Origin of the sequence: Micromonospora sp. CA-269861 (assembly GCF_050948505.1) — a bacterium.
In the GTDB taxonomy this organism is placed as follows: Bacteria; Actinomycetota; Actinomycetes; order Mycobacteriales; family Micromonosporaceae; genus Micromonospora.
Genome location: NZ_CP192014.1, coordinates 967,499 through 1,426,734, shown reverse-complemented (window position 1 = coordinate 1,426,734; position 459,236 = coordinate 967,499). Strand labels below are relative to the sequence as shown.

The window sequence follows — 459,236 nt, the reverse complement described above, 5'->3', positions numbered from 1 at the left end:
CGGCCCGGCCCCCGTCTGGGCGAGCTGGCCAACGCCGCGCCTGACGTTCTGCTGACCGCCGCCGAGCCGCTGCTGGCCGCGCTGCGCGACGCCACAGGTGAGAGCGCGCAGCTCTACCTGCGCCGCGCCGACGAGCGGATCTGCGTGGCGGCGGCGGAGCGCGCCAGCGGTCTACGGGACACCGTTCCGGTCGGCTCGGTGCTGCCGATGACGGCCGGCTCCGCGGCCCAGATCCTGCTCGCCTGGGAGCCGCCGGAGGCGGTGATGCCACTGCTGCCCCGCAGCAAGTTCACCGGCCGCACCCTCGCCGAGGTACGCCGTCGCGGCTGGGCGCAGAGCGTCGCCGAACGGGAGGCGGGTGTGGCGAGCGTCTCCGCCCCGATCCGCGATCGCACCGGCCGGGTCATCGCCTCGGTCAGCATCTCCGGCCCGATCGAGCGCCTGGGCCGCCGCCCCGGCGAACGCCACGCCATGGCAGTGGTAAGAGCCGGCCAACGCCTGTCCGGCCTCTAACCCCTCCCCCCCACCGCTCCCGCCCCCACCGCCGCTCCCTCGCGTTGATCATGAAGTTATTGCCATCCACCTCGGCGTGTCGTGACAATAACTTCATGATCAACCGGGGATGGCGGGGGCGCCGGAGGGGGCGGGCGGGTGAGGGGCTGGGGGACTTACGAGGAAGGCTCATCTCGCTTCGCGAGATGAGCCTTTGGTTGTAGCCCCGACCGGATTCGAACCGGCGCTACCGCCTTGAGAGGGCGGCGTCCTGGGCCGCTAGACGACGGGGCCAGAACTTTTCCGTTCACCGCCCTCGCGGGCGGTGCGACTGTAGTCTAGCGGCACCGCACCCGGGCACGAGCGCGGGGTGCGGGGTCGCCAGCGGGCCCGGCAGCGGACCGGAATGCGCCGTGGCAGCGGACCCAGGACAGCGCGTTGGACCCGGGACAGCGGCGGACCACACAACGGCGCGGACACGAAACAGCCCGCCTCACCAGGTGAGACGGGCTGTGCACGATGTAGCCCCGACCGGATTCGAACCGGCGCTACCGCCTTGAGAGGGCGGCGTCCTGGGCCGCTAGACGACGGGGCCAGAACAACTTTCGCTCCCCCACCTCAGCGGTGGAGGAGCTGCACTCTACCGAAGACCACCCTCCGCCCCCGGAGGGGCGGAGTCGAACTCCGTCAGAATCCAGCGTCTGGAAATTCTCGCGAATTCCAGCAGCGCTGGGGTACCAGGACTCGAACCTAGACTAACTGAACCAGAATCAGTCGGGCTGCCAATTACCCCATACCCCATTGGCCCCTTGCGGCGCCGGGAGTGAACTTTACCCTCCCGGTGCCGGCAGGCCAAATCCGATCCCCCCGAACCACCCTTGAGCTGCGGAAACAGGGGCATCAGACGGATCAGGCGACGGGAACCACCGGGTTGGTGAGCTCGCCGATGCCGTCGATCCGCACGGTGACGGTATCCCCCTCGACAAGCGGGCTAACCCCGGCCGGAGTGCCGGTGAGAACGACGTCGCCGGGCAGCAGAGTCATCACGTGCGAGATGTACGACACCAGGCCCGGCACGTCGAAGACCATGTCCTTCGTCCGGCCGAGTTGGCGCACCTCCATCTCCTCCGGATTGCGACCCACCTCACACCGGATCTCCAGGTCGGAGACGTCCAGACCGGTGGTGATCCACGGGCCGATCGGGCAGAACGAGTCGAAGCCCTTGGCCCGGGTCCACTGCCCGTCCGAACGCTGGAGGTCCCGGGCGGTGACGTCGTTGGCGCAGGTGTAGCCGAAGATGGCGCGTTCGGCGGCGGCGCGGTCGGCGCGGCGCGCACCCGGCGCGCCGATCACGACCGCCAGCTCCGCCTCGTGCTCGACCTGCTTGGAGAAGATCGGCAGTCGGATGGCGTCGCGGGGGCCGATCACCGAGGTGGACGGCTTGAGGAAGAGCAGCGGCTCCTTGGGCACGTCGTTGCCGAGCTCGGCGGCGTGGTCGGCGTAGTTGCGGCCGACACAGACCACCTTGCTGGGCAGGATCGGCGAGAGCAGCCGGACGTCGGAGAGGGCCCAGCGGGCCCCACTGAAGGAGAGTTTGCCGAACGGGTGGCCCTCGATCTCGGCGATGGTCAGGCCCTGCGGCCCGGCCTCCGGTTCGCCTTCGACGGCACCGAACGACATTCCCTTGGCATGGGCGAAACGAGCGATACGCACCCGGCCAATCTAGCCCCGTCGGCACCCCGACCGGCCAGGACCGGCGGTCGGGTGTGCTCAACCCGTCAGCGCGCGGCACCCTACCGGAGCTGGAGGTGACCGGGGCGGGCTTCCCGACTTCGTACCCGCACGGAGGCGGCTCGCCCCTAGCGTCGGCTCCGGAGGTTCGTTCGTATGCCTGCATCGACACGACACCACAGAGCCCTCGCAGTGTTCGTGCACTGCCTCGGCATCCTCGCCGCCGTGCCGGCCCTGCCGACGGCGGCTCCGGAGGCGGCGGCCGCGCCACGACCACCGGCCGTCACGCCACAACCAGTGGCCGCCACACCACAAACAATGGCTGCCACACCACGACCAACGGGCGCCACACCAGAACCAGCGGCCACCCGGCCACCGGTGGCGATGGTCGCGCGGCTGACCGAGCCCACCCCGCCGTCGGCGCCGCCGGCGATGGCACCGCCGTCCCGGGCACCGGCGTCGGCGCCGCCGCAACAGGTCACCGTGGCCGTCGCGACGGAGAGCAGCCCGGCACCGAGGTACCGGATCCAGGTGCGCAACGTGAGCAGCTCGCCGCTCGACACCACTGTGCGCCAGGAACTGCCACCCGGCTCGTCGACGACCGCGATCAGCGGTGGTGGCCGGTCCACCCCGGCCGGCGGATCGGCCACCGAGGTGACCTGGCGGCTGCGGCTGCCCGCGCACAGCACCACCACGCTGGGCACCGCCCTCGCCGCGACCGCGCCGGGCCGGCCGCTGACCGCGCCTACCTGCGCGTTCACCAGTGACGGCAGCCGGCCGTACGACTGCGCCACGGCCACCTGGCAGGCGGCAGCGGCACCGGCGGCCGAGGTGACCGAGGCGCCGGTCTGGCGCCGCTACCCGGTGCTGCTCGCCGGGCTGGCGGTCCTGCTGCTGATCAGCGCCGCAGTGGTGTGGGTGTGGCGACGTCGGCGCGGACGTCGGGTGACGGCTGCCGCGCTCTCCAGCGGCGGCGGGCCCGAGGGAGGTCGCGGGACGATCTATCCGCGGCCGGCAGCCCCGAGCCCTCTGCGACGTCGGCGTACCCCGCCGGTCTGGATGTTGGTGGGCGCCGCCGTCGTGGTGTTGGCCGGCGTCGTCGGGACCGCGGGGTGGACGGCGACCCGGCAGGTCGCGTCGATCGACACGCAGAAGCAGCCCACCAGCGGCGCGTGGATGGGCACCGGTGTCACCGGGTCGCTGGGCGTGCCGCTGCGCGAGTCGGCGTTCGAGTTCACCGTGTACCGGATGACCTGTGGCGCGCCCGGCACCGCCGGAAAGGCCGACGGCGGCGGTGCCGCACCGGCCAACGGCCGACGGTGCGAGGCGACAGTGGGTGTGCACAACGTCACAGGCGACCACCAACCCTGGCACAGCGAGCTGCAACGGGCGTACCTGCCCGGCGGGCGCTGGGTGAGCACCGACGAGTCGGCCACGCGGATGGCGAACCTGGGTCGGGACGTCTTCGCCGACCCGATGGCGGCGGGCACCCGGATGGTGCTCCCGCTGGTCTTCACCGTCGACGGGCGGGACCCGCCCCAGCAGCTGGAGCTGCGCAGCGGGGTGTTCTCCGCAGGCGTCCGGGTGCAGATGCCCTGACCGGTGTGCGGGCGGCGGTCGTACCCTGGGTGCGTGACCGCCGCCCTCGCCCCCGCCGTGCTCGACGTGGCGCGGTGGCAGGCCCGCCGGCGGGCCCACGAGGAGCGGGTGGACGTCTGGCTGACGCCGCACCTGGCCCGGCGGCGACGCGGTGAGCGGCATCCGGTGGCCGACTTCCTGTTCACCTACTACTCGCACCGCCCGGCCCAGCTGCGTCGCTGGCATCCGGGCCCCGGGGTCGAGCTGCGCGACGCGGATCCGGCCGAGTTCGGCCGCGACTACCGCGCCACCGCCGCCGGGGTCACCCTCGACACCGATGCGGTACGCGGTCGGCGCGGCGAGTCGATCGCCTGGATCCGCTCCCTGCTGGCGGCGACGCGTGGACGGGCGCCGCACTTCGGCTGCTTCGGGATGCACGAGTGGGCGATGGTTTACCGGCAGACCCGGGAGGAGCTGCGGCACAACGCCTGGCCGCTGCGGCTGAGCGCGGAGCGCACCGCCGCGGTCGTCGAGGAGCGGGGCGTGCGGTGCAGCCACTTCGACGCGTTCCGGTTCTTCACACCGCCGGCCCGCCCGTTGAACCTGCTCACCCCGACCCGCGAGACGCAGCACGCGCACGAGCAGCCGGGCTGCCTGCACGCCAACATGGATCTGTACAAGTGGGCGTACAAGTTGTCGCCGTTGGTCCCCTCGGAGCTGGTGGCCGACGCGTTCGACCTGGCCCGGGACATCCGCACGCTGGACATGCGGGCCAGCCCGTACGACCTGGCGGCACTCGGCTACCCGCCGGTGCGTGTGGAGACTCCGGACGGCCGAGCCGAGTACGCGGCGGCGCAGCGCGCGTTCGCCGAGCGGGCCGCGGTGCTGCGCGACCGGCTGCTCGCCGCCGTCCCGGCCTGAGTCGGGCTAGTCGTCGTCGGTGCGGCGGTCCCGCTTGCGCTGGGACTGGCGCTTCTTCTCGGCCAGCCGGCGTTCCTTGGCCCCACGGGACGGGCGGGTCGCCCGGCGGGCCGGGGGTGGGGGCGCGGCGGCCTCCCGCAGCAGGGCGGTCATCCGTGCGCGGGCCGCCTCCCGGTTGGCCAACTGGGCCCGGTGCTCGCTCGCGGCGATGGTCAGCACCCCGTCGACGAGGCGATTGGCCAGCCGGTCCAGCGCCCGCGACCGCAGCCACTCGGGCACTGCCGGCGAGTTGGCCAGGTCGTAGCTCAACTCGACGCGGGAGTCCGCGGTGTTCACACCCTGCCCGCCCGGCCCCGACGAGCGGGAGAAGCGTTCCCGTAGCTCTCCGGCGGGGACGACCCACCGGTCGGTCACCCGCAGTCCGTCGTCCACGCCCCGAGGCTAACCCGCGACGACCCGCCGGAGGTCATCGGTGCGGAGGCTCACTCTGCGTCGGGGTCTGGCTGGGCGCCGGCCCGGCGGTCTCCTCGTCCGAGCCGACCGCCGCGTACGCCACCGCGCCGAAGAGCAGCAGCCCGATCACCGCCGCCTTCACGGTGACGCCGCGGATCAGCGACCAGGCGCCCCGGCGGGCGCCCGGCACCGATTTCTTGACGGTCTGGTAATCGTTCCACCCGCGTCGTGCTCGGGCGTACGCCGACCCCACTGCACATCCGATGACCAGGCCCACCAGCAGGAGGACCGTGAGAAGAGGACGCTCCACCTCCGCCAGTATTCACACCGAGCGTAATATTTCCATGATCCGATGCCGTCCGGCCGGATATCTGACAGTGGCAGCCCGACGCAGGGGCGTTCGGGCAGCTCAGCCGCCCTTGCCGATGATTGTGTCGGCGGTCTGCTGCACCTGGTCGATCGGGATGGCGAACCCGATGCCTATCGACCCATTTCCATCGATGGTGGCGATGGCGGTGTTCACCCCGACCACCTCCCCGCGCGCGTTGACGAGCGGCCCGCCGGAGTTGCCGGGGTTGATGGACGCGTCGGTCTGCACCGCCGTGTGCCGGTTGTTGCCGAGCCGCACCTGGCGGTCCAGGGCGCTGACGATGCCGGCGGTGACCGTGCCGGCCAGACCGAGTGGCGAACCCACCGCGAGCACCGGCTCACCGACCCGGGTCGCGCCCGGCTTGGCCAGGGGCAGCGGGGTGAGACCGGCAGATGCCGGCACCTTCAGCACCGCCAGGTCACTGCGCGGCTCCCGTCCGACCACCTCGGCGGCGAACCGGCGGCCGTCGGGCAGCTCCACTGTCACCGGCCCGCCACCCCCCTTGGCCAGGATGTGGTCGTTGGTGATCAGGTGCTGTTGGTCGTCCACGGCGAAGCCGGAGCCGGTCGCGGACGTGCCGGTGGCGGACCCGCCGGTAGCGGACCCACTGGTCGCGCCGCCGGTCAGCACCGACACCACCCCGGGTACGGTCCGCTCGGCCGCGGTGACCAGCTCGGCCGGCACCGGGGCGGCGGACGCCGCGGCCGGGCCACCGGCCCCGTCCCGGCTCGCCACCACGCCACCGGCGAGAGCACCGGAGACGGCCGAGACCGCCACCACGCCCAGCACGGCGAGCAGCCGCCCGGGCCGTCGCCCGCCCGGGTCGCGCTCGGGCGCGTCCCACCACCCGCGCCCGTCCGGGTCGAGTTCCGGCGAGATGAACCAGGGACCGCGCGGTTCGCCCAGTCCGGTCTGCACTGCCATGCGTACTCCTCACTGTCGACGTCGGTTGTGCGCGGCGGTCAGGGCAGCCGGGAGAACCAGCGCATCGAGCCGGCGGCGGCACCCATCGCGAACACCAGTCCGAGGCCGATGAACCGGGCCGAGACGTCCTGCCGCTCGGTGCGGTAGCCGACCGAGCTGCCGATGTCGTCGTAGACGGCACGCAGCTCGTCGGTGGTGCTGGCCTCGTGGAACATTCCGCCGGTCTCCTCGGCGACCGCTTTGAGGGTCTGCCCGTCCACCGGCACCTGGATGGGCCGTCCACCCCGGTCGACGAACCCGGACGGCGTGCCGAACGAGATCGAGTGCACCGGCACCTCCGCCGTCACCGCCTCCGCGGCCGCCTCCATCGGGTCCATCCCGGAGGTGTTGGCGCCGTCGGAGAGCAGGATGATCCGGGCGGGTGGCGTCTCCTTCGCGGCTTCGCTGTCCAGACTCTTGACCGCGCCGAGCGAGGTGTTGATGGCCTCGCCGATCGCGGTGCCCTGCACGCCGGTGATCCCCTCGGCGAGCCGATTGATCCCCTCGTCGAGGGCCTCCCGGTCGGTGCCCGGGGGGACCAGCACGGCGGCGCTGCCGGCGAACGCGACGAGACCCACGTTGAACTCGTCGGGCAGGCCCTCGACGAAGCGGCGGGCAGCCTCCTTCGCCGCGGCCAACCGGTCCGGTTCGACGTCGGTGGCGAGCATCGACGTGGAGACGTCCACCGCCACCATCACGGTGGCCCGTTCCCGGGGCACCCGGACCTCGGCGCTCGGGCGGGCGAAGCCGACCACGAGCAGCGCGAGCATGGCCAGGAAGAGCCCGGCCGGTACGTGCCGACGCCAGGCGGGCCGCTGCGGCGCCACCCGGTCCAGCAGCCGCAGGTTGGTGAAGCGGACCGCGTACCGGCTGCGTCGCCGCTGCATCACCAGGTACGCGACGACCAGCGCGAGCACGCCGAGCAGCAGCCAGAGACGCAGCGGTGACTGCCAGATCACGCGGCACCTCCCCGGGGTTGGCCGACCGGCGCGGCGGCCAGCCGACGCTGGGCGTGCACGTGCCGGACGATGTCCGCGCTCCAGTCCCCGTCGGTGCGCAGCGGCAGGTGGGTGGCCCCACTGCGACGCAGCGCCTGGTGGACCTGTTCGCGCTGGGCGGTCGCGGCCTCGGCGTACCGCTCGCGCAGCCCACGGTCCGATGTGCACACCTCGCGGTGCCGGCCGGTCTCCGGGTCGACGAGCGTGATCAGGCCGACGTCCGGTAGTTCCAGCTCACGCGGGTCGGTCACCTCGATCGCCAGCACCTGGTGCCGGACGGCCAGCCGGCGCATGGTCCGCTCCCAGGGCGCTGCCTGGTCGGGTTCGTCGGGCAGGCCGTCGAGGAAGTCGGAGACCACCACGACCAGCCCACGCCTGTTGGCGATCCGGTGCAGCGCGTCGAGCCCGTCCGCCAGGTCGGGCGGTCGGACCGTCGGCCCGCGCCCCGGGCGGTCGGTGGGCGCGGTGGCACGCGGGGCGGCGAGCAGCGCGCGGAGCAGAGCAAGCAGATGGGTACGCCCGCTGCGGGCCGGGAAGCGGCGTACCCCGTCGGCGCGCAGCACCTGGGCGCCGAGGCGGTTGCCGACGCCCGCGGTCAGGAAGCCGACCGCCGCGACGGCGGCCACCGCCAGTTCCCGTTTGTCCAGCTCGGCGGTGCCGAACTCCATGCTGGCGCTGCCGTCGACGAGCAGCCAGGTGGTCAGTTCCCGGTCGGCGTCGACCTGCCGGACGTGCGGCACGGCGGTCCGGGCCGTCACGGCCCAGTCCATTCGACGGACCTCGTCCTCGCCCGGCCGGTACTCGCGACTGCCGGACGGTTCACTGCCCGGACCGGGCAGCAGTCCGCGGTACTGGCCGTGCAGCAGGCCGTTCAGTCGGCGTGTGACGGTCAGCTCCAGGCGGCGCAGCCGTTGGTCCGGGGCCAGCTCGGCCAGGCCGGGGTCGGCTGGTGTGCGGGCCGGCGCGACGGTCGCGCGTCTCATGCCGCCGCCAGATCCGGTGCCTGCTGCGGGTGTCCGGTGGCCAGTCGGGGCGGCGGCACGGCCTCGATGAGCCGGCGCACCACGCTCTCGGCCGACACCCCGTCGGCCACCGCGTCGAAGGAGAGCACCAGCCGGTGGGCGAGGACGTCGACGGCCAGCTCCCGGATGTCCTCGGGCAGCACGTACTCCCGCCCCCGCAGCAGGGCCTGTGCCCGGGCGGCCGCGACCAGGCCCAGGGTGGCCCGCGGGCTGGCCCCGTACGCCAACAGCGGGGCGATCTCCGGCAGCCCGAACCGGCCCGGGTCGCGGGTGGCGAGGATCAGCCGCACCACGTACTCGGCCAACGCGTGGTGGACGAAGACCCGCTCGGCGTGGATCTGGAGGTCCCGCAGCCGTTGCGCGTCGAGCACCCGGCGCGGGGTCGGCCGGTCGGTGCTCATCCGGTAGAGGATGGCCAACTCGTCGGCGTCGCTGGGGTAGTCGACCACGACCTTCATCAGGAACCTGTCGCGCTGCGCCTCCGGGAGCTGGTAGACCCCCTCCGACTCGATCGGGTTCTGGGTGGCCAGCACCAGGAACGGCTCCGGGACCGGCCAGCTCCGCCCGCCGATCGAGACCTGCCGTTCGGCCATCGCCTCCAGCAGCGCCGACTGGACCTTGGCCGGGGCCCGGTTGATCTCGTCGGCCAGCACCAGGTTGGCCATGATCGGGCCCAGCTCGATGTCGAAGGTTTCCTTGGACGCCCGGTAGATCCGGGTGCCGACGATGTCGGAGGGCACCAGGTCCGGGGTGAACTGGATCCGGGAGAAGGTGCCGCCGACCACCGTCGCGAGGGTCTGCGCGGCAAGTGTCTTGGCCACGCCGGGTACCCCCTCCAGGAGGCAGTGCCCGTTGGCGACCAGGGCGGTGAGCAGGCGTTCGACGAGGCGATCCTGCCCGACGATCACGCGTTTGACCTCGAAGAGGGTCTGTTCCAGCTCGATGCCTGTCGGCTCCGGATCGACCGGGCTGGGCATGCTGGCCAGGGTGTCCGAGATGTCCGTCACGGTGCTTGCTTCCCGGGCACACGCCCGGCAAACGTCGGATTGTGCGGCCCGGACCGGCCCGGAGTGGACGGAACGGGGATGAGCCGCGCGGAAGGGTGACGAGCATCGCGAGCCCGCCGAGGAGTACCCAACCGGCAGGTGACCTGCCACCGAGCGCTGGACCGGCACAAACCGGTCGAGGAGGGCGCGTACGCCGAGCGGACGGGGTCCGGCCCCCGTCGCGGTGGGCGACGGGGGCCGGGTGCCGGTTGGATCAGGGTGTGTGGGTGAGCAGGGTGAAGCCCAGGTTGGCCGGCGTCCCGGCCGAGTTGCGGGTCTGCACGAAGACCGCGTTGGGTGTCAGCAGCCGCGGAGCGACCGAGACCTCGCCACCCGGCGGAATGCAGCAGGAGCCGGACAGGGAGAGGGTCGCCAGGAAGGCGCCGGCCGAGACGGTGTGACCGAAGATCACCTCGTACTCCCCGACGCCGTACTTGACCACGGTGCCGCCGCCGCGCGCCTTGGTGCCGTTGGAGTTGACGACCGTGTAGACGTTGGTGGCCACCAGTGGGGTGGCCGCATTCGCCTTCAACGCGGCTTTCGCGATGCGTGCCGACTCGGCGCTGACCGGCGGCTGGGAGTTCGTGCCGCGTGCCGGCTGGACCGCTTCCTGCGGCGCCTTCGCCGACGGCTGGGCGATAGCGATGCCCCCACCGGCGAGACTGAGCCCCAGGACAGCGAACGTGACCGCCGCCACCTTACGTCGGAAGGATGTGCTCATGACAGGTCCCCCTTGTGTGACCGTGCGAATTCGGCCGACCCGCGGGGCGGGACGGATGACTGCCCATAAATAGGCGTACGACGACAACTGGGCGGGGAAAGCTGACTCACTTACACCCGATGAGATTGGTTTTCCAACAATCCGCATCCCCTCTGAGCTGGGGTTACTACTCAGAGTTGCGTCGTTTAAGCCAGATGGAACGTAGCACCGGAAAAAGCTGTCAGTCAATAGTTGATCTCGCTTTTCCGGGGTGTCAACCAACCGTCAGATAATTGTGAAATGTGAGCGCGTCGCCATTCATGAAATGGCTTCGGGGGGCCCGACTAGGATGCTCTTCGTGATCGCCGACGCTCCGCCCGCGCATCAGAACGCTCCGCCCGCGCACCGGAAGGCTCGGCTGGGCACGGTGCTCTGCTGGCTTGCCGTCGTACCCACAGCCCTCTGGGCGGCCGCCCGGCTGCTCGGCCTGGACCGGGGGCCGTTGGTGCAGGCGCTCGCCTTCACGCCGTACGTCGCGGGCGTCAGCGTGCTGGTCCTGACCCTTGCGCTCGCCCTGCGGCGCTGGTGGCCGGCGGCGCTCGCGGCCCTGGCGGCGGTGGGGCTGCTCGGCACCGTCGCACCTCGGGCGCTGGCCAGCCCGCAGCCGGCGGCGGCCGGGCCGACCGTGCGGCTGCTCACCGCCAATCTGCTCGCCGGCGCCGGCGACGCTCGGACGCTTGTGGACCTGGTCCGGCGACACCGGGTGGACGTGCTCACCGTGCAGGAGTTCACGCCGGACGCGCAGGCCGCCCTGGACCAGCTCGGCCTCGACACGCTGCTGCCGCACCGGCAGCTCAACCCGGAGATCGGCACCGCCGGCTCCGGGCTCTACTCGCGGTGGCCGATCACCGACGTCGGCGTCCGGCGCAACCTCGACGGCTGGGGCTTCACCCAGGCGTACGCGACGGTGTCCGTCCCCGGCGGGCCCCCGGTCCGCGTCGAGTCGGCCCACCCGTCGGCGCCGTACGCGCTGGACCAGGTGGGTGCCTGGCGTGCCGACCTGACCGCCCAACCACCCGCCACCCCCGACGGTGGCCTACGGATCCTCGCCGGGGACTTCAACGCGACACTCGACCACAGTCCACTGCGGGCACTGCTGCGCACCGGTTACGTCGACGCCGCCGACGCCACCGGGCAGGGCCTGACCGGCACCTGGGGTCCGTACGACGGCGACCTCATCCCACCCGTCACCATCGACCACGTACTCGTCGACCACCGGATAGCGGTCCGCTCGGTAGAGGTGCTCGCCCTACCCAACAGCGACCACCGCCCCGTCCAAGCCACCCTCACCCTCCCCGCTCCCTAACCCACCCCACCCCACCCCGTCGATCTTGCACTTACTGTCCCGGCATCAGCGACAACTGCCGCATACCGTCGACACAAAGTGCAAGATCGCGGGGGTGGGGGTGGGGGTCGGGCAGAGGGGTTAGACGGGGGTGGGGGCCAGGCCGTAGGTGAGGGCGTCTACCAGGGCGTGCCAGCTGGCCTCCACCACGTTCGGGTGGACGCCTACCGTGGTCCAGTCCCGGCCGCTGCCGTCGGAGGTTTCCAGCAGGACCCGGGTGACCGCGCCGGTGCCGTGGCTGCCCTCCAGGATGCGCACCTTGTAGTCGGCCAGCTCGAAGTCGCGCAGCTGCGGGTAGTGCCGCGTCAGACCCACCCGCAGCGCCTCGTCGAGCGCGTTGACCGGGCCGTTGCCCTCGGCGGTGGCGATCACCCGCTCACCGCGAACCCGGATCTTGACGGTGGCCTCGGAGACCACCGCGCCGTCCTCGCGGTGCTCGACCAGCACACGGTACGACTCCAGGGTGAACGGTCGCGCCGGGCTGCCCTCCGGCAGCTCGGAGCGGACCAGCAACTCGAAGGAGGCATCGGCCGCCTCGAAGGACCAGCCGCCCGCCTCCAACTCCTTGACCCGCTTGGTGACCCGGGTCAGGGCGTCCGGGCTGCCGGCCAGGTCCAGGCCGAGCTCGCGACTCTTGAGCTCGACGCTGGCCCGACCGGCCATCTCGGTGACCAGGATCCGCATGTCGTTGCCCACCACCGACGGGTCCACGTGGTTGTAGAGCAACGGGTCGACCTTGATCGCGCTCGCGTGCAGCCCCGCCTTGTGGGCGAAGGCGGCGGCCCCGGCGTACGCCTGGTGGGTGTCGGGGGCGATGTTGGCGATCTCGGCGATGGCGTGCGAGACCCGCACCATCTGCGCCAGGCAGCCCTCCGGTAGGACGGGCATGCCCAGCTTGAGTTGGAGGTTGGCGACGACCGCGAAGATGTCGGCGTTGCCTGGACGTTCGCCGTACCCGTTGGCGGTGCCCTGCACGTGGCGGACGCCCGCCTCGACCGCGGCGATGGTGTTGGCCACCGCGCAGGAGGTGTCGTTCTGGGCGTGCATGCCGAGCAGCCCGGCGTCGATTCCCAGCCTGTCGGTCAGGTCGAGGATCACGGCGGTCACCTGGGACGGCAGCATGCCGCCGTTGGTGTCGCAGAGCACCATCCGCTCGGCGCCGGCGGCGAGCGCGGTCTGCACCACCGCCGCGCCGTACGCGGGGTCGTGCCGGTAGCCGTCGAAGAAGTGTTCGCCGTCGACGAAGACCCGTCGGCCCTCGCGGACGAGGTGGTCGACGGTGTCGTGGATCATCGCCAGGTTCTCCGCGCCGGTGGTGCGCAGCGCGCGCTCGACGTGCCGGGTGTCGGCCTTGGCGACCAGGGCCACGGCCGGGGTCTGCGCGTCCAGCAGGGCGCGGACCTGGGGGTCGTCCGCGACCGCAACCCCGGCCTTGCGGGTGGCGCCGAACGCGACGAGTACGGCGTGCCGAAGGTCCAGCTCGGTGCGGGCTCGGCGGAAGAACTCGGTGTCCTTGGGGACGGCGCCCGGCCAGCCGCCCTCGATGAAGCCGACACCGAACTCGTCGAGCAGCCGGGCCACGGCCAGCTTGTCGACCACCGAGTAGGTGAGCCCCTCGCGCTGGGCGCCGTCGCGCAACGTGGTGTCGAAGACCTGGAACGTCATCAGGATCCTTTCTCGGAGCAACAAAAAGACCTCCCGCGGATGCGGGAGGTCTGCGCGCTCGGCAGAGGGGAGAGCCGGCGCGCTAGGTCGCAATAATCAGGACGGTGCTGGTCACGCTCGTCACTCTGCCACCCCTCCCCTGCTTTTGGGAGGAGCAATCCACATAGCGGGATGGTTACTGAGGGTTCGTTCAATCCGAACCGCCGCTCGTGATCGGCTTCACAAGCCACCAGGCCGCCCATCGGCAGGAACAGCCGTGCGGAAACATCTGGAACCGATCCAACGATGGCCACCGTGCCATCGGCAAGGAGGACCCGTGCTCACCGTCAGTGACCGCTTACCTGAGCACGGACTCACCGCCTGCGTATCGCTGGGCGCCAACAACGCGTCCAAGACGATCAACCACACGTCCCACGAGGGCACGTGGCGTCTGGTCTTCGTCGGGCCGATGGGCTTCACCTCCATCAGCCCGACGGAGATCTCCGGCGAGATCCTCACCGCCGCGGGGGTCTGACAATGGGCCTGGACGCGATAAAGGCGGCCCTGCCGGAGTACGCCAAGGACATCAGGCTCAACCTGGGCTCGACCATCGGCGCCTCGACGTTGACCCCGACGCAGACCTGGGGCACCGCGCTGGCCTGTGCGGTGACCGCCCGCAACCCGGTGGTGCTGCGGGAGATCGCGGACGAGGCGCTCGGGCACCTCGGGCCGGAGGGCGTCGAGGCGGCCAAGGGCGCCGCGGCGATCATGGCGATGAACAACATCTACTACCGGGCCAAGCACCTCATCGGCGACGAGCTGTACGCCTCGATGCCGGCCCGACTCCGGATGCAGATCATCGCGAGGCCGGGGGTCGACAAGGGCGACTTCGAGCTCTGGTGCCTCGCCGTGTCGGCCATCACCGGCTGCGGTGTGTGCCTGGATCTGCACGAGAAGAAGCTGCGCGGCATCGGCTTCACCCCTGAGCAGCTGCACGAGGCCCTGCGGATCTCCGCCGTGGTGCACGCCGCGGCGGTCACCCTGGACGCCGAGGCCGCACTGGCCTGAGCGCGTACGCGCCGACCAGCCGATGCCGCACCTCGCGACGTCGGCCTCGCACCGTTTCCGGCCCCCGGCGGCCGGGTAGCTCCTGCGGAGACATGAGGTGATCGGTGACAGTCAGGAGTGAACGGCATGGACAGGATCGATCCGCACGCCACCCACGCCGGGCCGGACCCGCTGCGCGGCGGCGACCAGGGCGCGGTGCCCGGCGGCGCGCCGGCCGGCACGTTCGACCCCTGGCGCTACCGCGACCAGGCCGGCGTGGCCGACGCTGACCTGGTCGGCTACAAGGTCGAAGCCACCGACGGTGGCATCGGCAGAATCGACGACGCCAGCCACGAGGTGGGCGGCAGCTACCTGGTCGTGGACACCGGGCCCTGGATCTTCGGCAAGAAGGTGATGCTGCCGGCCGGAACCGTCAACCAGGTCGACCACGACCAGCGCACCGTCTCCGTCGACCGGACCCGGGACCAGATCAAGGCCGCCCCGGAGTACGACGAGACCAGCCACAGCGACCCGAGCTACCGGGATCAGCTGGGTGGCTACTACGACGAGACGTACGGCGCGCTCCCGCCCGGCACGGCACGCTGACTGTTCGACCCGACGGCCGGTGGGGCGCTGCCCCACCGGCCGTTACCGTGTGAACGTGGACGCCACCGAGGACAACCGCCAGCTCTCGCTCCCCGCCACCTTCAACTTCCGCGACGTCGGTGGCTACGTCGGCCACGACGACCGGTCCGTACGCCGAGGCCGGCTCTACCGCTCCGACTCGCTGCACCGCCTCACCGAGCAGGACCGGGACGCGTTCGCCGCGATCGGGATCCGCACCGTCATCGACCTACGGCGCCCCACCGAGGTGGAGCGGGACGGCCGGGTGCCGGCGTACCAGGGGCTGACCTACCGGCACATCCACCCGGAGCACGACGACTGGGCGGGTACGCCGCACGAGGAGGGCGCGAGCCTGGCCCGATACCTCGCCGACCGGTACGCCGACCTGGCCCAGACCGGCACCGCCGGCCTGGCCGAGGCGGTCGGGCTGATCGCCGACTCGGCCAACGCCCCGGTGGTGGTGCACTGCGTCGCCGGCAAGGACCGCACCGGCATCGTCTGCGCGCTGACCCTCGCCGTGCTCGGGGTCGACGACGCGAACATCACCGCTGACTACGCGCTGAGCAGTGTGGCGTCGGCCCGGTACAGCGCCTGGCTGGCCTCCGTCATGCCGGGCGGTGTGGACGTGCCGGCGCCGTTCCTGGCCTCACCGGCCGAGGCGATGCAGATCTTCCTGGACGAGCTGCGCGAGGGCCACGGTTCGGTCGAGGCGTACCTGCGCCACGCCGGAGTGACCGACGAGCAGCTCGCCGCGCTCCGCGACCACCTGCTCGACGAGGCCTGAACCCGGCGGGGTTGGCCCGTCCGTTCGGACGGGCCAACCTCGCGACGGAGGTCAGAAGACGCGCTGCACCCAGCCGTGCGGGTCGGCCGCCTTGCCACGCTGGATGTCGACCAGTTGCTGACGCAGGGCCATGGTGACCCGGCCGGGCTCGCCACCACCGATCAGGAACTCGCCGTCCGGGAAGCGGACCCCACCGATCGGGGTGACCACCGCGGCGGTGCCGCAGGCGAACACCTCGCGGAGGCGACCGCTGGCGGCGTCGGCCTGCCAGTCGGCGAAGCTGACCGGGCGCTCCTCGACCTGGTGCCCGGCCGCGCCGGCCAGCGCGAGGATGGCGTCGCGCGTGATGCCCGGCAGGATCGTGCCGGTCAACGGTGGGGTGACCACCGTGCCGTCGTCGTAGACGAAGAAGACGTTCATGCCGCCCAGCTCGTCGACGAACCGGCGCTCCACCGCGTCCAGGAACACGACCTGGTCACAGCCGGCCTCGATGGCCTCCGCCTGGGCCGCCAACGAGGCGGCGTAGTTGCCGCCGCACTTGGCGGCGCCGGTGCCACCGGGCGCGGCCCGGGTGTAGTCCGGAGAGACCCAGACGGTGACCGGCTTGACGCCACCTGTGAAGTACGCCCCGACCGGTGAGGCGATCACCATGTAGAGGTATTCGTTGGCCGGGCGGACGCCGAGAAAGACCTCGCTGGCGAACATGAACGGCCGCAGGTAGAGGCTGCCGTCCTCGCCGGTGGGGATCCACTCGCGGTCGATCTCGATGAGCTTGTGCAGCGAGTCGACGAACACCTCCGGCGGCAGCACCGGCATCGCCATCCGCTGCGCGGAGGTGGCGAAGCGTGCCGCGTTGGCGTCCGGCCGGAACATCGTCACGCCACCGTCGGCCGTGCGGTACGCCTTGAGCCCCTCGAAGATCTCCTGCGCGTAGTGCAGCACCGCGCTGGCCGGGTCCATCGGGATCGGACCACGGGCCTCCACCCGGGCGTCGTACCAGCCCTTGCCGTCGGCGTAGCGGACGGTGACCATGTGGTCGGTGAAGACGCGGCCGAACCCGGGGTTGGCCAGCAGGGCGGCCCGGTCGGCGGCGGATACCGGCGCGGCATTCGGACGGATCTCGAAGTCGAGCTTGTCACCACCGCTCATCGCGCTGACCTCCCTGCGGAACAACGGCATGCGGGACCGCACACCAACATGGCTGTGCCAGAAACTTACCCCGAACGGTCGTTCAGCGGGTAGCGCCGGTCGGGCGGGACGGACTGCCCGGGCAGACCGACGCCGGGCCGGTCGCCACTCGGGCTGAGACGATCAGGCTACGGCGTGGGCGGCGAGGCGGTCGCCGACCTCTTCGGTACGCAGCGTTACGCCCGGAACCCGGGTCGCCAGCTCGGCCGCGACCGCCGCGTTGACCCGGGCGGCGGACTCGCCGTGCCCGAGCTGCTCCAGCAGCAGCGCCGCGGAGAGCACCGCGGCGACCGGGTCGGCGATGCCCTGACCGGCGATGTCCGGCGCCGAGCCGTGCACCGGCTCGAACATCGAGGGGTGCGCCCCCTCGGGGTTGATGCAGCCGCTGGCTGCCAGCCCGATGCCTCCGGTGACGGCGGCGGCGATGTCGGTGAGGATGTCACCGAAGAGGTTGTCGGTGACCACCACGTCGTAGCGCTGCGGCTGGGTGACCAGGAACATGGCCGCCGCGTCGACGTGCTGGTACTCGGTGGCGACGTCCGGGTGCTCGGCGGCGACCGCGTCGAACGTGCGCGCCCACAGCGACCCGGCGTGGGTGAGCACGTTGGTCTTGTGCACGAGGGTGACCTTGCGCCGCTCCCGGCGGCCGGCGCGGGCGAACGCGTCGCGGATCACGCGTTCCACGCCGTGCCGGGTGTTCAGGCTCTCCTCGGTGGCGACCTCGGCCGGGGTGTCCCGGTGCAGGGAACCGCCGGCACCGGCGTAGAGCCCCTCGGTGCCCTCGCGCACCACCACGAGGTCGACCTCGCCCGGCTTCACGTTGCCGAGCGGGCCGGCGACCCCGGGCCAGAGCCGGGACGGGCGCAGGTTGACGTACTGGTCGAAGGCGAAGCGGAGCTTGAGCAGCAGCCCCCGCTCCAGCACACCCGGCGGAACCGTCGGGTCACCGACCGCGCCGAGCAGGATCGCGTCGTGCCCTGCCAGCTCGGCCAGCACCGAGTCGGGCAGCACCTCTCCGGTACGGTGCCAGCGGGCGGCACCGAGGTCGTACTCGGTGGCCTGCACGCCGGGCAGCACCGCGTCGAGGACCTTGCGGGCCTGCGCGACCACCTCGGGCCCGATGCCGTCTCCGGCCACCACCGCGATCCGCGCCACGACCGCACTCCTCTGCTCAACGGTTCCGTTCGGGCAACGGTACGTCGCTGTCCCGCCTCCCGGTACGCTGCGTCCACGATCTGGGATGCGGGAATGCACAGCACCCTCTCAGCTGGGACTCATGGGGCGGTCATCTCCGCTGCATACCGTAGTGCTCAGTGGGTCGCGGGGGCCCGCTGACCAATGGGGTCGCGCTGACGCGGCGCCACGTGCGAGGGGGCAGATGCGATGCGCATCGACGAGCAGCCACGGACCCGCTGGCCGGACCCGTCCGCGTTCCGCAACCGCCGGCCGGACCTTCGACTCGGCAGCCGCCGGAACCGGATCGACCCGGCCGCCGCCACCGAGGGCCGGATCGCTGTGCAGCACACCGTACGCACCGCGACCGCCGAGTACACCCTGCTGCTCAACGCCCCCGAGTGGCTCGGCCGCCGGGGCGTGGGCGAGGCGCTGCGGGACAGCGTCGCCGAGCTACGCGCCATCGACCTCACCTACGGCCCCAACCGACCGGAGAGCCTGGTCTCCCGGCTCCGTCGGGGCGAGATCAGCCCGGACTCGTACCCGCCGCTCGCCGATCTGGTGGACCGCTGCGCGGCGATGCGCGCCGCCACCGACGGGTGGTTCGACGCCTGGGCGGTGCCCGGCGGCTTCGACCCGGGCGGGCTGCTCGGCGGATGGGCTGTGGAACGCGCCGCCGAGCGGCTGCGTGCCGCCGGCATCCACGACTACGCCGTACTCGCCGGCGCCGACCTCGTCGTCCGCGGCCGTGCGCCGCACGGCGGCCCCTGGCGGGTCGCTGTGCACCACCCGACCGCGCCCGAGCGCGCGCCGCTGGTGCTGGAGATGACCGCCGGCGCGGTCGGCACCTCCGGCGTGACCGGACGGCAGGGGCACGTGGTGGACCCGCACACCGGCGAGCCGGCCGATCACCTCGTCGCCGCCACCGTCGTGGGCCCCGACCTGGCGATCGCCGACGCCTACGCCACCGCGCTCTACGCCGCCGGGCCTACCGGCCTGGCGTGGTTCCGTGGCAACTCCGACTATCGCGCGCTCTTCGCACACCGTCGCTGAGCCGAACGTCGCTGCACCGAGCGCCGTCTCCCCGCGGTGCTCCGGCCCGATTCGCACCTCGGCCGCCTTCTGCCGGCGAACCCGTGAGTGGTTCCCGGTGATTGTCGGCCGGTCGGGCCCGCGATCGGCCCCCACAGTCTCGGCAACGACCGTGGGGGCCGGTCAGCGACGAGTGCGCGTGGCTCGCACAATCGAGGGGTGCGGACCGGTCGGGCCGGACGTCGACCGCGCCACCCGAAGACGGGCCGGCGCCTCGAACTCGGCCAGTGACCGCAGTGCGTACGCTAGCGAATCGACGCAACTCGACGCAAGAGTCTCCACACCGGACCGTCGCGACCGAAGACTGCGGCAATCGGTGGTTGACCGGCGGCGAGGCAGTTTCGACATGGTGAACGGCGGATGGCACGCTATCCGCCGTGAGTTTCGATCTGAGCGTGTGGGCCCTGGAGGACGGGGCGACGCCCGAGGACGTGCGGACAGCGGTCGACGGTTGCCGGGAGGGCCGGCACGTGGACCGCTACCCCGACCCGCGGGTGGTCAGCTTCTACCGGGCGATCACCGCCTCCTATCCGGACCGTCACCCCGGCCCGAACAGCCCGTGGGCGGTGGCGCCGCTGCACGCGGCCCACGACCACGTCGAGCTGAACCTGCACCCGACCTGTGCGGACCAGGTACTCCTCGACATCGAGCGGCTGGCCGGCGAGCACGGGCTCATGCTGTTCGACCCGCAGGACGGCTCGGTCTACCCGCCGCCGGCGCGACTGCCCGGCTGACCTGAGCGTCGGCACGGCCGGAAATGACGAGGGGCCCGGCGAATCGCCAGGCCCCCCGCGGTGCTTGCCGTCTACTACTCGTCGCGCAGGTCAGCGGCGCTGGCCGCCGTGGCGCCGATCGACTCGGCGGCCGACGTGAGCAGGTCGGCGCCGAGCGCCTGGTCGACGGTGAGCGTCATCAGCGTCTCGCCGCCGGCCTCCCGACGGGCCACCTGCATGGCGGCGATGTTGATGCCCGACTCGCCGAGCAGGGTACCGACCGTGCCGACCACGCCGGGCCGGTCGGCGTAGCGCAGGAAGAGCAGGATGCCCTCCGCGCCGATCTCCACGTCGAAGCCGTCCACTTCGGTCAGCTTCAGCACGTCCCGGGCGCCGGAGTGGGTGACCGTGCCGGAGACACTGACCGTCCGACCGTCCGGCAGCGCGCCGCGCACGGTGACCAGGGTCGGCTGCTCGGCCGTCTCGGCCAGGGTGGCCAGGGTGACCTCGACGCCACGCTCGGCGGCCAGGTGCGGAGCGTTGACGTAGGTGACCTGCTCCTCGACCACGGAGCTGAACAGGCCCTTGGTGGCGGCGAGCTTGAGCACCGACACGTCGTGGCTGACGATCTCACCGCGAACCTCGACCGTGACGCTGGCGGCGACCCCGCCGGCGACCGCGGTGAACGCACGACCGAGCTTCTCCGCCAGCGGCAGCAGCGGCCGAACGTCCTCGGCGACCACACCGCCGGCCTGCACGTTCACCGCGTCCGGGACGAACTCGCCCTGCAACGCCAGCTTGACGCTCTTGGCCACGGCCAGGCCGGCCTTGTCCTGCGCCTCGTGGGTGGAGGCGCCCAGGTGCGGGGTGGCGACCACGTTGTCGAAGGCGAACAGCGGCGACGAGGTGCACGGCTCCTTGCTGTACACGTCGACACCGGCGCCGGCGACCCGGCCCTCGGCGATCGCGTCGGCGAGCGCCTGCTCGTCGACCAGCCCACCACGGGCGGCGTTGACGATGCGAACGCCGGGCTTGACGATAGCCAGCTCCTTCTCACCGATCAGGCCCACCGTCTCCGGCGTCTTCGGCAGGTGGATGGAGATGAAGTCGCTCTCCCGCAGCAGCTCCTCCAGCCCGACCAGGCGGACGCCGAGCTGCGCCGCACGGGCCGGCTGGATGTACGGGTCGTACGCGATCAGCCGGGTGCCGAACGCGGCGATGCGCTGCGCGAACAGCACGCCGATACGACCGAGCCCGACCACGCCGACGGTCTTGCCCTGCACCTCGACGCCCGTGTACTTCGACCGCTTCCACTCCCCCGCCTTCAGCGCGGAACTGGCGCTCGCGGTGTTCCGGGCAACGGCGAGCAGCAGCGCGACGGCCTGCTCGGCGGCGGAGACGATGTTGGAGGTGGGCGCGTTGACGACCATGACGCCCCGCGCGGTGGCGGCCGGCACCTCGACGTTGTCCAGCCCGACGCCCGCCCGGGCGACCACCTTGAGTCGCGGCGCGGCGGCGACCGCCTCGGCGTCGATCTGGGTCGCGCTGCGCACGATGACGGCGTCGGCCTCGGAGAGCGCCGAGAGCAGGGCCGGACGGTCGGTGCCGTCGACGTGACGGACGTCGAAGTCGTGGGCGAGCACCTCGATGGCGGCGGGGGCGAGTTCTTCGGCGATCAGTACGACAGGATTCATCGGTCCTCGTAGAGGTCGTGTTTGCGATCGGCCCGGGCGGCGGGGCGCCGCACTGCGCCCCGCGCTGATCCGTGCCGTGGCCGTCAGGTGCCGGCTGCTGCACCTACAGGCGATCGTAGGGGCCCCGCTGGTCGGCGTGTTCCGGTCTCCGGGGTGAGTGCCCTCACACGCCCGGTCGGGCGCCGGACATCGGCCGTTCACCGCACCGACATGGTTTCTCGGGCCGTGCCGAACACCGGTGGCGTCGGTCACCCGGTCACCGCAGGAGAGTCGTGGCGCACGAGCACTGCCGCCCGACGCATCGACGGGCGGCAGCATGCCGGGCAGCCCCGGGGCGGCGCTGGGGAGAGCGCCAGCCCAGGGGCTGTCGGTGAATCATCGCCCGGACGAGCCGGACGAGCCGGACGGTCAGGCGGTCTCGGTGATCGGGCGGTCGACCCAGCTCATCATGCCGCGCAGCTTCCTGCCGGTCTCCTCGATCGGGTGCGCCGCACCCTCGGCCTGCCACTTGGTGAAGTTGGGCCGGCCGGCCTCGTCCTCGGCGACCCACTCGCGGGCGAACTCGCCGGACTGGATCTCACCCAGGATCTTGCGCATCTCGTCCTTGACCCGGGAGTCGATGATGCGCGAGCCGCGGGAGAGGTCGCCGTACTCGGCGGTGTCGGAGATGCTGTAGCGCATCTTCGCGATGCCGCCCTCGTACATGAGGTCGACGATCAGCTTCAGCTCGTGCAGGCACTCGAAGTAGGCGACCTCCGGGGCGTAGCCCGCCTCGGTGAGCACCTCGAAGCCGGTCTGCACCAGCGCCGAGGCACCGCCGCAGAGCACCGCCTGCTCGCCGAAGAGATCGGTCTCGGTCTCCTCGGTGAAGGTGGTCTTGATCGCGCCGGCCCGGGTGCCGCCGATCCCCTTGGCGTACGCGAGGGCGAGCGCAAGCGCGTTGCCGCTGGCGTCCTGCTCGACGGCGACGAGACAGGGCACGCCCTTGCCGTCGCTGTACTGGCGGCGGACCAGGTGGCCGGGGCCCTTGGGCGCGACCATCGCCACGTCCACCTCGGCCGGCGGCTTGATCAGGCCGTACCGGATGTTGAAGCCGTGGCCGAAGAAGATCGCCTTGCCCGGGGCGAGGTTCGGGGCGATCGACTCCGCGTAGATCCCGCGCTGGGCGGTGTCCGGTGCGAGCACCATGATCACGTCGGCCTCGGCGGCGGCCTGCGCCGGCGTGACCACCCGCAGGCCCTGCTCCTCAGCCTTGGGACGGCTCTTCGAGCCCTCCGGCAGACCGATCACCACGTCGACGCCGGAGTCACGCAGCGACAGCGCGTGGGCGTGGCCCTGGCTGCCGTAACCGATCACCGCGACCTTCTTGGCCTGGATCAGGCCGAGGTCGGCATCGTCGTCGTAGTACACCTCAACGCTCATGAGAACTTCCCTTTCGTACGACGGCCGGGGCGGCCCGTCGTGGTCTGTGCGGATGGATTCGCCGGACGGCCCGCCGGGGCCGACCGGCGGCGGGTCAGGCGGCCCGCAGTGCGGGACCGGCGGTGATCGAACGCGAGCCGCGCCCGATGGCCACCAGCCCGGACTGGACCATTTCCTTGATGCCGAAGGACTCGAGGTCGCGCAGGAGCGCGTCGAGCTTGTCCGGGGTGCCGGTGGCCTCGATGGTCAGCGTGTCCGGTGCGACGTCGACCACCCGGGCGCGAAACAGGTTGACGGTCTCCAGCACCTGCGACCGCGCGGACCGGTCGGCGCGGACCTTCACCAGCAGCAGCTCCCGGGCAACCGAGACCTGCGGATCCAGCTCAACGATCTTGAGCACGTTGACGAGCTTGTTCAGCTGCTTGGTGACCTGCTCCAGCGGGGACGACTCCGCGTTGACCACGATGGTGATCCGGGAGACGTCAGGGTTCTCGGTCTCGCCGACGGCGAGGCTGTCGATGTTGAACCCGCGCCGGGAGAACAGGCCGGAGACCCGGGCGAGCACGCCCGGCTTGTTCTCCACCAGCACGGACAAAGTGTGCATGGTCATGCCACGGCCTCGCTTCGCTCGGTCGTGTCACGACCATTGGTAAGACTGAGCTTGCTGATTCGTTCGCTGTGCTCACTCATGTCAGATGTCATCCTCGTCGAAGGCCGGGCGGACGCCACGGGCGAACATGATCTCGTCGTTGCTGGTGCCGGCGGCGACCATCGGCCACACCATCGCGTCCTTGCCGACCACGAAGTCGATCACCACGGGCGCGTCGTTGATCTCCATGGCGGCGGCGATGGTCTTGTCGACGTCAGCCGCGTTCTCGCACCGCAGCCCGACGCAGCCCAGGGCCTCGGCGAGCTTCACGAAGTCGGGGATCCGGTGCTTGTGGGTGCCGAGCTCGGTGTTGGAGTAGCGCTCGTTGTAGAAGAGCGTCTGCCACTGTCGGACCATGCCGAGATTGCCGTTGTTGATGACGGCGATCTTGACCGGGATGCCCTCCAGCGCGCAGGTGGCCAACTCCTGGTTGGTCATCTGGAAACAGCCGTCCCCGTCCACCGCCCAGACCACCGTGTCCGGCTTGCCGACCTTGGCGCCCATCGCCGCCGGCACCGCGTAGCCCATCGTGCCGAGGCCGCCGGAATTCAACCAGGTGTTCGGCTTCTCGTAGGAGATGAACTGCGACGCCCACATCTGGTGCTGGCCCACCCCGGCCACGAAGATCGCGTCCGAGCCGACGATCTCGCCCAGCCGCTTGATCACGTACTGCGGGGACAGGGTTCCGTCGGCCGGCTCGTCGTAGCCCAGCGGGTAGCGGTTGCGCAGGTCGTCGAGCTGCGTCCACCAGTCGCCGAGATCGGCGGTGCGCCCCGCCGACCGCTCGACGGTGACCGCGGCGATCAGCTCGTCGATGACGTGCTTGGCGTCGCCGACGATCGGCACGTCCACGTGCCGGTTCTTGCCGATCTCGGCGGGGTCGATGTCCGCGTGGACCACTGCCGCGTCCGGGGCGAACGAGTCCAGTTTGCCGGTGACGCGGTCGTCGAAGCGTGCGCCCAGCGCGACGATCAGATCGGCCTTCTGCAGGCCGTAGACGGCGGCGACAGTGCCGTGCATGCCGGGCATCCCCAGATGCTGCTGGTGCGAGTCGGGGAACGCCCCGAGCGCCATCAGCGTGGTGACGACCGGGATGCCGGTCAGCTCGGCAAGCCGGCGCAGCCCGTCGGTGGCGCCGGCCTTGAGGACCCCGCCGCCGACGTAGAGCACCGGCCGCCGGGCGCCGGCCATCAGCCGCGCCGCCTCCCGGATCTGCTTGCCGTGCGGGTGCAGGGTGGGCCGGTAGCCGGGCAGGTCCAGCGTGGGCGGCCAGGTGAAGGTGGTCGGCGCCTGGAGCACGTCCTTGGGGATGTCGACGAGCACCGGGCCGGGCCGCCCGCTGCTGGCCAGGTGGAACGCCTCGGCGAGCACGCGGGGAATCTCCTCGGCGTTCTGGACGAGGAAGTTGTGCTTGGTGATCGGCAGGGTGATGCCCTGGATGTCCGCCTCCTGGAAGGCGTCGGTGCCGATCGACGGGCGGGCCACCTGACCGGTGATCGCCACCATCGCCACCGAGTCCATGTACGCGTCGGCGATCGGGGTGACCAGGTTCGTGGCGCCCGGGCCGGACGTGGCGATGCAGACGCCGACCTTGCCGGTGGCCTGCGCGTAGCCGGTCGCCGCGTGCCCCGCGCCCTGCTCGTGCCGCACCAGGATGTGCCGGACGGTCGAGTCGTAGAGCGGGTCGTACGCCGGCAGGATCGCGCCGCCCGGAATGCCGAAGACGACCTCGACCTCGAGCGCCTCGAGGGACCGCACGAGCGAGCCGGCCCCGGAGACCTGGGTCGCGGCGGCGGGCCGTACCACCGGGGCGGCCGGGGCGGCCGTGCGTGTCGCGGCCTGGTCGACGTCGAGGGTCGGGTCGGCGGCCGCGCGGGCCCGGCGGGCGGTGTGGGCGAGGGTCTCGGGCGTGGGTCTCGTCATGGCGGTTCTGGCCTTCGGCTGGAGTGGCTGGTGGCTAGTCAAGCGATGCGACGCGGGCGGGGAGCCCGCTTCGCCAGGTTCCGATGGCAATAAAAACGGCCCTCGTGCAGATGCACGGGGCCAGCGCACTCTCGGTGAGGGAGAGTGCGCTCAGGTAAGTACTCGCAGCGACCGGTACGACGACATGCGGCTAAGCCTGACGCATCTCACGCGATGAGTCAACTGATCCCACATGTTGGTTAACGGAGGCCGGCGCGTCGGCCTGCGACGCGCCATCAACGGACGGGGTGAGCTGCCCGGACGCGGCCGGAGCGCGACGTGGCGCGGGCACCGGAGCGGGACGTGCACCCGGGGACGTGGCCGCCTCCAGCATCGCCTCCAGGTGCTCGGCCGGCACCCCCCAGCCGAAGAGCGCGCCCTGGCCGAACCGGCAACCGGCGGCCACCACCGCGGCCAACTCGGTCGGGGTGGTCACCCCCTCGGCGATCACCTCCAGCCCCAGCTGGTGGCCCAGTCGCATGACGATGTCGACCATCGGGGCGAACGCCGGGCCGTCCTGGCCGACCGGGCGGACCGGCTCGTGCTCGGCGACCAGACTGTGGTCGATCTTGAGGATGTCGATCGGCAATCGGCGCAGCTGCCCCAGCGACGAGTAGCCGGCCCCGAAGTCGTCGAGCGCGATCCGGACACCCGTCAACCGCAGCGCGGTGAGCCGCCGGATCAGCTCGTCCAGGTCGGTGGCGACCGCGTGCTCGGTGACCTCCAGGACCAGCCGCTGCGGCGGCACGTGGTGGGCGCGCAGCGCCTCGGCGACCTGGACCACGTACGCCGGGGCGTGCAGCTCGCGCGGGGAGACGTTCACCGACACCCAGACGTCGTGCCCGTCCGCCAGCCACCGGGATAGCTGGTAGCAGGCCTGGTGCAGCACCCAGGCGCCGAGCGGGGCGATCATGCCGCACTCCTCGGCGAGCGGGATGAACTCGTCCGGACGGACGTTGCCCAGCTCCGGATGGTGCCAACGGAGCAGCGCCTCGGCACCGACCGGCCGCACCGACGGCAGCGACGCCACCGGTTGGAACGCCAACCGCAGCTCGTCGCGCTCGATGGCCCCGCGCAGCTCGTGCTCCACGGTCGTACGGCGGCGCAGCAGCTTGTCGTACGCGGCGTCGTACCGCTCGATCCGGTTCTTGCCCCGCTGCTTGGCGTAGCGCAGCGCCAGGTCGGCGTGGCGCAGCAGCAGCTCCACGTCCGGCTCGTCGGCCCAGTCGGCCACCCCGATGCTCACCGACAGGAAGACCGGCCCCTCCGGCTGGTCGTACGGCCGGTTGAGCACCCCCAGCAGCCGTTCGGCGACCCGGTCCGCCTCGACCGACCGGCCCTGCATGAGGACGGCGAACTCGTCGCCACCCAGCCGGGCGGCCACGTCGCCGGGGCGCAGGTTGCCGCGCAGCCGCCGGCCCACCTCGGCCAGCACGGCGTCGCCCACGTCGTGCCCCCGCATGTCGTTGACGTTCTTGAAGCCGTCCAGGTCGAGGCCGAGGAGCACACACGGGTTGCGGTCCGCGGCGTTGCGGTGCAGCGCTCGGAGCAGCCCGCGACGGTTGGCCAACGACGTCAGCGGATCGGTGTGCGCCAGCTCACGGAAGTGCGCCTCCCGCTCGGCCAGGCGGCTCGCGTACCCCCGGACGTCGCGGAGGGTGAGGTACTGCCGTGCCACCAGGGCGAAACCCTCCACGCTGCCGGCCACGATGCCCGCAGCGGTGAACCGACCGTCCTGGGCGAGGTGGTACATCGCCGAGGCGGCCATCGCGAGCATCGGGGCGATCGCGTACTCGCCGTCGCTACCGACCAGGTCCAGGTCGACCTGCCCCGGCCGGTCGGCCCGGTACACGGCGAGCGCGACGGTCAGCAGGCCGGCGGCGAGCACCGCCGCACCGGTCAGCGCCATGGTCGGCCCGGCCTGGCAGAGCCCGGCGCTGAGCCCCAGACCGCCGCAGGTCACCGCGCTGATGCCGGCGCCCAGCGCGGCGAGCCGTCGACGTGGCGTGGCGGCCCGGAAGACGACGATCACGACGAGCCCGGTGCCGAGCGCGGCGCTCACCGTGGCCACCAGAATCGCCGGGCAGGCCATCGGGGTGGCGGCACCGAGCAACCGGGTGGGCTCGGAGAAGAGCACCCAACCGACGAACCACAGCGCCGCCCCCATGACCAACCCGTCCAGGGCGAGCCGGGCCGTTCCCGCCGCGGTGGCGGCCACCCCGGGCAGCCGGAGCAGACCAGCGGCGAAGGCCAGCCCGCTCACCGCCGTGCCGATCGCCACCGCTGTCGCCCAACCGGTGCGCTGCCCCTGCTCGTGGGCCCAGTGGTCGTTCGCGCTGAGCGCGGCGACCACCCCGGTCAGGAGGCTGAGCAGCGCGCCGCCGGCGGCCGCCGCGAGCAGCACGTGTGCCGGTCGACGCGGACCCGTCCGCCGCCGGGCGACGACGGTCAGCAGCGCGGCGGCCACCGCGGCAACGAGCCCGCTGAGCGCCGCGACAGCGACCATGCCCGGTGGAAAATGCACGCCTCCAAGAGTGCCGGATGGGCGCACGTCATGGGGGGCTGGGTGTGCATCTGTTGGGACACGGCAGATACCCGGGTGGGCCCGCGCGGCAACGGTGTCATGCTGGTATGCATGCCTGAGCTGCGGTCGAGGACTTCCACACACGGTCGGACGATGGCCGGCGCCCGGGCCCTCTGGCGGGCCACCGGGATGACCGACGACGATTTCGGCAAGCCGATCGTCGCCATCGCCAACAGTTTCACCCAGTTCGTGCCTGGTCACGTACACCTCAAGGACATGGGTGGCCTGGTCGCTGACGCGGTCGCCGAGGCCGGTGGGGTGGGCCGGGAGTTCAACACCATCGCGGTCGACGACGGCATCGCGATGGGCCACGGCGGCATGCTCTACTCGCTGCCCAGCCGTGAGCTGATCGCCGACGCGGTCGAGTACATGGTCAACGCGCACTGCGCGGACGCCCTGGTCTGCATCTCCAACTGCGACAAGATCACGCCGGGGATGCTGCTTGCCGCGTTGCGGCTCAACATCCCGACCGTCTTCGTCTCCGGCGGCCCGATGGAGGCCGGCAAGACGATGGCGATCGAGGGCGTCGTGCACAGCAAGATCGACCTGATCGACGCGATGATCGCCTCCTCGAACGAGGCGGTCACCGACGAGCAGCTCGGTGAGATCGAGCGCTCCGCCTGCCCGACCTGCGGCTCCTGCTCCGGCATGTTCACCGCCAACTCGATGAACTGCCTCACCGAGGCGATCGGGCTCGCGCTGCCCGGCAACGGTTCGACGCTTGCCACCCACGCCGCGCGCCGGTCGCTGTTCGTGGAGGCCGGCCGCACCATCGTGGAGATCTCCAAGCGGTGGTACGACGGCGACGACGACTCGGTCCTGCCGCGCATCGTCGCCTCGAAGGCCGCCTTCGAGAACGCGGTCGCCCTGGACGTGGCGATGGGCGGCTCCACCAACACGGTGCTGCACCTGCTCGCCGCCGCCCGCGAAGCGGAGATGGACTTTGGTGTCGCCGACATCGACGCGATCTCCCGGCGGGTGCCGTGCCTGGCCAAGGTCGCGCCGAACTCTCCGAATTACCACATGGAGGACGTGCACCGGGCCGGTGGCATCCCGGCGATCCTCGGCGAACTGGACCGGGCCGGGCAGCTCAACCGGGACGTGCACGCCGTGCACTCCCCCTCGCTGGCGCAGTGGCTGACCGACTGGGACGTGCGCGGCGGCTCCCCCACCCCGACGGCGGTCGAGCTGTTCCACGCCGCGCCGGGCGGAGTGCGTACCGTCGAACCGTTCTCCACCACCAACAGGTGGTCGTCGCTGGACACCGACGCGGCCGGCGGCTGCATCCGGGACCGCGAGCACGCCTACTCCGCCGACGGCGGGCTGGCCATCCTGCACGGCAACCTGGCGCCCGAGGGCAGTGTGGTGAAGACCGCTGGCGTGCCGGACGACTGCCTGACCTTCCGTGGCCCGGCAAAGGTCTACGAATCGCAGGACGACGCGGTGACCGCGATCCTCGCCAAGCAGGTGGTCGCCGGGGACGTCGTGGTGATCCGGTACGAGGGACCCAAGGGCGGTCCCGGCATGCAGGAGATGCTCTACCCCACTTCGTTCCTCAAGGGCCGAGGGCTGGGCCGCTCCTGTGCGCTGCTCACCGACGGCCGTTTCTCCGGTGGCACCTCCGGGCTCTCCATCGGGCACGTCTCCCCCGAGGCGGCCTCCGGCGGGCTGATCGCCCTGGTCCGCGACGGCGACGAGGTCGTCATCGACATCCCGAGCCGGTCGATCGAGCTGAACGTGCCCGCCGAGGAGCTGGAGGCCCGACGGGTGGCCGAGGAGAAGCGCGACAAGCCGTACACCCCGACCGACCGGCAGCGCCCGGTGTCGGCGGCGCTGCGCGCGTACGCCTCGATGGCCACCTCGGCCAGCGACGGCGCCTACCGCCGCGTCCCGGAGTAACCACCCGGCCCCGCCCGCACCGCCGACCTCGCGATGTCGGGGTATCCCGTCGACCCGGATACCCCGACATCAACGATCGCGCGTCGATCAGGGGTGGACAGGCGAAAACGCGGTGCCCCCGAATCGACCACGTGGGCTAGCGTGTCGTCGGTCTACTGGGGATCGTCCCAGATTCCTACGGGGGAAGGCGTGTACGTGTCTCTTTGGAAGAAGCCCGCTCTGGTGGCGGTCTCGGCGCTCACCGCGTTCGCTGTCTCCGCCTGCGGCGTGCCGTCCGGCGCGTCCGAAGCGTCGAAGCAGCCGAGCGTCCTGGAGCTGCTGGCCAGTGATCTCAAGGGTTCGCTGCTGAAGACGGCCGAGGCCACCGACAAGACCGACTCAGTGACCGTGACGATGACGGGCACGATCGGCGGCCAGAAGATCTCGATGCAGGGTGTCCTGGACCTGGGCGACCCGCTCAAGGCCGAGATGAAGATGACCAACGCGATGGGCGCCGCGACCAGCGTCCGGATGATCGGCGCCGTGATCTACGCCGAGATTCCAGCGGAGGGCCGCAAGGGTACGGGCGGAAAGCGCTGGATGAAGATGGACATGACCGGCCTGAGCGAGATGGCGGGCACGGACTTCAGCAAGCAGTTCGATGACATGGACCCGATCAAGCAGGTCAAGACGCTGCTCGCCATTGAGGGCACGACGGTGGTGGGGCAGGAGACGGTGAACGGGGTGCCAACCGTCCACTACACGGTCACCACCCCGGTGGCGACCTACCTCGCGCAGATCGACGCCATGCACCGTGACGCCACCGAGCAGACGCTGGCCACCCAGGGCGTCAAGGAGCTGAAGATCGACCTGTGGGTCGACGAGCAGTACCGGCCGCGTCGGGCGGGCATGGTGATGGGCAAGATGGGCGACATGGTGATTGACTACACCGACTACGGCAAGGCGGTGACCATCGAGACGCCGCCGCCGGCGGAGACCACCGACCTCGCCGAGATGCTCAAGGGCCTGACCGCCGACAGCTGATCAGTTGCGGAGTGCTGCCCGGCCGGCGAGGAGACTCCCCTGGTCGGGCAGCGCCGTCTCAGGACCCGGGCGGCCCTCACACCGGAGCGGCCCCGGTGCCCATTCAAGGTCAGGGCGCAAGAACGACGAACCGGATGGGTTCGTCCAGTACGGCTGCCGCTCCGGGGAGGTCCGCGAGACGTGCGGCGAGAGTGGCCCGCGCCAACCGCTCCGGCAGGGCGGTGCTGAACTTCAACCCGGCGACGGCCCGCGCGTTCACCTCCGGCAGGCAGATCCGGTGGCCGGCGTCGGCGACCAGGGACCGCCAATCCTGTGGTGTCAGGTTTTCGCGGAGCCGGATGGCGTAGTCATCGAACCGCTGCGCCGGGTCGACGACCTCGCTGAGCGTTGCCGTCAACGTCGCATTCGCCCGTAGCCCGGCCCAGGTCCACCAGAGCAGGTCCCCCTTGCTGGCACGAACGGCCATACTGCCGCCCGGATGTACCAGCGCCGAGCGCTCGTCGCGCTCAACTGACAGCCGAGTCTTCGCCCGTGCGGTCAGTTGAACCGGCGGATCCGCGCCGAGGAGGACGTCTCGCATCGCGCGAGTCAGTGCGTATCCCGACCCCACCCAGCCCGACGCGGTCCAGCGGGCCCGCCCGCCCCCCTTCGGTCCAGACGACCCATTGACGGTCACACCCGCCGTAGACCTGCACGTCCTTGGCCGATGGTGGGGCGGCGCAATCGTTCGGCAGAGTCTGGAGTTCGAAGTCAAGCCTCAGCGCCCGTCGGAGTCACCGCCGGCAGCGCCCGTCGTGGTGTGCGTCGGGTGATCACGTTGAACGGGAGGCTGCGAGCTGTTCTGAGCGACTCGTACCACCCCGGGCGCAGTCTGCACACGAGTGGTACGCGGGGGAGGAATCATGCCGGCAAGGAACTCCTGCGTCTCAGGGTCCACTGAAAGGATCAGCGTCCCGCGCATGCCTCGCGTCAACAAGACCTTGTAGGCGTTACGGATAAGCCGATCCGCCCCCTCTGACACTCGCCCCTTCCTGATGATGGCGCCGTCATGGGACTTCGTCGGCTCGCTGCGGAACTGTCCGTCACGGATCACCAGGTCCGGGCCCAGGATCACACCGGACCAGTCGTACTCGAAACCCTGCGCTGTGTAAATGCAGCCGATCTGGTCGAAGCCCCGTGGATCGGTAGCCCAGTAGGAGCCAGAGGGAATACCTCGCGGTGGACGCGCGGCGGCAGCGTTCCACGGCCTCTGCCAGCCGTCGATGGACACATCCGGGGCAAGGCGGCCACGGCGGGACTCCTGGGTCCACGGCCAACAGAACCCAGCCGAGATTCGAGCCGGCTGACCAGCTTCGTTGCGTGGCCGCAGCAGAGCCTCCATCTCCTGTGGTGAGGAGGCAAGTGCCACGCGGTAGTCGTCGTCGGCCGGCCATCGGTAAGGGGAACCCTCGGCCAGCCCCAACAGGTGCATCACCCAACGCTCGTACCGCGGGCTGCCGCCGCAGCGAAACTGGGCGCCGAGATGGATGTAGTCAACCTCGAAGCCCAAGCCCTCTGCCGCGGCGCGGATCATCGGTGCGCTGCCCACCTCGTTCGGACGCACCACCTGGTCGTCGTCGAGAAGAAACACCGGGACCTTGGCGACCCCGATCAGCTCGTGAACCTGTGGAACCTTCCCGACGATCCCGCCGCGGCGCGACCTGTCACGGATGCGGTGAGCCTCATCGCAGACCAACACATCAATGCTGTTCGGCGGAGAACTCATAAAGTCCAAGAAGTAGTTGAACACCGGCGCGGTCCGCTGCTCCGGATCCCGGGGCTGGTTCCTGGCAAATTCCTGCAGGGTCTTCGTGAATGCCTTGGATCCCGTGGCGTGAGCGATCGTGCGCTCCTCCCGAGCGAGGTCTGCCAGCAACGAGAGCGCAATGGCACTCTTGCCGCTGCCCGGCCCACCCGACACCACCACGACCCGCTTGCGTCGCCCCTGGTCCGCCCAGCGGACCCCGCGCATGACCAGCTCGTACGCCGTGCGCTGCTCGTCCAACAGCACGAGATGGCGGCGACTCGCCACCTCATGCGCCACCACGGCCAGGAGCTGCTTGCTGGGCCGGACGGCAGCGTTCAGCAGCCGCTCCGCCGCAGCCCTGTCCCGCCACGGAGCAAAACGCTCCCGCAGGTAGGTGCGTAAATGATCAAGCCGGTCCTTGGTGAAGACAAGGCTTCGTCCGGCCTGCGCGGAAAGACTCTCGGTGGGCAGACCCGGGATCCGGTGACCGTCCGCGTTGTGCAGGAACACTAGCCCGTGCACCGAATCCGGCCAATCCCACAACACGGGCAGAAAGTCAGCAAGATAGGAGCAATATGTCTGCACCTGCAACGCGGGATGTGGCTGCGGCTCCCGCATCCCTGGTACCCGTACCAGATTTTCCGCCTCGTCGTAAACGGTCGCCCAACTCCACTGCTTGAGCTCCACTACGGCATAGACCGGCCGGTTCGACGATCGCTCAGCGCCGGCGAGGATCACATCGATCCGCCGGCTACTGCGAGGGAGTTGGCACTCCACGAGCGCGTCGAGATCGCCGAGCCCCCCTGCGCTTAGTTCAGCAGCCAACGCAGGGAGACTCTCCTTCCAGGAGGTCCGCTCACTAGCGTTCACCTGAAAGCCCGCGGCCGACAGATGGGCGGCTACCCGACCTGCCAACTTGCCCGCCTCAGCGAGCTCGAGAATCTGATTGGGTGTGGTTTGGAACGCCAGCACTGACAGGCCCCCGAGGCACGAAGATCTCGTGCGGTGGGGGCGTGTCCTTCGCCGGAAGCCCGTCGGTCCGCTGAACTGACGGTCACAGTATCGACACTGTGTGCCTGCCGCTACCCGGCTTCGACCTCGAACCTGATCTCCGGTGCCCGCCGGACCCGCACCAGATCGCGCAGGTACTCCCGCGTCTCCGGGTCGGTCGCGTACAGCACCGTGCCGCGCATGCCCCGCGTCAGCAACACCTTGTAGGTGTTGCGGATCAAGCGGTCCACTTCCGCGTCGCCGACGGACTTGCGGCTGCGGATCGACGAGTCTTTCGACTCCTCGCGGCGGGTCACCAGCCGGCCGTCCCTCGCCACCAGGTCGGGGCCGATGATGACCCCCGACCAGTCGTACTCGAAGCCCTGGGCGGTGTATACGCAACCAACCTGACCGAAGCCGTTCGGGTCGGTGGCCCAGAACGCACTCCCCGGCGCCTCGCCGACACTGCGTTCGCTCCGGACGTTCCACGGTCGCGCCCAGTCACCGATTGTCACGTCCGGCACCAACGTGCCGTCGGGTCTCGGATCGCTCCAAGGCCAGCAGTAGCCGGCCGACATCCTGGCCGTGCCGCTGAGCCCCTGCCGCTCGGCTAGGTACGCCTCCATCTCCTCCGGAGACTCGGCGACCTGCACGTCGAACCGGCCGTCACCGGTCCAAACGGACGGCTCACCTCCGTCGAGACCGAGCAGGTCAAGAACCCATTCCTCGTACGCCTCGCTGCCGCCGCAGCGGAACTGGTCGTGCAGAGAGACCACCTCGACCTCCACGCCGAGCTTCTCCGCGAAGGCGGAGATGACCTCGACGCTGCCCAGTTCGCCCGGCTTCACCACCTGATGCTCGTCGAGCAGGAAGACCGGCACCCGGGCGAGCGAGATGAGTTCGTCCAACTGCGGGCGGGCCACCTCCCGGCGCGCCTTGGGTGTATAGCGGTTGACCGACGTCTCCCGTACCCGGTGCGCCTCGTCGCAGATCAGCACCTCGATGTCGTTCGGCTCGGCGTCCATGAAGCTGTTGAAGTACTTGAAGAGGCTCTGCAGCCGGGTCGATCCCCGGCCGGCATAGCGACGCAGTGTCTGGGTGAAGGAGCGCGAGCCGGTGGCGTGCAGCACCGACCGGTTCCGCCGGGCCAACTCCCCGAGGACCGCGAGGGCGATGACGCTCTTACCGCTGCCCGGTCCACCCGCCACCACCAACGCGCGTTTGTGGTTCGCCGTCCGAGCCCGCTCGACCGCGTGCACGACCAACTCGTACGCCACATGTTGCTCGTCAAGCAGGGTGAAGTGCGAGCGCTCTTTCAGCTCGGCGGCGGCGTACGCCATCAGATGCCGGCTGGGGCGCACGGTGCTGGTCAGGAACCGGTCCGCCGGGCCTGCTCCCGAAGCGGGTGCGAATCGGCCGCGCAGGTGAGCTAGCCACTGCCCCCGACGCTGCCCGGTGAAGATCCGGCTCTGCTCGGTGGTCGGCCGGTCGAGCAGGTCGGTAACGTCACGGTCCACCGCGTTGTGCAGGTAAGCGGCACCCTGCAACAGCTTCTGGTCGCGGCCGAACACGCCCAGAAAGTCGCTGAGATAGCGGCAGTAGTCCTGCACCTGCACACCGGGATGCAGGCGCGGCCCACGGACCTGCTCGACGGCGACAAGGGTGTCGGATTCCTCGAAGGCCGTGGCGTAGGTCCACTGCTTGAGTTCAACGACTAGGTAGGAGTCATCCCCGGTACGTGGATCAACACCGGCCAGTACCGCATCGACGCGTCGACTGGTCAACGGAAGCTGGTACTCGACCAACACCTCGACCTCGGTCAGGCCCGCGTCGGCGAGATCCTGCGCGAGCACCGGCAGGCTACGCGCCCAGGACCGCTTCTCAGCGGGGCTCACCCCATGACCGCTGTGGCGAGCCCTTTCGGTCAGCACCTCCACCAGGGTGCCATCGGTAGCGAGACGCAACAGACCAGCAGCGGACGTACGGTACGCCGACATCGACAGGTGCCCCCGGGCAGCACGAAGAGATCGTGCGGATGGGGGGCATATCCGTGCACCGGAAGCCCGTCGGACCGCCTTACTGCCACGACTGTAACCAGAAGATCAACCAACGGCTACGACCGTGGCGCCTTCGCTGCGGAGCCCTTGGCGCTTTCCACCGGGTAGCGCCGGGCTGAGTCCGCCAGTTTGTCGACCGCCGCTTCCACCAGGTCGATATCGAGGATGTCGGCGAGCCGGACCAGATAGATCATGACGTCGCCGATCTCGGCGCGCACCCGTGCACCCGCCTGCGGGTCCGCCATCACCTGGGCAGCCTGCTCCGGCGTAAGCCACTGAAGCTCTGCCAGCAGTTCGCCGACCTCGCCGGACAGCGCCATTGCCAGATTCTTCGGCGTGTGGAACTGCTGCCACTCGCGCTCCTCGGCGAAACGCCGAAGTTGCTCGGTGAGCCGGGCGACACTTGCCGCGGATCCCGCCTCTGAACGGCTGCCCATACCTCAGATCCTCACGTGGCCCGGTTCGACCTTCTCATCATTACCGCCTGGATCGAGTGAGGCCAACTGACCGAGTAGGGCACCGGCACGCCTGCGCCCGCCCCCGTGGTCGCATGATCGACATGGGATCAGTGATATCGGGAATCAAGTCGACCCGGATACCTTGCGGTCAAGGATCCCGTGGGGATCAACACTGCGGTCAGGGCGGGGATCACCGGTCAGGACGGCGCCCACGGTCCGCTGACGAACTGGCCGTTCGGGGCGAACGGGCTGACATTGGGCACGCACCCGCCCAGGCCCATCGTCTGGGTCATCATGACCGGGGCCGGCTTGCCGCGACCGCCACACTTCATGTGGTTGAAGCCGAGGAAGTGGCCGAACTCGTGATTGATCACGCCGGCGTGGTACTCGTCGATGCTGACCGGGTATCCCGGTGAGCCCTGGAGCCAGCGCCGCAGGTTGATCATGATGGTTTTGCCGTACTTGCAGGAGTAGACCCCCTCGGTGTCGACGCCGCTCGCACCGCAGAGTCGGTCGACTGTCTTCGGTGTCGCAAGCCGCACGTCGACGTCGACAGTCGAGGTACTGACCCGCTGGAAGGACCACGACGCCCGGGTCAGGTTCACCGCCGCGTTGGTGACCGGGTGCTGTGCCGAGGTGGCCCACCCGTTCGGCGCCGCCAACACCTGCTCGATGCTCGCGGCGAAGCGGTCCGGCTTCCAGGCGGGGATGTCACCCCACTTGATGCCCTTCTCCACCGAGACGCTGTAGCGCACCCGCTTCTTGCCCTTGCCGATCACGCGACCGGTGCCGCTGGCGGTGGCGAAGGTGCCGGCGGCCCTGGTGGGGATCTGCTTGTCGGTCGGGATCTCCGGAGTGGGGCTGGAGGTCGGCGTATCGACGGGGCTCGGGGCTGAGCTCTGCGTACTCGGGCTGGAGCGGGGGCCGTCGGCCTGCCCGGAAGCCGGAGCGGACGCGCCACACCCGGCGGTCGCCAACACCACTGCCAACGAGATCGGCACGAGCAGCCGTCCGTTGATCCGCACGTCACAACCTCCAGCAGCGATCACGGGTCAGCGAGGAACCCCGGAAGGCTACGTGACTGTGGGTAAGGAAATTGTGAAGATGGCCTGCGGTGATCTGAGCGAGGTCAGGCTGCCGCCACGACGTGGTCGATCACCAGGTGGGCGGCACCCGTGATGCCGACGTCCTGGCCGGCGGCGACCCGTTCGATGAGCAGGGTCTGGGTGGCCAGCGGGAGACACCGCTCGTAGAGGGTGGCCCGCATGCTGGCCAGCAGCGGCTCACAGTCGGCGAGCCGACCGCCGATGGCCACCACCTGCGGGTTGAAGAAGTTGACCACCACGGCCAGGATCTCGCCGACGGCGCGGCCGGCCTGGCGCGCGAGGGCGGTGGCCTGCCGGTCGCCGTCGTCGATCAGGCGGATCACACCGGTCAGGTCGGAGACCGCTACGCCCTGACCCCGCAGCGCGGTGACCAGTGCGGCGCCGCTGGCCACCGCCTCCAGGCAACCGGCGTTTCCACAGGTGCACGGCGGGGCGGGATCTGCCACCACCCGGCAGTGGCTGATGTCCCCCGCCGAGCCCTGCGCGCCCCTGTGCAACCGTCCACTGGAGATCACACCGGAGCCGATCCCGGTGCCCGCCTTGATGTAGACGGCGTGGTCCAACTCGGGGTGCGCGGTGCGGTGCGCGCCGAGCGCCATCAGGTTGGCGTCGTTGTCCACGATGACCGGCACGTCGACCCGGCCGGCGCAGAACGCGGCGACGTCGAAGCCGTTCCAGCCGGGCATCCGCGACGGACTGACGATCCGCCCGGTGGCGTGCTGCACCGGACCGGGGATCCCGATGCCGATGCCGCGGAGCGCACCTGCCGCCGAGCCGTCGGCCGGGGCCACCGGGTCGTCGCCCACCAGTGTGGCGACCTCGGCCAGCAGCGTGCCGAGCACGGCCTCCGGGCCGTCCTCGATGCGGACCGGCAGGGTACGGGCCTGGACCACCCGCCCGGAGAGATCCAGTGCGCCGACGCGGGCGTGATGCGCGCCGAGGTCAATGGCGCCGACCACCGCGCCGCCGGTCGGCACGGCGAGTTGGCGGGGCCGTCGCCCACCCCGGGATCGTCCGGCGCCGGTCTCCTCCAGCAGGCCCTGGCTGATCAACGCCTCGACCCGCTGGGACACCGTCGAGGGGGACAGCCCGGAGAGGCGGGACAGGTCGGCCCGACTGACGGCCGCACCGGTGGCCACCCAGCGCAGCAGCTCGCGGGGGCCGCCGCGGAGGGCATCGCGTGGCGCGTCGTCAATCGTCACGTCAGCTTCTTAGCACCCGCAGTTTGTTCAAGCAACCGGTTGACTTAGTTTGCTGGCTACCTTTAGATGGCGCTGTTGGTTCGATATGAAGCTGACTTAGTTTTGTAGTCGAAGGAAGTGAGGCCGCCAGGTGGCACCGGAGACGACGGGTGCGGACCGACCGATGGTGTCGGTACGCGGCCTGCACAAGTGGTTCGGTCCGCTGCACGTGCTCAAGGACATCGACCTCACGGTGGCCGCCGGCGAGGTGGTCGTCGTGGTCGGGCCGTCGGGCTCCGGCAAGTCGACCCTGTGCCGCTGCCTCAACCGGTTGGAGACGGCCGGGCAGGGCAGCATCGAGATCGACGGTGAGCCGCTGCCCGCCGAGGGCCGCGCGCTGGCCCGGCTACGCGCCGATGTCGGCATGGTCTTCCAGTCCTTCAACCTCTTCGGCCACAAGACGGTGCTGGACAACATCACCCTCGGCCCCACCCGGGTCCGCCGGATCCCCCGACCCGAGGCGCGGCAGCAGGCGATGGCCCTGCTGGAGCGCGTCGGTATCGCCGACAAGGCAGACCACCACCCGGCCCAGCTCTCCGGCGGGCAGCAGCAACGGGCCGCGATCGCCCGAGCCCTGGCGATGCAACCGAAGGTGCTGCTCTTCGACGAGCCGACCTCGGCCCTCGACCCGGAAATGGTCAACGAGGTGCTCGACGTGATGGTCTCCCTGGCCGCCGAGGGGATGACCATGATCGTGGTGACCCACGAGATGGGTTTCGCCCGTCGCGCCGCCGACCGGGTGGTCTTCATGGACGACGGCCGGATCGTCGAATCCGGCGCTCCCGACGACTTCTTCGCAGCTCCGCGCACCGAGCGGGCCCGCGACTTCCTATCCAAGATCCTCCAGCACTAGCCCCCAACGGGAGGGTGTCATGTCAATCCTCAAGATGAGCTTCACCGGGCGGCGGTCGCTCGCCCTCACCGCCACCGCGGTGGCGGTGGCCCTCGCCGCAACCGGCTGCGGCGGCGACAGCGGCGGCAGCGCTCCGACGCTGCCCGGCAACCCCGGCCTTGGCGGCGACGGCGTGGTCGCCCAGTCGGTGTACGACGCCGCCCCGGTCGCCACCGACGCGGACATCCCGGCTGGTTCCACAATGGACGCGATCCGCAAGCGCGGCTACCTGAACATCGGCGGATCCCTGGACGCGCCGCTGCTCGCCCAGCAGAACCCGGTCAGCGGCACCATCGAGGGCTTCGACGCCGACATGGCGAAGTTGCTGGCGAAGTACATCATCGGCAAGCCCGAGGTGAAGACGACGACAATCGGCACCCAGACCCGGGAGGCCATGCTCCAGGCCAAGTCGGTGGACGCGGTCTTCCAGACGTACACGATCACCCCGCAGCGGGCCACCCAGGTCGCCTTCGCCGGCCCGTACCTCACCTCCGGCCTCGCCGTCGGGGTCCGCAAGGACGAGACCTCCATCAAGAGCGTCAAGGACCTCGCCGGCAAGACCGTGATCGTCGGGGCGAACACCCCTGCCGTCACCGCACTGCCCTCCGCCGCGCCCGGCTCGAAGCAGATCGCCTTCGGCACCGACCCGCAGGCGTTGCAGGCGCTGCTGCAGAAGCGCGGCGACGCGTACGTGCAGGACTTCACGCTGCTCGCCTCGGGCGCCAAGGCCAACCCGGGGATGAAGGTGGTGGGCGAGCCGTTCACCACCGAGGCGTACGGCATCGGCCTCAACCGGGAGGACGCGCAGTTCAAGGAGTTCGTCAACAACTGGCTGAAGAAGATCCAGGCTGACGGCACCTGGGCGAAGGTCTGGGAGGGCACCCTCGGCTCGGTGGTGGAGGGTGGGGCGCCCACCCCGCCCGCCCTCGGTTCCGCCGACGGCTCCTGAGCAGCCTCTCGTACCGATGGAAGCCCTCACCGCCCACCTGAGCGAGCTTGGCCACGGCCTGGTCACGACTGTCGAACTGACAGTCGTGACCACCGTCGGCGCGATGCTGCTGGGCATCATCGTGGCCACCCTGCGGATCGCCCCCGTCCCGCTGCTGCGCGCCATCGGCACCGGGTACGTGGAGGTGTTCCAGAACCTGCCGCTGCTGGCCCTCCTGGTGCTCTTCGTGTTCGCGCTGCCGACCATCGGCATCACGTTTCCGCTGTTCACCTCGGCCGCGATCGTCATCGCGGTGTACGAGGGGGCGTACCTGGCCGAGGCGATTCGCGCCGGGATCAACACGGTCGGTGTGGGCCAGGCCGAGGCAGCCCGTGCCATCGGGCTCACCTTCGGCCAGTCCCTGCGGCACGTGATCCTGCCGCAGGGACTGCGGGCGGTGATCCAGCCGATCGGCAACATCTGCATCGCGCTGCTGATGAACACCTCGCTGGCCGCCGCCGTCGGCGTGGTCGAGCTGACCCAGGTGGCGAACAACGTGAACCTGGTCGAGGCTCAACCGATCGCTGTCTTCACCGGCGCGGGCCTCGCCTACATGCTGCTTGCGCTGATCATCGGTCAGGTCACCGGCCTGCTCGAACGAAGGCTGGCGATCGTCCGATGAACAAGACGCAACAGATCCTCTTCGACGAACCCGGCCCCCGCGCCCAACGACGGATCCGGATCGCCACAGTGCTGGGCGCGGTTCTCCTGGCCGGTGCCCTGGTCGCGGCCGTCTACCAGTTCCACAGCCACGGCGAGCTGGCCGCCGCCAGGTGGGAGCCGTTCACCACCTGGCCCATCTGGCGGTACCTGCTCAACGGCCTGTGGGCCACGCTGCGCGCCGCCGCCGCGACCGCCGTGCTCAGCGCCGCGCTCGGGCTGCTGCTGGCGCTCGGCCGGCTGTCGACGCACCGACCGCTGCGATGGCTGGCCGGCGCGTACGTGGAGATCTTCCGGACCGTCCCCACCCTGCTGCTGATCTACGTGACGCTGTTCGCCCTGCCGCAGTACGGGCTGAACTTCCCGCTGTTCTGGAAGCTCGTGGTGCCGCTGGTGGTCTCCAACTCGGCGGCGTTCGCGGAGATCTTCCGGTCCGGCATCCTGGCGCTGGACCGTGGGCAGACCGAGGCCGGCCTCGCGGTCGGGCTGCGCCGCGGACAGGTGATGGCGCTCGTGGTCCTGCCGCAGGCACTGCTCCAACTCGCCCCGTCCCTGGTCAGCCAACTGGTTGGGCTGCTCAAGGACACCTCGCTCGGCTTCGTGGTCAGCTACACCGAGCTGCTCTACAGCGGGCAGGTGCTCTCCTCGTACACCCACCTGCTGATCCAGACGTTCCTCGTGGTGGCCCTGATCTACCTGGCGGTCAACGCCTCGCTGTCGAAGTTCGCCCGCGTACTCCAGGCCCGCAACGGCCGCTTCGGCGGCCGACGCGGACGGCGGACCGCTGAGCTGCCCCCGCCGCTTCTCGAAGGGAACACGCCCCGGTGACCATCTTCCGCTACGCCGAACTGGCCCAGGTCGTGCGCAACGGCTTCGTCGAGAGCAGGCACTACGGCAGCGTCGTGGTGCTCGCCCCGGACGGGACTGTCGCCCTCTCCGCCGGCGTACCCGACGAGCCGGTGCTCCCCCGCTCCACCCTCAAGCCGGTGCAGGCACTGGCCTGCCGCATCGCGGCGGGCGACGAGCTGACCGGCCCGGCGCTGGCCCTCGCCGCCGGCAGCCACACCGGCGACGACAGGCACGTCGAGGTGGTTCGGGCGATGCTGGCCGGGGCCGGCCTGGGCGACGACGCCCTCGGCTGTCCGGTGGACTGGCCGGAGGACGAACCGACCCGGGACCGGCTGATCCGGGCCGGCGGACAGCGCGACCGGATCCGGATGAACTGCTCCGGCAAGCACGCCGCGATGCTTGTCGCCTGCGTCGCCAGGTCCTGGAGCACCCACGACTACCTCGACCCGGACCACCCGCTCCAGCGGGAGACCGCCGCCGCCGTCGCCCGGCTGGCCGGTACGCCGGTCGCGCACCACGCGGTCGACGGCTGCGGCGCACCGCTGTTCGGCCTGCCACTGACCGGCCTGGCCCGTACGTTCCAGGCGTTGGTCACCGCGCCCGCCGGGAGCGACGAGGCGCTCGTCGCGCAGGCCATGCGCCAACACCCGGAGTACGTCGGCGGCTGGCACGGGCACCCGAACACCGACCTGATGCGGGCACTGCCCGGCGTCCTCGCCAAGGGCGGTGCCGAGGGCGTGCTCGCCGTGGCCGCACCGGACGGTCACGCGGTGGCGGTGAAGGCGATCGACGGTTCGCCGCGAGCCACCACCGCCATCGCCCTCGCCGCCCTCGACGCCGTGGGCGTGCCGGTGGGTGGGGCCGAAGCGCTGCGCCAGGTGCCGGTGCTCGGCGGCGGCGTCCCTGTCGGCGCCGTCACGGCCGTCATCGACTGGACCACAGCATCGTCTCGGACCGAAGCGGCATCGCCTCGCACGGAAAAGGAAGAATCATGAACACATTCGAGATCTGCATCGACAGCGTCGAGGGGGCCGTCGCCGCCGAGGAGGCCGGCGCCGACCGGGTGGAGCTGTGCTCCGCGCTCTTCGACGGTGGGCTGACCCCCAGCCTGGGCACCATCGAGACGACTCTGCGCGCCGTCAGCCGGATCCGGGTACACGTGATCGTCCGTCCCCGGGCCGGCGACTTCATCTACTCGCCGTTCGAGATCGAGGCCATGGAGCGGGACGTCCGGGCCGCGGTGGCGGCCGGGGCGCACGGCATCGTGATCGGCGCGCTGACCGCCGACGGTGACGTCGACGTGCCGACCACCCGCCGGCTGATCGCCGCTGCCGGCGACGCCAGCATCACCTTCCACCGGGCGTTCGACATGACCCGGGACCCGCACGCGGCGCTGGAGCAGCTGATCGAGCTGGGCGTACAGCGGGTGCTCACCTCGGGTCAGGAGGTCAGCGTGCTGGAGGGTGCCCCGCTCATCGCCGACCTGGTGCGCCGCGCCGCCGGCCGGATCGTCGTCATGCCGGGCGGTGGCATCACCCCGCGCAACATCGCCCGGATCGTCGAGGCGACCGGCGCCGACGAGTACCACTTCGCGGCCCTGGTCAGCTCGGACAGCCCAGCCGTGCACCGCAACCCGGCGCCGCTGATGGGTGGCAGCCTGAACCGGCCCGAGTACGAGCGCTCCGGCACCTCCGGTGCCCTGGTCGGCCAGGTGCTCGCCGCCGCCCGCGCCTGACCCCGTGGTCAGCCTCGCCGAGCGGTGGGTCTGGAGAAAGACCTCCTCAGACCCGCCGCTCGGCGGTCCGTCTCAGTACGCGACCAGGGCGATGATCAGCGAGGACACCGCGCCGAGCAGCAGCGTGACACCTGTGCTGAGCCCGACCACCGCACTCACCGTCAACGCGCGGGCCCGGGCCACCGGGACCGCCACGAGCGCCGCCACGGTGACCAGCGCGGCGACCAGGTGGATCAGCGGGTAGCCGAGCAGCTCCGCCACCGGGAAGAGGTGGACGCCCACGACCAGGGCGACCCACGGGGCGATCAGCTCGCGACGCCGCAGCAGGGCGAGCAACCCGGCGCCGATGGCGGCGACACCGAACTCGATGCCGACGACGATGCCGAAGGTTCGGCTGGTGTCGGCGTCGAACGCGGTCCCGTCCGACCAGTGGCTCCAGGCGAGGAGACCTCCGGCGGTAGCGGTGAGCAGGGCGAGGACCGAACCCGCGATGAGCACCGGCCGCCACGGCTTCGGGGGCGCCTCCTGAGCCCAGCCGAACCAGCTGGAGGCGAAGAACCCGAAGACGAACGCTGTCGCCGCCGCGTCCCGGACGTGTTCGGTGATCACTGTGCTCCTCAGGGTGCCGTCCGCCCTGCGATGTCGTTCACGCAGCGCAGCACGGGTCGACTGGTCAGAGCCGCCCCGTCCAGCGACCCCTCGGCCCGCACGTCGAAGGTCGCCGACTCACCGGGCAGCAGGGTGACGAGGGCCGTGTCCACAGTGGCAGAGGCGTCCAACCGGTCCGGGAAGAGGGTCAGGTCGCGCAGCACCGTGCGGGCCGTGACCCGGACCCGCTGCCCGCCGTCGACCGGCTCGACGGTGGCGTCCCAGGCCGCCACCGGCCAGTCCACGTCCCGGTCCTCGGCGAAGAACCACAGGGCGCGGGCCGCTGTGCCACCGGCCTCCGCGACAAGCAACTCGCGACGGCCCTCGTCCGGCCGCGCCAGGTCCGCCGGCAGCGCCAGCACCACCGAGGAGTACGCCGGGACGTCGAGGTCGACCGAGGTCTTCGCCCTCGGCTCCCCGGTGAGCGTGAACCGGGTGACCGCCGCTGGTGCGGTCCAGGCCTCGGCGGTCTCGTTGACAGCGACCAGGGCCAGGCCGCCGTCGCGGGGTTGCACGGTGAGGAGCCGGTCGGCGTACGCGTGGCGCAGCGCGTACCACAGGGGTTTGCGGCGACCGTCGCCGTCGACCGCCGACCAGGAGGTCACCGGCCAGCAGTCGTTGAGCTGCCAGACGATGGTGCCGGCGCAGACGCCCCGGTGGGAGCGGAAGTGCTCCACCCCGAGCTGGATCGCCCGGGCCTGGTTGAGTTGCGTGAGGTAGTGCCAGTCGTCGAAGTCAGCCGGGGCGGGCAGGTGCGCGTCGAGGCCCCGCTGGAGCTTGGCGTCACCGCCGGCCGCCTTCTGGTGGTGCGCCATGCCCGGTGAGTCGTGCGCCAGGGGTTCGTCGCTCAACGCCCGCCGCAGTGTGGCGTACGCCGGTGGGGCTTGGTACCCGAACTCGGCGACGAAGCGCGGGACGTACTCCCGGTATTTGGTGTAGTCGTCGGTGTTCCACACGTCCCAGATGTGGGTGGTGCCGTGCGCCGGGTCGTTGGGGTGGATGGCCTCGGTGCCCGACCAGGGGCTGCCCGGCCAGTACGGGCGGGTCGGGTCCAGCTCGCCGACGATCCGGGGCAGCACGTCGAGGTAGTAGCCGCGCCCCCAGGTGCGCCCGGCGAGGGCCTGCTGCCAGTCCCAGTCGTGCCAGCCCCAGATGTTCTCGTTGTTGCCGGTCCAGAGCACCAGCGACGGGTACGGCGCGAGCCGGGTCACCTGCTCGGCGGCCTCGGCGGCCACCTCGGAGCCGAACGGCTCCTCCTCCGGGTACGCCGCGCAGGCGAAGAGGAAGTCCTGTTGGACGAGGAGCCCGCGCTCGTCGGCGAGGTCGTAGAAGTCCGCCGACTCGTACCGGCCGCCGCCCCACACCCGCAGCAGGTTGACGTTGGCACCCACCGCCTGGTCGAACCGCTCGGCCAGCCGGTCGCGCGTGATCCGGGTGGGGAACGCGTCGTCCGGGATCCAGTTGACCCCGCGGACGAAGACCGGGACGTCGTTGACCGACAACGAGAACTGGGTGCCGTGCTCGTCGGGCGCGGTGTCCAGCCGTACCGAGCGGAAGCCGATCCGGTGCGACCAGTTGTCCACTGTGTCGCCGTCCGGTGCGTGCAGCGTCACCTCGATCGGGTGACGGGCCTGGTCGCCGTACCCCCGGGGCCACCACAGCGCGGGCTCGCGGACGGTGAGGGTCAGCACGGCCGTGCGCTGCCCGGCCGGGACGACCACCTCGGCGCGGACGCCGGCCACGGCGGCACGGACGGTCAGCGGGACGTCCGTGGCGCGCTCGACCTCGACGTGCACCTCGACCCGGCCGTCACGACCATCCATTGTGACAAGTGGACGGACGGTGGCCAGCCGGGCGGTCGACCACGCGTGCAGGCTGATCTCCTGCCAGATGCCGGCGGTGACCAGTGTCGGCCCCCAGTCCCAGCCGAAGTTGCAGGCCATCTTGCGGATGAAGTGGAACGGCTCCGGGTAGGCGTTCGGCCGGTCACCGAGCCGCTCCTGCTGCGCCTCGGCGTAGCGGTACGCGGAGTCGAAGGTGACGACCAGGTCGTTGTCCCCGTCGCGCAGCAGCGGTCGGACGTCGAACCGGTAGCCGCGGTGCATGTTCGCGGTCCTGCCGACCTCGACACCGTTGAGGGTGAGCGTGGCGACAGTGTCCAGGCCGGCGCAGACCAGGTCGACGCGGTCGTCGTCGCCCGCCCGGTGCACGACCGTGGTCTGGTAGACCCAGTCGGTGCGCCCGATCCAGGCCAGTGCCAGCTCGTTGTCGTCGAGGTAGGGGTCGGGGATCAGCCCGGCGTCGAGCAGATCGGTGTGCACGCAGCCGGGCACTGTCGCCGGCACGGACCGGCCGGCGATCTCCCCGGGCACCTGCGCTCCGGGGGCCGCCCGCAGGGTCCAACCGTCGTAGAGTGCCTGTCGGCTCACGATGTCACCGCACCTTCTGCATCGAAAGATGCTTACTGAACCGGATAAGCTGAGCCACCGTACGGTTCGGAAATCCGGGCTGTCAACGGCCACAGAGCGAAGGAGCACGCCGGTGAAGCGGCCGACCATCGCCGACGTCGCCCGACGCGCCGGGGTGTCCAAGGGCGCCGTGTCGTACGCGCTGAACGGGCAGCCCGGCGTCTCCGAGGCCACCCGGCAGCGCATCCTCGCCATCGCCACGGAGATCGGGTTCAGCCGGAGCAGCGCCGCCCGCGCCCTGTCCGCCGCGACCGCCGGTGCGATCGGCCTGGCCCTGTGCCGACCGGCCCGGACACTCGGCGTCGAGCCGTTCTTCATGGCGCTGATCAGCGGTGTCGAGGCCGAACTCTCCGCCCGCTCGTACGCGCTGACCCTGCAGGTGGTGACCGACCACGATGCCGAGATCGCGGTCTACCGGCGCTGGTGGGGCGAACGTCGGGTGGACGGGGTGCTCGTCTGCGACCTGCGCACCGACGACCGGCGCATCCTCGCACTCGAACAGCTGCAACTGCCGGCGGTGGTGATCGGCGGCCCGGGTGGCACCGGTGACCTCGCGAGCCTCTGGTCCGACGACGCCGCGGCGCTGACCGAGGCGGTGGAATACCTGGTCGCGCTCGGGCACCGGCGGATCGCCCGGGTCGCCGGATTGCCCGACCTGCGGCACACCGAGATCCGCACCGACGCCTTCGCGGCGGTCTGCGAGCGGCTCGGCCTGGTCGACGCGGTCACCGTCTGGTCCGACTACACGGGCGAGGAGGGCGGCCGGGCCACCCGCCGGTTGCTCAGCTCGGCCGACCGGCCCACCGCTGTCATCTACGACAACGACGTGATGGCCATCGCCGGGCTCTCCGTCGCCCAGGAGATGGGCCTGACCGTGCCCGGTGATCTGTCCATCGTGGCCTGGGACGACTCGCCGCTGTGCCGCCTCGTGCACCCGCCGCTGACCGCGCTGGGCCGGGACATCCCGGCGTACGGCGCGCATGCCGCCCGGCACCTGCTCGCCGTTGTCGCGGGCCAGCCGGCCGGCCGGGTGCAGGACGAGACGCCCCACCTCACACCGCGCGGGAGCACCGCACCACCCCGGGACAAGTGAACCGGTTCAGCGGGACGCTGAGGGAAACTCCTCGAAGTACGCCTCGACCCGCTCGGCCGTCGCCGGACGGGCCAGCGCGAACCCCTGCCCGTACCGGCAACCGCCCCGGCGCGCCCCCTCGACCTGGGCCGACAACTCCAACTCCTCGGCGACGATCTCGACGCCCAGCCGCTCGCCCACGTTGACCACCACGTCGATGAGCGGTGGCTGCCCGTCCGGCCGCGCGCCCACCAACTCCGGGCCCACCTTGAGCAGGTCGATCGGCAGTCGGCGAAGCTGCGCCAGCGAGGCGTGTTCGGCCCGGAAGTCGTCCAACGCGGTGCGTACGCCAAGCGACCGGAGCCCCGCCATCCGGGCCACCACCGTCGGCAGGTCACCGGCGACCCTCGGCTCGCTCACCTCCACCACCAGCCGCTCCGGCGGCACCCCGTAGGCGGCCAGCACTGCCGCGAGCCGCTGGACGAAGTCGGGAGTGGTCAGCTCCCGGGTCGTGACGTTGACAGCCATCCACAGCTCCCGGACACCCACCGACCAGTCGGACAACTGCCGGCAGGCCCGGTCCAGCACCCACCACTCCAACTCGCCGACCAGGTCCAGATCCTCGGCGACAGGCAGCAACTCGGCCGGGAGCACCGTGCCGAGCACCGGGCTGCGCCACCGCAGCAGCGCCTCAGCGCCCACCGGCTGCCCGTCGGCCAGGTCGACCACCGGCTGGTAGACGAGATCCAGCTCACCGCGCGCCACCGCACCGGGCAGCTCGCGCTCCAGGTCGAGCCGGCGGACCAGCTGTTCCTCCAGGAACGCGTCGTACCACTCCACCCGATCCCGGCCCAACTGCACGGCCCGTCGTCGGGCCAGCTCGGCCTGCCGGAGCACGTCCGCCGGCCCGGCGCCGCTCACCTCGGCCAACCCGATGCTCGTCTGCACGCGCAGCATCGCGCCGGCCAGCCGGTAGGGCGGGCCGAGCGCGCTCAACAGCCGGGTGCCCAGCGCGTACGCCAGCACCGGGCCGGCTGCGGTGACCACAGCGAAGCCGGTACCCGTGCACCCGGTGACCAGGTCGTCGGAAGCGATGACCGCGCGGGCCCGGTGCACCGCCTCGGCCAGCACGTCCTCCCGGGCCCTCGGGCCGATCCCGTCGGTGCCGTGCAGGTCCACCAGCAGCAGCGCGCCGGCCGGCGCCGGGACGTCGCCGATCGCGGCCAGGGCGTCCAGCAGTGCAGCCCGGTCGCCGGGGTGCCGCCCGCCGGCGCGGTGGGTCGCCGGTTCAGCCCCGACCACGCGGGGTGGTGATCGGGCGACCAGGTCGAGCCGGCCACGGTCGCGGTGACCGCGCCCTCCGGGGCGCCGGGGCCCCGCTCGGGCGGCGGCTCCGACGTGCCCGGCCAGCGCGCCGGGGCCGAGCGGCGGTGCCGCAGTGACCGGCCACCCGGTCGGCGGTGAGCGGCCCGCCGAACGGACGTGGGCGCGTCGCCCGAGCCCAGCAGCTCGCGGAGCACCAGGGGCGGCACCGCCGCCAGGGCCAACAACACGCTCGTCCGGTCCGGTGCGCGGCCGGCGCCCAGGTGCAGCCCCGACGCCAGCAGCAGCACCGCTGCGGGGAGCACCGACCGGGGCCAGGCCGCGGCGACCGGCTCGGCCGGCCCCTGGTCGTCCGCCGCATCCGCCGCGCCGACCGCGACGAGCAACATCCCGAACACCAACGGGGGTACGGCCAGCAGGGCCACCCGCCCGGCCGGTGCGGACGGCAACGTGGCCAGCAGCACCAGCCCGCCCACTGTGAGCAGGACACCGCCCCGGCAGACGGCCGCGGCCGAGCGCCGCCGCGGCCCGGCGAACGCGTTCAGCGCGGCCATGCCCAGCCCGCCGAGCGTCAACGCGCAGACCAGTCGAACCGGGACCGGCAGGCCGTCGCGGGGCAGCAGCAGCCAGCCGGCGAGGGCCAGACCGACGGCCGGGCCGGTCGCCTCGACCAGCCAGCGCAGCAGCACCGGGGCCGCCGGCCGCGAGCGGCCGGGGAGTTGACGCAGACCGGCCGTCGCGAGGGCCGCCACGACAAGCGACCCGATCAGCACGGGGAGGGTGTGCCCGATGTCGGTCAGGGGCAGCACGACGGCGGTGAGACCGGCCGCCACCACCGCCGCGTCGAGCAGCACGCCCGCCGCACGCGGTGTCGGATCGGTGCCGCGCCGGGTGGCCAGCCGGGAGAGGCGCAGCCCGGCGAGCGTGGCGCCGGCACCGGCGGCCAGCGCGATCACCACCGAGGTCGGGACCAGATCGGCGGCACCGGCGAGGAGGAGCAGCGCCACCGCCACGGACGTGGCGGCCTCCGGTGCCGCACGGCGGGGGACGAGGACGCGGAACGGGTACGCGAGGAGCACGGCGGTCGCCTTCGTGAGGGGGCACGGGGGCGGTGCGGCGGTGCGGGACATCGGACGTTGCGAGTCCGCTACCCACGATTGGCAACGATGGACGGCCGGATCGGTTACTTGCCGGTCACTCAGGGGAGACAACGACCCGTGTCACTGTACGGCGTACCGCACGCTGCTGGCACCGCCCGCCGCGAGCCGAGCCGGTCCGGAGTGGGATCATCGGAGGGTGAGTAAGCCCGACACGGTCCGCTTCCGGTACAACCAAGCCATCCTGGTGGCCGCGATCATCGCCTTCATCGGCGCCCTGCCGCTGGCCAACGCCCGGACCTACCTGCTGCCGGTGCTGCTCGTCCCGCTCGCCGTCGCGGTGTGGGCCTGGCGGGCCGGCACCGACGCCGACGCGCGGGAGCTGCGCATCCGGGCGTTGGTCGGGCAGCGTCGGATCGGTTGGGACCAGGTCCTTGAGCTGACCACCGACCAGCGCGGACGCGCAGTCGCCCGGCTTTACGACGGCCACCAGGTCACCCTGCCCGCCGTCCGTGGGGCGGATCTGCCCCGGCTGGTCGCGGCAGCCGGCCAGCCGCTGCCCGACGCTCCGGCGGACGCACCCGGTCAGTAGCCGTCGACCACCGTGTTGATCAGCGGTTGCCCGGCGGCGAAGCGGCGTACCTGATCGCCCACCAGTCGGTAGGCCCGTGGCAACAACCCACGCACCGACCCGCCGACGTGCGGGGTGAGCAGCACGTTCGGCATGGCCCAGAGCGGGGAGTCGGCGGGCAGCGGCTCCGGGTCGGTGACGTCCAACGCCGCCATGATCCGGCCGGTCTCCAGCTCGGCGACGAGCGCCTCGGTGTGCGCCACCGGACCCCGTGCGCCGTTGACCAGCAGCGCCCCGTCCGGCATCGCGGCCAGGAACGCCTTGTCGATCAGGCCACGGGTCTGGTCGGTGAGCGGCACCAGCACCACCACCACGTCCGCGTCGGGCAGCAGCCGGGGCAGTTCCTCGACGGCGTGCACCCCCTGCTCCGGGCGGGCCGTCCTGGCGACCAGGGTGAAGGTCACGTCGAAGGGGGCGAGCCGGTCGCGCACCGCGGCACCGATCGAGCCGGCGCCGATGATGAGCACCCGCTTGCCGGTCAGCTCGTCGGTCGGGGTGTTCTCCGCGTACGTCCAGCGCCGCTCGGCCTGGGCGCGGACGAACGCCGGGAACGCCCGTAGCTGGGCGAGGATCGCGGTGACGACCCATTCGGCGGTGGAGGGGTCGTGCACGCCCCGGGCATCGCAGAGCGTGACAGCGGGCGGTGTCCGGCCGGCCCAGGCGTCCGCCCCGGCGGAGAGCAACTGCACCACCGCCAGGTCGGGCAGCTCACCCAGCACCGCCGTCGCGTCCGAGCCACCCAGGAACGGCGGCACCCAGAAGCGGACGTCGGCCGCCTCGGACGGCATCCGGTCGGTGTGCTCGAAGACCTCCACTGTCACGTCCGGGGGCAGCTCACCCAGGAGGTTCAGGCCGGCCTGGTGCGGGATCCATACCTTCACGTCCGCCGACGATAGTCCCCGACGCCGCGGCCGCTGCGGGCACGGCGGCGAACCGGCGTCCCGGGGGATGGCGCGTGGGTCCGGGGCGGGCGAGACTCAGCACACCGATGTTCGACTCCGACCTGAACGAGGTATAACGAAGGGTCGGAGGGCCGGTCGGCCTCCGCCCCGGCAGACAGGTGCTCGATGACCGACGGCTCCCCCGCCACCGCCCGGCGTTCGATCGCGCCACCTCCGGTGCTCGGCGACCCGGCGCGATTGCGCGCGCTCGCCGACACCGGGCTGGACGCCGCTCCGGACGAGGCGTTCGACCGCTTCGCCCGGCTGGTCAGCGACCTGTTGGACGTGCCTGTCGCGCTGGTCTCCCTGGTCTCCGCCGACCGACAGTTCTTCCCCGGCGCGGTCGGCCTGCCCGAGCCCTGGTCGGAGCGCCGGCAGACCCCGCTGAGCCACTCGTTCTGTCAGCACGTGGTGGACATCGAGGTGCCGATGGTGCTGCCGGACGCCCGGCTCTACCCCCGCGTCCGGGAGAACCTGGCCATCGACGACCTCGGTGTGGTCGCGTACGCCGGGATGCCGTTGACCGACCTCTCCGGTCGGGTGCTCGGTTCGCTCTGCGCCATCGACAGCAAGCCCCGAGCCTGGACGGCCGCGCAGCTGCGGACCCTGGCCGATCTGGCCGCCGCCTGCTCGTCGGAGCTGCGACTGCGGATCGCGCTCGACGGGGCGCAGGAGGCCCGGCGGCGGGTCGTCCAGGCGCACGAACGGCTGGAGCTGCTGGCCGGGGTGAGCGAGACGCTGGCCGGCACCCTGGACGTGGGCACCGCGCTGCGCCGGCTCGCCGCCACCATGGTGCCGCTGCTCGCCGACTGGTGCCTGCTCACCCTGATCGGGCCGACCGGCCTGCCCCGCGAGGTCGTCTCGGTGCACCGGGACCCGGCCCGCGCGGCGGACGTCGACCGGTTCGGCGAGTTGCTGCGCACCGGGCTGAGCCCCGATTCGAGCATCCGGGCGGTGCTCCGGACCGGCCAGCCCCGGCTCGGCAGCGTGGCGTCCCTGGCCGACGTGACGAGGGGCACCACCAAGCCGGAGATGGCCTCCATCGCCAGCCGGCTGGGCATCGCCTCCTACCTGAGCGTGCCGGTGCGGGGCGTCGGCGGCACGGTGCTGGGGGCGATCACCCTCGTCAACGGCGGCCAACGTCAGCAGTTCGACGACCGGGACCTGCTCACCGCCGTCGACATCGGCCGCCGGGCCGGCCAGGCCGTCGGCAACAGCTCGATGTACGGCGAGCAGCGGCACGTCGCCGAGGTGCTGCAACACAGCATGCTGCCCCGGCTTCCGGAGGTGGCGGAGCTGGAGCTGGCGGCCCGCTACCAGCCGGCGGCCGACCGGGTGGAGGTGGGCGGCGACTGGTACGACGCCTTCGTGCAGCCCGACGGCGACGTGATCGTGGCGATCGGGGACGTGGCCGGGCACGACATCGAGGCGGCGGCGACCATGGGCCAGCTGCGCAACCTGGTGCGGGGCAACGCCTTCGGCCGGCCGGACGCGGTCGGGGCGTTGCTGAGCGACCTCGATGGCGCCATCCGCGGTTTGCGGCTGCCGATCGCCGCCACCGCGACGCTGGTCCGGATCTGTCCGCAGCGCGCCGGTGCGCACGAGGTGACCTGGTCCAACGCCGGGCACCCGCCGGCCCTGGTGGTCCGCGTCGGCGGGACGGTCGAGGTCCTGCAGGCGATACCGGAACCGCTGCTGGGCCTGGCCCGTCCGTCGCCGCGGAGCAGCCACTCGACAAGCCTGGCCACCGGCGACACCCTGCTGCTCTACACCGACGGGCTGATCGAACGGCGGGACCGATCCATCGACGAGGGGTTGGCCGAGTTGGCGGGCCGGCTGTCCGGCACCGACACACTGCCCCTCGACGACCTGTGCGACCTGCTGCTCGCATCGATCCGGCACCGTGAGGACGACACCGCGCTGCTGGCCGTACGGGCACGGTGACCGGTCCACCGGGGACCACCGAGCGGGATATCGGCACCCGTTGGATCTCGACGGACCCGGCCGGGCCGCGCGGCGGGCTACCCTGGGCCGGGTGAGCGCCCGTCCCCCGTACCCTCGCATCCGCCGCCTCCGGGTGGCCCTCGCGGCGTCCTGCGCGGCGCTGCTGTTCACCGCCGGTTGCAGCTTCGGCGAGCCGGACCCCGACCCGGCCGGCGAGCCGCCCAACCTGCCGACCCCGTCCGCGTCGGCGAGCCCCGGCGGCGCCGGCCAGCAGGCGGTGGCGACAGTGCTCGCCAAGGGTCTGCGGGTGCCCTGGGCCATCGCCTTCCTGCCGGACGGCGGCGCGCTGGTCACCGAACGGGACAACGGCCGGATTCTCCAGGTCGGGCCCGAGTCCGGGCCGGACGGGCTGCGGGTCCGCCCGGTGCAGACGATCCCCGACGTGGCGGCGGCGGGTGAGGGTGGCCTGCTCGGCATCGCCGTCTCCCCCGACTACGCCCGGGACCGGACGGTGTTCGTCTACTACACCGCCGAGCGCGACAACCGGGTCGCCCGGCTGCAACTCGGCGGGCAGCCCACCCCGATCCTCACCGGCATCCCCAAGGCCAACGTGCACAACGGCGGTGGGCTGGGCTTCGGCCCGGACAAGCAGCTCTACGTCAGCACCGGTGACGCCGGTCAGCGCCCCCTCTCCCAGGACGTGAAGAGCCTCGGCGGCAAGATCCTCCGGATCACACCGGACGGCAAGCCCGCCGCCGGCAATCCGTACCCCAACTCCCCGGTCTGGTCGATGGGGCACCGCAACGTCCAGGGTTTCGCCTGGGACGCCGCCAAGCGGATGTACGCCGTCGAGTTCGGCCAGAACACCTGGGACGAGATCAACCGGATCACCAAGGCCGGCAACTACGGCTGGCCGGAGGTCGAGGGTCAGGCCGGCGACACGCGGTTCACCGACCCGATCGCGCAGTGGGCGACGTCGGACGCGTCCTGCTCCGGTCTGGCCGCCACGGACCGGCTGCTGGTCACCGGCTGCCTGCGGGGCAAGCGCCTCTGGGTGATGGAGCTGACCGACACCGGCACGCTGCTCGGTCAGCCCAGTGAGCTGCTCACCAACCGCTACGGCCGGCTGCGCGCGGTGGCCGCGGCACCGGACGGGTCACTCTGGGTGAGCACCTCCAACCACGACGGGCGGGGCGACCCGGCCGGCGACGACGACCGGCTCCTGCGGTTGGTCTTCGCGGGCGGCGACGGCGGGCGCAGCTGATTTCGTCACCATCCGTTCAGGTTTACCAAGATCTTTAGACGGGCAGGTCAGACTTTCAGCATGGACGGGCAACGCGACGAGCGGCACGACGACGCCGATGACCGGGACGACCCGGTGACCGGCGACGATCGGCCGCGCGCGACGGGTTGGCGGGTCGGTGCCGCCGGCCCGTTGCGCCGCCTGGGGCTGATCGTCGCCGTCCTCGCCGTGGCACTGGCCGGGGCGGTGCTCGGGGTGCTGGCCGGTGGCCAGGTGAGCACCGACATCGGCCCGTTCCGGGCCAACCTCAGCATCTCCCCCGCTCGGGACGGCGGCACCACCGTCGACATCCCGCCGCTCGGCGCGCTGCTGCTCGACAGCCACGACGGGCCGACCCACCTCACCGTCCGGCTGGGTGCCCTCGACCAGGGGCGCACCGAGGCGCTGATCGACGATCCGGCCAGCATCAGCCGGGCCAGCCAGAGCGCCGTGGAGGACGTCCGCTCCGGGGTGATGCGCCTCGGTCTGCGTACCCTCGGCGCGTCGGTGCTCGTCACGTTGATCCTGGCCGGGCTGATCTTCCGCAACGTCCGGCGCACCGCCTGGGCGGGTGGGCTGGCGCTGCTGGTCACCGCCGGCAGCCTCGGCACCGCGGCTGCCACCCTTCGTCCACAGGCCATCGAGGAACCCCGCTACGAGGGGCTGCTCGTCAACGCGCCGGCCATCGTCGGTGACGCCCGCCGGATCGCCAACGACTACACCAAGTACGCGGAGCAGTTGCAGCGCCTGGTGGGCAACGTCAGCCAGCTCTACACCACCGTCTCGGCGCTTCCGCTGTTGGAACCGACCCCGGGCACCACGCGGGTGCTGCACGTCTCCGACATGCACCTCAACCCGACCGGCTGGCAACTGATCCGGACGGTCGTGGAGCAGTTCGGCATCGATGTGGTGATCGACACCGGGGACATCACCGACTGGGGCAGCGAGCCGGAGGCCTCCTTCGTCGCCTCGATCGGCCTGCTGAAGAAGCCGTACGTCTTCATCCGGGGCAACCACGACTCCGGCAAGACCGCCGCCGCGGTGGCCCGCCAGCCGAACGCGATCGTGCTGAACAACACGACCACGACCGTCGCCGGGCTGACCATCGCCGGCATCGGCGACCCGCGCTTCACCCCGGACAAGAACACCTCCCCCGCCGGCAGTGGGCTGACCCAGCAGGTGGCCGACCAGGTGATCGGGGCCGGCAACCAGCTCGCCGCGACGGTCCGCAGCTCACCGCGACCGGTGAACATCGCTCTCGTGCACGACCCGGCGTCGGCCGGGCCGCTCTCCGGCACCTGCCCGCTGGTGCTGGCCGGGCACACCCACGCCCGGCAGGTCTCCAAGCTGCCGCAGGTGCCCGGGCAGCAGCCCACCACGCTGATGGTGGAGGGCTCCACCGGCGGTGCCGGGCTGCGCGGTCTGGAGGGCGAGAAGCCCACCCCCCTGTCGATGAGCGTGCTCTACTTCGACGAGCAGAAGATGCTCCAGGCGTACGACACGATCACCGTCGGCGGCACCGGGCAGGCCCAGGTCAACCTGGAACGACGCCTGGTGGAGAACCCGACCGCCGGTGTCCCCGCCACACCCACGCCCACGCCGAGCGGCGGAGACCCCGCCACACCGACACCCACGCCGACCGGCTGAGCCGACGCCGACGCCCGCCGCTGACCGGGCGGGCGCGGGACGGGTCAGCGGAGGGCGATGGCGGCCAGGGCGGCGTTGACGATGCTGCCGGGCAGCAGGTCGTGCAGCTCGTACAGCTCGGAGACGCTGCCGGACTGACCGAACTCGTCCACGCCGAGCGGCACCGCCGGCGCGCCGACCGCCGAGCCGAGCCAGGCCATCGCGTGCGAGGCGGCGTCGTGCACCGTCACCACCGGCACCCGATCGGCGAACGCGGACCGCAGCGCGCCCGGCACACTGGGCACCGTGGCGGTCCGTACGCCCTGGCGCAGGGTGCGCTGCCAGGCCCGGTAGAGCCGGTCCAGCGAGGTCACGTCCACCACGTGCGCGGCGATGCCTTCGTCGGCCAGCTCCGCCGCGGCGGCCAGCACCTCGGGCAGCACCGCGCCCGAGGCGGCGAGCTGCACCACCGGGGCGTCGGCCAGATGCGGGTACGCCTGGTGCGCGTCGACAAGCCGGTACGCCCCGGCGACGCGGTGCAGCACCGCGTCGCCGAGCCGCGCCCGGGCCGCCTCGAACGGCGCCTGGTCCAGCGGTCGGGTGCTCAACCGGAAGTAGTACGCGCCGTCCTCGGCGGGTGCGGCGGTCGCGGCCGGGGCCGACCCGCCGGCGATCTGCCCGAGCGCGTCGCAGAGCAGCCAGTCGAGGGTGGCCGCGTACGCCGGCTCGACGAAGGTCACCCCGGGCAGCTCCAGGCCGACCGACGCGGTGATCGTGGACTGGTGGGCGCCGCCCTCCGGGGCGAGGGTGATGCCGGACGGTGTGCCGGCCACCACGAACCGGGAGCCGGAGTAGGTGCCGTACAGGAACGCGTCGAGGCCCCGCAGCACGAACGGGTCGTAGACAGTGCCCACCGGCAGCAGCGGCTGCCCGGACAGGTCCCAGGAGAGCCCGAGCTGGCCGAGCAGCAGGAACAGGTTCATCTCCGAGATGCCCAGCTCGATGTGCTGCCCAGCGGGGCTCTGGATCCAGCGCAGCATCCGGTCCTCGGTCCAGGAACGCTGCTCGGTGGGGGCGAACACCCCGGTCTTGTTGATGAACCCGGCGAGGTTGGTGGAGGTGGCCACGTCCGGGGCGGTGGTGACCAGGTAACGGCCCACCTCCCGGTCCCGCGCCAGGTCCACGAGCACCCGCCCGAAGACCTCCTGCGTGGAGATCGGCTTCGTTGCGCGTACTCCCGTGCTCTCCGGAACGGTGACCCCCAGCGCGCGCTCACGCGGCGCGCGGGACAGCGCCTCCCGGCGGGCGCCGGCCTGGATCCCGGCGGGTGACGCCGGGTCGAGGCGGTCCCACTCGGTCTCGGCGGTCAACCCCTGCGCGGCGCGCAGCGTGTCGACCTGCTCCGAGCTGAGCAGCGCGGAATGGTTGCGCGGATTGCCGGCGATGGGCAACCCCCAACCCTTCACGGTGTACGCGAAGACGACGCTGGGCCGGTCGGTGACCGCGTCGCACTGGACGTACGCGTCGAGCATCGCCTGAAGGTCGTGCCCGCCCAGGTCGGTGACGAGCGGGCCGAGGTCCTCGTCGTCGATGCCTTCCACGAAGGCACCCACCTCGGCCGGCGCGCCGTCCAGGAACTGCTTGCGCAGCACCGGCCCGGCCAACCCGAACAGCGACTGGTACTGCTCGTTGGGCATCGCGTCGATCCAGTCGCGCAACGCCGCGCCGCCCGGCCGGGCGTACGCCTCGGCGAGCCGGCGACCGTACTTGACCTCCACGACGTGCCAGCCGGCCGCCTCGAACTGACCCCGCCACTGGTTGATCCGGATGCCGGGGACCACCCGGTCCAGCGACTGGCGGTTGAAGTCGACGAGCCACATGACGTTGCCCAGCCCGGTGGTCGCCGGGTCGGCCACCGCCTCCCAGATGTTGCCCTCGTCCAGCTCGGCGTCACCGATCAGCGCCACGAACCGGGAGTGTGGTCGGGCCCCGAAGTGCGCGTCGACGTACCGCCGGGTGGCGGCGGCGAAGAGCGGCGCCGCCGCGCCCAGGCCCACCGAACCGGTGGAGAAGTCCACCTCGTCCGGGTCCTTGGTGCGCGACGGGTACGACTGGAGGCCGCCACGGGCCCGGAGCCGGGGCAGGTAGGAGCGGTCCAGGTTGCCGAGCAGGTACTGGACGGCGTGGAAGACCGGGGACGCGTGCGGCTTGACGGCGACCCGGTCCTCGGCGTCCAGGTGCGCGAACCAGAGCGCGGTCATCGCCGTGACCAGGGACGCGCTGGACGCCTGGTGACCGCCGACCTTCACACCGTCGCCGGTGGCCCGGTCGTGGTTGGCGGCGTCCACGATCCGGGTGGCGAGCCAGAGCACCCGCCGCTGGATCTCGTCGAGGACATCGAGGTCGTGCTGGGTCACTGTGACTCCATCCAGGCGTCGCCGTTGACGCCCACGCGAGGGGTGCGGGGTGGCCGCATGGTCGACAGGGGGTGGCGGAAGGCCGCCGCCGGGTCGCGGCGGCGGCCTTCTCTCCGGGTGGGTGTCAGCCCTGGACGCCGAGGCGCTCCAGGATCAGCTCACGCAGGGTCTTCGCGTCGGCCTGGCCCCGGGTGGTCTTCATGACCGCGCCGACCAGAGCGCCGACAGCCGCGACCTTGCCACTGCGGATCTTGTCGGCGATGCCGGGGTTCGCGGCGATCGCCTCGTCGACGGCGGCGGTGAGCGCGCCGGTGTCCGACACGACCTCCAGGCCCCGGTTGGTCATGATCTCGGTGGGCGAGCCCTCACCGTCGACCACGCCCTCCAACACCGTGCGGGCCATCTTGTCGTTGAGCTTGCCGGCGTCGACGAGCCCCTGCAACTCGGCGACCTGGGCGGGGGTGGCACCGATCTCGGCCAGCTCCACGCCGCTCTCGTTGGCCCGGCGGGACAGCTCACCCAGCCACCACTTGCGGGCCGCGGCCGGGGTGGTGCCGGCGGCCACGGTGGCCTCGATCAGCTCGACCGCGCCGGCGTTCAGCACCGACTGCATGTCCAGGTCGGAGAGGCCCCACTGCTCCTGGAGCCGACGCCGGTGCACCCGGGGCAGCTCCGGCAGGGCGGCCTTCAGCTCGGCGACCCAGGCCGGGTCCGGGGCGATCGGCACCAGATCCGGCTCGGGGAAGTACCGGTAGTCGGTGGCCGTCTCCTTCGAGCGGCCCGGGGTGGTGTCGCCGGTGTCCTCGTGGAAGTGGCGCGTCTCCTGGGTGATCCGGCCGCCCGCGTCGAGTACCGACGCCTGCCGCAGCATCTCCGAGCGGACCGCCCGCTCCACCGACCGCAGCGAGTTGACGTTCTTGGTCTCGGTACGGGTGCCCCACTCCGCCCCCGGCAGGTTGAGCGAGGTGTTCACGTCACAACGCAGCGAACCCTCCTCCATCCGCACGTCGGAGACGCCGAGAGTGCGGATCACGTCGCGCAGCTCGTTGACGTACGCCTTCGCCACGTCGGGGGCCAGCGCGCCGGTGCCCGTGATCGGCTTGGTGACGATCTCGACAAGCGGGATGCCGGCACGGTTGTAGTCGACGAGCGACTCCGTCGCGCCGTGGATGCGGCCGGTGGCACCGCCGACGTGCAGCGTCTTGCCGGTGTCCTCCTCGAGGTGCACCCGCTCGATCTCGATCCGCACCGTCTCGCCGTTGACCTCGACGTCCAGGTAGCCGTCGACGCAGATCGGCTCGTCGTACTGGCTGATCTGGAAGTTCTTCGGCATGTCCGGGTAGAAGTAGTTCTTCCGGGCGAACCGGCACCACTCAGCGATCGAGCAGTTCAACGCCAGGCCGATCCGGATGATCGCCTCGATGGCCGCCTTGTTGGCCACCGGCAGCGAGCCGGGCAGGCCCAGGCACACCGGGCAGACCCGGGTGTTCGGCTCGCCACCGAAGTCGGTCGGGCAACCGCAGAACATCTTGGTGTTCGTGCCCAGCTCGACGTGGGTCTCCAGGCCGATCACCGGTTCGAAGCGCGCAACGACCTCGTCGTACGCGGGCAGTGTCGTCGTCATCGGGGCTCCTGCCTCACAGCGTCGGTGGGGTGAACGTGCCCACGGCGGACTCCAACGCGGCGGCGACCCGGTACATCCGGTCGTCGGCCATCGTCGGAGCCATCACCTGCAGACCGACCGGCAGTCCCTCGGAGAGCCCGCAGGGCACCGAGATGCCCGGCCCGCCGTACAGGTTCGTCGGAATCGTGTACAGGTCGGCCAGGTACATCTGGTACGGGTCGGCGGTCCGCGCGCCCATCGGGAACGCCACCGACGGGGTCGTCGGCGAGATCAGCGCGTCAACCCGCTCGAACGCCGCGGTGAAGTCCCGGGTGATGAGCGTCCGGACCTTCTGCGCCTGCCCGTAGTACGCGTCGTAGTAACCCGACGACAGCGCGTACGTGCCGATCATGATGCGGCGCTTGACCTCCGGACCGAAGCCGGCCTCACGGGTCAGCGACATGACCTCCTCCAGCGACCGGTTGCCGTCGTCGCCGACCCGCAGGCCGAACCGGACACCGTCGAACCGGGCCAGGTTGGAGGAGCACTCGCTCGGGGCGATCAGGTAGTACGCCGGCAGCGCGTACGCGAACGTCGGGCAGGACACCTCGACGACCTCGGCGCCCATCTTGGTCAGCGCGTCCACCGACTCGCGGAACGCGGCCATCACACCCGGCTCGGCGCCCTCGCCGACGAACTCGCTCACGATGCCCAGCCGCACACCGGTCAGGTCGCCGGTCGCGCCGAGCTTCGCCGCCGCCACCACATCCGGCACCGGCTGCGGGATCGAGGTGGAGTCACGCGGGTCGTGCCCGCCGATCACCTGGTGCAGCAGGGCCGCGTCGAGCACCGTACGGGCACACGGGCCCGGGGTGTCGAGCGACGAGGAGAAGGCCACCAGACCGTAGCGGGAGGTGCCGCCGTAGGTGGGCTTCGCACCCACCGTGCCGGTGACCGCGCCGGGCTGGCGGATCGAGCCGCCGGTGTCCGAGCCGATCGCCAGCGGCGCCTCGTACGCGGCCAGCGCGGCGGCGCTGCCACCACCCGAGCCACCCGGGATCCGGCTCAGGTCCCACGGGTTGTGCGTCGCGCCGTACGCCGAGTACTCGGTGGAGGAGCCCATCGCGAACTCGTCCATGTTGGTCTTGCCGAGCATCACCGTGCCGGCCTCCCGCAGCCGCTGCACGATCGTCGCGTCGTACGGCGGGCGCCAGCCTTCCAGGATCTTCGACCCCACGGTGGTCGGCACCCCACGGGTGGCGAGCACGTCCTTGACCGCGACCGGCACACCCGCGAGCGGGCCCAACACCTCGCCGGCGGCCCGGCGCTCGTCCACCGCACGGGCCGCGGCGAGCGCACCGTCGGTGTCGACGTGCAGGAAGGCGTGCACCCGGTCGTCGACAGCGGCGATCCGGTCCAGGTGCGCCTGGGTCACCTCGACGGCGGAGGTCTCGCCCCCCGCGACCAGGGCCGCGATCTCCGTCGCAGTCATTCTGGTCAAATCGCTCATGCCGTCACTCCGCTTCGCTCCGCGACGCCATGAGGCACCACGGCGCTGCACTGCTGATTCGCTCGCTGCCGCTCGCTCATGAGGCCACATCCTCGGTCAGGATCCGCGGTACGCGGAACCGCTGCTCCTCGGCGTCGGGCGCGCCGGACAGCGCTTCCTCCGGCGTCAGGCACGGCGTGACGACGTCCTCGCGGAAGATGTTGGTCAGCGGCACCGAGTGCGAGGTCGGCGGGATGTCCGCGGCAGCGACCTCGCCGACCTGGGCGACCGCCTGGAGGATCACGTCGAGCTGGCCGGCGAACGTGTCCAGCTCCTCCTCGGTGACGGCGAGCCGCGACAGGCGCGCCAGGTGCGCGACCTCCTCGCGGGAGATGGCGGCCATCCGTGCCCCCTTCTGAATTCCTGCTGGTCGGGCGGTGTGCCGGCCGCGCGACGGGTAGAGCGTGACACGCGGTGACCGGAGCGAGTCTATTGTTCCGCTCCGGTGCCGCGTCCTCGACTCCCCCTCCGCCGGCCCTCGTGCCGGGGTCAGCGGGTGGGGCGGCGAGCGACATCCGGCTGCGGGTGCCCGCCGGTCGGGCGGACCGGCCGGTACCGGGCCAGCCAGGTGACCAACTCCTCGGCCGGCATCGGCCGGGCGTAGAACCACCCCTGAGCGGCGTCGCAGCCGGCGGCGTGCAGCATCCGCCAGGTCCGCTCGTCCTCGACACCCTCGGCGACCACCCGCAGCCCCAGAGCGCCGGCCAGCTCGATCATCGACCGGACGATCGCCGCGTCGTCGGCGTCGTCGGCCATGCCGAGGACGAACGACCGGTCCACCTTCACCTCGGACAGCGGCAGGCGGCGCAGGTGCTGGAGGGAGGAGTAGCCGGTGCCGAAGTCGTCGAGCGCGATGGCCACCCCGATCCGGTGCAGCCGGGAGATGGTGGCCAGCACCCGACGCGGGTCGGCCATCAACGCGCCCTCGGTGATCTCGACCTGCAGCCGCTCGGCCGGCACCCCGTAGCGGGCCAACCGGTCGGCGATCTGGTCGGCGATCTCACCTGTGTGCAGGTCGCGCACGCTCACGTTCAGCGCCGCGCGCAGGCCGATGCCGGCCGCCGACCACTTGGCGAGCTGCTCCACCACGTCGTCGACGACACGACGGGTGAGCAGTCGCATCACCGCGCTCTGCTCGGCGACCCGGATGAGTTCCTCCGGGTCGACCATGCCCCGACGGGGGTGCCGCCACCGCAGCAGGGCCTCGACGCCGACCACCTCACCTGTCGCGATGGCGATCTGCGGCTGGTAGTACATGGTGATTTCCCCGGCGTCGTCGGCCGGCTCATCGTCCGCGTGCGCCCACCCGGTCGGTTCGAGTGGCTGCCCGGGTGCACCCGGCCCGACGTCCCGCCGCGCCCCGGTGCGCCCCTTGCCCACAGTGCTCCCGTTCGGGGACCGCCGGCCGATCCCGCCGCCGGCGCGTCGCTCCCGGGTCGGGCCGGGACGGGTGCCGGCGACCGTGGCACGGGCGTTGCGGCCCCGGATCGGGTCGGCTCCGGTGGCGATCCGGTTGATCAGCTCATCGGAGTGCACCAGCTCGGCATCGGTACGTCGACGGCGCGCCCACCACCGGCCAGCTCCCGGCGATGCCGTGCCGACCGCCGGCGCCGGGTCCGCCGCTGGCGCGGGCCGCCCCGGCGCCACGGTGGGCAGCGCTCCTCGGCCGGGGCCCCGGTGGGCAGCGCCGCCCCGTCACCGCCGCGCACCTCCGCCGACGCGCCAAGGGGTACGTCAGCCGTCCGCTCGGTGTCGCTCGGCACGCCGTCCCCGTCCGGTTGCGCAGCCGCACCCTCCCCCTGACCTGCCGGCTCGGCATCCAACGGCAGCTCGGCCGATGGGCCGGCCTCCAGTACGCGGCGCAGGTCGGCGAGGAGGCCGAGTCGCTCGGCCGAGTTGTGGTCGGACTCCGGGGCGTACACGGCCACCGTGTCGTTGCGGTGCTTGGCGTCGTACATCGCCACGTCGGCGTGGCGCATCAGGGTGGCGAAGTCCTCGCCGTGCTCCGGGAAGACGGCGATCCCGATCGACCCGCCCACGTCCAACGGCAGCCCGTCGAGCGGCACCGGCTCGGCCAGCGCCTGGACCACCCGGTCGGCCAACTCCCGCGCCTGACCGACATCGGTCAGACCGGTCATCACGATGGCGAACTCGTCACCGCCGAGCCGGGCGATCATCTGTGGTCGGGGCTGCACGTCGGTCAGCCGAGCGCTGACCTCGACCAGCAGACGGTCGCCCACGGCGTGCCCGAGGGCGTCGTTGACGTTCTTGAAGCGGTCCAGGTCGATCAGCAGCAGCGCGAGCTGCCCGTCGGGTTCGCCACGGGCGGTCCGCTCGGCATGCAGGTGCACCTGCTCCGCCACCTCGGTCAGCAGGGCCTTGCGGTTGGGCAGCCCGGTCAGCGGGTCGGCGGCGGCGAGGTGCTGCTGTTCGTTCGTCAACCGGGCCATCCGGTAGACGGCGAAGAGCGGCACCAGCACCAGCGGGATCAACGCGGCGCTGACCCGCGCCGCGGCGACAAGCACCGGGGCGAGCAGCAGCAGTGAGCCGGTGGAGAGCAACTCGAAGCCGAGGCCCTGGCGGACGGTGGGCCACCACCGATCCCCGAAACGCAGCCGCACCGCCCAGCTGACCAACCCGTAGTTGACGACGAACCAGGCCAGCGCGGCACCGCCGACGGCGGCCACGTCGGTCCAGTGCAACCGCCCGCCGGAGAAGATCGTGCCCGAGCCGAGCTGGATAGCCCCGTACGCGGCGGCGAGGGCACACGCGTACTGGCCGACGTTGAACGCCGTGCGCCACGCGGCGTGCCGCATCCGCCAGCCCGAGACGACCACCCCCACCGCCTGCACCACCACCGCCGGGCCGAGGCCCCAGCCGAGCAGGATCGCGAAGGTGAAGCAGGTGGACGGGAACACCGCCGACGTCTGCCGACGACCCGGTGGGACGAACGGGCGCGCGTCGCAGATCACGGCGAGCGCAGCCATCGTCCAGAACGCCACAGGCAGCCGGGACAGGTCGCCGGGGAGCGTCGCGAGTGGAACGGCAGCGGTCAGCGCGGCGACCGCCAGGATGCCGGCGACGAAGGCGGCGAACGGTGCGACCCGTCCCGCAGGAAGCGAGTTGCGTGGGTCGGCGACCTCCACCACACCTCCCGACCGACCATCGGCGTGCCGGTGCGCACGCCGTGACCCAATGAAACGCCCTCGGCCCCCAGTTTCCCGGTATGACAGTCACGAATCGGTCGTAGTCGTAATTAAGTTGGTATACGCGGCCAGTCGCCGTGTCCGGCCGCCGGCGGAGTCAGCCGCCCAGCTGAGCGACGTCCCGTGCGGCGTCCGGGCCCGCGTCCAGCAGGAGCCGGAACCCGTCCTCGTCGAGCACCGGCACCTTGAGACTGGCGGCCTTGTCGGCCTTCGACCCGGGGTTGTCCCCCACCACCACGAAGCTCGTCTTCTTGGAGACCGACCCGCTGACCTTGCCGCCCCGGCTCTGCACGGCCTCGGCGGCCTGGTCGCGCGAGAAACCGGCGAGCGTGCCGGTCACCACCACCGTCAGCCCCTCCAACGGGCGCGGCCCCTCGTCGACAGCCTCCTCGGCCATCCGTACGCCGGCCTCGGCCCACTTGCGGACCACCTCGCGGTGCCAGTCCACCGCGAACCACTCACGGATGCTTGCCGCGATGGTCGGCCCGACCCCGTCGACGGAGGACAGCTCCTCCTCGGTGGCCGCGTCGATGGCATCCATCGAGCGGAAGTGCCGGGCGAGCGCCTGGGCCGCGGTCGGGCCGACGTGCCGGATGGAGAGCGCCACCAGCACCCGCCACAGGTCCCGTTCCCGGGCGACCGCGAGATTGTCCAGCAACTTGGTGGCGTTGCTGCCCAGGCTGCCGTCCTTGTTGACGAAGAACGGCGACCGGGACAACTGCTCGGCGTCGAGCTGGAACAGGTCACCCTCGTCGCTGATGATCTCCGCGTCGAGCAGCGCTGCCGCGCCCTTGTAGCCGAGCACCTCGATGTCGAACCCGCCCCGGCCGGCGAGGTGGAACACCCGCTCCCGCAACTGGGCCGGGCAACTGCGGGTGTTGGGGCAACGGATGTCCACGTCGCCCTCCTTCGACGGCGCGAGCGGGGTGCCGCAGGCCGGGCAACTGGTCGGCATGACGAACGGCCGGGCATCGACGGGCCGCAGGTCGACCACCGGGCCGAGCACCTCGGGAATCACGTCGCCGGCCTTGCGCAGCACCACCGTGTCGCCGATCAGCACGCCCTTGCGCTCCACCTCGCGGGCGTTGTGCAGGGTGGCGAGCGCGACAGTGGAGCCGGCCACGCGCACCGGCTCGAGCACGGCGAACGGGGTGACCCGGCCGGTGCGCCCCACGTTGACGTCGATGTCGAGGAGCTTGGTGGTGACCTCCTCCGGCGGGTACTTGAAGGCGATCGCCCAGCGCGGGGCGCGACTTGTCGACCCGAGCCGACCCTGGATGGAGACCGGGTCGACCTTGACCACCACGCCGTCGATCTCGTGCTCGACGTCGTGCCGGTGCTCGGCGTAGTAGGCGATGAACTCCGCCACGCCGGCCAGGTCCGGAACGACCCGCCACCTGTCGCTGGTCGGCAACCCCCACGACTTGAGTGCCGCGTACGACTCGGACTGCGCAGTGGGCTGGAACCCACGGCGGGCGCCGATGCCGTGCACCACCAGGCGCAGCGGCCGGGTGGCGGTGACCCGTGGATCCTTCTGGCGCAGGCTGCCGGCGGCGGCGTTGCGGGGGTTGGCGAAGGGCGCCTTGCCCTGCTCCACCAGACCCGCGTTGAGATCGGCGAACGCGGCGATCGGGAAGTAGATCTCGCCCCGGACCTCCACCAGCTCGGGAACGTCCGGGAACTCGGCGGACGGGGCGAGCTGGCTGGGCACGTCCCTGATGCTGCGCACGTTGGCGGTGACGTCCTCACCGGTGCGCCCGTCGCCCCGGGTGGCGGCCCGGACCAGCCGGCCGTTCTCGTAGGTCAGGTTGATCGCCAACCCGTCGACCTTCAGCTCGCACAGGTAGGGCACCGGGCCGCCCGCGTCCCGTTCGACCCGCTCGGCCCAGGCCGCCAACTCCTCGTCGGCGAAGGCGTTGTCGAGCGAGAGCATCCGTTCGGCGTGGGTGACCGGGGTGAAGTCGGTGGAGAACGTGCCGCCCACCCGTTGGGTCGGCGAATCGGGCGTCCGCAGCGCCGGAAACTGCGCCTCCAACGCCTCCAACTCGCGCAACTGCCTGTCGAAGTCGGCGTCGGGGATGGTCGGCGCGTCCAGGACGTAGTAGCGGTACTGGTGCTCGGTCAGCTCCTGGCTGAGCGCGGCATGCCGCTCCCGGGCCTGCGGCGTCGGCTCGGCCCCGGCCGCCGCCTCCTGCGCCGGGCTGACCTGCTGACCGATCTGCTCCTCGGACACACCGCCACCTTCGGACACGCCTGCGACCTCCCTGATCACGCTACTCCGGCACCGTATCGGGCCGGTGGGACAATAGGGCGGCTCGGGGCGGCTCGGCAGCCGCGGTGTGGTTGGCCGGCGGCCCGGACCGTGGCGTGCGAGGATCGCCGGACGAGGGCGGTCCGTGGGACGCCGGGAGGCGGAGGTACGGATGCGCGAGGCACTGCTGTGGGCTGTGGCGATCCTGCTGGCGGTGACCGCCGGCTGGGTGTGGAACAGCTGGCGGCACCGGCTGTCCGACCGGCGTCCGGGCACCCGGCCGGGCCGGGGCGGCACGGGTGGCCGTCGTCCCACCCCGCCGCGGCCCCGGGGCGCCGAGCGGCCGTCCACCAAACCCCGCTCGCGCGACACGGACCGGCACGACGACACACCGGCGCCCGGTGAGATCTGGTGGGCCGACGTGCCGTACGCCGACGGCAGCGGGTCGAAGGTGCGCCCGTGCCTGGTGCTGCGCGCCGACTCCCGGGGCGCCGACGTCCTGAAGATCACCAGCCAGGACAAGAGCGACCGGGACGACCACGTCCGGATTCCCACCCGGGACTGGGACCCAGGCGCGGAGCACGACAGCTACCTGAGCCTCACCGAACCGATCCGACTCACCTCGGCCGCCTTCGCCGACCACGCCGGCCACTGCGACGCCGACCTGTGGCGAAAGGTCCGCAGCCTGCGCCACCTACCGACCGCCTGACCACCCCGCGGCCGCCCGTCGCCCACCGCCCGTCGCCCACCGCCCGGCGGGCCGGGTCAGTCGGGCCAGGCCGGACCGAGCGGGGTCAGTCCCAGGTCGCGCCGAGCGTGGCGAGCTGGTCGGCGTACTCGATGCGGTTGACCCACTCGCGCGGCCAGGCGGTCATGCCGACTGCCGCGCCCACGAAGGCGCCGGCCAGGGCGGCGATGGAGTCGGAGTCGCCGGCGGTGGTCGCGCCCCGGGCCAGTGCCGAGACCGGGTCGTCGACGTGCCGTACGGCGCAGAGCAGCGCGGTGGCCAGCGCCTCCTCGGCCACCCAGCCCTCCCCGGTGGCCAGGCACGGGTCGCTGCCGTCGTCCGGCTGCGCCAGGGTGGTGGTCAGTCGGCCCAGCACTGCCAGGCACTCGTCCCAGCCCCGGGCGATGAACTCCTCCGGCGTGTCGACCCCCGGGCGCTGCCAAAGATCTCCCAGCCACCGCTCCCGGTAGACCAGGCGTTGGGACAGTGCCCGCTCGGTGAGCACCGCGGGGAGCTCTGGTAGCGGGATGCCGGCGCGCAGCGCGAAGACCGCGTACGCGGTGAGTTCGCTGGCGGCCAGCCCGGTCGGGTGGCCGTGGGTCAGCCCGGCCTGCAACTGGGCCAACCCGGCGAGCGTGTCGAGGTCCGTGTCGAGCAACCCGACTGGGGTGACCCGCATGTTGGCCCCGCAGCCCTTCGACCCGGCCACTGTCGCTTCCTGCCAGCGCACCCCACGGCTCAGCTCGGCGCAGGCGCGCAGGCAGGTCATCCCCGGGGCACGGTTGTTGTCCGGGCTGACCGCCCAGGTCAGGAAGCGCTGCCGCAGCAGTGGCTCCACGACCTCCGGCGTGAGCGACGGTGCCTCGCGCAGCGCCCAACCGACGGCCAGCGCCATCTGGGTGTCGTCGGTGACCAGCGCCGGCTCGCCGGACAGCTCACGCGGACCGGTCGGGCCGTACCGGCGCTCGATCTCGGCGACGGTCAGGAACTCGGTCGGCTTACCCAACGCGTCGCCGTAGGCGAGGCCGAAGAGCGAACCGGAGGCGCGCAGCGCAGAGGTGGGGATCACGGCGGCCATGATGCCCGGCCGCCGCAACCCGTGGCGGGGTCAGTCCCAGCAGAGGCAGAACGGGTGGCCGGCCGGGTCGGCGTAGACCCGGAAGCCCTCGCCCTCACCCGGCAGTCGCCGAGCCCCGAGCGCGAGCGCCGCCTTCTCGGCCGCCTCGATGTCGTCCACCGTCACGTCGAGGTGGAACTGCTGCGGGCGCTCAGGATCCGGCCAGGCCGGCGGCCGCAGGTTGAGCGCCTGCTGGAAGGCGAGGCGCGGTTGGTGACCGAGCGGGCCGCCCAGCACCACCCAGTCGCCCTCCGATTCGTCCTCGGCGAGGGGCACGCCGAGCAGCTCGGCGTAGAACGCCGCCAACGCCCGCGGGTCCGGGCAGTCGATCACCACTGAACGCAGCTGTCCAATCATGACCGTCATCCTGCCCACCAGGTACGACAGGAAACCTCAGTCCTCGGCGAAGCGCCGACCGGCGTCCCGGCACGCGGCGAGCACCGCTCGGGCGTACTGCGGGGTCGCGCCGGCGAGGCCACAGGCCGGGGTGACCACCACCTGCTCGGCGAGTTGCCGACGGGGAAAGCCGAGGCGGTCCCAGAGCTGGCGTACCCGATCGGCGATCTGTGCGGAGGTCGGCGCGCCACCGGCCGACGGCGGCCGGGTCGGCGCGGCCCCGGCCAGCAACCCGAGGCCGGCGTCGAGCGCCTCACCCAGCGGGTCGAGCTTGGTGACGAGGTCCAGGTCGAGGGCGACCGCGACGGCGCCGGTGGAGCGGATCAGCTCCAGCGGCACGTCCGGGGCGCAGCAGTGTACGAGCGTCGGCACGCCGACCGTCTCGACGATCGTGCGCAGCAGGGCGGCGGCGTCCACCGAGTCGACCGCCCGGTACGCGCCCAGCCCGCTCTCGGTCGGCACCCGCCCGGCCAGCACTGTCGGCAGTGACGGTTCGTCCAGTTGCAGCAGCACCGACGCCTGGGGCAACCGCCGGGCGACCGCCGCGACGTGCCCGCGCAACCCCTCGGCGAGGGAGCCGTTCAGGTCACGGACCGCACCGGGATCGCGCAGCAGTCGGCCACCGATCGGCAACTCCAGGGAGGCGGCCAGCGTGAGCGGGCCGGCGGCCTGCACCTTGATCGGTCCGGCGTACCCCTCGGCCTGCTCGGCGAGCTGGTCCAGGTCGCGTTCCATCAGGTCGCGGGCCCGGCGCAGGTCGCGGCCCGGACGTGGGGCGACCCGCCACCGCCCCGCGTACACCTCGACGGGCAGTTCGACGAGCAGCCCGGCAGACCGGCCGATTATGTCGGCGCCGGGGCCACGGGCTGGCAGCTCGGGCAGGTGGGGCAGCTCGGGAAGCTCACCGAGGACCACCCGCTGAGCCTCGCCGATGTCGGTGCCGGGCAGCGAACCAATTCCGGTTGCCGCGCCGGCCGGCCAGGGCCACGCCTGATCTGTCACGGGCGAAGGCTATCCCGCGAACACCCGGGCCGTGCGGTCAGCCGGTGATGGTCGCGGAGCCGAGGACCACGTCGCCGGCCGGGTCCGGGCGGTACGCCACCACGGCCTGACCGGCGGCGACGCCGCGTACCGGTCGGCGCAGCTCGGCGTGCAGCCGGTCACCGTCGAGGGCGACGGTCGCCGGCACCACGTCGCCGTGCGCGCGCAACTGCACCTCGCACTCGACCGGCGCGTCCGGACGTGCGCCGCCGGTCCAGACCGGGCGTACGGCGTGCACGTCGGACACCTCCAGGGCCTCGGCCGGGCCGACAGTCACCGTGTTGGTCTTCGGGGTGATGGAGAGCACGTAGCGGGGTCGGCCGTCCGGGGCGGGCCGGTCCAGGTGCAGGCCGCGACGCTGCCCCACCGTGTACGCGTACGCGCCGCTGTGACTGCCGACGACCGCGCCGGTGGACGCGTCCACCACGTCGCCGGGCGCCTCGCCGAGCCGGCCGGCCAGGAAGCCGCGGGTGTCCCCGTCGGCGATGAAGCAGATGTCGTGCGAGTCGGGCTTGTCGGCCACCGCCAGGCCACGGTCGGCGGCCTCCGCCCGGACCTGCGCCTTGGTCGAGTCACCGAGCGGGAAGATCGACCGGTCGAGCTGCTCGCGGGTGAGCACGGCGAGCACGTAGGACTGGTCCTTGGCCAGGTCGACGCTGCGTCGCAGCAGCCCGTCCGCGCCGAGGCGGGCGTGGTGCCCGGTCACCACCGCGTCGAAGCCCAGGGCAACCGCCCGGTCCAGCACCGCCGCGAACTTGATCTTCTCGTTGCAGCGCAGGCAGGGGTTCGGTGTACGGCCGGCGGCGTACTCGGCGACGAAGTCGTCGACCACGTCCTCGTGGAAGCGGTCGGCCATGTCCCACACGTAGAACGGGATGCCGATCACGTCGGCCGCCCGCCGGGCGTCCCGGGAATCCTCAAGGGTGCAGCAGCCGCGCGCCCCGGTCCGATAGGTCTGTGGGTTGCGGGCCAGCGCCAGGTGCACGCCTGTCACGTCATGCCCGGCCGCCACCGCCCGCGCCGCCGCCACGGCCGAGTCAACCCCGCCCGACATCGCCGCCAGAACCCTCACCGACGCACTCCCTTCCCGGTCCCCACGACAACCCTATCCACCAGCCCGGAAAACCCCCCGAACCCGTGCCCCGCACCACCCGCCCCACCCACGCGATCTTGCACTTTCCGCGGCGACATATGCCGCGTAAGACGCGAACGGGCAACCTAAGCCGCAAGATCGCGGGGATGGGTCCGGGTCAGCGGGGGTTGCGGAGGGCTGCGGCTCGGCGGGCTCGGTCCACCGCTGCCGGGAGGGCCGCGATCAGGGCGTCGATGTCGGCCTGGGTGCTGGTGTGGCCCAGGGTGAAGCGCAGGGAGGACCGGGCGCGGTCGTCGTCGGCGCCCATCGCGAGCAGCACATGTGAGGGCTGGGCCACGCCGGCCGAGCAGGCGGAACCTGTCGAGCAGGCGATCCCCTGCGCGTCGAGCAGGAGCAGCAGAGCGTCGCCCTCGCAGCCGGGGAAGGAGAAGTGCGCGTTGCCGGGCAGCCGGTCGGTCGGGTCGCCGTTGTAGATCACCTCGGGCACCGCCTGACGAACCCGCTCGATCAGGTCGTCGCGCAGCGCGGCCACCCGGGCCGCGTACTCCTGCTGGCCCTTCACTGCCGTCTCCACGGCGACCGCGAAGGCGACGATGCCGGCGGTGTCCAGGGTGCCGGATCGGATGTCGCGTTCCTGGCCGCCGCCGTGCAGCAGCGGCGTGGCCGGCACGTCCCGGGCGAGCAGCAGCGCGCCCACCCCGGTCGGGCCGCCCAACTTGTGCCCGGTGACGGTCAGCGCGGCGACGCCGCTGGCGCCGAAGTCGACGGGCACCTGACCGACCGCCTGGATGGCGTCGGTGTGGAAGGGCACACCGTGTTCGGCGGCGACGGCGGCCAGCTCGGCCACCGGCTGGACGGTGCCCACCTCGTTGTTCGCCCACATCGCGGTGACCACTGCCACCTGGTCGGCGTGCGCGGCCAACTCGGCGCGCAGAGCCTGCGGGTCGAGTCGGCCGACGGCGTCCACCGGCAGCCAGCCGACCTCGGCGCCCTCGTGTTGGGCCAGCCAGTCGACCGCGTCCAGCACGGCGTGGTGCTCGACGGCGCTGGAGACCACCCGACGCCGGTCCGGGGCGGCGCCCCGGCGGGCCCAGAAGATGCCCTTGACCGCGAGGTTGTCGCTCTCTGTGCCACCACCGGTGAAGATCACCTCAGAGGGCCGGGCGCCCAGCACCGCGGCCACCCGCTCACGGGACTCTTCGACCCGGCGGCGGGCACGGCGGCCCGCCGCGTGCAGGGAGGACGCGTTGCCGACCTCGCGGGCGGTAGCGACGTACGCCTCCAGTGCCTCGTCGAGCATCGGAGTCGTCGCCGCGTGATCCAGGTAAGCCATCGCCGTTCAGCGTACGGCTGACACCTTGGGGACCGGATGCCGGAGGGGACCGCGCGCACTGGGCCGGGGGTGGAGTCCCCACCCCCGGCCCGGTCAGGCGGGTACCGCGGTGACGACGATGTTGTCGCGGTACTTGCGCGCCTTGGCGTCGAACGGCCCACCACAGGTGATCAGGGTCAGCCGCGGCCTGCCGTCGCGGGCGAAGTACCGGTCCAGCGGGATCCTCGTCTTGGCGTACTCCTCGCGGGCGACGACCCGGTAGCGCCGAGCCTCGCCGTCGCTGCCGGTAGCGGTCAGCGTGTCGCCCTGGTCCAGTTCCCGCAGTCGGAAGAACGCGCCCTTGCCCTGCTTGGCGCTGTCCACGTGACCGGCGATGACCACCGAGCCGGCGTCCGCCTCCAGGCCGGGGCCGTAGCGGTACCAGCCGATCTGGTCGACGCTCGGCGGCACCTCGAACTCGTTGGTCCGCTCGTTGATGCCTACCGCGTTGACGGTGGCGGTGACGTTGATCTCCGGGATCAGCAGCCGTACCGGCGGGATGGCCTTCGGGGCGGCGGGCAGCTCACCGGCGGTCACCGGCACGGACGGGCCGTTGCTGGCGGTCGGTGGGGCGCTGGCCAGCGTGCTGGCCTCCTCGGCGCCCACGGTCCCGGCCGGCTGGGCGGCGCACGCCACCAGGGCGGCGACGGTGAGCGCGGCAACGCCGGCGGCCAGGGCCGCCAGCGCGCCGCGGTTGCGCACCGTCACTTGCGGCCGGTCCGTGCGGTCGCCATCCGCACCCCACCGCCAAGCAGCAGGAGCACGCCGGCACCGGTGAGCACGTACCACCAGGTGTCCACGCCCGTGCCGGCCTGGCCGCCGTCACCGCTGGGCACGCCGCCCGGGGCAGAGTGCAGGCCGGTGATGGTCTGGGCCACCACGTCGAGGGTCTTGCCCTCGGCGGAGCCGATCGCGTAGACGATCGTGGCGGTGCCCTCCTTGAGGTTGAGGTCCGCCGGGCCGATGGCCACGGTGTCGGTGCCGGCCAGCACCACGTCCGCCTTCACGTTGCCCGCGGCGACGTCGCCCTTGGCCTCGTTCGGGTTGGTGAGGTCCTCGAAGACCGGGGTGCCACCGGCGCGGACGTCGACCGCCGGGGCGGCGGCGGTGTGCCGGACGATCAGCCGGGCCTTGCCGGCGTCGACGTTTGAGACGTCGTTCACGAACGGGGTGATCTTCGGCTGGCCGGCGGCGTCGAGGTGAGCGGCGATGCTGATGTTCGCACCGCCCGGCACCGCGGCGTTGTCGACAGTGAGGATCGCGCTGCCGATCGGCTCACCCGGCTTGGTGAGCGCGATGTCGTAGTCGCCCTCCTCCAGGTTCAGCGGGCCGGCGACGTCGCCGGGCTTGAAGTTGTCGAGCGTCTTCTTCCCGTTGACGTAGACGTCGACAGGGGTGTCCGGGATGCCGTGCACGACGGAGACCTTCGACGTGGCGGCGTACGCGGGGCTGGCCGTGAACGCGCCGACGCCGGTGAAGGCCAGCGCGGCGACCGCGCCGCCCGCGGCGACCCGACGGAAGTACGAGAGCTGCATGTCTGCCTCCTGGTAGTTGGTGCTGATTCGTCAGGCCTGGCTTGCAGAACGGGTTACGCCAGCTCCCGGACGGGTGGATGCGCCCCGGAGGCACTTTTCTTTTCCGGCCCCACCTGCATCCGCAACGGGCTCGTGGAACGAAGAGCTGGTGAGATGACATCGATCGGGGAAGTGGGGCGGAGACTGTGGCAGCTACAGTCGGGCATGCCCCATCGAAGGCGAGCCGCCCGATGACGGCGCTACGACAGGAACCGGACCCTCCGGTGGACGACCTCGACCGCAGGTTCCTCGCCGGCGACGACGTGGCGCTGCGCGAGGCGTACGACCGCTACGGTCGTGCGGTGCTCCACCTGGCCACGTCCATGCTGGCGAACCGCAGCGACGCCGAGGACGTCACCCAGGCGACGTTCGTCGCCGCCTGGCTGGGTCGCGACACGTTCGACCCGGCCAAGGGGTCGTTGATCGGGTGGTTGCTCGGCATCGGCCGGCGGAAGGTGATCGACCGGATGCGCGCCTCGGCCCGGGAGACCCGGGTGGTGGAGACGGTCCGGCAGTTGCCCGAAGCGGCGCCTACCGACCCGGACCCGGACCGCGTGGTGGACCGGTTGGTGATCGCCGACGAGCTGGCTCGACTCCCGGACGACCAGCGACGGATGCTGGAGTTGGCCTTCTACGACGACCTGACGCACCAGCAGATAGCCACTGTGACAGGCGTGCCGTTGGGCACTGTGAAAAGTCACATCCGACGCGGCATGGCGAGCTTGAAACGCAGATGGGAGGTGGACGGTGCAGCACCTGGACCACGACCGGCTGGTATTTCTGGCGCTCGGTGAGAGCGAGGCGGACAACGGGGAGAGCACCCACCTCGGCACCTGCGCGCACTGCCGTACGGAGTTGGTGACCCTTGAGCGGGTGGCAGGGCTCGGCACCGAGACGCAGGGTCTGGCTGACCTGCCCGACCCGCCGGAGCACCTCTGGCAAGGCATCGAAGCCCAGGTCAGAGCTGCGGAGGCCGAGTCGACGGTGACCCGACTGGACCCGGCGCGACGATCCCGCCGGGGTCGGGGCTGGTCCCGTTGGGCGGCCACCGCGGTGACCGCGGCCGCCGCCGCGGCGGTCGGCGTGGTGGGCACCGTCTCCGTGCTCCGCCCTGACGATCCGACGCCCACCCCGACGCCGGTGGTGGTGGCGAGCGCGCCGTTGGCGGCGTACGGGGCGACGCCGCCGACGGCCAAGGGTGACGCCCGGGTTCTCCAGGACGGCCAACTACATCTGCATGTGGCGAATCTCCCGAGCGTCCCGGGGTACTACGAGGTCTGGCTCATCAATCCGACGACGATGGAGATGTTCTCGATCGGCACCCTGGGGGGCGACCCGGACGCCCTGCTGCCCCTGCCCCCGAATGTCGATCTCAAGAGCTACTCGGTGGTCGACGTCTCCGCCGAGCAGTACGACAACAACACCCGCCACTCCGGCGACAGCCTGCTGAGGGGCACCCTGACGGGCTGATCGGCGGGCCGGTTCAGCTCCCCGGCTCGCCGATCAGCTCCCAACACGGCAGTGGCCGCCCGTTGAACGGGCGGCCACTGTCCTGTCGCAGTGTCACTTGCGCTTGCGGATCTCCTCGGCGGCCTGCGGGACGATCTTGAACAGGTCGCCGACCACACCGAAGTCGGCCAGCTCGAAGATCGGCGCCTCGCCGTCCTTGTTGACCGCGACGATGGTCTTCGAGGTCTGCATGCCGGCCCGGTGCTGGATGGCACCGGAGATGCCGAGCGCGACGTAGAGCTGCGGGGAAACCGTCTTGCCGGTCTGGCCCACCTGGAACTGGTGCGGGTAGAAGCCGGAGTCGACGGCCGCGCGGGACGCGCCGACGGCACCGCCGAGCAGGTCGGCCAGCTCCTCGACCAGCTTGAAGTTGTCGGCGTTGCCGACGCCCCGGCCGCCGGAGACGACCACGCCGGCCTCGGTCAGCTCAGGGCGGGAGCCCTTCTGCTCGGCGACCCGCTCGACGACCTTGGCCAGCTTGTCGGTGTCGGTGACCGACACGCTGAGCTGCTCGATCGCCGGGGTGGCCGCCGCCGGGGCGGGGGTGACCGAGTTGGGCCGGACGGTGACCAGCGGCAGGCCCTTGGTGACCTTGGACTTGACGATCGTGGAGCCGGCGAAGGCGACCTGGGTCGCGGTGCCGTCGGCGTCCAGGCCGACCACGTCGGTCAGGATGCCGTTGTCGAGCTTGACGGCGAGCCGGGCGGCGATCTCCTTGCCCTCCTGCGCCGACGCCAGCAGCACGGCGGCCGGCTGCACCCGCTTGACCAACTCGGCCAGCACTGTCGCCTTGGGTGCCACCAGGTAACCGTCGATCTCGTCACCCTCGGCGGCGTAGATCTTCTCTGCGCCGTACTCGCCCAGCTTGCCGCTCAGCGCCTCGGCGGCGCCGGCGCCGCCGAGCACCACCGCGCTCGGGGTGCCCAGCTCACGCGCGAGGGTGAGCATTTCCAGGGTGACCTTCTTGACGCCGAATTCCTTGGTGGCTTCGACGACGACGAGAACCTCAGACATGTCAGAACCCCCCTCTCACACGAACTTCTCGGTGGCGAGGAACTCGACGAGCTTGACGCCGCCCTCGCCCTCATCAGTGATCTTGGCGCCGCCGGAGCGCGGGGGGCGCTTGGTGTGCTCGACGACGGCGCTGGTCGCGCCGTCGAAGCCCACCTCGTCGGCCGCGACCCCGAGGTCGGCCAGCGAGAACGTCTGCACCGGCTTCTTCTTGGCGGCCATGATGCCCTTGAAGGAGGGGTAGCGCGGCTCGTTGATCGTGTCCCAGACGGAGACCACTGCCGGGGTGGAGGCGGTGACTACCTCGTAGCCCTCCTCGGTCTGCCGCTCGACGGTCAGCGTCGCGCCGTCGACGGTGAGCTTGCGGGCGCCGGTGAGCGCCGCGACGCCCAGCCGCTCGGCGATCATGTGCGGCATGACCTGGACCCGGCCGTCGGTGGACTCGGCACCGCAGATGACCAGGTCGGCATTGAGCTGACCGAGCGCGGCGGCGAGCACCTTCGAGGTGGCGACGGCGCACGAGCCGTGCAGGGCGTCGTCCAGCACGTGCACGGCCTTGTCCGGGCCCATGGAGAGCGCCTTGCGGATCGACTCGGTCGCCCGGTCCGGACCCATGGTCAGGATGGTGACCTCGCCGCCGTGCGCCTCCTTGATCTTCAGCGCCTCCTCGATGGCGTACTCGTCCATCTCGTTGATCACGTTGTTCGCCGAACCGCGGTCGACGGTGTTGTCGTCATTGCGCAGGTTGCGGTCCGCGCCCGAATCAGGCACCTGCTTGACGAGTACGACGATATTCATCGCGCTTCGACGACCCTCCTGTGTGGTGATGCGATTCGCTCGCCCGGTCTGGGGCGCAGCGTCGCGCGTCGGTCGACGCCAGGTCAACCGAGGGCGGTTGTGCAGTTGCCCACGGCGCAATGTTACCTGCCAGTAGGTTGCGCTCCCGCAGCACTCAGAGTGACACAGCTCACCGACGTGCGGCCGGTCAGGCCGGCTCGGCCAACGCGACCCGGATCTGGTCGATGGCTGCCGCCTCGGCGGGCGCCACCCCGTCGTGCGCCCGGGCCACCCGATCCGCCGCCGCCAACACCAGCTCGCGGTACGCGGCCACGTCCCGTGGGGACTTCTCGCGCAGGATCCGCACCGCCCGCCCCAGCGCCGGCAGCACCACCGACTCGATCTCCAGCTGCGAGTCCCGGGGAAGTCGCGGCAGCGGGCCGGTGGTCAGCGCCTCCTTGACCGTGCCACTGGCGTCGGCCAGCGCACCGGACGCGGCGATGCTCTCCCGGATCACCCCGAGGACGCCCGGATCGGCGTTGGAGACCAGGAAGACTGCGCCGAAGGCGCCGGTCTTGAGGGTCAGCCGCTCCTCGTCCGTCAACCGCTGCTCCATGATCACGGAGTGTAGACGTACGGGGTGGTCGTGGTGATCGGGACGAGGCCGAGTCGCTCCAGGATCGGCCGGCTGTCCTCGGACGCGTCGACCTGCAACAGCGTCCGGCCCCGGGTGTCGGCCAGCCGGGCCCGGTAGGTGACGAGCGCCCGGTAGATGCCCTTGCGACGCCACTGCGGCAGGGTGGACCCACCCCAGAGGGTGGCGAAGCCGGTGTTCGCCGGGAAGCGCACCCAGCCGGCGCTCACCACGGTCCCGTCCGCCTCGGCCACCACCACGGTGATCGAGTGCGGGTCGGCGTCGATCTCCTTGGCCAGGCCCCACACCAGGTGCGAGCGGTCCTCCTGCCAGACCTCCTCCTCCATGGCGGCGATCCGCTCCAGATCCTCCCGGGCGGTCACCTCACGCAGGCGTACCCCCTCGGGGGCGACCGGCAGCGCGGCGGCCAGCGGCGCGACCGGGCCGACCACGACGGTCTCCCGGTCCTCCGGCACGAAGCCGGCGGCGCGCAGGCGGTCCGCCAGGTCCGCCGGTTCGTCGTGCTCGTTGAGCTTCCACTCGACCGACTGGCCGCGCTCGCGGAACAGCTGCACCTGCCGGGCGATCAGCTCGTCCAGCGCGTCACCTGTCAACCCGCCCAGGTCGCGGTAGGTGAGGAACCCTCCCGCGTCGAGCCCGAGGATCCGGACCAACGGGCCGTCCCGCTCCACCGTGACCCCGGCCGGGACCGGGTCGGGGATCTCCGGGCGGAGTTGGTTGTCGTAGGCGGTCCGCAGCGTCTGTACGTCGAGATCAGTCACCGGCCCAGGCTAAGCGGGATGGGAAGCGGATAATCTCCCACTGTGTGGGAGGCGATCAGGCGGTGGTTCGACCCGGCCGAGCTGGGCTCGGTCGGTGAGACGCCGGACTACCGGTTCTCCCTGGCCAACGAACGGACCTTCCTCGCCTGGCTGCGCACTGGGTTGGCGCTTGTCGGTGGCGGGTTGGCCGCCGCCCAGTTCCTGCCACCCCTGCCGATGAGCCACCTGCGCGAGGTGATCGCGGTGGCGTTGCTGCTGCTCGGCGCGGCTGTCGCGATCCGCGCGGTGGACCACTGGGCGCGCACCGAACGGGCCATCCGGCTCGGTCGGGAACTGCCCGCGTCCCGGTTCCCCGCCATCCTGGCCCTCGCCGTCGGCGTCGGCGCGTTGCTGCTGGTGGTCGCCGTCCTGATGCGGGCGGTCGGCGGGCGGTGAGCACCGGACGCGATCCGGGGCTGCAACCGGAGCGGACCCGGCTGGCCTGGCGGCGCACCCTGCTCACGGTGACACTGGTGACCGCGCTCGCCGTCCGGTTGGCGTCGACGGGCGACCCGACCGGCGCGTTGATCGCCGGTGGGGCCGTGCTGGTGTGGGGCGCCCTGCTGGTGCTCTGCTGGCCCCGTGGCACCGGCACCGGCCCGGCCCGCACCGGCGGCCGGACGCTGCCCCTGGTCATGGTGGGTACTGTGGTGCTGGCGTTACTGGGAGTGCTGCTGGTGCTCCGCGGACTGTGGTGACGGGATTCGGTGAGCCATGATGGGTGCATGGCCCGGCTTGGCGTACTCCTCTTCCTGGTGCAGATCGTCCTCGCGGTCTGCGCACTGATCAGCTGTCTCTCCGCCGAGGAGGGCCAGATCCGCTCCCTACCCCGGATCGCCTGGGTGCTGATCATCCTGTTCTTCCCGCTGGTCGGCTCGATCGCCTGGTTCGTCGCCGGCCGGCAGCCCAACCCTGGCGCCCGCAAGGGCTGGCCGGGCGGCCCCGGCGGCGTCGAGCGGCAGCGCCCCCGGCCGGTGGCCCCCGACGACGATCCGGAGTTCCTGCGCTCCGTTCAGGAACGCGCCCAGCAGCAGGACCAGGAGCTGTTCAGCCGCTGGGAGGAAGACCTGCGTCGGCGCGAGGACGACCTGCGCCGCCGCGACGGTGAGCCGCCGCGTGAGGGTGACCGACCCGAGGTCTGAACGCGCCACCGCCGCCGGCGCGGGTGCGACGGCGGCGGTGGGTGCGACTCAGGCCAGGTTCGACGACCGGGGGTACGCGTCGGTCGGGTCGGTGAGCACGTTCACCAGGTACGGCACTCCGGAGTCGAACGCCCGCTGGAGCGCGGGGCCCAGGTCGGCCGCCTTGGCGACCGTCTCCCCCGCTCCGCCGAGCGCGCTGACCACCGTGTCGTACCGCAGCTCCGGCTGGAGGTCGGCGGCCACGTCGTAGCCGTACATGGCCCGCATCGGGTGCTTCTCCAGCCCCCAGATGCCGTTGTTGCCGACGACGATCACCACCGGCAGCTTCTGGCGGACCAGCGACTCGACGTCCATCAGCGAGAAGCCGGCCGCGCCGTCGCCCATCAGCACACAGATCTGCCGGTCCGGGTGACTGACCCGGGCGCCCATCGCGTAACCCATGCCGGTGCCCAGGCAGCCGTACGGGCCCGGGTCCAGCCAGGTGCCGGGCTGGGCCGGCTCCAGGTACCGCCCGGCGTACGACACGAAGTCGCCGCCGTCGCCGATCGTGATCGCGTCCGGGGCGAGCACCCGACGCAGCTCACCGTAGATCCGGGCCGGGCGGATCGGGTCGGTCTCGGCGGCCATCTCCGCGGCGTCCCGAGCCTTCGCGGCGTCCTCGGCAACGCGCAGGTCGGCGATCCAGTCGGCGTGGTCGGCCCGGTCACCGGAGTGGTCGGCCAGCGCGGAGAGGATCAGACGCAGGTCGCCGGCGGGGGCGGCGGCCGGCTGCACGTGCGTCGCCCGCTGGCTCGGCGCGTCGACGATGTGCACCACCTTGGCGTCACCGAAGTCACCGAAGCTGAGCCGGAAGTCCAGCGGGGTGCCCACCACCACGACCACGTCGGCGCCGGAGAGCGCGGCCCGACGGGCCTTGGCGAACGCGAGCGGGTGCTCCGGCGGGAGCGAGCCGCGACCCATGCCGTTGGTGAAGACCGGCACCTGCAACGCCTCGGCCGCCTCGCGCAGGGCGGCGACCGCGTCGCCCGCGTACACGTCGGAGCCGGCGATGATGACCGGCCGCTGCGCCCCGGCGATGAGCAGCGCGGCGCGGCCGACCTCCTCCGGGTCCGGCGCGATCGGGTCGACACCCGTCACCGTGGGCACCTCGGCCTCGGCGACCGAGAAGACCGTCTCCAGTGGAAAGTCGAGGAAGGCCGGGCCGCGGTGCGGGGTCAGCGCGGCGTTCAGCGCGGCACCCACCGCACGCGGGATGTCGTCGGTGCTGAACACCGTCTCGGCGTGCTTGGTGACCGGGGCGACAAGCGGCAGGTGGTCCATCTCCTGGAGGCTGCCGGAGCCCCAGCGAAACGCGGGCGCACGGCCACCGAGCACCAGCACCGGCGAGGCGTTGAAGAACGCGCTGGTCATGCCGGAGATGCCGTTGGTGACACCGGGCCCGGCGGTGAGCACGGCGAGGCCAGGACGGCGCTGGAGCTTGGCCACCGCCTCGGCGGCGAAGACCGCGGACTGCTCGTGCCGGACGTCGTAGATCGGGAAGTCGGTCTTGTACGCGGCGTCGTAGAGCGGGAAGACGTGCCCGCCGGACAGCGTGAACATCTCCCGTACACCGTGCGCGCGTAGTGCCGCGAGCGCCAACTCGCCGCCGTGACCCTCGATCCGCTCCGTCATGTCGCTCCCATCGTCCGTGGCCGGGATCACAGGTTACCGGCCGGTCACTTGACCGTCCGATGGTGGTCCCGGCCAGCGGACGCCACCGGTCAGCGGCCGGTGAACCCCGGCTTGCGCTTCTCGACGAAGGCCGCCATGCCCTCGCGCCGGTCGTCGGTGGCGAACAGCGCCGCGAAGAGCTGACTCTCCCAGGCCAGGCCCGAGTTCAGGTCCATGTCCAGGCCGCCGTCGACCGCCAGCTTCGCCGCGCGCAGCGCCTGCACCGGCCCGGTGAGGTACGGAGTGATCAGCGCGACGGCCGTGTCGTACACCTCGGCGGCCGGGGCGATCCGGTCGGCCAGGCCGATCCGCAGCGCCTCCTGCGCGTCCACCATCCGACCCGACATGATCAGGTCCTTGGCGCGGGCCGGGCCGACCAGGCGGGCCAGCCGCTGGGTGCCGCCCGCACCCGGAATGATGCCCAGCTTGATCTCCGGCTGGCCGAGCTTGGCGTCCTCGGCGACCACCCGCCAGTCACAGGCCAACGCCAGCTCACAACCGCCACCGAGGGCGTACCCGGTGATCGCGGCGACCACCGGCTTGGGGATCCGGGCAATCGCGCCGAGCGCGCTGGACAGGTTCGCGGCCCGGTCGGCCATGTCCACGTAGGACATCTCGGCCATCTGCTTGATGTCCGCGCCGGCGGCGAAGACCTTCTCCCCGCCGTACACGATGACGGCGCGGACCTCGGGATCGGCGGTGGCCGCCGTGGCGGCGGCGCGCAACTCCTCCTGCACCTGGGTGTTGAGCGCGTTCATCGGCGGCCGCTCCAGCCGGATCGTGCCGATGCCGTCAGTGGTCTCCAGCCGAACGAACTCGCCCACGCTGCCCTCACTTCCTCGTCGAAGTCGCGTGCCAACCTTACGACCCGGCTCGTTTGGGTAAGTAGTGTGGTGTCAGCCCCGTGGGCGGGAGTCCAGCCATGATCACGTATTACGACGACAGGTTCGTGCAGGTCACCTCCAGCACCGTCCGCGTCGACGGTCGCAGCTATGCGCTGGCCGACATCACCATGATCTGGCACCGCCGTGGCACCCGTTCCTGGCGCGTGCTGGTGGGGCGGGGCGCGATCGGCGCGGCACTCGCCGGCCCCCTGGTCGCGGCGGTGCTCGGCATCGGCCTGGCCGTCTGGCTGCACCGCTCACCCACCGTGACGATCGCGATCGTCGGCGCGTCGGTGCTGGTCGGGCTGGCCGTCGGGCCGGTCGCCGACTTCCTCTTCGAACACCTGGACCGCTCGTACGCCCGGGGCAGCCGCCAACTGGAGATCTGGGCCCGTTGGCGGGGTCAGCCGGTGCGGCTGCTGCGCACCGGTGACGCGCTGCGCTTCGGGCAGATCTACCGGGCGGTGCAGCGCGCGGTCGAGCACAGCCAGCCGTCCCGCCCCGGCATCCGCCGCTAGCCGTTCACAGATCTTGGACAGTTTCCGTCAGCGCCTGACGGAAACCGTCCAAGATCGCCGAGGCCAGGGTTGCCTGCCGGTGGTTAGGCTTAGTGATGACCCTCTATTACCGGGACGACGCGGTGCAGGTGACCTCCGAGTCGATCCGGGCGGGCGGTCACGTGATCGCCCTGCCCGACGTGACGTTCGTCTGGCATGCACGGGGGCAGAAGACCCTTGCCGTACGCGGCCGCGTGCTGGGACGCGGTGTCCTGGTCCTCCTGCTCTCGCTGCCGCCGCTGGTCGCCGTGGTCTGCGTGCTGTCACTGGCCTGGTCGGCACAGGACCGGGGCAACTGGCAGCTGGCGCTGATCATTCTCGCCGCCTGCGCGGTGGGGGCGCTCGCGTTGGCGCCGTTTCTGGAGATCCCGCTCGGCTGGTTGGACCGCTCCTACGAGCGTGGCAGCCACGTGCACGAGCTGTGGGTACAGCACCACGGCCGGGAGGATCTGCTGGTGCGTACGCCGGACGCGCTACGGTTCGGGCAGATCTACCGGGCCGTGCAGCGTGCCGTCGAACAGCAGGGGGACCACCGATGACCACTCGCCGCCGCGAGGCCGTCGCCCTGGCCGGCCTGCTCGCCGCGGCCGGCGTCACCCACCTGGTACGCCCCGGTGTCTACGACCCGATCGTGCCGCGGGCGTTGCCCGGCCCGCCCCGATTCTGGACGTACGCCAGCGGGGTCGCCGAGCTGGCCGTGGCGGCGGCGGTGGCGCATCCGTCCACCCGGGGCGCCGGTGGTCGGGCGGCCGCCGCACTCTTCGTCGCCGTACTGCCGGCCAACGTGAAGATGGCGGTGGACTGGCGACACCGACGCCCGACGAAGCGGGCCATCGCGTACGGCCGGGTGCCGTTGCAGGTGCCGCTGATCTGGTGGGCGCTGCGGGTCGCCCGCGCCGGTCGACAGTCAGGCTGACCGGCTCCGTCGGGCGGTTGTGGCCCGGCCGACGCACACTTGATCCCATGGCGATTCCTCTCCCCACCCCGGCGGCCGTGGTCGGCCTGACCCGCTCGGCTCTCGACCAGGCGCTCGGCTCGGCCGTCTCGATGGCAGCCGTGCCCGCTCGCGCGTTCGCGGTGCTGGACGGGGTGGAGGCGCTGCTGGCCCGGATCAACGGCGTGGTCGACCGCATCGAGACGACCCTGGAGCGGACCGACCAGGTGCTCACCGACGCCGAGACGGCGGTCCGCGAGGTGGCCGTGATCAGCGCCGCCGCGACCACCGCCATCGACACGGCCACCGAGGTGGCGACCGCCGCCGCCGTGGTGGTCGCCGAGGCCGACCGGGTCTCCCGGGCGGCGGGCACGGTGGTCGCCGAGGCCGACCGGGTCGCGAGCCGCGCCGCCGTCACCGTGGGCACCGCGGCGGAGGCCGCCGCCGCGGCGGGCGAACTGCTGGCGGCGTACGAGCCGGCGCTGCGCCGGGCCGCGCCGATGGCCGGGCGGTTCGTCGAGGAGCTGAGCCACGAGGAGATCAGCGCGGCGATCCACCTGATCGACGAGTTGCCCAAGCTCAAGGAACACCTGACGGCCGACATCCTGCCGATCCTGGCCACGCTGGACCGGGTCGGGCCCGACCTGCACGACCTGCTCGACGTGACCCGCGACCTCAAGCTCGCCGTGGCCGGCATCCCGGGGCTGGGCATGCTGCGCCGACGCGGCGAGAAGCTCGCCGACGAGCCCGTCGGCTGAGCCCTCGCCCGCCTCCGCCGTGGATCAGCAGTCGCAGGTGATCGTCGTGGTGGGCGCGGTGAGGTCGTCGACCGGTCGCCGGGTCAGCCCGGCCTCCGTCACCACCGGCAGCCCCTCCCGCGCCCAGTACTCGAACCCGCCGAGCATCTCCTTCACCGGGTGACCGAGCCGGGCGAACTCCAGCGCCGCCCGGGTCGCGCCGTTGCAGCCCGGACCCCAGCAGTAGGTCACCACCGCCGAGCCCGGCGGGATCAGGTCCGCCGCCCGGGTCGCGATCTCGTCGGTGGGCAGGTGCACCGCGCCGGGGAGGTGCCCCTGCGCCCAGGCGGCCGCGCCCCGGGAGTCGACGACCACCAGACCCGGGGTACGGGCCGACAGGTCGGCGTGTACGTCACTGACGTCGGTCTCGACGCTGAGCCGATTGCGGAAGTAGGCGGCGGCGGTGGCCGGGTCGGCCGACGGTACGGCGAAGGTGAAGGTCATGCACCGATCCTCACCAGATCGTCGCCTCGGGACGAGCGGCGGGAACGCCGTCCTGCGCTAACATCCCGCCATGCCGATCCTGGCCACGACAACCGGCCCGCGCCCGCTGCCAGCGCCCCGACGACCGGCGGCCGCGCACCGGGTTGCCGTGCTCGCGTACCCGGGGATGTCGGTGTTCGAGACCGGCATCGTCACCGAGGTGTTCGGGCTGGCCCGGCCCGAGTTCGACGTCGACTGGTACGACCTGGTGATCTGCGCCGAGCAGCCGGGGCCGGTGCCGGTGGTCGGCGGAGCCAGCCTGCACACCCCGTACGGTCTGGCCGAGCTGGCGGCGGCGCGGACGGTGATCGTTCCCGGCGTGCCGGACGTGACCGCGGACCCGTCACCCGAACTGACAACCGCGCTGCGTCAGGCGCACCGGCGCGGTGCCCGCATAATGTCGATCTGCTCGGGCGCGTTCGCGCTGGCGGGCGCGGGGCTGCTGGACGGCCGACGGGCCACGACCCACTGGCGGTACGCGGAGCTGCTGGCGCGGCGCTACCCGCGGGTCGAGGTGGATGCGGACGTGCTCTACCTCGATGACGGTGATCTGCTCACCAGTGCCGGCAGCGCGGCCGGACTGGACCTCTGCGTGCACGTGATCCGGCGCGACCACGGTGCGGCGATCGCCAACGCGGTTGCCCGCCGGCTGGTGATCCCGCCGCACCGCGACGGCGGGCAGGCCCAGTTCGTCGAGGCGCCGGTGCCCGCCGACCCGGACGACGACCGGATCGCGAGCAGCATCGACTGGGCCCTCGCCCATCTCGCCGAGCCGTTGAGCGTGGCCCAGCTCGCCGGGCGGGCGCACATGTCGTCCCGCACCTACCTGCGACACTTCGCCCGAGCGACCGGGACCAGCCCGATCCGATGGCTGATCGACAAGCGGGTCCGCGCCAGCCTGGCCCTGCTGGAGGAGACGGACACCGCTGTCGAGCAGGTCGCCCGGGCGGTGGGCTTCGACACGCCGGTCACCTACCGCCACCACTTCGGCCGGGTCATGCTGACCTCACCGTCGGCGTACCGCCGGGCCTTCCGCACCGGCGCGGGCCAGCGGGCGTAACACGCCGACACGGTCAGGCCGGCGCGTACAGCTCGTCGATCTCGGCGCGTCGCGGTAGCGCCACCGACGCGCCGAGCTTGCGGACGCAGGCGGCGCCGGCCGCCGACGCCCAGCGCACCGCGTCGACCAGGTCGCGCCCCTCGCCCCAGCCGACGGCCAGCGCGGCGGTGAACGCGTCACCGGCGGCGGTGGAGTCGACCACGTCGACGCGTACCGCCGGCACGTGCACCTCGGCCCCGTCCCGGTCGACGTACCAGGCGCCCTCGCCACCGAGGGTGAGCACGGCCCGGGGGGTCAGGTCGAGCAGCGCACGGGGCTCCTCCCGACCTCGACCGGCGAGCGCCTGCGCCTCGCCCTCGTTGACGACCAGCAGGTCCACGGCGGCGAGCAGTTCGGGCGGGAGGTCCCGGGCCGGGGCGGCGTTCAGGATGACCCTGGTGCCGGCGTCGCGGGCGGCCACCGCGGCGGCGGTCACGGTCTGCACCGGGATCTCCAGTTGGGCGACGAGGACGTCCGCAGCGCGCACCGTGGCCAGCTCCTCCTCGGTGAGGCCGACCAGTGCGTCGTTCGCGCCGGGGGTGACCACTATGGCGTTCTCCCCCTGGGCGTTGACCATCACCAGTGCCACCCCGGAGGCGCCGTAGACCACGCGCAGCTGACTGGTGTCCACGCCGGCCGCGGTGATGCGGGCCTTGAGGGTGACGCCGAAGGCGTCCGAGCCGATCGCGCCGAGGAAGGCACAGGTGGCGCCGGCCCGGGCGGCGGCCACGGCCTGGTTGGCACCCTTGCCGCCGGGCACCATCACGAAGTCGGTGCCGAGCATCGTCTCGCCCAGTCGCGGCAGCGCGGGTGCCATCGCGACCAGGTCCATGTTGGCGCTGCCCACCACGGCAACCCGGGTCTGCGGCACTGTCGTCTCCGCCCGTCCGACGCTCAGGCGGCGCGAGCTGTGAAGCGGTCGCCCGACCGCTCGACCACGAGTGGCAGCCCGAAGGTCTTGGAGAGGTTGTCACCGGTGAGCGTCTCGGCGAGCAGGCCCTGGGCGACCACCCCACCCTCGCGCAGCAGCAGCGCGTGGGTGAACCCGGGCGGGATCTCCTCGACGTGGTGGGTGACGAGCACCATCGCCGGGGCGTCCGGGTCGTACGCCAGCTCGGCCAGTCGGGCGACGAGGTCTTCCCGACCACCCAGGTCGAGCCCGGCGGCGGGCTCGTCGAGCAGCAGCAGCTCCGGGTCGGTCATCAGGGCACGGGCGATATGCACCCGCTTGCGCTCACCCTCGGAGAGGGTGCCGTAGCGGCGCTCGGCGAGGCCACCGACGCCGAGTTGACTCAGCAGGGCCCGCGCCCGCGACTCGTCGCCACGGTCGTAGTTCTCCCGCCAGCGGCCGACCACCGACCAGGCAGCGGTCACCACCACATCGCTGACCCGTTCGTCGGCGGGCAGGCGCTCGGCGATCGCCGCGGTGGTGAGCCCGATGCGGGTACGCAGCTCGTTGACGTCGGTGCGGCCGATCCGCTCGCCGAGCACGTGCGCGACACCCGTGGTGGGGTGCAGCCGGCCGGCGGCGAGGTTGAGCAGTGTGGTCTTGCCGGCGCCGTTGGAGCCGAGCACGACCCACCGCTCGTCCAGTTCGACGCGCCAGGTCAGGTCCTGGAGAAGGGCGGTGCCAGAGCGGCGTACACCGACGCCGTCGAGGCTGACCACCAGATCCGGGTCCACGAGAGCGGCGGCAGGCGCGGCGCCGGCAGCGCCGGGGATCAGGTCACCAGTCACCGCACCATCCAACCACGCAGCGCCGGGGTGCCCCCCATGGGCGGCACCTCAGCCATAGGGTGAAGCGCCGTGTCGTTGATCACCCAGCCCGGAGGACGGACCATGCCCCGTCGACGTACGGAGCCGCGCGGATGAGCGCGGTCATCGAGATCGAGGGTCTGCGCAAGACCTTCCACAGCATGCGCAACGGCCGACGGGTGGCGGTGGACGGGTTCGACCTGCTGGTCGAGGCGGGCCAGGTCCACGGTTTCCTGGGCCCCAACGGCTCCGGCAAGACCACCACCCTGCGGGCCCTGCTCGGGCTGGTACGCGCCGACAGCGGCCGGATGACGGTGCTCGGCGAACCGTCGCCGGAGTTGCTGCCCCGGGTGGCGGGCCAGGTCGGCGCCATCGTGGAGAGCCCGCAGTTCTTCGGCAACTTCACCGGCTACCGCACGCTGCGGCTGTTGGCCCGGGCCGGTGGGGTGCCGGTCTCGCGGGTGGACGAGGTGCTGGATCTGGTGGGCCTGCACGACCGCGGCGATGAGCGGGTGAAGGGCTACTCGCTGGGCATGAAGCAGCGCCTCGCGGTGGCGTCCGCGCTGCTGAAGGACCCGCGGCTGCTCATCCTGGACGAGCCCGCGAACGGGCTGGACCCGGCGGGCATCCGGGAGATGCGGGACCTGATGCGGTCGTTGGCGGCCAGCGGGGTGACAGTGCTGGTGTCCAGTCACATCCTGGGCGAGATCCAGCTGATCTGCGACCACGTGACGATCATTTCCCGGGGGCGGCGGGTCGCGACCGGCCGGGTGGACGAGGTGCTGGCGGGCCACGACCGGCACGAGTTCCTGGTCCGGGTGGCCGAGCCGGAGCGGGCCGTCGAGCTGCTGCACGCGGCCGAGCTGACGGCGGTCGTGAACGGCGGGGCGTTGGTGGTGGGCGGCGTGAGCGACCCGACGGTGGTCAGCCGGGTCCTCGGTGAGCAGGGTCTGTGGGTGGGCGAGTTGACGCCGCTCCGGCCGGATCTGGAGAGCGTCTTCCTGGAGTTGACCGGCGCGAACGAGCATCCGACGGTGCCCCGGCAGGTCGACGACTCGTCGCTGCCGCAGGGCGAAGCTGTGATCGAGATCGATCGGGGAGTGGACGCGTGAACCTGGTGCGTGCCGAGTTGGAGCGACTGACCGCGCGTCGCTTCGTGCAGCTCATGGTCGTCCTGTTGGTGTTCGCGTTCGCCGTCACGGCGGCGACCACCCTTGCCGGCTCCCACAAGCCGAGCGTCAGTGAGCTGAACTCGGCGCGGGAGCAGGCCGCCGAGGCGCGACGCGACCTGGAGGCGACCCACCAGGAGTGCCTGGCCCGCCAGAACAGCACCCTCCCGGCCAACGACACGGGGAAGTACTTCCCCAGCGACTGCTCGGAGATCGACCCGATCCGGCAGGACCGGCTGCCGATCGCCGCCGACTTCCTGCCGGGTGTGTTCAGTTTCGCCGAGCAGGCACAGCCACTGCTGTACTTCCTCATCGCGTTCCTGGTGCTCTTCGGGTTCCTGGTCGGCGCCTCCTACATCGGCGCGGACCTGACCTCGGGCGGCGTGGTGAACCTGCTGCTCTGGCGACCGCGCCGGTTGACGGTGCTCGCGACCAAGCTGGGCACCCTGCTCGGCACGGTGCTGGTGCTGGCCCTGCTGGCGTCGGTGGCCTACCTCGGCACGTTCTGGGTGATCGGGCAGACCGCCGGGTTGCCGGGCCGGCTGGACGGCGATTTCTGGAGTTCACTCGGCGCGGTGCACGGCCGTGGCCTGGTGCTGGTGCTGTTGGCCTCCGCGCTGGGCTTCGCGATCGCCACGCTGGGCCGGCACACCTCGGCGGCGCTCGGCGCGTTCGCCGCGTACGTGGTGGTCTGGGAGTTGGGCGCCCGGCTGGTCCTGGAGATCATCGACGCACCGAACTCGGACCTGTTCATGCTCTCCAGTCACATCGGGGCGTGGCTCAACGGCGGGGCGCGGTTCTACGAGGAACAGCTCTGCGTGGGCAGCTCCGGCCCCTACTGCGACGGGTTCTACACGATCAGCTGGGGGACGTCGCTGCTGGTGCTGCTCGTGCTCACCGGCGGGCTGACCGCTGCGGCGTTCGCCGTGTTCCGTCGCCGCGACCTGATCTGAGGTCTCACCGGGCCGCCCGTCCTGGGATGGGCGGCCCGACGGACCGGGTCAGGCCGGTACGCGGCAAGAGCTTGCACCGCCCGGACGTGCGGTGAAATATTCCTTCACATGACCGCCGCAGCGGGCTCAGCCGACGGTGGAGCCGAACACCTCGTCGCGCACCGCGTCCAGGGCGGTGCGCAGCGCGCCGTGCAGGATCGGCTCCTCGGTCAGCCCGGTCGGCACCACGCGCGGCTGCACCAGGGTGATCGCCGCGACCTCCTGCTGCACGCGGTCGGCGAGCGCCGCGCCACCGGCCTGACCCACCTCGCCGGCGAGCACGACGAGCGGTGGGTCCAGCACCACGCAGGTGCTGGCCACGCCGAGCGCGAGCCGACGGGCCAGTTCGTCGAGCATCGGGCCGCCGTCGGCACCGGCGGCGACGGCCGTGCGCACCGCCTCGGCGGCGTCGGCGTCCGGGTAGCCGTGCTCAGCGGCCACCGCACGCACCGAGTCCGCGCCGATCAACTGCTGGAAGGCCGGCTTGGCGCGGCGCGAGACGTCGCGCGGGATAGGCGCGCCCGGCACCGGCAGATAGCCAATCTCCCCGGCCGCACCACTGCTGCCGTGGTGCAACCGCCCGCCCAGCATGATCGCCAGGCCGACACCGGCACCCACCCAGACCAGCACGAAGTCCGACAGCCCCTGCGCGGCACCGGATTGCGCCTCGGCCACCGCGGCCAGGTTGACGTCGTTCTCGAAGACCACAGGCGTGTGCAGGTCGTCGCGCAACGCGGCGAGCAGACCGCTGTGCCAGCGGGGCAGGTTGAAGGCGAAGGTGATGTCGCCGGTGCCGGGGTCGACCAGGCCCGGCGTGCCGAGCACGATCCGTCGTACGCTGCTCAGCTGCGCCTGGGCGCTGCTCGCCGCCTGCACGACGGCGTTGTGCACCACGCCCACCGGGTCGTCGGTGTCCCGGGTCGACTGCTCCACCCGACCGATGACCGCACCGGTGATGTCGGCGCACGCGGCCACCACCCGGTCCGGCCCGACGTCCACGCCGACCACGTGCGCGCTGCCCGGGCGGACCGCGTAGAGCTGAGCGTTCGGCCCTCGCCCGCCGGCCTGCTCGCCGACCCGCGCGACGAGGCCACGCTCCTCCAACCGCTCGACCAGTTGCGAGGCGGTGACCTTCGACAGGCCGGTCAGCTCGCCGAGTCGAGCCCGGGTCAGCGGGCCGCGTTCGAGGAGCAGTTCCAGCGCGGCACGGTCGTTGAGCGCCCGCAACAGGCGGGGGGTGCCGGGCAGCCGGGTCGCACTCATGACACGTCCTCTAGTTTTAGTAAACTTTGCTAACTGTAAACCAACCTGCGAACGGGTAGCCGTAGCGTAACGGTCACTCGGCGGTGGGACGCTCGGCCGAGTCGGCAGGGCCAAGACCACCACCGGTACGACGTTTCGTACCCGCGGGGGCACCGAAGGGGGAAGATCACGTGGGGTTGGATCCAGGACTGCGCCGACTGGCGCTGGGCACGCTCCTCGCCGCGTACCCGGGACCCGTCCCGCCGGACTGGGCGGTCGACCTGCTGGGCGACGGGCTGGCCGGGCACACCCTGTTCGGCACCAACGTGCACGACCCCGCGCAGGTGGCGGCGAGCACCGCCGCGCTACGCGCCGGCCGGCCGGACGCGCTGATCGCCATCGACGAGGAGGGTGGCGACGTGACCCGGCTGGCGCACGCCACCGGCAGCCCGTACCCCGGAAACGCCGCCCTCGGGGCAATCGGCGACGTGGCACTCACCCGACGGGTCTACCAGTCGATCGGCGCCGAGCTGGCCGCGCTCGGCATCACCGTCAACCTCGCCCCCACCGTCGACGTCAACACCGCCGACGACAACCCGGTGATCGGCACCCGGTCCTTCGGCGCGGATCCGGTGCGGGTGGCCGCCCACTCGGCCGCCGCCGTGGCCGGGTTGCAGGCCGCCGGCGTGGCCGCCTGCGCCAAGCACTTCCCCGGGCACGGCGCCACCGTCACCGACTCCCACCACGAGCTGCCCACCGTGGACGCTCCGCTGAGCCTGCTCCGCCAGCGGGACCTACCGCCGTTCGCGGCAGTGGTCGCCGCCGGGGCGCGCGCTGTGATGACCGCGCACATCCGGGTGCCGGCGCTCACCGGCGCCGATCCGGCCACCTTCAGCCGAGCCGTCCTGGTCGACCTGCTGCGCACCGAGTACGGCTTCACCGGCACCGTCATCACCGACGCGCTGGAGATGAAGGGTGCCGCCGTGGCCGCCGGCGGTGTCGGACCGGCCGCGGTCCGCGCGCTGAGCGCAGGCGCCGACCTGCTCTGCATCGGCGCGAAGGTTGATGCCGAACTGGTCGAGCGGGTGGCCGCCGAGATCGTCGACGCCCTCGCCGACGGCCGGCTCGCCAGGGCGCGGGTCGAGGAGGCGGCCGGCCGCGCCGCCGACCTCGCCGCCTGGACCCGGGCCGCCGGCGGGTCGCCGGCCACCGGAGACACCGAGCTGGGGTACGCGGCCGCGCGCCGCGCGGTCCGGGTGGACGGCCTGCTCACCGGCCTGGACCAGCCACTCGTGGTGCAACTGCACACCGAGTCGACGATCGCCGAGGGCCGGGTGCCCTGGGGTCTCGGCCCCCACCTGAACGGTGTGCCGGAGATCCGGGTGATCGCCACCGAGACCGACCCGGCCACGCTGCGCGGGCTGGCCGGCGACCGTCCCATCGTGCTGGTCGGGCGACACCTGCACCGGCTGCCCGGCGGCCCGGAGCTGATCGCCGCCCTGGCGGCCCAGCATTCGGTGACCGTGGTGGAGATGGGCTGGCCGGCGCAGTGGCGGCCAGTGGGCGTCCGTGCCTTCGTCACCACGTACGGCGCGAGCCACGCCAACGGTCGCGCGGCGGCCGAGGCGCTCGGCCTGGCCCGCTGACCGCACGCTACGTCACCGACCCGACCGACGGTCTCGGCCAGCGAAGCCGCAGGTCAAGTCTGGTTTTCGACACTCCGAACCGACAGCTCCCACCTTGCCTCGAGCCAGTTCGATACGTAGCGTGATCGACACGTAGCGGCTCGCCCACGGCGAGGCCGCTACACCCGGTACCGGGGCCTGGGGGGAGGTTGCGGACCGTGGATCCGGCCCGGGATCCACGGTCCGCGCTCAGCGCGGATAGACCCCGTACGCGCGCCAGCCCCGGTCCGGGAAACCAGCCGCTTCGGCGACCCGGGCCGAGGCGTGATTGTCCCGCTCGTGCAGGTAGGTGGGCACCGCTCCCTCGTCGAGCACCCGCCGCGCCGCCTGGGCCACCAGTCGACGGGCGAGGCCGCGCCCCTGGGCTGCCGGCACGGTGCCGATGGCCAACTCGTGCCCGTACGCGTCGTGCCGCTTGATCCCGGCACCGGCCAGGTAGGACCCGTCCGGGCCCCTGACCACCAGCACCGGCCGATCGAAGAGTCGCAGCCAGGGCGGCAGCCCGGGAGCGGTCGGGTCGGTCCACTCCCCCACATCCGGCAGCGGCGCGGGTGCCACACTCCACCGGAAGGGGCCGTCGTGCACACAGAATTCGGGCCGGCCGACGGCCTCCGGCAGCGCGGCGAGCAGTCGAGCCGGCGTACGGCGAAGCAACGCGCGGATCGCCTCCGCGCGGTCCGGTGCCACGGAGAGCACGGCGCTCTGCCCGGTGTCCACGGCCAACGCGGGGCGCAGCCGACCGTCCCAGGCCGGTTCGGCCCGCCGCTGCGAGGCGACCACGTGCAACCCCGGCCCGGCCGGCCACTGGCCGAGCCAGGTCGCCAGGTGCAGGTGAAGTCGCCGGTCGAGCATGCGCACCTCCCCGTCACCCGACCCGTCGTCGATCACCGTACGCCGGACGGCAGGGCCGGGCGCAGGATACGTCAGGGCCGGGTGGGCCAGCGGTGCGGGAACCAGGCACATGAATCGACCGTCATATGTATTTCCATACCTGGACACCTTTCTTTGGGACGGTGAACGCATGCCGATTCAGCCGAGCGACCACTACCAGCAGGACCCCGAGCGACTCTGGCGGGCGGCCGAGGCCGTCGGAGGCAATCCGCCCCAGCCGCGCTACCGGAACCCACGGACGAGCGGCAGCGGAGACCTGTCGTGGGCCGGGCTGAACAAGCTGCCCATCGGCAGCTCCAGTCGGCACCGCCTGAACACCCACTGACGCACCACGGATCCCTCTAATCTGGTGCCTTCCCAACACGCATTCTGGTGTATCGTCACGCCATGACTCGTATCACCGTAGACGTGAACGATGAGTGGCTGGACGCCGCGAAGGATGTGCTTGGGACCGACACCAAGGTCGCCACCATCAATGCGGCCCTGCACGCGTTCGCCATACGCCGGCAGGCTCGCGAGATTGTTGCTGCGTTCGATCAGGTAGAGATGGACTTCTCCGGGTCCGTCGACGCCTGGCGCTACGGTGGCGGCCGCGACCTGGACTCGCTTACCGAGCAGGCGCGCGACGCCGAGGCAGCCTGATGGGTGGTCAGATCTATCTTGCGGACACCTCGGTCTATGTTCTACAGGGTCGCCACGCGTCGGTCCGGCGACGCTTCGAGACACTTCTGGCCGAGGGGCGGCTCGCCGCCTGCCACATGACCAGCCTGGAATACCTCAACAACGCACCCCACCCGAAGGGGTACGAGATCCTCTGGCAGGCACTGCGCGGCGGTCGCTGGATTGATGTGTCGACAGCGGCGATGGACCGTGCCATGGCGGTTCATCGCCTACTCGCGGCCGAGAGCCAGCACCGCAACTTCCGGCTGCCCGATCTGATCATCGCGGCGACCGCAGAAGAGCACGGCGCGACCGTCCTGCACTACGACGCCGACTACGACCGCATCACCGCTGTCACCGGGCAGCCCACCGAGTGGGTGGCACCAAAGGGCAGCCTCTGACGTTCGCCCGGGGGGCGACACACCGGAGGAGGTCCAGCGGCGGCTTTCGCACACCTGTCGGGTAATTTCTTGTGGTCCGCCATCCCGGCCTACGACAGGAGAAGCTCCGCGCATGGGCAAGAAGACGATCCACGTCTCCGACTTCACCGGCACGGTTCTGCAGCAGGACGACGAGGTGGTCCGCGTCGTCGTGCTGGAGCACCCGGACCTGGTCGCCGGGCCTGTGCAGTTGGACGCCACCCCGGGCGAGGTGGAGAACATCGACGACGCCGCGCTGGACGTGGCGGTGGTGGAGATCCACGACCGGCACGGTGGCGGAGAGCCCCGCCGGGTGGTGTTGACCGCCAGCGAGTTCGACGCGATGGCCACCGACGTGCCGATGGCGCAGCTGTTGAAGACGGCCGAGCGGGTCCGCCCGCCCAAGGCCCGCAAGAGCGTCGAGAAGATCGACTACGGCACGCTTGAGCACGCCGGCAGGCCACACCGGGGCCGGGTCACCGAGGAGGAGGCCCGCCTGGTGCGCGAGCAGCTCGACGAGGTCAACAAGCGCCTCGCCGACGCGGGCGTACGCCAGATCGACAGGGCCGATCCGGAGCACGCCCTGCGTTACGGCTTCCCTGAGGCGGTCTGACCCGGGGTTCTCACTTCTCCCCGACGGCGGCGGCGAGGGCGGCGGCCAGGTCTGCCTCGACCGCCGCCTTGTCCAGGCCGAGGTTGGTGAGCACGCCGGCGCCGTCCTCCTGCTCCAGCAGGGCGAGCAGGATGTGCTCGGTGCCGATGTAGTTGTGCCCGAGGCGCAGCGCCTCCCGGAAGGTCAGCTCCAACGCCTTCTTACCCCGCGCGTCGTAGGGGATGAGGTCCGGAACCTGCTCGGCCCGCGGCGGGAGGACGGCACCGACCGCCTCCCGTACCGCCTCGGGGGTGGCCCCGCGACCAGCCATCACCCTGGCGGCCAGCCCCTCCGGCTCGGCCAGCAGGCCCAGCACCAGGTGCGCGGGGCCGATCTCGGCGTTGCCGCTGGCCCGAGCCTCCTCCTGCGAGGCCACCACCACGTTGCGGGCGCGAGGGGTGAAGCGGCCGAAGCCGGCGTTGGGGTCGAGCGCGGCCGCGTCTGTCGCCTTCGGCACGAAGCGCTTCTGCGCGGCCTGCTTGGTGACGCCCATGCTGCGGCCGATGTCGGTCCAGGAGGCGCCCGAGCGCCGGGCCTGGTCGACGAAGTGCCCGATCAGGTGGTCAGCCACCTCGCCGAGGTGGTCGGCGGCGATGACCGCGTCGGTGAGCTGGTCGAGCGCGTCGGTGTGCGCCGTCTTGATCGCCTGGATCAGGTCGTCGAGCTTGACGGTGTTACCGATCTGGAGAGGATCTGTCATGCGTCAACCATAGGTTGACGCAGGTATCGCGTCAACCCTGAGTTGACGACTTCGACGTTCGGTCAGGCCATGTAATCCGGCAGGAGCTGGGCGACGTCCGCTGGCGAGGGCATGGCGGCGATCTCCTCGGCGATCAGACGGGCCGCCTCGCGCTGCTCGATCTGGCCGCGCTGCGGGAGCAGGAGGCGCGCCTGCTCGGCGATGGCGCTCTTGTCCACCTGGCCGGGAAGGAGCCGCAGAGCGACGCCGGCGGCGGCGAGCGTGTCGGCGTTGGCGAACTGGTCCGCGCCCTGCGGCATCAACAACTGGGGTACGCCCGCCGCGAGCGCGCCGAGGGTGGTGCCGCTGCCTCCGTGGTGCACCACCACGTCGACGAGCGGCAGCAGCTCCGCCTGCGACACCCACGGGTGCACGCTGACGTCGTCGGGGATCTCGCCCAACTGCTCCAGGGGCACCCGGCCCGCCGCGACCACCACCTGCGCGTTCAGCGTCGCCAGACCGGCGATGGCGGTGCGGAGCAGCTCCGGCGTTCCGAACGCGGTGCCGAGGGTCAGGTAGATCAATGGTCGGGACGTCCGACGGCTCACCCGCTCGGGCAGCGGCGCCGGAGTCGAGAAGGCGACCGGTCGCAGCTCGATTCGACGTTCGGTGGCGAGGAAGTCCTTGTCCTGCAACGACGGCGGCCAGATGTCCAGGTGCGGCCGGCCGACGACCTCGGCGTTCCTGGTGGGGAGTTCCAGACCGATGCCCTCGGGGAACATCCGGCCGAACCCGTGCCACAGGCCCGGAATCCCGGCCCGATGAGCGGCCACGGCCGCCCCCGGCAGCCCCCACTCGTGCACCACCAGGTCGGGTCGCAGTCGCGCCAACTCCGGTGCGAGATCCTCGGCGTACACCTCGTAGAAGGCGTCGCCGGGGCGGAACGGCCGCAGGCCGTGCGCGGCGAGTGGCGCGTGCACCTCCGCGCCGGCGGCGAAGTGCACCTCGTGCCCGGCGTCCCGGGCGGCGATCGCCAACGGGATCAGTGGATAGGTGTGACCGACGGACGCAAGACTGGCGAACAGCACGCGCATGGCGTCGGACCCTACCTGCCGCACCGTCGGCCCGGCCGGGCCCGCAAGGCCCGTATACGGTGGGCTCCGGTCTAACGGGTTCACCGGCGGGAAGGGCGGTCATGCGTCTGCACGTGGGGTGCGCGATGTGGAGCCACCGGTCGTGGCCGGGCCACCGGTTGCCGCCCGCCGAGCGCCTGCGGCACTACGCCAGCTGGTGTGACGCCGTGGAGGGCAACACGACGTTCTACGCGACCCCGGCGCGCGACACCGTGGCCTCGTGGGCCGCGCAGACGGATCCCGACTTCCGCTTCGTCCTCAAGCTGCCCAAGGTCATCACGCACGAACGCCGGCTCACCGACGTCGGCGATCCGCTGCGCGCCTTCCTGGACGCCATCGAGCCGCTCGGCCCGCGCGCCCACGCCCTCTGGATCCAGCTACCCGGCTCGTTCGCGCCCGTCGACGTCCCGGCACTGGGCCGATTCCTGGAGCAGCTTCCACAGTCCCACCGGTACGCGGTGGAGGTCCGCCATCCCGCGTTCTTCACCGACGACCGCGCGGCCCGGCTGCTCGCGGCGACCCTCGCCGCCGCCTCCGCCGAGTGGATCCCCTTCGACACGACCGCCTTCTTCGACACTCCGCCGACAAGCGACGCCGAGCGGGACGCCTGGACCAAGAAGCCCCGCGTGCCGCTCCGGTCCCTCGCGCTGACCGACCAGCCGATCGTCCGCTACCTCGGCCGCGACGACTCGACGCGCACCGTCGAGGGGTGGCAACGCTGGGTCGACGTGACAGTCACCTGGCTGCGCGAGGGGCGTTCGCCGACGATGTTCATCCACACCCCGGACAACGCCGACGCGCCGACGCTCGCCCGCCGGTTCCATGACGAGGTACGGGCCCGCGTACCCGGGCTCGACGCGTTGCCCGAGCCGATCCCGGTCGAGCCGCTCACGCTGTTCTGACGGGGCCGGTCAGCCCTGCTGGTCGAGCAGGTCGTCCAGGTGGGTCGCCGTGCTGATCAGCGAGAGGTGGCTGAACGCCTGCGGAAAGTTGCCGATCTGCGCACCGGTCGGCGCGATCTCCTCGGAGTAGAGGCCGAGCGGGTTGCTGTAGGTGAGCATCTTCTCGAAGGTCAACCGGGCGTCGTCGATCCGGCCGGCCTGGGCGAGCGCCTGCACGTACCAGAAGGTGCACATGCTGAAGGTGCCCTCGGTGCCGGCCAGGCCGTCCGGCGAGGCGTTCGGGTCGTAGCGGTAGACGAGGCTGTCGGAGACCAGTTCGGCGTCTATCGCCCGCAGCGTCGACTCCCACATCGGATCCATCGGCGAGATGAAGCCGAGCCCGGGCATGGCAAGCAGCGAGGCGTCCAGGATGTCGGTGCGGTAGTGCTGCACGAAGGCTTGACGACCCGGGTGGAAGCCACGCGTCATGACCTGCTCGTAGATGGTGTTGCGTTCGGTCGTCCAACGGGTGGTGTCACCGGGGCGCCCACGGCGCTGCGCGAGGCGGATGGCGCGGTCCAGCGCCACCCAGGACATCATCCGCCCGTACGTGAAGTCCTGCCGCCCGGACCGGGTCTCCCAGATGCCGTCCTCGGGCCGGTCCCAGTGCTCGCAGAGCCAGTCCATCAACTCTGCCGTCTTACGCCACCCTTCGTACGGAGCGATCAGGCCGTTCCGGTCGGCGAGTTCCAGGGAATTGAGCGCCTCGCCGTGGATGTCGAGTTGCAGCTGGCCCGACGCGCCGTTTCCGATCCGCACCGGTGCGGAGCCGCGGTATCCCTCCAGATGGCCGAGCACTTCCTCGGGCAGGTCCGGTGAGCCGTCGATCCGGTACATGACCTGCAGGGGCAGATCGGGGTCGCGGGCGTCCCGGATGCGCGCGTCGAGCCAGAGCAGATACTTCTCGGCCTCGTCGGTGAAGCCGAGCTTCAGCAGCGCGTGCACCGAGAAGGACGCATCCCGGATCCAGGTGTAGCGGTAGTCCCAGTTCCGCTGCCCGCCGATCTGCTCGGGTAGTCCCGCGGTGGGCGCGGCGACCAACGCACCGGTTGGCGCGTACGTCATCAGCTTGAGGGTCATCGCCGACCGCTCGACCGCCTCCCTCCAACGGCCCCGATATCGGGAACGACCCACCCACCGCCGCCAGAAATCGCGGGTCTCGGCGAGCAGTTCGCACGCTTCCTCGGTGCTGAATGCTCGGGGCGCGTGCGGGCAGGCCGTCTCCAGGACCACTCCGCCGATGTCACCCGCGTGCAGCGTGATCCGAGCCGATACACCCTGCGCGTCGCGGCGGATCGCCCCCTCGTCGATCAGCCCTTTCGCATCCTTGAAGGGGGCTAGGGTGAAGGTCAGTGTCTGGCTCCGGAAGACGTCGCCCTCGGGGTGCACCTCAAGCTCGAACGGGTCGCGTCCGTAGTTGAACCGGGGCTGACAGTCAAAGCGGAACGGCATGCTTCCCCGGATCATGCGGACCAGCCTGATCAACCGGTGTCGATCGGTGGCCTGCGCGCCGGTGACGGGCATGAAGTCCAACAGCTCACCGACACCGTCGGCGCTGTGGAAGCGGGTGATCAGGATTGGCGTACCGGGCAGGTAGAGCTGCTTGCTCGTGTAGTCGATACCGTCGGGTGAGAGCTGGAAGTGTCCGCCCTTGCGGTGGTCCAGCAGCGCGCCGAAGACGCTCGGCGAGTCGAAGCGGGGCGCGCAGAACCAGTCGACAGTGCCGTCCGTGCTGATCAGCGCAGCGGTCTGCAGATCACCGATCAGACCGTGGTTCTCGACTGCCGGGTAGCTCTCCACGCTGTCCCCCGCCATCCGTGCTGGCAATGGCGGCGACTACCCGGCAGCCGACGAAAGATGCGGCCCGCCGGGCGTCAGCTCCCGGCCCGGGACGGGGCGTACCGTCAACGGCGGCCCCGTCCCGGGTGCGCGGTGGTCTCAGATCGCGCGGAAGCTGGTGTACTGCCCAGCGGGGTAGGTCCGCAGCGTGCCCACACCCGTCGCCTGCCCGGAGCAGTCCGCGGTCCGGTAGAAGGTGACGTCCTGGAAGCCGCTCCAACCGACATGACTGTCGGCGGTCGAGGGCAGTGGCGCGCAGGCGCCGGTCGGTGCCGGGACGTTCAGGACAGCAGTGGTGAAGGTCCCGCTGTAGAAGGTCAGGCCGGCTTCCTGAGCCGAGGCGGGCGAGGCCAGGAGGCCGAGCCCGGCGGTCATGATCGCCGACATGGTCAACACTGCGCCGGTCCGGGCTGCTCGTGCTCGCATGGGCACACTCCAATGCATCGATGGACTCCCCGACCATCCTCGCCACATGTTGTTGACAGCGCAACAATTTAGTTGAACTGTTCAGCAATTTCACAGCCGGAGCCCGGCATCGTCGAACCCGCCGGCGATTGCGGAAGCGCTCCTTCCGCAATCGCCGATAGCGTCAGCACCGACGACATCGACGAGAGGACACCTGATGAGTTTGCGGGGATTTGCCACACTCAACATCTGGGCGGACGACGTGGAGGCCGCCACCGCGTGGTACGCCGACCTTCTCGGCATCGAGGCGTACTTCACGCGCCCCGGGCCCGACGGACGCCCGGCCTACACCGAGTTCCGCATCGGGGACTACCAGGCCGAGCTGGGCATCATCGACCGCAGGTACGCACCCGCAGGCACCGCGACAGGGCCTGGCGGCGTGGTCATGCACTGGTGCGTCGACGACCTCGACAAGACAGTCGAGCGACTGTTGGCGATGGGCGCCACGGAGTACCAGCCGATCACCCCGCACGGGGACGGAGGGTTCGTCACCGCGTCGGTTGTCGACCCGTTCGGCAACGTGCTGGGCGTCATGAAGAACCCGCACTACCTCGACGTCCTCGCATCGCTGAAGGCCACCTGACGCTCAGCAGTGGCGGCGGAGGCGCCGGGCCGGGCTCAGTCCCGCTCGTCCCGGTCCGCCGTCCGCCGCACCAACACCGCCGCCTCGCCGGCATCCAGCCCACTGGCCATCAGCAGGTCGTGTGCCGAGGTACGGAACTCACCCACGGCGATCATGCCCGAGTAGCCCAACCGGTGTGTGTGCGGGCGGGTGGGATCCGGTGCAGCGTCTCCCTGCGCCTTCCCGACCAACTCCACTGCGGTCAGGACCTGCTGGCGTGCCTCCCGCGGCTCGGCACGCGCGCGGATCGAGCATCTCAGGGTCTGCACGCTGGCTGCCAGCAGGTCGATGGCCGCGGGGAACTCCTCAGGCATCGGTTCGCCGTCCCGAAGGGCCTTCGTGAGCCGTCTCGCGATCGCGCGACAGCCGTAGAGGCTGCGCTCCAGATGGCGGACAGCGTCGGTGTAGAAGGCCAGGGACGTGCGTTCGCGCCAGCGCAGTGGCGCCAGTCGCACGACCTCCTGAGCGGCGCCGAGCCCCTCATCCAGCGCGTTGAGCCGGGAGCCGAGGCCGCGCAACGCGCCAAGGCTCCGCTGGGCACCATCAAGATCACGAACGCGCAGCGCCGTGGCCAGGTCGTGCAGGGCGGCGATGGCCGGGTCGAGGACAGGTTCGGCCAGCCGCCGCACGGTCCGCTGCGGATGGATGGGCACCACCAGCAGACCGACCGCCAACCCGATCAACCCGCCGACTGCGGCGTCGACGAAACGGGGCACGGACAGGTCCCGCACGGGTGGTTCCAGGGTGGCGATGAGCACCGCGGTGCCGCCGGCCTGGGTGAGCAGTGAACCGCCGCCCTTGAACAGCACGGCGACGATGATCGCCAGCACGACGACCACACCGGTCTGCCAGGCCCCGATGCCGAACAGCGGCATGAGCGTGTCACCCACGGCGAGCCCGAGGACGACCCCGACCAGCAGCTCGACGGTGCGCCGCAGGCGCGAGCCCATCGAGGCGGCCACGATGCCGACCGCGATGGTGGGCGCCAACACCGGGGTGGGATTGTCCAGGAACTGGTACCCCACGAACCAGGCGAGCGACGCCGCGATGCCGGCCTGCACGGCGAGCAGCCCGAAGAGGCGGAGTCGCCAGACGCGGGAGCGCACCGCGTACCGCATTCGCTCGCGTAGGCCGGCCCAGGTTCGGCCGACCCGGGACTCCCCGTGCGGGTCCGGGTCGGAGGCGGTTGCCGGCTCCTGCGTGGCGGGCATCCGCGCCGCTTACCCAGCGGAGACGGACCTATCCGGCGAGTGGGGCCGAATCATGTGCGCGTCAGGTCAGTGGGCGGGATTCGGGGTGTGTGGGAGTTTGCCGAGTTGACGCCAGTTCGTCTCCGCGACGTCGACACCGTAGTGCGCGGCGGCGGCGAGGATGTTCTGAAACGCCAGGTCCCGCTCCTTGTCGGTGACGCCCTGCACCTGGTCGAACCGGGCGATGGCGTTGCGGACGTGGCCCGCGTCGGTCATCGGCTCCTTGCGTTTGTCGGGGAACGCGAAGACGCTCTCCGGCAGCTCGCGCTTGTCCTTGTCCGACAGGCCGCCGTGCTTTTCGTGGGGTTTCCAGGTCGATGTCATCTCCCACCAGTACCCACCAGGAGTCCGGCAGCACCTGCCTCGCCGACATTTCTCCTGCTGGCGACCCCTCACCACAAGATCCATACCACGCCGCCAACGCACGCGCAGCCGAAGCCCCTTCCGCAGTGAGTCCCTTGTGGAGTGCGAGCATGGCCGGCATGGATATCTACGAGGACGCCCGTACGGTGTCACGCTCGGACCTGGCCGCCTGGTTGCGTCAGCTTGCGCACCAGTTGGAGTCCGATGGGCGGCTCTTCTACGGCGCGGCGGGTGCCGTGTCTGTGGCGGACACCGTGCGGTGCGAGTTGGAGATCGAACAGGAGAGCGAGACGGAGGTGTCCGTCGAGATCGAGTTCTCCTGGACCGTGCCGACGTCCGTGCCGGCGGTGGACGAGGTGGAGAAGTCTCCGAGCGGAGACCAGCAGGCCGAGGTCACGCCGGAGGCGTGACCTCGAGCCGACAACGTGTCGCACGGCGGCCATCGATGCCGGTGGCCGCCACCGTCGTCACCCCTGTCGAACAACAGGTGCGAAGCGACCCCGACGGCGCGGTGATCCGGTCCGCACCATGATCCCGAACGGGCCCGAGAGGAACGATGACGAGCGCAGTACCCGGCCGGATGCACCGGCTGGCCGATGCGTGCCAGGAGTTGACAGCCGCCCCCTGGTTCAGTCTGGCCAGCTTCCTCGTGATCACCGTCAACGCGTTGGCGCTGGGCCTGGAGACGTACGGTCGAACGATCGCGGTGGCCGGGACCCCACTCCAGACAATCGAGTACGGGTGTCTCGCGTACTTCGTGGTCGAGCTCCTGGCACGGTTCGGGGCGCACCTGCGCCGGCCCGGCGACTTCTTCCGAGATCCGTGGAACGTCTTCGACCTGCTCATCGTCGCGGCGCCACTGATGCCCGGCGTACGCGAGAACGTCACGATGCTGAGGCTGTTGCGTCTCGCCCGCATCGTCCGCGCGTTCCGCCTCTTCCCCAGCCTGCGCGTGATCCTCGTCGGGATCCGGCGCAGCCTTCCCGGGCTCGGCAGCTTCCTTCTGGTCACGGTCCTCGTGCTGTACGGGTACGCGATGCTCGGCTGGATGTTGTTCGGTGTGGCGATTCCCGAGCGGTACGGCACGGTGGGTCAGGCGATGCTCACGCTGTTCCTGCTGTTGTCGCTGGACGGCATCACCGACACCCTCCAGGCTGGCCGGGAGGTCACCGAGTGGGCGGTGTTGTACTACGTCTCGTACATGGTCGCCGCCTGCTATCTGCTGACGAACCTCCTGGTGGGGGTGGTCCTGAACGCCCTGGACGAGGCCCATCAGGAGGAGCGCGCAGCGGCGGTGCGTGCGGCCCGGCCGGAGGTCAGCGACGACTCCAGTGCGCCGTCCGTGCACGAGCAGTTGGCGCAGTTGCGCACGATCATCGCCGACCTGGAGCATCGACTGCCGAAGGCCACGGACGCCGCACGCGAGGCGTGACAGTCCTCTGTGGATTGTCCTTCCGCGTGATGATCTAATTCACCCGCTAGTTCCACTTCCGGGTGGGATGTCCCACCTGCTGCTCCGAGGAGATCGCATGAGCGTCACCGCCGATTTCAGCAAGCTGGTCGTCAAGGCCTACCAGGACAAGACCCTCGCCGAGCTGGTCGACTCCCCGGTGAGCGCACTCACCGGCGTCAGCGCTGGCGACGCCAAGCTGCTCAAGGAGGCGTTCAACATCACCACCGTGGGCGACCTCGGTCGTAGCCCGTACTTCCGCACCGCCCAGGCCCTGGTCGCCCTGAGCGCCGCCAAGTAACGACGCCTGCCGAACCGACACGGCACCACGTGTGGGCATCGACCGTCGGGGCCGACGGTCGATGCCCACACCCGCCGGGCGGCCCGCGTACTTTTAAGGAAGGTTTAAAGACCTTCCGAGTACGGACGGGAAGCGCCTACCATTCGGCCGCCGTGGCCGTTCGGGTCATCCTGGCGTCTACCCGTTGGGAGCGACACGTGTCGTACGAAAGCCCGCCGCCGCCACGTCATCGCGTTTCCGGGTGGCTCGCCCGCAACAGGCTGGGCGTGGCCGTCGGCGCGGCTGCCGTACTCGTCATCGCGGCGGGGGGCGTGTACCTGGGCAACGGTGCCGCGCAGCCCGAACCGTCGAACGCTGCCAATGCCCTCGAATACCCGTCCTCACCGGCCGGGCAGTCGGCGTCACCAGGAGTGGCGGTGTCGGCCCCCGCGACGCCGTCAGCCTCCGCGACCCCGTCGACAGGCGCGAAGCCCTCGACCGCCGCCGCGCCGAAGATTCCCGCAACCGGCTGGGTTCCGGTCGATCGTGCGGCCTGGAAGGCGCAGTCCGACGCGTACCGGGCGTTGAAGATCGACCCCGTCCCGTCCGGTGTGGGCAACCTCCCGGAGTTCCGGGCGGACTGCCAGTACAGCCACCGGCTACCGGACGACCCGATCGTCGCCCCCGGCCTACCGGGCGCGTCACACATGCACTCGTTCGTCGGCAACAAGGCCGTCGACGCGAACACCGTCGCCGGGGACCTGACGAAGTTCACGGCCACCTCCTGCAAGCCGGTCCAGGACCACTCTGCCTACTGGGTGCCGACGCTCTACGACAACGCGACCGGAAAGCCTGTCGAGACCACCGGGTTCCGGGTCTACTACCGCTCGCTCGCGAAGAACTCGACAGGTCAGATGCCGATGCCCAACGGCCTGCGCATGATCTCCGGCGACGCCAAGAAGAAGAAGCCGACACCGCGCGGCGCGACCGGCCAGTTCTACTGCGCCTTCTACGGCCCCGGTGACCTCGACGGCATCGCCCGCAGCACCAACGGCAACTGGCCCATCTGCGGGGGCGACGCGACGCTGCACTTCATGATGCAGTTCCCCGACTGCTGGGACGGCAAGCACCTGGACAGCCCCAACCACAAGGACCATGTGGCGTACGGCAGCGGCAACTCCTGCCCGAGCAGCCACCCGGTCCGGATCCCGGCGATCACCTTCGACATCCAGTACCCGGCGAAGGGCACCCCGGCGGGCTACTACCTCTCCTCCGACAAGGAGGGCAAGAGCGCCTCGTCGATGCACGGCGACGCCTTCGTGATGTGGGACGTCACCACCATGAACAAGCGCACCAAAAACTGCGTCCAGGGACGCCGGACCTGCGACAACTACGGCTACCAGAAGTAACCGGGGCCAGGCCCGTGTCGGCCTGGCCCCGGGGACTGGTCGGTCAGCTACGCAGCGCCCATTGCTGGTTCGTGCCGCCGTTGCAGGACCAGAGGATCACCCTGGTGCCGTTGGCGGTGGCGGCGCCATTGGCGTCGAGGCAGAGCCCGGACTGGGCGTTGGTGATGGTGCCGTTGCTGTTGACGTTCCACTGCTGGTTGAGCCCACCGTGGCAGTCCCAGATGATGACCTGGGTGCCGTTGGCCGTGCCAGCCCCGGACGCGTCCAGGCACTTGTTGCCGTAGACCGTCAACTGCTTGCCGCTCGTGTGGGTCCACCGCTGGTTGGTTCCGCTCGAACAGTCCCAGAGTTGCGTCTGAGTTCCGTTGGTGGTGGAAGAGTTGGGCACCTCGACACAGCGGCCGGACTGGCCGCCCACGAGCTGTCCGCTCCCCGTACCGCTGCCGCCGCCCTGCTGCTGTCGGACGATCGAGGTCGACTCGGCCGACCGGTTGCCCTGTGCGTCGACGACGTAGAGCCGGTACTCGCCCTGGGTGGTGGGCACGGCGATGGACGTGGCGGTGCCGGCCGCTCTGGTCATCGTCGCCCCGGCGATGAAGGTGGTCGTGCCGTACGGGGCCAGCCAGACCGACTTGGTGGCATCGCCGAGGCTCCGGATCGGGATCGACGCCGTGGCACTGGTGACGAATGTGCTGGCCGGCAGCACGTAGTTCGGCGCGGAGAAATTGCTCGCCGGGATGATGTCGCGGTACGCGTCCTCAAGGCCGGAGTTCGCGGCGATGCCGTAGGCCGTCGCGGGCCATACATAGTCGGAGGAGACGATGATGTCGGCGACCGTGCTGTTCGGCAGATTCTTGTTCGACACCTTGTTGATCGGGCCGTAGATCTGCGTGATGCTCAGATCGTGTTTCCGCCCGAAGTCGTCCGAGTTGATCATCCAGGTGACGTTCTTGTCGATACTCAGGACGTTGTCGCGGAACGTGATGAACGCCGACCCCTCGTCCGGGTGCAGTCCGTACTTGTGGCCCGACGGAACACCCTGGAGGTAGTTGTTGGTGATCGTGGTGCCGGGCTGACTCCCGAGCGTGTAAATGGGCGCCGTGTCGCTGAGACGCTGCACGGTGTCGATGATGTGGTTGTAGCTGATGGTGTTGTTTCGCGCCGTCGTGGTCGGTCGGTTGGGCACGATCGAGCCCGACGATCCGTCGAAGTTCCACCAGCCCCAGCCGAGGGTGATGCCGGACCACGGGGTCTTCTCGATCCGGTTGCGCTGGATGGTGAGGGTGTCGGCGAAGTACGCCGAGATCGGGCTGTGCCCGTTGAACAGGACCGCGCTGTCGTAGATGAAGTTGTTCTTGATGTCGATGTTCTTCGGTAGTCCCTCGACCGACGCGGAGTACTTCTCTCGGTTGGTCGACGTGCCGTCTCCGATGTAGACGTGCTGGGGATGACCGACGGTGATGGCGGACCCGGCGATGTCGTTGGTGTGGTTCCCGATCAACTGCGTGCTCTGCACGTCATTGATCATGTTGATTCCGCCGGCACCTGTGTGCTGGATCCGGTTGCGTTCCAGGAGGATCCCGTCGGCGTTCTGCAGGTGGATGATGCCGGGAGTCACGTCGACGTTGCGGTAGTAGTAGACGTGGAAGTTCCCCTTGGCGTACACGTTTGCGCTCAGGTTGCCCTGCTGTGCCTGCTTGAATGACGATCCGGCGACGTTGACCAGGTTCCAGTCGGAGTGCTGCACCGTCAGGCCGGAGAAGGTGATGTTGCGCGCGTGGCTGGTCGTCGAGGTGCCGGCCACCCGCAGCACGGTGGTGACGTTGTTCGGCGCGTAGACCGTCGCGGTCGACATGTTCTCGGCACTGGCCTTGTAGTAGTAGACCGTCCTGGTGCCCTTGTCGAAGTAGAACTCCCCGGGGGCGTCCAGGAACTCGTACGCGTTCATGAGCTTGTGGGTCCCACCGACCTGGGCGTTGCCGTTGAACGCGCCCTGCGCGATGGCCGCACCCGGCTGCTGGAAGAGGGCGACCCGGTTCGCGCCGTCGGAACTCGTGGTCACCTGGCGAACTCCCACGATGGCCGTGGTCCAGGTCGTTCCGGTCTCGATCTCGATATCGTCCTGATTACTGCCGACAGCCGGGAAATCGTTCAGGCTGTACTTGGCGCCGTCACACTGTGAGCCCGACTCCCAGGCCCACGAGGCCTGGTTGGCGGTGATGTTGTAGGTCCCGTAACAGCCCGCCGAGCTGATCGTCTTCGACGCCATGTACGCGCGCTTGTCATTGACGTAGAGCGCCCGCAGCTTGTTGGCCCGGTTCAGCGGCGCCTTCCAGATGTTGCCGCTGTGCTGGGTCCAGCCGGTCACCTGGACAGCACCGTCAAGGACCGGCTTCTCATTGGGGTAGGCACCGTAGATGACCCGGTATCCGTTGGTGCCGGAGTCGCTCGGCCCGAATTCGATGGTGCTGCTCACCGGATAGGTTCCACCACGGAGGTAGACGTTGACATCGCCGGTCATGCTCGCGTTTATCGTACGAACGACGTCCCGCGCACGTTGCAGGGTCCGGAACGGCGATTGCAGGGTTCCCGGGTTGGCGTCGTCACCGCCCGGGGCGACATAGTAGGTCGCCTGGACTGCGGCCGAGGCCGGCAGCTGGTTTGTCAGCACGGCCGGCAGTGTGGCGGCGATGAGCGCCGCCACCGCCAACAATGACATTCGAGCGGTGGATATGGCTGACTTCACGACTGTTCCTCTCACTGGTCGTCGATGTGGTGCCCAAAGTGCGTATCGAGCGACGAGTACGGAACAGCGACGCCACTAAGGGCCGGCGGGGACTTTCCGTCGCCCCGACCGCACTCTTTGTTAATCGCCCCGAAATTCTTACTGGGAGCGTAGGTCACACGTCTGACCAATGCAACAGGCAATTGGAGCGCGTCTATGCCGAAATGCCTACGGATCGGGCACATCAGCCACGCTGGCCCCACACCCCCGCCTGCGTCGTCCGACGAATCCGGAATGACGGGGTGACCACACCGACACGCGCTGTCGCCCAACACCATCCGCGGGTGCGCGCTGCCGCGTTTCAGCCAGGGGGCGCAGGCGGTGCAGCGCCCCTTGGAGCTGAATCGTTTACGACATCACCGGGCAGGCACGGCCTCTCCTCGCGCGGCCTTTCGCGGCACCGTCACCAGGCGGCCCTTTCGCCCGACCTTCGCAACACCACCACCAGGCGGCCCCCTCGCCCGACCTTCGCAACACCACCACCAGGCGGCCCCCTCGCCCGACCTTCGCAACACCACCACCAGGCGGCCCCCTCGCCCGACCCTCGCGACACCAGCACCACGCGGCCCCCTCGCCCGACCCTCGCGACACCAGCACCACGCGGCCCCCTCGCCCGACCCTCGCGACACCAGCACCACGCGGCCCCCTCGCCCGACCCTCGCAACACCAGCACCACGCGGCCCCCTCGCCCGACCCTCGCGACACCAGCACCACGCGGCCCCCTCGCCCAACCCTCGCGACACCAGCACCACGCGGCCCTCGCCCAACCCTCGCGACACCACCACCAGGCCCACCCTCCCGCCTGATTCGTTTGCGGCATCAACTCCATAGGACCGCAGTTACTGACTCCCGCCCACGCTGGCGGCGCCGAGAGAGTCGGGCCGGGCCGACGATCAACCCGCCACCAGGAACCGATGGCACGCAGCGAGCCTCGAGCACTGACCGCACGTCCAACCGGGACATCCGAAAGACTCCGAAAGTTTCGGCGACGTCAGGCCCTAATGCGGCGCCCCGAGCATGCCCACGTCAACCGCACCGGACCACCACCGAGCGGCCAGGGGACCCGAACGCACGCACCGATCACGCATTGACTTACATTGATGTTCTGCTTACAGTCACCAGCGAAATACCGAAAGTTTACCGAAAAAGTAGTCCGGAGGTCCGGCCACCTTCCGCAGGTCGCCACGCAGCGACGGCGGCTCGGCGTCGGTGCGTTCCGGCGGTGACCGGGAGGAACCCCAGCGATGTCGCAGCTCGTCCTGTTCGCGATCGACATCTGCGCGGTGGCGCTGCTCGTCTTCGGCCTCTACTTCCCACGACACCGCCGGCGCGACCTGGTCGTCGCCTACCTCGGGGTCAACGTCGGCGTTCTCGCGGTGGCGAGCGCGCTGAGCGCCAGCGACGTCGGCGCCGGGCTCGGGCTGGGGCTGGCGCTGTTCGGGGTGCTCTCCATCATCCGACTCCGGTCGACGGAGCTCGACCAGCACGAGGTCGCGTACTACTTCTCCGCTCTCGCACTGGGCATTCTCGGGGCACTCAGCACCACCTCGGTCTGGCTCAGCGGTGGCCTGATGGCACTCATCGTCGCGGTGATGTTCGTGGGCGACCACCGGCGACTGCTGCGGCACTACCGGCACCAGATCATGGTGCTCGACTCCGCCGTCACCGATCACGTCGCTCTCGTCGCCCAGCTGGAGCAACTGCTCAATGCCCGGGTGCACAACGCGATCGTCCAGCGGCTCGACATGGTCAACGAGACCACCGTGGTCGATGTCCGTTACTCGGTGGCCCGGCGCAGCGCGGCGGCCGGCACCAGCAAATCGGTACGGGCCGGAGCGCTTCGATGACCGCGCCACTGCTGGCGAGGCTGGCGCCGATCACACTCGCCGAGGTGATCGACCGAGCGGCGCTGCAGAGCAGAGTGGACCGCAAGTACGTGATCGCGGTGGACGAGCTGCCGCACCTGCTGGACCAGCTCACCCCGTACGCCCGGGTGCTGGAGATCGATGGCGAGCGCACCTTCCGGTACGAGTCGGTGTACTTCGACACGCCCTGCCTGGCCAGTTACCACTGCGCGGCGTACCGGCGACGCAGGCGCTTCAAGGTACGGACCCGGACCTACCTCGACTCGGCTCAGTGCTGGCTGGAGGTGAAGATCAGCGGGGCGCGCGGGCGGGTCACCAAGCACCGACTGCCGTATCTCGCCGAGGACCGGCGGACCGTCCGGTCCGGGCGCGGGTTCGTGGACGAGGTGCTCGCCCGGGAGTCGATCCTGTCCGACCTCGCGGCCAGGCCACTCGAGCCGGTGCTGGTCACCAGCTACCGTCGCTCCACTCTGCTGCTGCCGGCGACCGCGAGCCGGGTCACCATCGACACCGGGCTCACCTGGCAGGACGGTGACCGGACCCTGCGACTGCCAGGCATCGCCGTGGTCGAGACCAAGACCAGTTCGGCCCCGTCGCTTGTCGACCGCACGCTGTGGCAGCAGGGCATCCGGCCCGTGCGCATCTCGAAGTACGCGACCGGTCTCGCGGCTCTCCGCCTGGACCTTCCAGACGTGCCGTGGCGACGGACGCTTCGCCGCCACTTCCGCGCCAGCCCGTCCGCGGCGCTCCAGGAGTTGACAGTTCCCATCCGATCAGAACAGGAGGCATCGTGCGCATGACCATCCGCACCACAGGTGTTCCGGCGGCGGCCGTTCGTGCCGCCGGGATCGCCGCCGCCACCGTGTTCGTCGCGGGCCTCCTCGTGGTGTCCCCACCACAGGCCGGCGCCGGACCCGTCGCCGCCCACCAGGCCGCCCGACCCGTCACCGAACTCCTCGCCGGCACCCAGGCCGCCGATGCGGCCGCCGCACCGGCCGCGGCAGACGAACTGGTCGGCGACATCACCTTCTCCGTGCCCAGCGGCACCTTCCAGGGGGAGGTGGCGGTGACGCTGGGCAGCACGGTCAGCGGCGCCCAGATCCGCTACACCACCAACGGGCAACCGCCCACCGCCCAGTCGTCGCTCTATTCGGGCTCGGCACTGCGCTTCACCCGCACCACCCAGCTACGGGCGCAGGCGTTCGTCGGCCAGACACCAACTGGCGCGCCCGGCACCGCCATGTACGCCGCGCAGAACGTCACCACCGCCCATGACCTGCCGGTGGTGCTGATCGACTCGTACGGTGCGGGCCGGCCAGACCGTGAGTACTTCGACGCCACCACCATGATCTTCGAACCGGCGGGTGGCGGCACCACGTCGCTGTCGGCCGCTCCGACGCTCAGCACCCGAGCGGGATTCCGGCTGCGCGGCAACTCGTCGGCGACGTTCGAGAAGACGCCGTTCCGGGTCGAGTTCTGGGACAACGAGGACGACGACGCCGACCACCCGGTGCTGGGCATGCCTGCCGATTCCGACTGGGTGTTGCGCGGCCCGTTCCCCGACAAGGCGCTGATCCGCGAGGCGCTCGTCTACGACCTCGGACGCGAGATGGGGCTGCCGGCTCCGCGCTACGCGTTCGCCGAGTTCTATCTCAACACTGACGCCGCCCCGGTGGGTGCCAGCGACTACATGGGCGTCTACATGTTCATGGAGACGATCAAGAACTCCAAGGACCGCCTCGACCTCAAACAGTTGGACTCCGAGGACGTGACCCTGCCGAAGATCCAGGGTGGGTACATCTGGAAGTTCGAGTGGATGGCGGCCGAGGAGCCGACGTTGCCGTGCACCGGTCCGGCGGCCACCTGCTGGAACTACCTCGAGGTGGCCGACCCGTCGCCGCTGCAACCGCAGCAGCGGGACTGGCTGCGCGGGCACATCCAGGAGTTCCACGACGTGCTGCACTCGTCGACCTTCGCCGACCCGACCACCGGATACCGCAGGTACATCGACGTCGACTCGTTCATCGACCTCATGATCGTCAACGAGTTGAGCAGGGAGATGGACGCCTACGTCCGTAGCTCGCACTTCTACAAGGACCGGGACAGCAAGATCTTCGCGGGTCCGCTGTGGGACTTCGACCTCAGCTTCGGCGTCGGTGGCTTCTTCGCCAACGACCAGGTGTCGGGCTGGCAGCACCAGCAGACCCGGCAGCCGTCGGCCAACGACTGGTTCGCCCAGTTGCTGCGCGATCCCGCGTTCGTCAACCAGGCCCGATCGCGCTGGCAGACGCTGCGACGCGGCCTGCTCTCCGACGCCGCGCTCCAGACCCGGATCAACGCGCTCGCGACTCCGCTGACCAACGCGGCCCAGCGCAACTTCCAACGCTGGCCCAACCTGACGGCGCCGACGGTCAGCTTCTTCCGCACACCGACCTCGCCCACCTGGCAGGGGCAGGTCCAGGTCATGCGGGACTGGATGCTGCGACGCGCGGCCTGGCTGGACTCCACCGCCGGCTGGGGCGGGTCCGTCACCACGCCGCCGCCCACCACACCGCCGCCCACGACGCCGCCGCCCACCACACCGCCGCCCACCACACCACCGCCGGCGGCCGGCTGCACCGCGGCGTACGCGGTGACCAGCCAGTGGACCGGCGGCTTCCAGGGCGAGGTACGGGTCACCGCGGGCACCTCGGCGATCAGCAACTGGACCGTAACGTGGACCTTCGCCGGCGGCCAGAGCATCACCCAGGCTTGGAACGCGACGGTCACCAGCCAGGGATCCGCGGTCACCGCCCGCAACGTCGCCTACAACGGCGCACTCGGTGCCGGCGCCAGCACCGCGTTCGGCTTCCTCGGCTCGTCCACCGGCACGCCCAGCACACCGACGCTCACCTGCACGGCGAGCTGACGAGCACAGCCCCGGGGCCGGGTCGACGATCGACCCGGCCCCGGGCTCCGGTCATCTGATGGAGAACTGCGCCAGCCGCAGCGGGGAGTCGAACACCAGGTACACGTCGTGGGTGCCGACTGCCCGGGCCAACTCGGTGCTGGTGCTGACGTACCGGTAGTCGTCGCCGGTGCTGGGCACGGTGGCCGTGCCGAGCAGCCGGCCGGTGGGCGAGCCCAGCCGAATCTGGATCGTGCCGGCACCCGCGCCCGCCTTGGCGACAGTCGCGGTGAAGGTACGCGCGTCGGCCCGCAGCGCGGAACCGTCGAAGGAGATCCATTGACCGGCAGCGGTGGCACCGACAGCCGTACCGCTGGGCTTCGTCTCGTCGACGAGCCGGGCCCCCGCGTACCTGTCGAAGTTCTCGGCCCTGGTGGGCCGGGACAGGTCACGGGCCGGGATCGTCTCACCGCGGACCCGGACCGCGGCGCGGGCCCGGATGTCCTCGACGGACGCCCCGACCATCAGGTCGTGGACGGACGACTCGACCACCCACCGGCTGCGGGTGACGTCCCAGTGCGCCAGGTCCGCGGCGGGCAGGCGCACTGTCACGGTACGGGTCTGCCCGGGCGCGAGTGTCACCTGCTGGAAGGCCTTGAGCTGGCGGATCGGGGTGGTGTCCCGCGAGGTGCGCTGGTGCGTGTAGAGCTGAACGACCTCGGTCCCCGCCCGACTGCCGACGTTTGTCACGTCGACACTGGCAGTGATGGTGCCGTCGGCCGCTACCGACTGGGCACCGGCACGCAGCTGGCCGTACCGGAAGCGGGTGTACGACAGCCCGTGGCCGAACGGGTAGAGCGGCTTGGCGCGGCTGTACAGGTAGGTCTGCCCGGACGAGATGATGTCGTACTCCAGCAGGTCCGGCGGTAGTTGTGCGTCCGACCGGTACCAGGTCTGGGTGAGCCGGCCGGACGGGTTGCGGTCGCCGAAGAGGACGTCGGCGACCGCGTGGCCGGTCTCCGCGCCCGCGTGGGTGGTCCAGACGATTGCCGGTACGTTCTCCTGCTCCCATCGGATGGTGACCGGGTAGCTGGTCTGGAGCACGAGCACGGTGCGCGGGTTGGCCCTGGCCACGGCCTTGACCAGCGCCTCCTGGCCGGCGCTCAACGCCGTGGAGGTCCGGTCGTGCGCCTCGCGGCCGTTGATGAACGGGTTGCTGCCGACCACCAGCACGGCGGTGTCGGCGGCCTTGGCCGCGGCCACCGCCCGGTCGATCCCGCTGCTGATCACCTCGCGACTGAAGTGGGTAGCTGCGGCCGGGGTGGATGCGCCGAGCTTCAGGGCGCCGTCGGCGCCGATTGTCACGTACGTGTCGGCGCCGAACCAGCTCTCCTTGGTCTCGTAGCCGACGTAGCGCAGCACCACCGTTCCGTCGGCCTGCGGCTCCAGCTTGAACTGCTGCTGCACGTACCAACCGTTCGGCTGTTCGTCGCGGGTGACGAACGGTCCCCAGTTGTAGCCGAGGTAGCGGCCGTTGGCGGCGTTGCGCAACGTCACCACGTCCTGTCCCCAGTCGACGACGTCGAACTGGGCGACGAGCGCCGGGGTCGCGCCAGTCCCGAGGACCGGGTCGGCGTCGGTGGTGCCGGTGGCCGAGACGTACCGGCCGGTCGCCGTGTCCTTCAGGGCGATCCGGTCCGCCCCGTCGAGCCCGCTCACGCTGGCCGAGCTGCCCAACCGTTCGCGGATGCCGCCGAGGGCCGTCACCCGGTACGGCAGGTCGCCGCCGTACCAGTCCGAGTAGAGGGTGTCGGCCAGCGGCCCGAGCACCGCCACCTTGCGGGTCCGGGCCGGGTCCAGCGGGAGCGCCTGCCTCTCGTTCTTCAGCAGCACCATCGCCTCGCCGGCGGCCTGTCGGGCCAGTCGCTGGTGTTCGGGGCTGTTGATGACGTCCGGGGTGATGCCGCCGTACCGGCCGCCGCCCGGGTCGAACTCACCCAGTCGGAACCGGACGTTCAGGATCTCGCGGATCCGGGCGTCGATGTCCTGCTCGGTGAGCAGGCCGCTCGACAGCGCCTGCTTGATGGCGGTGATTGTCGGCTGCGCGTTGGTGTCGTCGGTGATGAAGCTGCTGAGGCCGGCCTTGATGATCGCGGCGTTCCCCTCGGCCTGGGTCGCGTAGTACCCCTGCGAGCCGACGAGGTTGTTCGGCGCCCAGGCGTCGGTGACATTCATCAGCGGCTGGTCGGTCCAGTCGCGGACCACCGTCGCCAGGTCAGGGTCCACTGTGGCGGGGCGGCCGTTGACCAGGTTGTACGCGGCCATCATCCCGGTCGCCGCGTCGGCGGCGATGGCCGGCCTGAAGGCGGCGCGGTCGTACTCGTTGAGCACCCGAGGCGGCACGTTCGAGGAGGTCACGTCGCGCCGGACCTCGTTGTTGTAGGCCAGGTAGTGCTTGAGGGTCGGTGCGCTCTTCAGGTGGTTCGGGTCACCGCCTGTCATCCCCGAGCCGTACGCGGTGGAGATCGCGGCGGTGAGCAGCGGGTCCTCGGAGTAGCCCTCCTCGTTGCGGCCCCACCGGGGGTCACGCAGCAGGTTGACGACCGGCGCCCAGAGGTTGAGCCCCCAGACCCGGGGGTTCTGTGCGTGGTAGCCACGCGCCTCGTCGCCGACGGCCGAGCCGACCTGCCGGATCAGGTCGGGGTTCCAGGTGCTCGCCATGCCGACCGGCTGCGGGAAGACGGTGCCGCGGGCCTTGACCACCGCGCCGTTGTTGTCGATGTCGGTGGACCACGCCACTCCGTGCAGCGCCTCGGTGCCGGTCTTGAACAGGCCGATGCCCAGTCGGGGAATGGCCGGCTGGTACTGGTGCAACCAGGAGATCTTCTCGTCCTGGGTGAGGCGGCCGAGCAGGTCCTCGACCCGTTCGTTCACGGGCAGGCGTGGGTCTCGGAACGGGTAGGTGGGGTCGGCGAGCGCGGTGCCGGGAACGGCCGGTAGGGCTAGCAGGGCAAGCGCGAGCGCGGTGATTCCGCGCCGAAGGCGCCACTTCCGCATGCGGTTCTCCTCATGTCGTACGACAGACGCCCAAGGGGGCGCCGAGACCGGCGTGACCAGGCTCGACACCCGGCTGACGGGCCTGAACGACGAATCGTCGAAGCGCTTCGACGACCCGGCCGCGTCACCACGGCCATGATTGTTGTGATCCGCGCAACTATAGATGCACGCCAATGACTCAGCAACACCCCGTGTGCCCTCGCGTGGGAGCCGACGATCTACCAGTGGTAGAGCACGTTCACTGTCAGTGCGGCCACCACGGTGACGAAAAATACGGCCCACCCCACCAACTGGCGGGAGCCGACGCGCAGGTGCGCGATGAGCGCGCCGATGAAGTACAGCACCAGCCCAGCGGCGGCGAGGGTGCCCAGCAGCGGTACGGCGAAGCCGGCCAGCAACCCCACCGAGCCTGCCGCCAGCGCCACGCCCAACCGTGGCACCCACGACCGGGGCACGCGCTTCATGTCCGCCTGGGCCTTCGGATAGTCGTGACCGATCAGGTAGGTGACCGCCGCGATGCCGGTGAAGATCGACGCGAGAATGGTGACCGTGACATAGGCAGCGAACATATTTCCTCCGTTGTGTGTGCTCGCCCCCTGGACGATCCAGCGCGACGGGATGTGACGGGCGCTGGGTGCTCCGCGATCAGCTCGCCGGTCGCAGCGCGCCGAACCGTACGCCGGTGGCCTGTTCGGACAGTTCCCACAGACGGCGGCCGTGCTCGGGGTCGGTCGCTGCTGCGGAGAGCGTCGCCGGCGCGGGGTGGCCGCGCAGCTCGGCCGGCCCGTCGGGGGCGACGAGCTGGCCCGGCTGCGCCCCGGGGTCCGTGGCGGCGAACAGCTGCGGCCAGACGCCGCGGTCGACCGGCTGGGCGAGCAGCGGGTTGCCGATCCGGCCCAGCAGCAGCCGCCAGATCGGCGTGGTGCCGCTGGTCTGCAAATTCGTCGCGGTGTAGCCGGGGTGGGCGAGGAAGCTGCCCAGCGGGCTGGCCACGGCGCTGAGCCGTCGGTGCAACTCGTGGCCGAAGATGGCGTTGGCCAGCTTGGACGTGTTGTAGAAGCCCATCGGGGAGTAGCCCCGCTCGCCGGTCGGGTCGGCGAAGCGCACCTTCGCCTGCCGGTGGTTGACCGAGGTGACAGTGACCACCCGTGGGTCCCGGCCGGCCAGCAGGAGGTCGAGCAGGAGCCCGGTGAGAGCGAAGTGCCCGAGGTGGTTCGTGGCGAACTGCACCTCGTGCCCCTGCGGGCTGAGGGTGCGCGGCAGGGCCATCACCCCGGCGTTGTTGATCAGCACGTCCACCCGACGGTGGTCGGCGTGCATCCCGTCGGCGAACATCCGCACCGAGTCGAGGTCGGCCAGGTCGATCCGCCGGACTTCCAGGTCGACGCCGGGCCGGGCCGCGTCGATCTCGGCGGCCACCCGGTGGCCCCTCGCCTCGTCACGGACGGCCAGGACGACGCGCGCACCGCGGACGGCGAGCGCCCGGGTGGTGGCCAGGCCGAGGCCCGCCGCGGCACCGGTGACGACGAAGGTGCGGCCACTCAGGTCGGGGATCTGTTTGGTGGACCAGCCATTGACAGTCATGCGCCCCACTGTGCTATCGGTGGCACTGAGTGTCAAGCAGTGCTTCCAGTGCCAGCACTGGCATCACCTGACGTAGCATCGGCGGATGAGATCCGGTACGGACCGCAGCCTGGCCGAACGCAAACGCCAGCTCGTCGCCGACGAGCTGCGCGACGCCGCCCTGATGCTGCTCGCCACCAAGGGCTTCGACGTGGTGACCGTCGACGACATCGTTGCGGCAGCCGGCATGTCGCGGCGTACGTTCTTCCGCTACTTCGCGTCCAAAGAGGACGTGGTCGTCCGGTTCCTGGCTGACACGAGCGGAGGCATCATCACCGAACTCGCCGCCCGGCCATCCGCCGAGCCGCCGTCGGTCGCGCTGCGCCACGCCCTCTGGGTTCCGCTCGCCGCCTGCAACGACCACCCGGAGCACTCCGAGCGGGCAAGGGTCGTCGTCCGACTCATCCTGGACACCCCTGCGCTGCACGCCCGCTGGCTGGAACGCCAGATCCAGTGGCGCGCCGAACTGGCCGCCGAGCTGGCCAACCGCTGTGGCCTCGACCCGCACACCGACCCGTACCCGCGGATGGCCGCCGGGATGGCCCTGCTGGCGCTCGACACGGTGCTCCAGCAGTGGCAGCCCGGCGACGACGAGCAGCACCTGGCCGAGCTGATGGACCGGGCGATCGCCGTCGTGGCGCCGGCCCTCGACGTGTCCGGCGCGTCCCCCGACGCCGGCTGAGCGGCACCCCTGCGCGCGTCAGCGCGGTTTCAGCGCCCTTTCAGGCCGCTCAATACGTTCGCGGCATGACAACCAAACGTTCCTCGCGCACGAGGCGCGGGACTGCCGTGGTGGCGCTGATCGCGGTCACCACGGCAGGCGTGCTCTTCGGCGAACCCGCGTCGGCCGATCCCGTCCCCGTCCCCGTCCCTCAGGCCGCGCTCACCGACCGGGCCTTCGGTCAGGTCGCCGAGATCCATCTCCAGGGCCCCGCTCGGATCAAGACCGCCGTGCTGTCGGCCGAGTTCGTCCAGTGGCACCGGCTGCACCCGAACACCACTGCCGCACAGGCACAGACCCAGCTCACGGCACGCCAGCAGCTGCTGGACAGCTCACTGACCGCGTTCGACCTCCTGCTGCCCGAGCAGGACCTGCTGCTCAAGTCCGTCGACATCCTGCTCGGCGCGCCCGGCGGTGACACGAGGACCTCGCCGGAGATCACCGGCCTGGTCGGGTCCGTGATCGGCAAGACCGTCGAGCCGTGGGACACCCGCGAGGAGCTCGCCTCCGGCGCGCTGCGGACCGCCCAGTGGCTGCGTGGTCGTGATGACGCTCTCGCCGCGGTGTGGTCCGCGACCCGACAGGCCGGGGCGGCGAGCGCGACGTTCGCCACCGCCTGGAACGCCGTCCTCGGTGCGCCGATCGGCGTGGACATCACCAGCAGCTACGAGGAACTCCGGCAGGATCCCGGACTCTCGCACGTCGACCTCGACGCGATCCTGGCGCTGCAGGGCGACCCGGTGGCGTACGTCGCGGCCGCCAAGCAGCAACTGGCCTCCCTGCACGCCCAACTGCTCGGCCTGAGCCTGGAGATCCGTCTCGAGATCGGCGAGAACAACCAGAAGTGTCCACCCGAGGGGCCGCCGAGCCCCGCGTGCACCGCGGCGGCCAAGAAGGCCGCGGAGGACCGGGACAAGGAGCGGCAGCAGACGATCTCCGACGTCAAAGCCGGGGTGGGCATGGTGTCGACACTCATCGGGTTCGCCGACCCCGACGCCGGCAAGAAGTCAAAGGTGATCGGCGAGGCGGTCCTCACCACGATCAGCGCGATCTCCAAGTACGCGGCCGCGATCACCGGCCGCGGACTGGCCGGCTCGATCTTCAGCACCGCGACGTTGGCGATGACCGGCAACATCTTCGGCGCCGTGATGTCGGTCGTCGGGCTCTTCGGCAGCAGCGGACCATCGCTGGACGCGCAGATCCTTGCCCAGGTCAAAGCGCTGCGCGACGAGGTGCGGGCCCTCGGCGACGAGATGCGCGCCAGCTTCGCGCGGGTCGAGGCCCAGATCAACACGGTGTACGCGAACATGATGGCCCAGTTCGACAAACTGAACGCCGCCATCGCCGGCAACACCGCGCAGATCACCCTCGTGCAGCAGCAGGTCGCCCAGCTCGGCCTGCGACTGGAGGACATCGCCGCCACCGTTCTGGCCGCGATCGGCGACGCCACCCTGCACGACGCCCGCGCCGACATCAACAAGTACGTCGGCTACCTGGAGAACTTCGGTCAACCGATCCCGACGTACAACGAGTTCGTCGGCCCGGAGAACGAGTTCCACCTGACCTCGACGCAGCTGGCCAGCGGCGCGGCCTTCGTGGTGCCCAGGACCGACGCCGACAACCCGGCGATCGACCCGACCACCGTACTGAACAGCTTCGGCGAGGCCCGGTCGATCAACTACCTGGCCCGGGTGGCCAACGGGCGTGACCCCTCGATGGCCGAACCTGCCACGCCGGTCGGCAACCCGAACGTGTGGAACCTCGGCGCGCAGGCGTACTCGATGTTGATGCTGCAGAACCCGACGTACGCCGCCCAGGTCAGCGCCGGCCGCGCGGCGCAGATCGAGGCGGAGGGCACCCGCATCGCCGACCTCGCGGCCAGCTTCGGTCGGCCGGCCAACGGCAACGCCAACGGCCTGATCACCGGGCTGGTCAACGAGTACGTCGCCGCCACCAACGAGCTGTCGACCGCGCTCGCCGCCGTCCGGACCAACGAGGTCCAGGCCCGCTGGGAGCCGGACGCCAACGGCGTACAGGTGAAGACGCTGAAGAACTACGACCTGTTCTGGGACACCGACAAGCCGCTCGCCGCGGCACCGGCGAAGGCCGACGAGGCGACGGTGCCCTCGTGCAGCGGCAGCAGGCAGATCGACCGGCCCAGCAACGTGCGCTACGACCTGATGTCGACCATGGTGCGGGCACTGCACTACGCGTACACGCCGCGCCTCGACGAACCGCCCGCCGGTGTACGGGAGTTGCCCGAGGTCGGCTACTGCTACACGCCGAGCTGGGTCTACACGCGGACGACGGGCTACGGCACCGGAGTGATCCGCCACTACGGCAAGCTGCGGTTGCAGATCCACAGCCGCTTCCGGCTGAACTCCGGCGCGGCCTGGCAGAACTCTCGGACCGCCGACTACACCTGGCCGGACGAGCAGGTCTACCAGGTCGACTGCGAGTTCTTCAACTGCGACAGCGAGACCACGCCCGAGCAGGGCCTGACCCAGAAGTGGCCGTCCGGACGGTACACCTTCGCGAGCGCCGCGACGGCCGTGAACAACACCGCGCTGGACACCACGCTGACGTCGACCCTGCGCGGGTTCCTCCAGGCCAAGCAGAAGTCCATGTACGACCGGGTACGGGACCAGAGCACCCAGGTCAGCGGGCCGGTGCCGACCGCCCTGAAGAAGGTGAACACGGCGGCGCGGCTGCTCCAGGCGTACACCCGGTTGGGTCTGCCCAACGCCCTCGACTCGGACGACGTGCTGTCCGCGAACCTGTTCGGGCAGTACCAGATTCCGGTAAACATGCCGACGGACGCCAAGATCGGAAATGCCTATGCCAGGGCCAGCGGGAACTACGCCCTCTGCGGGGCCCCGCCGTGCTCGCTCGACCCCAGCCGTCCGCTGCGCGACCAGGTCAGCCTCAAGGTGCCCTGCGAACCCGCTGTCGACTCGTCCAACCTGCCCGGTGACCCACTCGGCGACTGTCTCATCACCAGCGCGCGGTCCCGCGCCTACGCGCTGATGCAGCGGTACGAGGTCTGGGCCGACCAGATGACCGCCGGTCTGCACCGCGAGCGGGTGCCGTGGATGAACGACACCCTCATGGGCCTGCGCATCACCACCCGCCTGACCCACGCCAACTGAGTCCAACGCGTTGCCGGCGCCTCCGGGTGCCGGCAACGTTCCCGGTTCAGTGGCGTTCCAGGCCCCGAAGGATCGGTGTGCGGGTGGAGCCCATCCCGAGATGGTCGACCTCACCCGAGATGCCGGCGACCGCACGAACGATGGGCTCGACGTCGACCCCTCGTGCACGCGCCCACTCACACAACTGCCAGATCTCCATGAGGTCGTCGCGCGGATCGTCAGACTGGTCCCGGGCGGAGACGTGCACCAGCCGTCGGCGAAACTCGGCGGTCGCCGACGGCCACTCGCCGGTGAGACCGACGCCCCAGCTGAAGGCTCGATGGGCGCGGAAGATCAGACGGACCTCGTCCCTGGCCGCCTCGTCGCCGGACTCGTAGATGTCGAGCAGAGCGGTCAGGGCCGCCGCGGCCTCGGCTGCCACCCCGGCCTCCTCCGCAGGCGGCGCTGAGGCTGACAGCTTGGCCTGCCAGTCCGGATCCGTCAGGTCCACCGGCCGGTCAGCGATGCCCCGGAGAAGGACGTCGATGATGGCGACGTCCTCCCGAATCGCGGCGAGGGTCATACCGGAGGAATGTATCGCCCCTGGCCGGGTGTAAGGCCGGCACCTGGCCACGCAGCGGCGGCGTCGACCGCAGACGGCCGGCTCCCTGCCGCGCCCGGACGTTCGTCAGTCGCCAGCAACGCCGCACCCGACCACCCCACAGGTGCGGCATCGCCGGTGGACGGGTTCGGCGCTCACAAGCAGCGCTCGAACCTCGGATTCCAGGAAGCGGCGATGCCCGCCGGGCGTCCGGATGCTTCCTATCCTGCCGACCACCGCCCACCTCGTCACGGTCTTGGGATCCACCCGTAACAGCGCGGCGACCTCAAACGGTTTGAGCAGACGATCGTCATCGCCCACAATGCTCTCCTCGTGTTGACGAAACCCCGGTTCGGGTCACCCCTCGGACGATCCGGCCAATGGACAGGATCGGCGCCCGGCGGGGTGCCGCAGCAACCTGGTCAACCCTTGTCGCGTTGAATCGGACACACTCGGCATTAATGGTAAATCGCCACGATTGCATCGACTGTTATTGCGCCCGGACAGAAAACGAATTTCTCAAGGATGTTTGTCGGTGGAACGCATCGGACGGCGGGGCTGCGGCGTGGCGACACGCCCCAACGCCATCCACAGCGCCGAGACGCGATGACACTTCACGTTCTGCCCCTGTCTGGGAATGCGTGGAAGCGCTCTCGCCTGTTGTACGGTGAGCGCCTGATGCCCGTTCGACAGGGCGCGACCCGGTCCAAGGAATTGCCCAAGCAGACAGGACAACTGATGCCAGACTCGCACGCCTGATGAGTCGACCGTGACGAATTCTTTCGAGCTGACGAATACCGACGAGATATCTGAGTTGCTGAAGGCATTCTACGGATCGATGCAACTGACCCCGTCAGGGCGGCAGGACCGCCTTCACCTGAGGCAGGACACCCTCGGACCAGTGGAACTGCACCGTTCCGCCTTCACCATGCACGTGCGGCTGGATGTAGATCCCATGACCGCCCTGCCTTTCGGTACCGTAGTCAACGGCACCGCCGCAATCCGCGGTCGTCGATACGAGACGCAGTTCCTGGCAGGCGATTCGGTCCTGGCCACCCTTCCCGAGCCGTACACCGCCGTCATCGACGATGTCGACATTGACCTCGTACTCATCCCGGTCGGTCTGTTCGCCCTGGAAGTCGACCTCGCTCCGAATCGCCGCGCAACTCCCATTCACTTCACCTCGAACACGCCGCCCACGCAGCAGGCGGCCGACAACTGGCGCGCCGCCTTCCGCTACGTTCGCGCCAGCGTCGTTGGCACGCCAGCAGCGGAGGAACCACTGGTAGCGGGAGCCGCCGCCCGCCTCCTCGTAGCCACAAGCCTGGCGTCGTTTCCCAACAACGCGCTCCGCGACCCGACCCCCGAGAACCGCCGTGACGCACACCCCGGATCATTGCAACGCGCTGTCTCGTTCATCGACGACAACGCCCACCGGGACATCAGCGCGAGCGAGATCGCCGCAGCCTCCTACGTCAACATCCGAGCCCTCCAGGTCGCCTTCCGCCGCCACCTCGACACCACCCCGATGGCATACCTGCGACAGGTTCGGCTCGAGTACGCCCACCGCGAGCTGATCGACGCCGACCCCGACGTGACGAGCGTGGCCCGCATCGCCGCGCGGTGGGGATTCGCCAACCACAGCCGTTTCACCGCCAGCTACCGCGCGGCATTCGGCATCAGACCGTCGTACACGCTCCGCGAACGAAAGTCCTCGACGAACCGATGGATGTGATCGCATCCCGTGACACCCGCAAGGCGTGGAGCTAGCTTCTTCCAACCGAACCGTTGGTCAGCCACAAGTGATCGAGCAGCGCTGGTGGGGCCAGCCCGTCCGACGTCGGCACCCTCTCCCCTGCGCTCGATCTGCCGGACGTCACGGAGGCAGCCGGCTGGGCTGCTCTACCGGGCCGGAACGTTCGGTAGCAGGTCGTCGTCGCGTCCGGTCTGGGGTAGCCCGGCCACAGTGGCGATGGCCTTGACGGCCTCGTCCAGTCCGGTGGTCTCGGGGAGGACGAGTTCGTCGAGCCAGCCCAGGACGTCCTGGGCGGCGTACCAGCCGCTCATCTGCTCGGCGGTGAACTCACCGGCATGCGAGCGGGATGAGGTGCCGGCGCAGGGTCTCGGCCAGGGACACGTCGAGGTAACAGAACACTGCCCGCCCTCGGTGACCGTCCCGTAGGGAGGTCAGCATGCTTCGGTAGCGGCTGGCTTCAGTTGTAGCGGACAGTGAAGCCGAGGGCGGCGACGGTCAGCTGGGTGAGGTCAGGAAGTTGGTCCTCGCCGAGGGTGACGCCGCGCAGGTTGTCCAGCGGCGTCTTGAGGCCCTGGAGTCGGCTGCCCCGCAGGTCGGCGCCGTCGAGCTGGCAGGAGTCCAACTCCAGTCCGGCGAGGTCACATGACCGCAGCGCGATGCGAGGTAGTCGGCAGGAGGACCACGCGCCGTTGGTGAAAGTGCAGTCGGTGAACGCGACCGAGCCGGCTGCGGCGACGCGTTGGAAGGTGGCGTAGTCGAAGCGGCAGCCGTCGAACAGGACGTCCTTGAGGCGCACGTCGGTGAGTCTGGTGCCGGTGAACCGGGAGCCGGTAATGGCGCAACGTTCGATGGTGACGCCGGTCAGGGTCGCGCCGGAGAAGTCGGTGCGGGTGATCTCACAGCCGTAGAGGCTGCCGGCCTCCCAGGTGCTCTCGCTCAGGTCCACGCCGGTGATCAGACTGCTGCGGATGCGGGCGTCCTCCAGGTGCGAGCCGCGCCACTCGGCGCCCTCGGCCAGGGCTTCGGTGAGGCCGCCGTCAAGGTCCGTCGTGATGTCGAGGTCGTCCGGTTCGAGGTCCGGCAGCAGGACCTTCACGTCCCCGATCGTGGTGGTACGCATGTGTCCTCAACCTGTGTGGGCGCGGGGTGAGCACCACCCCGCGCGTCCCGTGGTGGGGCTACTTCTTCTTGTTCCAGTTGTCCCAGCCGGGTCGACTGTCGAACTTACCCTTGTTGTCCCAAGCGGGGCGATTGTCGAACTTCGCCGCGTCGATCGACGCTACCGACCGCTCCGGGTCGACGCCGAGGCGAGCGAGTTGCTCGGGTGCGGCGTTGACGAGGACCGCGAGAGCGTTGGTCATGATGCTTGTCCTTGAGGGGCGAAGTGATCCGCGGCGGCGCAGACGAGGGCCTGTCGGGTGGTCCGGCAGTAGGCGGTTTCATGGGCGGTGAACGTCGCGTGCTCGAAGTAGCGGTTGCCGGCCTGGGCGCCGCGGCAGAAGTCGTAGAAGGCGCAGTGGTCGGCGCAGTCGTTGAGGGCCGCGATGAACTCGGCGACGTAGCCCAGGTCGCCGGCGCGGGCGAGCATGGCGGTGATGGGCTGATGAAGGACGTTGCCGGCGATGAAGTCGCCGTATCGCGGCTCGGTGATGCCGAGCAGCTCCGGTGACAGCAGCACCACCTGCCCATCCCAAGAGACGGTCGGGATCGGCTCGTACGGCGCGTGGTCGACGCGGCCAGCGCGGGTGGCGGCGAGATAGTCGGCCAACCGGTCCACGTCGCGGATCCGCAGCGGGCTGCCGCCAACGCGACGTTCGATAAGGCGCTGCCAGAACCGGTACGCGGCGTCCTCCGACACCGGTGCCCGGTCGGCGCCCTCCTGCTCTTCGATGTTGAAGCCCACCGACTCGCAGCCGGGCAGGCCGGTGAAGAAGTCGATGAGGGCTTCCGCGTGGTCGATGGTTTCCGGGGTGACTACACAGATCACCGAATACCTCAGCCCTGCCTCGGCCAGGGTCTGTATGCCGCGCAGAGTGCGGGCGTCTGTTGACGTGCCGGCCCGGTCGAGGCGGTTGCGGTTCAACGCGCCCGGTCCGTCGATGCTGACCCCGACCTCGAACCCATAAACAGTTAAGAGCTCGCACCATTGCCGGTTGATCAACGTCGCGTTCGTTTGGATCTCGTGACGCACCATCCCCGCGCGCCGAAGCTCCTCGAACGGGGCCAATAAGTCACGGAACAACCCGATGGGAGTGGCGATGGGTTCGCCCCCGTGCCACACGACGCTCACCGGATGACCGCTGTTCTGCTGGGCGATCGACTCGGCGCAAGCCTGCGCGACCGCGCCGCTCATCAGGCGGAGGGATCTCCGATCGGGCAGGTAGCAGTAGGTGCAGTCGAGGTTGCAAAAGCTCGTCGGCTGCACGACCAGGGTGTGGAAGCTGCCGGCGACCGCCGGCTGGCCGGTGACGTTGATGAGGCCGATGCCGTTCACGAGGAGGCCTCTTCGATGCTGGCGGCCGTGGTGGTACTGACGCGGTAGGCGTGGGTGTGGCGGGCGGGCCAGCCGAGGAACCGGTCGAACATGTCGGCGGCGCTGCCCGTGACGCTCGGGTTGAGCCGATGCAGGTCGTCGATCGCATCGTGCAGGCAGCCGGCCAGGTAGAGGAACAGGCTCACCGGCTCTTCCCGGTACTCGGCGAGGAGCGCGAGCTTCGCCGCGCCGCAGGGCCATGGCTGCCCGCACCGGCGGCACAGCCACAGCGGGCGCATCGGCAGATGTTCCACCTCGGCTGGCGCGAGCCCGTTCGCCGCGAGACGGCGCTGCTGCCCGGTCACCGGCGACCGCCCTCGCGGGCCTGCTGCTCGAACAGCCGACGCCACACGAAGGTGAGCAGCGGAGGATCAGCGCGACGCACCTGCCCCTGCGAGGACGTCCACCTGGGCTCGGGGCGCCGGGACTGGCTGGCCATCGCGTTACGCGAGACGTACACCGTCATGCCTCCACCCCCACCAGGAACGATGAGCGGCGGGCTCGCCGGGGGAATGGCGAGCCCGCCGCCGCATCACGGCGGCTGGGAGCAGGCCGCCGATCACCCACCCACGCAGCCCTCATGGCGGTACGCAGGCGGGGAGAACACCGAGACAGTTCGTTCCAGGACGGGCCGAGCCAGCGGCCCAAGCCGTGGTGTGGTGTGCCGCCCATCGATCCCTCCATCTGCAGCTCCCTGTTAGTCATCCCCGACACCGGCATCGACACGCGCCGGTGATCTCGGGTGAACTGAACGTAGGGGCGGTCCGTACGGAGGACCGGGAAAATCCGTACCGGGTCCGGCAGCCTTCAGCGGGCAGGGTGATGGTGTGCGAGGGATGACGGAAGACATGACCATCGGCCAGCGCGTCGCCTTCTACCGGCGTCGACGAGGCCTCTCCCAGGAGGTGCTGGCCGGTCTCGTTGGCAAGACCCAGGAGTGGTTACGCAAGGTCGAGACGAACCGGGCCGACCTCGACCGGCTGTCGGTCATACGCGCGATCGCCAAAGCCCTCGACGTGTCCCTCGGCGACCTGATCGGTGCACCGAGCCTGTTCGAGTGGTCGGACGACTCAGGGCGCGAGACCATCCCGGCCTTGCGGGCCGCGCTTCACGACTATCGTCACCTCGCGCCGACGCTGGCCAGCACGAGAGACGTCGAAGCGCCCGCCCTGCGCGAGATCGAGAACGACGTCACCGAGATCTGGACCGCCTACCAGCACTCGCGATACGGCACCCTCGCCCGCCGGCTGCCCTACCTCATCCACGACTGCCTCACCGCCACCGAGGCGTACGACGGGGACGATGGCCAGCGCGCGCACGCGATGACCGCCTACGCCCACCAGCTCGCCGCGTTGTTCCTCACCAAGCTCGGCGAAGGTGACCTCGCGTGGACCGCAGCCAGCCGAGGGCTGGCCGCCGCCAACGCCAGCCACGACCACGTCGTCATCGGCTCGCTCAGCCGCTCCGCCGCGCACTCGCTGGCGTCCATCGGCGAATATGCGCAGGCTCGTGGCCTCGCAGCCACGGCGGCGCAGTTCCTGGAACCACGGCTCGCCAAACCCACTCCGCAGCTGCTGTCGGTCTACGGCAGCCTGCACCTCGTCTGCGCGCTGGCCGCCGCCCGAGACGACGACCGCGCCTCCGCCGACACCCACATCGCCGAGGCCGATGCCGCCGCAGGGCGGCTCGGCGCCGATGGCAACCACGTCTGGACCGCCTTCGGGCCGACCAACGTGTCGATCCACAAGACGACCGTGGCGATGGAACTCGGCGACGTACAACGCGCCATCGCCATCGGCGCCACACTCGACACCAGCACCGCGCCCGTCGAGCGGCAGGTACGGCATGCCATCGAAACCGCCCGAGCCCTTGCCCGGTGGAACCGCATCGACGACGCGCTCGCGGCGCTCCTGGAGGCCGAGGTCATCGGCCCTGACCAGGTGCGCTACCACCAGCTCTCCCGCGACCTCGTCCGCGACATCCTCACCCGCCCCCGGCCACCCCGACTGGCCGTCGAACTCAGCGACCGGATGGGCGTCCGGTCGGGAGGGCCGCGCTGGTAGCTGGGCTCAAATCAGCCGGCTCGTGTAGCCAGCCGTGACCAGGCGCTCGAACGCCGTCCGCACCTCGTCCGGAATCTCCTGCGGGATCGCGAAACCGCGCTCCGCGTACACCTCGATCCGCTGCGTGTCGCCTACCAGCATGTCCACCACCCGCCGCGGATCGCCGATGCTGGCCACGTAGTCGTCCAGTTCGAGTGGGTTCGACGCGCAGACCACATCGACCTCCGGCCACATCAGCTTGCAGGTGGCGTAGGCCCGACGCTGTTGGTAGGGCCGAGACATGATCAGCACCGACTTCACCGGAATCCGGTGTTCGGTCAGGAGCTGACGGGAGTACTCCAGGTTCTGGGCGGTGTTCGTGGCACGCGGCTCCACGAGAATCGCTTCCGCGGGTACGCCCTGCTCGATGGCGTACTCGCGGTAGTGCACTGCTTCTCCACGCGGGAACCGCTCGACGGTCGTTGGGGCGTTCGCGCCGGTGAACACGATCCTTGGGAACAAGCCCTCGTGAAACAAGCGCGTCGCGATTACGGCCACGCCGAGATCGTGACTGCCCAACCCGATCCCCACATCGCATGGGCGCAACTCGTGGCGCATGTCGTGGTAGCGCCACAGCGTCTCCACATCAGCCCGAATCGCGTCAGGGATCGCCCCGGCAGGTGCCTCTGCATGCCGGTTCATCAGCACCTACCAGGTCCGGTCCGCGCTGGTTCCCTCATGCCGCCAGCGTAGGGCTAGCAGGGCAGCAGGACGCCGCTGACTCCAGCACCACGCCGCTGACCTCCGCAGGACCAGAGGGCTGGCGACGGCCAAAGCATCGTGAAGGGGTATGACGATGAGCGCGGGCGTCACAGAAGCACACGAAGAAGGCCCTGTCCCAGTGTGAAACACCAGGTCAGGGCCTTGATCGTTGGTGCGCCGCCAGGGACTCGAACCCCGAACCCGCGGATTAAGAGTCCGCTGCTCTGCCAGTTGAGCTAGCGGCGCTCGTCGGCAACGGAGAGAACATTAGCACCCCTCCAACACCGGCTCCAATTCGGTTACCCGGGTCCCCCCTTCGGTCGAGCTTTGCCGGCAAAAAGCCCCAAACCGACCACCGCCGCCAAGATCGGGGCGTGGGTTGCGGCGTTGATGCGGCACGATGTCCGCCAGGTACGCGAGAACAGAGGTGGGCATGGCACGGTTCACGCGAGCCGGGGCGGTGGTGGGCGCCCTGACTCTGGCGGCGTCGCTGGCACTGACCGGATGCGGCGACGAGAAGAAGCCGGAATTCGTTGGCGGGGCGTCCACGGACGCGAGCGCCACCCCTGGCTCCGCCGCACCTTCGACGCCGAGCACACCGAGCGGGCCGCCGCTCACGCTGAGCCCGGCCAACGGCACGAAGAACAGGCCGGTGAGCACGGAGATCAGCGCGAAGCTCCCGGACGGCGGGAAGGTGTCCGCTGTCACCCTGACGGCGGACGGCGGCGGCTCGATCCAGGGCAAGCTGCGTACCGATGGTTCGTCCTGGGTGCCGAGCACCCCCCTGAAGTGGGGCACCCGCTACACGGCCACGGTGACGGCGAGCGCGTCGGACGGCACGAGCAGCCAGGGCACCAGCAGCTTCACCACGATGGCCAAGCCGAAGTCGACGATCGGGTCGGGCCTGTACCTCTTCGACGACAAGAGTTACGGGGTGGCCATGCCGGTGGTCACCGAGTTCCACCCGGGCATCCCGAAGAAGGACCGGGCGGCGGTCCAGAAGCGGATGTTCGTCCAGACCGACCCGCCGCAGCCGGGCGCGTGGCACTGGGTCAGCAACGGCACGCAGGCCTACTACCGGGCCCCGGAGTACTGGAAGCCGGGCACCACCCTCACGGTGCGGATCGCCCTGGCGGGCGTGCCGTTGAGCAACGGCAAGTACGGCGACATCGACCGCAAGGCCACCGCCAAGATCGGCCGGTCGTTCGAGATGAAGGTCGACAACGCCAACAAGAAGATGACTGTGTACGAGAACGGCGCGCCGGTACGCACCATCCCGGTGAGCCTGGGCAAGAAGAGCACCCCGTCGTCGAGCGGCACGATGGTCGTGATGGAGAAGAAGGAAGCCACGGTCTTCGACACCCGGGACGACCCGGACCCGGCCAACCGCTACGTGACCGACATCCAGTTCGCCCAGCGGCTCACCTGGGGTGGCGAGTACATCCACGCCGCGCCCTGGTCGGAGCACGTGCAGGGGCGGCAGAACGTCTCGCACGGCTGCGTGAACGTGTCGATGGCGAACGCCAGGTGGTTGTTCGACAGAACCCGGATCGGTGACCCGATCACGATCAAGGGCACCGAGCGCAGGATCGCCGCCGGCAATGGTTGGACGGCGTGGAGCCTGAGCTGGTCGGAGTTCATCAAGGGCAGCGCGTTGCCGGTGCCCAGCGGTGGAGCCGGCCCGGCGGTCTGAGCCGTCCTTACGCCGGCCCTGCCGTTGGCCGGGCCGGCGTACCCTTGCACTCCCGCCACGCGACCGCGGCGCGGCGACCCCCGGACGTCCCGAGATCAAGACGAACCAGGTTCACGAAACGCCGGATAGTAGCAGAATTCGGGCACTATTGATGGCGTGTTTCGGTTCACCCTCCGCAACCGGGACGGGCTCTGGCGCGTCAGTAAGAGACGATGGGGCAGCGACCACGACTGTGAGGGAATTCATGCGAGCTAGCCAGGACCAGCTGATCAGGCCCGGTGGGCGACGCCGTGTGCTCGCGGCGGGGCTCCTCGCCGTGGCGCTGACCTTCACCTCCGCCTGCACCGACGACGGCGGCAAGCCGTCCTCGTGGCACGGCGGCGGCGAGAACCCGGCACCGAAGGCCGCGGCGACGATCAGCGAGCCGGCGGCCGACGCCAAGGACGTGCCGGCGTCCACCGGCATCACCTTCACCGCGAAGGACGCCGTGGAGACCGCGGTCGAGCTGAAGGACGCCGCTGGCAAGACGGTCGAGGGCGCCCTCGCCAAGGACGGCAAGTCGTGGCTGCCGGCCGGCGCGCTGGCGTACGGCACGAGCTACACGGCGACCGTGACCGCCACCGGCGACGACGGGCGTCCGGCCACCGCGACCAGCACCTTCACCACCATGGCCAAGCCGGGCAATCAGGTACGCGTGAGCAGCTTCCTCGGCGACAACCAGGTGGTCGGTGTGGGCATGCCGCTGATCGTGAAGTTCAGCCGGAACATCCCGGAGGACTACCGCGACGACGTGCAGCGCCGGATGACTGTCACCTCGACCCCGGCGCAGGAGGGGATCTGGCACTGGGTCAGCCCCACCGAGATCCGGTACCGGCCGAAGGAGTTCTGGAAGCCCGACAGCAAGGTCTCCTACCGCGTCCAGGCGGGTGGCCTGCCGATGGGTGCGGGTTGGTACGGCCGCGCCGACCTCTCGGTGGACGTCAAGATCGGCGCGGCGGTCGTCATGACCGTGGACAACAAGACCAAGCGGATGACGGTGACCCGCAACGGCTCTGTGATCAAGACCATCCCGGTCAGCCTCGGCAAGAAGAGCACCCCGTCGTCCAGCGGCACCATGGTCGTGATCGAGAAACTGCGCAAGACGGTCTTCGACACGTTCGAGGAGCTGGGCCCGGAGGAGGGCTACCGCACCAAGATTGACTTCGCCCAGCGCCTCACCTGGGGCGGGGAGTTCATCCACGCAGCGCCCTGGTCCGAGGGGCAGCAGGGCACCACGAACGTGTCGCACGGCTGTGTGAACGTGTCGATGGCCAACGGCGACTGGCTCTTCAAGAACACCCAGATCGGCGACCCGATCACGGTCAAGGGCACCGAGCGCAAGCTGCAGAACGGCAACGGCTGGACGGACTGGAACATGAGCTGGGACGAGTACGTCAAGGGCAGCGCCCTGCCGTACGAGCCTCCGGCCGACCCGGACGCCACCACCCCGGCGCCGGACGGGGCGGTCACCCCGTCCCCCACGCCGACCGCCTGACCCATCCGACGAGAGCCCTCTCTGCGGAGGGGGCTCTCGCGTAGGCCCCTGGCTCGCCCCACAACGACTCAGGCCCCCTCCGAAGAGGGGGCCTGAGTCGTGAAGCCAACTGGGTGACTGATGGGAATTGAACCCACGACAACCGGGACCACAACCCGGTGCTCTGCCAACTGAGCTACAGCCACCATGCCGCCGTCGCCCGGTCGATCGCTCCGGGCGGGGTGCGGACCAATAATAGCCACACCAGAGCCGGGCACGTCCAGCGGGTTGCCGGTCAGGCGGCAGCGGTCAGAGTTCGGCGGCGATGGCCTTGGCGGTCTCGACATCCGGGCCGGGCAGCGGAACGAACACTGTGCGCCGGTAGTACTCCAACTCCCGGATGCTCTCCCGGATGTCGGCAAGCGCCCGGTGCGCGAGACCCTTCTGCGGCTGGCCGAAGTACACGCGGGGGTACCAGCGACGGCAGAGTTCCTTGATCGACGACACGTCGATCATCCGGTAGTGCAGGTGCGCGTCGAGGCGGGGCATGTCCCGGGCGATGAAGCCCCGGTCGGTGGCGATCGAGTTGCCGCACAGCGGAGCCGTACGCGGATCCTTCACGAAGGTGCGGACGTACTCCAGGACCAGGTCTTCGGCCTCGGCGAGGGTGACCACCGAGCGGCGGACCTCTTCGGTGAGGCCGGACTTGGCGTGCATGGTCTGGACGATCTCCGGCATCCCCTCCAGTGCCGCCTCGTCGGCGTGGATAACCACGTCGACACCGTCACCCAGCACGTTGAGGTCAGGATCGGTGACCAGTGCCGCAACCTCGATCAGTTTGTCCCTGCCGAGGTCCAACCCAGTCATCTCACAGTCGATCCAGACGAGGAGATCAGCCACCGGCACAGCCTACGCGCAGCCCACGCCCTGCGGCTGCGCGCTCTCGGCGGACCGGCCCGCTAGGGTTTCGGGGTGCCAGCAGAACCCGTCGCACCGCCCGCCGTCACCGAAGACGATCCCGGCGGCCGTACGGTCCGTCGCCTGGTCGGGGTGGTGGCCCTCACCGCCGTGCTGCCAGCGCTCTACCTGCCCGGCCTCGTGCACAACTTCTTCGATCTCAAGATCTACATGTCCGCGATGGACTGGTGGCGCGTCGGGCACCCGCTCTACGACTACGTCCAACCCGACCGGGTGCAGGGCGAGTTGTACTTCACCTACCCGCCGTTCAGCGCGCTGCTGCTGTGGCCGTTCGGCCTGCTGCGGCTCGGCGCCACCGTGGCGATCTTCACGGCGCTGACCGTGCTGGCCGTGGTGCTCACCACCCGGTGGCTGGTGGCCCCGGTGATCGCCCGACACGACCTGCCCCGAACGTTCACCCTGGTCGCCGCCGTCCTGCTGGTGCTGGCGGTGGAGAGCATCCGCGAGACGATCACCTTCGGCCAGATCAACATGCTGCTGGTCGTGCTGATCCTGGCCGATCTGCTGTTCGCGGTACCGCAGGCGCGACGCTGGGCCGGGGTGGGCGTGGGGCTGGCGACGGCGCTCAAGCTATTTCCCGGCATCTTCATCGTGTACCTGCTGGCCACCCGGCGGTGGCGGGCCGCAGCGGTGGCGAGCGCGACGGCGGCGGCGGCAACCCTGCTCGCCGCGGCGATCGCGCCGAGCGACTCGTGGCGGTTCTGGACGCACGAGCTGTGGACCACCGAGCGGGTGGGACGCACCGACATCGTCGGCAACCAGTCGCTGTTCGGCCTCCTCAGCCGGTTCACCGAGCCGGAGAAGCCGGACCGGCTGCTCTGGCTGCTGGTGGTCGCGGTGGTCGCCGTCTACGGGCTGTGGCGGGCCGCCCGCGCGGCGCGGGCCGGTGACCCGTTGACGGGCCTGACGTTGACCGGGTTGGTCGGTTCCCTGGCGAGCCCGATCACCTGGACCCACCACATCTACTGGTTCGTGCCGGCGGTGGTGCTGCTCGCCGACGCGGCGTTGAGCGCCAACCGTCCGGAAGAGGTGGGCCGACGTCGGTGGCTGGCCGGGCTCGCGCTGGGCATCACCGCTGTGATCATCTACGGCGTGGTGACGTTCCAGGCCTGGGGCGCGGGAGCGGTGCACACCCATGACCCGGTGGACTTCGTCCTGCAGAACACCTACGTGCTGATCAGTCTGCTGCTGCTGGCGGCGTTGCCGGTGCGGTCGGGGCTCAGTGCGGAAAATCGCACCAATTGGACAGACCTCCCGAGTAGCCACGTTCGAGGCTAACCTGTCCTCATCTACCTCAAGCGTCGCTCGGGTAGCACCGATCCCCCGGTGAGAGTGGCCCTCCGCGTCGGCAGCGCGGAGGGCCACTCGCCGTTCCACCCGCCGCCACCGGCCGGGCGGTCAACGGTTGGGATCGCCGCCGGCCGGGCCGTCACCCGGCGGAACCGCCACCGGCCGGGCCGTGGACTCGTCCGCGTCGGCCGGCGGCCACGCGAGGCTCAGCGTCACCTCCGGCGGGCGGGGCGGCCGGACCTGGTCGTCCAGGTCGGCGAGGGTGGCCGCGCGTGCGGCACCGATCGCCGACCGGGGCCGTTCCGCGGCTCCGGCGCCGACCGGGGCGAGTTGTCGTACCGGCAACGGCGGGGTCGAGTCGGGTTGCCGGGGGCCCAGGCCACTCAGCGAGGTGACCCCGAGGCGGCCGGCGAGCACCGGCACCTGATCCGGCTCGACCACGAAGATCACCTCGCGCGGGCGCAGCGGCCTCAGCAGGAGCAGCACCCCGCACACCACCAGCAGCACGCCGACGGTCAGCAGACCCCAGGCGGCCGGGCCGGTCCACCCGGCCCGCAACTCCGTGCGCAGATCCAGGGCCAGGTCGGCACCGCCGTCAGGGCGCATCACCACCAGGCTCATCGGTTCGCCGGCGAGGTCGTCAGCACTCCACTCCAGCTCGCCGATCCCCTCGCGTACCCAGAAGGGTCGACCCAGCGGGGTGACCGACCCGGCGGCCGTCGCGACGCCCGGGGTGCCGATGGCCGGACCGGCCGGATCGAGTCGGACCGGCAGCGGACCCCGGGCCAGCGCCACCCGGCGGACCGTGGCGTGCGGCACCGCCTCCAGCCAGCCACGCACCTCGGCGGCGGGCGCCAGCCCGACGAAGGCCGGGCCGCCCGTGGTGCGGGCGTCCAGTCGAAGCCGGGTCTGCGCGGTACGCGCGAAGGGCGCATCCTGCCGCAGCAGTCGATCGAGGTCGGTGACCACCACCGCGTGACCGGGCGTGCGGACCGTTTCGAAGCGGGCGGCGAATGCCCCGCCGGGGTCGGCCTGTCGGGTCACCAGCCACAGACCGCCACCGGCGAACAGCGCCGGAATTCCCACGACCAACAGCAGCACTCCGGCGATCACCCGCACGAACCGCATCCGCACCGTCCCCCTCCGTAGCCAATCACCCGGCCGACCTTACCGACGTACACCGTCTGATCAGGGGATATCCACGGCACGGCCGGCACCGACTCCGGAAAGCGCGCTGGCCCGCCGGGTGATCCGGCGGGCCAGCGGGTGGAGCAGGGGTCAGGCCTTGGCGACCGGCTCCCGGCGGGTACGCGCGAACGCCAGCCCGCCCAGCACCAGGCCGGCCAGACCGGCGACGAGACCGGCCACACCGAGGCCGACCGCGAGCCCGTTGCCGTCGTCGTCGTCATCGTCGTCGGGCGTCGCGACGGCGGCGGTCGGCGCGGCCGAACCCGCCGGCGCGGCCGCTGCGGCCAGGGTGAGCACCGGAGCCGGGTGCTCCGGCTCCTCGGCACCCGGCGCCGGCTCGTCGATCCACCGCGAGATGTTGCCGTCCGAGTAGGTCTGCAGGGTCTTGAAGATCATCGAGTCGACCTTCGGCAGCGGCCCCATCGAGACGGGGAACTCCTGGAACTGGCCCGGCTTCACACCCGCGTCGCCGGAGGCCGTCCAGGTGATCTTGGAAACGGCTTCGGTGAGCTGACTACCGTGCACCTCGATCGGCGGGTCCACCTTGCGCTTCTCAGTGGTGACCGTCCAGCCGGGCACCGGCATCGTCGACACCGAGCCGACCGGGGCGTTCTCCGGCAGCACCACCTCCAGCTTGGTGGTCGAGGCGGTGTCGCTCTCGTTCGGCACCCGGAACGCCACCCGGGCATAGCCGCCCTGGGTCGCCTCCTTTGGGTTCACCGTGACGTGCGCGGACGCCGGTCCGGCGAAGCCGAGCACGGCGGTGGCGGCGGCGGTGAACGCCAGGGCGGCAGCGGCGGTTGCGGTACGCCGGAATCGGGTCATGGGGTTCGCGAACCTCTCTAACGGATGGGCACGGTGGCGGTCACCGTGGCCTGGTCGATGTCGGTGGTGCGGGCAGTGATCTTCAGTTGCCACTCGCCGGCGGTCGGCAGGCTGATGTCGCCGTACGCGTGACTGTCCGTCAGCCGCAGCAACGGCACCTCGATCGGCTCGATCCCGGCCGAGGGCAACGCGACCGTCGCCTTCCACTCCGCGACGAGCAGTGGCTGGTTGGCCTTGTCGTACGCGTACAGGTGCACCGAGTTGTTGCCCCGCTCGGCCGGGCTCACCTCGACCTCCACGGTCAGGAGCGGGCTGGACAGTCTGGTGCTGAAGAAGCCGGACTCGGCCGCGGAGGACGGGCCGGCCGCGGCGGTGCGGGCGGGCGTGGTCTGCACCAGCGTGGCGGACACGGCCAGCACCACCACGGTGACGGCCAACTCCACCAGGACCGCCCGGCGCACGGGTGCCGGGCGTTGCGCCGCGACGCGGCTCCGCACCAACTGCCGGGAGTACGCGGCCACGGCGATGACAATCGCGAACAGGCCTATCTTGGCAAGCAGCAGGCGCCCGTACGTGGTGTCGATGAGCGCTCGCGGGGTGGCCACCTCGATCAGCGCCTGGACGGTGCCGGCCAGCAGCAGCGCCGAGACGGCGAGCGCCGCCCAGCGCGACCAGATCGGCAGGATCGCGCCCAGCTCCCGCTCGTCGGCCTGCCGCAGCAGGAAGACGGCGAGCATGAGCAGACCGCCCAGCCACACCGCCATGCTGCCCAGGTGGACCGCGTCGACCACCACCGAGACCGCCGGCGCCGGGGAGGCCGCCGGATGCCCGGCCAGCGGCCAGGTCAGCAGGGCAGCGCCGCCCAGCACGGCCAGGATGATCGCGTCCGCGCGGCCGGCGGGCCGGGCCAGCAGCGGGCGGAGCAGGAAGACGGACGCCGCCAGCAGGCCGAGTCGGACCAGGTGGGCGGCACCGAAGGCGCTGCCGAAGACAGTGCCGAACCCCTCCCCGGTGACGTCGAAGAGACCACCACCGGCCGTGTAGGGCACCTGCAACCACAGGTCGGCGAGGGTGGCGAAGGCCACCAGGCCGAGGCCGGCCCAGGCCAGCCGGGTCGGCCCCCGCCGGGAGAGCCGCCGTGGCCAGAGCGCGGCGAGCACCAGTGCCGGCCCGACCAGCAGTACCAGGCCCGCGTAGCCGAGGAAGCGGGCCACCTTCACCGCCGTCCCCACCACCGGGTTGGCGCGGCTGTCCGTGCCGGAGTCGACAGGTGGGGTCGAGGGCGCGCCGACCGAGTAGGTGAACGCCCCGGAGACCGGGTGGCTGTCGGCGGAGATCACCCGGAAGCTGACCAGGTAGGTGCCGCGGGCGCCGGCCGGGTCCACCGGGATGCTCACGACACCACCGCTGAACGACGGCTCGCCCCGGTCGGCCCGGGACCCGTCCGGCGCGATGACCCGGATCTTGCCGGGCACCTTGCGGACCGCCTCGCTGAACGTGAGGACGACCTCGGACGGCCCGCTTGGCACGATGGATGCGGCGGCCGGACTGCTGCTCTCCAGCACCGCGTGGGCGCTGGCGGAGGTGGCTGGCGCGATCAACAGGGCGACGACGGTGACCAGGAGGCCGGCGGCTGCGGCCAGCCGGGCGGCCCAGCGGCGGGGGGCGACAGTCATGCCGGCCATGGTCGCCGATGGGTGTCCCCTTCGGCGACCCGAGGGGGGTGGGCGCGTCGGTGGTCGCACGTCATGAACTGGTAGTCGGCCCGGGATGGCGAAAAGTTCCCGACGTGGCGCAGACCATCCAACGGCCGAACGACCCTGACGCTGGGCCGGGTGCCGCGTAACCTGATGTGTCGTGATCCCTGTCCCGCGTGACTCCGGTGCCGCCGGTCCGGCCGCACCTGCCGATGAGGTCGCCCGGGACCCGGCAACCGGGTGGGCGCTGACCGCCCGCGACGGTGATCCCGCAGCCCAGGCGGCGTTCGTCCGGCTGACCCAGGCCGAGGTCTGGCGGTTCGCCGCCGCCCTGGTCGACCCGGACAGCGCCGACGACCTGACCCAGGAGACCTACCTGCGGGCCTTTCGGGCCCTGCCCGGGTTCGAGGGGCGCTCCAGCGCCCGCACCTGGCTGCTCGGCATCGCCCGGCGGACCTGCGCCGACCACCTGCGCACCGTCATCCGACGTCGGCGACTCGACGAGCGCCTGGCGGCTAACGCGTACACCGACCGACCACACCCGGACCCGGCCGGCCAGCTCGGCGCCGCCGACCTGGTACGCCGCCTCGGCCCCGAGCGGCGCTCCGCGTTCGTGCTGACCCAACTGCTCGGCCTGTCGTACGCCGAGGCCGCCGCCGTCGAAGGGGTGCCGGTGGGCACCATCCGTTCCCGGGTCGCCCGGGCCCGTGACGACCTGGTCGAGGCGGTCGGCGACGCCCTGACCGGCTGAACGCGGAACTTCCGGCGCCGACGGGACGACAAATGAGCGTGACTGCACCTTCCACCAGCGGCGGCCGTTGGCCCCTGGTCCGCCCCTGGCTCGGCATCGCGGCCCGACTCGGCCTCGCCGCCGTCTGGCTGGTCGCCGGCGCGTCGAAGGTCACTGATCTCGCCGCCTCCGGGCGGGCGGTCAACGCGTACCAGGTGCTGCCGTACGACGTGGCTACCGTGATCGGCGCGGCCCTGCCCTTCGTCGAGCTGGCGTTGGGCGTACTGCTGCTGCTCGGGTTGGCCACCCGGCTCGTCGCCGGGGTCTCCGCGGCGCTGCTGGTGGTCTTCATCGTGGGGATCGCCTCGGCCTGGGCGCGGGGGCTGGCCATCGACTGCGGCTGCTTCGGTAGCGGCGGTCAACTGGCGGCGGGGCAGGCACCCAGTTACCTCCCGGAGATCCTCCGGGACCTGGGATTCTTGATTCTGGCCGGATTTCTGCTGATCTGGCCGCGTACGCCGGTATCGGTGGACGGGTGGTTGTCCGGCGAACCCGCTGTGGAGGACGAGGATGAGTAGTCGCAAGGGGCAGCGGGACGCCGCCCGGGTGGTCCGCGAGCAGTTGGCCCGCGAGCGGCGCCGCCGCCGCACGATCTGGGTCTCCGTCGCCGCCGTCCTCGTCCTGGTCATCGCCGGTGTCGTCGGCTGGGCCGTCTGGTCCGGCCAGCGCTCGGACAGCTTCACCGCCCCGCCCGGCGCCAACGACGCCGGCACCGGCATCGTCACCGGCGGCGGCCCGGTCACCGTCGACGTCTACGAGGACTTCCTCTGCCCGGCCTGCAAGCAGTTCGAGCAGACCAGCGGGTCGACGCTCGAACAGTTGGTGGCCGAGAACAAGGCGAAGGTCGTCTACCACCCGGTCGCGTACCTCAACCGTTTCTCCACCACCGAGTACTCCACCCGCTCCTCGGCCGCCTCCGGCTGCGCCGCTGCGGGCGGCAAGTACCACGAGTACGCCAAGGCGCTCTTCGCCCAGCAGCCGGCGGAGGGCAGCGCCGGGCTCACCGACGACAAGCTGATCGACATCGGCACCAGTGTGGGCCTCGACCGGGGCTCCTTCGGCGGCTGCGTGAAGGACCAGACGTACCGGACCTGGACCGAACACGTCACCGACGACGCCAGCCGGAGCAACGTCACCGGCACGCCGACCGTCAAGGTCAACGGTCAAGCCGTCGAGAACCCCACCCCGGACGCTCTCACCGCAGCCGTGGCGGCGGCCGGCAAGTGATCCGTACCCTGCTCGGCCGCGCCGGCCTGGTCGCCGCCGCAGCCGGCCTGGTGACAGTGATCAGCGCGACGCCCGCCGCCGCGCACGGCGCGGACGCACCGGACGGCACCGACTACCGCACCCGGACCACCGGGGTCGCGCCGGCGCGGCCAGGGCTGGAGGTACGCGTCATCGAGGCGGGTGCCCGACTGGAGCTGACCAACCGCACCGGCCGCGCCATCGAGGTCATCGGCTACTCCGGAGAGCCGTACCTGCGCGTCGGCCCGGACGGGGTCTTCGAGAACAGCCACTCCCCCGCCACGTACCTGAACCGCACCCTCACCGGGGACACCGCGCTCCCGGCCGAGGCGGACCCGGCCGCCGCACCGTCCTGGCGGCGGATCGCCGACGGCACCACGGCCCGCTGGCACGACCAGCGGGCGCTGTGGCAGGAGTCGGCACCACCGGCTTCGGTACGCGCCGCACCGGACCGTGAGCACCGGGTCCGGGACTGGACCATCCCGCTGCGCGACGGCACCGACCCGGTGGTGATCGGCGGCACGCTGGACTGGGTGCCGCCGCCGGACGCGTACACCTGGTGGGCGGTGACCATCGTGGGGCTGCTCGCGGTGGGCGCGCTCGGCCTGCTCGCCGCCACCGCCCCGGCCGGCGCCCGCGCGCTGTCCGCGCTGGGCGTGCTGCTGATCGTCGGCGGCGCGCTGGCCGTCGGGTACCCGGTGGGACGCGAACTGGACGCCGGCGCCCAGGGCGTGGGCGGAGTACTGGTCGGGCTGCTCTCCGGGCAGATCTGGTCCCTGCTCACCGGCCTCGGCGCGATCGCCGCCGGTTGGTACGCGCTGAGCCGCCGCCCGGCGGCCGACTTCGTGATCGCGCTGGCCGGGGCCTGCCTGGCACTCTTCGCCGGCGTGGCGAACGCCGCCGTGTTCGCCCGCGCCATCGCCCCGGTGCCCTGGTCGCCCGAGGTCGCCCGCGTCACGGTGGCGTTGATCCTGATCATCGGCACCGGCGCGACAGCCGCCGGCATCCTGCGCCTACACGCCGCCTCCCGCACCACCCCAGCCCCCGCCACCCCCGCCGTCCCAACCTCCTGACACCCCGCACCTCGCGATCGCGCGTTTCGGGAAAGTGCCGCTACTCGTGGGTTCCTGCCAGGTTGAGCGCGGCCCGGACGTCCGCCTGGGTGAGCCTTCAGCGGGCGAGCGTGCGCGTGTTCAGCCGGCAAGGACCGGCGATCGTGGACCGGCCGGCGTGCGACTGCCACGCCCGCCGCCCTGGCGCCGTCGAGCAGCCCGTCCAGGCGCGCCAATTCCTCGTTGCGGCCGGTGGCGGTGGACGGCGTTCGCCGGTGTTCGCTGATGTTCGCCGATGGACGGAGTACCGGGCCTTCGAACGGTCAGCCGGGCCACAATGCCGGCGGCGATCGATTCTTTTGGAGGTATCGATGAAAAACTCCCCGGCAAGTTGGCTCGCACGCGTGAGCATCGGGCTACTCATGGCCGCAGGCACAGCCTTCGCGGTGAGCCCGGAGACCGCGGCGGCGGCACCTGGAAAGGTGACCCTGGCCCCTGGGTGCACCGCGTCGGGGGCTCCGGACGGGACCGTGGGCTGCCTCCGGCTCGGGGTGAGCCCGCCCGCCTCCGCCCGTACGACCGTCGCGCCCGCCGCAGCGCCGACGGGGTGCGGCAACGGCGCGTGGGCCAACATGTCCCGCTTCGTGATGTGCAAGGCGACCGGTGGCGTCTACCAGGTGATTCTGGCGGAGGGCGGCACCGTCGTGGGCGAAATCTACTTCAACTACTTCAGCATGGTGACGCTGTCAGCCAGAGAACTGCGGTGGACGCAGTCCTTCGAATACTCCCCGACCTACGCCTGGGGTGCGCTCGGCACGCCGACGCTCTGGTCCGTACCCGACTGCATGTTCTACTGCACCCTCGTGGGTGGCAACCCGCCGACCGGCAGCCCGCTCAACAACCTCGCCGGTTCGGCGACCTTCACCTCGACGCGCTTGCCCGGTCAGGTCTGGGGTGCGAGCTCGGATTGGGGATTCTGGATCGTCAACCCGGCGACGATCAACCAGGTGACCCCGACACTGTGGGCCAACTACCCGGGCCACCGCTGCGACGACGTGCTTCCGGGTGGCACCACAGGCTGCGCCAACCAGGACTTCGTCCCAACCCTCGAGATCCCCGAGAGCCGCTACCCCATGTACGCCCGCCACGTCAGACATGCCATCAGCACCGCCAACCTGCCGTCGCTGCTCACCCGAACGACCGACAGCGCCCTGCGCGACGCCAACCGGCGAATCGCCTGCCCCGAGGGCTCGAGCTACCCGCGCCCGGCCGGCTACAGCTGCGACGAGTATCCCTTCGCCGCCACCACCCAGGGTGCCGCCGCGAATCCCGCCGGGTTCACCTTCAACTTCGACACCAAACGGTTGGGAAGGCTCATCTGCCAGGTGCCCTGGCTGACCGAACACCGCAGCACCACCAATCGTGGCTACAGCGCGTGCATGATCCCCGCGGCGGAGAACAGCCTTGGCGGCTCCGACCTACAGTCGTTCTTCCTCGACAACCGGGTCATCGACCGGGACAACTTCCAGGTACGCGCCTGATCGAGCAGCGACAGGCCCACACGCCCACACCTCGAGCAGAAGTAGTGCAAGGCCGCGCGGGGTGGGGCGGGTGGGTCAGGGGTTCGGGGTGAAGCCGTGGGGAAGTTCCAGGCGGTGTTTTGCCAGCAGGGGGGCGTCGTTGAGCAGGGTGCGGGTGGGGGCGTCGGCGACGATCCGGCCGCTGTCCAGGATCACCGAGCGCTCGCACAGCTCCGCCGCGTACGGCAGGTCGTGCGTGACCATCAGCAGCGTCACCGGCAGGCCGCGCAGGATCTCGGCGAGTTCACGACGGGCCGCCGGGTCCAGGTTCGACGACGGCTCGTCGAGCACCAGGATCTCCGGGTGCATGGCGAGCACTGTTGCCACCGCCACCCGTCGACGCTGCCCGAACGACAGGTGCTGCGGGGCCCGGTCCCGGTGCTCGCCCATCCCCACCGCGGCGAGCGCCTCGTCCACCCGGGCGGCCAGCTCGGCCCCGCGCAGACCCAGGTTCGCCGGCCCGAACGCCACGTCCTCCGCAACCGTGGGCAGGAACAACTGGTCGTCCGGGTCCTGGAAGACGATGCCCACCCGGCGACGTACCTCGGCCAGGGTGGCGCGATCCGGGGTGACCGTCAGCCCGCCGACGCTCACGCTGCCCTCGGTCGGGGTGAGGATGCCGTTGAGGTGCAGCACCAGCGTGGTCTTGCCGGCGCCGTTGGGCCCGAGCAGCGCCACCCGGTCGCCACGCGGCACGTTCAGGTCAACCCCCTGCAGGGCGACGTGCCCGTCCGGGTACGCGTAGCGAACGCCCCGAACGTCCAGCGAGACAGCGGTCTGCACGACACCGATCATGACAGCACGACGGCGGTGGCGGCGATGGAGGCCGCCAACACCGGCACTGTCGCCGCGACCAGCCACTGACCGGCGCTCGCCGCACCCTCGCCCTGCCACACGGCGGGCATCCGCCCGGTGTAACCCCGGGACAGCATCGCCAGATAGACCCGCTCGCCGCGCTCGAAGGCGCGCAGGAACAACGCCCCGATCCCGGCGGCGAAGCCGCGCAGCTGCCACAGGAAGCGCGGGTCGTCGCCCCGGGAGATCCGGGCCACCCGCATCCGCCGCGCCTCGCCGACCAGCACGTCGAGGTAGCGCAGCATGAACGTGGCGATCTGGGTGAGCACCTGCGGGCAGTGCAGCCGGTCCAGCCCCACGATCAGGTCCCGGGTGGTGGTGGTCGCGGCGAGCAGCAGTGAGGCGAGCACCCCCAGGGTGCCCTTGGCCACGATGTTCCACGCGCCGTGCAGACCGTCCTCGGAGAGGCGCAGACCCAGCACCTCGACCCGGTGGCCGCTGCCGAGGAACGGCAGGGCGACGGCGAACAGCACGAACGGCAGCTCGATCAACGCGCGGCTGAGCAACCACCGTGGTCCCACCCGCGCCAGCGCCGCCACCACCGCCACCAGCACTGCGTACGCGCCGAAGGCCCAGAACGCCTCGCGCGGGGTGGCCACCACGGCGATGGTGAAGACCACCATCGCCACGATCTTGACCTCGGGCGGGAGCCGGTGCACCGGCGAGTCCGACTCGCGGTACAGCACGTGCCCGTGACCGGCCCCCATTCGCGTACCCCTGCTCAGCCGGCCGTGCCGGCGCGCGACGCCGCCGTGGCACCCTCGGCGGGCATGGCACCTTCGGCGGGCGCGGCCGCGTCACCCTCGGTCGGCGTGCTGCCCCGACGGCGCAGCAGCCAGAACCCGCCGGCCCCGATCGCGAAGGTGACAAGCACCCCGAGCACCCCGGAGAGGCCGGTGGAGACGAAGCTGTTCTGCACACCCCGCACGCCGTAGTCGGCGAGCGGGCTGTCGGCCAACTCGTGGTCGCGGGCCTGCTGAGCCGGGCAGCTTCCCCCGACGATGTTGTCGTCGGCGTCGACCGTGCAGCCCTTGAGCAGGGACGAGTCCAGCCCGTCCGGGTGGGACGAGGCGTAGTTGCTCACCACGCCGGCCAGCAGCAGGGCGACCAGCAGGCCGCCGGCCAGGAAGGCCCAGGATCGGTTCTTCATCGGACACCTCCGGCGACCGGGACGGCGGGGGCGGCGGGCGCGCGCAGGGAACGCAGCGCGTACACCAGGTCGGGGCGTACCTTCGCGACGGTGAGCACCGTGGTCGCGGTGATCAGGCCCTCACCGATGCCGATCAGCAGGTGGACGCCGGCCATCGTGCCGGCCAGGCCGCCCAGGTTGTTGCCCAGGTCGGTGGTGCCACCCAGCCAGTACTCCAGGACGAAGCCCTGCGACGCCACCACGACGCTGAGCGTCGCGGCGACGAACGCGGTCACCGCCAGACCGGCCCGGGTGCGGGGCAGCACCCGCAGCAGCAACGCGATCAGGGCGTACGCCGCGGCGGTGCCGAGCAGCGCCATGTTCGTGATGTTGAGGCCGAGCATCGCCACGCCGCCGTCACCGAAGATCAGCGCCTGTACGACGAGCACCACTGCCACGCAGAGCGCGCCGACCCAGGGGCCGACGAGCATGGCGGCGAGCGCGCCACCGAGCAGGTGGCCGCTGACACCGGCCGTGAAGATCGGGAAGTTGAGCATCTGGACGGCGAAGATGAACGCCGCCACCAGGCCGGCCATCGGGGCCAGCCGGTCGTCCAGGTCGCGCCGGCCGCGCAGTACGCAGGCGGTGAGCGCGGCAAGGGCGAGCGCAGCGAAGATCGCCGCCACGGGACCGTCGATGATCCCGTTCGAGATGTGCATCGCCAGTGTCTCCACGCGACCTCCCACGCGTCAGCGGGCCCGACCGGGCCAGCGTGGGTCAGCCTATTTCCCAAGCCTCGTTGTTGCCAGACTCTGGCAACAACGCATGGCCTTGATCACCTTTCCAGGTCACGCGTCCCACACGCCGGCGCGCCTCGTCGGCCGCGGCGCTCGCCGGCACGGCGGTAGGGTCGGGCCATGACCGCGCCCGACCGTCTCTCCCCCGGTGACCCCGCGCCCGAGTTCACCCTCGGCACCGACACCGGCGACCAGCTCTCCCTCGCCGACCTACGAGGCCGCAAGGTCGTCCTGTACGCCTACCCCGCCGCGATGACCCCCGGCTGCACCAAGCAGGCCTGCGACTTCCGCGACTCGCTCGCCTCGCTCCAGGCCGCCGGCTACGAGGTCGTCGGCATCTCCCCGGACAAGCCGGAGAAACTGGCGAAGTTCCGCGAGCGCGACGCCATCACCTTCCCGCTGGTGTCGGACCCGGACAGGGCGGTGTTGATCGCCTACGGCGCGTACGGCGAGAAGCAGCTGTACGGCAAGACCGTCACCGGCGTGATCCGCTCGACGTTCGTGATCGACGCCGACGGCAAGGTCGAGCGGGCGCTCTACAACGTCAAGGCCACCGGGCACGTCGCCAAGCTCCGCCGCGACCTCGGCCTGGACTGACCTGTCGCGGCAGGAGGCTCTAGACTCAGCGGGTTGGCGGGAGTGGCGTAACGGCAGCCGCGATAGGTTTAGGTCCTATTGTCCGAAAGGGCGTAGGGGTTCGAATCCCCTCTCCCGCACAGGTCAACACACACCGCGTGCCGGCGCGCGGTGGTCGGGCTCGCGCCGTTGTCGGGCGCGTCACTGTCACGGGTCGCCGGCCTGGTCGGCGGGTCAGGATGTCCAGCGTGAGTTTGCGCTTCGTCCTCGACCCCGACCTGACCCCGCAGCTACGCGCCGAGATCGTCGACCTCTGGGTGGACGTCAGCAACGCCGGCGGCGCGGTCGGCTTCGTGCCACCGGTGACCGCCGCCGACGTGCACGTCACCGCCGGTCCCACCTTCGCCGGCATCGCCGACGGACCGGACCGGCTGCTTGTCGGCTACTCCGGGGATCGACTGGCAGCTATGTTGATCTTCGGTGACAACCGTTTCCCGCTCAAGGCGCACTGGTGTGTGGTGAAGCGGGTGATGGTCCACCCGGACACCCAGGGCACCGGCTACGGCTCGGCGCTGATGGTGGAGGCCGCCCGGCTGGGCAGAGCGTTCGGCCACGAGGCGCTGCACGTCACGGTGCGCGACGGGCTGGGGTTGGACAAGTTCTACGGCCGCCTCGGGTACCGGGAGATCGGCCGGCTGCCGGGCGCGTTGCGGGTGGCAGCCGGTGACGACCGGGACGAGGTTCTGATGTGGCTCGACCTGACGGACGCCGACTGAGCGGTCAGCCCGCGCACCACCGGGCGTTCGCCCGGGCCGAGCTGGTGGTCGGCGGGTCGGTGGCCGGCGCGCTGGTCCGTGCCACCTCGACCGGGCGACGAGCGGGCGTCGGCGTGACGGCGGGTCGGTTGCCCGGTGGCCGGGTCGACGCGGACGGACGCCGGTTGGCCGTCCCGGCACCAGTCAGGTACATCCGGACCGTGCTGTTCTGCACCTGGCCCGGCACCATCCGAATACCGCCGACGGTGACCCGGTTCCCGTACACGTCGCTGACGCGGAGGTTGAACGGGCCGGGCCCGGCACCGGAGGCGATCAGCCAGTAGTTGTAGTCCTGCCGGGCGGCCGACTGCCAGGGGCCGCTGTCACCCTGCCGGACCTCGACGGACCGCAGCGGGTTGCCGTGGTTGCCGACACGGACGGCGAACCACCACTGCGACGCGCCCTCCTTGATGCGGAAGGTGAGTGGTCCGGGCAGCGGAGGGTTGACCACCGCGCGGTAGGTGACCGGAACGAGGCCCTGGACCGGGTCGGCGATCCGGGCGAACGCCTCGCGGGACAGGTCGAGATGGCCGGGCTCGCACTCCGGGCACTGGTCCATGATGAGCACCCGGACGGTGCCCTTCGGGCCCACAACGTCGAGGAACCCGCCGCAGGCGGCACCGGCGGAGTACTCCGTCGGACCGAGCGCGACGTAGAGCCGGTTGGCCGGGGCAGCCGGGTTGGAGCAGTTACCGCCGGCGCCCTTGGAGTCGTAAAAGGTTGCCTTGCCGCTGTGTGTGGTGGTGCCGGTGGGCGGCGCGGCGGCGAGCGCTCGACCGGCGGCGCAGGCAGGCGTGGAGCCGGAGCGCAGGGTGAGGGTGAGCCCGAGCGCCGCCGCGAGGACTGTGACGCAGGTGGCGACCAGCCAGGGCTTCGCGCCGGACGACGGCGCCGGCCGGTCCGCTGGAGGGTGGTCCAGGTCGATGTTGATGTCGACAGCGCTTCCGTCCGTCACGACGGCGATGCTGCCGGACCCGGGCGCGTACCGACAAGCGGGCTAAGCCAAAGCTAAGACAGCATCGACGGACGGTGACCGCGGGGTGCCGATTGCCGGTCGGCGGCTGTGGTCAGGGCGCGATGACGATCGGGGCGTCCACCGCCAGGGGTCCACTGTCGAGGGGCACCAGGTTCAGTCCGAAGAGGAGTTTCTGCTTGATGTTGCGGTATCGCCCGAGGGTGCGCAGCGGCTCCTTGGTGCGTACCCCGGTCTCCTGGTCGGTGGTGGTCACCACGCAGCGGTCGCACGGCCCGGCGGCCCGGAACAGCCGCTCGCCGATGCGCAGCGACCGACCGACCCAGTCGTCCTCGGCCCAGGCCGGCGCACCATCGACCACCAGGTTGGGTCGGAACCGGGTCATCGGCACCGGTTCCTCGCCCGCCTCGGCCAGCCAGTCGTTGAGGGCGTCCAGGGACGCGGCGTTCGCCAGCAGCACCGGGTAGGCGTCGGCGAAGCTGACCCGGTCACCGGTGTCGTGCTCACGGGTCCCGGCGGCCAGGTGGCGGGTCGGCTGGGCCAGCCAGACCAGCCGGACCGGCCGGCCGAGCAGGGCGCCGAGCCAGTCGTCGGCCGCCTGGCCGGCCGGCAGCGCGGGGACCGGGAACGGGCGGCTGCGGAAGGTGCGCACCGCTACCGGTTCGCCGCCGGCCGGCTCCGGCACGTCGAGGTCGGGCTGCCCGTCGGCGCGCAGCGACAGGCCCCCGGGCCGCACCGTGGCGCGCAGGCCGACGAGCCGGGTCGTCTCCCGCTGGGTGACGCCGACGCCGCCGGCGTCCACGACCATCCAGCGCCGGTCGCCGGCCAGGCCCCACTGGTGCACGAACGCATCGTCGTGGTCGAGCCGGTGACAACCCTTGACGGGGTACGTGTGAATCGAGGTCAGCCGCACCCCGCTACCATGCCACGCCGATCCCGTCGCCCGGGTACCAGTGGTTGGCCGGGCTCTCCCGATAGGCGAGGAAACGCCGGCCGGTGCGTTCGGCGTGCTCGGCGAGCACGTTGGTGCTTGTGACGTTGTCGGTGAGCAGGATCGCGCCGGGGGCGAGCTTGGGCTCGACGGCGTCGAACTCACGCTTCTCGTGGGCACGACTGTGGTCGCTGTCGTGCAGGAACAGGTCGACCGGGCGGTCCAGCGCGCCGATCGAGGCGATCGAGTCGCCGATCACCAGGTCGACGACCTCCGACCAGGGCGCGACCTGGGCGAGGTAACCGGCCTCGGGGTTGATGTCCAGCGAGGTGACCCGACCCGGGTGCCCCTCCTGTGCGTTGCGCAGCAGGGCGGACGCGAGGACACAGGTGCCCAGTCCCTTGTCCACGCCGGTCTCCACCACGTGTGCGGGGTGGGTGGCCCGGACTATCGCGTACCAACCGACGCGTCGGGCGTAGCGGACCTTCTTGTCGGCGAGGCCACGGCGGGCCGCTGTGGCGGTGGCCTGCTCGATGTGGTGCCGCAGCACGTCGTCGGACTCGATCTCGGCGACGTAGCCACGGACCTGCTGGACCGGGATGTCGCAGACGACGCTGACGAACCAGGTCAGGTGGTGGCGGCTGAGTTTGGTCAGCTCGTACGTGTAGTTGTGATGTTCGCGTGAGGTGACCAGCCACCGGGCCGAGGCGCGCAGCACCTTGGCGTCGTGGCGGGCGACCCGGGCGAGCCGCTTGGGGAAGGCGGCGACGGGTGCGAGTGGGGTACGGGCGATGGCTCGGCGCAGCTGCGTGGCGTCCACCGAAGGTTCATACCATCAATGCGAGGGCACCGGCAGAGAGAAGTCGCGGATGGTCCGCCGCCCGATTCGGAACCCACGTCGCGCGATGGTGGCCGGACGAGGGTACGCGACAAGAAACCACGTTCAGTAGCATCGCGCCCATGCCACGTCGTGAACAAGCAGCGGAGCACTGGACGGAACCGAGTTACGGCGCCGCCGGCGGGCCACAACCGACCGAGGAAACCGACCCGGCCGCCGCGCCGCCGCGCCGCCGCCGCTGGCGCCGGATTCTCCTGTTCAGCCTGCTGATCCTGCTGGTGCTGGGCGGCAGCGGCATGGTTGCCGGCGGTCTCTACCTGCGATCGGTCGAGTCGGGTATCGAGCGGGTCGACGCCTTCGACGGCGTTCCCGAGCAGTCGCGCCCCCAGGCGACCGTTGACGGCGCCATGAACATCATGATTCTGGGCAGCGACTCACGCGACCCGGAGAAGACGAGCGGCTCGCGTACCGACACGATCATCCTGGCCCACCTGCCGAAGGACCGGAAGAGCGCCCAGCTGATCTCGATCCCCCGCGACACCTGGGTTTCGGTGCCGAAGTCGAAGGACGGCAACAACGGTGGCCGGGACGCCAAGGTGAACGCCGCGTACGCCTGGGGTGGGGTGCCCCTCATGGTGCAGACCGTGGAGAAGTTCACAGGCGTACGGGTGGACCACGTCACGTTGATCGACTTTGCCGGCTTCAAGGAGATCATCGACGCGCTGGGCGGCGTCGACATCAACTCGGAGAAGAGCTTCACCTCGATCCACGAGCCGTTCCGCACCTTCAAGCAGGGCGTGCAGCGGATGGATGGCGAGGCGGCCCTGGACTACTCCCGCCAGCGCAAGCAGTTCGCCGACGGTGACTTCGCCCGGATCCGCCACCAGCAGCAGGTGATCCGCGCCATCATCGACAAGGCCTCCTCGGGCGGCATCCTCACCAACCCCGGCAAGTTGAACAGTTTCCTCAAGGCCACCTCGAACTCGGTGTCGGTGGACAAGGAGCTGTCGCTGTTCGACATGGCGACGCAGATGCGCGGCGTTCGCGGCGGGAACATGACCTTCGTGACCAGCCCCACCAAGGGCACCGGCCGGGTCGGTTCGGAGAGTGTGGTGTTGGCCGACAACGCCCGCGTCAAGACGTTCTACGACGCGGTCCGTCGGGACTCGGTCGGCGAGATCGTCAGCCTCGGCAAGAAGTGACCCGGGGCCGGCACGGGGACCGGCCGGCATTCGAAACACCAGACGGGCGGCGGCCTCACGGCCGCCGCCCGTCGCTGTATGTCGGTGGCCCTACCGGGAACCACCGGGTGGATCGGATCGGTCAGTACGCCCCACGCCGGGCCAGCACCACGCTGGCCGTCTTCCAGAGGATGGCGAGGTCGTACACCAGCGACCAGTTGTCCACGTAGTGCAGGTCCAGCCGGACCGCGTCGTCCCAGGTGAGGTCGGAGCGGCCGGAGATCTGCCAGAGGCCGGTGATGCCCGGCCGCACCAGCAGCCGCCGACGGACGTCACCGCGGTAGTCGTCGTCCTCGGTGGGCAGCGGACGCGGGCCGACCAGCGACATCTGCCCGCGCAGCACGTTGATCAGCTGGGGCAGCTCGTCCAGGGAGAGCGCCCGCAGGTGCCTGCCGATCGGGGTGACCCGAGGGTCGTCCTTCATCTTGAAGAGCAGGCCGTCACTCTCGTTGCGATGCTGCAGGGCTGCCAGCCGCTGCTCGGCGTCGGTGTACATCGTCCGGAACTTCCAGACCTTGAACGCGCGACCCTCGTGGCCGATCCGGGTCTGTCGGAACATCACCGGCCCGGGGTCGTTGAACTTGATGGCCAGGGCGACGGCGAGCAGCACCGGGCTCAGCAGCACCAGCCCGACCAGCGCGGTCACGCGGTCCAACACGCTCTTGGCCAGCAGCGAGAGACCGGAGATGGTCGGCTCGTCCACATTGAGCAGGGGAAGGCCCTCGATGGGCCGGACGTGGATGCGGGGGCCGGTGACGTCGGTGACCTGGGGGACCACCACCAGGTCCAGGCCGGTGCCCTCCAACTGCCAGGCGAGCTTGCGAAGCTCGTACGACTCGAGGCTGGCCGGGCCGCAGACCGCGATGGTGTCCGCGCCGAGTTGCTGGACCAGCGGCACCAGGTCCCAGCCCACGTAGACCGGCACCGGAGCGTTCACCCGCTCGCCCGGGCGGGGGTGGTGGGGCAGGTGGATGGCGATCGGGTGCAGCCCGGCCCCGTAGTTGCGGGTCACCACCTCATGCACCGCGAGCGCGTCGGAGAGACGGCCGACCAGCAGCACCTTCTGCGATGCCCGCCCGGTACGCCGGATCCGCCGCAGCACCACGCGGGCGGCAAACCGAACCACCAGTGTGTAGAGCAGCAGGCAGATGATGATGGCGGCGACAGTTGCCCGGGACAGGTCCTTCTTGAAGCCGAGCGCCAGGAACGAGACCATGGCGGCCATCGCGAGGCTGGCTCGGGCGACCCGCTTGAGTTCTTCGGTGCCCAGCCCGAGCGCACGCTGGTCGTACGCGCCGGCCGCGACGAGCAGGATCAGCCAGCCCAGAGGGACGCCGACGAAGGCTGCGAGGCTGAAGGAGCTGACGTTGCCGAGCACCCGCTGGTCCCAGAAGCCGGCGTCGGCGTCGGCCAGGAGGGTGACGACCGTCCGGCTGGCGGCCAGGGCCGCCAGGACGTCGAGCAGGACCAGCCAGGCCACGTAGCGGCGGCGCCAGTTGGCCCGGGGCGCGACCGGACGCGCGAACACCGACCGGGCCATGCCGTTGGAGGGGGGCGTGATCACCCCCAGGTCGGGGTCGAAACTCGGTCTCCGCTGTGACGTGACAGCGGTGAGGAACTCAGTATGTGCGGACACGACCTTCCTTTCCCACATCGCCCCCGTCGGGAGATCGCGACGTGCACCCTATGCGTCGAAATGGCGTCCTGCCTAGTGGCGGTTCGGGTGCTCCTGCCATGGCCCGATCAGTTCTTCGACGCATCGCAAAGGCAGGAAACTCCTGCCCCGACGCGTCAGAACCCAGCTTTGGCCCAGAGCCTGGGCGCAGAAAAGGCCAAAGGTCGTGAGTGGATCGTGTTACTCGGCGAGCCGCTCAGCCGCGGGTCGCCGACGGTGAATCACCGCCCGGCGGCGGTGACCGCCCATTTGCCGATCTCGCTCACCGCACGCACCGCCACGATGCACAGCGCGAGGCCCGGAACGCGTGGGCGGACGTACCTCTTGATCATCTTGCGCCAGGCGAGGAGACCGGCGATGCGCCGCCGGCTGATGCTGCCACTGTGCCGCTGGAATCGAACGATCGGCTCGTCGAGTCGTTGCAGATGCACCCCGTTGCTGAGGGCGCGCAGGACCAGCTCGACATCCACTTTGATCGGCATCTGCTCGTCGTACCCACCGAGCTCGATCAGCAGCTGGCGGTCGATGGTCATGCCGGAGTGCTTGAAGGGCACCCGGGGCCGGGTCAGCACGGACCAGAGCATCCGACGGGCGTCCGGATAGGACGGAAGCCTGATCACCCTCGCCGAGTCGCCGACAATCTCCTCATAATCGGTGTAAACCCACCGAGCGCCCGTCTGAGCAAGGAACTCATGCAGCCTGGCCAGGCCGTCGGGCGCCAACTCGTCGTCCGAGTCGAGCACGGTGACCACCCTGCCGCGGGCAATGCGCAGGGCAGCGTTGCGCGCCGCGCTGATCCCCGTCGGCTTCTGCCGGACGACCCGGATCCGCCGGTCGGAGAGCAGGCCCTCAGCGGCCAGCCCGTCCCGCACGGGAACTGCCGAGCCGTCGTCGACCACGATGACCTCGAAGTCACTGAAGGTGCCGGCGAGCACACTCCGGATGGACTTCGCCAGGAGTTCGGGCCGGTCCCGAACGGCGATGCACACCGAGAAGGCGGGGGTCACCTGCTCCACTGCCCGCATCAGCGGGAGTGTCGGGGCGTCGACAGCCGGCATCGCCGCCACCGTCGGCCCGTCGATCATCGGCGGCCTAGTGCCCTGTTCGGACGGGAAGGTGTTGCCAGCGGAGTCATGCCGCAAGGAGGGGGGCGAGTACGCGGGGTGGTTCGTCACGGACGGAAGCCGCTTCGTACCCCACCGGAACTGCCTGGATCCTCCAAGAGATCGTCCCCGCCGGTCCACATGACACGACAATCCGAGACGCCCACCTTCGCCACCCCCATGAAAAGCCACCATTCGCAGCGATTTCAGCGACGCGTTCGCAGGACCGTTCCCTTGATCGACGACAATGAAGATCCATCGCGCAACAAGACGGAGTATAGCGATCGCCGCACCGGCACACCATCACCTGCCGGCACCCGGGATGTCGATCGAAAATCGCCGACCCAGCAAGCGGATTCGCTGACCACCGCCGGGATCGACACCAGGCGAGCACTATGCCGGAGCCGGGCAAATCCGAGTAGCACCGTCCGGTGGAATCGACTCAACCGAACATCTAATCTTTCCGTCGGCACGGATTGTTCGTTGTGGGTGAATGACCAATGAGGGCGGTCAGCAACAGGGGAATGTTGGCGTTAATATTCCGATGTGTCCGATCCGCGAAAATTGACGGACAGTAGTTACCGGTCGCGCCGACGGATGAGCAGCACGGCGAGGATGACGAGGGCGACGAGCAGCACCCCGGCGCATCCGACCAACACGAGTACGAGAGTGTCGGACTGCTCCCGCGACGCGTTTTCCAAACGCTGACGCTCGGCGGCGTTCTGCCGGTAGGCCTGCGCGAGCAGGTTGTCGGGCGCCGCGGCTGCCGCCTTCTCGAGCTGCGTGATGGCGACGGACGAGTCACCGCGGAAGTACGCGTCCAACCCGCTGCGGTAGACCTTGTCGGTGTCGCCGAGCGTGTTGGCGACCCCTGCCTCGCCCAGCAGCGCGCTGATCGTCGACGCCGGCAGGATCGCCCGGTTCGCGCGGTCCGGCGCAGCCTGGTCCTGGTAGACGAGGCCAGCGACCCGGCCGGCGGAATCGAGGGCGATGCCCCCGTGCGAGGCGGGCCCGAGGTCATTGTCGACGAGGTAGATCGAGACCGGCCCGCGCTGGCTCGTTCCGGTGATCGTCACCATCCTCGACTGGGGACGGTACGCGGCGTTGCGGAAGACGACGTCGGATGTCGCGTAGGCGAGGATGCGCACCTGGGCACCCTCTGCGAGGCTTGCCGACGGGTTGAGCTCCAGCGCCGGCAGATTGCCCCGGGCGAGCTTGATCAGGGCGGTGTTACCGCTGTCTTCGGGCAGGCTCTGGACGACCTCGGCCTTGATGGCCGGCTCCGCCACCGCGTTGCCCTTGGCCCTGTTGAGCTGACCGTAGACCGTACTCGTCGGCTCGGTGCCCGGCTCGACACCGGTGAAGCGCACCTTGCCGAGGTTGGCCGCGACATACGCCGAGATCTGCCCGGCGGGAAGTTGCTTCCCCTGCACGAGCATCCTGGCCAACGCGTCGACGGCGAGCCAACGGGCGTGCCCCTCGGCAGGCTTGACGCAGGATCCGTTGGTGACGGCGTGGCCGTCCGGAGTCAGCAGGAAGCCACTGCACCGACGGATGAAGGAGACGGGCTGAGGGTGCACCAGGGCGTTCGTCCTGGCGTCCCGGACATATCCGGTGAAGACCGCTTCGACGAAGACCAGCGATGGCGCGGCAACCGCGAGGGCCTTCTCCTCCGGGCTGTACAGGGAGGCCTGCGCCCACGGCTTCAACGCCGGCTCGATCGGGGCGACGGTGGACGACGCCGTGACGGAGGTGCCCGTCGGCGGAGCGTACGGATCGGGTTGATCGTTGCCGGCGATCGCCCAGATGCCCACGCCGCTGGCGGCGGCCACCACCAGCACGAGCGCGGCCAGCCCCACCCAGAGCCCGGTACGCCGCGGCGGTGGCTCCGACGGCTTGATGCGCCGGACCGGCGCGCGGAAGGGATCGTGGGGCGCCGGACTCGCCGGAGCGGCGGACACCGGTGCGGGCGACTGGGGTGCGTCCTCGCTGGGCGGCGGGATCGGGGCGGGCGGCACGGTGGGCAGCGCGCCGGAATGCAGCGCCCATGGCGCGATCGGTGCTCCGGAGGTCGGCTGCGGCGCACCGGAGACGGGCTGCGGCGGCGCGGAGACCGGATGCGGCGGGCTGGACACCGACTGCGGAGGCCCGGACGGCTGCCGCGGCACCCCGCTGACCGGCTCCGGGGAGTCGCCCTGCTTCGTCGAGCCAGCCTGCTCGGTCGGCACCGGGTGATATTCCTGCCCCAGCGCGCGGAACAACGTCTCGGCCCCCGGGCCCGCCTCGGCCGGGTAGGCCGCCCACGGCTCGCCGGCGAAGAAGTCGGCGTATGCGAAAGCGTGACCGCCCGGCCGTTGCGACAGGGCGTTGGCAGTCGCGGCGAAGGCTTCCCGCCAGCCGGATGTGTTCGCCACCACGGCGTCCAGCACGGCGACGGTCACAAACCTGCCCTGCTCGTCGATGGCAGCCCAGGCCTTGCCCACGGGGCAGGTGCCCAACATGTGGGTGAACCGGTACGGGCCAACCGACTGCATGCGCACTCCTCTGCTCGACCGCCGTGCGGATCCTACAGAGGGGACGCACGCCCGGTCGCCCGCCGGTCGGCCAACCAACGACTCAGCGGATCGTGTGGCCCGAGCCGAACTGTTGCCCTGTGAAAGTTTTCATGCATAGAGTCACTGCGTGAATGAAGGAGCTGTCGGGGTGTCGGTCGAGCAGGTCCTCGACCTGTTCGAGGGTGTGCGGCTCACCCCCACCCAGCGCCGGATCGCGCACTGTCTGGTGCAGCACGCCCCCACCGTCGCCTACCTGTCCGCCGCCGAGGTCGCCGAGCTGGCCGGGGTCAGCCAGCCGTCGGTCACCCGGTTCGCCGTCGCGCTCGGCCACGACGGCTACCCGGCGCTGCGCCGCCGTCTGCGCGACCTGACCACCGCGACGCCGGGCGGATCGACGGACGCCGGCAACGAGCTCCAGCAGGCGGTACGCGCCGAGATGGACAACCTGGATCGACTGGCCGGTCAGCTCGCCGACCGGGACCGGATCGCCGAGACCGGGCGGTTGCTCGCCGAGAGTCGCCCACTGCCGGTGCTCGGCCTGCGCGCCGCCGCGCCGCTGGCCGCGTACTTCGCCTACTTCGCGGCCAAGGTCCACCCGGACGTACGGGTCCTCGACGACGGCGGCAGCCTGCTCACCGACCGCCTGGAGCAGGCCGCCGAGGCCGGGGCCTCCGCCGTGCTCGCCTTCGTGCTGCCCCGCTACCCCCGGGAAACCCTGGACGCGCTGCGCGACGCCCGCCACGCCGGGATGACAGTGGTGGCGATCACCGACTCACCGGTCAGCCCGGCCACCGAGCACGCCGACGTGGTGCTCGCCGCCGCGGTCGGCGCGCAGCTCGTCTTCGACCTGCACACCGCCCCGATGACCCTGGCCATGGTGCTGTTGCAGGCGATCTGCGACGCCGCGCCGGCCGACACCCAGCGCCGACTGGAGGCGTTCGAAGCCTCCGCGGCCCGCCGACAGTTGTTCCTCGGTTGACCGGAGGAGAACCAGAGATGACCCAGCCCATTCGTGCCGCACGCGGCAGCCAACTCACCACCCGTGGGTGGCAGCAGGAGGCCGCCCTGCGGATGCTGATGAACAACCTCGACCCCGAGGTGGCCGAACGCCCCGACGACCTGGTGGTCTACGGCGGCACCGGCAAGGCGGCACGGGACTGGCCGTCCTACCACGCGTTGGTCCGCACGCTGACCGACCTGCGCGAGGACGAGACGATGCTCGTGCAGTCGGGCCGCCCGGTCGGGGTCATGCGCACCCACGAGTGGGCGCCCCGGGTGCTGCTGGCCAACTCGAACCTGGTCGGCGACTGGGCGACCTGGCCGGAGTTCCGCCGCCTCGAACAGCTCGGCCTGACCATGTACGGGCAGATGACCGCCGGTTCGTGGATCTACATCGGCACCCAGGGCATCCTCCAGGGCACCTACGAGACGTTCGCGGCGGTGGCCGCGAAGAGGTTCCAGAGCACCCTCGCCGGCACGCTGACGCTGACCGCCGGCTGCGGTGGAATGGGCGGCGCGCAGCCTCTCGCGGTCACCATGAACGGCGGCGTCTGCCTGATCGTGGACGTGGACCGCACCCGGCTCGACCGCCGGGTGCACGACCGCTACCTGGATGAGGTCGCCGACTCCCTGGACGACGCGATCGGGCGCGTCCTGGCTGCGAAGCGGGAGCGCCGGGCACTGAGCGTCGGCGTGGTCGGCAACGCCGCCGAGGTCTTCCCGGAGCTGCTGACCCGGGGCGTCGAGATCGACATCGTGACCGACCAGACCAGCGCGCACGACCCACTGGCGTACCTGCCGGTGGGTGTGGAGCTGGCCGAGGCCCGGGACTACGCCGCCGCGAAGCCGGCCGAGTTCACCGACCGGGCCCGCGCGTCGATGGCGAAGCACGTGGAGGCGATGGTCGGCTTCCTCGACGCCGGCGCCGAGGTGTTCGACTACGGCAACTCGATCCGGGGTGAGGCGCAGCTCGGCGGCTACCAGCGCGCCTTCGACTTCCCGGGTTTCGTGCCCGCGTACATCCGGCCGTTGTTCTGTGAGGGCAGGGGGCCGTTCCGGTGGGCGGCGCTCTCCGGCGACCCGGCCGACATCGCGGCCACCGACCGGGCCATCCTCGACCTCTTCCCGGAGAACGAGTCGCTGGCCCGTTGGATCAAGCTGGCCGGCGAGCGGGTCGCCTTCCAGGGCCTGCCGGCCCGGATCTGCTGGCTGGGCCAGGGCGAACGGGACAAGGCTGGTGTGCGGTTCAACGACATGGTCGCCTCCGGCGAACTCTCCGCCCCGGTGGTGATCGGCCGGGACCACCTGGACACCGGCAGTGTCGCGAGCCCGTACCGGGAGACCGAGGGGATGGCCGACGGCTCCGACGCCATCGCCGACTGGCCGCTGCTCAACGCGCTTGTCAACACGGCCAGTGGCGCTTCCTGGGTGTCCATTCACCACGGCGGCGGCGTGGGCATCGGCAGGTCGATCCACGCCGGGCAGGTGTGCGTGGCCGACGGCACCGCCCTCGCCGGTCAGAAGATTGAGCGGGTGCTCACCAACGACCCGGCGATGGGGGTCATCCGACACGTCGACGCCGGCTACGAGAGCGCCCGCGAGGTCGCCGACCGCACCGGCGTCCGGGTCCCGATGACCGAGGGACCCGCATGAGCGACGACCTGTCCGCCCGGTTCCGGGCCCTGTGGGACGAGATCGCGCCGGTCGGGCGGGACGCCGACAGCGGCGGCTATCTGCGCTACGCGTTGACCGAGCCGGAGCGGGAGCTGCGTGCCTGGTTCCGTGCGCAGGCCGAGCGCCGTGCCATGCCGGTCACCGAGGACGGCAACGGCAACCTCTTCGCCCACTGGGGTGACCCGGAGGCGGCCGACGCGGTGCTCACCGGCAGCCACTTCGACTCGGTGCCGCACGGCGGGGCGTACGACGGGCCGCTCGGCATCGTGAGCGCGTTCCTCGCCGTGGACGAGCTGCGCGCCGCAGGCGTCACCCCCGGCCGACCGCTGGTGCTGGGCGCCTTCGTCGAGGAGGAGGGGGCGCGCTTCGGCGTACCGTGTCTGGGGTCGCGGCTGCTCACCGGGGCGCTGTCGGCCGAGCGCGCGGCCGGCCTGCGCGACGCGGCCGGGGTGAGCTTCGCCGAGGCGCTCGGCGACCGGCCGGCGGGGGCCCGCCCGGAGTTGCTGGGCCGGTTCGCCGCCTTCGTGGAGTTGCACGTCGAGCAGGGCCGCGCGCTCGTCGACACGGACGCGGCGGTCGCGGTGGCCAGCGCGATCTGGCCGCACGGGCGGTGGCGCTTCGACGTCGTCGGCGAGGGCAACCACGCGGGTACCACCCGGATGGCCGACCGGCGCGACCCGATGCTGACCTACGCCTTCACGGTGCTGGCGGCGAACAAGGAGGCCCGGCTGCGCGGCGCACACGCCACGGTGGGCCGGGTCGCCGTCGAACCCAACGCCACGAACGCGATCCCGTCGAAGGTGACCGGTTGGCTGGACGCCCGGGCCGCCGACCCGGAGACCTTGACCGGGCTTGTCGACGCGGTGCGCGGCAAGCTCGCCGAACGGGCCCGGCGCGACGGTACGACGGTGACCGTCACCGAGGAGTCGGCCACCCCGGTGGTCGCCTTCGACGGCGGGCTGGCCAAACGACTGGCGACGCTCCTCGACGCGCCGGTGCTGCCCACCGGCGCGGGGCACGACGCCGGGGTGCTCGCCGCGTACCTGCCCACCGCGATGCTCTTCGTGCGCAACCCGACAGGCGTGTCGCACTCCCCCGCCGAGGCCGCTACCGACGATGACTGCGCGGCCGGGGTACGGGCGCTGGCCCGGGTGCTGGAGGAGCTGACATGCCCGTGACACCGACCCGCTGGCTCGCCGAGTACGCCTGGCTGCCCGAGCACGCCGAACCCACGCCCGACGTGCTGATCGAGGTCGACGGCGGCCGGATCACTGCGGTGACGCCGCTGACCCCCGGCAGCAGGCCACCGGCCGGGGTCGAGGTGTACGCCGACGCGGTGCCGCTGCCCGGTCTGACCCTGCCGGGGCTGTCCAACGTGCACTCGCACGCCTTCCACCGGGCGCTGCGCGGGCGTACCCACGGTGGGCGGGGTGACTTCTGGACCTGGCGGGACCAGATGTACGCGGTCGCCGACCGGCTGGACCCGGACACCTACCTTGCCCTGGCCCGGGCCGTCTACGCCGAGATGGCGCTCACCGGGATCACCGCCGTGGGCGAGTTCCACTACCTGCACCACCGGCCGGACGGCGGTGCCTACGACGACCCGAACGCGATGGGCGCGGCACTGGTGGAGGCCGCCGCGCACGCCGGGATCCGGCTCACCCTGCTGGACACCTGCTACCTCACCTCCAGCGTGGACGGTCGGCCCCTCGCCGGGCCGCAGCGCCGCTTCGGCGACGGGGACGCGGGCCGCTGGGCCGAGCGGGCCGCGGCGTTCCAGCCGACGGACTCGCACGCCCGGGTCGGCGCGGCCGTGCACTCGGTGCGGGCCGTCCCGGCCGATCAGTTGCGGACGGTCGCCGACTGGGCCCGGGAGCGGCAGGCGCCGCTGCACGTGCACCTCTCCGAACAGCCCGCCGAGAACGACGAGTGCCGGGCCGTGCACGGTCGTTCGCCCACCGGGCTGCTCGCCGAGCACGGCGTACTCGGGCCGGACACCACCGCCGTACACGCCACCCACCCCACCAGCCCGGACCTGACGCTGCTCGCCGACAGCCGGACCGGGGTGTGCCTCTGCCCGACCACCGAGCGGGACCTCGCCGACGGCATCGGCCCGGCCCGGCTCATGGCCGACGCCGGCATCCGGTTGAGCCTCGGCAGCGACAGCCATGCCGTGATCGACCTGTTCGAGGAGGCCCGGGCGGTGGAGCTGGACGAGCGGCTGCGGACCCGTCGGCGCGGCCACTTCGCGCCGCTCGACCTGCTGACGGCGGCCAGCGTCGCCGGGCACGCCGCGCTGGGCTGGGCCGACGCCGGAAGGATCGCGGTGGGTGCCCGCGCCGACCTGGTGACGGTACGCCTGGACAGCGCCCGCACCGCCGGGGTGCCGCCGGTGGGCGTGTTCTTCGCGGCCGGCGCGGCGGACGTCGAGCAGGTCGTGGTGGACGGCCGGGTCGTGGTGGCCGAGGGCCGACACCTGACAGTCGACGTGCCGGCCGAGCTGTCGTCGGCGATCGAGGCGGTGACGCCCGCATGAGCGGCAGCCTGCTTGTCGACAACATCGGGGAGCTGGTCACCAACGGCGCCGGCGAGGGCCCGCTCGGCATCCGCCGCAACGCCGCCGTGCTGGTCGAGGAGGGCCGGGTGGTCTGGGTCGGGCCGTCCGCGTACGCGCCGGCCGCCGACCATCACATCGACGCCGGTGGGGCCGCCGTGCTGCCCGGCTTCGTGGACAGCCACGCCCACCTGGTCTTCGCCGGGGACCGGGCCACCGAGTTCGCCGCCCGGATGGCCGGTCAGCCCTACACCGGCGGCGGCATCCGGACCACAGTCGGCGCGACCCGGGCCGCCACCGACGACGAGCTGCGGGCCAATGTGCGCCGGCTACGCGGGGAGGCGCTGCGCCAGGGCACCACGACCATGGAGATCAAGAGTGGGTACGGCCTGACCGTCGCCGACGAGGCCCGCTCGCTGCGAATCGCCGCCGAGACCAGCACCGAGACCACCTTCCTCGGCGCACACGTGGTGCCCGCCGAGTACGCCGACCGCCCGGACGACTACGTCGGGCTGGTCTGCGGGCCGATGCTCGCCGCCGCCGCTCCGTACGCGAAGTGGATCGACGTGTTCTGCGAGCAGGGCGCCTTCGACGTGGACCACGCCCGCGCCATCCTGGCCTGCGGTCAGGCCGCCGGGCTCGGCGTACGGCTGCACGCCAACCAGCTCGGCCCCGGCCCCGGGGTGCAGCTCGGCGTGGAGCTGGGCGCGGCAAGCGTCGACCACTGCACCCACCTGAGCGACGCCGACGTGGACGCGTTGGCCTCGACAAGGATGGACTGGACGTCGGGGTCGGAGACGACCACGGTGGCCACCCTGCTGCCCGGTGCGGAGTTCTCCACCCGCTCGCCGTACCCGGACGCCCGTCGGCTGCTCGACGCCGGTGTCACGGTGGCGCTGGCGACCGACTGCAACCCCGGCTCGTCGTACACCTCGTCGATGCCGTTCTGCGTGGCCCTCGCGGTCCGCGAGATGCGGATGACCCCGGCGGAGGCGGTCTGGGCCGCCACCGCCGGTGGCGCGCGGGCCCTGCGCCGCGACGACATCGGTGTCCTCACCCCCGGCGCGCGGGCCGACCTCGTCGTCCTCGACGCGCCGTCGTACCTGCACCTGGCCTACCGGCCCGGTGTCCCCCTGATCCGCCAGGTAATACGCAACGGAGTTCCGCAATGACGAACGTGACCATCCAGCCCACCGGGATCACCGCCGACGACGTGCTCGCGGTGGCCCGCGGCACCGCCACGGTCGTCCTCGCCCCGGCCACCGTCGACGCGATGGCGACCAGCCGGGCCATCGTGGACGGCATCGAGTCGTCGGGCCGTCCCGTCTACGGGGTCTCCACCGGGTTCGGGGCGTTGGCCAACACCTTCATCGCCCCGGAGCGGCGGGCCGAGCTGCAACACGCGCTGATCCGCTCGCACGCCGCCGGGGTGGGCGCCCCGATGCCGCGCGAGGTGGTCCGGGCCATGATGCTGCTGCGGGTCCGGTCCCTCGCCCTGGGCCGCTCGGGGGTCCGGCCGCTGGTCGCCGAGGCTCTGGTCGACCTGCTCAACCACGACATCACCCCGTGGGTGCCGGAGCACGGCTCGCTGGGCGCCTCCGGCGACCTGGCCCCGCTGGCGCACTGCGCGCTGGTGCTGCTCGGTGAGGGCTGGGTGCTGAGCTCGACCGGTGAGCGGCAGGACGCGGCCGACGCGTTGACGGCCGCCGGGCTCAAGCCGATCGAGCTGGCCGCCAAGGAGGGCCTGGCGCTGATCAACGGCACCGACGGCATGCTCGGCATGCTGCTGCTGGCCATCAACGACGCGGCGCACCTGTTCGCCATGGCCGACGTGACGGCGGCGCTGGCGATCGAGGCGATGCTCGGCTCGGAGCGGCCGTTCCTGCCCGAGCTGCACGCGATCCGGCCACACCCGGGTCAGGCGGCGTCGGCGGCGAACATCCACCGACTGTTGCAGGACTCCCGGGTGATGGACTCACACCGCGACGACCTGGCGCACGCCGTACAGGACGCGTACTCGATGCGCTGCGCGCCGCAGGTGGCCGGCGCGGCCCGCGACACCCTGGACTTCGTCCGAACGGTCGCCGGCCGGGAACTGGTGTCCGTGGTCGACAACCCGGTGGTGCTGCCGGACGGCCGGGTCGAGTCGACAGGTAACTTCCACGGCGCGCCGCTCGGCTTCGCCGCGGACTTCCTCGCCATCGCCGCCGCCGAGGTGGGCGCCATCGCCGAGCGGCGGGTGGACCGGCTGCTCGACGTGACCCGCTCCCGGGAGCTGCCGGCGTTCCTCTCCCCCGACGCCGGGGTCAACTCCGGGCTGATGATCGCCCAGTACACGGCGGCCGGCATCGTCGCAGAGAACCGTCGGCTGGCCGCCCCCGCCTCGGTGGACTCGTTGCCCACCAGCGGGATGCAGGAGGACCACGTCTCGATGGGCTGGGCGGCGGCCAAGAAGCTGCGTACCGTGCTGGACAACCTGACCAGCCTGCTCGCTGTGGAACTGCTCGCGGGCGTACGCGGCCTCCAGCTGCGCGCCCCGCTGGAGCCGTCCCCTGCCGGCCGGGCGGCCGTCGCAGCGCTCGGTGCGGCAGCCGGCGAGCCCGGCCCGGACGTGTTCCTCGCCCCGGTGATGGAGGCGGCCCGCGCCGTCGTCGCCGGGCCGGAGCTGCGCGCCGCCATCGAACGGGAGGTCGGCCCGCTGGGCTGATCTCCGGCGGGTAGCTGTCGTCCGCCGCGGGTCAGGCGGCGGGCGGCAGCACCTGGTTCGCCCTCGACCGGCCTGTCGGCTGGTGCTGCTCGGTTCGCCGCCGTGGAGATCGAGGAGCAGGGGTTACCCGGTGCTAGCTCTTGAGGACCAGGTGTCGGATCTCCGCCCAGGACGGAAGCTCGGCGCCCGCGACGACGTCACGCTTCGCTCGGGTCCAGAACAGGACGAGGATGATCACCTCGGACAGCACCGTCGCCCATGCGGCGCCGGCCACGCCGAACAGGGGGATCGCGGTGGCCAGCGCGGCCAGGTAGGTGAGCGAGCCCAACCCCTGGTACAGCACCTTCTGCCGCACCAGGCCGCCGCTCATCAGCAGCGACTCGACACTTGCCGATCCGAAGCGCAGGGGGATCGCGAGCGCGAGGATGGCCATCACCGGGACTGACGTCCGGTACTCCTCGCCGAAGATCAGGGGAATGGCGTAACGGCCGGCAATGGCGACGACGGCGCCGAGGAGCAGGCCGAGACTGATCATCCCGACCGTGCCGGCGCGGTACGCGATGAGGACCGCACTGCGGTTGGACCGGGACCACCGGTGCAGCTTCGCCAGGAAGTACTGCTGGTAGACGATGCGCGGCAGAAGGTAGATCGCGGTCAGCAGCGTCATGGGCACGGCGAGGACCGCAGCGGACTCGGAGCTCAGGAACTCCGCCGAGACGACGACGCCCAGTTGCATGCCGAGCTGGTAGAACAGACTGCCCAGCAGGAACAGCCACGTCGCGGCGACGAGGTGGCGCGCCCGGGGTGGCCGCGTCGGCCGACGGAGCACCGGCGAGTGACCTTCCAGCCTCGCTCGCTCGTACCAGAACGGCGCGATCACCAGGACACTCATGGCGACCGTGACGGCTGCCACGAGCGCGTACCCCAGCACCACCATGAGCGCCGACAGTCCGAAGGCCAGCGTCAGGATCGCCACGATGAGCCGACCCACCTGCGGCGCCAACTGCAGCGCCGCGAGCCGCCCGTAGGCGCCCTGGAGTTGGAGTGCGGACCCGGACAGCGCCATGGCGACGAGCGACAGGATGATCGGGGCCAACCCGATCCGCATGTCGCCGGTGTGGGGGTCGTGCCGATCGAGCAGCCCCCAGCCGACGAGCGCGGCGACCAGCACGCCGGATGTGACGACGACCAACGCGATGGACGGGCGCACCCAACGGAACGCCCGTTGCCCCTCACGCCCGAACCGTTGCAGCCAGAACTCGGCGACCCCGAAGATGGCCAGTGGCCCGGCCAGCGTCACCAGGGAGATGACCGCCATGAAGGCACCGAAGTCGGCCTTTGGCAGGCTGCGGGCGAGCAGCACCTGGGTGAGGAACGCGAGCACTGTGACGCCGGCCTGGCTGACCCCGAGCAGTCCCAGCTGACGGAGGCGGCGTGCCATACCGCTGCCGGGCCGGCCGGCTGTCGCCGTACCGGGCTGCACCTGGACTCCGGTCATCGTCCGACCGTCACGCTGTCGCTCTGGCCGGCACGTGCGATCGCAGCGTCTCCAGTTCGGCATCGGTCCGCCGCATCCACGCCTCGCGGGCCGCCGCAACCCGCCCAGCGGCGGCGGGGTCCTCGGCGATGGCCTGCCGGACACCCGCGACCAGGGCGTCGCTCTGGTTGGCAACGAGCGTGGCGAAGTTTCCGAACAGGGCCTCGGTCGTCTGGGTACGGGACAGGACCAGCGGCCGACCGGCGCTCAGCGCCTCACAGGCGCCACTGGGCTGAGTGGCGTCCCGGTCGGTCAGTACGACGACCGCGCGCGCGGCGGCGACTGCCGCCTCGTAGTCGGGGAGGTCGAGGAAGCCCAGGGTGGTGAGGTTGGGCAGGCGTTCCGCGCGCTCACGCAGCGGCGGCGGCAACTTGTGCAGTGGTGCTGTGGTCGCGAAGGGGACGTCGGGCATCGCCTCGATCGCGTCGATGAGGACGTCCATCGGCTCGTCCGGGGCCACGGTGGCCACGACGAACACCCAGCCCCGTGGCGGCGCCGGTGGGATCTCCCGAAGTGGGTCGTGCACGACGAGCGTGCGCAGGCCCGGGAACTCCGCGCGGGCGATGGCGTCGGCCTCCGCGGTATGGGTCAGGACCAGTTTCGCACCACGCAGGATCGACGCGGTGCTGGGAACCCGGCGCCACCACGACTGGAACTGCCCGTTGTGCGCGTCGACGATGTACGGAACCCGGCCGAGGTAGGGCGCCAGCGCGGACAGATGCGGCTGCGCCTGCGCGACCACGAACGACGGCCGACGCGAGCGGATCAGCTTGAGGTCGTTACTGGTGTGGGCGACGTAGTCGAAGGGCCTGAGGATCTTCGGTGTCGCCTTGGACGGCCGCCAGGCCACCTCCGCGCCCAACGCCTCCGCGAGCACGTCGGAACGACGCTGATAACGCTTCCACGAAATGAACAGGGGGGAACTCATCTGGGATCACCACTAGCATCAGAAGGCACACCGACCGGCGCGCTGGCAATGGGGAAGAACCTGACAAGAAGCAGGAGCGAAAGGAAGAACAACCACATGAAGTACGAGTACGAGGTCGGCTTCTGCGTCAGGGCGGAAACGATCGCCAGAACGTAGAGGACCGTGAGCATCCATCGAGCTTCGACCGCGATGGCCCGCTTCGTCACGCGCCAGAGGTTGATGAAGATGATCGCCATGAGTGCGAGCCCGAGCAATCCCCACACCACGAATATCCGCAACGGGTCGGCGTGGGTGTTCCATGGTTCGTAGCCAAGTCCGATGAGCCAGACGTCCCACGGCGCGTCCTGCCACACATCCACCACGCGGAACCAGATCTGCCCGCGACCATGCAGGAACTCATCGTTGGTGGGATTGAGCGAACCGACCTGCGTGAGCAGAAACAATGCGCGATCCCACAGATAGGCTCCCCAACGGATCGCCGCCAGGACCACGAGGACGAGGAGGATGGCGGCCCCCCAGACGGCCGTGCGGAACGGCAGGTCGGAGATCTGCCGGAGGAGCTCGGGGAGGCGGCGCAGCTCGAACGCGACGATCACCAACGCCACACAGAGGATGGTGATCCGGTGCGTGCTGACGACCGCTGTCGCGGCCAGGAATGCGACGATGCCGTACCGGGCCAGCGAGCTGAGCCGTAGCCGGTTACCAGCGGCGTAGAGGATGAACACCGCGAAGATCAGGAGCCGACCGAGGGAGGCGGGATGGAAGTAGCCCCCCGACGCTCGCCCGACCTTGCCGCTCATGAGGTTGAAGAAATAGGTGTAGGGAACGACGCCGACGACCTGCAGCCAGGCGATCACCGAGTGCACGACGGCACCCAGGATCACGAGCAGCAGCACCCACCGAAGCCGCTCCAGGGAGAACCAGTCCGGCTTGAGGAACATGACCGCCAACAGCGCGATCGGCGCGAACCCGACAGCGAGTTGGGCGCCCTGCGTGATGACCCCGCTCTTCGGCGCGACGTGCGGTCCGAAGATCTCGCGTACGTCGGCCGTGGCGAAGACCTGGACGAAGTCCGCCCGCGCAGATATCGCCAGGAGGCCGATGACGGAGAACAAACCGATGATCAGCACCGCGACGATCGAGGGCGCAAGAGTGGTCGGAAATCGCTTCGCTGCGACGATCGTGGCAATGAAGGAGCCCACCATGAAAAGGGCGCCTATCACGGTCACAATCATTCCGGCGTCCACGGTGTCCGCCGCGACCTTCTCGCCGAAAACGTCGAAGAATGACTTCACGCCGATAACCGCCATAGCCAGTGCGGCCATGATTTGGGCAGCGGCCCACGGATAACGCCTGAGTGGCCGGCCACTACCCTCGATCGGGGCCGTCGCCGCCTTTCGAGGCATTATGTCCATTTCATGATCCTCTCAGCGCAATCCCTCGGGGCACTATACGCGAGCGTCATAACCGATAGAGGTCGCCTCGGTCGGCGGCGGACCCGCCCGATGACCCTCCCGGCAACTGGGTCGATTTCCCCTTTTTCGCCCAGGCGGCGCGGGCAGTCGCGCGACCGGAGCCGGCCGTCAAAGCGCGAGGCGTGCCGCGACACGCTCGACGAGGTGGGGCCCGAGGGTGCGGGCGTAGGTCGCCGTCATGTGGTGCGCGTCGCGGTAGACGATGACGTTACCGATCACCAACGGACACTGGGTCGCGGTGCAGAACAGATCGGTCAGGTCGACCCTCTGGACCTTGCCCTCGGTCCGCTTCGCGGCCTCCTCGAGCGCGTCCCCGGTACCGAGCGCGGCCTGCCGCTCGACCGCACAGCGCGTCGGATCCCCACCGTTGGCGGTGTCGTCCGCCAGGCAGCCGAGGTCCGTCGGCCCGAGCGCCGGGTTGTCCACCACCACGACGATCCTGGTGCCCCGCTCCAGCACCGGACGCCACGCCTCGACGTACCTGCGGATCTGGCCGGCCGCCGCCGGGGGGTTGGCGCTCAGATTGCGCTTGCCGGTCAGGATGACGAGGTCGTACTTCGGGCCCTCGCCGAGCCGCTTCGCCATCGCCTGCCGTCGCGCGTAGCACGGGTCGGAGCGGTCTGCGGCATCCACCTTCGCCCAGATACAGCCACGGGCGACATAGGTGTCGACCGCCCAGTTCCGGGTTTCGAGCTGCCCCTCGATGGCGGGGATGAGCATGGCGGCGTGCGAGTCCCCGACGAGCGCGACGCGTGTCGCGTCGGCCCGTTGCGAACCGACACGGCACGACGTGAGGGTCGTTCCCGGCTCCTGGTCATAGCATCGGTACGCGGAACCCGTGTCCTTGGTGAGCATCGACATCTCGGGGAACAACTCCCGGCCGAGAGCACCGGCCTCGCAACGCTGCGCGTCGACCATCGCGTCCGCACCGAGGCACGGCGTACCCGCAGCCATCAACTGCTCGAGACGTGAGTTGTTCGCCTGACTGCTCTGTTCGAGCAGCTGGTTACCGGCGACGACGACGGCCAGCACCAGCGCCATCGACATCGCGGCAGCCGTGTACTGCGGCCACATCCGCTGACCACCGCTGAACAGGCCGAAACGCACCGGGTCCTCGACGAGGCGCTTGGTCAGCGCGGCCAACACCACCACACCGGCGATGACGACGAGCTTCACCGGCCAGGTCATCCTGTCACCGGTCGCCAGCTCGAAGATCACGATGGGCGGCCAGTGCCAGAGGTAGATGGAGTACGACCAGTCGCCGAGCTTCTGCACAGGCGTCGAGGCCATCGGCCGCAGCGGAGACCAGCGCGGACTGGGAGCGCCGGCCCAGATGGCAGCGAGTGTGCCGACGACAGGTAGCGCCGCGGCGTAGCCCGGAAATGGTGTTCCGGAATGGAGGACGAAAGCGGCGACGCCGATCAGGAGCAACCCCAGCCAGGAGATCGCCGCCCGGGTCCGGTCACTCGCCGACCGTCCGAGCCCCGGCAGGGTCGCCAGCATCGCTCCGGCACCGAACTCCCATGCCCGGGTGGGCGTGACGAAGTAGGCCGCGGCGCTGTTCGCGGACGTCTCGTAGACGGAGTAGGCGAAGGAGGCTGCGACGATCAGGGCGAGCGTGACCCGGATCGCGCCGATCGGGTCCGTCCGCCGGAACCGGCGGGCGACCAGGACGGCGAGCACGATCAGGATGGGCCAGACCAGGTAGAACTGCTCCTCCACGGACAGCGACCAGTAGTGCTGTACCGGCGACCGGACGTTCTCCGCGGCGAGGTAGTCCACGGCGTCGTGCGCCAGTTGCCAGTTCTCGACGTAGAGCGTCGCCGCCGCGATCTCGCGAAGTATCTGTGGCCAGTAGAGCTGCGGCACCCAGATGTAGACGGCCCCCGCGGTGGCGACGAGCACGAGCAGAGAGGCCGGCAGCAGACGCCGGATGCGGCGCGCCCAGAAGGTGCGGAGGCGGACCGAGCCGTTCTTCTCCACCTCCCGGACGAGGTGGGCGGTAATGAGGAAGCCACTGATCGCGAAGAAGACGTCGACGCCGACGTATCCGCCCGGGATCCGGTGCGGCCAGAAGTGGAACAGCAGCACCAGGAGCACCGCGAGTGCCCGCAACGCCTGGATCTCCGGTCGCAGAATCCCGCGGTAGATCTGCTTCGAGTCCGTCACTGTGCCTCGCCACGGCGGTAGGGGTAAGGGTGGCGCGCAGCGGCCACACCGCCACAGAGTGGTGGCGACGGCGAGGGTATACGGTTGTTGCGCTATTCCTCTATCCGGGGAGCCGGCCCGTTACCCGCTGCGTGTCTCCCTCATCGGGCGGGCACCGCGCGCGGTCGGCGTCAGTTCGGGTTTCCGGCGTGGGTCAACGTCTCCCAGGCGTAGAAGTAGGCCGGCGGGCCCGCGGGCCGGTCCGCCTCCACCACCCGCCTGGTGTTCGGCAGGTCGAGCTTCATCCTGGTGGTGTAGTGGTTGAAGGCGACCTCAGGTGATGGCGCCAAACCGACCACGAGCCGACCGCCGCACAGCCACTGCGGGACGGACTCGTTCGACTCGAGTCCGGTGTGGAACTCCAGGGCGCGGGTCAACCGCTCGCGTGCCTCGGCGTACAGGTCGCGGCCCTGGATCCACGCGGTCTCGGCAACGTGCGCCGCCGCCGCGAGACCCCACCCGGTGTGCAGGAAGTCCCGGCAGGTCTCCTGTGCGAGCCCGTCGACGAGCAGGGTCTGCCCACCCCAGTACTCGGTGAGCTGCGACTTCGTGAAGGCATCGCCGGGCGGCGCGTACGGCATGGGGCCGTCGCCGCTCAGATAGACGTAAGCCCGCAGGCGCAGCCGCCACTTCTCGATCGCCTTGAGGAAGGAGGCCCGATCGTCGAGGAACACCGAGATGCCGACCGCCGCGTCGAGCATGATCAACCCCCAGTTCCCGGCCCTGACCCCATTGGTGCCGCCGAGTACCACCGGCAGGTAGACCGTCCGGAGCATCCGTTCGGTACGGGTCAACCAGGCGGGATCCCAGCCGGTGTAGGTGTGCTTGATCAGCTCTGCGGTTCGCGCGAAGGTCGCCCCGGTCCACCCCGCCTGCAGCGGTGCGTTGGAGTTGGTGTGCTTCTTGAGCACACCGGACCAGGCGTCCAGGATGTCGATGGCCTTCTCGGCGTACCGGCGGTCACGGGTGAAGCACCACATCAACGCGTGGGTGTACGCGGCCACCGCATCCTCGGCCTCCGCCGTGCAACCGGTGTCCGGCTGGGAGTAGTAACCGCAGTTCACAGTGGACACCGGTCGGGGGCGCCAGGACAGCTCGGCGTACTGGCTGCGCTGCATTTTCAGCCACGCCGATCGCCAGGGCTCCTCACCGGCTCGGACCTTGCCGCTCACGAAGTTCAACTGCGCACTGCTGATCAGGACACCCGGGTGGACGAAGCCACTGCGCGGATCGCGCGACTCGGTCAACGGTGGCGCCGGCGGGATGGGGTCGACGAGCCAGGCGGCACGCGCCTCGCCCTCCGGCTCGTCGGACGAGAAGGCCAGGAGAGCACCGCTGACGGCCAGGAGGCCGAGACCCATCAGTGCCGCCAGTACGACGCGCCTACCGGCCCATGCCATCCCGTCTCCCCGACAACCTGCCTACCCGGATGCTCCGGGCTCTCGAGATCAGTACATGTCATCGACCGATATCTTCGCCATCCGTCGGTGACAACCATACGAGCCCGGTCTCAGTCCCCGGACGGCGGCAGCACCTTGGCGACCAGTTTGGCCAGCTCGCGCAACGCCTTACCCCGGTGACTGATGGCGTCCTTCTCCGCCGGGGTCAGCTCGGCGTTGGTCCGGTCCTGTCCGTCGCCCAGGAAGATCGGGTCGTAGCCGAACCCGCCCTCACCGCGCGGCGCGCGCAGCACCCGCCCGGACTGCCTGCCGTCGACGAGGTGCTCCTTGCCGCCGGGCAGCACCAACGCCACGGTGCAGACGAACGAGGCGGCCCGCTGCTCGTCCGGGACGTCGCCGATCTGATCCAGCACCAACTGAAGGTTGGCCCGGTCGTCGCCGTGCTGACCGGACCAGCGGGCGCTGAACACCCCCGGCATGCCGTTGAGCGCGTCGACCGCGAGCCCGGAGTCGTCGGCGATGGTCGGCAGCCCGCTCTGCCGGCAACCCTCCCGCGCCTTGATCAGCGCGTTCTCGCCGAAGGTCAGGCCGGTCTCCGGCAGCTCCGCGTACTGCTCGACGTCGTCGAGCCCGAGCAGGGCGATCCGGTGCGCGCCGAGCGCCCCGTCCAGAATCCGCTGCAGCTCGACGAGCTTCTTGCGGTTACGGGTGGCGAGCAGGACCTTGTTCATGCTGAACCACCTTCGTTCGCGACTGCGGGGCTCGCAGGCTCACTCCTCGCGCTCACGCGAGTGCCTTGCGCTGGGCTTCGGCCAGGTCCGCGCAGCCCGCGACGGCCAGGTCGAGCAGGCTGTCGAGCTGGTCGCGGGCGAACACGCCCGCCTCGCCGGTGCCCTGCACCTCGACGAAGTCGCCCGCGCCGGTGCACACCACGTTCATGTCCACCTCGGCGGCGACGTCCTCCTCGTAGCAGAGGTCGAGCCGGGCCTCCCCCGCGATGATCCCGACGCTGACCGCCGCCACCGAACGGTGCATCACCTTCTCCGGCTTGCCGGCCAACGCCTTGCGCGCGGCGAGCCAGCCCACCGCGTCGTGCAACGCGACGTACGCCCCGGTGATCGCCGCCGTGCGGGTGCCGCCGTCGGCCTGGAGCACGTCGCAGTCGAGCACCACCGAGTTCTCGCCGAGCGCCTTGAGGTCGATGCTGGCCCGCAGGCTCCGGCCGATCAGTCGGGAGATCTCGTGGGTACGCCCACCGACCCGGCCCTTGACGCTCTCCCGGTCGGAGCGGGTGTTGGTGGCCCGGGGCAGCATCGCGTACTCGGCGGTCACCCAACCGAGCCCGGAGCCCTTGCGCCAGCGGGGCACCCCTTCGGTGACGCTCGCCGTGCAGAGCACCCGGGTGCCGCCGAACTCGACGAGCACCGAGCCCTCCGGATGGGTGCTCCAGGCACGGGTCAGGGTCACCGGTCGAAGTTGAGAGGGCCCTCGCCCGTCAGGTCGCGCCATGCCTGCACCCTATGCGGTGCGGCGATCCATCTCGCTCGGGGTGCCCCGGAGAACGTCCGCGCCGTGCACACCGAGGAACCCGGCGACCGCCGCCGGCCAGCCGAACTCCTCGGCCCGGGCCCGGGCGGCCCGCCGCCGCTGCGCCTCCGGGCGGGCCGCCAGGCGGGTCACCGCCGCCGCCATCGACATCCCCGAGCCGTACGCCGCCAGCCCGGCCTCGCCGACCACCTCGGGCAGCGCGCTGGAGGCGTTGACCACCACCGGAGTGCCGCAGGCCAGCGCCTCCAGGCCGGCCAGGCCGAAGGTCTCCACCGGGCCCGGCGCCAGCACCACGTCCGCGCTGGCCAGCAACGCGGCCACCGCGGCGCGGTCCGGCAGGAAGCCGGTGAAGGTGACCGGCAGCCCCGCCGCCCGCCGGGCCAGCGCGCCGCGCAACGGACCGTCGCCGGCCATCACCAGGACCGCCGGTACGCCCGTCCGGCGCAGTTCGACGAGGGTCTGCACGGCCAGCTCCGGTCGCTTCTCCGGGGAGAGCCGCGCGCAGTGCACCAGCAGCAACTCGCTGGCGTCGGCGTACCGCTCGCGGACCCGCGGGTCGGCCCGGTGCGGGGCGAAGGTGTCCAGGTCCACCCCGAGCGGGACCAGGTCCACGTTGTCGGCACCGATCCGGGCGAACTCCTCGGCGGCCCACCGGGTCGTGCAGACGATCCGGTCGTACGACCGACTGGTCGCCCGGTTGAGCCGGTCGGCGGTCGGCCGGCGCAGCGCGCCCGGCACGCCCCACTGGCCGAGCAGCCCGGTCAGCGACTCGTGCGACACCATCACCGACGGCACCCCGTGCGCCCGCGCCCACCGGCCCGTCCAGCGCAGCGACGACCGGTCGGAGACCTCCACCCGGTCCGGTGCCAGGTCGGTGAGGAGCCGGGCCAACCGGCGTCGGCCGGCCAGCAGCCGGTAGCCACCGCTGCCCGGCAGCTTCGGCCCGGGCACTGTGACCACCCGCCCCCACGGGTACGTCTCGTCGGCGGCCCGCTGACCGGGTATCACCAGCACCGGATCGTGCCCGGCCGCCCGGTAGCCCGCACCGAGATGCCGCAGCGCGGTACGCAGGCCGCCGGAGCGTTCCGTCACGAAGTTGGCGAGCCGCACGATCCGCAGCCCGCCGGCGGCCACCGTCACGACGCGGCCGGCAGGCCGGCAGTGGCGGCAACGGCACGTACCGCGTGGTAGTGCCCGATCAGCTCGTCGCCGACCGCCGACCAACTGCGGCGACTGACCGCGACCCGGGCGGCCAGCCCGTAGGCCCGCCGCCGGTCGGCGTCGCCGGTCAGCTCGGCCACCGCCGTGGCGAGCGCGTCGCCGTCGTTCGGCGCCACCAGCAGCCCGGTCACGCCCTGGTCGACCAGGTCGACCGGGCCGCCGCTGGCAGGCGCCACGACCGGCACCCCGGAGGCCAGCGCCTCCTGGATGGTCTGGCCGAAGGTCTCGTGCGGTCCGGTGTGCACGAACAGGTCCAGGCTGGCGTAGAGCCGCGCCAGATCCTCGCCCTGCTGCACGCCCAGGAAGGTCACCCCGGGCAGTTCCCGCGCCAACTGGCGGCGGGTCGGGCCGTCGCCGGCCACCACCACCCGCACGCCGGGCAGTCGGGACGTCGCCGCCAGCAACTCCACCCGCTTCTCCGGGGCGAGCCGACCGACGTAGCCGACCAGCAGCTCACCACCGGGCGCCAGCCGGTCCCGCAGCGCCGCACAGCGCTTGGCCGGATCGAAGCGAACGGCGTCCACACCACGCCGCCACAGCCAGATCCGCTGCACCCCGTTCGCGATCAGGTCGGCGGCGGCCCGGGTCGAGGGGGCGAGGGTGCGCTGCGCCGAATTGTGGATCTCGCGGATCCGCCGCCACGCCGCCGCCTCACCCCAACTCACCCGGTACGCCCGGGCGTACGCGGCCACATCGGTCTGGTAGACCGCCACCGTGGGCAGCCCGTGCCGGCTCGCCAGCGTGGCCGCTCGTGCGCCCAGGACGAACGGGCTGGCCAGGTGGACCACGTCCGGCTCGGCCGAGAGCAGCGCCCCGGTCAGTCGGGCGTTGGTCGGCACGCCCAGCCGGAAACCCTGGTACCGGGGCAGCGGCACGCTCGGAATGCGCACCACCGGGTACGGCAGCCGGTCGATGCTCTGCCGGCCACCGGGCGGCGAGGGCGCGATGACCACCGGCTCATGGCCCCGGTCGAGCAGGTGCTCCGCCGTCCGCACCACGGAGTGCGCGACGCCGTTCACATCGGGTGGGAACGACTCGGTCACGATGGCGATCCGCATGCCCACACCGTGCGGGTGCCACGGGTGCGCCAGACGACCGTCCGCTGACCGGCCGGCAAACAGTACGGCACAACACCGCTGCCCGGCCTCGCGAAGCGGACGTGGTGCGTCAGATGTCGTAGCTGGCGCCGGGCCGGACCACCTCGAGCGGCCCGGTGTACGCGGAGGCGGCCGACTCCAGCGTGTGCGCCTCGCTGCCCCAGGCGGGCACCAGGTGGGTCAGCAGCAGCCGGCCCACCGCTGCCTTCGTCGCCGCCTCACCGGCCTCCCGACCGGTCAGGTGCAGGTCCGGCGGATTGTCCATGCCATCGAGGTAGCTGGCCTCGCAGAGGAACACGTCGGCGTTCTGGGCCAGCCGCAGCAGGGCCTCGCACGGCGCGGTGTCCGACGAGTAGCACAGCGAACGGCCGTCGTGCTCCAGCCGCACGCCGTACGTCTCGACGGGGTGGTTGACCCGATCGACGGTGACCGCGAACGGGCCGATCGGGAAGGTGCCCGGCTGAAGCGCGTAGAACTGGTACACGTCCTCCACCGAGCCGTCGTCGCCGTACGCGGCGCTGAGCCGGTCCGGCGCGCCGGCGGGCGCGTACACCGGCAGCGCCGGGTAGGGGCCGTCCGGGGCGTACCGGCGCACGACCACGTACAGCACGGCGTCGAACATGTGGTCGCAGTGCAGGTGGGTCAGCAGGATCGCGTCCGGGGCGTGCAACCCGGCGTACCGCTGGAGGCTGGACAACGACCCCGAGCCGAAGTCGACGAGGAGCCGGAAGCCGTCGGCCTCGACGAGATAGGCCGAGCAGGGCGACTCGGGGCCAGGGAAACTGCCGGCGCTTCCCAGAACTGTCAGTCGCATCGAGTGGTCTCGCTGTCACTATCAGTAGCACCCGTGCCGGTGATAGTCCCGGCCATGATCTCTACCGACGCGTACGCCACGCTGCGCAGCCTACGCTGGCGCACCCGGCGGCAAGAATCATCCAACGGAAGTTGTCACGAACGTGACACCTGCTCGCGGTACGTCGCGCAGCGAACGGGCCGTCGACGTATGTCGACGGCCCGTAATCGGCAGACCAGATCGGTCAGGCCCAGAGCTGCCCCTCCAGGGCGTCCTCGGCATCGGCGAGCGTGCCGCCGTACGCGCCGGTGGAGAGGTACTTCCAACCGCCGTCGCAGACCACGAAGGCCACATCGGCCCGCCGGCCGTCGCGCACCGCCTCGTGCGCCACCGCAAGCGCGGCGTGCAGGATGGCGCCTGTGGAGAACCCGGCGAAGATGCCCTCCACCTCCACCAGCTGACGGGTCCGCAACACCGCGTCCCGGGTGCCGACCGAGAACCGCCGGGAGAGCACCGAGGCGTCGTAGAGCTCCGGCACGTACCCCTCGTCGATGTTGCGCAGGCCGTAGACCAGCTCGCCGTAGCGCGGCTCGGCGGCCACCACCTGAATGCCCTCGACCTTTTCCCGCAGGTAACGCCCGGTGCCCATCAGGGTGCCGGTGGTGCCCAGCCCGGCCACGAAGTGCGTGATGCTGGGCAGGTCGTGCAGCAGCTCCGGCCCGGTCGTCTCGTAGTGCGCCCGCGCGTTGGCCTCGTTGCCGTACTGGTAGAGCATCACCCAGTCGGGGTGCTCGACGGCGATCTGCTTGGCAGTGGCGACCGCCTGGTTGGAACCACCCGCCGCCGGCGAGAAGATGATCTCGGCCCCGTACATCCGGAGCAGCTGGACCCGCTCGGTCGAGACGTTCTCGGGCATCACGCAGACCAGCCGGTAGCCGCGCAGCTTGGCCACCATCGCCAACGAGATGCCGGTGTTGCCACTCGTCGGTTCGAGGATGGTGTCACCCGCGCGGAGCCGGCCAGACTCCTCCGCCGCCCGGACCATGAACAGGGCCGCGCGGTCCTTGATGCTGCCGGTGGGGTTGCGGTCCTCCAGCTTGGCCCAGAGCCGCACCGGAGGAGCCCCGTCGGGCACCGTCGGGGAGAGTCGGGGCAGGCCGACCAGCGGCGTACCCCCGCAGGCGTCGAGCAGGCTGTCGTACCGCGCCATGGCGGCCGACCTCAGCGAGCCGCGACGGCGTCGCGGGCCGCGGCGCTGTGCGAGCTGATCGCCGCCGCCGCCGCGAAGCCGAAGGCGCCACCGGCCACGGCCGGCAGGATGGTGACGCTGTCGCCGTCGGAGAGCTTCGCGTCCAGCGCGCCGAGGAAGCGGACGTCCTCGTCGTTCACGTAGACGTTGACGAAGCGGTGCAGCGTGCCCGCGTCGGTGATCAGCCGGCCGCGCAGACCGCCGTGCCGAGAGTCCAGGTCGGTGAGCAGATCGGCGAGCGTGTCGCCGCTGCCGTCGACGACCTTCGCGCCGCCGGTGTAGCTGCGCAGGATGGTGGGGATGCGAACCTCAATAGCCATGATGTCGAACTCCTCGATCGGGTGTGCCTACGGTGACGGGACGAGATGGCTGCGGCGCTGACAGGTCAGCGGCCGGAACACTCGTAATCGACCGTCGCCGGGCTCTGCCCGAACATGTAGGACTGGACCGCGTGCGGGTCGACACCAGCCTCCACGACACGGACCGGCTCCTCGGTGACCACGCCGTCGACGATCCGGAACGACCGGATCTCCTCCGAGTCGGGCTCACGGGTCGAGACAAGCAGGTAGTGCGCCCCCGGCTCACCGGCGAAGGAGACATCCGTCCGCGACGGGTACGCCTCGGTGGCGGTGTGCGAGTGGTAGATGACGACGGGCTCCTCGTCCCGGTCGTCCATCTCCCGCCACACGCGCAGGTGCTCCATCGAGTCGAATTCGTAGAAGGTCATCGACCGGGCGGCATTGTCCATCGGGATGTGCCGGGTCGGGGTGTCGCTGCCGACGGGACCGGCGACCACGCCGCACGCCTCATCGGGGTGATCCCGGCGCGCGTGGGCGACGATCGCGTCGATGATCGACCGGTCGATGCTCAGCACGTGCACCAGCCTAACGCCTGCCGAGCGCCTGCCGAAGTGGTGCCGGTCACCCCTAGTCGATCAAGGCGTTGAGCAGCGACTCCTGTAGATACCCGAGATAGGCGTAGACCGAAAGCTGGAACACCCGGCTGGAACCCGGATCCTCAGCGACCGCGTCGTCCAACTCCTCGCCCAGATCGGTGCCGTCCTTGATTTCCAGGCGGACCCCCATCGCGAGCCGAGCGTCGTTCAGCGCCCGCAACCACGCCTCGGCGGCCTCGGCGTCCAGCCGCACCTCGCCGCCGGCGTCGTCCGGCAACGCGGCCAGGATCGCCCCCGCCTGATCGATCTTCGCGGTCTTCAGATCGCCCTCGGTGTAGCGGCGGAACTCGGCGGTGCCCGGAGCATCCTGCGGGTAGACCGCCGGAAAGAGCCGACCGACGACCGGGTCGGTGTGGTCGAAGCCGTCGGTGAGCAGACCCACCACCTCGGAGGCGACCTTGCGCAGCACCCGCACCTCGTCGACGGCGAAGACGGCGACATAGCGACCGGCCTGGCGGCGGAACATGCTCATGATCTGTCCACCGTCGCCCACAGCCCGTACGCGTGCAGTTGCGACGCGTCGTGCTCCATCCGCTCCCGGGCACCTGTGGAGACCACGGCACGGCCCTTGTGGTGCACGTCCAGCATCAGCTGTTCGGCCCTCTCCCGGCTGTAGCCGAAAAGCTTCTGGAAAACCCAGGTCACGTACGTCATCAGATTTACCGGGTCGTCCCACACGATCGTCACCCACTGACGGTCGGACGCCGGCACCTCGTCAGTGTCCGGCGTCTCGACCGGTACAACCTGCGGAGCCGCCATGCCCCCCATCGTGCCACCGGTTTCCCGGAACCGAGGAACCGGAACGCCGGCCCGGCGCGGATCACCCACCCCGGGCACTCCCGACCCGCCCCGGACGTCGTCGGACCCGGGGTCCGGCCCGGACCCGGACCTGCCGGTGGGCGCGCCGTCAGGCGAGCAGGATGCCGTGATCGACTGCATCGGAGAGCACCACGCCCAGCGAGAGGCGGATCACCTCGAACCGTCGGGAGATCTCCCTGGACAACCCCAACTCGACCTCCCGCACCGCCCGCTGGGACCAGGCCCGCGCCGCGCTGTGGTCGTCGTTGCCGGGGGTACGCCACTGCTGCCAACATCCACCGGAGAGCGCCATCGCGACCGGCGGGAGCACCTCGTCACGGGACGCCACCGGATAGCTGGCGGCCGCGTCGATCGCCTCCGGGCCGGTCAACTCCGCCACGCCGGCCGTGCTGGTGATCAACAGCACCTTGTCCAGTTCGTGGCCGGGCCGGTGATCGGCCAGGCCGTACCGCACGGCGGCGGCGATCCGGCGTCGTACGCCTTCGGCCGGCGGCGCGCCGAGCACCAGGGACGCGACGTCGGTCACGATGCCGCGCACCGCCTGATCGCACTGCGCGGTGGCCAACAGCGACAACGCCGCCATCTCCCGGTCGAGGAGATCCGGTAGACCGGCACAGCCGACTCCAAAAACGATCTCCTGCACGGCCCGCAGGTGGATGTTCGCCAACTCCAGGGCGAGGTGCTGGCGAATCCGCTGCGCACACGAGCGGGCGTGCCGGTCCAGCCGTTCGGACCAGTCACCCGGATCGGCGGCCACGGCGACGCGACCCTGTTGGCCCGGCAGGACCGGTGGGTCGACGCTGGCCCGCTGCAAGCCCTCACGCGACGACCAACCCACAAGCGCCCGCCGCAGATCGGCGGCGGTCTCGGCGTCGTCCACCGGAAACCACCGCGCGCCGGCCAGCGCCGGCACCGCGGCCAGGAGCGCCGCCCGGTGCGCCTCCACCGTCACCGCGATCGCATCAACCTCGGTCTCCGCACCCCCGACCGGCGGGACGGACGCCCCCGCGCCCTCCGTAGTCGCCGTGCCGTCGGCCAGTGGAGCCCAACCCGCCGCACCGGGGGTGACCGCGAAGACGACCTCCACCGGGGTCGGGGCGACTTCCGCGAGGAGGTTCAACTCGGCGGCGGTGAAAGCCTGGTCAGCGGCGATCACGAAGAGCAGCGCGCCGGCTCGGCCCGCCGCTTCGAGCAGCACCCGGGTGCCGGACACGCCCAGGGTGGCGGTGTCCGGAACGTCGATCAGGGTGAAGTGCCGCAGCAGCGGCTCGGGCACGCTCAGCTCGACACGCCGGGGCGGACGGGCCAGTGCCGGACCGGCGGCGTCCCGATCCGCGCCGTACGAGTGCGGCTGGCGGTAACCGGGCACGAACGCCGCCCGGGTGGGCACCTTGGCGTTGCGCACCACCAACCAACTGCCACCGGGCACGGTGAGCATGACCGGGTCGAGCCCGAGCAGGGTGGCGAGCACGGCACGCCTCTCGGCACCGGCCGGACCGACGGCGACCACACCGAGCGGCTCGTCCGGTGCAGGGCCGGACACGCCGACACGGGTGGGGAGCGGGCCGCAGGTGGGTAGATCGGCTGGGCCGGTCATGTCGTCCGGCGAGTCGACCGAGGGGAGAGGGCCCTGCTTCATCAGGTGCCTCCCGTTGCAGGTGACCGGAGGTCCGGTCGCGAAAATTCCGGTGCACGACCCGGATGTCGGAAGACTACGGGTGGGCTGACGACCGAGCGGAACACCTCGAATACTCACCGGTAATTGTGCAGTTACTCAACTTCGTACGGTGACGGTACGGGCGCGGACGGATTCCGATCGATATGCTGCGCGAATGAGTCGATGGGAGTTCGTCGGCCGCACGGATGAGCTCAACCGCCTGCTGGAGGCGGTGACCGGTGAGGCCGGCCGCGGGCTCTTCTTCAGCGGCAGCGCTGGCATCGGCAAGAGCCGGTTGCTGCGCGAGGGTGTGGGCGCCCTGCCCACCGACCGGTTCGCGATCTGGTCCATCGCCGCCAGCGCCACCACCGCGGCGCTGCCGTTCGGCGGGCTGGTCCAGGTCCTCCCCGCCGAGCAGCCCCAGGGCCTCTCCCCCGCCGGCGTGCTGCGCTGGGCGCTCAACGTGCTGCAACAGCAGGCGGCCGGCCGCCGGATCGTGCTCGCCATCGACGATGCCCACCTGCTCGACCCACCCTCGGCCGCACTGGTGCACCTGGTCGCCCGCGCCGAGAACGCCACAGTGGTCGGCACCCTGCGCGACGGCGAGCAGATCCCGCTGCCGATCCGCGCACTCTGGACCGACGACCTGGTCGAGCACGTCGAGCTGACCCCGATGCCGCAGGCGGAGACCACCGACCTGCTGGCGGCGATCCTGGGCGGCCCGGTCGACGCCGGCTCCGCCGACCGCCTCGGCCGACTGTCGGCCGGCAACCCGCTGCTGCTGCGCGAGCTGGTCCACGCCGCCAACGGCAGCGCCGAGTTGAAGCGCACGTACGGGATCTGGAAGTGGACCGGGCGCCTGGAGCTGGCGCCCAACCTGACCGACCTCATCGACACCCGGGTCGGCAAGCTCACCGACGGCGTCCGCGCGGTCGTCGAGCTTGTCGCGTTCGGCGAACCTCTCGGCCTGCACCTCCTCAAGCAGGCCGCCGACCAGTCGGACGTGGAGACCGCCGAGGAACGCGGTCTGATCACCGTCGTTCAGCACGACCGGCGCACCAACGTCCGGCTGGCGCACCCGCTCTACGGCGAGGTGATGCGCCGGCGCTGTCCGGTCAGTCGCACCCGCCGACTTCAGGCACACCTCGCCGAGTTGCTCGAGCAGGTCGGCAAACGCCGCCGCGACGACCTGCTGCGGGTGGCCGTCTGGCGGCTCGACTCGGGCACCGCACAGGATCCGGCCCTGCTGCTGGACGCCGCGGTGCAGGCGTTCACCCGCTACGACGTGCCGCTGGCGACCCGCCTGGCGCGGGCGGCGCTGAACGCCGACGGCGGCTACGACGCCGCGGAGCTGCTGGCCACCATCCTGATGTTCGCCGACCGGCCCGACGAGGCGATCGACGTCCTCGACGCGGTCACTCCTGAGCCCGGCGACGAACGGCGGTTCTGCCGCTGGCTGACCGTACGCGGCATGGTCAGCTACTGGGGGCTGAGCCGGGAGTCCACGGTGGAGGAGATCGCGAGCCGGGTCGAGCAGCTCAGCGACTCGGCCGACCGTTCCCGGGTGCACGCCTTCGAGGCGATCATGCGCCTGCACCGCTTGGACACCGCCTCCGCGGTACGGCTCAGCCAACGGGTCCTGGACCGGCCGGCGGCCGGCGTCGCCGCCCGCGAACTGGCCCGTTCCACAATCGCGTACGTCCAGGCCGCGCAGGGCGAGCTGACCCGCAGCGGTACGGCGATCAACCAGGTGCACTCCGCCGCAGCCAATTGGCGCACCGACATGCCGTACCTCCAGTTGGCCCTGGAGCTGGCCCGGGGCACCCGCCTCATGCTCACCGGCGACCTGGCCGGGATCGACGCGATCGTGGCCGACGAGTTCGCCGACCTCGCCGGAGCCGGCGACTTCCGCCTCGGCACCGGCTACCTGGCCATCCTCCAGGCGTACGCGGCGCGGATGCGTGGGCAGAGCGATGCGGCCATGCGGACCTCCCTGGGCGCCTGCGCGGTGCTGGCCACGAGTCGGGTCTACGCCGGTCTGGCCCAGGCCGAACGCGCCCAGTCGGCGGCGCTGCGCGGTGACGCCGCGCAGGCGGTCACGGCGATGGCCGAAGCCGACCGCACGCACGCCCCGGGCATGGCGGTGCTCTACCCGTGGCTGGAGCAGGCCCGGGGCGCGTCGCTCGCCGCGTCGGGCGACCTGCCGGGCGCGGTCAAACACCTCGGTGACCTGGTGGACCGGCTGCGCGCGGACGGCTTCGCCGGGCACGAGGTGCACGTCCTGCACGACCTGGTCCGGCTCGACCAGGCGGGCATGGCGGTCGGGCCCACCTGCTCCGATGGCGGTCGGCGCACCGTCGCGCAACGCCTCGCCGAGCTCTCCGAGCGGGTCGACGGGGTGCTTCCGCCGCTGCTGGCCCGGCACGCCCGCGCCGCGGTGACCGACTCCGCCACCGATCTGCTCGCGGTCGCCGACGACTACGCCGCCCTGGAGTTGACCGTGTACGCCGCCGAGGCCACGTCCCAGGCCGTCCAGCGGTTACGCCAACAGCACTCGGCAGCGGCCAACGACGCCCGGGAGCGCCTCGCCGGGTTGCTCGGGCGCTGTGACCTGATCCGGACGCCGGCGCTCCAGGCCGGCGCGCCCGTGCTGACCGAGCGGGAGTGGCAGGTGGCCCGTCTCGCCGCGCACGGCGCCCCCAGCCGGGCCATCGCCGAACGGCTCTACCTCTCGGCACGCACTGTGGAGAACCACCTCCAGCGGATCTACGCCAAGCTCGGCGTCACCGGCCGGGCCGAGCTGTGGGCGGCGTTACGCTCGATCCCGGGCCACGACGGCGGCGACACGAGCTGAACCTTAGGCTGGGCCGGTGAGCATCCACCGCCCCGCGCTCCTGACCGACCACTACGAGCTGACCATGGTCAGCGCGGCACTGAAGGACGGCACCGCCGACCGCCGGTGTGTCTTCGAGGTGTTCAGCCGCCGGCTGCCGAGCGGCCGCCGGTACGGCGTGGTCGCCGGTACGGCCCGGCTGATCGAGCTGATCCGCGACTTCCGGTTCGACCCCACCGAGGTCGAGTTCCTGCTGCGGACCGGGGTGGTCGACGAGACGGCGGCGGCATGGCTCACCGACTACCGCTTCACCGGCGACGTCGACGGGTACGCCGAGGGTGAGCTGTTCTTCCCCGGTTCACCGATTCTCACCGTCTCCGGCGGCTTCGCCGAATGCGTGGTGCTGGAGACACTGGTGCTGTCCGTGCTCAACCACGACAGCGCGGTGGCAGCGGCGGCGGCCCGGATGGTGACCGCGGCGCGGGGCCGGGCACTTATCGAGATGGGCTCGCGTCGGGCGCACGAGGAGGCGGCGGTAGCCGCGGCGCGGGCCGCGTACCTGGCCGGCTTCCGGTTCACGTCCAACCTCGCCGCCGGCGCGCGCTACGGCATCCCGACGGCGGGCACGGCGGCGCACGCGTTCACCCTGCTGCACGACGACGAGCGGGCGGCGTTCGCCTCGCAGGTCGCCACGCTGGGCAAGGACACCACTCTGCTTGTCGACACGTACGACATCAGTCAGGGCATCCGCAACGCCATCGCGGTGGCCGGGCCGGAGCTGCGGGCGATACGGATCGACTCCGGAGACCTCGCGGTGATCGCGCAGCAGTCCCGGGAGCTGCTCGACTCGCTGGGCGCCACCGAGACCAAGATCATCGTCTCCGGTGACCTGGACGAGTACGCGATCGCCGCGCTGGCCGCCGAACCGGTGGACATGTACGGCGCCGGCACGGCGGTGGTCACCGGGTCCGGGGCACCGACCGCCGGGCTCGTCTACAAACTGGTCGAGGTCGAGGGACGGCCGGTGGTGAAGCGGTCCGAGCACAAGGCGACAATCGGCGGCCGGAAGGTCGCGGTCCGCCGGCACAAGCCGACCGGCACCGCCACCGAGGAGATCATCGTTCCGCAGGGCGTTCCGGACCGGCAGCCCAACGACCGCCTGCTCCAGCGCTCGTTCGTGGTCGCCGGTGAGCCGGTGCCGCTGCCCACCCTCGACGAGTCACGGGAGCACCTGCGGGAGTGTCTGATCTCCATCCCGTGGGAGGGGCTGAAGCTCTCGACCGGCGACGCGGCCGTGCCGGTCACCGTCGTACCCGCTGGCTGAGTCATCCCCGAGCGCCACCGATCGACCGTGCGGAGAGAGGAAACCCCCTGATGGCCAACGCGCTGATCATCGTGGACGTGCAGAACGACTTCTGCGACGGCGGCTCGCTGGCCGTCCCCGGCGGCGCGGGGGTGGCCGCCGGCATCTCCCGGTTGCTCGCCGCCGAGCCGGACCGGTGGGCGCACGTGGTCGCCACCAAGGACTACCACGTCGACCCGGGCGCCCACTTCGGCGATCCGCCGGACTTCGTGGAGTCCTGGCCCCGGCACTGCGTGGTCGGTACGAGCGGTTCGGAATTCCACCCCGAACTGGACACCGCCCGGGTCGAGGCGATCTTTCACAAGGGCGAGCACGCGGCGGCGTACTCCGGTTTCGAGGGGCATGCCGACGACGGCGAGTGCCTGGCCGACTGGCTGCGCCGACACGACGTGGACCGGGTCGACCTGGTCGGCATCGCCACCGACCACTGCGTCCGGGCCACCGCACTGGACGCCGCGCGGGAGGGCTTCGCCACCACCGTGCTGCTCGAGTTGACCGCCGCCGTCGCCCCGGCGACCACCGACGTGGCCCTCCGCGCGATGGACGGCGCCGGGGTGATCATGCACGGCCAGCCTGTGATCAGGGCCGCATGAGGCGCTAATTGGTTGGCCAAGGGGCCGCCGCCGGTCGAGGATGTCGCCGGAGGTACGGACCCACGTGAACATGAAGCCTTACCGGAGGGCGCTCGCCCTGCCCGGCCTGCGGTCGCTGCTGCTGGTCGCCGTCCTCGCCCGCATCCCGCTCACCGCGACCGGGGTGACGCTGACCTTCCACGTGGTGCTCGACCTCGATCGGGGCTACGGGGCGGCCGGCCTGGTGGGTGCGGCCGTCACAGTGGGCGCGGCGATCGGCGGGCCGCTGCTCGGTCGACTTGTGGACCGGCGTGGACTGCGCCCGGTCCTGGTGCTCACCGGGATCGCCGAGGCGATCTTCTGGTCCACGGCGCCCACGCTGCCGTACCCCGTGCTCCTGCCGGCCGCCTTCGTGGCCGGCTCCCTGGCGCTGCCCATCTTCTCCGTGGTCCGTCAGTCGATCGCCGCGCTGGTCCCCGAGGACCAACGCCGCCCGGCCTACGCACTGGACTCGATGTCGGTGGAGCTGTCCTTCATGATCGGCCCGGCGCTGGCGGTGGCACTGGTCACCGCGATCTCGGCGCAGACCACCATGTACCTGGTCGGCGGCGGCATCGTCGCCGCCGGGATCGCCCTGTGGCTGGTCAACCCACCGATCCGGAGTGCCGCCGAGCCCACCGGCCCGCAGCGCCGGGTGCCGCGCCGGGAGTGGCTGACACCCCGACTGCTCGCCGTGCTGGCGCTCAGCGCCGCCGCGACCCTGGTGCTCGGTGGCACTGACGTGGCGGTGGTCGCCGTCCTGCGGGCCAGCGGCGAGGTCGGCTGGACCGGCGCGGTCCTGGCCATCTGGGCGGTCGCCTCGCTGGCCGGTGGTTTCGCCTACGGGGCCGTCCACCGCTCGTTCTCCCCGCTGGCGCTGACCGCCGCACTGGCCCTGTGCACCATTCCGGTGGGGCTGGGCGGCGCGCACTGGTGGCTGCTGTGCCTGGCGCTGATCCCCGCCGGCGCGCTCTGCGCGCCGACCATCGCGGCCGGCTCGGACGCGGTCAGCCGCCTGGTTCCGGCCGAGGTACGCGGTGAGGCAATGGGTCTACACGGTTCCGCTGTCACCGTCGGCATCGCGATCGGTGCGCCGCTCGCCGGCGCGGTGATCGACGCCAGCGCGCCACTCTGGGGTTTTGTGGTGACCGGCGCGCTCGGCGCGCTCGTCACCCTGGTGGTGCTCCCGATCGAGCTGCGCCGCCGCCGCAACGCCGACCTGGCCACTCCGCCGCCCGTCGAGGCCGACCTCACCCCCACCGCCCGCTGACGCCGCGCCGCCAGCAGGACCGGGGCGCGGCAAGCGCCGCCGGGCAGGCCAGGTGCAGGCCAAACCGGGTAGGGCCGGGCGGCAGGCCAAGCCGGGCTGGACATGGCGACGGGCGCCGCTCCCGGTGTCCCGGGGGCGGCGCCCGTCGTACTGCTGGGCTTGAGCGTCAGTGCCTGTCGATGTCGCCCGCGGTGTCCTCGCGGTAGCTGGCTCCGCCGTCCGACTCGCTGGTGAGCGGCTTGGCGCCACCCTCCGGCGGGCCGGCCAGGCTCTGGCCGCCGGCCGCCAGCTCCGGGAACTTCGCGTCGAACGCGGGCCGCTCGGAGCGGATCCGCGGCATCTTGTCGAAGTTGCGCAGCGGAGGCGGGCTGCTGGTCGCCCACTCCAGCGAGTTGCCGTGACCCCAGGGGTCGTTCACCTCGACCACCGGGCCGGTCTTGTACGACTTCCAGCAGTTGTAGATGAACGGCAGCGTGGAGATACCGGTGATGAACGCGCCGATCGTGGAGATCGTGTTGAGCGTGGTGAAACCGTCCCGGGGCAGGTAGTCGGCGTACCGGCGGGGCATGCCCTCGTTGCCGAGCCAGTGCTGCACCAGGAAGGTGGTGTGGAAACCGATCATGGTGAGCCAGAAGTGCACCTTGCCCAGGCGCTCGTCGAGCATCCGGCCGAACATCTTCGGGAACCAGAAGTAGATGCCCGCGAAGACCGCGAACACGATGGTGCCGAAGAGCACGTAGTGGAAGTGCGCCACCACGAAGTACGAGTCCGACACGTGGAAGTCGATCGGCGGGCTGGCCAGCAGCACACCGGTGAGACCACCGAAGAGGAAGGTGACCAGGAAGCCGACCGCCCAGAGCATGGGCGTCTCGAAGCTGATCTGGCCCCGCCACATGGTGCCGATCCAGTTGAAGAACTTCATACCTGTCGGCACGGCGATCAGGTAGCTCAGGAAGCTGAAGAACGGCAGCAGCACCTGGCCGGTGGCGAACATGTGGTGCGCCCAGACGCTCATGGAGAGCGCGGCGATCGCGACGGTCGCGGCGACCAGACCCTTGTAGCCGAAGATCGGCTTGCGGGAGAAGACCGGGATGACCTCGCTGATGATGCCGAAGAACGGCAACGCCACGATGTAGACCTCGGGGTGCCCGAAGAACCAGAACAGGTGCTGCCAGAGCATTGGCCCACCGGTTGCCGGGTCGTACACGTGTGCGCCGAGGATGCGGTCCGCGGCGAGCGCGAACAGCGCGGCGGCCAGCAGCGGGAAGACCAGGATCACCAGGAGGCTGGTGACCAGGATGTTCCACGTGAAGATCGGCATCCGGAACATGGTCATGCCGGGCGCGCGCAGGGTCAGCACCGTGGTGATCATGTTGACGGCGCCGAGGATGGTGCCCAGGCCGGAGATGGCCAGACCCATGATCCACATGTTGGCGCCGACGCCGGGCGAGTGCTCGACGCTGCTCAGCGGCGCATACGCGAACCAGCCGAAGTCAGCGGCGCCACCCGGGGTGATGAACCCGGCGGTCGCCAGCGTCCCGCCGAACAGGTACAGCCAGTAGGCGAAGCTGTTCAGCCGGGGAAAGGAGACGTCGGGCGCGCCGATCTGGATCGGCACGATGTAGTTCGCGAAGGCGAACACGATGGGCGTCGCGAAGAACAGCAACATGATCGTGCCGTGCATCGTGAAGAGCTGGTTGTACTGCTCGGGCGACAGGAACTGCAGCCCGGGTCGGGCCAGCTCAGCCCGCATGACCAGAGCCATCAGGCCACCGATCATGAAGAACGCGAACGCGGTGATCATGTACATGATCCCGATCTGCTTCGCGTCCGTGGTTCGCAGCAGCCGCGCGATGGCCGACCCCTTGACCGGCTCCCGGACCGGCCAGGGCCGGGTCACGACCGGCTTGGGTGCGACGGTGGTCACGAGTGGCCTCCGGTTCTCGGTTGTCCCGCTCGGCACACGCTGGTTATCGGCGGGCCGTCATCCGCAAGGAGGATAGTCCCCGGCAGGTCGCAGCGCCGCGTGGGGTGGCGTGACACGATCTACAACGGGGCTACAGCGGGCCGAGCAGGAGCCGGTAGTGCTCCCCGAAGATCCGGCCGCCGCGTCCGCGCAGCAGCGGGTCGCGCAGCGCCGGCGGCACGTCCCTGGTCCGGTTGCGGTCCCGGGTCCGGTCCCGCACCCATTTGGTACGCGGACGGCGACGACTTTCGTACGCCACGAGCGCCGCCTCCACGCTGTTGGCGGCGCGCAGCGACTCGGCAAGCACCACCGCGTCCTCCAACGCCATGGCCGCACCCTGCGACAGCGTCGGCGCGGTGGCGTGCGCGGCGTCGCCGACCAGCAGGACACGCCCCCGGTACCAGCGGCCCAGCTCCACCTCGTCGGTGATGCCGACGTGTACCTCGTCGAGCGCCGCCAGCACCTCGGGGACCGGGCCGCGGTAGTCGGCGAAGAGCTCCCGCAGCCGGGCCAGCGGATCGGTGGGTTCCTCGGTGCCGGCCTCGTCGGCGTAGAGGTGCAGCCGTCCGGCACCGATCGGCACCATCAGGAACCCCGAGCGCTGGCCGAGCAGGGCGGTCCACTCGGTGACCGGTGGGCCGTCGCGCAGGACTGCCCGGTAGACCACCTGCCCGACCGGGCGCGGCGGCCCACCGAGCGCGGCCAGCGCACGGACCGAGGAGCGTGGCCCGTCGGCGCCGATGACCAGGTCGTACTCGGTGGTGGTGTTGTCGGTGAAGGTGACGCCGACCGCGCCCGGGAGCAGGTCCAGGGTGCGGACCTCGGCGCCGTGCCGGACGGCGCCGCCGGCGCCGCTGAGCAGCACCCGGTGCAGGTCGGCCCGGGGTAGCGCCCGGCACTCGCCGACGCCGGCCCAGAGGGCGTCGAGGTCGACCTCGCAGAGGTGCGCGCCGGCGGCGTCGAAGAACCGCTGCCGGCGGATCACCTGCCCGATCGGCCGGACCGGGTCGTGCAGGTCGAGCCGGTGCAGTGCGCGGGCGGCATTGCCGGGCAGGTAGAGACCGGCCTCGGTGGACTCCCCCGGTGGCAGCTTGTCGGTGACATCGGGCCGGAAGCCCGCCAGGCGTAGCGCCCGGGCTACGGCCAGACCGGCGATGCCCGCGCCGACGACGAGGATGCGCAGGGGGGAGCCACCCATGGTGGTGTACGCCTCCGGAGGGGGAGCGGCACGCGTTGGAGGCAACACGCTACTCGGAGCGATCGGCGCACACCAGGGCCAATCGGCCCGCCCGGCGGCGCTCGTCGGCGACGCGCGTCCCTTACCTGGCCGTCCGGCGCCGACCGTCCGGCGGGGGCATGGCATTCCTCACAATTCACCAGTTCGACCCGAACGGTTGCGTGACAGTTTCAGACATGTAAATGTGTCGTTGAGCGTGGGAGCGCTCCCGCACTGCCCCACCACATCCGGCGCCCGGGCACGCGCCGAGGTCAAGGAGCGTCATGAAACGTCAACTTCGGGCCCTGGCCGCCGCCGGGTTGCTGGTCGCCAGTTCACTGGTGGCAGTGGCCATCGGCGGCAACGCCTCCGCCGACACCCAGATCTGCGAACAGTACGGCTCCGCCGTCATCCAGGGGCGGTACGTGGTGCAGAACAACCGCTGGGGCACCACCGCCCAGCAGTGCATCAACGTCACCAGCAACGGTTTCGAGATCACCACTCTGAACGGCAGCAGCCCCACCAACGGGGCGCCCACTGCGTACCCCTCGGTGTTCTTCGGTTGTCACTACACCAACTGCTCCCCCGGCACCAACCTGCCGATCCAGGTGAGCCAGATCAGCAGCGCCACCAGCAGCATCTCCTACCGCTACGTCAGCGGCGCCACCTACAACGCGTCGTACGACATCTGGCTGGACCCCTCGCCCAAGCGGGACGGTGTGAACCAGATGGAGATCATGATCTGGCTCAACCGGCAGGGCCCGATCCAGCCCATCGGCTCGGTCGTCGGCACCACCAACCTCGCCGGGCGCACCTGGGAGGTCTGGCGGGGCAGCAACGGCTCCAACAACGTCATCTCCTACGTCGCGTCGTCAGCGATCTCCAGCCTGAACTTCAGCGTGCTGGACTTCATCAACGACACCCGCAACCGGGGCGCGATCACCAACTCCTGGTACCTGACCAGCATCCAGGCCGGCTTCGAGCCCTGGCAGGGCGGCGTGGGCCTGGCGGTGACGTCGTTCTCGGCCAGCGTCAACGGCGGCGGCAACCCCACCACCCCGCCCCCGACCACCCCGCCGCCGAGCGGCGGCGCGAGCTGCGCGGTGAAGTACACGGCGAACTCGTGGAACAACGGTTTCACGGCCGACGTGCAGATCACCAACACCGGTTCCAGCGCGATCAACGGCTGGACGCTGACCTACAGCCTGCCCAGCGGTCAGCAGGTCACCAGCGCGTGGAACGCCACGGTGAGCCAGAGCGGGTCGACCGTGACCGCTCGCAACGTCGGCCACAACGGGTCGGTCGCACCTGGCGGCACGGCCAGCTTCGGCTACCAGGGGTCGCTGAGCGGGTCCTACTCGTCCCCGAGCAGCTTCTCGCTCAACGGGGCAACCTGCTCCCGCTCCTGACCTGACGGTGGGGGCGGGACCATCCGGTCGCGCCCCCACCGCTCACGGGATCAGGGTCAGACGCGGGTGAGGCGTACGGCGTCGGCGATGACCAGGCCGGTGGTGTTGCTCCACCGGCTCACGCCGACCCGGTTGGCGTCGCCCGCAGGTAGCGCGAACGTGCCGAGGACGCGCCACTGCCCACCGGTGGCCCGTTGGTCGACGCGGACGGTCTGGTTGCCGGCGCTGGTGGCGACGATGTACGGGGCGGCGCTGTTGTAGCCCGAGTTCGCCGGCCACCAGGCCTCGACCCGGTAGTTGGCGGTCGCCGGGACGTTGAACCGGTACCACGCGACGTCGCTGGCGGCGACCGGGTCCGCGTACCGGTAGTCGGCGCCGTACCGCTGGCTGGAGTACGACGACACCCCCCAGTTGGCGCTGGCGGTGAACCGGCCGCTCGTGGTGTTGTCCACAGTTGATGACCATGCCGTGCCGCCGCCGGCCATCCTCGCCGCCACGTCGGCCCGCATCACGTTCAGGTCGATGAAGGATGGGTCGATCTTGCCGGTGGTGCTGGTCTCCCGGTGGCCCCGGGCGTAGCTGCTGTCCCGGCCGAGGCGGGTGAGCACGGCAGCGGTGGCGGCGAGCGACGCGTTGTACTGCGCGGCGGTCATCTCCTGGTTGACACCGTTGTAGTCGATCTCCCACCCGATCATCAGGGTGTTGCCGTCTCCGGCCGGGATCGGCCCGCTGCCGCCGCTGGCTCCGGCGTGGTTGCACCGGCCCGCGGAGATGACGTGGAAGACACCGTTGTAGTCGACGAGCGCCTGGCACAGCGGCCCCGGCAGGTCGGACCGGCCGTTGATGCAGATGCCGAGCGCGGGGTGCGGGTTACTGGCGCTGGAGGTCGAGGCGGTGTGGTGCCAGAGCACCCCGATCGGGTCGAAGGAACCGGGCCGCATCCGGTTGAGCCAGTCCCCCTCGACCACGACCTGGACCCCGGCGGCGCGCAGCACGTCCACCAGCCAGGGAATCGTCGCCATCAGGCGTCCTGAAGCAGGTCGGCGAGGCACTCGGCCTTCGGCGCGGCGCTCGCGGCGGCGGGTCGGGCGACGACTGTCAGCGCGGCGACCACCAGGGCGGGGATGCCGAGCACCCCGCGGCGGCGTAGACGGATGGATGGTGATCGGGTCATGGCGATCCTCCAGCGACGGCGGGCACGAACGGATCGACGATCGTGATGACGGGCACGCTATACCGTCACGAGCGTCGATGTCGATACCCTTCACTGCCGGGTCACAGACTGAAGGAAATCGCCGTATCAGGCGTCGCCGAGCGCGTCGATGTCGCGCATCTCCTCCGCGGTCAGCGAGAAGTGGAAGACGTCGAAGTTGGCGGTGATCCGCTCCGGCGTCACCGACTTCGGGATCGCCACGATCTCGTGGTCGATGTGCCAGCGCAGCACCACCTGCGCCGGGGAGACGTCGTGCGCCGCAGCGATCCTGGTCAGCACCGGGTCGCTGAGGTCACTGGTCTTGAACGGGCTGTACCCCTCCAGCACCACGCCCCGGTCCCGGTGCTCGGCGTGCCGCTGCCTGTCGTACAACGCCGGACTCCACTCGATCTGGTTGACCGCCGGGTTCTCCTCGGTCGACTGGATCAACTCGTCGATCTGCCCCGTGCTGTAGTTGCTGACGCCGATCGCCCGGGTCAGGTTCTCGTCGCGCGCGGCCAGCAGCTCGCGCCACAGCGGGATGCTGTCCGTCGGCGACGACGGCGGCCAGTGGATCAACCAGAGGTCCAGGTGATCGACACCGAGCGCCTCCAGGCTGGCCTCCAACGTCGCGCGCTCCTGGCCCACCCGGTTCGGCGGGAGCTTGGTGGTGATGAAGACGTCCTCGCGGCGCAGCCCACTCTCCTGCACCGCTCGGCCGACCTCCCGCTCGTTGCCGTACACGGTGGCGGTGTCGAGGTGCCGGTAGCCGGTGTCGAGCGCGGCCAGCACGGCGTCGTAACCGGCCTGGCCGGTGGCCTGCCAGGTGCCGAAGCCGAGCAGGGGCATCCGCACGTCACCGGGGAGCAGGGCGGTGGGCTGGTCGGTGAGGTCCATGAGGTCCGTTCTACCCCGCCGCGCCCCCGCCCGCCGAGCGAACCGGACACTCCGGCGTCCAGCGCACTGGTCCGGTTTGCCGGAGAATGCGGGTGTGACCGACCGGCTGGAGGAGTACCGGCGACGGCGGGACGCGGCCCGCACGCCGGAGCCGGTGCCGGCCGAGGGCCCTGCCGCGGCCGGCCCCGACGCCTCCCGCTTCGTCATTCAGCAGCACCACGCCCGCAGCCTGCACTGGGACCTGCGCCTGGAGCACGAGGGGGTGCTCGCGTCCTGGGCGGTGCCACGCGGGCTGCCCCGCGATCCGGGTCGCAACCACCTCGCCGTCCACACCGAGGACCACCCGATGGAGTATCTCGACTTCGCCGGCGAGATCCCCGCCGGCGAGTACGGCGGCGGCCGGATGCTGATCCACGACCGGGGCACCTACCACTGCGAGAAGTGGCGCGACGACGAGGTGATCGTGACGCTCTCCGGTGAGCGGACCGCCGGCCGCTACGCGCTCTTCGCCACCGGCGGGCGCGACTGGATGGTCCGCCGCACCGACCCCGCGCCGCCGGGCTGGACACCGATGCCGGATCTGGTCCGACCGATGCGCGCCACGCCCGCCGCCGGGCTCCCCCGCGACCGTGCCGCCTGGGGGTACGAGCTGCGCTGGGACGGCGTCCGGGCGGTGGCGTACGTCTCCGGCGGGCGGCTGCGGCTGCTCTCCGAGACCGACGAGGAGATCACCGGCGGGTACCCGTGGCTGCGCGCGATGGCCGAGGCGCTCGCGCCCACCGAGGCGGTGCTCGACGGTGTGCTGGTCCGCATCGACGGTGCCGGGCGGGTCCGCCCGGTCCGGCCGGCCACCGGCAGCCGGGTCCCCGCCGGCGCCCAGTACCTGATCGTCGACCTGCTCTGGTTGGAGGGCGTGAACAGCGGCGACGTGCCGTACGCGCAACGCCGGGAGCTGCTCGATGGACTGGTCTTGGCCGGTACGCACTGGCAGACTCCGCCGTGGTTCCCGGGCGCGGGCGACGAGGCCCTGCGTGCCGGGCAGGAACAAGGCCTGCCGGGCGTGGTCGCCAAGCGACTGGACTCGGTCTACGAGCCGGGGCGGCGCAGTCGGCACTGGCTGAGCATCGACGCTGTCTGACGGCGAGGAGCGACGTGTACCTGACCCACCTGGACTGCCCGCGCTGCGGCAAGGAGTACGCCGCCGACCAGTTGCAGAACCTCTGCGAGTGCGGATCGCCACTGCTGGCCCGCTACGACCTGCCGGCCGTGGCGAAGGCGGTCACCCCGGAACGCTTTCCGCTACGACCGGCCGACCTGTGGCGCTACCGGGAGCTGCTGCCGGTCGCCGACCCTCGGCACGTCACCACGCTGGGCGAGGGCTGGACGCCGCTGCTGCGCGCCCCGGCGTACGGCACCGAGATCGGCATCGCGGACCTGATGATCAAGGACGAGGGGCTGATCCCGACCGGCTCGTTCAAGGCCCGGGGCGCGGCGGTCGGGGTGAGCCGGGCCCGTGAGCTGGGTGTCGAGCGGATCGCGATGCCCACCAACGGCAACGCCGGGTCGGCCTGGGCCACGTACGCCGCGCGGGCCGGCATGGGCGCGACAATCGTCATGCCGTTGGAGGCGCCGAGCATCTGCCGGCGCGAGTGCGTCGCGGCCGGCGCCGACCTGCGGCTGATCGACGGGCTGATCGGCGACGCCGGCCGGCGGGTGGCCGAGCTGATCGCGGAGTCGAACGGCGCGATCTTCGACGCCGGCACGCTGCGCGAGCCCTACCGGCTGGAGGGCAAGAAGACGATGGGGTACGAAATCGTCGAGCAGCTCGGCTGGCAGACGCCCGACGTGATCATCTATCCGACCGGCGGCGGCGTCGGCCTGATCGGCATCCACAAGGCGCTGCACGAGATGCGCGAGCTGGGCTGGATCGGCGACAAGCTGCCCCGGCTGGTGGCGGTGCAGTCCACCGGCTGCGCGCCGATCGTGCGGGCGTTCGCCGCCGGTGAGGATCGGGCGCAGCCGTGGGCGGACGCGCACACTGTGGCGTTCGGCATCACCGTTCCGGCCCCGTTGGGCGACGAGCTGATCCTGGCGGCGCTGCGGGAGTCCTCCGGCACGGCCGTCGCCGTCGACGACGCGGACATCCTGGCCGACCTGCGGGACTTCGCCGCCCGGGAGGGGCTGCTGCTCTGCCCGGAGGGGGCGGCCTGCCTCACGGCGGCACGGCAACTGCGTGCTGGCGGGTGGATCCGGGCCGGCGAACGGGTGGTGGTGCTCAACACCGGCGCCGGGCTGAAGTATCCGGACACTGTCGACGTGTCCGGCGTACCAGTGATGGTGTGAGGTGGCGGCACCCCGCGGACCGGTAGGTACGCGGGGTGCCGCCCTGCCCGTCTACTGGTAGGTGATGTCCGAGGGCGAGTAGAGGCAGTTGACGCCGTCGGCGCCCTCGCCGATCTCGGTCGGCTCGCTGCCCTTCGGGACGCCCTTGTACTTCACGCAGATCGAGGTCTCCCGGTCCGGGTCGCCGACGATGGTGATCCGGCTGAACCGGGCGGTGTCGCCCCAGTTGGTGTTGATGCCGGCGATCGCGTCGGTGTTCCGGACCGTCACGTTGTCGATCACCACGTGCCGCTGGTACGACGTGGAGCAGTTGCCGCAGGCCCGGTAGAGCTTCCCGGCGTTCTCCACCCGGAAGTTCTTGATGTAGACGGTGCCCGAGCCGTTGTGCTGGAAGACCTTGTCGCTGGCGGAGCGGGCCCCGCCGCCGTCGACTGTGTACGTGGTGCCGCCGCGGAAGGTCGCCGCGTCCTCACCGACGTCCTCCCACCAGACGTTGATCAGGGTGCAGTTGCCCTCGCAGTGCACGCCGTCGCCGGCCGGGGCACCGATGATCACGTTGCGCAGGGTGGCGCCGGCGGCCAGCTCGAACATCGGGTCCTGGCTCTCGCTCTGCCCGCCGTCACCGATGCCGTAGTAGCGCTTGAGCCCACCGTCGAACGTGCCGGAGACCGCTATCGTCGCGTCCACCTTCTGGCTGCTGGTGGGCGTCGGCCAGCCAGCCGCCGGAGGTGTGGTGGTCGGCGGCGGGGTGGTGGTCGGCGGTGGAGTGGTGGTCGGCGGCGGGGTGGTCGGGGTGCCGCCACCGGACGAGTCGACCACCACGTCGTCGAAGCCACCGCTGGCGTACGCGGTGACCAGGCCGATCCGGCCCGCGCCGGCCAGGCTGTTGCTGCCGGACGCGATCTGGGTGCCGTTGACGAAGCCGCGGATGGTGCTGCCACTGGTCTCGATGCGCAGGGTGTACCAGGTGCCGGTGCCGATGCCCAGCGAGGCGGAACCGATCGCGGTGACGGAGCTGCCGTTGACCGCCTGGAGCTCGGCCCGGCCGGAGCCGAGCAGGGCCAGCCGGTACATCTTGGTGCTGCTGGTGGACCGGGCGGCAAGCCCGACCAGGGCGCTGGACGAGCCGAAGCTCGCCGGCCTGACCCGGGCCTGCACCGAGTAGTTGGTCCAACTGGTCTGGCCCGCGAACTGCCGGGCCAGCTCGCTGCCGGCGTTGGACTGGTTGAGCACCCCCGAGCCGTCCACGGTCCAGGTGCCGCCGGACTTGGACCAGCCGGAGGTGTCGCCGTCGGTGAAGTCGTCGCTGAAGACGGTGGCCGCGAGGGCCGAGGTCATGCCGGCGGCGAGGGCCGCCACTGTCACACCGGCACCCACCGCCAACAGGAGTGGTCGGCGGCCGGAGAGTCGTCTTTTCTGCACAGGTGTCCTCCTTGACGCATGTGGTGGTGATCCCTCGGCGGCCGCACCGAGACGTGTCGGCACGGCGTGCAGCACTGAACGGGATCGGTGTGCGCCCCGCCGGACGCCCGGCTCCGAAGCGGGGTGAAGCGGGATCAAAGACCTGGGGAAAGGGCTTTCCCGCTCCTTCGAGGCTAGGACCGCCCAAGCATCAGCGTCAATGCCTGGCGCTTGCAGGTCTGTTGCAGGATTCCGGCCGGGAAGGCACGCCGGCCGATCAGTAGCTGTCCGGTGCGGTGATCCGCCACGCCGCGTTGATCAGGCCGATGTGCGAGAGCGCCTGCGGCATGTTGCCGAGCTGCATCCCGGTGGACAAGTCGATCTGCTCGCTGAACAGCCCCACGTCGTTGGAGTGCCCGACGACCCGCTCGAAGAGGGCCTCGGCCCGCTGCTGCTCACCCGTCATCACCAGGCACTCCACCAGCCAGAACGAGCACAGCAGGAATCCGGCCGGATCGGTCGTCCACCGCCGCAGCAGCCCGTCCTCGGTGCCCAGTTCGCGCTCGACCATCGCGATCGTCGAGCGCATCCGCGGATCGGTGGCCGGCAGAAAGTGGGTGACCGGCAGGGCGAGCACCGAGGCGTCCAACTCCGCCGACCCGAACGCGCCGGTGAACGCCCCGATCCGGTCGTTCCAGCCCTCGCGCAGCACGGCTTCGCGGATCTCGTCGCGCACCCGCGCCCAGCGACGGGGGTCGGCCCGGTCACCGAGCCGGTCGGCGAGCCCCACCGCCCGGTCCATCGTCAGCCAGCAGGACACCTTGGACGAGACGTAGTGGCGCTCCTCGTCGCGGGTCTCCCAGATGCCCCGGTCCGGCAGGTGCCACGTCGCGGCCACCTGCTCGGTCAACCCGAGCACCATCTCCCGCAGCTCGTCCTCGAACCTCGCGCCGAGGTAGTCGCGCAGCCGCCACACCGCCGACATCACCTCACCCGGCACGTCGAGCTGCCGCTGCCGCCAGGCGTCGTTGCCGACCCGCACCGGCCGGCTGCCGCGGTAGCCGCGCAGGTGGTCGCAGTGGTGCTCGGAGATGTCGCGCTCGCCCTCCAGCCCGAAGAGCACCGGCACGGGCTCATCGCCGAACCGGCCGATCGAGCGGGTCGCCCAGGCGAACAGCCGGGACGTCTCGTCGGGACAGGCCGCCACCCAGAGCGCCCGCATCGTCAGGGAGAAGTCCCGCAGCCAGGAGTAGCGGTAGTCGTAGTTCCGGTCGCCGCCGATCTGCTCCGGCAGCGAGGAGGTCAGCGCGGCGGCGACGGCACCACTGCGGGCGTACGTGAGGCCGGTCAGGACCGTCGAGCTTTGTTTGACGAGTTCCGGATAACGGCCGGAGTACCCGTGCGTCTCCCGGAACGCCTGCCACGCCTCTGTCGTCTCGGCGAGGGTGGTCAGCGGGTCCACCCGGGCCGGCGGGTCGCCGTACGCCTCGCCGAAGGCGAGGTCCATCCCGATCACCTGACCGGCGGAGACCTCGAACTCGTGGGTCACCCGGTCGGTACCCGGCCGCAGGTGCAGACCCCCCGCGCGCAACACCAGCACCACCGGGCCGGCACTGGCCACCACCCCGCCGTCCGGCCGCTCGTGCAGGTACGGCGTGAGCAGGCCGTACTCCGGGCGTGGCGCGAAGTCCAGCGCCATCCGCACCCGCCCGGACAGCCCCTTGACCACACGGATCAGCACGGCTGGCGAGTTCTTGCCCAGCTCGTGGGCGCGGGCGCCGACCTCGGCGGCGAGAGCGTCGATGACCGCCACGCTGCCGTGCGGAGTGTGGTGCACCGTCCGCAGCACCAACGAGTCCGGCAGGTACGCGCGCTCGACCCGGTGATCCGGGCCGCCGACCCCGACCGGTGCCACCCGGAAGTGCCCCGCTCCCGGGTCAAGCAGCCGTGCGAAGACGGCCGACCCGTCGAACCGGTGCGGGCACCACCAGTCGATCGAGCCGTCCTTGCCGACCAGCGCACCCGAACGAGAGTCCGAGAGGAACCCGTAGTCGGAGATCGGCGGCTGCTGCTCCATCCGCCGGGGGTACCCGCATCGGCCCGGATCAGGCAGGACGGATCACGCGGACGGTGGCTCGTCCTTGCCTGCCGCCTCGGCCGCGTCGGCCTGCTTCTTGGTCTTGTGTACGGCCTTGTCGGCGTGCTCCGGCGGCCCGTAGACCGTGTACAGCACGAGCGGGTTGGGGCCGGTGTTGACGAAGTTGTGCTTGATGCCCGCCGGCACCACGACCAGGTCGCCCGCGACGACCTTCCTCGTGTTGCCGCCGACCCGTGCCTCGCCGACGCCGCTCACGAAGGTCAGGATCTGGTCGGTGTCCTCGTGCACCTCCTCGCCGATCTCCCCATCGGCGGGGATGGTCATGATGACCAGCTGGGTGTGCTCACCGGTCCACAGCACCCGCCGGAAATCCGGGCTCTTCTCCGCGACAGTCGCGATAGTGAAATGCTCCATGTCCACGCTCATACCCCGTCCGGCGGCGCGCCACGCCGAGACTCGCGGATGGTGGAATTTCCCACGGTCAAGGGGTTTGGAACGGAACCCGACGGGGATCATCCCACTCGACCGGCGCAAACGGCCGGTCGAGCCAGGTCCCCGCCGGCGTACCGCCGAACGGCTGCGATGGTGGGAGACGGCCAGAGCGCGGCGACGTTCCGACACTGTCGAGCGGCGCCGCGCGCTCTGCGTGCGCCAGCGGTCGCTCGACTAGCGGTGCAGCCAGGTGAGCAGGTCGGGCGGCGCCAGGTTCGCCGCCCTCGCCTCGTAGCGGGCAAGACCGGGCTCATTCAGCAGGTCGCGGCCCTGACCTGAGCCTCCCCGGCGGAAGAACGCCTGGCGGTCACGCAGCACGCCGAGCGTGTCCGGTGCGAGCCGGTCGGCGTGCTCCCGCATGCGACCGAAGGTGGCCGCCTCGATCAGCTCCGGCCCCGGTGCGGGGAGCCCCCACCGGTCGGCGAGCCGGCGCATCTCACCGCCCAGATCGGCCAGCAGGTCGTCGTAGTGCACCAGCTCGACGTTCGGCTCCTGCCGGCGGGCCCACGCGTCAGACAGGTGCATCAGCACCCCGGGCAGCGAATCCAGCTCGACGCGGGGGTCCACCTCCCGGTCGACCCAGCTCCGCAACCACTCCCGCACCGGAGGCCGTTCTGGGGGCGGGCCGACCGGGGCGGGCTGACCGGTCAGCTCGGCGAAGCGCGACCGGTCCAGGTTGGCGGCCTGGTGGTAGAGGGAGACCGCCATGTCCAGCGGGTGCCGGGCCACCACCACGTAGTGCACCCGAGGGTCGAGCGGCACCCCGTCCAGCGGGGTGTGCGTCTTGATGAACCGCCGGTGCGGCTGGGCGGCCAGCCGGTCGTACACCGTGTCCCGTGGCTCGACCAGCCAGTCCAGCCACGGCGACAGCACGGTCAGCGGCGCCGGCAGCTCCGGGGTGCCCAGCACCAGGAGCGCGCAGATCATCTGCATCCAGGTGGTGCCGCTCTTGGACCTGGTGCTGATCACGATGTCGCCGTCGCGGAACGGGAAACCGGTCCACCGTGCGCTGTCCTCGTCGTCGGATCGGTAACGGTGAACCGGTGTGGGCATCCGGGGGATGGTAGTCGCCGAACCGACAGCCGGGCAGCCGAATTCCGACTCACATCCCTGTGGCATATGCGCATGCCTGGCTAGATTGAAGTATGGTGCCCGCCCACGGGGGCCGGGCGGCCGCACCGGTCTACCGCCCCATCCTCGCCAACCGACGGGGCGAGCTTGAGGCCCTGAGCCACCTCGATCCCGCCCACGCCGCACTCGTCGCCCCGGTCCTGGAGATCGGCACGATCGACAGGTCCACGATGGACACGATTCGTCGGCTGCCGTCCGGGCTGGTGCCCGCCGTCGACGTCGGCGCGCTGCCCGACATCCCCGAGGCGGAGCTGACCCGCTGGGGCGTACCAGTGGTGCCGGTCATCGGGCTCGCGGAGAGCGACCACCGGCTGGTGGCGCACGGCGCGGCGGCCCGGGCGTACGGCAGGCGCGCGCTCGTTCGGCTACGGGCCGGCCAGGACCGGGCCGGACCGGACGCGAGCACCACCGCCGTGGAACGGATCTGGCGCTTCACCGACCTCGCCCCGGAGGAGTGCGACCTGCTGGTGGACGCGGGGGACGTGTGCTGCCCGGCGGACGTGCGGACCGCCGAGCCCCGGGTACGCCACCTGCTGGACTGGGCGCGCCGACACGCCTGGCGGTCGGTGACGGTGGCGGCGGGCGGCATGCCACCGACGCTGTCCCGGTTGCCCACCGACGAGCCGGTCCAGCTGGACCGTTGGGACTGGCAGCTGTGGCGACGACTTGCCGACGCCGGGGTCGACTACGGCGACTACGGCGTCCACCCGGCGGGGCCGGGCACCGGTGACCCCGGCGACCGTTTGCCGACCGTGCGATACACCGACGACGGCAGTTGGTGGGTCTACCGCTGGGCGCGACGTGGCGGCCGGGGCGACGACCGGTTCGCCGACCTGTGTCGCACGCTGGTGTCGGCACCACATTGGCCAGCCACCGGGGCGGCCTTCTCCTGGGGTGACCACGAGCTGCTGCGCCGGGCCCGCAGAGGCGCCGGCGCCGGCTCGACCGCCAACTGGGCGGCGTGGAGCACCTCGCACCACCTGGCCCACGTGCTCACCACGCTGTTGCACCCGGCCGGCGACGGCGCGCCGAGGTGGCATCCCGGGCAGGGTCCACCGCAGCGAGGGCGATCGCTGCGGTGAGGCCCTGTCTACTGCTTCTCGGTGAAGCCGAACTGGATGATGCCCTCGTCGTCGACGGTGGCGTCCACCGACGCGTCACCGAGCAACTCGGCGGCGTCCTCGTCCAGGAAGATGCGGGCGCCCTGGTTGTCGACCACACGATCGCCCTGCACCGGCTCGGGCACCAACTCGACGGTCAGCGAGCCGGCCTCGGTGTCCGCGGCGATCCGCACGCCGCCGTCCTCGGCGACGTCCTGCTGGTTGGCGAGGTCACGAATGACGAGCACGGCGTTATCGGTCATGGTGAGCATTGATGGAACTCCTCGTGGATTCTCGGCTCGCGGTCGGATACCGCGCGGACCGGACAGTCGGCCCGCGTACGAGCACACGTGGGAGGCGACAGAGGTGCGAACGGACGTCGCCGTCGCATCGGATCAGGGCAGCTGACGGCCCCGTCACACCCACCGTGCCCGCTGGCGGAGCATCCGTCAAATAGAGCCAGGTCAGTGGAGAACGGCGGCCGGGGCCAGCCGGGCGCGAATCTCGTTGACCGCCGCGCGGCCAGCCCGGTTGGCCCCGATCGTGCTGGCCGACGGGCCGTACCCGACCAGGTGAACCCGCGCGTCGGCGACCACCCGGGTGCCGTCCATCGTGATACCGCCGCCCGGCGCTCGCAGCCCCAACGGGGCGAGATGATCGATGGCCGCCCGGAAGCCGGTGCACCAGAGAATCACGTCCGCCGGCACGAACCGCCCGTCCGTCCAGGCCACCCCGTCGGGTGTGATCCGGTCGAACACGGGTAGCCGGTCGAGGACGCCGCGCTCGCGCAGTCGGCGTACCTCCGGGGTGACCGGCAGCCCGGTCACGCCGACCACGCTGCCCGGCGGTCGGCCGGCCCGGACCGCCTCGTCCACCCGGGCCACGGCGGCGCGACCCAGCTCCGGGCCGAACTCCTCGTCGTTGAATGTCGGCGGTCGGCGGGTCACCCAGGTGGTGGCCGCCGCGACTGTGGAGACCTCGCCGAGCAGCTGTACGGCCGAGGTGCCGCCACCGACCACCACCACGCGCAGGCCGGCGAACTCGGCCGGTCCCCGATAGTCGGCGGTGTGCAACTGCCGTCCCCGGAACGTCGACCGGCCCGGGTAGTGCGGCCAGAACGGTCGCGTCCAGGTGCCGGTGGCGTTGATCAGGGCCCGGGCGGTCCAGGTGCCGCGGTCGGTGTGCACATCCAGCCGTCCGTCCGGGCGGGAGCGCACCGCCCGGACCCGCACCGGCCGTCGCACCGGCAGGTCGAAGGCCCTCTCGTACGCGGCGAAGTAGGCGCTGACCTGCTCGGACGCCGGGCGTTGTGGCTCGGCGGGCGGGAGCGGCAGCCCGGGCAGGTCATGGAAGCCGTGCACCCGGTCGAAGACCAGCGTCGGCCAGCGGTGCTGCCAGGCGCCACCGGGCCCGTTGTCGGCGTCGAGGATGACGAAGCCGCTGCCTGGCGCGAACCCGGTGCGGTGCAGGTGATAGCCGGCGCTCAGGCCGGCCTGCCCGGCGCCGATGACAACGACGTCCGCAGAGTGGGTGTCCACCCCTCAAGCAACGCGACGGACGTCGCCGCTGTGCCCGCCTCCGACCGTCGCGCCGATCACAGACGGCGATTCCGGCTTCGACCACCTGACCTGCAATTACGCTGAGTGAATGAGCGACTTCCGTCGGTACGCGTCCGAACTCCTCGGCACCCTGCTGCTGGTGTTCTTCGGTGTGGGCAGCGCGGTCGCCGCACGGGTCCAGGGCGGCGTGGTGGTGGTGGCGCTGGCCTTCGGGTTCGTCATGGTGGCCCTCGTCTACACGATCGGCCCACTCTCCGGCAGCCACGTCAACCCAGCGGTGACGCTCGGCGTGCTGCTCTCCGGAAAAATCTCGGTGCTCGGGGCGGTGGCGTACTGGATCGCGCAGTTCGTCGGCGCGACCGTCGCGGGCTTCATACTCTGGGCGCTCACCCGATGGGGTGACGTCGCGGACCAGACCGGGGCCCTGGGCACGAACGGCTACGGCGCGCACATCAACCGGGGTGGCGCAGCCGTGCTGGAAGTCGTGCTGACGTTCCTCTTCGTGCTGGTCGTGCTGGTGGTGACCAGTCGGAGCGAGAACCCGGGCACCGCCGGGCTGGCCATCGGGTTGGCCCTCGCCGCCACCCAACTGGTGGGCGTGACGCTGACCGGCGCGGCGGTCAACCCGGCTCGCGCGTTCGGCCCGGCGGTCTTCGAGGGCGGTGCGGCCCTGCGGCAGCTCTGGGTGTTCATCGTCTTCCCACTGCTCGGCGGGGCGCTCGCCGCGCTCGTCGCACCGATGGTCATGGGTGCGCAGCGGCACTACTGGGGTGGTCACGAGAAGTCGGTGGGCGGGCCGAAGTAGCCCAGACGGCAATATCTTTCGCCTGAGGGCCTTCTCCGGCGAATATCTCCGTGACAGCATCAGCGGATGCATCGCCGTCACTTTCCCCGGGCCCTCGCGCTGCTCGCTCTGGTCGCCACCGCGGCCACCGCCGGCGCGCCCGGTGCCACGGCCGAGTCGCCCACCCCCGCGACAACCCAGCTCCGCGCCACCATCGACACGATCCTCGCCGACACCCGGCTGAGCGGCGCGCAGGCGTCCGTGGTCGTGGTCGACACCAGCACGGGACAGACGCTCTACGACCGCAACGGTGACCGACGGCTGGTGCCGGCCTCCAACACCAAGCTGCTGACCTCGACAGCGGCCCTTGAGCTGCTCGGCCCGGGCCACCGCTTCAGCACCGACGTGAGCGCCAGCGGCAAGCGCCGCGCGGGCCTGCTCTCCGGCAACCTCTACCTGCACGGCGGTGGCGACCCGACCATGCTCGCCGCCGACTACGACGCGCTCGCCGCGCAGGTCGCCGCCGACGGCGTGCGGGTGGTCACCGGAAACCTGGTAGCCGACGACACCCGCTACGACCGCACGCGACTCGGCCCCGACTGGACCTGGGACGACGAGCCGTACTACTACGCCGCCCAGGTCTCCGCGCTGACCGTCGCCCCGGACACCGACTACGACGCGGGCACCGTGATCGTGCACGCCGCGCCGGGCAACCGGGCCGGCGCCCCGCCGGTGGTCACCACCACCCCACCCACCGGGTACGTCCGCATCGACAACCGCGCCCAGACCGTCAGCGACGGCGAGACCTCCATCTCGATCGAGCGCGAGCATGGCGGCAACACCGTCGTGGTGACAGGTCAGATCTCCGTCGGCGACGAGCCCGCCAGCGACTGGGTCACCGTCTGGGAACCCACCGGCTACGCGGCGGACGTGTTCCGGACGGCGCTGCACCGGCACGGCGTCCGGGTGCTCGGCCGGACCGTGCTCGGCCAGCCCACCCCGGAGGCGGCTCACCCGGTCGCGCGACACGACTCGATGAGCCTGGGCGAGCTGATGACGCCATTCCTCAAGCTGTCGAACAACGGGCACGCCGAGGTGTTGACCAAGGAGATTGGTCGGGTGCTCTCCGGCTCGGGCACCTGGACGGCCGGACTCACCGCGATCAGCGAGTACGTGGCCGACACCGGAATGGACACCGGGAGGCTGCGTCAGCGTGACGGCTCGGGCTTGTCCCGGCGCAACCTGGTCCCGTCGGCGGAGTTCGTCGACCTGCTGAGCGCCGTCCGCGCCGAACCGTGGTTCGCCACCTGGTACGCGGCGCTGCCGATCGCCGGCCAGCCCGAGCGGTTCGTGGGCGGCACCCTGCGCAGCCGGATGGCCGGCACGCCGGCGGCGGGCAACGTGCACGCCAAGACCGGCAGCCTGACCGGTGTCTCCGGGCTCTCCGGCTACGTCACCAGCGCCGACGGTCGACTGCTGGCGTTCTCCATCCTGCTGAACAACTACCTGACGGCGTCGGTGAAGTCGCTGGAGGACCAGATCGCCGTGGCGCTGGCCGGCTTCCGCGAGGGTGGCGCGTCGACGGCACGGGTGGCACCTCCGGCGGTTCCGGAGACACCGCGTACCCCGGAGGGCGTCGAATGCTCCTGGGTCAAACCGATCACCTGCTGAGGGGCGGCCGGGAGGCGCCGACGCGCCTCCCGGCCCGGCGAGCGCTCAGGCCGGACGGTCCGGTGGGGGGACCACCGCCGTCGGGTCACCACGCTCGATGAGCGCGGCGATCTCAGCGGCCCGCAGCCCGCGCAGCGCCAGCACCCGTGTGCCCCAGCGGTGCAGGCGGCACGGGTGCGGGCTGGCATCGTTGCGGCAGACCACACCCCCGGACCACCGCCGGGGGGCGTGCACCACCACCGCCCGTACGGCGAACTGGGTGTCCTCGCCCGTCACGTACGGCGGTAGGGGGATGTCGCGAAGAACCTCCCCGGACGCTTCACCGGTGCCGGACGAAGCGGCACGACGGGCGCGGTGGGCGGTGCTGCTACTCATCTCCGCTGCCTCCACACTGGATGGTCGGATGGGGACAGCAGAAAGTTACGACGCAATCGACGGTCCGCGACGGACAAACTGTCCCGCCGCGGGTCCGCGCAGCGATCGGTCAGTCAGTCAGCGCACCGTCACGGCCTGGAGGCCGACGTTGCCGCAGTGCGACGTGAAGGCCTTCTCGACGGTCCAGGTCAGCAGCAGTCGGGCGCCCTTCGGCAACGTGAAGCGGATGGTGAACTGGGCACTCTGACTGGTGTAGGGGTCTTCCAGCCGAACGGTGCTGGCTGGCCCACCTGTGGACAGCCGCGCCTCCAGTCGCCCCCGGGCCATCCAGATGCCGCCGTAGAGCTGGACCGTGCGCGGCTCGCCGCTGCCGGCGACGGCGAGGCTGAACCCGTTCCCGGCACCGCAGGTGTAGACGCCGTTGGAGCTGCCGTCCGTCGACCGCTCCGGGGTGCCGTCGGACCAGCGCACGTACTCCTGGTTGCCGTCCCAGCCGACCCGTCTGCCGGCGCCACCCCCGTCGATGATCTCGCCGGAGCCGGAGCGCTTGCGGACCGTCGACCTGCCGCCACGCTCCCCCCAGTGCATCCAGTCCCTGGTGCCCACGGCGGTGAGGTCGACGGCGGCGGGCATCTCCCCCCGGCTCACCGACAGCGCAGGCGGACCGGGCCTGGCCGGCGGCGGGGCGGGCGCGCTGGCCGACGGCGTCGGGTCCGGCGAGGGTGGGCGCTGGCGCGGACGCAGGCCGGGCGTCGCCGGCCCCGCCTCACCGGTGCGCCCCTCGGCGGCCGGGAGACCCGGGGAACGGGCCGCGCCGGCGGGCACGCCGCCCGGACCCGCCTGGTCGTCTTCCGGCTCGGGACCGCCCCGGGTGCTGAGGTACGAGACCAACACCACCAGGAAGACGAGTACGGCGACACCCTCCACCGCCCAGCGTCGCCGCTGTCGGGCGCGGCGCAACACGCTCCGGGTCGCCCCGGCGGCAATGGCACGCGGACGGTGCCTCGGCGGCGCGTCGCCAGCCTTCGAACCAGCCCGCGTGCGGTCTTCGTCCGCCACCGACCCCTCCAACTCCACCGCCCGGCCGTCATGGACCACCACGGACCACACAGTCCACTGTGGGCCGTTTCACGTTTACACGGGCGTGGACGACACGCTAGATCCGGACTGCCGGACGTGTCCAGCCCACAACGGGACGGTGTCGGACAACCCGGCCCGCCCGCACGGACACTTCAGCAGACCACAGGCACCTTCCGCGTCAGCCGATCCGGAAGCCGAGCAGTTGCGCGATGACCACGGCCTGCTCGACGTCGATGATGGCACCGGCCCGTTCGACGATCGTCGGATCCAGCGCGGTGAGATCGCTGCCCCGCAGGTCGGCGCCACCGAGCCGGACGTTTGCCAACTGCGCGCCGGAAAGATCGACACCAGTGACGGTAGCACCGGTGAGGTTGGCTCTGGTGAGGTCCACCTCGCGCATGCGCACCCCGGTCAGCCGAACGCCACGCAGATCGGCGCCGGGCAGCGCCGCGAAGGACCAGTCGCCGCCGTCCACCGTCAACGGACGCAGATCGCACTCGCTGAAGGTGCTGCCGACCAGCTTGCAGCCGGTGAACTCGGCCTCGAAGAAGTTGCAGCGCCGAAAGACGCAACGGGTGAAGGCGGAGTCGACATGTCGGGAGGCGTTGAACGCCACGTTGCCGAATGTGCACCCGGTGAAGACCGCGCCTCTGCTCACCGCCTCGGTCAGGTCCACCCCGAAGAACTCGCAACCCACGAAGTGCCTGTCGGTCAGCTCCTCGCCGTACCAGTCCTCGTCGCGGAAGGTCACGTCCTCGGTCAACTCGGGCATCCGGCCAGGCTAGTGGGCGCCGCCGACAGCCGACCGCCGGCGGGACGGTGCCGGCCCCCTTCCGGTGTCGGCGTACCGCCGAGTAGGTTCGGCGACGTGAGTGTTGCTCGGAGCAAGGACCCGGATCAGATCGGTTTCGACCCGGCGCGACTGGCGCGGATCGACGAGCACTTCGGCCGGTACGTCGACGACGGCCGACTGGCCGGCTGGCAGGTGGTGGTCACCCGTCGCGGCGAGGTGGCGCACTCCTCGACGTACGGGCTGCGGGACCGGGAGTCGGGCGCGCCCGTCGAGGCCGACACGCTCTGGCGGATCTACTCGATGACCAAGCCGGTCACCTCGGTCGCGGCGATGATGCTGTGGGAGGAGGGCCGGTTCGAGCTGACCGACGAGATCAGCCGCTGGCTGCCCGAGTTCGCCGATCTACGGGTCTACTCCAAGGGGTCGGCGCTCAAGCCGTACACAGTGCCGGCGGTCGAGCCGATCCGGGTCTGGCACCTGCTCACCCACACGGCCGGCCTGACGTACGGCTTCATGCAGACCTCGGTGGTCGACGGGCTCTACCGGGCCGCCGGCTACGACCTGTACCCCCCGGCGGACGTCGACCTGGCCGGTGCCTGCGCGGCCTTCGGCGAGTTGCCGCTGCTGTTCCAGCCCGGCTCGGCGTGGGGTTACTCCGTCGCCACCGACGTGCTCGGCCGGCTCGTCGAGGTGATCTCCGGGCAGAGCCTCGACACGTTCTTCGTCGACCGGATCTTCGGCCCGCTGGGCATGACCGACACCCGCTGGTGGGTGGAGGGCGACGAGGCCGACCGGCTGGCCGCGCTCTACGTACCCGAACCGCGCAGCGGCCGGGCCGTCCGCTACGACAGCCTCGGGTCGCTGGCGCTCAGCAAGCCGGCGCTGCTCTCCGGCGGCGGCGGGCTGATCTCCAGTGCCGCCGACTACCACCGCTTCACCCAGTTACTGCTGCGCGGCGGCGAGTTGGACGGCGTCCGGCTGCTCGGGCCGCGCACGGTGCGGTTCATGACCCGCAACCATCTGCCCGGCGGTCAGGACCTGGGCACCCTCTCCACCGGCGGCTTCGCCGAGACAACCCTGGACGGGATCGGCTTCGGCCTCGGCTTCGCGGTGGTCGACGACCCGATCCCCAGCCGGGTGCCGAGCAGCGTCGGCGAGTACTACTGGGGCGGGGTGGCCAGCACCGCGTTCTGGGTCGACCCGGCCGAGGAGGTCACCGCGCTGCTGTTCACGCAGCTGATGCCGTCGAGCACCTACCCGCTCCGCTCCCAACTGCGCCAACTCGTCTACGCCGCCCTGGTCGACTGACCGCCCCTCCGGTGGCGGGGGGTCAGCGGGACGGGGTCAGTCGGCGAGGCGGGCGGGGAAGCCGCCGGTGGCGATGGGGCCCCAGGCGTCGATGGTGACGCGGATCAGCGACTTGCCCTGGCGGACCATGGCCGCCCGGTAGTCGTCCCAGTCCGGGTGCTCGCCGGAGATGCTGCGGAAGTACTCGACGAGCGGCTCCAGAGCCTCGGGCAGGTCCAGCACCTCGGCGGTGCCGTCGATCTGCACCCAGGGGCCGTTCCAGTCGTCACTGAGCACGCAGGCCGACACCCGGGGGTCGCGGCGGAGGTTTGTCACCTTGGCCCGCTCGGGGTAGGTGGAGACGACCAGCCGGCCCTGCCCGTCGACTCCGGCGGAGACCGGGGAGGACTGCGGGCGTCCGTCGGCCCGGGTGGTCATCAGCAGGACGCGGTGTCGCGGCCGGAGGAAGTCGAGCAGGCTGTCCCGGTCGACCCGGGTGTTCCTTGCGATGCTGCGCGCCATCCCCCGTTCCTACCAGGGCGGGGACGCAGCGGCGGCGGCGGGTCAGTGGGGTCGGGCCGCAGAGCCGTGCACGGCCTGGGTGGGCACCCGGGGGCGGCCGGACGGACGCCAGGCCCGACCGTTGGCGTAGATCACCCGGAAACCGAGGTACGACGCGAGCGGCGCCCAGTGGGCGGAGCCCATCCGCAGCTCGGCGGCATTGTGCCGCTGGCCGTTGGCGAGCACGTCGAGCAGCACGGTTTCGAAGGCCGCCGACTCGACCCAGTCGACTTCTCGGGTGAAACCGCAGATCAGAGCGGCTCCGGTGACCTCCAGGAACTCGCGCAGCACCGCGTCCGAGGCGCGCAGCACCGAGCAGCTGCCGAAATAGAGCCGCCGGCCCTCGGCGCGGCCGGCCATCAGGTCGGCCACCTCGTTCAACTCCACTGACTGCCAGTCGGTGAGGCAGAGCCGACTCGGCTCGCCGTGCATGGCGAAGAAGCCGACCCGGTGGTCGGCGTACTGCTTGAGCAGCCAACGGTCCAGAAAGTAGAACAACTCGTCGCGGGTGGCCGCGTCCTTGTGGATGAAGCGGATCTTGCCCAGCCGCTCCAGCAGCTCCAGCGTGGGCAGCACCGAGCCCCGCTCGTTGAGGTCACGGTGCCACTGACCCTCGACACAGAAGACGCCACCGCGTGCCACGCGCACCTCCGCCAGTCCGCAGCCCGGGGCTGACGTTACCGGCCGCCATCGCTCCGGGAACATCACCCTCCGTGTGACAGATTGCGACGTTCGGTGTGCTTGACCGCAGGAGGGGCCGATCGGCAGGAAATGGCTGTTTCGCAAATCAGCCGAATTCCCAGGCAATACCCAGGGACAGCGGATTGTGAGCACAATTCTCGTTAACCACCTCCAAAGGCACGGATCAGTGCGAGGGTGGAAATCACGGGACTTCTCGGTCGATGTCCTGGAGCCACCCCATTCGCTCTCCTATCGGGAGGACTTCTGTGCGCGTAAACACCTTGAAGCGTGCCGCCGTCGCATTCGCCCTGGCACTGCCCGGGGCCGCGATCGCCACGGTGATCGCCGCACCGGCGGCGCATGCGGACGGCTGTTACACCTGGAACCGCACCCTGTCCCAAGGGCGCTCCGGCGACGACGTCCGCCAGTTGCAGATCCGGGTCGCCGGGTGGGCCGGCTACCGGGACATCGTGGAGAACGACGGCCGCTACGGGCCGAAGACCGCCGCCGCGGTCAAGCGGTTCCAGCAGGCGTACGGGCTGCGCGCCGACGGTATCGCCGGCCCGCAGACCTTCGCCAAGCTCTACCAGCTCCAGGACAACGACTGCACGCCCGCGCACTTCAGCTTCAACGAACTGGACAACGGGTGCGGCGGCAGCGGGTACAGCGGCGGCCCGCTGTCGGCGAGCCAGACCAAGCAGAACGCGCTGCGCACCATGTGGAAGCTGGAGGCGCTGCGCAAGGGCCTCGGCGACAAGCCACTCAACGTGTCCAGCGGTTTCCGCAGTCGCGCCTGCAACAACCAGGTCGGCGGCGCGTCCGACAGCCAACACCTGTACGGCAACGCGGCAGACGTGACCTCACGGACGTCCTCGCTGTGCCAGATCGCCCGCGGCGCCCGCAACAACGGCTTCAGTGGGATCTACGGGCCGGGCTACCCGGACCACGACGACCACGTGCACGTCGACTCGCGTCGGGAGAACAACAGCGACAGCAGCTCGAACACGACAAGCTGGTCCGCCCCGGACTGCGGGGTCGGCAACTGAGCCACCCGCTCAGAGCGACGTCGGCCCGACGCGGAGGGGGGATCCTCGCGTCGGGCCGACGTCGTGTCGCCCCGGGTCTGGTGGGCGGAGGGGTAGCGCGCTCAGCTCGCCCGGGGCCAGCGCGGCGCGGTGACGGGGGGAGTCACCGGCCGGCCAGCAGGGGTGGGCCGTACCCCCTGGGGGACGACCCGCGCGGCCTGTTGCCGCGACGGCCCGGTAGCCGTGAACGGGAACGGCACGTGCACGAACGGATTGCCGTGCCGGATCAACGCCTCGATCTGCCGCTCGTTGAGCCCATGTGTCTCCAACACCCGTCGCCCCCAACGGTGCAGCCGGCACGGGTAGGAGGCGCCGTCGTTGCGGCACAGCGGCCCCGTGGGCCACTCCTCGGCGGTGTGCACGACCACCGCCCGGACCGCGAGCCGGACATCCTCCGGGGTCAACGGTGCCGGCATTGGCACCTCACCCAGTACCTGGTCGATGGGATCCGTCGACTGCTCACCAACTCGCACGGCAGGCCTCCCGCAGTTCGGCAGCGGTACGGCGGACCCACCGCACCGACATCCTCGGCCATGGGTACGGCGGACACCGGACGAAAGTTCAATTCCGGTACGCGGTAAGCAGATCCTCCGCCGACAGGACGCGGATGCCGTCGACGGCAGAGCCGCTGCGCGACACGGCAACGACCGGCACTGATTCGTCGGCGCCGGGGAGCCGAGAGCGGTGCAGGATCAGCCGGCCCAGGTCATGCGCGTCAAAGGGCCGGTTCTCCTGCCACTTGACCGAGCCGACGAAGCTGATGCTCCGAGCGACGGGCGCGCGATCGGCGCCGACTATGTCGATTTCCGGGTCGTTGGTCCGGGTCCAGTAACCGCCGATCATCGCCGCTTCTGCCGGCAGATGGTCACTGGGCAGCCGGCGCAGCGCCTCCCGGACGACAGGTTCGATGGCCCGGCCCCGCCAGGACGCCCACGACCTGTCGATCCGGTGCAGGGTCAGGTCGCCCCGCCCCCGCTCGATCTCGGAGAGGTGCGGCCCCAGGAACGACAGCCAGAAGCGCAGGTACGGGTCGGCCACCGTGTACCTGGTTTCCCGTGACGGCTTGGTCGACAGCGGAACGGTGACCTCCACGGCCCGCTTCTGGGTCAGCAGGCGCAGGGCGCGGTTCAGGGACGCCTGCGGAAGATCCCCTGCCGCACGGGAGATCAGCGAGAAGGTCCGTTCACCGGAGCCGATGGCCCGCAGCACCAGACCCGCCTGGGACTGGGGCGGGAACTCCGCCGCCAGCGCCCGCTCGCCGCTGACCAGCAGAGCAGAGGTCGGATCCCGTACCGCGTCGGTCAGATACTCGTGGACGGACGCACCGGTCGGCCACTCGTCGAGGATCAGCGGCAGACCACCGGACACCAGGTAGGCGTCGAACGCGTCGGCGGCGGACAGGCCGAGCATGTCGCTGACGTCGGCCGGGTTCAGCGGCGGAATGACCATCTCCGTGGCTCGCTGGTGGAACGGCCGGCCGTAGTCGTTGAGGGCTTCCATCATGGCCAGGTCAGATCCGACACAGATCAGCAGGACCGGTCGCCGGGACAACTCGCGATCGAAGACCTTCTGCAGCGTTCCTTCGAAGCCCGGGTCGCTCGCGATGAGGTACGGCATCTCGTCCAGGACGACGACGCTCGGCCGGTCGGACGGCAGCGCGGCGGCGAGCAGGGTCAGCGCGGCGTCCCAGGTCTGTGGTTGCTGTTCCCGGAGGATCTGTGCACCCGGCAGTGTCGAGGCGGCGGCCTCCTCCACGAAGAGGGCGAGTTCGGCGGCGGCGGTCGGCTGGGCTGAGGCGGTGAAGAAGAGGTACGGCACCTCGGCCCGCTCGATGAACTCCTCGACGAGTCGGGACTTGCCCACCCGTCGGCGACCGCGCATGAGCAGGGCGCGCCCCGGTCGACCAGCACGGCCACCTCGCTGCACCCGAGCGAGCATGCCGTCCAGGAGGTGGAGTTCACGGTCTCGTCCCACAAAGCCGTCCACGATCACTCCTGATACTACCAACTATGGAACAACCAAAAATGAGTGTATCCCAGTGGTGCTGGTAGGTGATCGACCAACCGGGTCCGGCGCGACCGACAGTCAGACGAGGCCGGCGTCGTGCACGAGCAGAGCCACCTGCACCCGGTTGTTGAGGTCGAGCCGGGTCAGCAGCCGGGAGACGTACGCCTTCACCGTCGCCACGCTCATGAACAACTCCCCCGCGATCTCCGCGTTGGTGTGACCCCGCCCCAGCGCGACAGCCACCTGCCGTTCCCGCTCACTCAGCCCGGTGAGCAGCCGCAGCGCCCGTTCCCGGCGCGGGTCCGGGCCGACCGGGCCGGGGGCGGCGGCGGTCACGTGCGCGATCAACGTCCGGGTCACCGTCGGGGAGAGGGTCGCCTCGCCCGCCGCGACCCGGCGCACGGCGCGCACGATCTCCGCAGGTGGGGTGTCCTTGAGCAGGAAACCGGCTGCCCCGGCACGGAGCGCCCGCAGCACCTGCTCGTCGGCGTCGAAGGTGGTCAGCACCAGCACCTCCGGTGGGTGCGGCCGGGCACGCAGCGCCTCGGTGGCGGTCAGCCCGTCGACCCGGGGCATCCGGATGTCCATGAGCACCACGTCCGGGGCGTACGCGGCGACGGCCGCCGGCACCTCGCCGCCGTCGGCCGCCTCGCCGACCACTGTCAGGTCCGGCAGGCCGCCGAGGATCATCGAGAGCCCGGCCCGAACCAGGGCGTCGTCGTCCACGATCAGCACGCGCACCGGCGGCCCGGCTGCGCCGTCCGGCCCGGTCGCGCCCGGCGGCCCGGCTGGGTTGGTCACGCCGGCCACGGCAGCCAGGCGGCCAGCCGGAAGTCACCCGTGTCGTCCCGACCGTAGGCGAGTCGACCCCCGGCCAGGGTGACCCGTTCGCTGATGCCGACCAGGCCGGTGCCGGCACCCGGCAGTGTGTCGCCGGCAGGCGCGCCGACCGGCCATCGGTTGCCGATCGCCACGGTGAGCCCGGTGCCCGGCCCGCCGGCCACGTCCACGGTGACCGCCGCGCCGGCCGCGTGCTTGCGGGCGTTGGTGAGCCCCTCCTGCACGATCCGGTACGCCGCCCGGCCCAGCGCCGACGGCACCTGCTCCGGCCTGGCGACGCTGTCGCTGACGTTGACCCGCACCCCGGCCGACCGTGACTCGGCGATCAGGGCCGGCAGGTCGGCGAGGGTGGGCTGCGGCGGCTCCGGTGCGTCGCGGCCGCCGCCGTCCTCGGCCCGGAGCACCCCGATCACCTCCCGCAGGTCCTGCAGGGCGGCGTGTGCGCTGCCCCGGATCACCCCGGCGGCCCGTGCCACCTCGTCGGCCGGCGCGTCCGGACGGAACTCCAGCGCGCCCGCGTGCAGGCTGAGCAGCGAGATCCGGTGGGCCAGCACGTCGTGCATCTCCCGGGCGATCCGGGTGCGTTCGAGGTGGCGGGCCTGGGTGACCCGCAGCTGCTGCTCCGCCTCGGCCCGCTCGGCCCGCTCCCGCAACGACACGATCAACTGCCGGCGGGCGCGGACGAACATTCCCCAGGCCAGCACGGCGAGGCTGAGCACCACGCCCCACGACGCGGTGAGCCAGTACGACATGTTCGGGTCAGGGCGCAGCCAACTGAAGACCATGTTGGTGACGAGGCCGGCACCGGTGACCGCGATCGCAATGGCGGTCCGCCGGTGCACCACCACAGTGAAGTAGAAGATCAACAGCGGGACGGCGGACGCCATCGAGAACAGGGTCAGCGGCGTCGTGGCCACCATCAGCCCGAGCGGCCACCGGCGGCGCAACCAGAGCAGCCCACAGCAGACCAACCCGATCACTGCATCCGCGCCGATCATCCAGTCGTGCGGCAGCGGGGTCGTGATCGCCGGATCGGGCGACATTGCGTCGGCGGTGACGAACAGCACCCAGAGCAGGGAGATCAGGAACGCGATGCTGTCCACGATCCAGTCGCGCGTGGTGCGGCGCGGACGCCTACGCCCACCCTCAGCCGGCACCACCAGCTCCCCTGGCAGCAGCCAGGGGTGCTCCGGGACGGCGAGGCTGGTCACGACGCCATGCTAGGCAGCCGACGGGCGACACGACCAGCTACCAAAGTCGAGACCCGCCGGTCGACCAAGGTCGACGCGGCACCTACCGGTGGCCGCAGCGGATGGCCGGGCGGCGCGGGCAGGCTCGACCACATGATCACCGTGGAGAACCTCACCAAGCGGTACGGACCACACCCGGCCGTGGACGACGTGTCGTTCCAGTGCGAGCCGGGCACCGTCACCGGCTTCCTCGGCCCCAACGGCGCCGGCAAGTCGACGACGATGCGCATGATCTGCGGGCTCACCGCGCCGACCGCCGGTCGGGCCACCGTCTCCGGGCACCAGTACCAGGACCTGCCCAACCCGGGGCGGGAGGTCGGTGTGCTGCTGGACGCCTCCGCCCAGCACGCCGGGCGCACCGGCCGCGAGGCGTTGACGCTGTCCGCGTACACCATGGGTCTGGACCGGCGCGAGGTCGCCGCGAAGCTCGACCTGGTCGGGTTGAACGCGGTGGCCGCGAAGCGTCGGGTACGGGCGTACTCGTTGGGCATGCGCCAACGGCTCGGGCTGGCGCACGCGCTGCTCGGCGACCCCCGGGTGCTGATCCTCGACGAGCCGGCCAACGGGCTGGACCCGGAGGGGATCTTCTGGATGCGCGGCCTGCTGCGCGACTTCGCCGACCGGGGCGGCACCGTGCTGCTCTCCTCCCACCTGCTGCGCGAGGTGGAGGCGGTCGCGGACCGGCTGGTGGTGATCGGGGGTGGCCGGATCGTGGCCCAGGGCGACAAGAACGAGCTGCTGGCCGGCGGCGGCACCGTGGTCCGGGCCCGCGACGGCGCGGCGCTGCGCCGGGCGCTGGAGGTGGCCAACCTGACCGCCGCCGACAGCTCGGAGGGGCTGCTCGTGCAGGCCGACGCCGAGGCGGTCGGCCAGGCCGCCGCCGATGCCGGCGTCGCGCTGGCCGAGCTGCGCCCCGCCAGCGGCGGTGGCCTCGAACAACTCTTCCTCACCCTGACCGCCGGCGAATCGACGAAGGAGGCCGTCCGATGACCACCACCACCGCGCCCGCCGCAGGCGCCGTCGCGCCCCGGCACCATTCCCCGGTACGCCGACCGTCGCTGCTCCGGCTCACCGCCGTGGAGGTGCGCAAGCTCGTCGACACCCGGGCCGGTCGCTGGCTGCTGATCACCATCGGCCTGGTGACCGCCGTGATCGTCACCCTGCAACTGATCTACGCCAAGGACGCCGACCAGACGTTCGTCAACTTCTTCGTCCCCTCGCTGCTGCCGGTGGGAGTGCTGCTGCCGGTGCTCGGCATCCTGTCGATCACCAGCGAATGGTCGCAACGGACAGCCCTCACCACGTACGCCCTGGTGCCCCGCCGGGAGCGGGTGGTGGCCGCGAAGCTGATCGCCGTGTCACTGACGGCGCTCGCCTCGGTGCTGGCCAGCCTGGCCGTCGCCGCCGCCGGGACGCTTGTCGCGTCCGCCACCGGCGGCGCGGGCACCTGGCAGCTCGACGGGTCGCTGATCCTGAACGCGGCGATCCTCCAGGTCACCAGCGTGTTGATGGGCGCCGCCTTCGGTCTGCTGCTGCTCAACCCGCCGCTGGCGATCGTCGGCTACCTGCTGCTGCCCACCCTGTGGGGGGTGCTCGGCGAGATGGTCAAGCCCCTGCGCGGTCCGTCCGAATGGCTGGACACCAGCAAGACCATGGAGCCGCTGTTCAGCAGCGACGCGCTCACCGGCGGGCAGTGGGGGCGGATCGTGGTGTCCCTGCTCGTCTGGATGGTCCTCCCGCTGGCCGCCGGCCTGTTCCGGACGCTGCGCCGCGAGGTGTCCTGACCATGGACGTGGCCGGCTACCGTCCGCGCACAGTGGTCAGCGGCGGCGCGTTGGAACTGGCGGTCCTGTGGGGTGGTTTCCCGCTGCTCGGCGCGGGCGCCGGATGGCTCCTCGCGGCGGCGACGGGCTGGCTCGCCCGGCTGCCCTGGGTGCCGTTCGACGGCGTGATCGAGTGGCTGGACCGGCTGCCCGAGCCGCAGGCCACCGCCGGCACCATCGCGGTGGGCGTGGTGGCCGGCCTGGTCATCGCCGGGATCGGCACCGCCGAACGGCTGATCGTCACCGTCGACGCGGCGCAGGTCCGGCTGCGCCGCTCAGACGAGAACCGGACCGTCGCGCGGGTCGACACCCGGGTGGTCTTCCTCGCCGACAAGCACCTGGTGCTGCTCGACGCCGACGGCGCGGAGCTGGTCCGGGAGTCGACGGACCTGCCGGCCGCCGAACTGGCCGCGGCGTTCCGGGCGCACGGCTGGGGTTGGGCGGACGACGACCCGCACCGGTCGGCGTACCGGCTGTGGGTCCCGGACCTGCCCGGGCTGCCCGCCGGCCCGGACGCGCTGCTGCGCGCCCGGGAACGGGCGATCCAGCGGGACCGCCGCGACGACGCCCGGGAGTTGCGCCGCGAGCTGGGCCAGATCGGGGTGGTGCTGCGCGACGAGGGCAAGCGGCAGTACTGGCGGTTGACCACGCGTGCCCTGGCCCCCGGGCCGGAGCAGCCGACTTCGGCCGAGCGGGAGCCGGACGGGCGGTAGCGTCTGTCCCAGCAGACCCTGGGAGCCGCGCGATGACCGAACAGCAGCCGTACCGGGTGGTGTCCCGACACCCCGGCTTCGAGCTGCGTCGGTACCCCGCCCATCTGGTGGCCGAGATGCAGATCCAGGCGTCGTTCACCCGTGCGCCGATCGAGGCGTTCCGGCCGCTGGCCGCGTACATCGGTGGCGCCAATCGGGCCCGGCACCCGATTGGTTCCGCCGCGACGACGACGGCGGCGGCCGGCGGCTCGGAGAAGATCGCGATGACAGTGCCGGTGGTCCAGATCGAGGGCGAGTGGCCGGGCGCGTACCTGATCCAGTTCGTCATGCCAGCCACCTTCACCACCGCCACCCTGCCCGAGCCGGTGGATGCCCGGGTGCGCATCCGCGCGGTTCCGGCGCGGCTGGCGGCGGCGATGCGGTTCTCCGGACGGTGGACGGAGCAGGCGTTCAGCCAGCGGGCCACCATGCTCGGCCGGTCGGTGACCGCCGCCGGTCTGCAACCGACGGGCGCCATCCGGTACGCGCGCTTCGACCCGCCGTGGAAGCCGTGGTTCCTGCGCCGCAACGAGGTGGTGCTGCCGGTCGTCGAGTAGCTACCTGAGCTGCCGGCGGTCGTCGACGCTCGGTCGCGCCAGCAGAACGGCCATTCCGAGCCCGGCGAGCAGCCCGGCCAGGGAGACGAGCAGATCGGAGTCGGCGGCGTGGATCGGGCTGTTGCCGGCCAGCGAGGTGAACGTCGCGCCGATCGGCATCATGATCATCATGAGGATGGCCGTGGCCGCCAGGAACACCAACGGACCTACCAACGCGATGAGAGCCGCCAGGGCGTGGTGCCACCAGATCGGCCGGCCGCCCGGCCAGTCCCAGGCCAGCAGGGTGACTCCGGTGAGCAGCACCGCCCCGAGAGCGACCTCCGGCAGGAGTCGTGTGCCGGGCGCGGTGGCACGGACCAGCCCGACGCCGAGCAATGCCACAACTGTGAGACCGACCGCCAGCCCGACGCGCACCCGGGTCCGCGCCGGAGCCGCCGCCAGCGCGGCACCGACGGCCAGGGCCACCAGCAGCGCCGCCGTGGCCAGGGCACCCTGGTTCAGCTCCGGCTCCCGGTCGGTAGGTGACTCCATTCCGGCCGCCACCAGCGTCAGCACCCCGGCCACGCAGGCCGCGCCGGTCAGCACCCGCCGGTTGGTGGCCGGAGGCGTGCGGCGATCCCACCACAGCAGAATCGCCGCGACCACGCCGAGCACTGCGCACCCGCCGACGGCGAGCAGCACCGTCGCGTCGGAGCCGATCAGGTCGGCCCTGTCGATCGCCACGTCGGCGGCGATCCAGCAGCCGCCCAGCACCACCGCCGGACCGCCCCACCGCACCTGCCCCCGGCCGGCCAGCACCAACCCGAGCGGCACCGCCATGATCGCCATGAACCGCAGGTCGCGCGCCCAGTAGGCGTTGTTGCCCGGCAGGTGCTCCGACCACGGGCCGAGCGGCTCGGTCAATGGCTGCCACGTGGTCATGCCGTACGCCCAGAGCACGACGGCGGCGGCGGAGAGCAGCAGCCCGACCGGGCGCACGGTTCGCATCCGTGGACGGTAGCGGCCCGACGGCCCTCGCGGGGGGCGCGGTCATCCGACGAGGCCGACAGACGACCGCGCGGGGCGGTGACGCAGCAGCCGCCACGTCGGCAGCACACTGGACAGCACCGCGAGCAGCAGGCACAACCCCACCACCCCGGCGACCACCGGCCACGGCACCACCAGGTCGACGGGGGCGCCGACCTGCTCGGCGAGGCCGGCACCGATGCTGAGCAGACCGACGAACGCGACAGCCCCACCCAGCAGCGCGCCGATCAGGACCACCAGGGCCGACTCGGCCGTGACCAGCCAGATGACCTGCCGTCGGGTCGCCCCGGCCATCCGGATCAGCCGCAGGTCCGCGGCTCGGCCGGCGGCGGCCAGCAGCAGCGTGTTGGCCACCGCGATGGCTCCGTAGCCGGCGGACACCCCGATCAGCAGCACTGTGAAGAGCCAGACGAGGCGGTCCTCGGCGGCGTCCGCCTCGACCGCCCAGGCCGGGATGTCGAGGATCCGCGCGCCGACGGGCGGATCGATCCGGTCCCGGACGTACACCGTGGAGGTCAGCGCCGACGGGTCGTGCGCCCGCACCACGGCCCGGGGCACGAGCAGGTCGCCGGGGATCGACGTGTCGGTGACCACGGCGACGACCCGCAACGACACCGACGTCCCGTCGGCGAAGACCACCGGGTACGGCTCGGACGGCAGCCGGTTCGCCGAGGCGGTGACCACCACCGTGTCGTCGCCCTCGAGGTCGTCGAGCGAACCGGCGACGACGGTGAGCACCCGGTTCGCGGCGGCGAAGCCCACCGGGTCCACGCCGAGCGCGGTCATCGGCCGGTTCTCCGGCGACGTTCCGGGGTCGGTGCGGTAGACGGTGGTCGGCAGCAGAGCGGTGCCACCGGTCGCGGCGACGGCCCGGTCGGAGAGGCCCGGTGCGCGGTCCGGCACGACGATCCAGCCGGCGTTCACGTTGTCCGCCCGACCTGCCGCGTACGCGGCGCTGGTGGTGCGCACCATCCCGGACACCAGCACCGCGAACGCGACAGTGAGCAGCACCGGCGCGGCGATGGCGGCGGTCCGCCGGGTCGCTGTCAACGCCCCGCCCCGAACCAGCATCCCGATCGCGCCACCGCGCCGACGGACCGGAGAACGCAGCAGCCACACCAGCGGCCCGACCACCACCGGGGCGAGCACTGTGGCACCTGCCACCAGCGCCATCACCGCGTAGAGGGCGTACTGCGCCCCGACCCGCGCCTCATCGGCGGTCGCCGTGCCAACACTGAGCGCGCCCCCCGCCGCGACGAGCAGCACCCCGGTGGCGGCGCGCAGCCGCCCGATCGACCGTTGTTCCACAGCAGCCTCGCGCAGCGCCTCCAACGGGCGCACCCGCGCCGCTCGGCGCGACGCCGACCAGACGGCCAGTAACGCGATCACCGGCCCGGCGGCGAGAGAGACCGCGACCGGCCAGAGTTCGTAGCGGACCCGGAAGGTCGATGGTTCGTAGCCGAAGTCGACGAGCAGCCGGCCCAGCAACGGGGCGAGCGCCGCGCCCACCAGCAGGCCGACGAGCCCCGCCGAGACGCCGACGGCGAGCGCCTCCGCGTACACCATGCGGCGGACCTGACGTCCGGTGGCGCCGACGGCGCGCAGCAGGCCCAGCTCGCGGCGGCGCTGCGCGATGGTGAACGCGAAGGTGGAGGCGACCACGAACACCGTGACGAAACCGGCGAGGGCCGCCGTGGCGGTGAGCACCTGCATGCCGATCCACCGGGTACGGGCGTCGCCGCGCGGCTCCAGCGCGCCACGGGCGTCACCGGTCAGCACCCGTCCGTCGCCGCCGACGACTCCGCGAGCCGCCGCGGCGACCCGCTCGGGATCGGCCCCCGGCGCGAGCACCAGCCCGATGGCCCGGACGCCAGGGGCGAGGGCGGCGGCGACCTCGTCCGCGACGTGGACGCCGGGCCCGTCGACAAGACCGGTGACGGTGTACGACTCCGGACCGGCGGCGGTCAGCAGTGTGACAGGCGCGCCGACGCGCAGCCCGAGCGCGCTGTCGACGACCACCTCGCCGGGCCGGCGGGGTGGCTCGCCAGCCGTGGGGCGCAGTCCACCCAGATGGGCACTGGACCAGCCGTGCCCCTGGAAGGCGTCCTCCCGCCGGGTGTCGGCGGCCGAGGATCGACCGTCGACGAGCGGCTGAGCGTAGAAGGTGCGGTCCGGCACCGCCGCCACGACCTCGGGCAGGCCGGCAAGCCTGCCGACGAACTCCGCCGCCACTGCGGCGGACCAGGGCCGGGTCGGCACGAACTCGTCGGCGGACGCACCCGCCTCGGGGCTCTGCACCACGACCGCGGCCCGCGCCAGCCGGTCCGGCACCTGCGGACGCCCGGACGCGAGCAGCAGGGTGGCCGCCGCGACGAGCGCGACCCCGATGGCGACGGCCACGAACGCGCTGGCCGACCGGCGGACGCTCAGCACGACGACTCCGCACTGGTCTCCAGCGCGTGGGACGGGCCCGCGGCGACGGTTTCCCGCTCGGCGATCCGGGCGGCGACGGCGGCGGCGGTGATCCCGCCGGTCAGCTCGTCGACGACGCGGCCGTCGGCCAGCAGGAGGACCCGATCGGCGTACGCGGCGGCGGCCGGGTCGTGGGTCACCATCACGACTGTCTGCCCGTGGTCGTCGACGAGCGCCCGCAGCAGCCGGAGCACCTGCCGGGAGGACGCGCTGTCCAGTGCCCCGGTCGGTTCGTCGGCGAAGACCACCGCCGGACGGGTGATCAACGCCCGGGCCACGGCGACGCGCTGCTGCTCGCCGCCGGACAGCTCACTCGGCCGGTGCCCGGCCCGGTCGGCGAGCCCGACGGCGTCGAGGGCGGCGGTGACGTCCCGGGCCGGCGAGCGGCGGCGGGCCAGGCGCGACGGCAACTCGACGTTCTGCGCCGCGGTCAGCGTGGACACGAGGTTGAACGCCTGGAACACGAAGCCGATCCGGTCGCGGCGCAGCCGGGTCAGCGCGTCCTCGCCGAGGTCGTTGAGGCGAGTGCCGTCGATCGTGACGATCCCCTCGGTCGGGCGGTCCAGCCCTGCCGCGCAGTGCAGCAGAGTGGACTTTCCCGAGCCTGAGGGGCCCATCACCGCCGTGAACGTGCCGCTCGCGAAGCTGGTGGTCACGCCGTCGAGCGCCGTCACCCGCCGGGTTCCGGTGCCGTACACCGCGCGAAGCCCCGTCAGGGTCACCGTGTGTGTGGTCATGACCAGTACGGTCCCGAATGTGGGGACCCGGCGCGTCGTGCCGAGGCGGGCACTTCTCCGCCCTCCCCCGGGTGGAGGCCGAGGCCCGCGAACGCCGACGCGTACTCCTGCGGGATGACCACCCGCAGGCCGACGCGGCCGGCTCAGCCGGCCGATACCGTTCGACGGGTGACACCTCTCCTGCTGACCCGACGGATGCGGCCGGTGGACCTGTACACCGTGGACGCTCTGCTGGCGGTGGCCGTCGGCGGGCTGCTCTGCCCGTACGCGGCGCTGGAGTCGCCGCTGCACGGCGGCGTACGCGAGCCGCTCTGGATATCCGTGCTTGTCGGGATGGCTCTCGGGCTGCCGTTGGCCGTCCGGCGACGGTGGCCGATGGCGGTGGCAGTCGTGATCAGCTCGGTCGCCACTGTTGCCCTGATCACCGGGGTGATACCCAACTTCGCGGCCGCAGCGCCGGCGTTCGCCATCGGCCTGTCCTTCTACACGGTGGCCGTGTCGACGCCCACGCGGTGGTCGATGCTCTGCGCCGCCGGTTGTCTCGCTCTGGTGAGCGTCGGCCTGGTGCTGACCGCTGGCGACCTCTGGTCACGGACCGGCGCAGTCGCCTATGCCGCAGTCATGGTCGGGCCGGCCTGGGTGATCGGCTGGCTGATCCGGGAGCGACGCGCCCTCGCCACCCGGCAGAGTGACCAGTTGGTCCGTCAGGTCGCCACCGAGGAGCGGTTGCGGGTGGCGCGCGAGCTGCACGACGTTGTCGCGCACACGCTGAGCCTCATCGTGGTGAAGGCGGCCGTAGCCAACCACGTCGCCGAGGCCGACCCCCGCGAGGCGGGTGCCGCTCTGCGGGTCATCGAGGAGACCGGCCGCAACGCCCTCACCGACGTGCGTCGCGTACTCGGCGTCCTGCGCGAGGACAGCCCGTACGCGCCGACGCCCGGCCTGGACGAGTTGCCGGCCCTCGCCCGGCAGGCGGCGATCGGCGGCGTCGACGTCCAGCTCGACGTACGGCGGGAGGAGCCGGCCGGCGCGGTGCCGGAGTCGGTGGGCCTCGCGGTGTACCGGATCGTGCAGGAGGCGGTGACGAACGTGGTGAAGCACGCGGCGCCGGCCGCCTGCCGGGCTACGGTGACCGTCCTGCCCGACGAGGTGCGGGTGGAGGTGACCGACGACGGCCGGCGGCCGGTCCTGATCGGCGGGGAGGGGCACGGGTTGATCGGCATGCGGGAACGGGTGGTGTTGCACGGCGGGGAGTTCCGCGCCGGCCCACGCTCCGACGGCGGCTTCGCGGTGACGGCCAGCCTCCCCTACCGGGTGGCCGCGTGATCCGCGTGCTGATCGCCGACGACCAGGCGCTGCTGCGGGGCAGTTTCCGGCTGCTCGTCGATCTCAGCCCGGACTGCACCACCGTCGGCGAGGCGGGCACCGGCGTGGAGGCCGTCGCGTTGGCCGGGCAGCACCGGCCGGACGTGGTGTTGATGGACGTCCGGATGCCGGAGATGGACGGCATCGAGGCGACCCGGCGGATCTGCGCCGACCCGGCGACGGCAGGCACCCGGGTCATCATCCTGACCACGTTCGACCTCGACGAGTACGTGTACGGGGCGCTGCGCGCCGGAGCCAGCGGGTTCCTGCTCAAGGACACCCCACCGGCGGACCTGCTGACCGGAATCCGGGTGGTCGCCGCCGGGGAGGGGCTGCTCGCGCCGACGGTGACCCGCCGGTTGATCGACGAGTTCGCCCGGCAGCCCGAGCCGACCCGGCCGCTGCCGCGACAACTCGACGGGGTGACCGACCGGGAACGGGAGGTGCTCGCGCTCATCGCCCGGGGCCTGTCCAACGCGGAGCTGGCCGCGCACCTCAACCTCAGCCAGGCCACCGTCAAGACGCACGTCGGGCGGCTGCTGACCAAGCTGGCGGTACGCGACCGGGCGCAACTGGTGATCGTCGCGTACGAAACAGGGCTGGTGGGGCCGGGCGGCCTACGCTGAGCCGGTCGGCCGCACACTCAGGAGGAGCCATGACCCGTTACGTCGCCCTGCTGCGCGGGGTCAACGTCGGCACCACCCGGCTGGCGATGGGCGACCTGCGCCGGATCGTCACCGACCTCGGGCACGAGGACGTCACGACGTACCTGCAGAGCGGCAACGTGGCCTTCGGCAGCACGGTGCGCGACGCGGAGAAGCTGGCCGCCGGGATCGCTCGGGCGCTCACCGACGAGCTGGCGTTGACAGTGCCGGTGTTGGTGCGCGGCGGCCGGGAGCTGGCGGCGATCGCCGGCGGCAACCCGTACGCCGACCGGGAGGACGACCCGACGCGACTGCTGGTGGCCTTCCTCGCCACCGCGCCGAAGAAGTCCGCGGTGGACAGCCTCGCCGTGCCCGGTGGCGAGAACGTGTCGTTCACGGTGACCAGCCGGGAGGTGTTCCTGCACTACGTCGACGGCGGTTACGGGCGGTCGAAGTTCACGAACGCCTACCTGGAGAAGAAGCTCGGCGTGGTGGCCACCAGCCGCAACTGGAAGTCGGTGCGGGCCCTGGCGGAGATGACCGCCGCCTGAGCACGGTGGGGGCCCTGCGACCCCCACCGCGGCTGCTCAGAAGTGGTACGCGGTCTCGTACTCGGGCACCAGCACGCGGCTGCGCGGCGAGATCCGGCGGATCGCTGCGATCATGTCGTTCAACCGGGTGCGGTCGGTCGGGGCGACCGGCGGCGGGTTCCTCAGTTCGGTCTCGAAGTTGTCGTAGTGCACCGGCACCACGACCTTCGGGTAGTCGAGGCCGGCCAGTAGCCGGGGCAGGTAGTCGCCGGTGGTGGTGGCGTTCTGCATGGCCACCATCGCCACGTCGGGCGCGAGCCCGGTGAGGTTTCGCTCGGCGACGTCGCTGGCCCCGGTGAAGTAGACCGACGGGCCGCTGTCGACCCGCAGCAGGTAGCCGAGCGTGTCGCCCTCCGGCAGGTCCGCGATGGTGGCCGGCTGCGGCGGCGGGCTCACCCGCACACCGGGGAAGGCAACCGAGTACGACGGGTTGCGGCTGTGCAACGAGCCGACCACCTCGACGCTGTGGTCGCCGAAGTCCAGCACCTCCCCACCCTTCACGGCGCTGAGCTGCGTCGACGGCAACTCGTAGGCCAACCCCAGGTGGTACGCGGTGAGCGTGCCGAACACCCGCGCGCCGGTGCGCTTGGCGATGTACGGCACGTCCATGAAGTGGTCCCAGTGCGTGTGCGTGACAAGCACCGTCATGGCCCGGTCGACGCGCGGGTCGATCACGTCGGTACGCACTGTCAACTTCGTGTCGGTTCGGAACGGGCCGGTGAACAGCCCGGTGTCGATCCGGCTGAGGAACGGGTCGACGAGGACAGTGCGGTCGCCGATGTCGACGCGCCACCCGGCCGTACCCCACCAGCGGAAGCTGACCGCGCCCTTGCGGCGGGCGGTCGGCGCGGGTGCGACGGTCGGCGTGGGCGCGGCGGTCGAGGGCGCGGCCTGGGCCGGGGTGGCGACACCGGCGGCGAGTCCACCGGCGGAGACCAGGGCGGTGGTGGCGGCGGCGTCGCGCAGGAAGCGTCGGCGGTCGAGACTGGGCATGCGGATCTACTCCCCGTGGTCGGGCGATGTGTCGGCCACGAGCCAACCAGCGGCACCTCGCCGCAGTCCAAGATCAAGGGCCGTCGGCTTCGATACGCCACCGGATATCGGACCTGCTCGGCACGGGTGCGTCGACGCTCGGGCGGGCGCGAAATCAGTCGCCGCGCAGCGCCTCGACGGCCGTGCGGGCGGCCTCGCCCATCGCCAGGTCCACATCGATGCGGCGCGGGGTCAACTGTTCGGCCCGGGCGAACACGGCTATCGCGTACCGGCCGCCGTCGGGGTATTCGGCGACCCCGGCCTCCAGGTGGAACCCGGGCAGGGTGCCGGTCTTCCCGGAGACCCGGACGCCGGGCGGGAAACCGGCGGCCAGCCGGGTCCAGAAGATCTGCCGGGCCATCCAGGTGCGGACCATCGCGCAGGCCGCCGCCGGTCCGGCCTCGTCCCGCCAGATCAGCGTGAGCAGCCGGGTGATCTCCCGGGCGGTGCTGGACGTGGTGTGCGCGGGGTCGAAGACCCGCATCGCCCGGACCCGGTCGGCCGGCAGCGTGGGGAAGATCCGGGCGAACTCCGCCTCGGTCCGCGCGCCCACATCGGCGAGCATCATCTCGACCAGCTCCCGGGGACCACCGAGGACGCGGGTACGGGTCAGCCCCAGCTCGACGGCGAGCATCGGCAGCAGGTCCGGGCCGACCCGGCGCAGCAGCAGGTCGGCGGCCGTGTTGTCGGTCACCGACATGGCGAAGTACGCGAGGTCGCGCAACGACACCTCGGCGTCGTCGGCGCAGCCGGCCAGCCCCCACCCACCGAGCCGGTCGGCGGCGGTGACCAGGACCCGCTCGGTCGGGTCGAGCTGACCGGCCTCGACCTGCCGGGCGAACTCCAGCACCAGCAGGATCTTGAAGATCGAGGCGATCACCACCTGCTCGTCGGCCCGCACCCCGACCTCGCGAAGGCCGCCGACCGGGCCGCCGACCAGGCCGCCGCCGTCGGACCGCACGCCCAGGTCGACGGCGCTCAGGTCGACGGCGTCCAGGTCCACGACCTGCAGGCTGGCCGTCACCCCGACGGCGGCGAAGATGGCCTCGATGCGTTCCTCCACGTCCACGCCAGAACGGTATCCAGCGGCGGCGTGGCGGCGCTGGCGTAGGGTCGCCGCCGTGGATCTGCTCCGGCACCTGCGGCACTTCGTGGTGGTCGCACACGAACTGCACTTCGGGCGGGCCGCGGAGCTGCTCGGGATGGCCCAGCCGCCGCTGAGCCAGTCGATCCAGCGGCTGGAACGGGAGCTGACTGTCGAGCTGTTCGACAGGTCCCGCCGCCAGGTACGCCTCACCACCGCCGGTGAGCTGCTGCTCGGCGAGGCGGAGGAGCTGCTCGCCGGCGAGGGTCGACTCCGCAGCCTGATGGGGCAGATCCGCGCCGGTGAGCTGGGCGTACTCCGTGCCGGGGTGCCACCGGAGACGCCCGCCGTGACGCTGCGCTCGCTGCTCGACGGGCTCACCACCCGGGCACCCGGTCTGGACGTGGAGCTGCACGAGCTGACCACGGCCGAGCAGGTGCGGATGCTCGGCGAGCGGACCCTGGACGTGGGGCTCGTGCATCACCCGGTGGCGGCGGACGGGTTGCGCTTCGGCACCCCGGTCGACGTACCCCTGGGGGTGTTGCTGCCGCGCACCTCGCCGCTGGCCCGCGGCCGTGCGGTGACGCTCGCGTCGCTGGCCGGTCTGGATCTGGTGGCCGCGCCCCGCGCCACCGCCCCCGGCTGGCACGATCACCTGCTCACTGTGTGCCGGCAGCACGGTTGGAGCCCGGCCTGGTGCGCCCGGCCCGCAACCCGGAGTTCCTCTGCGGGCTGGTGCTGGCCGGGGGCGGGGTGGCCGTGGAACCGGCGGCGGTGGCCCGCCGGGAGCCCCGGATGGCCTGGCGGCCGATCACCGACGCGCCGCTGGCGAAGCGCACCTCGGCGGCCTGGCCGGACCGGTCGGCGCACCCGGCGGCGGCGATGTTCGGTCAGCTCGCCGCGGAGGTGCTGGCCGAGGCCGACCCCACCGCGCCCGCCCTGTCCGCGACGTCGGTGCCGGCGGCGCGGCCGTGGCCGGTGCTGTTCGACACGACCGGGTGAACCGGCCTGCCGTTGCGTTCGTCACCCCCGGTTGGGCGGTGATTCGTCCACCCGCCCGGGTATGGATGACAGGTAACGAAGACGCGAAGGAGCCGCAGTGGCACTCACGATTCCCGACATCAGCCTGAACGACGGCACCACCATTCCGCAGCTCGGCTTCGGGGTGTTTCAGATCGAGCCGAAGGACACCGTCGCGGCGGTGACCACCGCGTTCGAGGTGGGCTACCGGCACATCGACACCGCCGAGATGTACGGCAACGAGGCCGAGGTCGGCGAGGCGGTACGCGTCTCCGGTCTGGACCGGAGCGCTGTCTACGTGACCAGCAAGCTGAGCAACGCCTTCCACCGGCCCGACGACGCCCGCCGGGCGTTCGACTCGACGCTCGCGGCGCTGAAGATGGACTACATCGACCTGTTCCTGATCCACTGGCCGCTGCCGACCCTGTACGACGGCGACTACGTCTCGACCTGGAAGGCGCTGGAGGAGTTCCAGCGCGACGGCCGGGCCCGCTCGATCGGCGTGTCGAACTTCCAGGCGTCGCACCTGCAGCGGCTGGCCGACGAGGCGAGCGTCGTGCCGGTGGTCAACCAGATCGAGGCGCACCCGTACTTCGGCAACGACGAGGTCCGCGCCTACGGCCGTGAGCACAACATCCTGACCGAGGCGTGGTCGCCGATCGCGCAGGGCAAGGTGCTCGACGACCCGACAGTGGTCGACATCGCCGAGCAGCTCGACCGGACCCCGGCGCAGGTGGTGCTCCGCTGGCACGTGCAGCGCGGCGACATCATCTTCCCGAAGTCGACCACCCCGAAGCGGATCGAGGAGAACACCCGGATCTTCGACTTCGAGCTGGACGACGCGGCGATGGAGCGGATCACCGGGCTGAACAAGGGCGAGGCCGGGCGGCAGGGCCCGGACCCGGACACCTTCGCCTACCTGCCCAACTGACCTGAGCCGCCGAGGGGCGGGCGTCGCCGCGGTGACGCCCGCCCCTCCCCCCTTCGGCGCCCCCCTCGGTCAGACCCGGCCCACGGAGTCCTGGTTCTGCAACACCAGCCACCGGCCGTGCTGGTAGGTGTAGCTGACCCCGATCAGCAGCGGCACCCTGGTGCCGGTGGCCGGCACCGCGTAGACGGAGTCGAACAGCACGAAGCCGGTCCGGCAGCCGACCACTGTCTGCTTCGCCACGCTGAAGGACTGGGTCCACGAGTCGTCGGCGAAGAACCCGCGCAGCCAGTCCACGGTGGCCCGTTTGCCGTCGAGCACCTCACCGTCGGAGGCGAAGACGGAAGTGACGTCGGGGTGCAGTAACGCGGCGAAGCCGTCCAGGTCGCGCCGTTCGGTGGTCTCCACGTACGCGCGGACGGCGCTGTCGAAGGCGCGCTCGCAGCCATGGGCCGCAGCGTCGCCGGTGGTCGTGTCGGCCGGGCCCACAGTGGCGGCCGACACCGCGGCAGGAGCCGCTGCCAGCAGACCGGCGGTGAGCCCGAGCAGGGCGAGCGTGCGGCCGAGCCGGCCGGCGGAACGGGGGGAGGCAGGTGGGCGCATCGGTTTCTCCTCAGGACGGGTGGTGTTGCCGTCGCAGCCAACCCGACCCGCCACGCCTCCGGGTACTGATTCGAACCAGTTCGAATGCCGACCGCACATCGACGCCGCCGCTTGTACGATCCGGCTGTGATGGTCGCGCATCTGGACGGGCCGAGCCTCGCCCGGCTTCGGTTGGCGATCTCGCCGGCCTCGGAGGTGACGTCCTGGCTGCGGGCAGCGCTCTCGCGCTTCGGGCACCCGGTGCACGGCGACACCGGTCCGGCCGCCCGCGCCGCGCTGCGGCACCCCGACGTGGCCCTGGTCGCGGAGCTGGTGATGCCGCCCGGCCGGCTCGGCTACACGCCAGACCTGCTCACGCCGAAGCCGCCGCTGGGCCCGCTCAACGCGGCCTTCGAGCAGCAGTTGGCTGCCACTGCCGCGACGCCCGCCGACGAGGTGGCGGTGCAGGTGAACGAGCGGTTTCCGGCGGGCGGGATCCCGGCGCGGGTCCGCGCCGCCGTCGAGGACGGCACCCTGACCCGACGGGTCGCCAACGGTCTGCGTCACTTCTGGCGGGCCGCGCTCGCCGAGCAGTGGCCGGCGGTGCGAACCACGCTGGAGGCCGAGCTGGCTCTGCGGGCCACCACGATGGCCACCGCCGGAGTGGGCAGCATGCTGAACAGCCTGCACCCGAAGGTCGGCTGGACCGGCAGGTCGCTCACCATCGACAGCTCGTACCGGATCACCACCGCGCTGACCGGCGCGGAGCTGGTGCTCGCGCCGTCGGCGCTGGCCTGGCCCCACCTCTCCACTCAGCTCTGCGACGAGGGCAATGCCGTGCTCGTCTACCCGATCGGAGCCGGTCCGACGGAACAGCACCGGGCGGGTCGGCTCGGTGACCTGGTCGGTGCGAGCCGGGCGGCGATCCTGGCGGACCTGGACGTCCCCCGGTCCACCGGGCAGCTCAGCGAGCGACACCGGTTGGCCCCGGCCACCGTCTCCTACCACCTGGGGGTGCTGCTGCGCTCCGGCCTCGTGGTGCGCACCCGGGAGCGCCACAGCGTGCTCTACCGGCGCTCCGATCACGGGGACGGGCTGGTCGGCTGCCGTTCAGGTCAGGAGGCCACCCGTTCGGCGATCCGGCGGAACACCGCCTGGGTCGGCGAGTCGGGCTCGGGGACGTAGACGATCAGCCGCTGCTCGGTCTCCGGCACCAGCAACACCCGGCACTCGAACTCCAACGACCCCAGGTGGGGATGCGGCACCCGCTTGATCACCGGACGGCGTTCCTCCACCTCGTGTTCCGCCCAGAGCCGGGCAAACGAGGGCGAGACGCCGAGCAGCTCGGTGACCAGATCACGGATCGCCGGATCCCCCGGGTAGCGACCGTACGCGGCCCGCAGGTCCGCCACCGTGCTGTGCACGAACCGGCGGGCGTCGGCATCGGTCCAGTGGCCCTCGGTCACCGAGTGCCGGAACGTCCAGCGGATCATGTTGCGCTCCGCGTCCGGCACGGCCGCGAGATCGCCCAGGAAGTACGTGGCCAGGCGGTTCCAGGCCAGCACGTGGTAGGCGGCGTCGACGAGGTACGCCGGGGTCTCGGTCATGGCGTCCAGCAGGTGCCGCAACCCGGGCGACACCTCCCGGCTCGGGCCGACGGTCGGCGGCGGGTTCTCGCCGGCGACCCGGAACAGGTACTCCCGCTCGTCCCGGCTCAACATCAGCGCCCGGGCCATCGACGCGAGCACCTGCCGAGACGGGTGCGGCCCGCGGCCCTGCTCCAGCCGGATGTAGTAGTCGATCGACATCCCGGCGAGCTGGGCGACCTCCTGCCGGCGCAGCCCGGGGGTACGTCGGCGTTCGCCCTCGGGGAGCCCGACCTCGGCGGGGCGCAGCCGGGCGCGGCGGGTACGCAGGAACGCCGCCAGTTCGTCACGCCGCAGGCCGCTGCTCGTCATGCCCCCAGCATGCCTCGGCGCGGGCCGGTCAGGGTGGTACCGCCGGTCCCAGCCTCGGCCCGTCTCTCCCCGCACACCGCCGGCGCGGACACGCTCGACGGCATGACGAACAAAATCGCCCTGATCACCGGGGCCAACAAGGGGATCGGCTTCGCCACCGCCCGGCAGCTCGGCGCCCTCGGGATGACAGTGCTGGTGGGCGCGCGGGACGCCGAGCGGGGTCGGGCAGCCGAGCGGGAGCTGCGCGACGGCGGCGCGGACGCGGTGTTCGTGCCGCTCGACATCACCGACGCCGGGTCGGTGACGGCCGCCGCGAAGTGGGTGGAGGCGGAGTACGGCCGGCTGGACGTGCTCGTCAACAACGCCGGCATCGTCCTCGCCGACGGCGCGCGGGGGCTGCCCAGCGAGACGACACTGGCGACGATGCGCCGGCTGTACGAGACGAACGTCTTCGGGGTGGTGACTGTGACAAACGCGCTGCTGCCGCTGCTGCGCCGCGCACCGGCGGCCCGGATCGTCAACGTGTCGAGCGAGGTCGGCTCGATCACGGTGATGACCGACCCGAACGGCGCGCTGGCCGAGTTGACCTCCGTGCCGTACCCGTCGTCGAAGGCGGCGCTGAACATGCTCACCGCGATGTACGCCAAAGAGCTGCGGGACACCCCGATCACTGTGAACGCGGCGAACCCGGGCTACTGCGCCACCGATCTGAACGGCAACAGCGGTTTCCGGACGGCCGAGCAGGGGGCCGAGGTGAGCGTGCACCTGGCGACCCTGCCGGCCGACGGGCCGAGCGGGCTGCTCTGGGGCTTCCAGATGGACGCCGGCGGTGGGTACGGCGTACTGCCCTGGTGAGGATGAGCGCTTGACCTGGAGCGCGCTCCAGCCTGCAGGGTGATCTGTGCGCCCACCGGTAGGGCGCACGAGAGGAGATCCCCATGCGGTACCGCACGATCGCGGTGGCGCAACTGGAGGAGAGCCTGGCAGCTGTCGACCTGGAGCTGACCGCCGAGCAGCGACACCGCCTCGACACCACCTGGTGACCGGCACCAGCCGCCCCGCCGACCTCAGCTCCCGGTCGGTGGGGCGGTCAGGTCGAGCTGCCAGTCGTTGGCACGCATCATCTGCCCCGGCGGGTATTCGAAACCGGTCTCGCCGAGCAGCGTGAAGCCGGCCTTGCGGCACACCGCGTTCGACGCGGGATTGTCGACCGAGGGGTAGGCGTGGGCGTAGTGCCGGTCCCGTCGCGCGCGAGCGACGTCCACCACCGCGCGCACCGCCGCCGTGGCCAGCCCCTGCCCCCGGTACGCGGGCAGCACCGCCCAACCCATCTCGTACACCTGTTGCTCGCGCCACTCGCGGGCCCAGTAGCCGACGCTGCCCGCCCGCGCCCCGTCCGGCAACACCAGCGTGAACATGCAACCCTGCCCGGTGCCGGAGAAGTGCACGTACCGGTCGTGGCGGGCAAGCACCTGCTCGTCGGTCTCCGGGCCGCCGGTGTGCTTGCGCGTGTCCGGTGAGTTGAGCTGCCGCAGCAGGTCGAGGTCGTCCTCGTGCCACGGCTCGATGCGTACCTGTGCCATCCAACTCCCCCGTTCGTCGACCCCAGTCAAGCCGATCCCACCGACATTTCGCCCGGAACCGCGCCCGCTAGATCGGATCTAGCGGGCGCCTGCCGCCACCTCGCGCCTTCAGGATGGAAGGGGGGTGGGCCATGACCCAGTTGCGGATCGCCGTGATCGTCGGCAGCACCCGGGAGGGCCGGGTCGGCGACCGGGTCGCCCACTGGTTCGTCGAGCAGACCGCACGGCACGACGACCTGACGGTGACGGTCGTTGACCTGACCGAGTACGACTTCCCGGCCACCTACCCCGCCGAGCCGACCGCGTCCATCCGGGCGTTCGTCCGCGAGGTGGGCCGGGCGGACGCGTTCGTCGTGGTCACCCCCGAGTACAACCACAGCTTCCCGGCACCCTTGAAACAAGCCATCGACTACGCGTACGACGAGTGGCAGGCCAAAGCGGTCGGCTTCGTGTCGTACGGCTGTCGGTCCACCGGCGTGCACGCAGTCGACCAACTACGTACCGTCTTCACAGCACTGCACGCGATGACGGTGCGCGACGTCGTCGGGATCGACCTGCTCGCCGGCGAGCCGACAGCCAGGTGCACGGACGAGCTGCGCCGCGACGTCGGCGTCCTGCTCGACCAGGTGCGCTGGTGGGGTCTGGCGCTGCGCGACGGTCGGGCAGCTCGGCCCTACGTCTCCTGAAAACATCCGACACGAAAGGTAAGGATCATGAGTAGACGCACCACCGGCCTGGCCATCGAGGCCGAGGGACTCACCCGCTCATTCGGGGACACCCAGGCGCTGGCCGGCATCGACCTGCGGGTGCCCGCCGGCACCGTCTACGGCCTGCTCGGCCCGAACGGCGCGGGCAAGACCACAGCGGTCCGGGTGCTCGCCACGCTGCTGCGGCCCGACGGCGGCTCGGCCCGGGTCTTCGGGCACGACGTGGTCACCGAGGCCGACAAGGTCCGTTCCCGGGTCAGCCTCACCGGCCAGTACGCCTCCGTCGACGAGGACCTGACCGGTACGGAGAACCTGGTGCTCCTCGCCCGCCTGCTCGGCCTGCGCAAGCCGGCCGCTCGGGACCGCGCGGCCGCCCTGCTCGCCGCGTTCGGTCTGACCGAGGCGAGCGACCGCCAGGTGAAGAAGTACTCGGGCGGGATGCGGCGACGCATCGACATCGCCGCAAGCATCCTCAACACCCCGGATCTGCTCTTCCTCGACGAGCCGACGACAGGTCTCGACCCGCGGAGCCGCAACCAGGTGTGGGAGATCATCCGGGCGGTGGTGTCGCACGGCACTACTGTGCTGCTGACCACCCAGTACCTCGACGAGGCAGACCAGCTCGCCGGGCGGATCGCGGTCGTCGACCACGGCCGGGTGATCGCGGAGGGCACCCCGGGTGAGTTGAAGTCGTCGATCGGCTCCGGCACGGTCCACCTGCGACTGCGCGATCCCGGGCAGCGGCCCGACGCGCAGCGGGTGCTCCGGGAGGCGCTCGACGTGCCGGTGCAGCTCGCGGCCGACCCGGTGGCGCTGACCGCCCGCGTCGGCGAGGCCGGCACCGACCTCGACGCCAGCGCCCAGGCCTCCCGCGCACTCGGCGAGCTGGCCCGCGCCGGCATCGTCGTCGACAACTTCTCCCTCGGCCAGCCGAGCCTGGACGAGGTCTTCCTGGCCCTGACCGACCACCCCGCCGTGCCGGCCGACGAGCGCGACGACGAGCTGGAGGCAGCCCGATGAGCGACACCACGACCACCACTACCGAACGGGCGCCGTCCGTCTACGTCCCGTCCGCCGAGGCGCTGGCGACGGTGCTCGCGCCCGGTGCCCGACCGCCCCGGCCGAGCGCGCTGAGTGCGTCGCTCACCTTCGGCTGGCGGGCCATGCTGAAGATCAAGCACGTGCCGGAGCAGCTCTTTGACGTGACCGCGTTCCCGATCATCATGGTGCTGATGTTCACGTACCTGTTCGGTGGCGCCCTCGCCGGCAGCCCGCGCGAGTACCTGCAGTTCTTCCTGCCCGGCATCATGGTGACGAGCGTCGTCATGATCACCATGTACACCGGCGTCGGCCTCAACACCGACATCGAGAAGGGCATTTTCGACAGGTTCCGGACGCTGCCCGTCTGGCGGCCGGCCGCCCTGGTCGGCATGATCTTCGGCGACGTGCTGCGCTACATCCTCGCTGCCGTGGTGATCCTGAGTCTCGGGCTGGTGCTCGGGTTCCGGCCCGAGGGCGGGGTGGTCGGTGCCGTCGCCGGGATCGGGCTGCTCGTGGTCTTCTCGTTCGCGTTCTCCTGGGTGTGGACGTTCTTCGGGCTGATCCTTCGCAGCGAGAAGTCGGTGATGGGGGTCAGCATGATGGTGCTGTTCCCGCTGACGTTCCTGAGCAACGTCTTCGTCGAGCCGAGCACCATGCCCGGCTGGCTCCAGGCGTTCGTGAAGGTCAACCCGGTGACACAACTGGTGGCGGCGATCCGAGGAGCGATGAGCGGCGAGTCGGACCCGTCGGCCACGATGTGGCTGCTGCTGTGGAGCGCCGGCTTCGTCCTGGTCTTCGGCACCCTGACCATGTACAAGTACAACCGCCGCTAACCCCGACCCCCGCGCCCGGCCCCTGCCCCTGCCCCTGCCCCTGCCCCCGCGATCTTGCACTTACTGTCCCGACAAGCGTGGCAAATCCACACGAATCGGCGACCGAAAGTGCAAGATCGCGGAGGGCTGGGGCGGGGCCGATGTGGGTTAGAGCTGCCAGGGGAGGGCGGTGGGGGGCAGGTAGCGGCAGGTGGCTCCTGTGGAGACGGCGTCGCGGAGGTGCCTCGCCAGCGCCGGGTGTCGGTGGTCGAGCTTGCGTAGCGTGTCGCGGATTCGCGCGGTCACCGTCTTGCGGGCCCGTTCAGCCTCGTCGCCGAGGCGGCGGCTCCGGCCGGCGAGGCCCGCCGCCGCACGCAGTTCGTCGAGCAACGCGCCCCGCTCGGCGTCCAGCTTGGACACTTTCCGGTCGTCGTCCCGGGCGGCGGCCCGATCGATCTCCTCGTCGAGACGGGCCAGGTGCCGCCGGTAGCGGGCTTTCGCCTCGTCGTCGAGGACCGGGTCGGCTCCCATCCGGCGGGCGGCGACCAGCTCCGGCCCGGCGGCCGGGTTGAGCAGTTCCACCGCCGGCACGTCGCTGCCCGGGCGGCTGAGCAGCAGGTGCAGGTCATGCAGGCCCTTGGCGTCGGGCAGGTGCACCACCACACCGTCGTACGCGAGCTGCCAGACCGGCCCGTCGCGCCGAAACTCGTACCCCTCGATCGCGGGCGCGACCGGCGCGGCCTGGCCGGGCGCGACAACCTGGCCCGGCACGCTGGCCTGGCCCGCTCCAGCCGCCTGGCGCGACCCGGCAGCCTGGCCCGACCCAGCGGCCTGGAGCGTCGCGAGGGCCTGGTCTGGGCGGTCGGCGTCGGGGGCGGCTGGGGCGGCGAGCCGGTGGAGCACCTGCGTCATGCCGAGAGCTGTCGCCTCCTGGATCGCGGCGGCGCGCAGCGCGGTCAGTGTCGCGGTGTCGCCCGGGTGGCCTCGGCCGGCGAGGGCGTTCGCGAGGCCGGTGCGGGCGAGCAGCGACCAGGGTCGGGAGCCCATCCGATCGGCGGAGTCACGGGCGGCGGTGAAGCCGGCGATGGCGTCGTCCCAGCGCTCCTGGGCGGCGTCGACAAGCGCCAGCCAGTGGTCGACGGGACCGCTGATCTCGCAGCCGAACAGCCCCACCATCCACTCTCCGCGGTGCGGGGCGAGCGCGGCTCGCGCGGCGTCGCAGCGCTGCGGGTCGGCGGACGCGGCGGCGGCCTGTGCGCGGAGCCGTAGCCAGAGTGGGGACACCGGCCGCGGATAGCGGATGGCGGCGGCCTCGATGCCGGCGGTCAGCCGGACCGCCGTCTCGCCGTCGCCACGCTCCGCCGCGGTGATCGCCCGCAGCAGCTCCCGGTAGGGGTAGTCGGTCGGGGCCAGCCCGTCCACGAGCACGGCGGCCTCGGCGACCCGGCCCTGGAGCAGCAGCCGGGACCAGCGCAGGTGGTGGCCCATGAACCCGAACTCGATGTGGCTCGGGTCGGCGTGGTCGCCGAGGACGGTGAACCGCTCGTCGGCCCTGGCGAAGTCGCCCCGGAACGCCGCGATGATCCCACTGTCGACGGCTGCGGCCATCCGGTGTCTGGCGAAGTCGCCGTGCCGTTCGGCGTCGACGAAGGTGGTGAGCTCGTCGGCGAAGCTCGGGTCGCCAAGCTCCAGCAGCGCCACCCAGCGCAGCGAGGTGGCCCACAGCTCGGTCTCCCGGTCACCCGTCCGGTGGGCCACGTCCCGGATCTCGACCGTGAGCGCGGCTCGGGTCGCGGCGGTGCCGAGCCCCCAGGTCGTGTCGTGCCGGGCCCAGAGGCTGAAGGTGAGCGCCTCGTCGTCCTGCCCTCGACGGGCGATCGTCTCGCTGGCGGTGATCAGGTCCGCGACCAGGGCGCCGACAGTCGCGGTGGCGTCCGGTTCGCCGATCAACCGGCGGTACGCCTCGCGCACCAACTCTGCCGACTCGATCGACTGGGCGGTATCCACCTGGCGGGAGCGGTTCACGGTGAGCGCGACCCGGGCCAGCAGCACCGGGTCGTCGAGCGAGCGGGCCAGCTCGGCGGCCTCGGCCAGCAACCGTTTGACCTCTTCCCGGCCGGCGTGGTGGTAGTGCGACTCGGCGAACTCGACGAGGATCCGCACCCGTTGCGCCAGGTCCTCGACGACCTCGAGCGCCCGGCGGAAGTGCACCGCCGCCTCGTCGCCGGCCAGCCGGGCGAACGCGTCCCGCCCGGCGGCGACCAGCAGCGTGGCCACCCGGGCCCGGTCCAGCGCGGGGCCGGCAAGGTAGGCGTGGCGGGCGAGGTCGGCCGGGATCAGCCGATCGGTGAGCTCCCGCAGGTCGTCGACGGCCCGGACGACTGCGCCGTGCCGGGCCCGCCGGTCGTCGTCGGTCAGCCCGTCGTAGAGGGTTTCGCGGACCAGGTCGTGGGCGAAGGCGAAGCGGCCACCGCCCCGGGCCACCACCAGTCGGGCGGTCACCGCCCGGTCGAGCAGCCGGTCGACCTGCGCCGCCGGGGCGGCTGCGCAGGCCGCGAGGACCTGACGGTGGAACTCGCGGCCCAGTACGGCGGCGACGGTGAGCGCCTCGACGACGGCGGCGGGCAGTTGGGCCAGGCGGCGGCGCACCGCCTCCCGTACGCCGGGTGCGATCGTGCCGACCGCGTCGTCGGCGTGCCACAGCCGCGCGGTCTGCTCGACGAAGAACGGGTTGCCACCGGTACGCCGGTGCACCTCGTCGACCAGGCCGGCACCGGGCTCCCGCCCGGCGGTCCGGGCCATCAGCGCGGCCACGTCGTCGCGGGAGAGGCCGGTGAGGGTGATCGTGGTGGCCTTCGCGACAAGCGGCATCAGCAGCGGGCGCAGCGGATGCTCGCCCGACTCGACCTCGGCGTCGCGGTAGGTGCCGATCAGCAGGAGACGCTCGAACCAGGTGTGCTGGGCGGCGAAGCTCAGCAATCGCAGTGAGGCCGGGTCGGCCCAGTGCAGGTCGTCGAGGACGACAACGACCGGCCGCTGCTGGGAGACGGCGACCAGCGCGGCGGTCACCGCGTCGCAGAGCGCGAACGCCTCCTGGTCGGCGACGTCCGGGCCTGGGTCGACGCCTGCCCAACTGACCAGGCGTCCGGCCTGCTCGCCTCCGGTGCCCGACTGGCCGAGCAGGGCGGCGAGGGCCGGCTCCGCGGACTGCCGCGCCACTGCCCAGTCGTCGGCGGAGCGCCGCAGGCCACGCAGCACCTGCACCCACGGCCAGTAGCCGGGGGCGCTGTCGGAATCCCAGCAGGCGGCGCCGAGCACCAGCGCGCCTCGCTGCCGGGCCTCCCGGGCCGCCGACGTGACGAGGGTCGTCTTGCCGATGCCCGGCTCGCCGGTGACCAGCACGAAACCGCCGTGACTGGTGGTGGCGCGATCCAACTCGGCGCGCAGCAGGCCTGCGGGGTGATCCCGCCCGATGATGGCGTCGCCGAGCGCGTCCATGGTTTCCAGACGGTACTGGAACCGTGCGACAGCGCGGGTGGGTTAACCGGCCGGATGCTTCGCGGGTCTCGCCGGTTAGAGAGGGCCTTTGGAGCTGATGTCGCAAACGAGTCGACCCCATCACTCCCTAAGCTTCCCTAACCGAGTATTATGGGGAACGATGACGGAAGAAATGTACTCTGTTGAGCAGGTGGCCGATCGGCTCAGCCTGCACGTGCGCACCGTGCGCGGCTACATCCGCACGGGCCGGCTCCGGGCGGTGCGGATCGGCAAGCAGTACCGGATCGCCGCCAGCGATCTCGACGCCCTCACCGGGCAGGCGCCGGCCGTCGTGGCCGGGCAGGCCGAGGTGTCGAGCGCCGAGGTGTCGAGCATCGTGCAGATCGACGGCGTCGACCGGGCCGCCGCCGACCGGCTCGGCACGCTCGTGCTCACCAGCGCCAACACCGGCCACGACCAGGCCCACCCGCTGCGGGTGCAGACGGTGTACGACGAGGAACGCCAGCGCATGAAGATCATCATCCTGGGTGACCCCGCCGCCACCGCCGAACTGCTGCACCTGCTCGACGCCGTCCTCAACGCCGACAACGGCCTGCTCAATCGGGAGGTTCGCGATGTCTGACGAGATCCAGGAACGCGCCGGGGTGCCGGTGCTGGTCTGCGACCCGGCGGGGCCGCCGGTAGCCACCGAGCAGGACGCGCTGGACCTGATCGGGGCGGCGTTCCTCGGCGCCCAGGTGGTGGCCGTACCGGCCAACCGGCTCGACGAGCGCTTCTTCTCGTTGGGCACCCGCTTCGCCGGAGACGTGATGCAGAAGTTCGTCAACTACCGGGTGCGCCTGGCCGTCGTCGGCGACATCTCGGCGCAGCTCGCGGAGAGTTCGGCGTTGCGCGCACTTGTGCACGAGTCGAACCAGGGTGGGCAGATCTGGTTCGTCCCCGACCTCGACGCGCTGGACACCCGCCTACGCGCCGCCCGATAGCCACTCACCTGGCGCGCGAGACCGCCATCTCCACCTCGTCCGGCTCCACTCCCCTGGCCCGAGCCTGCCCGGCCGCCCACCGCAGATAGGCCAGCCACTCCTCGGATGACCACCCGTTACGGCGGCCCACACCCGCCTCGGCCGGGAGCTGGCTGGCCACGACACGGTCGAGGATCAGCGGCTGCACACCGCCCGCCCCACGCCGGTAGCCGGCGAAGTAGAGAAGCTTCGTGAACAGGCCCGGCCCCAACCACGGCAGACGAGCGTGGTCGGGGTCGCGGAAGCGGCGGTACGCCGTGCGCAGCGCCTCCTCGTCGGACGCCGGTCCGGACACCTCCTCCAGCGCGTACGCCAGGCGTTTGCCGTCCGGGTCGGCGGCGAGCGACCTGGCGGCGCGCCACGGGCCGTACCCGATGGGCCCGTAACCCCAGGCCAGCACGGCGGTCAGCAGGTGACGTGGACTCGCGGACCCCGCCCGGTACGCATCGGCCACCGCGAAGACGTCGCGCCGCCAGACCTCGCCGCTCGCCGGAAGGATGTCGGGCCACACATCCGGCGGCAGCCCCGCCCGCCAGCGGTCGACGTTCACGGTGACCGGGGTCCGCTCCCCCGGTAACACCACACCCTCGGCCGTCTGCATGGTCGCCTCCCTCAGATCGCGCGCTCGCGGAACTCCGTGGTTCGGACGCTATGGTCGGGGCCTCCCACACACCGCCCGCCGACGGCAAATCGCGGTATCCCTGCACGGGCGCCTACCTTCCGGGCAGCCACCATCGACACCGCAGCTGGCGGTTCGCGAACGTCGCACGGTTGACCTACGGTCCTCCCGTGCTTCCCAGAAACGTGAAGATCCTCGATCAGGTCCGCGCCGAGGCGCTGCGCCGCGACATCCCCGCTGCCGACGTGGAGCGCTGGCTGGGGCTCGCCCGCCCGTCCGCCCTCCTGACACAGGGGGGTGACGGGCCGGTCGTCGGCGCCATCCGTGGGCCCGTGATGCTTCCGATCGACGCCGAGGACCCCGAGTACCCCTTGATCGCCACCATCGACTGCGCTGCTCTTCCGGCAGACGTGACCGACCTTCCGCTACCGTCCGACGGCCAACTGCTGCTGTTCGGCTGGCCGGAAGAGAGCGGCTACGGCGAGGTCAGGTATGTGCCGTCAGGCGTGGCGGTCGAGGAGCGAGAGCAGTATCCGCCCGACTTCCCTCCGGACGACGAGGAGTTCGCCGAGGTCTACGCGGAGATCCCACAGGGCGATCTGCATCTCACTGTCGACATCTCTCTGCCCTACGTCAAGACGATCCCGGGGCCCCCATGGTCTCCGCCGCTGCCGGGTGATCCCCCGTTCGAAGAGATGACCGAGGTGTGGAAGGAAGTACTGGGCAACGTGCCGGACGGCATGTTCTCCTTTGGAGGCTGGACGACGCCGCTGCTGTTGGGCGGCTACGGCACTGACTGCAACGGCTTCAACCCCGCGTGGTTGGGCGCCAACCCCTCGGGCTGGTCCTGCTACGACGGGCCGGTACGCGGCGGTGGGCCGCCCGACCACGGCGACTGGGTTCTGCTGGCCGAGTTCCACGGCGGCAGACAAGGGGGCGCAACCATCCACTGGGTGATCCAGCGTTCCGACCTGAAGGATCGACGCTTCGACCAGGCCAGCGTCCTCGTCTACTGGAATCCGTGAGTCCGCTCGCCACCGGGAGCGTCGACCGGGCCGATCACCACCACCCAGCGACCCGCCTACGCGCCGCCCGATAACCACCTCACCGCCCGGGACGGCATTGGAGCTGACGGGGGCTCAGGACTAGCCGCACAATGACCGGGTACGCGCGATCCATGGGTAGCCACAAGCAGAACAAACACGACAGCGGCGGCGAGTCGGCGCGAGGCCGGCGGCATTCGGGCAGCGGCGCTCCGGGCCGCCAGGGCTCGACCGTGGAGCACTCGCCCGACCAACGGCATCGCCGTACCGCGACCGGCCCGGCCGGCACCGAACGCGACCTGGGCCGGGCCAAGGTCTCGGGCGACGGGCGGATCCAGCGCCAAGGCAGCTCCTGAGCCGAACGTCCAGCCGGTGCAGCCGCTCGCGCATTTGCTGAGCACCTGCACCGGCTGATCGGCTCCTACGGCGTGGCGCAGATGGCGTACGCCGTGTCGGACCAGTTGCCGGCGAAGGCGTCCTCCTCGTACGCGCCGGACGCGGCGGACGTCGGGGCGGTCGCGGGGCCGCCGTTGGGGCGGAAGTCGTCGACAATGCCCTCGCCGGTCACCCCGTTCAGCTCGTAGCCGGCGCCGGTGAGCACCTTCCCGACCGGGCACGTTGCCGTGACGCTGCGGAAGTCGAGGGAGTTGCTGGCCCCCACGGCTGAGGCGCGCACCAGGCCCGCGAGGGGGTTGGCGCAGATCGCGTACGCGGTCGCGGACCAGTTCAGGGCCGTGGCGTCCGACTCGTACGCGCCGACGGTGACCGCGGTCGGGGCGGTGGCGACGCCGCCGTTGGGGCGGAAGTCGTCGACGACACCCTCACCTGTCACGCCGTTCAACTCGTAGCCGGTGCCGGTGAGCACCTTCCCGACCGGGCACGTCGCCGTGACGCTGCGGTAGTCGGCCGAGCTGCTGACGCTGGCCGTGGAGATCCGGACCAGGCCGGGCACCGGGTTGGCGCAGATCGCGTACGCCGTGACCGACCAGTTGCCCGCGAACGCCTCGGTCTCGTAGGCGCCGACGGTGACGGCCGTCGGTGCGGTGGCGACGCCGCCGTTGGGGCGCAGGTCGTCGACGATGCCCTCACCTGTGACGCCGTTGAGTTCGTAGCCGGTGCCGGTGAGCACCTTCCCAACCGGGCAGGTCGCCGTAACGCTGTGGTAGTCGGCCGAGCTGCTGACGCTCGTCGCGGCGACCCGCACCAGGCCGGGGACCGCGGCGGACGCCGGGCTCGCCGGGACGAGCACCGCTCCCGTCGCGACAAGGCCGAGCACGAGTGCTGACGCTCGGCCGCCGAACCGCCGGGTTTCGTTCTGAGTACGCATGTGTTTTCTCCCGTCTGTGGCCGGACGGGGCGGCAGGTGCGACGCCGACGTCGAGGCCGTTCGTAATGACAGGTTCACGCTAGGTAGCCACCTGACCAGGCATTATCCGCAAACCGACTACGTCGCGTAACGGACTGGATCCGTCGTTGGCGTCACTGGACTGACGGACGATGCACAGGCATCGATACATGTGCATACCATGCGGCTATGCCTGCTCGCCGCGTCACCGCCACCATCGCCCTCGCCGCGCTGGCGAGCCTGTTCGCCGTCAACGCCGCCCAGGCCGACGGCCCGGCGATCAGCACCCCCGGCGCCCCCACTGTGGTGGCCAACGAGCCACATCAGCTCACGCTCAGCTGGGCACCCTCCGCCTGGGTCGAGCCCGGCTCGGAGCAGCCGATCAACTACGAGGTGCAGGTCCCGCTGGGACCGAACACGTACCGCTTCCTCGGCGCCACCACCGACACCACCATCACGCTGACCGACCTCGCACCCGGCACGACGTACCGGATCGCGGTTGCCGCCCGCGCGCTCGGCGGCTACTCCGACACCTCGCCCACCACCACCGTGCGCACCGCGGCCGGCCGCGCGACGGTCAGCTACCTCAACCTGGACTGGTCCCCGACGAACAACCAGATCCAGCACCTCCTGAAGGTGACAAACACCGGCACCGGGCCGCTAGACCTGAGCACGGTGCAGGTGCGCTACCACCTGCGCTTCGAGGGCGGCAACACCTCACTCGTGCCGAACTGCGACTGGGCCGCACTGGGTTGTGCCCGGATCCGGCAGACCGTGCAGTTCTTCGTCCCGCCCGGCGGGCCCTCGGCTTTGACCACGCCAGCGCCGCCGGGCCCTCCGCCGGGTACGCCCGTCCCCGGCTGGGTGGAGCTGACGTTCACCGACGGCACGCTCGCGCCGGGCCAGTCGACCGGGCCGATCCAGCTACGGCACCACCGGCACAGTTGGAGCACCATCGACGAACGCGACGACCCGAGCTGGCTCGCCGCGACCGGCCAGTGGACCTCGAACGACCGAATCACGCTTGATGTGGACGGGGTACGCGAGTTCGGCGATCTCTCCTCCTGAGCCCGCGTCGGGCTGCCGATGTGGCCCGAGTCGGGCCGGCCCCGGACCGTCCCGTGCCCCGGCTCGTGGCGTTCGACGCATCAAGGAATGCCTGCCACGTCCCGTCGGTGCCGAAGCAGCGCGTCAGGATCTGGCAGGTTCTCGACCCTCTCCGGCAGGCGGATCTGCTGGCCGTGGTAGCTGGAGTAGTGCGCGATGCCTGCCACCACATGCAAGACGTACGACTCGTCAATCCAGATCAACCCTCGGTCCAGCAGGTTGTGCAGGTCAGCGCGGAGCAGGAGGCCGTTGTTGACCTGATTGGTGGCCGGTCCGTCGTACGGGTCGATGTGTGCAGCCTGGAGCGCAGCCTCGACATCACAGCCGGTGATCGCGCAGCGGTTGCCGTACGCCTTCATGAGCCGGCGGCGGAAGTCTGCCTGCCCCTGCCGCGCGGTGACCTCTGCCAGCCTCCTACGCCGCCCCTCGGACGCAGCCTCCGACTCGACGGCCCTGCTGTCGTCCGGGAATTTCGCCAAGTTGTCGGCCTCCTCCGGCCGCACCTTGTTCAACACCTGCTCGGCGAGTTGGCCGTTGTGTCCTGCAGCGTGCAGCGTTCGGACTTTCAGCAGCGGCTCGGTGAGATCACGTACGGCTGCGGCGAAACGTTCATCGCGGAAAGCGACCATCAGGTCGTGGTGCCAGCCATCGACCCGGACCTGGTCCGGCCCCGGATCCGCGTAGTCGGAGGGGCCGATGGTCAGATCGGGGAAGGCATCCATGAACGCCTGAAACGTCGGCCAGTGCTGACGCAGGGCAGACCATCTGACAATGACAAAGCCGGTGATCAGAGAGTGTTCGGCCTGCTCGGCGGGCTCGGCCAGAACGAACGTCTCCATCCGCTTCATGCTGACTGCGGCGAGCCTTCCGGCAAACGTCGCCGGCAGGCAGGACAGCGCCCAGTAATCCCGCTCCTTGTCTGCGGCATCGGGCACAGCGACACGCAGGTACGCACGGACCGCATCGAGCACCCCACCGTAGTATCGGCCGGACCTCAGGCGATCGAACTGGCGCTGCTTTGCGGAGACCTCGGGCAACCCCGACTCCTTCGGCATATGCCTGTTAAATCGAGGTCCAAGGGTCGCGACCAGCGCCTCCTTCACTCCCTGCGCATCGTCTGTCCGCAGCCAGCGGAGGTCGCAGTGAGACAACCAGTCGGCGATGTCAGCAGCGGCCGCCGGGGCACCGCGCTGGTCGAGCAACCGGCCGACCTGTTCGTGCAGGACAGATGAGCCACGGTTGCCGGTCAGGTGCTGGCGAAGACGTCTACGTAGATCTCCAGTCGAACCGACATAAACAACCACGCCATCCTCGAAAACCACGTGCACACCGGGCGTTCGAGGAGCGTCATCGGCGGCGTCCCTTGTGTAGGGCCGTGCAGGGCTGAAGCCGGACAGCGGATCGCCAGAAAGAGTGTCGGGCACGCCCAGACGCTACTGACCTGAATCCTTTTTCGCGGTCCCCTGAAGCTGCCAGGGGCACCGCAGGCCGGGCGACCGGCGTGAGCCGGGTCTGGGCGGCCTTGTCCTGACGAGCGATATACCTCCGAGGCATATCTATGCCTCACAGGTATATCGCTTTGAGGGGCACTACTCCCGACCTTCCCGCGGCGGATGCCGTACGCCTTGGACCGGCAGGTCTTCGACGTGGCCCCACTTGAGTTCGGAGCCACCAAGCAGAGCCGCCTCACCCCAGGAGACCCGGAGCAGACCTTCGTCGGAGTTGCATGCGAACCCAACGAGCAGCACCCTCGGCTCGTCGGTCAACTGCTCCACAGCCTCCCGAAGAGCTGAACGATCGCGGGCCTCCTCCGGAGTGAGCGGCATCAGCGGCAGGGTGACCTCCTCGTGGCTCGGCTCAGGCCCGAAGAGAATCAACAGGTCTCGGATAAGCCGGTTGAGGTCACGCCCGGGGCGGGCGTCGCGCATGTCCAGGTCGCTGCGCGTCGCGTACCGCCAGGGCAACAGGAGATGACCCTTGCAGATGGTGACCCGCACCTGGGCACCCGGTGGATGCACGCCCACCACATCGGGGAGGTCGTGCAGATACTCGTGCAACACCTCGTACTGCTGCTTCCACCGAACGGGGCCGAAGGCGTGATCGGTGTCCAACTCCGATGCATCGCGGGCATCCTGCGCAAGCTCAACCGCGCGGCGCAACGCCGCCGGGACCGCAGCGCGAAGAGTGGTCGCCAGAGGTAGCCCGAACTTCTCGACGGACCATTGCGACGGACCGCCACCATCCACGTCGCTCACCCCCCGTGCTGGCGCGCACACGCTCAGGTAGACAGCCTCTCATGACCGTCAATGGGTAGAGGGTCATGCAAGGTCGGGCCCACCAGTCCACGGCCGAAGCGGTCCGCCAGGTGGATGCGGGCGGCGGGGATGCCGAGAGAGCGCAACCGTGGCCGAGCGGCGGCCAGCATCGCGGGCGGGCCGCACAGGTAGATGTCCTGCCCCGGCTTGTGGTGTTCGAGGGCGATGGTCAGGGCGTCGCCCCGCTCGGCGGGCTCGGCGCAGGGGTCGTCGGAGAACGCCGGCACGATGGTCAGCCAGCCGTGGGCGCATTGCAGCTTGTCGAGGGTGATCGAGTCGTACAGGTCGGTGAAGGTACACGCGCCGACGACGAGCGTCACCCGCCGACCGTCCGGTGCGGCGGCGACCTGCTCGACCAGGGCGCGCAGCGGCGCCAGGCCGGTGCCACCGGCGACGAGCAGCAGATCGTTCGTGCTTGCCGGGTCGAGGCTCAGGCCGGTGTCGACGGGTGGGCCGAGCCAGAGCAGTTCGCCGGGGCGTACCTCATGGACCAGGCGGTGGGAGACGGTGCCGGCGGGTACGGCGCGGACGTGCAGCTCGACGGTGCCGTCCGCGCGTGGGGCGTTGGCCGGCGAGAGCCAGCGCCAGTGGCCGGGTAGACGCGGTGTGCAGACCGGCACGGCCTGACCTGGCTGGAAGGGCAGTCGCCGCCAGGGACGTACCGTGAGGATGGCGATGTCGGGCGACGGCCGGTCATGGCCGATCACCTGCACGTGCCACCAGGCCGGGCCGTCGCCGGCCTGCGCGGCGGCGCGGCGGATGGCGCGCGTGGCGCGGCACAGGGCGCGCTCGGCGGCGACGGTGAGCTGCGGCGTCCACTGTGGGTGCGCGTGCCGGGCCACGGTGGCGAGCAGCGCGTCACCGATGGTGGTGGAGTGCGGGAGCAGGTCGAGATGACGGTACGCGCGGCCGAGCACCAGGAGCAGCGCCGCCCGGCTCGCCGGCTCGTCGTCGCCGACCACGAGGCGGCCCAGCGCGGTGAGGAACAGCGGCGCGTCGCGGTGTGGAAGCAGCCCGGGGCGGCGGTCTTCGACTGTGCACCAGAAGTCGCCGGCGGCCCGCACATCGACCGACTCCCAGGCAGCGGCCAGGCCCACGCGAGCCGGGTGGTCGTCGTCGATCACGGTGGGCATGCCGGCTCCAAGTCGTTGATTCATGGGCTGGCACCGGGGCGGGAGGAGCTGCGCCGTTGAGGGCCGGCGCAACTTCGGGACCGAGCACCCGCCCCGGGCCATGCGTCGACTCTCGCGGCTGACCAGGGACAACGGCATGTCGCGGTGATCGTTGGCGACATACGCAATCGGTATGCGCTCGACCCTGTGACGGTCGAATCGGGCAGACTGCGGGCATGACGGAACGCCCGGTGCTGTATCTGGTCGTCTGCGCGGCGGGTCCGGCGGAACACATCGACGAGCTGGTCGACCTCCTGATCGCCGACGGGTGGCGGGTGTGCATGATCGTCAGCCCCACCGCCGCGCCGTGGCTCGACCGTCAGGCGTTGCAGGACAAGACCGGTTATCTGGTACGCGTGGAGTGGCGGATGCCCGGCGACCCGGAGCCGCACCCGCCGGCAGATGTGGTGCTGGCCGCCCCGGTCACGTTCAACACGGTGACGAAGTGGGCGTTGGGCATCAACGACACGCTGGCGCTCGGCGTTCTCAACGAGTCGCTGGGAGCGGGGTTGCCGATCATCGCGTTTCCGCACACCAAGGCGGAGTTGGCCGCGCATCCGGCATACGCGGGTCACGTGGCAGTGCTGCGCGCTGCCGGCGTGGTCGTGGCGGACGGGAAGCCGCTGGACCCGATGAACGGGCCGGGGCGTTGGGGCGTGGTCATCGAGGCGCTGCGGCGGCGCGCCGGTCCTGAGTAGTTGTAGTCCGCACGCTTCGCCTGGCGGTCCTTTGACGATATGCGTTGTGCGTATACCAGCGTTCCACGCAGCGTGTTCAATGGATAGGCTCGATAAGGCGAGATGAACGGAGCCGCCGGTGACCCACGCGAACTGCCCTCGCTGCGGCGGACGGCTGGCCCGGGACAACGACAGCGGACGGTGTGCGCCGTGCCAGGCCGCCGAGCGGGACCGGTTGAGCACGCCGCCCGTGGTGCCGGCGGGCTTCTGGGAGCACGAGCCAGTGCGACAGGCCCTCGCCGAGCGGCATCTGGGGCGGGTGATTCGGGCGTACCGGTGCCATCCGTACCACGGTCGGATTGCCTTGCCGCAGACCGTGGTTGCGGGATGGCTGGGGATCACGCAGGCGCAGTTGAGCCGGGTGGAGAACGGCCCACCGCTGGTGCACCTAGACCGACTGACGCACTGGGCACAGCTTCTCGGGATGCCCGCATCCTGTCTCTGGATCGCCCTCCCTGGACAGCCTCAGCGATCGGCCAAGAAGCCCGCAAGCGCCCGCGCCTCAACCGACGCACAGGGTGCTGGCCCGGACGAGGGTCGGCGAGCCTTGTTGGCCGGGATCGCCGCCGTCGCTGCGGGTGCGGGACTGCTCGGCGGCAGCGAGCTTGTCCAGCCACGGCGAATCGGCACGGCGGACATCGCTCGGCTGAACGCAGTATTGGAGCTTTACCGGTCGGTGGATCGGGAATCTGGCGGTGGTCTGCTGTATCGGGAGGTGGCCCGGTTCGCAGAATCGGTCTACCGGATGCTTGATTGGTCGCACCCCGCCGGGCTCACTCCACCTCTCATCGCGGCGGTGGCGACGGCTCGGCAACTGGCCGGCTGGACTGCTCTCGACGCGGGAAGGCACCACGACGCGCAGCGACACTTCGTCGCCGGGGAGCGCGCCGCGTTGACTGCTGAGAACGCTCCGCTGGTCGCGATGATTCGGTACGCGCAGGCCAAGCAGCTTCAACACCTTCGGCACAACCGGGATGCCCTCGCGACGCTACAACTCACGTACGCGCAGCTCGGGTCACACGCGACCCCGGCGGCCAAAGCCCTGCTGTGGGGGGCGGAGGCAGCCTCAGTTGCAGCACTAGGCGACCACCAGACCGCCGTGAGAACCCTCGGCAAGGCGAGCGACCAGTTCGAGCGCATCAACAGGGAGCGTGAGCCGGTCTGGTTGGGCTTCTACGACCGCGGCGAGTTGTTGGCTCAGTACGGACGCGTGTACCGGGACATGGCACGGCGAGACCGGAAGCACGCGTCCGAGGCAGTGCGCTGGGGCAGGGATTCCATCGCGGCGTTCGGCGCGGCGAACGTGCGCAGCACGGTGCTTAACGAGGTCGGGCTGTGCAGCGCGCTGTTCTTGGCCGATGAGCCCGAGCAGGCCGTCGCGATCGGTAATCGGGTGCTTGAGAAGTGCCAGGTGATGAGTTCTAAACGGGTCATCGACCGAGTCATCAATCTGCGTCGTGATTTCGCTCGGCACCGGAAGCTTCCGGAGGTGGCCGCGTTCGACCGACTCCTCACCGCTCGGGCTGCGGCACCCGCATGAGCGGGCGGTTGTCTGAGGCGGCGATGACGGGAGCCATGCGGGACATCGCCACCACCCTTGGCGTCTCTCCCGAGGCTGCACAACTGCTGCAATTGACCAACAACGCCGTCTTCGCATTGCCTCGATCTGGAATCGTCATCCGGATCGCGCGAACCCATCAGCTCCTAGACCGGGTGACCAAGGTGGTTCAGCTTGGGCGTTGGTTTGCTCGGATCAACGCACCGACGATCCGTCTCGCGCCCGGTGTCGAGCAGCCGGTCCGAGTCGGCGACCTCATCGCCTCCGTCTGGTCATATGTTCCGCCACAACCGTCCGCGCCGACGGTGGAGGATCTCGGCCTTGTGCTGCGCGAGTTTCATGCTCTCGACGCAGCCTCCATTGAACTCCCGGCTTGGGACCCGGTCGGCGACGCACGACGACGCGTGGCTGATGCCGAAGGTCTCGATCGGAATGACCGCGATTTTCTGGTGAATTGGTGCGATCGCTTGGAGCCCCAGCTCGTTGCGCTCAATCACCGGGAGGAGCCGAAGCTCGTCCACGGGGATGCCCATGTCGGCAACCTGCTGCGAGAGGCATCCGGCCGGACAGTGATGTGCGACTTCGATGCCACGTGCATCGGGCCATGGCAGGTTGACCTGGCAGCGGTGGCGGTAGGCGAGGCACGGTTCGGAGGCACCGGCCTACATCGAGGATTGGCCAACGCCTACGGCTACGACGTGACCTCAGACCAGTCATGGACAGTCTTGCGGGAAGCGCGCGAGTTGAAGATGATCGCAGCCGCCGCGCCGCTCACTACTAACTCGCCAAGTGTCGCGGGTGAGTTCGCAGACCGCCTCCAATCAGTGCGGAAGAATGACCAGAGGGCCCGTTGGAAGCCTTTCGCTGATCTCGCACCAAGTCGTCATGAAATACGTGGGTCGGCGAACCGACACACGTTAAGAGATGTGAGCCAGGGGAGGCCCCGAAGCGCCACGACCGACTAGATTGCGTGGATGACGGATCTTGAGCGGGGTGTTTACGAGCATTTGATCACTCGTGAGCTGGCCGATCGCCTCCAGCACGTCGACCCCGCCCTGGTCCAACACCACAAGCTCGAGCCCGCCGACGCCCACCAAACCCTCGCCCGCCACATCGCCATCCTGGCCGCCCGCGCCCTCCAGTCCGTCCCCAACGGCGACGACAAGCTCCACCACCAGGTCGAGATGGCGAACCAGATCGCCGATGCCATCGCCGCCCTGAGCCCAAAGGCAGCAACGGATCAGGACCAGGTCACCGATGCAAGGCAACTGCTCCACGCCATCGCCGCCCCACCAACCCCACCTGCGGAGCCCACCTTCCCGCAGCGCCCCACCACCCCGCTCTCCACCGGCGCGCTCCTGGTCAACGGCCGCCACCAGCCCCGGATCGGCCACGAGGTCAACCACGAGATGGCGTCGGCCGAGAGTGTCGATCTGCTCTGCGCATTCATCAAGTGGTACGGCCTCCGCATCGTCGAGCCAGCCATCCGCGAGCTGATCGCCCGAGGCGGCAAGGTCCGCGTCATCACCACCACCTACCTCGGCGCGACCGATCAGCGAGCGCTAGACCGGCTTAAGGAGCTGGGCGCTGAGGTCAAGGTGTCGTACGAGACGAGGACCACCCGCCTGCACGCCAAGGCGTGGCTGTTCCGCCGCAAGAACGGCACCACCACCGCTTACGTCGGCTCGTCGAACCTGTCGAAGACCGCGCTGGTGGACGGCGTGGAGTGGAACGTGCGCATCTCGAACATGGAGCAGCCGCATGTCATCGACACGTTCACGGCGACGTTCGAGGACTACTGGAACGATCCGGCGTTCGAGGCGTACGACGCGACCAGGGATGCCGAACGGCTACGGCACGCGTTGAGCGGGGAGCGGCGCGACGACGCACCGACGGCGATCTCGAACCTGGATGTGCGCCCGTACCCGTACCAGGCCGAGATCCTGGCCGACCTGGATGCCGAGCGCCTGGTGCACGGGCGGTGGCGCAACCTGGTGGTGATGGCCACCGGCACCGGTAAGACCGTGGTCGCCGCCCTCGACTACCGCAGGCTGCACCGCAGCAAAAAGGTGGACTCGCTGCTCTTCGTCGCTCACCAGGAACAGATCCTGCGGCAGAGCCTGTCGACGTTCCGGCAGGTCATGGGTGATGGCAGCTTCGGCGAGACGCTGGTCGCGGGCGAGAGGCCGAACGGCTGGAAGCACGTCTTCGCCTCGATCCAGTCACTGCACCGGCGCGAGGTCGACCCCGAGGCGTACGACATGGTGATCGTCGACGAGTTCCATCACGCGGAAGCGCCGACGTACACCCAGTTGTTGGAGCGACTGCGTCCCCGCGTACTCCTGGGTCTCACCGCGACCCCCGACCGGACCGACGGCGGCGACGTACGCCGGTGGTTCGACGGGCGCGCGGCCGTTGAACTGCACCTGTGGGATGCATTGGAGCGGCAGTTGTTGTCGCCGTTCCAGTACTTCGGGCTGCACGACGACGAGGACCTCTCGCACCTCACCTGGAAGCGCGGCCAGGGCTACGACCCGACGCAGCTAAGCACCATCTACACCGGCAACGATGCGCGGGCGCGGACGGTGCTGCGGGCGGTCCGCGAGAAGGTGGACGTCGGGCGGATGCGGGCGCTCGGGTTCTGCGTCAGCATCGGGCACGCGGAGTTCATGGCCAACTCGTTCAGGGAACACGGTGTCGAGGCGGCGGCGGTGACCTCGCGGGCCGGGACCGATCGGGCCGCGCTGCTGCGGGACTTCAAGACCGGCAAGCTGCGGGTGCTCTTCACCGTGGACCTGTTCAACGAGGGCGTCGACCTGCCGATGGTCGACACGATCCTGATGCTGCGGCCCACTGAGAGCGCCACGATCTTCCTACAACAGCTCGGCCGTGGCCTGCGCCTCGACGACGACAAGCCCTGCCTCACCGTGCTCGACTTCATCGGCGGGCAGAACGCCAACTTCCGCTTCGATCTGCGCTGGCGTGCCCTGACCGGGGTGAGCCGGCGGGCGATCACCGAAGCCGTCCGCGATGACTTCCCGAGCCTGCCGAGCGGCTGCCATGTCGAGCTGGACCGGGTGGCGAAGGAGATCGTGCTCGCCAACCTGCGATCGGCGTTGCCCACCTCGAAGGCCGGTCTCGTGTCCGAGCTGCGGCAGCTCGGCGACGTCACCCTGGCGACGTTCCTCCGCGAGACCGGCTTGGAGATCGAGGACGTATACCGGTCGGCCAGCATCGGCGGCTGGACCGGCCTGCGGCGGCTCGCCGGCATCGAGACGTCCGCGCCCGGCCCCGACGACCGGGAGTTGGGCCGGGCCGTCGGTCGCATGCTGCACACCGACGACGTCGACCGGCTGGAGCTACTGACCCGGGTCGCGGCCGGACCGCCCGCGCCAGGCCAGCAGGTGTACGCGGGAAATAGCCGACTGCTGGACATGCTGCACTTCAGCCTCTGGGGGCCAACCGCACCCCTCGCGACGCGCGACGAGCGGCTGGCGCGGCTGTGGAAGGAGCCGGCCCGCTGCGCCGAGTTGCGGCAGGTCGCCGAGGTGCTGCGGGACCGCATTCACCGGGTGACGCCGACCGCCGCCCCGGGGGCGGTGCCGTTGCGGGTGCACGCCCGGTACAGCCGCAACGAGGCATGCGCCGCCTTTGGGATGACCAACCCGGGGTCGCTGCGCGAAGGGGTGAAGTGGCTGCCCGACGCCCAAGCCGACCTGTTCTTCGTCACCCTGGTCAAGTCGGAAGCCCACTACTCTCCCACCACCATGTACGCCGACCGCGCCATCACCGACACCCTGTTCCAGTGGGAGTCGCAGAGCACCACCTCGGCGGCGTCGACGACCGGGCAGCGCTACAGGTCAGGTGGCTCGACTGTGCACCTCTTCGTTCGGGAAACCCGCATCGCCGACCGCGACCTGGGCGCACCGCCGTACCTCTACGCCGGGCCGATGACGTACCAGGAGCACACCGGCGACCGACCCATGCGCATCGTCTGGAAGCTGCACCACGCGCTGCCCTCCGACATGTACGCCGCGGCTCGGGCCATCGCCGCCTGATATCGGCCGTCCGTCCGCTCGCCCGGCTACCCCTTCGCCACGGCCTCCGGCTCCGGCGGGACGTGCGGCCCGCCGGCCGGTCGCTCGTCGCCGTGGCCCGGCCACCACGCCTTGTGCCCGATCAGCGCGGTCAGTGCTGGCACGAAGAACATCGACATGACGAACGCCGACAGCACGATGCCGATCGCCACCGCGAAGCCCATCTGCTGCAGGAACGAGATCGGAGCAAGCAGCAGCACCGCGAACGTCCCGGCCAGGATCAAGCCTGCTGCCGCGACCGTCGGGCCGGCGTGTTCGACCCCGATGGCGGCGGCCTGGTGCGGCTCATTGCCCTCCCGCGCCTCCTCGCGTAGTCGGGCGATCATCAGGATGTTGTAGTCAGTCCCGATCGCCACCACGAAGAGGTAAAGGATGATCGGCAGCTGGAAGGTGACACCGGGCTCGCCCTGCAACCCTTGGAAGAGGTAGACAGTGGCACCCAGCGTGGCGGCGAAGTTGAGCAGCACCGCTATCACGAGGTAGATCGGCGCGACCAGACTGCGCAGCAGCAGCGCGAGGATAAGCGCGATCAGGCCGGCCGCGACCGGCAGGATCACCGACAGGTCCCGGTTGTTGGCCGAGTTGATGTCCGCGAAGATCGCGGTGGTCCCGCCGACCAGCGCCCGGGTGCCCGGCGGGGCCGCCGCGTGCACGGCACTGCGCAAGTCGTCGCGGACGAGGGTGATCGCCTCGTTGGAGACCGGGTTCTCGTTGAGCAGCAGGTTGACCCGGGCCACACTCGGGTCGGTGCTGCGCTCCGGGGGCTGTGCCTGGCCCACACCCGGGGCTTTCGCCACGGCCGCCGCGAAGTCGTTGACCTGCTGCTCGTTCAACGGCGACCCGTTGCTGGTGGTCAGGTAGACCTCGGTAGGGGCGAGCGCACCGGCGGCGAACCCGCGCTGTAGGTCCTGTGCGGCCTTCGCCGACTCGGTGTCCTGCGGGAAGCCGGCGCTGAAGTCGTAGTCGGCCTTGTAGCCGAGCACGCCCGCGGCGAGCGCGACCAGGAGGACGCCGGAGGCCGCCGCGACAAGCGCCGGCCGGCGCCCGACCGTGTTGCCGAGCCGGTGCCAGATGGTGGCCTTGGGCGCACGCTGCCACGCCTTCGAGGGCCAGAAGACGTAACGGCCGAGCAGGGAGACGACCGCCGGGATGAGGGTGAGCGAGGTGACCAGCATGACGCCGACCGCGATCGCGAGCGCCGGACCGAGGGAGCCGAAGAAGCCCAGCGAGGCGAGGAGCAGCACGAGGAACGCGACGATGACCGCTCCGGCGGCCGAGGTGATGACCTCGCCGACCCGCTGGACGGTGACGATCATCGCGGTGCGCTTGTCGTCGCCGGCGCGCAGCCGCTCCCGGTAGCGGAAGAGCAGGAACAGGATGTAGTCCGTGCCGATGCCGAACAGCACGATCAGCAGGATCGTCTGCAGATCCTGGCTGACACTGAGGTCGAATGCCTTGCCCGCGGCGGCGACAAGACCCGTCGTGATGCTCAGGACGACGCCGACGACCACCACGGGCAGCAGCGCCGCGATGGGGCTGCGGAAGATGACGAGGATCAGCCCGATGATCAGGATGATCGTCGCGACGCCGACCACGGCGAAGGCGTTGTTGAAGGTGTCCTCGTTGTCGACGAAGCTCGCCACGTCACCGGCCACGCCCGCGGTCAGCCCACTGTTTGCCAGCTCCGGGCCGATGTCCGCGCGCAGGTCGCGCACGGCGTCGAGCAGGGCCGGGTCGTCGGGGGTGGGGGCGTCGAGCCCGACGTTGATGATCTGCACCGACTTGTCCGGCGCGACCGCGGGCGGGCCGGTCAGGTAGCCGGACGTGCGCGGGATGTTCCTGGCCTTGAGCGACTGGGCGAGCTGGCCCACCTTCGCCTCGTCCGCCGAAGTGAGTTCCTGCCCGTCGGCGCGCTTGACCACGATGGTCGCCGTCGCGGTGGCCTGCTGCGGGAACGCCTTCTGCCCCAGCTCGGTGGCCTGCACCGACTCGTACGAGCGAGGCAGGAAGCTCTCCTGGTCGGCGGAGGTGATGTCGCTCAGGGACGGTGTAGTGAGGATGATGGCGGTTGCCGCGACCACCCACCCGGCGATCACCCACCACGCTCTGCCCACGACGAATCTGCCCAGCCGCTCGAACATGGTTCCCCCGTGTGTCCGGCACAACCGACGTCTGGTGGCCGAGACGCCCACCGACGCCCCGATCACCACTCTGCGCTACCGATGTGCAGCGTACCGTCGCGCCCTCATCCTTTTCGGACGCACGGGAGTGTCGGGCGCGTGCTTTTCAGCCTCGCGGCCGATGACCGGGCAGCCGTCCGGGTACCACACCCGGTGACTGATCACGCACTAGGTTGGGGGCATGGAGCAGCGGATCAGCCTGATCACCCTCGGCGTCAGCGACCTGGCGCGCGCCAAGGCGTTCTACGAGCACCTTGGCTGGCGGGGCCAGGAGGTCGAGGAGACGGTCTTCATCCAGGCCGGCGGTCTGGCCCTCGTCCTGTGGGGCCGCGACAAACTGGCCGACGACGCCGGCATCGACGACCGAGGCACTGACGGCTTCGGCGGGATGGGTCTCGCCCAGAACGTCCGCTCCCGGGCCGAGGTCGACGAGGTGATCGCCACGGCGACCAAGGCCGGCGCCACGGTGACCAAGCCGGCCCACGAGACCTTCTACGGCGGTTACGCCGGCTACTTCGCCGACCCGGACGGCCACCTGTGGGAGATCGCCTGGAACCCGGGCTTCGCCCTCGCGGAGGACGGCACCCTCACCGTCCCCGACTTCAGCACCATGAACTGAGCGGCCGAGCAGGCACGAACGCCGATCAGGGCGTCGGAGACGGGCAGAGCAACGGGTCCAGCAGCGGCAGTTGAAGTGGGTCCACGCAGATCGCCAGCAGCCCCGGTTCCGGCGAAGGCGTCGCCGTCGCCGTTTCAGTCGGGGTGGCCGTCGGAGTCGGCGAGGCCGAAGCGACGGGCGGCGTCGGCAGGGCTGACGCCGGCGGTTCCGTGGTAGGGGCCGGCCCAGGCGTCGGCACCGCACTGGCCGGCGGAGTCGGGGCGACGGTTGGCGCAGCGGCCGGCGGCAGGGCCACCGCCACAGTGGCTTCCACCACTGTAGAAACGGCGGACGGCCGGACGGCCGGGGCGTACGGCGGGCTCCACACGGCGCTGTCGGCCGATCCGATCCGCGACGCGGGTGCCACCGGACCGACGGGAGACACCGGAACAGAGACGGCCCGAGGCACGTCCATGGCCACGATCTCCGCCGAGGGCACCGGCCCTCGAGAACCCCACGCGCCGGGACCCAGAGCGCCCGGGCCGAGCCCCACGAACACCACGGCCGCGACGGCGGCAGCGCCGAGTGCCCGGCGGTCGGGGCGTACCGCGGTCAACGGCGCGTCGTCCGGGCCGACCAACGGCAGCAGTGCAGGCCGGGCGTTCCGATGCGCGGCCAGCAGCGCGTCGACCTGCGCGATGACGGCAGCGCGATCGTCGGCAGCGGCGAGGGTGAGATAGAAGCGGAAGTTCACCACGGCGTTGGCCGGGACCAGCAGCCCAGCACGTCGACCGCCCTCGGGCAGCAGGGTGACCGGCACGTCGGGGTGGTGGGCGTGGCCGACCAGGTCGGCGTACCGCCACTCGCGCCGGTGCTCACGGCCGCCGAAGGCCACCCGCCGACTGGTCACCACGGTCATGCCGGTGTCGACGACCCGCAGGCCCGGCGGCAGCGCCAGGTCCGCAGTCTCGGCGAAGTCACACAAGCCCGGGGTGGGCAGGCCGGGGACATGCCGCGCCTCGGCCTCGACGAGAGTGGCGACGGGGAGGACGCGGAAGACGAGTTCGTCGTCGTCGAGGTCCACCGGCAGGCCGGTGCGGGGCTGCGTACACCCGAGGAAGCTGGCGGCTTCGATGCGGAGCCGGGCCAGGTGGTCGTCGCGGCGCCGCCAGGCGTCGGTGGCGTCGCGGTACGCGCGCTGCCGGCGCTCGTTCTCGCGCTCGGCCCAGGCGATCCGCCAGGGGGCGCAGGACACAGAGGTCACGGTCACACGCGGTACAACCGCTCACGTACGTGACAGTAACGCGACCAGGATCGATGTGTCCCCTTGTGCCCGGAAGGAGAGAGTTGCAGGTGATCAGCCGGCGCGCCGCCGGTACGGCTGCGGGCCGTGGGTCGGGAACCGCGACTGGGTACGCGGTGGGTACGCCTCGCAGTGCTCGGCCCAGTGCTCGGCGGCCGTGGCCAGGGCGTCCGCGGAGACGGTGAGGATCAGCGGGTAGATCGCTGTGGACGGGCGGCGCATCCACGGTGGCAGCGACTCGGCGGAGAACTCCACGATCAGCTCCAGCCGGCGACGGCGCAGCACCCGGCTGCGCAGCGCCAGGTTGGGTTCGGTGAAGCGGACCATGGCCGGTGGCGCGCTCAGCCCGAGGGCGACGGTGGCCTGTCCGTGCAGCCACCCGCCGAGCGCGCGGGCCTCCTCGACCATGAGGCTCGGGTAGTGGTGCGACCAGGTCTGACCGTCGGCGGTGCGGGCGTCCACCTCGATGAGCAGCCAGTCGCGCCAGCCGGGCGTGGCTCCGTCCGGGTCGTCGGGCGGGTCGATGCCGGGCTGGTAGCCGACGGGGCGTATCCGCACCCGAGCGCCATCGTCAGACCGGATCTCCACTCGATCATTCTGGCCGAGAAAAGCGGACTTTAGGCCCTGAATCGGTCACTTGGTTACGGTTCGCCGCACGCCCTCGTGCTCGGCGCACGCGTTGGACCGGCCGCCGGCCAGGCTGACCGAGCCGTCGCGACACTGCACGAGGTAACCGCGACCCGCCCAGAACTGCGGTACGCAGTCGAACCAGTCGCACACCTCGGCGGCCGGCTTGCGGATCCGCGTGCCGCCGCAGAAGTCGTACCCCAGTGGGTTCTCCGGCGCCCCACAGCGCGGGCCCTGGGTCGCGCTGGGCGACGGGCGTGGTGACTGTGTCGGCTTCGGCGGTGGGGTCTTCGCCGCGAGCGACGGGCCCGCCTTGCCGATCCGCGCGGGTGCCACGCTGACGGTGGGCGCCGGGGTGGCCGCGACGGCGACCTCCGCGCCTCCGGTCGGGTCGGACGGGTCCGACTCGATCAGCGCCGCCGGCACCAGCAGCGCGATGGCCGCCGCCACCGCGATGGTCCTGCGGCCACCGGGCACGAACGACGACAGCCGGGCCTGCCCGGGGGTGGCGGCGGCCCCCCGGAACGGCTTGAGCTGGGCGTGCTCGGCGATCAGCTCGTCGAGCTGGGCGAGCACCGCGGCGCGCTGTTCGATCGCGTCGGCGAAGGCCAGCGTGAGCTTGAACCGGAAGTCCGGCGCGGCGTCGGTGGGCAGCAACAACCCGGAGGTACGCCGCCGGTCCAGCACCTGGATCAGGGTGACCGGGGCCGCCGGGTCGTGGGCCAGGCCGGTTATTCGGCCGTACGCCCAGTCGCGCCGGCCCCGTCCGCCGAGCAGCACGAGCCGACGGCTGGTGATCACGGCCATGCCGGCGTCGGTGACGCGTACGCCGTCCGGGCGGCGCGGGCGCAGCGGCCCGGTTCGCGGGGCGACAGTGAGGTCCGGCGCGGGCAGCACCGTGGTGTGCCGCATCTCGACAAGTTGGGCTGCGGGCAGGACCCAGAGCACCTTCTCGTCGGCGGCCAGCTCCAACGCCAGACCGGCACCGGCCGCAGCGGAGCCCTGGAAGTCGGCGGCCAGGGCGCGCAGCCGCCGTAACTCGTCGTCGCGTCTCCGCCACGCCGCCTCAGCGCCGCGGTACGTGCTGACCCGCCGCACGTTCTGCCGGTGCGCCCACCGGTACCGCCAAGTGGAACCCGTCGAATCAGTCTTTGCCACGCCGACTCCTTCGCCGCGCAGGCCACCAATCTGGGGTGTCACGAGGTTTAACAGGTGCGGCGCGGCGCCCGGACACGCCGAAACGGGCGAACTACCCGATCGGCGGAGCAACCCACACGATAGGGCGATACTCTTGCGTCGATTCACGTTTCTTGAGGGGGGTGACGGTCGTGCCGGCAGTCACGCTGCCCGGGGTCGTGATCGGGGTCGACATCGGCACCACGAGCACCAAGGCCGTCGCGTACGACACCGACGGGCGGCAGCTGGGCAGCAACCTGGTCGGCTACCCGCTGGACAACCCGCAACCCGGGTACGCCGAGCAGGACCCGCAGCTCATCCTCGAAGCGGTCCTCAAGTCGATCAGCATGGTCGTGGCCGAGCTGGTCCAGCCGGTGGCCGGGCTGTCGTTCGGCTCCGCCATGCACAGCCTGATCGGGCTGGACCGGGACGGCAATCCGCTCACCCCGTCAGTGACCTGGGCCGACTCGCGGTCGACCCGGCAGGCCGAGCGGTTGCGGGCGGTGCCGTCGGGGCTGGCCCTGCACCGGCGTACCGGCACGCCCATGCACCCGATGTCGCCGCTGCCCAAGCTGCTCTGGTTCGCCGAACAGGAGCCGAAACTCTTCGAGCGGGTGACGCACTGGGTGGGCATCAAGGACTGGGTGCTGCTGCGGCTCTGCGGCACGCTGGTCACCGACCACTCGATCGCCTCGGCCACCGGGCTGCTCGACATCCACGAGCTGAAGTGGGACCCCGAGGCGCTGGGCATCGCCGGCATCACCGAGGAACAGCTCCCGCAGCTCGTCGCCACCACCGCCGTGCTGCCCCACCTCACCCCGCAGACCGCGGCCGAGACCGGCCTGCCGGAGCGCACCCCGGTGGTGGTCGGCGCGGGCGACGGACCGCTGGCGAACCTGGGCCTGGGCGCGGTGCACCCCGGCATGGTGGCCTGCTCGATCGGCACCAGCGGCGCGATGCGGGTGATGGTCGAGCGGCCCGGCGTCGACCCGCTCGGCGGGGTGTTCTGCTACGCGCTGACCGAGCAGCGCTGGGCGGTCGGTGGCGCGATCAACAACGGCGGCATCGTGCTCAAGTGGGCAGGCGCGGCGCTCGCCCCGGATCTGGGTGAGCACTCCGAGGAGGACCTGGTCGCCCTGGCGGCCCGCGCGCCGGTCGGCTCGGGCGGGCTCATCATGCTGCCGTACCTGCACAGCGAACGGGCACCACACTGGAGCGCCCTGCCGCGCGGCGCGTACGTGGGGTTGACCCACGCACACCGCCGCGAACATCTGGTGCGGGCCGCTCTGGAGGGCGTCTGTCAGCAGCTCGCGCTGGTGCTCAGCTCGGTACGCGCGGCCGGCAACGAGGTCCGCGAGATCCGGGCCGGTGGCGGTTTCGCCCGCAGCGGGCTGTGGCGGCAGATGCTCGCCGACGTGCTCGGCCTGCCGGTGAGCTTCCCGGCCGCGCACGAGGGGTCGAGCTTCGGCGCGGCGCTGCTCGGCATGGAGGCGCTCGGGCTGATCCCCAGCATCGACGTCGCCGCCGACCTGGTGCGGATCGAGGAGACGGTCCGCCCCGACCCGGCCGCCGCCGCCACCTACGCGGCGCTGCTGCCGCTCTTCGCCGAGCTGTACGAGGCGCTCACGCCCACGTTCGCCTCGATCCGCCGGATGGCACCCGGCCTGCCCACCGGCCCCCTGCCACCGGGGTGACAGGTGCGCGCCGGGGTCAGGGCGCCTCGACGCCGGCGATCAGGTAGCGCCGCACGTCGGCGTCGAGGATGGCCGCCTCCTGCGCGTCCTCCGGCCCGGAGCCACGGAACGCGGCCAACTGCTCGGCTGACTCCCAGCGTTCGTAGACGTGGATCCGGCCCGGCTCCAGCGGGTCGGCCGCCAGCAGGAAGTCGAGGCAGCCGGCGGTGGCGCGCGCCCGTGCGATGACAGATTCACAGCCGGACAGGTACGCCTCACGTGCGGCCGGTTCGACCTGCAGGCTGCCGGCGATGATCAGCATGGTGCCTCCGGGGGTGAGTGGCTGAGGAGCGTGATGCCCGTGGGTCATATGTATACCCGTGTGTCATGGCGCTGTCCGGGACATCGCCGCCCGGACGGGTGACGCCGGTCCCGCCGGTCCCACCCGCCCCCAGCGCTTCATATCGTGCAAACGTGAGAAAAAGCGACAAGAGGCGCTCATCTTCCCTGCTGGGGAACTCTGCCCGCGTACCCCTGAAGGTGCTGTCGGCGGCGGTCGCGCTCGCGGTGCTCGCGACGACCGGGCCGGCCACCGCGGACGGCCCGGGCCGCGAGCCCGTCGCGGACCCGGCGCAGACGACCCAACCGGGGTACGGGGTCGAGCCCGGCGACGGTCAGAGCCACGAGCCCGGGGTGGACCCGACGCCGGAGCGCCCGCCGACGAGCGAGGTGTCCTGGTTGTCGTTTCCCGGCGGCGTGTTCGCGGTGGACTCGCTCGGGCACACAGTGCGCTACCGCGCCTGCGACGGCGACACCGGCCGGGTCGCCGACCCGACCATGCGGGTCGCCGCCGGGGTGGCCAGCGGGGCTGTCGTCGTCGGAGGCACGGCCTACCGGTACCGGGTGCCGCTGATCGGGCGCAGCGAGGGCACGCTTGAGGTGATCCAACGGCACCGCCCGCCGACGACGCTCACCGGCGTGGTGGTCACCAGCCCGCAGCCGCCCACCGACCCGGTCGCCGGGGCCCGACTGTTCCCGCTCAGCGGGCAGCTCGCCCGGGTGGTCGCCGACGCGAGCCTCAACCCGGCCGGCGTCACCGTCCGCGACCTGTCCGGCCGCTACGGCGACCAGCAGATCGCCGTCAACGGATCACTGCGCCCCAAGGCCGCGAGCGTCATCAAACTGTGGATCCTCGTCGAGCTGCTGCGTCGCGTCGACTGTGGACAGGTTGCCCTCGACGACGGTGTGCTGGTCACCCCGGAGGACGTGGTCGGCGGCACCGGTCAACTGCAGTTCGAGACGTTCCCGCAGGTGGTGACCCTGCACCGGCTCGCCCAGTACCTGATCAAGTACAGCGACAACGTGGCCGCGAACGTGCTGATCACCTACCTGGGTGGGTTCGCCCCGGTCAACGCGCTCATCGACTCGATGAACCAACGCTCCACCATCCTGGCCCGCCGGATGCTCGACAGCGCAGCGGCACAACGCGGCGAGGAGAACTACACGAGCCCGGACGACGTGGTGTCCCTGCTCGGCGCGGTCTGGGACGGCGAGATCCTCACCCCCGCCTCCCGCGACCTGATGATCGGGTTCATGCGGGAGCAGACCCTGAACACGAAGATCCCGGCGGCGTTGCCACCCGGCGTGCCGGTGGCCCACAAGACCGGTGACCTGCCGGATGCCTCACACGACGTCGGCTACTACCTGATCCCCGGCACCGAGACCGCCGTCGCGTTCCTCACCGCCGGCCCGATGGCCACCGGCGACGAGACGGTCCGGCGGATGGCCCGCACCGTCTACGATTTCCTGGTCACCCCGGTCGACGGGGCGGTCGAGGAGTGAGCCGACGTCAGGCGCCGGGGATGTTCGCCGGTGGGTCCTCGCCCACCAGGTCGGCGGCCGGCGGGTCGGCCGACACCGGCAGCCCGAAATCCGAGTACGTCAGGTCGAGCTGGGCGACCTCTGACTGCTTGCTGGCCAACTCGATGCGGTAACGGACCAGTCGACCCTGCTCGTCGACGGCGGCGGTGAAGGGGACCGCAGCGGCCCGGTCACCGAGCACACCGCCGACCCCGTCGCCCAGCACCGCGCCGCTGTCGCGCAGGTCCAGCGTGCCCGCGTACTCCCGCTCGGCGGTCTGCCGGACGGCGGTCGCCGTGCTGAGCGTGCCGGCCAACCTGGTGTTGTCCAGGCCCTGCTGGGCGGGGGGTGAGCCCGGAGCGCCGACATGCCACCAGGTCTTGCCGTCCCAGACCGGAACGCGCCGGTCCGGGGCGCTGATCCGCACGTAGACGTCCGGCCCGGTGGTGAGCCGTTCGATCGTCACCTCGCCGGTGGGCACCTTCAGCGAGGTGGTCTCCAGGCCCCGCTTCGCCTTCGGGTCCCAGAGCACCACAGTGCCGTCCCCGCCCGTCGTCCCGCCGCTGCTCAACGCCAGCTTGTAGGTCTGCTGGTCGACCTTCCCGGCGGCGGCCTTGAGCACACCGACCGGGTCGGTCAGGCCCGCCGACGCCGCCGGGCGACCCTCATCGGGTTCGTCCCCTGTGGCCACAAGTGCCCACACCCCGGCGGCGACGGCCACGGCGAGGATGACACCAGCGGCGATCAGCTTCGGTTTCTGCACTGTCATCTCCCCCGGGCGGTGCGGTCCGGCCAGACTAGCCGGACCGCACCCACTGCTGTTCCCGGTCGGCCTGCCGGCCGATCACGCCCGGCTGATCGCGTTGGCGTGGATCGCCTCGTGCAGGTACGCGGCCAGCCCCGGGGCGATGTTCTCGTAGTACGCGGTGAACCGCTCGTCAGCCAGGTACATGTCGGCCAACCCGGTCTGCATCTCGTACGAGCACTCGTAGAACCAGCGGCTGATGAGCTGCCGGTGCTCCTCGGCCAGGTCCATCGCCTCCGGGCTGTCCGCCGGCGCGCCCGAGGCCAGCACCGCGACCATCCGCCGACCCCAGTCCTCGTTCTCCGCCTTGTTCCGCAGCCAGTCTTCCTTGCGGTAGCCGGCGACCCGCCGGTTCGACTCCCGGTACGCGTCGGTGTCACCCCACCGCTGCTCCGCCTCGGCCTCGTACTGCTCCGGCTTGAAGTCACCGAAGACCTCGAACCGCTCCTCGGGCGTGAGTTGGATGTTCATCTTGCTCGCCTCCATCGCGAACTCGATCGCCGCGACCATCTCCTGCAACCGCTTGAGCCGCACCGTCAGCAGCTCGTGCTGTCGGCGCAGGTGCGCGGCCGGATCGGCCGCCGGGTCGTCGATGATCGCGGTGATCTCCTCAAGCGGGAAACCCAGCTCGCGGTAGTACAGGACGAGTTGCAGCCGTTGCAGGTCCACGTCGTCGTAGCGGCGGTAACCCGCCGAGGTGCGCCCGCTCGGCGAGAGCAACCCGATCTCGTCGTAGTGGTGCAACGTCCGCACCGTCACGCCGGCGACCTTCGCCACCTGACCCACCGTGTACGCCATGGTTCCCCTCCCTTCCGGGAACCAGGCTCCTGCCTGCCGCTACGTGAGAGTCAACTCCGATTCTGGCCCACCATGGCGGGGCCGTCCGGCCGCCCGTACAGATAGCCCTGACCGCGGGGGCAACCGATCGCGGTGACCGCCTCGTGCTGGCGCTCGGTCTCCACCCCCTCGGCGACCACCGCCAGGTCGAACGCGCCGGCCAGGCGGGTGACCATCTCCACCGTGGCGTACGCCCTGTCGTCGGTGCCGAGCCGGGCCACGAACGACCTGTCGATCTTCAGCTCGGTGGCTGGGATGCGGTGCAGGTAGCTCAGCGACGAGTAGCCGGTGCCGAAGTCGTCGATGGCGATCCTGATGCCCAGCTCCCGGAGTTGGTGCAGCCGCTCCAGCACCGCCTCGGTGCCCTCGATCAGCGCCGACTCGGTCAGCTCCAGGGTCAACGCCCGTGGCGCCAGCCCGGCGGCGCTGGTGGCCGCTGTGACAGTGGCGATCAGGTCCGGCCGGCGCAGGTGCGCGGCGGCGATGTTCACCGCGACTGTCGCCTCAGGTGCCCGACCCCGCCAGGTCGCGGCGGCCCGGCACGCCTCGTGGATCACCCAGCGGTCGATCGGCAGGATCAGCCCGGTCTCCTCGGCCAGCGGCAGGAACTTCGCCGGCGGCAACATCCCCAGCCGTGGGTGCTGCCAGCGCACCAGTGCCTCGGCGCTGCGCACCACACCGGTGGCCAGGTCGACGATGGGTTGGAACTCCAGGTGCAGCTGGTCCTCGTCGACCGCGCGGCGCAGGTCGGCGATCAGCTCGGCGCGGGAGACTGCCGACTCACGCAGCGCCGGCGTGCAGGTGCGGTACGCGGACTTCCCGGCCGCCTTGGCCGCGTACATGGCGATGTCGGCGTCGCGCAGCAGGTCGGAGTGGGAGGCGTGCTGCGGGCCGTACTCGGCGATGCCGATGCTCGCCGACGGGTGCACCCCGACGTCCTCCTCATCGTCGGAGGGCCGCAACGCGTCCAACAGCCGCTCGGCGAGCCGCTCGGGTGACACCGGCCCGTCGCCGTCGACGAGCACCGCGAACTCGTCACCGCCCAGCCGGGCGATGGTGCCGTCGCCGTCCACGGCAGCGTGCATCCGGGCCGCCAGCCCGGTCAACAGGGCGTCCCCGGTGGCGTGCCCGAACCGGTCGTTGACCTGCTTGAACCCGTCCAGGTCGAGCAGCAGCACCGCCACCGGCCGCCCGTCGCGCAGGGCCAGGCGCAGCCGCCGGTTGAACAACAGCCGGTTGGGCAGCCCGGTGAGCTGGTCGCCGTACGCGAGCCGGCGCAGCCGCGCCACCAACCGGAGGTTCTCGTTGGCGGCCAACCCCTGACGGACGGCGAGGGCCGCCAGCAACACCATCATCGTCACGAACACCAGCTGCGGGGTCTGCCCGGTGGGCCGACGGGCCAGCACCACGGCGATGATCGCCCCACCCACCGGCAGGTACGGCAGCGCCACCCGCCACCAGGGCGGCAACGGCGACTCGGCGGTGTCGTCGGCGCCCTCGCAGTCCGGTGGCGGCGCATTCCGGGTGGCCAGGCCGATCAGCAGGTAGCTCATCGGCCAGCACAGGTCGATCGGATGACCGGCGCTGTAGTCGGCGCGGGCGACAAGCGACACGTAGACCACGTCGGCGACGACCCGCAGGGTGAGGCTCGCCGCGAGGATGCTCATCGGCCGCCACATCGGCCGGACCGGGCCGGACACCGCGACCAGGATGGTGAGCTGCATCAGGTCGAACATGGGGAAGAGCAGCCCCAGCGTGCGCGCCGGGTCGGCCAGCTCGGCGGCGGCGACCCCACGGAAGACCAGCACCCAGCCGATCGGCAGCAGGGCCAGGGCGACGATCACCCCGTCCAGCAACGTACGGGCTCGCCCGACCGCCGTGCGTGGCGCGGACGGCGAGGTGAGCAGCGCGGCCGTGCCGGTGAGGATGCCGGCGGTGAAGACCACCCCGACCACCGGCGTGTGTGGCAGGTCACCGCCGACGAGCCGCTGCACCGTCCAGATCGCCCGGCCGATCGCGGCGAGCGCCATGGTGACGGCGAGCAGCGTCCAGAACCGGCGCAGCGGCACCGGATGTCGACGGGCCACCCCGACGCACGCGAGCGTCGCCCAGCCGGCGACCAGCATCGCGCCGACATCACTGACCAGCGCGGCACCGGGCAACGCGGCGACCAGCCAGCACGCCTCCACCGCGATGACCGCGGCCGCGACGAACGCACCGGCCGCGTTGAGCGTCCCCGCAGCCTGCTTTCCGTCCTGTCGGGACACGGTCGCTCCGGCTCTTTCGTCGTGCGTGCACCCTCGGCAGGACCGGTCCACGGCAAACCCCGAAAGCCTAACCAGCGCTCAGAAACGCCGCCAGAGCCGAACGTGCACGTCGGGCCGGGCTCCCGGCTCGGCCTCTGCGCCCCGGCCTTCGGGTCCCTGCCTTCGGGTCCCGGCCCCTGCACCCCGGCCTTCGGGTCCCGGCCGTCACGGTCAGCGGCCGGCGGAGCGGTTCCAGGGTGAGCGGGGCAGTGTGGTGCCGGCCATTGGACGGCGGGCGCGGCGGCGTCTGCGCCGGCCGGGGGTGCAGGGCGGTCGGGCAACCGTGTGCACTGCCACGTCGGCCGAGGACGTTGGTCGGCCGATCAGCCAGCAGAGGAAGCGTTCCATCGTCGGATCAGCCGACCGGGAGGCGCTCGGCGTCGGACTTGGAGATCTCGTACTCCGCCGCGCAGAACGTGCACTGCTGCGCGTACCTGGTGCGGATCGGAATGAGGGGGATGAAGAAGAGTGTGAATTTCGTCGAGCGGCGGGTGATCACCTGCGCGGCCTGGTTGCCGCAGTGGCGGCAGACCTGCTGCACGACACCGGACCTGTCGACCTTGGTACGCAGACCGAAGATGAAGAACATCGCCCGCCAGTACCCACTCGACAGCGAAAAGTCACCAGATCCCGCAACCGGATCACCGAAAACGCAGACAAGATCGTGCTCGATCCAGGATGTAGTGGCCTCCGGGGTGCACGAGGCCACTACATCCATGATCGAGCACGATCAAGGCGAAACGATCAAGGTGCGACAGTCAGCGCGGGACCGTCAGCTGGCCGGCGAGGGCTCCAGGCCGGGGATCTCGGCGGGGAGCCAGATCGGCTGCCAGTTCGGCACCTCGTGGAAGCGACGCAGCTCGTACAGCCCGGAAACCGACCCGCTCCAGGCCCCGTACGGCGGGTTGGCCTCGTCGAAGCCGCTCTGCACGAAGGTCAGCGTGGTCCGGCCACCGGACTCGGCCAGCTCCCAGCTCGTCACGCCGGTCGGCCCCCAGTCGACGGACATCCGCCGGCCGGGCTCCAGGTCGACGACCTTGGCGGCGTAGCCGTTCTCGAAGCCGCCCATGGCGTACCGGCCGCCGACCCACGGCTCGATGCCGATCGGGTAGCCGAACCAGGCGCTGGCCTGCTCGGAGTCGGTCAGCGACGTCCACACCTTGTCGGCGGGGGCGGCGATGACCAGCTCACCGCGCAGGTCGGCGGAGGTGAAGTCGGTGCGGGGCAGCAGCGGCTTGCCCTCCACGTGGGCGGCCAGGTTGGCGATGGACAGCGACCAGTACGTCTGGAGCACGCCCCGGATGCTGGAGCCGCTCATCGCCTCGGCGAAGTCGAAGTGGCTCTGGGTCAGCGTCAACACGGTGCTGTCGGTGCCCTCGGCGGTCAACTGGAACTCGGTGGTGGTCTCCACCCCGTCGAGCAGCCAGGCGAAGCGCAACGTGTCGTCGTCGGCGTGCAGCAGCCGCTGGTGCGGGGCGTCACCCTCGGGCGTGTAGCGGCCCCAGAACTCGTACCGCTGGGGCAGCTCGACCTCGGCGTGCTCGGCCAGCCAGAGACGCAGCTCGGCCGGGTCGGTCAGGGCCTGGCGCACGCGCCCGACGGGCGCGGAGAGACGGGCCTGCACCTTCATCGGTTCACTCATTGTCGTTCCCTTTCGGATAGCAGGCGACGGCCAGCTTGAAGGCGTCGCCTTCGCTGCCGCCGTAGCGGGTGAACAGGTCCTGAAGTGCGGTTTGCAGGTCGTGCAGGAACTGCTGGCGCTGCTCGGCCGGCACCCGGATCTCGCCGGAGACCCCGATCGAGGGCAGCTCGGGTGCCGCCCGGTCCAGGCCGGCGATGTCGGCCTGGACCTCCTCCATCAGGTCGAGCAGGTAGCCCAGGCTCAGCTCGTCGCGGGCCCGGCGCAGGCCGATCCGGCCGACGAGCCGGGGCGAGAGCCAGTAGGACCGGGCGGCGGCCTGGTAGATGCCTTCGGTGATGCCGCGGACCTTGCGTTCGTTGACCAGCTCGACGAGGCCGGCCGCGACGAGCTGCTTGACGTGGTAGTAGACGCGCTGTGGCGTCTGGTCGAGTCGGGCCGCGACCTCGGTGCAGGTGCGCGGCTCGGCCAGTTGCCGCAGCACCTCGACGCGCTGCGGCTTGAGCAGGACTTCGGCCTGCTCGATCTGCTCCAGGTACAGGACGTCTCTCATGGCAAAATTAGTTTGTACGTACAAAACTTCTTTGTCAATCGCTTCGCGAGAAGCCGCGCCGACTTTTTTCGACGCGGCTTCAGGCGGCGGTCAGCAAGTGATCAGGGCAACCAGTCCGGCCGCAACGGGTAGCCGCTCACGCCGTTCGGGCCGTTGTGGGTGGCCAGCACCTGGTGCAGCTGGATGCCGTTGCGTTCGAACGCCATCCGCGACCCGGCCATGTAGAGCCCCCACACCCGGGCGGTGCCCGCACCCACCTCCGAGACGCAGAAGTCCCAGTGCTCGACCAGGTTGCGGCACCAGGCGGCGAGCGTCAGCGCGTAGTGCTGGCGCAGGTTCTCCTCGTGGTGCACCTCGAACCCGGCGTCGTGGATTTCACTGATCAGCCGCCCCGGACCGGCCAACTCACCGTCCGGGAAGACGTACCTGTCGATGAACGCTCCGGAGCGGTGCGGGGCCCGGTTGTCAGCGCGGGTGATGCAGTGGTTCAGCAGCCGCCCACCCTGCCGCAGCCGATTGCGCAGCGCCCCGAAGTAGGCCGGGTAGTTGCGCACCCCGATGTGCTCGGTCAACCCGATCGAGGAGATGGCGTCGAACTGCTCGGCCGGCGCGTCCCGGTAGTCGAGGTAGCGCACCTCCGCCAGCTCGGTCAACCCCTCCCGCTCGATAGCGGCCTGCGCCCACTGCGCCTGCGCCTTCGACAGGGTCACCCCGAGCGCCTTGACGCCGTACTCGCGTGCGGCGTGGCGCACCATGCCACCCCAGCCGCACCCCACATCCAGCAGCCGCATGCCCTTCTTCAGCGCCAGCTTGCCGGCGACCAGGTCGTACTTCGCCGCCTGGGCCTGCTCCAGGGTGTCGTCCGGAGACTGGAAGACCGCGCAGGTGTACGTCATCGACGGGCCGAGCACCTTCTCGTAGAAGGCGTTGGAGACGTCGTAGTGGTGTGAGATGGCAGTGCTGTCGCGCACCCTGGAGTGCCGCAGCCCGTTCATGACCCGCTTCCAGCGGGGCTGCGCCTCCTGCGGCGGTGCCGGCGGCGGCATCAGCCGCTCCCAGCCCAGCCCACGGACCAGCGCCAGCCCCTCGGCCAGCGACGGTGGGCGCAACCGCAGCTCGTCCTTGAGCACCCGCAACGCCTCGTACGGGTCACCTGGGTGCACGCCCTGCAACGCCAGGTCACCACTGACGTACGCCCGGGCCATGCCCAGGTCGCCGGGTGCGGTGAGCAGGTACGACAGCCCACGTTCGGAACGGATCGCCAGGGTGATGCCGGCGTCGGACGGGCCGACGGCGCTGCCGTCGTACCCGGTGATCCGCACCGGCAACGGCCCCGTGGTGACCGCGCGGACGACATCCGCGACGGTCGGACCCGTGTGCCGGCCCCCCGCCGGCGGGGTGGCGGGGACGCTCGCCGCCCCCTGATCTCTGTCGGTCAGGCTCATGCTCGTGCTACCGCCTTTTCGTACAGTCCCGTCAGCCGGTGGTCCGGGTCGTAGCGGTCTTTCACCGCGCGCCACGTGTCGCCGCCGTACAGGCGATCGAAGGCGTCCCGGTCGTAGTACGCGTCGGAGTAGAGCGACTTGTGCCCGCCCGACTCCGACACCCTGCGTTCGATCGTGCGGTTGACGTCGCCGTCGGCGGCGCCCGGCGCGATCGGCACGCTCCCCCAGAACCCAATGTTGACGTAGTCCTGCCCCGGCCGGAGCGGATACAGCGGCCAGGACCGCGCCGAACCGGGACCCGCCGGCTCACGCAGTCGCAACGGGCACAGCCACACCGGGTTCATCCCCACCGCGCCGGCGAACCAGCGCAGGAAGTCAGCAGTACGGTCCAGCGGAATCTCCACGTCCTGCACGACCCGCTCCCGAGCCGGTTGCCCGCGCAGCCGGTCGATCCGGGCCGCCACCTGGTGGCGGTGCTCCAGCCGGACCAGTCGGTGGTAGAAGTCGCTGCGCCGGTAACGCGCCGGCCAGAGCCTGCGCACGACCGGGTGCTGCGCGCCGAACGCCGCCGAGCACCAGAACCAGTCGGTGTCCCAGCGCCACAGATAGTCGTACGCGGTGAGCACGTCGCGGGTGCGCTGGCGCAGCGACCGGTAGTAGATCGCCTGCCCGGTGTAGTCGCTCGGCGGGTCGGCCGCGTCGGTGAACGTGGCGAACACCAGGTACGCCTCGCCCGGGCTGAACATCACCCCGTCCATCGCGTCCACCGGCTCGCCGGCCCAGGACCGGGTCGCGCTCACCTCCGCGATCGCGTCGGTGAGCGCCTCCAGCTGGGTGAACCTGACGTTGCGCAACGCCACGTACCGGCCGACCGGTTGCAGCTCGATGCGCAGCCGGGTGGCGTAACCGAGGCTGCCCAGCGAGTTGGGGAACGCGGTGAACAGGTCGGCGTGCTCGCCGTCGGGTCGGGCGGTGACGATCTCGCCGGAGCCGGTGAGCACGTCCAGCTCCCGGACCGACTCGTGCGGCAGGCCGTTGCGGAACGAGGTCGACTCGATCCCGAGGCCGGTCACCGCGCCGCCCAGCGTGATGGTGCGCAACTGCGGCACCACGAGCGGCATCAGCCCGTGCGGCAGCGTCGCGTCGACCAGGTCCTCGTAGGTGCACATGCCCTGCACGTCGGCGGTACGGCCGGCCGGGTCGACCGACAGCACGCCGTTCAGGCCACTCACGTCGAGGCCCGGAGTCCGGGGAGCGGACCGGGGGCGGAACAGGTTGGAGGTGCGTTTGGCCAGCCGGACAGGCTCGCCCGTGGGCACCGCGGCGTACGACCGCCGCAGCGTGTCCACCGCTTGATCATGGTCAATCGGTTGATCCACACGCTCAGCGCGCATGTGATCACCTTACGCTCGCCGTTCGGAAACCGTGGGATGTCGGCAGTGGCAGTTTCCCGTCCGGTGGCAGGCCCGACGGTTACCGTGGCGGGCATGCCATCGCCAGCGATCAGCGCCCTGGACGCCGCCCAACTGCCGTATCGGCTGGTCAGCCACGGTGCGGTCGGCAGTCTCGCGGAGGCGGCCGCCGCCCGGGGCGTGGCCGTTCCCGATGTGGTCAAGACGATAGTGGTCCGCCGCGGTGAAGACGATCACCTGTTCGTGCTCACCCCCGGCGACCGGGTCATCTCCTGGCCCAAGCTGCGCGCCCTGCTCGGGGTGCACCGGCTCTCCATGCCGGACGCCGCGGGTGCCCTGGCCGCCACCGGCTACGAACGCGGCACCATCACCCCGTTCGGCGCGAGCACGGCCTGGCCGGTGGTCGCCGACGAGCGACTGCGCGGCCGGGAGATCACCCTGGGTGCCGGCGAGCGCGGTCTCGCCATCGCGATCGCCGCCGACGCCGCGATCGCCGCCCTCGACGCCACAGTGGCCGACGTCACCGACCCGCAGCCCACCCGCTGAGCGGCTGCACCAACCACTGCCAACGTCGGTGGCCCGGCCTAGTCTTGGTTCCATGCCGAAAGCCGTCTGGAAAGACCTGGTCATCGCCGACAGCGACGACACCGTGCTGGTGGAGGGCAACCACTACTTCCCCCGGTCGGCGCTGCGCGACGACCTGATCCGTGAGTCCGCGACCCACACCGTCTGCCCGTGGAAGGGCACCGCCTCGTACTACACCCTCACCCACGAGGGCAGCACCAGCGAGGACGCCGTCTGGTACTACCCCGAGCCCAAGCCGGACGCCGAGATGGTGCGCGACCGGGTGGCGTTCTGGAAGGACGTCCGGGTCGTCGACTGACCGCCGGGCTGGCTCGGGCGCGACGTCGTGGGTGAGGATGGCGCGTATGTCCGCGCCCGAGGAACGTCCCGACCCCGCCGGCACCGTCTACGGCGGTCACCGGGCACCGCGCTCCGGTCCGCTGGCCGATCCGCTGCTGCGGGTCGCGGCGGCGGTCGGGGTCGTCGGCGTACTCCTGGGGGTCGTCTTCGCCACCGGGCTGCTCGACGGTGACGACGAGCCGGCCGTGCCGGCGTCGGTCGGCACGCCGTCCAGCGCGACCCAGCCCAGCGAGCCGGCCGGCGAGCCGAGCCCGACCACACCGGCCGAGCCGTCACCGACCCCGTCGGCCAGCACACCTGCCGCCCCACCCACCGGGCCCCGGGTGCTGCGCGGCGCCTCGGGCCTCTGCCTGGGGCTCGACGGCGACGGCGAGAAGGCCGAGGCCGAGTTGGCGGTGTGCACCGGCGCCCCGGAGCAGCAGTGGGTGGTCAGCCCGGCCGGCGCGGGCGTGCTGTCGTTGACCAACGCCGCGCACGGGCAGTGCCTCGACGTCGAGGGTGGCAGTCGTGACGACGGCGCACGGTTGCAGCAGTTCCCGTGCCACGGCGAGGCCAACCAGCAGTGGCGGTTCGGCGGAACCGGCACCAGCGCGGTGCTGCTGATCGCCGCGCACAGCAACAAGTGCGCCCAGGCCGACGACGACGCTGTCGAGGCCGGCGAGGACATCCGGCAGCGACAGTGCGACGGTCGCCCGGCCCAGCAGTGGACCCTGGGCTGACCGGCCGACGCGTAGCGGTTCAGCCCCGGAAGCTCCACGCCCGGGGCGCGGTCGCGGCGACCAGCACGGCCTCCGGCACTGCTCGGCCCGGTCGTCGGCGCAGCAGCAACGACAGCCCAGCCGCCCCGATCGACAGCGCGCCCGCCACGTACCAGGCCATCGCGTAGTCGCCCAGCCGGTCCCGGACCAGCCCCGCGCCGGTGGCGGCGACCGCCGCGCCGAGTTGATGCGCGGCGAACACCCAGCCGAAGACCACCGCCCCGGCGCCACCGAAGTACTCCCGGCACAGCGCCACTGTCGGCGGCACGGTGGCCACCCAGTCCAGGCCGTAGAAGACGATGAACACCAGCATGCTCGGCTCGGCGGTGCCGGAGAACAGGCTCGGCAGCACCAGCAGGGACAACCCGCGCAGCGCGTAGTACATGGCGAGCAGCAGCCGGCTGTCCACCCGGTCGGTGAGCCAGCCGGAGGCGATGGTGCCGACGATGTCGAAGAGCCCCACCAGGGCGAGCAGACCGGCAGCGGTGGTCTGGGCCATGCCGTGGTCGTGCGCGGCCGGCACGAAGTGCGTACCGACCAGACCGTTGGTGGTCGCCCCGCAGATCGCGAACCCTCCGGCCAGCAGCCAGAACGGTCGGGTCCGGGCCGCGGTGGCCAGCGCGCCGAGCGCCCGGGTCGCCGCACCGCCGGTCGCCGGCGGCGCCGCGACGACCTCGGTCGCCCCGTAGGCGGGCAGGCCGAGATCCGCCGGGTGTTCGCGCAGCAGCCACACCACCAGGGGTACGACCGCCAGTGCCGCCACGGCCACCACGAGCGCGGCGGTACGCCAACCGTGGTCGCGCACCAGGATCGCGATGAGTGGCAGGAACACCAGTTGTCCGGCCGCCCCGCCGGCGGTCAGCACTCCGGTGACCAGGCCTCGTCGGCGCACGAACCACCGTCCGGTGACGGTGGCCACGAACGCCAGCGCCATCGAGCCGGTGCCCAGCCCCACCAGCACACCCCAGCAGAGCAGGAGCTGCCAGCTGGCGGTCATGAAGACGGTCAACCCGCTGCCCGCGGCGACCAGCAGCAGTGCCACCGAGACCACCCGGCGGATGCCGAACCGGTCCATCAGGGCTGCCGCGAACGGCGCGGTGAGCCCGTAGAGCAGCAGGTTGACCGAGACGGCCGCGGAGATCGTGGCCAGGGGCCAGCCGAACTCCTCGTGCAGCGGGTGCAGCAGCACGGACGGGGTGGCACGGAAACCGGCCGCGCCGACCAGCGCCACGAAGGCGACGGCGGCGACCAGCCAGGCGGGGTGCAGACGGCGGTTCTTGGTCACCTGACAAGTCTGGGCCCGGCCACTCACCTCGACGAGTGGCCGGAAAGCCATCATGCGCAATAATCGGGCCATGAGCGCTCGCCCGCACCGGATCGCCGTACTCGCCCTGCACCAGGTGGTCGGCCTGGACCTCGGCACCCCGTCCCAGGTCTTCAGCACCGCCCGCGCCGCCGACGGGACATCCTTCTACGACGTCCGGGTGTGCACGCCGGGCGGGCAGCCGGTACGCAGCACCGCCGGCTTCCAGGTGGTCCCCGACCACGGCCTGGAGTTGCTCGACACCGCCGACACGGTGATCGTCCCGGGCATCCACGACGGCACCGCGTTGACCTCGGGCACCGTCGAGCCGGAGGTGACCGAGGCGCTGCGCGCGGCGTACGAGCGGGGTGCCCGGATCATGTCGATCTGCACCGGTGCGTTCGTGCTCGCCGCCGCCGGGCTCCTCGACGGGCGGCGGGCGACCACCCACTGGGCGTACGCCGAGCGGTTCCGTCGCCTGCACCCCCGGGTGGACCTCGACCCGGGCGTGCTCTTCATCGCCGACGACCGGGTGCTCACCTCGGCCGGAGTCGCCGCCGGCATCGACCTCTGCCTGCACGTCATCCGCCTCGACCACGGCAGCGAGGTGGCCAACCGGGCGGCCCGCCGTTGCGTGATGCCACCGTGGCGCGACGGTGGCCAGGCGCAGTACATCGAGCAGCCGGTGCCGAAGGCGACCGACACCAGCACGGCGGGCGCCCGGGAGTGGGCGCGGCAGCGGCTGCACGAGCCGATCGCGCTCCGCGACCTGGCCGATCAGGCGCGGATGAGCGTGCGCACCTTCACCCGACGCTTCCGGTCGGAGACCGGCCTGAGCCCGGCCCAGTGGCTGCTGCAACAGCGCACCGACCACGCGAGACTGTTGCTGGAGACGACCGACCTCACGGTCGACCAGATCGCCCACCGCTCAGGCTTCGGCACCACAGCCGCCCTACGCCAGCAACTCCACCAACGCATCGGCGTGGCCCCGTCGACCTACCGCCGCACCTTCCACCCCCGCCCCGAGCTGGCCGAAGCCTGATCGGCGGGGATCATGGTGGGGGTTACGGGCGGAGTTGGTGTAGTTGGGACTGGTGTTTGGGCAGGTGGACCCGGGTGTGCAGGTCCAGGGTCCGGGACCAGGGCAGCGGCTCGTCGACGATGAGGTCGAAGCCCTCGCGTAGGTGCGTCGCGACAGGGGTCTCCGCGGCCAGGCCGAGCTGGTCGACGAGCCCGCACAACCGGTCGCTGGTGCCGTGCAGCAACGCGGTCAGGCCACGCAGACCACCCTGCTCGGCGGCGAGCGCGTCGAGCTGCGGACGGTGCATGTCCTCTTCCAACTCGTAGTAGGCGAACGGCGACCCGGCCAGCAGCGCCTCGGTGGCCTGGATCATCAGCTCGTCGTTGGCGACCAGATGCGCGACGATCTGCTCGGCACTGAGCTGGCCCTCCGGAGCCGGACCGAACCCACCAGCGTCGACCTCCGCGAACAGGGCGTCATAAGCCCGCCGCATTCCCCCGCTCTCCATCCCCCCAGTCAACCCGCCGCAGCGGAAGTTAGCGGCGGGATTGGCGGGAGCGGAGGTAGTCGCTGACCACGTACTCGCCCAGGTCGTCGGTGTCCGGGGTGAACATGCGGCCCCGGCTGCGGCGGGCCACCGCGTCGACGAAACGCCGCAGACCCGGGTCGTCGCCGAGCATGAACAGGTTGAGCGTGGCGCCGTAGCGGCTCAGCCGGTCCACCTCGCGGACCGTCGCCTCGATCGTCTCCGGCAGCGGCGGCCAGTGGAACAGCGCCTCCCCGTCGTCCGGGTCCAGGTGGGCGGTCGGCTCGCCGTCGGTGACCACCAGCACGATCGGCTCGGCGTCCGGGTGCCGACGCAGGTGCCGGCCTGCCAACCGCAGCGCGTGCTGGAGGTTGGTGCCCTGCTCCATGTCCGGCTCCACGGCCGCCAACTCCTGCTGGGTGAGCGTCATCGCCTCCCGGCCGAAGCCCACGATCTGCAGGGCGTCCTGCGGGAAACGCGTCTCCATGAGGTGTGCCAACGCCAGCGCCGTCTGCTTCATCGGCCCCCAACGACCCTGCGAGATCATCGAGTACGACAGGTCCACGCAGAGCACCACAGCGGCCGAGGCCCGTTTCTCGGTCTCCACCACCTCGAAGTCGTCCACCGCGAGCTGCACCGGAACCGTCGGCCCGGCCCGACTGACCGCCCGGGTCAGCGTCCGGACCACGTCCAACGGTTGCTCGTCGCCGTACTGCCAGGGCCTGGACGCGCCGCTGACCTCGCCCGCCGCACCGGCCGAGCGCAGGTCGTGCTGGCCGCGCGGCCCGGCGGTCAGCTCGGCGAAGACCCGCCGCAGCGCGGTCCCGCCGAGCCGGCGCAGCGCCTTCAGGCTCAGCGTGAGCCCTTCCGCGTCCCGGCTCACCCAGCCCTGGCGGCGCAGCTCCCGCTCCAGATCGCGCAGCCGGCGAACGTCGTCGGCCGCGTCCCGGCCCAGCGTGCGCGCCACCGCGTCGACGTCCACGTCGTCGAGGGTCGCCCCCGGATGTTCCTGGTCGAGCTGGTCCAGCAGGTCGTCCAGTTCGCCGATCTCACCCAGCGCGCCAGCCGCGTCGGCGTAGCCCAACGGCTGGTCGCCGCGGACCCGCTCACCCCGCCCCCAGCGCAGATCGGGTCGCAGCGCGCGCAGGTTCGCGTCGAGCGCGGACAACTCCCCCGCGAGGCGGTCACCGAGCGACTGCTGCATGAGGCCGGCCAGTTCGGCGCGCTGCCGGTCGGAGAGCGAGTTCATCAACCGCTCACCGGCCGCCGCACGGCGCGCCAGCACGTCGATCAACTCGTCGACGGTCTCCGGCTTCTCCGGGAAGAAGTCGCCGTGTCGGCGCATGAACTCGGCGAACGCGTCGGTGGTGTCCTCCGCGCGACCGTGCCGGGCGAGCAGCTCGTTCAGGTCGCCCATCATCTCGGCGAGCCGCTGCTGGGCGGCCGGGTCGGCCGAAGCACGCACCGCGTCGCGCAGCCCGGCGAAGCGCTGACCGAGCACGTCGTCGCGGAGTTGGTCGAGGATCTGCTGGTACGTGCGGCGGGCGTCGTCGCTGGCCCACTGGTAGCCGGACAGCTCCTCCACCGCCCGTGCCGTCGAGCGGGGCAGATTGTCCAGCACCGCCTCGGCGAACCGCGCGTCGCCGTCGTCGCGACCCCGCAGCTCGTCCCGCTCGGCGGCGAGGGCCTGGTCGAGCAGGGCCTGGGCCCTGGTCACCGCGCCGTCCAGGTCGCCCCTGCGCAGCGCCTCGCGGCGCAGCCGCCGAGCCCGGGCGGCCAGGTCGTCCAGGCCACCCCGCCCCTGCGGGCCGCGGCGCAACAGGTCGCGCAGCGCCTCCCGCAGGCTGCCGCCGGCCAGCACCTCGGCGCCGACCGCGTCCACCGCCTCGCGCACGTCGTACGGGGGTGCGAGCGGGTCGGGCCCGCCGTTCCACTGCCCGTAACGGAACCGGTTGCCGGCCACTGTCAGCCCCGGCCGCCGTAGACGGTGCGCCCCGAGTCGGTGACGTCCTTGCCGAGCCGGCGGGTCAGGTGCAGCCCTTCCAGCACGAACTCGACGGCGGCGGCAGCCTCCTCCGAGGTGGGCGCGTCGCCCAGGTCGAGCCGGTCCAGGACCTTCGCCAACCCGGGCACGGTGCCGACCTGGCGCAGCAGCTCGGCGGCGCTCACCAACTCGCCGGCCTCGATCGCGGCGCCGTCCTCGACCAGAGCGGTGAACCCGGACAGGTCCAGCCCGGCGAGGTGGGCCCGGAACGTCTCGGCGGTCGCGGTACGCAGCAGGTGCGCGAGGATCTCGGTCTCCCGGCCCTCCTCGCCGCTCTCGAACTCGACCTTGCCGCGCAGCGTGCTGGTCACCGACACCGCGTCACCGACGCGAGCGACGGCGGCCTCGGGGCGCCCGTCCGGGGCGTCAGCGGCGGCGAGCAGACCGGCGCGACGCAGCGCCGCACCGGCGACCGTCTCGGCGGCGGCGATGGCAAATCGGGCGGAGACACCGGAGCGCGGGTCCACCGACGGTGACTCCCGGACGGCGCGGGCGAAGCGGGCCAACACCTCCAGCACGTGCTCCGGCACGTCGGCGACCAGGTCGGCCTCCTGGCGGATCAGCGCCAGCTCCAGCTCCAGGTCGACCGGGTAGTGGGTGCGGATCTCCGCGCCGAACCGGTCCTTGAGGGGAGTGATGATCCGGCCCCGGTTGGTGTAGTCCTCCGGGTTGGCGCTGGCCACCAGGAGCAGGTCCAGTGGCAGGCGCAGCTGGTAGCCGCGGACCTGGATGTCCCGCTCCTCCAGCACGTTGAGCAGCGCCACCTGGATGCGCTCGGCCAGGTCGGGCAGTTCGTTGACGGCGAAGATGCCCCGGTTGGTGCGCGGCACCAACCCGAAGTGGATGGTCTCCGGGTCGCCGAGGGTACGACCCTGGGCGATGCGGATCGGGTCGACGTCACCGATCAGGTCGCCGACGCTGGTGTCCGGGGTTGCCAACTTCTCGCCGTACCGCATCGAGCGGTGCAGCCATCCGATCGGCAGATCGTCGCCGGCCTCGGCGACCTGGGCGCGGGACGCCGGGGTGAGCGGGTGCATCGGGTGCTCGTTGAGCACCGAACCGGGCAGAACGGGGGTCCACTCGTCGAGCAACGCGCCCAGCGCGCGGATCAGCCGGGTCTTGCCCTGGCCGCGCTCGCCGAGCAGCACCATGTCGTGCCCGGCGAGCAGTGCCCGCTCGACCTCGGGCAGCACTGTGTCGTCGTAGCCGACGATGCCGGGGAAACGGGTCTCGCCGGAGCGCATCCGGGCGAGGAGGTTGTCGCGGAGTTCCTGCTTGACGGTGCGGTACTGGTGACCGGCCGCCCGTAGCGCGCCGAGCGTGCCGGGCAGGTCGGCCGGTGGAACCGGGATTACCGGTGTAGGCGCAGTCACCCGACCCACGCTAGCTCACATTCGCCGGGGTGCCCCGGGCATCGGGGGGCACCCCCGCTCCCACCCTCAGCCCCTGTCGCAACGCCGGCAGGCGCCGCGGCGGCGCAGGTGGTACGCGTAGGTGGCCGCGCCGAGCGCCACGCCCCACAGCGGCCAGAGCCGCTGGGGGAACCCGGCCAGGTCGATCCCCGTCCAGAATTCGGGCTGGCCGAGCATCCCCAGGCTGGCTGCGGTCACGGCGATGGCGACAAGGGTGGCCGGCACCACTGCCAGCTTCACCGGCACCCGACGGCCGGCGAGACTGATCATCCAGCGCGGGAACCGCTCCCCCCAGCGCTGCACCAGGCCGAGGGTGAGGATCGCGCCGACGGTGGCGAAAGCGGCCAGCCCGAACCCGGCCCAGACCAGCCCGGTGTCCTGCAGCTCGGTCAGGAACTCGCGGGAGATGCCGAGCGGGATGCCGGCTACCCAGGCGAACCGGGTCAGCGCGTACATCAACGGGATGACGGCCGCGATGCCCACGGCCCACCGGCCCCAGCGCGTGGCGGCGGCCGGGGTGGTCCACCCTCGGTCGGTGTCGGCGCGGCCGCAGCCGACGCAGGCTCCAGCGGTGCGGCGCTGCCAGGCGAGCACCGCCCCGACCAGCAGCAGCCCGCCGGCCAGCGCCGCGAATCGGCCGAACAGCGCCCAGTTGAAGAGGTCGGAGTAGTCCACCGGCGGCCAGCCGAACGGCGCTCCGACGATCAGTATCGGCAGGTAGCCGAGCATGATCAGCACTCGGACGTCCGGCACGACCAGGACGAGCACGAACGCGACAGCCCAGCCGTAGCCGGCGAGCAGCGCCCGCAGTGGGCCGGGTGGGCGTGCCGCCGGCCGGCTCATGGCCAGCGCGGCCACCGCGGCGGTGAGCAGTACGCCGGCGAAGAGTGGGGTGGCCACCTCCACCGGCACCAGGCGGAGCAGGCTGCCGTCGCCGCCGTTGTGGTCGTTCGGGCCGAACGGGTAGCCGGCACCGGTGAGCGTGCCGACCAGGGCGAGTACGCCCCACAGGCCGAGCCAACCGGCGGCCAGTGGGGCGAGCCGGTCCGGCCAGCGGGAGTCGGTACGGGGTCGGGAGGCAGTGATCGTTGTCATGTTCTCAGCCTGGCCGGACAGCAGGTCGGTGCCCTCCCGGCCTCCGGTGAACCCGCTCCCCCGGTGGAGGGACCGATCAGCCCGACGGGGTGACGAAGCCGGACTCGTAGGCGGCGATGACCGCCTGTGTACGGTCGCGAACGCCCAGCTTGGCCAGCACGTTGCCGACGTGCGTCTTGACCGTCTCCACCCCGACCACCAGGTGCGCGGCGATCTCCGGGTTGGACCGACCCGTGGTCATCAACCGCAGCACCTCAGCCTCCCGTTCGGTGAGCCGGGCCTTGCACAGCTGGTCCCCGCCGGCCGGCCCGTACGCCCCGACCAGCTGGCGGATCGCGGCCGGAAAGAGCAGCGACTCGCCCGCCGCGACCACCCGGACCGCCTCCACCACCTCGGCCGGCCGGGCCCGTTTGAGCAGGAACCCCGAGGCACCGGCGCGCAGCGCCTCGTAGACGTACTCGTCGTTGGCGAACGTGGTGACCACCAGCACCCGGGGCGGGTCGGCGGAGGTGGCCAGCAGGTGCCGGGTGGCCTGGATGCCGTCGATGCCGGGCATCCGTACGTCCATCAGCACCACGTCGGGCCGGTGCCGGGCGACAAGCGGCGGCACCTCGGCCCCGTCGGCCGCCTCGGCTAGCACCCGCAGGTCGGGTTGGGCATCGATGATCGCCCGTAGCCCGACGCGGATCAGCTCGTCGTCGTCGACGATGAGCACCCCTGTGGTCATCGCATCTCCTCGTAGGGCAGGCGGGCACGGATCAGCCACCGGTCGCCGTCCGGGCCCACGGTGAGCCGGCCGCCGAGCAGCAGCACCCGCTCCCGCATACCGTCCAGGCCGCGACCGCCCCGCCCCAGCCGGGCCCGGTCGGGTTGGCGCACCGCGTTGACCAGCTCCAGCTCCAGCGCGTCCGGGTGCAGGTCCAGGCGTACCGTCACCGGCCCGTGGCCGTGCCGGGCGGCGTTGGTCAGTCCTTCCTGGACGATCCGGTAGCCCTCCCGGGACACCGCCGCGGGCACCCGCCCGGGGTCGCCGGCGCGATGCGCGTGCACGGCCAGGCCTGCCGCGCGGGCGTCGGTGACCAACCGGTCCAGGTCGGCGAGGGTACGCTGCGGCGCCACCACGGGCCGGTCGCGTCCGTTCTCCCGGAGCAGCCCGAGCACGTGGTCGAGGTCGTCCATCGCGTTCCTCCCGACGTCCTCGATGGCGGTGAGCGCCCGCCGGACGAACTCCGGGTCGGTGTCGAGGACCTCGCGGGCGGCCCCGGCCTGGAGGGTGGCCACGGTCAGCGCGTGACCGACCGAGTCGTGCAGCTCCCGGGCCAGCCGGTTGCGTTCGGCGAGCCGGGTGGCCTGCGCTTCGAGAGCGGCGATCCGCTCCGCCTGGGCCGGGCCGAGCAGCACCGGTGCCATCGACCCGGCGAGCGCGCCGAGCCCGGCGACGGCGTAACCGAGGCCGACAAGCAGGAGCACCCCGGTCACTGTCAGCCAACCGCTGTCCTGTCCGTCCAGCGGCCCATACCGTTCCCGGCTGGTCAGCTCGGTGCCGATGCCGAACTGTTGGGCGATGAACGCCAGCGCCATCGGAAGGGCGCTGAACAGCCCGATCATCACCAGCGCGCCGACGATGAGGTGGGTGGCGATCCAGAGCGCGCTGCGCAGCCGGGTCTCCCGGTCGCCGTGGTGCCCGGGAGCGGGGTCGGGCAGGTCGATGCCGAGCAGGGCCCGGACGGCGGCGATCTCCAACGCCCGGCTGCCGTCGAGCAGCAACGGGACGACGGCGATCAGCACCGCGATGACCAGCAGGACCCAGACCAGGGGGCGCGGGATCGCCGAGTCGGCGAGCAGTTGGGCGAAGGTCACCGCGAGGAGCCCGTACGGCAGTGCCAGCACGCCGCCGAGCAGCAGGAACACGCCGCGTCGCCAGGTGCTGCCGGCGACCAGCGGGGCCAGCGCCGCTCGGAGGGTCACCTCGCCATTCTGCTGCCGGGACCGGTTCCGACGACTCCCCCGTGCCGGGGAGATGTCAGCGGTGGTCGGCCACGTACTGCTGCGGGTCCTTGTCGCGGAACGGAAGGTTACGACCGTTCTTGTGCTCGCCGTAGAAGGTCAGCCAGCGTTGGCCCAGTTCGGCGCGGAGTTCGGTGCTGGCGTGCCGCCGGAAGTCGGGCAGCGCCTCGTCCTCCTCCTCGGCCAGGTGCTCACTGTTCTCCCGGCGGGCCGTGCCCACCGCCGCCCACCACTGGTCCGAGCCGACCGGGTGCAGCTTCGCCTCGGCGATGGCGTCACGGATCTTGTTGTGGTCGCCGATCGCGTCGGCGGTCTCGTCCTCGCCGTCGTCGCCGTGCTTGACCAGGTGCGGGTAGAGGATCGCCTCCTCCGCCTCGGCATGGATGTCCAGGTGCAGGGCGAGGGCGTCCCAGATGGCGAGCATCTCCTGCTCGTCGCGGGCGTCGTCGAGGCGGGCGAAGCCACGCCGGAAGGCGGCGTGGTCGTCCAGGATCAGTGCGGTGATGTCGTCCACTGTGCTCACTTTCCGGTTGGGTTGGCGAACCTGGCACGCAGCATCGCCGGCATCGCGGCGAGCCCGGTGATCGGGCGGAAGCGTTTCGCGGCCTCGGCCAGCGCGGTGTACTCGTCGTCGGCGAGGTCGATGTCGGCGGCGGCGGCGTTGCGTTCCATCTGCTCCACCCCGGACGCCCCGGGGATGGCGAGCACGCTCGGGTGCCGCAGCAGGTAGGCGAGCGCGATCTGACTGGGTGTGGCGTCGTGGGCCTCGGCGACCTGACGCAGGGTGTCGATCAGCGCCGTACCGCGTTCCAGGTTCTCCGGCAGGAAGTACGGGTTGGCGCGCCGGACCGCGCCGGTCGGCGGGTTCCTGGCGTCGTAGCGACCGGAGAGGAAGCCCTGCGCCAGCGGGCTGTACGCGATGACCACCCGACCGGCCTGCTGTGCGTACGGCAGCAGGTCCTGCTCGGGTGCGCGGTCGAGCATGCTGTACCGGACCTGGTTGCTGAGCACCCGCCGGCCGAGCGCCGCTTCGGCGACCTGCCAGCGGCGTAGCCCGTAGTTGCTCACGCCGACCTCGCCGACCAGCCCGACGTCCTGCAGGGTCCGCATGCCGCGCATCGTGGTGTGGTCGCCGACGAGCGGGTTGGGCTGGTGCACCTGGTAGAGGTCGATGCTGGTGACGCCGAGCCGGGCCGCCGAGGCGACAGCCCGCTGCTGCACCACGGCGGCGACCGGTAGCACCGGCAGGATCTTGCTGGCGACCACCACCTTTGGCCGGTCGTCGCCGAGGGCCGCGCCGAGGATGCGTTCGCTGCGTCCGAAGCCGTAGACCTCCGCGCTGTCGAACACCGTCACGCCCAGCTCGACGGCCCGCCGGACGATCTGCGCCGCCTGCCGCTCGAAGTCCGGGCCGTACCCCCACTCCCGGGAGCCGAACTGCCAGGTGCCCAACCCGATCTTGGACAGCGGTTTGGGGGTGTCGAGCGCAATGAAACGCATGGCGTCGAAACTACCCCGATGTCCCGGTTTCCACGCCCGATCCGCGCCACGCTGGGCCGGAGCTAGGCTCATGATCGTGACTTACCTCGCCGCGGATGACCGCTACGACACCATGACCTATCGGCGCAGCGGACGCAGTGGCCTGCGGCTGCCCGCCGTCTCGCTCGGCCTGTGGCACAACTTCGGTCCGGACCGCCCGTTCGAACGGCAGCGCGACATCGTGCGCCGCGCCTTCGACCTGGGTGTCACCCACTTCGACCTGGCCAACAACTACGGCCCGCCGCCCGGGTCGGCCGAGGAGAACTTCGGCCGGATGCTCGCCACCGACCTGAAGCCGTACCGGGACGAGCTGGTCATCTCCAGCAAGGCCGGGTACCTGATGTGGCCCGGGCCGTACGGCGAGTGGGGCTCCCGCAAGAACCTGATCTCGTCGCTGGACCAGTCGCTGGACCGGATGGGGCTGGACTACGTCGACATCTTCTACTCGCACCGGTTCGACCCGGACACCCCGCTGGAGGAGACGATGGGGGCGCTCGACGCCGTCGTCCGCTCCGGCAAGGCGCTCTACGTCGGCATCTCGAACTACAACTCGGAGCAGACCACGCGGGCCGCCGCGATCCTGCGCGAGCTGGGTACGCCGCTGCTGATCAACCAGCCGTCGTACTCGATGCTCAACCGCTGGACCGAGTCCGACGGCCTGCTCGACACGCTGGAGCAGGTCGGTGCGGGCTGCATCGCGTACAGCCCGTTGGCCCAGGGCCTGCTGACCGACCGTTACCTGGGCGGCATCCCGGCCGACTCGCGGGTCCGCACCAGCGTCTTCCTCAACGAGAGCGACCTCAGCGACGAGAAGATGGCCACCATCCGTGGGCTCGGCGCGGTCGCCGAGCAGCGCGGCCAGTCGCTGGCCCAACTCGCGTTGGCCTGGGCGCTGCGTGACCCGCGGATGACCAGCCTGATCATCGGGGCGAGCAGCGTCGAGCAGTTGGAGACGAACATCGCCGCGCTGGACAACCTCGACTTCACCGCCGACGAGCTGGCCGAGATCGAGCGCCACCTGGGCTAAACGCCGCCGGGTCCCGGGCGGGTCGGGTCACCAGATCCGGCGCCGCCCGGCCCGGTGGTTGCGGACCTCGCACTGCCGGCCCACAGGTGCGGCGGCGCTGCGACGTCGCCGTCCGGCACCGATCAGCAGTGCCAGGACCAGCACGGCGGCGGCACCGGCCAGCACCGGCCACCGGCCCCTGAGGTCGGTCACCGACGCCACCGGCACGCCCGGGTCGGCCACCGCCGCCACCGCCGACTCGGTGGCGGCCGGCACGCTCGCGGCGGTACGCGGCGCGCTCTTCGTCGCGGCGGCCTTCGTCGGGGTGGCGGTGGCCTTGGCACCCCGGAACACCACGTCCGAGCAGGAGTAGTAGGTGTCCGGGGTGTTGGAGTTCTGCCAGATCGTGTAGATCAGGTGTCGGCCGCTGCGGCCCGCCGGCAACCGACCCGCCAACTGGTACGCCCCGGCCCGCACCGGCGGGTCGGTCAGGGTCAGGAACGGGCGCGACTCCAGATCCGCCCAGGTCAACTTCGCACTGGGGTCGTAGGTGGGTTTGGTGACGTAGAGCCGGAAGGTGCCCCGGTGCTCGATGGTGGTCCGGTACCGGAAGGTGAACTTCGCGCCGGTGGTCAGCGTGGTGCTGGGCCAGTCGGTGCGGGGCAGATCCAGTCCCCGGTACGCGGACAGCCCACCGCTGCACAGCTCACCGTCCGGGATCCGTTCCCGGTCTCGCCCGTTGATCGCGGCGACGCGTACGTTGTCCCATTCGCGGACCGCCGCGCCCGCCTCGATCGCCGCCCGGCAGGCGCTGGTGGCCGCGTACCGGCCTTCGGGGCCGCAGGCCGCCGCACGACTGACCGGGTCGGTGGGGGCACCGTGGGCGGCGGCGGGCGTGGCGGCCAGGGGCACGGTCGCGGCAGCGACCAGCACCGTGGCGAGGAGCCGGCGTACGGGCATGAGGATGACCTCCGCCCATTGGTACGGCCGGGAGGCGGCAAAGGTTCGACGCTGACCGGGCGGGAATCCGGCGGGTGGGTGTGGCGTTTCGATACACGGAACCGCTTGCACCGAGGAGGCAGAGATGAAGGTACGTAGCTCGTTGCGTGCACTGAAGCAGAAGCCGGGTTCGGTGGTGGTCCGCCGTCGCGGCCGGGTGGTCGTGGTGAACCGCGCCAACCCGCAGTGGAAGAGCCGTCAGGGCTGATCCAGCCCTTACCGGACATACAGTCGCCAACGCCCCGACCGGCTCATCCGGTCGGGGCGTTCTGCTGCAAGCAACGCAGGGCGCCCGTCATCTCTGACGAACGCCCTGGTCAACAAGGGTGGAGCCGAGGGGACTCGAACCCCTGACCCCCACACTGCCAGTGTGGTGCGCTACCAGCTGCGCCACGGCCCCTTGCTGTTGTCCCGGTCGCCCGGGCACTGGGAAACTATACACAGACCGGCTCGCATGGTCATCTCGCGGGGTCCCCCGCCCAGCCGGGTCAGTTGAGCGCCACGTCCGGCGGGAAGTGCGCGACGGCGGCCATCATCCCGCCCTGCCGGCGTAGCACCATCGGCCACAGGTCGTCGGGCCGGTCGACGAAGGCGTCGCCGGGCAGCCCGTCCAGCACGAACCAGGACCCGTCGGCGATCTCCTGCTCCAACTGGCCGCTGCCCCAGCCCGAGTAGCCGGCGAAGACACGAATGCCGCCGATGCTCTCCCGCAGCCGTTCCGGGTCGACCGAGAGGTCGATGGTGCCGACCGCGCCGGAAACCTGGTGGAAGCCCTTCACCCGGCGCATCGGGTGCCGCATCCGGGCGAGGCAGATGGCCGAGTCGGGCTGCACCGGGCCGCCCTCGAAGAGCACCGCCGGGTGACGGGCCAGGTCGCTCCAGTCACCGAGCACCTCGGCCACCGGCACCTCGGTGGCCCGGTTCAGCACCACGCCGAGCGCGCCGCCCGCCTCGTGGGCGACCAGCAGCACCACCGTACGGTCGAAGTTCGGGTCCTTGAGCGCCGGAGTCGCGACCAGCAGCCGCCCGGTCATCGACTCCATCGCTCGTCCGCCGATCGCCTGGCCCTCTCCCTGCATGCCACACACCCGTCAACCGTGAGCCCGCGCCGGGGGCCGGTCATCGACCGGATCCGCCCGCCGCATCGGGTTCAGCCGCGCTGTCAACGCCATGCCTGGCACCATAGCCTGCGTCCTGGGTGCTGGCTAAGGTCTGACCGGCGGGTGATCGGACAGTTAAGACGAAGGGCCGATGCACCCGACGGCCGGCCTCGCGGTGATCGACGGATCCGGGCCACCGACGGCCGAGAAACGCCCGAAAGGTCCGTCACATCCCGATAGATTCGGCTGATCGGGAGGGCGACCGCGGTTGCCCCTGCCCGCGACACGGAGGCGGGTGGCGATGGCAACTGTCCGGGACGCGACGTACGACGTGCTCCGCACCCTCGGTATGACCACTGTCTTCGGCAACCCCGGCTCCACCGAAGAACCATTCCTCCAGGACTTCCCCGCCGACTTCCACTACGTCCACGCCCTGCACGAGGCGACGGCCGTCGCGATGGCCGACGGTTACGCCCAGGCCCGCGGAGTGCCCTCCCACGTCAACCTGCACACCGCCCCGGGCACCGGAAACGGCATGGGCAACCTGGTCACCGCCTGGCACAACAAGACCCCGCTGATCGTCACCGCCGGCCAGCAGACGCGGGAGATGCTGCTCCTCGAACCCCGGCTGGCCAGCCGCCGACCCACCGAGCTTCCGCAGCCCTACGTGAAGTGGGCCTACGAACCGGCCCGGGCACAGGACATCCCCGCGGCGATGGTGCGGGCGTACGCGACGGCGGTGCAGCCACCGGCCGGGCCGGTCTTCCTCTCCCTGCCGATGGACGACTGGGACCAGCCAGCCGACCCGCCGCCCGCGCCGCGGACGGTGGCCACCCGGTTCGCCCCGGACCCCGAGCGGTTGGACGAGTTCGTTCGGGTGTTGGCCGGCAGCCGCAACCCGGTGCTCGTGTACGGGCCAGGGGTGGACCGCTCCGGGAGCTGGTCGACAGCGGTGGCGCTGGCGGAGCGGCTCGCCGCACCGGTCTGGTCGGCTCCCGCCACCGAGCGGGCCGTGTTCCCCGAGGACCACCCGCACTTCCGTGGCGTCCTGCCGTACGCGATCGGTCCGCTCGCCGAGGCGCTGCGCGGACACGACACGGTGCTGGTCGTCGGCGCCCCGGTGTTCCGCTACTACCCGTACGTGCCGGGTGGGCACCTGCCCGACGGCGCCCGACTGCTGCACGTCACTGACGACCCCGACGAGGCCGCGCGCGCCCCGGTCGGTGACAGCCTGCTCAGCGACCCTGGGCTGGCCCTGGCCGCGCTCGTCGAACGGGTGCCGCCGAGCGACAGGCCGGCACCGACACGACGGGACGCGCTGCCACCGCCGGAGGTTGGCACCCCGCTGAGCGCGGACGCCCTGTTCGCCGCGCTGGCCGCGCACTGGCCGACCGACGGCGTGCTGGTCCAGGAGTCACCATCCAACCTGTCCGCGCTGCGTCGTCAGCTACGGATCACCCGCCCGGCGTCGTACTTCACGATGGCCAGCGGTGGCCTCGGCTACGGTCTGCCGGCAGCGATAGGCGTCGCACTGGCCGAGCGGGACACCGGAAGCGGTCGCCCGGTGGTGGCGGTGGTCGGCGACGGGTCCTTCCACTACTCGGTGCAGGCACTCTGGACGGCCGCGCGCCTGGCACTGCCCGTCGTGGTCGTCGTCCCGGTCAACCAGCAGTACGCGATCCTCAAGGCGTTCGCCGAGCTGAAGCACACTCCCGGGGTGCCCGGCCTGGACCTGCCGGGGCTGGACATCGTCGCGATCGCGGCTGGCTACGGCTGTGCCACCGAGGTGGTGGAGACCCCCGATCAGCTCGGCGCGGCGCTCGCCACCGGGTTGCGCGCCGACCGTCCCACTGTGTTGCCGGTGCCGATCAGCACCGATGTGCCGAGCATCCTCTGAACCGGTCCCCCCGTCAGCGTGCCGCGATCGACAGCGGGGCACCTGTGAAGACGTCCAGCACCGGCCGCGCGCCCAGCGGCGCCGCGAGGGTGACGGTGACCGGCTCCAGCTTCAGCACGGCGATACATTCGCCGGTGGCCCGGGTGACGCCGCCACCGACCACCACGACGTCCGCCCGTTCCCACACCAACGGCGTGATCCCGGTGTCGCACGCGCCGACGCCGAGCCGCACGGTCAACGTGGCGTCGTCGACGGCCGCCAGGTCCTGGGCCGCCACCAGCCCGTCCGGCAGCGGCCGGGCCGGCGCGCTGGGCTCGGGGACGGGGGTGACCGCCGTCGGCGCGACGGCGAGCCGGGCCACCGGGGTGGCCAGCTCCCTGATGGTGAACAGCCAGGCCGGAACCTGCGCCACACCCCGGCTCGTGCGCACCGGCACGGCGTCGAGTGTCACAGCGGTGACGGTGAGCGGCAGACAGGCGGTCTGCGTGCTGCTGGTGGCCCACCCGTCGGGCCCCGGTTCGACGGTGGGGCCTCCCGGGGTGGGGCGGCCGGGCTGCTTCGGCCGCCCCGGGCAGGGCAGCGGGTCACCCTGGTCGAGCTGCCGGTACGCCTCGGCGGCGCTGACCAACGGCAGCGTCAGCCGTCCGTCCGGGAATCGGATCTCGTCGCCGACCCGGGTGGGCGGTATGCCGACCTCCGCGCGGTACCACCCGGCCCGGAAGGCCGCCTCGGTGTCGGGGGTGAAGCCCGGGTCACCGGTGAGCAGGGTCGGCCCCTCCAACGGCACGTAACCGGTGCGCCAGTCGGGGCCGGGCCGCCACGCGTCGGCAACCTGAGCGGCCCGCTCGTCGAACGCCTCGGTGCCGCGCGTCGGGCTGCGCGGAGCGTCGGCCGGACCGGCGTCGGTAGCGGCACAGCCCGCCAGGAGCAACAACGGAAGTACGAGCAGCGCTGCCGGTCGATTCATGTACGGTTCGACGCCCCCGCCGACCTGCCGGTTCCCGACAGGCGCTCAGGTCTCACCACCCAGATCCGTCTGGTACGCCTCCCAGAGCAGGTCGGCGCCGCGCCGACGGTGCCGGGCCAACCGCCGCAGCAGGTGCCCGGCCCGATGCCGCAGCTCGTCGGGGGGCGCCTCGGGCCGCTCGGCGATCTGCTGGACCGCCAGGATCGCGGCGACGATAGCCGCGTGCTCCCGGGTCAGCAGCCGCACGCCGTGGTCCAGCCGCGGCGACTGGGTGAGCAACTCCCGGTAGAGACCGGTGGGGCCTTCGGTCATCCGGACGTGCTCGGCGAAGCCCTGGCGCACCGGACGCAGCCGGAGGAGAACGTCTTCGCGCCAGCGCGGCTCGGTGGCGGTGACGGCAACCGCCCGACCGAGGGCGTGCACGTCACCGGCGAGGCCGGCCGGGCGCGGCTCGCCGGGTAGACCGATGGGATGAGGATCGGCGGGGAGCCCCGCCGGATGCGCGACGCGCGGTCGGGCGACGAGTGACGGCTGCTGGACCGGACCGGTGACCATGGCACCTCCCGCGCGGCGCTGCTACCCCATACCGCGATGGTGAGCCTGCCGGCCCGCCCTGTCCAGAGCCCCGGATCGCCTCATCTGCCCCGTCGCTCCCACCGACCACACCAGCCACGCTGGAATCACCCCTGGGTGCCGCACACACCGAGTGGGGCGTACGCCCGCCTCAGTCGGTCGACCGGCGCTCTGCCCGGCGGTGCAGGTGGTCGGCCACGGCGTGCGCGTCGCCGTCCCGCCCGTCGCCCGGTCGACCCGTCGTGATCGCGTCGGCCAGCGCCCGCAGCTCGGACGGCGGCAGGCTGGGCAGCCCCATGCCGCGCAGCGGGATGGTGACCCCGCGCGTACTCCCCGGTTGGGTCGCGAGGATGGCCCGCACTCGCGGTCCGCCGGCCGGGCCATCGTCGTCCGCCTCGCGATACGACACCACGCCGGACTCGATCCGGGCGGTGGTGAGGTCGACGGTGCGGGTACGCAGCGCACCGCGTACCCGCACCCGGCTGCCGTCCAGCCAGGCGGCCGTGCGGAGCACCCGCAGCACGAGATAGAGGCCGAGCAGGACGAAGGGCAGGCCACACAGGCCGACGAACGGGCTGGGACCGGACTGGTTCGGGTCGGCGGAGTCGCGTAGACCGGGCGGCAGCAGCCCCGGTGGCAGGTCGCGAGCCTCCTCATAGGAGGCGAACGCGTCACCCGGGCCGGTCAGCCGGCGCAGCAACCCGTCGGCGACGAGGGGCAGCGCCACGAACGCCGCGCCGACGGCCGCGACGAGGACGCCGGCCACCACCGCCACGACGCGCTGGCCGGGTGACGCACCGACCGACAGGCGCAGCTCCTGGTTGGTCACAGGAGGCAGCGTAGGGCCCCGCGTACAACAAAGCGCCCCGGCTGGTGGGCCGGGGCGCTTCGTTCGAGGTGGTGGAGGTGCCGGGAATCGAACCCGGGTCCTTCGCCGGTTTGTCAGGGCTTCTCCGAGCGCAGCTCGCTGTGCCTCTACTCGGCCCCACCGCTCACGCGAGCAAGTTGGTGTGACGGGCCCAGTCGCTGATTAATCTCGCCGCACGGACCCCGCGACCGGGTCCGATTGGCCAGCCTCCTAGCTGATGCCGGCTACTGGGACGAAGGCGTTCCCAGACCGACAGACTTAGCTACTCGCCTCAGGCGGCGAGAGCGAAGTCAGCGCGTTGGTTATTGGCGCTTATAAAGTTCCGACGACCGATTCTCGAGACGACGTCGGCTTCCTCGGCTCGCTTCCCCTGTCGCTGCGTACGAAGTCGAAACCAGTCACCCCCTCGACAGGCCGCCGATGTGGCGGCACTGACAAGACTAACGCCTGCCGCAACAGCTTTCATCCCGAGCCCCGGGCCGGCACGCCGACCCGGACAAACAGGATGAACTAGTCGTCCATGCCCTTGCCTCGTCGACCGGACACCCGGGCGATCTCCCGGTCCGCGTCGCGCTTGGCGAGGTCCTGACGCTTGTCGTACGACTTCTTGCCCTTGGCGAGGGCGATCTCGACCTTGGCCCAGCCGTCCGAGAAGTAGACCTGCAACGGGACGATGGTGAAACCGCCCTCGCGGGTCTTGCCGACGAGCTTGTCGATCTCGACCCGGTTGAGCAGCAACTTCCGCGTACGCCGGGGCTCATGGTTGGTCCAGGTGCCCTGGGTGTACTCCGGGATGTGCATCGAGTGCAGGTACAACTCGCCGTCACGTTCCTGCGCGAACGCGTCGACGAGCGACGCGCGCCCGGCCCGCAGCGACTTGACCTCGGTGCCGGTCAGCGCCATGCCCGCCTCGTACGTGTCGAGGATCGCGTAGTCGTGGCGCGCCTTCTTGTTGGAGGCGACCACCTTGCGCCCCTTTTCCCGTGGCATCGGTGCCACCCCCTCTCCTCCGTCCGCGGCCGGGTTCACCCCGGCCGGACAACCGATCATGCTACCCGAATGAGGCTTATTCGGGCTCTCGCCGTCGGGCAGGCCGTGCCATCTTCAGGGCCGCCCGAATAAGCCTCATTGACAAGGACCCTCCCGCGCCGTTTATTTCCGGCCGCGGGAGGGTCCCCGGGAGACGACGGGACGACCCGTCCGGTGCCTAGACCCGCAGGTAGAAGCGCAGGGTGATCCAGGCGGTGCCCGCGCTGACCAGACCACCGACGCCAGCCATCAACGGGAAGATGAACAGGATGTCGCCCCAGGTGATCGGCGAGAGCAGACCCTGCAACGCGCTCAACGACCCGTCGAAGAGCAGATACTTCGCCGCTACCAGGGCCACCAGACCGAGCAGTGAACCGATCAGGCCGGCCACCACGGCCTCCAGCACGAACGGCGCCTGGATGAACCAGTTGGACGCGCCGACCAGCTTCATGACCGCCACCTCACGCCGCTTGCTGTACGCGGCCACCTGAATGGTGTTCGCGACCAGCAGCAGGGCGGCGATCGCCATCACGATGGCGGCAGCCAGAGCGATGTTCTGGATCGAGGTGAGGATGTTGAAGATCTTGTCGAGCAGTCGACTCTGGTCGATGATCTCCTCGACGCCGGCTGTGTCCTTGTACTGGTCGTAGACGTTCTTGTACTGCTCCGGGTTGTTCAGCTTGAGCCGGAACGCCTCGGGCAGCTGGTCCGGCTTGACCGCGTTCACCAGGTCCGGCGCGTCCTGGTACATCTCCTTGAAGCGCTTGTACGCCTCGTCCTTGTTGACGTAGAGGACGTCCTTGACCAGGGGGTCACTGTCGAGCTTGGTCTGCAGGTCGGTGCGCTCCTGCTCGGTCACCTCCTGGGTCAAGAAGATCGAGACTTCGATGTTCTTGTAGTAGAGGTCCTTCATGTCGTCGACCTGGCGGTACATGAGACCGCTGGCGCCGAGCATGGTCAGCGAGACCGCCATCGTGATGATCATCGCGATGGACATGGTCACGTTGCGCCACAGTCCGACCAGTACCTCGGACAGGACGTATTTCACGCGCATCGGGATTTCCTCCGGGTCTCCGGCATGAGGTGTTCGTCGTCAGGCTGCGCAGGGGTGGAGCGCCGGCTCACCCGTAGACGCCGCGGGCCTGGTCACGCACGATGCGACCGCTCTCAATCTCAACGACGCGGCGGCGCATCTGGTTCACGATGTTGGAGTCGTGGGTGACCATCACGACGGTCGTGCCGGTGCGGTTGATCCGGTCCAGCAGGCGCATGATCTCGATCGAGGTGTCCGGGTCCAGGTTTCCGGTGGGCTCGTCCGCCAGCAGGATCAGTGGACGGTTCACGAACGCCCGGGCGACGGCGACCCGCTGCTGCTCACCACCGGAGAGCTCGTGCGGGTAGCGGTGCTCCTTGCCACCGAGCCCGACCAGCTCCAGCACCTCCGGCACGACCCGGCGGGCAACCGCCTTCGTCTTGCCGATCACCTCAAGGGCGAACGCCACGTTCTCGTAGGCGGTGCGGTTGGGCAGCAGCCGGAAGTCCTGGAAGACACAGCCGATCGAACGCCGGAAGTGGGGTCGCTTCCAGGAGCGCATCGACGTGACGTCCTTGCCGTTGACGACGACGCGCCCCTTGTTGGGGGCCACCTCGTGCAGCAGCATTTTGATGATCGTGGACTTGCCGGAGCCGGATGGACCGATGAAGAAGACGAACTCGCCCTTCTCGATCGAGACGGACACGTTGTCGAGCGAAGGCCGGGACGCCTTCGGGTACGTCTTCGTCACTTGCTCAAGCTGAATCACGGGTGGTGAGTCTACGCGGTGTAACAACTGAGCCAAGCCCCACGCCCCGCCGAACCGGCACGAGTCGTCGAATCAGGCCTCTACCTGGAGATCGACGACGCGCTCCGCCCGCGCACCGTCACGCACCGTCGCCGGCGAGCTGCCGCTGCTTGCGCCAACGGATACCCGCCTCGATGAATCCGTCCAACTCGCCATCGAAGACCGCGCTCGGATTGCCGGTCTCCTGCTCAGTTCGGAGATCCTTCACCATCTGATACGGGTGCAGGACGTAGGAGCGCATCTGGTCGCCCCACGAGCCCGCCGCGTTCTCCTTGAGCCCCTCGAGCTTGGCCTGCTCCTCCTGGCGCTTGCGCTCCAGCAGTCGGGCCTGGAGCACCCGCAGCGCGGAGGCCTTGTTCTGCAGTTGGGACTTCTCGTTCTGGCAGGTCACCACGATGCCGGTCGGAATGTGCGTCAGCCGCACGGCCGAGTCGGTGGTGTTGACGCTCTGCCCACCCGGGCCGGAGGAGCGGTAGACATCGACCCGTACCTCGTTCTCCGGGATGTCGATGTGGTCGGTCTGTTCGGTGACCGGCAGGACCTCGACGCCGGCGAAGCTGGTCTGCCGACGGCCCTGGTTGTCGAACGGGCTGATCCGGACCAGCCGGTGCGTGCCCGACTCGACGCTGAGCGTGCCGTAGGCGTACGGCACCTTGACCGCGAAGGTGGCCGACTTCAGGCCCGCCTCCTCGGCGTACGAGGTCTCGTAGACCTCGGTCGGGTAGCCGTGCCGCTCGGCCCAGCGCAGGTACATCCGCAGCAGCATCTCGGCGAAGTCGGCGGCGTCCACGCCACCCGCGCCGGCGCGGATGGCGACAAGCGCCTCCCGGGAGTCGTACTCGCCGGAGAGCAGGGTGCGGACCTCCATCTCCTGGATGGCCTTGGTCAGCCCGGTGATCTCCGACTCGACCTCGGTCAGCACGCCCGGGTCGGCCTCGGCCTCGGCCAGCTCCAGCAGCACCTGGGCGTCGTCGAGGCCGGAACGCAGGCTGCCCAGCTTGCTGATCTCGCCGTTGACGTACGACAGCTGCGAGGTCACCTGCTGGGCCTTGGCCTGGTCGTCCCACAGGTCGGGGGCGGAGGCCTCCTGCTCAAGGCGGGCCTTGTCCTCGTGGAGACGGTCGATGTTGAGGACGGCCTCGATGTTTCGCAGGGTCGCGTCGAGTTCCTTGAGCTGTTCGGCGTAATCGGCAGCGGTCACGACAGACAAGCGTACTGCGCGGACGAGGAGTGAGCTTGCGAGCCCCGCAGGTCCGCGCCAAATAGCCCCTGCGCCCGTGCTGCCGGAGCAGCGCGTTTGCTGTCGGCGAATCCGCCGAAGGTCACCCGACGGGGGCGGACTTCAACCACGACAGGGCAGCCCGGTGGTAGGCGACGGCGAACTCCAGCGCGCTGGCGTCGTACGTCTCGCCGTCCCGTTTGGCGTTCTTCACCTGCTCCCGGACCTGGGCGAGGGCCTCGGTGTGGTATTCGTTGGCCGAGGCGTACAGGCCCTTCAGCTGGCTGGCGGAGTGCAGGTTGCCGAACGCCATCCGGAGCGCTATCGGGTTGCGGATGGTGTCCCGACCCGGGTTCTCCGCGAGCCAGCGGGTGAACGTCCGTTTTCCGCTGGCGGTGAGCGCGTACGGCTGGCTCATCCGCGGACCCGGCTTGCCGAGCCGCACAAAACCCCGCTCAGCCAGCACCGGCAACTCGCGGTACACCTGACTGCGGGTCATCGACCAGTACGGCGCCAGACGGCGCTCAGCGGCGGCCATCAACTGACCGCCTGTCATCGGGCCCTCATGGAGGAGGCCGAGAAGGGCCGCCGCCGTAGGGTTGACTCCGGAATCCGCCATGCCCACTACGCTGCCACTTTGCGCACCCGGCGTCCAGGATTTGCCAGTTTGCCACCCAACAGGACTTCCTAAGTGCACTGTCGGCGGCAGACTGTCCGTTGAGGACTATCGATGGATTGCGACATTCCGGGCGTCCGCCGGCGGCGCCACGCGCGCCGCCGGCGGGTCGTCGCCGGTCAGCCCATGTGGGGGTACGTGTGGTCGGTCGGCGGCACGAAGGTCTCCTTGATCGTCCGCGGGGAGATCCACCGGACCAGGTTGAGCCAGGAGCCGGCCTTGTCGTTGGTGCCGCTGGCACGGGCGCCACCGAAGGGCTGCTGCCCGACCACCGCGCCGGTCGGCTTGTCGTTGATGTAGAAGTTGCCGGCCGCGTACCGCATGCGCTCGCCGACCGACTCGACGACCCGGCGGTCGGTGGCGAACACCGAGCCGGTCAGCGCGTACGGGGCGATCGACTCGGCCTGCGCGACCACCTCGTCGAAGCGGGCGTCGTCGAACACGTGCACGCCCAGGATCGGCCCGAAGTACTCGGTGGTGAAGGTCTCGTGGGCGGCGTCGCCGCACTCGAAGAGCGTCGGCCGCACGAAGTAGCCGACCGAGTCGTCGGCGGTGCCACCGGCCAGCACCCGGCAACTGTCGTCGCCCGCGATCAGCTCCAGTGCGGCGGTGTGCCGGGCGAACGCCTTGTCGTCGATCACGGCACCACCGAAGTTGCTGAAGTCGGCCACGTCACCGTAGGTCAGCGAGTCGGTGGTGGCGGCCAGCCGGTCCCGGAGCCCACCCTCCCAGATCGAGCGCGGCACGTACGCCCGCGAGGCCGCCGAGCACTTCTGGCCCTGGTACTCGTACGCGCCGCGGATCAGCGCGGTGTGCAGAGCGTCCACGTCGGCGCTGGTGTGCGCCACGACGAAGTCCTTGCCGCCGGTCTCGCCGACCAGGCGCGGGTAGCCCCGGTAGCTGGCGATGTTGTCGCCCACGGTCCGCCACAACTGCTGGAAGACCTTCGTCGAACCGGTGAAGTGGATGCCGGCCAGATCCGGGTCGGCGAGCACGACATCGGAGACCTCCTCGCCCCGACCGGTGACCATGTTGATCACGCCGGGCGGCAGGCCGGCGGCCTCGAACAGCCGCATGGTGAAGTGGGCGGCGAACTGCTGGGTCGGGCCCGGCTTCCAGACCACCGTGTTGCCCAGCAGGGCCGGCGCCGACGGCAGGTTACCGGCGATGGCGGTGAAGTTGAACGGGGTGACCGCGTAGACGAAGCCCTCCAGCGGGCGGTGGTCGAAGCGGTTCCAGACGCCGGGCGAGGACGCCGGCTGCTCCTCGAGCAGGCGGCGCGCGAAGTGCACGTTGAACCGCAGGAAGTCGATGAACTCGCACGCCGCGTCGATCTCCGCCTGGATCGCGGTCTTCGACTGACCGAGCATGGTGGCGGCGTTGAGAGTGTCCCGCCAGGGACCGGCGAGCAGCTCGGCGGCGCGCAGGAAGATCGCGGCGCGCTCGTCGAAGGGCAGCGCCCGCCACATCGGCGCGGCGGCCTTGGCCGCCCTGGTCGCAGCGCGTGCGTCGTCGTGGGTGGCGTGCCCGGTCACCCCCAGCACGTGGGCGTGCTTGTGCGGCTGCACCACGTTGATCGGGTCACCGCCGGCCATCCGCTGCTCACCGCCGATGGTCATCGGCAGGTCGATGCGCTCGGCGGCGAGCTCGGTCAGCCGCCGCTGGAGCCGGTCCCGGTCGGGGCTGCCCGGCTCGTAGTTGCGAACCGGCTCGTTGCGCGGCTCGGGAACGGAGAACACGGCATCCATCAAGGCTCCTGGCGATCTCGACAGCAGTGGCGAAACCGGACCCGCGGGCACCGACCGGACGGTCGGACACCGGACGCCGCACGGGAGGCCGAGCAGCGGCGGGACCTCCCGTGATTCTCCCACGAGGGGCCGCGCGCCCCACCTCGGCCACCGCCCTGCGCCAAGGACCGCCCCACCCCTCCTCCCCTTACCGACCGGCCTCGATCCGTCCCGCTGTCCCGGGGCGACAGGCAGCCCAGCGGGCCCGCGTACCCTGAGTGGTCGGTGACCTGCCGCCTCGAAGGGGAGACGATGACCAAGCAGCCCGGCCGCGTCCCGGCCGCTGAGTCGGACGAGCCGGCGGTCGACGCGGCCAGCGCCGGCAGTCGACCACTGCCCGCGCCCGGCGCCGCAGTGCTCGCGTTGCTGGCGCTGGGGTGGCTTGCCGCCATGCTCTGGTCCACCCGGGAGGCCATCGCCTCGGCGGCGGCCGGGGTCACCGCGATCAGCCTCTCCGCGTTCGCCCTGCCCGGCGTGATCTCGGCGGCGCTGGTGGCCGGGGCAGCCGTCGCGCTGGCCGCCGGCAACCTGCTGGCCCGCCGGTACGGCGACTGGGCCACCCTGCGCTTCGCCGGGGCGATCGGCGGCGGAATGCTCGTCGGGCTCGCCGCAGCGCTGGCCATCAACCTCACCTACTTCGACACGTCCACCACCAACGTGATCGCCGGCACCACGGCGGCCGCGGCGATCATCGGGGGCGCGCTGGCCGGCGCGCGGACCGCCCCGGCGATCGGTGCGGTGGTCACCGCCGCGCTGGGGACGCTGATCTTCGTGGTCGCGTTCAGCCGCGCCCGGGACCCGCTGTTCGACCTCTTCGGTGCCGGCGACAGCCAGGAATCGTTGATCAATGCGGCCAAGTGGGTGTCGCGTACCGAATCGCTCGTCGCCGGGCTGCTGGCGGGGCTTCTCGCCTTCGGCTACCTGACCTGGGCACGGCGTCGAGCCGTCCGGCGCGATCCCGAGGCCCCGGCGCTGCGCTGGCCGGCGTACCTGCTCGCCGGCGCCGGGCCCGGCCTCCTCCTGCTGCTCGCCGAGGTGATCATCCGGATCGGTGGGCGGTCGCTGCTCGACCTTGCCAGCGCGCTCAGCGAGGCCGACGCGGTGGCGCAGACCTCACTCGGCACCTCCCGGGTGGACAACGGCATCTGGGTGCTCTTCGTCGGGGCGCTGACCGCGCTCATCGCCTTCGGCCGCACGCTCAGCCCGGCCCCCAGCGACGACGACGACCCGGCCGACGCCCCGAGCCCGGTCGCGGAGCAGGTCGCTCCGGAGGACGACAAGCCGGGCTACGCCAGGACGTACGACGACGACCCGGCCGAGACCTTCGACGGCGACGCTGAGACGCTCGACGCGGACCCGGCTAAGGCGGACCCGGCTCGCTGACGCCGGACCGGGCCGGTGCCGGCTGCTGCCGGGGAGTGTCCGGCTCAGGCTGCTGCCGGGGCCGGAGTCCGGCTCAGTCGGCCGCGCGGAGCAGCTGGTCCAGCTCCGACACGTCGTACCACTCCAGCTCGTGGTCCTCGGCGCCGTCGACGGTGAACTGGGCGTCGGGGTCACCAGCGACCGCCTCGGCCACCACGTCGGCCGCCGCGCCGACCTCCTCGACCGCGTCCACGCCGTCCACGTGGATGGCCGCGACGGCGCCCACCGGCACGGCATCGGTCAACGTCACGGTGCTGGAGCCCAGCTCACCGTCGCCGCGCCCGATCGCTCTCGACGGCAGGTCGACCGAGACGACGACGCGACGGCGGGGAGCGCTCGGGTCGGCCCGGAGCAGGTGCAGGGCGTCCTGGGCGGCCCGGGTGAACGCCACGTACTCCAACTCCTCCTCGTCGCCCTCGGCGTACCACTCGCGCAGCGCCGGGGTCACGGCGTGCGCCCGGTCGGCGGACAGCCCTTCCTCGGGCAGCCGGGCCAGCATCGGTACGGTCGCCGGCACGTACACCCGGACAAGCTCGTCGGTCACCGGTCGTCTCCCCGCGTCGTCCTCCACCGGCGGCCGCCGGCACGGGCGCAGATCATGCCGCACGCCGTGACCGTCATACACCCCGCCTCCGGCCGGAGGAAGTTCCGTAGCCGGTGTGTCCCGCAGGGTTGGCCCGCAACGACCCGCTCCGGTGCTGGGCGGCCGGGGCTGTCGGTGGCAAACTGAGCCAAACGACACCAACCCCGGGAGTTTCCTGTGGAGCCGAGGTTCCTGCTGCTCTCCGACGTGGCCGCCGAGCTCAACGTGTCGGACTCGCAGGTCTACCACATGGTGCGCAGCGGCGAACTGCCGGCGATCAAGATCGGCGGGCGGGGCCAGTGGCGCGTCGAGCGTGCCCGCCTGGAGGAGTACATAGCCCGTAAATATGACGAAACCGCTGACTGGGTGCGGAGCAACCCCCTGGTCGACCGCGACCCCGAGTAGCACCCCCAGCCTGCCCAGCCCGCACAGCCTGCCCAGCCCGCGCACAGCCCGGGAATGATCCACTCGCTTATGCGGAAGTTGGGGCATCGGGGGCCGCTGGGATACCGCGCTGTCAAGAAACTCGAGTCGATCATGTGGTTGTCGGGCGGAGGCCGCTTCGGAGCATTGACCGAGGCCGCTCCGTCGCTCAGAATCGAGCCTGTCGGAGGCAAACGAAAGCAAACGCAAGATCGAGGGGGCCCTGATGAGCGGAGCGCGACCCGGTCCTTCCCGACCATCAGTGCGGCTGCGCCCTGTCCCGCCCTTCGACCCGCCGTACGTTGACGAGACCGACGAGTCCTACTGGCCGGCGCCGACCGACGGTCAACTCGCCCTCGACCTCTTCGCCTCCACCCGACCCAACCCGGTCCGGCCGGCGGAGCGCCGGGCAGCCCTCCGCCCGGTGCCCAGCCGGTCCACCACCACCCACCCGGTCGCATCGTTGCCGGCGACGACCGCTCCGGAAGCGACCCGAGCCGCGCACCGGTTCGTCGGCACCTGCCTGGAGGTGGTCAACGGCTACCGGTCACCGACCCAGGTACGAGCACTGCTCGACCCGGCACGAGCGGGCGACCTGCTGACCGAACTCGCCCGCGCGTCCGCCCGGGCCGGGGCATCCCGCCGCCGCGCCCGCCGACCACTGGTCCGGCTGCTACGCCTGCGGGTCTGCGAGCCCCGGGAGGCCGCGGTGGAGGCGGCAGCCGTCCTCAGCGGCGCGGGTGGCCGAAGTTGGGCGATGGCACTGCGCCTTGAGCATCGCCGGGGCCGCTGGCTCTGCACTGCCCTGCACGTGCTCTGACCACGCCTGCCCGGTCGGAGTCGGGGCTCTCAGGGACAGCGACGGGCCCCGGCCTGGTCGGCCGGGGCCCGTCGGTCAGAAGCTGTCGGTACAGGCGCTCTCGGTGCGGTTGCTGTCGGTCAGTTGCCGCCGTTGGGGGCGCCGTGGCAGCGCTTGTACTTGCGGCCCGAGCCACACGGGCACGGCGCGTTGCGGGACGGGCCGTTGCTCGCATCGGCCTGGTTAGGTGCCGGTCGACGGGCTCCGGCCGACGGAAGGCCCGGGCCGCGCAGCCCGGATGCCGGCCGCTGCGGAGCGGACGGGGCGCTCTGCCCCGGTGCCGCCGGAGCACCCGGGGCCGGTCGGCCCACACCGAGCGCCGGAGCCTGCTGCTCGGCCTGCTCCACGGCGACCGCGCCCGGGCTGGCCTCACCGTCGATGGTGGGCGCGGAGTATTGCAGGCCCTGCCGCCGCGGTGCCTGGTTGAGACCCTTGGCCCGGATCTCCACCGGCTTGTCGAGCAACGTGACCTCGTCGGCCCCCGCCTCCGGCTCCGGTTCGGTCACCTGGACGTCGACGTTGTAGAGGAAACCGACGGTCTCCTCCTTGATGCCGTCCATCATGGTGGCGAACATGTCGAAGCCCTCGCGCTGGTATTCCACCACCGGGTCGCGCTGGGCGTACGCCCGGAGGTTGATGCCCTCCTGGAGGTAGTCCATCTCGTAGAGGTGCTCGCGCCACTTGCGGTCGATGACCTGGAGGAGCACCATCCGCTCGAGTTGGCGCACCCCCTCGGCGCCGAGCTGCTCCTCACGCCTGTCGTACGCGGCGTTGGCGTCGTCCTTGAGGCGGGCGACCAGGAAGTCGGCGTCCATGCCGGCCCGGGAGCCGCCGGCCTCCTCCTCCAGCTCCTCGATCGTCACACCGACCGGGTAGAGCTGCTTGAGGCTGGACCAGAGCTGCTCAAGGTCCCAGTCTTCGCCGTAGCCGTCGGAGGTGGCTCCCCGCACGTACGCCTCGACGGTGTCGTCGATCATGTTGCGGACCTGGTCGGAGAGGTCTTCACCGTTGAGCACCCGGAGCCGCTCGGCGTAGACGACCTGGCGCTGCTTGTTGAGCACCTCGTCGTACTTGAGCACGTTCTTGCGGATCTCGGCGTTCTGACCCTCGATCTGGGCCTGGGCGCTCTTGATCTGCCGGGTGACCATCTTCGACTCGATGGGCACGTCCTCCGGGATGTTGAAGCGCTCCATCACCGCCTCGACGGCTCCGGCGCGGAAGCGCCGCATCAGCTCGTCCTGCAGGGACAGGTAGAACCGGGACTCGCCCGGGTCACCCTGCCGGCCGGCACGACCGCGCAGCTGGTTGTCGATCCGCCGGGACTCGTGCCGCTCGGTGCCCAGCACGTAGAGGCCACCGGCGGCGGAGACCTCATCAGCCTCGGCGTCGCAGGCCTGCTTCCACGTGGGAAGGACATCCTCCATCGCCTTGGCGTACTCTTCCTCGTTCTCCAGCGGGTCGAGGCCGCGCTGGCGCAGCTCGTTCGCGGCGAGGAACTCGGCGTTGCCGCCGAGCAGGATGTCGGTGCCTCGGCCGGCCATGTTGGTGGCCACGGTGACCGCGCCCTTACGCCCGGCCTGGGCGACGATCTCGGCCTCCCGTGCGTGGAACTTGGCGTTCAGCACGTTGTGCGGGATGCCACGGCGGCGCAGCAACTGGGAGAGGATCTCGGAGTTTTCCACCGAGACCGTGCCCACCAGCACCGGCTGGCCCATCTGGTGCCGCTCGGCGATGTCCTCGATGACGGCGTTGAACTTGGCCTTCTCCGTCTTGTAGATGACGTCCGGCCGGTCCTCGCGAACCATCGGGCGGTGGGTCGGGATGGTCACGACGCCGACCTTGTAGACCTTGTTGAACTCGCTCGCCTCGGTCTGCGCCGTACCGGTCATCCCGGACAGCTTCTCGTAGAGGCGGAAGTAGTTCTGGAGGGTGATGGTGGCCAGGGTCTGGTTCTCCTGCTTGATCTCCACCCCCTCCTTGGCCTCGATCGCCTGGTGCATGCCCTCGTTGTAGCGACGGCCGTGCAGGATGCGACCGGTGAACTCGTCGACGATCAGGACCTCACCGTCGCTGACGATGTAGTCCTTGTCGCGCTTGTAGAGCTCCTTGGCCTTGATGGCGTTGTTGAGGTAGCCGACCAGCGGGGTGTTCACCGACTCGTAGAGGTTGTCGATGCCGAGCCGGTCCTCGACCTTGGCGACACCGCGTTCGGTCACCGCGATGGTGCGCTTGGAGTGGTCGACCTCGTAGTCGCCCTCGCCGTCGGTGCCGGGCTGAAGCCGGGCCACCACGCCGGCGAACTCGCCGTACCAGCGGGCGGAGTGCTCGGCCGGGCCGGAGATGATCAGCGGGGTGCGGGCCTCGTCGATCAGGATGGAGTCGACCTCGTCGACCACCGCGAAGTTGTGCCCGCGCTGCACCAGCTCTTCCTTCGACCAGGCCATGTTGTCGCGCAGGTAGTCGAAGCCGAACTCGTTGTTGGTGCCGTAGGTGATGTCGCACTCGTAGGCGGCCTTGTGCTCGGTGGCCGGCCGGTTGGGCAGCACCACGCCGACGGTCAGCCCGAGGAACTCGTGCACCCGGCCCATCCACGCCGCGTCACGCTGGGCGAGGTAGTCGTTGACCGTGATCACGTGGACGCCCTTGCCGGAGAGCGCGTTGAGGTAGACGGCCATGACCGAGGTCAGCGTCTTACCCTCACCGGTCTTCATCTCGGCGATGTTGCCGAAGTGCAGCGCCGCGCCGCCCATCACCTGGACGTCGTACGGGCGCTGGCCGAGCACCCTGGCGGCCGCTTCGCGGGCCACCGCGAACGCCTCCGGCAACAGGTCGTCGAGGGTCTCACCCTCGTCGAGCCGCTCCCGGAACTGTTCGGTCATGCCGGCCAGTTCCTCGTCGGTGAGGTTGACGTAGTCGTCCTCGATCGAGCTGACGGCATTGGCGATCGCCTTGAGCCGGCGCACCATGCGGCCCTCGCCCGCGTTAAGGACCTTTTCCAGAATCGACACGGATCAACGCTCCCCTAGACAGTCTCGAACCATCGTAGGCGCTCCATCGGCGCGATGGTCACTGGTGGCGGTGCTCGACCCCGCCGAACCCGACATAACTCGCGTCCCGCACACGCCCCAAACGTTATCCGGTTACGCCGTCGGCGAACGCTGCGGCAGGATGCACGAGTGGAGCCCGTGGAGATCATCGAGGACGGCGTGCTGCTGCGGCCCTGGCGAGAGGCGGATGCCGAGGCCGTGCACCGAGCCTGCCAGGACCCGGACATTCAGCGTTGGACCACCGTACCGCGCCCGTATCGGTCGGAACATGCGCACGGATTTGTCACCGAGATGAGCGGGAAGTCCTGGGCCGAGGGCTCCGGGGCGCCGTTCGCGGTCTGCGACCCGAGCACCGGAGGGCTGCTGGGTTCCTGCGGACTGATCTCGATCGACGGGAACGGCACCGGTGAGATCGGCTACTGGACGGCGCCCTGGGCACGGGGGCGGGGCGTGATGGTCCGGGCCACCCGGGCGGTCGCCCGCTGGTCCTTCGACACCCTCGGGCTTCGTCGGCTTCTCTGGCAGGCCGAGGTGGGCAACCACGCGTCCCGCCTGGTGGCTCTCCGGGCCGGTTTCCGGATCGACGGCCGGCTGCGGATGGCCGACCCTGCGCTGCACGGCGGCGCGGACGGCTGGATCGGCTCGCTGCTGCCTGGCGAGGTGCCGGCCGTCGGATCGAACGGGCCGGCCGGCCCGGGCACCCTCGCCGCCCGGCGGGCCGCCGTCTTCGGCCGCCCGCAGCCCGTCCTGTTCGCCACGACCGGTTCCGGCGAGCTGCGTCTGCGGCCCATGGAGGAGCAGGACCTGGACGCCGTGGTGCAGACCTGCCAGGACCCGGAGAGCATCCGCTGGACAACAGTGCCGGACCCGTACGAGCGCGCCGACGCGCAGGGCTACCAGGCCTACGGCCGGGACGCCTGGGCTCGGGGGGACGCCGCCTGCTTCGTGATCGCCGACTCCGACGACAGGTACGCGGGCACGCTCGACCTGCGGCTCTCCCCTGCCGACCCGCTGTTGGCCGACGTCGGCTTCATGACCGCACCGGCGGCCCGGGGCCGGGGGTATCTGCCCGCGGCGCTCGTCGCGCTGAGCGCCTGGGGCTTCAGCACCCTGGGCCTGGCGCGGATCGAGTGGAAGGCGAACGTGGGCAACACCTCCTCCCGCCGGGCGGCGGAGAAGGCCGGCTTCCTGATCGAGGGGACCGCCCGGGGCGGTGTGCAGCACCGGGGCGAGCGGGTGGACGTGTGGGTCGGGGCGCTTCTCGCCAAGGATCTGGGATGACTCCGCAGCCGGTTGTCGAGGCGCACGGAGTGCGGCTGCGCCCGTTTCGCGCCGAGGACAGCGCCGACGTGGTCGACGGTTGCGCGGACCCGCTGACCCAGCGGTTCGTCTCGAACCTGCCGACGCCGTACACCGGGACCGACGCCCGCTGGTGGATCGACGTCGGCGCCCCGGCGGCCTGGACCGGCGGCGGCGCGGCGTACGCCATCGCGGACCCCGCCACCGATCGGCTGCTCGGCGCGGTGGGGCTGAACAACCCGGTGCCCGCCCGGGGTCAACTGGAGATCGGCTACTGGATGCGGCCGGCGGCGCGCGGGCGCGGAGTGGCCAGCGCGGCGACCCGTGCGCTGAGCGAGCACGCGTTCGCCACCGGGACGGCCCGACTGGAGTTGCTCACCGAACCGGAGAACGGGCCGAGCCAGCGGGTCGCGCTGGCCGCCGGCTTCCGCCACGAGGGTCTGCGCCGGTCGGCCGGTGCGTCCCGCGACGCGGGTCGGCACGATCTGCTGGCCTGGGTACGCGTCGCCGGTGATCCGCCCGGCCCGGCCGCCCGGCTGCTGCCCGACCTGCCCGGCGGGGTGCTCACCGACCAGGTGGTGGCGCTACGCCCGCTCGCGCCGGACGATGCGGCGCTGATGTACCGGCTGCACAGCCGACCCGAGGTGGTGGCGAACCAGGCACCGCCGGTGCCGCCGACGCGCGAGGCGATGGAGCGGCGTTGCCGTCTCGCCCAGAGCGGATGGCTGACCGGCGAGATCGCCCGGCTGCTGATCACGGACGTGGCCAGCGGAGAGCCGGTGGGCAGTTGCGGCCTGTCGTACACCGATGTGGCCGCTGGCGAGGCCTCGGTCGGCTACGCGTTGCTACCCGACTGGCGCGGCCGGGGGTACGCCACGCGGGCGGTCCGGTTGCTCGCGGGCTGGGCGTTCGGCCCGGCCGGCATCGCCCGGCTGTCGGCCGGCACGGTGCCGGACAACACCGCGTCGCACCGGGTGCTGGAGCGCGTCGGTTTCCGGCGCGAGTCCGTTCAGCGCGGCCGCCTGCCCGGGCTGGCCGGCGCCCGCCTGGACGACCTGACCTTCGCGCTGCTCCCCGCCGACCTCGGTTGACAGATCATGGAGTTGTGGTGGGCGTTCCCCACCACAACTCCATGATCGACGCGGGTCGGCTACCGGTCAGGTGGCGAGGGAGATGATGCCGTAGTCGTACGCGTGGCGTCGGTAGACGACGCTGGGGCGGCCGGACTCCTTGTCCTGGAAAAGGTAGAAGTCGTGGCCGACAAGTTCCATCTCGAACAACGCGTCGTCGATGGTCATCGGCTCCGCCGGGTGCACCTTCTCCCGGGCGATGTGCCAGGGCTGGTCGTCGTGCTCCTCTTCGACCCGCTCCGCGACAGCGGTGCCGGCGCGGGCGCCGTCACCCGGCGCGCTCAGCGTGGTGGAGACCAGGTCCGCGACCGGAAGGCCCGCGGTGGCCTCGGCGACGGAGATCGGCGCGTGCCGCCCCCGGTGTACGCGGCGGCGGTCGGCCGCGCGGCGCAGCCGGGTGTCGAGCTTCGAGATGGCAGCGTCGAGCGCGCTGTAGAAGTCGTTCGTGCAGGCTTCGGCCCGAATCACCGGGCCCCGGGAAACGCAGGTGATCTCCACCCGCTGGCAGTGGTCGGCCTGGCGCGGATTGCGCTCGTGAAACAGCTCGACATCGACGCGAATAAGTTTGTGGTCGTAGCGTTCGATCTTCGCGAGTTTCTCGGCTACGTGTACCCGGTAATGGTCCGGCACTTCGACGTTTCGGCCCTTGACCACGATGTCCACGTGACCTCCCTTTTTCGGACGGTCTTCGATCCGGTTTACCCGGCCGCGCGCCGTGGGGAGACCCGCTGGCGTCGACCGGTTGGTACGGCTACGCCTCCTCTCACCGCCGGGGGCGGTTGGAACGACCTCCTACCCCCGACAGCGAAACGCTAACTCCTGTTCGCCCGGCAGTCACCCCATGTTGCCGAGACGGCCCAGGATTTTTCGCAGCTCGTACACCAACGGGTGAAACGGAAACACGGTGGGTTACGACTGGTGTCTTTTCTCGGTCGCCGCGAGCACCGCCGCGACGCTGGGTTCCCATCCCGTCGCGGTCAGCACCCTGCTCGCGGCGGCGAGTGTCACGCCGGTGGTGACGATGTCGTCGAGCAGCACCACGACCGGGGCCGCTCCCACGGCACGACCCCGGACCGGTCCGGTCGAGCGGGGCCGAAAGGCCGCCTCGGCCGCCGCCGCCCGCCCGGCGCTGTCCAGGGTGACCGAGTCGGGCCGGGGCAGCGCCCGCAGCGGACGGCGCACCCGCGCCGCCCAACCGCCCCGGTTGAGCCGGGCCGCGCAGTGCCGGGCCAGCCGGTCGAGGTGATCCCCGTAGCGGGACCGGGCCGCCGCCGCAGTGTCCGGGACCGGCACCAGGGTCAGCGGACGAGCCCCGCCGACGGCCGCCGCGACGACCTCGGCGAGCAGGGCGCCGAGCGGACGGGCCAGCCCGTGTCGGCCGTGTTCCTTGTACGCCAGCAGAGCCTCACGCAGCGGACCCGCGTACGGGCCGAGTGCCACGCAGGGCGGCAGGCCCGGCGGTGCGGGGGTGGGGCGGACCGTCCGTGGCCGCAGCTCGTCCAGCGCCGCGACACAGGTCGGGCAGACCCCGTGCCGCAGACCGGGTCGGCGCTCCCGACAACCGGCGCAGTCGGCGGGTAACACCAGGTCGGCGAGGTCCGCCCAGAGCCCGCTCACCGTGTCAGTAGATGAAGAACGGCGCCGACGGGTTGCTCGGCCGCACGCCGGCCGGCACTGGGGCGATGTCGCGTACCTGGGCGGGCTCGATCCGTTCGAACGGGCTGCTGCGGTACGCCACCCCGTTCGCCTCGTACATGTAGGCACCGCTGGGCACCCGCACGCTGCGGTTGGTCGGGTACGCGGTCAGGTGGTTGACCTTGGCGCCGAGGTCGGTCCGCAGCGGCGTCTCCAGGGCGCCGTCGACACTGATCTCGTAGATCGCCGGCTGGCCGACGGACCCCGCCACCACCAGCTGGTCCTCCCTGCCCCAGTCGACCGCCGTGGGGTTGGTCAGCGAGCTGACCAACTCTCGGGGCGGACCGATGGAGACCCCGCCGCCGTCGAGGTTGACAGCGGCGACGTAGAGACGGCCGCCGGCGATCAGCGCGACCCGCTGGCCGTCCAGCGCGGCGGCCACAGCGGTGACCCCGGCGGAGGGGAGGTTGAGCGGCACCGGATACATCCGGGCCGCCTCGTCGAACCGGTAGAGCTGCCCGTCGGCCACCACCAGGCCCCGGGCGGGGCGGGAGTCGACAGTACGCAGCCAGACCGGCCGGCTGATCGAGGAGTACTCGGTGCCGCTGCGGCTGAGCACGGAGATCGGGTCGGCACCCGTGCCCACGGCGAGTCGGTACCGGTTCTTGCTGCTACCGGTGACCGCCATCGCGGCGAGGATCCGCCGGTCCTTGGCCAGCCCGAGGCTGGCGGAGACGACGTTGCGGTTGACCTCGGGTGCCAACGGAACCGCGCCGCTCGGCTCGCCCTCGAAGTCGAGTGGGTGGATCCTCCCGTCGTACACGCCGAACCGCTGCGGGCTGGCGACATACGGGTAGAGCGGCCGGGTGCCTCGACGCTCGCCCAGGTCCACGACGGGTTGCGCGTTGTTGCGGATCTTCAACTCCAGTTGACCGGGCAGGTCGCCCAACGACCAGGCGATCTGCGTGATCAACTGGTCGATCCCGTTCCTGTCGTCACCGGACATGTCCAGGTTGACCTCCCACCGGCCGTTCCCGCCGGTGGCGTTGTTGATCATCTCGGTGCGGTCCGGCAGCCCGACGACACCGGGGCGCAGCCAGTCGGAGGGGCCACCGACCAGCCATTTCACCACCTCGTTGACCCGCCGCTCGACCGGCACCGCCTGCGGCCGGTAGCGCTGGTCGGGCACCAGGCGGCTGCGGTCCGAACTCCAGAAGTAGATCGTCTCGTCCTGGTAATACTGTCGGAGGGCGGTGTCGCTGAGCAGCAGCACGTTGGGCGGGTTGATGATGTAGAGGCCAGCCCGATCATCGTTGACGCCGCCGTTGAACGACGCGCTGCGCAGACCGAACTCGTACTCCGTCTCGGTCGCCACCGGCGGAGCCAGGGTGCCGTCGGCCCGCAGCACACCGATCTGCTGCACGGCGATCTTCACGGTCGTGGTCGAGTCGCTGTTGAGGGTGTAGACCTCCTCGCGCAGCCGGACCACGTTCAGCGCGACCTCGCTGCCCTTCTTGTCCTGCAGGCGGATCTTGTCCTCCGGGGCGATGAACGCCTTCACCCGCTCATACGCCCGATCCGGCTCACCGGCGGCAGCGGACAGGAAGTTGCGGACGAACGCCTCGTTGACGCTGCCGCTGGCCGTCCGCGTCGGCGGCTCACTACCCCGGCTGATCACACCCGCCTCGGTCGCGGCACCGCCCTTGCCATCCACCCGCACGTCGGACGCCGCCGGGATGCCACAGCCGGCACCCAGCAGCACCACCACGCCGAGGGCCCCGAGCAGAGTTGGCCGTCTCACGAGCGCACCTCCGTCCGCTGCCCGTCCCCGGCCGGGGCCGGGCCGATCGCCAGTGCCCCGCCGGTGCCGGGACCGATGGCCAGTGGGCCGCCGTCGCGAGGGCCGCCGAACGGCAGCGCGGCGTCAGCCGGCACCAGTCGCAGCGGCGAGGTGGTCAGCCGATCGCCAGCACGGGCCGGCAGGGTGAGCCGGAACTGCGCGCCCTGCCCGGGAGCACCCCACGCCTCCAGCCAGCCGCCGTGCAGCCGAGCGTCCTCCAGGCTGATCGACAGGCCCAGCCCGGTGCCCCCGGTCTGTCGAGCCCGGGACGGGTCGGCCCGCCAGAACCTGTTGAACACCAACTTTTCCTCGCCAACCTTCAGCCCCACCCCGCGGTCGCGAACGGTGATCGCCACGGCGGTCTCGTCGATGCCGAGGGTGATCAGCACCGGGCGGGCCTCACCGTGCTCGACGGCGTTGCCGACCAGGTTGCGCAACACCCGCTCGACCCGGCGCGGGTCGACCTCGGCGATCACCGGCGTGCCCGGCAGGTCGAGTTCGATGGGTACGCCGACCCGTTCGGCCAGGTTGGCCAGCCGGTCGACCACCCGGTGCACCACCGGCACCAGGTCGGTCGGCTCGGAATCCAGCATGGCGAAGCCGGCGTCGAACCGACTGATCTCCAGCAGGTCGGTGAGCAGCTCCTCGAACCGATCCAGCTCGGCCTGGAGCAGCTCGGCGCTGCGGGCGACCGCCGGGTCGAACTCGTCGCGCTCGGCGAAGATCAGGTCAGCGGCCATCCGGACCGTCGTCAGCGGGGTACGCAGCTCGTGGGAGACGTCCGAGGTGAAGCGGCGTTGCAAACGGGACATCTCTTCCAGGCGCAGGATCTGCCGTTGCAGGTTGGTGGCCATCTGGTTGAACGACGCGGCGAGCAGGGCCAGGTCGTCCTCGCCGTTGACCACCATCCGCTGGTCGAGGAGGCCCGCCGAGAGCCGCTGGGCGGTCCGTGCGGCGACCCGGACCGGGTTGACCACCAGCCGGGTGACAAGCGCCGCGAGCAACCCGAGCAGGATCACCAGGGCGACCCCGGTCGCCACCACTGTGGCTCGGGCGTCGGCGGCGGTGACATCCTGCCGGCCCAGCGGCACCAGGTAATAGAGCTCGATCTGGCCGAAGCGGGTCGGCACCGGCGAGCCGTAGACCAGGTATTTGGTGGTCTCGCCGGTGAGTCGCCCGGTGCGGATCTGGCTGGCCACCTTGCCGTCGGCGATCGCGGCCCGCAGCTCGGGGCTGATCAGCGACTGGACGTTCGCGGACGGCGAGGTGCGCGTCTGGATGTCGTTCGGGTAGTCGTCGGCGGTGATCGCCACCACCACCCCGCTGGTCTGCTGGGGGTCGCCGCCGGCCAGGTAGTTGACGGTGCCGTCGATGGTCTCCTGGAGCTGCGCTTCCTGCGGCTGCCCGTAGAAGGAGACCTGCTTGGCCGCGTAGCTGGCACCACTTGTCACCCGCTGCCGGACGTCGCTGCGGGCGCTGTCGAGCAGGATGGTGGTGATCTTGTCAGCGATCAGGAACGCGAACCCGCCGACCAGCAGGCTGGACGCGACAAGTGTGATGGTCACGACTCGGACCTGGAGCGAGCGTCGCCAGGTCTGGTGCGCCCGACCCACCACCCGGGCGGCCCGGCCGCTCACCGCACGCCAGAGCTCCCCGCCGGCGCTGGGCCGGCGGGCAGCCGTACTCGGGGAGGGTGGGGGCGGCGAGGTCGACACAGTGCGACCAGGCTATCCGGTCCCTGCCTTGTAGCCCACGCCCCGCACGGTGAGGATGATTTCCGGGCGCTCCGGGTCCGGCTCGATCTTGGCCCGCAACCGCTGGACGTGCACGTTGACCAGACGGGTGTCGGCCGCGTGCCGGTAGCCCCAGACCTGCTCGAGCAGCACCTCGCGGGTGAAGACCTGACGTGGCTTGCGGGCGAGCGCGACCAGGAGGTCGAACTCCAGCGGAGTCAGCTTCACCTCCTCGTCGTTGCGGCTCACGGTGTGCGCCGGCACGTCGATGGTGATCTGGTTGTCGGGCGGCCCGATGGTGAGCATCTCGGGGGCCACGTCCTCGCCCCGGCGCAGTCGGGCCCGCATCCGGGCCACCAGCTCCTTGGGCTTGAAGGGCTTGACCACGTAGTCGTCGGCGCCGGACTCCAGGCCGAGCACGACGTCCACGGTGTCGCTCTTGGCGGTAAGCATGACGATGGGCACGCCGGACTCCGCCCGGATCGACCGGGCGACGTCGATACCGCTCATACCAGGGAGCATGAGGTCAAGCAGCACGATATCGGGACGACTGTCGCGAAAAGCGGCCAACGCCCGCTCGCCGTCCGCCACAAAAGAGGGCAGGAAACCCTCACTGCGCAGCACGATGCCGAGCATCTCGGCGAGCGCGGGGTCATCGTCGACCACCAGTACGCGGGCTCTCATGGGATTAATATTGCATCCTCATTCAGTTCGGTGGGACCGGCGTCCGCCGGTAACGCTTCGCTGGCACCATGATCCCCCTTCGGCGCCGTCCGGCGCCACCGCAGGCTGGGGCGATCCGGCTGTCGCCATCCGGACGACTGTCAGCCGAACAGCCCACGCCCCCAGTGGTCCCCGCCGTCGCGTACCCCGGGCGGGCAGGCGAACACCCCGCTGGAGACGTGTCGCAGGTACTCGTTCATCACGTCGTGCCGGGCCAACTGGGTCTGGACCGGCACGAACTGGCGGCGTGGATCACGCTGGTAGGCGATGAAGAAGAGGCCCGCGTCGAGCCGGCCGAGGCCGTCCGAGCCGTCGACGAAGTTGTAACCCCGGCGCAGCAGCCGGGCACCGCTGTTCCGGCTCGGGTGGGCCAGCGCGACATGGGCGTGCTCGGCGATCACCGGCTTCCCGTCCGCGCCACGCGCGGCGAAGTCGGGCTCGTCGAACTCGTCGCTCCGACCGAGGGGCGCGCCGCTGCCCTTGGTACGACCGACGATCTCCTCCTGCTCGGCGAGGGAGGTCCGGTCCCAGGTCTCCACGAGCATCCGGATCTTGCGGGTGACCAGGTACGAGCCTCCGGCCATCCAGTCCGGCCCGTCGCCCGGCTGCACCCACAACTGGTCACGCAGCAGGTCGGTGTCCTCGGCCTTGAGGTTGGCCGTGCCGTCCTTGAACCCGAAGAGGTTGCGCGCGGTGGCCTGGTCCCGGGAGGTCGACGAGGTGCGGCCGAAGCCGAGCTGCGACCAGCGGACGCTCACCACGCCCATGCCGAGCCGGGCCAGGTTGCGGATCGCGTGCACCGCCACCTGCGGATCGTTGGCGCAGGCCTGCACGCAGAGGTCGCCGCCGGAGAGCTGCGGCTGCAACGCGTCGCCGGGAAACTTCGGCAGCTCGGCAAGGGCGGCGGGCCGACGGTCGGCAAGGCCGAAGCGGTCCCGCCCGTCGGCGTCGCGGAACAACGTCGGCCCGAAGCCGATGGTGAGGGTGAGCTGCGACGGAGGCAGGCCGAGCGCCTCACCGGTGTCGTCCGGTGGGGCCTCCGGCATCCCGCCGACCGCGCCCAGCACCCCGGCGTCGCGCCCCGCGGTCATCCGGGCGGCGGCGGCCGACCACTCCTCGAGCAGTCCGACAAGCCGGGCCCGGTCCTTGGTGATCACGTCGAAGGCCACGAAGTGCAGCCGGTCCTGCGCCGGGGTGACGATGCCGGACTGGTGCTCACCGTGGAACGGCACCGCCCCGGCCGGATGGTCGCTCGCCGCGGCCGGGCCATGGGAGCCGTTCAGCAACGCCCCCGCGCCGGCCGCCACTCCGGCGACCCCGGCCACCCCGGCGCCGGCCAGGGTGATCGCCCGGCGCCGGGTCAACCTGCTCCCGCTCATCGATTCGACTCTCTCTGCCAGTTGGTCACTTGGCGACGGCCGCGGCGACCTTGCTGATCGGCTCGGCGAGCGCGTTGATTCCGTCGGAGAGCTCCTTGAGTTCGGCCTTGCTCAGCGCGGTGTGCAGCTTCCACCCGTCGCCGTCGCGGTGCTTGCCGAGCAGCCCCTCGACGTTCGTGAACTCGGCGTCCAACTGCGTGACCAGCTCCGGCGAGCGCTGCTGCAGCGCGGGGCGCAGGGCGGACACGGCAGCCTTGGAACCTTCGAGGTTGGCGGCGAAGTCCCACAGGTCGGTGTGCGAGTAGCGGTCCTCCTCGCCGGTGATCTTGCCGCTGGCGACCTCGTCGAGCAGTTCCTTGGCACCGTTCGCGAGCTGGAGCGGGGAGAGCTTCTCAGCGTTCGCCTTGGCCACGATCTCCTTGACGTCGACGAGCAGGCGGTCGGCGATCGGGCCGTCCTTGCTGATGTCGCCGGACTGCCAGAGGTCCTTCTCGATCCGGTGGAAGCCGGTGAACTCCATCCCCTCCTCGATGACCTCCTCGCGGCCGTCGATCTTGGGGTCGAGGTCGCCGAAGATCTCGGCGACCGGCTCGATCCGCTCCCAGTAGGTGCGGGCGACCGGGTAGAGCGCCTTGGACTTCGCGACATCGCCGGCCTTGACCGCGCCGACGAACTCCTCGGTCTTGTCCAACAGCGCGGTGGTCTGGCTCTTGACGTAGCGCTGGTAGTTGTCGGTGGCGTCACCCAGGGCGGCGTCGGCGGTGAGCGGCTGCGCCGACCCGCTGACCTTGAGCGCGCCCCGGATGCCCTTGCCACTCATCCCCGGCTTGCAGGCCGTCTGGTACGTGCCGGCCGGCAACTCCACGTGCAGCTCGCGGCTCAACCCGGGGGCGATGTTCTCCACCTCGCCCATCACGCGGTCGCCGTCGGCGTACACGTAGAACTCGGTCACCTTCGCGCCGGAGTTGGTGATCTTGAAGGTGGCGGTGCCGGCGCCCAGGTCGGTCGAGCCGACCTCACAGGCGGTGTCGCTGGCCTTGACCACGATCGGGCCGCCGGCCGAGGCCTGGTCACCCTTGTCGGCGTCGGAGCAGGCGGCCAGACCGGCCGTCGCCAGCACGCCGGCGGCGGCCAGCGCGAAGAACTGGGTGGTACGCATCTGAGCTGTCTCTCCTCGTGGGTCAGGCACGCTGCGGCGTGGACGCCGCCTCGGCCTCGGCCTCGGCGCCGGTGTCGGCCCCGCGCTCGGTGACGGTGGTGGTGGTCGCGGTGGGTGCCGGCTTACGCCGGGCCGGTCGCAGGAAGAGCAGGAGAACGGGCACGGCGTACGCGACCCAGGCGATGGTCTCCAGCACGGTGGGCGCGGGAGTCACGTTGAACATGCCGGCGAGCAGTGCCGCGTACCAGGTGCTCGGGTCGAGCGCGCTGGTGATGTCGAAGGCCAGGTCGTTCAGGCCAGGCAGGACGCCGGCCTCCTGGAAGTCGTGCACGCCGTACTTGAGGATGCCGGCGGCGACCAGGATCAGCAGCGCGCCGGTCCAGGTGAAGAACTTGCTGAGGTTGATTCGCAGCGCGCTGGCGTAGAGCAGCACGCCGAGGACCACGGCGGTGACGATGCCGCCGATCAACGCGAGCAGCGGCCCGCTGTCGCCGGCCGCGCCCTGGGCCGCCGAGTAGAAGATCAACGCGGTCTCCAGGCCCTCGCGGATCACCGCGAGGAACGCCATGCCGGCGACCGCGAGGGACCCGACGGCCAGCGCCTCGGTGAGTTTGCCCCGCAGCTCGCCGGCGATGGTCCGGGCGGCCCGGCGCATCCAGAAGATCATCCAGGTCACGAAGACCACGGCGGCGACCGACGTGATCGCCTCGAACAACTCCCGATCCTCGGAGCGGGACAGCAGCGAGGTCGTCGTGTACTCGATCAGCCAGCCGAAGAGCACCGAGAGCGCCACGGCCAGGCCGACGCCCATCCAGACCTGCGGCAGTCGGTCCCGGCGCTGCGACTTCACCAAAAAGGCGACCAGGATACTGACGACCAGGGTGGCTTCCAGCCCTTCCCGCAGACCGATCAGGTAGGTGGCGAACATCCGGGCTCCGAGTAGGTTAGGCACGCCTTGGCTGGCTTAGGGCAGGCTCACCTTCCTCCTGCTCAGGGCCGCCGTCAAGTCGTCCACGACAAGTTCACTAAGCGCGGGACGAGGCCGGACGCCTACCCGGCAGCCGGCAGGTCACCGGCCGGCTGTGGCAGGATCCCCGCCGTGAGGGGATTCCTGCCGTGGTTGACGGTGCTGGCCGTGGTGCTGCTGCTCAGCGCGCTACGCCTGCGGACGCTGGCCACCGTCGTCTCGGTCGGCTGGCTGGTCTGGTGCGTCTGGACCTGGTTCCGCCCCACCCGCCGCAACTGACCGCCCGCCCCCGCGATCTTGCACTTCCTCAGGAGGTCGGGGTGGTGCGGGGACGACGAACCGGGCCGGCTGCGAACAGCCGACCCGGTCCGGAGATGTCGATCAGTAGCGGTAGTGATCCGGCTTGAACGGACCCTCCGTGGAGACGCCGAGGTACGCGGCCTGCTCCTTGGTCAGCGTGCTCAGCTTGGCGCCGAGCGCGCCGAGGTGCAGCCGGGCCACCTTCTCGTCCAGGTGCTTGGGCAGCACGTAGACGCCGATCGGGTACTCCTCGGTCTTGGTGAAGAGCTCGATCTGGGCGATCGTCTGGTTGGCGAACGAGTTCGACATGACGAAGCTCGGGTGCCCGGTCGCGTTGCCCAGGTTCAGCAGGCGGCCCTCGGAGAGCACGATGATGGCGTGCCCGTCGGCGAAGCGCCACAGGTCGACCTGCGGCTTGATGTTGACCCGCTCGACGTCGGAACGCTTGGCCAGCCCGGCCATGTCGATCTCGTTGTCGAAGTGGCCGATGTTGCCGACGATGGCCTGGTGCTTCATCCGGGCCATGTGCTCGTTGGTGATGACGTCGAAGCAGCCGGTGGCGGTGATGAAGATGTCGGCCTGCTCGACAACGTCGTCCAGGGTGGCGACCTGGTAGCCGTCCATCGCGGCCTGCAACGCGCAGATCGGGTCCACCTCGGTCACCACGACCCGGGCGCCCTGGCCGCGCAGCGACTCGGCGCAGCCCTTGCCCACGTCGCCGTAGCCCATGACGACCGCCATCTTGCCGCCGATCAGCACGTCGGTGGCGCGGTTGATGCCGTCGATGAGCGAGTGCCGGCAGCCGTACTTGTTGTCGAACTTGCTCTTGGTCACCGAGTCGTTGACGTTGATGGCCGGGAAGAGCAGGGTGCCCGCCCGGTGCATCTCGTAGAGCCGGTGCACGCCGGTGGTGGTCTCCTCGGTCACGCCCTTGATGCCGGCGGAGATCCGGGTCCAGCGCTGGCCGTCCTCGCCGAGCGAGCGGTGCAGCAGCTCGAGGATGACCGCGTACTCCTCGGAGTCGGCGGACTCGACCGGCGGGACCGCACCGGCCTGCTCGAACTCGGTGCCCTTGTGCACGAGCAGGGTGGCGTCGCCGCCGTCGTCGAGGATCATGTTGGGGCCCTGCCCGTCCGGCCAGGCGAGCACCTGCTCGGTGCACCACCAGTACTCCGGCAGGGTCTCGCCCTTCCACGCGTACACCGGAACCCCGGCCGGAGCCTCGGGGGTGCCGTTCGGGCCGACGACGATCGCCGCGGCGGCGTGGTCCTGGGTGGAGAAGATGTTGCACGACGCCCAGCGCACCTGCGCGCCGAGCGCGACCAGCGTCTCGATCAGGACGGCGGTCTGGATGGTCATGTGCAGCGAGCCGGTGATCCGCGCGCCGGCGAGCGGCTGCGCCTCGGCGAACTCCCGACGGATCGCCATCAGGCCGGGCATCTCGTGCTCGGCGAGTTGGATCTCTTTACGCCCGAACTCGGCGAGGGACAGATCCGCCACCTTGAAGTCGCCGTCGGCGAGCGTGCTCGGCCGGGCCTCGGACGGCGTGCCGCTAGCGGACGCCGGGAGGGTGCTGGTCATGAAAGCTCCTGTCGAACGATGTCTACGCCGACCCTCCACCTTACGCGCGTCGGCGACGGGCATCAGGCACGGTCCGCGGACAGCGCACGGGGCGGTCGGTGATGGACGGACCTTCCCGCCCACGTCCCGCCCGCCCCGTGCATCCCCCCGGTTTGGTTCCCCCGCACGTTCTCGGACCGTCGTCGCGATAACGCTGCGTACTCATAGAGTCACACTCGGGCAGGATGGCGTCAAGCTATTCCGGGAAAGTCGGACTTGTGTCGTTCTCCGGTGCGGAGGTCAGCGCAGCCCGGACGTCGCCACGTACGCCAGACCTGCGCCGTCGATCCGCAGCGGCCCTCCGGACGCCGTACCGATCGCCGCCTCGCCGGACGCCAGCGTCAACGCGCCGGCACCGTCGTCCACGGTGATCGAGCCGCCAGCGCAGAGCACCACCCGGGGGCCGGGCACCGACAGCGTCACCGACGGCACGGCCGCGTCGACCCGCACCCGGTGCAGCGCGAAATCGTCAACCGGCACGGGCCACCAGTCAACGCCCGGACCGACCGGCTGCGCGGCCCGCACCGGATCGTCGAGCACCTCGAAGCGCAGCACCCGCAACAACTCGTCGACGTCCACCCGCTTCGGGGTCAGGCCGCCGCGCAGCACGTTGTCGCTGGCCGCCATGATCTCCACTCCGCAGCCGCTCAGGTAGGCGTGCAGGTTGCCGGCGGGCATCCAGATCGCCTCCCCCGCCACCAGGCGCACGTGGTGCAACAGCAGCGCGACGAGCGCACCCGGATCCCCCGGGTACGCCGTCGCCAGCCGGCGGGCCAGCTCCGCGTCCGGGCCGTCGGCAGACGCCGCCACCACGGAGGCCAGCAGGTCGTGACGGTTGGCGACCGGCCAGCCGAGCAGCGTCCGCACCGCCGTCCGCAGCCCCGCCGGCCCGGCCCGCAACGCGGCGACCACCGGCGTCAACGCCGGTACGCCGAACGCGGCGAGCGCCTCGGCCGACTCCGCCGGATCCCGGAACCCGCACAGCGCCTCGAACGGGGTGAGCGCGACAAGCAACTCCGGCTTGTGGTGCGGGTCGGAGTAGTTGCGCTGCCCCTCGGGACGCCCCGCCTCCGCCGCGTAGCCGGCCCGCGCCTGCTCGGCGTCGGGATGGGCCTGCAGGCTCAGCGGAGCGTCGGCCGCGAGCACCTTGAGCAGGAACGGCAGCCGACTGCCGAACCGCTCGGACACCCGCTGGCCGAGCCACTGCCCTGGTTCGTCCCGCACCAGGTCACAGAGGCTGACCCGCAGACCGGCGCGATCGACGTGGGCCGGGGCGCCCGGGTGGGCCCCCAACCACAGCTCCGCCTCCGGGCCCGCGCTGGGCACCGGCCGTCCCTGGAGGAGGGCGAGGGCCGAGCGGGAACCCCAGGCGTAGTCCCGGATCGGACCGTACAGTGGCTCCACCCGTCAGCCCCCGGGCCGCCCGGCCGCCTCGCCCGACCCGTCCTGCGGCTGCGGCACGGCGGTGTCGGCGGCGGCACCGGTGCCGGCCTCGGCGGCGGCGGCGCTGTAGACGTCCGGCTCCAGATAGATCACCCGGGCGATCGGCACCGCGGCGCGGATCCGCGCCTCCACCGCGTTGATGCCGCGCGCCAGGTCGTGGGCGCTCTCCCACTCCGGAACGGCGATCTTCGCGGCCACCATCAGCTCTTCCGGGCCCAGGTAGAGCGTCTTCATGTGGATGATCCGCTCCACCTCGGGCCCATCGGTGACGGCCCGCTCGATGGCGGCCAGCTCGGACGCCTCGGCGCCCTCACCGAGCAGCAGGCTCTTCGTCTCGATGGCCAGCACGACGGCGATGACGACAAGCAGGATGCCGATCATCGCGGTGCCGGCGGCGTCCCACTCGCCGTTGCCGGTGAACAGCGTCATGGTGACGCCGAACAGGGCGAACACCAGACCGACAAGCGCGCCGAAGTCCTCCAGCAGCACCACCGGCAGCTCCGGCGCCTTGGCCCGACGGATGAAGCGCACCCAGGACTGGTTGCCCCGGACGTGGTTGGACTCCTTGATGGCCGTCCGGAAGGAGAACGACTCCATGATGATCGCCGCCACCAGCACGACCACCGGCAGCCAGTGCCAGGACTCGATGCCGCCCTTGTGCTGCCACTTGTGGTACGCCTCGTACAGCGCGAACAGGCCGCCGATGCTGAACAGCACGATGGAGACGATGAACGCGTAGATGTAGCGCTCCCGGCCGTACCCGAACGGGTGTTCCGGGGTGGCAGCGCGCTTCGCCCGCTTGCCGCCGAGCAGCAGGAGCCCCTGGTTGCCGGAGTCGGCGACCGAGTGCACCGCCTCGGCCAGCATCGACGACGATCCGGAGAGCAGGAACGCAACGAACTTGGTGACGGCGATGCCGACGTTGGCCAGCAGGGCGGCGACGATCGCCTTCGTCCCACCGTTGGCGCTCATGCCACCGCTCCGCTTCGCCGCACGAAGCCGCCCGGTCCGCGCATGGCGCGCCGCCCCCTACGTTGGTTCACTGGTTCGACAGCTCCTTCATTTCGGTGATGGCCGGAACGGCCATCGGGTCCAGCCCGTGGGCCAGCGCAAGGTAGATCGAGGCGAAATCCGGAACGGCGATCAGCGACGCCAGCCGCTCCAGGGCGGACCCGCCCTCGGCGGTCACCACGTCGCACCGCACGCCACGGCGCTCCGCGAGGGTCTGCACCGCGTCCGCACGGCGCTCCTCGACGGCGAGCGGCTCGTCGGTGTCGTCCTCGGCGTTGAGCCCACCGTCGCGCAGCAGCACCAGCCGCAGCCGGGTGCCCTCGCCGTCGTCCTCGGCCGGGTCGGCGAAGATGTCCCGCTCCCCCTCGGCCAGGCCGCCGAAGACGCCGTCGAGCAGCCCGACGCGACCCCGCCCGGCCTCACCCAGCGCTCCGGTGACCACCGGGTAGCGGGCGTTGGCCGACAGGGTGTCGCCGAACCGGCGGGCGGCCACCGTGGCCAGCGGGGACGAGCCCCAGACGATCGGGATCGAGCCGGCCAGACCCAGCGCCAGTGACTTCGCCGGGTTGACGAAGGACTCGGCCGCGGACCGGCAGCGGTCGGCGTCCGCGTCGAGCCGGGCGGCGGTCTCCGCCAGGTCCGCCTCGTTGACCTTCACGAGCCCCAGGGAACGGGCGGCGAGCAGGACCGGCACGGTGAGCGCCCAGAGGCTGGCCCGGGCCGGGGCACGCCGGGGCACCGGGATGAACGGCGCCCGCGCCTGCTCGGCGATCGACTGCAACCGCGAGTCCGGGGCACCCACGGCGACGAGCCGGGCACCGCGCCGGTGGGCGGCCTCGGCCGCGCCGAGCGCCTCCGGGCTGCGTCCGGACGCGCTCACCGCGATCACCACGTCGGCCGCGCCCACCCAACCGGGTACGCCAGCGGAGCGGTGCCCGATGATCGGGACCGGGCAGCGCGGCCCGGCGACAGTGGCCAGCACGTCCCCGGTACGCCCCGCCGTGCCGATGCCGGCGATCACGACGGCTCGGGGCCGCCCGTCGTCGGCGAGCACCGCCAGGTTCGCCTCGGCCGCCAGTGCGGCGCTCTCCCGCACCTGCGCACCTGCCGACGCCGTGTGCCGGAGCATGCCGCCCGGGTCGGCCTCGGCCAACGCCTGCGGGTTGTCGAGCAGGGCCTCGTCGGCGTCGCGACGCCCGCTGACCCCGGCCGTACCGTCGATCATGAGGACTGCCCGGGGCCGCCGCGCGCCTCGTCGAGCAGCAGCACCGGCACGTCGTCGCGGACCTCGAAGATCCGGCCGCACTCCGTGCAGGTCAACGTCTGCGCCTCGGCGTCATAGGTGAGCGGGGCGTGGTGCGTGTCCGGACAGGCAAGGATCTCGAGCAACTGCGGATCCAGGGCCATGGCACGGCTCCTTCCACGTGTGCGGCTTGACCGACGGCGGTGCCGACCGGCGCAGGCGATCTTATCGGCGAACGCGGTCGAGCACGTCGTCCCGGAGCGAGACCATCCGATCCTGGGTGGCCGCCTCGACGTTGAGCCGCAGCAGCGGCTCCGTGTTGGAGGCGCGCAGGTTGAACCAGGCGCCATCGGGGAAACGCAGGGTGAGCCCGTCCATCTCGTCGGCCACCGCGTCGGGGTACGCGGCGCGCACCTCGGCCACCGCCGCGGCCTGGTCGACCACCGTCGAGTTGATCTCGCCGGAGGCGATGTAGCGCTCGTACTCACCGGCGAACACGGACAGCGGGAGCGACTGCTCGCCCAGCGCGGCCAACGTGTGCATCGCCGCGAGCATCCCGGTGTCGGCGAACCAGAAGTCCCGGAAGTAGTAGTGCGCGGAGTGCTCGCCGCCGAAGACGGCGTTGGTACGGGCCATCTCCGCCTTGATGAAGGAGTGCCCGACCCTTGCGACGACGGGCTTCCCACCGTGCTCCCGGATGATCTCCGCGACCGCGTTGGAGGTGATCAGGCCGTGGATCACCGTCGAACCCGGGTGCTTGGCCAGCTCACGGGCGGCGACGAGTGCGGTGATCGCCGACGGTGAGACCGGCTCGCCGCGCTCGTCCACCACGAAGCACCTGTCGGCATCACCGTCGAAGGCCAACCCGATGTCGGCCCCGTGCTCGACCACCGCGCGCTGAAGGTCGACCAGGTTCGCCGGGTCCAGTGGGTTGGCCTCGTGGTTGGGGAAGCTGCCGTCCAGTTCGAAGTAGAGCGGAACGATCTCCAGCGGCAGCGCTGACAGGGCCGCGTCGCCCAGCACGGTCGGAACGGTGAAGCCACCCATGCCGTTACCGGCGTCGACGACCACCTTCAACGGCCGGATGCCCGAGAGGTCGACCAGCTTGCGCAGGTAGCCGGCGTAGTCAGGGAGCAGGTCACGCCGCTCGGCGGGCCGGGTCGGCGCGCCGGCGGGACGGGCGTCGCCCGAGTCCAGGAGGGCCTGGGCCCGCTCCCGGATCTCGGCCAGACCGCTCTCCTGGCCGATCGGGCGGGCGCCGGAGCGGCACATCTTGATGCCGTTGTACTGCGCGGGGTTGTGGCTGGCGGTGAACATCGCGCCGGGCAGGTCGAGCGAGCCGGACGCGTAGTAGAGCAGGTCGGTGGAGGCGAGGCCGATCTCGATCACCGAGCGCCCCTCGGCGCGTACGCCGGCGGCGAAGGCGGCGGCCAGGCCGGGCGAGGTGGCCCGCATGTCGTACCCGACGACGACCGCGTCGCCCGGCTCGTCGGTGGAGTTGAGCAGTTGGGTGAAGGCGGCTCCCAGTGCCTCGGCGACCCGTTCGTCCCACTGGTCCGGCACCGTCCCGCGGACGTCGTACGCCTTCACAATCTGGGACAGATCAGACACGTGTTCCACTCCTTGGCCGCAGGTTAGACACCGATCCTGAGCCTAACGGAGCGGCCGGCCCGTACTCCGCTCAGCCGGGGAGCCGGGGAATGAACACGGTGTGGCCGCCCTCGTCGGTCGGCGGGTCGCCGGGCAACTGCCGACCGTCGGGCCGACCCGGCATCGGCTGCGTCGCCTCCGGTGCCGGGGCGGAGGGCTCTGGCCGGGTGCCGTAGACCCCACCGGCTGCCGGACGCGGAGACGGCACCGCACCCCAACCGGCGGCCGGCGGCTGCTGGCCGTACACCTGACCGGGGCGACCGGGCGCGGCCGGCAACCCACCCCCGGCGCGGTAGGTGGTGCCGCCGGGGTTGCCCGGCAGGGTGCCGGGCCCGTCGTCGGACGGCTTCCGGTCCTGCCGCGAGCGACGGATCAACAGCACGATGAGCAGCAGTCCGACCGCCACCAGCACGATGCCGAAGAACATCACCGGCGATCCGCCTCCGGACGATTCGGCGGCGGTCGGCGTGGTGGTCGGCGCGCCTGACACGCCGCCCTGCGCCGCCGGGTTCACCGCCTCGTCGACGGTCGCGACCTCGGTCGGGCTCGGGGTGGGCGTCGGCTTCTTCGACGCCGACGGAGTCGGCGACGGAGTGACCCGCGCGCCGGTCAGCCGCGCCGCGTCGGTGCCCCGACCCAACTCCTGGCCGGCGGCGCTGACCCCGGCGCCAGTGACGACGAGGCGCCCACCCGGGGCGCCGGCGGCGAACGCCACCCGGTAGCGCACGGTGATGCCCTTGCCCTTGCACAGGGTCGGCTTCAGGGGCGACGTCTGCGCGGTCGCCACGCTGCCGGCACCGCCGGTGACGGCCACCGGGAACCAGCGCCCACCCGCGTTGACCTCGACCGCCACCTGGTTCGGCTGGAGACCCTCCAGGCGGAAACCCAGCGCGGTACGCAGCAGGACGCACCCGTCGGTGCGCTTGCGCACAGCGACGTTGACCCCCTGAGCGGAACCACCGGCGGCGAAGCTGCTGGCCGCGCCCACCCGGACCGAGTCCTGATCGGCCAGCGCCGGCGACGCACCGAGCATCACCAGGCCGCCCGCAAGACCGCAGACCGCCGCGAGCCGTGCCACGCGTCGACGCACTGTCATGATCACCTCACCGTTCTCCCCGGGTGGGGTCCGCGGGTCAGGCTACTACCGGCCCACCCACCCCATCGGTTATAGAGCGGCCCGGATGTGTGCGGCGTTACGGTTTACCGCCCCTGCTGGTCGCCGGGCTGACCAGCCGATCAGCCTGCCGATTCGGCCGATCCGTCGGCCTGCTCCGCCAACCGGCCGGCCTGCTCCGCCTCCGCGAGGGCGTCGCGGCACAGTCGGTCGGCGGTTCGGGTGGTCTCCGGCAGGCGGTAGCGCGGCGTCAACGCGAGCACCTGCGCGGTGGCGTTCTCCAGGCTCATCCGATGGCCGACGCTGACGAAGACCGGCTTCACCCCGTCCCGGGTCCGCAGCACCCGACCGACGACGTCACCACCGTCACGCAACGACGACCAGGAACCCCGCTCGACCGACGGCGGATCCCACGACCCGACAAGTGGCGTCTTCCCCACCCCGATCGCGGGCAACCCGGTGACCACCCCGAGATGGCACGCGAGCCCGAACCGGCGCGGATGCGCCAGCCCGTGCCCGTCGCAGACCAGGAGGTCCGGGATGGTGGTCAGGCGGTCGAGCGCGGCGAGCAACGCGGGCAACTCACGGAAGGCGAACAGCCCCGGCACGTAGTCGAACGCGGGTCGCCCCACATCGACCGCGGAGTCCACCACGGCCAACGTCCGGGCATCCAGGACCGTCACGGCCGCCGCCAGAAGGTCACCACCCTCGGCGTACGCGACGTCCAGGCCGGCCACCGTCGCGGGCGCGCTCGGCCCCGGCCCGACCAGGTCCACCAGCGGCCGCAACTCCTCCTGTACGGCGATCGCCTCAGCAACACTGCCCGGCCCCGTGGTCCCCCGTGTCCCTGCGGTGCGCGCTGTCCCTGGGGTGCGCGCTATCCCCGCGGTGCGCGCGGCCCGCCATGATCGACTCGGCTTCACGGAAGTCGGGCTATCCCTCGGACCCAGATGCCCCGATTTCAAGAAACCGGAGTCGATCACCCTCGGCCCGGGACGTCGGCGCCATCCCCGGCGGCCCCGCCGTCCGGGCCACCCTGGGCAGGGTCGCCGTCGGCCCGACCCCGGATCGCACCCAGGCCGAACACGAAGGCAATGCCGAGGGCCACACCGAACGCGACGCCACCCTTCGCCCCGAACACCGGAATGCCGATCGCCAAGCCGATCAGGATGCCAACGGGCCAGGCCCAGAGATAGGACTTGTCGCTCTGCGTACCGGATCTCGCCATGCGTCGATCTTATTCGGCCCCGCCAGAGCTACGCCCCGCCGATCGCCGCTCACGACAGGGCGACCCACAGGTCAGGCAAGCCCAACTCGTCGCGAATCCCCTCGACCCAGCGGCCAACCCATGGGCGCCGCCGTCGGCCACAAGCCCGGCCGCCTCGTCGAGCAACTCACGGGCAGCTTCCCGATCACCGTCGGTCGCGCCAGATCCGCCACTCCGATCACATTCGCGGCGACTCCCGCAGCAAAGGAGACGGACGTGCGGGACCGCCCGCGGGCCGACCGGACGGCTACGGACCACCGGCGCTGGCACCTGGCCCGAACATGGCTCGGATGCTGTCCTCGGCGGGCAACGATGTGCCCCCGCTGACGGTCTCAGCCACTCTCTCTGCCGTCGCCCGATCGACGGTTTCGAAGCGATCGACGTTTCGATAGTCGTTGACGAAGCGCACGACCAGAGCCGGATCGAAGGCCCAGCGTCCGCTACGGTGATCCCAAAGAATGGCGTTACCTGCACCTACGTCCATTACGAAGAGTCCGGCTGGACCTCCGACCCTCTCGTCATTCCGGTAGATCACGTAATACGTCAACAATTTCTTTCTCCAACTTGATGACGACGTCCGCTGCTATTGGGAAATCGGAGACATTCAACCCCAACTCATGCACCACCTGCGAGAAGCTGGTCCCTTGACGATCAAGCCACGACCGATACTTCTGCCAGGCATCTCCGTTCCGGCTCAACCACTTGGCAAAGCTTGCATCCTTGGTCGGGAAATGATCCTCCAAGCCGGACGGGACGGACTCCGACATCCGGCGCTCACGGTTCGTGGCAAGCATCCGCAGGAACGCGTGCACATGCTCTTCCGGCCGGCTAGAGACCCGGCGCAGAATCTCGTAGTCGCCGTGAGTCTGCATCCACGCCTCCCGCGAGTCACGCGTGTGCAGCTGCAATTCGACGAGGAACCCCTCGGGGGTTCGCAGGGTGCAGTTGAATCCGTAGAACCTGTTACCTGCCCGCCAAAAGTTCTTGAGATCCGACTGTGGGATGACGAACCCGGCTTCCGCTAGGCCCGCAAGCACCAACTGAACGCCCCGCCGATAGCTCGCCCCTGGTGGCATCTCGAACAGGAACCGGAGGACGTCGTTGACCGTCTGCGAGAATTCCTCGACCCCAATATTCAGACCTCGCGCCTCATCGACGAACTTCCGTGCCAACGAACCCAGACCTTTGACGCGGAAGCGGCGGTCATGCAACTGCACCGGCTCTGTGAGGCCCAGAGCCTTCGTCACGTTCCACCCGACCCGAGTCAGAGTCTCTTCGACTCGATCGGCGATCGCAAGTGCGCTATGTCGAAGCTCCGTCAGAGCCGTCAACTCGCCTGGTGTGAGTTGCGCCAACTCAACGGCTGTATCACCCGGCTCCTTCGCTGCGGTCGGATCACCAGCCGGCTTGTCCGGCGACCACGGAGCCGAGCCCGGGCCGTCGAGGAGCAGGTACATCCGGTTGATGTACGGGTCGCCGTGGCTGCCGTCGTCGTACGTCGGCGGGTGATCGGGCAGGTCGGGCCGCTCGCTGAACCGGCCCCGGGGCAGGCCGCCGAGGGGCATCGGTCGGCCGTCCCCGCTGAGGATCAGCGCGTCGATGCCGACCACGTCGGGGTAGAGCGGCCGGTCCCGGACCACGCCGTTCTGCGGGTCGACGTAGAGCACCGTGCCGTTCTGGTTGAGCGCCACCCACGCGTGTGAGCCGCCGTGCGCCCACTCAGTGACCAGGAATGAGTAGCTGCCGTGGCCGCCCAGTAGCAGTTGGTCGTGCAGGTTGCGGTAGCCCCGGTCGGCGGCCTGCCGTGCCTGCGCCGCGTCAGTGGGTTGACCGGAGGCCGGGGCGAGGAGTTGCTGGAAGCGCCCGCCGGTCACGTCCTCGACCCGGCCCGGGCCGCCCGCCTCGCCGCGGATGGGACGCCGGATGTCACCTTCGAGGTAGCCGTCGAAGGTACGTGGCGCCGACACGCGGGGCCGCCCGTGCACCCACGTCTCGAACAGCGACAGCGTGCAGTCCAGGCAGTTGATGCCCCGGGTGGCGTCGGCGGCGGGACCGCCGTCGTTCAGGAGCCGGAACCAGCCGCCCTGTCGGGGGTCGGCGGTGCGGGGGACGGTGCCGTCGGGCTCGCGGGGCATCTGCCGTTCGACGTCGACCTGGTGCAGGGCGAGCGGTGGACGGAGTCCTCCGGGTTGCCCGTACGGCCGGGAGTCGTCGATCGGCGGCGGATAGTCGTCGCCGGTGAGCCGGGAGGGGCCGGCAGTCTCCACCGCGCCGAGCGCGAGCGCGCCCACGTCGCGGTTGGCGTGCTCGAAGGTGGCGCTGATGTCCACGACCGACGGGGCCGTGGTGCCAGCCAGCACCGCGTCTGCCAGGTCACGCCATTCGGAGTACGCGCGGGACTCCTCGTTCGCGGCACGCTGCCAGCCGTCGGACCACTCGCGGTTGCCGGCCTGGTGCAGTTGTCGGGCGTAGGTGGCGTACTCGACGGCTCGGCGATCGTGCTCCACGGCACGGGTGCGCAGTCGGGCGGCCTCGGCCTGCCGGCGGTGGGCCTCGAACCCGCGCCGCAGTGCTTCGTAGTGGTCCTGGTAGCGCTGCCGCTCGGCGGCTTCCGCCGCGGCGGCCCACTGCGCCGCGTACGAGTCGTTGGTCTCGGGCTCGCGCACCGACGGGGCACCGAACGCGGCCACGTCGACGGGGATCGACGCCCTTCCCCGAGCCGGATGGTCGGGCGCTCGCACCGGCGGTGGCGTCTGCCGCGGCGGAACACGCGACGGCACGGCGAATCGACCCACCACCGGTGGGGCGGGGGCGACGGGCGGCGGAGCGTTGGTGGTGGTCGGGACGCCGAAGGTGACCGGCGCCGCCAGGCCGGGGGTGATCGTCGGTGCGGAGGGGCTGGTCGCCGGAGCCCAAGCGGTCGGTGCGGAGGTGGTGGCGTGCGGCGAGTTGCCGGGGTGGACCGGCGGTACACCTGTGGCAGCCGGACCGCCGCTCGATTCGAGGGGGCCGGCGACGGGCGCGGCAGCCGAGGAGAGCCTCGGATCGGCGGCCGTCGCCGACAGCCTCGGATCGGCACCGACCGCAGACGCTGCCGGGTCGCCAGCCACTGCCGACGTGGCGGAATCGGCAGCCATCGCCGAGGCGGCCACGTCGGAGGCGGCCACGTCGGAGGCGGCCACGTCGGAGGCGGCCGAATCGGCAGCCACCGCCGAGGCGGCCACGTCGGAAGTGGCCGGGTCTGCGGGCGCTGCCGAGAGCGTGCTGTCGACCGTGACCTGGTGCGGGACGCCCGCTCTCTCCCCGAACGGCCCGCCCGTCGACGGCGTCGCCTCGGTCGGGCGTACCGAACTGTCCACCACGTCCACGTCGGACATCGCGCCAACCGGCATCGGTGCCGACGCGACGGCCTCAGTCGCCTGCACCGGAACGCCGCCAGACGTGACCACACCACCCGAAGCCACACCACCCGAGGCCACACCACCGACAGCCCCCACAGCGGCCGCATCCCCCGCGACCGGCAGCACGGACGGGAGGGAGGGACCCGCGAGCGATGCTCCGGCGAGGGCGTTGGCCTGCGCGTCGAGCCGGGCGCGTAGCGCGTGGTCGGTCTGCCCGGTCGCCGAACCGGTGGCCCCGGACGCGGCGGCACGCGCCACGTCCTCCATCGAGGTCAGGCCCTGACCGGTGGCCAGGCGCGCCGCGTTCTCGGCGAGCACCTCGCCGGTCATCTCGCGCCCGAGGTGCTCCCCCACTTTCGCCGCTCGCCCGGTCGCGTGCCGGCCCAGGCCGGCCAGCGGCGCGACCGCCCCGCCAGCCAGCCCTCCGACCGCGGAGGCCCCGAGATCGGTCAGGTCCAGGCCGTGTGCCCGCCCGGTGGAGTTCTGGTACGCCTGTGTGGCAAGGGTGACCCCGGCCTCCTCGGTGGCCTCCTCCAGCCCTCCACGGGCGGCCCGCTTGGCGAGCCCGCGTGCACCCCCTCGGCCGACCTCCTTGGCGGCCCGCTCGCCGGCCTCCTTGAGCCCGTGTTTGAGGGTTTTGCTGGCCAGTTGGCCCATCAGCCGTTTGAAAATCTGTTGAACCAGCAGCCGCGTCGCGGTGATCGCCGCGCCGGCGACCGGGGTGGCGGCACCGGCGGTCAGCACGGCCGCCACCGCCACGGTGAGCAGTTCGACGACCAGGATGCCCAGCTCGATCCAGACTTCCAGCTTGGCGCCCTCAATGTCGCAACCGCACTCCTCGACCAGTCGGCCCAGGTCTGCCGTGACCGCGAGCAGCACGGGCAGCGGGGCGTCGGCGCCTTCGGCGATCCCCCGCCAGGCAGCCTCGAACGCCGCGTCGACCGACCCGACACCGCCGTAGCCGCTGTGCACCTCGGCGGCGGCCGCGGCCGCGTCGGCGTGCGGCCCGGCGAGCACCGAGGCGATCGCGTACCACTGGTCGGCAACGTCCCAGACGGCGCGCTCGTTGCCCTCCGGCCACTGCACGCCGACCACCCAGTCGAGGGCCTCGTAGATCCAGCCGGGCACGTCCCACGGGGTGTGGTCCAGTGGGTGCGGGATGGGACTGGGCAGCACGCTCATCGGGATCGCCGGCCGTCAATGCTGGTCGGCGGCCCGACCGACCCGGGCGGCGCTGGCCCCGTCGGTCTGCACGCTCGCGTCGACCGCCTCGACCACGTCGCTGCCCAGCTCGGTGAGCCGGTGCCCGACGCCGGCCCAGGCTCGCAGCACTGTCTGCTCGAACCCGCGGTAGTTGCGTTCGAAGGCGGCGCCGATGTCGTCTCGACCCCAGGGCCGGGCGCCGCTGGCGGCCTCGATCGCGCCGCCCTCCGCCGCGCGGCGGGCCGTCACCGCCTCGCCGGCGAGCGCCAGGTCGGCGCCACCCCGGCGGGCCCGGGACGGATCAAGCCAGAGCTGCCCGTCGGTCATGCCTTCGCCTCACCCTTGCCGAGTACGGCGTCGGCCCGACCGAGCAGCGCGGCGTAGTCGCCGGTCTTGAGGAAATCGGTCGCTCCGGAGCCGGCCGGCATGCTCTCGGCCACGAGGTCGCGTGTCGCGTCGGCGGCGGCGGTCGCGGCGACCCGGATCGTTTCGGTGATTTTCCGGCCGAGCGCCCCGGCGTCCCGGTCCCGGAAGATGGCGGGCGTCAGCTCGACCTCGATCAACTGGCCCTGCGCGCCCACGGTCGCCGTCACCTGCCCGTCGGCCGACCGCCTGGTCACCCGCAGCGCGGCGAGTCGTGTCTGGAGGGTGTCCAAACCGGACCTGAGCTGCTGGTATTGCCCATACACGTCGTCGAATCGGGCCCGTAGCTCGCGATTGACGCCCCGGTCCGCCTGTTCGTCCACCGCCGCTCCTCCCGTCACCGTCGGTAGAGCGAAACAATACCGGCTGCCATCGATCCGTGTAGTCCGGTAGTTTCATTGCGTGATCGACCGTCAACAGGCCGAGCAGCTCGCGGCCACCTGGGCCCGCCGTGACTCGCAGCGCCTCGGCCACGAGTGCACCGCGATGGTCGACGAGTTCGACCTTGGTTACGTCATCACGTCCGTCGTGCCCACCGAGGTGCGAACGGTGCCGGGTGACCTGCCGACGACGGTCATCGACAAGCAGACCGGCACGGTCACCACCTGGCCCCGGGTGCCGAGCACAGTGGTTGCGGAGCTGTACCGGCGTAGCCAGCCCGCGGGGCCGACAGCTCCCCGCACCGTGGATCCGTCGAGCCTGCTGGTCCGGGAAATCCACCGGGTCGCCACCCCGAACACCGCCGCCCACCTGACCATCGACGGGCGGATCTGGACGGCCCAGGGCACGAAGGCCGACGTGCCGCTCAACCATCACCCGCTCGTCCGCGACTATCTCCACCAGCTGCCCCCCGGCGAGCTGGTCCGCGGCGGGGAGGCTCATGCCGAGCTGATCGTGATCTCCGACGTCCTGCACGAGTACGACCACCGCCGCGCCGCCGAGGGCATCGCGCCGATGGGGCGGGCCGAGGCTGCCGCGCTGCTGGAGGGCGCCCGCTTCGAGATCTTCCGGATCCGTGAGCCGGGCGATCCCGCTGGTGGGCCGGCCGAGCGGCCCTGCGACTCGTGCATCTCCTTCCTGGTGCGGGCCAGCGTCCTGCCGGAGTCGACCCGCGCCTACACCGAGACCTGGAACGCGCCGGAGGCACCCGATCCCGATCCCGGGCGCTTCCCGGCGGAGGTCGCCAACGCGCTGGTGGCGGCCGGGTGGCGACCACACATCGGCGATCAGCTCATGGCCGCCGCCGCCGTACGGGACGTCACCTCGGTGCCGGGGCGGGACCATCAGCACGAGGTCTTCCCCGCCGCAGTGGAGGCGCTCACCGCGTTCCCCAGCCTGGTCGGCGCGCGGCGTGGTCGGGGCGAGCAGGTGCGGATCTCCCGTTTCGACATCCGCCCGCACACCATCGCGCACAGCGCCGACACCCTCGCGGACTTCGGCGCGGTGCTCGGCGTACGCCTCTTTCCGATCGGCACCGAGCAGCAGGACAGCATCCTGGCGGTGGACGAGCGCGGGCGGGTGTTCGCGCTCGACCAGGCCGGCGAGTGGTTCCTCGGCGACACCATCGACGCGGCGCTGACCACCCTGCTGCTCGGCCGCGCCCCCGCCCGGGTTCGCGACGACGGCACCTGGCAGGCCGACTAGCGCGGCAGCGCTGGTGTTCTACAGCGCGAGGCCGGTCAGCACCATGACCCGGGGCTCGGTGTAGTCGTCCATCGCGCTGCGCAGCCCCTCCCGGCCGACGCCGCTGCCCTTCACCCCGCCGTAGGGCATCTGGTCGGCGCGGTACGACGGCACGTCGCCGACGATGACCCCGCCGACCTCCAGCGCGCGGGCGGCGGCGAAGGCCACGTCCAGACGTCGCGTGAAGACCCCGGCCTGCAGGCCGTACGCCGAGTCGTTGACCGCGGCGAACGCGGCCTGGTCGTCGGCGACCGGGGCGACCACCAGCACGGGCCCGAACACCTCCTCGGCCACGACCTTGGCGTCCGCCGGCACGCCGCTGAGCACCGTCGGCGGGTAGGTCGCGCCGTCGCGGAGGCCGCCCACCTCGACGGTGCCGCCGGCGGCGACGGCCTCACCCACCCACGTCTCGACCCGGCGGGCCGCGTCCTCGGACACCATCGGCCCGACGTCGGTCAGCTCGGACGCGGGGTCTCCGGTCCGCAGCTCGCGCACCGCCGCCACCAGCCGGGGCAGGAAGTCGGCGTAGAGGGCGTGGTGCACGTACACCCGCTGGACGGCGATGCACGACTGGCCGGCCTGGTAGTTCGCGAACGTCGCGATGCGCCGCGCGGCGAAGTCCAGGTCCTCGTCGGAGGTCCAGTCCGCACAGAGCACCGCGGCCGCGTTGCCGCCCAACTCCAGCGTCACGTGTTTCTCCGGGGCGGCGCGACGGATGGCCGCGCCGACCGGCCCGGAGCCGGTGAACGACACCACAGGCAGCCGGGGCTCGGTGACCAGCTCGGCGGCGCGGTCGTTGGGCAGCGGCAGCACCGAGAACATCCCGGCCGGGAGGTCGGTCTCGGCCAGCAGTTCGCCGAGCAGCAGCGCGGTCAGGGGCGTCGCGGGCGCGGGCTTGACGATGATCGGCGCGCCGACGGCGATGGCCGGCGCCACCTTGTGGGCGACGAGGTTGAGCGGGAAGTTGAACGGCGTGATGCCCAGCACCGGCCCTCGCGGCACCCTCCGGACCAGCGCGATCCGCCCGCCGGCCGCCGGGTCGGTGTCGAGTCGTTGCAACTCACCGGAGAAGCGTCGGGCCTCCTCGGCGGCCCATCGAAAGGTGGAGATGGCCCGTCCGACCTCGGCGCGGGCCCACTTGAGCGGCTTGCCGTTCTCCGCGGTGATCAGTGCGGCGACCTCGTCGGCGCGCTCGGTGAGCCGCCGGGACACGTGGTCCAGGGCCGCCGCGCGGGCGTGCGCGGGCAGGGCCGCGGCCTGCGCGGCCACCCCGGCCGCCGCGGCGACGGCGGCGTCGACCTGGTCGGGCGTGGCACATGTGGTACGCCCCACCGGGCGGCCGTCGTACGGGTGGTGGACGGTCAGCTCACCCTCGCCGGTGGCGGGGCGGGAGGCGACGAAGAAGGGTGCGGGCTCCACGCCGAGCAGCGTAGCCGAGTGGCGAGTCGACGGAAACAGTCGCGATAACCCTTGTCTGCCGCGAATTCGGTAGCGAAGATGGCAGGGAGATTGCGATAACCGCCGCAGAACCGCACCCTCGGCCCCCTCGGAGTGATCCCGTCATGAGTGATCAGCAGCAGCTGCGCAACTTCGTCAACGGTTCCTACGTCGACCCGGCCGACGGCGGGTACGCCGACCTGGTCGACCCCTGTACGGGTGAGGTGTTCGCCCAGGCTCCGATCTCCGGCGCCGCCGACGTGGACGCGGCGATGAGCGCTGCGGCCACGGCCTTCGAGAGCTGGCGGGAGGTCACCCCCGCGGAGCGGCAGCGGGCGCTGCTCAAACTCGCCGACGCCGTGGAGTCGCGTGCCGCCGAGCTCGTCGACGCCGAGGTACGCAACACCGGCAAGCCCCGCCAGCTCACCGCCGAGGAGGAGCTTCCCCCGGCGGTGGACCAGTTCCGGTTCTTCGCCGGGGCGGCCCGAATGTTGGAGGGGCGGTCCGCCGGGGAGTACCTGGCCGGGCACACCTCCTACGTGCGGCGTGAGCCGATCGGCGTCTGTGCGCAGGTCACCCCCTGGAACTACCCGCTGATGATGGCGGTCTGGAAGATCGCCCCCGCGCTCGCCGCCGGCAACACTGTGGTGCTCAAGCCGTCGGACACCACGCCGGTGTCGACGCTGCTGCTCGCCGAGATCGCCGCCGAGTTCTTCCCGCCGGGGGTTTTCAACGTGGTCTGCGGTGACCGGGACACCGGTCGTACCCTCGTGTCGCACCCGACCCCGCAGCTGGTGTCGATCACCGGCTCGACCCGGGCGGGCATGGAGGTCGCCGCCGCGGCGGCCCCCGACCTGAAGCGGACCCACCTGGAGTTGGGCGGCAAGGCCCCGGTGGTGATCTTCGACGACGCGGACGTGGCGGCGGCCGCCGAGGCGATCGCGCTCGGTGGCTACTTCAACGCCGGGCAGGACTGCACGGCGGCCACCCGGGTGCTGGCCGGCCCGGGCGTCCACGACGACTTCGTGGCGGCGCTCGCCGAACAGGCCCGCAACACGAAGACCGGCGGCCCGGACGACGCCGACGTGCTCTACGGTCCGCTGAACAACGCCAACCAGCTCACCCGGGTCAGCGGCTTCGTCGACCGCCTGCCGGACCACGCGGCGATCCAGACCGGCGGGTCCCGGCAGGGCGAACGCGGCTACTTCTACGCGCCGACGGTGGTCTCCGGGCTGCGCCAGGCCGACGAGATCATCCAGGACGAGGTGTTCGGGCCGGTCATCACCGTGCAGCGCTTCTCCGACGAGGACGAGGCGGTGCGCTGGGCCAACGGCGTCGACTACGGCCTGTCCGCGTCGGTCTGGACGCGGGACCACGGCCGGGCCATGCGGATGACCCGTCGACTGGACTTCGGGTGCGTCTGGGTCAACACGCACATCCCGTTCGTCTCCGAGATGCCGCACGGTGGCTTCAAGCACTCCGGGCACGGCAAGGACCTCTCGGTCTACAGCCTGGAGGACTACACCCGGATCAAGCACGTCATGCACAACCTGGGGAGCTGAACCATGCCGTCGAGCGAGGAGCTGCACAAGCGGCGCGGCGGTGCTGTCGCCCGGGGCGTCGGCAGCGTGATCCCCTCCTACGTGGATCACGCGTCCGGTGGGACGATCACCGACGTCGACGGCCGGGAATGGATCGACTTCGCCGCCGGCATCGCCGTGACAAGCGTGGGCAACTCGACCCCGAGGGTGGTCGAGGCGGTCCGGGCGCAGGTGGAGCGGTTCACCCACACCTGCTTCATGGTCGCGCCGTACGAGTCGTACGTGGCGGTGTGCGAGCAGCTCAACGCGTTGACGCCGGGCGGGTTCGAGAAGCGCTCCGCGTTGTTCAACTCCGGTGCGGAGGCGGTGGAGAACGCCGTCAAGGTCGCCCGCCACGCCACCGGTCGGCCGGCGGTGGTGGTGTTCGACCACGCGTACCACGGCCGGACCAACCTGACCATGGCGTTGACCGCGAAGAACATGCCGTACAAGCACCGGTTCGGGCCGTTCGCCGGGGAGATCTACCGGGTGCCGATGTCGTACCCGCTGCGCGATGGCGGGCTCTCCGGCGCGGAGGCGGCGGCACGGGCCGTCGAGATGATCGAGAAGCAGGTCGGCGCGGAGAACGTCGCCGCGCTGCTCATCGAGCCGATCCAGGGCGAGGGTGGCTTCGTCGTACCCGCGCCGGGTTTCCTGCCCGCGCTGCGTGCCTGGGCGACGGCGGCCGGGGTGGTCTTCGTCGCCGACGAGATCCAGACCGGTTTCTGCCGCACCGGCGACTGGTTCGCCTGCCAGCACGAGGGCGTCGAACCCGACCTGGTGACCCTGGCCAAGGGCATCGCCGGTGGCCTGCCGCTCGCCGCGGTGACCGGTCGGGCCGAGCTGATGGACGCGGTGCACGTGGGCGGGCTCGGCGGCACGTACGGCGGCAACCCGATCGCCTGCGCCGCCGCGCTGGCCACCATCGAGACCATGCACGAGCTGGACCTGGCCGGTGCGGCCCGACGGATCGAGTCGGTGCTGGTCCCCCGGCTACGGGCCGTCGCCGAGCGGGATCCCCGGGTCGCCGAGGTACGCGGCCGGGGCGCGATGCTCGCCATGGAGCTGGTGCTGCCGGGCACGCTCACCCCCGACCCGGTCGCCACCGCGGCGATCTCGGCGGCCTGTCACGCCGCCGGCCTGCTCACCCTGACCTGCGGTACCTACGGCAACGTGCTGCGCTTCCTACCCCCGCTGGTGATCTCCGACGATCACCTGGTCCGGGGCGCGGAACTCCTCGACGCCGCCTTCGGCTGAGCGGACGAGACGCCGCCTTCGGCTGAGCGGGGAGGGGCCCGGTGCACGGGCCCCTCCCCCGGCGTCAGCGAAGCACCTCGACCGTGTTGCGGCGCACCAGGTTCTTGCCCGGCTCGCGGATCTGCTCCATCGCGGCGGAGTTGAGCAGCACGCAACTGCCCGACGGGCCGGTCACCGTCACGGTCGTCGCCCGGTTGTTGTCGAGGTTGGTCACCCGCAGCCGGGTGCCCACCGGGAACTGCCCGCTGGTCGCCGCCGGGCCGGCCGCCTCCTCGAAGAAGGTGATCGCCCCCGAGCACGCCGACCGGGGCGCCGGGCCGGGCGCGCCTGGCGACGCGGCGCCGGGGCGGACCGTGCCGGGGGCCGGGGCGCCGACGGGCGGTGCCGCGCCGTCGACGCGCTCCACCACGTTGCGGCGGATCACGTTCTTACCCGGCTCGCGGACCAACTCCATGGCGGCCGCGTTGAGCAGCACACAGCTGCCCGACGGGCCGGTCACCGTCACAGTGGCCGCCTTGTTGTTGTCCAGGTTGGTCACCCGCAACCGCGTACCCACCGGGAACCGGTCGCTGGTCGCCGCCGGCGCCCCGCCCTCCGCCGAGAAGGTGACCGATCCGGAGCAGACCGACGACCGTGCCGCGGACGTGTCGGCGAACCCGAAGCTGGTCCCCACCGACACGCCCACTGCGGCGAGCACCGCCACGCTCGCTGCCAGCACGTGCCTGCGCTGCACCCTCATCGCCGTCACTCCCGTCCTCGGTGGTGTCCTTCACTCACCTGGTACGGGCCGGAGCGCCCTACCGTTCAGCCGGTACGGGTATCGATCGTGCGGCGGCCAGGTCCACAGGCCCGTACCGCGTGTGCGGGGCGCCAGTGATCAACGCCCAGTAACGGTCGCCGTACGACCAGTGCCACCACTCGGTCGGGTAGTTCACCATCCCCGCGCCGCCGAGAGCGTCCACCATGATCTGCCGGTGCCGGCGGGCCGTGCCGCCGATCGTCGGCGCGTCGGTGAAGCAGGCGTCGGCGCTGTCCTCGGGGGTGGCGTCGATGGCCGTGCCCAGATCCAACTCCACACCGTCGTCGGTGCAGAGCGTCAGGTCCACCGCGCCGCCCGTGCTGTGCGGGGCCACCTCGACAGGTGAGACGAACTTCGTGGTCTCCCGGTGCAGCCGCTCCGGCGACCAGTCCGGGTGCCGTCGGCGCAGCTCGTCCCGGTAGCCGGTGAAGATGGCCAACTGCGCCCGGTACGGCCGGTAGCCCTCGACAACCAGCAGGCGCATCCCACCGGGCAGGGCACGCTGCGCGGCCAGCAGGCGGTCCACCACACCGGCGCGCAGCCGGGCGTACGCCCCGGCCGGGTCGGCCGCCCGGCCGTCGAGCCGCAGCTCCGGCAGCTCACGCAGGTCCACGAACGGATCGCCGTCGTCGGCGCTGGGCACCGCCGCCACCCGGGGATCGGAGAGCAGGATCATCGGACGCTCCCCACCGTCCTCGCCGACCGTTCGGCGTGCCGGAGGCGGGCCAACTCGACGAGTCGGTCCACCACCTCCCGGTAGCTGACCCCGACAGCGGCCCACACCTTCGGGTACATCGAGTGCGCGGTGAAGCCGGGCATCGTGTTCAGCTCGTTGACGTACAGCTCACCGGCCGTCTCGTCGTAGAAGAAGTCGACCCGGGCCAGACCCCAACCACCGATCGCGGCGAACGCGCGCAGCGACAGCTCACGGACCCGAGCGGTCACCTCGTCGGGCAGCACCGCGGGAACAATCATCGGGTCGGCGTCGCCGAAGTACTTCTGCTGGTAGTCGAACCAGCCACCGGCGACCCGCACCTCGCCCACCGCCGACGCCTCGGGACGCCAGCCACCGAGCACCGCGCACTCCAGCTCCCGGCCGGCGACCCCCTGCTCGACCATGACGAGCTGGTCGTGGCGGAGCGCCTCCTCCACGGCGGCGGCCAGGTCGTCACCCTCGCCGACCCGGGAGATGCCGATCGACGAGCCCATGCTGGCCGGCTTGACGAAGAGTGGCCGGCTCAGCCCGGTCACCAGCTTCTCCGGGTCGTCGACTGCCCGGTAGGCGTGCGCGTCGAACGAGACGTACGGGGTGACGGGGATGCCCTCGGCGCGTAGCGCCCGCTTCATCGCCACCTTGTTCATGCCTACCGCCGAGGCGAGGATGCCGCACCCGACATACGGCACGTTCAGCGACTCCAGCAGCCCCTGCACCACACCGTCCTCACCGTACGGACCGTGCAGCACCGGGAAGACCACGTCCAGCTCGGCGTGCACCGCGCCAGGGGCGTTGCCGGCGGACACCTGCACGACGCCCGGACGCCTACCGGGCCGCAACTCGACGGCGGGCCCGGTCACCACCAGGTGGTCGTCGATGGCCCGCTCGCCGGCCGGTCGGTCCCGCAACTCGGCCAGCAGCGCGTCGGGCATCAGCCGGAAGCCGCCGTTGCGGGTGACGCCGATGGCGACCGTGCGGTAGCCGCCACCGGCAAGCGCCCGGGCCACCCCGAGCGCGGAGGCACAGGAGACCTCGTGCTCCGCCGACGGTCCACCGAACAGGATTCCGATCCGAACTGGCGCGCTCACGCCGCCACCCCTTCCGTAGTCAGGTCGGCGGATCGCGGGGCCATCAACCGGGCCACCAGCGCCGCCTCCACGTTCCCGCCGGTCAGCACCACGCCGACCGTCCGCTGCCGGTCTCCTGCCGGCGGAAGCCGGAGGGCGCCGGCCAGGCCGGCTGCCCCGGACGGCTCGACGAGCACCTTGAGCTCCGTCAGGATCAGCCGGAACGCCGCAGCGATCTCGTCGTCGTCGACCCGGACGACCCCGCGCAGCGTGTTCCGGACGATGGCGAACGGCAGCTCACCCACGCAGGACGGCCGCAGCCCGTCCGCGATGGTGGGCGCCGGAGCGACCGGCACGCGAACACCCGCCGCCAGGCTGCGGGCGAGCGAGTCGCAGCCCACCGGCTCCACGCCGTACACCTCGATGCCGGAGCCGGCGGCGGCCAGGCACGCGCCGGCCACCCCGCCGCCACCACCGACAGGTACGACAAGCGCGTCCAACGGCGTCCCCGCGCGCTCGGCCTCCTCGATCAGCTCCAGGCTCGCGGTGCCCTGCCCGGCGATCACGTCCGGGTGGTCGTACGCGTCGATGACGGGATGACCGCTCTCGTCGCTGAGCCCGTTCGCCACCGCCACGCGCTCCTCCACGCCGGTGCCGGCGAACACCACCCGCGCCCCCGCCGCCCGAGCCCGGGCGACCTTCGTCGGCGCCGCGTCGACAGGCAGCACCACTGTCGCGGTGAGCCCGTGCTGCCGGGCCGCCAATGCCACCGCCACCGCGTGGTTGCCGGTGCTCTGCGCGATCACTCCGCTGTGGCCGGCCTCGGCGAGGCGGCTGACCGCGCGCAGCGCGCCCCGCATCTTGTACGAGCCGCCGTTCTGGAGGTTCTCCGCCTTGAGCAGGACCCGCGCCCCGGCCAGCTCGTCGATCACCGAAGACCGCAGCACGGGTGTACGGACCACGCGGCCGGCAAGCCAGCGGCTGGCCTCCTCGACATCGGCCCGGACCTGGCCAATGGTGCGTGACATCGTCTCTCCTTTTCGGGCACACCACAGGCGGGATCCAGCGGTACGTGGACCCCGGTGCAGGTGGGTGGAAGTGTCAGTTCAAGGTGGGTAGCTGGACGTCGACCCGTAGGCCGCCGTACTCGGCGGGCCGGGCCGCGATGATGCCGTCGTGTGCCTGAGTGATCGAGCGGGCGATGGCCAGGCCCAGGCCGGCACCGCCGCCCTGCGAGGTCCGGTCCCGGGCGAGTCGGCGGAACGGCTCGAACAGACCGGCTACCGCCTCCGCCGGCACGGGCTGGCCGGTGTTGACCACGGACAGCGCGGGCACGCCGCTCACCACGACGGTCAGTGAGCCGCCCGCCCGGTTGTACTTGATCCCGTTCTCCACCAGGTTGGTGACCAGCCGCTCCAGCAGCACCCGCTCGCCGACGACGACCCGGGGTTCGAGATGGGTCTCGATGGTGACCCCGGCCTCCCGGGCGCGGTCCAGGTACCCGGCCAGCACCGCCTCGACGATCGTGTCCAGCCGCTGCGGTATCCGCGAACGGAGGCCCTGGTCACTCTCGCTGAGCGCGAGCAGACCCTCGATGAGGCGTTCGTTGCGCTCGTTGGTCTCCAGCAGCTGACTGGTCAACAGCTCCAACTGCTCGCCGCTGAGCGCCCTGGCCATGCCGACCTCGATGAGCGTCCGCTGCACGGCGAGGGGCGTACGCAGCTCGTGCGAGGCGTTCGCGGCGAACCGCCGCTGCCCCTCGTAACCGGCGGAGACGCGTTCCATCATCTCGTCGATCGCCCGGGACAGCCGGGCCAGCTCGTCGCGGCCCCGGGGCCGGATCCGGTGACCGAGGTTCTGCGGGCCGAGCTGCCCGACCGGACCGGCCAGGTCAGCGACCGGGCGCAGGCACCACACCGCACCGAACCAGAGCCCCACCAGCGCGGCCACTGTCACGAGCAGGACGGCCGCCAGGGGCAGCACGAACGCCCCGGGCCGCACGTTGGCGCATACCGAGTACAACCCGGGCACCGGCAGATCACAGAACTGCTGCCCCCAGGTCCAGGTCATCCCCGACACCCACTTGCCCATCGCCGGCAGCACCGGACCGGCCAGCAGCGCCAGCAGACCCACGAGCAGCACCCGACGTCGGGGCGTCCAGCTCACGCCGTGCCGCCGATGCGGTAGCCGGCCTTCGGAACCGTGTGGATGATCGCGGGATCACCGAGCTTCTTGCGCAGGGTCATCATGGTGACCCGTACGGCGTTGGTGAACGGGTCGGCGAACTCGTCCCAGGCCTGCTCCAGCAGCTCCTCGGCGCTGACCACCTGGCCGTCCGCGCGCAGCAGCACGTGCAGCACCGCGAACTCCTTGGGGCTCAGCGCGAGCGGGCGGCCGTCCCGGGTCGCCACGTGCCGGCCCACGTCCAGCACCAGGCCGTCCTGGGCGAGCACCGGCGGCAGCGCCGGCGTGGACCGTCGCCCGAGTGCCTGCACCCGGGCCACCAACTCGGCGAAGGCGAACGGCTTGGTCAGGTAGTCGTCCGCGCCGAGACCGAGACCCTCCACCCGGTCCCTGATGCCGGCCGCCGCGGTCAGCAGCAGCACGCGGGTGCCGACCTGCGAGTGGGCGATGCTGCGGCACACCTCGTCGCCGGTGTGCCCGGGCATGTCCCGGTCCAGCACCGCGACGTCGTACCGGTTCACCCCGACCCGCTCCAGCGCGCCGTCACCGTCGTAGCAGACGTCGACGGCCATCGAGAGGCGGCGCAGCCCTTCGGCCACCGTGTCCGCCAACAACCGCTCGTCGTCCGCCACCAGCACCCGCACGTTTTTCCGCTCCCCCGAGTTCGGCTTGCCCGGCATACCGTGGCAGGCCCGGGTTAAGGGTTCTGTAAGCACCCGCCGCAGCCATCCTCCACACGAGTGTCCAGCGAGCAAACCACCGCCAGCCAGGGGATGTCGCCTTCGTACCCCGCCCACGCCCTCTGCGTTGTCCGTCCCCGACCACGACGGCGGTTGGCGCTGCGGGGTGAGCTGCGTCACGATGGGGGTCGAGGAGGTCGCCCGATGGCTGACCCGTGGCTCGCCCTGGAGTTCGGCGTCGATCCGGTGGAGCGGATCGCGCAGGTCGGTGCCGCCCACGAAGCCTTTCTGACCGCCGGCGCAGCGCCGCACCGGGTGCGGGACGTGGTCCGCCGCTCCTGGGAACGCTCGGCACGGCTCGACCCGGAGGCCACCCCGCCGGTCGACCTGGCCGACGACGTTCTGGCCGCGTACCGGGCGGTCCACCCGCTGGCCCGGGTGCTGCCGCTGTTCCGGGACCTGCTCGGCGGCATCGCCCAGGACGGCGCGCACCTGATGGCGGTCTGCGACGCGCACGGGCGGCTGCTCTGGGTCGAGGGGCATCCGGGGGTGCTGCGGCACGCCGAGCGGATGAACTTCGTACCCGGCGCCCGCTGGGACGAGACGCACGCCGGCACCAACGCGCCCGGCACCGCGCTGGCCATCGACCACAGCGTGCAGATCTTCGCCACCGAGCACTTCAGTCGCCCGGTCCAGCGGTGGACCTGCGCCGCAGCACCGATCCACGACCCCGCCACCGGGCGGCTGATCGGCGCGATCGACATCACCGGCGGCGACCACCTGGCCAACCCGCAGAGCCTGGCGCTGGTCCGGGCCACCGCCCGGGCCGCCGAGGCGCACCTCGCGGCCGACCGACCGCCGGAACCCGGCGTCGCCACCGTGACCGCGCTCGGCCGGGACGCGGCGGAGCTGCGATTCGACGGCCGACGGATCCGACTCGGCCGACGGCACAGCGAGCTGCTGGTGCTGCTGCTCCAGCACCCTGAGGGGCGCACCGGCGAACAGCTCGGCCTCGACCTGTACGGCGACGACCGCCTGCACCCGGTCACACTGCGCGCCGAGCTGTCCCGGTTGCGCCGGGTGCTCGGCCCGGAGCTGCTCGACTCACGCCCGTACCGGCTACGCGGGACCGTCCGCGCCGACTTCACCACAGTCGCCGACCGGCTGGACCAGGGCGATCCGGCGGGCGCGCTCGACGCGTACCCCGGGTCGTTGCTGCCCGGCTCGGACGCGCCGGGAGTGGCGCGACTGCGCCGGCTGATCGACGGCCAGGTCCGCGCGGCCGTGCTGGCCGCCGCGGACCCGGCGCTGCTCGCGGCCTGGACCGCGACGCCGGCCGGCGCCGACGACCTGACCGCCTGGCAGGCCCTGGCGCGGGCGCTGCCGGTGGGCGCGCCGCGTCGGCCCCTCGCCCTCGCGCGCATCGACCAGCTCACCGGTGAGTACGCGTTGGAGCGCGCAACGTTCCTGCAACGTCCGCGAAACTAGCCTTTCCGCCGTCATCCCCCACTGACGGCGGAGGTCACCATGACGCGCTACGACGCGCCCACCCACTGGCAGTCCCGTTACGACCACTACATCGGCGGCGAGTACGTCAAGCCGCACGGCGGCGCCTACTTCGAGAACCCGACGCCGGTCACCGGCCAGACCTTCACCGAGGTCGCCCGAGGCACCGCACCCGACGTGGAGAAGGCCCTCGACGCCGCACACGGCGCCGCCGACGCCTGGGGCCGCACCTCGGTGGCCGAACGGGCGCTGATCCTCAACCGGATCGCCGACCGCATGCAGGAGAACCTGGAATCCCTGGCCGTGGCCGAGAGCTGGGAGAACGGCAAGCCGGTCCGGGAGACCCTCGCCGCCGACATCCCGCTCGCCATCGACCACTTCCGCTACTTCGCCGGTGCGATCCGGGCCCAGGAGGGCTCGCTCGGCGAACTCGACGACGACACAGTGGCGTACCACTTCCACGAGCCGCTCGGCGTGGTCGGGCAGATCATCCCGTGGAACTTCCCGATCCTGATGGCGACCTGGAAGCTCGCGCCCGCGCTGGCAGCCGGCAACGCCGTGGTGCTCAAACCGGCCGAGCAGACACCGGCGTCCATCCACTACTGGCTGTCGCTGGTGGCGGACCTGCTGCCGCCGGGAGTGCTGAACATCGTCAACGGTTTCGGCGTCGAGGCCGGCAAACCGTTGGCGTCCTCGGCCCGGGTCGCGAAGGTCGCCTTCACCGGCGAGACCACCACCGGGCGGCTGATCATGCAGTACGCCAGCGAGAACATCAAGCCGGTCACGTTGGAGTTGGGCGGCAAGAGCCCGAACATCTTCTTCGACGACGTCAGCGCGGCCTCCGACGACTTCCTGGACAAGGCGCTGGAAGGCTTCACCATGTTCGCGCTCAACCAGGGCGAGGTGTGCACCTGCCCGTCCCGGGCGCTGATCCAGCAGGGTCACTACAGCGACTTCCTCGCCGCCGCTGTCACCCGCACCGAGCAGGTCGTGCAGGGGCATCCCCTGGACACCGACACGATGATCGGGGCGCAGGCGTCCAACGACCAACTCGAGAAGATTCTGTCCTATCTCGACATCGGCCGGAAAGAGGGCGCCCGGGTACTCACCGGCGGCTCACGAGCGGACCTGGGCGGCGAACTGGCGGGCGGGTACTACGTCGAGCCGACCATCTTCGAGGGCGACAACTCGATGCGGGTCTTCCAGGAGGAGATCTTCGGACCGGTGGTCTCGGTGACCTCCTTCGCCGACCTCGACGACGCCGTGAAGATCGCCAACGACACCCTGTACGGGCTGGGCGCCGGCGTGTGGAGTCGGGACATGAACACCGCGTACCGGGCCGGGCGGGCCATTCAGGCCGGGCGAGTGTGGACCAACTGCTACCACGCGTACCCGGCGCACGCCGCGTTCGGCGGGTACAAGCAGTCCGGCATCGGCAGGGAAAACCACAAGATGATGCTGGAGCACTACCAGCAGACGAAGAATCTGCTGGTCAGCTACTCCACCAAGAAGCTCGGCTTCTTCTGATGCCTGTCGTCTCCGTCACCCCCGCCGCGGCCGAGCTGATCCGGTCGCTGCGGGGGCGGCACGGTCCGCTGATGTTCCACCAGTCCGGCGGCTGCTGCGACGGCAGCGCCCCGATGTGCTTCCCGGCGGGCGAGTTCCGCACCGGCTCGTCCGACGTGCTGCTCGCCTCCCTCGCTGTCGACGGGGTGTCCGAGCCTGTCGAATTCTGGATGTCGAAGTCCCAGTGGGAGTTGTGGAAACACACCACGTTGACCGTCGACGTGGTCCCCGGCCGAGGCAGCGGCTTCTCCCTGGAGGCCCCCGAAGGAGTCCGCTTCCTCATCCGCTCCCACCTCGCCCCCTGAGCCGCCCCGGCCCCGGGAGGCACACTGTGCGGAGAGCGGTATACCTCTGAGGCATAAATATGACTCAGAGGTATACCGCTCAACCGCAGTCAGCCTGGGCATGAGTAACGTTGCGTCACCTTGGAGCACGACGGGGGATCAGTCGCAGGCTATGCCGTCGCCGTCTCGGTCCAGGTCGTAGATGTCATTGCCGATCACTCTGATTGGTCCGCGTACGTAGGCGGGGCCGTTGCCACCGCCACCCGCGCAGTCGACGTCGCTGGCGATCGGGACGCAGCCGCTGTAGTTCGGGTCGCACTTCGACGACTTCGGCTTCTTGGTGCCGACGGCGACGACCTGCGTCACCGGCTGCTTGGTCACGACGGACTTGACCAGCTTCTTGGCCGTCCGCACGCCATCGGTGGTGGTCACCTCGTAGGTCAGGGTGCGGACGCCGTTCACGCCCTTGCCGCGGACGACCCGCTTGCCCTCGGCCAGCGACGAGTCCTTGACGGTCCGCTCGCCGTACCGGATCGCGGCCCGCTCGGTCACGGTCGTCACCTGCACCACGGGCGCGGCTGCCGCCGACGGGGGCACGGCGGAGGACGCCGCAACCGGCGACTCCTCCGGGGCGGGGGTGTCCTCGGCCGGCTCGCCGGGTGCGGCCAGGATCGGCTGCTGCGGCTCCTCGGCGGCGGCGCCGGTCTTGGTCGGCTCCGGCTCGCCGGTCAACGCGCCGACGATGGCGGTGCCGGCGCAGCAGAGCAGCAGGATCGACAGGGTCACCGAGCCGAGGATCACGGCGAGCCGGCCGGCGGGAGTGGTCCGGCGGAACCAGTTCGGTCGGGGCGTCTGGCCGATCGGTGGCGGGTACGGCGGCCCCGGGTTCTGTGGTGGTTGCATCGTCACGGCGATGAGTGTCGTCGCAAACACAGCGTGCAATATCCACCGTCGTGCTCGTCACCTGCGCCTTTCGCCTCGCGGGAAGGATCGGTGGGCGCGCCTGCGGGCGACGAGTCGACAGGCACGGCGGCCCTCCAGGCCGGCAGGGCAGGGCCGATCGTGCAGGTGCCCGCACCTACAAAAGCGAGAGATCTCCCCGCATCGAACCGATTCGCGGGCGGCGGTCCGATGGCGACGGAGGATCTGTCGCGATGCCGTCACAACTGCGTGGTCACCGCTCCTCCAGGCCCCAGGGTGACCCGTAGCCGGTCAGCAGGTCGAGGAAGGGCATCGGGGGCAGCGCCTCCGGCCCGAGCACTCCCACGCCGGCCCACGTGCCGCTGGCGAGCAACTCCAACGCGACGACCGGGTTGACGGCGGTCTGCCAGACCACCGCCTGGTGCCCGTACTCCCGCATCGACCATTCGTTGTCGACCACGTGGTACAGGTAGACCTCCCGGGGCTGCCCGTCGGGGCCGAGGCCGCGAACCCAGGTGCCGGCGCAGGTCTTGCCGCGCATCCGGGCTCCGAGCGTGGCCGGGTCGGGCAGGCTCGCGGCCACCACGTCCCGCGGGGAGACGTCGACGCCGCGTACCCGCACCGGGGAGACCGCGTCCAGACCGAGTTTGTGCAGCGTCTTGAGCACTTCGATGAACTCGTCGCCGAGGCCGTACTTGAAGGTGACCCGCCGGGCCTTTACCCAGCGTGGGATGAGCAGCACCTCCTCGTGCTCGACGTTGACGCACTCGACCGGCCCGATTCCCTCGGGAAAGTGGAAGACCTCGGGCTCGGAGAACGGTTCGGTGGTGAACCAGCCCCGGTCCCGTTCCCAGACGACCGGCGGGTTGAGGCACTCCTCGATCGTCGTCCAGATGGAGAACGAGGGCGCGAAGTCGTACCCGTCGACGGTGAGGTTCGCCCCGTCCCGCACACCGATCTCGTCGATCTCACTGAACAGCTCGTCGGCGGCGTATCGGGCGAACACGTCGGAGAGGCCGGGCTCGACCCCGATGCCGCACAGCGCCAGCCGACCGGCCGCCGACCAGGTGTCGGCCAGCGCGAACTGTTCGTCGCCGAGCTTCACCCCGGTCCCGGCGTGCGACAGCGACATCGCCATGTCCAGGTAGTCCGCATCGGCCGCGAACGCACCATTGAAGATCGGCATGACGAACCGCGGGTCGACGGCGTTGAGCACGTGCGTGATCCGGTGCTCCCGGCACAGCGCGGTGACCGCGTCGGCCGAGGAGGCGTCCACCTGGGCCGCGACGAACCGGTCACCGTGCCCGGCGACCGCGCGTTCGGCGCGAACGGGGTCGTGGTCGGCGACCACCATGGTCTCGAAGAAGGTCCGTCGGGCGGCGATGGCTACGGCGGCGGAGCCGACGCCACCGGCGCCGACGAGGAGGACACGCATCAGGAATCAAACCCCAAACCGAAACGATCGAGAGTACGGAGCCAGAGGTCGCGCCGGCCCTCGCGCGCGTCGGCGCGGGCCAGTGACCAGCGGGTGAGATTGATACCGACCGCGCGGACGGGTTCCGGCGGGAACGGCAGTGGTTTGCGGCGAACCAGGTCGAGCCCGGTCAGCGGGGTGTTCCCGCCGTCGAGCAGGTCGAGCAGCACCCGGGCGCCGAAGCGGGTGGCCCCGACGCCGAGGCCCGTGTAGCCGGCCGCGTACGCCAGCCGGCCGCCGTAGGCGGTGCCGAAGAAGGGGCAGAACCGGGTGCAGGTGTCGATGACACCGCCCCAGCGGTGGCTGAACCGCACGCCGGCGAGCTGCGGGAACGTGGTGAAGAAGTGGCGGGCGAGGGTGGTGAAGGTGGCTGGTCGTTGCTCCAGCTCGGGCGCGACCCGATTGCCGTAGTGGTAGACGGCGTCGTAGCCGCCGAAGAGGATCCGCCCGTCGGTGGTGATCCGGTAGTAGTGGAACTGGTTGGCGGTGTCGGCGAGCCCCTGTCGGTTGCGCCAACCGATGGCGTCGCGCTGGGTCGGGGTGAGCGGTTCGGTCATCAGCACGTGGTCGTAGACCGGCACCAGGTACGCGCGCAGTCGGCGCAGCAGCGGCGGGAACGCGTTGGTGGCCAGGACGACCCGTCGCGCCCGGATCGAGCCGGGTCGGCCGGCGGCCCGGCTGTCGGCCCGGTGGGCGGCGGAATCGGTGCCCAGGGTGCTGGCGTGCAGCGCGGCACCGTCGGCGCGCAGGCCGGTGACCCGGGTGTGCTCGTGCACGCGTACGCCGAGGTCGAGGCAGGCGCGCCGCAGGCCCCAGGCCAGCTTCGCCGGGTCCACCATGGCCACCCGGTCGGCGTCGAACATGCCGCCCAGGTACGTCGGCGAGTGCACCTCGGCGCGCACCTCGTCCCGGTCGAGCAACCGCACCCGGTGGCCGTACCGGCGGGCCAGATTCGCGTCGGCGGCCAGCCCGTCGAGTTGGTACGGCTCGACGGCGACGGCCAGCTCGCCGGTGCGCTCGAAGTCGCAGTCGATGTCGAATGTCGCGACGGTGGCGGCGATGGCGTCCAGGTTCTCCCGGCCGAGCCGTTCCAACTCGCCGACCTCGTCGGGGAACCTGTCGACGCCGTTGGCGAGGCCGTGGGTCAGCGAGGCTGCGCAGAATCCGCCGTTGCGCCCGGACGCCGCCCAACCGCAGGTCCCCGCGTCGACGAGCAGCACGTCTCGCTCAGGGTCGGCCTGTTTCGCCAACAGCGCGGCCCACAGTCCGCTGTAACCGCCGCCGATCACCAGCAGGTCCGCGGAGTGCGGACCATCCAGTGCCGGCAGCGGGTCGGGGCGGTCCGGGCGGTCGAGCCAGTACGGCACAGGTGCCGCGTCGGCCAGCGCCCGGCCGGTATGCGGAAGCGTCATGAGGGCACACCGGTCGGACGAGCCGGAGGCCGATCCGCAGGCGGGGGCGTCATGACGACCGGCGCGCGGGACGTACCGGCCCGGACAGCAGGTTGGCGCGGCGGGCCCGTCGACCACGCAGCGAGCTGAGCCCCACGAGCAGCAGCGCTACCGCGAACATCGCGGTGCCGATCACGTTGACCTGCGGTGGGATGCCACGCTGGGCAGCGCCCCAGACGTACATCGGGAACGTGACCGTGGTGCCGGCGTTGAAGTTCGTGATGATGAAGTCGTCGAAGCTCAGCGAGAACGCCAGCAACGCGGCGGCCACGATGCCGGGCAGCACCAGCGGCAGGGTGATCCGTCGGAAGGTCTGCCACTCGCTGGCGTAGAGGTCCATGGCGGCCTCCTCCAGCCGCCGGTCCATCCCGGCCAGCCGCGCCTTCACGGTGACCACCACGAACGACACGCAGAACATCACGTGCGCGATCACGATGGTCCAGAAACCCTGCGGTACGCCCGCCGACACGAACAGGGCCAGCAACGACGTGCCCATCACCAACTCCGGGGTGGCCATCGGCAGGAAGATCAGCACGTTGATCCCGGACCGGCCACGGAAGCGGTGCCGGACCAGCGCGAACGCCATCAGGGTGCCGAGCACTGTGGCGACCACTGTGGCGATAAAGCCGATCTGCACGCTGCGGACCACCGCGTCACACATGTCCGAGGTGGCGCACGGCTGCCGCCAGTTGTCGAGGGTGAACTCGTTGAAGTCGTACGAGAGCCGACTCGACGGGCGGTTGAACGACAGCGCGGCCACCACCAGGATCGGCAGCGCCAGATAGCCGAGCACCAACAACGCCACGATCATCACCCAGCGGTCCGAGAGCCAACGGGAAACCCTCACAGGACCTCCTCCGTGCCGGCTCGGCGCAGGTAACCGAAGACCACCGCGAGGATCGCCGCCATCAGCAGGAACGACAGCGCGGCGCCCTGCGGGTAGTCCAGTCGGACCAGGAACGCCGAGTCGATGACGTTGCCGATCATGTATTCGTTCGGGGTGCCGAGCAGTTCCGCGTTGATGTAGTCGCCGCTGGCCGGGATGAAGAACAGCAGCGTGCCGGCGACCAGGCCGGGCATGGACAGCGGCAGCGTCACCCGACGGAACGCCTGCACCGGGCTCGCGTACAGGTCGGTGGCCGCCTCCAGCAACCTGTGGTCCAGCCGCTCCAGGCTCGCGTACAGCGGCAGCACCAGAAACGGCAGGAAGTTGTACGTCAGGCCGAGCACCACAGCGAACGGCGTGGCCAGCAGCCGACCGTCCGGGGCGAGCAGGTGCACGTCCCGCAGCAGACCGACGAGCGCGCCGTTGTCCGACAGGATCGTCTTCCACGCCAGCGTGCGGACCAGGAAGCTGGTGAACATCGGCGCGACGACGCACACCAGCAGCAGGTTCTTCCAGCGGCCGGCCTTCTGCGCTATCGCGTACGCCAACGGGTAGCCCAGCAGCAGCGCCAGCACCAGGGCCAACCCGGCGTAACCGAACGAGCGGAGGAACTGCGGCCAGTACGCCTGCACCACGTCCGGGTAGTTGCTGAACGCCCAGGTCATCGCGTACCCGGTGGAGAGCGAGCCGCTGGGGTCGTACAGGCTTGCCGCCGCCAACTGCACGAGCGGCACACCGAAGAAGATGAGCAGCCAGGCCGCGCCCGGCAACAACAGGAGGTACGGCAGGAGCCGGCGTCGCCCGGACCGGGCTGCCGGTGGCGCGGGTGGCGGGTGCCCCGATCCGGTGGGGGCCAGGAGGGTCACGACGACGCACCCACCGGCTCATCGAGCACCGGCGACGTCCGGTCGCTGTCGGCGGCGTCGCGGGGCAGCAGGAACGCGTGCCGCGGATCCCAGTACGCCACCGCCTCGCTGCCGACCGCCACAGGCGTCGACGTCCCGCTGTTGGCGGCGAAGACCGACAGCTCGGTGCCCCAGCCGGTGCGCAGCAGGTACTGCGTGCTGACTCCCACGTAGGAGGCGTCGGTGACCACCCCGGTGACGTGCTGATGCCCAGCGGGCACCTGGTCGGCGGAGCCGACCAGAATCAGCTTCTCGGGGCGTACCCCCAGGTGGACCGGGCCGTGGTCGGCCCGCGACCGGCCCACGGGCACCGAGAGGCGCGTGCCGTGCGCCGTCACCGCGACGTCGCCGCCGCCGACGCCGGTGGCCTCGCCGGCGAGCAGGTTGGACTGGCCGAGGAAGTTCGCCACGAAGGCGGTGGCGGGGAACTCGTAGATGTCGGCCGGGGCACCCAACTGCTCGATCCGGCCGGCGTTCATCACTGCGACGGTGTCGGCCATGGTCATGGCCTCCTCCTGGTCGTGGGTGACGTGGACGAAGGTGATGCCGACCTCGGTCTGGATGCGCTTCAGCTCGATCTGCATCTGCCGGCGCAGCTTGAGGTCGAGAGCGCCCAACGGCTCGTCGAGCAGCAGCACCTGCGGTCGGTTGATCAGCGCGCGGGCCAGCGCGACCCGCTGCTGCTGACCGCCGGAGAGCTGGGCGGGGCGGCGGTTGCCGTAGCCGTCGAGCTGCACGAGCGACAACATGCGGGTGACCTCGTCGTCGACCGAGCGGATACCGCGTCGGCGCAGCCCGAAGGCCACGTTCTCGAAGATGGTGAGGTGCGGAAAGAGCGCGTAGCTCTGGAAGACGGTGTTGACCGGTCGCTTGTACGGCCGCAGCCGGGCGATGTCCCGGTCACCGAGCAGCACCTGGCCGCTTGTCGGCTCCTCCAGGCCGGCGATCATCCGCAACGTGGTGGTCTTGCCGCAGCCGGACGCGCCGAGCAGCGCGAAGAACGAGCCCTGCTCGATGGTCAGGCTCAGGTCGTCGACGGCGGTGAAGACGCCGAACCGCTTGGTGAGGTTGGCCAGGCGCAGGTCGCCGGCGGGTGTCTCGCGCGCCATCTTCGTCACGCCCCGATGACCTGTTGGAACTTGCCCTCGTACTCCTTCTCCTGCTTCTCGTCCAGGGCCATGAACACCTTGGACTTCGACAGCAGCGCCTCGTCCGGGAAGATCAGCGGGTTGGCGGCCAGCTCGGGGTCGATCTTCTCCATCTCGGCCTGGGCGCCCTTGACCGGGCAGATGTAGTTGACGTACGCGGCGAGCTTGGCCGCGACGGCCGGCTCGTAGTAGTAGTTGATCAGCGCTTCGGCGTTGGCCTTGTGGGTGGCCTTGTTGGGGACCATCATGTTGTCGCTGTAGAGCATCACGCCGGAGTCCGGTGCGACGAACCGCACCTTCTCGTCCTCACTGGAGAGTTGGATGACGTCGCCGGACCAGCCGATGCACGCCGCGATGTCACCCTTGGCCAGGTCGGGTGCGTAGTCGTTGCCGGTGAACTTGCGGATCTGCCCGGAGTCGACGGCCTTCTTGAGCTTGTTGAGGGCGTCGTCGAACTGGGCGGCGGTGAAGTTGGCCGGGTCGTGCCCGTTCGACCCGAGCAGCAGGCCCATGGTGTCGCGCATCTCGCTGAGCGCGGTCACCTTGCCCTTGAGGTCGGGGCGGGTGAGCAGTTCGTCGACGGTCCGCAGTTCCTTCGTGACGTTGCCGTTGTACGCCAGGCCGGCCAGACCGGACTGCCACGGGATGGAGATCCGGTTCTCGGTGTCGAAGGGGCGGTTGATCAGCGACGGAAGCAGGTTGGCCTGCACGTTCGGGATCTTCGCGGGATCGAGCTTCTGGATCCAGCCGAGCCGGATCATCCGGGCCGCCATCCAGTCGGTCAGCACGATGATGTCCCGGTCGGTGCTCTGGCAGGCGGCGAGCTGGTTCTGCACCTTGCCGAAGAACTCGTTGTTGTCGTTGATGTCCTCGGTGTAGGTCACCTGAATGCCGGTCTTCGTGATGAACTCGTCGAGGCTCGGCCGCTTGGACTCGTCCTTGTCGTCCACGTCCATGTACTGCGGCCAGTTGGCGAAGGCAAGCTTCTTCTCGGTGCCGGAGAGGTCCTCGCTGACGCAGCCGGCTTCGGTCTGTTGCGCGCCCTTGGTGCCGCAGCCCGCGAGGCTACCGCCCATGGTGAGCAGGGCGGCCGAACCGAGAGTGCCGGTGAGCAGTCCACGCCGGGAGAGGGGCCGGAGGGGAGTACGCATGACGACTCCTAGGGGTCATCGTCGGCGGGCGGGACGGGGGAGGCACGCCGGCGGGAATGTCGGGAGGGTCAAGTGCCATGGACGACTGATCCTGACATGAGGTGACCTCCCTTACAAGGGATTCCGTTGCGGGAATAGCGATGCACGACGAAATACGCCAGACTACGCGGTGATACACGCGCGACATCACGATTCGGGACACGGGGAGCGGGCAATGACAAACCGGCAGCACGAGAACAGCAACGGCGGTCGCCGCGTCACTGTCCGTGAAGGCGCCAATCACGCTCTGCTGGATGACGTGGCCAAGCAGATCATCGAGCAGCTCCAGGAGGACGGCCGCCGCCCGTACGCCACGATCGGCAAGGCAGTGGGGCTGTCCGAGGCGGCGGTCCGCCAGCGGGTGCAGCGGCTGCTCGATTCCGGCGTGATGCAGATCGTGGCGGTGACCGATCCGCTCCAGCTCGGCTTCAACCGGCAGGCGATGATCGGCCTACGGACCGACGGCGACCTGGAGGCCGTCGCGGACCGGCTGGCCGAACTGGACGAGGTCGACTACGTGGTGATCACCGCCGGGTCGTTCGACCTGCTCACCGAGGTGGTCTGCCGCAACGACGACCACCTGCTGGAGATCCTGCAACGGCTGCGCGCGGTGCCCGGGGTGCTCTCCACCGAGGCGTTCGTCTATCTCAAGCTGCGCAAGCAGACCTACACCTGGGGTACGGCCTGACCGACCGCGCCGACGAACGACGTCCAGGCGGTCGGCGCGAAGGTCAGGGTGCCGCCGTCGTGGTCCTTGCAGTCGCGCACCAGCACCCGACCGGGCAGACTGTCGGCCACCTCGACGCAGTCGCCGCCGTTGTAGCTGCTGCGGGTCGCGGTGCGCCAGCGGGCGTCGGTCGTCGCGGCATCAACCACGCCTCAACACCCTGACATCAGCAAACCGGAGTGGATCGAGGCGTCGGCGCCGGGAGGCGCTATCGCCAGGCGGACGCTGTGGAGCTGATAACACAAACGATTCAGCGCCACAGGCAGCCATCGGCGCGCCTCCTCCGACTCCCGCCGACCGCGAACCGCCGCGATCGCCCGATCACCTGACGGTGCGGATTCCGTTGCAACCGCCCCGCCTGTGCGCTAAATCCGTCGCCAACTGATGGTGATACCGCCGATAACCCTTGCTTCCAAGCCGGAGGCTGTGCGATAACCGTTGGCAGAGCGGCCGGCCTCACCCCGTTGACCGGCCCGACGACCGATGGGGCTGACATGGCCAACGCCACCGACCACCTCTGGATGCACTTCACCCGGATGGCGAGCTACTCCGCCGGTGAGGTGCCGACCATCGTGCGCGGCGAGGGAGCGTACGTGTGGGACGCGCAGGGTCGCCGCTACCTGGACGGACTCGCCGGGCTCTTCGTGGTCAACGCCGGCCACGGCCGCACCGAGCTGGCCGAGGCCGCCGCCAAGCAGGCCGGCGAGCTGGCCTACTTCCCACTCTGGTCGTACGCGCACCCGAAGGCCGTCGAACTGGCCGAGAGGATCGCCGCGCTCACCCCCGGCGACCTCAACCGGATCTTCTTCACCACCGGGGGCTCCGAGGCCGTCGAGGCGGCGTGGAAGCTGGCTCGCGCCTACTTCAAGCGCACCGGGAAGCCCAACAAGTACAAGGTGATCAGCCGGTACATCGCCTACCACGGCACCTCCATGGGCGCCCTGTCGATCACCGGCCTGCCGGGCATCAAGAGCGACTTCGAGCCCCTGGTGCCGGGCGCGATCAAGGTGCCGAACACGAACTTCTACCGGGCGCCCGAGCACGGCGACGACGCCGAGGCGTTCGGCCGCTGGGCCGCCGACGAGATCGGTCGGGCCATCGAGCGGGAGGGGCCGGACACCGTCGCCGCGGTCTTCCTGGAGCCCGTGCAGAACTCCGGCGGCTGCTTCCCGCCCCCGCCCGGCTACTTCGACCGGGTACGGGAGATCTGCGACGCGTACGACGTCCTGCTCGTCTCGGACGAGGTGATCTGCTCGTGGGGGCGGCTGGGTGAGTACTTCGGGGCCGTGCGCTACGGCTACCAGCCGGACATCATCACCACCGCCAAGGGCATCACCTCCGGGTACGCCCCGCTCGGCGCGATGATCGCCAGCGACCGGCTGATGGAACCGTTCCTCACCGAGACCGGCATGTTCGCCCACGGGGTGACCTTCGGTGGGCACCCGGTCTCCTGCGCGGTGGCCCTGGCCAACCTGGAGGTCTTCGCCCGCGAGGACCTGGTCGGGCACGTACGCGCCAACGAGGACGCCTTCCGGGCCACCCTGGAGAAGCTGTACGACCTGCCGATCGTCGGCGACGTCCGCGGCGACGGCTACTTCTACGGCATCGAACTGGTCAAGGACAAGACCACCCGGGAGACCTTCAACGAGGCCGAGTCGGAGCGTCTGCTGCGCGGCTTCCTCTCCACCGCCCTGTTCCAGGCGGGCCTGTACTGCCGGGCCGACGACCGGGGTGACCCCGTCGTTCAGCTGGCCCCGCCCCTGATCGCGGAGCAGCAACACTTCGACGAGATCGAGCAAATCCTCCGCGAAGTCCTCACCCAAGCCTGGACCAAGCTCTAACCCCACCCACCCAGACTCCGTTGATCATGAAGCTATTGCCACGACACGCCGAGGCGGAGGGCAATAACTTCATGATCGACGCGGGGCCGGGCCGGGGGCGCCGGGAAGGGGCCGGGCCGGGTTAGTGGTTGGGGGGGATTACCCGGAGGTGGCCTCGGCGGCCGGTCTGGTGGGGGTTCTCGGGGTGGTGCTGGTCCGGCTCCGGGGGGCGGGGGGCCGGGCGGGCGGCTTCGCGGACGGCTTCAGCCAGCGCCACCAGGTCGTCAGTGGTGGGCGGCGGGGGCTCGAACTCGCCCTCGTGCCGGACGACGTCCCAGCCCCGCGGCGCGGTCAGGCTGCGGGCGTGCGGCTCGCACAGGTCGTACGTGTGCGGCTCGGCGAACGCCGCGAGTGGCCCCACCACCGCTGTCGACTCGTTGTAGACATAGGTCAATGTGGCGACCGCTTGCCGGGGGCAGCCGTTACGGGAGCAGCGCCGTGGTGACCTCACGTGCGGCAGGGTATCTCCATTACCGGGTCCGGCGCATCGGTTCGCGTTGCGACACGCCCGTCATGGTGATCACAGTCGACCGTCCTGGGCGCGCCGCGCCACGGGAGCGGCGCTGCCGCTGGCCAGCCCGACACGGGCGCTACCCTTTGCCTCATGACGAGCCCGGAACACCGCCGCCCCGGCTCCGGCCGGCGTGCGCATCGTGACCGGCACGGGCGCGGCCTGCGCGGGCGGCTGGTGCCGGCCACCGTGCCGCTGGCGCGGACCAAGGCCGAGGTCTTCGACGACCTGGTCCTGGACACCGTTGAGACGCTGGAGCGTCGGTTCGCCAAGGAGCTGGCAGGTGTCGAGTTCGCGGTCGAGGACGTCCCACCTGACCTGAACGTCTACGACTCGGATGTGCTGGAGGACGGCGAGGTCCCGCTGGCCCGGCTGCTGCCCGGCCGCCCTGGCCGGCAGGAGGTGCCGCCGCGGATCGTGCTGTACCGGCGGCCCCTGGAGTTCCGGGCGATGGACCGTGAGGACCTCGCCGATCTCGTCCATGACGTGATCATCGAACAGGTGGCGAACCTTCTCGGGGTCGACCCCGACGAGCTCGCCTGAGCCAACCCCGACGCGGAGAGCGGAGAGTCGGGCGGCCCCCACCGCCTCGACCTCACACCGCTCAGGCGGCCCGCCGCTTCAACTTGCGCCGCTCCCGCTCGGAGAGCCCACCCCAGATGCCGAACCGCTCGTCGTGACCGAGAGCGTATTCGAGGCACTCGGTCTTGACCTCGCAACGCGAGCAGATCCGCTTCGCCTCACGGGTCGAGCCGCCCTTCTCGGGAAAGAACGCCTCGGGGTCGGTCTGCGAGCACAACGCCCGCTCCTGCCACTCCGGCGCGTTTCCGAGCAGGTCGGCCACCTCAAGCTGGCCGTCCATCAAATGCCTCCTTGTCGCGCACCGGCGTCATCGCCGCTGCAACCCCCCACGCGAAAGGCGTGCTTGTCCGTCCGGTCCCGTTTTGTTGCGTTCCGTGCGAACAACCCCATTCAAATTACACGCGTGTAATGCGTGCGCCGTCAAGCCAAACTTGATAATGGAGTCGCCCTCCCGACACCCCCGGTCGGCCACCTGGGCCGTCCAGCCTCGCAACCTGCCCTATCGATTCAGACCCCGGCCGAGTAACGCCCTCTCCGGCGAGTTGCCCGACTTTTCTGCCGTGGCGCTCCCCCGACGAGTCGCCGACCGGAGGACACCAGACATCTCCACCCCTAAGCTGATCTTGGTGGGGGACAGGTTAACGCGGCGCGGCGCAGACCGCCCGTCGAGCAGCGGACAGCACTCACGCCCCGTCCACAATGTGGACGGGGCGCGGTGACAGAAAGGTGCGTCGAGGTCAGCCAGCGGCCCCGAAACCGCTGCTCGGCCAGGCGAACTCAGCTATCGCTCCACCATGGACAGAAACAGTGCCGGCGGGCGTACGGTCGTCCCACCAGACGGTATAGATCCCGCTCGGCAGATCCGGATAGACCGCACTGTGGAACGAACCGTCCCGCACGCGACGCTCCCGTACCGCCGAGTGGACCCGCCGATCCTCGTCGCGACTGATCTCGATCTCCCGGCCGTGCAGATCCCGACCGGTGTAGACGATCAGCGCACCGGTGTCGCCGCCCAGATCGAGGACCACACTCCCGGTCTCCGACGGCCCGTACGCGTGCTCGTGCATCCGCCCGCTCCCCGCGCCGATCAGGACGCCGCCGACGGGTTGTTGAACCCGTCGTACGGCGTACCCAGGTAGGGGAAGTTTCCGAGGAACGGCGCTGTCACGTCGGCGGCGCTCAGCCCCGGGGTGACGGCGGCGGCCGCCGCGTCCGGTCGGAACGTCTTGTCCAGCAGCGGGACGGTGACCCCGGCGATCGCCCGCAGCGCGATGCTGACCACGTCGTCGCCGACCCGCCGCCCGTTCGGGAACCCGGCCAGGTCGCCGCCGAGCACTCCGAACCGGTCCGGACGCCTGGACGGCGGGATCGCGGTGTTCAGGCGCAGCATGTCGGCCTGCACGTCGCCGGTGGCGTTGGTGAAGCCGTCGATCAGCCCGGCCGGCACGCCGGTGAGCAGGATCGCCACCAGGTCGGCTCGGGCCTTCTTCGCCTTGGTGAGCTTGTCCAGGTTGGGGAACACGTCCGGGTAGAGCGCCGGCAGCAACGCGGCCAGCTCCGGCTGCTCGACGAACTTGGCGAACCGCTTGTCCTCCGACGGCGGCAGCGAGTTCCACAGGTCCTTCTTGGACATCGGCACGATGACCTCGTTGAACAGCGGATTGCCCAGCCGCGAGACCTGGGTGAACGGGCCGGTGGAGGTGTCCGCCCCACCCTGGTCGCCGAGCACCCGCACCTGCCGGCGCGACGCCGACGTCCACACCCCGATCACCGATGCCCGGTCGGCGGCACCGTACCGGTTGGCGCGCCGACGTACCCGCTCCAGCGGCACCTGCACGGCGATGCTGTGCACGTTCATCCGGTCCGTGGCGTTGACCGGCTCACCCTCGGCCTTGAAGATCTTCTTTCCGGCGACGTGCAACTGCTGGAACGGCCGCAGCGTGCCGAGGTCGAAGATCGCCCCGAGGTCGACGAAGAACCCGTCAGCGCGCTGCCCGGCGAAGACCCGCTCCCCCGTGGAGAGCGAGTAGGTCGCCTGCCGCACCAGGTCGGCGTACTTCGGAGTGGACAGCGGGCCGACGTTGCACGGCGGGCACTGCAACTTGTGCGCCAGCCGGTGCTCGCGGCCGTCGGCCACCCGGGTCAGGCTGTAGAACTGCCGCCGGTTCCAGTTCCTGCTGTCAAGCGAATCGATCGGACCGGTGTTGTAGAGAAAACTGTTCGGATTGGTGATCTCGGTCGTGAATTCGAACCGGTAGGTGACATCCGGACGACCGTCGCCGTCGTTGTCGATGTGGATCTCGTACCGCACGTCGTCGCCGAACTCGAAGAAGTTCGGGCCCCCGGAGGGGAGCTGCAACGGCACGTAGTTGGCGATCAACGTGACCGTGTCGCGCTTGTCGGGGCTGACGAACGCGTACAGGTCGGAGCTGTCGGCGACCGGATCCTTGGCTATCTCCGGGGCCTCGCGGTGGGAAGACATGACGGACCAACCTCACTGGGCGGGGACAGGATGGCGGTGCGGAGTGTCGGGTCAGCGCCGGGCGGCGCGCCGCAGCCGGTCCGCCAGGCCGCGGTCGCGTACCTCGATCCGCTTCTCCCCGACGAAGACGTCTATCGTTCCGGAGGCGGCGTCACGCAGGTGCACGACGATCGGTTCGTCGGCTCGTGCGGCCGCGCCGGGGGCGTTCTGCGCGGCCGACAGGCCCGGCACGGTGAGCGCGGCAGCGCCGAGGGTGGCGCTGGCCGCAGCGGTCAACGTCTGCCGGCGGGTCAGTCGCGGCCACTGCCGCTTCCGCTGATCACTGGTCATGCCGCCTGGTACGGCCGGCGGCGGGGAAAGGTTCGACGTCAGGGGCGGGCGTGACCGTACGCAGTCGACCGCTTGCGCGCCGGACGACCCGCAGCCTTCGCGATGGCCCGCAACTGCTCCTCGGTACGCGCCGACCCGTTGTCGGAGCCGGCCATCCGGGAGATGGTCTCCTCCATCAGCGTGCCACCGAGGTCGTTGCAGCCGCCCTGGAGCATCGCGACGGTGCCCTCGTCACCGAGCTTCACCCAGGAGCACTGGATGTTGTCGATCCGGCCGTGCAGCAGCAACCGGGACATGGCGTGCACCACCCGGTTCTCCCGCCAGGTCGGCCCGGGTCGGGCGATACCCGCCAGATAGATCGGAGCATTCGTGTGCACGAACGGCAGCGCCACGAACTCGGTGAACCCGCCGGTGCGGTCCTGCACCCCGGCCAGCACCCGGAAGTGCGCCAACCACTGCCCGGGGTGGTCGACGTGGCCGTACATCATCGTGGAGCTGGACCGGATGCCCAGCTCGTGTGCGGTGCTGACCACCTCGACCCAGGCGGCGGCCGGGAGCTTGCCCTTGGTCAGCACCCAGCGCACGTCGTCGTCGAGGATCTCGGCGGCGGTGCCCGGGATGGTGTCCAGCCCGGCCTCGCGCAGCTGGAGCAACCACTCACGGACCGGCACCCCTGCCTTCGCGGCGGCGGTGACGATCTCCATGGGCGAGAACGCGTGCACGTGCATCTCGGGAACCCGGGCCTTGATGGCGCGCACGATGTCGGCGTACCCGGTGACCGGCATCTTCGGGTCGATGCCGCCCTGGAGGCACACCTCGCTGGCACCGGCCGCCCACGCCTGCTCGGCCCGGTCCGCGACCTGGTCGACGGAGAGCCGGTACGCGTCGGCGTCGCGCTCACGCTGCGCGAACGCGCAGAAGCGGCAGCCCACGTAGCAGACGTTGCTGAAGTTGATGTTGCGATTGACCACGTAGGTGACGTCGTCGCCGACAGCCGCACGACGCACGTCGTCGGCCAGTCGGCACAACTCGTCGAGCGCCGGCCCGTCCGCGCCGAACAACGCCAGGGCGGCGTCGCTGTGCCGGGGGTCGAGCAGCGCCGCCGGGTCGTCGGCGGCCAGCTTGAGCCCAGCCGCCAGGTCACGGTCCGCACCACTGTGTGCCGGTGCCTGGGGTACGCCCGCCCGGCGGGCGGCCGCCTCCGGGGTGACCTTGCCAGCGACCTCGGACCAGTCGCCGTAGACGCTGTCGAAGTCACCCCGCCGGTCGTCGGTGCGGCCGGTGGTGTCGATGGTGGCGTGCAGGTCGACCCGCCCGCCGAACACCTCCTCCGGCTCCTGCCAGGGCCGTCCCTGCGGCATCGCCGACTCGACGGCCATGCCCGTCGCCGGATCGGCCAGGGCACCGACGTGCGGCAGCAGCCGAGGGTCGAGCCACGGGTCACCCGCACGCACGTACTCGGGGTAGATCGTCAACCGCTCCCGCAGCGTGAACCCGGCCAACTCGGTGTGCCGGGCCAACTCCTCGATCTGCGGCCACGGCCGCTCCGGGTTGACGTGGTCGGGAGTGAGCGGGGAGACGCCACCCCAGTCGTCGATGCCGGCACGCAGCAACAGGTCGTACTCGCCGGCGATGAGATTCGGCGGGGCCTGGATCCGGGCCTTCGGGCCGAGCAGCAGCCGGGCCACCGCCACAGTCGCCGCCAGGTCGTGCAACTCCGCGTCGGGCATGCCGCGCATCGCCGTGTCCGGCTTGGCGCGGAAGTTCTGCACGATCACCTCCTGGAGGTGGCCGTACTCCCGATGGGCGCGGCGGATCGCGAAGAGCGCGTCCACCCGCTCCGCCGGAGTCTCCCCGATACCGATCAGGATGCCTGTGGTGAACGGCACCCCCACCCGGCCGGCGTCCTCAAGCACCCGCAACCGGACCGCCGGCTCCTTGTCCGGTGAGCCGAAGTGCGGGCCACCCGGCTCGGACCAGAGCCGGGTCGCGGTCGTCTCCAGCATCATGCCCATGCTCGGCGCGACCGGCTTGAGCCGTTGCAGCTCCGACCAGGACAGCACGCCGGGGTTGAGATGCGGCAGCAGGCCCGTCTCCTCCAACACCGCGACCGCACACGCGCGCAGGTAGTCCAGGGTCGAGTCGTAACCGCGTTCGTCCAACCAGGTCCGGGCCGCCGGCCAGCGTTCCTCCGGCCGGTCACCCAGGGTGAACAGCGCCTCCTTGCAACCCTGCGCGGCACCGGCGCGGGCGATGGCCAGCACCTCGTCACGGTCCAGGAACGGCGCCGGCAGCCGATGCGGCACTGTGGCGAACGTGCAGTAGTGGCAGCGGTCCCGACAGAGCCGGGTCAGCGGAATGAAGACCTTTTTGGAGTACGTGACCACACCCGGCCGCCCGGCGTCCCGCAGCCCCGCGTCGCGGATCCCGCCGGCCAGCCGGAGCAGCTCGTCGAGCGCGGCACCACGGGCGGACAGCAGCGCGGTCGCCTCGTCGACGTCCAGCGCCCGCCCGTTCGCGGCCCGGCCCAGGGCCCGCCGCACGCTCGCATCGCTCGGGCCGGAGTGGGTGCGATCAACCATCCGCTCACCCTATGCGCAGTACGACGCCACCCAACCAGCCCCGGCCCGCACCGTGGGAAACGGCACCCCCGGTCGACCCTCCGGTCGACCCTCCGCCGGTCGACCCTCCGGTCGACCCTCCGGTCGATCCTCCGCGTTGATCATGAAGTTATTGCCCGATCACACGGCGTGTCGTGGCAATAACTTCATGATCAACGAGCGCCGGGTGAAGGCTGGTGGGGGTTAGCGGGGTTGGTCGGGGTGGTCGTTGGGCCTGATGTGTTGGGTGCGGTCGGTGTCCGGGTCGGCCGGGTGGGAGATGACCTCCGTCGGGTCTGCGGACTGGCGCGGGATGGCCTGGGTGGGGTCGGCCGACGGCGGCTGCCCGAACGGTGGCGCGGCGGGCGGCGGCGCGGTCGGGGACGGCGGCGCCGACTGGGGGCGGGGTTCACCGGCGGCGCGGACTGCGGGGCCTGGAACGGCGGCGCGGACTGCGGCGCACCCGGGAACGGCGGGGCCGACTGCGGGTGCGGCGGCGCGGACTGCGGGAACGGCGGGGCCGACTGCGGGGCCTGGAACGGCGGCGACGGCTGGCCGTACTGGCCGGCCTGCGGGTAGCTGCCCGGCTGACCGGCCTGCGGGAAGCCACCCGGCTGACCGGCCTGCGGGAAGCCGCCCGGCTGACCGGCCTGCGGGTAGCCGCCGGGCTGACCGGGAGCGGGCCATCCGCCCTGCGGCTGGCCACCGGGCTGACCCGGGGTCGGCCAACCACCCTGCTGCTGCGGCCAACCCGGCTGGGCCTGGCCGTAGACGCCCGGCTGGGGCTTGGGTCGCGGCACGTAGTAGTGGGCCCGCCAGATGGTGTAGACCACCCAGGCGGCGATCGCGAAGATCACCATCCAGGCGAACCGGGTGAGCACACCGAGCAGCGCGTCGAGCACCTCGGCCTCGGCCAGCCGGCCCACCGTCCAGATCAGCATGGTCAGCGTGCCGAACAGGGCGCTGACCGCGTACTCAATGAGAGCTGCCTGCGTGATCAGCTTCGCCTTCGCCAGCACCGGCGAGATGTGCGTGGCCAGCAGCACCGCCAGCAGTGGGAGCCCCACCGCCTCCACCCCGATGAACGCGTAGAAGGCGCTGCCCGCCCGGTCGGTGAAGGAGCTGTAGTCATTCGGGGCGATGAGCCGGAGCAGGCCCACGAAGAGGAACACGGCGTTGGCACCAAGCAGCGCGAGCGCGGCGAGCTCACGCAGTGGCTTGGTCAGCTGGCGGGCCTGCGTCGCGTCAGAGGACGCGGGCTCGGCGGGGCTGGTCACGAGCTCCCCCTCGGGGCATGAACGGACAGGGCTGACGTGAGCCTAGTCTCTGGGGCCACCCACGGATCGGAGGCGTCACGTGCGCGAGGATGGTCGACATGCGCATCGTGGTTCTGGCCGGCGGCATCGGCGGCGCCCGGTTCCTGCTCGGGGTCCGGGCGTACGCCCGTGACGTCGGCGCGGAGGTGACCGCCGTGGTCAACGTCGGCGACGACCTGTGGTTACACGGGTTGAAGATCTGCCCCGACCTGGACAGCGTCATGTACACGCTCGGTGGGGGTGCCGACCCGGAGCGGGGTTGGGGTCGGGTCGGCGAGAGTTGGACGGTCAAGCAGGAGTTGGCCGCGTACGGGGCCCAGCCGACCTGGTTCGGCCTCGGCGACAAGGACATCGCCACCCACCTGGTCCGCAGCACCATGCTCAACGGCGGCTACCCGTTGAGCGCGGTCACCGAGGCGCTGTCCAGCCGCTGGGAGCCGGGCGTACGCCTGCTGCCGGCGACGGACGACCGTCTGGAGACCCACGCGGTGGTGGAGGACGAGCAGGGTCAGCGGGCGATCCACTTCCAGGAGTGGTGGGTGCGGTACCGGGCCGACATCCCCACCCAACGTTTCGTGTTCGTCGGCGCGGAGACGGCGAAGCCGGCACCCGGGGTGCTGGACGCGATCGCCTCGGCCGACCTGGTGCTGGTCGCGCCGAGCAACCCGGTGGTGAGCGTCGCGCCGGTGCTGGCCGTACCCGGGCTGCGTGAGGCCGTGGCGGACGGCCCGGCGCCGGTCGTGGGTGTCTCCCCGATCATCGGTGGCGCGCCGGTCCGGGGGATGGCCGACCGTTGCCTGGCCGTGCTCGGTGTCGAGTGCAGCGCGGCGGGGGTGGGTCGGCTCTACGGCGGTCGGGCCAGCGGTGGCCTGCTCGACGGCTGGCTGGTGGCCGAGGAGGACGCGGGCACTGTGGTGCCCGAGGTGACGGTCCGCGCGGTGCCGCTGCGGATGACCGACGAGGCGGCGACGGCGGCCATGGTCCGCGCCGCGGTGGAGTTGACGTGAGGCTGGAGATTCTGCCGGTGCTCGGCATCGGCCACGTGACCGAGGGCGACGACCTGGCTGCGGTGATCGCGACTGCCGCGCCGTGGCTGCGTGACGGCGATGTGCTGGTGGTGACCAGCAAGATCGTTTCCAAGGCGGAGGGGCGGCTGGTCGATGTGCCGGCGGACGGGCCGGAGCGGCTGGCCGCACGGGACGAGGTCCTGGCCGGTGAGACAGCCCGGGTGGTCGCCAGCCGGGGTCCGACCCGGATCGTGCAGACCCATCACGGCTTCGTGATGGCCTCGGCGGGGATCGACGCGTCGAACGTGGACAAGACCCAACTGGTGCTGCTGCCGGTCGACCCGGACGCCTCGGCGCGGGCTCTGCGCGACGCGCTGCGGGAGCGCTACGACCTGGACGTGGCGGTGATCATCAGCGACACGATGGGCCGGCCCTGGCGCAACGGGCTCACCGACGTGGCGCTCGGCGTGGCCGGCATGCCGGCCATCCGTGACCACCGGGGCGAGATCGACCCGTACGGCAACGAGTTGCAGTTGACCCAGATGGCGGTGGTGGACGAGCTGGCGGGTGCCGGCGAGCTGATCAAGGGCAAGTGTGATCAGGTCCCCGTCGCGGTGGTGCGGGGCTATCTGCCCGCCACCGACCCGGACGACGCCGGGGGCGCGCGGGCGCTGGTCCGCGACGCGGCACAGGACCTGTTCTCGCTCGGTACCGCCGAGGCGCGCGTCGCCGGGCTGTCCGATGCCGCCACCCTGGCCGACGGTCCCGGCCCGACGCCTGCCGACCTGACAGTGGTGCGGCGGGCGATCGACGCGGTCGCCGGGGTGGTCGCCCCCGGCACGGTCTTCACACTGGTCGACGAGGCCGAGGTACGCGCCGGTCTGGTCGCCGAGATGCCCGGCTGGCCGGATGGCGCCGCCCTGCTGCTCGGCTCGGCCCCGACGCCCGTCGAGCCGATCGGTCTGGTCCGTTTCGGCGCCGACCTGCACCGGCTGCGCGTCGCCCTGGCCGCGGAGGGCGTCGGGTCGACCCTGTTGCCGCCACCGCCCGGCAGCCCGGCGAGCGCCGCACTCGCCCTGTAGCCAGGCGGGCACCGCGCCGGCCCGGTCAGAGGTCGGTCAGGGGCGGCCGGGTCACGCGTCGAGCATGGCCCGGCCCAGCGGGGTCAACGTGTGCAGCACGCTGTTGCGTTCGCGGTGGCTGACCAGCAGGCCGGCGTTGCGCAGCACCGTGGCGTGCTGACTCGCCGCCGCCGGTGAGATGTTGAGCTGGCGGGCGACCTCGCCGGTGGTGCAGCCCTCGTCGCTGGCCTGCAACACCGCAGCCCTGGTGCGGCCCAGCAGCGCGGCGAGTGAGTCGCGGGCAGCGCCGGACGCGGACGCGCCGCTGGCGTCGGCCGGCACCAGCCCGCCCAGTCGGTCCACCGGGTAGACAAGCACCGGTGGCAGCGCCGGGTCGAGCAGCGCGACAGGGGTGGCCGCGCAGAAGAACGACGGCACCAGCAGCAGCCCGCGACCGTCCAGGTGCAGCTCCCGGCTGTGCGGGTAGCTGCGGACCTCCAGTACCCCGCTGTCCCAGCACATCGCCGGCCGGAGGCTGGTGAGCAGGCCCTCGACACCGCCGTCGAGCAGCGCCCGCGCCCGACGTGCGCGGTCCGCCGCCACGGCGGCCTGGATCCGGCTCCAGTACGGGCTGATCGCCAGCGTCCGGTACTGCTCCATCGAGTCGGCCAGGTGGTGCAGCGCCGACACCTCACCCCGGGCGAGCGCGGATGCCGAGGATGGCAGCTGGTTCTCGGAGGCCAGCACGCTCAGGTCCCGGTGCAGCAGCTCGGTGGGGGTACTGCGGAGCGCGTCCAGCCCCGCCTCGAAGCCGTTGACGCTGGCGTACGGGGTGAGGAAGTCCGGGAAGTAGCCACGCGGCGGGTTCAACGCGAAGAGCAGGCGGAGCTGCTCGGAGGCGGAGTCCTGGCGCAGCTCCCGGGCCACGCTGCGCCGCCAGTTGGCCGTCAGCGGATCGCGGGTGCGGCCGCGCAGCACGTGCAGGCTGAGGACCAGCTCCCAGACCGGGTCCGCCGCCGGCGCCACCCGGGTCCGGAGGATGTCCTCCCCAGAAAAGTGGATCTTCAGCATGGAGCGCTCCCGTGTCGCCGGCAGGGGGATGCCGGTTGACCGTTCGACTCTACCTGGCCGGCACTAATCTCCATCTTTAAGCCTGGACTGAAAAACCTCGACGCCCCCGGGGCCGGTTCGGCATGCTTCCAATGCCCGAACACGGCGCCGTGCGTCCTCGACGCCCGCGCTGCCGGGGCACCGGGACCGGGGAGGCCCCGGTGATCGGACGGCACCACGAGGGTCTGCGGCCCTTGTTCCGCGGAGGTGCCGTCCGGTCATCCCGTCCCCGCGCCGGCTCAGCCGACCCAGAGCGCGACCCGGTGATCCTCGTCCGTGACGTAGAACTGTCGCCCGTCCAGCTCCGCCAGACCCTCGACGTGGTGGAACGGCGCCAGGTCCGCCACCTCCTCCCCGACGAGCCGGCGCTCCTCGCCCGCCTCGCCACCGGAGAGCCGGAAACGGACGTGCCGGGAGGTCACCTCACCCCCACCCGGGTGGTCGTCGAGCAGGACCGACCCCTTGCCCAGCGCGTCGATCGAGCCGATCACGGCGGCGTACCCGCCGTCCGCGGTCGGGGTGATCGCGCGGAAGCCGGTCAGCTGCCCCGGCGGGGTCACCCCGGTCAGCACGTACGCGCCCAACGCCCGCGGCCACGTCGGCTCGGCCGTGAACATGCCCGGCACATCTGCCACCTCGACCAGGATCGGCTCACCGGCGTCGGTGACCGGGAAACGCAGCCCGAGCAGCACAGTGCCGGCCGGGGTGAACGCCGCCGCCTCCACGTTCAACGGCAGGTCGTCCGGGGCCAACCGGCTCACCCAGGTCTTCTCCCGCGCGGTCCCCCGCGCCAGCGTCTCCACGATGAACCGTTCCCGCACGCGCTCCCCGGCCGGCAGGAGGGCCAGCGGCGACGCGGCGAGCGCGTCGTTCACCGCCCGGTGCAGTCGGAACGAGTTGCGCACCACGTGCACCGGCACCGGCCCGACCGCCGCGTCGTCCTCACGGAACCGGGCCACGAAGGCGCGCCGAGGTCGCAGCGGGCCAGCCTTCGAGCCGAAGTGCGAGCCGAAGACGTACACCCAGCCGTCGTGGTGGGCGAGCGCCTCACCGTCCTCGGTCCGCCCGTTCTCCACACCGGCATCCGCCCACACGTGCCGGGCCGTCCACTCGCCGTCACTCAGCTCGAGCAGCAACGCGAGGCAGCGCTCCACCGGCCCCTCGTCCAGCACCGTCCAGAAGCCCCGCCGCGCGCCGTACGCGCGCAGCAGCGCCGCCGACCGCACCGGCAACAGATCGCTGGCCTCGTTACCGGCCACCACGAATTCGACGAGTCGCAGGGTCACCGGGCCAGCGTACGGAGCACACGCTCGTACAGTGGCGGGGTGCCCGACACCGTGATCACCGGCCCCATCGCCCACCCGACCGACCCCGAGACGTACGCGGCGCTGCACGCCGACGCCAGCGCCTTGCTGGAGGGCTGGCAGCCCACCAGCCCGGCTGCCGCCGACGCGCGGGATCGGACGCTCGCGCTGCTCGCCGCCGGCCCGATCGCGATGAGCCGGCAGCACCGCCCGGGGCACATCACCGCCAGCACGTTGGTGCTCGACGCCACCGGCTCCCGGGTGCTGCTCTGCCTGCACGGCAAGTTCGGGCGTTGGGTGCAGCTCGGCGGGCACTGCGAACCCACCGACCAGACCCTGGTCGCCGCCGCGCTCCGCGAAGCCACCGAGGAGTCCGGCATCGCCGGCCTCCGCATCGACCCGGTGCCGATCGACCTGGACGTGCACCAGGTGCAGTGTCAGGGTGGCTCGGCGCACTACGACGTCCGGTTCGCCGTGCTCGCCCCGCCCGCCGCGGTGGAGCAGGTCAGCGACGAGGCCGAGGCGCTCGGCTGGTTCCCACCGGACCAGCTGCCCGAGCCGCTGGCCGGCGGGACCGCGCAACTTGTCGCACCGGCCCTCGCCGCCCTCAGACGTAGCCCTCTTCGCCTCGCTCCTTGAGCTCGTCGACCAGGGCCTTGACGTCCTGCGCCCGGTCGCGCGGGCAGACCAGCACCGCGTCCGGGGTGTCCACCACGATCAGGTCGCGCAGACCGAGGACGGCCACCAACCGACCCGACTGCGGCACGACCACGAGGTTGGCGCTGTCCCGCAGCAGCACCCCCGGCTTGGCCTCCGTGCCGAGCACCACGTTGCCCGCGTCGTCGGCCGGCAGCACGTCGCCGAGGGTGTGGAAGTCACCGACGTCGTTCCAGCCGAAGTCGCCCGGCACCGTCGCGACCCGACCCGCCGTGGCCGCGCCCTCCATCACCGCGTAGTCGACGGAGATCTTCGGCAGGGTCGGCCAGATCGCGCCCAGGACCTCGTCCTGCTCCGGGGTGCCCCAGGCGGCGGCGATCGCAGCGACGCCGGCGTGCAGCGCCGGCTGCTGGCGGGCCAACTCGGCGAGGAAGACGTCCACCCGCCACACGAACATGCTCGCGTTCCACAGGTGCCGGCCCGAACGGACGTACGCCTCGGCGACCTCGGCGGCAGGCTTCTCCTTGAACTCGGCCACCTGCCGCCACGGCACACCCTCGGTCGGGTCGCCGGTCTCCAGGTAGCCGTAGCCGGTCTCCGCCCGGGTCGGGGTGATCCCGACGGTCATCAGCAGGCCCTGCTCGGCCCCGCGGACCGCCTCCTGGACCGTGCAGACCCAGCTGTCCGGGTCGCGGATCAGGTGGTCGGCCGCGAAGCTGCCCATCACCGCGTTCGGGTCGCGCGACGCGATCACCGCGGCGGCCAACGCGATCGCCGCGCAGGAATCCCGGGGGGAGGGCTCGACCAGGATGTTCTCCTCCGGCAGCACGGTCAGCTGCCGCGCCACCGCCGCGACGTGCGCGGCACCGGTGACCACAAGGGTCCGATCCGGTGTGGTCAGCGGCGCGAGCCGTTCCACGGTCGACTGGAGCAGCGAAGCGCTGGTGCCGGTCAGTGGGTGGAGGAACTTGGGATGGCCAGCGCGGGACAACGGCCACAACCTCGTGCCGCTGCCACCTGCCGGAATGACCGCATAGAGCATCCGCACATCATGCCCGACGTACCCGCCCGAAGTGGCACGGGTCACCGTCGGCGGCGCGGAGGATCAGGCGCGGGCGCGACTCCATGCGGCGATGTGCACCTCGGCGCTGGACTCCCAGGTGAACTCCTTGGCCCGCTCGAACCCCGCCTTCGCCAACGACAACCGCCGCTGCTCGTCGTCGAGCAGGGCGGCCAGGTCGGTGCCGATCTGCTCCGGGTCCTCCGAGGTGTACGCGACCGCGTCACCGCCCACCTCGGGTAGCGAGAGCCGGGGCGTGGTCAGCACCGGGGCGGCGCACGCCATCGCCTCCAGGATCGGCAACCCGAACCCCTCGCCGTAGGACGGGTACGCGGCGACCAGGGCGCCGCCGAGGAAACCCGGCAGGTCGGCGTAGCGCAGGTAGCCGGGGCGCAGCAGACGCAGGTGCGACGGAACCTCGGCGACCGCCCGGTCGATGTCGTCGTCGTGCCCCTGCCCACCGGCGATCACCAGGGCCGGCGGGTCGACCCGGTCAGACACCGCCCGCGCCCAACCACGGATCAGGTTGGGCACGTTCTTGCGGGGTTCCTTGGCGCCGAGGAACGCGACGTAGCTGCTGTTGCCCAGGCCCAGGCGGGCGCGGACGCGGGCCTTCTCCTCCTCGGTGGGAGCGTGGAAGGCAGCCTGGTCGACGCCGTGGTAGGCCACGTCGATCCGCGTCGGGTCGGCGTCGAGCAGCCGGATCAGCTCGTCCCGGGTGGCCTTGCTGGGCACGATCACCCGGTCGGCGCGGCGCAGCGAGGTCTTGATGGCGCTGCGGAAGAACGTGCGGCGCGACTTGTCGTAATGCTCCGGCTCGGTGAAGAACGTCGCGTCGTGCACGGTGACCGTGACCGGACACCCGGCGCGCAGCGGGCAGGTGTAGAAGGGCGAGTGCAGCACCTCAGCGCCCACCTGCTGGGCGAGGAGCGGCAGGCCGGTCTGCTCCCAGGCCAGCCGGGCCGGGCGGTGCGCCACGGCGGCCGGGGCGGGGATGATCTCCGCGCCGGGCAGCATGCGGGTGTAACGCTCCAGATCGGTGCGGAGACTGACCACCGCCAGCTCCACCCCCGACCCGCACACCTTGCCGAGGGCACCGAGCAGACCGTCGACGTATCGACCGACACCACCACGGTCGGTGGGGACACTCGTGGCGTCGATGAGCACGCGGGGCGGGCGACCGGCGGTCACGGGGCGACTCCTTGAAATGGCGGGTCTGTGGGGAACAACACTCCGGGGGTCAAGCCTACGCCGGAGCGCGGGGCCGACGCTGACTGCGACCCGACGGTACGCCGACTTGTCATCGTCGTGGAGTACGGCCCGCAGGGGCGTATCGTTCGCGCCGATGGCCGACAACATTGCCCGGGTGTTCGCCGACGCGATCGCGACCGACCCGACCCAACCGCTGCTCACCTGGTACGACGACGCCACCGGCGACCGCACCGAACTCTCCGGCACCACCCTGGCGAACTGGGCGGCGAAGACCGCCAACCTCCTCGTCGACGAGGTCGGCCTCGCGCCGGGCACCCCGGCCGGCGTGCTGCTGCCGCCACACTGGCAGACCGCTGCGGTGCTGCTGGGCTGCTGGTCGGCCAAGCTGAGCGTCGTCGACACGCCGGGCGAGGTGGGCGTCCTCTTCGCCGCCGCCGACCAGTTCGACGAGGCGCAGTCCTGGTCCGCCGACGAGCGGTACGCCCTCGGGCTGGCCCCGCTCGCCGCCCCGCTGCGGCAGGTGCCGCCCGGGTTCGTCGACTACGTCGTCGAGGTACGCGGACACGGTGACCACTTCACGCCGCAACCCGGTCCGGGCCCCACCGACGCGCACCTGCTGGCCCGTGCCGAGGCCCGCGCCACCGAGCTGGGCATCGAGCCCGGCGCGCGAATCTTCGTGGACGCCACCCGTTACCCCGACCCGGTCGACTGGCTGCTGGCACCGCTGACCCGTGCCGCCACCGTGGTCCTCAACGCCAACCTGACCCAGGCCAGCCTCGCCACCCGCCTGACAGCGGAAAAAGTCACCCACTCCCTCCCCTGAACCCACCCCGCTCCCGCGATCTTGCAGTTTCGGTTGTCGGGTTGCGTGGAATGCCCCTTATGCCGGGACAGGAAGTGCAAGATCGCGGGGGCGGGGGTCAGGCGAGGGTTCGGCTTTGGGCCAGGGCGGCGAAGGCGGTCAGGGACTCGGGGTTGGCCAGGGCGCCCTTGGCAGCGGCCTGGTCGACCGGGGTGCCGGTGAGGATCTTCTTGACCGGCACCTCCAGCTTCTTCGCCGAGAGGGTACGGGGCACCGCACGCACCTGATGGATCTCGTCGGGCACGTGCCGGGGTGAGAGCGCCGTCCGCAGTTCCCGGCAGATCTTCGTGCGCATCGGGTCGTCCAACTCCAGACCCTCGGCCAGCACCACGAAGAGCAGCAGCTCACCGGCGCCGCCCTCGTCGTCCTCCAGGTGGACGACGACCGAGTCGAGCACCTCGTCGAGCCCCTCGACCACCGAGTAGAACTCGGCGGTGCCGAGCCGTACCCCACCACGGTTGAGGGTGGCGTCGGAGCGTCCGGTGATCACACAGCCACCCCGCTCGTTGATGGTGATCCAGTCACCGTGCCGCCAGACGCCCGGGTAGACGTCGAAGTACGCCTCGCGGTAGCGGGCGCCGTCCGGGTCGTTCCAGAAGCCCACCGGCATGCTCGGCATCGGTTCGGTGATCACCAGCTCGCCGAGTTCGCCGATGACGGGCGTGCCGTCGGCGGAACGGGCCTCCACCTTGGCGCCCAACGCCCGGCAGGCGATCTCACCGGCGTACACCGGCAGCAGCGGCACTCCGCCGACGAAGCCGGTGCACACGTCGGTGCCACCGGAGAGCGACTGGAGCTGGAGATCATCGCCGACGGTCTCGTACACCCAGCGGAAGCCCTCGGCGGGCAACGGCGCACCGGTGGAACCCACGCCGCGCAGCGCCGACAGGTCGGCGATGTCCCGGGGGACCAACCCGGCCTTGCGGCAGGCCAGCAGGTACGGCGCGGAGGTGCCGAAGTACGTGGTGCCGGTCCCCGCCGCCAGCTGCCACAGCCCGCCGAGGTCGGGGTGGCCCGGGTTGCCGTCGAAGAGCACGATGGCCGCACCCACCGCCGGCCCGGAGACCAGGAAGTTCCACATCATCCAACCGGTGGTGGTGAACCAGAAGAACCGGTCGGCCGGGCCCAGGTCGTGGTGCAGGGCGAGCATCTTCAGGTGCTCCAGCAGGATGCCGCCGTGGCCGTGCACGATCGGTTTCGGCAGCCCGGTGGTGCCCGAGGAGTAGAGCACGTAGAGCGGGTGGTCGAACGGCACCGGCGTGAACGTCAACGGTTCGTCGGTGGGCGCGGCCAGCTCGTCCCAGCTCAGCGCGCCCTCGGGCGCGGTGCCCGTCGGGTCGAGGTAGCCGATGCTGACGGTGTGGCGCAGCGACGGCAGGGCGGCCCGGATCGCGGCGACCTCGGCACGCCGGTCCACCGGCTTGTCGCCGTACCGGTAGCCGTCGACGGCGACCAGCACTGTCGGTTCGATCTGCTGCCAGCGGTCGGTGACACTGCGGGTGCCGAACTCGGGCGCGCAGGACGAGAAGGTGGCGCCCAGGCTGGCGGTGGCCAGCAGCAGGACGTACGTCTCGGCGATGTTCGGGGCGTACGCCGCCACCCGGTCTCCGGCGGTGACGCCGAGCCGGCGCAGCCCGGCGGACACCCGGCGGACCTGCTCGCGCAGCTCGTCGGCGGTCAGCGTGACCGGCGGTCGGGTCTGCCCGTGCGAGATCACCACCGGGTCGTCGGCGGCCCGCCCCGGCATCCGCAGCACGTTCTCCGCGTAGTTGAGCGTGGCGCCGGGGAACCAGCGGGCGCCGGGCATTCCCCGCTCGGCCAGAGTGGCGGTCGGCGGGGTGTGCGCGATCACCTCGAAGTGGTCCCAGATCGAGCGCCAGAACCCGTCCAGGTCGGTGGTGGACCAGCGCCACAGCGCGTCGTAGTCGGCGAAGTCCAACCCGCGGTGCTCCCGCAGCCAGCGCAGGTAGGCGCCGATCCGGGACCGCTCACGTACGTCCGCCGGCGGCGCCCACAGCATGTCACCCACTGCTCCACCCTCCCCCTGGCCCGACACGACACTGTGACTGGGCCGTGGCGCCATCTTGCCCTACCTCGAAGCGCCATTCTGCGCACCGGGTAGGCCAACCGACGCGTGCCCGACCCACACTGCGACCCGCCACCTCATGTGGATCAGCCAGCGCGGTGGGCCTGGATGGCGCGGCGACGGGCGAGGCGGTGCGCTCGGCGGATCTCCGCCTCCTTGTACCGGCGCTCGTCCTCCGCCGTCTCCGGCAGCACCGGGCGGACCGCCCGCGGCGCCCCGCCCACGTCCACGCCGACGAACACCAGGTACGCGGTGGCCACCCGGACCGGCGCGTCCTCGGCCGAGTCCCATCGTTCGGCGACCACCCGAACGCCCACCTCCATCGAGGTCTGGCCGGTCCAGTTGACCTGGGCGTGCGCGTGCACCAGGTCGCCGACCCGGACCGCCTCGGAGAAGACGATCTCGTCGATCGCCGCGGTCACCGCGGTTCCGCCGCTGTGTCGGGCGGCAGCGGCTCCGGCCACGTCGTCGACGAACTTCATCAGAACCCCGCCGTGCACGGTGCCGTAGAGGTTCACGTCCACCGCCGTCATGATCTTGCTGAGAGTGACGCGCGAGTACGACGTCGGCTTGCCGATCGGAGCGGCGGAGAGGTGCTCAGTCATGTCGAAAACGGTACGGTGCGCGGATGCGACATCTCTGGAGCTTCCTCGCCGGGCTGGTGGTGGCGCCCATCACCTGGGTGCTGGTCACACTGGGGCAGGACGGGTCGAGCCGGACGGTCGACCGCTGGGTGGAGATCGGCACGTTCAACACCGCCAACCTGATCGAGCCGGCCGTGTACCTCGGTGTCGGCGGTGTCCTGCTGGGCCTGCTGGGCACGCTGCGCTTCTCGCCGCTGGGCCCGTTGGTGGCCGGGGCGCTGCTGGTCACGCCGTACATCGGGATGTTCGTGGCGCCCTTCTCGGTGCGCGACGCGATCCCGCACGAGTGGAAGGTGTTCGGCGATCCGTTGCCGCTGCGGCTGCCGGTGGAGAACGGGACGCTCTTCCTGATCGGCCTGCTGCTGCTGATGGCGACCTTCAGCCAACAACGTTGGCGGCAGTGGCCGAGCCCGGCGACCGATCCGGCCACGGCACCCACCCCCGAGTCGGACGGCGGCCCCCGCAACGACGACTTCACGATGACCGACTGGCCGGCCCCCGCGCCCGCCGAGCGCGACACCGCGCCCCTCACTCTGGGTTACCCGGCCGACTCGACACCGACCGAGCCGCTGCCCCGCCGGGTGGGTGGCGAATCACCCTGGTCCGCCCCACCGCGTGGTCAACCGCGCCCCGAGGACACCACCGAGACCCGCTGACCGTCGGGGCGGGCCGGGTGACCGGCCCGCCCTCCGTCTCCTCCGGGCTAGTGCAGCGCGATCGCCAGGTCCGGGTCGACTGTGCCGAGGCCGGCGCGGGGCACGACGAGGAGCATGACGATCAGCGCGGCGGCCATGCCGCCCGCGATGACCACCGCCATCGGTACGCTCCCGGTGCCGAACAGACCGGCCAGTGGCGCCGACAACGCACCGATGCCGAACTGCACCGCGCCGAGCAGCGCCGCGGCGGTGCCGGCGGCCTCGCTGTGCCGGCTCATCGCCAGTGCCGGCGCGTTCGGCAGGGCGAGACCGGCGGCCGCCAGGACCAGCCACAGTGACGCGAGCAGGGTGCCCAGGCCACCGATGCCGGTCGCCGCGAACATGACCAGCAGCAGTCCGGCTGCCGTTCCGGCGATCAGGGCGCTGACCAGGATCTGCTGCGGGGTGTAGCGGCGCAGCAGCCGCACGTTGAACTGGGTGGCCCCGATCAGGCCCACCGCGCCGGCCCCGAAGGCGATGCCGAACTGCTGCTCGTCGAGGCCGTACTCCTGCTGGAGCACGAACGACGAACCCGAGACGTACGCGAACAGGGCGGCCATCGCCAGCCCGGCGACCAGCACCAGGCCGACGAACGCCCGATCGTTGAGCAGCCCCCGATAGTCGCGGAGGGTGGCGCTCACCCCGCCGTGCCGCCGACGCGCCACCGGAAGGGTCTCCGGGAGCCGGAACGCGGCCACGACGATCAGCAGCGCGCCCAGCACCGCCAGCGCCGCGAAGACGCCCCGCCAGTCGGTCCAGCTCAGCAGGCCGCTGCCGAGCGTCGGCGCGAGGATGGGCGCCAGGCCCATGACGAGCATCAGCCGGGAGAAGATCCGGGCGAAGGAGGTACCGCTGAACAGGTCGCGGACCACTGCCGTCGCGACCACGGTGGCGGCGGCGACGCCGAGCCCCTGAAGTACGCGCAGCCCGCCGAGGACCTCGATGTTGGGTGCGAAGACGCACAGCACGGATGCCACGATGTGCGCGGCCAGACCGGCCAGCAGCGGCACCCGTCGCCCAACCACGTCGGAGAGCGGCCCGATCAGCAACTGGCCCAACGCGAGACCGACAAGCGTGCCGGTCAGCGTCAACTGCACAGCGGTCTCGGTGGTCTGCAGGCCCGCCGTGATGGCCGGCAGCGCGGGCAGGTACATGTCGATGGTCAGCGGCCCGATCGCGATCAGGGCGCCCAGCACCAGGACGAGCTGCGCCCGCTGACGGTTGGTCATCAGGTCGCCGGGCAGCACCTCTTGCGCGACGGCGGATTCGTGTCCGGTCTTGTCCACCAACTGCTTCATCATCTCGATCTCTCTGCGGAAGCTGGTGCGTCGTCACGAGCGGCGGCGCGGGCGTCACCGGCGCCGCGCGGACGCGGCGTCCCGGTGTGGGGTGCCCGGCGGTGGGCAGCGTGGATGTGACGAGGCAGGGGTCGTGGCGGGGGTGGCCGGGTGGCGCGATGGTCCGAGGGTGATTCTCTCGGTCGGCAACACCCCGGCGGTGTGTGACGTTCCCGGTGTGTGGGGAGTCACCCCACCCCGTCCGCCGTGAGACTCGCCTGCCGGACTGTGCCGGATTGGGGCGGGCCGGGTGACCGGCCCGCCCTCCGTCTAACTTTCCGCCCTCAGGGTGGCCCGGACGGTGCCCAGCAGCGCGTCCCGGGCCGTCATCGGGAAGAAGTGCCCGCCCGGCAGCACGTGCAGGGTGGACCCGGCCGACGTGTGCTCCCGCCACGGCGCGACCCGATCCGGCGGCACCTCCCGATCCCGGTCCCCCGCAAAGGCGACGATCGGGCAGCTCAGCGGCGGCTCCGGCCTGTACTCGTAGGTCTCGCAGACCGCGAAGTCGGCGCGGATGGCGGGCAGGAGCAGGTCGAGCAGTTCGGGTTCGGCAAGGATCTCCTCGTCCAGACCGCCCAGCTCACGCAGCCGTTCGACGACCACCGCGTCCGGTTGGTCGTGAATATTCGGAGAGGTACGCCGCAGCGTCGGCGCGAGGCCACCGGCGACGAAGAGGACCCGGGGCGGCGGAACCGCGCGGCGGCGCAGTTCGCGGGCCAACTCGAAGGAGACCAGCGCCCCCATGCTGTGCCCGAACAGGGCGTAGGGCACCCCCAGCTCGGGGGCCAGCGCCGGGGCGAGGGCCTCCACCAGCCGCCGCACCCCGGTGTACGCCGGCTCACGCCAGCGGGACTGCCGCCCGGGCAGCTCGATCGGGCAGACCTCGACGTCGTCGCCGAGCAGCTCCTGCCACCCGTGGTACGCCGAGGACCCACCACCGGCGTACGGCAGGCAGATCAGTCGGACGGCGGGTGTGACGCGGCGGCGCGGCCCGGCGGTCAGCCAGCCCTGGGCGCGGCCGGGCGGGTGGGTGGTGAGGCGGTTCACGGAACGGCTCTCCTAGTACGTCGGCTCGTCGGCCAGCAGGGCGCTGGCCTCCTCGTCGGACATCTCCTCCAGCTCACTGAGCAGGTGGTCCTCGATGGCGAACGCGGCGGCCTCCAGGGTGGGACTGTCGAACAGCACCCGGATCGGCACCTGCACGTCGAACGCCTTGCGCAGGTGCACCACCGCCCGCATCGCCAGCAACGAGTCACCGCCGAGGGCGAAGAAGTTGTCGTGCACGCCGATCCGGTCGACCCGCAGGATGCCGGCCCAGACCTCGGCGATGGTCTCCTCCAGGGTGGAGCGGGGTGCCACGTACGGCACGTCGTCCGCCTCGACCGCGTCGGCCAACTCCACAAGTGGTCGCCTGTCGACCTTCCCGTTGGCGGTCAGCGGCAGCTCGTCGATCTCGTGGAACGCCGCCGGCACCATGTACCCCGGCAGCTTGCCCGCGAGGAACTCGCGCACGTCCGTGGGCACGGCACCGGCGACCCGGGGGACGACGAAGGCGACGAGACGCTTCGCGCCACGCGGCTCGCCCTGCGCCACCACCACCGCGCCGCGCACCTCGGGGTGCTGGGCGAGGGCGGTCTCGATCTCGCCCAGCTCGATGCGGTAACCCTGCACCTTGACCTGGAAGTCCTCCCTGCCCAGGAACTCGATCTCCCCGCTCGGCAGGAACCGGCCGAGGTCACCGGTGCGGTACAGACGGGTTCCGGTGGCCGGGTCCACGACGAAGCTCGCCGCCGTCCGCGCCTCGTCGTGCAGGTAGCCGCGGGCCAGGCCGACACCACCGATGTGCAGGTGCCCGGGAACCCCGGTGGGTCGGGGTCGCAACGCGTCGTCGAGGACGTGGAAGGTCTGGTTCACCATGGGCCGCCCGTACGGGATGCTCGTCCACTCCGCCGGGACCGCCCCGATCGGGTGGAGGATGGACCAGATCGACGCCTCCGTCGCGCCACCGAGGCTGACCACCTCGGGCCGGTCGAGCGTCTGCCGGATCCGGTCCGGCAGGGCGACCGGGATCCAGTCGCCGCTGAGCATGACCAGTCGCAGGCCGCCGGTGGCCTCCCGGACGGTGAGGTGCTCGACGAACAGCTCCATGAGGGCCGGCACCGAGTTCCAGATCGTCACGTTGGCCTTGGTGAGCAGGTCGAGCCAGGCGGCCGGATCGCGGTGTGCCGCCGCCTCCGGGAGCACCACCGCGCCGCCGACGGCGAGCGGACCGAAGACGTCGTACACGGACAGGTCGAAGCTCAGCGACGACAGTGCCAGGACCCGGTCGTCCTCGCCCACCCGGAAGCGCTCGTTGATGTCGACGACGGTGTTCAACGCCCCCTCGTGTTCGATCATCACGCCCTTGGGCAGGCCGGTGGACCCGGAGGTGAAGATGACGTACGCGAGGTTGTGGGGCGTGGTGTCGATCGCCGGCAGCGCGCCCGCCGGGAGGACCCGCAGCTCGTCCACCCGCAACACCTCGACGTCGCCGAACCGGTGCGCCTCGGGGCCGGCCAGGCGGCCCTGGGTCAGCACTACACGCACCCGGCCGTGCGTCAGCAGGAAACGCACCCGCTCGTCCGGAAGGTCCGGATCGATCGGCAGGTACGCGGCCCCGGCGGCGAGCACACCGAGGACGGCGGCGCACTGCTCCCAGCCCTTGTCCATCACCACAGCGACGAGCTCGTCGGGGCGTACCCGCAAACCGACCAGGTGGCCGGCGATCGTGCGGGCGCGGTCTGCCAGCTCGCCGTAGGTGAGCGTCCGGGTCGGCGTGATCACGGCCGGGCGCTCGGGCACCCGGGCGGCGGTGGCGAAGAACGGCTCGTGCAGCAGGCCCACCGGCAACGGGGCCTCGGTGCGGTTGTACGCCGCCTGGGCGGCCAGCTCCGCGCGGGGCACCAGCGACGGCACCGGTTCGGCCCAGTGCGCCTCGTCGGCGGCGAGCCAGTGCAGCACCGACAGCGTCGCCGCGTGCATGGCAGCGACCATGCCCTCGGGAAAGAGGCCCTCGACGGCGTCGATGTCCAGCACCAGGGCACCGTCCATCTCGTACACCTGGGTGTCGATCCAGATCTGCGGTGTCTGGGAGATGGAGTAGACCACCTCGCCGATCTGCGGGTGCCCGCCGATGCCCTGGAACAGGCTGGTGAACACGACGGGCATGACGGCGGCGGCGTCACCGCGTACCCGCTTCAACTCCCGCGCGACCCGCACACCGCTGAACAGTCCGTGGTCGAGGTCGGCGAGGAGTTGGTCCCGGATCGTCCGGGCACGGGTCTCGAACGACGCCGCACCGCCCGCGTCGATCTCCAACAGCGTCACCGAGGTGAAGTCACCCAGGATCGCGTCGACCTGCGGGTGCAGCGGCAACCGGTGCGCCATCGGCAGGTTGAGGCTGAACCGCTGGTTCTTCGACCAAGTGGCGACCACCTCGCCGTACGCGGCCAGCAGCAGCGCTGTCGGAGTGAGGCCGCGGCGGGACGCGGCGGCCTTGACGGTGTCCCACTCGTCCGCCGGCACCTGCCCGGTGAGCCGGGCGAAGCGGGGAGCGGCGATGGTGTGCGGGTCGGCGGCCAGCGGCAACTCCGGAGCGAGGGCCAGTGTCGGCACCCGCTCCTGCCAGTACGCGGCGGCGCGCTGGTACCGCTCGGTCGACTCCGCGGCCCGCGCGGCGAGCACGTAGTCGCGGAAGCTCAACTCCAGCTCGGGCAGGGTCGCGTCCGGCTCGTGGTAGAGCAGTGTCAACTCACGCATCACGATGCTCGACGCCCAGGCGTCGGTGATCAGGCCGTCGATGCTGTAGTGCACCCGCCCCCGACCCTCGTCGAGCAGCGTGGCGCGCAGTTCGAACAGCGGCCACCGGTCCGGCACGAACACCTGGTGCGACATGGCGGCGCGGGTCCGCTCGAGGCTCGCGTTCACCTCGGCGGCCGGGCGACCCCGCACGTCCTCGGTGACGACGACGTAGTCCGGTACCTCGTCGAGGACCTGCTGCTCGCCGTGCGGCAGCACGACGGTACGCAGCGACCCGTGCCGCCGGATCAGCCGGCGCAGCGCCCGCTGCAACCGCGACACGTCCAGCTCGGGGACGTCGAACTCCTCGTAGCCGTGCATGCCGACGTTGCCCAGCTCGAACACGCCGGTGCGGCCGATCCAGTACGCCTGCTGCACATCGGTCAGCGGGAACGGCAGGTGCGCCGACGCCGGGTCCGGCACGACGGCCGGCAGCGACTCGGGGCCGCTGACACCGGCCTCGGCGCGGGCCGCGCGCACCGCGGCGGCGAGACCACGGACCGTCGGGTCAGCGACGAAGGCCCGCAGCGGGACGTCCGCCCCGCACACCCGGCCGACCTGGGCGACGAGCTGAGCGGCGAGCAGGGAGTGCCCACCCAGCTCGAAGAAGCCGACGGTGGGCGCGACGTCCCGTTCGCCGAGCAGGTCGGCGAAGATCGCCGCCACCTCGCGTTCGGTGGGGTCCTCGACCGCGTGGACCTCGCTGCGGTCCTCCGCCGCGCCGCCCTCGGTCTCGTCGAGCACGGTGACCACCACGTGCCCGGTGGAGACCGCCGCGCCCACCACCCGGGCGGCGGTCCGTTCGACGGCCGACAGGTCCGCCACCGGCCACCCGTAGGTCACCCACTCCGCGTCGGACTCCCGGCCGAGCGCCGCCGCCTGCGCGACGAGGTGGCCGGCGAGCGGGTTGTCCGGCGTACCGCCGAGCAGGTGCACCTCGACGGCGTTGACCGGCTCCCCGCGCCGACGCCCACGGCGGCCAGCGTGGCCAGGGCCTCGTCGGCGGACGTGCGGGCGTCCACCGGCACCAGCACGGTCACCGGACCGGGCTGACCGGCACCCCCAGGGTCGTCGACGCTCGCACCGGCGGTGGTGAGGGCCCGCCGGAACGCGGCACCGATCACCGTGTCGCCGGCGAGCTGGTACCGGGCGCCGGTGTGCCGCTCGGGGGCGGCAGCCGGAGCTGCGCTGACGTGCGGCAGGAAGCGGTGCCCGCCCCGCAGGGCCACCACCGGCTCGGGGTGCGCGCACCTGACCTCCCGGACCACCGAGGCGGCGAGGCGGCGGGCGGCCACCGGCGTCGTGGCCGGGAGCACGTCGAGCAGCATCCGGGTGCCGGGCGCGCCGCCGGTCGCCCAACCGGCGAGCACGCCGCGCGGCGGCACCAGCGTCTCGGTGCCGGTCACGTCGAGCGCGCCGTCGGTGACGACGACCACCCGGGCGTACGCGTCGCCGCGCCTGGTGAGCGCGTCGCCCAGGGCCGCGAGCGTGGGTGCCGGGTCGCCCTGTGGAACCGCCAGCAGCACCCCGCTGATCCGCTCCTGCGGCGACAGCGACGTACGGAGCGCGCCGGTCGCCGGATCGAGGTCAGCGGCGATCACCCGGGCTCCCGCCGCGCGTAGCTCGTCGACGACGCCGTCCGGCAGACTGGCGTCGACGGCCAGCCAGGCACCGGTCCCGGTGGTCGCCGGCCCGGCACCGCCGGCCCGGCGGTAGCCGCGCACGACGAGCCCGTCGGCACCCGCCCGGCTCGTCACCGTGTCGCGGGGAGGATCGACCCAGCAGCGTTCCCGCTCGAACGGGTAGGCCGGCAGGACCGTCCGCCGGGGCGGCACGTCACCGTGCAGCGCCTCCCACCCGATCGCGACGCCCATCTGCCACAGCGCGCCGGCGGCGGCGAGGAGCTCCGTCTCGGCGTCGGCGTCCCGACCGGCCGACGGCAGCGACGCCACCGCGCGGGCGGCCGACCCGCCGGCGAGGCGGGTCAACACCCGCCCGGGGCCGACCTCCAGCACCACGGCGTCGGCGTCGACGTCGCGCAGCGCCGCCAGGCCGTCGCCGAAGCGGACGGTCGATCGCAGTTGCTGGGCCCAGTACGCGGCGCTGGTGGCCGACTCGGCGGTGATCCAGGCACCTGTCACGTTCGACACGAAGGGGATCTCCGGCGCCGAGCGCGGCACCTGGGCCACCTCCGCCTCGAACGCCGACGAGGCGGCGGCCATTGCCCGGGAGTGGAACGCGTGCGAGGTGACCAGCCGGGTCGAGGCCACCCCCCGCTCGCGCAGCCGGGCCTCGAGAGTCACCACGGCCTCGGGCGGCCCGGAGACGGTGCACTGCCGGGGGCCGTTGACGGCGGCGAGGTCCAGCACATCGTCGAGCAGCGGCAGCAGCTCGGCCTCGGCCAGCGGCACCGCGAGCATCACGCCCGGCTCCGCCGCCTGCATGAGCCGACCGCGTGTCGCGACCAGGCGCACCGCATCGGGCAGCGCGAACACCCCGGCCAGGCAGGCGGCCACCAGCTCACCCACACTGTGCCCGAGCAGCCCCGCCGGTCGTACGCCCCAGTGCGCCCAGAGCTTCGCAAGCGCGTACTCGACGACGAACAGCGCCGGCTGCGCGTACCGCGTCTGCTGGAGCTGATCCCGAGCGGTCTCCCGCTGGTCGTCGGCGGGGAACAGCAGGTCCCGGATGTCCGTGTCGAGCAACGGCGTCAGCAGGTCCGCGGCCCGGTCCACCTCGGAGCGGAACACCGGCTCGGCGACGTAGAGGGCGTGCGCCATGCCGGTGCGCTGCGCGCCCTGACCGGGGAAGGTGAACAGCACCGCGCGGTCGGTGGCGGTCTCGGCCGGCCGGGTCGCCGGTTGCCGCAACACCTCGACCACCTCCGCGGGGCTGCCGCCGACGACCGTCCGGCGGTACGGCAGGGTCCGCCGGCCGCGTTGCAGGGTGTACGCCACCTCGGCCAGTGGCGTGTCCGGGTGGGCGCTCAGGTGCGCGGCGAGTCGGTCGGCAGCCGTGTCGAGGGCGGTGGGTGTGGCGGCGGACAGGGGTAGCACGTGCCGCCGGCGGCTCTCCTGGCCCGCCGCGCGGGTCGGGGCCTCCTCCACGACGACGTGGGCGTTGGTGCCCCCGATGCCGAACGAGCTGACCCCGGCACGGCGCACCCCGCCGGGCCATGGGGTGCGGGCCGCGACGACGTGGAAGGGACTCGAGTCCAGACCCAGCTCGGGGTTGGCGGTGCGGAAGTGCAGCGACGGCGGGATCTCGCCGGCCCGCAGCGCCAGCACCGTCTTGATCAGACCGACGACCCCGGCGGCGGTGTCGAGGTGCCCGATGTTCGTCTTGACCGAGCCGAGCCCGATACTGCCCGGAGGCAGGTCACCGAAGGCGCTCGTCAACGCGGCCACCTCGATCGGGTCACCGAGCGGGGTGCCGGTGCCGTGTGCCTCGACGTAACCGATCGTGCCGGGGTCGACCCCGGCGACGGCGAGCGCTTCGGCGATGACGTCGGCCTGCCCGTCCACGCTCGGGGCGGTGAAGCCGACCTTGCGGTCGCCGTCGTTGTTCACGGCCGAGCCCCGGATCACGGCGTGCACCAGGTCGCCGTCCGTCATCGCGTCGGCGAGCCGCTTGAGCACGACGACGCCGGCGCCGCTGCCGGCCACCGTGCCGGTCGCCTCGGCGTCGAACGCCCGGCAGTGGCCGTCGGCGGCGAGGATGCCGCCCTGGGCGTGCCGGTAGCCACGGCGGCGGGCGATGACCGTCGCGCCGCCGGCCAGCGCGACGTCGCACTCGCCGGCCAGCAGCGCCTGCGCGGCCATGTGCACGGCGACCAGGGAAGTGGAGCAGCCGGTCTGCACGCTGATGCTGGGGCCCCGCAGGTTGACCTTGTACGACACCCGGGTCGGCAGGAAGTCCTTGTCGTTGCCGATGGAGGTCTGGAACGCCCCGACCCGGGCCACCAGATCCGCGTTGGGCAGCAGATTGTGCAGCAGGTAGGAGCTCTCCCCCACCCCGGCGTAGACACCCGTCACCGGTGTCGTGGAGTCGAACGGGTGACCGGCGTGCTCCAACGCCTCCCAGGCGCACTCCAGGAAGATCCGGTGCTGCGGGTCGAGCAGCTGCGCCTCACGGGTCGAGAACCCGAAGAAGCGGGCGTCGAAGCCGGCCGGGTCGTCGAGGACGCCGAGGGCACGGACGTAGTCGGGGTGGTTGAACTCCTCGGGTGCGACGCCGTCGGCGATCAGGTCGGCGTCGTCGAGGGTGGTGAGCGATTCGACCCCGTCGCGCAGGTTGCTCCAGAAGGCGTCGAGGGTGGCTGCCCCGGGAACCCGGAGCGCCATTCCGACGACGGCGATGGCGGTGTCGGGCAGCGTGCGTTCCTCGGTCATCATGCGTCCCCCCTGTCGTGATGCCGGCCCGGCCGACGTCGCGGTGTGCGCGCCCGTTGGATGGCGGCGCGTGTCTCGGCGCGGTGGTGCCCGGCGGACATCGCCGGCGTCCGGTCCCCGGACGCCAGGTGCCGGGCGAGTGCCCGCACGGTGGGGTGACGGAACAGCTCCACCACCGGCACCGTGCGACCCAGCCGCTCGGACAGGTGCGTCTGCACCCGCATCACGAGCAGCGAGTGCCCACCGATGTCGAAGAAGTTGTCGTCGACGCCCACCTCGTCGACGACCAGCACGTCGCGCCAGATCGCCGCCACCGCGCGCTCCAACTCGCTGCCGGGCACACCCACCCCGGCAGGGGTCGGGGCGGCGGGCGGCGCGAGGGCGACCCGGTCGACCTTGCCGCTCTCGCTGCGTGGCAGCCGGTTCAGCGTGACGATCGTGGCCGGCACCATGTACCCGGGCAGCCGGTCGGCCAGGTGCGCGCGCAGCAGCGCCACGTCCACGCCGCCGGGCGTCACGTAGCCGACCAGCGTGGGTCGGCCCGGCACGTCCTCGCGCAGCACCGCCGCCGCCTCCGCGACCGTGGGGTGGGCACCGAGCGCGGCCTCGATCTCGCCCAACTCGATCCGGAAGCCGCGCACCTTGACCTGGTCGTCCTCCCGGCCGAGGAACTCGATCACCCCACCGACACCGAGGCGGACCCGGTCCCGGGTGCCGTACATGCGGTCGCCGGGCGGGCCCCACGGGTCGGGCAGGAAGCTGACGGCGGTGCGGGCCGGGTCACCGACGTAGCCCTGCGCCACCCCGCGTCCGCCGAGCCACAGGTCCCCCGGGACCCCGCGCGGCACCGGCCGCAGTCCACGATCGAGGACGTACGCCCGCACGCCCGGCAGCGGCAGCCCCACCGGGACGCTGCCGGTGCCCGGCTCCCAGTCGCCGCCCGGCTCGTGCACGGTGGCGGTGATGGTGGCCTCGGTCGGGCCGTACGCGTTGAGCCAGCGCACCTCCGGCGCGGCGGCGCGCCACTGGGCGAGCCGTCCCGCGTCGACCCGCTCGCTGCCGACCACGACGAGTCGCAGGTCCGGACAGGAGGCGGGCGGGTGACGGTCCAGCACCGCCACCCACTCGTGCCAGTACGACGCCGGCAGGTTGAGCACGGTGAGTCGCTCCCGGCGGGCCAGCGCGGTGAACTCGTCGAGACCGGGCGCCGGCCCGGCCGGCGGCAACACCACTGCCGCGCCCCGGATCAACGTCCCGAACAGCTCCTCGGCGGCCACGTCGAAGCCGAGCGCGGCGAACTGGAGCACCCGGTCGGCGGGGGTGAGCTCATAGTGCCCGGCGACCGCCTCCAGGGTGTGCACCAGGTTGCCGTGGCTGACGCGGACGCCCTTGGGTTGCCCGGTGGTGCCCGAGGTGTAGAGCACGTAGGCCGTCGCCGACGGGTGCACCGGCGTGCCGGCGGCGGCCGGGGCGGCGAGCAACGCGTCCTCGATCGCAACGAACGGCAGGTCGGCGGCGGGCGGGCGGTTCTCGCGGGAGCCGAGCAGCAGCACCGCCGACGAGTCGGCGAGGACGTGCGCCAACCGCCTCGGCGGGATCGCCGGGTCCAGTGGCACGTACGCGGCCCCGGCGCGCAGGACGCCGAGCAGCGCCGCCGGCCAGTCGGGGCTGCGCTCCAGCAGGACGGCGACGGTGTCACCGGGGCGTACGCCCCGGGCGGTCAGGTGGGCGTGCACCGCGGCGGCACGGCTGTCCAGCTCCGCGTGGCTGACCTGCCGGTCGCCCTGCACCAGCGCCGGGCGCTGCGGCCAGCGCGCCGCGGCGGCGGCGACCAGGCCGTGCAGAGTCGATGCGGTCGGCGCGTCGGTCGACCCGCCGACCGGCGGGACCGGCTCGGGGCCGGGCAGCAGGTCCAGGGTGGACACCGGGGCGTCCGGTGTGCTCAGCGCCGACTCCAGCAGGGTGCGGTAACTGTGCGCCAGCCGCTCGGCGGTGTCCCTGTCGAACAGGTCGACGTCGTACTCCACGGTGCCGCGCAGCTCGCCCGTGGCGCTGGGCACCTCGTCCCAGGCCACCGTGAGGTCGAACTTCGCCACCAGACCGGGTGGCTCGGTCACCCCGACCGACAGGCCGGGTACCGCGTCGGTCCGCTCAGGCAGGTTCTGTGCCGACAGCATGACCTGGAACAGCGGGGTACGACTGGGGTCGCGTGGTGGCCGGACCGCCTCGACGACCTGCTCGAACGGAACGTCCTGGTGCTCGTACGCGCCGAGCACCGCGTCCCGCACCCGGGCCAGCACGTCGACGAACGTCTCGGTGTCCTGCCAGCGGGTCCGCAGCACGACGGTGTTGACGAAGAAACCCACCAGGTCGTCGAACTCGGAGCGGGTGCGCCCGGACACCGGGCTGCCGACACTCACGTCGCGGACGTCCGCGTACCGGCCCAGCACCAGCTGGAACACGGCCAGAAGCACCATGAACCGGGTGACGCCGTGCTGCCGTCCCACCGCGTCGAGGCGTTCGACCAGGGCGGCGGGCAGCCGTACGTCGAACGTCTCCCCCCGGTGCCGGGCAGTGGCCGGGCGGGGACGGTCGGTCGGGAGGTCCAGAGCCGCGGGCGCACCCGCGAGCCGGTCCACCCAGTACGCGAGCTGGGTCGTCCGCGCGTCGCCGGCCAGCAGCGCGCGCTGCCAGAGGGTGTAGTCGACGTACTCGACGGTGAGCGGGACCGGTGCGGGAGTGCCGATGGTCCGGGCGGCGTAGAACGCGCCGAGGTCACGGATCAGCACACCGATCGACCAGCCGTCACAGACCGCGTGGTGCAACGTGATCAGGAGCATCGCGTGCTCGTCGGTCAGCCGGATCAGGTGCCAGCGGGCCAGCGGCCCGGTGGCGAGGTCGAAGGGTCGGGCGGCGGCGTGGCGCACCAGGGCGTCGGCCTGCTCGTCACGGTCGGCCCGGTCGCGCAGGTCATCCACGGTGAGGACGACCGGCTGCTCGTCGTCCACGACCTGCCGGGGTTCGCCGTCGATCCTCACCAGCCGGGTCCGCAGCGCCGCGTGCCGCGTCACCAGCCCTCGCAGGCCGGCGTCGAGGGCGTCGACGTCGAGCGGGCCGTCCACGGTGAGCACCAGCGGCACCGAGTAGACCGCCTGACCAGCGTCGAGCCGGTCGAGGAACCACAGCCGCTGCTGGGCGTACGACAGGGGGTGCGGCCCGGGGCCGGCGGCCGGCACCGGCAGGCGGGCCTCGTCCGGGCCGGCGTCGGCGACGCGTGCCGCGAGTGCGGCGACGGTGGGCGCCTCGAAGGCGGCGCGGACACCCAGCCGCACACCGGCGGCGGCGGCGATCCGCGCCACCATCTGCGCCGCGAGCAACGAGTGGCCGCCGAGGGCGAAGAAGTCGTCGGCGGCGGACACCACCGGCACGCCGAGCAGGTCCTGCCAGGTCCGTGCGACCAGTTCCTCGATCGGGCCACTGGGCGGCACGCCGTCGGCGGCCCGGACGCCGTGGTGCGCGTCGGGCGCGGGCAGCGCTCGGCGGTCCACCTTGCCGTTGGGGGTGACCGGCAGCGCCGCCAGCGGCACGTACCAGGTCGGCACCATCGCCTCGGGCAGCCGGGCGGCGAGGTGAGCGCGCAGCTCACCAGCCGGGACCGGGGCGTCGTCCGGGACGACGTAGGCGACGAGCCGACGTTCGTCGCCGTCCCCGTGCACAGCGACGGCGGCGGCCCGGACGCCCGGGCAGGTGGTGAGGGTGCTGGCGATCTCGTCCGGCTCGATCCGGACACCGCGGATCTTGACCTGCTGGTCGGCCCGGCCCAGGCACTCCAGTTGACCGTCCTCGCGCCACCGCACCACGTCACCAGTGCGGTAGACGCGGGCGCCGGGCTCGAAGGGGCTCGGCACGAACCGCTCGGCGGTCAGGTCGGGCCTGCCGACGTACCCGTGCGCGAGACCGGCGCCGCCGATGAACAGCTCCCCCGGAGCACCGATGCCGGTCAGCCGGCCGTGGTCGTCGAGGACGTAGAGCAGTTCCCCACCGATCGGTCGGCCGATCGGCGTCCGCGCCGCGTCGCCGGGCAGGTCGGTCACCTCCCAGGTGCTGGAGAAGGTGGTGCACTCGGTCGGGCCGTACCCGTTGACGAGGCGCAACCCCGGCAGGGCGGCGGCCAGCGTGGCGACCCGGCGGGCGTCGGCCGGCTCGCCGCCGAAGTAGAGAGAGCGCAGAGGGGCGAACATCGCCGGGTCGGCGTCCACGCACCTGTGGAACAGGGCGGTGGTGAGCATCAGCACCGTGACGCCGTGCTCGGCGAGTCGGAGACCCAGCCGGGACGGCGTGAGCACGTCGTCCTTGGGGATGCCCACCAGGCGCGCGCCGTTGAGCAGCGCACCCCACACCTCGAAGCTCGCCGCGTCGAACGACACGTTGGCCGCCTGGGCGACCGCGTCGGCGGGCCCGACGGGGAAGTAGTCGGCGCGGTGAACGAGCCGGACGATCCCGCCGTGGGTGGTCTCGACCCCCTTCGGCTGCCCAGTCGACCCGGAGGTGTACAGGACGCAGGCCCGCTGGGTCGGGTACGTCAGCGGCCACGTCGACGCGGACCGTCCCGAGGGCAGCACCAGCCGGTCGAGCCTCAGCACCGGCAGGTCGTCGACGACGGCCACCGGACCATCGGCGAGCAGCAGCCGGGCCCCGCTGTCGCGCAGCATGAACTCCCGCCGCGCCTCGGGGTAGGACGGGTCCAGGGGCAGGTACGCCGCCCCGGTGGCGAGCACCGCGAGCATCGCCACGACGAACTGCGCGGACGAGCCCATCGCCAGGCCGACGACACTGCCCGGGGTGACCCCGTGTCCGGTCAGGACGGTCGCCAGGGCGTCGGCCCGGGCGCGCACCTCCTCGTACGTGAGGGTGGTGCCGTCGTACTCCAGAGCGACGGCGTCCGGTGTCGCCTCTGCCTGGGTGAGGAACGCCGCCGGCACGCTCGGCGGACCTGCCGTACCGCCGCCGGTGCCCCACCGGGTGATCAGCGCGCGCTCCTGCGCCGACGTGTGCGCGAGGCTGGAGATCGGCGCCTCGGGGTCGGTCAGGGCGTTGTCGAGCAACGTCAGGTAGTGGTCGACGATCCGGCGCATCGTCGCGCTGTCGAACAGGTCCGGGTCGTAGGCGAGGACGCCGGACGCCCCGTCGGGCCCCGGCTCGTCCCAGAGCACGCTCAGGTCGGGCGGCACCGCCCCGGTCGTGGCGGGGGCCGCTCCCACCCCCAGCACGACCGGGCAGAGCGCGGCACGACTCGGGTCGTGGGGTAGGCCGAGCGCCTCGGCGACCCGGTGCAGCGGGACGCCGGCGTACGGCGCGGCCGCCCGCAACCCGGCGTCGACCCGCGCGAACAGGCGGGCGGCCGACGGGTCGTCGTCCCACCTGCCGCGCAACGGCACCAGGGCGCCGTCCAGCGGCGTCGCGGTGGCCAGGTCCCGGGTGCCGGCGTGCCGGCCCAGCACCACCTGCCCCACGGCGAGCAACGGCACGGAGGGTGCGACGCCCACCGCCGCGCTCACCGCGTGCAGCCGTCGGGTGGTGTCCGGGCCGACGGTGAGCGTCACCCGGTCGGTGTGCCGGCGTCGACGGGCCGGGCGGACCCGGTCGGTGACCAGGTCCAGGGTGGGAACGCCGGCCAGCCCGGCCCGCCAGTGGGCGAGCGCGTCCGCCTCCGGGAACACCGCACGCGATCCGGTCACTGCACCGGCTCCCCGAGACTCGGCTGGCCGGCGCGCTGCCCGACCGGGTTCGCCGCCCCGGCCAGCGCACCGGCCGGATCGCGGTCGGTCACCCGGGCCACCAGCCCACCGTCGAGCGTCACCACCCGGTCGGCGCCGGCCAGGGTCTCCCGGCGGTGGGCGATGGTGAGCACCGTCGCATCGGCGAGGTCCACCGCCAGCAGCCGCTGGATGCGGGCGTCGGTCTCGGCGTCGAGGCTCGACGTGGCCTCGTCGATGAGGACCAGCTTCGCGTCCCGCAGCAACGCCCGGGCCAGGCAGAGCAGCTGCCGTTCACCGGCGCTGAGCTGCCCGCCGTTGGCGGACAGGACCGCGTCGAGACCACCACCGCCCACGCCGAGCAGCCGGTCGGCGAGACCCACCTTGGTGAGGACCGCGGTGACCGCCGCGTCGGGGTAGGCACCGGTCGGGTCGATGTTGTCCCGCAGGGTACCGGGCAGCAGCACCGGATCCTGCGGTACCACCTCGACGGCGGCCCGCAGGTCGGCCAGCCGCAGCGTGGCGGTGTCCACCCCGTCGACGAGAATGCGCCCCCGCTCGGCCGGCACGAACCGCAGCAGCGCGGTGAACAGGCTGGACTTGCCGCTGCCGGTCCGGCCGACGATGCCGATCTTGCTGCCCGCCGGGACGTCGAACGACACGCCGTTCAGCGCGGCCGGTCCACCCTCCGAATAGCGCAGGGTGACGTTCTCGAAGTGGACCTCCCCGGCGGAGGGCCAGCCGGCCGGGGCCGGTCGCCCGTCGGTCGGCTCGACCGGCAGCCGGGTGTAGTCGTCGACACGTTCGAAGCTCGCCAGCGACAGGTCCATCATCTGCACCGTCATCAGGCTCATGGCCAGCGCCTCCATCAGCGCGTACACGAAACTGACCCCGACACCGGCCAGCCCGGCGCCGATCCCGCCCACAGCGACGATCAGCACCCCGTACGTCAGCAGGACGACCGCGCCGAGCATGTCGAGCTTCAGGTTGAAGTGCCGCGACAGCGCGTTGACCGTGTAGTCGGCGTGGTGCGCGACGCGGACCCGCTCACCGAACGCGGCCTGGTAGCCGCGCACCCGGCTGTTCCGGCCCTCGATCGAGGTCACCCCGTCGACCGCCTCGTTGAGCAGCGCGAGCATCGGCTCGTTCGCCTGCTTCGACAGCCGGGACGCCTCGACCGTGCTGGCCCGGGTGAGCCGCTGCCAGCGGAGGTAGACCACCAGCAGCAGCGGAGCCGCCACCAGCATCAACGGACTGGTGAAGGCCAGCGCCGCCAACGGCACGACCAGGCCGACGGCGACCCGGAGGGTGTCCATCGTGGTCTCCGGCAACTCCAGGTCGATGGTCTCCATGTCACCGGAGAACCGCGCCAGGACGCGTCCGGAGGAGTTGCGGTCGAAGAACGACAGCGGGGCCCGGAAGACCCGGTGCAGCATCGACGCGTGCAGGTTCTGGCCGGCGGACACGCCCCGGGCGAAGGCGAAGCTGAACAGCCCGCGATCCAGTACGAGCGCCAGCAGACCGATGGCGGCGAACACCCCCGCGTAGTACAGCGTGTCCTGCCCGGCGTTCTCGGTCCAGTGGCCGAGCCAGAATGACGAGCCGCCCAGGACGGCCTGCCCGCCGACGGCCAGGCCGAGCAGGACGACGGCGAGGAGGCCCGGGGTCAGCACGTGCAGGTAACGGCGGTAGGTGGCGGAACCGACCTGACCGGCGCGGACCGTCTCCTCCTCCTCGGCGGCCACCTCCTCGGCCACCTCGTCCAGCCCGGCACCCTCCGGGTCGGACGGCGTCGCGGCCTCGGCGGCCACGGCCGGCAGCAGGTCGGGCATCTGCGCGGCGACGTCGGCGAACCGGCCCGCCGCGACCACCCGGCCGCCGTCGAGGACCACCACCCGGTCGGCCCGCCGGGCCACGTCGAGGCGGTGGGTGGCAACGATCCGGGTACGCCCGGCGAGCACCCCGTCGAACAGCGCCTCCAGGATGGTGCCGGCGACCGCGTCGTCGACGGCGCTGGTCGGGTCGTCGAAGAGGTAGACGTCGGCGTCCTCGTAGGCGGCGCGGGCCAACGCGATGCGCTGCCGTTGCCCGCCGGAGAGGTTCACGCCCCGCTCGCCGATGGCCGTGCCGTCGCGGGCCGGCATCGCCGCCAGGTCCGCCTCGAGGGCGGTGGCGCGGACGACAGCCGCGTACCGGTCCGGATCGTCGGGCGAGAAGCAGCGGATGTTGTCGACAATGCTGCCCTGCATGATCCAGGGGCGCTGCGGCAGGTAGACGGCGCTGCCGCCGACCCGTGCCGTACCCGCTACCGTCGGCAGGGCCCCGGCCAGCGCCGCGAGCAGCGCGGACTTGCCGCTGCCGACCCGGCCCAGCACGCAGATCAACTCACCGGGCGCGACCCGCAGGTCGACGCCGGTCAGGACCGGCCGGGCGTCCGCCTCGGCCCCGGGCCAGGTGAACGACGCGCCGTCGAGGTCGACCGCCCCGGCCGGCGAGTCGTCGTCGGTCGACGCCTCGGCGGTGTCCGGCGCCCGCAGGAAGGTTGTCACCTTCCCGAACGCCACCCGCCACTCGTTGCGCATGTCCAGGTAGCGCACCAGCTCGGGCAGTTGGGACCGGAGGACGGTGAGCACGGCGATCGCCGCGAACACGTCCGCCGCCTTCAGTTCGTTGCCCAGCGCCGCGTACGTGACCAGGGTGGCCATCACCATCAGCACCGGCGCGGCGGCGTTCACCAGGTAGAGCGTGGCGAGCCGCTTCTGCCGGCGGACCAGCAACGCGTTGAGCGTCGCGCGTTCCCGGCCGACAGCCTGCTCGGCGACGTCCTCCCAGCCGTGGGTGCGCAGCGTCCGCATGGCACCCAGGTACTCGCCGACCAGCCCGATCCGGACGCCGTTCGCGTCCCGGATCGCCGGCACCAGCGCGAAGACCCTCTCGTTGGCCACGTGCGACAGCCACAGGCCGGCGATGAGAATGACGATGCCCACCAGCGCCGCCCAGCCCAGCAGCACCCAGAGGATCACGCAGGAGCCGGCGATGCCGAGCGGCACCGCCCACGCCATGTGCGTGAACGCGACCCGCCCGACCCGCCGGGCGTCGGACGAGGCGAGGGTGATGACCTCCCCGGAGGGGTGGGCCAGTCGGGCACCACGATCCATCCGCAGGTACTTGCGCAGGATCTCGGTCCGCAGCAGCGCGGTGATCGAGTGCGCGGTCTTCCACACCTCGGACCACTGGTGCTTGTGGCTCAACGCGTCCAACACGTAGAAGCCGGCCAGGCCGGCGGCGATCAGCAGACCCTCCACCATCGGGCCCCGGCCGTCGCCCTCGAACCAGGCGATCAGCTCCCGCACCAGCAGCGGCCCGATGGTCGCGCAGGTCTGGTAGGCCAGGAAGATCAGGCCCGCCCACCAGAACCGCCGACGGTAGGTCTGGTAGAGGGCCCGCCGCAGCCCGTCCGGTTGGTCCCGCCGGGCGGCCCAGGCACGCTCGAAGACCGGGGTCACCCGCTCCAGGTGGTCGTACCGGGGCGGCGTCAGGCTGTCCGACAGCTTCAGTGGTCGGCGCAGGGACGCCTTCACCAGGATCGAGGGCCACTGGACGAAGAGTCGGGACAGCAGTCCCGCGTCCTGTTCGGCACTCGGGCGGGCCGGTGTGGTGATTGTCGACACGGTGCGTCTACTCGTTTCCAGCGAGGGCGAGCGGAGCGAACCCGTAGGCGTGCTCCAGGGCGGTACGGACACTGTCCGGCAGGTAGCGGCGCATGGCGTCGAACTCGCGGGCGCGGCTGAACTTGCTGGACTCGGCGAACCGGGGACGTTGCTCCAGCCAGTTCGCCACCGTCAGGGCGGCGAGGTCGGCGTACTGGGCGGCGCTGACACCGACGCAACCGCCCGAGCGGTCCTCGAGCAGGAACGGCGGGCCGTCGAAGGCGGCGTCGAAGAGGGCGCTGCGGGTGACGGTGCCGAACAGGTACGCCAGCGTCTCCGCCTCCGCACCGATCAGCTCCCGCACGGCGGGCCGCAGCTCGTGCGGGATCGCGCCGGTCGGGAAGATCTCCGTGCCGTACACCGAGTGGAACAACCCCGCGTCGCACAGTTCCTGCCGCGACCCCCACTGGGCCAGCAGGTCGTGCACACCGCGCAGGTGCGCCAGCAGGTTGGCCTCCGAGTGCGCCAACTCGGCCACCCCGTGCGACTCCAGGAAGGCGATCTTCTCGGCGAGCCCGCTCACGCCGCCTCCCGGCTGCCGTACGACCCGGTCATCGCCACCAACGTCTTGCGCGGCCCGGTGAAGCTGGACCGGCCGTGCGCCATCGCCATGTTGTCGACGACCAGCAGGTCACCCTGCTGCCAGGGGAAAGCCAGGGACTCCGCGTCGAACGCGGCGCGGATCGCCGCGAGGTCGGCGTCGGTGATCGGACTGCCGTCGCCGAGGTACGCGTTACGCGGCAGGTCCTCCTCGGCCAGCAGTTCCAGCAGCGCCTCCCGGGTGGCCTCGGGCAGGTTGGAGACGTGGAACAGGTGGGCCTGGTTCATCCAGACCGTCCGCCCGGACACCGGGTGCACGGTGACGGCCTGGCAGGTCTCGGTGGTCCGCAGCGCGCCGTCGTCGAACCACTCGTAGGTGATGCCCCGCTCGCGGCAGAACTCCTGCACGGCCTCCCGGTCCATCCCGGGGAACGTCTCCTGCCAGGACACCCCGAGACCGACCCGGTAGTTGCGCACGTACCGCACACCGTGCCGCTCGAAGCGCTCGCGCACCTCGGCGGGGATGCGCTGCCAGACGGCGTGGCTGTCGGCGAGCGGAGTCTCCCCGCCGGTCTGTGCCGGGATGTTCGAGTAGAAGAACAACCGCCGGGGCCACACGCTGGTGTACGCCATCTCGTTGTGCAGCGGGATGACCTCGCTGGCCGGGTACTCGGTGGAGGTGTACACGTCGCCGACCTTGCTGCGCGGCGTGGACCGGTAGGTGTACTCGGCCATCTCCTCGCCGAAGACCTTGACGAAGGCGGAGAAGGCCGGCGCGTCCGGGGCGTCGAACCCGCGCAGCAGGACGGCGCCGTGGCTGTCCAGTCGGTCGTTGATCAGGTCGAGGTGCTCGGTGGCCCACTCCGCCGGCGACATGCCGGGCGAGGTGGCCTCGATGCAGGCCACCCGGTTGCGCTCCGGGAACAGGCAGCTCTCTTTGACGTGGTCCATGTCGGAGGTCCTTCCGCGTACGTCGGGTCGTGGTCCGGGTCAGTCGGCGTCCGGCCGGACGAACGACCGGAGGGCGGCCAGGGTCAGGGCGGCGAGCCGCTCGATGCTCTTCCGCTCGTTGAGGTTGCTGCTGTACTTCAGGTGCAGGCTGAGCTCACCGTCGGCGAACCGCGCGAACACCTGGAGCCGGTGCATGCGTTGCAGCTTCGGCATCGGCCAGAAGTCGTCCAGGGCCGGCCCGAGCAGCGGCGACTCCTCGGGCTCGTGGGCGAACTCGCCCCAGTTGTTGAGCAGGATGTCCGGCTTGCCGAGCGGGGCGAGCGCGTCCGCCACCTCCGGATGCCCGCCGAGGTAGCGCAGCAGGCCGAAGGCGAGGCCGCGCCGGGGCACCGCCTCGATCTGCTCACGGACCGACTCCAGCAGCGCCCTCGGGCCGGGCTTTTCGGGTCGGCGGACGAGCCGGGGTGAGGTCATCGAGAACCGGCCGATGGCACGGGACAGGTCGAGGTCCTGACCGCCCATCTCCCGACCGCGGGCGACGAGGTCGACCAGGATCGACGACTGACCGGACCAGTCGGTGAAGCCCTGGAGGGTGGCGGCCAGCAGCGCGTCGTTGACGCTCAGGCCGTACTCCTGCGGCACCAGCCGGCGCAGCGCGGCGGTCTCCTCCGCGTCGAGCCCGACCACCACCGTCTCCTCCGACGACATGCAGTCGTCTCCGTCGGGGTGGTCCAGCGGCCAGGTCGGGACGGGTTCCTTGGCCAGCGCCGTCCAGTACGCGATGTCCTCGGTCAACTCCGTGCCACGGGCGAGCGCGTCCAGGTTGCGGGACCACTCGGCGAACGACGCCGTCGGCAGCGGCAGGCGCGGCTCCTCGCCGGCCTCCACCGCCTGGTACGCAGTCTGGAGATCCGCCATCAGGACGTCCCAGGAGCTGTTGTCCATCAACTGGTGGTGGACGATCACCACGAGCAGTTCGGGACGGTCGGCCCCGAAGCGGACCAGGGCGACCTGGATCAGCGGCCCGTTCTCGATGTCGAGCTTGCGGTGCAGGGTGCGATCGAGGCGCCGGAAGGCGACCTCCTGGTCCGCCGGGTCGAGGGCGGACAGATCCACGCTGGTGAACGGCGTGGGCTGGTACGGCTCGTTGACCCGGACCGACAACCGGCCCCCGGGCCGGGGGAAGCTGATCCGCAGCGAGTCGTGATGGGTGATCACCGCCGCCACGGCCCGCTCCACCAGCGCCGGGTCAAGCGACCGCATCGCCTCGAACATGAAGATGTGTGTGTACTGGTGCGGGTCGGCGAAGTTCCGCTCGGCGAAGGCCACGTGCGACGCGACAAGCGGGACCACGCCGGGGTCCGTACGCAGGCCTCCGTCACCACCCGCACCGGCGGTCGTCGGCCCACCGGCCACGGCCGCGAGGCCGGCGATGGTCGGGTACGCGATGAACTGCGCGGGCGTGATCACCACACCCGCCTTACGGGCCCGGTCCACCACCCGGATCACGTGCAGCGAGTCCCCACCCAGGGCGAAGAAGTTGTCCTCCGGACCCACCGACGGCACCCGCAGCACCTCCCGCCAGATCCCGGCGAGGACCTCCCGCGCCTTGTCGGCCGGCGTCTGCGCCTCGGTCGCGACCGAGGCGAGCGCGGCGATGGTCGGGTACGCGATGAACTGCGCCGGCGTGATCACCACACCCGCCTTACGGGCCCGGTCCACCACCCGGATCACGTGCAGCGAGTCCCCACCCAGGGCGAAGAAGTTGTCCTCCGGACCCACCGACGGCACCCGCAGCACCTCCCGCCAGATCCCGGTCAGGATCCCCTCCGCCGGTCCACGCCGGGTCTGGGCAGTGGCGGTGGCAGCGGCGGTGGCCGGAGCCGCGCTGGGGGTCGACGCCGTCAACGCGCCCCGGTCGACCTTCCCGTTGGGCAGCCGGGGCAGTCGGTCGACGAGCGCCACCGTCGGCACCATGTAGTCCGGCAGCCGCTCCCGCAGCGCCGCCCGTAGGTCGTCGGTGGAGAGCGCGGCACCCGGCCGCAGCGCCACGTGGGCCACCAGCCTCCGGTCGTCCGCACCGTCGTCGTCGCAGAGCACCACGCACTCGCCCACGCCGTCCAGGGCGGACAGCGCCGAGGCGACCTCGTCCGGCTCGACCCGGTGACCCCGGATCTTGACCTGGTCGCCGATCCGGCCCAGGAACTCCACGGTGCCGTCCGGCAGCAGCCGCCCCCGGTCACCGGTGCGGTAGAGCCGGTCACCCGGCGCGCCCAGCGGATCGGGCACGAACCGCTCGGCGGTCAACGCGGCGTCCCCCAGGTAGCCGCGGGCCAGGCCCGCACCCCCGACGACGATCTCGCCGGGCAGGCCGGTCGGCACCGGCCGCAGCCTCTCGTCGAGCACGTACAGCCGTGCGCCCGGGATCGGCCGACCGAGCGGCACCACCGCCTGGCGGCCCGCCCGGTCGATGCGGACCTCCGCCACGGCGACGATGCCCGTCGTCTCGGTCTGGCCGTACATGTTGACCAGCCGGGGCGCCGTCCCCGGCGCGTTGCGGATGGCCTCGGAAAGTTCGTAGCGCAGCGGCTCGCTGGCGGTGAGCACCACCCGTGGCCGCCACCCGCCGGGCGAGGTGAGCGCCGGCAGCAGGACCCGCAGGTACGACGGCACCAGGTCCAGCACCTGCACGCCGTGCGCGGTGACGAAGGTGAGCAGCGCCAACGGGTCGGCCAGGTGCGCGCGCCCGGCGACGACCACGTGGCCGCCCAGCGTCAGCGGTACGGCGAACTGCCGCACCGACGACGAGAACGCGAACGACGCGGTGTGCAGGAACACCGGCTCGTCGGGCAGGGCCAGCGCGGCCGGCAGCCCGTCCAGGTACGCGGACAGCCCGCCGTGGGTCACCACCACACCCTTGGGGAGCCCTTTGGTGCCGGAGGTGTAGACCACGTAGGCCGGGTGCTCCGGTCGCAGCGCCGGTGTCGGCCGGGGGCCCACCGGGGCCGGCAGGTCCTCGATCGTCACCACCTCGCCCGCGCCCTGGGGCGTACGACCCGCCAGGTCACGCGTGGTGAGCGTCACCGCCGGCCGGGCGTCCGCCACGATCGCGGCCAACCGCTGCGCGGGGTACGCGGGGTCCAGCGGCACGTACGCGGCGCCCGTCTCCAGGACCGCCAACGCCGCCACGACGACGTCGACGCCCCGGTCGAGGTGCAGGGCGATCATCGTTGCCGGGCCAGCGCCGCGTTCGGCGAGCGCCCGGGCCAGGTCACCGCTGCGGCGGTGCAGGTCGCCGTAGGAGAGGGTCGTCTCGCCGCTGGTGACCGCCGGAGCGTCGGGTCGGCGTCGCGCCTGCTCGGCCACCCGCGCGGTGAGCGTGCGGTGCGCGGCGCCAACCGGCAGCGCCGGACCGTGCGCGAGCGCGTCGAGACGCTCCCGCTCGCCCGGCAGGAGCGGATCCACGTCGAAGACGCGCTGGTCGGGGTCACCGACCAACCGGTCCATCAGCACCCCGAGGCGGCTCATCATCGCCTCGACGGTGCCCGCGTCGAACAGGTCGGTGCTGTACTCCGCGTGCCCCTCGATGCCGTCCCCGGTCTCCCACAGGTCGATCAGCAGGTCGAAGCGGGCGGTGCACTGCTCGTTGTCGATCGACGTGAGGGTGAGGCCGGGGCCCGGGTCGGGCAGGCCGCCCGGGGCGTTCTGCAACGCGAAGCGCACCTGGAACAGCGGTGAGTGGCTGAGGCTGCGAGTGGGCGCCACCGCGTCGACGACCATCTCGAAGGGGACGTCCTGGTGGGCGTACGCGCCGTGCGCCGTGCTGCGGACCCTCCGCAACACCTCGCGGAAGGTGGGGTCGCCGGAGAGGTCGACCCGTAGCGCCAGGGTGTTGGCGAAGAACCCGACGAGCTTCTCCAACTCGGTGCTGGTGCGGTTGGCGACTGGCGTACCGACAGCGATGTCCCGTTGGCCACTGAGCTGGGCCATGAGCACGTCGAAGCCGGCCAGCAACGCCATGAACAGGGAGACCTTCTCCCGTCGGGCCAGGTCGGCCACCGCCTGGGACCGCTCGGCCGACCAGCTGATGTCGTGGCGCGCTCCGCGGAAGGTCTGCACCGCCGGTCGCGGCCGGTCGGTCGGCAGGTCCAACGTGGGTACGCCGTCGAGCTGCCGCTTCCACCAGTCGATCTGGTCGTCCAGCTCGGCGCCGGTCAGCCAGGACCGCTGCCAGAACGTGTAGTCGACATAGGTGTGGGTCAGCTCGGGCAACGACGACGGCTGCCCCTGGGCGACCTCCCGGTAGAGCGTCACCAGGTCGTTCAACACGATGTTCAGGGACCAGCCGTCGGAGACGGTGTGGTGCAGCGTCAGCAGCAGCACGTGCGAGTCCGGGCGTACCCGCACCAGGGTGCCGCGCAGCAGCGGCCCGGCGGCCAGGTCGAACGGAGTGCGCCCCTCGGCGTCGAAGAGGGCGGCCAGCCGACCCTCCGGGTCGGCGTCGCCGCGCACGTCCACCTCGGCGTACGCCACGGCGTCGACGGGCAGGAACTCCTGCACCGGCTCGCCATCCACGGACGGGAACCGGGTGCGCAGCCCTTCGTGCCGGGCCCAGAGCGCGCCGAAGGCCACCCGCAGCGCGTCCGCGCGCAGGTCACCGTCGAAGCGCAGCGCGAGGGGCACGTTGTAGAACGCGCTGTCCTCGGCGAGCCGGTTGAGGAAGTAGAGGCGTCCCTGCGCGTGTGACAACGGCACCGGGCCGGTCCTCGGGACGGCGACGAGACCGGGCCGGGGGGGCCGCCCGCCGAGTGCCTCGATCCGGGCCCCCAGGTCGGCCAGCGAGGTGGACTCCAGGAACACCGCCAGCGGCAGCTCGATGTCGAGCTTCTTGCGCAGCCGGGCCATGGCCCGGACCGCGAGCAGGGAGTGCCCGCCCAGGTCGAGGAAGTTCGCGTCCCGCCCGATCGACTCGACCGGCCGCCCCAGCACGTCGGCCCAGACCTCGGCGATGGACTCCTCCAGCCGGCTCTCCGGAGCGGCCACTGTGGACGCCGGCTCGGCCACCGTGGGCGCGGGCAGGGCCGCCCGGTCCACCTTCCCGTTGGCGGCCAACGGCAGCGCGTCGAGCGTGACGACGATTTCCGGCACCATGTAGTCCGGCAGTTCCGCGCGCAGCGCGTCACGCGGGTCGTCGGCCACGGAATCCCCGACCGCTGTGACGTACGCGACCAACCGCTCCTCACCAGGCCGGTCGACACGCAGCAGGACCACCGCCTCGCGGACCTGCGGCAGCCGGGTCAGGGTGGCCTCGATCTCCGCCAACTCGACCCGGTATCCCCGGATCTTCACCTGGGTGTCGATCCGGCCCAGGCAGTCGAGCTCGCCGTCGGGTCGCACCCGGACGAGGTCGCCGGTGCGGTACATGCGCTCCCCCGGCGTCGGGGCGAACGGGTCGGGCAGGAAGCGCCCGGCTGTCAGGTCCGGCCGACCGTGGTAGCCACGGGCCACACCAGCACCCGCCACGTACAGCTCACCGACCGTGCCGGGCGGCACCGGCAGCAGGTTGCCGTCCAGCACGTAGAGCCGCGTGTTGGCGATCGGACGACCGATCGGCACCACACCGGACAGGTCGGTGCCGTCGTGCACCTCGTGCACGCAGCAGCCGACGACGGTCTCGGTGGGCCCGTACTCGTTGACGATCCGCAGGCCCGGAGCCCGGCGCCGCCAGGCGGCGGCGGTGGCGCCGTGCAGCGACTCGCCACCGACGATCAGATAGCCGTCAGCAGCGATGGTCCGGCTCGGAACGGCCCGGTCCAGCGCCTCCAGGTGGGCCGGGGTGAGCTTGACCAGCCCGAGGTCCAGGTCGCTGCCGAGCAGCTCGGTGAGGGTCTCCAGCTCGGTGCCGTCGGCGACGAGCACCACCGGACGCCCGGCCAGCAGCGGGCAGAACAGCGTCGTCACCGACAGGTCGAACCGCAAAGGCGAGACCAGGGGCGCGCCCCCGCCCTCGGCCACCCGGTACGCCCGCAGGCTCCACGCCAGGTAGTTGGTCAGGCCGCGGTGGGTGACCACCACACCCTTGGGTCGGCCCGTCGAGCCCGAGGTGTAGATGACGTAGCAGGCGCTGTCCGGGTGCGCACGCGGCAGCGGCGGCAGGTCGGTGGTGGCGTCCTCGTCGCCGTCGGGCAGCAGCACCGACACGTCGGTGTCCGGTAGGTCAGCGACCCGACCCGCGCTGGTGACGACCACCCGCACCTCGGCGTCGGTGAGCATGAACCGCACCCGCTCGGCGGGCTCGCCCACGTCCAGCGGCACGTACGCGCCGCCGGCCCGGAGGGTGGCCAGTACGGCCGTGACGAGGTCGACACCCCGGTCCAGGAAGAGGCCGACGCGGGTCTCCGGGCCCACCCCGTGCCGGCGCAGCCGCGCGGCGAGGGCGTCGGCCCGGCGGTCCAACTCTCCGAACGTGACCGTCAGGTCGCCGACCAGGAGCGCGGGCGCGTCAGGGGTACGGGCGGCCTGCTGAGCGAACAGCTCGTGCGCGCGCACGTCACCGAGGAGCGGGTCCTCGGTGCGGTTGCCGTCCACGACCGCCGCCCGGGTCTCCTCATCGGACAGGAGGCGGGCCAACCCGACCGGGGCGTCCGGCGCGGCAGTCAGACCGACCAGCAGAACGCCGAGGTGAGCGCCCATCCGCGCCACGGTGCGCTCGTCGAGGATGTCGGTCGCGTACTCGGCCACCCCCCGCAGCCGGCCGTCGGCGTCCGGCCACACCTCGACCGTCAGGTCGTGCTTGCTGATCGGCAGGTGGTGTTCGAGGGCCGTGACCCGCAACCCCGCCGCCTCGGCCTCCAACGCCTGGTCCTCGACGAGGGCGAACATCACCTGCGCGAGGGGCGTGTGGCCGAGGTCGCGCTCCGGGTCGACCGCCTCCACCACAGTGTCGAAGGGCACCTCGCCGTGCGCCATGCCCTGCTGCACGAGATCGCGGACCCGTCCCACCAGGGCCCGGAAGGTGGGCGCGCCGGAGGTGTCGACCCGTACGACGATCGAGTTGACGAAGGAGCCGACCATCGTCTCCAGCTCGACCCGGGGGCGGTTCGCCACCGGGGTCACCACCGAGACCTCGTCCTGGGCCGCGTACCGCGACATCAGCGCGGCGAACCCGGCGAGCAGCACCATGAACGGGGTTGCCCGCTCCTCCTGGGCCACGCGGGTCACCGCCTGCCACAGGCCGTCGGGCAGGGCGAAGCGGTGCCGCTCGCCCCGGAAGGACTGCACGGACGGGCGGGGACGGTCCAACGGCAGGTTGATGACGGGTACCGCGCCCGCCAGTGCGCGCTTCCAGTAGTCGAGGCCCTCGGCCAGCTCGGTGGCGCGGTCGGGACGGCACTCCCAGGCGGCGTAGTCCGCGTACTGCACGGTGAGGGGCGCGAGCGTGGGAGCCCGGTCCTGTGCTCCGGCGCGGTACAGCTCCAGCAGCTCATCGATGAGCAGGCTGACCGACCAACCGTCGCAGATGCTGTGGTGCAGGGTCAGCACCAGCACGTGCGCGGTGGGCGTCTGCCGGAACAGCGCGGCGCGAGCCAGTGGCCCGTCGGAGAGGGAGAACGGACGACTCGCCTCGTCGCGTACGGCGGCCAGCACCGCCGCGTCGTCGACGGGCAGTGGGCGCGGGGTGAGGTCCACCTCGATGTCGGGCAGGATGCGCTGCACCGGGTCGCCCTCGTTCGCCGCGAACACGGTCCGCAGCGCCTCGTGCCTGTCGACGAGGGCGCGCACCGCGTCGGTCAGCACGTCGAGCCGGAGGGCACCGGTCAGGCGTAGGGCGGTCGGCACGTTGAACATCGCCGAGCCGGGGACGAGCTGGTCCATGAACCACAGCCGGCGCTGCGCCGGGGAGACGGGCAGGTCGCCACCGCGCGGCACCCGGGCGAGAGCCTCGACCGGCCGGGGGCGCCGGCCGCCGAGACGCTTCTCGAACAGGGCCCGCTTCGAGGGCGACATCGAGTCGAGGCGTGACCGGCCGGGCGAGAGCGCCGCGCCCTGCGGCGCGGGGCGGCTGGCACTCGCGTCGGTGGTCATCGGGCCACCTCCCGAGCGGTGCCCTCCAGGTGCGTCACGAGGCTGCGCGGCCGCATGTCCGTCCACTCGGTGGTGACGTGGTCGAGGCAGGACGCGCGGTCGGCGGGCCCGTGGGTCACCGTCCACCCGGCCGGCAGGCTGAGCGACTCGGGCCACAGCGAGTGCTGCCCCTCGTCGTTCACCACTACGAAGAAGCATCCGTCGGGGTTGTCGAGAATGTTCACGTCTTCCTCACTCTGCGCCTGGTCCCAGGACCCGACGGGGAAGCGCTGAACCGGCACGGCGGACAGGCAGGGACCATGGCGGTCAGACCTGCCAGCGTCGAAGTCGGGACGCGCGTCCCCAGGTCGGGCGTCGTCAACTGTCGTTTGCGGAGACTTTCGCTATGCGTCGCTCAGAGGACGTGCGGGGTTTCACCGCCGCGTGTCTCGCTATCGGATTCCACCACAGCCACGGCCGGCCACCTGCCCGTTAATCGGCTATCCGACCCGAGGCCGAGGGCCCTTTTCGGACGCAACCCGGTCGATGTCAAGCAGATTCTGGCAAGCCACGCTGGGCCCACGTCGCGCCTCCCCCGAAGTTGGCGACCCCAAAAGCGTTCATGAATGTAAACGCAAGCGAGGCACAGAAAACCACCAGACACGGAGCGTGTCAAGACCCTTGCCTGCCGCTGAAGTCCACCATGCCAACCGGGACGTATTTATGACAAATACTCCGCAGATGGTTGGTCGACCGGGCACGCCGGCGCTCCGTCGAGCGGGGCTGCGGACGGGCGGGCGGGACGACCGGAATCGGTCCGAAATGCGTTGTCGGCAACGCCTCTGCGCAGGACAGGGGCATTGTCGGCGACTCCGCGCAGCGTGCGGACCGATCAACGGCGACGCGACCGTTCACCCTGGGCGCGGCGCGCCGGAGGAATCACTTGCCCAAACAGCAAGAATCATTCATCGCGGAACTAGTGGTCAGAATCCGACACGGAGACGAGTTTCACACGACAGGCGGAAAGAACAACCGATCATCCATTGTCCGAGCATCCGAATGGTTGGACAACAGTCAATGTAATGGTTGTTAACGTGCGCAATGCGAGGCACGACAGCGAGCGTTACCGTCGCCGGATCGCAGCCCCCCGCGAAGCCGTCGACCATCCCGGTCGACAAGCCGACGCGGGGGCCGTCCGACGATTCGGTTCGATTGCCGGATCCGATCAGGCCGAGACGTCGCGTCGAGCGCCGGACCCCTTCGCCGCACGGGCCCGCCACCACGCGTGAGTGGCGCGGGAGGTGGGCACGCGGCGTACCCGAAGACACCCTCACGCCGGGCACCCAGCAGGCCATCGAGCCCCGAATTCGGGCGGACGCGCAGGCCGGGACCATCGACGACGATCAGTGTGCGTACGCGCCGAATCAGGCCCGGTCCGTCGCTGCCCCGTCTTTACCCGAGCGCCGGGATGCCGTGCGCCGGCACCGGCGATTGCCGGCACCGGACGCTTGTGCCACGGCGTTCGGAAAAACCTCGGTCAGCCCTGCAATAGCTGCCGAGCCATCACGATCCGCTGCACCTGGTTGGTGCCCTCGTAGATCTGAGTGATCTTTGCGTCCCGCATCATCCGCTCGACCGGGTAGTCCCGCGTGTAGCCGTAGCCGCCGAGCAACTGCACCGCGTCGGTGGTGATCTCCATGGCGGCGTCGGAGGCGAAGCACTTCGCCGCCGCGCCGAAGTAGGTGAGATCCGCGTCGCCACGCTCCGACTTGCCGGCGGCCGCGTACGTGAGCTGCCGGGCCGCCTCGAGCTTCATGCCCATGTCGGCGAGCATGAACTGGATCCCCTGGAACTCGGCGATCGCCTTGCCGAACTGTCGACGCTCGGCCACGTACCCCTTGGCGTAGTCGAGCGCGCCCTGCGCGATCCCGACGGCCTGCGCGGCGATGGTGACACGGGTGTGGTCCAGGGTCTTCATCGCGGTCGCGAAGCCGGTGCCCTCCGCGCCGATCATCCGGTCTGCCGGGATCCGCACGTTGTCGAGGTAGACCTCGCGGGTGGGCGAGCCCTTGATACCGAGCTTCTTCTCCGGTGCGCCGAAGCTCACCCCGGCATCGGACTTCTCGACCACGAAGGCCGAGATGCCCCGGGACCGGGCGGACGGGTCGGTGACGGCGAAGACCGTGTAGAACTCGGACACGCCAGCGTTCGTGATCCAGCGCTTCACACCGTTGAGCACCCAGTGATCCCCGTCACGTACCGCCCTCGTGGTCATCGACGCCGCGTCGCTGCCCGCCTCCGGCTCGGAGAGGCAGTACGAGAACATCGCGTCACCGGCGGCGACCGGCGTCAGGTAACGACTCTTGAGGTCGGCGGAGCCAGCCAGCAACAGCGGCATCGTGCCGAGCTTGTTCACGGCCGGGATCAGCGAGGACGACGCGCAGGCGCGGGCCACCTCCTCGATCACAATGGCGGTGGCCAGCGCGTCCGCGCCCGCGCCGCCGTACTCCTCGGGGATGTGCGGGGCGTGGAAGTCGGCCGCTCGCAGCGCGTCGTAGGACGCCTTGGGGAACTCCCCGGTCTCGTCGGCCTCCGCGGCGTGCGGTGCCACCTTCGCGGCGCAGACCTCCCGTACCGCTTCCCGGATCGCCTGGTGCTCCTCGGGCAACCGGTAGACGTCGAACGACTCCCCTGCGGCCATCTCGGCCCTCCCCTTCACCGCTATCATGCGCAGTCTGTGACGACTCCTGACCGCCGACCGCGCAGACTGAAGACTAGCGACTGCAGTTCAGGTGATGTTACCGGCGCGTAGGCATGGGCAAGATGGTGCACCCGACGCGCTCAGCGATGATGAGGACCGAGACAGTGAGCCACCCTCCGGTGCCCCGCCCAGGCGCCGCAGCAGAATGCGACGCGACGACGCGACGCCAGCGCGAGCGGAGAAGACAGGCGTGACGATCCCCTACCCCACCATCCAGCCGACCCCCGCCATCGCCACGGTGACCCCGCCCTCGGGCGCACCTCGGCCGCGGGTGACGTTCCTTGGGACTGGCTACCTCGGTGCGACGTACGCCATCTGCTACGCCGAACTGGGGTACGAGGTACTCGGGTTCGACGTCGACGCCGACAAGATCGCGATGCTGAACGCCGGTCAGGTGCCGATCCACGAGCCCGGCCTGGACGAGCTGCTCCGGCGCAACCTCGCCGCCGGCCGGCTCCGGTTCAGCACCGACATCGCCGAGACCGCAGAGTTCGGTGACGTGCACTTCATCTGCGTGGGCACCCCGCAGCGGGCCGACGGCATGGGCGCCGACCTGTCGTACGTCGAGGCGTCGGTCACCAGCCTCGCGCAGCACCTGACCCGCAAGGCCTTGATCGTCGGCAAGTCCACCGTGCCGGTCGGCACCGCCGAGTGGGTCGAGCAGCTCGTCGGCAAGCACACCCCCGACGGCCTGGACGTCGAGGTGGCGTGGAGCCCCGAGTTCCTCCAGGAGGGCTTCGCCGTCGACGACGTCCTGCGGCCCAACCGGATCGTGGTCGGCGTCAAGAGCGAGTGGGCCAACGGCATGCTCTACGCCGCGCACAAGGGCGTGTTCGACCTGGCCGCCACGGAGGACCGCGAGGTGCCCCTGGTGGTCACCGACTTCTCCACCGCCGAGCTGGTCAAGGTCGCCGCGAACGCCTTCCTGGCCACCAAGATCTCCTTCATCAACGCGATGGCCGAGGTCTGCGAGGCCTCCGGTGGCGACGTCACCCAGCTGGCCCGCGCAATCGGCTACGACCCGCGGATCGGCAACCGGTTCCTCCAGGCCGGCCTCGGCTTCGGTGGCGCCTGCCTGCCCAAGGACATCCGGGCCTTCCAGGCCCGCGCACAGGAGCTGGGCGCCGGCGAGGCGCTGCGCTTCCTGCACGAGGTCGACCTGATCAACCTGCGTCGGCGTACCCGGGTGCTCCAGCTCGCCGCGGACCTGCTCGGCCGCCGTTCCGGCCCGGCCGGCCCGGACTTCTCCGGCACCCGGATCGCCGTGCTCGGCGCCACCTTCAAGCCCAACACCGACGACGTCCGCGACGCCCCGGCGCTCGCGGTCGCCGCGCTGCTGCAGAAGGCCGGCGCCGACGTGCACGTGTACGACCCGCAGGGCACCGAGAACGCCCGCCGCGCGGTTCCCGAGTTGACCTACGAGAGCAGCATCAACGAGGCGGTCAGCAACGCCGACCTGGTCTGCGTTCTCACCGAGTGGGCCGACTTCCGCAACGCCGACCCGGTCGCCCTCGGCGAGTTGGTCAGCGGCCGCAAGGTCGTCGACGGCCGCAACTGCCTCGACTCAGCACTGTGGACCCAGGCGGGCTGGGAGTACCGGGGCATGGGTCGCCCCTGAGAAAACCGACGCCCACCGGCCGGCCATCGAGCATCTCGATGGCCGGCCGGTGTCGTTGTTTGCCCGGGACCCGCCGACAAGAGTCGAAATCCGCGCCAGCTTTGGGCATGCTGCGACAGTGGGAGTCCACAGTGCGGGTGGAGGGGTGTCGTGGCGACCTTTCAATGCTCCTCGTGCGGCCGGGAGATCAAGCCGGCCGTTCGATGCCCGCACTGTGGGGCAGATCAACCACAGTGGGTCGAGCACCTCTCGGACATCGAGCGTTCGATAGCGGAGATGAAGGCGCGCGACGCCGCCATCGCCCGTGAGCAACGGCAGATCGCCGCCAAGATGCAGGCCGCGCTCTTCCAGCGGGACATCCTCGCCCACGCCAGCGAGGAGCGCCTCAAGCAGGCCACCCGGCCCCGCCGGGTGCTCCGCCGCCGCCCCGGCCGCCGGCCACCGACCGCCACCACCGGAGCGCCGCCCCGGGTGCCCCGCCAGGGCACTCCACCCGCCCCGGAGGATCCGCCGCCACCCCCGCCCCGGGCCACCTGGCTGGACGCGGACGACCCGGAGCACCCGCCGGAGGCCTCGTCGCGCGAGGTGCAGAACATCCCCCTCGGGCTGGGCGCGCTGCTGCTCGGAGTGGCCGCGGTGGTCTTCGCCGCGGTGGCCACCAGTTCGATGGACGCGCTGGCCCGGCTCGGCATCCTGCTCCTGGCCACCGTGCTGATGCTGCTCGCCCCGCCGGCGCTGGCCCGGCGCGGGCTCACCTCGACAGCGGAGACCATCGCCGCGGTCGGCCTGCTGCTGGTGCCGCTCGCCGGCAACGCCCTCTGGGCGGTGGACCGGATCGGCACCGACGGTGCGTCCGGCACGGTCTTCGCCGGGGTGATCTTCGCGGTCACCGCCGCCGTGGCATTCGGGTACGCCCGTTGGACGGGCCTGCGCGCGCCCCGCTTCGCCACCGTGCTCGCCGCGCAGCCGGTGCTGCCTCTGCTGGCGTACGACCAGATCACCGGGCCGGGCGGCTGGGCGCTGGTGCTGGCCCTGGTCGCCCTCGTCGACCTCGGCCTGGCCCGCTCCGGCGTGACAGTCGAACGCCCCGCCCGGCAGGACCTGCCAGGGCCGGGCACGCCGTCGGCTCCCCGCCAACGCGACACCGAGAGCCGGCCGGAGGGCGACCCGGAGGAGGCCGCCGAGCTGATCGACGCCACCGGAGGCACCACCGACCCGCGACCGCCGACCCGCCCGGTGCCCGGCCTGCGTGAGCTGACCTGGTCGCTGCACGCTCTGGCGGTCGCCGTCGCGCTGGCGTACGCGGTCACCGCCCTGCTGCGGGCACAGACCGTGCCGACTGCGACCGGCGCCGGGGTGGTGCTGCTGCTGGCCGCCGTGATCGGGCTGGCCGGCGCCCTGGTGCTGCGTCGCCCGCCGCTGCCCGACGTGGCGGCCGGCATCGTCACCCTGGCCGTGATCGGCGCGCTCAGCCGAATCGCGTCGGTGGCACTCCCGGCCGGGCGCTGCTGCTGATCGCGGCGGTCATCACGGTGACCGGGCTCGCGGTGCGCGCGGTCCCGGAGGCGGCCCGACGTGGCCCACAGATCGCCTCCGCGGTGGCGCTGACCGTGAGCGGTCTGGTGGTCGCCGGCGGCGCGCTACGCGCCGGGGTGGCACCGGTCCGGGCGGCGCTGCCCGCCTGGGATCCCGACCTCAGCCGGTACCCGGGTGAGTTGGCCGCCGCGGTCGGGCCGACCACCTGGCAGCTCGCCGGTGCCGCGTTCCTGCTCACCATCGCGGCGGTGCTGGCCCTGCCGACCGAGATCCGCCGGGAGTTCGCCGTCGCCGGCGCGGCGCTGACCGCGCTCGCCGTCCCGGCCTCGTTCGGTCTCGGCTGGGCGACGGCACCGTGGCCGATGGTGGTCACCGCGATCGGCATCGGAGTGATCGGGCTCTCCGCCCGCACCGACCGGGCCGCTGTGGCGCACGCCATCGGGGCGGCCGTGGTCGGCCTGTTCGCGGCGGGTGCCAGCCTGTCCAGCCCCACCCTCACGGCCGCGGTCCTGATCACCCTGTTCGTGGCCGGCACGCTTGTCGCGCTGGCGCCCCGGATCCGGATCGCGTCCGCCGCCTCCGACACGGTCACCGCGTGGGCCGCCGGTGGCGCCGCGTTCGCGCTGCCCGGGGCGGTGGCCGCGTTCGTGGCCGCGAGCATGCCGAGCGATCCGACCCCCACCCCGGCGAGCCTCCGCGAGGTGACCGTCCCGGTCCTGGCGGCCAGCTTCCTGGCGGTCTGCGTGACCCTCGGCTACGCCGCCGTCGTGCAGGTCTCCCAGCGCCGCATCCCCGCGCCGCTGTCGGTCGGTACCGGGCTGGGCGCGCTGATGGTCACCGCCGCCGCGTTCGGGGCACCCGGCGCGACAGTCGCCGACGCCTGGGTCGGCGCGCTCCTGCTGGTCGCGGCGGTGCTGCTCTTCCTGGCCCCCTCCATCGACGCCGGCCGGCGCGCGGACCTCACCCTCGACGGCTCGGACCTGGCCGCCGCGGCGGTCACCACCGCCCTGATCGCCACACTGGTCCGGATCGGGGCGGTGCTCGCCCCGGGTGGGCAGTTGGCGGTGGCCGCCGCCCTGCTCCTGGTGGTCGCCGTGGGCGCCCGCAGCATGCCGGAGGAGTGGCGACGCGGGCCGATCCTCGGCCTCGCCGTCGGCGGTGCCCTGATCGGCGTACTCGCCGGCTGGTCGGCGGTGCGCGGTGGGGTCGGTGTGCTGGCCACCCCCGGCCCGATCTGGAGGGGCGACCTGAGCGGCTGGCCGGCCGCCCCCGTCGGCGGTGCCACGTGGCAGGCTCCGGTCGCGCTGGCGCTGCTGGCCCTCGCCGCCGGCATCCTGCTCCCGCCGCCCTGGCGCTGGGACGTGTCCGGCGTGGCGGTGGTGCTCGCCACGATCGGCGCGCCGGCCGCCTTCGATCTGGCCTGGTGGTCGCCGGTCCTGGTCGGCGGAATGGTCGCCACCGTGTTCGGCATGGCCGCGGTGGCAACGGAGGAGGCACGCGCCGGGCTGTCCCGGGCCACCGTGGCAGGGGTTGTCGCGCTGCACGCCGCCGGAGCCGGACTGGTCCGCCCGTGGACCACGGCCCTGGCGCTGGGCAGCATCGCTCTGATCGGCGTGGTGGTGGCCACGCTGGCCCGTGTCCTCGCCGACCCGCAGGTCACCGACATCGACACCGAGGGAATGCCGCCCCACCTGGCGCAGATCGGTGGCGCGGCGGCAGCTGCCGCCCTGCTGGCCCTCCCCGGTGCGGTGGCGGCACTGGCCGCCGAGTTCGAACACTCGGCGCAGGTGGTGCTGACCGCCGCGCTGGCCGCGACCAGTCTCGGCCTGGCCGCCGTGGCAGCGGTCCGCCGGCTGGTGCCGCAGTACCTGCCCTGGGCCAGCGTGGCGGTGGTCGGCGGGGCCGCCATCAGCGCCCTCGCCGCCATCCCCACCGGCCTCGCCGCCGGCGTCTACGCGGCCGCCGCCGCCCTGCTCGGCGTACTGGCCGAGCTGATCCGCGCGGCCACGGTGCCGCCCACCGGCGCGGCCCAGCCGGTCCGACGTTGGGCGGTACGGCTCGACGGCGCGCTACGGCGGCTGCCGGACGACCCGGAGCGACGGCGGTGGCGGGTCAACCCGGCTGCGGGCGCGTTGGCCGCGGCGGCGCTCCCGACCGCCCTGGCCCTCGCCTCGGTCGCGCCCGCGCTGGTCGCCGCCCTGGTCGAGCCGCACCGCACACTGACCCGGATCTGGCAGGGCCCACCGCCGGAGCTGCTCACCCCACCACCGGACGTGGTCAATCCGACCCACGTGCTGACGGCGCTGCTGCTCACCGCGACCGCCGCGCTGGCCGCCACCGGGTTCAGCGGCGGGCGACGGTCCCGGGCCGTGCCTGTGGTGCTGCCCGGGGCAGCCGTCACGCTGCTGATCGCGCCCATCGCGCTGGGCCAGGGCTGGCCCGCCAGCACCGTCGCCGCGCTCTCCGTCTTCACCATCGCGATGCTCGGTCTCGCGCTGACCCCACCTCCGCCGCTTGTCGAGCGGGCCCGCTCGCTGCGACTGGCCCGGGTGCTGGTGTTCGTCATCGGTCTGGCCGGTGGCAGCGCCGGGCTCGCGGGCAGCCTGGCCGACCGGCAGATGACCGTGTTCACCCTCGGCAGCGCGGTCGGAGTGGGCGCGGTCGCGGCGCTGTTCGGCACCACCCAGCGGTCGCGCATCCTCGGCTGGCTCTTCGCCTCACTCATGGCGCAGCTCTTCGTGCTCACCGCCGGCCTGGTCGCCGGGCTGGCCGCGGTCTGGTCCGCGTTCGGGGTGCTGGCCGTCGGCGCGGTCCTCCAGGTGCTCGCCGCGACCCTGCCCCGGCTGCGCCGTCCCGAGGCACAGCGGGAAGCCTCCACCGTGGAATGGACCGGGTACGCTGCCGCGCTGATCGCCCTGGCCCTCGCCTTCGACTCGCCCCGACACATCGCCGCCCTGCTGGCCGCCTGGGGCGCTGTGCTCGGGGTGGCGGCGACCCGACCCGGCCGCCGGCCGGTGGAACGCCGGATCCTGTTCTGGGCGGTGGTGGTCTGTGAGATCACCGCGTGGTGGATCCTGATGCGAGTCGCCGACGTGGCGCTGCCCGAGGCGTACACGCTGCCGTTCGCCGCGCTGGCCCTCCTCGTCGGCGTCCTGGAGCTGCGCCACCGACCGGACATGAGCAGTTGGGTGGCGTACGGTCCGGCGCTGGTCGCGGCCTTCGTGCCGACACTTGCCATCGTGCTGGCCACCGAGTCCAGCACGGTGCGGCAGATGCTGCTGCTGCTCGGCGCGGTCGCGGTGCTGATCTTCGGCTCGTCCAGTCGGCAGCAGGCACCGGTGATCGTCGGCGCGTCGGTCACCGCGATCACGGCGATCCACGCCCTGTTCAGCCTCGGCCCGTGGCTGGCGCTGATCCCGGTGGGCATCCTGCTCCTGGTGCTCGGCGCGAGCAACGAACGCCGCCGCCGAGCCCAGGAACGCCTACAGACGGCCCTGCGCGGCATGAGATGAATCGGAGGGTCCCTGCGGCGTGAGTGAGTGGGCAGGGTGAGCGGGCGCGGTCCGCGGGGATGCCTTGCGCGATCTTGCACTTTCTGTCGCGACATTAGGCGCGAATGCCACGAATCGACGACCGAAAGTACAAGATCGGCGGGGCGCGGGGTGGGGCGGGGCGCGGGGGTTGGGCTCGGGTTACTAAAGGGTGGCCTTTAGGGCTTCTTCCTTTGTTGCTACGAGCTTTTCCAGGTCCTGCTGGTAGGTCGTCATCTTGGCGCGCAGCCCCTCGTCGCCGGCACCGAGGATCCGTACGGCGAGCAGGCCGGCGTTGCGCGCGTTGCCGATCGACACGGTGGCGACCGGGATCCCGGCAGGCATCTGCACGATGGACAGCAGCGAGTCCATGCCGTCGAGGTGCTTCAGCGGCACCGGCACACCGATCACCGGCAACGGCGTCACCGACGCGACCATGCCGGGCAGCGCGGCGGCACCCCCAGCCCCCGCGATGATCACCTTGAGGCCCCGGTCGGCGGCGTCGCGCCCATACTCGATCATCGCGACCGGAGTCCGGTGCGCCGAGATCACGCGTACCTCGTACGCCACGCCGAAGTCGTCCAACACCTCGGCAGCGGCCCGCATGGTCGGCCAGTCCGAGTCACTGCCCATGATCAAGCCAACCGTGCTCACTGCGGCCCTCTCGTCGATTCCGAAACCGTGGCTCACTCGTGGCCCTCGCGCAGCCAACGCGCGGCCCGTGCGGCCCGTGCCCGCAGGTCCTCCAGGTCGTCGCCGAGCACCGTGACGTGCCCGATCTTGCGGCCAGGTCGCACCTGCTTGCCGTACAGGTGCACCTTGGCACCCGGTTCGGCGGCGAAGAGGTGGTGCAACCGCTCGTCGATCGACATCCCGCCCGGCTCGCCGCCGAGCACGTTCGCCGACACCACCACCGGGGCGGTCAGCGCGGTGTCACCCATCGGGTAGTCCAGCACGGCCCGCAGGTGCTGCTCGAACTGCGAGGTCCGGGCGCCCTCGATGGTCCAGTGCCCGGAGTTGTGCGGACGCATCGCCAGCTCGTTGACCACGATCGCGGGGCGGCCGGCGTCGTCGCGTACCTCGAACAGCTCCACAGCCAGCAGGCCGATCACGCCGAGCGCGGTGGCCAGGTCGATGGCGAGCTGCTGCGCGGAGACCGCCAGCTCCTCGTCCAGGCCGGGCGCCGGGGCCAGCACCTCCACGTTGATGCCGTCGCGCTGCACCGTCTCGACCACCGGGTACGCGGCCACCTGACCGAACGGCGAACGGGCCACCTGCACGGCCAACTCCCGCCGCAGCGGCACCCGTTCCTCGACGATCAGCCGGGTGCCGCCAGCGAGCAGCGTGGTTGCCAGCTCAGTGGCCTGGGCGGCGTCGTCGACCATCCAGACGCCCCGGCCGTCGTATCCGCCCCGGGCCGCCTTCAGCACCACCGGCCAGCCGACCTGCTCGCCGAAGTCGACGAGGTCAGCGGGCTCCCCGACCGGCCGCCAGGCCGGGTTGGGGGCGCCCAGCTCGGTCAGGCGTTCCCGCATGACCTGCTTGTCCTGGGCGTGCAGCAGCGCGTCCGCCGGCGGGTACAGGGGCACCCCTTCCGCCGCCAGCGCGCGGATGTGCTCGGAGGGCACATGCTCGTGGTCGAAGGTGACGACGTCGCAGCCCTTGGCGAAGGTGCGCAGGGCGGCCAGGTCGGTGTGGTCGCCGTACTGGACGTCGGCGGCAACGAGCGCCGCGCCGTCGTCGGGGGCGGTCGCGAGCACACGCAGTGACTGGCCGAGGGCGATCGCGGCCTGGTGGGTCATCCGGGCCAACTGGCCGCCACCCACCATGCCGACAACTGGCAGACCGGTACGGGAATCCATAGCGCGGCCAGCCTATCCGGGCCGCCGAGGCGCCCACCCGGAGGGCTGGCGACCGGCCTCGGAAGAGCTGGACGGGCCTTCCGGCGGGTGTCGTGGGCGACTACCGGGCGTGGCCGTGCGATCAGCCCAGCTCGGCGACCAGGTCCTCGACCGAGGTGACCGGCCGCTGGCAGACGAAACCCCGGCAGACGTACGCGGCGGAGCGCCCCTCGACCAGCGGACGACCGGCCAGCAGCGGCACACCCGGCTGGTCCGGACGCCCGGCGACCACCACCGCCCCGGGCGGGGCGTGCCGGTGGGCGGCGGCCACCAGGGGGTCGCCGGCCGGGTCGTCGGTGGCCACGGCGATCTCGTACGGCCCGGAGAGCAACGCCTCGCCGGTCATGGCCGCGTACCCGGTGAACCGGGGGTGCTTCCCGACGATCGGCGCGACAGTGCCGAGGGCCGCCTCGGCGGCCTCCCGGTAGCGGGTCTCCCCGGTCAACGCCGAGTACGCCACCAGCCCGGCGATCAACGCCGACCGGCCGGACGGGGTCGCGTTGTCGGTCGGGTCAGCCGGCCGGGCGACGAGCCGCTCCGCGTCGTCCGCCGTGTCGTAGAAGGCGCCACCGGGTGCGGCGAAGTGCGCCAGGGCGGTGTCCAGCAGTTCGCCGGCCAGGGTGAGCCAGCGGCCCTCGCCGGTGAACTGGTGCAGCGCGCAGAAGGCCTCGGCCACACAGCCGTAGTCCTCCAGGACACCAGCCGGCTCGCCGACCTTGCCGTCCCGGGAGACCCGGCGCAGCCGGCCGTCCACCAGGTGCACGGCCGCCAGGTGCTCGGCGGCCTGGCGCATCGCTCCGTCGGCGACGATGGTGACGCCGTCCATCAGGTTGGCATCGGCGTCCTGCGGGGACGCGTACACGGCGGCCACCTGCTGGAACTCGGCGATGGCGGTGATCGCCAGGCCGTTCCAGGCGGCCACCACCTTGTCGTCGAGGGCCGGCTGCGGGCGGGTGTCCCGGGCAGCGAGCAGCCGTCCGACCACCTGCTGCCAGTGGGCACGTACCTCGGGCGCGGCATCGTCCACGTCCCGGGCCAGCCTGAGGACGCTCATGCCGTGCTCAAAGGTGCCCTGGTCGGTGACGGTGAACAGGTCGGCGGCGAACCGGCCGTCCTCCTTACCCAGCGCCTCGACGAGTTGGGCAGGCGTCCAGGCGTAGGTGAGCCCCTCGACGCCCTCGGTGTCGGCGTCCAGCGCGGACGCGAACCCCTGCCCCGGCCGGTGCAGCTCGTCGGCGAGGAACCGGGCGGTGTCCCGCGCCACCCGGCGGGCCAGCGGGTCACCGGTGAGCCGCCACAGCTGGGTGTAGACCCGCAGCAGCAGCGCGTTGTCGTAGAGCATCTTCTCGAAGTGCGGCACCGTCCAGTGCGCGTCCACCGAGTACCTGGCGAAGCCGCCCGCGAGCTGGTCGTAGATGCCGCCTCGGGCCATCGCCTCGGCGGTGTGCCGGGTGATCTCCAGGCTGCCCGGGTCGCCGGTGCGCTGGTGGTGGCGCAGCAGGAAGAGCAGGTTCATGTGCGGCGGGAACTTCGGGGCGCCACCGAACCCGCCGTTCGTGGCGTCGTACTCGCTGGCCAGCTTGGCGGCCGCCGCGTCGAGCAGCGGGGCGTCCAGCGGCGCGGTGGGGCCGCCCACGGCCTGCGCGCCGCCGATCGCCTCGACCACCGCGGCGCCCTGGCCGAGCACCGCCTCGCGCTGCTCCCGCCAGGCGGTGGCCACCGACTGGAGCAACTGGACGAAGTTCGAGCGCGGGAAGTAGGTGCCGCAGAAGAACGGGGTGCCGTCCGGGGTGGCGAAGACGGTCATCGGCCAACCGCCCTGGCCGGTCATCGCCTGGGTCGCGGTCATGTAGACCGCGTCCACGTCCGGGCGCTCCTCACGATCCACCTTGATCGACACGAAGTTGTCGTTCATCAGGGCGCCGACCTGCGCGTTCTCGAACGACTCGTGCGCCATCACGTGGCACCAGTGGCAGGCCGCGTAGCCCACCGAGATGAGGACCGGAACGTCCCGCCGTTTCGCCTCGGCGAACGCCTCGTCCGACCACTGCCACCAGTCGACCGGGTTGTCGGCGTGCTGGAGCAGGTACGGGCTGGTGGCGTCGACGAGTCGGTTCACCTGACGACCATAGCCAGCCCCGGCGCGGACCGCGCGGGCTCCACCCGGACTGTCGACTGCCCGCCCCACGGCCCGGGCCGGAGACCGTCAGCCCTTCTTGAGCCGGACCACAGCGGTGTCCGCGTCACCGACGAAGACGTCGTACGTCGTGTCGTAGGCGATGGCGTTCGCGGACACCGTCACGGCACCGTGCCGGAACGGGACCGATGTGAACGAGGGCGTGCTGGAGGTCCAGGCAACCGGAGCGCCGGGGGTGCACGCCGCCTCCGCCCGGACGATGCCCTCAGCCCGCTCGCCGTGCCACGTCTGGGTGACGCCGCCCTCCACGTACACGGTGGCCGGGGCGTTGCAGGTGACCGTGCCGCGCAGCGTCACCTCGTCGGCTGCGGTGTCGATCGTGCCCGACCTGGCCACGTCGACGCCGACGGCGAGCACCGGGGGCGCCGGCGGGTTGACCACGTGCACCTCGCCCCGGGCCGAGCCCGTGCTGTAGTTGCAGCGCTGCTCGAAGGTGGCGTCGAACCGCTCCAGATAGCCGTGCGGGCCCCAGGAGATGTCCGTGACGGTGAACGAGCCGGTCTGCCCGAACGAACAGATCCGGTCCGCACCGGTCACTGCGATGCCGGGCAGGGGGCTCTCGTAGGTGTTCTCGGTGGCACCGGTGTAGGTGCCCACGGCCAACGACTGACCGACGGGCGCGCTCACCTCGATGGTCCAGGGGCCGGTGGGTGGGTCGAAGACCTGGACGGTCAGGTGGTTCGCGGTGCCCCAGACGTTGAAGCCGTCGCCGGACGCGGTGGAGAAGGCCACCCCCTGACCCTCGGTGATCGGATCGTCCGGATCACCGGTGACCGCCAGCGTGGCCGACTCGGGTGCCTTGGCCGAGGCGGGAGCGGCGACCGCCAGCGTGCCGAACGCCGCGACGGTCAGCACAAGTGCCGCGGCGTGGAGGGGACGTTTCCCGGAGAGTCGCATGATGTCCCTTCGAGAGAGGGCGTGGAAGATCAACACATCCACACAGCTCAATCGACTCTAAGGTGTCGGCGGGCGGTCGGCCGCCCCGCCCGAAACCGATCAGCCGAGGTCGCGCCTGCTACTCAGGACGCGCCGTCGGCGCGGAGCCGGAACACGTTCGACTCGGCCGAGTCGCGCAGCGACCCCAGCACCGCGCCGATCTTGTCCGCCGGCATCGGCTTGAAGAAGTGGTAGCCCTGGGCGGAGGTGCAACCCAGCTCTGCCAGGGCCATCCGCTGCTCGGCGGTCTCCACCCCTTCGGCGACCACCCGCAGCCCCAACTCGTGAGCGAGGCCCACTGTCGTCCGGACGATCGCGGCGGCCTCCGGCGAGTCGGCCATCCGGATGACGAAGGAGCGGTCCACCTTCAGCTCGTCCACGGCGATGCGGGTGAGGAAGGTCAGCGACGAGAAGCCGGTGCCGAAGTCGTCGACCGCGAGCTGCACGCCCATCGACCGGAGCGTCGCCAGCACCTCGTCGATGACCTCCAACTCGCTCATCACCACCGTCTCGGTGATCTCCAGAACGAGCCGGTGCGGCGGCACCTGGTGGCGGCGCAGCGCGTCGGCGATCTCCGCCGGCAGCCGGGGGTCGAGCAGGCTGCGCGCCGAGAGGTTGACCGAGATCGGGACGTCCAACCCCTCCCGGGCCCAACCGGCGGCCACGCCGAGCGCCTTGTCCAGCACGTAGCGGGTGAAGGTGCCGAGTTGCTCGCTGTTCTCCACCGGCCGGATGAAGTCGGCCGGGTTCAGCCACCCACGTCGGGGGTGCTGCCAACGGATCAGCGCCTCCACCCCGGTGGGCGCACCCGTGGCCAGGTCGACCGCCGGCTGCAGTGCCAGCACCAGCTGGTCGTCGACCTTCAACGCCTCACGCAGCTCGGCCAGCAGGGCGAGCTGGTCGGTGCTGGCCGCGTCGCGCGCGCCGTCGTACGCGGCGACGTTGCCACCGCCCTCCTTGGCCTGGTACATCGCGATGTCGGCCCGGCGCAGAAGCTCGGTCAGGTCCGCGGTGCCGGCGGCGGCCACCACCACCCCGACCGAGACCTCGATGGACATCCGTACGCCGGCCACCTCGGTCGGCGCGGCCAGCCGCTCGGCGATCTCACGGGCCTGGCGCAACGCGTGGGCCATCGGGGCGGCCCGGTCGCCGAGCACCGGCACCGCCGTGAGCAGCAGGGCGAACTCGTCGCCGCCGAGTCGGCCGAGCAGGTCGCCGGCGCGGACCAGCGCGTTGAGTCGGTTCGCGGTCAACCGCAGCAGTTGGTCGCCCGCGGCGTGGCCGAGGGTGTCGTTGACTTCCTTGAACTGGTTGATGTCCAGCAGCAGCAGCGCCACCGGGTGATCGTGGCTGAGCTGTCGCAGCGACTGGTCGCCCTTGCTCAGCATCGCCGCCCGGTTGGCGAGCCCGGTGAGCGGGTCGTGCACCGCCTCGTACGACGAACGGGCTGTCACCAGCCGCAGCTCGTGGTGGGTCGCGGCGTCGTGCAGCGCGGCGGCGAGCGCGTCGCCGAAGGCGGCCACCGCGTCGCGTTCCCGGGCCGTGGGCGGGGCCGAGCGGGGGAACCGCACCCGCAGCCGACCGACCGGCGCGGCGCCGACGGACAGCGCCCGGCTCAGCTCGTGCTCGTCCGACTCCGGCTGGTCCGTTGGGCCCGTCTCCCGGTCGACAAGCTGGCCGCTGGCGTCACCCCGGTAGCGGTGCCACCGCCCGTCGGCCCGGGCCACGTCGACGTCCACCAGTTCGGCGTTGAACAGCGTCACCGCCCCGGTGACCGCCGCGCTGGCCACGCCCCGCTCGTCGAGCTGGTTGAGGGCCGCGGTGGCCTCGGCGAAGGCACGCCAGGTGCGGCGCTCCTGATCGGAGCGCAGCCGGTAACGGTAGGTCTGCTGCAGCAGCCACAGCAGCGGCGGCAGCAACAGCAACCAGCGCGGGTCGAGCTCCAGCAGAGCGACCACCACGAGCCCGACCGCCACGTTGCCGACGAACATCAGCAGCTTGCCGCGCAGCGCGGCGAGCAGCGTCGGACCGATCGGCAGCCCGTGCCGCAGGCCCAGCGTCACGCCGCCCAACCAGGCGGTCACCAGGAGGTACGTCACCGAGCCGGCGATCACGGCCAGCGCCAGCATCGGGGTGGGCGGGGAGAGCAGCGGCCGCCCGAGCGCGGTGGTCACGGACACGGCCAGCGCCGACGCGGCGGCCAACGACGCGGCGATCCGGACGATCTCCAGGGCCGGACGGCGGTCGTTGTGCACTGACAGCATCGTCCAGGCCAGCCCGGTGCCGAGCAAAGTGGCGGACGGGAGCCAGCCGGCCGGGGTCAGGTAGAGGCAGACGATCAGGGCCGCCTCGCCCCAGGTGATGCTGACCATGCCCGCGGCCGAACGGAACCGCAGCCGGGCGAGCTGGGCGAGGGCCAGGACGGCGACGGCGATGCCGAAGCGGGCCGGACCACCGAGGGGGTCGTCGGCCGGCAGCCGGACCGGGAGGGTCAACCCGACCACGGCGGCGGCCAGGGCGGTCAGCGTGACGGCGGCGGTGAGCACGAGCAGCCGGCCCGGAGTGCCACGCACCCCGAGCCGATCGAACGGGTCGTCGGCCGGACCGGAGGTCATCGACCTCCCCCGTCAGCCGACCGACCGACGTCGCGGCGGGCGGCCGGTGCTGTGCTGGTCATCGGCGCCCCCTTCCGCACACGGCTCGGAGACTTTTGGTCCCCCCGGCGGAAGGCTAAGCCAAACCGGGTGGCCGCAACAGGGGGCGACCAACCGGTTCGGCGTGATTCATGCGCGGACTACCCGTTCAGGTGCTGCTGGTGCCCGTTGGGAGCAGGCGTGGATGAATCACGCCCCGCGGTCCCGTCTGTCGGATCGACGACTGACGCATCGGCCCTGGTCGGGTCGGTCGAACCGGACTGCTGGGGGAAACGGTCCGGCAGACGGCGCAGCCGAGCGTTCATGTTGCGGATCAGCAGGATGGTCGCGGTGGCCAGCAGCAGGATGAGGAAGAGGCCCATCGGCCCGGCCAGACCACCCGTGCGGGTGTCCCCGAAGTTGTTCTCCGCGAGCACCTGGGCAGCGGTCAGCATGGCGTTCCTCCGATGTGCGGTTGGTAACCAGGGTAGACCCGCCGGGAATCAGCGGGCGTGCGCCGTCTCCCGTACGCCCGCGAAGAGATCGGACTCGGGCAGCGGGCTGTCGACCATCGAGCGGGCCAGCTCGTAGTCCTCGGTCGGCCAGGCGCGCTGCTGGAGCTCCATCGGCACGTGGAACCAGAAGCCGTCCGGGTCGACCTGGGTGGCGTGGGCGCGCAGCGCGTCGTCGCGGACCGGGAAGTATTCGGCGCACTCGACCCGGGTGGTGATCCGCGGGCCCTTGTCGGGCCGATCCTCCCACCGCTTGAGCCACTCCTCGTAGGGCGACTCCAGGCCGGCGGCCAGCATGCCCTCGTGCAAGGCCATGATCTTGCCCTTGGAGAAGCCGATGTCGTAGTAGAGCTTCAGCGGCTGCCAGGGCGCGCCCAGCTCCGGGTAGCGCTCCGGGTCGCCGGCGGCCTCGAACGCGGCCACGCTCACCTTGTGACACATGATGTGGTCCGGGTGCGGGTAGCCACCCTCCTCGTCGTACGTGGTCACGACGTGCGGACGGAACTCGCGCATCAGCCGCACCAGCGGGCCCGCGGCGACCTCGACGTCCTGGAGGGCGAAACAGCCCTCGGGCAGCGGCGGCAGCGGATCGCCTTCGGGCAGACCCGAGTCGACGAAGCCCAGCCAGGCCTGGTCGACGCCGAGGATCGCCCGCGCGGCGTCCATTTCGGCGCGCCGGATCTCGCCGATGTTGGCCCACACGTCGGGCCGGTCCAGCTTGGGGTTGAGCACGCTCCCGCGCTCGCCGCCCGTGCACGTCACGACCAGGACGTCCACCCCCTGTGCGACATACTTCGCCGTCGTCGCCGCGCCCTTGCTCGACTCGTCGTCCGGGTGCGCGTGCACGGCCATGAGACGCAGTTGCTCTGCCAACTTCGGCGCTCCTCGTCTGTGCCGGACGGTGGACCCGACCGGGCTCGACCGGCTGACCTGCCGGGATCTTCCTCACCGCACCCTGCCGCCGGCCACCAGCGCGGGGCACGACCTGCCATTCCTGCCGCTGGACCGGGTGGGAGGATGGGGCTCTGTCATTCTTGCCGATGCCGCCGACAACAACGCCAGGAGATACCCGCCGGTGACCGAGACGCACGCCACAATTTCACCAGGCGCGCCGGTTTTTCCGGCCGGGCGCTACGGCCGCCGTCGGGCGCCCGGCGGGAAGCGCCGCCGTACGCTGCTGGCCGCGCTGGCGCTGCTCGCGCTGGTGGCGACGCTGACCGTGATCTCGGTCCGGCTCTATCGGCAGTACGGCGATCCGGTCTACGACGCTCAGGTGATCACGTACACCGACATCACGGACAAGCAGGTGCTTGTCGACTTTCGGGTGACCGTCCCGCCGGGTGGATCAGCGGTCTGCGTGCTGCGTGCCCGGGACCGTTCCGGTGCCGAGGTGGCCCGCGAACAGGTCACCGTGACCGCCGATCCCGGGGATCGGCACGTCACCACCCGGCACCGCCTCACCACCACCGCGCGGCCGTTCATCGGCGAGGTTCTGCGCTGCCTACCACCGTCCTGAGCTGCCCAAACAGCACCGCAGGCGGGGCTGGTCGAGCGCCTACCCCCGGTGTCGGATCCGGACACCGGCGGTGATGGCCGACACGCTGTGTCGTACCGCACTGGTAACTTGGTAGTTCACCTGTCAGCCAGCCACGCACAACTGAGGAGAACGCCTGTGTCCACTGGCAACGAGGCGCCCGCCACCTGGCTGTCCCAGGACGCGTACGACCGCCTCCAGGCCGAGCTCGACGAGCACATCGCCAACCGCCCGGCGGTCGCAGCCGAGATCAACGCTCGGCGCGAGGAGGGCGATCTGCGGGAGAACGGCGGCTACCACGCCGCCCGCGAGGAGCAGGGCAAGGCCGAGGGTCGCATCCGCTACCTGCAGGAACTGCTGCGCACGGCGAAGGTCGGCGAGGCTCCGACCGCCGACGCGGTGTCGCCGGGCATGGTCGTGACGATCTACTTCGACGACGACACCAACGACACCGAGACCTTCCTGCTCGGTTCCCGGGAGATCGCGGCCACGACCGACCTGACCGTCTACAGCCCCGAGTCCGCGCTGGGCAAGGCGATCCTGGGTGGTCGCCCCGGGCAGACCTGCACCTACACGGCGCCCAGCGGCGCCGACATCAAGGTGACAGTGGTCAGCTTCGAGCCGTTCTCCGGCTGACCGTCGCCGAGGGCGCCACCCGCTGTCGGCCGGGCCCACCGACGCCGACACCCGCTGCCGAAACACAGCGCATCCGAGGCGTGACACCCACCGGTGTCACGCCTCGGCCGCGAAGACCACCTGGTAGCCGCTGGCCCGCAGTGCGCTGATCAGCGTGTCCGAGTGCTCGACGCCCCGGGTCTCCACCGACAGCGCCACCTCCACCTCACCGAGGCTGAGGTGCGGGTTGGCCCGCTGGTGCTCCACGTCCACCACGTTGGCCCGGTGCTCGGCGATCTGGCTGAGCAGCGACGCGAGCTGCCCGGGCCGGTCCGAACAGCGGACTGTCACCCGCAGGTAGCGACCCGCCGCGGCCAACCCGTGCTCGATCACCCGCATCATCAGCAACGGGTCGATGTTGCCGCCGGAGAGCACGGCGACGACAGGTGTCTCCACCTCGACCACGCCGGCCAGCAGCGCGGCGACACCGACGGCACCGGCCGGCTCGACCACCTGCTTGCCGCGCTCCAGCAGCATCAGCAGGGCCCGGGAGATGTCCTCCTCGGAGACGGTGACGATCTCGTCGACCAGCTTGCGCACGTGGTTGAAGGTGATCTCGCCCGGCCGGCCGACCGCGATGCCGTCGGCGATGGTGGAGAAGACGGGCAGCCGGACCGGTTCTCCGGCCACCAGTGAGGGCGGGAACGCCGCCGCGCCGGCCGCCTGCACACCGATGATCCGGACGTCCGGCCGCAACGCCTTCGCGGCCACCGCCATGCCCGAGATCAGACCGCCACCACCCACCCCGGTGATGATCGTCTTGACGTCCGGGCACTGTTCGAGGATCTCCAGCGCCACAGTGCCCTGCCCGGCGATCACGTCGGGGTGGTCGAACGGGTGGATCAGCACCGCGCCGGTGCGCTCGGCGTACGTGTGGGCAGCGACCAGCGACTCGTCGACGGTGTTCCCGGCCAACTCGACCTGCGCGCCGTACCCCTTGGTGGCGGCCACCTTCGGCAGCGGCGCGTTGACCGGCATGAAGACGGTGGCGTGCGTGCCGACCAGGCCGGCGGCGAGGGCCACGCCCTGCGCGTGGTTGCCCGCGCTCGCCGCGACCACACCGCGCTCTCGCTCCGCCGCCGACAACCGGGAGATCCGCACGTACGCGCCCCGCACCTTGTACGAGCCGGCGCGCTGCACGTTCTCGCACTTGAGCCACGTCGGACCGCCCAGAGCCGCGCTGAGCGGCCGGGAGGGCTCCAGCGGGGTCGTGCGGGTGACGCCAGCGAGCAACTCCCGTGCGGCCCGCACGTCGTCGAGACCGACCAGTTCCGTCATGCCCCGATCGTGCCACCCGGGCTCCCCGACCAACCCGCGGGCCAGGCCGACCGGGGCGCGGGCCGACCGGACCTGGTTGATCCACTCGGTATCCCGGAAAGCGCGGTATCCGGGCCGCCCGGACACCCCGACTTCAAGGATCCCGAGTGGATCACGAAGCCGGCCCGGCTTCCGGCCCCTTCAGGGCCGGCTGAGCCGCCGGGGCCGACTGGGCCGCCGGGGCCGGCTGAGCCGCCGGGGCCGACTGGGCCGCCGGGGCCGAGGGCCAGGCCTGGAACGGCCAGACCGGGGCGGTCGGCCACTGCGGGGTGGCACCGGCGATCCGGGCCTCCTGGGCTGCGGAGATCCGTTGGATCAGCAGGATCAGCGTCACCGCCGCGATCACGCAGCCCAGCGCGGGCAGCGTGGTGCGGAGCAGGGAGTCCTGGTACAGGTCGGAGTACGCCTGGTAGCCGCCGTCGTTCAACGGGATTTCCGCCAGCTTCTCGTACGCCCGGTCGTCGGCGCGGCTGGCGAGCCGCTCACCGACGCTGAACACCAGCCAGGAGCACCACCAGACGGCCACGAGCGCTGGCGTGGCCCGCCGCCAGAGGCTGTCCCGGGCCACTCCCGCCACGACCCGGGCCGGTACCACGAAGTTCGCGAAGGGCACCAGCCAACCGGCGATCGCCCAGCCGGGCCCGAAGGCCGGCTCGGCTCCGGGGAAGGCGTCGGTGTTCTTGCGGGCCCGCCAGGTCCAGATGATCACCAGCACGGCGGCGACGAGGTGTACCACCGTCATGATCAGCGCCACCACCGCGACGATGGTCGCCGCGCCGACGAGCAGGTCTGGGTCGTCGTTGGCCATGGCCCGCCGGGCCAGCACCATGCCGACCAGCGACGACAGCGCCACCGCCAGGTAGAGCACGGCGGTCGCGCCGACGGCGACGTTCGCCGCCAGGCCGATCCCGCGTACCCGGTAGGTCGGCAGCCCCGGCGTGACGGCGGGCTGGCCGAGCGGCGTGAAGCACCGCGGGCAGTAGTCGTTTTCGGGGGACATGGCGTCCCCGCAGGTCTGGCAGCGCACTGGTGTCCCCCGTGGTCGCGCGTAGGTGCGCGCACACGCTAAACGATCATGCGACGGCCGGCGACCCCGTTCCGATCCGGGGGTAACCGGGGGCGTGGCGCGTCCATGGGGCGGCCATCTCGAACTGACCGGCCACACCGAGCAGCAGCAGCTCCGAGCCGGGCGGACCGACCAGTTGCACGGCGACCGGCAGGCCGTCCGGGCGGCGGCCGACAGGCACGACGACCGCCGGCAGGCCGGCGATGTTCCAGGGTGCGGCGTACGGGGCGTACCGGATGTTGGCTGTCATGTTCGCCCGCCAGGACCGCTCCGACCAGCGTGCCGCCTCCGGTGGCGCGCTGGCCAGCGCCGGGGTGAGCAGCAGGTCGACGGAGTGGTCGGTGAAGAAGTCGACTGACCGTTGCCGCCAGGCGGCCCGGTCCGCCTCCCGCACGTAGCCACGGCGCTGCGCCCACTCGCCGAGCGCGACGTGCCGTCGGGTACGCCGTTGCAGGCCACGCCGGTCCAGACCGGAGGCCCGGACGTCGGTGGCGGCGGCGGCGAACCAGGTGGCGATGCCCTGCAGGCCGAGCGCGGTGGGGTAGACCGGGTCGGCCGGCACGGTGTCGTGCCCGGCGGCGGCGAGGAGCCGACCGGCGGCGGCGACGGCGTCCCGGTTGGGCGCGTCCGGTGTGACACCGCGGACCGGGGAACGCAGCGAGACGCCCACCCGCAGGCGCTGCGGGGGGACCAGCTTCTCGGGACGCCGGCCGGCGAGCACCGAGAAGCCGACCGCCGCGTCGGCGACGGTGCTGGTCAGCATGCCGTGTTCGGTGAGGCCGAACCAGTCGTCCGCGCCGAGCTGGCAGGGGACCACGCCCCGACCGGGCTTGAGGCCGACGAGCCCGCAACAGGCCGCGGGAATCCGGATCGAGCCGAGACCGTCGTTGGCGTGCGCGATCGGCACCAGCCCGGCGGCGACGGCGGCGGCGGCGCCACCCGAGGATCCACCCGGGGTACGCGTGCTGTCCCACGGATTGCGGGTCACCGCGCTGTCGTCGTCGGTGAGTGCCCACAGCCCCAGCTCCGGCATCCGGGTCACGCCGAGGATCACCGCACCGGCGCCACGCAGCCGACGCACGACCTCGTGGTCGGCCTCCGCGACGTCGGTGCGGGCGGCGGCCGACCCGTTCCAGGTCGGCAGGCCGGCGACCGGGGTGTTCTCCTTGACCGCCACCGGAACCCCGGCCAACGGCAGGTTGGCCAGGTCCTCCTGCTCGTCGACCTTCTCCGCCTCGGTGATCGCCTCACCGCCGCGAACGGCGCGGAACGCGGCCAGCTCACGGTCGGTTCGGGAGATGTACTCAAGGTGGTCGGCGACGACCTGGGTCGCCGAGACGTCACCTCGGCGTACGCCCCGGGCGATCTGCTTGGCGGTCGCTCCGACCCAGGTCGCCATGATGTCCTGCACGGCCATCCTCCCCCAGCGGTCAGCCCAGCGCCTGCTCCAGATCGGCGAGTAGGTCGTCGACCGTCTCGATGCCGACAGACAGTCGCACGAGATCGCCGGGAACTTCAAGCGGCGAGCCGGCAGCACTTGCGTGTGTCATCCGACCCGGGTGCTCGATCAGGGATTCGACGCCGCCCAGCGACTCGGCGAGCACGAAGAGCTTGGCCCGGTTGCAGATGTCCACTGCGTGGTCCTCACCGCCTGCGGCGCGGAACGAGATCATGCCGCCGAACCGGCGCATCTGCTTGGCGGCCACCTCGTGACCGGGGTGCGAGGGCAGCCCCGGATAGAGCACCTCGGCGACCTTGGCGTGCCCGTCGAGGTACGCGGCGAGCCGCTCGGCGTTGTCGCAGTGCCGGTCCATCCGTACCCCGAGGGTCTTGATGCCCCGCAGGGTGAGCCAGGCGTCGAACGGGCCGTTGATCGCGCCCATCGCGTTCTGGTGGTAGCGCAACTCCTCGCCGAGCCCGGCGTCGGCGACGACGAGCGCGCCACCGACGACGTCGGAGTGCCCACCGATGTACTTGGTGGTGGAGTGCACCACCACGTCCGCGCCGTAGGCGATCGGCTGCTGGAGGTACGGCGAGGCGAAGGTGTTGTCCACCACCAGCAGGGCGCCCGCGTCGTGGGCCACGGCGGCGAGGGCGGCGATGTCGGCGATGCCGAGCAGCGGGTTGGTCGGCGTCTCGATCCAGATGATCTTCGTGCGGCCGGGCTGCACGGCCGCCCGGACGGCGGCCGGGTCGGAGACCCTGGCCGGGCTGAACTCCAGGCCCCAGCGCTGGGCGACCCGGGCGAAGAGCCGGTACGTGCCGCCGTACGCGTCGTCCGGGATCACCACGTGGTCGCCGGGCTGGCACACGGCCCGCAGCAGGGTGTCCTCCGCCGCTAGGCCGCTGGCGAAGGCGAGCCCCACCGGCCCGCCCTCCAGCGCCGCGAGGCACTCCTGGAGCGCGTCACGGGTCGGGTTGCCGGAGCGGCTGTACTCGTAGCCGAGGCGAGGCGCGCCGACGGCGTCCTGCGCGTACGTGCTGGTCTGGTAGATCGGTGGGATCACCGCGCCGGTGCGGGCCTCAGGGTCCTGACCGGCGTGGATGGCGAGCGTCTCGAAGCCGTGACTCATTCTGGTGAGGCTAGTGCCCCGTCCCGAGGGCTGGTACGGAACCCACGCTCCCGGGCGAGGGCCGGACCGACCGGCCCGGCCCTCGCCCCCACGGGGGCCGGTCAGGCGGCCGGAACGGGCAGGACGTGCAGGGTCGCCGGACGGGCTCCGGTCCAGTCCGAGGTGACCGCGTAGACCCGGGCTTCGTTCGGCGCCCAGGCCAGCCCGCCGGCGCTGAGCTCATCGCCCAACTCGTAGCGGGCCTGTTCGGTGCCGTCCGCCGCGAACACGAAGACGTCCGGGTCGTAGGCGGCGTCGGCGCCGGCGGCGATCCGGGTGCCGAGACGCGACAGCTCGACGGCGCGCGGGTACGGGCCGGTGGCGTACGTCGCGGTGGGGGTGGTGATGTCGGCGAACGGGAACGCCTGCACCAGCGGCGGGGAACCGGCGGCCGTGTAGAGGGTGGTGCCGGTCGGGTCGAGGGCGATGTCGCGCAGGTTGCTGCCGACGACCGAGAACTGGTTGGTCCGCAGGATCGTCAGCGCTCCCGCGGTGCCGATCCCGTAGGCGTACACCGACGCCGGGCTCAACCCCGGCTGCCCGGCGAGCAGCACCGCCCGGTTCTGGGCGGCGGCGGTCAGCAGCGGAGCGTCGTAGAAGTCCTCGCTGACCACGCCGGTGCTGAGCCGGGCCGGCTGGCGTCCCAGGTCGATCCGGCCGATGTTGCCGCCCCACTGGTCGCAGCCGTAGCCGAACCACAGGTACCGGCCGGTCAACGCCAGCGACGACGGGCACTCGCCCACGCCGGTGTCGTACCGGGCCGACTCGATCAACGAGCCGGTGTCGAAGGCGGCGATGGCGTTGGCGGTGGGCAGCGCCACGTAGAGCGTCCGCCGGTCGGCGCTGAGCAGCAGGTCGGTGGGGCCGGGCAGGCCCGACAGCGTGCCGACCACCGCGCCTGCCGCGCTTGTCACCACGACGTCGGTGGCGGAGCTGCCACCGCTGACGAAGACCCGGTCACCTGCCGACACCACGTCGGCCGCCGTGCTCAGCGGCAGCGGGGTGGCGGTCTGCGCGGCGGCCGCCTGGGCGTGGCCCGGGACCACGCCGGTGAGCAGCCCCGCGGTCAGCGCCGCCAGCGTCAGGGTGAAGCCTCTTCTGATCTGCAAAGTTCGTCCTTTCGGAGCATCGGCGCGCACGCCGATGGCCGGGTCGTCCGTGCCGATCCATTCACGTAGATGAGTATCACAACCGGTTCGCGCGTGGGGGGGCGCCGCGACCCGCGAGGTCGCCGGCATAGCCTGGCCCGATGAGCGGTTGCGTGTTCTGCGGGATCGTGACGGGCGAGGTGCCGGCGTTCCGGGTGGCCGACACCCCGGACGGAGTGGCGTTCCTGGACACCCGGCCGGTGTTCAAGGGGCACGTGCTCGTGGTGCCCCGGGTGCACCTGGTGACCCTGGCCGAGTTGCCCGCCGACCTGCTGCCCAGCTACTTCGCCATGGTCCAGCGGCTGGCGGTGGCGGTGGAGACCGCTCTCGGCGCCGGTGGGACGTTCGTGGCGATGAACAACAAGGTGTCCCAATCAGTGCCTCACCTGCACACCCACGTGGTCCCGCGTACCAAGGGCGACGGGTTGCGTGGTTTCTTCTGGCCGCGGACGCGGTACGACGACGACGCCGAGGCCCAGGCGTACGCGGACCGGGTCGCGACGGCGCTGCCCGGTGGGGCCTGACTCACCGTCACGCGGGTAAGGAAGCCAGACCCTCCGGTGTTACACGCTGGGAGTGGTACGAGAGGAGATCCCCACCGTGTTTCTGCGCCGTATGAACGCCGATATGGTCTCGCCCGACCAGGCCCTTCCGGGCCGCCCGATCGCCATGCCGGTCGCCGACCGCCACGAGGTGCTGGGCACCCCGTTGCAGGGCCCGTTCCCGGAGGGCCTGCAGGTCGCGGTCTTCGGCATGGGCTGTTTCTGGGGCGCCGAGCGGCTCTTCTGGACGCTGCCCGGCGTCTACACCACCTCCGCCGGCTACGCGGGTGGCATCACCAAGAACCCGACGTACGAGGAGACGTGCTCCGGCCGGACCGGGCACGCCGAGGTCGTCCAGGTGGTGTACGACCCCAGCAAGATCAATTACGAGGACCTGCTGAAGGTCTTCTGGGAGAACCACGACCCGACCCAGGGCATGCGCCAGGGCAACGACGTGGGCACCCAGTACCGCTCGGCGATCTACACGACGACCGACGAGCAGCGGACCATCGCGGAGTCGTCCCGGGACGCGTTCCAGCCGATCGTGACGCGGGCCGGCAAGGGTGAGATCACCACTGAGATCGCCCCGCTCGGCAGCTACTACTTCGCCGAGGATTACCACCAGCAGTACCTGGCCCCGACCAAGAACCCGAACGGGTACTGCAACCACGGCCCGAACGGGCTGAGCTGCCCGGTCGGCGTGGCCCGAGTCGGCGGCTGACCACGACGTACCACCACCTTCGGGGCGCGGCGACCGCCGCGCCCCGAAGTGCTGCACGACCCCGACCCGACCTTCGCCACCTCAGAAGGTGGCCGGGCATTCCCGTCCGGCCCTGTGATCGAAATCCGTTGCCGAGCCCGACGAGAACTCGATAACGTGGCCGTACACGTGAAAGGAGGTGGTCCAGACTTGTATAGCAATCGGACTCGTGAGGTGGCTGTCAGCTAGCCGCTGTCCTCGACAGTGATCGGCCCGCCGCGAGGCGGGCAAAAGCACCATCGTCGAGACCGTGTGGCAGCGGTGCGGCGAATCCACGACAGCCACCCGACCCCCGGGGTGCCGGCCAAGTCCAGCCGGCCCGCGCACATGCGCGGAGCGCCCCGGGGGTCGCTCCATATCCGCGGGAGTGGCGATGTCCATGCGCGAGCTGGTGGTGCTGGGGACGGCCAGCCAGGCGCCGACCCGTCAGCGCAACCACAACGGGTACGTGCTGCGCTGGGACGACGAGGTCATCCTCTTCGACCCGGGCGAGGGCAGCCAGCGTCAACTCCTGCACACCACGGTCACGGCCACCGACCTGACCCGGATCTGCGTCACCCACTTTCACGGCGACCACTGCCTCGGCCTTCCCGGCACCATCCAGCGGCTCTCCCTGGACCGGGTGGCGCACCCGGTCGCCATGCACTTCCCCGCCGGCGGGGCCGAATACTTCGCCAGGCTGCGGTACGCCACCTCCTTCTACGAGACCGCCGAGCTGCGGGTCGAGCCCATCGAGGCCGACGGGCAGCGGATCGCCCTACGCTGCGGCACGCTGGAGGCACGCCGGCTCCGGCACCCCATCGAGACGTACGGCTACCGCCTGGTCGAGCCGGACGGGCACCGGATGCTGCCGGAGAAGCTGGCCGCGTACGGCATCGCCGGGCCGGCCGTCGGCGAGCTGATCCGCGTCGGGCACCTGGACCTCGACGGACGCCGCGTCACCCGGGCCGAGGTGAGCGTGCCCCGGCCGGGGCAGCGGTTCGCGTTCGTGATGGACACCGGCCTCTGCGACGGGGTGTACGCCCTCGCCGAGCACGCCGACCTGCTGGTCATCGAGTCGACGTTCCTGGAGTCGGAGGCCGCGCTCGCCGCCGAGGTCGGCCACCTGACCGCGGCGCAGGCCGCCCGGGTGGCGACCGAGTCCGGGGTACGCCGACTCGTGCTCACCCACTTCTCCCAGCGCTACCCCGACCCGCGCCGGTTCCACGACGAGGCACGCGCGCACTTCGACGGCGATCTGATCATCGCGGAGGATCTGACCACGGTGCAGCTTCCGCCGCGCCGGGTAGCCTCGTCCGGATGACCGTCACGCTCCGCCCCGCGACCGAAGGCGACCTGATGGCGGTGGGTGCGCTGCACCAGCGCTCCCGGGTCGCCGCGTACTCCGCCTTCGTGCCGACCGAGGCGCTGGCCGACCCGACACCGGAGGCGATGGGTCGGTACTGGGTCGAGCGGTGGCAGTGGGAGCGGGACACCCACCGGATGACAGTGGCCGAGCGGGCCGGGGCGTTGGTCGGGTTCAGTCACCTGGGCCCGGACGACGAGGACGACCCGGCCACCGGGCTGCTCAACGCGATCCACCTCGAGCCGACCGAGCAGGGTCGCGGCGTCGGCCGCACCCTGATGGTGGACGCGATGGACGCGATGCGGGCGCGGGGCTGGCGGCGTGCCGCGCTCTGGGTGCTCCGGGACAACGCCCACGCCCGTTCCTTCTACGAGCGCGGCGGCTGGACCCCCACGGGCGCCGAACGCGAGGAGCACATCGGCACGGCCCTCACGCCCCAACTCCGCTACACCCGCCCCCTCTAGTCCCGCCCAGCCCCGCCGATCTTGCACTTTCTGTGCCGACTTTTGCCCGCGAAAGCGACATTTGCCCAACAGTAAGTGCAAGATCGGCGGGGCTGGGGGTTGGGCAGTGGGTTAGTGGGCGCCCAGGTGGGACAGGAGGTCCTGGCGGGTGAGGACGCCCTTGGGCTTGCCGTCGACCAGGACCAGGGCGGCGTCGGACTTCTCCAGCAGGCCCACCGCCTCGCTCACCGGCTGACCACCACCGATCATCGGCAGCGGGTCGCCCATGTGCCGCTCGATCGTGTCGTGCAGGTGGGCCTGACCGGTGAACAGCGCGTCGAGCAGGTCCCGCTCGGCGATCGAGCCGGCGACCTCACCGGTCACCACGGGCGGCTCGGCCTTGAGCACCGGCAGCTGCGAGACGCCGTACTCGCGCATGTAGTCGATGGCGTCGCGGACGGTCTCGGTCGGGTGCACGTGCACCAGCTCGGGCAGCCCGCCCGGCTTGCTGGCCAGCGCGTCGGCCACCGTCGGCTCGGCACCGGAGTTGTCCAGGAAGCCGTACCGGGCCATCCACGAGTCGTTGAAGATCTTGGAGAGGTAGCCTCGGCCGCCGTCGGGCAGCAGTACCACCACCACGTCGTCCGGGCCGGCCCGACGGGCGACCTCCAGGGCGGCGACCACCGCCATGCCGCAGGAGCCGCCGACCAGCAGACCCTCCTCGCGGGCGAGTCGCCGGGTCATCTCGAAGGACGCCTTGTCGGAGACCTCGACGATCTCGTCGGCGACACCCCTGTCGTACGTCTCCGGCCAGAAGTCCTCGCCGACGCCCTCCACCAGGTACGGCCGGCCGGTGCCGCCGGAATAGACCGAGCCCTCCGGGTCGGCCCCGACGACCCGCACCCGGCCCTCGGAGGCCTCCTTCAGGTACCGGCCGATGCCGGAGATGGTGCCGCCGGTGCCGACGCCTGCCACGAAGTGGGTGAGCTCGCCGTCGGTCTGCTTCCACAGCTCCGGGCCGGTGGTCTCGTAGTGCGAGCGCGGGTTGGCCGGGTTGCTGTACTGGTTGGGCTTCCAGGCGCCGGGGATCTCCCGGGTCAGCCGGTCGGAGACGTTGTAGTACGAGCGCGGGTCCTCCGGCGCGACGGCGGTCGGGCAGACCACCACCTCGGCGCCGTACGCCCGGAGCACGTCCTGCTTGTCCTGGCTGACCTTGTCGGGGCAGACGAAGACACACCGGTAACCCTTGAGCTGGGCCACCAGGGCCAGCCCGACGCCGGTGTTGCCGCTCGTCGGCTCGACGATGGTGCCGCCGGGCTTGAGCAGGCCGGCGGCCTCGGCGTCCTCCACCATCCGCAGCGCGATCCGGTCCTTCACCGAACCGCCCGGGTTGACGTACTCCACCTTGGCCAGCACGGTGGCCTGGATGCCCTTGGTGACGTTACGCAGCCGCACCAGCGGGGTGTTTCCGATCATGTCGACGACGTTGTCGTAGTACTGCACGGTGTGCCCTTCGTTGCGGCGCCGTCGGTGGCGACCGGAAGACGTTTCCTCGTCGCCCAGCGTACGTGTCGTCAGGGCACCAGCCCCCCGGGGATGACCGAGCTACGACGGGCCTCCCACTCCAGGAAGCGATCGGTCTCGGCGAGCACGCTGCCGGCCAACCACGTGATCATGACCGCGTCGTCGGCCAGTCCGAAGATCGCCAGCGGGATCTCCGGGAGCAGGTCGATCGGCGAGACGATGTACGCCGTCGCCGCGGTCATCAGGGCCAGCCGGAGGCCGCCGTCGTACTCCCCCTTGGTGGTGGCTCGGATCATCCGGGGCAGCGCGGCCAACCGCGTGCCGATCGACGGCCCGTTGCGCGCCCCGGCCGCCAGTGCCCGCGCCAGGGCCGTGAACGCCGCGCTGCGCTTCAGTGTCTTACCCATCGTCGCGCTCCTCTCCGCCGGATCAGCGTGGCGGGTCGGCGCAAGTCGGCCGGCCTCTGGAACCCAGGTACCCCGTCGCGTCGGTTTCCAGGCACCCGGGTGCCGTCACGACGACAGCGGTGTGTCGGGGCAGCGCGATAATGTCGCGGTATGGGGGTGGCACATTCCGTCGTACCCGGTAGTGAGCGCTGGCGGCAGGCCCGGCGTTTCGTCCGGCTGGCAGCCATCGGGACAGGCGCCACCGCGGCGGCCGCGGTGGCGACCGGTGGGGTGCTTGTCGGCCAGGCCCGCCAGGCCCGCCGGACCATCCCAATGGCCGAGGCGCCGCCACCCCGCTGCGACGGGATGTACGGCGCGAAATTCCCCGGTCCGGCGCTCACCATGGTCGTGCTCGGTGACTCGTCGGCGGCCGGCTACGGGGTGCACCGCCGTCGGGAGACGCCCGGGGCGCTGCTCGCCACCGGCCTGTCCCGCCGACTGCACCGGCCGGTGCGGCTGCACCGCTTCGCGGTGGTCGGCGCCATCTCGGCGGCGCTACGCCACCAGGTGGAGGCTGCGCTGGAGTGCCGACCCGACATCGCGGTGATCCTCATCGGCGGCAACGACATCACCAACCGCACGCCGCGCGGCCTGGCGGTGCGCTACCTGGTCGAGGCGGTGCACACCCTGCGTGACGCGGGGTGCGAGGTGGTCGTCGGCACCTGCCCCGACCTGGGCGCGATCCGCCCGATCCAGCCACCTCTGCGCTGGCTGGCGCACCGCTGGAGCCGCCAGCTCGCCGCCGCCCAGACGGTGGCCGTGGTCGAGGCGGGCGGTTGGACAGTCTCCCTCGGTGACCTGCTCGGCCCCCGGTTCGCGGCCGAGCCGACCCGGATGTTCGCCTGGGACCGGTTCCATCCCTCCGCCGAGGGGTACGCGATGGCCGCCGCGGCGCTCCTGCCGACGATGCTCTCCGCCCTCGGCGCGACCCCGGAACGACGGGCCACACCGACGCGTCGCGACGGCGTACGGTCGCTGCCGAAGGCCGCGCAGGAGGCGGCCCGACACGCCGGCACGGAGGTCAGCGGCGTCCAGGTCCGGGGCCGCGACCGAGGGCCGGCCGGCCGGTGGGCGCAGCTGCGCCGACGGGCGTTCTTCGGTGTCGGCGCGGTGCCGCAGCACGGGTCCGCCTCGGACACCTCGACAGTGGAGGGACTGGCATGAACGAGCGCAGCGCGCGGAGCGTGACCTCCGGCCTGGCCGGCCGACTGGGTCGGGCGGCGGCGTTCTCGCTGCTCGCCGGCACCGTCGGGGGCGCCGCCGTCCTCGCCGGTGAGGCGTTCGTCGCCCGGCACCGACGCTACGCCCAACCGGAGCTGGGCCTGGCCCTGCGCGCCACGATCGGCCGGGCGGGCGCTCCTCCGCTGCGACTCGTGCTGCTCGGCGACTCGTCGGCGCTGGGCGTGGGTGTCGACCGTCTGGAGGACACCATCGGCGGGCAGTTGGCGAACCTGCTCGCCGAGGGCCCGACCGGCCGCCGGGTGCACCTGTCCAGCGTCGGCGTCTCCGGGTCCCGGTCGACGGACCTCGCCACCCAGGTGGCCCGCGCCCTGCTCGGTGAGCGGCCCGACGTGGCGTTGATCCTGATCGGCGCGAACGACGCCACCGGGCTGCGCCGACCCTCCGACGCGGCGGCCTATCTCGGTGCGGCGGTGCACCGGCTGCGTGAGGCGCGCGTCGAGGTGGTGGTGGGCACCTGCCCCGATCTCGGCGCGGTGCGTGCCATCGCGCCCCCGCTGCGTCAGGTGGTCGGCTGGTCCGGGCGTCGGGTGGCCCGCGCGCAGACCACCGCCGTGCTGGAGGCGGGCGGCTCGGTGGTCGACCTGGCCACCGAGACCGGGCCGGTGTTCCGGGCCGACGCGGGGACGCTCTGCCAGGACGGCTTCCACCCCTCCGCCGACGGCTACCGGGTGTGGGCGCACGCGCTGCTGCCGGCGATTGTCGCCGCGGCGGCGGCCACGACCCGGCGCTAGATCGTCGCCGGCCAGGGTGACATTTCCCGCCGCGCCGGCTTCTTCCGCGCCATGTTACTAGCGGGTTAACGTTGGTCCATGCCGATTGAGTCGTCCCGCGACGCCGTCATCGTCGCCACCGCCCGCTCCCCCATCGGCCGGGCGCACAAGGGGTCCCTGCGCGACGTCCGCTCCGACGACCTCGCCGCGACAATCGTCCAGGCCGCACTGGACAAGATCCCCGCGCTCGATCCGACCACGATCGACGACCTCTACCTCGGGTGCGGCCTGCCCGGCGGCGAGCAGGGCTTCAACATGGCCCGGGTGGTGTCCACCCTCCTCGGTCTGGACACTGTCCCCGGCGCCACGCTGACCCGCTACTGCGCCTCCTCGTTGCAGACCACGCGGATGGCGATGCACGCGATCCGGGCCGGTGAGGGCGACGTGTTCGTCTCCGCAGGCGTGGAGATGGTCTCCCGCTACGCCCGGGGCAGCTCCGACGGGCTGCCCCCCGAGGCGCAGGCAGTGGTCGGCGGCGGCTGGGAGAACCCGCGCTTCGGGTCGGCCCGCGAGCGCTCGAAGGGCCGCGCGCAGGGCGGCGCGGAGGTGTGGACCGACCCGCGCGAGGCCGATGAGCTGCCCGACATCTACCTGACCATGGGGCAGACCGCGGAGAACCTGGCCCAGGTGTACGACGTCACCCGCGCCGACATGGACGAGTTCGGCGTACGCAGCCAGAACCTCGCCGAGAAGGCCATCACCGACGGCTTCTGGGCCCGGGAGATCACCCCGGTCACCACGCCGGACGGCACCGTGGTGAGCACCGACGACGGGCCCCGGGCCGGTGTCACACTCGACGCGGTGGCCGGCCTGAAGCCGGTGTTCCGCCCGGACGGTCGGATCACCGCCGGCAACTGCTGCCCGCTCAACGACGGCGCGGCCGCCGTCGTGGTGATGAGCGCCCAGCGGGCCGAGGAGCTCGGGCTCACCCCGCTGGCCCGGATCGTCTCGACGGGCGTGACCGCGCTGTCGCCGGAGATCATGGGCCTCGGGCCGGTCGAGGCGTCCCGGCAGGCGCTGCGCCGAGCCGGCATGACCATCGACGACGTCGACCTCGTCGAGATCAACGAGGCGTTCGCCGCGCAGGTCATCCCCTCCTACCGCCAGTTGGGCATCCCGGAGGAGAAGCTGAACGTTATGGGTGGGGCCATCGCGGTCGGCCACCCGTTCGGCATGACCGGCGCCCGGATCACCGGCACCCTGCTCAACGCACTCGAGTGGCACGACAAGACCATCGGCCTGGAGACCATGTGCGTGGGCGGTGGCCAGGGCATGGCCATGGTGCTCGAACGGCTCAACTGAGCCGAGCCGCCCTCAGAGCGCGCTGCGGGTCGCCGTCACCTCGGCGGCGGCCCGGGTCAGCTCCTCGGCCCCCGGGTCGGCCGCGAGCAGGTCCGCCGTGACCACCCGCAGCTGGTCGGGCAGGGCCAGGTCGTTGTCGAGCCGCGGCACGACCCGACGCGGCTCCGCCCCGGCGTCGGCGGCCAGGTTGGCGATCTCCTGCACCAGGCGGTGCACCAGGTCGGCGCGGGACATGTTGCCGGCGGTCGCGACAGCCGCCCACCGGGGCTGCTGCCAGTGCGCGATCTGACGGACCAGCAACTGCACGGCCTTGTCCAACTCCGCTGCGCTCATCGCCGCCGAGTCTACGGCCGACAGCGACCCGCGCCGGGTCGGGCCGGTCAGCGGCGTAGGTAGCTGAGCAGCCGCAGGATCTGCCAGTAGAGGAAGACCAACCCGGTGAGCAGGCCGAACGCGCTCAGCCACGCGTACCGACGGGCTCGACCGTCGCGCACCGAGCGTTCGACGAGATCGAAGTCGAGGATGAAGCTGAACGCCCCGGCGATGATGGCCACCACCGAGAAGGCGTACGGCAGCCAGCCGACCTCCCCGCTGACGCTGTAGACCGCCAGGCCCGGTCGCCCGGTGATCAGGTACGACACCAGGTTGACCACGCTGAGCACCGCGATGCCGAGCAGGGTGCCGATCACCAGGCGGGCCAGCCGGGGCGTCGCCCGGATCACCCGGGCCCGGTAGAGCGCCGCCATGCCGAGGAAGACGCCGAAGGTGCCGGCCACCGCCTGCACCACGATGCCCGGATAGACCTGCTCAAAGGTGCGGCTCGCCACCCCCAGCAGCAGGCCCTGGAGGAGCGCGTAGCCGACGATCGGCACCGGGTTGGTGATCCCCCGCAAGGAGATGACCAGGACCAGCGCGATCGAGGCGAGCGCGCTGCCGGCCAACGCGGCACCCAACCACACGGCGTCGGGGATCACCGCCCAGGACACCGCCGCGGCCGCACCGGTAACCAGCAGCAACCCGACGGTACGGACCACCACGTCGTCGACGGTCATCGGCTCGACGTCACGGGCGCCGAGCACCCGGGCCTCCACCCGGCCGGTCTCGTCCAGCCGGTTGAGCACCGGGTTGTTGCTGCGCACCGCCGCCTCCTTCGCCCGCGTACCCCTCGCAGTCACTCTGCCCCGGGCGGACCGGCGGCGGCGGGCAAACGGCGCGGACGACGGCGCCCGCCCCCACGACAGTGGGGACGGGCGCCGGTCGGCAGTGCGGACGAGGTCAGTCGTCGCCCTGGAAGTAGCTCAGCAGGCGCAGGATCTCGATGTAGAGCCAGACCAGGCTGACCAGGATGCCGAACGCGGCCACCCAGGAGTAGCGCTGCGGCAGGCCCATCCGGACGCCGTCCTCGATCTCCTTGAAGCTGAGCACGAAGCTCAGCGAGGCGACCACGATGCAGACCAGGCTGAAGCCGATGGCCAGCGGGCTGCCGTCGCGCAGCCCGGTGTTGACGCCGAACAGCGCCAGCACCAGGTTGATCATCATGACCGCGAAGAGGCCGACCATCACCGCGATCATGCCCTTGACGAAGGCCGGGGTGGCCCGGATGACCTTCGCCCGGTAGAGCATCGCCATCAGGAAGAAGATGCCGAAGCTGGCCGCGGCGGCCTGGAGCACGATGCCGTCGTAGGCCGTCTCGAACGCCTTGCTGACCATGCCGACGAAGACACCCTCGACGACCGCGTACGCGATCACGAGCGCCGGGTTGGCCATCCGGGAGAACGAAATGATCAAGCCGAGGACCAGGCCGACCACCGCCGCGCCGATCCAGGCGGTACCGACCAGCGCGTCGGGCACGAGCACCCAGGCGGCCGCGGCGGTGATGCCGAGGATGCCGAGCAGAGCGACAGTCTTGACGACAACGTCGTCGACGGTCATGGGCGCCACGGTCGGCGGCGCGGCCGGGTAATCGGCCTGGGACGGGTACTGCTGGGGAATGCCGGGCTGTCCGTACGGCCCGGCCGGGGCGTACCCGGCGGACCGCTCCCGCTCGGCCGCTTGGCCGAGCCGGGCGAGCACCGGGTTCGAGGTCTTCACTGTCTGGCCTCCCTCAGGGGGTCGTTTGCACGTGAACGTGCCCTCCAAGAGTAAACGGCAGAGCCAAGTCCTGGAGATCACGAATGAGAATGTGTGAGTCGACCGGTGCCCGGGGCGGGGGTCGAACCCGCACGCCTTTCGGCAGCCGCTTTTAAGGCGGCCGTGTCTGCCTTTCCACCACCCGGGCGAGTGGCACCGGCGTGCCGACACGCCTGATGCAATGTCACCGTAGCCGGTCTGCGGCGACCCGGCGTACCCCGCCGGCCTGGCCACATTAGGGTCGATGCCGTGAGCAGCGCAGCCCCCACGGCCCCCGACGCCGCCCCTGAGCAGGCATTCCGCCTCGCCGATCAGGTCAACCGCCGCACCCGGGCCACCCGGCTGCTGGCTGCCGTCCGCCGCCACCGGCCGGACCTGCTGACCGCCCTGATCTTCGCGGTGCTGGCCGGCTGGCTCACCCACGGGCTGTGGCCCGACCCGGGCGGCCGCGTCCTGGCGCTCAACCCGGAGGACCAGACCCTCTACGAATGGTTCCTGGCGGTGGACGCCCGCGCGCTGCTCGGCGACTTCGATCTGCTCACCGACCGGCTCAACGCACCCGACGGCGTCAACCTGATGGCCAACACCACGGTGATCGCACTCGGCATCCTCTTCGCGCCGGTCACCCTGCTGCTGGGCGCACCCGTCACCTTCGCGCTGCTCGCCGCCGCCAACCTCGCCGGCACCGCCCTCGCCTGGTACCTGCTGTTCCACAGGACACTGCGCGCCCGCCGGGTGGCCGCCGCGCTCGGCGGTGGGCTGTGCGGATTCGGACCGGGCATGGTCTCGCAGACCAACAGCCACCTGCACATGACCGCCCAGTGGCTGGTGCCGGTGATCGTCTGGCTGGTGGTCCGGCTGCTGCGGGCGTCCGACCAGGGGCCCGGGGCACCCGACGGGACGGGCCGTGCCCGAGCCACCGGGCCGGACCGTCGGCGACTGTTCACCTCCGCGGCGGGGCTGGCCGGCGCGGTCACCGCACAGGTCTTCATCGGCGAGGAGGTGCTGTTCCTCGCCGCGATCACGCTGCTGGTGATGGCGATCAGCTACGCCGTGGCGGACCGGGACCTGGCCCGCAGGGCGCTCCCCGGGTTCGTCGGCGGGTTGGCGATCGCCGCCGGGCTCGCCCTGCTGGTGCTCGCCTATCCGCTGTGGTTCCAGTTCGCCGGGCCGCAGGGGGTCGCCGACGGGATGTTCACCCCGGCCTACTTCTCCGCCGACCTGAGCAGTTGGTGGACGCTCTCACCACTGTCGGTGGCCGGCAGCGACGAATCCGCCCGGCTGACCACCGGCCCGGCCGAGTACAACACGTTCCTCGGCTGGCCACTGCTGCTGGTCGCCGCGGTCTGCGCGATCTGGGCCGGGCGACGCCGGCTGGTCTTCGCCTGTGTCGTGGCGGGTCTGGTGATGGGGGCGCTCTCGCTCGGCCCGGAGGTGGTGCTCGGCGGCACCAGGACGGCGATTCCCGGCCCGTACGCCCTGATCGGAGGGCTGCCGGTGGTGGACGGGGCGTTGCCGATGCGATTCGCGCTGGCGTTGCTGCCGATCGTCGCGACGCTGCTGGTGCTCGCTGTCGACCGGGCCCTGCGCAGCTCCGGTCGGGCCCGACGGCTGGTGCCCCTGGCCGTCGGCGTGGCACTGCTGCCGATCTTCCCGACCCCCCTGCCGACCGCCGGACGCCCGGCCGTGCCGGAATTCATCAGCGGCGGCCACTGGCGGCAGTGCGTGCCACCGGGCGGGGTGCTGGTCCCGGTGCCGCTGCCCACCCCGAAGGAGCCCTGGCCGATGCGCTGGGCGACCGCCGCCGACGCCGGTTTCGGGCTCCCGGAAGGCTTCTTCATCGGCCCGTACGGACGGGGAGGCACCGCGGCGATGGGCACCTTCAAGCAGCCCACCTCCGCACTGCTGGCAGATGTCGCCAAGCGCGGCGACCAACCGGCCATCGGCGATGAGCAGCGCCGCCAGGCCGCCCGTGACGCGGACTTCTGGGGCGCCTCCTGCGTGGCGCTCACCGACGACGCCCCGCACTCGGAGGCCCTGCGGGCGACCCTGGAGCAGCTCTACGGCCCCGCCACCCGAATCGCCGACGCCTGGACCTGGCGGGTCTAGACCGCCAGAAACCCCGCCGATCCTGCACTTACTGCTCGGACAAGACGTGCCAGAAGGCACATCACGACGTCCGAAAGTGCGAGATCGACGGGGTTGGTGGGTCTGGGGTCAGACGCGGGGCGCGCCGATCGGCTGGGAGGCCTCGACGAACTCCTCGCGCGGGTCGTGCAACTGGCCCAGGGCGACCACCTCACGCTTGAGGAAGAACGCCAACGACCAGTCCACCACCACGCGGACCTTGCGGTTGAACGACGGGATCCGGCTCATGTGGTACGTCCGGTGCATCACCCACGCCGGCCAGCCGGTCATCTTGATGCCGTACACCTGGGCCACGCCCTTGTGCAGGCCGAGGCTCGCCACGCTGCCGACGTGCTTGTGCTTGTAGTTCACCGGCTCGCGGCCCCGGATCACGGCCGTGATGTTGTCGGCCATCCGGGCGGCCTGGCGCACCGCGTGCTGAGCGCTCGGCGAGCAGAAGTTGCCCGGCTCCTTGGTCAGGTCCGGCACGGCGGCGCAGTCACCGGCGGCCCAGGCACCCTCGACCACCTGGTCACCGTTCACCACCTGGAGCGTCGGCAGGCAGGTGATCCGGCGACGGTCGTCGCGCGGGAAGTCGGTCGCGTCCAGCATCGGCGACGGCTTCACACCTGCCGTCCAGACGATCGTGTCGGAGCGGAAGCTGTCGCCGTCGGAGAGCTTGACCACCCCGTCGACGCAGGACTCGAGCCGGGTGTCCAGCCGGATGTCCATGTTCCGCTTCAGCAACTGCTGCACGGTGTAGGCACCCATGTCCCGGTCGACCTCGGGCAGCACCCGCTGGGTGGCCTCGACCAGCACCCAGCGGACCTCGTCCTGCTTGAGCTCCGGGTAGTAGCGCAGGGCGTCGCGAGCCATGTCCTCCATCTCGGCGAGCGCCTCGATGCCGGCGTACCCACCGCCGACGAAGGTGAAGGTCAGCGCCGAACGGCGGACGTCCGGATCCGGCGTGGCAGCCGCCACGTCGAGCCGGTCCAGCACGTGGTTGCGCAGGTAGATCGCCTCGCCGATGGTCTTGAACCCGATGCCCTGCTCGTGCAGGCCGGGGATCGGCAGGGTGCGGGAGACCGAACCCGGGGCCACGATCACGTGGTCGTAGGTGATCTCCCGGGCCGGGCCGCTGATCGGCTGCACGGTGGCCACCTTGCGGTCGTGCTCGATCCGCGTGACCGTGCCGGCCACCATCTTGCACCGGCGCAACTCCCGCCGCAGCGGCACCACGGAGTGCCGCGGGGAGATGTTGCCCGCCGCTGCCTCGGGCAGGAACGGCTGATAGGTCATGTGGGGTTGGGGGTCCACCACCATGACCTCAGCCTCACGGGAGCTGAGCTTCTTCGACAGGCGCAGGGCGGCGTACAGACCGACGTGCCCGGCACCAACCACAAGGATCCGCTTCGGATTCACGTTGTCTATCTTTCCCCGGCCGGCTCAGGTAATCCCGCTCGCGGCCCCCATCTGTGACGGAGCACAACCCATGTGACCTGCGTAACCCTCAATTCACAGCGGTCACCGACGCCGCAGCAGCCAGCCCAGCAACGCTGCCGTCCCCACCGCCACCAGCAGCCCCAGCACGGTCACCCACTGGTATCCGCCCTCACCACCCGTCCCCGCCGCCTGCAACAACAGCACGCCGAGCACGGCGGCACCCAACAGCACGGCGGCTGACCGCACCAACCAGCGCGTGATCAGCTCGGGATCCACCACCGCGTCGTACGGCAACAGCGCGGCCAGCGCGCAGAGGGTGTGACCCAGGTAGAGCAGGGCCGCGACGGCGAGCAGCCGCCAAAGGGCGACCGGACGGCCGTACCCGTCAGTGGCGAGCAGCCACCCGCCGACCGTGACCAACGCCGTGAAGGTCGCCCAGACCCGACGCGGCCCGATCGCGGGCAACAGGGCGGCCACCGCCAGGAAGAGGATCGGCCGGCCGGAAAGCACCTCGGCGGGGAACGCCAGGACGAACCCGGCGAAACCGATAACGAAGATCCCGGCCCGGACCAGCAGCGGGGCCGCGCTGATGCGGGCGACGGCGTTCTGGGCCGCGCGAACCCGCCCGCCGACAGCGTTGATCATCTGCGCCTGCCCTCGTTCGCGACTGCGGGGCTCGCAAGCGCACTCCTCGCGCTCACCGGCCACCCACCCTTGGGGCCGTGGCCAACCTGGCCACATCCCGCAGCACCTGATCCAGGCTGCCGGCGCCGGCCCAGCGCACCACAGGTACGCCGTGCTCCCGGAGCTGCCCGATCATGATCTCCCGATCCAGGCGCCACAACCCGTACGCCACCTCGGCCCAACCCCGGTCCTTCGGCGACGCCAGGTCGGTCGGCAACGTGTCGACCGCCACCACGAACCGCCCGCCGCGGGCCAACCGGGCGAGCATCTGCGCCGACCGTTCGTCCAGCAGCGGGGTGAGCACCACCACCAACGCGTCCGAGGAGAGCAACTGCGGGCCGAAGACCTGGTCGTACGGCTCGTGCGCGGACGCGTGGACCCGGACGTCGAGCAGCCACTCCAGGACTGTCAGGTACTGCCGCCGCCCGGCGGCCGGCCGGAGCCGGCGGGCCGCCGGCCCGTACTCCAGCAGCGAGACCCGGTCGCCACGGTGCAGGTAGTGCTCGGCGATCGCGGCGGTGGCCCGGACTGTGGTGTCCAGCACCGAGGCCGCGCCGTCCACCCCACCGGAGCGGCCCGCCTCGGCGAGCACGTCGAGCAGCACCACCACCTCCGCGTCGCGGTCGGAGAGGGTGGCGGCGACGTGCAACTGCCGGGCCCGCAACGAGACCCGCCAGTCGATCCGGCGCAGCCGGTCCCCCGGGGCGAAGACGCGTACGCCGGCCAACTCGCCGCCCTCCCCGGGTCGGCGGGAGTGGTGCGCCCCGACCAGCCCGGCCGCGCGGGGCATCGCCTCGACCGCCTCGAACGGCTCGGTACGCGGGTACACCCGCACCCGGACCGGCTCGGTGATCACCGCCCGCGAGACCAGCAGACCGCCGGCGGTGGCGACCCGGGCACCGGCGGGGCCGATCGGGTGCCGGCCCCAGCGCAGGGCCCTGCCGGCCAACTCCAGGTCCACCGCCTCGCCGATCGGCACCGAGGTCACGAACGGCCGGTCCGCGGCGGAACGGCCCGGAGCTGGCGCACCGGTCGCCGGGACGGCGCTCGGTGCCCCGTCGCCGACGGCCTCCTCGCCGGCGAAGCCGGCCCGGTCGATCCGCAGCCACGGCGACACGCGGGAACGCATCACCACCAGGTCGTAGTCGACCGTGTCCGGGTTGCCGACGCTCACCGCCGCCGCCACGTCACCGCCCTCGACCAACGGCCCGCCGTCATCCTGGGTGATCCACACCTGTGGCAGCGCCGTGGGCCGTCGACGCAACGCGTACGCGGTGCCCAGCGCGAACGGGGCGGCGAGCACGATCAGGTCCACCCGACCCAGCAGCACGCCGGCCACCAGCAACAGGCCGGCGAGCAGCACCGCGCGGCCGAGCGCCGGGGTGGGCGCCCAGCCGGCAGCCGGTTCCGCTTCGGTGGCCCTCGGCACTGTCGGTCCGGTCATCAGTGCCGGGGCCCGCCGGCGGCGTAGCTGGGCAGCGCGCCACTGGCCGGGGCGGGAGTCGCCTCCAGCACCTCGCCCACCACGAACGCCGGGTCGACCCGGCGCAACCACATCTCCGGGCGCAGGGTGATCCGGTGCGCCAGGGCGGGAGCCGCCACCGACTTGACGTCCTCCGGCACCACGTAGTCGCGTCCGCCGAACACCGCGCGGACCCGGGCCAGCAGCAACAGCGCCAGCGAACCGCGCGGTGAAGCGCCGACCAGCACCGACGGGTGCTCCCGGGTGGCCGCCGTGAGCGACACGATGTAGCGGCCGATGGAGTCCTCCACCACCACGTCCTCCAGGGCAGCCTGCATGGCCCGCAGAGTCGCCGCGTCGACCACCGCCTTGATGTCCGCCTCCTCCCGGCGACGGCTCATCCGACGGCGCAGCACCTCCCACTCCTCTTCGTGCTGCGGGTAACCGAACGACACCCGCAGCAGGAACCGGTCCAGCTGCGCCTCCGGCAGCGGATAGGTGCCCTCGTACTCGATGGGGTTGGCGGTGGCCAGCACGTGGAACGGCTCGTCCAGCTTGTAGGTCACACCCTCCACCGAGACCTGCTTCTCCTGCATCGCCTCCAGCAGCGCGGACTGCGTCTTCGGCGGCGTCCGGTTGATCTCGTCGGCGAGGAGCAGGTTGGTGAAGACCGGGCCGGCCCGGAAGGTGAAGTCGCCGTTGCGCTGGTCGTACAGGAACGAGCCGGTGACGTCGGCGGGGAGCAGGTCGGGGGTGAACTGCAACCGACGGAAGTCCAGACCGAGGGCCTGGGCGAACGAGCGGGCGGTGAGCGTCTTACCGAGCCCCGGCAGGTCCTCCAGGAGCACGTGCCCGCCCGCGAGGATGCCGGCGAGGACCAGCTCCAACGCGTCCCGTTTCCCGACCACGACGGTGCCGACCGCGTCCAGGACCGCCCGAGCCAGGTGCCCGACCTCGGCGGGGGCAATGCTCCGGTCCACGTCGTTCATCAGATGCTCTCCAGTTCGGCGACGATCACCGCGAGGTCGCGCGGCGACGGGGTGCGGCGAGGCGGGGTCTCCAGGAACGTCCACAGGCGTTCGCCCAGCAGGACGCGGGCGCGCGCGGGATCCGACTCACGGGTGACGCCGTGTTTCAGACGCATCCGCTCGTCGGCCAGCTCACCGATCCGGGGCAGGACCGTTCCGGTGAACCGTTCGGGTCGGGTGGCGGACCAGTCCAGGGGCCATTCCCACCTGTTGATCGCGCTACGCAGCGCGTCCCGGGCACCCCAGTTGTAGCTGCCGTCCTCTTCGCCCGTGCCGACCCGACCACCGCCGGGAGGCGGGGGCGGCGGCGCGAGCAGGGCGGTGACCCGGCGCACCGCCAGCACGGCGAGCACCCCGGCGATCAGAACGGGAAGCGAGACCTGGAGACCCACCGCGCGGAGGCCGACGAGCAGGACCGCGACCAGCGCGGCAGCCCACGCGAGCGAGCGCAGCACCGGACGCCACCGGGAGTCGCGCTGCTGCGGACCGGCCGGCGCCGCCTCCTCCTCGAACGCGAGCAGATCGTCGATGCTGGTGCTGCTCATGCGGCCACCACCGCGGTGAGTTCTCCGCGCAGCCGGCCCAGCGCGGCGCGGGCCTGATCCCGGGTGCGTTCGCCGACCGGGTGGGTGGCGTACCGAGCCTCCCGGTAGACGTGCGCGAACTCGGCAAGCACGTCGGTGCTGACGATGGCCGGCACGCCCGCCGCCGGGTCGCCCTGCAACAGCCGGCTGACCAGGTCGGTGGGGGTGTCCCCGGCGAGCCTCGGCACCCCGGCCGCGGCGGCGGTCTCCTCCAGGCGCACCCAGCAGGCGATCACCGCCACCCGGGGGTCGGTGTCCCGGTCGTCGAGCTCCACCAGGCCGGCGTCGAGGGCGGCGACCACCTCGCGAGCGGTGCCCTCGGCGGTACGGCGGGCCCGTTGCGCGGGTAGTGCCCGGGTGGTGCGGCGCAGCGCGCCCCGGATCAGGATCCAGCTGAGGTAGCCGAGCGCGGCGAGGATGGCGAGCCCGAGCAGGACCACCGCGACAGTGCCGACCCACTGTGGGATGTGCGCCTGGGTGGCCTCGCCGGCGTCGCGTGGCTCGATCGGGATGGACGGTGACGGCTCGACGGTCGGGTACTCGGGAACCCAGGGGACGTTGTCCGCCGCCGGCGGGATCCGACTGGCCCCGATCGACGAGTGGGCGGACGCCAGCGCGGCACCGGCGAGCAGGACGGCGACGGCGCCGACCGGCCACCACCGGCGCAGCAGGCCGAGTACGGGGCGCAGCACGCCCGGCTCGTCGGTCGGTGACGGCGTGGGCGGGCGTGTTCCGTCTGTCATCGCCACCACCCCACGCGTCGTCTCAGTCCACTCCGGCCAGCTGCTTAGCCTGGCCGAAGACGTCGTCCAACATCCCTGGTGTCAACCGCCCGGTGAAGGTGTTCTGCTGACTGACGTGGTAGCAGCCCAGCAAGTCCGGAGCGTTCGTGCCGGACCAGTGTGCCCCATGACCGAACGCCGGTCGCGGGCTGGGCGGGCGCTGCCCGTACACCGCACGGAGCACCGGCCACCACGCGGCCCAGGCGAACGCGCCCAGCGCGACCACGACCCGCAGCGTGGGCCGGATCAGCGTGACCTCGCGGTGCAGCCAGGGTGCGCAGGTGTCCCGTTCCAGCGGGGTCGGCTTGTTGTCCGGGGGCGCACACCTGACGGCCGCGAAGACCCGCAGGTCCCGCAGGGTGAGCCCGTCCTCGGCGGCGACGCTTGTCGGCTGGTTGGCCAGCCCGGCCCGGTGCAGCGCGGCGAACAGCACGTCACCCGACCGGTCGCCGGTGAAGATCCGGCCGGTGCGGTTGCCACCGTGTGCGGCGGGCGCCAGACCGAGGATGGCGATGCGCGCGTCTCCGGTGCCGAAACCCGGCACCGGCCGACCCCAGTACTCCTGGTCGCGGAAAGCGGCCCGGCGGGTGCGGGCGACCTCCTCCCGCCATTCGACCAGCCGTGGGCAGGCAAAACAGTCGCTCACCGCCGCGTCGAGGTCGGCCAGGTCGGTCGCCCGCGCTGCGCGGGCGACCACCTGTTCGGGGGTACGCGTCTCAGCCAAGCTTGGCCCGGAAGAGTTCCAGGGTGCGGGCCCAGGCGCTGGCGGCGGCGCGCTGGTCGAACGCCTCCGGCCGGTCGTCGTTGAAGAAGGCGTGCGAGGTGCCCGGGTAGTCGTAGAGGTGGCAGTCACCGCCGGCCTCCTCGATGGCCCGCCGAGCGGTCTGTACGCCCTCGTTGGCCGAGGTGCCGTCCTCTTCGGAGCAGTGGATGACGGCTGCCTTGCCGGCGTAGTCGGCCCAGTCGGGGCGCATCGACTCCCACGGCAGCACGGGATAGAAACCGGCGGTGGCGACGATCCGCTCGGAGATGGTGGCCGACCAGAGGGCCAGGCTGCCACCGGCGCAGAAGCCCACGGCACCGACCTTACCGGTGACCTCGGGCCGCCCGGCGAGATAGTCGGCAGCGCCGGCGATGTCCTTCGCCGCCTCGTCCATCCGCATGGCCAGCAGGAGCCGCTGCGCCTCGTCCGGCTCGCTTGTCGTCTCACCGTGGTAGAAGTCCGGGGCGAGGGCGACGAAACCGGCCTCGGCGAACCGGTCCGCCACCGACCGGATGTGCGGGACAAGGCCCCACCACTCCTGGATGACGATGACGGCGGGGCTGGCCATGCCGCTGGCGGGTATCGCGAGATACCCCTCGCTCGTGCCCCCGTTGCTGCGGTAGCTCACCATTTCGCCCATGGGCCGTCCTCCTAGCGGTCAGTCATCGTTGGCTGGTCGCCCAGTGGTCCTACGTGCCGGTAGCCTGCCACGCCACGCGGCCGTCGGGAAGACGCCGGAACAGTGGCATTCACCTCCTGTTCGCCCACCGGTGACTCCGGGTACGCCGACGGCGGCGGGGTTGCCCCCGCCGCCGTCGATGCCGATCTACCGCTCCGGTCAGACCTTCTTGGTCAGGCAGAGCACGTAGCCCGTCTTGCCCGGCTCGATGCTGGAGAAGATGTACCCCTCCTCGCCCTCCTTGAAGAACTGGGTGCAGGTGGTGTCGGCCTTGGCCTGAGCCTCGCTCTGGCCGTCCACCCGACCGACCACGTTGTACGCGGCGTCGGTGGAGGTGCACTCGACGACCTTGGCGCCGTCGACCTCCTCCTGCTCGCTGCCGGTGACCTCGGGCAGCTCGGCGATGCAGTCGCCGGTCTTGGCGTCCGCGGTCTCGTCCTTGTTGAAGTAGTTGCCGATCGCCGAGGCGACGCCGAACTTCAGGCCGGCGATGACGACGACGGCGAGGATTGCACCGACGATGCCCAGGGCCTTCTTTCCACCGGACTTCTCCGCCTTCGGCTCGGCCGGCGACGGCGTCTCGGCGGCCGGCTGCGTCTCGGCCGGGGGCTGCGGCTCGGCCGGCGACGGCGTCTCGGCGGCCGGCTGCTGCTCGGCCGACGGCTGCTGCGGCTGCGCGGGAGGCTGCGGCGCTGCCGCTTGCGGCGTCTCGACGGCCGGCTCAGGGGTTGCGGCGTCGGGCGCGGGGGGCGGTGCGACCTGCTCTGGCACGGGGGTTCCTTCCGAGGGGTTGATGAGCAGACGACACCGTAACGATCATTGATTTCCGGTGCCGTCCCGCTCGCCTCGTCCGTTCAGCTATTTCCCAGCTTCACCCGCATGATCCAGTTCACACCGTGATTCAGCCGGTCGGGGTGGGAGTTGGCGTTTCGCTCGGCGGCGCGCCGGTGGCCGTACCGGTCGGCAGCGGCGTGCCGCTCGGGTCGGGTGCGCCGGTCGGGTCGGGTGCGCCGGTCGGGTCGGGTGCGCCGGTCGGGTCGGGTGCGCCGGTCGGTTCCGGCGTGCTGGTCGGCGACGCGGGCACAAGGGGTGCGCCCGGTGCGCGGGGCACGAAGGGCGCCTGCTCCGGGCAGTACGGGTACGCCCGCAGCATCGGCCTGCCATAGGCGTCTTCCGAGCAGTCCGGGTAGCCGAGCCGGATCGGATTCCCGTCCTGGTCGAAGAGCCGGGCGTTCTCCACCAGGCGGCCCTCGCTGTCGTAGACGAAGACGTCCCGGACCCGGTCGTACTGGCTGTCGACCGAGGTCTGGTCGTAGCCGTAGTCGCCGTAGCGCATCCGGTCCTCGGCCTGCATCAGAGCGGCGAACGCGAAGATCACAAGCACCACGCTGCCGACCTGCACCGCCGAGCGCGGCCAGCGGGTCAACCGCCCGGAGCGGCGGCCGATCCAGATGGAGGCGAGCACGAAGCCGACCAGCATGATCATGCCGGCCAGCAGCTCACCACCGAACCTCGGCAGCAACCCGAAGCTGCCGCCGGTGCTGATCACCGTGACCAGCATCGCCGCCAGGTAGCCCCGGAGCACCCACCAGCCGGGGCGCAGCAACTGAAGGAAGTCGCTGGCCGTCGCGTACCCCAGGGGTGGGCCGAGACGAACGTCCATGGCGCGCAGCCGGCCACGGACCCGGGCCATCGCGCTCGCCACCCGCTGGTCGAGGTTGCGCCCGCCGCCCGGCGCGGCGCCGGCCGCGGCGCGCAGCTCGGCGGCGTACGTCTCGGGCTCACCCAACCGCTCGACCAGGGTGCCCTCGGACTCGGCGGCGACCTCGGTGAGGTGGTCGGCCAGATCCTCGATCAGCTCGTCGCGCTGCCCGGGCGGCAGGTCGGCCAGAGCGGCCCGGACCCGCGCCACGTAGTCGGTGATCTCCTGCTCCGCGACGGTCATGCCGCCATCCCCCGATCGTCGAGCAGACTGTCCATTGTGGTGGCGAACGAGCGCCAGAGCTTGCCGGAGCGGGTCAGCTGGTCACGTCCCGCGGCGTTGAGTGAGTAGTACTTACGGTGCGGCCCGGATTCGCTCGGCACGACGTAGGTGGTAAGCAGGCCGGCGGCGAAGAGGCGGCGCAGCGTCCCGTAGACCGAGGCGTCACCGACCTCCTCCAGGCCGGCCTCGCGCAGCCGGCGCAGGATGTCGTAACCGTAACCGTCCTCCTCTCGGAGCACGGCCAGGACGGCCAGATCGAGCACGCCCTTCAGCAACTGTGTGGTGTCCACGCATTGCACACTAGTGCGTAATGCGCAGTAGCGTCAACGAACACGCCGCAACAGGCCGGGCGGGCGCGGGGCGCGGGGCGCGGGACGGACACCACTTGATCGTGCTCGATCCAGGATGTAGTGGCCTCGGCGCTGGACGATGCCACTATTGCCATGATCGAGCACGATCTAGGCGTGCGGCAGGGTTAGCGCGTGGCTGGCTGGATGCTCCAGGCGATGCCGTCGAGGATGTCGTGCTCCGACGCGACCACCGACGGCATCCCGGCCCGTTCCATGATCACGCGAAGCACCAGCGCGCCCGCGCCGATCACGTCGGCCCGGCCCGGGTGCATCACCGGGTTCGCCAACCGCTGCGCACGGGTCTGACCCAGCAGCTCCGCGGTCACCCGGGCGACCTCCTCGTACGACACCCGGGCGTGGTGGATGCGCTCCGGGTCGTACTCCCGCAGGCCCCGCGCGAGGGCGACCACGGTGGTGACCGACCCGGCGAGGCCGACCAGGGTGGCCGCCTCGCGACCGGGCACCGCGGCGAGCGCCCGGTCCACGACTGCCGCGATGTCGGCCTGTGCTGCGGCGACCTGCTCGGGCGAAGGCGGGTCGCCGGGCAGATGCCGCTCGGTCATCCGGACGCAGCCGATGTCCACCGAGATCGCCGCGCGCACCCCGGCGGCCCGGTCGCCGACCACGAACTCGGTGGAACCACCACCGATGTCGACGACCAGGAACGGCTCCTCCGCGTCGGCGGGCAGCCCGCGCACCGCGCCGGTGAACGACAGTCGGGCCTCCTCGTCGCCGCTGACCACCTCCGGCGCGACACCGAGGGTGGCCTGCACCATCTCGGTGAAGTCGGCGGCGTTCGCGGCGTCCCGGGAGGCCGAGGTGGCGCACATCCGCACCTGCTGCGCACCCAGCTTCTCGATGTCGGCGGCGTACGACGCCAACGCCACCCGGGTCCGTTCGATCGCCTCCGGCGCCAGTCGGCCGGTGCGGTCCACGCCCTGACCCAGCCGGACGATCTCCATCCGCCGGGTCAGGTCGACAAGCGGCGCCTGCGGCCCGGCCGAGGCGTCGGGCAGGTCAGCGACCAGCAGTCGGATCGAGTTGGTCCCGCAGTCGATGGCCGCCACACGCGTCGTCACGGCAGCAACCTTACGGCAGGCCGGGCGGCCGCCCGGCGGCTTGGCGGGCCGTGGGCCACTACTCGCAGGAGTCGACCGACGGACCCCGCAACAGCCCCGCCCCGAGCGCGGTCAGGTGATGTCGGACGGCTCCGCCCTCCCGCTCGCTGGCCACCAGACCGGCCGTCCGCAACGCGCGGGCGTGCTCCGAGGCCGAGGAGAGACTGATCCCGACCGCCCGGGACAGCACTGTGGTGGTCAACCCGCCGTCCGCCGCCAGTCGGCGCAGCACCACCGCCCGGGTGACGCCGAGCAGCCGACCGAGGGAGTCGTCGTCAGCGGAGGCCCCGCTCGCGGACATGACCACCGGATAGACGAGCAGGATCGGGTAACCCTGCTCGACAAGCACCCGGGGGCGTGGCCCGGCCAACGGGGAGGGCAGCAGGATGAGCCCGTGCCCGGTGCCGTGGAGATCG

General features: G+C 71.5%; 400 protein-coding genes, 8 tRNA genes, 1 other RNA gene and 7 pseudogenes (2 of these 416 running past the window's edge). 150 read left to right on the top strand and 266 right to left on the bottom strand.

The window, feature by feature from the left end:
• Positions 1-513, top strand: partial view of an IclR family transcriptional regulator gene (locus ACQP0U_RS06585; protein ID WP_007456408.1) — the 3' portion only. The gene continues 174 nt to the left of window position 1, outside the view; the window shows 513 of its 687 coding nt (coding positions 175-687); its start codon lies beyond the left edge, outside the window; the stop codon is at positions 511-513.
• A 200-nt stretch (positions 514-713) separates the two neighbouring features.
• Here the strand turns inward: ACQP0U_RS06585 and ACQP0U_RS06580 are convergent.
• The 4 genes from ACQP0U_RS06580 to ACQP0U_RS06565 all read right to left on the bottom strand — a co-directional run bounded on the left by ACQP0U_RS06580 (position 714) and on the right by ACQP0U_RS06565 (position 2,205).
• Positions 714-786 (bottom strand) — tRNA-Glu (locus tag ACQP0U_RS06580).
• Between the two features lie 228 nt (positions 787-1,014).
• Positions 1,015-1,087, bottom strand: a tRNA-Glu gene (locus ACQP0U_RS06575).
• A 134-nt stretch (positions 1,088-1,221) separates the two neighbouring features.
• Positions 1,222-1,293: transfer RNA gene (locus tag ACQP0U_RS06570), tRNA-Gln, on the bottom strand.
• Between the two features lie 108 nt (positions 1,294-1,401).
• Positions 1,402-2,205 carry a fumarylacetoacetate hydrolase family protein gene (locus ACQP0U_RS06565; RefSeq protein WP_282262034.1) on the bottom strand — a complete coding sequence of 268 codons (804 nt, stop codon included), beginning with the start codon at positions 2,203-2,205 and terminating at the stop codon, positions 1,402-1,404.
• 174 nt (positions 2,206-2,379) lie between these two features.
• On the opposite strand from ACQP0U_RS06565, the gene ACQP0U_RS06560 reads away from it, so the two are divergent.
• Both ACQP0U_RS06560 and ACQP0U_RS06555 read left to right on the top strand, forming a co-directional pair.
• Positions 2,380-3,822, top strand: coding sequence for a hypothetical protein (locus ACQP0U_RS06560; RefSeq protein WP_433316687.1), 1,443 nt, complete (start codon positions 2,380-2,382; stop codon positions 3,820-3,822).
• Between the two features lie 33 nt (positions 3,823-3,855).
• On the top strand, positions 3,856-4,722 hold the full coding sequence (locus ACQP0U_RS06555; protein WP_433316685.1) for a 3-methyladenine DNA glycosylase: 867 nt from the start codon (positions 3,856-3,858) through the stop codon (positions 4,720-4,722).
• Positions 4,723-4,728: 6 nt separating this feature from the next.
• On the opposite strand, the gene arfB is transcribed toward ACQP0U_RS06555, so the two are convergent.
• The 7 genes from arfB to ACQP0U_RS06520 form a co-directional block, all read right to left on the bottom strand.
• Entirely contained in the window at positions 4,729-5,154 is a 426-nt protein-coding gene (arfB, locus tag ACQP0U_RS06550) for an alternative ribosome rescue aminoacyl-tRNA hydrolase ArfB (protein WP_433316683.1), read from the bottom strand.
• Between the two features lie 34 nt (positions 5,155-5,188).
• Positions 5,189-5,485 (bottom strand): hypothetical protein, encoded by a 297-nt coding sequence (locus ACQP0U_RS06545; RefSeq protein WP_433316681.1) that lies wholly within the window; start codon positions 5,483-5,485, stop codon positions 5,189-5,191.
• A gap of 99 nt (positions 5,486-5,584) precedes the next feature.
• Positions 5,585-6,469 carry a S1C family serine protease gene (locus ACQP0U_RS06540; protein ID WP_433316679.1) on the bottom strand — a complete coding sequence of 295 codons (885 nt, stop codon included), beginning with the start codon at positions 6,467-6,469 and terminating at the stop codon, positions 5,585-5,587.
• 38 nt (positions 6,470-6,507) lie between these two features.
• Positions 6,508-7,467 (bottom strand): VWA domain-containing protein, encoded by a 960-nt coding sequence (locus ACQP0U_RS06535; RefSeq protein ID WP_433316677.1) that lies wholly within the window; start codon positions 7,465-7,467, stop codon positions 6,508-6,510.
• Positions 7,464-8,489, bottom strand: coding sequence for a DUF58 domain-containing protein (locus tag ACQP0U_RS06530; protein ID WP_433316675.1), 1,026 nt, complete (start codon positions 8,487-8,489; stop codon positions 7,464-7,466). The genes ACQP0U_RS06535 and ACQP0U_RS06530 overlap by 4 nt, the downstream gene beginning before the upstream one ends.
• The gene (locus ACQP0U_RS06525; RefSeq protein WP_433316672.1) at positions 8,486-9,535 is read right to left on the bottom strand and encodes an AAA family ATPase; all 1,050 of its coding nucleotides are present in this window, start codon (positions 9,533-9,535) and stop codon (positions 8,486-8,488) included. The genes ACQP0U_RS06530 and ACQP0U_RS06525 overlap by 4 nt, the downstream gene beginning before the upstream one ends.
• A 253-nt stretch (positions 9,536-9,788) precedes the next feature.
• Positions 9,789-10,295 carry a hypothetical protein gene (locus ACQP0U_RS06520; protein WP_433316670.1) on the bottom strand — a complete coding sequence of 169 codons (507 nt, stop codon included), beginning with the start codon at positions 10,293-10,295 and terminating at the stop codon, positions 9,789-9,791.
• Between the two features lie 406 nt (positions 10,296-10,701).
• Here ACQP0U_RS06520 and ACQP0U_RS06515 point away from each other — a divergent pair, with 406 nt between their 5' ends.
• Positions 10,702-11,640, top strand: a complete 939-nt coding sequence (locus ACQP0U_RS06515; protein ID WP_433320655.1) for an endonuclease/exonuclease/phosphatase family protein — start codon at positions 10,702-10,704, stop codon at positions 11,638-11,640.
• 120 nt (positions 11,641-11,760) lie between these two features.
• On the opposite strand, the gene cimA is transcribed toward ACQP0U_RS06515, so the two are convergent.
• A complete protein-coding gene (gene cimA / locus ACQP0U_RS06510) occupies positions 11,761-13,344 on the bottom strand; it encodes a citramalate synthase (protein ID WP_433316669.1) in 1,584 nt (527 codons plus the stop codon).
• A gap of 316 nt (positions 13,345-13,660) precedes the next feature.
• On the opposite strand from cimA, the gene ACQP0U_RS06505 reads away from it, so the two are divergent.
• The 4 genes from ACQP0U_RS06505 (at position 13,661) to ACQP0U_RS06490 (ending at position 15,778) form a co-directional block, all read left to right on the top strand.
• On the top strand, positions 13,661-13,858 hold the full coding sequence (locus ACQP0U_RS06505; protein ID WP_433316667.1) for a hypothetical protein: 198 nt from the start codon (positions 13,661-13,663) through the stop codon (positions 13,856-13,858).
• Positions 13,859-13,860: 2 nt separating this feature from the next.
• Positions 13,861-14,391 (top strand): carboxymuconolactone decarboxylase family protein, encoded by a 531-nt coding sequence (locus ACQP0U_RS06500; protein ID WP_433316664.1) that lies wholly within the window; start codon positions 13,861-13,863, stop codon positions 14,389-14,391.
• Positions 14,392-14,517: 126 nt separating this feature from the next.
• The gene (locus ACQP0U_RS06495; protein WP_433316662.1) at positions 14,518-14,976 is read left to right on the top strand and encodes a PRC-barrel domain-containing protein; all 459 of its coding nucleotides are present in this window, start codon (positions 14,518-14,520) and stop codon (positions 14,974-14,976) included.
• A gap of 55 nt (positions 14,977-15,031) precedes the next feature.
• Positions 15,032-15,778: a tyrosine-protein phosphatase gene (locus ACQP0U_RS06490; RefSeq protein WP_433316660.1), complete on the top strand. Its 747-nt coding sequence runs from the start codon at positions 15,032-15,034 to the stop codon at positions 15,776-15,778.
• A gap of 51 nt (positions 15,779-15,829) precedes the next feature.
• Here the strand turns inward: ACQP0U_RS06490 and ACQP0U_RS06485 are convergent, their stop codons facing one another.
• Entirely contained in the window at positions 15,830-16,927 is a 1,098-nt protein-coding gene (locus ACQP0U_RS06485) for a branched-chain amino acid aminotransferase (RefSeq protein ID WP_433316657.1), read from the bottom strand.
• A 162-nt stretch (positions 16,928-17,089) separates the two neighbouring features.
• Positions 17,090-18,121, bottom strand: coding sequence for a 3-isopropylmalate dehydrogenase (locus ACQP0U_RS06480; RefSeq protein ID WP_433316655.1), 1,032 nt, complete (start codon positions 18,119-18,121; stop codon positions 17,090-17,092).
• Positions 18,122-18,349: 228 nt separating this feature from the next.
• Between ACQP0U_RS06480 and ACQP0U_RS06475 the strand changes: the two genes are divergently transcribed.
• Positions 18,350-19,192, top strand: coding sequence for an FAD:protein FMN transferase (locus ACQP0U_RS06475; protein WP_433316653.1), 843 nt, complete (start codon positions 18,350-18,352; stop codon positions 19,190-19,192).
• Positions 19,193-19,608: 416 nt separating this feature from the next.
• Positions 19,609-19,965: a hypothetical protein gene (locus tag ACQP0U_RS06470; RefSeq protein ID WP_433316650.1), complete on the top strand. Its 357-nt coding sequence runs from the start codon at positions 19,609-19,611 to the stop codon at positions 19,963-19,965.
• A 74-nt stretch (positions 19,966-20,039) separates the two neighbouring features.
• Here ACQP0U_RS06470 and serA read toward each other — a convergent pair whose 3' ends face one another.
• The 5 genes from serA to ACQP0U_RS06445 form a co-directional block, all read right to left on the bottom strand.
• Positions 20,040-21,638, bottom strand: coding sequence for a phosphoglycerate dehydrogenase (gene serA / locus ACQP0U_RS06465; RefSeq protein ID WP_238661574.1), 1,599 nt, complete (start codon positions 21,636-21,638; stop codon positions 20,040-20,042).
• Between the two features lie 408 nt (positions 21,639-22,046).
• A complete protein-coding gene (gene ilvC / locus ACQP0U_RS06460; protein WP_433316648.1) occupies positions 22,047-23,060 on the bottom strand; it encodes a ketol-acid reductoisomerase in 1,014 nt (337 codons plus the stop codon).
• A gap of 94 nt (positions 23,061-23,154) precedes the next feature.
• Positions 23,155-23,670 carry an acetolactate synthase small subunit gene (gene ilvN, locus ACQP0U_RS06455; protein ID WP_124815780.1) on the bottom strand — a complete coding sequence of 172 codons (516 nt, stop codon included), beginning with the start codon at positions 23,668-23,670 and terminating at the stop codon, positions 23,155-23,157.
• An 81-nt stretch (positions 23,671-23,751) separates the two neighbouring features.
• Complete coding sequence (locus tag ACQP0U_RS06450; protein WP_433316647.1) at positions 23,752-25,632, bottom strand: acetolactate synthase large subunit; 1,881 nt, start codon at positions 25,630-25,632, stop codon at positions 23,752-23,754.
• 190 nt (positions 25,633-25,822) lie between these two features.
• Positions 25,823-28,177, bottom strand: coding sequence for a putative bifunctional diguanylate cyclase/phosphodiesterase (locus ACQP0U_RS06445; protein ID WP_433320652.1), 2,355 nt, complete (start codon positions 28,175-28,177; stop codon positions 25,823-25,825).
• A gap of 129 nt (positions 28,178-28,306) precedes the next feature.
• On the opposite strand from ACQP0U_RS06445, the gene ilvD reads away from it, so the two are divergent.
• On the top strand, positions 28,307-30,154 hold the full coding sequence (ilvD, locus tag ACQP0U_RS06440; RefSeq protein WP_433316645.1) for a dihydroxy-acid dehydratase: 1,848 nt from the start codon (positions 28,307-28,309) through the stop codon (positions 30,152-30,154).
• A 33-nt stretch (positions 30,155-30,187) separates the two neighbouring features.
• Positions 30,188-31,177: a hypothetical protein gene (locus tag ACQP0U_RS06435; RefSeq protein ID WP_433316643.1), complete on the top strand. Its 990-nt coding sequence runs from the start codon at positions 30,188-30,190 to the stop codon at positions 31,175-31,177.
• Positions 31,178-31,286: 109 nt separating this feature from the next.
• Here the strand turns inward: ACQP0U_RS06435 and ACQP0U_RS06430 are convergent, their stop codons facing one another.
• From ACQP0U_RS06430 to ACQP0U_RS06405, 6 genes are all read right to left on the bottom strand, one after another.
• A complete protein-coding gene (locus ACQP0U_RS06430) occupies positions 31,287-31,757 on the bottom strand; it encodes a hypothetical protein (RefSeq protein WP_433316642.1) in 471 nt (156 codons plus the stop codon).
• 177 nt (positions 31,758-31,934) lie between these two features.
• Complete coding sequence (locus ACQP0U_RS06425) at positions 31,935-33,935, bottom strand: DNA/RNA helicase domain-containing protein (RefSeq protein WP_433316639.1); 2,001 nt, start codon at positions 33,933-33,935, stop codon at positions 31,935-31,937.
• A gap of 110 nt (positions 33,936-34,045) precedes the next feature.
• Positions 34,046-35,848 (bottom strand): DNA/RNA helicase domain-containing protein, encoded by a 1,803-nt coding sequence (locus ACQP0U_RS06420; RefSeq protein WP_433316636.1) that lies wholly within the window; start codon positions 35,846-35,848, stop codon positions 34,046-34,048.
• A gap of 218 nt (positions 35,849-36,066) precedes the next feature.
• On the bottom strand, positions 36,067-36,447 hold the full coding sequence (locus ACQP0U_RS06415) for a nucleotide pyrophosphohydrolase (protein ID WP_433316634.1): 381 nt from the start codon (positions 36,445-36,447) through the stop codon (positions 36,067-36,069).
• A 218-nt stretch (positions 36,448-36,665) separates the two neighbouring features.
• Positions 36,666-37,493, bottom strand: a complete 828-nt coding sequence (locus ACQP0U_RS06410; protein ID WP_433316632.1) for a DUF3152 domain-containing protein — start codon at positions 37,491-37,493, stop codon at positions 36,666-36,668.
• 104 nt (positions 37,494-37,597) lie between these two features.
• The gene (locus tag ACQP0U_RS06405; RefSeq protein ID WP_433316630.1) at positions 37,598-38,776 is read right to left on the bottom strand and encodes an ROK family transcriptional regulator; all 1,179 of its coding nucleotides are present in this window, start codon (positions 38,774-38,776) and stop codon (positions 37,598-37,600) included.
• 163 nt (positions 38,777-38,939) lie between these two features.
• Here ACQP0U_RS06405 and ACQP0U_RS06400 point away from each other — a divergent pair, with 163 nt between their 5' ends.
• Genes ACQP0U_RS06400 through ACQP0U_RS06375 form a run of 6 tightly spaced genes read left to right on the top strand, consistent with a single transcriptional unit; the run spans position 38,940 to position 43,939 of the window.
• Positions 38,940-39,668, top strand: a complete 729-nt coding sequence (locus ACQP0U_RS06400; RefSeq protein ID WP_354973198.1) for an amino acid ABC transporter ATP-binding protein — start codon at positions 38,940-38,942, stop codon at positions 39,666-39,668.
• A 19-nt stretch (positions 39,669-39,687) separates the two neighbouring features.
• Positions 39,688-40,656, top strand: coding sequence for a glutamate ABC transporter substrate-binding protein (locus ACQP0U_RS06395; protein WP_433316628.1), 969 nt, complete (start codon positions 39,688-39,690; stop codon positions 40,654-40,656).
• Between the two features lie 16 nt (positions 40,657-40,672).
• The gene (locus tag ACQP0U_RS06390; RefSeq protein WP_433316626.1) at positions 40,673-41,317 is read left to right on the top strand and encodes an amino acid ABC transporter permease; all 645 of its coding nucleotides are present in this window, start codon (positions 40,673-40,675) and stop codon (positions 41,315-41,317) included.
• Positions 41,314-42,183, top strand: a complete 870-nt coding sequence (locus ACQP0U_RS06385) for an amino acid ABC transporter permease (RefSeq protein WP_433316624.1) — start codon at positions 41,314-41,316, stop codon at positions 42,181-42,183. Before ACQP0U_RS06390 ends, ACQP0U_RS06385 begins: the two co-directional genes overlap by 4 nt.
• Positions 42,180-43,199 (top strand): asparaginase, encoded by a 1,020-nt coding sequence (locus ACQP0U_RS06380; protein WP_433316622.1) that lies wholly within the window; start codon positions 42,180-42,182, stop codon positions 43,197-43,199. The genes ACQP0U_RS06385 and ACQP0U_RS06380 overlap by 4 nt, the downstream gene beginning before the upstream one ends.
• Positions 43,196-43,939: a copper homeostasis protein CutC gene (locus ACQP0U_RS06375; protein WP_433316620.1), complete on the top strand. Its 744-nt coding sequence runs from the start codon at positions 43,196-43,198 to the stop codon at positions 43,937-43,939. The genes ACQP0U_RS06380 and ACQP0U_RS06375 overlap by 4 nt, the downstream gene beginning before the upstream one ends.
• Positions 43,940-44,011: 72 nt before the next feature.
• Here the strand turns inward: ACQP0U_RS06375 and ACQP0U_RS06370 are convergent, their stop codons facing one another.
• A complete protein-coding gene (locus tag ACQP0U_RS06370; protein WP_433316618.1) occupies positions 44,012-44,548 on the bottom strand; it encodes a hypothetical protein in 537 nt (178 codons plus the stop codon).
• An 8-nt stretch (positions 44,549-44,556) separates the two neighbouring features.
• Positions 44,557-47,016, bottom strand: coding sequence for a glycosyl hydrolase 2 galactose-binding domain-containing protein (locus tag ACQP0U_RS06365; RefSeq protein ID WP_433316616.1), 2,460 nt, complete (start codon positions 47,014-47,016; stop codon positions 44,557-44,559).
• Between the two features lie 112 nt (positions 47,017-47,128).
• Here ACQP0U_RS06365 and ACQP0U_RS06360 point away from each other — a divergent pair, with 112 nt between their 5' ends.
• A complete protein-coding gene (locus ACQP0U_RS06360; RefSeq protein WP_433316614.1) occupies positions 47,129-48,148 on the top strand; it encodes a LacI family DNA-binding transcriptional regulator in 1,020 nt (339 codons plus the stop codon).
• Between the two features lie 6 nt (positions 48,149-48,154).
• Here ACQP0U_RS06360 and ACQP0U_RS06355 read toward each other — a convergent pair whose 3' ends face one another.
• Both ACQP0U_RS06355 and ACQP0U_RS06350 read right to left on the bottom strand, forming a co-directional pair.
• A complete protein-coding gene (locus ACQP0U_RS06355; RefSeq protein ID WP_433316613.1) occupies positions 48,155-49,174 on the bottom strand; it encodes an EAL domain-containing protein in 1,020 nt (339 codons plus the stop codon).
• Entirely contained in the window at positions 49,120-50,529 is a 1,410-nt protein-coding gene (locus tag ACQP0U_RS06350) for a hypothetical protein (protein ID WP_433316611.1), read from the bottom strand. Before ACQP0U_RS06350 ends, ACQP0U_RS06355 begins: the two co-directional genes overlap by 55 nt.
• A gap of 217 nt (positions 50,530-50,746) precedes the next feature.
• Here ACQP0U_RS06350 and ACQP0U_RS06345 point away from each other — a divergent pair, with 217 nt between their 5' ends.
• Entirely contained in the window at positions 50,747-51,139 is a 393-nt protein-coding gene (locus ACQP0U_RS06345) for a PH domain-containing protein (protein WP_433316609.1), read from the top strand.
• Here the strand turns inward: ACQP0U_RS06345 and ACQP0U_RS06340 are convergent.
• Positions 51,133-52,059, bottom strand: coding sequence for a 2-hydroxyacid dehydrogenase (locus ACQP0U_RS06340; RefSeq protein WP_433316607.1), 927 nt, complete (start codon positions 52,057-52,059; stop codon positions 51,133-51,135). The genes ACQP0U_RS06345 and ACQP0U_RS06340 overlap by 7 nt on opposite strands.
• Before the next feature lie 186 nt (positions 52,060-52,245).
• Here ACQP0U_RS06340 and ACQP0U_RS06335 point away from each other — a divergent pair, with 186 nt between their 5' ends.
• From ACQP0U_RS06335 to ACQP0U_RS06325, 3 genes are all read left to right on the top strand, one after another.
• Positions 52,246-54,063: a SpoIIE family protein phosphatase gene (locus tag ACQP0U_RS06335; RefSeq protein WP_433316605.1), complete on the top strand. Its 1,818-nt coding sequence runs from the start codon at positions 52,246-52,248 to the stop codon at positions 54,061-54,063.
• Positions 54,064-54,154: 91 nt separating this feature from the next.
• Positions 54,155-55,327: a PQQ-dependent sugar dehydrogenase gene (locus tag ACQP0U_RS06330; RefSeq protein WP_433316603.1), complete on the top strand. Its 1,173-nt coding sequence runs from the start codon at positions 54,155-54,157 to the stop codon at positions 55,325-55,327.
• 60 nt (positions 55,328-55,387) lie between these two features.
• The gene (locus tag ACQP0U_RS06325) at positions 55,388-56,992 is read left to right on the top strand and encodes a metallophosphoesterase (protein WP_433316601.1); all 1,605 of its coding nucleotides are present in this window, start codon (positions 55,388-55,390) and stop codon (positions 56,990-56,992) included.
• A 44-nt stretch (positions 56,993-57,036) separates the two neighbouring features.
• Here the strand turns inward: ACQP0U_RS06325 and ACQP0U_RS06320 are convergent, their stop codons facing one another.
• The 6 genes and pseudogenes from ACQP0U_RS06320 to ligA form a co-directional block, all read right to left on the bottom strand.
• Positions 57,037-59,388: a transketolase-like TK C-terminal-containing protein gene (locus ACQP0U_RS06320; RefSeq protein WP_433316599.1), complete on the bottom strand. Its 2,352-nt coding sequence runs from the start codon at positions 59,386-59,388 to the stop codon at positions 57,037-57,039.
• A 124-nt stretch (positions 59,389-59,512) separates the two neighbouring features.
• The gene (gene gatB / locus ACQP0U_RS06315; protein ID WP_433316597.1) at positions 59,513-61,012 is read right to left on the bottom strand and encodes an Asp-tRNA(Asn)/Glu-tRNA(Gln) amidotransferase subunit GatB; all 1,500 of its coding nucleotides are present in this window, start codon (positions 61,010-61,012) and stop codon (positions 59,513-59,515) included.
• Between the two features lie 13 nt (positions 61,013-61,025).
• The gene (gene gatA / locus ACQP0U_RS06310) at positions 61,026-62,501 is read right to left on the bottom strand and encodes an Asp-tRNA(Asn)/Glu-tRNA(Gln) amidotransferase subunit GatA (RefSeq protein ID WP_433316595.1); all 1,476 of its coding nucleotides are present in this window, start codon (positions 62,499-62,501) and stop codon (positions 61,026-61,028) included.
• A gap of 76 nt (positions 62,502-62,577) precedes the next feature.
• On the bottom strand, positions 62,578-62,883 hold the full coding sequence (gene gatC / locus ACQP0U_RS06305; RefSeq protein WP_433316593.1) for an Asp-tRNA(Asn)/Glu-tRNA(Gln) amidotransferase subunit GatC: 306 nt from the start codon (positions 62,881-62,883) through the stop codon (positions 62,578-62,580).
• Positions 62,884-63,029: 146 nt separating this feature from the next.
• Positions 63,030-65,686, bottom strand: a pseudogene (locus ACQP0U_RS06300) (EAL domain-containing protein).
• A 157-nt stretch (positions 65,687-65,843) separates the two neighbouring features.
• Positions 65,844-67,979 carry an NAD-dependent DNA ligase LigA gene (ligA, locus tag ACQP0U_RS06295; RefSeq protein ID WP_433316591.1) on the bottom strand — a complete coding sequence of 712 codons (2,136 nt, stop codon included), beginning with the start codon at positions 67,977-67,979 and terminating at the stop codon, positions 65,844-65,846.
• Positions 67,980-68,169: 190 nt separating this feature from the next.
• Between ligA and ACQP0U_RS06290 the strand changes: the two genes are divergently transcribed.
• Positions 68,170-68,706, top strand: coding sequence for a type II toxin-antitoxin system PemK/MazF family toxin (locus ACQP0U_RS06290; RefSeq protein WP_433316589.1), 537 nt, complete (start codon positions 68,170-68,172; stop codon positions 68,704-68,706).
• Positions 68,707-68,791: 85 nt separating this feature from the next.
• Here ACQP0U_RS06290 and ACQP0U_RS06285 read toward each other — a convergent pair whose 3' ends face one another.
• The 7 genes from ACQP0U_RS06285 to ACQP0U_RS06255 form a co-directional block, all read right to left on the bottom strand.
• Complete coding sequence (locus ACQP0U_RS06285) at positions 68,792-69,802, bottom strand: ADP-ribosylglycohydrolase family protein (protein WP_433316587.1); 1,011 nt, start codon at positions 69,800-69,802, stop codon at positions 68,792-68,794.
• 30 nt (positions 69,803-69,832) lie between these two features.
• Positions 69,833-70,198, bottom strand: coding sequence for a VOC family protein (locus ACQP0U_RS06280; RefSeq protein WP_433316585.1), 366 nt, complete (start codon positions 70,196-70,198; stop codon positions 69,833-69,835).
• 36 nt (positions 70,199-70,234) lie between these two features.
• Positions 70,235-71,239, bottom strand: coding sequence for a methionine synthase (locus ACQP0U_RS06275; protein ID WP_433316584.1), 1,005 nt, complete (start codon positions 71,237-71,239; stop codon positions 70,235-70,237).
• A gap of 37 nt (positions 71,240-71,276) precedes the next feature.
• Positions 71,277-72,350: a tRNA 2-thiouridine(34) synthase MnmA gene (mnmA, locus tag ACQP0U_RS06270; RefSeq protein WP_433316581.1), complete on the bottom strand. Its 1,074-nt coding sequence runs from the start codon at positions 72,348-72,350 to the stop codon at positions 71,277-71,279.
• Between the two features lie 178 nt (positions 72,351-72,528).
• Positions 72,529-73,704 (bottom strand): cysteine desulfurase family protein, encoded by a 1,176-nt coding sequence (locus ACQP0U_RS06265; protein WP_433316579.1) that lies wholly within the window; start codon positions 73,702-73,704, stop codon positions 72,529-72,531.
• 93 nt (positions 73,705-73,797) lie between these two features.
• Positions 73,798-74,451 (bottom strand): class F sortase, encoded by a 654-nt coding sequence (locus ACQP0U_RS06260; RefSeq protein WP_433316577.1) that lies wholly within the window; start codon positions 74,449-74,451, stop codon positions 73,798-73,800.
• Positions 74,448-75,278, bottom strand: coding sequence for a DUF4397 domain-containing protein (locus ACQP0U_RS06255; RefSeq protein WP_433316575.1), 831 nt, complete (start codon positions 75,276-75,278; stop codon positions 74,448-74,450). Before ACQP0U_RS06255 ends, ACQP0U_RS06260 begins: the two co-directional genes overlap by 4 nt.
• A gap of 230 nt (positions 75,279-75,508) precedes the next feature.
• Here ACQP0U_RS06255 and ACQP0U_RS06250 point away from each other — a divergent pair, with 230 nt between their 5' ends.
• Positions 75,509-76,111, top strand: coding sequence for an RNA polymerase sigma factor (locus ACQP0U_RS06250; protein ID WP_433316573.1), 603 nt, complete (start codon positions 75,509-75,511; stop codon positions 76,109-76,111).
• Positions 76,065-76,787 (top strand): anti-sigma factor, encoded by a 723-nt coding sequence (locus ACQP0U_RS06245; RefSeq protein ID WP_433316571.1) that lies wholly within the window; start codon positions 76,065-76,067, stop codon positions 76,785-76,787. Before ACQP0U_RS06250 ends, ACQP0U_RS06245 begins: the two co-directional genes overlap by 47 nt.
• A gap of 93 nt (positions 76,788-76,880) precedes the next feature.
• Here ACQP0U_RS06245 and ACQP0U_RS06240 read toward each other — a convergent pair whose 3' ends face one another.
• The 4 genes from ACQP0U_RS06240 to ACQP0U_RS06225 all read right to left on the bottom strand — a co-directional run bounded on the left by ACQP0U_RS06240 (position 76,881) and on the right by ACQP0U_RS06225 (position 80,030).
• Entirely contained in the window at positions 76,881-77,840 is a 960-nt protein-coding gene (locus ACQP0U_RS06240; protein WP_387167849.1) for an electron transfer flavoprotein subunit alpha/FixB family protein, read from the bottom strand.
• Between the two features lie 15 nt (positions 77,841-77,855).
• Entirely contained in the window at positions 77,856-78,635 is a 780-nt protein-coding gene (locus ACQP0U_RS06235) for an electron transfer flavoprotein subunit beta/FixA family protein (protein ID WP_433316569.1), read from the bottom strand.
• A gap of 187 nt (positions 78,636-78,822) precedes the next feature.
• Entirely contained in the window at positions 78,823-79,236 is a 414-nt protein-coding gene (locus ACQP0U_RS06230; RefSeq protein WP_433316567.1) for a hypothetical protein, read from the bottom strand.
• A complete protein-coding gene (locus ACQP0U_RS06225; protein WP_433316565.1) occupies positions 79,233-80,030 on the bottom strand; it encodes a GNAT family N-acetyltransferase in 798 nt (265 codons plus the stop codon). The genes ACQP0U_RS06230 and ACQP0U_RS06225 overlap by 4 nt, the downstream gene beginning before the upstream one ends.
• A gap of 42 nt (positions 80,031-80,072) precedes the next feature.
• Between ACQP0U_RS06225 and ACQP0U_RS06220 the strand changes: the two genes are divergently transcribed.
• The 3 genes from ACQP0U_RS06220 to ACQP0U_RS06210 are packed head-to-tail and all read left to right on the top strand — an operon-like array spanning position 80,073 to position 81,211.
• The gene (locus ACQP0U_RS06220) at positions 80,073-80,465 is read left to right on the top strand and encodes a YidH family protein (RefSeq protein WP_433316564.1); all 393 of its coding nucleotides are present in this window, start codon (positions 80,073-80,075) and stop codon (positions 80,463-80,465) included.
• A complete protein-coding gene (locus ACQP0U_RS06215; protein WP_433316562.1) occupies positions 80,462-80,767 on the top strand; it encodes a DUF202 domain-containing protein in 306 nt (101 codons plus the stop codon). Before ACQP0U_RS06220 ends, ACQP0U_RS06215 begins: the two co-directional genes overlap by 4 nt.
• 27 nt (positions 80,768-80,794) lie before the next feature.
• Positions 80,795-81,211 (top strand): PLD nuclease N-terminal domain-containing protein, encoded by a 417-nt coding sequence (locus ACQP0U_RS06210; protein WP_433316560.1) that lies wholly within the window; start codon positions 80,795-80,797, stop codon positions 81,209-81,211.
• 48 nt (positions 81,212-81,259) lie between these two features.
• On the opposite strand, the gene ACQP0U_RS06205 is transcribed toward ACQP0U_RS06210, so the two are convergent.
• On the bottom strand, positions 81,260-82,882 hold the full coding sequence (locus ACQP0U_RS06205; protein WP_433316556.1) for an acetolactate synthase: 1,623 nt from the start codon (positions 82,880-82,882) through the stop codon (positions 81,260-81,262).
• A gap of 89 nt (positions 82,883-82,971) precedes the next feature.
• Positions 82,972-83,745 carry an enoyl-CoA hydratase/isomerase family protein gene (locus ACQP0U_RS06200; protein WP_433316555.1) on the bottom strand — a complete coding sequence of 258 codons (774 nt, stop codon included), beginning with the start codon at positions 83,743-83,745 and terminating at the stop codon, positions 82,972-82,974.
• Between the two features lie 98 nt (positions 83,746-83,843).
• Here ACQP0U_RS06200 and ACQP0U_RS06195 point away from each other — a divergent pair, with 98 nt between their 5' ends.
• The 4 genes from ACQP0U_RS06195 (at position 83,844) to ACQP0U_RS06180 (ending at position 86,054) form a co-directional block, all read left to right on the top strand.
• Positions 83,844-84,323: a DUF6232 family protein gene (locus ACQP0U_RS06195; protein ID WP_433316554.1), complete on the top strand. Its 480-nt coding sequence runs from the start codon at positions 83,844-83,846 to the stop codon at positions 84,321-84,323.
• A 95-nt stretch (positions 84,324-84,418) separates the two neighbouring features.
• Positions 84,419-84,901, top strand: a complete 483-nt coding sequence (locus tag ACQP0U_RS06190; RefSeq protein WP_433316552.1) for a DUF6232 family protein — start codon at positions 84,419-84,421, stop codon at positions 84,899-84,901.
• Positions 84,898-85,278, top strand: a complete 381-nt coding sequence (locus ACQP0U_RS06185) for a hypothetical protein (RefSeq protein WP_433316551.1) — start codon at positions 84,898-84,900, stop codon at positions 85,276-85,278. Before ACQP0U_RS06190 ends, ACQP0U_RS06185 begins: the two co-directional genes overlap by 4 nt.
• Positions 85,279-85,325: 47 nt before the next feature.
• A complete protein-coding gene (locus ACQP0U_RS06180; protein ID WP_433316549.1) occupies positions 85,326-86,054 on the top strand; it encodes a hypothetical protein in 729 nt (242 codons plus the stop codon).
• Between the two features lie 24 nt (positions 86,055-86,078).
• On the opposite strand, the gene ACQP0U_RS06175 is transcribed toward ACQP0U_RS06180, so the two are convergent.
• On the bottom strand, positions 86,079-86,537 hold the full coding sequence (locus tag ACQP0U_RS06175; RefSeq protein ID WP_433316547.1) for a rhodanese-like domain-containing protein: 459 nt from the start codon (positions 86,535-86,537) through the stop codon (positions 86,079-86,081).
• A 166-nt stretch (positions 86,538-86,703) separates the two neighbouring features.
• On the opposite strand from ACQP0U_RS06175, the gene ACQP0U_RS06170 reads away from it, so the two are divergent.
• Positions 86,704-87,636: a helix-turn-helix domain-containing protein gene (locus ACQP0U_RS06170; protein WP_433320649.1), complete on the top strand. Its 933-nt coding sequence runs from the start codon at positions 86,704-86,706 to the stop codon at positions 87,634-87,636.
• A 13-nt stretch (positions 87,637-87,649) separates the two neighbouring features.
• On the opposite strand, the gene ACQP0U_RS06165 is transcribed toward ACQP0U_RS06170, so the two are convergent.
• The gene (locus ACQP0U_RS06165) at positions 87,650-88,546 is read right to left on the bottom strand and encodes a ribokinase (protein WP_433316545.1); all 897 of its coding nucleotides are present in this window, start codon (positions 88,544-88,546) and stop codon (positions 87,650-87,652) included.
• 23 nt (positions 88,547-88,569) lie between these two features.
• Complete coding sequence (locus ACQP0U_RS06160) at positions 88,570-89,412, bottom strand: ABC transporter ATP-binding protein (RefSeq protein WP_433316542.1); 843 nt, start codon at positions 89,410-89,412, stop codon at positions 88,570-88,572.
• A gap of 131 nt (positions 89,413-89,543) precedes the next feature.
• Here ACQP0U_RS06160 and ACQP0U_RS06155 point away from each other — a divergent pair, with 131 nt between their 5' ends.
• Both ACQP0U_RS06155 and ACQP0U_RS06150 read left to right on the top strand, forming a co-directional pair.
• Complete coding sequence (locus tag ACQP0U_RS06155) at positions 89,544-90,542, top strand: ABC transporter ATP-binding protein (RefSeq protein WP_433316541.1); 999 nt, start codon at positions 89,544-89,546, stop codon at positions 90,540-90,542.
• Positions 90,539-91,552 (top strand): ABC transporter permease subunit, encoded by a 1,014-nt coding sequence (locus ACQP0U_RS06150; protein WP_433316539.1) that lies wholly within the window; start codon positions 90,539-90,541, stop codon positions 91,550-91,552. The genes ACQP0U_RS06155 and ACQP0U_RS06150 overlap by 4 nt, the downstream gene beginning before the upstream one ends.
• Positions 91,553-91,678: 126 nt before the next feature.
• On the opposite strand, the gene ACQP0U_RS06145 is transcribed toward ACQP0U_RS06150, so the two are convergent.
• The gene (locus ACQP0U_RS06145) at positions 91,679-92,854 is read right to left on the bottom strand and encodes an ROK family transcriptional regulator (protein ID WP_433316536.1); all 1,176 of its coding nucleotides are present in this window, start codon (positions 92,852-92,854) and stop codon (positions 91,679-91,681) included.
• Between the two features lie 170 nt (positions 92,855-93,024).
• Here ACQP0U_RS06145 and ACQP0U_RS06140 point away from each other — a divergent pair, with 170 nt between their 5' ends.
• Positions 93,025-94,479: a glycoside hydrolase family 3 N-terminal domain-containing protein gene (locus ACQP0U_RS06140; protein ID WP_433316533.1), complete on the top strand. Its 1,455-nt coding sequence runs from the start codon at positions 93,025-93,027 to the stop codon at positions 94,477-94,479.
• A 228-nt stretch (positions 94,480-94,707) separates the two neighbouring features.
• Here the strand turns inward: ACQP0U_RS06140 and ACQP0U_RS06135 are convergent, their stop codons facing one another.
• The gene (locus tag ACQP0U_RS06135; RefSeq protein ID WP_433316531.1) at positions 94,708-95,370 is read right to left on the bottom strand and encodes a GNAT family N-acetyltransferase; all 663 of its coding nucleotides are present in this window, start codon (positions 95,368-95,370) and stop codon (positions 94,708-94,710) included.
• A gap of 169 nt (positions 95,371-95,539) precedes the next feature.
• Here ACQP0U_RS06135 and ACQP0U_RS06130 point away from each other — a divergent pair, with 169 nt between their 5' ends.
• From ACQP0U_RS06130 to ACQP0U_RS06115, 4 genes are all read left to right on the top strand, one after another.
• On the top strand, positions 95,540-95,734 hold the full coding sequence (locus tag ACQP0U_RS06130) for a DNA repair protein (protein ID WP_433316529.1): 195 nt from the start codon (positions 95,540-95,542) through the stop codon (positions 95,732-95,734).
• 62 nt (positions 95,735-95,796) lie between these two features.
• A complete protein-coding gene (locus ACQP0U_RS06125) occupies positions 95,797-96,051 on the top strand; it encodes a type II toxin-antitoxin system VapB family antitoxin (RefSeq protein ID WP_433316527.1) in 255 nt (84 codons plus the stop codon).
• A complete protein-coding gene (locus ACQP0U_RS06120; RefSeq protein WP_433316526.1) occupies positions 96,051-96,470 on the top strand; it encodes a PIN domain nuclease in 420 nt (139 codons plus the stop codon). The genes ACQP0U_RS06125 and ACQP0U_RS06120 overlap by 1 nt, the downstream gene beginning before the upstream one ends.
• 112 nt (positions 96,471-96,582) lie before the next feature.
• The gene (locus tag ACQP0U_RS06115; RefSeq protein ID WP_433316525.1) at positions 96,583-97,101 is read left to right on the top strand and encodes a hypothetical protein; all 519 of its coding nucleotides are present in this window, start codon (positions 96,583-96,585) and stop codon (positions 97,099-97,101) included.
• A 10-nt stretch (positions 97,102-97,111) separates the two neighbouring features.
• Here ACQP0U_RS06115 and ACQP0U_RS06110 read toward each other — a convergent pair whose 3' ends face one another.
• Positions 97,112-97,840 carry a Clp protease N-terminal domain-containing protein gene (locus ACQP0U_RS06110; protein WP_433316523.1) on the bottom strand — a complete coding sequence of 243 codons (729 nt, stop codon included), beginning with the start codon at positions 97,838-97,840 and terminating at the stop codon, positions 97,112-97,114.
• Between the two features lie 62 nt (positions 97,841-97,902).
• On the bottom strand, positions 97,903-98,913 hold the full coding sequence (locus ACQP0U_RS06105; protein WP_433316521.1) for a glycosyltransferase: 1,011 nt from the start codon (positions 98,911-98,913) through the stop codon (positions 97,903-97,905).
• Positions 98,914-99,038: 125 nt separating this feature from the next.
• Here ACQP0U_RS06105 and ACQP0U_RS06100 point away from each other — a divergent pair, with 125 nt between their 5' ends.
• Positions 99,039-99,854 carry a DUF72 domain-containing protein gene (locus ACQP0U_RS06100; RefSeq protein ID WP_433320646.1) on the top strand — a complete coding sequence of 272 codons (816 nt, stop codon included), beginning with the start codon at positions 99,039-99,041 and terminating at the stop codon, positions 99,852-99,854.
• Between the two features lie 9 nt (positions 99,855-99,863).
• On the opposite strand, the gene ACQP0U_RS06095 is transcribed toward ACQP0U_RS06100, so the two are convergent.
• Together ACQP0U_RS06095 and ACQP0U_RS06090 are read right to left on the bottom strand one after the other, a co-directional pair.
• Positions 99,864-101,693 (bottom strand): glycoside hydrolase family 15 protein, encoded by a 1,830-nt coding sequence (locus ACQP0U_RS06095; RefSeq protein ID WP_433320644.1) that lies wholly within the window; start codon positions 101,691-101,693, stop codon positions 99,864-99,866.
• 138 nt (positions 101,694-101,831) lie between these two features.
• Positions 101,832-102,158 (bottom strand): hypothetical protein, encoded by a 327-nt coding sequence (locus ACQP0U_RS06090; protein ID WP_433316519.1) that lies wholly within the window; start codon positions 102,156-102,158, stop codon positions 101,832-101,834.
• Between the two features lie 196 nt (positions 102,159-102,354).
• Between ACQP0U_RS06090 and ACQP0U_RS06085 the strand changes: the two genes are divergently transcribed.
• Entirely contained in the window at positions 102,355-102,780 is a 426-nt protein-coding gene (locus tag ACQP0U_RS06085) for a VOC family protein (protein ID WP_433316517.1), read from the top strand.
• Positions 102,781-102,815: 35 nt separating this feature from the next.
• Here the strand turns inward: ACQP0U_RS06085 and ACQP0U_RS06080 are convergent, their stop codons facing one another.
• Positions 102,816-104,030, bottom strand: coding sequence for an FUSC family protein (locus tag ACQP0U_RS06080; RefSeq protein ID WP_433316514.1), 1,215 nt, complete (start codon positions 104,028-104,030; stop codon positions 102,816-102,818).
• Between the two features lie 66 nt (positions 104,031-104,096).
• On the bottom strand, positions 104,097-104,393 hold the full coding sequence (locus ACQP0U_RS06075) for a DUF6582 domain-containing protein (protein ID WP_354943265.1): 297 nt from the start codon (positions 104,391-104,393) through the stop codon (positions 104,097-104,099).
• Between the two features lie 149 nt (positions 104,394-104,542).
• Between ACQP0U_RS06075 and ACQP0U_RS06070 the strand changes: the two genes are divergently transcribed.
• From ACQP0U_RS06070 to ACQP0U_RS06055, 4 genes are all read left to right on the top strand, one after another.
• Entirely contained in the window at positions 104,543-104,842 is a 300-nt protein-coding gene (locus ACQP0U_RS06070) for an amphi-Trp domain-containing protein (RefSeq protein WP_433316512.1), read from the top strand.
• 146 nt (positions 104,843-104,988) lie between these two features.
• Positions 104,989-105,864 carry an ion transporter gene (locus ACQP0U_RS06065; RefSeq protein WP_433316510.1) on the top strand — a complete coding sequence of 292 codons (876 nt, stop codon included), beginning with the start codon at positions 104,989-104,991 and terminating at the stop codon, positions 105,862-105,864.
• A 97-nt stretch (positions 105,865-105,961) separates the two neighbouring features.
• Positions 105,962-106,183 carry a hypothetical protein gene (locus ACQP0U_RS06060; RefSeq protein ID WP_145785213.1) on the top strand — a complete coding sequence of 74 codons (222 nt, stop codon included), beginning with the start codon at positions 105,962-105,964 and terminating at the stop codon, positions 106,181-106,183.
• 197 nt (positions 106,184-106,380) lie between these two features.
• Complete coding sequence (locus ACQP0U_RS06055) at positions 106,381-107,571, top strand: DUF1996 domain-containing protein (RefSeq protein ID WP_433316508.1); 1,191 nt, start codon at positions 106,381-106,383, stop codon at positions 107,569-107,571.
• 43 nt (positions 107,572-107,614) lie between these two features.
• On the opposite strand, the gene ACQP0U_RS06050 is transcribed toward ACQP0U_RS06055, so the two are convergent.
• The gene (locus ACQP0U_RS06050) at positions 107,615-110,290 is read right to left on the bottom strand and encodes an RICIN domain-containing protein (protein ID WP_433316506.1); all 2,676 of its coding nucleotides are present in this window, start codon (positions 110,288-110,290) and stop codon (positions 107,615-107,617) included.
• A 1,310-nt stretch (positions 110,291-111,600) separates the two neighbouring features.
• Between ACQP0U_RS06050 and ACQP0U_RS06045 the strand changes: the two genes are divergently transcribed.
• The 4 genes and pseudogenes from ACQP0U_RS06045 to ACQP0U_RS06030 form a co-directional block, all read left to right on the top strand.
• Positions 111,601-112,203, top strand: coding sequence for a DUF4956 domain-containing protein (locus ACQP0U_RS06045; protein WP_091393400.1), 603 nt, complete (start codon positions 111,601-111,603; stop codon positions 112,201-112,203).
• Entirely contained in the window at positions 112,200-113,021 is an 822-nt protein-coding gene (locus tag ACQP0U_RS06040) for a polyphosphate polymerase domain-containing protein (protein ID WP_433316504.1), read from the top strand. The genes ACQP0U_RS06045 and ACQP0U_RS06040 overlap by 4 nt, the downstream gene beginning before the upstream one ends.
• Positions 113,018-114,661 (top strand): annotated as a pseudogene (locus ACQP0U_RS06035) (CotH kinase family protein); the annotation flags it as partial. The gene ACQP0U_RS06040 and the pseudogene ACQP0U_RS06035, both read left to right, overlap by 4 nt.
• Positions 114,662-114,739: 78 nt before the next feature.
• Positions 114,740-115,129 (top strand): annotated as a pseudogene (locus tag ACQP0U_RS06030) (cellulose binding domain-containing protein); the annotation flags it as partial.
• A gap of 51 nt (positions 115,130-115,180) precedes the next feature.
• On the opposite strand, the gene ACQP0U_RS06025 reads toward ACQP0U_RS06030, so the two are convergent.
• From ACQP0U_RS06025 to ACQP0U_RS06015, 3 genes are all read right to left on the bottom strand, one after another.
• Positions 115,181-118,165 carry a glycoside hydrolase family 3 C-terminal domain-containing protein gene (locus tag ACQP0U_RS06025; protein WP_433316502.1) on the bottom strand — a complete coding sequence of 995 codons (2,985 nt, stop codon included), beginning with the start codon at positions 118,163-118,165 and terminating at the stop codon, positions 115,181-115,183.
• Positions 118,166-118,383: 218 nt separating this feature from the next.
• Complete coding sequence (locus tag ACQP0U_RS06020) at positions 118,384-118,734, bottom strand: DoxX family protein (RefSeq protein WP_433316499.1); 351 nt, start codon at positions 118,732-118,734, stop codon at positions 118,384-118,386.
• Positions 118,735-118,810: 76 nt separating this feature from the next.
• The gene (locus ACQP0U_RS06015; RefSeq protein WP_433316497.1) at positions 118,811-119,749 is read right to left on the bottom strand and encodes an oxidoreductase; all 939 of its coding nucleotides are present in this window, start codon (positions 119,747-119,749) and stop codon (positions 118,811-118,813) included.
• Between the two features lie 85 nt (positions 119,750-119,834).
• Between ACQP0U_RS06015 and ACQP0U_RS06010 the strand changes: the two genes are divergently transcribed.
• Together ACQP0U_RS06010 and ACQP0U_RS06005 are read left to right on the top strand one after the other, a co-directional pair.
• Entirely contained in the window at positions 119,835-120,470 is a 636-nt protein-coding gene (locus ACQP0U_RS06010; RefSeq protein WP_433316495.1) for a TetR family transcriptional regulator, read from the top strand.
• Between the two features lie 65 nt (positions 120,471-120,535).
• Complete coding sequence (locus ACQP0U_RS06005; RefSeq protein WP_433316492.1) at positions 120,536-123,658, top strand: hypothetical protein; 3,123 nt, start codon at positions 120,536-120,538, stop codon at positions 123,656-123,658.
• 46 nt (positions 123,659-123,704) lie between these two features.
• On the opposite strand, the gene ACQP0U_RS06000 is transcribed toward ACQP0U_RS06005, so the two are convergent.
• Positions 123,705-124,220, bottom strand: a complete 516-nt coding sequence (locus ACQP0U_RS06000) for a hypothetical protein (RefSeq protein ID WP_433316490.1) — start codon at positions 124,218-124,220, stop codon at positions 123,705-123,707.
• A 105-nt stretch (positions 124,221-124,325) separates the two neighbouring features.
• The gene (locus ACQP0U_RS05995) at positions 124,326-124,559 is read right to left on the bottom strand and encodes a BldC family transcriptional regulator (RefSeq protein ID WP_433316488.1); all 234 of its coding nucleotides are present in this window, start codon (positions 124,557-124,559) and stop codon (positions 124,326-124,328) included.
• A 448-nt stretch (positions 124,560-125,007) separates the two neighbouring features.
• On the opposite strand from ACQP0U_RS05995, the gene ACQP0U_RS05990 reads away from it, so the two are divergent.
• Complete coding sequence (locus ACQP0U_RS05990) at positions 125,008-125,973, top strand: helix-turn-helix transcriptional regulator (protein ID WP_433316486.1); 966 nt, start codon at positions 125,008-125,010, stop codon at positions 125,971-125,973.
• A gap of 167 nt (positions 125,974-126,140) precedes the next feature.
• Here the strand turns inward: ACQP0U_RS05990 and ACQP0U_RS05985 are convergent.
• The 6 genes and pseudogenes from ACQP0U_RS05985 to amcA (ACQP0U_RS05960) all read right to left on the bottom strand — a co-directional run.
• A pseudogene (locus ACQP0U_RS05985) lies at positions 126,141-126,453 on the bottom strand (hypothetical protein); the annotation flags it as partial.
• Positions 126,452-127,114 carry a pentapeptide repeat-containing protein gene (locus ACQP0U_RS05980; protein WP_433316484.1) on the bottom strand — a complete coding sequence of 221 codons (663 nt, stop codon included), beginning with the start codon at positions 127,112-127,114 and terminating at the stop codon, positions 126,452-126,454. The gene ACQP0U_RS05980 and the pseudogene ACQP0U_RS05985, both read right to left, overlap by 2 nt.
• 58 nt (positions 127,115-127,172) lie before the next feature.
• Complete coding sequence (gene amcA / locus ACQP0U_RS05975; protein WP_357558568.1) at positions 127,173-127,355, bottom strand: multiple cyclophane-containing RiPP AmcA; 183 nt, start codon at positions 127,353-127,355, stop codon at positions 127,173-127,175.
• Positions 127,352-128,488: a cyclophane-forming radical SAM peptide maturase AmcB gene (gene amcB, locus ACQP0U_RS05970; protein ID WP_433316482.1), complete on the bottom strand. Its 1,137-nt coding sequence runs from the start codon at positions 128,486-128,488 to the stop codon at positions 127,352-127,354. Before amcB ends, amcA (ACQP0U_RS05975) begins: the two co-directional genes overlap by 4 nt.
• Entirely contained in the window at positions 128,485-128,832 is a 348-nt protein-coding gene (locus tag ACQP0U_RS05965; RefSeq protein ID WP_357127532.1) for a hypothetical protein, read from the bottom strand. The genes amcB and ACQP0U_RS05965 overlap by 4 nt, the downstream gene beginning before the upstream one ends.
• On the bottom strand, positions 128,829-128,993 hold the full coding sequence (gene amcA, locus ACQP0U_RS05960) for a multiple cyclophane-containing RiPP AmcA (protein WP_327031735.1): 165 nt from the start codon (positions 128,991-128,993) through the stop codon (positions 128,829-128,831). Before amcA (ACQP0U_RS05960) ends, ACQP0U_RS05965 begins: the two co-directional genes overlap by 4 nt.
• Before the next feature lie 370 nt (positions 128,994-129,363).
• Here amcA (ACQP0U_RS05960) and ACQP0U_RS05955 point away from each other — a divergent pair, with 370 nt between their 5' ends.
• Complete coding sequence (locus tag ACQP0U_RS05955; RefSeq protein WP_433316479.1) at positions 129,364-130,590, top strand: helix-turn-helix domain-containing protein; 1,227 nt, start codon at positions 129,364-129,366, stop codon at positions 130,588-130,590.
• A gap of 6 nt (positions 130,591-130,596) precedes the next feature.
• Here the strand turns inward: ACQP0U_RS05955 and ACQP0U_RS05950 are convergent, their stop codons facing one another.
• Positions 130,597-131,277, bottom strand: coding sequence for a YdcF family protein (locus ACQP0U_RS05950; RefSeq protein ID WP_433316477.1), 681 nt, complete (start codon positions 131,275-131,277; stop codon positions 130,597-130,599).
• A gap of 224 nt (positions 131,278-131,501) precedes the next feature.
• Positions 131,502-131,577, bottom strand: a tRNA-Lys gene (locus ACQP0U_RS05945).
• Between the two features lie 187 nt (positions 131,578-131,764).
• On the opposite strand from ACQP0U_RS05945, the gene ACQP0U_RS05940 reads away from it, so the two are divergent.
• Entirely contained in the window at positions 131,765-133,024 is a 1,260-nt protein-coding gene (locus tag ACQP0U_RS05940) for an Ig-like domain-containing protein (protein WP_433316475.1), read from the top strand.
• Between the two features lie 244 nt (positions 133,025-133,268).
• Complete coding sequence (locus tag ACQP0U_RS05935; protein WP_433316473.1) at positions 133,269-134,558, top strand: Ig-like domain-containing protein; 1,290 nt, start codon at positions 133,269-133,271, stop codon at positions 134,556-134,558.
• Between the two features lie 112 nt (positions 134,559-134,670).
• On the opposite strand, the gene ACQP0U_RS05930 is transcribed toward ACQP0U_RS05935, so the two are convergent.
• Both ACQP0U_RS05930 and orn read right to left on the bottom strand, forming a co-directional pair.
• Positions 134,671-134,743: transfer RNA gene (locus tag ACQP0U_RS05930), tRNA-His, on the bottom strand.
• Between the two features lie 103 nt (positions 134,744-134,846).
• Entirely contained in the window at positions 134,847-135,443 is a 597-nt protein-coding gene (gene orn, locus ACQP0U_RS05925) for an oligoribonuclease (protein WP_433316471.1), read from the bottom strand.
• A 66-nt stretch (positions 135,444-135,509) separates the two neighbouring features.
• On the opposite strand from orn, the gene ACQP0U_RS05920 reads away from it, so the two are divergent.
• A complete protein-coding gene (locus ACQP0U_RS05920) occupies positions 135,510-136,793 on the top strand; it encodes a glycosyltransferase 87 family protein (RefSeq protein ID WP_433316470.1) in 1,284 nt (427 codons plus the stop codon).
• 120 nt (positions 136,794-136,913) lie between these two features.
• Here ACQP0U_RS05920 and ACQP0U_RS05915 read toward each other — a convergent pair whose 3' ends face one another.
• The 3 genes from ACQP0U_RS05915 to ACQP0U_RS05905 all read right to left on the bottom strand — a co-directional run bounded on the left by ACQP0U_RS05915 (position 136,914) and on the right by ACQP0U_RS05905 (position 140,503).
• Positions 136,914-137,933 (bottom strand): hypothetical protein, encoded by a 1,020-nt coding sequence (locus ACQP0U_RS05915; protein WP_433320641.1) that lies wholly within the window; start codon positions 137,931-137,933, stop codon positions 136,914-136,916.
• 150 nt (positions 137,934-138,083) lie between these two features.
• Positions 138,084-138,818 carry a YcnI family copper-binding membrane protein gene (locus tag ACQP0U_RS05910; protein ID WP_433316469.1) on the bottom strand — a complete coding sequence of 245 codons (735 nt, stop codon included), beginning with the start codon at positions 138,816-138,818 and terminating at the stop codon, positions 138,084-138,086.
• Between the two features lie 17 nt (positions 138,819-138,835).
• Positions 138,836-140,503 carry a copper resistance CopC/CopD family protein gene (locus ACQP0U_RS05905; RefSeq protein ID WP_433316467.1) on the bottom strand — a complete coding sequence of 556 codons (1,668 nt, stop codon included), beginning with the start codon at positions 140,501-140,503 and terminating at the stop codon, positions 138,836-138,838.
• 172 nt (positions 140,504-140,675) lie between these two features.
• On the opposite strand from ACQP0U_RS05905, the gene ACQP0U_RS05900 reads away from it, so the two are divergent.
• The 5 genes from ACQP0U_RS05900 (at position 140,676) to ACQP0U_RS05880 (ending at position 145,143) form a co-directional block, all read left to right on the top strand.
• Positions 140,676-141,266, top strand: a complete 591-nt coding sequence (locus tag ACQP0U_RS05900) for a sigma-70 family RNA polymerase sigma factor (protein ID WP_433316465.1) — start codon at positions 140,676-140,678, stop codon at positions 141,264-141,266.
• 32 nt (positions 141,267-141,298) lie between these two features.
• Positions 141,299-141,823 (top strand): MauE/DoxX family redox-associated membrane protein, encoded by a 525-nt coding sequence (locus ACQP0U_RS05895; protein ID WP_433316463.1) that lies wholly within the window; start codon positions 141,299-141,301, stop codon positions 141,821-141,823.
• Complete coding sequence (locus ACQP0U_RS05890) at positions 141,816-142,532, top strand: DsbA family protein (RefSeq protein ID WP_433316461.1); 717 nt, start codon at positions 141,816-141,818, stop codon at positions 142,530-142,532. The genes ACQP0U_RS05895 and ACQP0U_RS05890 overlap by 8 nt, the downstream gene beginning before the upstream one ends.
• Entirely contained in the window at positions 142,529-143,623 is a 1,095-nt protein-coding gene (locus tag ACQP0U_RS05885) for a hypothetical protein (protein WP_433316459.1), read from the top strand. The genes ACQP0U_RS05890 and ACQP0U_RS05885 overlap by 4 nt, the downstream gene beginning before the upstream one ends.
• 401 nt (positions 143,624-144,024) lie before the next feature.
• Complete coding sequence (locus ACQP0U_RS05880) at positions 144,025-145,143, top strand: hypothetical protein (protein WP_433316457.1); 1,119 nt, start codon at positions 144,025-144,027, stop codon at positions 145,141-145,143.
• A 75-nt stretch (positions 145,144-145,218) separates the two neighbouring features.
• On the opposite strand, the gene ACQP0U_RS05875 is transcribed toward ACQP0U_RS05880, so the two are convergent.
• Genes ACQP0U_RS05875 through ACQP0U_RS05860 form a run of 4 tightly spaced genes read right to left on the bottom strand, consistent with a single transcriptional unit; the run spans position 145,219 to position 147,900 of the window.
• Positions 145,219-145,977 carry an energy-coupling factor ABC transporter ATP-binding protein gene (locus ACQP0U_RS05875; RefSeq protein ID WP_433316455.1) on the bottom strand — a complete coding sequence of 253 codons (759 nt, stop codon included), beginning with the start codon at positions 145,975-145,977 and terminating at the stop codon, positions 145,219-145,221.
• Entirely contained in the window at positions 145,974-146,744 is a 771-nt protein-coding gene (gene cbiQ / locus ACQP0U_RS05870; protein ID WP_433316452.1) for a cobalt ECF transporter T component CbiQ, read from the bottom strand. The genes ACQP0U_RS05875 and cbiQ overlap by 4 nt, the downstream gene beginning before the upstream one ends.
• Positions 146,745-146,758: 14 nt before the next feature.
• Entirely contained in the window at positions 146,759-147,187 is a 429-nt protein-coding gene (locus ACQP0U_RS05865) for a PDGLE domain-containing protein (RefSeq protein ID WP_433316450.1), read from the bottom strand.
• Positions 147,184-147,900 carry an energy-coupling factor ABC transporter permease gene (locus ACQP0U_RS05860; RefSeq protein ID WP_112582195.1) on the bottom strand — a complete coding sequence of 239 codons (717 nt, stop codon included), beginning with the start codon at positions 147,898-147,900 and terminating at the stop codon, positions 147,184-147,186. Before ACQP0U_RS05860 ends, ACQP0U_RS05865 begins: the two co-directional genes overlap by 4 nt.
• A 183-nt stretch (positions 147,901-148,083) precedes the next feature.
• On the opposite strand from ACQP0U_RS05860, the gene bcp reads away from it, so the two are divergent.
• From bcp to ACQP0U_RS05845, 3 genes are all read left to right on the top strand, one after another.
• Positions 148,084-148,560 carry a thioredoxin-dependent thiol peroxidase gene (gene bcp, locus ACQP0U_RS05855; RefSeq protein ID WP_433316448.1) on the top strand — a complete coding sequence of 159 codons (477 nt, stop codon included), beginning with the start codon at positions 148,084-148,086 and terminating at the stop codon, positions 148,558-148,560.
• 36 nt (positions 148,561-148,596) lie between these two features.
• Positions 148,597-148,679 (top strand) — tRNA-Leu (locus ACQP0U_RS05850).
• 108 nt (positions 148,680-148,787) lie between these two features.
• Positions 148,788-149,315 (top strand): N-acetyltransferase family protein, encoded by a 528-nt coding sequence (locus ACQP0U_RS05845; protein WP_433316447.1) that lies wholly within the window; start codon positions 148,788-148,790, stop codon positions 149,313-149,315.
• A 4-nt stretch (positions 149,316-149,319) separates the two neighbouring features.
• Here ACQP0U_RS05845 and ACQP0U_RS05840 read toward each other — a convergent pair whose 3' ends face one another.
• The 3 genes from ACQP0U_RS05840 to ACQP0U_RS05830 form a co-directional block, all read right to left on the bottom strand.
• On the bottom strand, positions 149,320-150,309 hold the full coding sequence (locus ACQP0U_RS05840) for an expansin EXLX1 family cellulose-binding protein (protein WP_433316445.1): 990 nt from the start codon (positions 150,307-150,309) through the stop codon (positions 149,320-149,322).
• Positions 150,310-150,421: 112 nt separating this feature from the next.
• Positions 150,422-151,240 (bottom strand): MOSC domain-containing protein, encoded by an 819-nt coding sequence (locus tag ACQP0U_RS05835; protein ID WP_433316443.1) that lies wholly within the window; start codon positions 151,238-151,240, stop codon positions 150,422-150,424.
• A gap of 4 nt (positions 151,241-151,244) precedes the next feature.
• Positions 151,245-152,078 carry a class I SAM-dependent methyltransferase gene (locus tag ACQP0U_RS05830; protein WP_433316441.1) on the bottom strand — a complete coding sequence of 278 codons (834 nt, stop codon included), beginning with the start codon at positions 152,076-152,078 and terminating at the stop codon, positions 151,245-151,247.
• Positions 152,079-152,218: 140 nt separating this feature from the next.
• On the opposite strand from ACQP0U_RS05830, the gene ACQP0U_RS05825 reads away from it, so the two are divergent.
• Positions 152,219-153,298, top strand: a complete 1,080-nt coding sequence (locus tag ACQP0U_RS05825) for an LCP family protein (RefSeq protein WP_433316439.1) — start codon at positions 152,219-152,221, stop codon at positions 153,296-153,298.
• A gap of 121 nt (positions 153,299-153,419) precedes the next feature.
• Here the strand turns inward: ACQP0U_RS05825 and ACQP0U_RS05820 are convergent, their stop codons facing one another.
• The 3 genes from ACQP0U_RS05820 to ACQP0U_RS05810 all read right to left on the bottom strand — a co-directional run bounded on the left by ACQP0U_RS05820 (position 153,420) and on the right by ACQP0U_RS05810 (position 158,649).
• Entirely contained in the window at positions 153,420-154,877 is a 1,458-nt protein-coding gene (locus tag ACQP0U_RS05820) for a sugar transferase (RefSeq protein ID WP_433320638.1), read from the bottom strand.
• Between the two features lie 356 nt (positions 154,878-155,233).
• Complete coding sequence (locus ACQP0U_RS05815) at positions 155,234-156,187, bottom strand: glycosyltransferase family 2 protein (RefSeq protein ID WP_433316437.1); 954 nt, start codon at positions 156,185-156,187, stop codon at positions 155,234-155,236.
• Positions 156,188-156,693: 506 nt separating this feature from the next.
• Positions 156,694-158,649: a trypsin-like peptidase domain-containing protein gene (locus ACQP0U_RS05810; RefSeq protein WP_433316436.1), complete on the bottom strand. Its 1,956-nt coding sequence runs from the start codon at positions 158,647-158,649 to the stop codon at positions 156,694-156,696.
• A gap of 148 nt (positions 158,650-158,797) precedes the next feature.
• On the opposite strand from ACQP0U_RS05810, the gene ACQP0U_RS05805 reads away from it, so the two are divergent.
• Genes ACQP0U_RS05805 through hutH form a run of 6 tightly spaced genes read left to right on the top strand, consistent with a single transcriptional unit; the run spans position 158,798 to position 166,604 of the window.
• Positions 158,798-159,649 (top strand): MurR/RpiR family transcriptional regulator, encoded by an 852-nt coding sequence (locus tag ACQP0U_RS05805; RefSeq protein ID WP_433316434.1) that lies wholly within the window; start codon positions 158,798-158,800, stop codon positions 159,647-159,649.
• Between the two features lie 17 nt (positions 159,650-159,666).
• Positions 159,667-161,322 carry a urocanate hydratase gene (hutU, locus tag ACQP0U_RS05800; RefSeq protein WP_433316431.1) on the top strand — a complete coding sequence of 552 codons (1,656 nt, stop codon included), beginning with the start codon at positions 159,667-159,669 and terminating at the stop codon, positions 161,320-161,322.
• Positions 161,319-162,521, top strand: coding sequence for an allantoate amidohydrolase (locus ACQP0U_RS05795; RefSeq protein ID WP_433316429.1), 1,203 nt, complete (start codon positions 161,319-161,321; stop codon positions 162,519-162,521). The genes hutU and ACQP0U_RS05795 overlap by 4 nt, the downstream gene beginning before the upstream one ends.
• The gene (locus ACQP0U_RS05790; protein ID WP_433316427.1) at positions 162,512-163,879 is read left to right on the top strand and encodes a formimidoylglutamate deiminase; all 1,368 of its coding nucleotides are present in this window, start codon (positions 162,512-162,514) and stop codon (positions 163,877-163,879) included. The genes ACQP0U_RS05795 and ACQP0U_RS05790 overlap by 10 nt, the downstream gene beginning before the upstream one ends.
• Complete coding sequence (hutI, locus tag ACQP0U_RS05785; protein ID WP_433316425.1) at positions 163,876-165,069, top strand: imidazolonepropionase; 1,194 nt, start codon at positions 163,876-163,878, stop codon at positions 165,067-165,069. Before ACQP0U_RS05790 ends, hutI begins: the two co-directional genes overlap by 4 nt.
• Positions 165,066-166,604 (top strand): histidine ammonia-lyase, encoded by a 1,539-nt coding sequence (gene hutH, locus ACQP0U_RS05780; protein ID WP_433316424.1) that lies wholly within the window; start codon positions 165,066-165,068, stop codon positions 166,602-166,604. The genes hutI and hutH overlap by 4 nt, the downstream gene beginning before the upstream one ends.
• 133 nt (positions 166,605-166,737) lie before the next feature.
• On the opposite strand, the gene ACQP0U_RS05775 is transcribed toward hutH, so the two are convergent.
• From ACQP0U_RS05775 to ACQP0U_RS05700, 16 genes are all read right to left on the bottom strand, one after another.
• Entirely contained in the window at positions 166,738-168,102 is a 1,365-nt protein-coding gene (locus tag ACQP0U_RS05775) for a lipopolysaccharide biosynthesis protein (RefSeq protein ID WP_433316421.1), read from the bottom strand.
• 10 nt (positions 168,103-168,112) lie between these two features.
• A complete protein-coding gene (locus ACQP0U_RS05770) occupies positions 168,113-169,069 on the bottom strand; it encodes a hypothetical protein (RefSeq protein ID WP_433316420.1) in 957 nt (318 codons plus the stop codon).
• Positions 169,066-170,364, bottom strand: coding sequence for a hypothetical protein (locus ACQP0U_RS05765; protein ID WP_433316418.1), 1,299 nt, complete (start codon positions 170,362-170,364; stop codon positions 169,066-169,068). Before ACQP0U_RS05765 ends, ACQP0U_RS05770 begins: the two co-directional genes overlap by 4 nt.
• 288 nt (positions 170,365-170,652) lie before the next feature.
• A complete protein-coding gene (locus ACQP0U_RS05760) occupies positions 170,653-172,713 on the bottom strand; it encodes an acyltransferase family protein (protein WP_433316416.1) in 2,061 nt (686 codons plus the stop codon).
• Positions 172,714-172,883: 170 nt separating this feature from the next.
• Positions 172,884-174,152 (bottom strand): alginate lyase family protein, encoded by a 1,269-nt coding sequence (locus ACQP0U_RS05755; protein WP_433316414.1) that lies wholly within the window; start codon positions 174,150-174,152, stop codon positions 172,884-172,886.
• Positions 174,153-174,262: 110 nt separating this feature from the next.
• Positions 174,263-174,883: an RdgB/HAM1 family non-canonical purine NTP pyrophosphatase gene (gene rdgB, locus ACQP0U_RS05750; RefSeq protein WP_433316413.1), complete on the bottom strand. Its 621-nt coding sequence runs from the start codon at positions 174,881-174,883 to the stop codon at positions 174,263-174,265.
• Positions 174,884-174,935: 52 nt separating this feature from the next.
• Positions 174,936-175,661, bottom strand: a complete 726-nt coding sequence (rph, locus tag ACQP0U_RS05745; RefSeq protein ID WP_433316410.1) for a ribonuclease PH — start codon at positions 175,659-175,661, stop codon at positions 174,936-174,938.
• Positions 175,662-175,670: 9 nt separating this feature from the next.
• Positions 175,671-176,840 (bottom strand): glycosyltransferase, encoded by a 1,170-nt coding sequence (locus tag ACQP0U_RS05740; protein ID WP_433316408.1) that lies wholly within the window; start codon positions 176,838-176,840, stop codon positions 175,671-175,673.
• Positions 176,837-177,979, bottom strand: a complete 1,143-nt coding sequence (locus ACQP0U_RS05735) for a glycosyltransferase family 4 protein (protein ID WP_433316406.1) — start codon at positions 177,977-177,979, stop codon at positions 176,837-176,839. Before ACQP0U_RS05735 ends, ACQP0U_RS05740 begins: the two co-directional genes overlap by 4 nt.
• 109 nt (positions 177,980-178,088) lie before the next feature.
• On the bottom strand, positions 178,089-178,832 hold the full coding sequence (locus tag ACQP0U_RS05730) for an MBL fold metallo-hydrolase (protein ID WP_433316404.1): 744 nt from the start codon (positions 178,830-178,832) through the stop codon (positions 178,089-178,091).
• 223 nt (positions 178,833-179,055) lie between these two features.
• Positions 179,056-180,021 (bottom strand): PLP-dependent cysteine synthase family protein, encoded by a 966-nt coding sequence (locus ACQP0U_RS05725; protein ID WP_357352122.1) that lies wholly within the window; start codon positions 180,019-180,021, stop codon positions 179,056-179,058.
• An 11-nt stretch (positions 180,022-180,032) separates the two neighbouring features.
• Positions 180,033-180,380, bottom strand: a complete 348-nt coding sequence (locus tag ACQP0U_RS05720; protein ID WP_433316402.1) for a MoaD/ThiS family protein — start codon at positions 180,378-180,380, stop codon at positions 180,033-180,035.
• A gap of 65 nt (positions 180,381-180,445) precedes the next feature.
• Entirely contained in the window at positions 180,446-180,934 is a 489-nt protein-coding gene (locus ACQP0U_RS05715; protein ID WP_030487200.1) for a Mov34/MPN/PAD-1 family protein, read from the bottom strand.
• A 52-nt stretch (positions 180,935-180,986) separates the two neighbouring features.
• A complete protein-coding gene (locus tag ACQP0U_RS05710) occupies positions 180,987-181,487 on the bottom strand; it encodes a DUF2017 domain-containing protein (RefSeq protein ID WP_433316400.1) in 501 nt (166 codons plus the stop codon).
• Positions 181,484-181,774, bottom strand: coding sequence for an ATP-dependent Clp protease adapter ClpS (gene clpS, locus ACQP0U_RS05705; protein ID WP_030331276.1), 291 nt, complete (start codon positions 181,772-181,774; stop codon positions 181,484-181,486). The genes ACQP0U_RS05710 and clpS overlap by 4 nt, the downstream gene beginning before the upstream one ends.
• Before the next feature lie 148 nt (positions 181,775-181,922).
• Complete coding sequence (locus ACQP0U_RS05700; protein WP_433316398.1) at positions 181,923-183,473, bottom strand: hypothetical protein; 1,551 nt, start codon at positions 183,471-183,473, stop codon at positions 181,923-181,925.
• 193 nt (positions 183,474-183,666) lie between these two features.
• Between ACQP0U_RS05700 and ACQP0U_RS05695 the strand changes: the two genes are divergently transcribed.
• The 4 genes from ACQP0U_RS05695 to ACQP0U_RS05680 are packed head-to-tail and all read left to right on the top strand — an operon-like array spanning position 183,667 to position 189,568.
• The gene (locus tag ACQP0U_RS05695) at positions 183,667-186,345 is read left to right on the top strand and encodes a LuxR C-terminal-related transcriptional regulator (protein WP_433316396.1); all 2,679 of its coding nucleotides are present in this window, start codon (positions 183,667-183,669) and stop codon (positions 186,343-186,345) included.
• A gap of 16 nt (positions 186,346-186,361) precedes the next feature.
• The gene (locus ACQP0U_RS05690) at positions 186,362-187,648 is read left to right on the top strand and encodes a nicotinate phosphoribosyltransferase (protein WP_433316394.1); all 1,287 of its coding nucleotides are present in this window, start codon (positions 186,362-186,364) and stop codon (positions 187,646-187,648) included.
• A gap of 50 nt (positions 187,649-187,698) precedes the next feature.
• Positions 187,699-188,280 (top strand): isochorismatase family protein, encoded by a 582-nt coding sequence (locus ACQP0U_RS05685; RefSeq protein ID WP_433316392.1) that lies wholly within the window; start codon positions 187,699-187,701, stop codon positions 188,278-188,280.
• Positions 188,281-188,320: 40 nt separating this feature from the next.
• Complete coding sequence (locus ACQP0U_RS05680; RefSeq protein ID WP_433316390.1) at positions 188,321-189,568, top strand: MFS transporter; 1,248 nt, start codon at positions 188,321-188,323, stop codon at positions 189,566-189,568.
• Between the two features lie 166 nt (positions 189,569-189,734).
• Here the strand turns inward: ACQP0U_RS05680 and ctaD are convergent, their stop codons facing one another.
• Both ctaD and ACQP0U_RS05670 read right to left on the bottom strand, forming a co-directional pair.
• Positions 189,735-191,495: an aa3-type cytochrome oxidase subunit I gene (gene ctaD / locus ACQP0U_RS05675; protein WP_433316388.1), complete on the bottom strand. Its 1,761-nt coding sequence runs from the start codon at positions 191,493-191,495 to the stop codon at positions 189,735-189,737.
• A gap of 130 nt (positions 191,496-191,625) precedes the next feature.
• The gene (locus tag ACQP0U_RS05670; protein ID WP_433316386.1) at positions 191,626-192,732 is read right to left on the bottom strand and encodes an FAD-dependent monooxygenase; all 1,107 of its coding nucleotides are present in this window, start codon (positions 192,730-192,732) and stop codon (positions 191,626-191,628) included.
• A gap of 302 nt (positions 192,733-193,034) precedes the next feature.
• On the opposite strand from ACQP0U_RS05670, the gene ACQP0U_RS05665 reads away from it, so the two are divergent.
• Entirely contained in the window at positions 193,035-194,159 is a 1,125-nt protein-coding gene (locus ACQP0U_RS05665; protein WP_433316384.1) for a GH12 family glycosyl hydrolase domain-containing protein, read from the top strand.
• A 56-nt stretch (positions 194,160-194,215) separates the two neighbouring features.
• On the opposite strand, the gene ACQP0U_RS05660 is transcribed toward ACQP0U_RS05665, so the two are convergent.
• The 3 genes from ACQP0U_RS05660 to ACQP0U_RS05650 all read right to left on the bottom strand — a co-directional run bounded on the left by ACQP0U_RS05660 (position 194,216) and on the right by ACQP0U_RS05650 (position 196,248).
• Positions 194,216-195,181, bottom strand: a complete 966-nt coding sequence (locus tag ACQP0U_RS05660) for an N-acetylmuramoyl-L-alanine amidase (protein ID WP_433316381.1) — start codon at positions 195,179-195,181, stop codon at positions 194,216-194,218.
• Positions 195,181-195,333, bottom strand: a complete 153-nt coding sequence (locus tag ACQP0U_RS05655) for a hypothetical protein (RefSeq protein ID WP_433316379.1) — start codon at positions 195,331-195,333, stop codon at positions 195,181-195,183. The genes ACQP0U_RS05660 and ACQP0U_RS05655 overlap by 1 nt, the downstream gene beginning before the upstream one ends.
• Positions 195,334-195,459: 126 nt before the next feature.
• Entirely contained in the window at positions 195,460-196,248 is a 789-nt protein-coding gene (locus tag ACQP0U_RS05650) for an aldo/keto reductase (RefSeq protein WP_433316378.1), read from the bottom strand.
• 94 nt (positions 196,249-196,342) lie between these two features.
• On the opposite strand from ACQP0U_RS05650, the gene ACQP0U_RS05645 reads away from it, so the two are divergent.
• Complete coding sequence (locus ACQP0U_RS05645; RefSeq protein ID WP_433316376.1) at positions 196,343-197,386, top strand: DNA polymerase ligase N-terminal domain-containing protein; 1,044 nt, start codon at positions 196,343-196,345, stop codon at positions 197,384-197,386.
• A 14-nt stretch (positions 197,387-197,400) separates the two neighbouring features.
• Positions 197,401-198,591, top strand: a complete 1,191-nt coding sequence (locus ACQP0U_RS05640; RefSeq protein ID WP_433316374.1) for a threonine synthase — start codon at positions 197,401-197,403, stop codon at positions 198,589-198,591.
• A gap of 51 nt (positions 198,592-198,642) precedes the next feature.
• Here ACQP0U_RS05640 and ACQP0U_RS05635 read toward each other — a convergent pair whose 3' ends face one another.
• The 4 genes from ACQP0U_RS05635 to ACQP0U_RS05620 form a co-directional block, all read right to left on the bottom strand.
• Entirely contained in the window at positions 198,643-200,013 is a 1,371-nt protein-coding gene (locus ACQP0U_RS05635) for a pectate lyase (protein ID WP_433316372.1), read from the bottom strand.
• A 256-nt stretch (positions 200,014-200,269) separates the two neighbouring features.
• On the bottom strand, positions 200,270-202,069 hold the full coding sequence (locus ACQP0U_RS05630; RefSeq protein WP_433316370.1) for a glycoside hydrolase family 15 protein: 1,800 nt from the start codon (positions 202,067-202,069) through the stop codon (positions 200,270-200,272).
• A gap of 42 nt (positions 202,070-202,111) precedes the next feature.
• Complete coding sequence (locus ACQP0U_RS05625) at positions 202,112-202,504, bottom strand: cupin domain-containing protein (RefSeq protein ID WP_433316369.1); 393 nt, start codon at positions 202,502-202,504, stop codon at positions 202,112-202,114.
• Between the two features lie 252 nt (positions 202,505-202,756).
• A complete protein-coding gene (locus ACQP0U_RS05620) occupies positions 202,757-203,635 on the bottom strand; it encodes a sulfotransferase domain-containing protein (RefSeq protein ID WP_433316367.1) in 879 nt (292 codons plus the stop codon).
• A 92-nt stretch (positions 203,636-203,727) separates the two neighbouring features.
• On the opposite strand from ACQP0U_RS05620, the gene ACQP0U_RS05615 reads away from it, so the two are divergent.
• Positions 203,728-204,795 (top strand): beta family protein, encoded by a 1,068-nt coding sequence (locus tag ACQP0U_RS05615; protein ID WP_433316365.1) that lies wholly within the window; start codon positions 203,728-203,730, stop codon positions 204,793-204,795.
• Between the two features lie 8 nt (positions 204,796-204,803).
• Here ACQP0U_RS05615 and ACQP0U_RS05610 read toward each other — a convergent pair whose 3' ends face one another.
• Complete coding sequence (locus ACQP0U_RS05610; RefSeq protein ID WP_387167547.1) at positions 204,804-205,085, bottom strand: adhesin; 282 nt, start codon at positions 205,083-205,085, stop codon at positions 204,804-204,806.
• A 192-nt stretch (positions 205,086-205,277) separates the two neighbouring features.
• Complete coding sequence (locus ACQP0U_RS05605; protein WP_433316364.1) at positions 205,278-206,351, bottom strand: NAD(P)-binding domain-containing protein; 1,074 nt, start codon at positions 206,349-206,351, stop codon at positions 205,278-205,280.
• 109 nt (positions 206,352-206,460) lie between these two features.
• Between ACQP0U_RS05605 and ACQP0U_RS05600 the strand changes: the two genes are divergently transcribed.
• Both ACQP0U_RS05600 and dacB read left to right on the top strand, forming a co-directional pair.
• Positions 206,461-207,177, top strand: coding sequence for an MIP/aquaporin family protein (locus tag ACQP0U_RS05600; RefSeq protein WP_433316362.1), 717 nt, complete (start codon positions 206,461-206,463; stop codon positions 207,175-207,177).
• 66 nt (positions 207,178-207,243) lie between these two features.
• On the top strand, positions 207,244-208,827 hold the full coding sequence (gene dacB / locus ACQP0U_RS05595) for a D-alanyl-D-alanine carboxypeptidase/D-alanyl-D-alanine endopeptidase (RefSeq protein ID WP_433316360.1): 1,584 nt from the start codon (positions 207,244-207,246) through the stop codon (positions 208,825-208,827).
• A gap of 45 nt (positions 208,828-208,872) precedes the next feature.
• Here dacB and ACQP0U_RS05590 read toward each other — a convergent pair whose 3' ends face one another.
• The 3 genes from ACQP0U_RS05590 to ACQP0U_RS05580 form a co-directional block, all read right to left on the bottom strand.
• Positions 208,873-209,202 carry a hypothetical protein gene (locus ACQP0U_RS05590; RefSeq protein WP_433316357.1) on the bottom strand — a complete coding sequence of 110 codons (330 nt, stop codon included), beginning with the start codon at positions 209,200-209,202 and terminating at the stop codon, positions 208,873-208,875.
• Between the two features lie 117 nt (positions 209,203-209,319).
• A complete protein-coding gene (locus tag ACQP0U_RS05585) occupies positions 209,320-210,303 on the bottom strand; it encodes a hypothetical protein (RefSeq protein ID WP_433316355.1) in 984 nt (327 codons plus the stop codon).
• Positions 210,304-210,460: 157 nt separating this feature from the next.
• Positions 210,461-211,054 (bottom strand): pentapeptide repeat-containing protein, encoded by a 594-nt coding sequence (locus ACQP0U_RS05580; RefSeq protein ID WP_433316353.1) that lies wholly within the window; start codon positions 211,052-211,054, stop codon positions 210,461-210,463.
• A gap of 96 nt (positions 211,055-211,150) precedes the next feature.
• Here ACQP0U_RS05580 and ACQP0U_RS05575 point away from each other — a divergent pair, with 96 nt between their 5' ends.
• A complete protein-coding gene (locus ACQP0U_RS05575; protein WP_433316351.1) occupies positions 211,151-212,383 on the top strand; it encodes a serine hydrolase domain-containing protein in 1,233 nt (410 codons plus the stop codon).
• A gap of 36 nt (positions 212,384-212,419) precedes the next feature.
• Here ACQP0U_RS05575 and ACQP0U_RS05570 read toward each other — a convergent pair whose 3' ends face one another.
• Positions 212,420-212,884: a PPOX class F420-dependent oxidoreductase gene (locus tag ACQP0U_RS05570; protein WP_433316349.1), complete on the bottom strand. Its 465-nt coding sequence runs from the start codon at positions 212,882-212,884 to the stop codon at positions 212,420-212,422.
• A 42-nt stretch (positions 212,885-212,926) separates the two neighbouring features.
• Complete coding sequence (locus ACQP0U_RS05565; RefSeq protein ID WP_433316347.1) at positions 212,927-213,565, bottom strand: DUF6642 family protein; 639 nt, start codon at positions 213,563-213,565, stop codon at positions 212,927-212,929.
• Between the two features lie 305 nt (positions 213,566-213,870).
• Here ACQP0U_RS05565 and ACQP0U_RS05560 point away from each other — a divergent pair, with 305 nt between their 5' ends.
• Complete coding sequence (locus tag ACQP0U_RS05560) at positions 213,871-214,650, top strand: D-Ala-D-Ala carboxypeptidase family metallohydrolase (protein ID WP_433316345.1); 780 nt, start codon at positions 213,871-213,873, stop codon at positions 214,648-214,650.
• Positions 214,651-214,751: 101 nt separating this feature from the next.
• Here the strand turns inward: ACQP0U_RS05560 and ACQP0U_RS05555 are convergent, their stop codons facing one another.
• The 4 genes from ACQP0U_RS05555 to ACQP0U_RS05540 all read right to left on the bottom strand — a co-directional run bounded on the left by ACQP0U_RS05555 (position 214,752) and on the right by ACQP0U_RS05540 (position 218,747).
• Positions 214,752-215,105 carry a hypothetical protein gene (locus tag ACQP0U_RS05555; RefSeq protein ID WP_433316344.1) on the bottom strand — a complete coding sequence of 118 codons (354 nt, stop codon included), beginning with the start codon at positions 215,103-215,105 and terminating at the stop codon, positions 214,752-214,754.
• Positions 215,106-215,250: 145 nt separating this feature from the next.
• The gene (locus ACQP0U_RS05550) at positions 215,251-216,675 is read right to left on the bottom strand and encodes an ATP-binding protein (RefSeq protein ID WP_433316342.1); all 1,425 of its coding nucleotides are present in this window, start codon (positions 216,673-216,675) and stop codon (positions 215,251-215,253) included.
• Positions 216,676-216,774: 99 nt separating this feature from the next.
• A complete protein-coding gene (locus ACQP0U_RS05545; RefSeq protein ID WP_433320635.1) occupies positions 216,775-217,515 on the bottom strand; it encodes a response regulator in 741 nt (246 codons plus the stop codon).
• Complete coding sequence (locus tag ACQP0U_RS05540) at positions 217,494-218,747, bottom strand: sensor histidine kinase (protein ID WP_433316341.1); 1,254 nt, start codon at positions 218,745-218,747, stop codon at positions 217,494-217,496. Before ACQP0U_RS05540 ends, ACQP0U_RS05545 begins: the two co-directional genes overlap by 22 nt.
• Before the next feature lie 132 nt (positions 218,748-218,879).
• Here ACQP0U_RS05540 and ACQP0U_RS05535 point away from each other — a divergent pair, with 132 nt between their 5' ends.
• The 4 genes from ACQP0U_RS05535 to ACQP0U_RS05520 are packed head-to-tail and all read left to right on the top strand — an operon-like array spanning position 218,880 to position 221,918.
• Complete coding sequence (locus ACQP0U_RS05535) at positions 218,880-219,776, top strand: ABC transporter ATP-binding protein (RefSeq protein WP_433316339.1); 897 nt, start codon at positions 218,880-218,882, stop codon at positions 219,774-219,776.
• Positions 219,773-220,570: an ABC transporter permease gene (locus tag ACQP0U_RS05530; RefSeq protein ID WP_433316337.1), complete on the top strand. Its 798-nt coding sequence runs from the start codon at positions 219,773-219,775 to the stop codon at positions 220,568-220,570. The genes ACQP0U_RS05535 and ACQP0U_RS05530 overlap by 4 nt, the downstream gene beginning before the upstream one ends.
• A gap of 2 nt (positions 220,571-220,572) precedes the next feature.
• The gene (locus ACQP0U_RS05525; RefSeq protein WP_433316335.1) at positions 220,573-221,322 is read left to right on the top strand and encodes a YqeB family protein; all 750 of its coding nucleotides are present in this window, start codon (positions 220,573-220,575) and stop codon (positions 221,320-221,322) included.
• Positions 221,323-221,354: 32 nt separating this feature from the next.
• Positions 221,355-221,918, top strand: a complete 564-nt coding sequence (locus ACQP0U_RS05520) for an SOUL family heme-binding protein (protein ID WP_433316332.1) — start codon at positions 221,355-221,357, stop codon at positions 221,916-221,918.
• Here the strand turns inward: ACQP0U_RS05520 and ACQP0U_RS05515 are convergent, their stop codons facing one another.
• From ACQP0U_RS05515 to ACQP0U_RS05505, 3 genes are read right to left on the bottom strand one after another with little or no spacing between them, the layout of a single operon-like run.
• Positions 221,919-222,905 carry a hypothetical protein gene (locus ACQP0U_RS05515; protein WP_433316330.1) on the bottom strand — a complete coding sequence of 329 codons (987 nt, stop codon included), beginning with the start codon at positions 222,903-222,905 and terminating at the stop codon, positions 221,919-221,921. It lies immediately after the preceding gene.
• Positions 222,906-222,947: 42 nt separating this feature from the next.
• Entirely contained in the window at positions 222,948-225,377 is a 2,430-nt protein-coding gene (locus ACQP0U_RS05510) for an ABC transporter permease (protein WP_433316329.1), read from the bottom strand.
• Positions 225,371-226,153, bottom strand: coding sequence for an ABC transporter ATP-binding protein (locus ACQP0U_RS05505; RefSeq protein ID WP_433316328.1), 783 nt, complete (start codon positions 226,151-226,153; stop codon positions 225,371-225,373). Before ACQP0U_RS05505 ends, ACQP0U_RS05510 begins: the two co-directional genes overlap by 7 nt.
• Before the next feature lie 168 nt (positions 226,154-226,321).
• Here ACQP0U_RS05505 and ACQP0U_RS05500 point away from each other — a divergent pair, with 168 nt between their 5' ends.
• From ACQP0U_RS05500 to ACQP0U_RS05490, 3 genes are read left to right on the top strand one after another with little or no spacing between them, the layout of a single operon-like run.
• Complete coding sequence (locus ACQP0U_RS05500) at positions 226,322-227,479, top strand: sensor histidine kinase (protein ID WP_433316326.1); 1,158 nt, start codon at positions 226,322-226,324, stop codon at positions 227,477-227,479.
• On the top strand, positions 227,476-228,144 hold the full coding sequence (locus ACQP0U_RS05495; RefSeq protein WP_433316323.1) for a response regulator: 669 nt from the start codon (positions 227,476-227,478) through the stop codon (positions 228,142-228,144). Before ACQP0U_RS05500 ends, ACQP0U_RS05495 begins: the two co-directional genes overlap by 4 nt.
• A 29-nt stretch (positions 228,145-228,173) precedes the next feature.
• Positions 228,174-228,713 (top strand): DUF1697 domain-containing protein, encoded by a 540-nt coding sequence (locus ACQP0U_RS05490; protein ID WP_433316321.1) that lies wholly within the window; start codon positions 228,174-228,176, stop codon positions 228,711-228,713.
• A 36-nt stretch (positions 228,714-228,749) separates the two neighbouring features.
• Here the strand turns inward: ACQP0U_RS05490 and ACQP0U_RS05485 are convergent, their stop codons facing one another.
• Both ACQP0U_RS05485 and ACQP0U_RS05480 read right to left on the bottom strand, forming a co-directional pair.
• A complete protein-coding gene (locus ACQP0U_RS05485; RefSeq protein WP_433316319.1) occupies positions 228,750-229,745 on the bottom strand; it encodes an MBL fold metallo-hydrolase in 996 nt (331 codons plus the stop codon).
• A gap of 154 nt (positions 229,746-229,899) precedes the next feature.
• Positions 229,900-230,853 (bottom strand): serine hydrolase, encoded by a 954-nt coding sequence (locus tag ACQP0U_RS05480; RefSeq protein ID WP_433316317.1) that lies wholly within the window; start codon positions 230,851-230,853, stop codon positions 229,900-229,902.
• On the opposite strand from ACQP0U_RS05480, the pseudogene ACQP0U_RS05475 reads away from it, so the two are divergent.
• Positions 230,825-231,870: pseudogene (locus ACQP0U_RS05475) on the top strand (LysR family transcriptional regulator). The gene ACQP0U_RS05480 and the pseudogene ACQP0U_RS05475 sit on opposite strands and share 29 nt — an antisense overlap.
• Before the next feature lie 97 nt (positions 231,871-231,967).
• Positions 231,968-232,819, top strand: coding sequence for an aldo/keto reductase (locus tag ACQP0U_RS05470; RefSeq protein WP_433316315.1), 852 nt, complete (start codon positions 231,968-231,970; stop codon positions 232,817-232,819).
• 69 nt (positions 232,820-232,888) lie between these two features.
• Here ACQP0U_RS05470 and ACQP0U_RS05465 read toward each other — a convergent pair whose 3' ends face one another.
• Positions 232,889-233,419: a nuclear transport factor 2 family protein gene (locus tag ACQP0U_RS05465; RefSeq protein ID WP_433316313.1), complete on the bottom strand. Its 531-nt coding sequence runs from the start codon at positions 233,417-233,419 to the stop codon at positions 232,889-232,891.
• 129 nt (positions 233,420-233,548) lie between these two features.
• Between ACQP0U_RS05465 and ACQP0U_RS05460 the strand changes: the two genes are divergently transcribed.
• Positions 233,549-234,583 carry a DUF5937 family protein gene (locus ACQP0U_RS05460; protein WP_433320632.1) on the top strand — a complete coding sequence of 345 codons (1,035 nt, stop codon included), beginning with the start codon at positions 233,549-233,551 and terminating at the stop codon, positions 234,581-234,583.
• Here ACQP0U_RS05460 and ACQP0U_RS05455 read toward each other — a convergent pair.
• Positions 234,514-235,356: a helix-turn-helix transcriptional regulator gene (locus ACQP0U_RS05455; protein WP_433316311.1), complete on the bottom strand. Its 843-nt coding sequence runs from the start codon at positions 235,354-235,356 to the stop codon at positions 234,514-234,516. The genes ACQP0U_RS05460 and ACQP0U_RS05455 overlap by 70 nt on opposite strands.
• A 102-nt stretch (positions 235,357-235,458) precedes the next feature.
• On the opposite strand from ACQP0U_RS05455, the gene ACQP0U_RS05450 reads away from it, so the two are divergent.
• Entirely contained in the window at positions 235,459-236,211 is a 753-nt protein-coding gene (locus ACQP0U_RS05450) for an SDR family oxidoreductase (protein WP_433316310.1), read from the top strand.
• A 212-nt stretch (positions 236,212-236,423) separates the two neighbouring features.
• Here the strand turns inward: ACQP0U_RS05450 and ACQP0U_RS05445 are convergent, their stop codons facing one another.
• Positions 236,424-236,939 (bottom strand): GNAT family N-acetyltransferase, encoded by a 516-nt coding sequence (locus ACQP0U_RS05445; RefSeq protein WP_433316308.1) that lies wholly within the window; start codon positions 236,937-236,939, stop codon positions 236,424-236,426.
• A 131-nt stretch (positions 236,940-237,070) separates the two neighbouring features.
• On the opposite strand from ACQP0U_RS05445, the gene ACQP0U_RS05440 reads away from it, so the two are divergent.
• From ACQP0U_RS05440 to ACQP0U_RS05430, 3 genes are read left to right on the top strand one after another with little or no spacing between them, the layout of a single operon-like run.
• Positions 237,071-237,625: an NADPH-dependent FMN reductase gene (locus ACQP0U_RS05440; protein WP_433316306.1), complete on the top strand. Its 555-nt coding sequence runs from the start codon at positions 237,071-237,073 to the stop codon at positions 237,623-237,625.
• Between the two features lie 27 nt (positions 237,626-237,652).
• Positions 237,653-238,666 (top strand): ATP-binding cassette domain-containing protein, encoded by a 1,014-nt coding sequence (locus tag ACQP0U_RS05435; protein WP_433316304.1) that lies wholly within the window; start codon positions 237,653-237,655, stop codon positions 238,664-238,666.
• Positions 238,663-239,520: an ABC transporter permease gene (locus ACQP0U_RS05430; protein WP_433316303.1), complete on the top strand. Its 858-nt coding sequence runs from the start codon at positions 238,663-238,665 to the stop codon at positions 239,518-239,520. Before ACQP0U_RS05435 ends, ACQP0U_RS05430 begins: the two co-directional genes overlap by 4 nt.
• A 147-nt stretch (positions 239,521-239,667) precedes the next feature.
• On the opposite strand, the gene ACQP0U_RS05425 is transcribed toward ACQP0U_RS05430, so the two are convergent.
• Positions 239,668-242,997, bottom strand: a complete 3,330-nt coding sequence (locus tag ACQP0U_RS05425; RefSeq protein ID WP_433316301.1) for an ATP-binding protein — start codon at positions 242,995-242,997, stop codon at positions 239,668-239,670.
• Between the two features lie 160 nt (positions 242,998-243,157).
• Between ACQP0U_RS05425 and ACQP0U_RS05420 the strand changes: the two genes are divergently transcribed.
• Together ACQP0U_RS05420 and ACQP0U_RS05415 are read left to right on the top strand one after the other, a co-directional pair.
• Positions 243,158-243,619, top strand: a complete 462-nt coding sequence (locus ACQP0U_RS05420) for a helix-turn-helix domain-containing protein (RefSeq protein ID WP_433316299.1) — start codon at positions 243,158-243,160, stop codon at positions 243,617-243,619.
• Positions 243,612-243,980 carry a DUF4180 domain-containing protein gene (locus tag ACQP0U_RS05415; protein WP_112725645.1) on the top strand — a complete coding sequence of 123 codons (369 nt, stop codon included), beginning with the start codon at positions 243,612-243,614 and terminating at the stop codon, positions 243,978-243,980. The genes ACQP0U_RS05420 and ACQP0U_RS05415 overlap by 8 nt, the downstream gene beginning before the upstream one ends.
• Positions 243,981-243,984: 4 nt before the next feature.
• Here ACQP0U_RS05415 and ACQP0U_RS05410 read toward each other — a convergent pair whose 3' ends face one another.
• Positions 243,985-244,620, bottom strand: a complete 636-nt coding sequence (locus tag ACQP0U_RS05410) for a hypothetical protein (RefSeq protein WP_433316298.1) — start codon at positions 244,618-244,620, stop codon at positions 243,985-243,987.
• Positions 244,621-244,808: 188 nt separating this feature from the next.
• On the opposite strand from ACQP0U_RS05410, the gene ACQP0U_RS05405 reads away from it, so the two are divergent.
• Both ACQP0U_RS05405 and ACQP0U_RS05400 read left to right on the top strand, forming a co-directional pair.
• Entirely contained in the window at positions 244,809-245,663 is an 855-nt protein-coding gene (locus ACQP0U_RS05405; protein WP_433316296.1) for a hypothetical protein, read from the top strand.
• Between the two features lie 152 nt (positions 245,664-245,815).
• The gene (locus ACQP0U_RS05400) at positions 245,816-246,037 is read left to right on the top strand and encodes a hypothetical protein (protein WP_146755453.1); all 222 of its coding nucleotides are present in this window, start codon (positions 245,816-245,818) and stop codon (positions 246,035-246,037) included.
• A 65-nt stretch (positions 246,038-246,102) separates the two neighbouring features.
• Here ACQP0U_RS05400 and ACQP0U_RS05395 read toward each other — a convergent pair whose 3' ends face one another.
• Positions 246,103-247,008 carry a hypothetical protein gene (locus tag ACQP0U_RS05395; protein WP_433316294.1) on the bottom strand — a complete coding sequence of 302 codons (906 nt, stop codon included), beginning with the start codon at positions 247,006-247,008 and terminating at the stop codon, positions 246,103-246,105.
• 207 nt (positions 247,009-247,215) lie between these two features.
• On the opposite strand from ACQP0U_RS05395, the gene ACQP0U_RS05390 reads away from it, so the two are divergent.
• Positions 247,216-248,094 (top strand): fibronectin type III domain-containing protein, encoded by an 879-nt coding sequence (locus ACQP0U_RS05390; RefSeq protein ID WP_433316292.1) that lies wholly within the window; start codon positions 247,216-247,218, stop codon positions 248,092-248,094.
• A gap of 80 nt (positions 248,095-248,174) precedes the next feature.
• Here ACQP0U_RS05390 and ACQP0U_RS05385 read toward each other — a convergent pair whose 3' ends face one another.
• The 3 genes from ACQP0U_RS05385 to ACQP0U_RS05375 form a co-directional block, all read right to left on the bottom strand.
• The gene (locus tag ACQP0U_RS05385) at positions 248,175-249,557 is read right to left on the bottom strand and encodes an HNH endonuclease (protein WP_433316290.1); all 1,383 of its coding nucleotides are present in this window, start codon (positions 249,555-249,557) and stop codon (positions 248,175-248,177) included.
• Between the two features lie 165 nt (positions 249,558-249,722).
• The gene (locus tag ACQP0U_RS05380; RefSeq protein WP_433316288.1) at positions 249,723-250,244 is read right to left on the bottom strand and encodes a hypothetical protein; all 522 of its coding nucleotides are present in this window, start codon (positions 250,242-250,244) and stop codon (positions 249,723-249,725) included.
• Positions 250,245-250,411: 167 nt separating this feature from the next.
• Positions 250,412-251,581, bottom strand: a complete 1,170-nt coding sequence (locus tag ACQP0U_RS05375) for an FAD-binding oxidoreductase (protein ID WP_433316286.1) — start codon at positions 251,579-251,581, stop codon at positions 250,412-250,414.
• A 215-nt stretch (positions 251,582-251,796) separates the two neighbouring features.
• Here ACQP0U_RS05375 and ACQP0U_RS05370 point away from each other — a divergent pair, with 215 nt between their 5' ends.
• From ACQP0U_RS05370 to ACQP0U_RS05355, 4 genes are all read left to right on the top strand, one after another.
• Complete coding sequence (locus ACQP0U_RS05370; RefSeq protein WP_433316285.1) at positions 251,797-252,318, top strand: flavoprotein; 522 nt, start codon at positions 251,797-251,799, stop codon at positions 252,316-252,318.
• 118 nt (positions 252,319-252,436) lie between these two features.
• On the top strand, positions 252,437-253,897 hold the full coding sequence (locus ACQP0U_RS05365; protein ID WP_433316283.1) for an XRE family transcriptional regulator: 1,461 nt from the start codon (positions 252,437-252,439) through the stop codon (positions 253,895-253,897).
• Entirely contained in the window at positions 253,894-254,880 is a 987-nt protein-coding gene (locus ACQP0U_RS05360) for an aminoglycoside phosphotransferase family protein (RefSeq protein WP_433316281.1), read from the top strand. The genes ACQP0U_RS05365 and ACQP0U_RS05360 overlap by 4 nt, the downstream gene beginning before the upstream one ends.
• 9 nt (positions 254,881-254,889) lie before the next feature.
• Positions 254,890-257,973, top strand: coding sequence for a DUF3427 domain-containing protein (locus ACQP0U_RS05355; protein ID WP_433316280.1), 3,084 nt, complete (start codon positions 254,890-254,892; stop codon positions 257,971-257,973).
• A gap of 26 nt (positions 257,974-257,999) precedes the next feature.
• On the opposite strand, the gene ACQP0U_RS05350 is transcribed toward ACQP0U_RS05355, so the two are convergent.
• The gene (locus tag ACQP0U_RS05350) at positions 258,000-260,153 is read right to left on the bottom strand and encodes an MMPL family transporter (RefSeq protein WP_433316278.1); all 2,154 of its coding nucleotides are present in this window, start codon (positions 260,151-260,153) and stop codon (positions 258,000-258,002) included.
• 220 nt (positions 260,154-260,373) lie between these two features.
• Here ACQP0U_RS05350 and ACQP0U_RS05345 point away from each other — a divergent pair, with 220 nt between their 5' ends.
• Complete coding sequence (locus ACQP0U_RS05345) at positions 260,374-260,811, top strand: VOC family protein (protein WP_433316276.1); 438 nt, start codon at positions 260,374-260,376, stop codon at positions 260,809-260,811.
• Between the two features lie 25 nt (positions 260,812-260,836).
• On the opposite strand, the gene ACQP0U_RS05340 is transcribed toward ACQP0U_RS05345, so the two are convergent.
• From ACQP0U_RS05340 to ACQP0U_RS05330, 3 genes are all read right to left on the bottom strand, one after another.
• The gene (locus ACQP0U_RS05340; protein WP_433316274.1) at positions 260,837-262,054 is read right to left on the bottom strand and encodes a hypothetical protein; all 1,218 of its coding nucleotides are present in this window, start codon (positions 262,052-262,054) and stop codon (positions 260,837-260,839) included.
• A gap of 93 nt (positions 262,055-262,147) precedes the next feature.
• Positions 262,148-262,681 carry a WapI family immunity protein gene (locus tag ACQP0U_RS05335; RefSeq protein ID WP_433316272.1) on the bottom strand — a complete coding sequence of 178 codons (534 nt, stop codon included), beginning with the start codon at positions 262,679-262,681 and terminating at the stop codon, positions 262,148-262,150.
• A gap of 45 nt (positions 262,682-262,726) precedes the next feature.
• Complete coding sequence (locus ACQP0U_RS05330; RefSeq protein ID WP_433316270.1) at positions 262,727-263,878, bottom strand: hypothetical protein; 1,152 nt, start codon at positions 263,876-263,878, stop codon at positions 262,727-262,729.
• 170 nt (positions 263,879-264,048) lie between these two features.
• Between ACQP0U_RS05330 and ACQP0U_RS05325 the strand changes: the two genes are divergently transcribed.
• Entirely contained in the window at positions 264,049-265,590 is a 1,542-nt protein-coding gene (locus ACQP0U_RS05325) for a gluconokinase (protein ID WP_433316268.1), read from the top strand.
• Between the two features lie 16 nt (positions 265,591-265,606).
• Here ACQP0U_RS05325 and ACQP0U_RS05320 read toward each other — a convergent pair whose 3' ends face one another.
• The gene (locus ACQP0U_RS05320; RefSeq protein WP_433316266.1) at positions 265,607-265,891 is read right to left on the bottom strand and encodes a putative quinol monooxygenase; all 285 of its coding nucleotides are present in this window, start codon (positions 265,889-265,891) and stop codon (positions 265,607-265,609) included.
• Between the two features lie 152 nt (positions 265,892-266,043).
• Between ACQP0U_RS05320 and ACQP0U_RS05315 the strand changes: the two genes are divergently transcribed.
• Positions 266,044-267,411: a serine hydrolase gene (locus ACQP0U_RS05315; protein WP_433316264.1), complete on the top strand. Its 1,368-nt coding sequence runs from the start codon at positions 266,044-266,046 to the stop codon at positions 267,409-267,411.
• 7 nt (positions 267,412-267,418) lie between these two features.
• Here ACQP0U_RS05315 and ACQP0U_RS05310 read toward each other — a convergent pair whose 3' ends face one another.
• The 8 genes from ACQP0U_RS05310 to ACQP0U_RS05275 form a co-directional block, all read right to left on the bottom strand.
• Complete coding sequence (locus tag ACQP0U_RS05310; RefSeq protein ID WP_433316262.1) at positions 267,419-268,192, bottom strand: hypothetical protein; 774 nt, start codon at positions 268,190-268,192, stop codon at positions 267,419-267,421.
• A gap of 81 nt (positions 268,193-268,273) precedes the next feature.
• A complete protein-coding gene (locus ACQP0U_RS05305) occupies positions 268,274-269,032 on the bottom strand; it encodes a MerR family transcriptional regulator (RefSeq protein WP_433316260.1) in 759 nt (252 codons plus the stop codon).
• A 50-nt stretch (positions 269,033-269,082) separates the two neighbouring features.
• Positions 269,083-271,338 carry a putative bifunctional diguanylate cyclase/phosphodiesterase gene (locus ACQP0U_RS05300; protein WP_433316258.1) on the bottom strand — a complete coding sequence of 752 codons (2,256 nt, stop codon included), beginning with the start codon at positions 271,336-271,338 and terminating at the stop codon, positions 269,083-269,085.
• A gap of 394 nt (positions 271,339-271,732) precedes the next feature.
• Positions 271,733-271,966 (bottom strand): zinc-ribbon domain-containing protein, encoded by a 234-nt coding sequence (locus ACQP0U_RS05295; RefSeq protein WP_030490878.1) that lies wholly within the window; start codon positions 271,964-271,966, stop codon positions 271,733-271,735.
• Positions 271,967-272,149: 183 nt separating this feature from the next.
• Complete coding sequence (locus ACQP0U_RS05290) at positions 272,150-273,019, bottom strand: SRPBCC family protein (protein WP_433316256.1); 870 nt, start codon at positions 273,017-273,019, stop codon at positions 272,150-272,152.
• Entirely contained in the window at positions 273,012-273,569 is a 558-nt protein-coding gene (locus ACQP0U_RS05285) for a winged helix-turn-helix domain-containing protein (protein ID WP_030490876.1), read from the bottom strand. The genes ACQP0U_RS05290 and ACQP0U_RS05285 overlap by 8 nt, the downstream gene beginning before the upstream one ends.
• Positions 273,570-273,670: 101 nt before the next feature.
• Positions 273,671-275,014 (bottom strand): class I SAM-dependent methyltransferase, encoded by a 1,344-nt coding sequence (locus ACQP0U_RS05280; RefSeq protein ID WP_433316254.1) that lies wholly within the window; start codon positions 275,012-275,014, stop codon positions 273,671-273,673.
• Positions 275,011-276,408 (bottom strand): FAD-binding oxidoreductase, encoded by a 1,398-nt coding sequence (locus tag ACQP0U_RS05275; RefSeq protein WP_433316253.1) that lies wholly within the window; start codon positions 276,406-276,408, stop codon positions 275,011-275,013. Before ACQP0U_RS05275 ends, ACQP0U_RS05280 begins: the two co-directional genes overlap by 4 nt.
• A 93-nt stretch (positions 276,409-276,501) precedes the next feature.
• Between ACQP0U_RS05275 and ACQP0U_RS05270 the strand changes: the two genes are divergently transcribed.
• From ACQP0U_RS05270 to ACQP0U_RS05260, 3 genes are read left to right on the top strand one after another with little or no spacing between them, the layout of a single operon-like run.
• Positions 276,502-276,972: an aminoacyl-tRNA deacylase gene (locus ACQP0U_RS05270; protein WP_433316252.1), complete on the top strand. Its 471-nt coding sequence runs from the start codon at positions 276,502-276,504 to the stop codon at positions 276,970-276,972.
• Positions 276,973-277,024: 52 nt separating this feature from the next.
• Positions 277,025-277,309, top strand: coding sequence for a DUF427 domain-containing protein (locus ACQP0U_RS05265; RefSeq protein WP_433316250.1), 285 nt, complete (start codon positions 277,025-277,027; stop codon positions 277,307-277,309).
• Positions 277,310-277,355: 46 nt separating this feature from the next.
• Positions 277,356-278,069: an RICIN domain-containing protein gene (locus tag ACQP0U_RS05260; protein WP_433316248.1), complete on the top strand. Its 714-nt coding sequence runs from the start codon at positions 277,356-277,358 to the stop codon at positions 278,067-278,069.
• Positions 278,070-278,088: 19 nt separating this feature from the next.
• On the opposite strand, the gene ACQP0U_RS05255 is transcribed toward ACQP0U_RS05260, so the two are convergent.
• Positions 278,089-279,444, bottom strand: a complete 1,356-nt coding sequence (locus ACQP0U_RS05255; protein ID WP_433316246.1) for an MFS transporter — start codon at positions 279,442-279,444, stop codon at positions 278,089-278,091.
• A gap of 1 nt (position 279,445) precedes the next feature.
• Between ACQP0U_RS05255 and ACQP0U_RS05250 the strand changes: the two genes are divergently transcribed.
• Positions 279,446-280,453, top strand: coding sequence for a GlxA family transcriptional regulator (locus tag ACQP0U_RS05250; protein ID WP_433316245.1), 1,008 nt, complete (start codon positions 279,446-279,448; stop codon positions 280,451-280,453).
• A gap of 22 nt (positions 280,454-280,475) precedes the next feature.
• Here ACQP0U_RS05250 and ACQP0U_RS05245 read toward each other — a convergent pair whose 3' ends face one another.
• The 8 genes from ACQP0U_RS05245 to ACQP0U_RS05210 all read right to left on the bottom strand — a co-directional run bounded on the left by ACQP0U_RS05245 (position 280,476) and on the right by ACQP0U_RS05210 (position 289,016).
• On the bottom strand, positions 280,476-280,940 hold the full coding sequence (locus ACQP0U_RS05245; RefSeq protein ID WP_433316243.1) for a hypothetical protein: 465 nt from the start codon (positions 280,938-280,940) through the stop codon (positions 280,476-280,478).
• A 28-nt stretch (positions 280,941-280,968) separates the two neighbouring features.
• Entirely contained in the window at positions 280,969-282,921 is a 1,953-nt protein-coding gene (locus ACQP0U_RS05240; protein ID WP_433316241.1) for a VWA domain-containing protein, read from the bottom strand.
• Positions 282,922-282,923: 2 nt separating this feature from the next.
• Positions 282,924-284,384, bottom strand: a complete 1,461-nt coding sequence (locus ACQP0U_RS05235; protein WP_433316239.1) for a magnesium chelatase — start codon at positions 284,382-284,384, stop codon at positions 282,924-282,926.
• A gap of 57 nt (positions 284,385-284,441) precedes the next feature.
• Complete coding sequence (locus ACQP0U_RS05230) at positions 284,442-285,509, bottom strand: hypothetical protein (RefSeq protein ID WP_433316237.1); 1,068 nt, start codon at positions 285,507-285,509, stop codon at positions 284,442-284,444.
• A gap of 76 nt (positions 285,510-285,585) precedes the next feature.
• Positions 285,586-286,236, bottom strand: coding sequence for a response regulator transcription factor (locus ACQP0U_RS05225; protein WP_433316236.1), 651 nt, complete (start codon positions 286,234-286,236; stop codon positions 285,586-285,588).
• A complete protein-coding gene (locus ACQP0U_RS05220) occupies positions 286,233-287,477 on the bottom strand; it encodes a sensor histidine kinase (protein WP_433316234.1) in 1,245 nt (414 codons plus the stop codon). Before ACQP0U_RS05220 ends, ACQP0U_RS05225 begins: the two co-directional genes overlap by 4 nt.
• Positions 287,478-287,532: 55 nt before the next feature.
• Positions 287,533-288,030 carry a hemerythrin domain-containing protein gene (locus ACQP0U_RS05215; protein WP_396780555.1) on the bottom strand — a complete coding sequence of 166 codons (498 nt, stop codon included), beginning with the start codon at positions 288,028-288,030 and terminating at the stop codon, positions 287,533-287,535.
• A gap of 5 nt (positions 288,031-288,035) precedes the next feature.
• Positions 288,036-289,016 carry an aldo/keto reductase gene (locus ACQP0U_RS05210; protein ID WP_433316232.1) on the bottom strand — a complete coding sequence of 327 codons (981 nt, stop codon included), beginning with the start codon at positions 289,014-289,016 and terminating at the stop codon, positions 288,036-288,038.
• 70 nt (positions 289,017-289,086) lie between these two features.
• On the opposite strand from ACQP0U_RS05210, the gene mgrA reads away from it, so the two are divergent.
• The gene (mgrA, locus tag ACQP0U_RS05205) at positions 289,087-290,082 is read left to right on the top strand and encodes an L-glyceraldehyde 3-phosphate reductase (RefSeq protein ID WP_433316230.1); all 996 of its coding nucleotides are present in this window, start codon (positions 289,087-289,089) and stop codon (positions 290,080-290,082) included.
• 27 nt (positions 290,083-290,109) lie between these two features.
• On the opposite strand, the gene ACQP0U_RS05200 is transcribed toward mgrA, so the two are convergent.
• On the bottom strand, positions 290,110-291,021 hold the full coding sequence (locus ACQP0U_RS05200) for a lytic polysaccharide monooxygenase auxiliary activity family 9 protein (protein ID WP_433316228.1): 912 nt from the start codon (positions 291,019-291,021) through the stop codon (positions 290,110-290,112).
• A gap of 124 nt (positions 291,022-291,145) precedes the next feature.
• Here ACQP0U_RS05200 and ACQP0U_RS05195 point away from each other — a divergent pair, with 124 nt between their 5' ends.
• On the top strand, positions 291,146-291,268 hold the full coding sequence (locus ACQP0U_RS05195) for a 50S ribosomal protein L36 (protein WP_030490864.1): 123 nt from the start codon (positions 291,146-291,148) through the stop codon (positions 291,266-291,268).
• Between the two features lie 119 nt (positions 291,269-291,387).
• Here ACQP0U_RS05195 and ACQP0U_RS05190 read toward each other — a convergent pair.
• Positions 291,388-291,460, bottom strand: a tRNA-Ala gene (locus ACQP0U_RS05190).
• An 88-nt stretch (positions 291,461-291,548) separates the two neighbouring features.
• On the bottom strand, positions 291,549-292,139 hold the full coding sequence (locus ACQP0U_RS05185) for a YqgE/AlgH family protein (protein ID WP_433316226.1): 591 nt from the start codon (positions 292,137-292,139) through the stop codon (positions 291,549-291,551).
• A gap of 322 nt (positions 292,140-292,461) precedes the next feature.
• On the opposite strand from ACQP0U_RS05185, the gene mdlC reads away from it, so the two are divergent.
• Positions 292,462-294,057: a benzoylformate decarboxylase gene (gene mdlC / locus ACQP0U_RS05180; protein WP_433316225.1), complete on the top strand. Its 1,596-nt coding sequence runs from the start codon at positions 292,462-292,464 to the stop codon at positions 294,055-294,057.
• Between the two features lie 13 nt (positions 294,058-294,070).
• Here mdlC and ACQP0U_RS05175 read toward each other — a convergent pair whose 3' ends face one another.
• From ACQP0U_RS05175 to pruA, 10 genes are all read right to left on the bottom strand, one after another.
• A complete protein-coding gene (locus ACQP0U_RS05175) occupies positions 294,071-295,024 on the bottom strand; it encodes a hypothetical protein (RefSeq protein ID WP_433316223.1) in 954 nt (317 codons plus the stop codon).
• Positions 295,025-295,069: 45 nt separating this feature from the next.
• Positions 295,070-295,579 carry a hypothetical protein gene (locus ACQP0U_RS05170; RefSeq protein ID WP_433316221.1) on the bottom strand — a complete coding sequence of 170 codons (510 nt, stop codon included), beginning with the start codon at positions 295,577-295,579 and terminating at the stop codon, positions 295,070-295,072.
• A gap of 169 nt (positions 295,580-295,748) precedes the next feature.
• A complete protein-coding gene (locus tag ACQP0U_RS05165) occupies positions 295,749-296,426 on the bottom strand; it encodes a hypothetical protein (protein WP_433316219.1) in 678 nt (225 codons plus the stop codon).
• 69 nt (positions 296,427-296,495) lie between these two features.
• Positions 296,496-296,871: a transfer-messenger RNA gene (gene ssrA / locus ACQP0U_RS05160) on the bottom strand.
• 104 nt (positions 296,872-296,975) lie between these two features.
• Positions 296,976-297,455, bottom strand: a complete 480-nt coding sequence (smpB, locus tag ACQP0U_RS05155) for an SsrA-binding protein SmpB (protein ID WP_387167238.1) — start codon at positions 297,453-297,455, stop codon at positions 296,976-296,978.
• 217 nt (positions 297,456-297,672) lie between these two features.
• Positions 297,673-298,548, bottom strand: coding sequence for a permease-like cell division protein FtsX (gene ftsX / locus ACQP0U_RS05150; RefSeq protein ID WP_091393961.1), 876 nt, complete (start codon positions 298,546-298,548; stop codon positions 297,673-297,675).
• 67 nt (positions 298,549-298,615) lie between these two features.
• Positions 298,616-299,296, bottom strand: coding sequence for a cell division ATP-binding protein FtsE (gene ftsE / locus ACQP0U_RS05145; RefSeq protein ID WP_030331491.1), 681 nt, complete (start codon positions 299,294-299,296; stop codon positions 298,616-298,618).
• Between the two features lie 118 nt (positions 299,297-299,414).
• A complete protein-coding gene (gene prfB, locus ACQP0U_RS05140) occupies positions 299,415-300,536 on the bottom strand; it encodes a peptide chain release factor 2 (RefSeq protein WP_363614597.1) in 1,122 nt (373 codons plus the stop codon).
• 121 nt (positions 300,537-300,657) lie between these two features.
• Complete coding sequence (locus ACQP0U_RS05135) at positions 300,658-301,173, bottom strand: PadR family transcriptional regulator (protein WP_433316216.1); 516 nt, start codon at positions 301,171-301,173, stop codon at positions 300,658-300,660.
• A 176-nt stretch (positions 301,174-301,349) separates the two neighbouring features.
• Positions 301,350-302,978, bottom strand: a complete 1,629-nt coding sequence (gene pruA, locus ACQP0U_RS05130) for an L-glutamate gamma-semialdehyde dehydrogenase (protein ID WP_433316214.1) — start codon at positions 302,976-302,978, stop codon at positions 301,350-301,352.
• A 291-nt stretch (positions 302,979-303,269) separates the two neighbouring features.
• Between pruA and ACQP0U_RS05125 the strand changes: the two genes are divergently transcribed.
• A complete protein-coding gene (locus tag ACQP0U_RS05125; protein ID WP_433316213.1) occupies positions 303,270-304,400 on the top strand; it encodes a hypothetical protein in 1,131 nt (376 codons plus the stop codon).
• A 73-nt stretch (positions 304,401-304,473) separates the two neighbouring features.
• Here the strand turns inward: ACQP0U_RS05125 and ACQP0U_RS05120 are convergent, their stop codons facing one another.
• Positions 304,474-304,983, bottom strand: a complete 510-nt coding sequence (locus ACQP0U_RS05120) for a DUF6912 family protein (RefSeq protein WP_433316211.1) — start codon at positions 304,981-304,983, stop codon at positions 304,474-304,476.
• A gap of 216 nt (positions 304,984-305,199) precedes the next feature.
• Between ACQP0U_RS05120 and ACQP0U_RS05115 the strand changes: the two genes are divergently transcribed.
• Both ACQP0U_RS05115 and ACQP0U_RS05110 read left to right on the top strand, forming a co-directional pair.
• Positions 305,200-305,427 (top strand): helix-turn-helix domain-containing protein, encoded by a 228-nt coding sequence (locus tag ACQP0U_RS05115; protein WP_433316209.1) that lies wholly within the window; start codon positions 305,200-305,202, stop codon positions 305,425-305,427.
• A gap of 244 nt (positions 305,428-305,671) precedes the next feature.
• Positions 305,672-306,265, top strand: coding sequence for an Rv3235 family protein (locus ACQP0U_RS05110; protein ID WP_433316207.1), 594 nt, complete (start codon positions 305,672-305,674; stop codon positions 306,263-306,265).
• A 119-nt stretch (positions 306,266-306,384) separates the two neighbouring features.
• Here ACQP0U_RS05110 and secA read toward each other — a convergent pair whose 3' ends face one another.
• Positions 306,385-309,312: a preprotein translocase subunit SecA gene (gene secA, locus ACQP0U_RS05105; protein WP_433316205.1), complete on the bottom strand. Its 2,928-nt coding sequence runs from the start codon at positions 309,310-309,312 to the stop codon at positions 306,385-306,387.
• A 168-nt stretch (positions 309,313-309,480) separates the two neighbouring features.
• Between secA and ACQP0U_RS05100 the strand changes: the two genes are divergently transcribed.
• Together ACQP0U_RS05100 and ACQP0U_RS05095 are read left to right on the top strand one after the other, a co-directional pair.
• Positions 309,481-310,632 (top strand): GNAT family N-acetyltransferase, encoded by a 1,152-nt coding sequence (locus ACQP0U_RS05100; protein WP_433316203.1) that lies wholly within the window; start codon positions 309,481-309,483, stop codon positions 310,630-310,632.
• The gene (locus ACQP0U_RS05095; protein ID WP_433316200.1) at positions 310,629-311,741 is read left to right on the top strand and encodes a GNAT family N-acetyltransferase; all 1,113 of its coding nucleotides are present in this window, start codon (positions 310,629-310,631) and stop codon (positions 311,739-311,741) included. The genes ACQP0U_RS05100 and ACQP0U_RS05095 overlap by 4 nt, the downstream gene beginning before the upstream one ends.
• Positions 311,742-311,807: 66 nt before the next feature.
• Here ACQP0U_RS05095 and hpf read toward each other — a convergent pair whose 3' ends face one another.
• The 8 genes from hpf to efeU form a co-directional block, all read right to left on the bottom strand.
• The gene (gene hpf / locus ACQP0U_RS05090; RefSeq protein ID WP_433316199.1) at positions 311,808-312,443 is read right to left on the bottom strand and encodes a ribosome hibernation-promoting factor, HPF/YfiA family; all 636 of its coding nucleotides are present in this window, start codon (positions 312,441-312,443) and stop codon (positions 311,808-311,810) included.
• A gap of 246 nt (positions 312,444-312,689) precedes the next feature.
• Positions 312,690-313,397 (bottom strand): ComF family protein, encoded by a 708-nt coding sequence (locus ACQP0U_RS05085; protein ID WP_433316197.1) that lies wholly within the window; start codon positions 313,395-313,397, stop codon positions 312,690-312,692.
• 4 nt (positions 313,398-313,401) lie between these two features.
• Positions 313,402-315,216 (bottom strand): LpqB family beta-propeller domain-containing protein, encoded by a 1,815-nt coding sequence (locus ACQP0U_RS05080; protein ID WP_433316195.1) that lies wholly within the window; start codon positions 315,214-315,216, stop codon positions 313,402-313,404.
• The gene (gene mtrB, locus ACQP0U_RS05075) at positions 315,213-316,970 is read right to left on the bottom strand and encodes an MtrAB system histidine kinase MtrB (protein WP_433316193.1); all 1,758 of its coding nucleotides are present in this window, start codon (positions 316,968-316,970) and stop codon (positions 315,213-315,215) included. Before mtrB ends, ACQP0U_RS05080 begins: the two co-directional genes overlap by 4 nt.
• A gap of 12 nt (positions 316,971-316,982) precedes the next feature.
• Positions 316,983-317,672 (bottom strand): MtrAB system response regulator MtrA, encoded by a 690-nt coding sequence (mtrA, locus tag ACQP0U_RS05070; protein WP_030331519.1) that lies wholly within the window; start codon positions 317,670-317,672, stop codon positions 316,983-316,985.
• Between the two features lie 140 nt (positions 317,673-317,812).
• Positions 317,813-319,090: an iron uptake transporter deferrochelatase/peroxidase subunit gene (gene efeB / locus ACQP0U_RS05065; protein ID WP_433316191.1), complete on the bottom strand. Its 1,278-nt coding sequence runs from the start codon at positions 319,088-319,090 to the stop codon at positions 317,813-317,815.
• A 25-nt stretch (positions 319,091-319,115) separates the two neighbouring features.
• The gene (efeO, locus tag ACQP0U_RS05060) at positions 319,116-320,249 is read right to left on the bottom strand and encodes an iron uptake system protein EfeO (protein WP_433316189.1); all 1,134 of its coding nucleotides are present in this window, start codon (positions 320,247-320,249) and stop codon (positions 319,116-319,118) included.
• Between the two features lie 22 nt (positions 320,250-320,271).
• The gene (gene efeU / locus ACQP0U_RS05055; RefSeq protein ID WP_433316187.1) at positions 320,272-321,177 is read right to left on the bottom strand and encodes an iron uptake transporter permease EfeU; all 906 of its coding nucleotides are present in this window, start codon (positions 321,175-321,177) and stop codon (positions 320,272-320,274) included.
• A gap of 171 nt (positions 321,178-321,348) precedes the next feature.
• Between efeU and ACQP0U_RS05050 the strand changes: the two genes are divergently transcribed.
• Positions 321,349-321,495 carry a hypothetical protein gene (locus ACQP0U_RS05050; protein ID WP_433316186.1) on the top strand — a complete coding sequence of 49 codons (147 nt, stop codon included), beginning with the start codon at positions 321,349-321,351 and terminating at the stop codon, positions 321,493-321,495.
• A 102-nt stretch (positions 321,496-321,597) separates the two neighbouring features.
• On the opposite strand, the gene ahcY is transcribed toward ACQP0U_RS05050, so the two are convergent.
• The 12 genes from ahcY to ACQP0U_RS04990 form a co-directional block, all read right to left on the bottom strand.
• A complete protein-coding gene (ahcY, locus tag ACQP0U_RS05045) occupies positions 321,598-323,097 on the bottom strand; it encodes an adenosylhomocysteinase (RefSeq protein WP_433316184.1) in 1,500 nt (499 codons plus the stop codon).
• Positions 323,098-323,376: 279 nt separating this feature from the next.
• The gene (manA, locus tag ACQP0U_RS05040; protein WP_433316182.1) at positions 323,377-324,540 is read right to left on the bottom strand and encodes a mannose-6-phosphate isomerase, class I; all 1,164 of its coding nucleotides are present in this window, start codon (positions 324,538-324,540) and stop codon (positions 323,377-323,379) included.
• Between the two features lie 3 nt (positions 324,541-324,543).
• Positions 324,544-325,551: a cation diffusion facilitator family transporter gene (locus ACQP0U_RS05035; protein WP_433316180.1), complete on the bottom strand. Its 1,008-nt coding sequence runs from the start codon at positions 325,549-325,551 to the stop codon at positions 324,544-324,546.
• Positions 325,552-325,618: 67 nt separating this feature from the next.
• The gene (locus ACQP0U_RS05030; protein WP_366610435.1) at positions 325,619-326,815 is read right to left on the bottom strand and encodes an SIS domain-containing protein; all 1,197 of its coding nucleotides are present in this window, start codon (positions 326,813-326,815) and stop codon (positions 325,619-325,621) included.
• The gene (locus tag ACQP0U_RS05025; RefSeq protein ID WP_091394023.1) at positions 326,812-326,997 is read right to left on the bottom strand and encodes a Trm112 family protein; all 186 of its coding nucleotides are present in this window, start codon (positions 326,995-326,997) and stop codon (positions 326,812-326,814) included. The genes ACQP0U_RS05030 and ACQP0U_RS05025 overlap by 4 nt, the downstream gene beginning before the upstream one ends.
• Before the next feature lie 61 nt (positions 326,998-327,058).
• Entirely contained in the window at positions 327,059-328,444 is a 1,386-nt protein-coding gene (locus tag ACQP0U_RS05020) for a phosphomannomutase/phosphoglucomutase (protein ID WP_433316178.1), read from the bottom strand.
• A gap of 70 nt (positions 328,445-328,514) precedes the next feature.
• Positions 328,515-329,579, bottom strand: coding sequence for a hypothetical protein (locus ACQP0U_RS05015; RefSeq protein ID WP_433316176.1), 1,065 nt, complete (start codon positions 329,577-329,579; stop codon positions 328,515-328,517).
• A gap of 140 nt (positions 329,580-329,719) precedes the next feature.
• Complete coding sequence (locus ACQP0U_RS05010) at positions 329,720-330,385, bottom strand: endonuclease V (RefSeq protein WP_433316174.1); 666 nt, start codon at positions 330,383-330,385, stop codon at positions 329,720-329,722.
• Positions 330,386-330,576: 191 nt separating this feature from the next.
• Positions 330,577-330,825 carry a hypothetical protein gene (locus tag ACQP0U_RS05005; RefSeq protein ID WP_433316172.1) on the bottom strand — a complete coding sequence of 83 codons (249 nt, stop codon included), beginning with the start codon at positions 330,823-330,825 and terminating at the stop codon, positions 330,577-330,579.
• Positions 330,826-331,382: 557 nt separating this feature from the next.
• Positions 331,383-335,447, bottom strand: a complete 4,065-nt coding sequence (locus ACQP0U_RS05000; RefSeq protein ID WP_433316170.1) for a toxin glutamine deamidase domain-containing protein — start codon at positions 335,445-335,447, stop codon at positions 331,383-331,385.
• Positions 335,448-335,462: 15 nt separating this feature from the next.
• On the bottom strand, positions 335,463-335,795 hold the full coding sequence (locus tag ACQP0U_RS04995) for a hypothetical protein (RefSeq protein ID WP_433316168.1): 333 nt from the start codon (positions 335,793-335,795) through the stop codon (positions 335,463-335,465).
• Positions 335,792-336,214 (bottom strand): YbaB/EbfC family nucleoid-associated protein, encoded by a 423-nt coding sequence (locus ACQP0U_RS04990; protein WP_433316166.1) that lies wholly within the window; start codon positions 336,212-336,214, stop codon positions 335,792-335,794. Before ACQP0U_RS04990 ends, ACQP0U_RS04995 begins: the two co-directional genes overlap by 4 nt.
• A gap of 79 nt (positions 336,215-336,293) precedes the next feature.
• Here ACQP0U_RS04990 and ACQP0U_RS04985 point away from each other — a divergent pair, with 79 nt between their 5' ends.
• Positions 336,294-337,535 (top strand): SUKH-3 domain-containing protein, encoded by a 1,242-nt coding sequence (locus tag ACQP0U_RS04985; RefSeq protein WP_433316164.1) that lies wholly within the window; start codon positions 336,294-336,296, stop codon positions 337,533-337,535.
• 18 nt (positions 337,536-337,553) lie between these two features.
• On the opposite strand, the gene ACQP0U_RS04980 is transcribed toward ACQP0U_RS04985, so the two are convergent.
• Entirely contained in the window at positions 337,554-338,993 is a 1,440-nt protein-coding gene (locus ACQP0U_RS04980) for an aldehyde dehydrogenase family protein (RefSeq protein WP_433316163.1), read from the bottom strand.
• A gap of 143 nt (positions 338,994-339,136) precedes the next feature.
• Between ACQP0U_RS04980 and ACQP0U_RS04975 the strand changes: the two genes are divergently transcribed.
• Both ACQP0U_RS04975 and gabT read left to right on the top strand, forming a co-directional pair.
• Complete coding sequence (locus tag ACQP0U_RS04975; protein WP_433316161.1) at positions 339,137-340,573, top strand: gamma-aminobutyraldehyde dehydrogenase; 1,437 nt, start codon at positions 339,137-339,139, stop codon at positions 340,571-340,573.
• Between the two features lie 3 nt (positions 340,574-340,576).
• Positions 340,577-341,848, top strand: coding sequence for a 4-aminobutyrate--2-oxoglutarate transaminase (gene gabT / locus ACQP0U_RS04970; protein WP_433316159.1), 1,272 nt, complete (start codon positions 340,577-340,579; stop codon positions 341,846-341,848).
• A gap of 64 nt (positions 341,849-341,912) precedes the next feature.
• Here gabT and ACQP0U_RS04965 read toward each other — a convergent pair whose 3' ends face one another.
• From ACQP0U_RS04965 to ACQP0U_RS04940, 6 genes are all read right to left on the bottom strand, one after another.
• On the bottom strand, positions 341,913-342,587 hold the full coding sequence (locus ACQP0U_RS04965) for a hypothetical protein (protein WP_433316157.1): 675 nt from the start codon (positions 342,585-342,587) through the stop codon (positions 341,913-341,915).
• Positions 342,588-342,645: 58 nt separating this feature from the next.
• Positions 342,646-343,323, bottom strand: coding sequence for a M15 family metallopeptidase (locus ACQP0U_RS04960; RefSeq protein WP_433316155.1), 678 nt, complete (start codon positions 343,321-343,323; stop codon positions 342,646-342,648).
• Positions 343,320-344,450, bottom strand: a complete 1,131-nt coding sequence (locus ACQP0U_RS04955) for a D-alanine--D-alanine ligase family protein (RefSeq protein WP_433316154.1) — start codon at positions 344,448-344,450, stop codon at positions 343,320-343,322. Before ACQP0U_RS04955 ends, ACQP0U_RS04960 begins: the two co-directional genes overlap by 4 nt.
• The gene (locus ACQP0U_RS04950; RefSeq protein WP_433316152.1) at positions 344,447-345,457 is read right to left on the bottom strand and encodes a threonine ammonia-lyase; all 1,011 of its coding nucleotides are present in this window, start codon (positions 345,455-345,457) and stop codon (positions 344,447-344,449) included. Before ACQP0U_RS04950 ends, ACQP0U_RS04955 begins: the two co-directional genes overlap by 4 nt.
• Before the next feature lie 73 nt (positions 345,458-345,530).
• The gene (locus tag ACQP0U_RS04945; RefSeq protein ID WP_433316150.1) at positions 345,531-346,595 is read right to left on the bottom strand and encodes a sensor histidine kinase; all 1,065 of its coding nucleotides are present in this window, start codon (positions 346,593-346,595) and stop codon (positions 345,531-345,533) included.
• Positions 346,592-347,257, bottom strand: a complete 666-nt coding sequence (locus ACQP0U_RS04940) for a response regulator transcription factor (RefSeq protein ID WP_433316148.1) — start codon at positions 347,255-347,257, stop codon at positions 346,592-346,594. Before ACQP0U_RS04940 ends, ACQP0U_RS04945 begins: the two co-directional genes overlap by 4 nt.
• 240 nt (positions 347,258-347,497) lie before the next feature.
• Between ACQP0U_RS04940 and ACQP0U_RS04935 the strand changes: the two genes are divergently transcribed.
• Genes ACQP0U_RS04935 through ACQP0U_RS04925 form a run of 3 tightly spaced genes read left to right on the top strand, consistent with a single transcriptional unit; the run spans position 347,498 to position 350,670 of the window.
• Positions 347,498-348,781 carry a GAF domain-containing protein gene (locus tag ACQP0U_RS04935; RefSeq protein ID WP_433316146.1) on the top strand — a complete coding sequence of 428 codons (1,284 nt, stop codon included), beginning with the start codon at positions 347,498-347,500 and terminating at the stop codon, positions 348,779-348,781.
• A 39-nt stretch (positions 348,782-348,820) separates the two neighbouring features.
• The gene (adh, locus tag ACQP0U_RS04930) at positions 348,821-350,326 is read left to right on the top strand and encodes an aldehyde dehydrogenase (RefSeq protein WP_433316144.1); all 1,506 of its coding nucleotides are present in this window, start codon (positions 348,821-348,823) and stop codon (positions 350,324-350,326) included.
• Positions 350,326-350,670: a DUF779 domain-containing protein gene (locus ACQP0U_RS04925; RefSeq protein ID WP_433316142.1), complete on the top strand. Its 345-nt coding sequence runs from the start codon at positions 350,326-350,328 to the stop codon at positions 350,668-350,670. The genes adh and ACQP0U_RS04925 overlap by 1 nt, the downstream gene beginning before the upstream one ends.
• Before the next feature lie 138 nt (positions 350,671-350,808).
• On the opposite strand, the gene ACQP0U_RS04920 is transcribed toward ACQP0U_RS04925, so the two are convergent.
• The 7 genes from ACQP0U_RS04920 to ACQP0U_RS04890 all read right to left on the bottom strand — a co-directional run bounded on the left by ACQP0U_RS04920 (position 350,809) and on the right by ACQP0U_RS04890 (position 358,585).
• Complete coding sequence (locus ACQP0U_RS04920) at positions 350,809-351,552, bottom strand: G5 domain-containing protein (protein WP_433320629.1); 744 nt, start codon at positions 351,550-351,552, stop codon at positions 350,809-350,811.
• Positions 351,553-351,823: 271 nt separating this feature from the next.
• On the bottom strand, positions 351,824-353,005 hold the full coding sequence (locus ACQP0U_RS04915; RefSeq protein ID WP_433316140.1) for a saccharopine dehydrogenase family protein: 1,182 nt from the start codon (positions 353,003-353,005) through the stop codon (positions 351,824-351,826).
• Positions 353,005-354,456: an NAD(P)/FAD-dependent oxidoreductase gene (locus tag ACQP0U_RS04910; RefSeq protein WP_433316138.1), complete on the bottom strand. Its 1,452-nt coding sequence runs from the start codon at positions 354,454-354,456 to the stop codon at positions 353,005-353,007. The genes ACQP0U_RS04915 and ACQP0U_RS04910 overlap by 1 nt, the downstream gene beginning before the upstream one ends.
• Before the next feature lie 49 nt (positions 354,457-354,505).
• Positions 354,506-355,342 carry an ABC transporter permease gene (locus ACQP0U_RS04905; protein WP_433316136.1) on the bottom strand — a complete coding sequence of 279 codons (837 nt, stop codon included), beginning with the start codon at positions 355,340-355,342 and terminating at the stop codon, positions 354,506-354,508.
• Complete coding sequence (locus ACQP0U_RS04900; protein WP_433316135.1) at positions 355,339-356,247, bottom strand: ABC transporter permease; 909 nt, start codon at positions 356,245-356,247, stop codon at positions 355,339-355,341. Before ACQP0U_RS04900 ends, ACQP0U_RS04905 begins: the two co-directional genes overlap by 4 nt.
• Positions 356,244-357,395 carry an ABC transporter ATP-binding protein gene (locus ACQP0U_RS04895; RefSeq protein ID WP_433320626.1) on the bottom strand — a complete coding sequence of 384 codons (1,152 nt, stop codon included), beginning with the start codon at positions 357,393-357,395 and terminating at the stop codon, positions 356,244-356,246. The genes ACQP0U_RS04900 and ACQP0U_RS04895 overlap by 4 nt, the downstream gene beginning before the upstream one ends.
• Before the next feature lie 5 nt (positions 357,396-357,400).
• The gene (locus tag ACQP0U_RS04890; protein ID WP_433316133.1) at positions 357,401-358,585 is read right to left on the bottom strand and encodes an extracellular solute-binding protein; all 1,185 of its coding nucleotides are present in this window, start codon (positions 358,583-358,585) and stop codon (positions 357,401-357,403) included.
• Positions 358,586-358,799: 214 nt separating this feature from the next.
• Between ACQP0U_RS04890 and ACQP0U_RS04885 the strand changes: the two genes are divergently transcribed.
• Positions 358,800-359,312: an Lrp/AsnC family transcriptional regulator gene (locus ACQP0U_RS04885; protein WP_433316131.1), complete on the top strand. Its 513-nt coding sequence runs from the start codon at positions 358,800-358,802 to the stop codon at positions 359,310-359,312.
• Here ACQP0U_RS04885 and ACQP0U_RS04880 read toward each other — a convergent pair.
• Positions 359,291-359,500, bottom strand: a complete 210-nt coding sequence (locus ACQP0U_RS04880; RefSeq protein WP_433316129.1) for a DUF397 domain-containing protein — start codon at positions 359,498-359,500, stop codon at positions 359,291-359,293. The genes ACQP0U_RS04885 and ACQP0U_RS04880 overlap by 22 nt on opposite strands.
• Before the next feature lie 345 nt (positions 359,501-359,845).
• On the opposite strand from ACQP0U_RS04880, the gene ACQP0U_RS04875 reads away from it, so the two are divergent.
• Positions 359,846-361,192: an aspartate aminotransferase family protein gene (locus ACQP0U_RS04875; protein ID WP_433316127.1), complete on the top strand. Its 1,347-nt coding sequence runs from the start codon at positions 359,846-359,848 to the stop codon at positions 361,190-361,192.
• A gap of 121 nt (positions 361,193-361,313) precedes the next feature.
• Here the strand turns inward: ACQP0U_RS04875 and ACQP0U_RS04870 are convergent, their stop codons facing one another.
• A complete protein-coding gene (locus ACQP0U_RS04870; RefSeq protein ID WP_357352900.1) occupies positions 361,314-361,682 on the bottom strand; it encodes a DUF3499 domain-containing protein in 369 nt (122 codons plus the stop codon).
• A 153-nt stretch (positions 361,683-361,835) separates the two neighbouring features.
• Here ACQP0U_RS04870 and ACQP0U_RS04865 point away from each other — a divergent pair, with 153 nt between their 5' ends.
• A complete protein-coding gene (locus ACQP0U_RS04865; protein WP_074316962.1) occupies positions 361,836-362,285 on the top strand; it encodes a metallopeptidase family protein in 450 nt (149 codons plus the stop codon).
• Positions 362,286-362,346: 61 nt separating this feature from the next.
• Here the strand turns inward: ACQP0U_RS04865 and ACQP0U_RS04860 are convergent, their stop codons facing one another.
• The 6 genes from ACQP0U_RS04860 to ACQP0U_RS04835 form a co-directional block, all read right to left on the bottom strand.
• Positions 362,347-362,604, bottom strand: coding sequence for a WhiB family transcriptional regulator (locus ACQP0U_RS04860; protein WP_007455784.1), 258 nt, complete (start codon positions 362,602-362,604; stop codon positions 362,347-362,349).
• A 457-nt stretch (positions 362,605-363,061) separates the two neighbouring features.
• Positions 363,062-363,391, bottom strand: coding sequence for a phospholipase (locus ACQP0U_RS04855; protein ID WP_433316125.1), 330 nt, complete (start codon positions 363,389-363,391; stop codon positions 363,062-363,064).
• Between the two features lie 20 nt (positions 363,392-363,411).
• The gene (locus ACQP0U_RS04850; protein ID WP_433316123.1) at positions 363,412-364,806 is read right to left on the bottom strand and encodes a DUF4331 domain-containing protein; all 1,395 of its coding nucleotides are present in this window, start codon (positions 364,804-364,806) and stop codon (positions 363,412-363,414) included.
• 51 nt (positions 364,807-364,857) lie between these two features.
• On the bottom strand, positions 364,858-365,136 hold the full coding sequence (locus tag ACQP0U_RS04845; RefSeq protein WP_433316121.1) for a hypothetical protein: 279 nt from the start codon (positions 365,134-365,136) through the stop codon (positions 364,858-364,860).
• Positions 365,137-365,174: 38 nt separating this feature from the next.
• Positions 365,175-367,718 carry a bifunctional FO biosynthesis protein CofGH gene (locus ACQP0U_RS04840; protein ID WP_433316119.1) on the bottom strand — a complete coding sequence of 848 codons (2,544 nt, stop codon included), beginning with the start codon at positions 367,716-367,718 and terminating at the stop codon, positions 365,175-365,177.
• A gap of 191 nt (positions 367,719-367,909) precedes the next feature.
• Positions 367,910-369,013 (bottom strand): hypothetical protein, encoded by a 1,104-nt coding sequence (locus ACQP0U_RS04835; RefSeq protein ID WP_433316117.1) that lies wholly within the window; start codon positions 369,011-369,013, stop codon positions 367,910-367,912.
• 98 nt (positions 369,014-369,111) lie between these two features.
• Between ACQP0U_RS04835 and cofD the strand changes: the two genes are divergently transcribed.
• On the top strand, positions 369,112-370,059 hold the full coding sequence (cofD, locus tag ACQP0U_RS04830) for a 2-phospho-L-lactate transferase (protein WP_433316116.1): 948 nt from the start codon (positions 369,112-369,114) through the stop codon (positions 370,057-370,059).
• Positions 370,056-371,141, top strand: coding sequence for a coenzyme F420-0:L-glutamate ligase (locus ACQP0U_RS04825; protein WP_433316114.1), 1,086 nt, complete (start codon positions 370,056-370,058; stop codon positions 371,139-371,141). The genes cofD and ACQP0U_RS04825 overlap by 4 nt, the downstream gene beginning before the upstream one ends.
• Positions 371,142-371,192: 51 nt before the next feature.
• Here ACQP0U_RS04825 and ACQP0U_RS04820 read toward each other — a convergent pair whose 3' ends face one another.
• Positions 371,193-372,191, bottom strand: a complete 999-nt coding sequence (locus ACQP0U_RS04820; RefSeq protein WP_433316112.1) for an ArsR/SmtB family transcription factor — start codon at positions 372,189-372,191, stop codon at positions 371,193-371,195.
• A gap of 278 nt (positions 372,192-372,469) precedes the next feature.
• On the bottom strand, positions 372,470-373,516 hold the full coding sequence (locus ACQP0U_RS04815; RefSeq protein ID WP_433316110.1) for a hypothetical protein: 1,047 nt from the start codon (positions 373,514-373,516) through the stop codon (positions 372,470-372,472).
• 39 nt (positions 373,517-373,555) lie between these two features.
• Between ACQP0U_RS04815 and ACQP0U_RS04810 the strand changes: the two genes are divergently transcribed.
• Positions 373,556-374,173: an NUDIX hydrolase gene (locus ACQP0U_RS04810; protein ID WP_433316108.1), complete on the top strand. Its 618-nt coding sequence runs from the start codon at positions 373,556-373,558 to the stop codon at positions 374,171-374,173.
• Here ACQP0U_RS04810 and ACQP0U_RS04805 read toward each other — a convergent pair.
• Together ACQP0U_RS04805 and ACQP0U_RS04800 are read right to left on the bottom strand one after the other, a co-directional pair.
• Entirely contained in the window at positions 374,142-375,233 is a 1,092-nt protein-coding gene (locus ACQP0U_RS04805) for a mannose-1-phosphate guanylyltransferase (protein ID WP_433316106.1), read from the bottom strand. The two genes, ACQP0U_RS04810 and ACQP0U_RS04805, sit on opposite strands and share 32 nt — an antisense overlap.
• A gap of 63 nt (positions 375,234-375,296) precedes the next feature.
• A complete protein-coding gene (locus ACQP0U_RS04800; protein WP_433316104.1) occupies positions 375,297-376,442 on the bottom strand; it encodes a glycosyltransferase family 4 protein in 1,146 nt (381 codons plus the stop codon).
• 154 nt (positions 376,443-376,596) lie between these two features.
• On the opposite strand from ACQP0U_RS04800, the gene ACQP0U_RS04795 reads away from it, so the two are divergent.
• Positions 376,597-377,286, top strand: a complete 690-nt coding sequence (locus ACQP0U_RS04795) for a TIGR03089 family protein (protein WP_433316102.1) — start codon at positions 376,597-376,599, stop codon at positions 377,284-377,286.
• A 97-nt stretch (positions 377,287-377,383) separates the two neighbouring features.
• On the opposite strand, the gene ACQP0U_RS04790 is transcribed toward ACQP0U_RS04795, so the two are convergent.
• Together ACQP0U_RS04790 and ACQP0U_RS04785 are read right to left on the bottom strand one after the other, a co-directional pair.
• Positions 377,384-379,354 carry an acetoacetate--CoA ligase gene (locus tag ACQP0U_RS04790; RefSeq protein WP_433316100.1) on the bottom strand — a complete coding sequence of 657 codons (1,971 nt, stop codon included), beginning with the start codon at positions 379,352-379,354 and terminating at the stop codon, positions 377,384-377,386.
• A 143-nt stretch (positions 379,355-379,497) separates the two neighbouring features.
• Entirely contained in the window at positions 379,498-380,016 is a 519-nt protein-coding gene (locus ACQP0U_RS04785; protein ID WP_238657289.1) for an acyl-CoA thioesterase, read from the bottom strand.
• Between the two features lie 23 nt (positions 380,017-380,039).
• Here ACQP0U_RS04785 and ACQP0U_RS04780 point away from each other — a divergent pair, with 23 nt between their 5' ends.
• Positions 380,040-380,711: a hypothetical protein gene (locus ACQP0U_RS04780; protein WP_433316098.1), complete on the top strand. Its 672-nt coding sequence runs from the start codon at positions 380,040-380,042 to the stop codon at positions 380,709-380,711.
• 47 nt (positions 380,712-380,758) lie between these two features.
• Here the strand turns inward: ACQP0U_RS04780 and ACQP0U_RS04775 are convergent, their stop codons facing one another.
• From ACQP0U_RS04775 to ACQP0U_RS04725, 11 genes are all read right to left on the bottom strand, one after another.
• On the bottom strand, positions 380,759-382,051 hold the full coding sequence (locus ACQP0U_RS04775) for a multidrug effflux MFS transporter (RefSeq protein ID WP_433316096.1): 1,293 nt from the start codon (positions 382,049-382,051) through the stop codon (positions 380,759-380,761).
• A gap of 306 nt (positions 382,052-382,357) precedes the next feature.
• Positions 382,358-383,134 (bottom strand): thioesterase II family protein, encoded by a 777-nt coding sequence (locus tag ACQP0U_RS04770; RefSeq protein WP_433316094.1) that lies wholly within the window; start codon positions 383,132-383,134, stop codon positions 382,358-382,360.
• A 12-nt stretch (positions 383,135-383,146) separates the two neighbouring features.
• A complete protein-coding gene (locus ACQP0U_RS04765; RefSeq protein ID WP_433316092.1) occupies positions 383,147-386,860 on the bottom strand; it encodes an amino acid adenylation domain-containing protein in 3,714 nt (1,237 codons plus the stop codon).
• Entirely contained in the window at positions 386,764-390,318 is a 3,555-nt protein-coding gene (locus ACQP0U_RS04760) for a type I polyketide synthase (RefSeq protein ID WP_433316090.1), read from the bottom strand. The genes ACQP0U_RS04765 and ACQP0U_RS04760 overlap by 97 nt, the downstream gene beginning before the upstream one ends.
• The gene (locus tag ACQP0U_RS04755; RefSeq protein WP_433316088.1) at positions 390,315-396,053 is read right to left on the bottom strand and encodes an amino acid adenylation domain-containing protein; all 5,739 of its coding nucleotides are present in this window, start codon (positions 396,051-396,053) and stop codon (positions 390,315-390,317) included. Before ACQP0U_RS04755 ends, ACQP0U_RS04760 begins: the two co-directional genes overlap by 4 nt.
• Positions 396,050-399,742: an ATP-binding cassette domain-containing protein gene (locus ACQP0U_RS04750; RefSeq protein WP_433316087.1), complete on the bottom strand. Its 3,693-nt coding sequence runs from the start codon at positions 399,740-399,742 to the stop codon at positions 396,050-396,052. The genes ACQP0U_RS04755 and ACQP0U_RS04750 overlap by 4 nt, the downstream gene beginning before the upstream one ends.
• A 7-nt stretch (positions 399,743-399,749) precedes the next feature.
• Positions 399,750-400,304 carry a DUF6817 domain-containing protein gene (locus ACQP0U_RS04745; protein WP_433316085.1) on the bottom strand — a complete coding sequence of 185 codons (555 nt, stop codon included), beginning with the start codon at positions 400,302-400,304 and terminating at the stop codon, positions 399,750-399,752.
• Complete coding sequence (locus ACQP0U_RS04740; RefSeq protein WP_433316084.1) at positions 400,301-401,272, bottom strand: TauD/TfdA family dioxygenase; 972 nt, start codon at positions 401,270-401,272, stop codon at positions 400,301-400,303. The genes ACQP0U_RS04745 and ACQP0U_RS04740 overlap by 4 nt, the downstream gene beginning before the upstream one ends.
• Before the next feature lie 39 nt (positions 401,273-401,311).
• Positions 401,312-409,357: an amino acid adenylation domain-containing protein gene (locus ACQP0U_RS04735; protein ID WP_433316083.1), complete on the bottom strand. Its 8,046-nt coding sequence runs from the start codon at positions 409,355-409,357 to the stop codon at positions 401,312-401,314.
• Entirely contained in the window at positions 409,354-409,581 is a 228-nt protein-coding gene (locus ACQP0U_RS04730; RefSeq protein ID WP_433316081.1) for an MbtH family protein, read from the bottom strand. Before ACQP0U_RS04730 ends, ACQP0U_RS04735 begins: the two co-directional genes overlap by 4 nt.
• A 1,292-nt stretch (positions 409,582-410,873) precedes the next feature.
• Entirely contained in the window at positions 410,874-412,037 is a 1,164-nt protein-coding gene (locus ACQP0U_RS04725) for an acyl-CoA dehydrogenase family protein (RefSeq protein WP_433316079.1), read from the bottom strand.
• A gap of 250 nt (positions 412,038-412,287) precedes the next feature.
• Between ACQP0U_RS04725 and ACQP0U_RS04720 the strand changes: the two genes are divergently transcribed.
• Positions 412,288-413,715 carry a UDP-glucose dehydrogenase family protein gene (locus ACQP0U_RS04720; protein WP_433316077.1) on the top strand — a complete coding sequence of 476 codons (1,428 nt, stop codon included), beginning with the start codon at positions 412,288-412,290 and terminating at the stop codon, positions 413,713-413,715.
• 150 nt (positions 413,716-413,865) lie between these two features.
• Positions 413,866-418,763: pseudogene (locus ACQP0U_RS04715) on the top strand (SCO7613 C-terminal domain-containing membrane protein).
• 183 nt (positions 418,764-418,946) lie between these two features.
• Here ACQP0U_RS04715 and purE read toward each other — a convergent pair.
• The 7 genes from purE to mca form a co-directional block, all read right to left on the bottom strand.
• Positions 418,947-419,435 (bottom strand): 5-(carboxyamino)imidazole ribonucleotide mutase, encoded by a 489-nt coding sequence (gene purE, locus ACQP0U_RS04710; protein WP_433316075.1) that lies wholly within the window; start codon positions 419,433-419,435, stop codon positions 418,947-418,949.
• A gap of 32 nt (positions 419,436-419,467) precedes the next feature.
• Positions 419,468-420,643: a 5-(carboxyamino)imidazole ribonucleotide synthase gene (locus ACQP0U_RS04705; protein WP_433316074.1), complete on the bottom strand. Its 1,176-nt coding sequence runs from the start codon at positions 420,641-420,643 to the stop codon at positions 419,468-419,470.
• 121 nt (positions 420,644-420,764) lie between these two features.
• On the bottom strand, positions 420,765-422,801 hold the full coding sequence (locus ACQP0U_RS04700; RefSeq protein ID WP_433316072.1) for a thioredoxin domain-containing protein: 2,037 nt from the start codon (positions 422,799-422,801) through the stop codon (positions 420,765-420,767).
• Positions 422,802-422,888: 87 nt separating this feature from the next.
• Positions 422,889-423,818 carry a hypothetical protein gene (locus ACQP0U_RS04695; protein ID WP_433316070.1) on the bottom strand — a complete coding sequence of 310 codons (930 nt, stop codon included), beginning with the start codon at positions 423,816-423,818 and terminating at the stop codon, positions 422,889-422,891.
• Positions 423,819-423,898: 80 nt separating this feature from the next.
• Positions 423,899-426,430 (bottom strand): putative bifunctional diguanylate cyclase/phosphodiesterase, encoded by a 2,532-nt coding sequence (locus ACQP0U_RS04690; RefSeq protein WP_433316068.1) that lies wholly within the window; start codon positions 426,428-426,430, stop codon positions 423,899-423,901.
• 179 nt (positions 426,431-426,609) lie between these two features.
• Entirely contained in the window at positions 426,610-426,903 is a 294-nt protein-coding gene (locus tag ACQP0U_RS04685; protein ID WP_433316066.1) for a hypothetical protein, read from the bottom strand.
• Positions 426,904-426,951: 48 nt separating this feature from the next.
• Positions 426,952-427,833 carry a mycothiol conjugate amidase Mca gene (mca, locus tag ACQP0U_RS04680; protein WP_091394187.1) on the bottom strand — a complete coding sequence of 294 codons (882 nt, stop codon included), beginning with the start codon at positions 427,831-427,833 and terminating at the stop codon, positions 426,952-426,954.
• 202 nt (positions 427,834-428,035) lie between these two features.
• On the opposite strand from mca, the gene ACQP0U_RS04675 reads away from it, so the two are divergent.
• A complete protein-coding gene (locus ACQP0U_RS04675) occupies positions 428,036-428,476 on the top strand; it encodes a DUF4307 domain-containing protein (protein WP_433316064.1) in 441 nt (146 codons plus the stop codon).
• A gap of 156 nt (positions 428,477-428,632) precedes the next feature.
• Entirely contained in the window at positions 428,633-429,130 is a 498-nt protein-coding gene (gene greA / locus ACQP0U_RS04670; protein ID WP_433316062.1) for a transcription elongation factor GreA, read from the top strand.
• A gap of 96 nt (positions 429,131-429,226) precedes the next feature.
• Here greA and ilvA read toward each other — a convergent pair whose 3' ends face one another.
• The 5 genes from ilvA to ACQP0U_RS04645 all read right to left on the bottom strand — a co-directional run bounded on the left by ilvA (position 429,227) and on the right by ACQP0U_RS04645 (position 435,273).
• A complete protein-coding gene (gene ilvA / locus ACQP0U_RS04665; RefSeq protein ID WP_196921139.1) occupies positions 429,227-430,447 on the bottom strand; it encodes a threonine ammonia-lyase in 1,221 nt (406 codons plus the stop codon).
• Between the two features lie 151 nt (positions 430,448-430,598).
• Positions 430,599-431,486: a DUF4328 domain-containing protein gene (locus ACQP0U_RS04660; RefSeq protein WP_433316060.1), complete on the bottom strand. Its 888-nt coding sequence runs from the start codon at positions 431,484-431,486 to the stop codon at positions 430,599-430,601.
• A 73-nt stretch (positions 431,487-431,559) separates the two neighbouring features.
• A complete protein-coding gene (locus ACQP0U_RS04655; RefSeq protein ID WP_433316058.1) occupies positions 431,560-432,969 on the bottom strand; it encodes an amidase in 1,410 nt (469 codons plus the stop codon).
• 13 nt (positions 432,970-432,982) lie between these two features.
• Positions 432,983-434,125 (bottom strand): cystathionine gamma-synthase, encoded by a 1,143-nt coding sequence (locus ACQP0U_RS04650; RefSeq protein ID WP_433316057.1) that lies wholly within the window; start codon positions 434,123-434,125, stop codon positions 432,983-432,985.
• Between the two features lie 101 nt (positions 434,126-434,226).
• Positions 434,227-435,273, bottom strand: coding sequence for a hypothetical protein (locus ACQP0U_RS04645; RefSeq protein WP_433316055.1), 1,047 nt, complete (start codon positions 435,271-435,273; stop codon positions 434,227-434,229).
• A 140-nt stretch (positions 435,274-435,413) separates the two neighbouring features.
• On the opposite strand from ACQP0U_RS04645, the gene ACQP0U_RS04640 reads away from it, so the two are divergent.
• From ACQP0U_RS04640 to ACQP0U_RS04625, 4 genes are all read left to right on the top strand, one after another.
• Positions 435,414-435,836 (top strand): HIT family protein, encoded by a 423-nt coding sequence (locus ACQP0U_RS04640; RefSeq protein WP_433316054.1) that lies wholly within the window; start codon positions 435,414-435,416, stop codon positions 435,834-435,836.
• A gap of 76 nt (positions 435,837-435,912) precedes the next feature.
• Positions 435,913-436,575 carry a peptide-methionine (S)-S-oxide reductase MsrA gene (gene msrA, locus ACQP0U_RS04635; protein ID WP_355494430.1) on the top strand — a complete coding sequence of 221 codons (663 nt, stop codon included), beginning with the start codon at positions 435,913-435,915 and terminating at the stop codon, positions 436,573-436,575.
• Positions 436,576-436,987: 412 nt separating this feature from the next.
• The gene (locus ACQP0U_RS04630) at positions 436,988-437,917 is read left to right on the top strand and encodes a ribonuclease Z (protein ID WP_433316052.1); all 930 of its coding nucleotides are present in this window, start codon (positions 436,988-436,990) and stop codon (positions 437,915-437,917) included.
• Positions 437,914-438,423: an N-acetyltransferase family protein gene (locus tag ACQP0U_RS04625; RefSeq protein ID WP_433316050.1), complete on the top strand. Its 510-nt coding sequence runs from the start codon at positions 437,914-437,916 to the stop codon at positions 438,421-438,423. Before ACQP0U_RS04630 ends, ACQP0U_RS04625 begins: the two co-directional genes overlap by 4 nt.
• Positions 438,424-438,534: 111 nt before the next feature.
• Here ACQP0U_RS04625 and ACQP0U_RS04620 read toward each other — a convergent pair whose 3' ends face one another.
• On the bottom strand, positions 438,535-439,905 hold the full coding sequence (locus ACQP0U_RS04620) for a cystathionine beta-synthase (RefSeq protein WP_433316048.1): 1,371 nt from the start codon (positions 439,903-439,905) through the stop codon (positions 438,535-438,537).
• Between the two features lie 71 nt (positions 439,906-439,976).
• On the bottom strand, positions 439,977-440,333 hold the full coding sequence (locus tag ACQP0U_RS04615) for a YkvA family protein (protein WP_091394216.1): 357 nt from the start codon (positions 440,331-440,333) through the stop codon (positions 439,977-439,979).
• Between the two features lie 150 nt (positions 440,334-440,483).
• Between ACQP0U_RS04615 and ACQP0U_RS04610 the strand changes: the two are divergent.
• The 3 genes and pseudogenes from ACQP0U_RS04610 to ACQP0U_RS04600 all read left to right on the top strand — a co-directional run.
• Positions 440,484-441,547, top strand: a pseudogene (locus tag ACQP0U_RS04610) (SGNH/GDSL hydrolase family protein); the annotation flags it as partial.
• Entirely contained in the window at positions 441,533-442,345 is an 813-nt protein-coding gene (locus ACQP0U_RS04605; RefSeq protein ID WP_433320623.1) for an SGNH/GDSL hydrolase family protein, read from the top strand. The pseudogene ACQP0U_RS04610 and the gene ACQP0U_RS04605, both read left to right, overlap by 15 nt.
• 78 nt (positions 442,346-442,423) lie before the next feature.
• Positions 442,424-443,686, top strand: coding sequence for an acetyl-CoA C-acetyltransferase (locus ACQP0U_RS04600; RefSeq protein ID WP_433316046.1), 1,263 nt, complete (start codon positions 442,424-442,426; stop codon positions 443,684-443,686).
• A 12-nt stretch (positions 443,687-443,698) separates the two neighbouring features.
• On the opposite strand, the gene ACQP0U_RS04595 is transcribed toward ACQP0U_RS04600, so the two are convergent.
• From ACQP0U_RS04595 to ACQP0U_RS04580, 4 genes are all read right to left on the bottom strand, one after another.
• Positions 443,699-444,019 (bottom strand): hypothetical protein, encoded by a 321-nt coding sequence (locus ACQP0U_RS04595; RefSeq protein WP_433316044.1) that lies wholly within the window; start codon positions 444,017-444,019, stop codon positions 443,699-443,701.
• Positions 444,020-444,066: 47 nt separating this feature from the next.
• A complete protein-coding gene (locus ACQP0U_RS04590) occupies positions 444,067-444,825 on the bottom strand; it encodes a Bax inhibitor-1/YccA family protein (RefSeq protein WP_433316042.1) in 759 nt (252 codons plus the stop codon).
• A 136-nt stretch (positions 444,826-444,961) separates the two neighbouring features.
• Positions 444,962-445,777 carry a Bax inhibitor-1/YccA family protein gene (locus ACQP0U_RS04585; protein ID WP_238679755.1) on the bottom strand — a complete coding sequence of 272 codons (816 nt, stop codon included), beginning with the start codon at positions 445,775-445,777 and terminating at the stop codon, positions 444,962-444,964.
• Positions 445,778-445,883: 106 nt separating this feature from the next.
• Positions 445,884-445,964, bottom strand: a tRNA-Leu gene (locus tag ACQP0U_RS04580).
• Positions 445,965-446,065: 101 nt separating this feature from the next.
• On the opposite strand from ACQP0U_RS04580, the gene ACQP0U_RS04575 reads away from it, so the two are divergent.
• Positions 446,066-447,925, top strand: a complete 1,860-nt coding sequence (locus tag ACQP0U_RS04575) for a hypothetical protein (RefSeq protein WP_433316040.1) — start codon at positions 446,066-446,068, stop codon at positions 447,923-447,925.
• 108 nt (positions 447,926-448,033) lie between these two features.
• On the opposite strand, the gene ACQP0U_RS04570 is transcribed toward ACQP0U_RS04575, so the two are convergent.
• From ACQP0U_RS04570 to ACQP0U_RS04510, 13 genes are all read right to left on the bottom strand, one after another.
• Positions 448,034-449,365: an NAD(P)/FAD-dependent oxidoreductase gene (locus tag ACQP0U_RS04570; protein WP_433316038.1), complete on the bottom strand. Its 1,332-nt coding sequence runs from the start codon at positions 449,363-449,365 to the stop codon at positions 448,034-448,036.
• Positions 449,366-449,467: 102 nt separating this feature from the next.
• On the bottom strand, positions 449,468-450,028 hold the full coding sequence (locus tag ACQP0U_RS04565) for a hypothetical protein (RefSeq protein WP_433320620.1): 561 nt from the start codon (positions 450,026-450,028) through the stop codon (positions 449,468-449,470).
• A 55-nt stretch (positions 450,029-450,083) separates the two neighbouring features.
• Positions 450,084-451,514: a DUF58 domain-containing protein gene (locus ACQP0U_RS04560; RefSeq protein ID WP_433316036.1), complete on the bottom strand. Its 1,431-nt coding sequence runs from the start codon at positions 451,512-451,514 to the stop codon at positions 450,084-450,086.
• The gene (locus tag ACQP0U_RS04555; protein ID WP_091394243.1) at positions 451,514-452,521 is read right to left on the bottom strand and encodes an AAA family ATPase; all 1,008 of its coding nucleotides are present in this window, start codon (positions 452,519-452,521) and stop codon (positions 451,514-451,516) included. Before ACQP0U_RS04555 ends, ACQP0U_RS04560 begins: the two co-directional genes overlap by 1 nt.
• Positions 452,521-453,105, bottom strand: coding sequence for a hypothetical protein (locus tag ACQP0U_RS04550; RefSeq protein WP_433316035.1), 585 nt, complete (start codon positions 453,103-453,105; stop codon positions 452,521-452,523). Before ACQP0U_RS04550 ends, ACQP0U_RS04555 begins: the two co-directional genes overlap by 1 nt.
• Positions 453,102-453,887 (bottom strand): DUF4129 domain-containing protein, encoded by a 786-nt coding sequence (locus ACQP0U_RS04545; RefSeq protein ID WP_433316033.1) that lies wholly within the window; start codon positions 453,885-453,887, stop codon positions 453,102-453,104. Before ACQP0U_RS04545 ends, ACQP0U_RS04550 begins: the two co-directional genes overlap by 4 nt.
• A gap of 22 nt (positions 453,888-453,909) precedes the next feature.
• Positions 453,910-454,623: a uracil-DNA glycosylase gene (locus tag ACQP0U_RS04540; protein ID WP_433316031.1), complete on the bottom strand. Its 714-nt coding sequence runs from the start codon at positions 454,621-454,623 to the stop codon at positions 453,910-453,912.
• A 19-nt stretch (positions 454,624-454,642) separates the two neighbouring features.
• Entirely contained in the window at positions 454,643-455,329 is a 687-nt protein-coding gene (locus ACQP0U_RS04535; protein ID WP_433316030.1) for a dienelactone hydrolase family protein, read from the bottom strand.
• 198 nt (positions 455,330-455,527) lie between these two features.
• Positions 455,528-456,139, bottom strand: coding sequence for an LppU/SCO3897 family protein (locus tag ACQP0U_RS04530; protein WP_433316028.1), 612 nt, complete (start codon positions 456,137-456,139; stop codon positions 455,528-455,530).
• Between the two features lie 130 nt (positions 456,140-456,269).
• Complete coding sequence (locus ACQP0U_RS04525) at positions 456,270-457,313, bottom strand: HAAS signaling domain-containing protein (protein WP_433316026.1); 1,044 nt, start codon at positions 457,311-457,313, stop codon at positions 456,270-456,272.
• Positions 457,310-457,642 (bottom strand): PadR family transcriptional regulator, encoded by a 333-nt coding sequence (locus tag ACQP0U_RS04520; protein ID WP_074316865.1) that lies wholly within the window; start codon positions 457,640-457,642, stop codon positions 457,310-457,312. The genes ACQP0U_RS04525 and ACQP0U_RS04520 overlap by 4 nt, the downstream gene beginning before the upstream one ends.
• A gap of 185 nt (positions 457,643-457,827) precedes the next feature.
• The gene (locus tag ACQP0U_RS04515; protein ID WP_433320617.1) at positions 457,828-458,769 is read right to left on the bottom strand and encodes an exopolyphosphatase; all 942 of its coding nucleotides are present in this window, start codon (positions 458,767-458,769) and stop codon (positions 457,828-457,830) included.
• 70 nt (positions 458,770-458,839) lie between these two features.
• Positions 458,840-459,236, bottom strand: the 3' portion of a protein-coding gene (locus tag ACQP0U_RS04510) for an ArsR/SmtB family transcription factor (protein ID WP_433316023.1). Its footprint extends 596 nt past the window's final position; the window shows 397 of its 993 coding nt (coding positions 597-993); its start codon lies beyond the right edge, outside the window; the stop codon is at positions 458,840-458,842.

Coding starts and splice junctions, on each gene's coding strand:
- ACQP0U_RS06560 (WP_433316687.1), top strand. CDS start 2,380: ATGCCTGCATCGACACGACACCACAGAGCCCTCGCAGTGTTCGTGCAC.
- ACQP0U_RS06540 (WP_433316679.1), bottom strand. CDS start 6,469: ATGGCAGTGCAGACCGGACTGGGCGAACCGCGCGGTCCCTGGTTCATC.
- ACQP0U_RS06530 (WP_433316675.1), bottom strand. CDS start 8,489: ATGAGACGCGCGACCGTCGCGCCGGCCCGCACACCAGCCGACCCCGGC.
- ACQP0U_RS06520 (WP_433316670.1), bottom strand. CDS start 10,295: ATGAGCACATCCTTCCGACGTAAGGTGGCGGCGGTCACGTTCGCTGTC.
- cimA (WP_433316669.1), bottom strand. CDS start 13,344: ATGACGTTCCAGGTCTTCGACACCACGTTGCGCGACGGCGCCCAGCGC.
- ACQP0U_RS06500 (WP_433316664.1), top strand. CDS start 13,861: ATGGGCCTGGACGCGATAAAGGCGGCCCTGCCGGAGTACGCCAAGGAC.
- ACQP0U_RS06495 (WP_433316662.1), top strand. CDS start 14,518: ATGGACAGGATCGATCCGCACGCCACCCACGCCGGGCCGGACCCGCTG.
- ACQP0U_RS06485 (WP_433316657.1), bottom strand. CDS start 16,927: ATGAGCGGTGGTGACAAGCTCGACTTCGAGATCCGTCCGAATGCCGCG.
- ACQP0U_RS06475 (WP_433316653.1), top strand. CDS start 18,350: ATGCGCATCGACGAGCAGCCACGGACCCGCTGGCCGGACCCGTCCGCG.
- serA (WP_238661574.1), bottom strand. CDS start 21,638: ATGAATCCTGTCGTACTGATCGCCGAAGAACTCGCCCCCGCCGCCATC.
- ilvC (WP_433316648.1), bottom strand. CDS start 23,060: ATGAGCGTTGAGGTGTACTACGACGACGATGCCGACCTCGGCCTGATC.
- ilvN (WP_124815780.1), bottom strand. CDS start 23,670: ATGACCATGCACACTTTGTCCGTGCTGGTGGAGAACAAGCCGGGCGTG.
- ACQP0U_RS06450 (WP_433316647.1), bottom strand. CDS start 25,632: ATGACGAGACCCACGCCCGAGACCCTCGCCCACACCGCCCGCCGGGCC.
- ACQP0U_RS06445 (WP_433320652.1), bottom strand. CDS start 28,177: ATGGTCGCTGTCGCGGCGCTCAGCGGGCTCGTTGCCGCGGTGGCCGCC.
- ilvD (WP_433316645.1), top strand. CDS start 28,307: ATGCCTGAGCTGCGGTCGAGGACTTCCACACACGGTCGGACGATGGCC.
- ACQP0U_RS06435 (WP_433316643.1), top strand. CDS start 30,188: ATGTCGGGGTATCCCGTCGACCCGGATACCCCGACATCAACGATCGCG.
- ACQP0U_RS06430 (WP_433316642.1), bottom strand. CDS start 31,757: ATGCGAGACGTCCTCCTCGGCGCGGATCCGCCGGTTCAACTGACCGCA.
- ACQP0U_RS06415 (WP_433316634.1), bottom strand. CDS start 36,447: ATGGGCAGCCGTTCAGAGGCGGGATCCGCGGCAAGTGTCGCCCGGCTC.
- ACQP0U_RS06400 (WP_354973198.1), top strand. CDS start 38,940: ATGGTGTCGGTACGCGGCCTGCACAAGTGGTTCGGTCCGCTGCACGTG.
- ACQP0U_RS06395 (WP_433316628.1), top strand. CDS start 39,688: ATGTCAATCCTCAAGATGAGCTTCACCGGGCGGCGGTCGCTCGCCCTC.
- ACQP0U_RS06390 (WP_433316626.1), top strand. CDS start 40,673: ATGGAAGCCCTCACCGCCCACCTGAGCGAGCTTGGCCACGGCCTGGTC.
- ACQP0U_RS06385 (WP_433316624.1), top strand. CDS start 41,314: ATGAACAAGACGCAACAGATCCTCTTCGACGAACCCGGCCCCCGCGCC.
- ACQP0U_RS06375 (WP_433316620.1), top strand. CDS start 43,196: ATGAACACATTCGAGATCTGCATCGACAGCGTCGAGGGGGCCGTCGCC.
- ACQP0U_RS06335 (WP_433316605.1), top strand. CDS start 52,246: ATGACCGACGGCTCCCCCGCCACCGCCCGGCGTTCGATCGCGCCACCT.
- ACQP0U_RS06325 (WP_433316601.1), top strand. CDS start 55,388: ATGGACGGGCAACGCGACGAGCGGCACGACGACGCCGATGACCGGGAC.
- gatB (WP_433316597.1), bottom strand. CDS start 61,012: ATGACGACGACACTGCCCGCGTACGACGAGGTCGTTGCGCGCTTCGAA.
- gatA (WP_433316595.1), bottom strand. CDS start 62,501: ATGAGCGATTTGACCAGAATGACTGCGACGGAGATCGCGGCCCTGGTC.
- gatC (WP_433316593.1), bottom strand. CDS start 62,883: ATGGCCGCCATCTCCCGCGAGGAGGTCGCGCACCTGGCGCGCCTGTCG.
- ACQP0U_RS06290 (WP_433316589.1), top strand. CDS start 68,170: ATGCGCGAGGCACTGCTGTGGGCTGTGGCGATCCTGCTGGCGGTGACC.
- ACQP0U_RS06285 (WP_433316587.1), bottom strand. CDS start 69,802: ATGGCCGCCGTGATCCCCACCTCTGCGCTGCGCGCCTCCGGTTCGCTC.
- ACQP0U_RS06280 (WP_433316585.1), bottom strand. CDS start 70,198: ATGATTGGACAGCTGCGTTCAGTGGTGATCGACTGCCCGGACCCGCGG.
- ACQP0U_RS06265 (WP_433316579.1), bottom strand. CDS start 73,704: ATGGCTTACCTGGATCACGCGGCGACGACTCCGATGCTCGACGAGGCA.
- ACQP0U_RS06255 (WP_433316575.1), bottom strand. CDS start 75,278: ATGCAGCTCTCGTACTTCCGTCGGGTCGCCGCGGGCGGCGCGGTCGCC.
- ACQP0U_RS06250 (WP_433316573.1), top strand. CDS start 75,509: ATGACGGCGCTACGACAGGAACCGGACCCTCCGGTGGACGACCTCGAC.
- ACQP0U_RS06240 (WP_387167849.1), bottom strand. CDS start 77,840: ATGTCTGAGGTTCTCGTCGTCGTCGAAGCCACCAAGGAATTCGGCGTC.
- ACQP0U_RS06235 (WP_433316569.1), bottom strand. CDS start 78,635: ATGAATATCGTCGTACTCGTCAAGCAGGTGCCTGATTCGGGCGCGGAC.
- ACQP0U_RS06210 (WP_433316560.1), top strand. CDS start 80,795: ATGGCCCGGCTTGGCGTACTCCTCTTCCTGGTGCAGATCGTCCTCGCG.
- ACQP0U_RS06205 (WP_433316556.1), bottom strand. CDS start 82,882: ATGACGGAGCGGATCGAGGGTCACGGCGGCGAGTTGGCGCTCGCGGCA.
- ACQP0U_RS06195 (WP_433316554.1), top strand. CDS start 83,844: ATGATCACGTATTACGACGACAGGTTCGTGCAGGTCACCTCCAGCACC.
- ACQP0U_RS06190 (WP_433316552.1), top strand. CDS start 84,419: ATGACCCTCTATTACCGGGACGACGCGGTGCAGGTGACCTCCGAGTCG.
- ACQP0U_RS06185 (WP_433316551.1), top strand. CDS start 84,898: ATGACCACTCGCCGCCGCGAGGCCGTCGCCCTGGCCGGCCTGCTCGCC.
- ACQP0U_RS06180 (WP_433316549.1), top strand. CDS start 85,326: ATGGCGATTCCTCTCCCCACCCCGGCGGCCGTGGTCGGCCTGACCCGC.
- ACQP0U_RS06175 (WP_433316547.1), bottom strand. CDS start 86,537: ATGACCTTCACCTTCGCCGTACCGTCGGCCGACCCGGCCACCGCCGCC.
- ACQP0U_RS06170 (WP_433320649.1), top strand. CDS start 86,704: ATGTCGGTGTTCGAGACCGGCATCGTCACCGAGGTGTTCGGGCTGGCC.
- ACQP0U_RS06155 (WP_433316541.1), top strand. CDS start 89,544: ATGAGCGCGGTCATCGAGATCGAGGGTCTGCGCAAGACCTTCCACAGC.
- ACQP0U_RS06145 (WP_433316536.1), bottom strand. CDS start 92,854: ATGAGTGCGACCCGGCTGCCCGGCACCCCCCGCCTGTTGCGGGCGCTC.
- ACQP0U_RS06135 (WP_433316531.1), bottom strand. CDS start 95,370: ATGCTCGACCGGCGACTTCACCTGCACCTGGCGACCTGGCTCGGCCAG.
- ACQP0U_RS06130 (WP_433316529.1), top strand. CDS start 95,540: ATGCCGATTCAGCCGAGCGACCACTACCAGCAGGACCCCGAGCGACTC.
- ACQP0U_RS06125 (WP_433316527.1), top strand. CDS start 95,797: ATGACTCGTATCACCGTAGACGTGAACGATGAGTGGCTGGACGCCGCG.
- ACQP0U_RS06120 (WP_433316526.1), top strand. CDS start 96,051: ATGGGTGGTCAGATCTATCTTGCGGACACCTCGGTCTATGTTCTACAG.
- ACQP0U_RS06115 (WP_433316525.1), top strand. CDS start 96,583: ATGGGCAAGAAGACGATCCACGTCTCCGACTTCACCGGCACGGTTCTG.
- ACQP0U_RS06110 (WP_433316523.1), bottom strand. CDS start 97,840: ATGACAGATCCTCTCCAGATCGGTAACACCGTCAAGCTCGACGACCTG.
- ACQP0U_RS06105 (WP_433316521.1), bottom strand. CDS start 98,913: ATGCGCGTGCTGTTCGCCAGTCTTGCGTCCGTCGGTCACACCTATCCA.
- ACQP0U_RS06100 (WP_433320646.1), top strand. CDS start 99,039: ATGTGGAGCCACCGGTCGTGGCCGGGCCACCGGTTGCCGCCCGCCGAG.
- ACQP0U_RS06090 (WP_433316519.1), bottom strand. CDS start 102,158: ATGCGAGCACGAGCAGCCCGGACCGGCGCAGTGTTGACCATGTCGGCG.
- ACQP0U_RS06085 (WP_433316517.1), top strand. CDS start 102,355: ATGAGTTTGCGGGGATTTGCCACACTCAACATCTGGGCGGACGACGTG.
- ACQP0U_RS06080 (WP_433316514.1), bottom strand. CDS start 104,030: ATGCCCGCCACGCAGGAGCCGGCAACCGCCTCCGACCCGGACCCGCAC.
- ACQP0U_RS06075 (WP_354943265.1), bottom strand. CDS start 104,393: ATGACATCGACCTGGAAACCCCACGAAAAGCACGGCGGCCTGTCGGAC.
- ACQP0U_RS06070 (WP_433316512.1), top strand. CDS start 104,543: ATGGCCGGCATGGATATCTACGAGGACGCCCGTACGGTGTCACGCTCG.
- ACQP0U_RS06065 (WP_433316510.1), top strand. CDS start 104,989: ATGACGAGCGCAGTACCCGGCCGGATGCACCGGCTGGCCGATGCGTGC.
- ACQP0U_RS06060 (WP_145785213.1), top strand. CDS start 105,962: ATGAGCGTCACCGCCGATTTCAGCAAGCTGGTCGTCAAGGCCTACCAG.
- ACQP0U_RS06050 (WP_433316506.1), bottom strand. CDS start 110,290: ATGTCATTGTTGGCGGTGGCGGCGCTCATCGCCGCCACACTGCCGGCC.
- ACQP0U_RS06045 (WP_091393400.1), top strand. CDS start 111,601: ATGTCGCAGCTCGTCCTGTTCGCGATCGACATCTGCGCGGTGGCGCTG.
- ACQP0U_RS06040 (WP_433316504.1), top strand. CDS start 112,200: ATGACCGCGCCACTGCTGGCGAGGCTGGCGCCGATCACACTCGCCGAG.
- ACQP0U_RS06025 (WP_433316502.1), bottom strand. CDS start 118,165: ATGCGGAAGTGGCGCCTTCGGCGCGGAATCACCGCGCTCGCGCTTGCC.
- ACQP0U_RS06020 (WP_433316499.1), bottom strand. CDS start 118,734: ATGTTCGCTGCCTATGTCACGGTCACCATTCTCGCGTCGATCTTCACC.
- ACQP0U_RS06015 (WP_433316497.1), bottom strand. CDS start 119,749: ATGACTGTCAATGGCTGGTCCACCAAACAGATCCCCGACCTGAGTGGC.
- ACQP0U_RS06010 (WP_433316495.1), top strand. CDS start 119,835: ATGAGATCCGGTACGGACCGCAGCCTGGCCGAACGCAAACGCCAGCTC.
- ACQP0U_RS06005 (WP_433316492.1), top strand. CDS start 120,536: ATGACAACCAAACGTTCCTCGCGCACGAGGCGCGGGACTGCCGTGGTG.
- ACQP0U_RS06000 (WP_433316490.1), bottom strand. CDS start 124,220: ATGACCCTCGCCGCGATTCGGGAGGACGTCGCCATCATCGACGTCCTT.
- ACQP0U_RS05980 (WP_433316484.1), bottom strand. CDS start 127,114: ATGCGTACCACCACGATCGGGGACGTGAAGGTCCTGCTGCCGGACCTC.
- amcA (WP_357558568.1), bottom strand. CDS start 127,355: ATGACCAACGCTCTCGCGGTCCTCGTCAACGCCGCACCCGAGCAACTC.
- amcA (WP_327031735.1), bottom strand. CDS start 128,993: ATGACGGTGTACGTCTCGCGTAACGCGATGGCCAGCCAGTCCCGGCGC.
- ACQP0U_RS05955 (WP_433316479.1), top strand. CDS start 129,364: ATGACGGAAGACATGACCATCGGCCAGCGCGTCGCCTTCTACCGGCGT.
- ACQP0U_RS05940 (WP_433316475.1), top strand. CDS start 131,765: ATGGCACGGTTCACGCGAGCCGGGGCGGTGGTGGGCGCCCTGACTCTG.
- ACQP0U_RS05935 (WP_433316473.1), top strand. CDS start 133,269: ATGCGAGCTAGCCAGGACCAGCTGATCAGGCCCGGTGGGCGACGCCGT.
- ACQP0U_RS05915 (WP_433320641.1), bottom strand. CDS start 137,933: ATGCGGTTCGTGCGGGTGATCGCCGGAGTGCTGCTGTTGGTCGTGGGA.
- ACQP0U_RS05910 (WP_433316469.1), bottom strand. CDS start 138,818: ATGACCCGATTCCGGCGTACCGCAACCGCCGCTGCCGCCCTGGCGTTC.
- ACQP0U_RS05905 (WP_433316467.1), bottom strand. CDS start 140,503: ATGGCCGGCATGACTGTCGCCCCCCGCCGCTGGGCCGCCCGGCTGGCC.
- ACQP0U_RS05895 (WP_433316463.1), top strand. CDS start 141,299: ATGAGCGTGACTGCACCTTCCACCAGCGGCGGCCGTTGGCCCCTGGTC.
- ACQP0U_RS05890 (WP_433316461.1), top strand. CDS start 141,816: ATGAGTAGTCGCAAGGGGCAGCGGGACGCCGCCCGGGTGGTCCGCGAG.
- ACQP0U_RS05880 (WP_433316457.1), top strand. CDS start 144,025: ATGGCCGCAGGCACAGCCTTCGCGGTGAGCCCGGAGACCGCGGCGGCG.
- ACQP0U_RS05875 (WP_433316455.1), bottom strand. CDS start 145,977: ATGATCGGTGTCGTGCAGACCGCTGTCTCGCTGGACGTTCGGGGCGTT.
- cbiQ (WP_433316452.1), bottom strand. CDS start 146,744: ATGGGGGCCGGTCACGGGCACGTGCTGTACCGCGAGTCGGACTCGCCG.
- ACQP0U_RS05865 (WP_433316450.1), bottom strand. CDS start 147,187: ATGAAGAACCGATCCTGGGCCTTCCTGGCCGGCGGCCTGCTGGTCGCC.
- bcp (WP_433316448.1), top strand. CDS start 148,084: ATGACCGCGCCCGACCGTCTCTCCCCCGGTGACCCCGCGCCCGAGTTC.
- ACQP0U_RS05825 (WP_433316439.1), top strand. CDS start 152,219: ATGCCACGTCGTGAACAAGCAGCGGAGCACTGGACGGAACCGAGTTAC.
- ACQP0U_RS05820 (WP_433320638.1), bottom strand. CDS start 154,877: ATGGCCCGGTCGGTGTTCGCGCGTCCGGTCGCGCCCCGGGCCAACTGG.
- ACQP0U_RS05810 (WP_433316436.1), bottom strand. CDS start 158,649: ATGCAGTCGGTTGGCCCGTACCGGTTCACCCACATGTTGGGCACCTGC.
- hutU (WP_433316431.1), top strand. CDS start 159,667: ATGACCCAGCCCATTCGTGCCGCACGCGGCAGCCAACTCACCACCCGT.
- ACQP0U_RS05795 (WP_433316429.1), top strand. CDS start 161,319: ATGAGCGACGACCTGTCCGCCCGGTTCCGGGCCCTGTGGGACGAGATC.
- ACQP0U_RS05790 (WP_433316427.1), top strand. CDS start 162,512: ATGCCCGTGACACCGACCCGCTGGCTCGCCGAGTACGCCTGGCTGCCC.
- hutI (WP_433316425.1), top strand. CDS start 163,876: ATGAGCGGCAGCCTGCTTGTCGACAACATCGGGGAGCTGGTCACCAAC.
- hutH (WP_433316424.1), top strand. CDS start 165,066: ATGACGAACGTGACCATCCAGCCCACCGGGATCACCGCCGACGACGTG.
- ACQP0U_RS05775 (WP_433316421.1), bottom strand. CDS start 168,102: ATGACCGGAGTCCAGGTGCAGCCCGGTACGGCGACAGCCGGCCGGCCC.
- ACQP0U_RS05770 (WP_433316420.1), bottom strand. CDS start 169,069: ATGAGTTCCCCCCTGTTCATTTCGTGGAAGCGTTATCAGCGTCGTTCC.
- ACQP0U_RS05755 (WP_433316414.1), bottom strand. CDS start 174,152: ATGGCATGGGCCGGTAGGCGCGTCGTACTGGCGGCACTGATGGGTCTC.
- rdgB (WP_433316413.1), bottom strand. CDS start 174,883: ATGAACAAGGTCCTGCTCGCCACCCGTAACCGCAAGAAGCTCGTCGAG.
- rph (WP_433316410.1), bottom strand. CDS start 175,661: ATGGCGCGACCTGACGGGCGAGGGCCCTCTCAACTTCGACCGGTGACC.
- ACQP0U_RS05735 (WP_433316406.1), bottom strand. CDS start 177,979: ATGCGGATCGCCATCGTGACCGAGTCGTTCCCACCCGATGTGAACGGC.
- ACQP0U_RS05730 (WP_433316404.1), bottom strand. CDS start 178,832: ATGCGACTGACAGTTCTGGGAAGCGCCGGCAGTTTCCCTGGCCCCGAG.
- ACQP0U_RS05725 (WP_357352122.1), bottom strand. CDS start 180,021: ATGGCGCGGTACGACAGCCTGCTCGACGCCTGCGGGGGTACGCCGCTG.
- ACQP0U_RS05720 (WP_433316402.1), bottom strand. CDS start 180,380: ATGGCTATTGAGGTTCGCATCCCCACCATCCTGCGCAGCTACACCGGC.
- ACQP0U_RS05710 (WP_433316400.1), bottom strand. CDS start 181,487: ATGAGCATGTTCCGCCGCCAGGCCGGTCGCTATGTCGCCGTCTTCGCC.
- clpS (WP_030331276.1), bottom strand. CDS start 181,774: ATGGCGGCTCCGCAGGTTGTACCGGTCGAGACGCCGGACACTGACGAG.
- ACQP0U_RS05700 (WP_433316398.1), bottom strand. CDS start 183,473: ATGAAGCAGGGCCCTCTCCCCTCGGTCGACTCGCCGGACGACATGACC.
- ACQP0U_RS05695 (WP_433316396.1), top strand. CDS start 183,667: ATGAGTCGATGGGAGTTCGTCGGCCGCACGGATGAGCTCAACCGCCTG.
- ACQP0U_RS05685 (WP_433316392.1), top strand. CDS start 187,699: ATGGCCAACGCGCTGATCATCGTGGACGTGCAGAACGACTTCTGCGAC.
- ACQP0U_RS05680 (WP_433316390.1), top strand. CDS start 188,321: ATGTCGCCGGAGGTACGGACCCACGTGAACATGAAGCCTTACCGGAGG.
- ACQP0U_RS05670 (WP_433316386.1), bottom strand. CDS start 192,732: ATGGGTGGCTCCCCCCTGCGCATCCTCGTCGTCGGCGCGGGCATCGCC.
- ACQP0U_RS05665 (WP_433316384.1), top strand. CDS start 193,035: ATGAAACGTCAACTTCGGGCCCTGGCCGCCGCCGGGTTGCTGGTCGCC.
- ACQP0U_RS05660 (WP_433316381.1), bottom strand. CDS start 195,181: ATGGCGACGATTCCCTGGCTGGTGGACGTGCTGCGCGCCGCCGGGGTC.
- ACQP0U_RS05655 (WP_433316379.1), bottom strand. CDS start 195,333: ATGACCCGATCACCATCCATCCGTCTACGCCGCCGCGGGGTGCTCGGC.
- ACQP0U_RS05650 (WP_433316378.1), bottom strand. CDS start 196,248: ATGGACCTCACCGACCAGCCCACCGCCCTGCTCCCCGGTGACGTGCGG.
- ACQP0U_RS05630 (WP_433316370.1), bottom strand. CDS start 202,069: ATGGAGCAGCAGCCGCCGATCTCCGACTACGGGTTCCTCTCGGACTCT.
- ACQP0U_RS05625 (WP_433316369.1), bottom strand. CDS start 202,504: ATGGAGCATTTCACTATCGCGACTGTCGCGGAGAAGAGCCCGGATTTC.
- ACQP0U_RS05620 (WP_433316367.1), bottom strand. CDS start 203,635: ATGCCCACACCGGTTCACCGTTACCGATCCGACGACGAGGACAGCGCA.
- ACQP0U_RS05615 (WP_433316365.1), top strand. CDS start 203,728: ATGGTGCCCGCCCACGGGGGCCGGGCGGCCGCACCGGTCTACCGCCCC.
- ACQP0U_RS05610 (WP_387167547.1), bottom strand. CDS start 205,085: ATGCTCACCATGACCGATAACGCCGTGCTCGTCATTCGTGACCTCGCC.
- ACQP0U_RS05600 (WP_433316362.1), top strand. CDS start 206,461: ATGAGCGACTTCCGTCGGTACGCGTCCGAACTCCTCGGCACCCTGCTG.
- dacB (WP_433316360.1), top strand. CDS start 207,244: ATGCATCGCCGTCACTTTCCCCGGGCCCTCGCGCTGCTCGCTCTGGTC.
- ACQP0U_RS05590 (WP_433316357.1), bottom strand. CDS start 209,202: ATGAGTAGCAGCACCGCCCACCGCGCCCGTCGTGCCGCTTCGTCCGGC.
- ACQP0U_RS05580 (WP_433316353.1), bottom strand. CDS start 211,054: ATGCCCGAGTTGACCGAGGACGTGACCTTCCGCGACGAGGACTGGTAC.
- ACQP0U_RS05570 (WP_433316349.1), bottom strand. CDS start 212,884: ATGGCGCGCAGCATCGCAAGGAACACCCGGGTCGACCGGGACAGCCTG.
- ACQP0U_RS05555 (WP_433316344.1), bottom strand. CDS start 215,105: ATGCCGGCACCGTTGACCCCGGAGGATGTCCGGCTCGCGGTCCGGGCG.
- ACQP0U_RS05535 (WP_433316339.1), top strand. CDS start 218,880: ATGATCACCGTGGAGAACCTCACCAAGCGGTACGGACCACACCCGGCC.
- ACQP0U_RS05530 (WP_433316337.1), top strand. CDS start 219,773: ATGACCACCACCACCGCGCCCGCCGCAGGCGCCGTCGCGCCCCGGCAC.
- ACQP0U_RS05525 (WP_433316335.1), top strand. CDS start 220,573: ATGGACGTGGCCGGCTACCGTCCGCGCACAGTGGTCAGCGGCGGCGCG.
- ACQP0U_RS05520 (WP_433316332.1), top strand. CDS start 221,355: ATGACCGAACAGCAGCCGTACCGGGTGGTGTCCCGACACCCCGGCTTC.
- ACQP0U_RS05515 (WP_433316330.1), bottom strand. CDS start 222,905: ATGCGAACCGTGCGCCCGGTCGGGCTGCTGCTCTCCGCCGCCGCCGTC.
- ACQP0U_RS05505 (WP_433316328.1), bottom strand. CDS start 226,153: ATGACCACACACACGGTGACCCTGACGGGGCTTCGCGCGGTGTACGGC.
- ACQP0U_RS05490 (WP_433316321.1), top strand. CDS start 228,174: ATGACCCGTTACGTCGCCCTGCTGCGCGGGGTCAACGTCGGCACCACC.
- ACQP0U_RS05485 (WP_433316319.1), bottom strand. CDS start 229,745: ATGCCCAGTCTCGACCGCCGACGCTTCCTGCGCGACGCCGCCGCCACC.
- ACQP0U_RS05465 (WP_433316313.1), bottom strand. CDS start 233,419: ATGCGCCCACCTGCCTCCCCCCGTTCCGCCGGCCGGCTCGGCCGCACG.
- ACQP0U_RS05460 (WP_433320632.1), top strand. CDS start 233,549: ATGGTCGCGCATCTGGACGGGCCGAGCCTCGCCCGGCTTCGGTTGGCG.
- ACQP0U_RS05455 (WP_433316311.1), bottom strand. CDS start 235,356: ATGACGAGCAGCGGCCTGCGGCGTGACGAACTGGCGGCGTTCCTGCGT.
- ACQP0U_RS05450 (WP_433316310.1), top strand. CDS start 235,459: ATGACGAACAAAATCGCCCTGATCACCGGGGCCAACAAGGGGATCGGC.
- ACQP0U_RS05445 (WP_433316308.1), bottom strand. CDS start 236,939: ATGGCACAGGTACGCATCGAGCCGTGGCACGAGGACGACCTCGACCTG.
- ACQP0U_RS05440 (WP_433316306.1), top strand. CDS start 237,071: ATGACCCAGTTGCGGATCGCCGTGATCGTCGGCAGCACCCGGGAGGGC.
- ACQP0U_RS05435 (WP_433316304.1), top strand. CDS start 237,653: ATGAGTAGACGCACCACCGGCCTGGCCATCGAGGCCGAGGGACTCACC.
- ACQP0U_RS05430 (WP_433316303.1), top strand. CDS start 238,663: ATGAGCGACACCACGACCACCACTACCGAACGGGCGCCGTCCGTCTAC.
- ACQP0U_RS05425 (WP_433316301.1), bottom strand. CDS start 242,997: ATGGACGCGCTCGGCGACGCCATCATCGGGCGGGATCACCCCGCAGGC.
- ACQP0U_RS05420 (WP_433316299.1), top strand. CDS start 243,158: ATGACGGAAGAAATGTACTCTGTTGAGCAGGTGGCCGATCGGCTCAGC.
- ACQP0U_RS05415 (WP_112725645.1), top strand. CDS start 243,612: ATGTCTGACGAGATCCAGGAACGCGCCGGGGTGCCGGTGCTGGTCTGC.
- ACQP0U_RS05410 (WP_433316298.1), bottom strand. CDS start 244,620: ATGCAGACGGCCGAGGGTGTGGTGTTACCGGGGGAGCGGACCCCGGTC.
- ACQP0U_RS05400 (WP_146755453.1), top strand. CDS start 245,816: ATGGGTAGCCACAAGCAGAACAAACACGACAGCGGCGGCGAGTCGGCG.
- ACQP0U_RS05395 (WP_433316294.1), bottom strand. CDS start 247,008: ATGCGTACTCAGAACGAAACCCGGCGGTTCGGCGGCCGAGCGTCAGCA.
- ACQP0U_RS05390 (WP_433316292.1), top strand. CDS start 247,216: ATGCCTGCTCGCCGCGTCACCGCCACCATCGCCCTCGCCGCGCTGGCG.
- ACQP0U_RS05375 (WP_433316286.1), bottom strand. CDS start 251,581: ATGCCCACCGTGATCGACGACGACCACCCGGCTCGCGTGGGCCTGGCC.
- ACQP0U_RS05370 (WP_433316285.1), top strand. CDS start 251,797: ATGACGGAACGCCCGGTGCTGTATCTGGTCGTCTGCGCGGCGGGTCCG.
- ACQP0U_RS05360 (WP_433316281.1), top strand. CDS start 253,894: ATGAGCGGGCGGTTGTCTGAGGCGGCGATGACGGGAGCCATGCGGGAC.
- ACQP0U_RS05355 (WP_433316280.1), top strand. CDS start 254,890: ATGACGGATCTTGAGCGGGGTGTTTACGAGCATTTGATCACTCGTGAG.
- ACQP0U_RS05350 (WP_433316278.1), bottom strand. CDS start 260,153: ATGTTCGAGCGGCTGGGCAGATTCGTCGTGGGCAGAGCGTGGTGGGTG.
- ACQP0U_RS05345 (WP_433316276.1), top strand. CDS start 260,374: ATGGAGCAGCGGATCAGCCTGATCACCCTCGGCGTCAGCGACCTGGCG.
- ACQP0U_RS05320 (WP_433316266.1), bottom strand. CDS start 265,891: ATGCTGATCATCGCCGGCAGCCTGCAGGTCGAACCGGCCGCACGTGAG.
- ACQP0U_RS05305 (WP_433316260.1), bottom strand. CDS start 269,032: ATGGCGTACACGGTGGGTCAGGTGGCGAAGGTCGCCGGCGTGACGGTG.
- ACQP0U_RS05295 (WP_030490878.1), bottom strand. CDS start 271,966: ATGTTCTTCATCTTCGGTCTGCGTACCAAGGTCGACAGGTCCGGTGTC.
- ACQP0U_RS05290 (WP_433316256.1), bottom strand. CDS start 273,019: ATGAGTGAACCGATGAAGGTGCAGGCCCGTCTCTCCGCGCCCGTCGGG.
- ACQP0U_RS05285 (WP_030490876.1), bottom strand. CDS start 273,569: ATGAGAGACGTCCTGTACCTGGAGCAGATCGAGCAGGCCGAAGTCCTG.
- ACQP0U_RS05280 (WP_433316254.1), bottom strand. CDS start 275,014: ATGAGCCTGACCGACAGAGATCAGGGGGCGGCGAGCGTCCCCGCCACC.
- ACQP0U_RS05275 (WP_433316253.1), bottom strand. CDS start 276,408: ATGCGCGCTGAGCGTGTGGATCAACCGATTGACCATGATCAAGCGGTG.
- ACQP0U_RS05270 (WP_433316252.1), top strand. CDS start 276,502: ATGCCATCGCCAGCGATCAGCGCCCTGGACGCCGCCCAACTGCCGTAT.
- ACQP0U_RS05265 (WP_433316250.1), top strand. CDS start 277,025: ATGCCGAAAGCCGTCTGGAAAGACCTGGTCATCGCCGACAGCGACGAC.
- ACQP0U_RS05260 (WP_433316248.1), top strand. CDS start 277,356: ATGTCCGCGCCCGAGGAACGTCCCGACCCCGCCGGCACCGTCTACGGC.
- ACQP0U_RS05255 (WP_433316246.1), bottom strand. CDS start 279,444: ATGGCTTTCCGGCCACTCGTCGAGGTGAGTGGCCGGGCCCAGACTTGT.
- ACQP0U_RS05250 (WP_433316245.1), top strand. CDS start 279,446: ATGCGCAATAATCGGGCCATGAGCGCTCGCCCGCACCGGATCGCCGTA.
- ACQP0U_RS05245 (WP_433316243.1), bottom strand. CDS start 280,940: ATGGAGAGCGGGGGAATGCGGCGGGCTTATGACGCCCTGTTCGCGGAG.
- ACQP0U_RS05230 (WP_433316237.1), bottom strand. CDS start 285,509: ATGACAACGATCACTGCCTCCCGACCCCGTACCGACTCCCGCTGGCCG.
- ACQP0U_RS05225 (WP_433316236.1), bottom strand. CDS start 286,236: ATGACCACAGGGGTGCTCATCGTCGACGACGACGAGCTGATCCGCGTC.
- ACQP0U_RS05210 (WP_433316232.1), bottom strand. CDS start 289,016: ATGCGTTTCATTGCGCTCGACACCCCCAAACCGCTGTCCAAGATCGGG.
- mgrA (WP_433316230.1), top strand. CDS start 289,087: ATGATCGTGACTTACCTCGCCGCGGATGACCGCTACGACACCATGACC.
- ACQP0U_RS05200 (WP_433316228.1), bottom strand. CDS start 291,021: ATGCCCGTACGCCGGCTCCTCGCCACGGTGCTGGTCGCTGCCGCGACC.
- ACQP0U_RS05195 (WP_030490864.1), top strand. CDS start 291,146: ATGAAGGTACGTAGCTCGTTGCGTGCACTGAAGCAGAAGCCGGGTTCG.
- ACQP0U_RS05185 (WP_433316226.1), bottom strand. CDS start 292,139: ATGCAGGGAGAGGGCCAGGCGATCGGCGGACGAGCGATGGAGTCGATG.
- mdlC (WP_433316225.1), top strand. CDS start 292,462: ATGGCAACTGTCCGGGACGCGACGTACGACGTGCTCCGCACCCTCGGT.
- ACQP0U_RS05175 (WP_433316223.1), bottom strand. CDS start 295,024: ATGAATCGACCGGCAGCGCTGCTCGTACTTCCGTTGTTGCTCCTGGCG.
- ACQP0U_RS05170 (WP_433316221.1), bottom strand. CDS start 295,579: ATGGTCACCGGTCCGGTCCAGCAGCCGTCACTCGTCGCCCGACCGCGC.
- smpB (WP_387167238.1), bottom strand. CDS start 297,455: ATGCCACGGGAAAAGGGGCGCAAGGTGGTCGCCTCCAACAAGAAGGCG.
- ftsX (WP_091393961.1), bottom strand. CDS start 298,548: ATGCGCGTGAAATACGTCCTGTCCGAGGTACTGGTCGGACTGTGGCGC.
- ACQP0U_RS05135 (WP_433316216.1), bottom strand. CDS start 301,173: ATGGCGGATTCCGGAGTCAACCCTACGGCGGCGGCCCTTCTCGGCCTC.
- pruA (WP_433316214.1), bottom strand. CDS start 302,978: ATGGATGCCGTGTTCTCCGTTCCCGAGCCGCGCAACGAGCCGGTTCGC.
- ACQP0U_RS05125 (WP_433316213.1), top strand. CDS start 303,270: ATGACCAAGCAGCCCGGCCGCGTCCCGGCCGCTGAGTCGGACGAGCCG.
- ACQP0U_RS05110 (WP_433316207.1), top strand. CDS start 305,672: ATGAGCGGAGCGCGACCCGGTCCTTCCCGACCATCAGTGCGGCTGCGC.
- ACQP0U_RS05095 (WP_433316200.1), top strand. CDS start 310,629: ATGACTCCGCAGCCGGTTGTCGAGGCGCACGGAGTGCGGCTGCGCCCG.
- mtrA (WP_030331519.1), bottom strand. CDS start 317,672: ATGAGAGCCCGCGTACTGGTGGTCGACGATGACCCCGCGCTCGCCGAG.
- efeB (WP_433316191.1), bottom strand. CDS start 319,090: ATGAGCGGGAGCAGGTTGACCCGGCGCCGGGCGATCACCCTGGCCGGC.
- efeO (WP_433316189.1), bottom strand. CDS start 320,249: ATGCGTACCACCCAGTTCTTCGCGCTGGCCGCCGCCGGCGTGCTGGCG.
- efeU (WP_433316187.1), bottom strand. CDS start 321,177: ATGTTCGCCACCTACCTGATCGGTCTGCGGGAAGGGCTGGAAGCCACC.
- ahcY (WP_433316184.1), bottom strand. CDS start 323,097: ATGACCAGCACCCTCCCGGCGTCCGCTAGCGGCACGCCGTCCGAGGCC.
- ACQP0U_RS05035 (WP_433316180.1), bottom strand. CDS start 325,551: ATGAGCGCCAACGGTGGGACGAAGGCGATCGTCGCCGCCCTGCTGGCC.
- ACQP0U_RS05030 (WP_366610435.1), bottom strand. CDS start 326,815: ATGATCGACGGTACGGCCGGGGTCAGCGGGCGTCGCGACGCCGACGAG.
- ACQP0U_RS05025 (WP_091394023.1), bottom strand. CDS start 326,997: ATGGCCCTGGATCCGCAGTTGCTCGAGATCCTTGCCTGTCCGGACACG.
- ACQP0U_RS05015 (WP_433316176.1), bottom strand. CDS start 329,579: ATGACAGTGCGTCGACGCGTGGCACGGCTCGCGGCGGTCTGCGGTCTT.
- ACQP0U_RS05005 (WP_433316172.1), bottom strand. CDS start 330,825: ATGGCGAGATCCGGTACGCAGAGCGACAAGTCCTATCTCTGGGCCTGG.
- ACQP0U_RS05000 (WP_433316170.1), bottom strand. CDS start 335,447: ATGAGCGTGCTGCCCAGTCCCATCCCGCACCCACTGGACCACACCCCG.
- ACQP0U_RS04995 (WP_433316168.1), bottom strand. CDS start 335,795: ATGACCGACGGGCAGCTCTGGCTTGATCCGTCCCGGGCCCGCCGGGGT.
- ACQP0U_RS04975 (WP_433316161.1), top strand. CDS start 339,137: ATGAGTGATCAGCAGCAGCTGCGCAACTTCGTCAACGGTTCCTACGTC.
- gabT (WP_433316159.1), top strand. CDS start 340,577: ATGCCGTCGAGCGAGGAGCTGCACAAGCGGCGCGGCGGTGCTGTCGCC.
- ACQP0U_RS04965 (WP_433316157.1), bottom strand. CDS start 342,587: ATGAGGGTGCAGCGCAGGCACGTGCTGGCAGCGAGCGTGGCGGTGCTC.
- ACQP0U_RS04960 (WP_433316155.1), bottom strand. CDS start 343,323: ATGATCCTGCTCTCCGATCCCCGGGTGGCGGCGGTGCCCAGCGCCGAC.
- ACQP0U_RS04950 (WP_433316152.1), bottom strand. CDS start 345,457: ATGTCACGCACCATTGGCCAGGTCCGGGCCGATGTCGAGGAGGCCAGC.
- ACQP0U_RS04935 (WP_433316146.1), top strand. CDS start 347,498: ATGGCTGACCCGTGGCTCGCCCTGGAGTTCGGCGTCGATCCGGTGGAG.
- adh (WP_433316144.1), top strand. CDS start 348,821: ATGACGCGCTACGACGCGCCCACCCACTGGCAGTCCCGTTACGACCAC.
- ACQP0U_RS04925 (WP_433316142.1), top strand. CDS start 350,326: ATGCCTGTCGTCTCCGTCACCCCCGCCGCGGCCGAGCTGATCCGGTCG.
- ACQP0U_RS04920 (WP_433320629.1), bottom strand. CDS start 351,552: ATGCAACCACCACAGAACCCGGGGCCGCCGTACCCGCCACCGATCGGC.
- ACQP0U_RS04915 (WP_433316140.1), bottom strand. CDS start 353,005: ATGCGTGTCCTCCTCGTCGGCGCCGGTGGCGTCGGCTCCGCCGCCGTA.
- ACQP0U_RS04910 (WP_433316138.1), bottom strand. CDS start 354,456: ATGACGCTTCCGCATACCGGCCGGGCGCTGGCCGACGCGGCACCTGTG.
- ACQP0U_RS04895 (WP_433320626.1), bottom strand. CDS start 357,395: ATGGCGCGCGAGACACCCGCCGGCGACCTGCGCCTGGCCAACCTCACC.
- ACQP0U_RS04890 (WP_433316133.1), bottom strand. CDS start 358,585: ATGCGTACTCCCCTCCGGCCCCTCTCCCGGCGTGGACTGCTCACCGGC.
- ACQP0U_RS04885 (WP_433316131.1), top strand. CDS start 358,800: ATGACAAACCGGCAGCACGAGAACAGCAACGGCGGTCGCCGCGTCACT.
- ACQP0U_RS04875 (WP_433316127.1), top strand. CDS start 359,846: ATGGCCAACGCCACCGACCACCTCTGGATGCACTTCACCCGGATGGCG.
- ACQP0U_RS04865 (WP_074316962.1), top strand. CDS start 361,836: ATGACGAGCCCGGAACACCGCCGCCCCGGCTCCGGCCGGCGTGCGCAT.
- ACQP0U_RS04860 (WP_007455784.1), bottom strand. CDS start 362,604: ATGGACGGCCAGCTTGAGGTGGCCGACCTGCTCGGAAACGCGCCGGAG.
- ACQP0U_RS04855 (WP_433316125.1), bottom strand. CDS start 363,391: ATGCACGAGCACGCGTACGGGCCGTCGGAGACCGGGAGTGTGGTCCTC.
- ACQP0U_RS04850 (WP_433316123.1), bottom strand. CDS start 364,806: ATGTCTTCCCACCGCGAGGCCCCGGAGATAGCCAAGGATCCGGTCGCC.
- ACQP0U_RS04845 (WP_433316121.1), bottom strand. CDS start 365,136: ATGACCAGTGATCAGCGGAAGCGGCAGTGGCCGCGACTGACCCGCCGG.
- ACQP0U_RS04840 (WP_433316119.1), bottom strand. CDS start 367,718: ATGGTTGATCGCACCCACTCCGGCCCGAGCGATGCGAGCGTGCGGCGG.
- cofD (WP_433316116.1), top strand. CDS start 369,112: ATGCGCATCGTGGTTCTGGCCGGCGGCATCGGCGGCGCCCGGTTCCTG.
- ACQP0U_RS04820 (WP_433316112.1), bottom strand. CDS start 372,191: ATGCTGAAGATCCACTTTTCTGGGGAGGACATCCTCCGGACCCGGGTG.
- ACQP0U_RS04805 (WP_433316106.1), bottom strand. CDS start 375,233: ATGCTCTATGCGGTCATTCCGGCAGGTGGCAGCGGCACGAGGTTGTGG.
- ACQP0U_RS04795 (WP_433316102.1), top strand. CDS start 376,597: ATGGCCGACAACATTGCCCGGGTGTTCGCCGACGCGATCGCGACCGAC.
- ACQP0U_RS04785 (WP_238657289.1), bottom strand. CDS start 380,016: ATGACTGAGCACCTCTCCGCCGCTCCGATCGGCAAGCCGACGTCGTAC.
- ACQP0U_RS04780 (WP_433316098.1), top strand. CDS start 380,040: ATGCGACATCTCTGGAGCTTCCTCGCCGGGCTGGTGGTGGCGCCCATC.
- ACQP0U_RS04775 (WP_433316096.1), bottom strand. CDS start 382,051: ATGATGAAGCAGTTGGTGGACAAGACCGGACACGAATCCGCCGTCGCG.
- ACQP0U_RS04760 (WP_433316090.1), bottom strand. CDS start 390,318: ATGATGACCGAGGAACGCACGCTGCCCGACACCGCCATCGCCGTCGTC.
- ACQP0U_RS04740 (WP_433316084.1), bottom strand. CDS start 401,272: ATGGACCACGTCAAAGAGAGCTGCCTGTTCCCGGAGCGCAACCGGGTG.
- ACQP0U_RS04735 (WP_433316083.1), bottom strand. CDS start 409,357: ATGACCACCGACGCGAGTGCCAGCCGCCCCGCGCCGCAGGGCGCGGCG.
- ACQP0U_RS04725 (WP_433316079.1), bottom strand. CDS start 412,037: ATGGCCGCAGGGGAGTCGTTCGACGTCTACCGGTTGCCCGAGGAGCAC.
- ACQP0U_RS04705 (WP_433316074.1), bottom strand. CDS start 420,643: ATGGATTCCCGTACCGGTCTGCCAGTTGTCGGCATGGTGGGTGGCGGC.
- ACQP0U_RS04690 (WP_433316068.1), bottom strand. CDS start 426,430: ATGACCTCCGGTCCGGCCGACGACCCGTTCGATCGGCTCGGGGTGCGT.
- ACQP0U_RS04685 (WP_433316066.1), bottom strand. CDS start 426,903: ATGCTGACCGCTGCCCAGGTGCTCGCGGAGAACAACTTCGGGGACACC.
- ilvA (WP_196921139.1), bottom strand. CDS start 430,447: ATGACGGAACTGGTCGGTCTCGACGACGTGCGGGCCGCACGGGAGTTG.
- ACQP0U_RS04660 (WP_433316060.1), bottom strand. CDS start 431,486: ATGTCCCCCGAAAACGACTACTGCCCGCGGTGCTTCACGCCGCTCGGC.
- ACQP0U_RS04655 (WP_433316058.1), bottom strand. CDS start 432,969: ATGGCCGTGCAGGACATCATGGCGACCTGGGTCGGAGCGACCGCCAAG.
- ACQP0U_RS04650 (WP_433316057.1), bottom strand. CDS start 434,125: ATGAGTCACGGCTTCGAGACGCTCGCCATCCACGCCGGTCAGGACCCT.
- ACQP0U_RS04640 (WP_433316054.1), top strand. CDS start 435,414: ATGAGCGGTTGCGTGTTCTGCGGGATCGTGACGGGCGAGGTGCCGGCG.
- ACQP0U_RS04630 (WP_433316052.1), top strand. CDS start 436,988: ATGTCCATGCGCGAGCTGGTGGTGCTGGGGACGGCCAGCCAGGCGCCG.
- ACQP0U_RS04625 (WP_433316050.1), top strand. CDS start 437,914: ATGACCGTCACGCTCCGCCCCGCGACCGAAGGCGACCTGATGGCGGTG.
- ACQP0U_RS04615 (WP_091394216.1), bottom strand. CDS start 440,333: ATGGGTAAGACACTGAAGCGCAGCGCGGCGTTCACGGCCCTGGCGCGG.
- ACQP0U_RS04605 (WP_433320623.1), top strand. CDS start 441,533: ATGAACGAGCGCAGCGCGCGGAGCGTGACCTCCGGCCTGGCCGGCCGA.
- ACQP0U_RS04600 (WP_433316046.1), top strand. CDS start 442,424: ATGCCGATTGAGTCGTCCCGCGACGCCGTCATCGTCGCCACCGCCCGC.
- ACQP0U_RS04595 (WP_433316044.1), bottom strand. CDS start 444,019: ATGAGCGCAGCGGAGTTGGACAAGGCCGTGCAGTTGCTGGTCCGTCAG.
- ACQP0U_RS04560 (WP_433316036.1), bottom strand. CDS start 451,514: ATGACCGGACCGACAGTGCCGAGGGCCACCGAAGCGGAACCGGCTGCC.
- ACQP0U_RS04555 (WP_091394243.1), bottom strand. CDS start 452,521: ATGAACGACGTGGACCGGAGCATTGCCCCCGCCGAGGTCGGGCACCTG.
- ACQP0U_RS04550 (WP_433316035.1), bottom strand. CDS start 453,105: ATGAGCAGCACCAGCATCGACGATCTGCTCGCGTTCGAGGAGGAGGCG.
- ACQP0U_RS04545 (WP_433316033.1), bottom strand. CDS start 453,887: ATGACAGACGGAACACGCCCGCCCACGCCGTCACCGACCGACGAGCCG.
- ACQP0U_RS04535 (WP_433316030.1), bottom strand. CDS start 455,329: ATGGGCGAAATGGTGAGCTACCGCAGCAACGGGGGCACGAGCGAGGGG.
- ACQP0U_RS04525 (WP_433316026.1), bottom strand. CDS start 457,313: ATGACCGTCGCGGAGCAGGAGATCACCGACTACGTGGCGCGGGTCCGG.